The sequence below is a fragment of the Microbacterium sp. zg.Y1084 genome (assembly GCF_024623595.1).
Lineage (GTDB): Bacteria > Actinomycetota > Actinomycetes > Actinomycetales > Microbacteriaceae > Microbacterium > Microbacterium wangruii.
In genome coordinates this window covers 227217-684481 of the sequence record NZ_JANJGV010000002.1, presented here as the reverse complement: position 1 = coordinate 684481, position 457265 = coordinate 227217, and the positions used below count along the sequence as shown (strand labels likewise).

Annotated in this window: 421 protein-coding genes, 10 tRNA genes and 1 riboswitch (2 of these 432 cut by a window edge); of the genes, 193 read left to right on the top strand and 238 right to left on the bottom strand. The window is 71.4% G+C overall.

Features of this window, described 5'->3' with window-relative positions:
- The 5 genes in view from NQ165_RS04470 to NQ165_RS04450 are tightly spaced (at most 34 nt apart) and all read left to right on the top strand, a layout consistent with a single transcriptional unit that may run on beyond the window.
- On the top strand, positions 1-1227 hold the 3' portion of the coding sequence (locus tag NQ165_RS04470; RefSeq protein ID WP_257531656.1) for an ABC transporter substrate-binding protein. 288 nt of this gene lie to the left of the window's left edge; the window shows 1227 of its 1515 coding nt (coding positions 289-1515); the start codon falls outside the window, past its left edge; it ends in the stop codon at positions 1225-1227.
- Between the two features lie 34 nt (positions 1228-1261).
- Positions 1262-2209 carry an ABC transporter permease gene (locus NQ165_RS04465; protein WP_306816371.1) on the top strand — a complete coding sequence of 316 codons (948 nt, stop codon included), beginning with the start codon at positions 1262-1264 and terminating at the stop codon, positions 2207-2209.
- Positions 2206-3081, top strand: coding sequence for an ABC transporter permease (locus NQ165_RS04460; protein ID WP_257531654.1), 876 nt, complete (start codon positions 2206-2208; stop codon positions 3079-3081). Before NQ165_RS04465 ends, NQ165_RS04460 begins: the two co-directional genes overlap by 4 nt.
- The gene (locus NQ165_RS04455) at positions 3078-3902 is read left to right on the top strand and encodes an ABC transporter ATP-binding protein (protein WP_257531651.1); all 825 of its coding nucleotides are present in this window, start codon (positions 3078-3080) and stop codon (positions 3900-3902) included. The genes NQ165_RS04460 and NQ165_RS04455 overlap by 4 nt, the downstream gene beginning before the upstream one ends.
- Positions 3899-4684, top strand: coding sequence for an ABC transporter ATP-binding protein (locus tag NQ165_RS04450; protein ID WP_257531649.1), 786 nt, complete (start codon positions 3899-3901; stop codon positions 4682-4684). Before NQ165_RS04455 ends, NQ165_RS04450 begins: the two co-directional genes overlap by 4 nt.
- Before the next feature lie 236 nt (positions 4685-4920).
- On the opposite strand, the gene NQ165_RS04445 is transcribed toward NQ165_RS04450, so the two are convergent.
- Both NQ165_RS04445 and NQ165_RS04440 read right to left on the bottom strand, forming a co-directional pair.
- Positions 4921-6036, bottom strand: a complete 1116-nt coding sequence (locus NQ165_RS04445; RefSeq protein WP_257531647.1) for a methyltransferase — start codon at positions 6034-6036, stop codon at positions 4921-4923.
- Positions 6033-7328, bottom strand: a complete 1296-nt coding sequence (locus tag NQ165_RS04440) for a DUF4921 family protein (RefSeq protein WP_257531645.1) — start codon at positions 7326-7328, stop codon at positions 6033-6035. The genes NQ165_RS04445 and NQ165_RS04440 overlap by 4 nt, the downstream gene beginning before the upstream one ends.
- A gap of 69 nt (positions 7329-7397) precedes the next feature.
- On the opposite strand from NQ165_RS04440, the gene NQ165_RS04435 reads away from it, so the two are divergent.
- Positions 7398-7799, top strand: a complete 402-nt coding sequence (locus NQ165_RS04435) for a hypothetical protein (RefSeq protein ID WP_257531643.1) — start codon at positions 7398-7400, stop codon at positions 7797-7799.
- Positions 7800-7809: 10 nt separating this feature from the next.
- Here NQ165_RS04435 and NQ165_RS04430 read toward each other — a convergent pair whose 3' ends face one another.
- Genes NQ165_RS04430 through NQ165_RS04420 form a run of 3 tightly spaced genes read right to left on the bottom strand, consistent with a single transcriptional unit; the run spans position 7810 to position 10251 of the window.
- Positions 7810-8682, bottom strand: a complete 873-nt coding sequence (locus NQ165_RS04430) for an NYN domain-containing protein (protein ID WP_257531641.1) — start codon at positions 8680-8682, stop codon at positions 7810-7812.
- Positions 8675-9667, bottom strand: coding sequence for a Gfo/Idh/MocA family protein (locus tag NQ165_RS04425; protein ID WP_257531639.1), 993 nt, complete (start codon positions 9665-9667; stop codon positions 8675-8677). Before NQ165_RS04425 ends, NQ165_RS04430 begins: the two co-directional genes overlap by 8 nt.
- Positions 9664-10251, bottom strand: a complete 588-nt coding sequence (locus NQ165_RS04420) for a hypothetical protein (protein ID WP_257531637.1) — start codon at positions 10249-10251, stop codon at positions 9664-9666. Before NQ165_RS04420 ends, NQ165_RS04425 begins: the two co-directional genes overlap by 4 nt.
- A gap of 138 nt (positions 10252-10389) precedes the next feature.
- On the opposite strand from NQ165_RS04420, the gene NQ165_RS04415 reads away from it, so the two are divergent.
- The 5 genes from NQ165_RS04415 to mmsB all read left to right on the top strand — a co-directional run bounded on the left by NQ165_RS04415 (position 10390) and on the right by mmsB (position 16388).
- Positions 10390-11406 carry a LacI family DNA-binding transcriptional regulator gene (locus NQ165_RS04415; protein WP_257531785.1) on the top strand — a complete coding sequence of 339 codons (1017 nt, stop codon included), beginning with the start codon at positions 10390-10392 and terminating at the stop codon, positions 11404-11406.
- Positions 11407-11593: 187 nt separating this feature from the next.
- Positions 11594-12286 (top strand): L-ribulose-5-phosphate 4-epimerase, encoded by a 693-nt coding sequence (locus NQ165_RS04410; RefSeq protein WP_257531783.1) that lies wholly within the window; start codon positions 11594-11596, stop codon positions 12284-12286.
- A 65-nt stretch (positions 12287-12351) separates the two neighbouring features.
- Positions 12352-13482 (top strand): multiple monosaccharide ABC transporter substrate-binding protein, encoded by a 1131-nt coding sequence (chvE, locus tag NQ165_RS04405; protein ID WP_285181745.1) that lies wholly within the window; start codon positions 12352-12354, stop codon positions 13480-13482.
- A gap of 108 nt (positions 13483-13590) precedes the next feature.
- Positions 13591-15117, top strand: coding sequence for a multiple monosaccharide ABC transporter ATP-binding protein (mmsA, locus tag NQ165_RS04400; RefSeq protein ID WP_257531635.1), 1527 nt, complete (start codon positions 13591-13593; stop codon positions 15115-15117).
- A 23-nt stretch (positions 15118-15140) separates the two neighbouring features.
- Complete coding sequence (gene mmsB / locus NQ165_RS04395; protein WP_257531633.1) at positions 15141-16388, top strand: multiple monosaccharide ABC transporter permease; 1248 nt, start codon at positions 15141-15143, stop codon at positions 16386-16388.
- A 420-nt stretch (positions 16389-16808) separates the two neighbouring features.
- Here the strand turns inward: mmsB and NQ165_RS04390 are convergent, their stop codons facing one another.
- From NQ165_RS04390 to NQ165_RS04290, 21 genes are all read right to left on the bottom strand, one after another.
- Positions 16809-18131, bottom strand: a complete 1323-nt coding sequence (locus tag NQ165_RS04390; RefSeq protein WP_257531631.1) for an O-acetylhomoserine aminocarboxypropyltransferase/cysteine synthase family protein — start codon at positions 18129-18131, stop codon at positions 16809-16811.
- A 372-nt stretch (positions 18132-18503) separates the two neighbouring features.
- Entirely contained in the window at positions 18504-19454 is a 951-nt protein-coding gene (locus NQ165_RS04385) for an NADP-dependent oxidoreductase (protein WP_257531629.1), read from the bottom strand.
- Positions 19455-19481: 27 nt separating this feature from the next.
- A complete protein-coding gene (gene hrpA, locus NQ165_RS04380; protein WP_257531628.1) occupies positions 19482-23471 on the bottom strand; it encodes an ATP-dependent RNA helicase HrpA in 3990 nt (1329 codons plus the stop codon).
- A gap of 76 nt (positions 23472-23547) precedes the next feature.
- Positions 23548-24174 (bottom strand): hypothetical protein, encoded by a 627-nt coding sequence (locus NQ165_RS04375; RefSeq protein ID WP_257531627.1) that lies wholly within the window; start codon positions 24172-24174, stop codon positions 23548-23550.
- Positions 24171-24677, bottom strand: coding sequence for a hypothetical protein (locus NQ165_RS04370; RefSeq protein WP_257531626.1), 507 nt, complete (start codon positions 24675-24677; stop codon positions 24171-24173). The genes NQ165_RS04375 and NQ165_RS04370 overlap by 4 nt, the downstream gene beginning before the upstream one ends.
- Positions 24674-26302: a hypothetical protein gene (locus NQ165_RS04365; RefSeq protein WP_257531625.1), complete on the bottom strand. Its 1629-nt coding sequence runs from the start codon at positions 26300-26302 to the stop codon at positions 24674-24676. Before NQ165_RS04365 ends, NQ165_RS04370 begins: the two co-directional genes overlap by 4 nt.
- Complete coding sequence (locus NQ165_RS04360; protein ID WP_257531624.1) at positions 26299-26763, bottom strand: hypothetical protein; 465 nt, start codon at positions 26761-26763, stop codon at positions 26299-26301. The genes NQ165_RS04365 and NQ165_RS04360 overlap by 4 nt, the downstream gene beginning before the upstream one ends.
- A 73-nt stretch (positions 26764-26836) precedes the next feature.
- Positions 26837-27130: a WXG100 family type VII secretion target gene (locus tag NQ165_RS04355; protein WP_191717944.1), complete on the bottom strand. Its 294-nt coding sequence runs from the start codon at positions 27128-27130 to the stop codon at positions 26837-26839.
- Between the two features lie 51 nt (positions 27131-27181).
- Positions 27182-31702, bottom strand: a complete 4521-nt coding sequence (locus NQ165_RS04350; RefSeq protein ID WP_257531623.1) for an FtsK/SpoIIIE domain-containing protein — start codon at positions 31700-31702, stop codon at positions 27182-27184.
- The gene (locus NQ165_RS04345) at positions 31699-32454 is read right to left on the bottom strand and encodes a hypothetical protein (protein ID WP_257531622.1); all 756 of its coding nucleotides are present in this window, start codon (positions 32452-32454) and stop codon (positions 31699-31701) included. Before NQ165_RS04345 ends, NQ165_RS04350 begins: the two co-directional genes overlap by 4 nt.
- 13 nt (positions 32455-32467) lie before the next feature.
- Entirely contained in the window at positions 32468-33925 is a 1458-nt protein-coding gene (locus NQ165_RS04340; protein ID WP_257531621.1) for a serine/threonine-protein kinase, read from the bottom strand.
- A complete protein-coding gene (locus NQ165_RS14645) occupies positions 33922-34947 on the bottom strand; it encodes an FHA domain-containing protein (RefSeq protein ID WP_257531620.1) in 1026 nt (341 codons plus the stop codon). The genes NQ165_RS04340 and NQ165_RS14645 overlap by 4 nt, the downstream gene beginning before the upstream one ends.
- Entirely contained in the window at positions 34940-35785 is an 846-nt protein-coding gene (locus NQ165_RS04330; protein ID WP_257531619.1) for a PP2C family serine/threonine-protein phosphatase, read from the bottom strand. The genes NQ165_RS14645 and NQ165_RS04330 overlap by 8 nt, the downstream gene beginning before the upstream one ends.
- A gap of 14 nt (positions 35786-35799) precedes the next feature.
- Positions 35800-37164, bottom strand: coding sequence for a DUF5684 domain-containing protein (locus tag NQ165_RS04325; RefSeq protein WP_257531618.1), 1365 nt, complete (start codon positions 37162-37164; stop codon positions 35800-35802).
- 66 nt (positions 37165-37230) lie between these two features.
- On the bottom strand, positions 37231-39759 hold the full coding sequence (locus tag NQ165_RS04320) for a transglutaminase domain-containing protein (protein ID WP_257531617.1): 2529 nt from the start codon (positions 39757-39759) through the stop codon (positions 37231-37233).
- The gene (locus tag NQ165_RS14640; protein WP_257531616.1) at positions 39756-41111 is read right to left on the bottom strand and encodes a DUF58 domain-containing protein; all 1356 of its coding nucleotides are present in this window, start codon (positions 41109-41111) and stop codon (positions 39756-39758) included. The genes NQ165_RS04320 and NQ165_RS14640 overlap by 4 nt, the downstream gene beginning before the upstream one ends.
- On the bottom strand, positions 41108-42073 hold the full coding sequence (locus tag NQ165_RS04310; protein ID WP_257531615.1) for a MoxR family ATPase: 966 nt from the start codon (positions 42071-42073) through the stop codon (positions 41108-41110). The genes NQ165_RS14640 and NQ165_RS04310 overlap by 4 nt, the downstream gene beginning before the upstream one ends.
- Positions 42074-42104: 31 nt before the next feature.
- Positions 42105-48050 carry an Ig-like domain-containing protein gene (locus tag NQ165_RS04305; protein WP_257531613.1) on the bottom strand — a complete coding sequence of 1982 codons (5946 nt, stop codon included), beginning with the start codon at positions 48048-48050 and terminating at the stop codon, positions 42105-42107.
- Position 48051: 1 nt separating this feature from the next.
- Positions 48052-49158, bottom strand: coding sequence for a serine/threonine-protein kinase (locus NQ165_RS04300; protein WP_257531611.1), 1107 nt, complete (start codon positions 49156-49158; stop codon positions 48052-48054).
- 153 nt (positions 49159-49311) lie between these two features.
- On the bottom strand, positions 49312-50298 hold the full coding sequence (locus NQ165_RS14635; RefSeq protein ID WP_257531609.1) for an FHA domain-containing protein: 987 nt from the start codon (positions 50296-50298) through the stop codon (positions 49312-49314).
- A gap of 32 nt (positions 50299-50330) precedes the next feature.
- Positions 50331-51911, bottom strand: coding sequence for a dolichyl-phosphate-mannose--protein mannosyltransferase (locus NQ165_RS04290; RefSeq protein ID WP_257531607.1), 1581 nt, complete (start codon positions 51909-51911; stop codon positions 50331-50333).
- 23 nt (positions 51912-51934) lie between these two features.
- Here NQ165_RS04290 and rsmI point away from each other — a divergent pair, with 23 nt between their 5' ends.
- Positions 51935-52759: a 16S rRNA (cytidine(1402)-2'-O)-methyltransferase gene (gene rsmI, locus NQ165_RS04285; protein ID WP_257531605.1), complete on the top strand. Its 825-nt coding sequence runs from the start codon at positions 51935-51937 to the stop codon at positions 52757-52759.
- Positions 52760-52795: 36 nt separating this feature from the next.
- Here the strand turns inward: rsmI and NQ165_RS04280 are convergent, their stop codons facing one another.
- From NQ165_RS04280 to NQ165_RS04265, 4 genes are all read right to left on the bottom strand, one after another.
- On the bottom strand, positions 52796-53716 hold the full coding sequence (locus NQ165_RS04280) for a sugar ABC transporter permease (protein WP_257531602.1): 921 nt from the start codon (positions 53714-53716) through the stop codon (positions 52796-52798).
- Positions 53716-55350 carry an ABC transporter permease subunit gene (locus NQ165_RS04275; protein ID WP_257531600.1) on the bottom strand — a complete coding sequence of 545 codons (1635 nt, stop codon included), beginning with the start codon at positions 55348-55350 and terminating at the stop codon, positions 53716-53718. Before NQ165_RS04275 ends, NQ165_RS04280 begins: the two co-directional genes overlap by 1 nt.
- A gap of 79 nt (positions 55351-55429) precedes the next feature.
- Positions 55430-56662 carry an extracellular solute-binding protein gene (locus tag NQ165_RS04270; RefSeq protein ID WP_257531598.1) on the bottom strand — a complete coding sequence of 411 codons (1233 nt, stop codon included), beginning with the start codon at positions 56660-56662 and terminating at the stop codon, positions 55430-55432.
- A gap of 105 nt (positions 56663-56767) precedes the next feature.
- The gene (locus NQ165_RS04265; RefSeq protein ID WP_257531596.1) at positions 56768-58786 is read right to left on the bottom strand and encodes a beta-galactosidase; all 2019 of its coding nucleotides are present in this window, start codon (positions 58784-58786) and stop codon (positions 56768-56770) included.
- 174 nt (positions 58787-58960) lie between these two features.
- Here NQ165_RS04265 and NQ165_RS04260 point away from each other — a divergent pair, with 174 nt between their 5' ends.
- The 13 genes from NQ165_RS04260 (at position 58961) to NQ165_RS04200 (ending at position 71235) form a co-directional block, all read left to right on the top strand.
- Positions 58961-59959: a LacI family DNA-binding transcriptional regulator gene (locus tag NQ165_RS04260; RefSeq protein ID WP_257531778.1), complete on the top strand. Its 999-nt coding sequence runs from the start codon at positions 58961-58963 to the stop codon at positions 59957-59959.
- Between the two features lie 539 nt (positions 59960-60498).
- Complete coding sequence (locus NQ165_RS04255; protein ID WP_257531594.1) at positions 60499-60999, top strand: helix-turn-helix transcriptional regulator; 501 nt, start codon at positions 60499-60501, stop codon at positions 60997-60999.
- 40 nt (positions 61000-61039) lie between these two features.
- Positions 61040-62617, top strand: a complete 1578-nt coding sequence (metG, locus tag NQ165_RS04250; protein WP_257531592.1) for a methionine--tRNA ligase — start codon at positions 61040-61042, stop codon at positions 62615-62617.
- A complete protein-coding gene (locus tag NQ165_RS04245; RefSeq protein ID WP_257531590.1) occupies positions 62614-63501 on the top strand; it encodes a TatD family hydrolase in 888 nt (295 codons plus the stop codon). The genes metG and NQ165_RS04245 overlap by 4 nt, the downstream gene beginning before the upstream one ends.
- Entirely contained in the window at positions 63498-64352 is an 855-nt protein-coding gene (rsmA, locus tag NQ165_RS04240) for a 16S rRNA (adenine(1518)-N(6)/adenine(1519)-N(6))-dimethyltransferase RsmA (protein WP_257531588.1), read from the top strand. The genes NQ165_RS04245 and rsmA overlap by 4 nt, the downstream gene beginning before the upstream one ends.
- A 10-nt stretch (positions 64353-64362) precedes the next feature.
- Complete coding sequence (locus NQ165_RS04235) at positions 64363-65427, top strand: aldo/keto reductase (protein WP_308495333.1); 1065 nt, start codon at positions 64363-64365, stop codon at positions 65425-65427.
- Positions 65424-66359 (top strand): 4-(cytidine 5'-diphospho)-2-C-methyl-D-erythritol kinase, encoded by a 936-nt coding sequence (locus NQ165_RS04230; RefSeq protein WP_257531586.1) that lies wholly within the window; start codon positions 65424-65426, stop codon positions 66357-66359. The genes NQ165_RS04235 and NQ165_RS04230 overlap by 4 nt, the downstream gene beginning before the upstream one ends.
- Positions 66360-66374: 15 nt before the next feature.
- A complete protein-coding gene (locus NQ165_RS04225; protein WP_257531584.1) occupies positions 66375-67748 on the top strand; it encodes a GNAT family N-acetyltransferase in 1374 nt (457 codons plus the stop codon).
- Between the two features lie 98 nt (positions 67749-67846).
- Positions 67847-68143, top strand: coding sequence for a DUF427 domain-containing protein (locus NQ165_RS04220; RefSeq protein ID WP_257531581.1), 297 nt, complete (start codon positions 67847-67849; stop codon positions 68141-68143).
- On the top strand, positions 68140-68877 hold the full coding sequence (locus NQ165_RS04215; protein WP_257531579.1) for an ABC transporter ATP-binding protein: 738 nt from the start codon (positions 68140-68142) through the stop codon (positions 68875-68877). The genes NQ165_RS04220 and NQ165_RS04215 overlap by 4 nt, the downstream gene beginning before the upstream one ends.
- Complete coding sequence (locus tag NQ165_RS04210) at positions 68874-69560, top strand: ABC transporter permease (protein ID WP_257531577.1); 687 nt, start codon at positions 68874-68876, stop codon at positions 69558-69560. The genes NQ165_RS04215 and NQ165_RS04210 overlap by 4 nt, the downstream gene beginning before the upstream one ends.
- Positions 69557-70291 (top strand): ABC transporter permease, encoded by a 735-nt coding sequence (locus tag NQ165_RS04205; RefSeq protein WP_257531775.1) that lies wholly within the window; start codon positions 69557-69559, stop codon positions 70289-70291. Before NQ165_RS04210 ends, NQ165_RS04205 begins: the two co-directional genes overlap by 4 nt.
- A 29-nt stretch (positions 70292-70320) precedes the next feature.
- The gene (locus tag NQ165_RS04200; protein ID WP_257531574.1) at positions 70321-71235 is read left to right on the top strand and encodes an ABC transporter substrate-binding protein; all 915 of its coding nucleotides are present in this window, start codon (positions 70321-70323) and stop codon (positions 71233-71235) included.
- A 6-nt stretch (positions 71236-71241) separates the two neighbouring features.
- Here the strand turns inward: NQ165_RS04200 and NQ165_RS04195 are convergent, their stop codons facing one another.
- The 3 genes from NQ165_RS04195 to NQ165_RS04185 all read right to left on the bottom strand — a co-directional run bounded on the left by NQ165_RS04195 (position 71242) and on the right by NQ165_RS04185 (position 74595).
- Positions 71242-73065 carry an ABC-F family ATP-binding cassette domain-containing protein gene (locus tag NQ165_RS04195; RefSeq protein ID WP_257531572.1) on the bottom strand — a complete coding sequence of 608 codons (1824 nt, stop codon included), beginning with the start codon at positions 73063-73065 and terminating at the stop codon, positions 71242-71244.
- A 62-nt stretch (positions 73066-73127) separates the two neighbouring features.
- A complete protein-coding gene (locus tag NQ165_RS04190; RefSeq protein ID WP_257531570.1) occupies positions 73128-74078 on the bottom strand; it encodes a pseudouridine synthase in 951 nt (316 codons plus the stop codon).
- Between the two features lie 19 nt (positions 74079-74097).
- On the bottom strand, positions 74098-74595 hold the full coding sequence (locus NQ165_RS04185) for a MarR family winged helix-turn-helix transcriptional regulator (RefSeq protein ID WP_257531568.1): 498 nt from the start codon (positions 74593-74595) through the stop codon (positions 74098-74100).
- 159 nt (positions 74596-74754) lie between these two features.
- Between NQ165_RS04185 and NQ165_RS04180 the strand changes: the two genes are divergently transcribed.
- From NQ165_RS04180 to NQ165_RS04145, 8 genes are all read left to right on the top strand, one after another.
- Positions 74755-78327 (top strand): glycosyl hydrolase 53 family protein, encoded by a 3573-nt coding sequence (locus NQ165_RS04180; protein WP_257531566.1) that lies wholly within the window; start codon positions 74755-74757, stop codon positions 78325-78327.
- A gap of 44 nt (positions 78328-78371) precedes the next feature.
- A tRNA-Gln gene (locus NQ165_RS04175) sits at positions 78372-78443 on the top strand.
- Position 78444: 1 nt separating this feature from the next.
- Complete coding sequence (glmU, locus tag NQ165_RS04170; protein WP_257531564.1) at positions 78445-79905, top strand: bifunctional UDP-N-acetylglucosamine diphosphorylase/glucosamine-1-phosphate N-acetyltransferase GlmU; 1461 nt, start codon at positions 78445-78447, stop codon at positions 79903-79905.
- Positions 79880-80914, top strand: coding sequence for a ribose-phosphate diphosphokinase (locus NQ165_RS04165; RefSeq protein WP_257531561.1), 1035 nt, complete (start codon positions 79880-79882; stop codon positions 80912-80914). Before glmU ends, NQ165_RS04165 begins: the two co-directional genes overlap by 26 nt.
- Positions 80915-80919: 5 nt before the next feature.
- On the top strand, positions 80920-83652 hold the full coding sequence (locus NQ165_RS04160) for an HAD-IC family P-type ATPase (protein ID WP_257531559.1): 2733 nt from the start codon (positions 80920-80922) through the stop codon (positions 83650-83652).
- A 73-nt stretch (positions 83653-83725) separates the two neighbouring features.
- The gene (locus NQ165_RS04155) at positions 83726-84133 is read left to right on the top strand and encodes an FMN-binding protein (protein ID WP_257531558.1); all 408 of its coding nucleotides are present in this window, start codon (positions 83726-83728) and stop codon (positions 84131-84133) included.
- Entirely contained in the window at positions 84130-85005 is an 876-nt protein-coding gene (locus NQ165_RS04150; protein WP_257531556.1) for an FAD:protein FMN transferase, read from the top strand. Before NQ165_RS04155 ends, NQ165_RS04150 begins: the two co-directional genes overlap by 4 nt.
- Positions 85006-85065: 60 nt before the next feature.
- On the top strand, positions 85066-86607 hold the full coding sequence (locus tag NQ165_RS04145; protein WP_257531554.1) for an FAD-dependent oxidoreductase: 1542 nt from the start codon (positions 85066-85068) through the stop codon (positions 86605-86607).
- A 3-nt stretch (positions 86608-86610) separates the two neighbouring features.
- On the opposite strand, the gene NQ165_RS04140 is transcribed toward NQ165_RS04145, so the two are convergent.
- The 5 genes from NQ165_RS04140 to NQ165_RS04120 form a co-directional block, all read right to left on the bottom strand.
- Positions 86611-88134, bottom strand: a complete 1524-nt coding sequence (locus NQ165_RS04140; RefSeq protein ID WP_257531552.1) for a cell wall metabolism sensor histidine kinase WalK — start codon at positions 88132-88134, stop codon at positions 86611-86613.
- Positions 88131-88865: a response regulator transcription factor gene (locus NQ165_RS04135; protein WP_257531550.1), complete on the bottom strand. Its 735-nt coding sequence runs from the start codon at positions 88863-88865 to the stop codon at positions 88131-88133. The genes NQ165_RS04140 and NQ165_RS04135 overlap by 4 nt, the downstream gene beginning before the upstream one ends.
- Before the next feature lie 44 nt (positions 88866-88909).
- A complete protein-coding gene (locus NQ165_RS04130; protein WP_257531548.1) occupies positions 88910-89344 on the bottom strand; it encodes a VanZ family protein in 435 nt (144 codons plus the stop codon).
- A 41-nt stretch (positions 89345-89385) separates the two neighbouring features.
- Positions 89386-90966, bottom strand: coding sequence for an NADP-dependent phosphogluconate dehydrogenase (gene gndA, locus NQ165_RS04125; RefSeq protein ID WP_257531545.1), 1581 nt, complete (start codon positions 90964-90966; stop codon positions 89386-89388).
- Positions 90967-91028: 62 nt separating this feature from the next.
- A complete protein-coding gene (locus NQ165_RS04120) occupies positions 91029-91685 on the bottom strand; it encodes a bifunctional 4-hydroxy-2-oxoglutarate aldolase/2-dehydro-3-deoxy-phosphogluconate aldolase (protein WP_257531543.1) in 657 nt (218 codons plus the stop codon).
- Between the two features lie 106 nt (positions 91686-91791).
- Here NQ165_RS04120 and NQ165_RS04115 point away from each other — a divergent pair, with 106 nt between their 5' ends.
- On the top strand, positions 91792-93219 hold the full coding sequence (locus NQ165_RS04115) for a gluconokinase (protein WP_257531542.1): 1428 nt from the start codon (positions 91792-91794) through the stop codon (positions 93217-93219).
- Between the two features lie 8 nt (positions 93220-93227).
- Here the strand turns inward: NQ165_RS04115 and NQ165_RS04110 are convergent, their stop codons facing one another.
- Both NQ165_RS04110 and NQ165_RS04105 read right to left on the bottom strand, forming a co-directional pair.
- On the bottom strand, positions 93228-93923 hold the full coding sequence (locus tag NQ165_RS04110; protein WP_257531540.1) for a FadR/GntR family transcriptional regulator: 696 nt from the start codon (positions 93921-93923) through the stop codon (positions 93228-93230).
- A 35-nt stretch (positions 93924-93958) separates the two neighbouring features.
- Positions 93959-94081, bottom strand: coding sequence for a hypothetical protein (locus NQ165_RS04105; RefSeq protein WP_257531538.1), 123 nt, complete (start codon positions 94079-94081; stop codon positions 93959-93961).
- A 212-nt stretch (positions 94082-94293) separates the two neighbouring features.
- Between NQ165_RS04105 and NQ165_RS04100 the strand changes: the two genes are divergently transcribed.
- Positions 94294-94917 carry a 50S ribosomal protein L25/general stress protein Ctc gene (locus tag NQ165_RS04100; protein ID WP_257531536.1) on the top strand — a complete coding sequence of 208 codons (624 nt, stop codon included), beginning with the start codon at positions 94294-94296 and terminating at the stop codon, positions 94915-94917.
- 74 nt (positions 94918-94991) lie between these two features.
- On the top strand, positions 94992-95576 hold the full coding sequence (gene pth / locus NQ165_RS04095) for an aminoacyl-tRNA hydrolase (protein ID WP_257531534.1): 585 nt from the start codon (positions 94992-94994) through the stop codon (positions 95574-95576).
- Between the two features lie 16 nt (positions 95577-95592).
- Here pth and NQ165_RS04090 read toward each other — a convergent pair whose 3' ends face one another.
- A complete protein-coding gene (locus NQ165_RS04090; RefSeq protein ID WP_257531532.1) occupies positions 95593-96129 on the bottom strand; it encodes a hypothetical protein in 537 nt (178 codons plus the stop codon).
- A gap of 60 nt (positions 96130-96189) precedes the next feature.
- On the opposite strand from NQ165_RS04090, the gene mfd reads away from it, so the two are divergent.
- Complete coding sequence (gene mfd, locus NQ165_RS04085) at positions 96190-99795, top strand: transcription-repair coupling factor (protein ID WP_257531530.1); 3606 nt, start codon at positions 96190-96192, stop codon at positions 99793-99795.
- A gap of 59 nt (positions 99796-99854) precedes the next feature.
- Here the strand turns inward: mfd and gdhA are convergent, their stop codons facing one another.
- Positions 99855-101192 (bottom strand): NADP-specific glutamate dehydrogenase, encoded by a 1338-nt coding sequence (gdhA, locus tag NQ165_RS04080; protein ID WP_257531773.1) that lies wholly within the window; start codon positions 101190-101192, stop codon positions 99855-99857.
- Positions 101193-101363: 171 nt separating this feature from the next.
- Between gdhA and NQ165_RS04075 the strand changes: the two genes are divergently transcribed.
- On the top strand, positions 101364-101963 hold the full coding sequence (locus NQ165_RS04075; protein ID WP_257531528.1) for a gamma carbonic anhydrase family protein: 600 nt from the start codon (positions 101364-101366) through the stop codon (positions 101961-101963).
- 12 nt (positions 101964-101975) lie between these two features.
- Here the strand turns inward: NQ165_RS04075 and NQ165_RS04070 are convergent, their stop codons facing one another.
- Positions 101976-104645 (bottom strand): phosphoenolpyruvate carboxylase, encoded by a 2670-nt coding sequence (locus NQ165_RS04070; RefSeq protein ID WP_257531525.1) that lies wholly within the window; start codon positions 104643-104645, stop codon positions 101976-101978.
- Between the two features lie 132 nt (positions 104646-104777).
- Between NQ165_RS04070 and NQ165_RS04065 the strand changes: the two genes are divergently transcribed.
- The 5 genes from NQ165_RS04065 to NQ165_RS04045 all read left to right on the top strand — a co-directional run bounded on the left by NQ165_RS04065 (position 104778) and on the right by NQ165_RS04045 (position 108847).
- On the top strand, positions 104778-105980 hold the full coding sequence (locus tag NQ165_RS04065; RefSeq protein ID WP_257531523.1) for a Na+/H+ antiporter NhaA: 1203 nt from the start codon (positions 104778-104780) through the stop codon (positions 105978-105980).
- A gap of 74 nt (positions 105981-106054) precedes the next feature.
- The gene (locus NQ165_RS04060; protein ID WP_257531771.1) at positions 106055-106672 is read left to right on the top strand and encodes a MazG nucleotide pyrophosphohydrolase domain-containing protein; all 618 of its coding nucleotides are present in this window, start codon (positions 106055-106057) and stop codon (positions 106670-106672) included.
- A gap of 39 nt (positions 106673-106711) precedes the next feature.
- Positions 106712-107983: a histidine--tRNA ligase gene (hisS, locus tag NQ165_RS04055; RefSeq protein ID WP_257531769.1), complete on the top strand. Its 1272-nt coding sequence runs from the start codon at positions 106712-106714 to the stop codon at positions 107981-107983.
- Between the two features lie 73 nt (positions 107984-108056).
- Positions 108057-108311, top strand: coding sequence for a hypothetical protein (locus NQ165_RS04050; protein ID WP_257531520.1), 255 nt, complete (start codon positions 108057-108059; stop codon positions 108309-108311).
- Positions 108308-108847, top strand: a complete 540-nt coding sequence (locus tag NQ165_RS04045) for a hypothetical protein (RefSeq protein WP_257531519.1) — start codon at positions 108308-108310, stop codon at positions 108845-108847. Before NQ165_RS04050 ends, NQ165_RS04045 begins: the two co-directional genes overlap by 4 nt.
- Before the next feature lie 4 nt (positions 108848-108851).
- Here the strand turns inward: NQ165_RS04045 and NQ165_RS04040 are convergent, their stop codons facing one another.
- Positions 108852-109325: a DUF4442 domain-containing protein gene (locus NQ165_RS04040; RefSeq protein ID WP_257531517.1), complete on the bottom strand. Its 474-nt coding sequence runs from the start codon at positions 109323-109325 to the stop codon at positions 108852-108854.
- A gap of 91 nt (positions 109326-109416) precedes the next feature.
- Here NQ165_RS04040 and NQ165_RS04035 point away from each other — a divergent pair, with 91 nt between their 5' ends.
- From NQ165_RS04035 to NQ165_RS03970, 14 genes are all read left to right on the top strand, one after another.
- The gene (locus NQ165_RS04035) at positions 109417-109812 is read left to right on the top strand and encodes a GntR family transcriptional regulator (RefSeq protein WP_257531515.1); all 396 of its coding nucleotides are present in this window, start codon (positions 109417-109419) and stop codon (positions 109810-109812) included.
- A complete protein-coding gene (locus tag NQ165_RS04030) occupies positions 109809-110840 on the top strand; it encodes a DUF1648 domain-containing protein (RefSeq protein WP_257531513.1) in 1032 nt (343 codons plus the stop codon). The genes NQ165_RS04035 and NQ165_RS04030 overlap by 4 nt, the downstream gene beginning before the upstream one ends.
- A gap of 50 nt (positions 110841-110890) precedes the next feature.
- Positions 110891-111559: an O-methyltransferase gene (locus NQ165_RS04025; protein WP_257531510.1), complete on the top strand. Its 669-nt coding sequence runs from the start codon at positions 110891-110893 to the stop codon at positions 111557-111559.
- A gap of 109 nt (positions 111560-111668) precedes the next feature.
- Positions 111669-112949 carry a phosphopyruvate hydratase gene (gene eno / locus NQ165_RS04020; protein WP_257531508.1) on the top strand — a complete coding sequence of 427 codons (1281 nt, stop codon included), beginning with the start codon at positions 111669-111671 and terminating at the stop codon, positions 112947-112949.
- 33 nt (positions 112950-112982) lie between these two features.
- Complete coding sequence (locus NQ165_RS04015) at positions 112983-113486, top strand: septum formation initiator family protein (RefSeq protein WP_257531506.1); 504 nt, start codon at positions 112983-112985, stop codon at positions 113484-113486.
- Between the two features lie 36 nt (positions 113487-113522).
- The gene (locus NQ165_RS04010) at positions 113523-114044 is read left to right on the top strand and encodes a DUF501 domain-containing protein (protein WP_257531503.1); all 522 of its coding nucleotides are present in this window, start codon (positions 113523-113525) and stop codon (positions 114042-114044) included.
- The gene (locus tag NQ165_RS04005) at positions 114041-115336 is read left to right on the top strand and encodes a S8 family serine peptidase (protein ID WP_257531501.1); all 1296 of its coding nucleotides are present in this window, start codon (positions 114041-114043) and stop codon (positions 115334-115336) included. The genes NQ165_RS04010 and NQ165_RS04005 overlap by 4 nt, the downstream gene beginning before the upstream one ends.
- A 25-nt stretch (positions 115337-115361) precedes the next feature.
- Positions 115362-116783, top strand: a complete 1422-nt coding sequence (locus NQ165_RS04000) for an NAD(P)/FAD-dependent oxidoreductase (protein WP_257531766.1) — start codon at positions 115362-115364, stop codon at positions 116781-116783.
- A 54-nt stretch (positions 116784-116837) separates the two neighbouring features.
- A tRNA-Leu gene (locus NQ165_RS03995) sits at positions 116838-116910 on the top strand.
- 27 nt (positions 116911-116937) lie between these two features.
- Positions 116938-118167 carry an alanine racemase gene (locus NQ165_RS03990; protein ID WP_374940922.1) on the top strand — a complete coding sequence of 410 codons (1230 nt, stop codon included), beginning with the start codon at positions 116938-116940 and terminating at the stop codon, positions 118165-118167.
- Positions 118164-119477, top strand: coding sequence for a D-arabinono-1,4-lactone oxidase (locus NQ165_RS03985; RefSeq protein WP_257531499.1), 1314 nt, complete (start codon positions 118164-118166; stop codon positions 119475-119477). The genes NQ165_RS03990 and NQ165_RS03985 overlap by 4 nt, the downstream gene beginning before the upstream one ends.
- 84 nt (positions 119478-119561) lie before the next feature.
- Positions 119562-120131 (top strand): LemA family protein, encoded by a 570-nt coding sequence (locus tag NQ165_RS03980; protein ID WP_257531496.1) that lies wholly within the window; start codon positions 119562-119564, stop codon positions 120129-120131.
- A 70-nt stretch (positions 120132-120201) separates the two neighbouring features.
- Positions 120202-121089, top strand: a complete 888-nt coding sequence (locus tag NQ165_RS03975; protein WP_257531494.1) for a M48 family metalloprotease — start codon at positions 120202-120204, stop codon at positions 121087-121089.
- Between the two features lies 1 nt (position 121090).
- Positions 121091-122164 (top strand): DNA glycosylase AlkZ-like family protein, encoded by a 1074-nt coding sequence (locus NQ165_RS03970; protein ID WP_257531492.1) that lies wholly within the window; start codon positions 121091-121093, stop codon positions 122162-122164.
- A 7-nt stretch (positions 122165-122171) separates the two neighbouring features.
- Here the strand turns inward: NQ165_RS03970 and NQ165_RS03965 are convergent, their stop codons facing one another.
- Positions 122172-123086: a hypothetical protein gene (locus NQ165_RS03965; protein WP_257531490.1), complete on the bottom strand. Its 915-nt coding sequence runs from the start codon at positions 123084-123086 to the stop codon at positions 122172-122174.
- A complete protein-coding gene (locus NQ165_RS03960; protein WP_257531488.1) occupies positions 123083-124420 on the bottom strand; it encodes a winged helix-turn-helix domain-containing protein in 1338 nt (445 codons plus the stop codon). Before NQ165_RS03960 ends, NQ165_RS03965 begins: the two co-directional genes overlap by 4 nt.
- An 89-nt stretch (positions 124421-124509) precedes the next feature.
- Between NQ165_RS03960 and NQ165_RS03955 the strand changes: the two genes are divergently transcribed.
- Both NQ165_RS03955 and ilvA read left to right on the top strand, forming a co-directional pair.
- Positions 124510-125697 (top strand): AI-2E family transporter, encoded by a 1188-nt coding sequence (locus NQ165_RS03955; RefSeq protein WP_257531487.1) that lies wholly within the window; start codon positions 124510-124512, stop codon positions 125695-125697.
- Positions 125694-126920 (top strand): threonine ammonia-lyase, encoded by a 1227-nt coding sequence (ilvA, locus tag NQ165_RS03950; protein WP_257531485.1) that lies wholly within the window; start codon positions 125694-125696, stop codon positions 126918-126920. Before NQ165_RS03955 ends, ilvA begins: the two co-directional genes overlap by 4 nt.
- A 6-nt stretch (positions 126921-126926) precedes the next feature.
- On the opposite strand, the gene greA is transcribed toward ilvA, so the two are convergent.
- Together greA and NQ165_RS03940 are read right to left on the bottom strand one after the other, a co-directional pair.
- Positions 126927-127418, bottom strand: a complete 492-nt coding sequence (gene greA, locus NQ165_RS03945) for a transcription elongation factor GreA (RefSeq protein ID WP_257531482.1) — start codon at positions 127416-127418, stop codon at positions 126927-126929.
- An 81-nt stretch (positions 127419-127499) separates the two neighbouring features.
- A complete protein-coding gene (locus NQ165_RS03940) occupies positions 127500-127895 on the bottom strand; it encodes a DUF4307 domain-containing protein (RefSeq protein WP_257531480.1) in 396 nt (131 codons plus the stop codon).
- 64 nt (positions 127896-127959) lie between these two features.
- On the opposite strand from NQ165_RS03940, the gene NQ165_RS03935 reads away from it, so the two are divergent.
- Entirely contained in the window at positions 127960-128214 is a 255-nt protein-coding gene (locus tag NQ165_RS03935) for a hypothetical protein (RefSeq protein ID WP_257531478.1), read from the top strand.
- On the opposite strand, the gene NQ165_RS03930 is transcribed toward NQ165_RS03935, so the two are convergent.
- Positions 128215-128907, bottom strand: a complete 693-nt coding sequence (locus NQ165_RS03930; RefSeq protein WP_257531475.1) for a hemolysin III family protein — start codon at positions 128905-128907, stop codon at positions 128215-128217.
- 106 nt (positions 128908-129013) lie between these two features.
- Between NQ165_RS03930 and NQ165_RS03925 the strand changes: the two genes are divergently transcribed.
- The 3 genes from NQ165_RS03925 (at position 129014) to NQ165_RS03915 (ending at position 132595) form a co-directional block, all read left to right on the top strand.
- Positions 129014-129799: an isoprenyl transferase gene (locus tag NQ165_RS03925; RefSeq protein ID WP_257531473.1), complete on the top strand. Its 786-nt coding sequence runs from the start codon at positions 129014-129016 to the stop codon at positions 129797-129799.
- A gap of 120 nt (positions 129800-129919) precedes the next feature.
- Positions 129920-131044: an aminotransferase class V-fold PLP-dependent enzyme gene (locus NQ165_RS03920; protein ID WP_257531471.1), complete on the top strand. Its 1125-nt coding sequence runs from the start codon at positions 129920-129922 to the stop codon at positions 131042-131044.
- A 198-nt stretch (positions 131045-131242) separates the two neighbouring features.
- The gene (locus NQ165_RS03915) at positions 131243-132595 is read left to right on the top strand and encodes a PhoH family protein (RefSeq protein WP_374679360.1); all 1353 of its coding nucleotides are present in this window, start codon (positions 131243-131245) and stop codon (positions 132593-132595) included.
- 171 nt (positions 132596-132766) lie between these two features.
- Here NQ165_RS03915 and NQ165_RS03910 read toward each other — a convergent pair whose 3' ends face one another.
- From NQ165_RS03910 to xseA, 7 genes are read right to left on the bottom strand one after another with little or no spacing between them, the layout of a single operon-like run.
- The gene (locus tag NQ165_RS03910; RefSeq protein ID WP_257531469.1) at positions 132767-133420 is read right to left on the bottom strand and encodes a response regulator transcription factor; all 654 of its coding nucleotides are present in this window, start codon (positions 133418-133420) and stop codon (positions 132767-132769) included.
- Positions 133417-134424, bottom strand: a complete 1008-nt coding sequence (locus NQ165_RS03905) for a HAMP domain-containing sensor histidine kinase (protein ID WP_257531467.1) — start codon at positions 134422-134424, stop codon at positions 133417-133419. The genes NQ165_RS03910 and NQ165_RS03905 overlap by 4 nt, the downstream gene beginning before the upstream one ends.
- A gap of 10 nt (positions 134425-134434) precedes the next feature.
- Positions 134435-135829, bottom strand: coding sequence for an aspartate ammonia-lyase (locus NQ165_RS03900; protein WP_257531760.1), 1395 nt, complete (start codon positions 135827-135829; stop codon positions 134435-134437).
- Positions 135830-135887: 58 nt separating this feature from the next.
- Positions 135888-136547, bottom strand: coding sequence for a carbonic anhydrase (locus NQ165_RS03895; RefSeq protein ID WP_257531465.1), 660 nt, complete (start codon positions 136545-136547; stop codon positions 135888-135890).
- Positions 136544-137176 (bottom strand): DUF4245 domain-containing protein, encoded by a 633-nt coding sequence (locus NQ165_RS03890; protein WP_257531463.1) that lies wholly within the window; start codon positions 137174-137176, stop codon positions 136544-136546. Before NQ165_RS03890 ends, NQ165_RS03895 begins: the two co-directional genes overlap by 4 nt.
- Positions 137176-137421, bottom strand: coding sequence for an exodeoxyribonuclease VII small subunit (locus NQ165_RS03885; RefSeq protein WP_306816370.1), 246 nt, complete (start codon positions 137419-137421; stop codon positions 137176-137178). Before NQ165_RS03885 ends, NQ165_RS03890 begins: the two co-directional genes overlap by 1 nt.
- Position 137422: 1 nt before the next feature.
- Positions 137423-138721, bottom strand: a complete 1299-nt coding sequence (xseA, locus tag NQ165_RS03880; RefSeq protein WP_257531459.1) for an exodeoxyribonuclease VII large subunit — start codon at positions 138719-138721, stop codon at positions 137423-137425.
- Between the two features lie 124 nt (positions 138722-138845).
- On the opposite strand from xseA, the gene NQ165_RS03875 reads away from it, so the two are divergent.
- Complete coding sequence (locus tag NQ165_RS03875) at positions 138846-139841, top strand: 4-hydroxy-3-methylbut-2-enyl diphosphate reductase (protein ID WP_257531758.1); 996 nt, start codon at positions 138846-138848, stop codon at positions 139839-139841.
- Positions 139838-140419, top strand: coding sequence for a DUF6264 family protein (locus tag NQ165_RS03870; protein ID WP_257531457.1), 582 nt, complete (start codon positions 139838-139840; stop codon positions 140417-140419). The genes NQ165_RS03875 and NQ165_RS03870 overlap by 4 nt, the downstream gene beginning before the upstream one ends.
- Positions 140420-140466: 47 nt before the next feature.
- Here NQ165_RS03870 and NQ165_RS03865 read toward each other — a convergent pair whose 3' ends face one another.
- Positions 140467-141795 (bottom strand): HNH endonuclease signature motif containing protein, encoded by a 1329-nt coding sequence (locus NQ165_RS03865; protein WP_257531455.1) that lies wholly within the window; start codon positions 141793-141795, stop codon positions 140467-140469.
- Positions 141796-141905: 110 nt separating this feature from the next.
- Complete coding sequence (gene fbaA / locus NQ165_RS03860; protein WP_257531453.1) at positions 141906-142937, bottom strand: class II fructose-bisphosphate aldolase; 1032 nt, start codon at positions 142935-142937, stop codon at positions 141906-141908.
- A 184-nt stretch (positions 142938-143121) separates the two neighbouring features.
- Between fbaA and glpX the strand changes: the two genes are divergently transcribed.
- Together glpX and NQ165_RS03850 are read left to right on the top strand one after the other, a co-directional pair.
- Positions 143122-144111, top strand: coding sequence for a class II fructose-bisphosphatase (gene glpX / locus NQ165_RS03855; protein ID WP_257531451.1), 990 nt, complete (start codon positions 143122-143124; stop codon positions 144109-144111).
- A gap of 118 nt (positions 144112-144229) precedes the next feature.
- The gene (locus NQ165_RS03850) at positions 144230-144430 is read left to right on the top strand and encodes a UDP-N-acetylmuramyl pentapeptide phosphotransferase (RefSeq protein ID WP_257531450.1); all 201 of its coding nucleotides are present in this window, start codon (positions 144230-144232) and stop codon (positions 144428-144430) included.
- 10 nt (positions 144431-144440) lie between these two features.
- Here NQ165_RS03850 and NQ165_RS03845 read toward each other — a convergent pair whose 3' ends face one another.
- Positions 144441-145718 (bottom strand): DNA recombination protein RmuC, encoded by a 1278-nt coding sequence (locus NQ165_RS03845; protein WP_257531448.1) that lies wholly within the window; start codon positions 145716-145718, stop codon positions 144441-144443.
- A 67-nt stretch (positions 145719-145785) separates the two neighbouring features.
- Positions 145786-146406: an exonuclease domain-containing protein gene (locus NQ165_RS03840; protein ID WP_257531446.1), complete on the bottom strand. Its 621-nt coding sequence runs from the start codon at positions 146404-146406 to the stop codon at positions 145786-145788.
- A gap of 92 nt (positions 146407-146498) precedes the next feature.
- Between NQ165_RS03840 and NQ165_RS03835 the strand changes: the two genes are divergently transcribed.
- A complete protein-coding gene (locus NQ165_RS03835) occupies positions 146499-147245 on the top strand; it encodes a class I SAM-dependent methyltransferase (RefSeq protein WP_257531443.1) in 747 nt (248 codons plus the stop codon).
- A gap of 9 nt (positions 147246-147254) precedes the next feature.
- Here NQ165_RS03835 and NQ165_RS03830 read toward each other — a convergent pair whose 3' ends face one another.
- On the bottom strand, positions 147255-147596 hold the full coding sequence (locus tag NQ165_RS03830; RefSeq protein ID WP_257531441.1) for a hypothetical protein: 342 nt from the start codon (positions 147594-147596) through the stop codon (positions 147255-147257).
- Positions 147597-147667: 71 nt separating this feature from the next.
- Between NQ165_RS03830 and NQ165_RS03825 the strand changes: the two genes are divergently transcribed.
- Complete coding sequence (locus tag NQ165_RS03825; RefSeq protein ID WP_257531439.1) at positions 147668-149329, top strand: ABC-F family ATP-binding cassette domain-containing protein; 1662 nt, start codon at positions 147668-147670, stop codon at positions 149327-149329.
- Between the two features lie 18 nt (positions 149330-149347).
- Here NQ165_RS03825 and NQ165_RS03820 read toward each other — a convergent pair whose 3' ends face one another.
- Positions 149348-149695 carry a LysR family transcriptional regulator gene (locus tag NQ165_RS03820; RefSeq protein WP_257531437.1) on the bottom strand — a complete coding sequence of 116 codons (348 nt, stop codon included), beginning with the start codon at positions 149693-149695 and terminating at the stop codon, positions 149348-149350.
- 96 nt (positions 149696-149791) lie between these two features.
- Between NQ165_RS03820 and ychF the strand changes: the two genes are divergently transcribed.
- Both ychF and NQ165_RS03810 read left to right on the top strand, forming a co-directional pair.
- Positions 149792-150865, top strand: coding sequence for a redox-regulated ATPase YchF (ychF, locus tag NQ165_RS03815; RefSeq protein WP_257531435.1), 1074 nt, complete (start codon positions 149792-149794; stop codon positions 150863-150865).
- Between the two features lie 87 nt (positions 150866-150952).
- Complete coding sequence (locus tag NQ165_RS03810) at positions 150953-151456, top strand: GNAT family N-acetyltransferase (RefSeq protein ID WP_257531432.1); 504 nt, start codon at positions 150953-150955, stop codon at positions 151454-151456.
- Positions 151457-151586: 130 nt separating this feature from the next.
- Here the strand turns inward: NQ165_RS03810 and NQ165_RS03805 are convergent, their stop codons facing one another.
- From NQ165_RS03805 to NQ165_RS03790, 4 genes are all read right to left on the bottom strand, one after another.
- Positions 151587-152417, bottom strand: coding sequence for a nuclease-related domain-containing protein (locus NQ165_RS03805; RefSeq protein ID WP_257531430.1), 831 nt, complete (start codon positions 152415-152417; stop codon positions 151587-151589).
- A 105-nt stretch (positions 152418-152522) separates the two neighbouring features.
- Positions 152523-152924 (bottom strand): VOC family protein, encoded by a 402-nt coding sequence (locus NQ165_RS03800; protein WP_306816367.1) that lies wholly within the window; start codon positions 152922-152924, stop codon positions 152523-152525.
- Positions 152921-153211 (bottom strand): helix-turn-helix transcriptional regulator, encoded by a 291-nt coding sequence (locus tag NQ165_RS03795; protein WP_257531428.1) that lies wholly within the window; start codon positions 153209-153211, stop codon positions 152921-152923. Before NQ165_RS03795 ends, NQ165_RS03800 begins: the two co-directional genes overlap by 4 nt.
- Before the next feature lie 123 nt (positions 153212-153334).
- Positions 153335-153994, bottom strand: coding sequence for a Type 1 glutamine amidotransferase-like domain-containing protein (locus NQ165_RS03790; RefSeq protein ID WP_257531426.1), 660 nt, complete (start codon positions 153992-153994; stop codon positions 153335-153337).
- A gap of 100 nt (positions 153995-154094) precedes the next feature.
- On the opposite strand from NQ165_RS03790, the gene NQ165_RS03785 reads away from it, so the two are divergent.
- The 5 genes from NQ165_RS03785 (at position 154095) to NQ165_RS03765 (ending at position 157547) form a co-directional block, all read left to right on the top strand.
- Positions 154095-154784, top strand: a complete 690-nt coding sequence (locus NQ165_RS03785; protein WP_257531424.1) for an SDR family oxidoreductase — start codon at positions 154095-154097, stop codon at positions 154782-154784.
- A 42-nt stretch (positions 154785-154826) separates the two neighbouring features.
- A complete protein-coding gene (locus NQ165_RS03780) occupies positions 154827-155696 on the top strand; it encodes an alpha/beta fold hydrolase (RefSeq protein ID WP_257531422.1) in 870 nt (289 codons plus the stop codon).
- Between the two features lie 3 nt (positions 155697-155699).
- Positions 155700-156281: a YigZ family protein gene (locus tag NQ165_RS03775; RefSeq protein ID WP_257531420.1), complete on the top strand. Its 582-nt coding sequence runs from the start codon at positions 155700-155702 to the stop codon at positions 156279-156281.
- A 311-nt stretch (positions 156282-156592) separates the two neighbouring features.
- Complete coding sequence (locus NQ165_RS03770) at positions 156593-157201, top strand: hypothetical protein (protein ID WP_257531419.1); 609 nt, start codon at positions 156593-156595, stop codon at positions 157199-157201.
- A 67-nt stretch (positions 157202-157268) separates the two neighbouring features.
- On the top strand, positions 157269-157547 hold the full coding sequence (locus NQ165_RS03765; protein ID WP_257531416.1) for a hypothetical protein: 279 nt from the start codon (positions 157269-157271) through the stop codon (positions 157545-157547).
- Positions 157548-157594: 47 nt separating this feature from the next.
- On the opposite strand, the gene NQ165_RS03760 is transcribed toward NQ165_RS03765, so the two are convergent.
- The 8 genes from NQ165_RS03760 to NQ165_RS03725 form a co-directional block, all read right to left on the bottom strand.
- On the bottom strand, positions 157595-158566 hold the full coding sequence (locus NQ165_RS03760; RefSeq protein WP_257531414.1) for a squalene cyclase: 972 nt from the start codon (positions 158564-158566) through the stop codon (positions 157595-157597).
- Positions 158567-158638: 72 nt separating this feature from the next.
- Positions 158639-159145, bottom strand: coding sequence for a flavodoxin domain-containing protein (locus NQ165_RS03755; protein ID WP_257531413.1), 507 nt, complete (start codon positions 159143-159145; stop codon positions 158639-158641).
- A 191-nt stretch (positions 159146-159336) separates the two neighbouring features.
- Positions 159337-159759, bottom strand: a complete 423-nt coding sequence (locus NQ165_RS03750) for a GIY-YIG nuclease family protein (RefSeq protein WP_257531411.1) — start codon at positions 159757-159759, stop codon at positions 159337-159339.
- Positions 159760-159812: 53 nt separating this feature from the next.
- Complete coding sequence (locus tag NQ165_RS03745; protein ID WP_257531409.1) at positions 159813-160523, bottom strand: DUF1345 domain-containing protein; 711 nt, start codon at positions 160521-160523, stop codon at positions 159813-159815.
- Positions 160524-160605: 82 nt separating this feature from the next.
- Positions 160606-161973 (bottom strand): APC family permease, encoded by a 1368-nt coding sequence (locus NQ165_RS03740; RefSeq protein ID WP_257531407.1) that lies wholly within the window; start codon positions 161971-161973, stop codon positions 160606-160608.
- Positions 161974-162095: 122 nt separating this feature from the next.
- Positions 162096-162671, bottom strand: coding sequence for a DUF3618 domain-containing protein (locus NQ165_RS03735; RefSeq protein WP_257531405.1), 576 nt, complete (start codon positions 162669-162671; stop codon positions 162096-162098).
- Positions 162668-163081 carry a phage holin family protein gene (locus NQ165_RS03730; RefSeq protein WP_257531403.1) on the bottom strand — a complete coding sequence of 138 codons (414 nt, stop codon included), beginning with the start codon at positions 163079-163081 and terminating at the stop codon, positions 162668-162670. Before NQ165_RS03730 ends, NQ165_RS03735 begins: the two co-directional genes overlap by 4 nt.
- Positions 163059-163793, bottom strand: a complete 735-nt coding sequence (locus NQ165_RS03725; RefSeq protein ID WP_257531401.1) for a hypothetical protein — start codon at positions 163791-163793, stop codon at positions 163059-163061. The genes NQ165_RS03730 and NQ165_RS03725 overlap by 23 nt, the downstream gene beginning before the upstream one ends.
- 149 nt (positions 163794-163942) lie before the next feature.
- On the opposite strand from NQ165_RS03725, the gene NQ165_RS03720 reads away from it, so the two are divergent.
- The 4 genes from NQ165_RS03720 to NQ165_RS03705 all read left to right on the top strand — a co-directional run bounded on the left by NQ165_RS03720 (position 163943) and on the right by NQ165_RS03705 (position 168791).
- Complete coding sequence (locus NQ165_RS03720) at positions 163943-165646, top strand: long-chain-fatty-acid--CoA ligase (protein WP_257531399.1); 1704 nt, start codon at positions 163943-163945, stop codon at positions 165644-165646.
- Between the two features lie 260 nt (positions 165647-165906).
- On the top strand, positions 165907-166116 hold the full coding sequence (locus NQ165_RS03715; protein ID WP_257531397.1) for a heavy-metal-associated domain-containing protein: 210 nt from the start codon (positions 165907-165909) through the stop codon (positions 166114-166116).
- Between the two features lie 15 nt (positions 166117-166131).
- A complete protein-coding gene (locus NQ165_RS03710) occupies positions 166132-168417 on the top strand; it encodes a cation-translocating P-type ATPase (protein ID WP_257531395.1) in 2286 nt (761 codons plus the stop codon).
- A complete protein-coding gene (locus NQ165_RS03705; protein ID WP_257531393.1) occupies positions 168414-168791 on the top strand; it encodes a metal-sensitive transcriptional regulator in 378 nt (125 codons plus the stop codon). Before NQ165_RS03710 ends, NQ165_RS03705 begins: the two co-directional genes overlap by 4 nt.
- A gap of 15 nt (positions 168792-168806) precedes the next feature.
- Here the strand turns inward: NQ165_RS03705 and NQ165_RS03700 are convergent, their stop codons facing one another.
- Positions 168807-169292: an Lrp/AsnC family transcriptional regulator gene (locus NQ165_RS03700; RefSeq protein ID WP_257531391.1), complete on the bottom strand. Its 486-nt coding sequence runs from the start codon at positions 169290-169292 to the stop codon at positions 168807-168809.
- A gap of 113 nt (positions 169293-169405) precedes the next feature.
- Here NQ165_RS03700 and NQ165_RS03695 point away from each other — a divergent pair, with 113 nt between their 5' ends.
- Positions 169406-170623, top strand: a complete 1218-nt coding sequence (locus NQ165_RS03695) for a PLP-dependent aspartate aminotransferase family protein (protein WP_257531389.1) — start codon at positions 169406-169408, stop codon at positions 170621-170623.
- Positions 170624-170672: 49 nt separating this feature from the next.
- Here NQ165_RS03695 and adhP read toward each other — a convergent pair whose 3' ends face one another.
- Entirely contained in the window at positions 170673-171692 is a 1020-nt protein-coding gene (adhP, locus tag NQ165_RS03690) for an alcohol dehydrogenase AdhP (protein WP_374679368.1), read from the bottom strand.
- 213 nt (positions 171693-171905) lie between these two features.
- The gene (locus NQ165_RS03685; RefSeq protein WP_257531385.1) at positions 171906-172454 is read right to left on the bottom strand and encodes a type 1 glutamine amidotransferase domain-containing protein; all 549 of its coding nucleotides are present in this window, start codon (positions 172452-172454) and stop codon (positions 171906-171908) included.
- A 130-nt stretch (positions 172455-172584) separates the two neighbouring features.
- On the opposite strand from NQ165_RS03685, the gene NQ165_RS03680 reads away from it, so the two are divergent.
- Entirely contained in the window at positions 172585-172707 is a 123-nt protein-coding gene (locus tag NQ165_RS03680; RefSeq protein WP_257531383.1) for a hypothetical protein, read from the top strand.
- Positions 172708-172713: 6 nt separating this feature from the next.
- Here the strand turns inward: NQ165_RS03680 and NQ165_RS03675 are convergent, their stop codons facing one another.
- Entirely contained in the window at positions 172714-172899 is a 186-nt protein-coding gene (locus tag NQ165_RS03675; protein WP_257531381.1) for a hypothetical protein, read from the bottom strand.
- 39 nt (positions 172900-172938) lie between these two features.
- Between NQ165_RS03675 and NQ165_RS03670 the strand changes: the two genes are divergently transcribed.
- On the top strand, positions 172939-174846 hold the full coding sequence (locus NQ165_RS03670; protein ID WP_257531379.1) for an ABC transporter ATP-binding protein: 1908 nt from the start codon (positions 172939-172941) through the stop codon (positions 174844-174846).
- 15 nt (positions 174847-174861) lie between these two features.
- On the opposite strand, the gene NQ165_RS03665 is transcribed toward NQ165_RS03670, so the two are convergent.
- From NQ165_RS03665 to NQ165_RS03640, 6 genes are read right to left on the bottom strand one after another with little or no spacing between them, the layout of a single operon-like run.
- Entirely contained in the window at positions 174862-175818 is a 957-nt protein-coding gene (locus tag NQ165_RS03665) for a glycosyltransferase family 2 protein (RefSeq protein ID WP_257531377.1), read from the bottom strand.
- The gene (locus NQ165_RS03660) at positions 175815-176957 is read right to left on the bottom strand and encodes a cysteine desulfurase family protein (RefSeq protein ID WP_257531755.1); all 1143 of its coding nucleotides are present in this window, start codon (positions 176955-176957) and stop codon (positions 175815-175817) included. The genes NQ165_RS03665 and NQ165_RS03660 overlap by 4 nt, the downstream gene beginning before the upstream one ends.
- Positions 176958-176964: 7 nt before the next feature.
- Complete coding sequence (nadC, locus tag NQ165_RS03655; protein ID WP_257531375.1) at positions 176965-177819, bottom strand: carboxylating nicotinate-nucleotide diphosphorylase; 855 nt, start codon at positions 177817-177819, stop codon at positions 176965-176967.
- Positions 177819-179462, bottom strand: a complete 1644-nt coding sequence (locus NQ165_RS03650) for an FAD-dependent oxidoreductase (protein ID WP_257531374.1) — start codon at positions 179460-179462, stop codon at positions 177819-177821. The genes nadC and NQ165_RS03650 overlap by 1 nt, the downstream gene beginning before the upstream one ends.
- Positions 179459-180808 carry a quinolinate synthase NadA gene (gene nadA / locus NQ165_RS03645; RefSeq protein ID WP_257531372.1) on the bottom strand — a complete coding sequence of 450 codons (1350 nt, stop codon included), beginning with the start codon at positions 180806-180808 and terminating at the stop codon, positions 179459-179461. Before nadA ends, NQ165_RS03650 begins: the two co-directional genes overlap by 4 nt.
- Before the next feature lie 13 nt (positions 180809-180821).
- Positions 180822-181526, bottom strand: coding sequence for an NUDIX hydrolase (locus NQ165_RS03640; protein ID WP_257531370.1), 705 nt, complete (start codon positions 181524-181526; stop codon positions 180822-180824).
- A 120-nt stretch (positions 181527-181646) separates the two neighbouring features.
- Here NQ165_RS03640 and NQ165_RS03635 point away from each other — a divergent pair, with 120 nt between their 5' ends.
- The 4 genes from NQ165_RS03635 (at position 181647) to gcvP (ending at position 187555) form a co-directional block, all read left to right on the top strand.
- Complete coding sequence (locus NQ165_RS03635; RefSeq protein WP_257531368.1) at positions 181647-182840, top strand: MarP family serine protease; 1194 nt, start codon at positions 181647-181649, stop codon at positions 182838-182840.
- A 39-nt stretch (positions 182841-182879) separates the two neighbouring features.
- Positions 182880-182976, top strand: a riboswitch (glycine riboswitch).
- A gap of 166 nt (positions 182977-183142) precedes the next feature.
- Entirely contained in the window at positions 183143-184279 is a 1137-nt protein-coding gene (gene gcvT / locus NQ165_RS03630; protein ID WP_257531365.1) for a glycine cleavage system aminomethyltransferase GcvT, read from the top strand.
- Positions 184280-184304: 25 nt separating this feature from the next.
- Positions 184305-184688 (top strand): glycine cleavage system protein GcvH, encoded by a 384-nt coding sequence (gene gcvH, locus NQ165_RS03625; RefSeq protein WP_257531363.1) that lies wholly within the window; start codon positions 184305-184307, stop codon positions 184686-184688.
- Between the two features lie 53 nt (positions 184689-184741).
- Positions 184742-187555, top strand: a complete 2814-nt coding sequence (gene gcvP / locus NQ165_RS03620; protein WP_374940924.1) for an aminomethyl-transferring glycine dehydrogenase — start codon at positions 184742-184744, stop codon at positions 187553-187555.
- A 46-nt stretch (positions 187556-187601) separates the two neighbouring features.
- Here gcvP and NQ165_RS03615 read toward each other — a convergent pair whose 3' ends face one another.
- The 3 genes from NQ165_RS03615 to NQ165_RS03605 all read right to left on the bottom strand — a co-directional run bounded on the left by NQ165_RS03615 (position 187602) and on the right by NQ165_RS03605 (position 189630).
- Positions 187602-188012, bottom strand: coding sequence for a hypothetical protein (locus NQ165_RS03615; protein WP_257531359.1), 411 nt, complete (start codon positions 188010-188012; stop codon positions 187602-187604).
- A gap of 38 nt (positions 188013-188050) precedes the next feature.
- On the bottom strand, positions 188051-188605 hold the full coding sequence (locus tag NQ165_RS03610) for a hypothetical protein (RefSeq protein ID WP_257531357.1): 555 nt from the start codon (positions 188603-188605) through the stop codon (positions 188051-188053).
- Positions 188606-188814: 209 nt separating this feature from the next.
- Positions 188815-189630, bottom strand: a complete 816-nt coding sequence (locus NQ165_RS03605) for a CPBP family intramembrane glutamic endopeptidase (RefSeq protein ID WP_374679362.1) — start codon at positions 189628-189630, stop codon at positions 188815-188817.
- 146 nt (positions 189631-189776) lie between these two features.
- Here NQ165_RS03605 and NQ165_RS03600 point away from each other — a divergent pair, with 146 nt between their 5' ends.
- The 17 genes from NQ165_RS03600 (at position 189777) to NQ165_RS03520 (ending at position 210094) form a co-directional block, all read left to right on the top strand.
- Positions 189777-191408 (top strand): ABC transporter substrate-binding protein, encoded by a 1632-nt coding sequence (locus tag NQ165_RS03600; RefSeq protein ID WP_257531353.1) that lies wholly within the window; start codon positions 189777-189779, stop codon positions 191406-191408.
- A gap of 147 nt (positions 191409-191555) precedes the next feature.
- A complete protein-coding gene (locus tag NQ165_RS03595) occupies positions 191556-192485 on the top strand; it encodes an ABC transporter permease (RefSeq protein WP_257531351.1) in 930 nt (309 codons plus the stop codon).
- Entirely contained in the window at positions 192475-193422 is a 948-nt protein-coding gene (locus NQ165_RS03590) for an ABC transporter permease (RefSeq protein ID WP_257531349.1), read from the top strand. The genes NQ165_RS03595 and NQ165_RS03590 overlap by 11 nt, the downstream gene beginning before the upstream one ends.
- On the top strand, positions 193419-195104 hold the full coding sequence (locus tag NQ165_RS03585; protein WP_257531347.1) for an ABC transporter ATP-binding protein: 1686 nt from the start codon (positions 193419-193421) through the stop codon (positions 195102-195104). The genes NQ165_RS03590 and NQ165_RS03585 overlap by 4 nt, the downstream gene beginning before the upstream one ends.
- Positions 195105-195163: 59 nt before the next feature.
- Positions 195164-195679: a PH domain-containing protein gene (locus NQ165_RS03580; protein WP_257531346.1), complete on the top strand. Its 516-nt coding sequence runs from the start codon at positions 195164-195166 to the stop codon at positions 195677-195679.
- Positions 195680-195821: 142 nt separating this feature from the next.
- Complete coding sequence (locus NQ165_RS03575; RefSeq protein WP_257531343.1) at positions 195822-197561, top strand: ABC transporter substrate-binding protein; 1740 nt, start codon at positions 195822-195824, stop codon at positions 197559-197561.
- 94 nt (positions 197562-197655) lie between these two features.
- Positions 197656-199176, top strand: a complete 1521-nt coding sequence (locus NQ165_RS03570; RefSeq protein WP_257531341.1) for an ABC transporter permease — start codon at positions 197656-197658, stop codon at positions 199174-199176.
- On the top strand, positions 199173-200216 hold the full coding sequence (locus NQ165_RS03565) for an ABC transporter permease (RefSeq protein ID WP_257519191.1): 1044 nt from the start codon (positions 199173-199175) through the stop codon (positions 200214-200216). The genes NQ165_RS03570 and NQ165_RS03565 overlap by 4 nt, the downstream gene beginning before the upstream one ends.
- A gap of 5 nt (positions 200217-200221) precedes the next feature.
- Entirely contained in the window at positions 200222-201946 is a 1725-nt protein-coding gene (locus NQ165_RS03560) for an ABC transporter ATP-binding protein (RefSeq protein ID WP_257531753.1), read from the top strand.
- 176 nt (positions 201947-202122) lie between these two features.
- Entirely contained in the window at positions 202123-204033 is a 1911-nt protein-coding gene (gene typA, locus NQ165_RS03555) for a translational GTPase TypA (protein ID WP_257531339.1), read from the top strand.
- 24 nt (positions 204034-204057) lie between these two features.
- The gene (locus NQ165_RS03550; RefSeq protein WP_257531337.1) at positions 204058-204825 is read left to right on the top strand and encodes an AzlC family ABC transporter permease; all 768 of its coding nucleotides are present in this window, start codon (positions 204058-204060) and stop codon (positions 204823-204825) included.
- A complete protein-coding gene (locus NQ165_RS03545; RefSeq protein WP_257531335.1) occupies positions 204822-205136 on the top strand; it encodes an AzlD domain-containing protein in 315 nt (104 codons plus the stop codon). The genes NQ165_RS03550 and NQ165_RS03545 overlap by 4 nt, the downstream gene beginning before the upstream one ends.
- 20 nt (positions 205137-205156) lie before the next feature.
- Complete coding sequence (locus NQ165_RS03540; RefSeq protein WP_257531333.1) at positions 205157-205561, top strand: histidinol dehydrogenase; 405 nt, start codon at positions 205157-205159, stop codon at positions 205559-205561.
- Positions 205558-205875: a ferredoxin gene (gene fdxA, locus NQ165_RS03535; protein ID WP_257516462.1), complete on the top strand. Its 318-nt coding sequence runs from the start codon at positions 205558-205560 to the stop codon at positions 205873-205875. Before NQ165_RS03540 ends, fdxA begins: the two co-directional genes overlap by 4 nt.
- 1 nt (position 205876) lies before the next feature.
- Positions 205877-206983, top strand: a complete 1107-nt coding sequence (gene dapC, locus NQ165_RS03530; protein WP_257531331.1) for a succinyldiaminopimelate transaminase — start codon at positions 205877-205879, stop codon at positions 206981-206983.
- A gap of 101 nt (positions 206984-207084) precedes the next feature.
- Positions 207085-208395: a citrate synthase gene (locus NQ165_RS03525; RefSeq protein WP_257531329.1), complete on the top strand. Its 1311-nt coding sequence runs from the start codon at positions 207085-207087 to the stop codon at positions 208393-208395.
- A gap of 94 nt (positions 208396-208489) precedes the next feature.
- Complete coding sequence (locus NQ165_RS03520; protein WP_257531327.1) at positions 208490-210094, top strand: L-lactate permease; 1605 nt, start codon at positions 208490-208492, stop codon at positions 210092-210094.
- A gap of 3 nt (positions 210095-210097) precedes the next feature.
- Here the strand turns inward: NQ165_RS03520 and dapD are convergent, their stop codons facing one another.
- Positions 210098-211045, bottom strand: coding sequence for a 2,3,4,5-tetrahydropyridine-2,6-dicarboxylate N-succinyltransferase (dapD, locus tag NQ165_RS03515; RefSeq protein WP_257531325.1), 948 nt, complete (start codon positions 211043-211045; stop codon positions 210098-210100).
- A gap of 43 nt (positions 211046-211088) precedes the next feature.
- Here dapD and dapE point away from each other — a divergent pair, with 43 nt between their 5' ends.
- The 3 genes from dapE to NQ165_RS03500 all read left to right on the top strand — a co-directional run bounded on the left by dapE (position 211089) and on the right by NQ165_RS03500 (position 213628).
- Positions 211089-212165, top strand: coding sequence for a succinyl-diaminopimelate desuccinylase (gene dapE, locus NQ165_RS03510; RefSeq protein WP_257531323.1), 1077 nt, complete (start codon positions 211089-211091; stop codon positions 212163-212165).
- Complete coding sequence (locus NQ165_RS03505; protein WP_257531321.1) at positions 212147-213370, top strand: hypothetical protein; 1224 nt, start codon at positions 212147-212149, stop codon at positions 213368-213370. The genes dapE and NQ165_RS03505 overlap by 19 nt, the downstream gene beginning before the upstream one ends.
- An 84-nt stretch (positions 213371-213454) precedes the next feature.
- Positions 213455-213628, top strand: coding sequence for a DUF3117 domain-containing protein (locus tag NQ165_RS03500; RefSeq protein WP_257531319.1), 174 nt, complete (start codon positions 213455-213457; stop codon positions 213626-213628).
- A 56-nt stretch (positions 213629-213684) separates the two neighbouring features.
- Here the strand turns inward: NQ165_RS03500 and NQ165_RS03495 are convergent, their stop codons facing one another.
- On the bottom strand, positions 213685-214320 hold the full coding sequence (locus tag NQ165_RS03495; RefSeq protein ID WP_257531317.1) for an O-methyltransferase: 636 nt from the start codon (positions 214318-214320) through the stop codon (positions 213685-213687).
- A gap of 70 nt (positions 214321-214390) precedes the next feature.
- On the opposite strand from NQ165_RS03495, the gene NQ165_RS03490 reads away from it, so the two are divergent.
- Positions 214391-214768, top strand: coding sequence for a Sec-independent protein translocase TatB (locus NQ165_RS03490; RefSeq protein WP_257531315.1), 378 nt, complete (start codon positions 214391-214393; stop codon positions 214766-214768).
- 3 nt (positions 214769-214771) lie between these two features.
- Here the strand turns inward: NQ165_RS03490 and NQ165_RS03485 are convergent, their stop codons facing one another.
- Genes NQ165_RS03485 through NQ165_RS03475 form a run of 3 tightly spaced genes read right to left on the bottom strand, consistent with a single transcriptional unit; the run spans position 214772 to position 217763 of the window.
- On the bottom strand, positions 214772-215929 hold the full coding sequence (locus NQ165_RS03485; RefSeq protein ID WP_257531313.1) for an Mrp/NBP35 family ATP-binding protein: 1158 nt from the start codon (positions 215927-215929) through the stop codon (positions 214772-214774).
- On the bottom strand, positions 215926-216489 hold the full coding sequence (locus NQ165_RS03480) for a DUF1003 domain-containing protein (RefSeq protein WP_257531311.1): 564 nt from the start codon (positions 216487-216489) through the stop codon (positions 215926-215928). Before NQ165_RS03480 ends, NQ165_RS03485 begins: the two co-directional genes overlap by 4 nt.
- Complete coding sequence (locus NQ165_RS03475; RefSeq protein WP_257531309.1) at positions 216489-217763, bottom strand: magnesium transporter MgtE N-terminal domain-containing protein; 1275 nt, start codon at positions 217761-217763, stop codon at positions 216489-216491. Before NQ165_RS03475 ends, NQ165_RS03480 begins: the two co-directional genes overlap by 1 nt.
- A 73-nt stretch (positions 217764-217836) precedes the next feature.
- Here NQ165_RS03475 and NQ165_RS03470 point away from each other — a divergent pair, with 73 nt between their 5' ends.
- Together NQ165_RS03470 and NQ165_RS03465 are read left to right on the top strand one after the other, a co-directional pair.
- Positions 217837-218550 carry a general stress protein gene (locus NQ165_RS03470; protein ID WP_257531307.1) on the top strand — a complete coding sequence of 238 codons (714 nt, stop codon included), beginning with the start codon at positions 217837-217839 and terminating at the stop codon, positions 218548-218550.
- Positions 218550-219212: an alpha/beta family hydrolase gene (locus tag NQ165_RS03465; protein WP_257531305.1), complete on the top strand. Its 663-nt coding sequence runs from the start codon at positions 218550-218552 to the stop codon at positions 219210-219212. The genes NQ165_RS03470 and NQ165_RS03465 overlap by 1 nt, the downstream gene beginning before the upstream one ends.
- A 48-nt stretch (positions 219213-219260) precedes the next feature.
- Here NQ165_RS03465 and NQ165_RS03460 read toward each other — a convergent pair whose 3' ends face one another.
- The 3 genes from NQ165_RS03460 to NQ165_RS03450 all read right to left on the bottom strand — a co-directional run bounded on the left by NQ165_RS03460 (position 219261) and on the right by NQ165_RS03450 (position 223609).
- Entirely contained in the window at positions 219261-221063 is a 1803-nt protein-coding gene (locus NQ165_RS03460) for a gamma-glutamyltransferase family protein (RefSeq protein WP_257531303.1), read from the bottom strand.
- Between the two features lie 67 nt (positions 221064-221130).
- Positions 221131-222552 carry an aminopeptidase P family protein gene (locus NQ165_RS03455; RefSeq protein WP_257531301.1) on the bottom strand — a complete coding sequence of 474 codons (1422 nt, stop codon included), beginning with the start codon at positions 222550-222552 and terminating at the stop codon, positions 221131-221133.
- A 40-nt stretch (positions 222553-222592) separates the two neighbouring features.
- Positions 222593-223609: an endonuclease/exonuclease/phosphatase family protein gene (locus tag NQ165_RS03450; RefSeq protein WP_257531299.1), complete on the bottom strand. Its 1017-nt coding sequence runs from the start codon at positions 223607-223609 to the stop codon at positions 222593-222595.
- A gap of 81 nt (positions 223610-223690) precedes the next feature.
- Between NQ165_RS03450 and NQ165_RS03445 the strand changes: the two genes are divergently transcribed.
- Both NQ165_RS03445 and NQ165_RS03440 read left to right on the top strand, forming a co-directional pair.
- On the top strand, positions 223691-224557 hold the full coding sequence (locus tag NQ165_RS03445) for a PHP domain-containing protein (protein ID WP_257531298.1): 867 nt from the start codon (positions 223691-223693) through the stop codon (positions 224555-224557).
- Between the two features lie 60 nt (positions 224558-224617).
- The gene (locus tag NQ165_RS03440; protein WP_257531296.1) at positions 224618-225538 is read left to right on the top strand and encodes a PfkB family carbohydrate kinase; all 921 of its coding nucleotides are present in this window, start codon (positions 224618-224620) and stop codon (positions 225536-225538) included.
- A 20-nt stretch (positions 225539-225558) separates the two neighbouring features.
- Here the strand turns inward: NQ165_RS03440 and NQ165_RS03435 are convergent, their stop codons facing one another.
- Together NQ165_RS03435 and NQ165_RS03430 are read right to left on the bottom strand one after the other, a co-directional pair.
- Positions 225559-225981 (bottom strand): PLDc N-terminal domain-containing protein, encoded by a 423-nt coding sequence (locus tag NQ165_RS03435; protein WP_257531751.1) that lies wholly within the window; start codon positions 225979-225981, stop codon positions 225559-225561.
- 107 nt (positions 225982-226088) lie between these two features.
- On the bottom strand, positions 226089-227540 hold the full coding sequence (locus NQ165_RS03430) for a DEAD/DEAH box helicase (RefSeq protein WP_257531294.1): 1452 nt from the start codon (positions 227538-227540) through the stop codon (positions 226089-226091).
- Positions 227541-227692: 152 nt separating this feature from the next.
- On the opposite strand from NQ165_RS03430, the gene NQ165_RS03425 reads away from it, so the two are divergent.
- On the top strand, positions 227693-228409 hold the full coding sequence (locus NQ165_RS03425) for a ferritin-like domain-containing protein (protein WP_257531292.1): 717 nt from the start codon (positions 227693-227695) through the stop codon (positions 228407-228409).
- 36 nt (positions 228410-228445) lie between these two features.
- Here NQ165_RS03425 and NQ165_RS03420 read toward each other — a convergent pair whose 3' ends face one another.
- Both NQ165_RS03420 and NQ165_RS03415 read right to left on the bottom strand, forming a co-directional pair.
- On the bottom strand, positions 228446-228736 hold the full coding sequence (locus tag NQ165_RS03420) for a hypothetical protein (protein WP_257531290.1): 291 nt from the start codon (positions 228734-228736) through the stop codon (positions 228446-228448).
- A 3-nt stretch (positions 228737-228739) separates the two neighbouring features.
- Entirely contained in the window at positions 228740-228964 is a 225-nt protein-coding gene (locus NQ165_RS03415; RefSeq protein WP_257531288.1) for a DUF3107 domain-containing protein, read from the bottom strand.
- A 156-nt stretch (positions 228965-229120) separates the two neighbouring features.
- On the opposite strand from NQ165_RS03415, the gene NQ165_RS03410 reads away from it, so the two are divergent.
- Both NQ165_RS03410 and NQ165_RS03405 read left to right on the top strand, forming a co-directional pair.
- Entirely contained in the window at positions 229121-232267 is a 3147-nt protein-coding gene (locus tag NQ165_RS03410; RefSeq protein ID WP_257531286.1) for an ATP-dependent DNA helicase, read from the top strand.
- Positions 232264-235551 carry an ATP-dependent DNA helicase gene (locus NQ165_RS03405; protein ID WP_257531284.1) on the top strand — a complete coding sequence of 1096 codons (3288 nt, stop codon included), beginning with the start codon at positions 232264-232266 and terminating at the stop codon, positions 235549-235551. Before NQ165_RS03410 ends, NQ165_RS03405 begins: the two co-directional genes overlap by 4 nt.
- A 43-nt stretch (positions 235552-235594) precedes the next feature.
- On the opposite strand, the gene NQ165_RS03400 is transcribed toward NQ165_RS03405, so the two are convergent.
- Entirely contained in the window at positions 235595-236875 is a 1281-nt protein-coding gene (locus NQ165_RS03400) for a phosphotransferase (RefSeq protein ID WP_257531282.1), read from the bottom strand.
- Between the two features lie 65 nt (positions 236876-236940).
- On the opposite strand from NQ165_RS03400, the gene nudC reads away from it, so the two are divergent.
- Positions 236941-237855 (top strand): NAD(+) diphosphatase, encoded by a 915-nt coding sequence (gene nudC, locus NQ165_RS03395; protein ID WP_257531280.1) that lies wholly within the window; start codon positions 236941-236943, stop codon positions 237853-237855.
- Positions 237852-239609 (top strand): ATP-dependent helicase, encoded by a 1758-nt coding sequence (locus NQ165_RS03390; protein ID WP_257531278.1) that lies wholly within the window; start codon positions 237852-237854, stop codon positions 239607-239609. The genes nudC and NQ165_RS03390 overlap by 4 nt, the downstream gene beginning before the upstream one ends.
- Before the next feature lie 770 nt (positions 239610-240379).
- Here NQ165_RS03390 and NQ165_RS03385 read toward each other — a convergent pair.
- Positions 240380-241834 (bottom strand): zinc-dependent metalloprotease, encoded by a 1455-nt coding sequence (locus NQ165_RS03385; RefSeq protein WP_257531276.1) that lies wholly within the window; start codon positions 241832-241834, stop codon positions 240380-240382.
- A gap of 131 nt (positions 241835-241965) precedes the next feature.
- Here NQ165_RS03385 and NQ165_RS03380 point away from each other — a divergent pair, with 131 nt between their 5' ends.
- Both NQ165_RS03380 and NQ165_RS03375 read left to right on the top strand, forming a co-directional pair.
- Positions 241966-243093 (top strand): PDZ domain-containing protein, encoded by a 1128-nt coding sequence (locus NQ165_RS03380; protein ID WP_257531274.1) that lies wholly within the window; start codon positions 241966-241968, stop codon positions 243091-243093.
- Between the two features lie 57 nt (positions 243094-243150).
- Positions 243151-246093: a UPF0182 family protein gene (locus NQ165_RS03375; RefSeq protein WP_257531272.1), complete on the top strand. Its 2943-nt coding sequence runs from the start codon at positions 243151-243153 to the stop codon at positions 246091-246093.
- A 75-nt stretch (positions 246094-246168) separates the two neighbouring features.
- Here NQ165_RS03375 and NQ165_RS03370 read toward each other — a convergent pair whose 3' ends face one another.
- From NQ165_RS03370 to idi, 7 genes are read right to left on the bottom strand one after another with little or no spacing between them, the layout of a single operon-like run.
- Positions 246169-247035: a prenyltransferase gene (locus NQ165_RS03370; RefSeq protein ID WP_257531270.1), complete on the bottom strand. Its 867-nt coding sequence runs from the start codon at positions 247033-247035 to the stop codon at positions 246169-246171.
- Entirely contained in the window at positions 247032-247337 is a 306-nt protein-coding gene (locus NQ165_RS03365; protein ID WP_257531268.1) for a lycopene cyclase domain-containing protein, read from the bottom strand. The genes NQ165_RS03370 and NQ165_RS03365 overlap by 4 nt, the downstream gene beginning before the upstream one ends.
- Positions 247334-247669 carry a lycopene cyclase domain-containing protein gene (locus tag NQ165_RS03360; RefSeq protein ID WP_257531266.1) on the bottom strand — a complete coding sequence of 112 codons (336 nt, stop codon included), beginning with the start codon at positions 247667-247669 and terminating at the stop codon, positions 247334-247336. Before NQ165_RS03360 ends, NQ165_RS03365 begins: the two co-directional genes overlap by 4 nt.
- Positions 247669-249228: a phytoene desaturase family protein gene (gene crtI, locus NQ165_RS03355; protein ID WP_257531263.1), complete on the bottom strand. Its 1560-nt coding sequence runs from the start codon at positions 249226-249228 to the stop codon at positions 247669-247671. Before crtI ends, NQ165_RS03360 begins: the two co-directional genes overlap by 1 nt.
- Complete coding sequence (locus tag NQ165_RS03350) at positions 249225-250091, bottom strand: squalene/phytoene synthase family protein (protein WP_257531261.1); 867 nt, start codon at positions 250089-250091, stop codon at positions 249225-249227. The genes crtI and NQ165_RS03350 overlap by 4 nt, the downstream gene beginning before the upstream one ends.
- The gene (locus NQ165_RS03345; protein ID WP_257531259.1) at positions 250088-251146 is read right to left on the bottom strand and encodes a polyprenyl synthetase family protein; all 1059 of its coding nucleotides are present in this window, start codon (positions 251144-251146) and stop codon (positions 250088-250090) included. Before NQ165_RS03345 ends, NQ165_RS03350 begins: the two co-directional genes overlap by 4 nt.
- Positions 251143-251697, bottom strand: coding sequence for an isopentenyl-diphosphate Delta-isomerase (gene idi / locus NQ165_RS03340; protein WP_257531257.1), 555 nt, complete (start codon positions 251695-251697; stop codon positions 251143-251145). The genes NQ165_RS03345 and idi overlap by 4 nt, the downstream gene beginning before the upstream one ends.
- A gap of 70 nt (positions 251698-251767) precedes the next feature.
- Here idi and NQ165_RS03335 point away from each other — a divergent pair, with 70 nt between their 5' ends.
- Entirely contained in the window at positions 251768-252244 is a 477-nt protein-coding gene (locus tag NQ165_RS03335; RefSeq protein ID WP_257531255.1) for a MarR family winged helix-turn-helix transcriptional regulator, read from the top strand.
- 90 nt (positions 252245-252334) lie between these two features.
- Here the strand turns inward: NQ165_RS03335 and NQ165_RS03330 are convergent.
- Positions 252335-252408: transfer RNA gene (locus tag NQ165_RS03330), tRNA-Met, on the bottom strand.
- 112 nt (positions 252409-252520) lie between these two features.
- On the opposite strand from NQ165_RS03330, the gene NQ165_RS03325 reads away from it, so the two are divergent.
- Both NQ165_RS03325 and NQ165_RS03320 read left to right on the top strand, forming a co-directional pair.
- Complete coding sequence (locus tag NQ165_RS03325) at positions 252521-253030, top strand: DUF6328 family protein (protein ID WP_257531253.1); 510 nt, start codon at positions 252521-252523, stop codon at positions 253028-253030.
- On the top strand, positions 253027-253836 hold the full coding sequence (locus NQ165_RS03320) for a carbon-nitrogen hydrolase family protein (RefSeq protein ID WP_257531251.1): 810 nt from the start codon (positions 253027-253029) through the stop codon (positions 253834-253836). The genes NQ165_RS03325 and NQ165_RS03320 overlap by 4 nt, the downstream gene beginning before the upstream one ends.
- 13 nt (positions 253837-253849) lie before the next feature.
- Here the strand turns inward: NQ165_RS03320 and NQ165_RS03315 are convergent, their stop codons facing one another.
- Positions 253850-255052 carry a pyridoxal phosphate-dependent aminotransferase gene (locus NQ165_RS03315; RefSeq protein ID WP_257531249.1) on the bottom strand — a complete coding sequence of 401 codons (1203 nt, stop codon included), beginning with the start codon at positions 255050-255052 and terminating at the stop codon, positions 253850-253852.
- 97 nt (positions 255053-255149) lie between these two features.
- Between NQ165_RS03315 and NQ165_RS03310 the strand changes: the two genes are divergently transcribed.
- The 3 genes from NQ165_RS03310 to NQ165_RS03300 are packed head-to-tail and all read left to right on the top strand — an operon-like array spanning position 255150 to position 259378.
- Positions 255150-256625, top strand: coding sequence for a S1C family serine protease (locus NQ165_RS03310; protein ID WP_257531247.1), 1476 nt, complete (start codon positions 255150-255152; stop codon positions 256623-256625).
- 42 nt (positions 256626-256667) lie between these two features.
- Positions 256668-257927, top strand: a complete 1260-nt coding sequence (locus NQ165_RS03305; RefSeq protein WP_257531245.1) for a CDP-glycerol glycerophosphotransferase family protein — start codon at positions 256668-256670, stop codon at positions 257925-257927.
- Entirely contained in the window at positions 257924-259378 is a 1455-nt protein-coding gene (locus tag NQ165_RS03300; RefSeq protein WP_257531243.1) for a CDP-glycerol glycerophosphotransferase family protein, read from the top strand. Before NQ165_RS03305 ends, NQ165_RS03300 begins: the two co-directional genes overlap by 4 nt.
- 23 nt (positions 259379-259401) lie before the next feature.
- On the opposite strand, the gene NQ165_RS03295 is transcribed toward NQ165_RS03300, so the two are convergent.
- Positions 259402-260502: a glycosyltransferase family 2 protein gene (locus tag NQ165_RS03295; protein WP_257531242.1), complete on the bottom strand. Its 1101-nt coding sequence runs from the start codon at positions 260500-260502 to the stop codon at positions 259402-259404.
- A 39-nt stretch (positions 260503-260541) separates the two neighbouring features.
- Here NQ165_RS03295 and NQ165_RS03290 point away from each other — a divergent pair, with 39 nt between their 5' ends.
- Complete coding sequence (locus NQ165_RS03290) at positions 260542-261819, top strand: CDP-glycerol glycerophosphotransferase family protein (RefSeq protein WP_257531240.1); 1278 nt, start codon at positions 260542-260544, stop codon at positions 261817-261819.
- A gap of 1 nt (position 261820) precedes the next feature.
- Here the strand turns inward: NQ165_RS03290 and NQ165_RS03285 are convergent, their stop codons facing one another.
- From NQ165_RS03285 to NQ165_RS03270, 4 genes are read right to left on the bottom strand one after another with little or no spacing between them, the layout of a single operon-like run.
- Complete coding sequence (locus NQ165_RS03285; RefSeq protein ID WP_257531238.1) at positions 261821-263203, bottom strand: phosphotransferase; 1383 nt, start codon at positions 263201-263203, stop codon at positions 261821-261823.
- 56 nt (positions 263204-263259) lie between these two features.
- Positions 263260-263481, bottom strand: a complete 222-nt coding sequence (locus NQ165_RS03280; RefSeq protein WP_257531236.1) for a hypothetical protein — start codon at positions 263479-263481, stop codon at positions 263260-263262.
- Between the two features lie 33 nt (positions 263482-263514).
- Positions 263515-264489: a hypothetical protein gene (locus tag NQ165_RS03275; protein WP_257531234.1), complete on the bottom strand. Its 975-nt coding sequence runs from the start codon at positions 264487-264489 to the stop codon at positions 263515-263517.
- Between the two features lie 50 nt (positions 264490-264539).
- The gene (locus NQ165_RS03270) at positions 264540-265232 is read right to left on the bottom strand and encodes a phosphocholine cytidylyltransferase family protein (RefSeq protein WP_257531232.1); all 693 of its coding nucleotides are present in this window, start codon (positions 265230-265232) and stop codon (positions 264540-264542) included.
- A 197-nt stretch (positions 265233-265429) separates the two neighbouring features.
- Here NQ165_RS03270 and NQ165_RS03265 point away from each other — a divergent pair, with 197 nt between their 5' ends.
- From NQ165_RS03265 to NQ165_RS03255, 3 genes are read left to right on the top strand one after another with little or no spacing between them, the layout of a single operon-like run.
- Positions 265430-266773, top strand: coding sequence for an ABC transporter ATP-binding protein (locus NQ165_RS03265; protein WP_308495331.1), 1344 nt, complete (start codon positions 265430-265432; stop codon positions 266771-266773).
- On the top strand, positions 266749-268311 hold the full coding sequence (locus tag NQ165_RS03260; protein ID WP_257531230.1) for a hypothetical protein: 1563 nt from the start codon (positions 266749-266751) through the stop codon (positions 268309-268311). Before NQ165_RS03265 ends, NQ165_RS03260 begins: the two co-directional genes overlap by 25 nt.
- Before the next feature lie 39 nt (positions 268312-268350).
- On the top strand, positions 268351-268617 hold the full coding sequence (locus NQ165_RS03255; protein WP_257531228.1) for a DUF3039 domain-containing protein: 267 nt from the start codon (positions 268351-268353) through the stop codon (positions 268615-268617).
- 13 nt (positions 268618-268630) lie between these two features.
- Here NQ165_RS03255 and NQ165_RS03250 read toward each other — a convergent pair whose 3' ends face one another.
- Entirely contained in the window at positions 268631-269965 is a 1335-nt protein-coding gene (locus NQ165_RS03250; protein WP_257531227.1) for a nicotinate phosphoribosyltransferase, read from the bottom strand.
- A gap of 39 nt (positions 269966-270004) precedes the next feature.
- On the opposite strand from NQ165_RS03250, the gene murI reads away from it, so the two are divergent.
- From murI to NQ165_RS03230, 4 genes are all read left to right on the top strand, one after another.
- The gene (murI, locus tag NQ165_RS03245; RefSeq protein WP_257531225.1) at positions 270005-270823 is read left to right on the top strand and encodes a glutamate racemase; all 819 of its coding nucleotides are present in this window, start codon (positions 270005-270007) and stop codon (positions 270821-270823) included.
- A gap of 30 nt (positions 270824-270853) precedes the next feature.
- Positions 270854-271597: a ribonuclease PH gene (gene rph, locus NQ165_RS03240; RefSeq protein ID WP_257531223.1), complete on the top strand. Its 744-nt coding sequence runs from the start codon at positions 270854-270856 to the stop codon at positions 271595-271597.
- On the top strand, positions 271594-272220 hold the full coding sequence (gene rdgB, locus NQ165_RS03235) for an RdgB/HAM1 family non-canonical purine NTP pyrophosphatase (RefSeq protein WP_374679363.1): 627 nt from the start codon (positions 271594-271596) through the stop codon (positions 272218-272220). The genes rph and rdgB overlap by 4 nt, the downstream gene beginning before the upstream one ends.
- A 68-nt stretch (positions 272221-272288) precedes the next feature.
- Complete coding sequence (locus tag NQ165_RS03230; protein WP_257531221.1) at positions 272289-273203, top strand: cation diffusion facilitator family transporter; 915 nt, start codon at positions 272289-272291, stop codon at positions 273201-273203.
- Between the two features lie 18 nt (positions 273204-273221).
- Here NQ165_RS03230 and ligD read toward each other — a convergent pair whose 3' ends face one another.
- Positions 273222-276011 (bottom strand): non-homologous end-joining DNA ligase, encoded by a 2790-nt coding sequence (ligD, locus tag NQ165_RS03225; protein WP_257531219.1) that lies wholly within the window; start codon positions 276009-276011, stop codon positions 273222-273224.
- A 60-nt stretch (positions 276012-276071) separates the two neighbouring features.
- On the opposite strand from ligD, the gene NQ165_RS03220 reads away from it, so the two are divergent.
- Entirely contained in the window at positions 276072-277058 is a 987-nt protein-coding gene (locus NQ165_RS03220; protein WP_257531217.1) for a Ku protein, read from the top strand.
- Here the strand turns inward: NQ165_RS03220 and NQ165_RS03215 are convergent.
- From NQ165_RS03215 to NQ165_RS03175, 9 genes are all read right to left on the bottom strand, one after another.
- Positions 277055-277855 carry a DedA family protein gene (locus NQ165_RS03215; RefSeq protein ID WP_374679364.1) on the bottom strand — a complete coding sequence of 267 codons (801 nt, stop codon included), beginning with the start codon at positions 277853-277855 and terminating at the stop codon, positions 277055-277057. The two genes, NQ165_RS03220 and NQ165_RS03215, sit on opposite strands and share 4 nt — an antisense overlap.
- 59 nt (positions 277856-277914) lie before the next feature.
- A tRNA-Leu gene (locus NQ165_RS03210) sits at positions 277915-277996 on the bottom strand.
- A 14-nt stretch (positions 277997-278010) separates the two neighbouring features.
- Positions 278011-278856 (bottom strand): formate/nitrite transporter family protein, encoded by an 846-nt coding sequence (locus NQ165_RS03205; protein WP_257531215.1) that lies wholly within the window; start codon positions 278854-278856, stop codon positions 278011-278013.
- Positions 278857-278962: 106 nt separating this feature from the next.
- The gene (locus tag NQ165_RS03200; RefSeq protein ID WP_257531213.1) at positions 278963-279655 is read right to left on the bottom strand and encodes a hypothetical protein; all 693 of its coding nucleotides are present in this window, start codon (positions 279653-279655) and stop codon (positions 278963-278965) included.
- Between the two features lie 79 nt (positions 279656-279734).
- A complete protein-coding gene (locus NQ165_RS03195) occupies positions 279735-280655 on the bottom strand; it encodes a hypothetical protein (RefSeq protein ID WP_257531211.1) in 921 nt (306 codons plus the stop codon).
- Positions 280656-280714: 59 nt separating this feature from the next.
- Positions 280715-280876 (bottom strand): hypothetical protein, encoded by a 162-nt coding sequence (locus tag NQ165_RS03190; protein WP_257531209.1) that lies wholly within the window; start codon positions 280874-280876, stop codon positions 280715-280717.
- Between the two features lie 33 nt (positions 280877-280909).
- Positions 280910-282040, bottom strand: coding sequence for a glycosyltransferase family 2 protein (locus NQ165_RS03185; protein WP_257531208.1), 1131 nt, complete (start codon positions 282038-282040; stop codon positions 280910-280912).
- A gap of 250 nt (positions 282041-282290) precedes the next feature.
- Complete coding sequence (locus NQ165_RS03180; protein WP_257531206.1) at positions 282291-284906, bottom strand: LuxR family transcriptional regulator; 2616 nt, start codon at positions 284904-284906, stop codon at positions 282291-282293.
- A 48-nt stretch (positions 284907-284954) separates the two neighbouring features.
- Positions 284955-285884: a heme A synthase gene (locus NQ165_RS03175; RefSeq protein ID WP_257531204.1), complete on the bottom strand. Its 930-nt coding sequence runs from the start codon at positions 285882-285884 to the stop codon at positions 284955-284957.
- A gap of 252 nt (positions 285885-286136) precedes the next feature.
- On the opposite strand from NQ165_RS03175, the gene sufB reads away from it, so the two are divergent.
- The 7 genes from sufB (at position 286137) to NQ165_RS03140 (ending at position 293000) form a co-directional block, all read left to right on the top strand.
- Positions 286137-287555 (top strand): Fe-S cluster assembly protein SufB, encoded by a 1419-nt coding sequence (sufB, locus tag NQ165_RS03170; protein ID WP_257531202.1) that lies wholly within the window; start codon positions 286137-286139, stop codon positions 287553-287555.
- Positions 287555-288745: a Fe-S cluster assembly protein SufD gene (sufD, locus tag NQ165_RS03165; RefSeq protein WP_257531201.1), complete on the top strand. Its 1191-nt coding sequence runs from the start codon at positions 287555-287557 to the stop codon at positions 288743-288745. Before sufB ends, sufD begins: the two co-directional genes overlap by 1 nt.
- The gene (locus tag NQ165_RS03160; protein WP_257531199.1) at positions 288742-289068 is read left to right on the top strand and encodes a non-heme iron oxygenase ferredoxin subunit; all 327 of its coding nucleotides are present in this window, start codon (positions 288742-288744) and stop codon (positions 289066-289068) included. Before sufD ends, NQ165_RS03160 begins: the two co-directional genes overlap by 4 nt.
- A 2-nt stretch (positions 289069-289070) precedes the next feature.
- Entirely contained in the window at positions 289071-289841 is a 771-nt protein-coding gene (gene sufC / locus NQ165_RS03155; RefSeq protein ID WP_257531197.1) for a Fe-S cluster assembly ATPase SufC, read from the top strand.
- A gap of 9 nt (positions 289842-289850) precedes the next feature.
- Complete coding sequence (locus NQ165_RS03150; protein ID WP_257531195.1) at positions 289851-290180, top strand: metal-sulfur cluster assembly factor; 330 nt, start codon at positions 289851-289853, stop codon at positions 290178-290180.
- A 298-nt stretch (positions 290181-290478) separates the two neighbouring features.
- Positions 290479-291639: a MalY/PatB family protein gene (locus NQ165_RS03145; RefSeq protein ID WP_257531193.1), complete on the top strand. Its 1161-nt coding sequence runs from the start codon at positions 290479-290481 to the stop codon at positions 291637-291639.
- Entirely contained in the window at positions 291636-293000 is a 1365-nt protein-coding gene (locus tag NQ165_RS03140) for an MFS transporter (protein ID WP_257531191.1), read from the top strand. Before NQ165_RS03145 ends, NQ165_RS03140 begins: the two co-directional genes overlap by 4 nt.
- Positions 293001-293016: 16 nt before the next feature.
- Here NQ165_RS03140 and NQ165_RS03135 read toward each other — a convergent pair whose 3' ends face one another.
- The 6 genes from NQ165_RS03135 to NQ165_RS03110 are packed head-to-tail and all read right to left on the bottom strand — an operon-like array spanning position 293017 to position 298549.
- Positions 293017-293922, bottom strand: a complete 906-nt coding sequence (locus NQ165_RS03135) for a siderophore-interacting protein (RefSeq protein ID WP_257531189.1) — start codon at positions 293920-293922, stop codon at positions 293017-293019.
- A complete protein-coding gene (locus NQ165_RS03130) occupies positions 293909-294766 on the bottom strand; it encodes an ABC transporter ATP-binding protein (RefSeq protein ID WP_257531187.1) in 858 nt (285 codons plus the stop codon). The genes NQ165_RS03135 and NQ165_RS03130 overlap by 14 nt, the downstream gene beginning before the upstream one ends.
- Complete coding sequence (locus tag NQ165_RS03125) at positions 294763-295788, bottom strand: iron chelate uptake ABC transporter family permease subunit (RefSeq protein ID WP_257531185.1); 1026 nt, start codon at positions 295786-295788, stop codon at positions 294763-294765. Before NQ165_RS03125 ends, NQ165_RS03130 begins: the two co-directional genes overlap by 4 nt.
- Positions 295785-296831, bottom strand: coding sequence for an iron ABC transporter permease (locus NQ165_RS03120; RefSeq protein WP_257531183.1), 1047 nt, complete (start codon positions 296829-296831; stop codon positions 295785-295787). Before NQ165_RS03120 ends, NQ165_RS03125 begins: the two co-directional genes overlap by 4 nt.
- A 5-nt stretch (positions 296832-296836) precedes the next feature.
- On the bottom strand, positions 296837-297865 hold the full coding sequence (locus NQ165_RS03115; RefSeq protein ID WP_257531181.1) for an iron-siderophore ABC transporter substrate-binding protein: 1029 nt from the start codon (positions 297863-297865) through the stop codon (positions 296837-296839).
- Between the two features lie 48 nt (positions 297866-297913).
- Positions 297914-298549 carry a DedA family protein gene (locus tag NQ165_RS03110; RefSeq protein WP_257531179.1) on the bottom strand — a complete coding sequence of 212 codons (636 nt, stop codon included), beginning with the start codon at positions 298547-298549 and terminating at the stop codon, positions 297914-297916.
- A 165-nt stretch (positions 298550-298714) separates the two neighbouring features.
- Here NQ165_RS03110 and NQ165_RS03105 point away from each other — a divergent pair, with 165 nt between their 5' ends.
- On the top strand, positions 298715-300313 hold the full coding sequence (locus tag NQ165_RS03105; RefSeq protein ID WP_257531177.1) for an ABC-F family ATP-binding cassette domain-containing protein: 1599 nt from the start codon (positions 298715-298717) through the stop codon (positions 300311-300313).
- A gap of 89 nt (positions 300314-300402) precedes the next feature.
- Here NQ165_RS03105 and NQ165_RS03100 read toward each other — a convergent pair whose 3' ends face one another.
- Genes NQ165_RS03100 through NQ165_RS03085 form a run of 4 tightly spaced genes read right to left on the bottom strand, consistent with a single transcriptional unit; the run spans position 300403 to position 302582 of the window.
- Positions 300403-301305, bottom strand: a complete 903-nt coding sequence (locus NQ165_RS03100) for an SURF1 family protein (protein ID WP_257531176.1) — start codon at positions 301303-301305, stop codon at positions 300403-300405.
- Entirely contained in the window at positions 301302-301505 is a 204-nt protein-coding gene (locus NQ165_RS03095; RefSeq protein ID WP_257531174.1) for a hypothetical protein, read from the bottom strand. The genes NQ165_RS03100 and NQ165_RS03095 overlap by 4 nt, the downstream gene beginning before the upstream one ends.
- Entirely contained in the window at positions 301502-301864 is a 363-nt protein-coding gene (locus tag NQ165_RS03090; protein WP_257531172.1) for a DUF3099 domain-containing protein, read from the bottom strand. The genes NQ165_RS03095 and NQ165_RS03090 overlap by 4 nt, the downstream gene beginning before the upstream one ends.
- 40 nt (positions 301865-301904) lie before the next feature.
- Positions 301905-302582, bottom strand: a complete 678-nt coding sequence (locus NQ165_RS03085; RefSeq protein ID WP_257531170.1) for a DUF4190 domain-containing protein — start codon at positions 302580-302582, stop codon at positions 301905-301907.
- 118 nt (positions 302583-302700) lie between these two features.
- Here NQ165_RS03085 and fabG point away from each other — a divergent pair, with 118 nt between their 5' ends.
- The gene (gene fabG / locus NQ165_RS03080) at positions 302701-303411 is read left to right on the top strand and encodes a beta-ketoacyl-ACP reductase (protein ID WP_257531168.1); all 711 of its coding nucleotides are present in this window, start codon (positions 302701-302703) and stop codon (positions 303409-303411) included.
- A 14-nt stretch (positions 303412-303425) separates the two neighbouring features.
- Here the strand turns inward: fabG and NQ165_RS03075 are convergent, their stop codons facing one another.
- The 3 genes from NQ165_RS03075 to glgC form a co-directional block, all read right to left on the bottom strand.
- Positions 303426-304115 (bottom strand): alpha/beta fold hydrolase, encoded by a 690-nt coding sequence (locus NQ165_RS03075; RefSeq protein WP_257531166.1) that lies wholly within the window; start codon positions 304113-304115, stop codon positions 303426-303428.
- An 80-nt stretch (positions 304116-304195) separates the two neighbouring features.
- Complete coding sequence (serB, locus tag NQ165_RS03070) at positions 304196-304831, bottom strand: phosphoserine phosphatase SerB (RefSeq protein ID WP_374679365.1); 636 nt, start codon at positions 304829-304831, stop codon at positions 304196-304198.
- A gap of 41 nt (positions 304832-304872) precedes the next feature.
- Entirely contained in the window at positions 304873-306117 is a 1245-nt protein-coding gene (gene glgC / locus NQ165_RS03065) for a glucose-1-phosphate adenylyltransferase (protein ID WP_257531164.1), read from the bottom strand.
- Between the two features lie 75 nt (positions 306118-306192).
- On the opposite strand from glgC, the gene glgA reads away from it, so the two are divergent.
- The 3 genes from glgA (at position 306193) to NQ165_RS03050 (ending at position 308838) form a co-directional block, all read left to right on the top strand.
- Positions 306193-307386 (top strand): glycogen synthase, encoded by a 1194-nt coding sequence (glgA, locus tag NQ165_RS03060; protein ID WP_257531163.1) that lies wholly within the window; start codon positions 306193-306195, stop codon positions 307384-307386.
- Positions 307387-307396: 10 nt separating this feature from the next.
- The gene (locus tag NQ165_RS03055; RefSeq protein WP_257531161.1) at positions 307397-308191 is read left to right on the top strand and encodes an ABC transporter ATP-binding protein; all 795 of its coding nucleotides are present in this window, start codon (positions 307397-307399) and stop codon (positions 308189-308191) included.
- Positions 308192-308586: 395 nt separating this feature from the next.
- Positions 308587-308838 (top strand): type B 50S ribosomal protein L31, encoded by a 252-nt coding sequence (locus tag NQ165_RS03050; protein WP_257531158.1) that lies wholly within the window; start codon positions 308587-308589, stop codon positions 308836-308838.
- 64 nt (positions 308839-308902) lie between these two features.
- Here the strand turns inward: NQ165_RS03050 and NQ165_RS03045 are convergent, their stop codons facing one another.
- Positions 308903-309646 carry an exonuclease domain-containing protein gene (locus tag NQ165_RS03045; RefSeq protein WP_257531156.1) on the bottom strand — a complete coding sequence of 248 codons (744 nt, stop codon included), beginning with the start codon at positions 309644-309646 and terminating at the stop codon, positions 308903-308905.
- Between the two features lie 72 nt (positions 309647-309718).
- Between NQ165_RS03045 and NQ165_RS03040 the strand changes: the two genes are divergently transcribed.
- Positions 309719-310618 carry an alpha/beta fold hydrolase gene (locus NQ165_RS03040; protein ID WP_257531154.1) on the top strand — a complete coding sequence of 300 codons (900 nt, stop codon included), beginning with the start codon at positions 309719-309721 and terminating at the stop codon, positions 310616-310618.
- On the opposite strand, the gene NQ165_RS03035 is transcribed toward NQ165_RS03040, so the two are convergent.
- A complete protein-coding gene (locus NQ165_RS03035; RefSeq protein ID WP_257531742.1) occupies positions 310578-311138 on the bottom strand; it encodes a CGNR zinc finger domain-containing protein in 561 nt (186 codons plus the stop codon). The genes NQ165_RS03040 and NQ165_RS03035 overlap by 41 nt on opposite strands.
- Positions 311139-311210: 72 nt before the next feature.
- Between NQ165_RS03035 and NQ165_RS03030 the strand changes: the two genes are divergently transcribed.
- Positions 311211-312203, top strand: coding sequence for a DMT family transporter (locus NQ165_RS03030; RefSeq protein ID WP_257531152.1), 993 nt, complete (start codon positions 311211-311213; stop codon positions 312201-312203).
- Here the strand turns inward: NQ165_RS03030 and NQ165_RS03025 are convergent.
- Positions 312175-312648, bottom strand: coding sequence for an Lrp/AsnC family transcriptional regulator (locus NQ165_RS03025; RefSeq protein WP_257531150.1), 474 nt, complete (start codon positions 312646-312648; stop codon positions 312175-312177). The two genes, NQ165_RS03030 and NQ165_RS03025, sit on opposite strands and share 29 nt — an antisense overlap.
- Positions 312649-312815: 167 nt before the next feature.
- On the opposite strand from NQ165_RS03025, the gene pdhA reads away from it, so the two are divergent.
- Genes pdhA through NQ165_RS03010 form a run of 3 tightly spaced genes read left to right on the top strand, consistent with a single transcriptional unit; the run spans position 312816 to position 316317 of the window.
- Positions 312816-313952 carry a pyruvate dehydrogenase (acetyl-transferring) E1 component subunit alpha gene (pdhA, locus tag NQ165_RS03020; protein WP_257531148.1) on the top strand — a complete coding sequence of 379 codons (1137 nt, stop codon included), beginning with the start codon at positions 312816-312818 and terminating at the stop codon, positions 313950-313952.
- Entirely contained in the window at positions 313949-314959 is a 1011-nt protein-coding gene (locus NQ165_RS03015; protein WP_257531147.1) for an alpha-ketoacid dehydrogenase subunit beta, read from the top strand. Before pdhA ends, NQ165_RS03015 begins: the two co-directional genes overlap by 4 nt.
- On the top strand, positions 314956-316317 hold the full coding sequence (locus NQ165_RS03010) for a dihydrolipoamide acetyltransferase family protein (RefSeq protein ID WP_257531145.1): 1362 nt from the start codon (positions 314956-314958) through the stop codon (positions 316315-316317). Before NQ165_RS03015 ends, NQ165_RS03010 begins: the two co-directional genes overlap by 4 nt.
- A gap of 12 nt (positions 316318-316329) precedes the next feature.
- Here the strand turns inward: NQ165_RS03010 and NQ165_RS03005 are convergent, their stop codons facing one another.
- The gene (locus NQ165_RS03005) at positions 316330-316926 is read right to left on the bottom strand and encodes a TetR/AcrR family transcriptional regulator (protein WP_257531143.1); all 597 of its coding nucleotides are present in this window, start codon (positions 316924-316926) and stop codon (positions 316330-316332) included.
- Positions 316927-317032: 106 nt separating this feature from the next.
- Between NQ165_RS03005 and NQ165_RS03000 the strand changes: the two genes are divergently transcribed.
- Genes NQ165_RS03000 through NQ165_RS02980 form a run of 5 tightly spaced genes read left to right on the top strand, consistent with a single transcriptional unit; the run spans position 317033 to position 323014 of the window.
- Positions 317033-318616 (top strand): carboxyl transferase domain-containing protein, encoded by a 1584-nt coding sequence (locus NQ165_RS03000; protein WP_285181775.1) that lies wholly within the window; start codon positions 317033-317035, stop codon positions 318614-318616.
- 1 nt (position 318617) lies between these two features.
- Entirely contained in the window at positions 318618-320531 is a 1914-nt protein-coding gene (locus tag NQ165_RS02995; RefSeq protein WP_257531141.1) for a biotin carboxylase N-terminal domain-containing protein, read from the top strand.
- On the top strand, positions 320528-321697 hold the full coding sequence (locus tag NQ165_RS02990; RefSeq protein ID WP_257531139.1) for an acyl-CoA dehydrogenase family protein: 1170 nt from the start codon (positions 320528-320530) through the stop codon (positions 321695-321697). The genes NQ165_RS02995 and NQ165_RS02990 overlap by 4 nt, the downstream gene beginning before the upstream one ends.
- Positions 321698-321701: 4 nt before the next feature.
- Complete coding sequence (locus tag NQ165_RS02985; RefSeq protein ID WP_257531137.1) at positions 321702-322205, top strand: MaoC family dehydratase; 504 nt, start codon at positions 321702-321704, stop codon at positions 322203-322205.
- Positions 322202-323014 carry a CoA ester lyase gene (locus NQ165_RS02980; protein ID WP_257531135.1) on the top strand — a complete coding sequence of 271 codons (813 nt, stop codon included), beginning with the start codon at positions 322202-322204 and terminating at the stop codon, positions 323012-323014. The genes NQ165_RS02985 and NQ165_RS02980 overlap by 4 nt, the downstream gene beginning before the upstream one ends.
- A gap of 22 nt (positions 323015-323036) precedes the next feature.
- Here NQ165_RS02980 and NQ165_RS02975 read toward each other — a convergent pair whose 3' ends face one another.
- Positions 323037-323648: a histidine phosphatase family protein gene (locus NQ165_RS02975; RefSeq protein WP_257531133.1), complete on the bottom strand. Its 612-nt coding sequence runs from the start codon at positions 323646-323648 to the stop codon at positions 323037-323039.
- A 43-nt stretch (positions 323649-323691) separates the two neighbouring features.
- Positions 323692-324543, bottom strand: a complete 852-nt coding sequence (locus tag NQ165_RS02970) for a Sir2 family NAD-dependent protein deacetylase (RefSeq protein WP_374679370.1) — start codon at positions 324541-324543, stop codon at positions 323692-323694.
- A gap of 551 nt (positions 324544-325094) precedes the next feature.
- Here NQ165_RS02970 and NQ165_RS02965 point away from each other — a divergent pair.
- Positions 325095-325886, top strand: coding sequence for an RNA methyltransferase (locus tag NQ165_RS02965; RefSeq protein WP_257531130.1), 792 nt, complete (start codon positions 325095-325097; stop codon positions 325884-325886).
- Between the two features lie 60 nt (positions 325887-325946).
- Here NQ165_RS02965 and NQ165_RS02960 read toward each other — a convergent pair whose 3' ends face one another.
- Complete coding sequence (locus NQ165_RS02960; RefSeq protein ID WP_374679366.1) at positions 325947-326843, bottom strand: SGNH/GDSL hydrolase family protein; 897 nt, start codon at positions 326841-326843, stop codon at positions 325947-325949.
- A gap of 67 nt (positions 326844-326910) precedes the next feature.
- Between NQ165_RS02960 and NQ165_RS02955 the strand changes: the two genes are divergently transcribed.
- From NQ165_RS02955 to NQ165_RS02940, 4 genes are all read left to right on the top strand, one after another.
- Positions 326911-328743, top strand: a complete 1833-nt coding sequence (locus tag NQ165_RS02955) for a DEAD/DEAH box helicase (RefSeq protein ID WP_257531128.1) — start codon at positions 326911-326913, stop codon at positions 328741-328743.
- A 124-nt stretch (positions 328744-328867) separates the two neighbouring features.
- Positions 328868-329962 carry a VIT1/CCC1 family protein gene (locus tag NQ165_RS02950; RefSeq protein WP_257531126.1) on the top strand — a complete coding sequence of 365 codons (1095 nt, stop codon included), beginning with the start codon at positions 328868-328870 and terminating at the stop codon, positions 329960-329962.
- Positions 329963-330029: 67 nt separating this feature from the next.
- A complete protein-coding gene (locus tag NQ165_RS02945; RefSeq protein ID WP_257531123.1) occupies positions 330030-330764 on the top strand; it encodes a GNAT family N-acetyltransferase in 735 nt (244 codons plus the stop codon).
- Between the two features lie 84 nt (positions 330765-330848).
- Positions 330849-331118 carry a hypothetical protein gene (locus tag NQ165_RS02940; RefSeq protein ID WP_257531122.1) on the top strand — a complete coding sequence of 90 codons (270 nt, stop codon included), beginning with the start codon at positions 330849-330851 and terminating at the stop codon, positions 331116-331118.
- 131 nt (positions 331119-331249) lie between these two features.
- Here NQ165_RS02940 and NQ165_RS02935 read toward each other — a convergent pair.
- Positions 331250-331335, bottom strand: a tRNA-Leu gene (locus NQ165_RS02935).
- 109 nt (positions 331336-331444) lie between these two features.
- Between NQ165_RS02935 and NQ165_RS02930 the strand changes: the two genes are divergently transcribed.
- Together NQ165_RS02930 and NQ165_RS02925 are read left to right on the top strand one after the other, a co-directional pair.
- Entirely contained in the window at positions 331445-332746 is a 1302-nt protein-coding gene (locus tag NQ165_RS02930) for a M20/M25/M40 family metallo-hydrolase (protein WP_257531120.1), read from the top strand.
- 21 nt (positions 332747-332767) lie between these two features.
- Positions 332768-333592, top strand: coding sequence for an undecaprenyl-diphosphate phosphatase (locus NQ165_RS02925; RefSeq protein ID WP_257531118.1), 825 nt, complete (start codon positions 332768-332770; stop codon positions 333590-333592).
- Between the two features lie 19 nt (positions 333593-333611).
- On the opposite strand, the gene NQ165_RS02920 is transcribed toward NQ165_RS02925, so the two are convergent.
- Complete coding sequence (locus tag NQ165_RS02920; protein WP_257531116.1) at positions 333612-334484, bottom strand: PAC2 family protein; 873 nt, start codon at positions 334482-334484, stop codon at positions 333612-333614.
- An 83-nt stretch (positions 334485-334567) separates the two neighbouring features.
- Between NQ165_RS02920 and NQ165_RS02915 the strand changes: the two genes are divergently transcribed.
- The 9 genes from NQ165_RS02915 to lnt are packed head-to-tail and all read left to right on the top strand — an operon-like array spanning position 334568 to position 344477.
- A complete protein-coding gene (locus NQ165_RS02915; protein WP_257638347.1) occupies positions 334568-335263 on the top strand; it encodes an HAD family phosphatase in 696 nt (231 codons plus the stop codon).
- Positions 335260-336279: a tRNA (adenine-N1)-methyltransferase gene (locus NQ165_RS02910; RefSeq protein WP_257531114.1), complete on the top strand. Its 1020-nt coding sequence runs from the start codon at positions 335260-335262 to the stop codon at positions 336277-336279. The genes NQ165_RS02915 and NQ165_RS02910 overlap by 4 nt, the downstream gene beginning before the upstream one ends.
- Positions 336280-336288: 9 nt before the next feature.
- On the top strand, positions 336289-337221 hold the full coding sequence (locus NQ165_RS02905; protein ID WP_257531112.1) for an FKBP-type peptidyl-prolyl cis-trans isomerase: 933 nt from the start codon (positions 336289-336291) through the stop codon (positions 337219-337221).
- A gap of 7 nt (positions 337222-337228) precedes the next feature.
- On the top strand, positions 337229-338245 hold the full coding sequence (locus NQ165_RS02900) for a YafY family protein (protein ID WP_257531110.1): 1017 nt from the start codon (positions 337229-337231) through the stop codon (positions 338243-338245).
- Complete coding sequence (locus tag NQ165_RS02895) at positions 338242-339222, top strand: YafY family protein (RefSeq protein WP_257531108.1); 981 nt, start codon at positions 338242-338244, stop codon at positions 339220-339222. Before NQ165_RS02900 ends, NQ165_RS02895 begins: the two co-directional genes overlap by 4 nt.
- A 23-nt stretch (positions 339223-339245) precedes the next feature.
- A complete protein-coding gene (gene tatA / locus NQ165_RS02890) occupies positions 339246-339503 on the top strand; it encodes a Sec-independent protein translocase subunit TatA (RefSeq protein WP_257531735.1) in 258 nt (85 codons plus the stop codon).
- 8 nt (positions 339504-339511) lie between these two features.
- The gene (tatC, locus tag NQ165_RS02885) at positions 339512-340333 is read left to right on the top strand and encodes a twin-arginine translocase subunit TatC (protein ID WP_308208982.1); all 822 of its coding nucleotides are present in this window, start codon (positions 339512-339514) and stop codon (positions 340331-340333) included.
- On the top strand, positions 340330-342816 hold the full coding sequence (locus tag NQ165_RS02880; RefSeq protein WP_257531106.1) for an RNA helicase: 2487 nt from the start codon (positions 340330-340332) through the stop codon (positions 342814-342816). The genes tatC and NQ165_RS02880 overlap by 4 nt, the downstream gene beginning before the upstream one ends.
- Positions 342813-344477, top strand: coding sequence for an apolipoprotein N-acyltransferase (lnt, locus tag NQ165_RS02875; protein ID WP_257531104.1), 1665 nt, complete (start codon positions 342813-342815; stop codon positions 344475-344477). The genes NQ165_RS02880 and lnt overlap by 4 nt, the downstream gene beginning before the upstream one ends.
- 4 nt (positions 344478-344481) lie before the next feature.
- Here lnt and NQ165_RS02870 read toward each other — a convergent pair whose 3' ends face one another.
- The 4 genes from NQ165_RS02870 to NQ165_RS02855 all read right to left on the bottom strand — a co-directional run bounded on the left by NQ165_RS02870 (position 344482) and on the right by NQ165_RS02855 (position 347214).
- Positions 344482-344862, bottom strand: a complete 381-nt coding sequence (locus NQ165_RS02870; RefSeq protein ID WP_257531102.1) for an RNA polymerase-binding protein RbpA — start codon at positions 344860-344862, stop codon at positions 344482-344484.
- 138 nt (positions 344863-345000) lie between these two features.
- Positions 345001-345780 (bottom strand): glycerophosphodiester phosphodiesterase family protein, encoded by a 780-nt coding sequence (locus NQ165_RS02865; protein WP_257531101.1) that lies wholly within the window; start codon positions 345778-345780, stop codon positions 345001-345003.
- On the bottom strand, positions 345777-346736 hold the full coding sequence (locus NQ165_RS02860; RefSeq protein WP_257531099.1) for an SPFH domain-containing protein: 960 nt from the start codon (positions 346734-346736) through the stop codon (positions 345777-345779). Before NQ165_RS02860 ends, NQ165_RS02865 begins: the two co-directional genes overlap by 4 nt.
- A complete protein-coding gene (locus NQ165_RS02855; RefSeq protein WP_257531097.1) occupies positions 346729-347214 on the bottom strand; it encodes an NfeD family protein in 486 nt (161 codons plus the stop codon). The genes NQ165_RS02860 and NQ165_RS02855 overlap by 8 nt, the downstream gene beginning before the upstream one ends.
- A gap of 119 nt (positions 347215-347333) precedes the next feature.
- Here NQ165_RS02855 and NQ165_RS02850 point away from each other — a divergent pair, with 119 nt between their 5' ends.
- Complete coding sequence (locus NQ165_RS02850) at positions 347334-348098, top strand: SDR family oxidoreductase (RefSeq protein ID WP_257531095.1); 765 nt, start codon at positions 347334-347336, stop codon at positions 348096-348098.
- A gap of 4 nt (positions 348099-348102) precedes the next feature.
- Positions 348103-348252 carry a hypothetical protein gene (locus tag NQ165_RS02845; RefSeq protein WP_257531093.1) on the top strand — a complete coding sequence of 50 codons (150 nt, stop codon included), beginning with the start codon at positions 348103-348105 and terminating at the stop codon, positions 348250-348252.
- Positions 348253-348302: 50 nt separating this feature from the next.
- Here NQ165_RS02845 and NQ165_RS02840 read toward each other — a convergent pair whose 3' ends face one another.
- A complete protein-coding gene (locus NQ165_RS02840; protein WP_257531091.1) occupies positions 348303-348854 on the bottom strand; it encodes an HdeD family acid-resistance protein in 552 nt (183 codons plus the stop codon).
- A gap of 90 nt (positions 348855-348944) precedes the next feature.
- Positions 348945-349865, bottom strand: coding sequence for an AEC family transporter (locus NQ165_RS02835; RefSeq protein WP_257531089.1), 921 nt, complete (start codon positions 349863-349865; stop codon positions 348945-348947).
- Between the two features lie 83 nt (positions 349866-349948).
- Between NQ165_RS02835 and NQ165_RS02830 the strand changes: the two genes are divergently transcribed.
- Entirely contained in the window at positions 349949-350107 is a 159-nt protein-coding gene (locus NQ165_RS02830; RefSeq protein WP_257531086.1) for a hypothetical protein, read from the top strand.
- Between the two features lie 26 nt (positions 350108-350133).
- Here the strand turns inward: NQ165_RS02830 and NQ165_RS02825 are convergent, their stop codons facing one another.
- On the bottom strand, positions 350134-350721 hold the full coding sequence (locus NQ165_RS02825) for a GNAT family N-acetyltransferase (protein WP_257531085.1): 588 nt from the start codon (positions 350719-350721) through the stop codon (positions 350134-350136).
- A 219-nt stretch (positions 350722-350940) separates the two neighbouring features.
- Here NQ165_RS02825 and NQ165_RS02820 point away from each other — a divergent pair, with 219 nt between their 5' ends.
- The gene (locus NQ165_RS02820) at positions 350941-351411 is read left to right on the top strand and encodes a DUF1294 domain-containing protein (protein ID WP_257531083.1); all 471 of its coding nucleotides are present in this window, start codon (positions 350941-350943) and stop codon (positions 351409-351411) included.
- A 196-nt stretch (positions 351412-351607) separates the two neighbouring features.
- Here NQ165_RS02820 and NQ165_RS02815 read toward each other — a convergent pair whose 3' ends face one another.
- Entirely contained in the window at positions 351608-351970 is a 363-nt protein-coding gene (locus NQ165_RS02815; protein ID WP_257531081.1) for a hypothetical protein, read from the bottom strand.
- The gene (locus NQ165_RS02810) at positions 351967-352263 is read right to left on the bottom strand and encodes a hypothetical protein (protein WP_257531079.1); all 297 of its coding nucleotides are present in this window, start codon (positions 352261-352263) and stop codon (positions 351967-351969) included. Before NQ165_RS02810 ends, NQ165_RS02815 begins: the two co-directional genes overlap by 4 nt.
- Positions 352264-352521: 258 nt before the next feature.
- Between NQ165_RS02810 and NQ165_RS02805 the strand changes: the two genes are divergently transcribed.
- Positions 352522-353028: a hypothetical protein gene (locus tag NQ165_RS02805; RefSeq protein WP_374679367.1), complete on the top strand. Its 507-nt coding sequence runs from the start codon at positions 352522-352524 to the stop codon at positions 353026-353028.
- Between the two features lie 13 nt (positions 353029-353041).
- Here NQ165_RS02805 and NQ165_RS02800 read toward each other — a convergent pair whose 3' ends face one another.
- The 6 genes from NQ165_RS02800 to NQ165_RS02775 all read right to left on the bottom strand — a co-directional run bounded on the left by NQ165_RS02800 (position 353042) and on the right by NQ165_RS02775 (position 359089).
- Complete coding sequence (locus NQ165_RS02800) at positions 353042-353353, bottom strand: hypothetical protein (RefSeq protein ID WP_257531077.1); 312 nt, start codon at positions 353351-353353, stop codon at positions 353042-353044.
- Between the two features lie 43 nt (positions 353354-353396).
- Positions 353397-353645 carry a hypothetical protein gene (locus tag NQ165_RS02795; protein ID WP_257531075.1) on the bottom strand — a complete coding sequence of 83 codons (249 nt, stop codon included), beginning with the start codon at positions 353643-353645 and terminating at the stop codon, positions 353397-353399.
- 131 nt (positions 353646-353776) lie between these two features.
- Positions 353777-354580, bottom strand: a complete 804-nt coding sequence (locus NQ165_RS02790; RefSeq protein WP_257531073.1) for an alpha/beta fold hydrolase — start codon at positions 354578-354580, stop codon at positions 353777-353779.
- 73 nt (positions 354581-354653) lie between these two features.
- Complete coding sequence (locus tag NQ165_RS02785) at positions 354654-356054, bottom strand: HNH endonuclease signature motif containing protein (RefSeq protein WP_257531071.1); 1401 nt, start codon at positions 356052-356054, stop codon at positions 354654-354656.
- A 186-nt stretch (positions 356055-356240) separates the two neighbouring features.
- The gene (deoD, locus tag NQ165_RS02780; RefSeq protein ID WP_257531069.1) at positions 356241-356951 is read right to left on the bottom strand and encodes a purine-nucleoside phosphorylase; all 711 of its coding nucleotides are present in this window, start codon (positions 356949-356951) and stop codon (positions 356241-356243) included.
- The gene (locus NQ165_RS02775) at positions 356948-359089 is read right to left on the bottom strand and encodes a heavy metal translocating P-type ATPase (RefSeq protein ID WP_257531067.1); all 2142 of its coding nucleotides are present in this window, start codon (positions 359087-359089) and stop codon (positions 356948-356950) included. Before NQ165_RS02775 ends, deoD begins: the two co-directional genes overlap by 4 nt.
- A gap of 243 nt (positions 359090-359332) precedes the next feature.
- Between NQ165_RS02775 and NQ165_RS02770 the strand changes: the two genes are divergently transcribed.
- Entirely contained in the window at positions 359333-360436 is a 1104-nt protein-coding gene (locus NQ165_RS02770) for a trans-acting enoyl reductase family protein (RefSeq protein WP_257531065.1), read from the top strand.
- Positions 360437-360517: 81 nt separating this feature from the next.
- On the opposite strand, the gene NQ165_RS02765 is transcribed toward NQ165_RS02770, so the two are convergent.
- Positions 360518-361261, bottom strand: coding sequence for a formylglycine-generating enzyme family protein (locus NQ165_RS02765; RefSeq protein WP_257531062.1), 744 nt, complete (start codon positions 361259-361261; stop codon positions 360518-360520).
- A gap of 50 nt (positions 361262-361311) precedes the next feature.
- Positions 361312-361572: a DUF6458 family protein gene (locus tag NQ165_RS02760; protein ID WP_257531060.1), complete on the bottom strand. Its 261-nt coding sequence runs from the start codon at positions 361570-361572 to the stop codon at positions 361312-361314.
- A 121-nt stretch (positions 361573-361693) separates the two neighbouring features.
- Here NQ165_RS02760 and NQ165_RS02755 point away from each other — a divergent pair, with 121 nt between their 5' ends.
- Positions 361694-362254: a dihydrofolate reductase family protein gene (locus tag NQ165_RS02755; RefSeq protein WP_257531058.1), complete on the top strand. Its 561-nt coding sequence runs from the start codon at positions 361694-361696 to the stop codon at positions 362252-362254.
- Here NQ165_RS02755 and NQ165_RS02750 read toward each other — a convergent pair.
- From NQ165_RS02750 to polA, 4 genes are all read right to left on the bottom strand, one after another.
- Positions 362236-363006: an SGNH/GDSL hydrolase family protein gene (locus NQ165_RS02750; RefSeq protein ID WP_257531056.1), complete on the bottom strand. Its 771-nt coding sequence runs from the start codon at positions 363004-363006 to the stop codon at positions 362236-362238. The two genes, NQ165_RS02755 and NQ165_RS02750, sit on opposite strands and share 19 nt — an antisense overlap.
- A 33-nt stretch (positions 363007-363039) precedes the next feature.
- The gene (locus NQ165_RS02745) at positions 363040-364401 is read right to left on the bottom strand and encodes an MFS transporter (protein ID WP_257531054.1); all 1362 of its coding nucleotides are present in this window, start codon (positions 364399-364401) and stop codon (positions 363040-363042) included.
- Between the two features lie 279 nt (positions 364402-364680).
- The gene (locus NQ165_RS02740) at positions 364681-366354 is read right to left on the bottom strand and encodes a DUF885 domain-containing protein (protein WP_257531052.1); all 1674 of its coding nucleotides are present in this window, start codon (positions 366352-366354) and stop codon (positions 364681-364683) included.
- Between the two features lie 47 nt (positions 366355-366401).
- A complete protein-coding gene (polA, locus tag NQ165_RS02735; protein WP_257531051.1) occupies positions 366402-369041 on the bottom strand; it encodes a DNA polymerase I in 2640 nt (879 codons plus the stop codon).
- A gap of 48 nt (positions 369042-369089) precedes the next feature.
- Here polA and NQ165_RS02730 point away from each other — a divergent pair, with 48 nt between their 5' ends.
- A complete protein-coding gene (locus NQ165_RS02730; protein WP_257531050.1) occupies positions 369090-369512 on the top strand; it encodes a hotdog fold thioesterase in 423 nt (140 codons plus the stop codon).
- A gap of 123 nt (positions 369513-369635) precedes the next feature.
- Here the strand turns inward: NQ165_RS02730 and NQ165_RS02725 are convergent, their stop codons facing one another.
- A complete protein-coding gene (locus NQ165_RS02725) occupies positions 369636-370223 on the bottom strand; it encodes an ANTAR domain-containing response regulator (RefSeq protein WP_257493765.1) in 588 nt (195 codons plus the stop codon).
- Positions 370224-370311: 88 nt separating this feature from the next.
- Here NQ165_RS02725 and NQ165_RS02720 point away from each other — a divergent pair.
- Positions 370312-370392, top strand: a tRNA-Leu gene (locus NQ165_RS02720).
- 59 nt (positions 370393-370451) lie between these two features.
- Here the strand turns inward: NQ165_RS02720 and pyk are convergent.
- The 43 genes from pyk to NQ165_RS02505 form a co-directional block, all read right to left on the bottom strand.
- Positions 370452-371900: a pyruvate kinase gene (gene pyk / locus NQ165_RS02715; protein WP_257531048.1), complete on the bottom strand. Its 1449-nt coding sequence runs from the start codon at positions 371898-371900 to the stop codon at positions 370452-370454.
- A 54-nt stretch (positions 371901-371954) separates the two neighbouring features.
- Positions 371955-373421 (bottom strand): glutamate synthase subunit beta, encoded by a 1467-nt coding sequence (locus tag NQ165_RS02710; protein WP_257531046.1) that lies wholly within the window; start codon positions 373419-373421, stop codon positions 371955-371957.
- Positions 373414-377991, bottom strand: coding sequence for a glutamate synthase large subunit (gltB, locus tag NQ165_RS02705; RefSeq protein ID WP_257531044.1), 4578 nt, complete (start codon positions 377989-377991; stop codon positions 373414-373416). The genes NQ165_RS02710 and gltB overlap by 8 nt, the downstream gene beginning before the upstream one ends.
- A 52-nt stretch (positions 377992-378043) precedes the next feature.
- Positions 378044-379033 (bottom strand): prolipoprotein diacylglyceryl transferase, encoded by a 990-nt coding sequence (lgt, locus tag NQ165_RS02700; RefSeq protein WP_257531043.1) that lies wholly within the window; start codon positions 379031-379033, stop codon positions 378044-378046.
- Between the two features lie 54 nt (positions 379034-379087).
- A complete protein-coding gene (gene trpA, locus NQ165_RS02695) occupies positions 379088-379882 on the bottom strand; it encodes a tryptophan synthase subunit alpha (RefSeq protein ID WP_257531041.1) in 795 nt (264 codons plus the stop codon).
- Positions 379879-381141 (bottom strand): tryptophan synthase subunit beta, encoded by a 1263-nt coding sequence (gene trpB / locus NQ165_RS02690; protein ID WP_257531039.1) that lies wholly within the window; start codon positions 381139-381141, stop codon positions 379879-379881. The genes trpA and trpB overlap by 4 nt, the downstream gene beginning before the upstream one ends.
- Entirely contained in the window at positions 381138-381914 is a 777-nt protein-coding gene (gene trpC / locus NQ165_RS02685) for an indole-3-glycerol phosphate synthase TrpC (protein WP_257531037.1), read from the bottom strand. Before trpC ends, trpB begins: the two co-directional genes overlap by 4 nt.
- A 2-nt stretch (positions 381915-381916) precedes the next feature.
- Positions 381917-382147, bottom strand: a complete 231-nt coding sequence (locus tag NQ165_RS02680; RefSeq protein WP_257531035.1) for a DUF6704 family protein — start codon at positions 382145-382147, stop codon at positions 381917-381919.
- Between the two features lie 54 nt (positions 382148-382201).
- Positions 382202-382789: a Trp biosynthesis-associated membrane protein gene (locus NQ165_RS02675; protein ID WP_257531033.1), complete on the bottom strand. Its 588-nt coding sequence runs from the start codon at positions 382787-382789 to the stop codon at positions 382202-382204.
- Positions 382789-383145, bottom strand: coding sequence for a phosphoribosyl-AMP cyclohydrolase (gene hisI, locus NQ165_RS02670; RefSeq protein WP_257531031.1), 357 nt, complete (start codon positions 383143-383145; stop codon positions 382789-382791). Before hisI ends, NQ165_RS02675 begins: the two co-directional genes overlap by 1 nt.
- Positions 383142-383921, bottom strand: coding sequence for an imidazole glycerol phosphate synthase subunit HisF (hisF, locus tag NQ165_RS02665; RefSeq protein WP_257531029.1), 780 nt, complete (start codon positions 383919-383921; stop codon positions 383142-383144). The genes hisI and hisF overlap by 4 nt, the downstream gene beginning before the upstream one ends.
- On the bottom strand, positions 383921-384763 hold the full coding sequence (gene hisG, locus NQ165_RS02660) for an ATP phosphoribosyltransferase (protein ID WP_257531027.1): 843 nt from the start codon (positions 384761-384763) through the stop codon (positions 383921-383923). The genes hisF and hisG overlap by 1 nt, the downstream gene beginning before the upstream one ends.
- Before the next feature lie 41 nt (positions 384764-384804).
- Entirely contained in the window at positions 384805-385068 is a 264-nt protein-coding gene (locus NQ165_RS02655) for a phosphoribosyl-ATP diphosphatase (protein WP_257531025.1), read from the bottom strand.
- A 16-nt stretch (positions 385069-385084) separates the two neighbouring features.
- Positions 385085-385762 (bottom strand): ribulose-phosphate 3-epimerase, encoded by a 678-nt coding sequence (gene rpe, locus NQ165_RS02650; protein WP_257531023.1) that lies wholly within the window; start codon positions 385760-385762, stop codon positions 385085-385087.
- Between the two features lie 492 nt (positions 385763-386254).
- A complete protein-coding gene (locus NQ165_RS02645; protein WP_257531021.1) occupies positions 386255-387625 on the bottom strand; it encodes an RsmB/NOP family class I SAM-dependent RNA methyltransferase in 1371 nt (456 codons plus the stop codon).
- Positions 387622-388551: a methionyl-tRNA formyltransferase gene (gene fmt, locus NQ165_RS02640; RefSeq protein WP_257531019.1), complete on the bottom strand. Its 930-nt coding sequence runs from the start codon at positions 388549-388551 to the stop codon at positions 387622-387624. The genes NQ165_RS02645 and fmt overlap by 4 nt, the downstream gene beginning before the upstream one ends.
- An 8-nt stretch (positions 388552-388559) precedes the next feature.
- Positions 388560-390536, bottom strand: a complete 1977-nt coding sequence (locus NQ165_RS02635) for a primosomal protein N' (RefSeq protein WP_257531017.1) — start codon at positions 390534-390536, stop codon at positions 388560-388562.
- Between the two features lie 17 nt (positions 390537-390553).
- The gene (gene metK, locus NQ165_RS02630) at positions 390554-391750 is read right to left on the bottom strand and encodes a methionine adenosyltransferase (protein WP_257531015.1); all 1197 of its coding nucleotides are present in this window, start codon (positions 391748-391750) and stop codon (positions 390554-390556) included.
- Positions 391751-391852: 102 nt separating this feature from the next.
- Positions 391853-392107: a DNA-directed RNA polymerase subunit omega gene (gene rpoZ / locus NQ165_RS02625; protein WP_257493587.1), complete on the bottom strand. Its 255-nt coding sequence runs from the start codon at positions 392105-392107 to the stop codon at positions 391853-391855.
- 110 nt (positions 392108-392217) lie between these two features.
- Complete coding sequence (gene gmk / locus NQ165_RS02620) at positions 392218-393114, bottom strand: guanylate kinase (protein ID WP_257531729.1); 897 nt, start codon at positions 393112-393114, stop codon at positions 392218-392220.
- Positions 393107-393946 (bottom strand): orotidine-5'-phosphate decarboxylase, encoded by an 840-nt coding sequence (gene pyrF / locus NQ165_RS02615; RefSeq protein ID WP_257531013.1) that lies wholly within the window; start codon positions 393944-393946, stop codon positions 393107-393109. The genes gmk and pyrF overlap by 8 nt, the downstream gene beginning before the upstream one ends.
- Complete coding sequence (carB, locus tag NQ165_RS02610) at positions 393943-397251, bottom strand: carbamoyl-phosphate synthase large subunit (RefSeq protein ID WP_257531011.1); 3309 nt, start codon at positions 397249-397251, stop codon at positions 393943-393945. Before carB ends, pyrF begins: the two co-directional genes overlap by 4 nt.
- Positions 397244-398398: a glutamine-hydrolyzing carbamoyl-phosphate synthase small subunit gene (gene carA / locus NQ165_RS02605; RefSeq protein ID WP_257531009.1), complete on the bottom strand. Its 1155-nt coding sequence runs from the start codon at positions 398396-398398 to the stop codon at positions 397244-397246. The genes carB and carA overlap by 8 nt, the downstream gene beginning before the upstream one ends.
- Positions 398395-398916: a hypothetical protein gene (locus NQ165_RS02600; RefSeq protein WP_257531007.1), complete on the bottom strand. Its 522-nt coding sequence runs from the start codon at positions 398914-398916 to the stop codon at positions 398395-398397. The genes carA and NQ165_RS02600 overlap by 4 nt, the downstream gene beginning before the upstream one ends.
- Positions 398913-400235: a dihydroorotase gene (locus NQ165_RS02595; protein ID WP_257531005.1), complete on the bottom strand. Its 1323-nt coding sequence runs from the start codon at positions 400233-400235 to the stop codon at positions 398913-398915. The genes NQ165_RS02600 and NQ165_RS02595 overlap by 4 nt, the downstream gene beginning before the upstream one ends.
- Positions 400232-401197 carry an aspartate carbamoyltransferase catalytic subunit gene (locus NQ165_RS02590; RefSeq protein ID WP_257531003.1) on the bottom strand — a complete coding sequence of 322 codons (966 nt, stop codon included), beginning with the start codon at positions 401195-401197 and terminating at the stop codon, positions 400232-400234. Before NQ165_RS02590 ends, NQ165_RS02595 begins: the two co-directional genes overlap by 4 nt.
- A complete protein-coding gene (gene pyrR / locus NQ165_RS02585; RefSeq protein WP_257531001.1) occupies positions 401194-401724 on the bottom strand; it encodes a bifunctional pyr operon transcriptional regulator/uracil phosphoribosyltransferase PyrR in 531 nt (176 codons plus the stop codon). The genes NQ165_RS02590 and pyrR overlap by 4 nt, the downstream gene beginning before the upstream one ends.
- Positions 401725-401854: 130 nt before the next feature.
- Positions 401855-403411, bottom strand: coding sequence for a Rieske 2Fe-2S domain-containing protein (locus NQ165_RS02580; protein WP_257530999.1), 1557 nt, complete (start codon positions 403409-403411; stop codon positions 401855-401857).
- Positions 403412-403489: 78 nt separating this feature from the next.
- A complete protein-coding gene (locus tag NQ165_RS02575) occupies positions 403490-406441 on the bottom strand; it encodes a DEAD/DEAH box helicase (RefSeq protein ID WP_257530997.1) in 2952 nt (983 codons plus the stop codon).
- A 40-nt stretch (positions 406442-406481) separates the two neighbouring features.
- Positions 406482-406892, bottom strand: a complete 411-nt coding sequence (gene nusB / locus NQ165_RS02570) for a transcription antitermination factor NusB (protein ID WP_257530995.1) — start codon at positions 406890-406892, stop codon at positions 406482-406484.
- A 12-nt stretch (positions 406893-406904) separates the two neighbouring features.
- Complete coding sequence (gene efp, locus NQ165_RS02565) at positions 406905-407465, bottom strand: elongation factor P (RefSeq protein WP_257530993.1); 561 nt, start codon at positions 407463-407465, stop codon at positions 406905-406907.
- Positions 407466-407553: 88 nt separating this feature from the next.
- Complete coding sequence (gene aroQ / locus NQ165_RS02560) at positions 407554-408012, bottom strand: type II 3-dehydroquinate dehydratase (RefSeq protein WP_257530991.1); 459 nt, start codon at positions 408010-408012, stop codon at positions 407554-407556.
- Between the two features lie 9 nt (positions 408013-408021).
- Positions 408022-408594 (bottom strand): GNAT family N-acetyltransferase, encoded by a 573-nt coding sequence (locus NQ165_RS02555; protein ID WP_257530989.1) that lies wholly within the window; start codon positions 408592-408594, stop codon positions 408022-408024.
- Positions 408591-409682: a 3-dehydroquinate synthase gene (aroB, locus tag NQ165_RS02550; protein ID WP_257530987.1), complete on the bottom strand. Its 1092-nt coding sequence runs from the start codon at positions 409680-409682 to the stop codon at positions 408591-408593. Before aroB ends, NQ165_RS02555 begins: the two co-directional genes overlap by 4 nt.
- Entirely contained in the window at positions 409679-410197 is a 519-nt protein-coding gene (locus NQ165_RS02545; protein WP_257530985.1) for a shikimate kinase, read from the bottom strand. The genes aroB and NQ165_RS02545 overlap by 4 nt, the downstream gene beginning before the upstream one ends.
- Positions 410194-411405: a chorismate synthase gene (gene aroC / locus NQ165_RS02540; protein ID WP_257530983.1), complete on the bottom strand. Its 1212-nt coding sequence runs from the start codon at positions 411403-411405 to the stop codon at positions 410194-410196. Before aroC ends, NQ165_RS02545 begins: the two co-directional genes overlap by 4 nt.
- A gap of 4 nt (positions 411406-411409) precedes the next feature.
- A complete protein-coding gene (locus tag NQ165_RS02535; protein WP_257530981.1) occupies positions 411410-412249 on the bottom strand; it encodes a shikimate dehydrogenase in 840 nt (279 codons plus the stop codon).
- A 2-nt stretch (positions 412250-412251) separates the two neighbouring features.
- The gene (mltG, locus tag NQ165_RS02530; RefSeq protein ID WP_257530978.1) at positions 412252-413967 is read right to left on the bottom strand and encodes an endolytic transglycosylase MltG; all 1716 of its coding nucleotides are present in this window, start codon (positions 413965-413967) and stop codon (positions 412252-412254) included.
- A complete protein-coding gene (gene ruvX / locus NQ165_RS02525) occupies positions 413967-414440 on the bottom strand; it encodes a Holliday junction resolvase RuvX (RefSeq protein ID WP_257530976.1) in 474 nt (157 codons plus the stop codon). Before ruvX ends, mltG begins: the two co-directional genes overlap by 1 nt.
- A complete protein-coding gene (alaS, locus tag NQ165_RS02520) occupies positions 414437-417106 on the bottom strand; it encodes an alanine--tRNA ligase (protein ID WP_257530974.1) in 2670 nt (889 codons plus the stop codon). The genes ruvX and alaS overlap by 4 nt, the downstream gene beginning before the upstream one ends.
- 59 nt (positions 417107-417165) lie before the next feature.
- Positions 417166-417372 (bottom strand): hypothetical protein, encoded by a 207-nt coding sequence (locus NQ165_RS02515; RefSeq protein WP_257530972.1) that lies wholly within the window; start codon positions 417370-417372, stop codon positions 417166-417168.
- Positions 417373-417495: 123 nt separating this feature from the next.
- Positions 417496-418125 (bottom strand): 30S ribosomal protein S4, encoded by a 630-nt coding sequence (rpsD, locus tag NQ165_RS02510; protein WP_257530970.1) that lies wholly within the window; start codon positions 418123-418125, stop codon positions 417496-417498.
- 612 nt (positions 418126-418737) lie between these two features.
- Complete coding sequence (locus NQ165_RS02505; protein WP_257530968.1) at positions 418738-420060, bottom strand: replication-associated recombination protein A; 1323 nt, start codon at positions 420058-420060, stop codon at positions 418738-418740.
- Between the two features lie 276 nt (positions 420061-420336).
- Here NQ165_RS02505 and NQ165_RS02500 point away from each other — a divergent pair, with 276 nt between their 5' ends.
- From NQ165_RS02500 to NQ165_RS02490, 3 genes are all read left to right on the top strand, one after another.
- Complete coding sequence (locus NQ165_RS02500; protein ID WP_257530966.1) at positions 420337-420630, top strand: dioxygenase; 294 nt, start codon at positions 420337-420339, stop codon at positions 420628-420630.
- Between the two features lie 696 nt (positions 420631-421326).
- Positions 421327-422604, top strand: a complete 1278-nt coding sequence (locus NQ165_RS02495; protein ID WP_257531727.1) for a DUF349 domain-containing protein — start codon at positions 421327-421329, stop codon at positions 422602-422604.
- Positions 422605-422697: 93 nt separating this feature from the next.
- Positions 422698-423261: a type IV toxin-antitoxin system AbiEi family antitoxin gene (locus tag NQ165_RS02490; RefSeq protein ID WP_257530964.1), complete on the top strand. Its 564-nt coding sequence runs from the start codon at positions 422698-422700 to the stop codon at positions 423259-423261.
- Here the strand turns inward: NQ165_RS02490 and NQ165_RS02485 are convergent.
- The 8 genes from NQ165_RS02485 to NQ165_RS02450 form a co-directional block, all read right to left on the bottom strand.
- A complete protein-coding gene (locus NQ165_RS02485; RefSeq protein WP_257530962.1) occupies positions 423243-425489 on the bottom strand; it encodes a bifunctional (p)ppGpp synthetase/guanosine-3',5'-bis(diphosphate) 3'-pyrophosphohydrolase in 2247 nt (748 codons plus the stop codon). The two genes, NQ165_RS02490 and NQ165_RS02485, sit on opposite strands and share 19 nt — an antisense overlap.
- Before the next feature lie 61 nt (positions 425490-425550).
- Positions 425551-426540, bottom strand: coding sequence for a protein translocase subunit SecF (secF, locus tag NQ165_RS02480; protein ID WP_257530960.1), 990 nt, complete (start codon positions 426538-426540; stop codon positions 425551-425553).
- On the bottom strand, positions 426540-428267 hold the full coding sequence (gene secD / locus NQ165_RS02475; protein ID WP_257530958.1) for a protein translocase subunit SecD: 1728 nt from the start codon (positions 428265-428267) through the stop codon (positions 426540-426542). Before secD ends, secF begins: the two co-directional genes overlap by 1 nt.
- 43 nt (positions 428268-428310) lie before the next feature.
- The gene (yajC, locus tag NQ165_RS02470) at positions 428311-428757 is read right to left on the bottom strand and encodes a preprotein translocase subunit YajC (RefSeq protein ID WP_257530956.1); all 447 of its coding nucleotides are present in this window, start codon (positions 428755-428757) and stop codon (positions 428311-428313) included.
- Between the two features lie 81 nt (positions 428758-428838).
- Entirely contained in the window at positions 428839-429900 is a 1062-nt protein-coding gene (ruvB, locus tag NQ165_RS02465; RefSeq protein WP_257530954.1) for a Holliday junction branch migration DNA helicase RuvB, read from the bottom strand.
- Positions 429893-430519 (bottom strand): Holliday junction branch migration protein RuvA, encoded by a 627-nt coding sequence (gene ruvA, locus NQ165_RS02460; protein ID WP_257530952.1) that lies wholly within the window; start codon positions 430517-430519, stop codon positions 429893-429895. The genes ruvB and ruvA overlap by 8 nt, the downstream gene beginning before the upstream one ends.
- Before the next feature lie 56 nt (positions 430520-430575).
- The gene (gene ruvC / locus NQ165_RS02455; RefSeq protein WP_257530950.1) at positions 430576-431145 is read right to left on the bottom strand and encodes a crossover junction endodeoxyribonuclease RuvC; all 570 of its coding nucleotides are present in this window, start codon (positions 431143-431145) and stop codon (positions 430576-430578) included.
- A 70-nt stretch (positions 431146-431215) separates the two neighbouring features.
- A complete protein-coding gene (locus tag NQ165_RS02450) occupies positions 431216-431980 on the bottom strand; it encodes a YebC/PmpR family DNA-binding transcriptional regulator (protein WP_257530948.1) in 765 nt (254 codons plus the stop codon).
- 83 nt (positions 431981-432063) lie between these two features.
- Between NQ165_RS02450 and NQ165_RS02445 the strand changes: the two genes are divergently transcribed.
- Positions 432064-433443, top strand: a complete 1380-nt coding sequence (locus NQ165_RS02445) for an aminotransferase class V-fold PLP-dependent enzyme (protein WP_257530945.1) — start codon at positions 432064-432066, stop codon at positions 433441-433443.
- 13 nt (positions 433444-433456) lie between these two features.
- Here NQ165_RS02445 and pdxT read toward each other — a convergent pair whose 3' ends face one another.
- Complete coding sequence (pdxT, locus tag NQ165_RS02440) at positions 433457-434047, bottom strand: pyridoxal 5'-phosphate synthase glutaminase subunit PdxT (protein WP_257530943.1); 591 nt, start codon at positions 434045-434047, stop codon at positions 433457-433459.
- A 2-nt stretch (positions 434048-434049) separates the two neighbouring features.
- Positions 434050-434982 (bottom strand): pyridoxal 5'-phosphate synthase lyase subunit PdxS, encoded by a 933-nt coding sequence (gene pdxS / locus NQ165_RS02435; protein ID WP_257530941.1) that lies wholly within the window; start codon positions 434980-434982, stop codon positions 434050-434052.
- 41 nt (positions 434983-435023) lie between these two features.
- Here pdxS and NQ165_RS02430 point away from each other — a divergent pair, with 41 nt between their 5' ends.
- Together NQ165_RS02430 and pdxY are read left to right on the top strand one after the other, a co-directional pair.
- Positions 435024-436361 carry an aminotransferase class I/II-fold pyridoxal phosphate-dependent enzyme gene (locus NQ165_RS02430; protein WP_257530939.1) on the top strand — a complete coding sequence of 446 codons (1338 nt, stop codon included), beginning with the start codon at positions 435024-435026 and terminating at the stop codon, positions 436359-436361.
- 16 nt (positions 436362-436377) lie between these two features.
- Positions 436378-437229 (top strand): pyridoxal kinase PdxY, encoded by an 852-nt coding sequence (gene pdxY / locus NQ165_RS02425; protein WP_257530937.1) that lies wholly within the window; start codon positions 436378-436380, stop codon positions 437227-437229.
- A 24-nt stretch (positions 437230-437253) separates the two neighbouring features.
- Here the strand turns inward: pdxY and NQ165_RS02420 are convergent, their stop codons facing one another.
- From NQ165_RS02420 to thrS, 3 genes are read right to left on the bottom strand one after another with little or no spacing between them, the layout of a single operon-like run.
- Positions 437254-437862 (bottom strand): hypothetical protein, encoded by a 609-nt coding sequence (locus NQ165_RS02420; RefSeq protein ID WP_257530935.1) that lies wholly within the window; start codon positions 437860-437862, stop codon positions 437254-437256.
- Between the two features lie 23 nt (positions 437863-437885).
- A complete protein-coding gene (locus NQ165_RS02415) occupies positions 437886-438428 on the bottom strand; it encodes an HIT domain-containing protein (protein ID WP_257530933.1) in 543 nt (180 codons plus the stop codon).
- Entirely contained in the window at positions 438425-440434 is a 2010-nt protein-coding gene (gene thrS, locus NQ165_RS02410) for a threonine--tRNA ligase (RefSeq protein ID WP_257530931.1), read from the bottom strand. Before thrS ends, NQ165_RS02415 begins: the two co-directional genes overlap by 4 nt.
- A 172-nt stretch (positions 440435-440606) precedes the next feature.
- On the opposite strand from thrS, the gene NQ165_RS02405 reads away from it, so the two are divergent.
- On the top strand, positions 440607-441764 hold the full coding sequence (locus NQ165_RS02405) for an SLC13 family permease (RefSeq protein ID WP_257531725.1): 1158 nt from the start codon (positions 440607-440609) through the stop codon (positions 441762-441764).
- A gap of 22 nt (positions 441765-441786) precedes the next feature.
- On the opposite strand, the gene NQ165_RS02400 is transcribed toward NQ165_RS02405, so the two are convergent.
- The 6 genes from NQ165_RS02400 to NQ165_RS02375 form a co-directional block, all read right to left on the bottom strand.
- Positions 441787-441966: a hypothetical protein gene (locus NQ165_RS02400; protein WP_257530929.1), complete on the bottom strand. Its 180-nt coding sequence runs from the start codon at positions 441964-441966 to the stop codon at positions 441787-441789.
- Between the two features lie 55 nt (positions 441967-442021).
- A complete protein-coding gene (locus tag NQ165_RS02395; protein WP_257530927.1) occupies positions 442022-442528 on the bottom strand; it encodes a glycine cleavage system protein R in 507 nt (168 codons plus the stop codon).
- A 71-nt stretch (positions 442529-442599) separates the two neighbouring features.
- Positions 442600-443928 (bottom strand): hypothetical protein, encoded by a 1329-nt coding sequence (locus tag NQ165_RS02390; protein WP_257530925.1) that lies wholly within the window; start codon positions 443926-443928, stop codon positions 442600-442602.
- 161 nt (positions 443929-444089) lie between these two features.
- Positions 444090-444164, bottom strand: a tRNA-Val gene (locus NQ165_RS02385).
- Between the two features lie 24 nt (positions 444165-444188).
- Positions 444189-444262, bottom strand: a tRNA-Cys gene (locus tag NQ165_RS02380).
- Positions 444263-444315: 53 nt separating this feature from the next.
- Positions 444316-444388: transfer RNA gene (locus tag NQ165_RS02375), tRNA-Gly, on the bottom strand.
- Positions 444389-444536: 148 nt separating this feature from the next.
- Here NQ165_RS02375 and NQ165_RS02370 point away from each other — a divergent pair.
- Positions 444537-444612, top strand: a tRNA-Val gene (locus tag NQ165_RS02370).
- Positions 444613-444694: 82 nt separating this feature from the next.
- Here NQ165_RS02370 and NQ165_RS02365 read toward each other — a convergent pair.
- From NQ165_RS02365 to NQ165_RS02350, 4 genes are all read right to left on the bottom strand, one after another.
- The gene (locus NQ165_RS02365) at positions 444695-445186 is read right to left on the bottom strand and encodes a type II toxin-antitoxin system PemK/MazF family toxin (RefSeq protein ID WP_257530923.1); all 492 of its coding nucleotides are present in this window, start codon (positions 445184-445186) and stop codon (positions 444695-444697) included.
- A 149-nt stretch (positions 445187-445335) separates the two neighbouring features.
- Complete coding sequence (locus NQ165_RS02360) at positions 445336-446562, bottom strand: ammonium transporter (RefSeq protein ID WP_257530921.1); 1227 nt, start codon at positions 446560-446562, stop codon at positions 445336-445338.
- A 189-nt stretch (positions 446563-446751) separates the two neighbouring features.
- On the bottom strand, positions 446752-447780 hold the full coding sequence (gene zapE / locus NQ165_RS02355) for a cell division protein ZapE (RefSeq protein ID WP_257530919.1): 1029 nt from the start codon (positions 447778-447780) through the stop codon (positions 446752-446754).
- A gap of 42 nt (positions 447781-447822) precedes the next feature.
- Positions 447823-449046 (bottom strand): S9 family peptidase, encoded by a 1224-nt coding sequence (locus NQ165_RS02350; RefSeq protein WP_257530917.1) that lies wholly within the window; start codon positions 449044-449046, stop codon positions 447823-447825.
- A 25-nt stretch (positions 449047-449071) separates the two neighbouring features.
- Here NQ165_RS02350 and NQ165_RS02345 point away from each other — a divergent pair, with 25 nt between their 5' ends.
- The 4 genes from NQ165_RS02345 (at position 449072) to NQ165_RS02330 (ending at position 454292) form a co-directional block, all read left to right on the top strand.
- Complete coding sequence (locus NQ165_RS02345; protein ID WP_257530915.1) at positions 449072-449662, top strand: DUF3000 domain-containing protein; 591 nt, start codon at positions 449072-449074, stop codon at positions 449660-449662.
- The gene (locus tag NQ165_RS02340) at positions 449655-450851 is read left to right on the top strand and encodes an HRDC domain-containing protein (protein WP_257530913.1); all 1197 of its coding nucleotides are present in this window, start codon (positions 449655-449657) and stop codon (positions 450849-450851) included. The genes NQ165_RS02345 and NQ165_RS02340 overlap by 8 nt, the downstream gene beginning before the upstream one ends.
- 73 nt (positions 450852-450924) lie before the next feature.
- The gene (locus NQ165_RS02335) at positions 450925-452130 is read left to right on the top strand and encodes a thiolase family protein (RefSeq protein ID WP_257530911.1); all 1206 of its coding nucleotides are present in this window, start codon (positions 450925-450927) and stop codon (positions 452128-452130) included.
- Between the two features lie 8 nt (positions 452131-452138).
- Positions 452139-454292: a 3-hydroxyacyl-CoA dehydrogenase NAD-binding domain-containing protein gene (locus NQ165_RS02330; protein WP_257530909.1), complete on the top strand. Its 2154-nt coding sequence runs from the start codon at positions 452139-452141 to the stop codon at positions 454290-454292.
- A 276-nt stretch (positions 454293-454568) separates the two neighbouring features.
- Here NQ165_RS02330 and pepN read toward each other — a convergent pair whose 3' ends face one another.
- Together pepN and dxs are read right to left on the bottom strand one after the other, a co-directional pair.
- Complete coding sequence (gene pepN / locus NQ165_RS02325; RefSeq protein ID WP_257530907.1) at positions 454569-457067, bottom strand: aminopeptidase N; 2499 nt, start codon at positions 457065-457067, stop codon at positions 454569-454571.
- Positions 457068-457133: 66 nt separating this feature from the next.
- Positions 457134-457265: the final stretch of a 1-deoxy-D-xylulose-5-phosphate synthase gene (gene dxs, locus NQ165_RS02320; RefSeq protein ID WP_257530905.1), read on the bottom strand. It continues 1848 nt past the right edge of the window; only the last 132 of its 1980 coding nucleotides appear in the window; its start codon lies beyond the right edge, outside the window; the stop codon is at positions 457134-457136.

The window sequence follows — 457265 nt, the reverse complement described above, 5'->3', positions numbered from 1 at the left end:
GTCTCCGACGACGGCCTCGTCTACACCTTCACCCTCGCCGACGCCGCGTTCCACTCCGGCGACCCGCTGACGGCCGACGATGTGAAGTACAGCCTCGAGCGCTTCGTGGGGGAGGACTCCATCGCCGCGCGCAAGCGCCAGCTGAGCGTGATCGACAGCGTCGACGTCGTCGACGACAACACCGTCGCCGTCACGCTGACGCAGCCGTCGATCAGTTTCACCTACAACCTCGGCTACGTCTGGATCGTCAACGACGAGGCCGGTGAGCTCACCACCAGCGCCGACGGCACCGGCCCCTACGCCCTCGCCGACTACCGCAAGGGCGACTCCATCACCCTCGAGGTGAACGAGGACTACTGGGGCGACGCCCCGGCCAACGGCGGGGTGGTCTACCAGTACTACGCCGACCCCACCGCGTTGAACAACGCGCTGCTGACCGGCGCCGTCGACCTCGTCACGAGCCAGTCCAACCCCGACAGCCTCACCGAGTTCGAGGCGGCCGGCTTCCAGATCATCGAGGGCACCTCCACCACCAAGGAGCTGCTGGCGTTCAACGACCGCATCGAGCCGTTCAGCAACGTCAACGTGCGCAAGGCGGTGTACTCCGCGATCGACCGCGAGAAGCTGCTCGACGCCATCTGGGACGGCCGCGGCGAACTGATCGGCTCGATGGTGCCCCCGTCGGAGCCCTGGTACCTCGACCTCGCCGACAACAACCCGTACGACCCCGAGCTGTCGGCGCAGCTGCTCGCCGACGCGGGCTACGCCGACGGGTTCGCCTTCACCATCGACACCCCGGACTCGGGCGTGCACTCGACCGTGGCGGAGTTCCTCAAGTCGGAGCTGGCGAAGGTCGGCATCACCGTCGACATCAACATCATCACCGACGACGAGTGGTACCAGAAGGTCTACACCGACAAGAACTTCGAGGCCACGCTGCAGGGTCACGTCAACGACCGCGACATCAACTTCTACGGCAACCCCGACTTCTACTGGGGCTACGACAACGCCGACGTGCAGACCTGGCTGGCCGCGTCCGAGGCGGCATCCAGCGTCGAGGAGCAGACCGAGCTCATCGCGCAGGCGAACCAGCAGATCTCCGATGACGCCGCCAGCATCTGGCTGTACCTGAACCCGCAGCTGCGCATCGCAGCGGAGGGCGTGACGGGCGTGCCGCAGAATGGACTGAACTCCCTCTTCTACGTGTACGACATCACTAAGGCATAGCGCGATCGCCCGGTATCTGCTTCGACGGACAGGATTGCTGCTGCTGGCGTTCGCGCTGGCGGTGACGATCCTGTTCGTCGTGCTCCGGGTGCTGGGCAACCCCGTGTTCGCGTTGATCTCGGTCGGCGCGACGGATGCCGAGATCGCCGCGGCCGCCACCCGGCTCGGGGTGGACCGCCCGATCTGGGAGCAGTTCCTGTCGTACCTCGGCCAGCTGCTGTCCTTCGATCTCGGGCAGTCGTTCACCAACCACCTCGACGTCGGCGACGAGATCGTGCGGCGGCTCAACGTCACCCTGCCGCTGACGCTGCTGTCGTTCCTGCTGTCGGTGCTCATCGCCGTGCCCGTGGGCTTCTTCGCCGCCTGGAAGTCGCGCACCTGGTACGGCACCGCGTTCTCGGCGGTGTCGCAGCTGGGCGGCGCGATCCCGGTGTTCTGGGTGGGGATCCTGCTCGTGGCGGTGCTGTCGCTGGGATGGCGGATGTTCCCCGCCGGCGGCTTCCCCCGCACCGACTGGGAGGACCCCGGCGCCGCGCTGTACGCGCTGACACTTCCGGTGATCACGATCGCGATCGTCGCCGGCAGCGACCTCGCGCGGTACGTGCGCAGCGCCACGCTCGACATCCTCGGGCAGCAGTACCTGCGCGCCGCCCGCGCCACGGGCCAGAGCTTCGCCACGGCGCTCTGGCGCCACGGCGTGCGCAACGGCGTCGTGCCGCTCATCTCGATCCTCGCGATCCAGCTGTCGACGACCTTCGTCGGCGCCGTCATCATCGAGCGCGTCTTCGCGCTGCCGGGCCTGGGTGACATGCTGCTCGTGGGCATCAAGGAGCAGGACTTCCCGAGCGTGCAGGGCGTGCTGCTCTTCTCCACCGCCCTGGTGCTGCTGCTCGGATTCCTCGCCGACGTGCTGCAGCGCCTCATCGACCCGCGGCTGCGCGATTCGCTGTCGGGCAACCGTCGGGTGAAGGCGGCCGCATGACGACCACGATCCTCCCCACCCCGGACGCACCGCCGATCGCGCCGACCGTGCGGCGCCGCACCCGACGCTCGATCAACCTGGCCGTCGGCGGCATCCTGTTCGGGCTCATCGCCGTCATCGGACTGGTGTCGGTGTTCTGGACCCCCTTCGCCTACGACGACACCGGTGGCGGTCGCCTGCAGCCGCCGTCGGCGGAGCACTGGGCCGGCACCGACCGGCTCGGCCGCGACCTGTTCACGCAGCTCATGATCGGCGCGCGCCTGGCCCTCGCCGTCGGCTTCGGGTCGGTGATCATCGCCGCCCTCCTCGGCATCGCCCTGGGGCTGGCCGCCGCCGCCGCCCGCCGCTGGGTCGACGACGCGATCTCGAGCCTGCTCGACATCGCGATCGCCTTCCCGACGCTGCTGCTGGCGATGCTCATCGTCGCGTGGCGCGGTGCCTCGCTGGACTCGGCCATCCTCGCCATCGGACTGGCGGGAGCGGCCGTGATCGCCCGGCTCACCCGCATCACCGCGACCCGCGTGATGGCGATGGACTTCGTCACCGCGGCACGCACCTCCGGCACCGGCACCCTCGGCATCCTGCGCCTGCACGTGCTGCGCAACGTCTGGCCCACGCTCATCGTGCCGCTGGCCCTGCAGTTCGGCGGCGCGGTGGGCGCGGAGGCGTCGCTGTCGTACCTCGGGCTCGGGTCGCCGCCGCCGAACGCGTCGTGGGGCCGCATGCTGCAGGAGGCGCAGAGCACGGTGCTCGTCGCGCCGACCGCCGCGATCCTCCCCGGCATCCTGCTGGTGGCCCTCATCATCGGTGTGAACCTGCTGGCCGACGGCTTGCGCGACATCGCCGATCCGACCTCCCGGAGCATCCGATGACCCCGTTGCTGGCGATCGAGGGCCTCGGTGTGCGCCTCGAGGGACCGCAACTGGTCGACCTCGTGCACGCGGTGGACGTGGCACTGGAACCGGGGGAGCGGCTCGGGATCATCGGCGAATCGGGGTCGGGCAAGTCCCTGACGGCGCTGGCGGCGCTCGGGCTTCTCGCGCACCCGCTGGCCGCCCGCGGATCGGTGCGCGTGGACACCGGCCACGACGTCGTCGAGGTCGTCGGCACCGCATCGCGGCGGCTCGATCGCGTGCGCGGCACGACGATGAGCGCGGTCTTCCAGGAGCCGCTGGCGTCGCTGGACCCCCTCATGCGGGTGGGCAAGCAGATCGCGTGGCCGTTGGCTCATCATCGCGGGCTGCATGGCGAGGCGCTGCGACGAGCGGTCCTCGACGCCCTGGCCGACGTGCAGCTGGCCGAACCGGAGCGCATCGCCCGGTCGTACATCCACGAGATCTCGGGTGGGCAGCGCCAGCGCGTCGCGATCGCCCTGGCGCTGGCCGCGGGCCCCCGGCTGCTCATCGCCGACGAGCCGACGACCGCCCTCGACGTCACGGTGCAAGCCGGCATCCTCGAGCTGCTGCAGCGGGAGGTCACCGACCGCGGGATGACGCTGCTGTTCATCAGCCACGACCTGCCGGTGGTGTCGACCATCGCCGACCGTGTGCTGGTGATGCGCAACGGACGCCAGGTGGAGCTGGGCGACACCGCGCAGATCCTCACCGCGCCCCGTGACCCCTACACGGCCCAGCTCGTCGCGGCATCCCGGCGGCTCGACGAGTTCCTGCCCCGCGTCGGAGGTCGCGCATGACCGGGGTGACGCCGCTGCTGGCGGCTGAGGGGATCGACTTCGCCTACGGGCGCGGGCGACCGGTGCTGCGCGACGTGTCGCTGTCGCTCGCGCCGGGCGAGAGCCTGGGGCTCGTCGGCGAGTCCGGGGCGGGCAAGACCTCGCTGCTGCGGCTGCTGCTGGGCCTGCAGTCGCCCACCGGCGGGCGCGTGCTCTTCGACGGCACCCCGCTGGACCGCCGGTCGGGCGCGGAGATGCGGCGGTTCCGCCGCGCGGTGCAGCCGGTGTACCAGGATCCGTTCTCGTCGTTGGATCCCCGCATGACGGTCGGGGAGTCCATCGCCGAGCCGCTGCGGTCGCTGCGCGTCACGACCGACCGTGCGGGCCGCGCGGCGCGGGTGGCGGAGCTGCTCGCGGCGGTCGATCTGCCGGCGGATGCCGCGACGCGCTACCCCGACGCCTTCTCCGGCGGACAGCGGCAGCGCATCGCGATCGCCCGCGCGCTGGCGCCCCGGCCACGGCTGATCCTTGCGGACGAACCGGTGAGCGCCTTGGACACCTCGGTGCGCATGCACGTGATCGAGCTGTTCCAGCGGCTGTCCCGCGAGCAGGGGATCGGCATGCTGCTCGTCTCGCACGACCTCACGATCGTGTCGGCGCTGTGCGCACGCATGGCGGTGCTGGAGTCCGGGCGCATCGTGGAGGAGGGGCCGACCGCCCGCCTGCTCTCGGAGCCCGAGCACCCCTACACGCGCCGCCTGCTGGCCTCGGTGCCGCGCCTGCCGCGACCCGCGGGTCGTTGAGCGAGCGGAGCGGAGTCGAAACGCGGTTGGGGCGTTTCGTCTCGGGCGCTGCGCGCCCTCGCTCAACGACCGGGGTGGGCGCTGCGCGGTCGTTGAGCGAGCGGAGGGAGACGGAACGGGGTTAGGGCGTTTCGTCTCGGGCGCTGCGCGCCCTCGCTCAACGACCGGGGTGGGCGCTGTGCGCCCTCGCTCAACGACCGGGGTGGGCGCTGCGCGCCCTCGCTCGACGACCGGGGTCAGCGGCGGGTGGAGACCGTGACGGTGAATTTCGCGTTGCGGGCCACCTGCCGGGTCGGGCCCACCAGCCGCTCCAGCGCGGGGCGATAGCGCAGCGCCGAGTTCCACACGCACCACAGCTCTCCGCCGGGCTTCAGCACGCGTGCGGCGTCGTCGAACAGCCGGGGCGCCAGCGCATCGGTGACGGCCGCGCCGCTGTGGAACGGGGGGTTCAAGGCGATGAACCCGGCGACGCCATCGGGGAGCGCCGACAGGGCGTCGTCCTGCTCCACCCGCACCCGCCCGCCCACGGCGTTCGCCTCCGCGGTCGCGCGCGCCGAGGCCACCGCGGCGGCCGAGGCGTCGCTGGCGTAGACCCGCAGGTGCGGATGCCGCATCGCGAGGGCGGCGGCGATCACGCCGGTGCCGCAGGCGAGGTCGACGACGAGGTCGCCGGGAGCCCCCGACGGCAGCTCGTCGGGAAGGTGCTCCAGCAGCAGTCGCGTGCCGATGTCGATGCGGGGGCCGGCGAACACCCCGCCGAACGCGCACACGGTCATACCGTCGTGCCGCTCGTGGGCGGGCTGCGGGTCGGCGCCCTCACGCGGTTCGCGGGCGATCAGCACCCGCGCCTTCTGCCGTGCGTGGGTCACGTCCAAGCGCGAGAAATGACGACGCAGCACGTCGTTCATCGCGGGGGTCATGTGCTTTATGCGTCCCCCGGCATATACCTCGACGCGGGGATGCGCGTGCGCGGCGATGAGCCCGGCGATGTCGTCGAGCGCCGCGAGCGAACGCGGCAGTCGCATCAGCACGATCCGCGCGTCGGCGACCAGCGGCGCGGTCAGTGGCAACGATCGCACGCGGTCGCCGAGGGCGAACGTGTGGGCGTTGGCGGCCAGGGCCCGCTCCCCGGTGATCGCATCCTGATGCACGCGGATGTCCCCGGCCCCGGCATCCGCCGCCCCCAGCGCAAGAGCACCGTACGCATCGCCGATCACCACGAGCTCGCCGTCGTGAGCCGCCGCCCGCGCGGAGGCGGACTCGTCCAGCAGCAGACGGTCGGCGGCGTCGACGGCCCGCAGGTCGGCCGCTTCGACGTCCGGCCAGCGTCGCAGCGCGTTCAGATCGATCATGCCGACTCCGCGTAACGCAGGCGTGCGTCGTCGGGGGCGCATTCGTCGCCGATGCGGATGCCCGGTGCGAGCGCGCCCGCCTCCCGCAGCTCTCGCAACCGGGTGACGGCGCGGTCGCGCAGCGCCCACGGGTCGATCGTGTTGACGTAGATCTTCGTGCCGCCTTCGAAGCCGGCCGGGGTGGAGATGCGCCACTTCAGCACGACGCGCCACGGCATGGGCCAGGACGCCCCGGGTGGCCGGTAGTGCCACTCCTCGTTGGTCGGCACCTGGTGCCCCGTCGCGGCGTGCAGGGCGTGGAGCAGGTCCGAGACCGCCCGCACCTCGGACGCGCTGTGCTCGGCGGGCAGGTTCGCCGACGACGTCGAATACACCTCGAACGCGGGGTAGCGGTGGCCGACACCCGCGAACGCCACCGCACCGTCGGTCGCCGCCACCACGAGGCCCTCGCGCACCGACATGTCGGCGATGGCGTGCTGGTACAGCTCGTGATCGGATGCCAGCATGCGCAGCTCCCGGTCGATCTGCGGCCCCGCTTCGTCCACGGCGACGAGCTGCTTGTGCAGGTGGTCGAAGGAGGCTCCCGCAGGGCGCAGCCAGTTCTGGAACACCGAGATGTATGCCGCGTGCGGCTGCGCCGCCGCGATCTCCGCCAGCGAGCGCACCGTGAAGGCGATGTACGCAGCATGCTCGTCGGGGGTCAGTCGCCCGGACGAGCACAGGTCGTCGTCGGTGCGCGCGCCCTCGACGACGTGGCGGCGCGCCACGATCACGTCGTGCGATCCACCGACGAGGTCGAGGGCCGCCTCCTCCAGGCTCTGCGTCTCCCCGGAGGCCTGAGCCCGGATGGCGGCGAGAGCGCGGATGTGCTCGTGCCCCACCGGGTCGGCGAGGTACCGCTCGGCCCACTGCACGACCTCGGACGGCTGGCGGAACCCATGGTTCTCACGCCAGTACTCCGCCGAGACGATCTCGAACAGATTGCCGAACCGCCGGAAGCGCGCGGTCGTATCGGAGAGCTGTGCTGCGGGCACCCGGCGGATCTCGGCGAAGTCCGGCCCGACCAGGCGCGCCTTCTCCGGCGTGGTCTCGAGGTAGCGGCCCTCGCAGAACGCGCACAGCCGGCGTTCCTCTCCCGGGGCGAGCACGGCGACGTCGTGCCGCGGAGTGAACAGCGGTCGCCCGGCGCGGCCGGGCACCGTCCACACCCGGGTCCCGGTGAGGGGGCCCAGCTGTTTCACCGTCCCGTCGGGCACCCGCTGCAGCGGCGGGAGCTGCCTGGCGTCGCTCACCCTTCCACCCTACCCACGGGCGGTGTCAAGACGTCGACGGCCCGCCCGGGGGTCGGCTTGACTGGCGCGATGAAGAACGTCGCGCGCTGGCTGCTGGCCGGCTCCATGCTGTTCGCGGGCCTCAGCCACCTGTTCTGGGGGAGGCGCGAGTTCCAGGCGCAGGTGCCGGACTGGACCACCGAGGTGGTGCCGATCGACAAGGACGGCGTGGTCGTGGCATCCGGGGTCGTGGAGGCCGCGTTCGGCGTGGCACTCGTGGCGCTGCCGAAGGAGCGCCGGCGCATCGGCGCGGCGCTGGCGGCGTTCTTCGTGGCCGTGTTCCCCGGCAACATCGCGCAGTACACCGAGCGCCGCGACGGTTTCGGACTCGACACCGATCAGAAGCGCCTGACGCGCCTGTTCTTCCAGCCGCTGCTGGTGGCGTGGGCGCTGTGGTCGACGTCTCCGTCGCCGCGCCGCGCGCGACGCTGAGCCCGCCCGCTCAGCGCGCGTCGGGGTGGAAGCGCACCTGACGGGTGTTGCCCTCCTCGCGCAGATCGACCACCTTCGGGTGCTCGCGCAGGAAGTCCGTGAACGACTTGTGGCCGAGCTCCTTCTCGCTGAACGAGGGGTCCATGCGCCGCATGAGGTCCTTCACGGCCGAGGCGTTGACCCACTCGTCGTCGGTGCGCACGCCCTCGAGCCGCAGCGCCCGCTCGAGCAGCTCGGTGGCGGGATCGCCGGCCCGCTTGCGCGCCCGCGACCGCGAGGGGGTGGAATCCTTCTTGTCCGACGCGGTCGTGTCGGGGCGCACGACACCGGGGAGGGAGTCGTACGAGTCGAACTGGTCGCATGCGGCGGCGAGCGACTTGGCGGTCGAGCCGGCCACGCCGACACCCACCACGATGCGTCCGAGGCGCTTGCAACGCTGAGCCAGGGGCACGTAATCGCTGTCGCCGCCGACGATGACCACGTGGGTGAGGTCCGGCAGCCGGAACATGTCCTCGACGACGTCGACGGCCAGGCGGATGTCGGCGCCGTTCTTCGCATAGGCGGCGGCGGGGAACAGCTGCACCAGGTCGACCGCGCGCGCGACCAGCTGCGAGCGGTACTCGGCGTTGACGGGAGAGGACCAGTCGGCGTACGCCCGGGTGAGCACGAGCGTGCCGAAGGATGCCGCGTAGTCGATGATCGCGCCCACGTCGATCGTGGCCAGCGCGAGCCGTCCGGCCACCTCGGGGTCGGTGGCGTCCGCGGCGATCTTCTGGCGGTCGCGGGAGTAGGCGTTGCGCCCGTGCACGCGGTCGTACCAGCTCATCACGATGTTGTCGAAGTCGAGATACACGGCCACGCGGGCCGGCTGCTGCTCAGCCATGGATTGTCTCCTGCGGGTAGTGCACGCCGATCTGCGCGCGGATGTCGTCGAGGGTGCCCATGATGGCGACACTCTCGTCCAGGGAAAGCTCTTCGCTGTCGGTGCGGCCCTCCGCGATCAGACGCTCGGCGGCGAGGGCCTGATACTGCATGCCGCGGCCGTCGACGTCCGACACGAACTCCTCGCGGATGGTCCCGTCGGGATCGGTCAGCCGGAAGGTGGTGGGGGCGTACCAGGTGCGGTCGATGTCGATGCGCCCCTCGGTGCCGACGACGTGCGCGGTGTTGGGGCCGGCGGCGCGTGAGGACGAGACCGAGCTGGACACCGCGCCGGAGGCGTGGGTCATGACGGTGGCGACCTCCGCGTCGGCGCCTGTCTCGGCCAGTCGGGCGACAGCACGCACCGAAGTGGGGGCGCCCAGCACATCCCAGATGAAGGAGACCGGGTAGATGCCCAGGTCCAGCAGCGCGCCGCCGCCCAGTTCGAGGGCGTTCAGCCGGTGCGTCGGGTCGGCGGTGATCTTCTGGGTGTGGTCGGCGAACACCGTGCGCACCTCACCCACGGCTCCCTCGGCGATCAGCCGGCGGATGCGCTGCATGTGGGGCAGGTAGCGCGTCCACATTGCCTCCATCGCCAGCAGGCCGTTGCGACGGGCGACGTCGCGCACCCGGGCGGCCTCGGCCGCGGTGAGGGTGAAGGGCTTCTCCACGAGCACGTGCTTGCCGGCGTCGAGCATCATCACGGCGTTGTCGGCGTGCGCGGGGTGCGGCGTGGCGATGTAGACGATGTCGACCTCGGGGTCCGCGGCCAGGTCCTCATAGGAACCGTGGGCGCGCGGGATCGAGAACTCGTCGGCGAAGCGCTGTGCGGATGCCGCACTGCGCGAGCCCACTGCGACGACATCGAGCCCCGCGGTGCGCAGGTCGCTTGTGAAAGCGTGGGCGATGCCGCCCGTGGCGAGGATTCCCCAGCGAAGACCGGTCATCCTTCGAGCGTACCCGTCGCCGGGCGTCGCGCCGGCGGCTGGGGCGGCCGGTCGGAGACGCCCAGGAGGAACGCGGCGATGTCGGCACCGTTGCCGGCCAGCACCGGTCCGCGGCCGAACTCCCACCCGTCGTCGTCGGCGCGCACGGTGTGACCCGCGACCACGGCGCGTCGGTCGAACGGTGCGGAGGTCGCGGCATACAGCGCGACCGCTCCGGTGACCGTCGGGGGCAGGCGCGGCGGCGAACCGATCGCGGCGGCCAGGCGCAGATGGGCCCGCACGCCGTGGGCGAGGGCGCGGATGCCGCGCCGGCGGCCGGCGCGCACCGTCGCCGCCGCCCGCTCCAGCAGGGCCGCCGAGTGTGCCGGGCCACCGATGACGTCGTCGGCGGGCGGCGGATCGATGCGCGCGGTGGCGAGGTACTCGCCCGCCAGGGCGGCGGCCCGGGGCGCGGGCAGAGCGGCGAGCACCCCGGCATCGGCGGCGATGAGATCGGCCAACTGCGCGCGGCGGTCGGCGGTGACCGCGGACTCATCGCCGTGCGGCCGGTTGCTCAGCGGCAGGAAACGTCCCAGATCCGGCATGCGGGCAGTCTAGGCCGACGCGGCATCCAGCCGTCGGCGAACCTCTGACCCGTCCGATGCAGCGGCGCGGAGCAGGGCAGGCATAATGGGCGCAGCAATGTGACCGTGCACACGGGCGTGCAGCGAGGACGGGCGGCGATGACCGACGATGGCAGCGGGCGGCGACCCAGCATCCGCGATGTCGCGCGCCTGTCGGGGGTGTCTCACCAGACGGTGTCGCGCGTGCTGAATCAGCACCCGAGCATCCGGCCCGAGACACGGGAGCGGGTCCTGGCCGTCATGGCCGATCTGAGCTACAGCCCCAACCGCGCCGCGCGGGCGCTGGTGACGAGCAGGTCCCAGACCATCGGCATCCTCGCCGCTTCCAGCACCCAGTACGGCCCGGCATCGAGCATCGCGGCCATCGAGGCCGCCGCCCGCGCTCGTGGCTACTGGGTGTCCACCGCCAACATCGAGGCCTCCGACCCCCAGTCCATCCCCGCGGGCCTGTCGCACCTCATGGCCCAGTCGATCGAGGGGCTCGTGGTCATCGCCCCGCAGGTGAGGGTGTTCCGTGCGCTCGCCGCCCAGCCCCTGGACATCCCGTACGTCACCCTGCAGTCCACCGACCTCGACCCGGGGCACACCCTGTCGGTCGACCAGATCGCCGGGGCGCGGCTGGCCACGCGCCACCTGATCGAGTGCGGTCATCGCGACATCTACCACCTCACGGGTCCCCAGGACTGGATCGAGGCCGAGGCGCGCATGCGCGGCTTCCTCGAGGAGATGAGCGCCGCCGATATCCCCACCACCGCGCCGATCCTCGGGGACTGGACGGCGGAGTTCGGCTTCCATGCCGGGCGAGAGCTGCTGCGGGTGCGCGATTTCACTGCGATCTTCGCCTCCAACGACCAGATGGCTCTGGGGCTCATGCACGCCATCCGCAGCGAGGGCCTCGACGTCCCCCGCGACATCAGCATCGTCGGGTTCGACGACATCCCGGAATCCGCGCACTTCTGGCCCCCGCTGACGACCGTGCGGCAGGACTTCGCCGAGCTGGGACGGCGCTGCGTCGACATCCTGCTGGGCGGCGATCCGGGGGCGGCTCCGCCCATCGGCTCCATCCCACCCGAGCTGGTCGTGCGGGCCTCGACGGCGCAGCCGGCGGGCCGCTGACGGCCGTTACCAAGCCGAAACGCGCGGCGGCTTGACACGTACCGGCGCTGAGTTGCTATGGTTTCCGCGATGTGAACGGTCACATGGGCCGGAATCCGAAGCATCACATCGATCGATCGACGGGCGAAGGAGCCGAACCGTGGGCGCTGGCAGTGACGCCGAGCAGCAGGACCGCTACGTCTCAGGCGTGAAGACCGAGGTCGCTGTGGCGCGGGTGCGCGCGGAGGTCGCGGCGCTGCACGCCGAGCTGGTGCGCTACGGGCTGGTCGTCTGGACCGGCGGCAACGTGTCGGGCCGGGTGGCGGGCGCCGACCTGTTCGTCATCAAGCCCTCGGGGGTGTCGTACGACGACCTGGCCCCCGAGAACATGATCCTCTGCGACCTCGACGGCAATGTCGTGCCGGGCACCCCCGGCAGCGAGCGCTCCCCGTCGAGCGACACCGCCGCCCACGCCTACGTGTACCGCCACATGCCTGAGGTCGGCGGCGTCGTGCACACGCACTCGCCCTACGCCACCGCCTGGGCCGCCCGCGGCGAGGCCATCCCCTGCGTCATCACCGCGATGGCCGACGAGTTCGGCGGCGAGGTGCCCGTCGGGCCGTTCGCGATCATCGGCGACGACTCCATCGGCCGCGGCATCGTCGAGACCCTCACCGGCCACCGCTCGCGGGCGGTGCTGATGCAGAACCACGGTCCGTTCACGATCGGATCCAGTGCGAAGGACGCCGTCAAGGCCGCCGTGATGGTGGAGGACGTCGCCCGCACGGTGCACCTCGCGCGGCAGGGCGGCGAACTCATCCCCATCCCGCAGGACGCGATCGACCGTCTCTTCGACCGGTACCAGAACGTCTACGGACAGACCACCGACGACCGCCGGTAAGCCCTGACCCGGGGCAGCGGTCACGACAACACCAAGACAGAGCAGTCAGTTGGAAAGGAAACACAGTGAAGACGAAGAAGTTCTTCCTCGCAGCGGCCACCCTGGCCGCCGGCGCCCTCGTGCTCTCCGGATGCACCGGGAACGACGGCGGCGGCAGCGGTTCCGGGGGCGAGGGTGACGGCGGCCTGATCGGCGTCGCGATGCCCACCAAGAGCTCCGAGCGCTGGATCCAGGACGGCAACGCCGTCAAGGAGGCTCTCGAGGCCGAGGGTTACACGGTCGACCTGCAGTACGCCGAGGACGACATCCCCACCCAGGTGTCGCAGATCGAGAACATGATCACCAAGGGCGCCGAGGCGCTCATCGTGGCCTCGATCGACGGCACGACGCTGTCGGAGGTGCTGCAGGATGCCGCCGACGCCGACATCCCGGTCATCGCCTACGACCGCCTGATCCGCGACACCGAGAACGTGGACTACTACGCCACGTTCGACAACTTCCTCGTGGGCCAGCAGCAGGCCCGATCCGTGCTCAACGGACTGGGGCTCACCGACCTCGAGGGTGAGCCGCTCGCGGACGCCCCCGCCGGCCCGTTCAACATCGAGCTGTTCGCCGGCTCGCCCGACGACAACAACGCGACCTTCTTCTGGAACGGCGCGATGGACGTGCTCGAGCCGCTCATGGAGGACGGCACGCTGGTCGTGCAGTCGGGTCAGACGGACTTCGAGCAGGCAGCCACGCTGCGCTGGGACGGCGAGACCGCCCAGAGCCGTATGGAGAACATCCTGACGGCGGACTACTCCGACGGCACGCAGGTGGACGCGGTGCTCTCGCCCTACGACGGCATCTCGCGCGGCATCATCTCCGCCCTCACCGACGCCGGTTACAGCGTCGGCGACGAGTGGCCGGTCATCTCGGGTCAGGACGCCGAGGTCGACTCGGTCAAGGCGATCCTCTCGGGTGAGCAGTACGCGACCATCTTCAAGGACACCCGCGAGCTCGCCAAGGTGGCGGCTTCGATGGCCGTGGCTCTGCTGCAGGGCGAGGAGCCCGAGGTGAACGACACCGAGACGTACGAGAACGGCAAGAAGGTCGTTCCCTCGTACCTGCTCGGACCGGTGCCCGTCGTCGCGGACAACGTCGAGTCGTCGCTGGTCGACACCGGCTACTGGACCGCCGAGGACCTCGGCCTGTAACACCCCCCCCCCCGGGGGGGGGGGGGGGGCGGGGGGGCGCGCCGCGCCCCCCCCCCCCCCCCCCCCCCCCCCCCCGGACCCCCACCCACCCCCGAGGAAGCGGGAACAGTGACTGACAACATCCTGGAGATGCGCGACATCACCAAGACCTTTCCCGGCGTGAAGGCGCTCTCGCACGTCACGCTGGCGGTCAAGCGCGGTGAGGTGCATGCCATCTGCGGCGAGAACGGCGCCGGCAAGTCGACGCTCATGAAGGTGCTCTCGGGTGTCTACCCGAGCGGCACGTACGAGGGCGCGATCGTGTTCGAGGGCGAGGAGGTGTCGTTCAAGAGCCTCCGCGACAGCGAGGCGAAGGGCATCGTCATCATCCACCAGGAGCTGGCGCTGAGCCCGCACCTGTCGATCGCCGAGAACATCTTCCTCGGCAACGAGCGCACCTCCGGCGGTCTCATCGACTGGAACAAGACCAACTTCGAAGCCGCCGAGCTGCTCAAGCGGGTGGGGCTGCGCGACAACCCGACGACGAAGATCCGTCAGATCGGGGTCGGCAAGCAGCAGCTCGTCGAGATCGCGAAGGCGCTGTCGAAGAAGGTCAAGCTGCTCATCCTCGACGAGCCGACCGCGGCGCTCAACGACGCCGACTCCGACCACCTGCTCGATCTGATCCTCAGCCTCAAGGACGAGGGGATCACGTCGATCATCATCAGCCACAAGCTCAACGAGATCAAAAAGGTCGCCGACGCCGTCACCGTCATCCGAGACGGAAAGACGATCGAGACGATCGCCAAGGCCGAGGTCACCGAGGACCGCATCATCAAGGACATGGTGGGCCGCGATCTCGAGCACCGCTATCCCGACCACGAGCCGCAGATCGGCGAGGAGCTGCTGCGCGTGGAGGAGTGGACAGCCCACCACCCCCAGGACCCCACCCGGGTCATGGTCGACAAGGTCTCCCTCACCGTGCACGCGGGCGAGATCGTCGGTATCGCCGGCCTGATGGGAGCGGGGCGCACCGAGTTCGCGATGAGCCTGTTCGGCCAGAGCTACGGGACGCGCATCTCCGGACGGGTCTACATGCGCGGCAAGCAGGTGAAGACCCGCAGCGTCGCCGAGGCGATCGCCGCCGGCATCGCGTACGCCACCGAGGACCGCAAGACCTACGGGCTGAACCTCATCGAGGACATCAAGCGCAACGTCTCGATGGCTTCGCTGCACAAGCTCAAGAAGGCCGGACTCGTGAACGACAACGAGGAGTTCAAGGTCGCCAACGACTATCGGCGCAGCATGAACATCAAGACCCCCTCGGTGCTGTCGAAGACCGGCAAGCTCTCCGGCGGCAATCAGCAGAAGGTCGTGCTGTCGAAGTGGATCTACTCCGACCCCGACGTGCTGATCCTCGACGAGCCCACCCGCGGCATCGACGTCGGCGCGAAGTACGAGATCTACACGATCATCAACAAGCTGGCCGCCGCCGGGAAGGGGATCATCGTCATCTCCTCGGAGCTGCCCGAGCTGCTGGGCATCACCGACCGCGTGTACGCGCTGTCCGAAGGCCGCATCACCGGCGAGCTGCCCGTCGAGCAAGCCACCCCCGAATCCGTTCTCAAGCTCATGACCATGGAAAAGCCCCGCTGACGGGCGCCGCAGGAGACACGATCATGTCCAATTCCACGCAGACCCCGTCGGCCCCCAGCGAGTCGCAGGCCGCCGGTGCGCTCGTCCAGCCCGCCGACAACCCCTTCACCCGGTGGCTGTCCACCGTTCTGGCCGACCTCGGCAAGAACGGCATCTTCATCGCGCTCATCGCGGTGGTGGTGCTGTTCACGATCCTGACCGACGGCATCCTGCTGCGCCCGCAGAACCTCTCCAACCTCGTCGTGCAGAACGGGTACATCCTGGTGCTGGCGATCGGCATGGTGATGGTCATCATCGCCGGCCACATCGATCTGTCGGTCGGCTCGGTGGCCGCCTTCATCGGCGCCGTGTCGGGCGTGCTGGCGGTGAAGATGGAGTACCCGTGGTGGCTCGCCATCGTGCTGTCGCTGCTGATCGGCGCGCTGGTGGGTGCCTGGCAGGGGTTCTGGATCGCGTACGTCGGCATCCCGGCGTTCATCGTCACGCTCGCGGGCATGCTCATCTTCCGCGGGCTCGCCCTGGTGGTGCTCGGCAACGCCAACATCGGATCGTTCCCCACCGAGTACCGCGCGATGGGCAACGGGTTCCTCTCCGGCATCTTCGGCGAGAGCGATCCAGACCTGTTCACCCTCATCATCGGCGCGGTCGCGATCGTCGCCCTCGTCGTGCAGCAGCTGCGCACTCGCGCCGGGCGCGCGAAGTACGGCCAGGAGGTGGAGCCGCTGATCTGGGTTGTGGTGAAGCTCGTGGCCTTCGCCGCGGTGATCGGCTTCTTCACCTGGGCGCTGGCGTCGTACAAGGGCGTGCCGGTCACCCTCATCGTGCTGGCGGCACTGGTGATGATCTACGGCATCGTGATGAACCGCACCGTCTTCGGGCGCCACATCTACGCCATCGGCGGCAACCGTCACGCCGCCGAGCTGTCGGGCATCAAGACGCGCCGCGTGGACTTCTGGCTGTTCGTGAACATGGGCTTCCTCGCGGCGCTCGCCGGGCTCATCTTCACCGCGCGGCTGAACCTCGCCGGGCCCAAGGCCGGTGACGGCTTCGAGCTCGAGGCCATCTCGGCGGCCTTCATCGGCGGCGCGGCCGTGCAGGGCGGTGTCGGCACCATCGGCGGCGCCATCATCGGTGGCCTCATCATCGGCGTGCTCAACAACGGCATGTCGATCATGGGCATCGGCATCGAGTGGCAGCAGGCCGTCAAGGGTTTGGTGCTGCTGCTGGCCGTGGCCTTCGACGTCTACAACAAGCGGCGCTCGGGCAACTGACCCGGCGCGGTGACGGAGCGCGGTTCCCTCTCGGGGGAGCCGCGCTTCGTCGTTTCGGGTCGTTGAGCGAGGGAGCGACGGAGACGAAACGCTGTTCGGTTGTGGGGTGGGGCGTTTCGTCTCGCTGCGCTCGCTCAACGACCGGTGGGTGCGGCGAGGGGGTCGTTGAGCGAGGGAGCGCAGCGACGGAGACGAAACGCTGTTTCGGTTGTGGGGTGGGGCGTTTCGTCTCGCTGCGCTCGCTCAACGACTGGTGGGTGCGGCGAGGGGGTCGTTGAGCGAGGGAGCGCAGCGACGGAGACGAAACGGGGTTCGGTTGTGGGGTGGGGCGTTTCGTCTCGCTGCGCTCGCTCAACGACCGGGGCTGCGCTCGCTCAACGACCGGGGCTGCGCTCGCTCAGCGACCGGGGCTGCGCTCGCTCAACGGCCGGAAGGGGCGAGGGGGTCGAGTGCGGCGGTGAGGTCGGCGACGATGTCGCCCGGGTCCTCCAGGCCGATCGACAGCCGGACCGTCGCCGACGTGATGCCGCCGGCGGCGAGCTGGTCGGCGCTGAGATGACTGTGCGTCATGGATGCCGGGTGCGCGACGAGGGTGCGGGCATCGCCGATGTTCGCCACCAGGTGGGCGACCTGCAGGCGGTCGATGAGGGCGGCGGCGCGGTCGAAGTCGTCCTCGGCATCCGCGCCGGGGTGCAGTTCGAAGGAGAACACCGACGCCGCACCGCGGGGGAGATAACGCTCGGCGGCGCCGTGCCAGGGACTCGACGGCAGACCCGGGTGGTGCACCCGCGCGACGGCCGGGTGGGCCGCCAGCGCCTCGGCGACGATCTGAGCGGACGCGCTGTGCCGGGCCATGCGCAGGTCGAGGCTCTCGAGCCCCTGCAGCAGCTGGAACGCGTTGAAGGCCGACAGCGACGGCCCGAGGTCCTGCGAGTACTTCGTGCGCAGCAGCGTCAGATACGCCTTCGAGCCGAACTGCGCCGTCAGGGCGGCGCCCGGCACGCGTGCGAGGGGCGTGTTCAGCTGCGGCCAGCGCGCGGCATCCGCCGTGAAGTCGAAAGTGCCGAGGTCGACGACGAGTCCGCCGAGGGCCGCGCCGTGCCCACCGATGAACTTCGTCGCCGAGTGCACGACGATGTCGGCGCCGTGCTCCTTCGGACGCTGCAGGTACGGGGTGGCGACGGTGTTATCGATGACGAGCGGCACGCCCGCATCGTGGGCGATGTCGGCGACGGTGCGCACATCCAGCACCTGGGCGAGCGGGTTGGCGACGGTCTCGGCGAAGAAAGCGCGCGTGGTCGGACGCACCGCAGCACGCCACGCCTCGGGGTCGTCCTGGTCGACGAAGGTGACCTCGATGCCCCAGTCGGCGAACGTGTCGGCGAGGAGATAGATGGTGCCGCCGTAGAGCTGATGCGCTGCGACGATGTGCTCACCCTGGCGGGCCAAGGTCAACAGGGCCAGCGCGACCGCGGCCTGGCCGGACGCGACGGACACCGCGCCCACGCCGCCCTCGAGGGCGGCGACCCGCTGCTCCAGCACCGCGGACGTGGGGTTGCCGGTGCGGCTGTAGACGTTGCCCTCGCGGCGCAGCGCGAACAGGTCACGCGCCTCGGCCAGCGAGGCGAAACCGTAGGCGTTCGACTGGTAGATCGGCGGAACGGAGGCGTGCTGTACGGCACCGGCGTCGTAGCCGGCCTGGACCTGCACAGTCGCGAACGAGGGACACGGAGCAGCGGGCATGGCACCATCCTGTCGGCGGGCGCCGGACCGACCCGGATCGTGTGACGCATTGTTGCGGCATCCGCCGGTCTGTGACGTGGCGGGCGCCAGCGTCGCGCGGCCTCGCGGGTCGTTGAGCGAGCGCCGCGCCACCCAGGGTGGGGGGGGGCGTTTGGGCGCGGGCGCGGGGCGCCCGCGCTCAACGACCGGGGGGCTGTGCGGGGGTGCGGGCGTTTCGTCTCGGGCGCTGTGCGCCCTCGCTCAACGACCGGGGTGGTGCGGGGGTGCGGGCGTTTCGTCTCGGGCGCTGCGCGCCCTCGCTCAACGACCGGGGTGGTGCGCGCCCTCGCTCAACGACCGGGGTGGTGCGCGCCCTCGCTCAACGACCGGGGATCAGGGGACCAGGGTCACCTTGCCGTCGACGCCGTCCATGACCACACGGTGCGCCTGTGCCGCCTCGGCGAGCGGGAAGGTCGGGCCGAGCTCCACTTCGAACTGCCCCGCGGCCATGAGCGCCAGCGCCACCGGCACCGCCTCAGCCCGCCATGCCTGCTGCTGATCGGTGAGCGGCCACGGCGCGCCACCCGAGAACGCGCGGATGCCGAGACCTTCGGCATCCGCCCCCCGCACGATCGTCGCGATGCGCGAGCGGTCATCGAGCAGCTCCAGCGACGCCTCAAGCGCTTCGTCGGTGCCGGCGCCGTCGAGCACCGCGGTGACGCCGGACTCGCCGGCGGCCTCCCGCACGCGGCCCACGAGGCCATCTCCGTAGCGCACCGGGATGGCCCCCAGGTCCGCCACGCGCCCGGCGCGGCGCTCGGAGCACGTCGCGATCACGGTGGCGCCGGTGAGCCGGGCGAACTGGATGACCGCCTGCCCGACGCTGCCCGAACCGCCGTGGACGAGCAGCACGTCGTCGGACCCGATCGCCAGCGACCGCACGCACTGGTAGGCGGTGCCGACGGGGATGCCGAGGGCCGCTCCCGCGGCTGCGGACACCGCCGCGGGCCGGGCGAAGACCTTGTCGACGGTCGCGACGATCTCGTCGGCGTAGCATCCGTTCGCGCCGGAGACGACGACCGGGTCGCCGACGCGGAAGCCGTCGACGTCATCGCCGACGTCGGTGACGATCCCGGCGGCATCCATGCCCAGCCGACGCGGTTTGTCGGCGCTGGGCGGTGCGGAGGCGCGCAGCCCCGAGCGGAGCTTCGCATCGATGGGATTCACGCCCGCGGCCTGGATGCGCACGGCGACGGTGCCCGGCCGCAGCTGCGGATCGGCCACCTCCTGCTCATGCAGAACCTCGGGGTCACCGAACTCGGTGTAGACGATCGCGCGGGTCATCGGAGCCTCTTCCGTCGGGGAACAGGCCTATCCTCGCAGAGCCTTCTGGATTCGTTGGGGCGAAACCGGCTCGGCGGTGCCGAGCCGCTGGGCGAACAGGCTGACCCGGTACTCCTCCAGCAGCCAGCGGGTGTGGACGAGGTTCGCCGGGGCGTGCTCGTCGATCGGGATCGTCCCCCCGGCCTCGGCGTAGAGCGCGGCCATCCGCTCGTACTCGGTGAGACGCTGCCGGTCGCGCCCGGGATTGTCGGACAGCTGTGACACCCGCTCGAGGGCCCCGGCAAGGTAGCGCGGCAGATGCGTCAGGCGCGCCAGCCCGGTGCGCGAGACGAAACCGGGGAAGACGAGGCCCGCCACCTGGGTCTTGATGTCGCCCAAGGCGGCGAGCAGCGTCATCGAGTTCTGCCCGCGCACGGCCTTCTCCACCTCGCGGGATGAGGTGAGGATGCGCGCGGTCAGCGACACCGTCTGGAAGAGTTCGTCGACCACGGTGCGCGAGAATTCGTCACGCACGCGCGCGAAATCGGCGGCGGTGCGCACCAGCGCGCCCGACATCACCCGCGCGAGCACGGCATCGGCGACGGCGACGCGCGCGTCTTCGATGAGGGCCTTCGCCGAGGGGTACGGAGAAGCCGCCAGCGCGAGCTTCTCCTGAGCGGTCAGGTGCTCGAGCACATACGGGGCGGGGGAGGGCACCGTGAGCAGCAGCAGACGCCGCGCCCCGGCATGCGTGAGTCGCTGCGCGGCCTCGGGGGTCGCCTGGATGCGCACCGACACCGACGCGCCGTCGTCGACGAGGGAGGGGTAGCCGCGCACGACACCGCCGGCGACACGGGTGTCGACCAGTGCGGGCAGGTCGCCGATGGTCCAGTCGGTGAGCCCGCTCTGCTCGGTGATGCCCGAGGTGCCCGCGTCTGCCGAGCCGCCGGGCGAGCCGGTGACGGCGGCCACCGCGCCGGGCCGTGGCGCAGGGGAACCCGGGCCGGCTCCGCGTGGCGCGGTCAGCGATCGGCTGACCGAGGCGCGGGCACGGTCGGCCAAGCGGTCCTGCAGCGCCCTCAGATCGCGATCGGATGCCACGGTGCGGCCGCGCTCGTCGACGGCGCGGAACGACATCCCCAGGTGCGCGGGCACGCGTTCGAGGTCGAAGTCGGCGGCGGTGACCGGCTGGTTCGCCACACGCTGCACGCGCGCGGCCAGCGCGTCGCGCAGGGCGCGGGGCGGCAGGCCGTCGTGCGACTCCGGACCGTCGCCGGCGAGCTCCTCGGCGAAGCGTGCGGCCCAGTCTGCAGCCGGCACGACGGAGCGCCGGATGGCCTTGGGAAGGGCGCGCAGCAGCCCGGCGATGAGTTCGCCGCGCAGCCCCGGCACCTGCCAGTCGAAGCCGTCGGGCCGCAGCTGCGCGAGCAGCGCCAGCGGCACCACCACGCTCACGCCGTCGTCGGGGGCGCCCGGCTCGAACCGGTAGGCGAGCGACAGCACCTGGTCGCCCTGCTGCCAGCGCATCGGGAAGTCGCGTTCGTCGGCGCGCGAGGCGTCGTCGACGAGGTCCGCCTCGGTGAGGTCGAGCAGGCGCGGCGTGCGGGACGAGGCATCCCGCCACCACGCCTCGAACGAGCGCACATCGAAGACGTCGTGCGGCAGGCGGGAGGCGTAGAAGGCATAGACCGCCTCATCGCCGGCGAGGATGTCGCGGCGGCGCTCGCGCTCCTCGATCTTCTCCAGGCGGCGGCGCAGCTCGAGGTTGCGCCGCTCGAACGCGGTCAGTCGCTTGTCGAGATGGGTGACGTTCCACTCGCCTTCGACGAGGGCGTGGCGGATGAACATCTCCCGCGCGAGCGGGCGGTCGATGCGGGCCAGCTGCACCCGGCGGCGCGGCACGATCTCGAGGCCGAACAGGGTGACCTTCTCGGCGGCGACGGCGGCACCGGCATCCTTTGACCAGTGCGGATCGCTGAGGCTGCGGTGGACCAGGTCGCCGGCGAGCTCCTCTGCCCACTCCGGGTCGATGGCCGCGACGGTGCGCGCATACAGTCGCGATGTCTCGACCAGCTCGGCGGCCATCACCGCGTCGGGGGAGGCCTTGCGCAGCCCCGACCCGGGGAAGATCGCGAAGCGGGCGCCCCGCGCTCCGCGGTACTCCGCGCGCGGCCGTCCGTGAGGAGCCTTCGCGCCCTTGCCCTTCGCGCCGGACGCCGGTGCCGCCGTGGACCGGGTGTCGAGGATGCCGAGGTGCGACAGCAGCCCGGCGAGGATCGCCCGGTGCACCAGCGCCGGGGCGGCGGCGCCGCTGTTCTTCGCCCGCGGGGCGTCGGTCAGCTGCCGCAGCTGCCGGTGCACGTCGAACCACTCGCGCACCCGCACATAGTTGAGGTGCTCGGAGCGGCACATGCGGCGGAATGCGCTCGAGCCGAGCTCGGACTGCTGCTCGCGCAGGTGGTTCCACAGGTTCAGCAGGCTGAGGAAGTCGCTCGTCGGGTCGGTGAAGCGCGCGTGAAGGCGGTCCGCCTCCTCGCGGCGCTCCTCCGGTCGCTCGCGCACGTCCTGGATCGACAGCCCCGCCACGATCGCCAGCACGTCGCCGGCGACGTCGAGTCGCCGCGCCTCGATGAGCATGCGCGCGAACCGGGGGTCGATGGGGAGCCGCGCGATCTCACGCCCGATGTCGGTGAGGCGCCACCCCTTGCCCGCGTCGGCGGAGGCGCGCGCCGCGCGACCCTGGCCGCGACCGCCCCCCGAGCCCGTCGCAGGACGCACCGCGCCGAGCTCGACGAGCAGGTCGAACGCGGCTTTGACCCCGCGGGAGTCGGGCGGCGTGAGGAACGGGAACTCGGTGATGTCGCCGAATCCGAGCGACAGCATCTGCAGGATCACCGAGGCGAGGCTCGTGCGCAGGATCTCGGGCTCGGTGTACTCGGGCCGGGAGGTGAAGTCCTCCTCGGTGTACAGCCGGATCGCGACACCGTCCGAGGTGCGGCCGGCGCGACCGGAGCGCTGCTGCGCCGACGCCTGCGAGACGGCCTCGATCGGCAGGCGCTGGATCTTGGAGCGCGCGCTGTAGCGCGAGATGCGGGCGGTTCCGGCGTCGATGACGTACTTGATGCCGGGGACGGTGAGGCTCGTCTCCGCGACGTTGGTCGCGAGGATCACCCGGCGCCGGACGCCCGCGACCTGAGAGCGCTCGAAGACCCGGTGCTGCTCGGCGGACGACAGTCGGCCGTACAGGGGCAGCACCTCCGTCGGCGAGGTGTCCTTTGCGTACATGCCGCGTACGGCATCCATCGCGTCGCGGATCTCCGCCTCGCCGGGCAGGAACACCAGCACGTCGCCGGCCGGTTCGCGGTCGAGTTCGCGCAGCGCCCCCAGCAGCGCGTCGACATCGTCGGGGCCGTCGTCGTCGGCGTCGGCGACGCGACCGCGGTACCGGATCTCCACGGGGTAGGTGCGACCGGACACCTCGATGATGGGGGCGGGCTCGCCCGCGGCATCCGCGAAGTGCTTCGCGAAGCTCTCGGGGTCGATCGTCGCCGAGGTGACGATGACCTTCAGATCGGGGCGGCGGGGCAGGATGCGGCGCAGGTACCCGATCAGGAAGTCGACGTTCAGAGACCGCTCGTGCGCCTCGTCGATGATGATCGTGTCGTAGCGGCGCAGCAGCTTGTCGCGGTGGATCTCGTTGAGCAGGATGCCGTCGGTGACCAGCGCCACCCGGGTGTCGGCCGAGACGTTGTCGGTGAAGCGCACCTTGTAGCCGACGGTGGTGCCCAGCGGCACCTGCATCTCCTCGGCCACGCGCTCGGCGATGGTGCGGGCGGCGATGCGGCGGGGCTGGGTGTGCGCGATGCGGGTGCGCCCGAGCTCCAGACAGATCTTCGGCAGCTGGGTGGTCTTTCCCGAGCCGGTCGCGCCGGCGACGATGACGACCTGATTCTCGGCGATGGCGCGCGCGATCTCGTCCCGCGCGGCGCTGACGGGCAGCTCGGGCGGGTAGACGATGACGGGCTCTGGTGCGGACACAGCCCTCCATCGTATGCCCGGCGGGCGTCGGGCCGGCGCGCGAGTGCGCGAGTGCGCGAACGCGCGGATGCCGGGCTCAGGCGTCCTGGAACGCCGAGGCCGCCACGATCGCGTCGAAGTACGACAGCAGGGTGTGCGCGATGTCGCCCAGGGGCGTGGTGAACACCGCGGTGAGCAGGCGCTTGCTCCCCGGCACCGGGTACCAGTACTGCGCGATGAGCCGGCGCTGCGTGAAACGCTCGCCGTCCTCGATCTCGACCGTCTCCTCGATCCGGTGCACGCGGACGACGTCCGAGTCCATGCAGCGACGCCGCACCGCGGTGCCCGCGCCATCGGGGTCCATGAGGGGGAGGGACTTCTCGAACACCGTCAGCACCGCGTCGGCCCCGGTGCCGATGGCCGGGCTCATGCGCATGCCCTCGTCCTCGAAGACGGTGAGGGTCGCCGACATCGGCTGTTCCGGACCCAGCTCGGTCTGGATCATCAGCAGCTGCGCATCCGCCTCGACGGCGGCCGTGGCCGCGCGGGTGAACTCCTCGCGCAGCCGCGCGCGCTCCGTCGCGCGCTCATCGGCGCGCCCGAGCACGCCGGTGGCGATCTTCTTGGTGGAGTCGGCGACGGCCTCGGGGGAGGACAGGTCGATCCGCCACCACGTGCCGATCATCCGGAACACGAGCCGCGGCTGGGCGACGGCTGTGGTCATCGCGCGCCGCCGATCACCGCGGGGTCCGTCGTGGTCAGCTGCAGGCTGTCTTTGATGAAGCGGTACTGCACCGCGTCGGGGAGCCCTGCGGCGGCCTGCGTGAGGTCGAGGATGCGGGAGTCGTCGGACGCGGGCCGGGCGATGAGGGTGAGCTGGTCGACCTCGGTCGTCGCGTTCTCCAGCGCGGCCACGGCGATGCGCACGACCGTGTCGGTGCTCACCGGCTCGTCGCCGGACAGTGCGACGGCGATGGTCATGACGCTGGCGAAGCCCGACGGGTTCACCATGACGGTGGGCACGTCCACGACGCGCGGGTCGGATTCAGCCACGGCACTGCGGACGGTGGTGGGGGACATGTCGTCTTCCTGGTCGGTGCCCTGCGGGGCGGGGGAGCCGGGGGCGGTGCCCGGCAGGATGCTGCAGCCGACGAGTGTGGCGGCCAGCAGCGCGGCTGCGGTCGCCGCTCCCGCCCGTGCCCCGTGCCTGCGGTGTGCGCGGGTCACTTCTCCGACCAGCCGTACTGCCGCCGCTGGTAGCCGTAGGCGCCGTCGTGGCCGACGAAGTACCGGTCGAGGTCGGCGACGGTGCCCGGGGGCACCTGGCCGACCCGCTCGGCGAGTGTCTCGTGGTAGGCGCCGGCGTTGTGGATGCCGTGGACGCCCTTGTGCGCCTCCGACGACTCCGCGTGGATGGTCGTCCAGTTCGGGCGCTGCTGCGCGTAGCCGTCTGTCCCGACACTCACGATGGTGTCCAGGCGTGGCACCGGGTCGCCGTTGTGCTGCACGGAGACGACGGAGGTGGAGGACGGAATCGGCATGTGGTCGATCGGCGCGCCGGCGGCGACGACCGCGGACCAGTTGTAGTCCCGGTTGTACGACGCGAGCGTGCCGGCCATGATGCCGCCCTGGCTGAAGCCCACGAGCATCACGGGGTCGTTCGCGCCGACCCCCGCCTGCTGCATGGCGTCGATCACGGCACGCTCGTACTGCGAGCGCAGCGAGGGGGTGAGCATGAGGGAGAGGTTGCTGTCGAGGTCGTGCACGCCACCCTGCTCGCCGAACCGGGACATCCACTCCTGGGTGCTGGGGAGGATGACGCGCCAGCGCACCACCCCATCGGCATTCACGACCCGCGTCACGGAGATGACGGTCTCATCGACGCTGGTCGGCTTGCCGTTGTCGTCCCAGCTCTTGCCCAAGCCGTCCACGAACTCCGTCTCGGACAGCGCCTCCGACAGGTCGGCGGGCTGCCCCTTGTAGGAGTTCGCCTCCTGGTCGGTGAGGGTGTGCTCGCCGACGCTGGGCGTCGGCTTGAGCACGTCGGACAGCACGCTGACCAGCAGGAACCCGGCCAGCACCGCCGTGACGAGGGCGGCGATCAGCGGCGTGATGAACGGCAGCGCCGCGAGCACGGCGAACACCAGCAGCAGGATGACGGCGACGCCGAGCAGCGCGGCGACGGTGGAGATGAGGCGCTGCAGCTCGGCGTAGAGGTCTCCGAGGAAGTCGCCCACCCAGCGGGCGATGGTCGCCAGGAAGTCGCCGACGTCGTCGAGGAAGTTCTTGACCCGGTCCCAGAACCCTTCGTTCGTGCCGTCGATGGCCGCATCGATGCGGTCGATCGCGGTCTGGGCCGCCCGCTCCATGTCTTGGCGGGCCGCCTCGATCTCGGCGCGGGCGGCCTGGGCCGCGGCATCCATCCGGGTGCGCCGCGCGCGCGCTGCCTGCACCTGATCCTCGGCGGAGCGGAGGTTGCCGGCGGGCGCGTCGGCTTCGCCGAGCCGTTCCAGGCGCCGCTCGGACACCAGCAGGTCGTACTCGGCCGTTGCGGCACCGGCCTCGGCACGGGCTTCGGCGACCTCGGCGTCGTCGGCGCGATCGTGTGCCGCCTTCAGCGCGACGGCGTACTCCTGGAGCGCGCGGGCGGTGCCGTCGTAACGCTCGTGGGCACGGTCGAGGTCGCGGGCGACCTCGGTGCTGCGATCGCGGATGGCATCCATCGACCGAGCGGTGCTGTCGTATGCGATGGCACGCAGGTCGTCGGCGGCCCGCTGGATCAGCGAGGCCGACGAGACGTACGACGCCGACCGCTCCGCGAGGGAGGTGGGGTTTCCGGGCAGGACGCTCATCGGGTCGCTCCCTGGGTCATCTCGTCGGCGGTGAGGTCACGTGCCCACACGGGCGGCTCCGCGGCGGGGGTGGAGGCGGGTCCCGGTGACGGGCTGGGGGCGGGTGCGGGTCCCGGTGACGGCGCCCCGGGCGTGGGTCCGCCGGGCGAGGGCTGCGGCGTCGGGTCCGGGACCTCCTGCACCGGCCTGACCGCGGCGGCGAGGTCGGTGTCGAGGTCGCTGAACGTGTCGACCACCGCACCGAGGTAGTCCGCGATGAAGAGCAGGTTCTCCTCGAGCTTGCCGCGGGCGATGTCCCACTTGTCGCCGAATTCGCGCACCTTGCCGCCGAGGCGGTCATGGCCGGTGTCGGCGGCGGCACCGGCGGCGATGCTCTCCGCGCGCGCGAAGCTGCTGGCGACGGTCTCGGCCGTGCGGGCGCTGCGGCGCAGCTCCGCGAAGTCCAGTTTCAGATCGGCCACGGCCGTTCCCTCCCGCTCAGACGACGACGCGGGGCCGGCCGTGAAGGACCGGCCCCGCGTCGAGGGACTGTGATCAGCCGATCGAGCTGGCCAGCTGCTCGTCGGTGGACTGCAGCGCCGATGCTGCCTTCTCGAGGAACTGGGCCATGCCGTCGATGCCCTGCACGGTGCGCTGCGCACCCGAGGTGAACTGCTCGTAGGACGAGTCGAAGGCGCCGGAAGCGCGGGTGGTGGTGAAGCCATCCTGCACGAGCTGGCTGACGAGGGAGCGCAACTCCTGCAGCTTGCCTTCCAAGTCCGACTGGCCGGCACGCAGACGGTTCGCGGCGCTCTGCATCTGGTCGTAGGTGACGTTGAGGTTCGCCATGGTCACTCCTTGTGTCGTGAAGCGGCAGTTCCTCTGCCGACGTGATTCAACCTATGGGAGGGCGTGCTGACCCGCCAATGGGGAGTAGTCCCCATTCGCGTCGACCGCCTCGCCGTCGACCAGCGGGAAGTGCACGCGCACCGTCTTCGCGCTCGCGGCGAGCATGGCACGTCCCGGCGGGAACTCGCGCTTGAGCAGGCGCGGGAACGCCGTCTTGAGCACCACTTCGCCGTCATGGGTGTCCGGCTGCAGCACGACCCCGCGTCGCGCGGACTTGATGTCGCCCAGCAAGCCGAAGCTCGTGGTCCAGTCGCTCGTCTCGCCCTCGGCCACCAGCAGTCCGTCGCCCCGCTTGACGCGCTTGGCGAAGTCCGACAGCGGCATCTCGGCCAGAGAGGTGGCGTACTCCGACGCGCCCTCGAGGAACACCGCGACGCCCGCGAGCCCTCGCTCGTCCTGCAGGATCGCGTCGATGAGGCGGCTGGCGGATCCGCCGTCGACGGCGGTGTCGTCCCAGGCGACGGCGTCACGCAGCGTGGACCGGGCGTTGCCGATGTAATAGCGGCGCACGCCGGGGTCGGCGCGGCGCACCGCCTCGGCCATCGCACGCAGCGCGTTGCTGCGCCCGCTCTGCGGGGGACCGGCGACGACGAACAGGCCGTGGGGGTCGAACCCGATCGGGTCGAGGGTGTCGCCGGACAGCCCCAGCACCGGGCGGCCGTCGACGTGGCGCGGCAGGTCGCTGAACCCGTACACCTCCGGCAGCGCACGCACCGGCGGCGCGTCGGTGCGGCCCTGGCGTCGCATGGCGTCGGCGAACTCGCCGATCGCCTGCGCCTGCGCCCTCGGATCGGGGGTGCCGGCGATGACGGCGATCTGCGTCTCGAGTCCGTTGACCACAGCGCGGCCGGCGGGCGACTCCGGCGACAGCACGTCGCGCGGGGCGCCGACCATCGCGTAGGCGTCGGAGTCGGACAGACGCAGCACGACCCGCTTCTGGATCGACGACTGCAGCGCCGTCGGAACGGCCTGCCCGCGGTCGGCGGTGAGGGCGACATGGATGCCGACGGAGCGGCCGTCGGTCATGATCTGCTGGAACACCTGGTAGGCCTCGGCGCGTCCGGTGACCGCCTCGTACTCCGAGCGGAACGTGGGGAAGCCGTCGATGAGCACGAGGATGCGCGCCTCGTCGGGGCGGCCGGCGAGCGAGCGGTACTGGGAGATGGTGCCGGCGTTGACAGCCGCGTACGCCTCACCGCGTCGGTCCAGCTCGTGCTTGAGCATGCGGAACAGCCGCGAGACGCGCTCGCCGGAGTCGGCGGGGATGACCGCGCCCACGTGCGGCATCGCCTCGAGCATCCGCAGACCGCCGGAGCCGAAGTCCAGTCCGTACACCTCGACGGGGCCGCCGCGCGGGGTGATGCCGGCCGCGACGGCGAGGGTGCGCAGCGTGGAGCTCTTGCCGGCGCCGCCGGTGCCGTAGATCGCCAGGTGGCCGTCGTCGTCGGGCTCGAAGTACACCGTGTCCTGCGCTTGGCGCTGGGGGACGTCCTGCACGCCCAGCAGGAGCTTCTGGTCGGTGCGCTGGCGCAGCAGCGTCAGGTCGTAGACGGCGGCCAGCTCGTCGAGCCACGGGCGGCGCGGGGCGGCGATCGACGCCGACTGCGCGGCGGCGACCATCGTGGACACCAGACGCTGCTGGTCGGTCGGCCCGAGGTCGCGCTCGGCCGACTCCGCGTCGGCCTTCGGGGCCTCCCAGCGGCGGGGCGGCCCGAAGGCGAACGACTCCAGTTCCACCTCCGGGGCCTCCTCCTCGACGAAGCTCCACCCGCCGGTGTAGGCGGACTGGAACACCGTCAGCCGGCCCGGCCCGGTCTTCGCGGCGCCGCGGCCGGGGATGGCGGGGTCGAAGCCCGCGGCATCCTTCGTGCCGATGACGTCGTCGGAGTCCACCTCGTCCGCCATGCGCAGTGCGACGCGCATGTTGGTGTTGGCGCGCAGGTTGTCCTTGATGACACCGGCGGGCCGCTGGGTGGCCATGATGAGGTGGATGCCGAGGGAGCGGCCCCGCTGGGCCACGTCCACGACGCCGTCGACGAAGTCCGGCACCTCGTTGACCAGCGCGGCGAACTCGTCGATGACGATCACCAGCGCCGGCGGGGTGTCGGGGTCGCCGCGCTTCTCCAGGTCGAGGATGTCCTTGGCCTTCTTGCGGGTGAAGAGCGTCTCGCGGTGGTGCAGCTCCGCCCGCAGGCTCACCAGCGCCCGGCGCACGAGGTGGGGGCTCAGGTCGGTGACCAGCCCCACGCAGTGCGGCAGGGCGGTGCACTCGGCGAACGCCGCGCCGCCCTTGTAGTCGACGAAGAGGAACGTCACACGCTGCGGGCTGTACTCCGCGGCCATGCCGAGCACCCACGCCTGCAGGAACTCGCTCTTGCCGGAGCCCGTGGTGCCGCCGACGAGGGCGTGCGGTCCCTGGGCGCGCAGGTCGAGGTGCATCGCCCCGGCGGCCGCCTGCCCGACGATGGCGCGCAGCTTCGGCGTCGACGGCGCGCGGGTCGCGGAGGCGAGGATCGAGCCGTTCTGCTCCCAGCGGTCCACGACCGCGCCGGGCGCCGTGGCCATCTCCTTGCCGATCAGCTGCAGCATCGGCACCGAACGGGGCACGTCGCTGGTGTCCGCCGCGATGGACCCGGCGTCGACGTACGACGACAGCCGGCGACAGAACTGGGCGAACTGGGGGACCGTCAGCCCCTCCACCTCGACCGGATCGATGGTCAATCCCAGCCGCACATAGCCGACGGAGGCGGAGCCGTCGGCGGCGATGTCGACGAAGGTGCGGCAGGCGGCGGGCAGTGCGGCGGTGTCGGCGGCCATCCAGATCGGGTAGACGCCGCGGCCGGCCGCGCGCTCGAGCACCTGGATCAGTCGTGCCCGGTCGACGGGGGCGTCGTCGGAGATGAGCACGACGATCGCCGGCAGGGGCCCGTCGTAACCGCCGTCGGGACCGGAGCCCGACCCGACGGCGGCGCCGGCGGCCAGCGCCGCCTGCTTGTCGCCGATGGCGCCCAGCTGCAGGGGTGCGTCCTGACCGCGCGGCGAGCGGGCACTGAGGGCCTCTTCGAGCCGGGACAGCAGATTGGCCGCGGCAGAGGCGGTGTCGGCGAAGGGAGCGCCGCCGAAGACGGCCTCCGAGTTCATGGCGTGGGGCAGCCACTTCGCGTCGGCGAACTGGGCGGCCCAGCCGGGACCGAACAGGCCGCCGATCACGACGTCGCCGGGGGCGTGCAGTCCCGCCACCTGAGCGGTGAGCGCCCGGCCGTACGCCGCGACGGCGGCGGGGTGGCCGGCGATGCCGAGGGCTCCGGCATCCGAGAGCTTCTCCACCGCCGGGGTGCGGGGCACGAGCTCGTAGGAGGCGATGAGCTCCTCGAGCTGGGTGACCTGCTCGGGCACCGCGCGGTCGGTGTTGCCGGTCTCCTTCACCGTGTTGCGGGTGGGCACATCGCCCACCCCCAGCCGCACCTGCAGGAACGACCAGTGCTCGGGGCGACGTGTCCACACCAGCGGCGAACGGTGCTGGACCGCGTCGTAGATCTCGTGCAGGGGCACCGCCTCCCGCGCGCGGATGCGGGATTCCTCCTCGCGCTCGCGGGCGAGCCGGGCGGACAGGCGTTCGATCTGGCCGACGAAGCGGGCGTGCTCCATCTTGAGCTTGCGCCGCTGCTGCGACTTGGCCGTCGCCCAGGTGCTGATCATCATCAGCGGGGAGATGGCGACGAAGATGAGCGTGATCGCGCGCCCGGTGGCGGCGAACATGGCGATGCCGGCGATGGCGGGGAGGATCGCCGCGGCCCACGGGAACGGCTGCGGGTCACCGGGGATGGGCGGGTCCGCGCCCTCCAGTTCGCGGCCGACGTAGCGCGGCTCGACGCTGGGCGAGCGGGTGAAGCGCACCTCGCCGATGGGGGAGGACTGCGCGATCTCGGAGGGCAGGTACCCCGCGCGGATGACCGTGCTGCCCAGCTCCGCCTCCTGACCGTGCTGCAGCTCCAGGCGCCCGACGGGCGCCCCTTGCACGATGATGCCGTTGGCGGAGTTGAGGTCGACCAGCTCGATGCGGTCGCGTCCGACGTGCAGGCGCGCGTGGCGGTTGGACACCATCGGGTCGTCGAGCACGATGCCGCAGTCGTCGCTGCGGCCGATGATCGTCGAGCCCAGGGGAACGGCGTAGCGGCGCCCCGCATGCCGGCCGCCGACGATCTCGATGTAAGCCACATCGGGGCGGGGGGCGTCATCGAGACCGACCACGCCGATCTCCACGCCCGACGCGAGCGCGAGGTCGGCGAGGGTGTCGTCCGGGTCGAGCACCTCTGGAACGCCGCCCACCGCGGGGGCGTGCGCTTCGAGCGTGACGGCACCGGGAGCGAAGGCGGGGTCTCGATAGACGCCCGAGGGGTCGCGCGCGACCAGGGAGTCGGCGACCTCGCCGACACGCACGCCGGGTTCAGCGGCCAGGGCGATGTCCTCGGTGGAGCCGTCGGGGCGGCGCAGCGTGGCGCGGATCTTCATCGGGTGCCTTTCTCGCTCGCGGCGGCGGCCACCTCGAGCAGATCCAGATCCTGGGGCGTGACCAGGCGCGAGAGCACCGCATGCTCGACCAGGCGCGCGCGCCGGTTGGTGGCGAGCCTGCCCACACCGCCGCGCAGTCCCTGCACGCCCTCACGGTCGAGCTTGTCGCAGACGTTGTCGAGCTTGCGGTTGAAGGTCGTCAGCGGCCAGCCGAGACGTGCCGCCGCGGCCGCCGACGAGGGCAGCTGGCTGGAGCCGACCATGCCGCCGCGCAGGATCGGCTCGCACAGCGCGACCAGCAGCAGCTTCTGGCTGGGGGTGAGGCTCACCGCCCCGATCGTGGTGGTGCCGTCGCCTTCGGGTTCGTCCGACGCCGCATCGCGTCCGACGACGAAGCTCGCCGCGTCGTTGTGCACGCCGAGTTCGTAGGTGTAGGCGCCGGCGGAGAACATCACCGCGAGCTCGGGGAACACCAGCGGCACGCGTGCGCCGGGACCGAGCACGGCCTGGTAGGCGCCGTCGGGCGTGGCCAGGCTCACCGAGATGCTCTGGCCGATGTTCGTGAGCCACCACAGCCCCGCGTCGGCGTCGAAGGCGAGCAGGCGACGGTGCAGGTAGCGATTGGTGTCCACGGTGAGATCGGCATCGCGCCCCACCGAGAACGTCGTGCCGGGAACCGGCCGGTGCCACTCGCCGCAGAACTCGATCCCGAGTGTGCCCTCCGCTACGGCATGCGCGTCCATCGTCGTCATGACTTCCTCCCCCTCATAGCCCCACCAGCACGGCGATTCCCGCCGCGGCCGCCGCGATCACCGCGATCGTCGCCGCCACCGCGATCACCGGCACGAGCACCTTCCGCCGCGGCGCCCGGGCGGGGCCGCGGGGCGCCGTGCGTTCGATCGGGGGCTCCGCGGGCGCCGGGGCGGTCCGGCGGACCGGCGCCGGCTTCTCGCGGCGGATGCCGTAGCTCACCGGCCCGCTGGAGCTGCCGGGGTCGCGGGCGGTGCGGCCGGCCGGCCGGGCGGCGTCCGCGGGCCCGCCGGGTGAGGCGGGCGCCCGGCTGCCCGCGGTCGGCGCCTCGACGGGCGCGGCGGCGGGGTCGGCGGCAGCGCGGCGGGACAGACGGGTCCCGTCGTCCGCCGCCCGTGGCGGGCCGCCGGCCCCGGGGCCGCCGCGCGACGCGAGCAGTGTCGCATCGTCGGGTGCGGGTGCGGGTGCGGGTGCGGGTGCGGGTGCGGGTGCGGGTGCGGGCGTGATGCCCGGCCCCGTCGGCGTGCGGGAGGCGAGAAGGGTGGCGTCGTCGTGCGCCGTGCGCCGCGCGAGCAGCGTGGGCTCCGCATCAGCGGCATCCGGATCCGAGGCGTTCGGCGCGGCAGGCGAGGTGAGGTCGACGTGGGTCACCGGCAGGTGCAGGCGCTCCTCGATGCGCTGCAGCTCCCGCGCGAAGTCGCCGGCGGTCTGAGGGCGACGGTCGGGGTCCTTCGCCAGCGCACGGCGCAGCACGAGCTCGAGGTCGGCGGGCACGTCGTCACGCCCGACCGCCGGCACCGGATCGGTGAGCACGCGTGTGACCATGCGGGCGAGGTCGTGCGGAGCGCGCGGGTCGGCGAAGGGAGAACGGCCCGCGAGCACGGTGTAGGCGGTGGCGGCCAGGGCGTACAGGTCGCTGCGCGGGTCGAACCCCCCGCCGCTGAGCACCTCCGGGGCGGCCCACGGCACCGACACGCCCGTGCCGCCGACCCCGAGCGCGGACGGCTCGAAGCCCGTGAGCGCCGGCCAGCCGTAGTCGGTGGTGAGCACGTGGGAGGGCCTGATGTCGCCGTGCACGATGCCTGCGCGGTGCGCGGTCTCGAGCGCTCCAGACAGGCGCACTGCGGTCTGCAGCACCTCGGCCACGCCGAGCCGGCGCGCCGCGGCGGTCTCGGCGAGGGACGGGCTCGAGCAGTACTCCATCACCAGATAGGGGCGGCCGTCCCGAGCGACTCCGGCACGGCGGATCGTCACGACCGAAGGATGGGCGGACAGGGCGATCAGCCGCCCGGCCTCGTCATCGAACCGCACTCGGGCGGCTTCGTCGGCGATCGGGGTGCGGTGCACCTTGACCGCGACGGAGTCGCCGGCATGCTCGGGCCGGTAGAGGAAGACGTCGGCATCGTCCCCGGCGGCGAGCAGTCGCTCGAGCGTGAATCCCGCGAGGTCGATGGGCCCGGAACGGGGGATCATCGCACCCCCTCGAAGACGAGACGGGTGCCGCCGAGGTCGGCGACGGCCCCGGGGGTGACGCGCACCGTCTCACCGGGGTGGAGGTGCCGCGGGCCGCTGCCGGCAGCGGTGAACACGGTGCCGTTGGTGGAGCGCAGGTCCTCCAGCAGCACGTGGGCGTCGTCGACGCGAACGCGCAGGTGCGTGCGCGACACATCCGGGTCGTCGATGGTGACGAGGGTCGGCAGGCCGACGGTGTCGGGCCCGTCGGCGCGCGGGCTGCGGCCGATGAGCAGCGTCCCCGTCAGCGGCAGGACACGCCCGTCGGGAAGCACGACCGCTCCCCGCGGTGCGCGGGGTGCGGGGGCGTCCTCGCCGGCGCGGGCACCGCCGGCGGGGGAATCGTCGAGCACGTCCTCCTCAGGAGGGCGCACGGCAGCCGCCTCCACGGCACGGTGCAGCGTCGCGCCGAAAAGCTCGTCGTAGCGTCCGGCCGGCATGCTCTCGGCGGGCATCCGCTCCGGCCCGACGGCGGGCGCCGCGCCGAGGTCGAACAGGGCGTCGGAGAAGTCCAGCGTCAGATCGGGGTCGAGCTGCTCGTGCGGGGCCGGGATCAACCGTGCGTGCAGGCGGGTCGCCGCGAGCGGGCCGGGGTGCGCCGGCCGGGTGGGGGATGCCGCGTCGTCGCCCGCGTCGGCGGCGAAGGCGGCCACATCGGTGAGGTGGAACTCCTGCCAGGTGCGCTGCGCCGCGCCGGTCAGCACGCTCACGCGGCCGTCGACGTGGGTGGCGACGATCCTCGACGATCCGCGCACGACGCCGGTGAGGGAGGTGCCGTCGATCCCGGCGGCCACGAAGTGCGGTGCGGCGGCGAGGCCGGCGCGCACGATGACGTCGACGGCGCTCTCCCAGCCGCCGGCGACCGCGCCGCCGGCGAGCACGGCGCGGGCGGTGGGAGTGGCGCGCGCGCCGGCGAAGAGCACAGCGGTGTCATCGCCGAGGATCGCCGGCAGATCGCCGGGGGAGTAGGACCACTCAGCCACGGCGTGCCCTCGTGCGCAGTGAACGCAACGTCGAGACCTCGATGGTGGCGGAGTCGTCATCTCCCGCGGGCAGACCGCCGGTCGTGTCCTCCTGGGACGGGCTCATGCCGCCGGAGACCACGTCGATCACGATCGCGGAGATGTTGTCCCGCCCGCCGTGCGCCAGCGCCTGCTCGACCAGCGCGGCCGCGGTGCCGGGGGGAGCGCCGCCGAGTGCGAGGCCGGCACGGATGGCCTCGTCGGTCAGCTCGCCCGACAGGCCGTCGGAGCACACCAGCAGACGTTCCCCTGTGACGACGGGAAGCAGCCAGTAGTCGGCGCGGCTGCGCTCCTCGCCGACGGCACGGGTGATGACGTTGCGGCCGCGGTAGCTGGACATCTCGCGCCGAGCGAGTCGACCCTGGTCCACGAGCTCCTGCGCGACGGAGTGGTCCACCGTCAGCTGCTCGAGCCGATCGCTGAGCAGGCGATACACGCGCGAGTCGCCGATGTTCACCACGAGCCACCGCCGCACGCCGTCCTGGCGCACGGCCACGACGCCGGTGAGGGTGGAGCCGGCGCCCCGGGTGCGGGTCGCCGCGATCGCCGAGACCGCCGTATGCGCCTCGTCGACCGCGGCGGCGACGTCGTGGGGGGTGAGATCGGTGCGACCCACCAGACCCCGGAACACCGACACGATCGCTGCGCTGGCGAGGTCGCCCGCGTCATGACCGCCCATGCCGTCCGCGACGATGTACACCGGATGCTCCGCGAGTACGGCGTCCTCGTTGACGCGGCGACGCAGTCCGACATCGGTGCGCACGCCGCAGGTGACCTGCAGCGTGCGGGGAGCGGTCATCGATGGGACGGGCATCAGGCGTCGGAGAGGAGTTCGAGCCGCGCGTCGCCGAGGAAGAACGTCCCCGACACCGCCGGCGTGCCGGTCACTTCGCTCTCGTCGGCGAGGAACACGCCGTTGGTGGAGTCCAGGTCGGTGATCGTCCAGCCGTCGGCGTCGTCTCTGCGCAGCAGCGCATGCGTCTTGGACACGGTGCGCGTGGCGTCGTCCACCGGGATGACCTGCGCGCCGGGGTCCTCCGCGGGCGCGACGGGGTTGCGACCGAGAACGGCGGCATCGGAGGTCAGCGCGACGGTCTCGCCGCCGGGCAGGCGCAGCGACCACCCGATGAGGCGGCGGGCGGCCAGCACCGTGCGCTCATCGAGATCGTCCGCGTCGTGCACGCCCACGGCGGCAGGCGCGGACGCCGCCGGGACCGGCGCCGGCGCGGGACGGGGCACCTCGGCCACGATGGACCCGAAGCCCCGGTCTGCGGGCGCGGCGATCATGTCTGACGCCGGTGAGGCAGGCGCGGGTGCGGATGCCGGTGAGGGGCTCGGCGGCGCGGGCGGCGCCCAGGGGTTCGCTCCCGGGCCGGGCGCAGCGGGCGCGACGGATGACGCGGGCCGACCGGCCGCGGGTGTGGCGAACGAGGCGGGCGTGCCGGCCGCCGTGGGGGCGGTGGGTGCCGCCGGCGCGGGCGGAACGAACGCGGGCGCTGCTCCGGCCGGCGGGGCCGGCGCGTGAGCGGCAGCCGGAGCACCGAGGGTGAACGGGCTCGACGGCGGCGGGGGCGGCGGGGCGGTCAGCGACGGCTGCAGGGTTTTGGACGGCAAGCCGACCCAGCGGGCCGAACCCCAGCCCAGCACGCTCGCCCACACCGGGAAGAGGAGGATGCCGAGCACCGCGGACCCGCCGCCGCGATCGAATCCCCGCGTGACGGCGAGCACCATGCGCACCTGGAGGATCAGCACCAGCACCCCGAAGCCGACCATGAGCGCGGCAGGCACGAGGATCGCGCCGATGGCCGCCCCGGCGGCGCCGCCGTCATCGCCATCGGAAGCAGCCGCCAGCGCGGATGCCGCGAACAGTGCGACCGCGGCGAGGCTCCCGACGCCGGAGACGAGGCCCGACGCCGCGATCACCACGGCCCACCAGCCGCGCATTCCCGCCAGCGTGAACAGCTCCCAGGCGTTGACGACCGGCACCCACGCCTTCCATGTCGGGCGCCCGACCTTGCGGAACAGGGCGGACAGCGCGAGGGCGATCCAGGCGTACACGCCGGCGACGAGCGCCAGCTGCAGGACGAGCACGATCAGCGGCGTGCGGCCGGTCCCGCCGGCGTCGTAGAAGGCGAGCGCCTCCCGCGCGGCATCCGCCGTCATCCCCAGGCCCGTCATCGTTCCTCCTCGTCGTCATGCCGCGCGCGCATCGCCTCGGTGCGAGGGGCGATCGCCTTGGAAACCCTAGCGGCGTCCACGCGGCCCTCCCGTCGACCCGCCGCGCTCTCTCCGGCGCGTGCCCTGCGGCAGCAGCGAGCGCAGCGACAGGCGGGCACGCAGGCGCTCCCAGCGTCCGCCGAGCCCGGCGAACCGCTCCCGCTCGGCCTCCACGATCTCCCAGAACCGGTCGCCGTCGGCGGGGTCGGGAGGGGTCTCGGCGAACACCGAGCGGTCGGCCCATTCGGCCAGCACCCGCCCGCTGCCCGCGCCGTCATCCCCGGCATAGCGGGCGGCGAGCTCCGTGCGGGTGTGGGTACCCGGGGGCGGATAGCCATGATCCACCGCGGTGTCGACGTACTCGTCCCAGCCGCCGGTGACGCGCGCCACCGGGTCCGGTGCGGTGCGCCGCGACCGGCGTCGCAGCAGCTTCAGGACGACCACCAGCGCGAACGGCCCGAACAGGATCAGCAGGCCGAGCACGGTGATGCCCGTGACGCGCAGCACCGTCCACAGCGTGGAGAGGTCGGGGCCGGAGGTCTGCTCGTCGTCGTCGCGGTCTCCGCTGTCGGCGGGATCGGCATCAGCGGGAAGCACCGGCTCCGCCACCTCCTCGCGCACTTCCGTGGGATTGCGGGGGTCGCGTCGCTGCTCGAGGTCGGGTGTCACCCCGACGGCGTGCTGCGGGGTCACATCGACCGGCACCCACACGCCGGAGGCATCCTGCACCTCGATCCAGGCGGACATGTCGCCGCCGGTGCAGGCGCCTCCGACGCAGAACGGCGTATCGGCGGGGTCGGCGGCGTCGTTCAGGCGAGCCCCGACCACGATGCGCGAGGCGAACCCGAGCTGGTCGGCGATGAGCGAAGCCGCGACGGCGAACTGCTCGTCGTCTCCCGGGGCCGCGACCAGTGCGGTGGAGTCGCTGCCCCCGACATCGTTCTGCCGATCCAGCAGGGCGGTGAACAGCTGATCGATGCGGTCGGTGGAGTGGCCGGCGCGGGAAGGCTCGAACGCGTAGTCTCCGAGGGCGGCCGCCCACTGCGGCGGCTCGACCGGGTCGACGGTGAGCGCATGGCTGAGCAGCCCTCGCGCCCGCAGCCGATCGATCAGGAGTTCCAGCCCGGCGCCCGCGGCGGGCGCGTCCTGCGCGGCGATCCACGCGATGAGACTCTCGGGCACGAGGGCGGGGTCCTGCTGCGGCGTGTCCCGCCCCGGAGTGAGCGTGGCGAGGGCCGGGGGGTCGTCGTCGATCGCGGCCTGCTGCCGGTAGCTCACGCCCTCCCTCAGGCCGGGCGCCGGCAGTGCGATGCCCATCCGGGTCTGGGCGTTGTAGAAGAAGCCGTCGGCGCGCCCCCCGCCCGTGCCGCCGTCGAAGGCGATCGCGGTGAGGGAGCCGACGGTGGGCACCCACACGCCCTGGTAAGCGCCGATGCGCACATCGGCGGTGGTCGGCACGGTGTCGGCAGGGGCGGGCAGCTCTGCGGGCACCCGCACGAAGGCGGTGGTCTGATCGGACACGCCGGCGGCAGGGTCGATCACCCTGGCCACCCTGCCGTCGAAGTAGGACAGCGTCGCCAGGCGCACCCGGTCCGCGCCCGACGCACCGTCGACGGTGAACATCACCGTGTCGAAGCTGTCGTCGGAGAAGAACTGCCGGAACTGCGACAGCGGACTGAGCTGCCCCGCGAGCTCGACGCGCGGATCCACGCCCGCCCGCAGCACGTCGCGCGGCTGACCGGCCAGCGCCCACGGTGCCAGCGCCACCCCTGCCGCCATGGCCGCTGCCAGCATTCCCGCGGCGATCGTCGTGCGTCCCGCCAGAGCGGATCCGGTGCGGCCGGTCGCGCGCACGCCGCTCGCGTCCTCCGCGGCGCGCACCGCGCGCCGTCGCTCGTACTGGGTGCGCCACACCGTGTAGACGAGGGCGAGCAGCAGCGCGCTCGCACCCGCGAACATCTCCACCGCCCCCGTCAGGCGTGTCCCCGCCACGAGCGGCGCGCTCAGCGTGCGCGCGCCGAAGAGCACGCCGAAGACGGTGAGCCCCAGACCCAGCGGCGCGGCGAGCACCCACAGCCGCCGCGCGCGCCACGCCAGCGACAGCGCCGCGACGGGAATGCCCAGGAACAGCAGAAGCGCCGGTGCCAGGGTGGCCTGGTAGCTGCCCAATGGCAGCTCGAGGGTCAGCAGGTCCTTCCAGCCGGTGACGGGCGCGGTGAGCACGCCCAGCAGCGATGGGACGAGCGTGTCGGGACGGCTCAGCGCACCGGGGGCGGCCAGCGGGACCCCGGCCACGACGTACACGCCGATGGCGGCGAGGGCCACCCACCAGCCCGACCAGCGGCGGCGCAGCCCCGCGTACGCGATCAGATGCGCCAGGATCAGCGCTGCGGTGACCAGCACGAGGAACGCGCGGTCACGGTAGAGCGGCCAGACGGCCACGGCGCCGACGAAGAACAGCGCGTCCAGCAAAGCCGCGTTCGCGACCAGGAACATCCCCTGCCTGGCCGGCTGCCGGCCGCGGGATCGCCGGCGCAGCGATGCGTCGACGCTCACGACTGCGCCCCCCGCGCGAGCAGCTGGCGCAGGTCGTCCAGCAGGCCGATCGACAGGACCGAGACGGTGCCCAGGCGGCGGAAGCCCGGCTCGGCCTCGGGGTTGCACACGATCACCACGACGGCGACGTCGGAGGGGAAGGCGAGGGCTGCGGCCTGCAGCTGGCGGGCGGTCTGCGTCGAACCGCACACCAGGAACGCGATCGACGCGTCGGAGTGCGTTTCGCGGGCGAGGGAGGTGACGTCGGCGAGGGGGCCGACCAGCGTGCTGCGCTCCACCCCGGAGAGGTCGTCGAGCAGCGTGCGGCTGCTGACCGTCGCGAGCTCCCGCATCGTGCGCACCGTGCGCCGCGCGAACTCGGGAACCTCGCCGCCGGCCACGACGTCGACCTCGCGGCCGTCGCGGATGCCGCGGATGCCGATGGAGCCGGCCGCGCTGACGGCGAGCTCGAACTCGTCATCGGTGCCGTACTCCGCCTCACCCAGCGCGAGAGCGATCACCATGCGGGAGCGGCGGGTCTCCTCGTACTGACGCACCATGAGGGTGCCGGTCTTGGCGGTGGACTTCCAATGGATCTGACGCTGGGCGTCGCCCGGGACGTACTCGCGGATGGCGTGGAACGAGATGTCGGCGTCGACCACGGTGCGCGAGGCCTGCCCCTCGAGGTCGCGGATGAACCCGGTGCTGGTGCTGTGCAGCGTCGTGGTCACCGGGTGCACATACAGGGTGTGGGTGTCCTCCCACGTCGCTTCGCGCTTGAGGATGCCGAGCGGGTCGCCGCGCACCGTGTGCGCGGGACCGACGATGATGACGCCGCGGCGGTGCGTGGGCACGACCACCTGCTGCACGTGCTCGTGTCCGTGGCGCAGCAGCGGCACGTGCACGTCGATGAGTCCGTCCCCCACCGGCACGTCGATGCGGCCGGGGAGGGCGATGCCCCGCCCGATGTTGGCGATGCGCAGCGTCCCCTCGACCTGCTGGCCGGCCACCACACGGTCATGACCGAGCGCGAGGTCCACGTCGTAGGACCGGCCGCTGAACAGGAACGGCACCGACAGCAGCAGCAGAACGGCGGCGATCGTGCCCGCCACCGCGAACTCCAGCCAGCCGAACGCGAGACCGAAGCCGAGACCGGCCGCCGCAGCCGTCACCAGCAGCCACCCGGTGGCCGTGACCGTCCCCGACACCGCCCGCAGCGCGGCGACCGTCGCCGCACGGGTGCGCCGCCATGCGCGTTCACCGCGCACCGCCAGCACGGTCGTGGACCGTCCGGTGGAGTAGCGGGTGCGCGCGTGCGCGGCGCCGGTGGAGTCGGCGGTGCGCGCGAGACGGGAGTCGGAGGGAAGGGTCACACGGCATCCCGCTGGCTGGGAGGCATCGTGTCCAGCAGCACCTGGCCGATCACGGCGTTGGCGGTGACGCCGTCGAACTCCGCCTCCGGGTCGAGGATGAGCCGGTGCGCGAGCACGGGTTCGGCGAGGGCTTTGACATCGTCGGGGGTCACGTAGCCCCGACCGTGCGCCACGGCCCACGTCTTCGCGGCCTTCGTCAGCGCGATCGCGCCGCGCACGCTGACACCCAGCCGCACTTCGGCAGCCAGCCGCGTCGCCTCGACGATGCGTGCGATGTAGTCCAGCACCAGCGGGTTGAGGTAGACGCCGCGCGCCACATCGGCGAGGGCCACCACATCCTGCGGAGTGACGACGGGGTCGACCTCGCGCCGCGCCGCGCCACTGCCCTCGAGGATCCGCACGGTCGACGCGTGGTCGGGGTAGCCGAGCGATGTCTTCAGCAGGAAGCGGTCCAGCTGCGCCTCCGGCAGCCGATACGTCCCCGCCTGCTCCACGGGGTTCTGCGTCGCCACGACGAGGAACGGCACGCCCACCGGGCGGGTGATCCCGTCGACGGTGACCTGCCCCTCCTCCATGACCTCCAGCAGCGCGGACTGGGTCTTCGGCGACGCGCGGTTGATCTCGTCGGCCAGCAGGATGTTGGCGAACACCGGACCCTGGTGGAAGTCGAACTCCCCGCGGCGCTGGTCGTACACGGTGATGCCGGTGACGTCGCCCGGCAGCAGGTCGGGGGTGAACTGGATGCGGGTGCTCGTCCCGTTCACGCTCTGCCCCATGGCGCGCGCCAGCGAGGTCTTGCCGGTGCCGGGGAAGTCCTCCAGCAGCAGGTGGCCCTCGGAGATCATGGCCGTGAACGCCAGCTCGATCACGTGCCGCTTGCCGAGCACGACCTGCTCGACGTTGTCGACGAGCTGGGCGAAGGTGTCGCGGAACCGGTCGGTCTGCTCGGCGGTGATGGTCATGGGGTCCTCTCGAGGGGGGTGAGGGCGCGGGTCACGGGGTGGTGTCGCCGGGCGGAGCCGGAGGGGGCTGGGGTGCCGGCGGGGGCTCGGGCGCGGGCGGAGGGTCGCAGGTGACGGTGTGCCCGGTGACGTCGTCGAGGCCGGCGAGAGCGCCCTGCCAGCGCAGCGAGTAGGTGTGGGTGACGACGCCTGCGGCATCCGTCGTCGAGGTCACCGACCACGCGCGATCCGCGGGGTTCGCCAGCACGGTGGGCGCCGGGGCCGGATCCTGGCTGAGGCACCGCTCCGGGAAGGTTGCCCGCGCGGTGTAGGCGGCGCCGGTGGCGACCACCGGCACGGCGGGGGCGCTGCACCCGAAGACCGCATTGCACGCGAAGGCGCCGATCGGTCCGGGCGGGACGCCGAGGCTGAACAGGGCGCCGAAGTCGGTCGTCTCGACGTCGCCCGCGCGGTAGCGCAGCTCGAACGGCGCGGTCACGGACAGGCGCGGCACGGCGGACAGCCGGTCCCACGTGTACTGGCTGCCGGAACGGCTGTACGCGCCGTCGATCGTGTAGAGCGCCGCGCCGCTCGGCAGGTCGATCCCCGCCACGGGAGTGGCCGTGCCGGTGGCCTCGGTCACCCCGAACCGGTCGCCGCCGCGCAGCGTGACCGCGCACGCCACGACGGTGACCGGGCGCCACAGCGGCTGGTCCTCGAAGACACGCGTGACCGTGCCGCCGGCGGGGTCGATGCCCTCGCTCGGCTCGCACCGACCGCTCACGACGAACCCGACCTGCAGCTGGTCGCCGACACCGTTGGGCGTGACGCGCGCGGTGGCGGTGACGGTGCCGGGACGGCCGTTCGTGGACGCGGTCACGCCGAGACCGAGTGTCGGCGCGCCGATGCCGCTGGCCGAGAACTGGTACGAGCCGCCCGACTGCGACCCGCCGGGGATCGTCGGCACCTCGAAGCGCGTGAGCGGGGTCGCCGTGAGCGGGGTGGGGGCGTTGGAGCCGACGTTGTAGTCGCGGAAGACCACGCGACCGCCTTCCACCGGCTGGGTGACCTCGCCGCCGGCGCCGCCGGCCAGCCGGACGAATCCGGTGCTCGAGTCGACGCCGGTGACGGTGATCGTGGCGATGCCACCCGCCGTGCCGTTGGGCGTGGGCGTCACCTCCGCGCCGGTCGGGGCTGCGGGCACCCGGTACGCCGACGCGGTGGTCGCCACCCCGCGGCGGGACTCGCCCACGGCGTTGAAGGCGCGGGCCTCGTAGGAGATGCGCTCGCCGACGGGGGCCTCGATGGCCGGGCACTCTCCCGACGCGGCGCACGTCGCCACGATGCGGCCACCCGTGCTGATGCGGTAGCCCTCCACCGCGGGATAGGACGCCGCATCGGAGATCACGCGCAGGGTGACCGAGGTGCCGGTGAAGCTCGTCCAGTCCAGGCGCGCCGGGTTGGCCGGCAGACCCTGCAGGTCGAGGACCACCTGTCCGTTGCGGTCGCCGCTGGACTGGCGGCCCTGGGCATCCTGCACCACGAACGACCCGGTGCAGTCCGCCGCACCCGCCGCATCCGCGGCCCAGGTCGCGCGCACGGCGCGGTCGCCGGCGACGGAGAAGGTCACCCCGGGGCAGTTCGCCGGGCCGCTCGCGGAGACGAGCGTCAGCGGCGTGCCGGGGAGCGGGTTCACCTCGCCCGGTGCGCCGATCACCGAGATCGTGCAGGAGGTCGCCCCACCGGACTGCGAGCACGGCGCCACGGCGGAGCCGCCCTTGGGAAGCGCGGACGGGGCCGGGCCCACCGTGAGGATGAGGCTCGCGGCGGCGGCGTCGGGGTGGCTGGGCAGCGTGATGACGACCGACTCCTCGCGCCCGGGGCGTGCGGTGTCGCGTGCGGCGATCGTCAGGGCCGACCCGGACTGGGTCACCGTGAACTGGTCGCCGCGGTGCACGGCGGAGTACGACAGCGCATTCCAGTCCTCACGGCCGGCCCAGCCGACCATGTCGCGCAGGTCGTACTCGGCCGTCTCGCCCGGGCTGATGCCGAGGGAGGCGCTGCGCAGCACCGGCTGCGGGCTCGCCGCCTCGACCAGCACCCGCACCGTGAGGAAGGTGTATTCGTCCTGGATGCCGAGTTTGACCGGCACCACGCAGCTGTCGGTCCACGGCGTTCCGGCGCCCGCGTCGTAGCGCACGGTCGTCCCCGCCACGAGTGCGCAGCTCGCGTTCACGCGCGCGCCGCTCACCCGCACGGCGGCACCGTCGACCTGGAGCGTCTGGCCCGCAGGCACGGCGACCGCGTCCGCGAGATCGAGTTGCACCGATTCGTTCTCCTGCACGGTCACCGTCGCCATGGTGCTGCGCAGGCTCAGCCGCACGTCGCGGTCGCCGGGGACGCGCAGGAAGCCGTAGGAGGTGACCTCGGTGCCGTCGAAGGAGGTTCCGGAGACCTCGAACGGGATCAGCAGCGTCTCCTCGGGGATCGGACCGGAGATGCGCCGACCGTCCACCTCGATCCCGTCCGGTGCGCCCCACAGCGACAGGCGCAGGCCGTCGACGTCGCCGGTGCTCCAGGACACCTTGCCGGTGAGCACGTCCACGCCGCGGGGGAACGCCTCGCGCGTCTCCACCGTCAGCGCGGTGTCGCGCACCACGGGGTGGTCCGGCACGGGACTGCGCACGACCTTGAGCACGATCAGCCCGATCGCGGTGTCACCGCTGTCGTTGCGCACCGTGTAGGAATACGAGAACGTCCCGAGCTCTTCGCCTGCCTGCAGAGTCACGCGGCCGTCGTCGACGCCGACCAGCCGTGCCGCGAGCGCGTCGTACTCCGCGGTGCCGGCCGTAGCCACCGGCTCCACAGACACCAGTTCGAGCGCACTGCCGGCGGGATCGATGTCGTTGTCGGCCGGCTGCACCAGTGCCGTGCTGTCCGGACCCGCCTGGACCTGGATGTAGTCGCTGTAGGTCACCGGGCTCGGATCGGACTGGGCGTCCAGCACCCCCACACGCACGTCTGCCGTTCCGGTCGCCCCCTGCGCGTCGCGCACCTGATAGGCGAAGCGCACCTGGCCGCTGAACGCCTCGGGACTGGTGTAGACGATCGCGTCGCCCTCGGCGGAGATGGTCGCCGAGCCCTGATGGGGCTGGGTCGTGATGCGATCCAGCGTGACCGCGTCGCCGTCGGGGTCCACCTCGAAGGAGCTGAAGGGGATGCGCACGGTCTCCCCGCTGAGCACGCGCCCCTCGAGCGTGCGCGGCACCGGCGGCTGGTTGGTCTCCTCGCCGACCACGGTGATGATCACACGCGCGCTGTCGACGACGTCGGGGAAGCCCAGGCGGAAGATCGTGTAGCCCACGCCGTAGACGCCCGGCTCCGTGGGAGCGAGGTAGCGCAGCAGCCGCCCCGTGGCGAAGGCGAGCCCGGCGCCGGACTCGTTGACGACCCGGGAGGGATCCACGGCGATGACCGCGCCCGCCGGCGCGCTGTCGTTGGCGAGCACGGGGATGTCGATCTGCGCCCCGGCGCGCACGGTGACCGCGTCGTCCACGGCGATCGGCGGGTCGGCGGCGGGGGCGGGCAGGAGGATCACCGTCAGTTCGCCTCGAGCAGTCGCCTGCGGGGAGCCGCTCCCGTCCGAGACCGTATAGCGCACCACGCCCAGGCGGCCGGGCCGGCCGTCGTCGGTCGAGCCGCTCACCCGCAGCATGCTCTGGCCGACGAGGTCCACGCCGAGGGTGGCCTGCGCGTCGCTCTGGGGCCGCAGATCGCTGACCAGCAGCACCAGGCCCGCGGGGTTCGACACCGCCGGGAAGACGTCGACGGTGGCATCCTCGTTCGGGCGCACGAAGGCGGTGAGCGGCGGGGTGGCGATCGTCGCGGCGTCGGGTGCCGTCATCGTCACGCGCACGGTCGCCGAGACCTCGCCCGCCTCGTCGCGCACCGTGTAGGGCACGACGTACGACCCGGCTTCGGCGGCCGTGAACACCATGCTCAGCCCGGTCGGATTGACCGTGACGCCGGCGCGGGCCTCGTCCAGTGCGACCGCCTTGGCGAGCGTCAGCGTGCCGCGCGAACCCGTGACGTACGGGGCCACGTCGATCGCGACCGGTTCGCCCGCGACCCCCGTCATCGCGAACGACTCCGCGGTGAGGTCTGGGGTGGGGGTCACGGCGATGCTGAGCGGGCGCTCGGCGGTGGCGCCGAACGCGTCGGAGACGGTCACGCCGACGGTGACCGTGAGGGCATCGGCGGCGTTGGGATCGGGATGCTGGTAGGTGAGCGTGCCCGACGGCGCGGTCGTCACACTGCCGCCGACGGAGTCCTGCACCGCGCCGGCGAGATAGATCGGGTCGCCCTCGGGATCGACCCAGCCCTCGAGCGCGTCCACCGAGACGGTGCCCCCCGGGGAGACCGTCGGCGACGGCCAGGTCGACAGGCAGCCCTCCACACCGCACCACACCGGCGCGGTGTTCTGCGACGCCGGGGCGACGGTCATCGTCACCGTCGCCGGCTCCGAGAGCAGGCCGCCGACCGTGGTGCCGTCCGTGGCCCGGTAGCGCAGGGTCGCCGATCCGCTGGCGCCGGGTGCCACGTCGATGACGAGCTGCTGGTGGGCGCCCGCGAGCGACACCGTGCCGAACGCCGGGTCGGGCTGCTCGATCGATGCGGGATCGATGGAGAGCACGTCCTCGTTGGGGTCGTGGTCGTTCAGCAGCGCAGGCAGCACCGCCACGGAGCCCGCCCGCACCCCGAACGCGTCGTCGACGGCCACGGGGGGCTTCGGCTCCAGCACACGCTCGGATTCGACGTCGTCCGCCTGCTCGATCTGGCTCGGCTCGTCCAGGTTCCACGCCTGCGACGAGCTCACCAGGGCGCCGTCGGGCACCGTCCACACCCAGCCGGATCGGCGTTCGTTCAGTGCCAGGCGTGTGCCGTTGCCGACGAACACGGGATCGATGCCCTCGCCGATGTCGCCGCCGGCGTAGTCGAGCACGACTGCCCCGTCGGCTGCGCTGGACCACAGGGAGCCGGCGCTCTCGCCTTCGGCGAGCCAGGCGGCATGGACGACGCCGTCCAGCTCGGTCGGCGCCACCGGGACGCCCAGGCCCGATTCGGCGAAGGCGCGCGTCGGTGACAGCGAGTCCAGAGGCACCCGGATCAGGCCGCTCTGGTCGGCGATGTAGACGGCATCGCCGTCGGCCGCCGGCTGCTGCACCACCGCGCCGGTCGCGGCGTCGGTGGCGACGGTGTCGTCGGCGCCCCGCACGGACAGCTCGCCCGACGCGGCATCCAGCAGCGCCCATCGGCCCGCGACGGCGGTGAGCCGTGCATCGGCGGGGGAGTGGACGGCGTCGTCCTCTCCGAGCACGCGGCCGGTGGCGGCATCGGCGCGCACCACCCGGCGCTCGGTGGGCGAGTAGGCATAGAGGATGCCGGTGGCGTCGACCGCGACGGCCCCCGCGACGAAGCGCGGGCGCTCCTCGCCTTCCGCGACCTCAGCGCCCGCATACGGGTCGACCAGGATGGTCCGACCGTCACCGGAGAGGGTCGCCGCGAAGACCTCGCCGGAGTCGGTGCGGTACGCGAGGAAGTCTCCTGCGGCGGCGATGTCGACCGTTCCCGGCGGGGTGGGCGCGAAGGCGTCGTCCGAGTCGGAGGTGAGGTCGGCAGGGGTCGCCGGGTCGACATCGGCGAACTGGGTGGCGCCGTCGCTGTAGACGAAGAGATGGGCGCCGTCCTGGGCGAGGGTGGTGCCGTTCTCCACCTGCTTGACGGTGTCCAGCTCCGCCAGCTCGAGATTCACGCGGGCGTAGCCGCTGCCCGACCCGTTCTGCATGGCCCACACCGTGGCGTCGTCCAGCGGCGTCTGCTGCGCGTCGTAACCCGGCCAGACAGCGGCGAGCGTCGCGACGAGCGCCACGACGGCCGCGACGCCGGCGGCGCCGATCCAGTTTCCGCTGCGACTGCGGCGGGAGGTCGGGGACGCCACCTCAGCGGCCCCCCGCCAGCACGAGGAACGCGGTCACGGCGCTGCCGGCGACGAGCAGGGCGACTCCCGATGCGAGCAGGAAGATGCGGGTCGCGCCGTCGCGGCGGCCACCGGATCCGGCGAGCACCGTGCCCTCGTGGCGGGCTCGGCGTGCCGGCGCGTCGCGCCCCGGGCGCCGCGTGGGCCGCTCGACGGTCGGGCGCACCGGCCCGCGCGCCCGATCGTCCTGGAAATCGATGGCGACCCCCGCCATCGCCCACTCGTCCACTGCGACGTCGAGAGGGGTGTGCGCCAGCCCCATCTCGTGCTGGGTGGCCTGGAGCTCGCGGGCGAACTCCGCAACGGACGCATGGCGGGCGGCGGGATCCTTGCTCATGGCACGAGCGAGCGTCGCCTCCAGCGCCGGCGGCACGTCCGGGCGGCTGATCGGCGTGTACGCGGCGCGACGGATGCGCGCCTTCAACTGGTCACGGGAGTTCTGACCCGACCCGGCGCGTTCGAAGGGGCTGCGCCCGGCGAGCAGCGAGTACACCGTCGCGCCCAGGCCCCAGATCTCGGCGGGAATGGAGCCGGACACCTTCTCGTCGACGATCTCGGGAGCGCTCCACGGCACGCTCATCGCGAAGACCTCGTCGACACCGCTGCGCCCGTTGACGGCAGCGGCGATGCCGAAGTCGCTCAGCACGGGCGAGCCGAAGGCGGTGACCAGGATGTTCGACGGCTTGATGTCACGGTGCAGCAGCCCCGACCGGTGCGCGGTCTCGAGGGCGGAGGCGATCTTCACCGACAGCTGCAGCACCTCCTCCACCGGCATGACCTCGCGGCGGTAGCGGTTGGTCAGCGACGTGGGGCAGTACTCCATGACCAGGTACGGCCGCCCGTCGGCCGAGATGCTGGCCTCGAAGATGGTGAGGATCGACGGATGCGAGCTCAGGCGGGCCATGACGTCGGCCTCGGTGTTGAACATGCGCAGGAGGCCCTCATCGACGATGTCCTTCAGCAGCACCTTCACCGCCACCGGACGGCGCGGCAGATTCTGCTCGAACAGGAACACGTCGGCGAATCCGCCGGTGCCCAGCGGTCGCACGTAGGTGAATCCGGCCAGCACGGGAGGCGCGGAAGGAAGCCTGTTAGCCACCGCTCACCTCGCTGCTCTGGATGGACGGGGGCGCGCCACCTCGAAGCCGGTGCCCCCCGGATCGTCGACTTCCTGAGAAGTTTCTCACATGGCCACGGGTGAGCGGGCGATCGATCGGCGTCGTCACGGCGCGGCTCGGAAGCGCGCCACGTTGCCGTCGCCGATGTCCAGCACCGCTCCCTCGGAGAGACGGGCGACCGCTCCGCCGCGCAGCAGCATCGCCGACCCGTCGGCGTGGCGCACCACCGTGCCGTTGGTGGAGTCGAGGTCCCGCACGACCAGCTGATCGCCCTCCAGATAGACCTCCGCGTGCGTGCCGGAGACCTCCCGTCGCGGTGAGGGCAGCGCTGCCAGCCGCGCACCCGGATGGGCGGACGGCCGCGGCGCACGGCCGAGCACCACGGGCAGCTCCAGCGGGAGCTCCCGCCCGTCGTCGAAGGTGAGCACGAACCGGCGGGGCGCCGCCGCGTGCGGCACCCGCTGCGGCTGGTGCACCGGTGCGGCCGCGGCGACGAGCGCGGCGAGCTCGTCGCGATCGAACGCGGTGGTCTGGCCCGCGGCGTCGGCACCGACGTCGCCCACCCACGCGGGCAGGTCCGAGGCGGGTGCCTCCTGCGCGGTCGCCGCCGGGGCGGGCGGCGCGGCCACGGAACCCGCCTGCGGGATCTCGCCCCACTGCACGCGGTCGGTGCGCACCACGCCGCGGCCGAGCGGCAGCGACGCCGCTGACGCGCCGTCGTGCAGCGTGAGCGCCATGCCGCTGACCTGCTGCGCGGCGGCTTCGACCCACGTTCCGACCCCGGGGCCGGAGATCCTCGTGCGCTCCCGGCCGTGCAGCGTCGCCGCGGCAGCACCGCGCACCGCGACACTCACCGAGCTGGTGCGCGCGTCGACGAGTTCGACGAGGGCGAAGTCGGGCAGGTGCTCGATGCCCGGGGCGGCGAGGGCGGCGAGGACGTCTTCGAGGGCGGCATCGGACGCGCTGAGGATCTGGAACAGGTCACGGGCACGGGCCTCGCCCACCGTCGCGTCGGTCATCAGCAGGAACCGGTCGGCGACCATGCCGAAGCCGGCCGCAGCCGACGGCGGGGGCACGCTGTAGCTGAACACGTCTCCCACCCTACGGGGGACGCCTGGGCGGATCAGATCCAGGTCGGCATCCAGTTGTGCAGACGCCAGAAGTCCCACGGCACGCTGATCGCCGCGACGAGCGGATACCAGAACGCCGCCACCAGCAGGGCGACTACCAGGAACACCGCCACCGCGCGCCGCCCGATGCGTCGTCGGCGGGCGTCGGCCCCGGGCGGATGCGCCAGTGCCTGCAGCGCGAGGGCGAGTGCGATCAGCGCGAAGGGCAGGATCACCACCGTGTAGAACTGGAAGACGGTGCGCTGCGGGTACAGCAGCCAGGGCACGTAGGTCGCCGCGATGCCGGTGAGCACGAACGCATCGCGCCAGGTGCGGCGCACCGCGAATCGCCAGACGAGGAACAGCACCGCCGCCATCGACGCCCACCACACCAGCGGGTTCGGCATGCTGTAGACGACCTCCATGCACCCGCCTGCCGCATGGCAGCCCGCGTCGCCGTCGTCGGTGCGGTGGGCGTACATCGACGTCGGGCGCAGCAGCAGCGGCCACTGCCAGGCGGGGCTCGCGTAGCCGTGGGGGGTCTCCATGCCCGCGGCCGACGCATACATCCCCTCGTGATAGCGCCAGAGGCTCTGCAGCGGCAGGGGCACCCACGCCCACGCGCCCGTGGCCGGTGAATCCGTCGCGGCGTCGCGGCCGTATCCGCCGTCGGTGGCCAGCCACCCCGCCCACGAGGCGAGGTAGACCGCCGCCGCCGGGGGGACGAGCAGCAGGAAGGCCGCGGCGCCCTGGCGCACGGCATCCGCCGGCCACTGCCACACGCCCGCCCGCCGCCGGGCGAGCGCGTCGGTGACCACGGCGTAGATCCCGATCGCCGCGAGCACCCACAGCCCCGACCATTTCACCGCCGTCGCGGCGCCGGCAGCCACCCCTGCCGCGACCAGCCACGGCCGGTTCCACAGCACCGGACCCCACACCGGCGGGCCGCCGTCGAGCGTGCGGACGGCGATCGTCTCGGCGAGCCGGTCGAGGTGGCCGAGCCTGTCGCGCAGCGCGAACCAGAACGCCAGCAGCACGAACAGCATCAGCGGCGTGTCCAGCAGCGCGACGCGGCTCATCGAGATCGCCAGCCCGTCCACGGCCATGAGGGTGGAGGCGACGGAGGCGACCACGAGGGAGCGGGTGAGGGTGCGGGCGAGCAGGAAGAGCACCAGCACCGCGGCGGTGCCGGCCAGGGCCACCCCCACCCGCCACCCGAACGACGAGGCCGGGCCGAACAGCGCCATGCCGGCGCCGATGATGGCCTTGCCCAGCGGGGGATGCACGACGAAGCTGCCGATGTCGGTGAAGGTGTCGGTGCGTCCCGCGGCGAAGGCGGCGTCGGCATCCTCCGGCCAGGTCGCCGGGTAGCCGAGATTCCACTGGCTCCAGGCGTCCTTGACGTAGTAGGTCTCGTCGAAGACGATCTCGTGCGGGTGCCCCAGGTTCGTCAGGCGCAGGATGCCGGCGAGCAGCGTGATCGTCAGCGGCAGGATCCAGCCGAGCAGTCTGCGCACGCGAGGGTCGCCGGAGACCCGCGACAGCAGGCGCTCGTCCCACGACGGCACCGAAGTCAGCAGCGTCGGGGCGGTCACGCAGACCACCTTATGCTGGCTCGATGATCATCCTCGCGGCGACTCCGATCGGCAATCTGGGCGACGCCACGCGACGGCTGGTGGAGGCGCTCGAGACGGCGAAGGTGATCGCCGCGGAGGACACCCGCACCACGCAGCGGCTGCTGGCGGCACTGGGGGTGACCAACCGGCCGCGCCTGATCGCCCTGCACGACCACAACGAGAAGGCGCGGGCGGCGGAGCTGGTCGCGCTCGCGCGTGACGAGGACCTGCTCGTGCTCAGCGACGCCGGCATGCCCACCGTCAGCGACCCCGGCTACGGCCTGGTCGCCGAGGCGGCGGCGCAGGGGGTGACGGTCACGGCGCTTCCCGGGCCGAGCGCCGTGCTCACCGCGCTCGCGGTGAGCGGGCTTCCCACCGACCGATTCGCGTTCGAGGGGTTCCCACCGCGCAAGGCGGGGGAGCGCGCGTCGTTCTTCGGCGCTCTGGCCGCCGAGCCCCGCACGCTGGTGTTCTTCGAGGCGCCCTCGCGCCTGGCGACCACGCTCGCCGCGATGGCGACCGCCTTCGGAGATGACCGGCCGGCCGCGGTGTGCCGTGAACTGACGAAGCTGCACGAGGAGGTCGTGCGTGGCCCGCTGGCCGCGCTGACGGCGTGGGCGCAGGAGGGCGTGCGCGGCGAGATCGTCGTGGTGGTGGGCGGAGCCCCCGCCCGTGCCACCGACCCCGCGGCCGCCCTCGCACACGTGCAGGAACTCGTCGCCGACGGGGTGCGTCTCAAGGATGCCGCCGGCCAGGTCGCCGCGGCATCCGGGCTGTCCTCCCGCGACCTGTACCAAGCGGCACTGGCCGCCCGCAGCGCGGGCTGAGCCCGGTGCGAGCGGCCAGTGCCGCGGTGGTGCCGGTCAGCCCTTGACGGCGCCGGCGGTGAGGCCGCCGACGATGTAGCGCTGCAGCGACAGGAACAGCGCCAGCACCGGGATCGAGGCGAGCACCGCACCGGCGGCGAACAGGCCCCAGTTCGATGACAGCTGGTTGGACACCCATTGGTACATGCCCACCGCCAGCGTCCACTGATCCTCGGAGACGAGCACGATCTTGGCGATGATGAAGTCGGCGAACGCGGAGATGAAGGCCAGCAGGGCGACCACGGCGAGGATCGGCGTCACCAGCGGGATGATCAGCTGCCAGAAGATCTGCGCGTGCGTGGCGCCGTCGATCTTCGCCGACTCGTCGATCTCCACCGGGATCGTGTTGAAGAACCCGTACATGAGGAAGGTGTTCGTCCCCAGCGCGCCACCGAGGTACACGCAGATCAGCGCGATCTTGGAGTTGAGTCCGAGGGCGGGGATGACCTCGCCCAGGGTCAGCAGCATGAGGAAGATGGCCACGAACGCCAGGGCCTGCGGGAACATCTGCACGATGAGCAGCGTCGTCAGGCCGACGCGGCGGCCGCTGAAGCGGAAGCGCGAGAACGCGTAGGCGGCGGCGGCGCCCATGACCACCGCACCGACGGACGAGACGCCGGCGACGATCAGGGTGTTGCCCGCCCACGCCCAGTACTTCGTGTCGGCCAGCGCCATGTAGTTGGACAGGTCGAAGGCGCTGAACAGCGCGTTGGCCGCCGAGAGCGTGCCGCGGGGGTTCAGCGAGGCGGACAGCACGTACACCAGCGGGAAGCAGGCGTAGAAGATGATCGCCACGGCGACGATGTACTTCCAGCCGACCTCCGCGAGCCAGCGACGCCGTTGACCGGCGCGCCGCTGGTCGGCCTGGCGCTCGTCGGCGCGGGTGGGGGGAACAGCCTGCTCAGTCGTGGCGGACATCACTGGTACTCCTCGAGCTTGCGGGTCTGTCGGAAGGCGAGGGCGGAGATCGCGCCGACGATGATGAAGATGATGATCGACAGGGCACTGGCCAGGCCGTAATCGGCCGCGCCGCCCGAGATGCCGGCGATGTCGTAGATCGCCGAGATGAGGATGTCCGTCGATCCGAGCGCGTACGGCGCACCCGGTATGGCCGGTCCGCCGTTGTTGAACATGTAGATGATCGTGAAGTTGTTGAAGCTGAACGCGAAGGAAGAGATCAGCAGCGGCGCCGTGGAGACCAGCAGCAGCGGCAGCACGATGGAGCGGAACTGCCGGAACCGGCCGGCGCCGTCCAGCGACGCAGCCTCCAGCGTGTCGGCGGGAAGCGCCTGCAGCGCGCCCGTGCACACCAGGAACCAGTACGGGTAGCTGAGCCACAGGTTCACCCACAGCACCGCCAGTCGCGCCAGCCACGGGTCGCCGAGCCAGTTGATCTCGGCGCCGAAGAAGAACAGGTCGTTGATCACGCCGAACTCGGCGTTGAACATGCCGCGGAACAGCAGCGCCGACATGAATGCCGGGAAGGCGTACGGGAGGATGAACAGCGTCCGCAGCCACTTCCGGCCGCGCACGCGCGGATCGTTGAAGATCAGGGCGAACAGCAACCCGACCCCGAAGCTCAGCACCACGGAGAGGATGGCGAAGGCGAACGTCCAGCCGGCGACCATCAGCAGCGGCTGCACCAGCCTCGGCTCGGTGAACAGGCGCACGAAGTTGTCGAAGCCGACGTTGACGTACCAGCCGGTGGTGAGCGCGGTGCCGTCATCGGCGACGAAACTGCCGCGGTCGTTCGCGGAGTACACCGTGCCGCTGGTGGTGTCGGTGATGGTCTGGGCGTCCTCGTCCCACACGAGGGTCGATTCGTAGACCGCGCCGGTGGTGCCCTCACGGGTGCGGATGGACCCGTCGTTCGGGTCATCCGACACGGGCACGCGCAGGCTCTGCACCGTCTTCTGCAGCGCCTGGTCGGTGAGCAGCTCGGCGCGCGGGACGACGTTCCAGCCCGGCACCTCGGTGGCGTTGCCGGCCGCGCCGATGACGGCGTCGTCGACCTCGCTCAGCGGCTCGTCGGCATCGCCTGCGAAAACGTCACCGTCGTCGACGATCGCGAAGCCGTACTCACCGCCGCGCTCGATGATGGTCAGCGGGAAGGTGGGGGAGCCGTCCACGCGGCGCTCGCCCTGGATCAGGGCGGCGTTCACGGCCTGCTCCTGCGAGCCGATGTGACCGCTGCCGTAGTTGGTGAACGCGATGTAGGCGGTGTACACGAAGATGAACACCTGGAACAGCAGCAGGAAGATCAGGCCGGGCAGCAGGTACTTCAGCGGCAGCGCGCGCTTGGTGAAGTAGACCACGTTCGCGGCGACCAGCAGCAGGATCGACACCGACAGCACCAGCCACGACTCCGCGCGCACGGCGCTGATCGCGGCCATGATGCCGAAGGCGTTGACCACCGCCATCAGCAGGAGCTTGACGACGAATCCCCAGCCGATGCCGCGCCAGTTGCGCGCGTGCGACTCGCCTCGGGGGGTCAGGGAGGGGGAGGACAGCTGCGGCGCTGGTGCGGCGGCTTTTTCCTGCGGGACCGACATGTGCTTCTCCTGCATCGGGGACTCGCGGTGGCGAGAGGGGTGCGGGGCGGGAGACGTGAGCCTCCCGCCCCGCGGGGTGTCAGCCGATGGCTGCTTCGACGTCAGCGACCATCTGGTTCCACGTCGACACGGGGTCGGCGCCACCGATGATCTGAACCTGTGCGGCGTTCCACAGATCCCAGACCGAACCCATCTCGGGGATGGACGGCATGGGGACGCCGTTCTGCGACGAGGCGACGAAACCACCGATGATCGGGTCGCTCGAGACCTCCTCGGCCAGCTCGCTCCACGCCGGGATGCGCGGGTCGGCCTCGTACAGGGCCTTCTGCGCCTCGGGGGTGGCGAGGTAGTTCGTCAGGAACTCCTGGGCCAGCAGCGCGTTCTCGCTCTGCGAGCTGAGGTAGAAGCCCTGCACGCCCACGAACGGAGCGGCGGTCTCGCCACCGGCGGACGGGATCGGGTTGACCGTGACGTTGACGCCATCGGCGGTCAGCGCCTCGATCGCCCACGGGCCCTGAACGGTGTACGCGGCCTGGCCGGACGCGAACAGCTCGTTGTTGGTGTCGTAGTCGATCGTGGTGGAGATGATGCCGGTGCCGTTGGCGCCGTTGGCGCCGAGCCACGTGGCGAACGCCTCACCGGGCGCGCCGCCCATGCCGACCTCGGTGGTGTACGAGCCGGTGTCGTCCTGCAGGAAGACGGGGGCGCCGAACGAGGTCTGGAAGCCGTACATCGTGTAGGCGTCACCGGTCTGGCCGGCGGTGTTGATGACGATCGGGCGCTCCGCGCCGGCCGCCTGCGCGGCGGCGACCATGTCGTCCCACGTGGCCGGAGCCTCTTCGCCGACCAGGTCGGTGTTCTGGATGAGCGCGATCGTCTCGAGCGAGTAGGGCAGGGCGTACAGCTGGCCCTCGTAGGTCATCGCGTCGATGGCGACCTGCTCGAACGAGTCGGCCTTGTCGCCCAGGTCGACGGTGTCCACGACGCCGGCGGCCACGAGGGCGCCCAGCCAGTCGTGTGCGCCGATCGTGATGTCCGGGCCCTCGCCTGTCGGAACCTGCGCGATGAAGTCGGCGCGGATGTCCTCGAAGTTCTTCTGGACCAGTTCGATCTTGGCGCCGGTCTCCTCCTCGAAGGCCGCTGCGGCGGCTTCGATGGCAGGCTCACGGTTCTCGTCGGTCCAGACGGTCAGGACTGCACCCGAACCGTCGGTGGTCTCGTCGGCCTCCTCCGTGGAGCCGCCGCCGGCGCAGCCGGCGAGCAGGACGGCGGTCGACGCGATCGCGACGACTCCGATTCCCAACTTGCGCATGGATTTTCCTTCCGTGGGTGGTCGATCCTGGCTGGCCTCAGCTGAGGTCGCGCCGTTACGACCGGTGGTGGGTGTTGGGCCGGGTGGCCGCAACGGGTACATCTCTCAGTGCGGAGTGTGCTGTGCCTCTGTGCGGATGACGACAACGCCGCCACCCGCTAGTTCCAGCATGCCCCCGATCTCGCGCCGCGTCAGGAGGTCGACCCCATCTGCGGGCAGGGAAACGGTTTCGGCGCCGTGGTTGACGGCAACGGTGTATTCGGCGCTCTCGCTGCGACGCCGAACGATCTCGACACCTGCAGGCAGGTCTGCGGGGGTGACGCCCGCATCGGCGTACACCGCGGTCATGATAGCGGCCAGACCGGCGGCGTCGGGGCGGGTGCTGACGTACCAGCCCACGCCCTGTCCGTGCGGGTGGCGGGTGACGGCGGGGGCGCCGGCGGCGGGACCCTCGAGGTAGGTCGCCCGCACCTCGGCTCCCGACAGTGTCAGGTCTTCCTGCCAGACATCTGCGGCGAGGGTGGCGCCGTCGAATTCGATCGCTGCCGTGGCGCCCTCGCGCAACGGCAGGTGCTCCTCCACGCGCAGGCCGAGCGCCGGCTCGAGGGGGGCGGCGAAGCCGCCGGTGTGGACGGCGTCGTGCTCGTCGACGACGGCGGAGAAGAACGAGACCAGCAGTGTGCCGCCGGCCTCGACGTACCGGTTGAGGTTGTCGGCGTCGGAGCGGCTCAGCATGTACTGCGCCGGGGCGATGACGAGCTTGTACCCGGAGAGGTCCTGGCCGGGGAGGGCGAAGTCGACGGTGATCCCGTCGCGCCACAGCCGCTCGTAATACGCGCGGATGCGCTCATCGTGGCCGACGTCCTCCGAAGGACGCCATTCGAGGTCCTGGGCCCAGAACGACTCGAAGTCCCACAGGATCGCCACGTCGGCGTGCACGCGGGATCCGCGCGCTTCGCCGAGGGCGCTCAGCTTGGCACCGAGGTCGACGACCTCCCGCCACACACGCGAGTCCGTCCCGGCGTGGGGGAGCATCGCGGAGTGGAACTTCTCGGCGCCCGAGCGCGAGGCGCGCCACTGGAAGAAGAGGATGCCGTCGGCGCCGCGGCCGAAGTGGATGAGGGAGTTGCGTGCCATCTCGCCGGGCCGCTTGGCGATGTTGCGGGGCTGCCAGTTCACGGCGGAGGTGGAGTGCTCCATGAGGATCCAGGGCGCGCCGCCGGCGACCGAGCGGGTCAGGTCGGCGGCGATGGCCAGGCCGATCTCGCCCTCTTCATCGGCGGCCCAGAGGTAATGGTCGTCCGAGACCACGTCGACTTCGCGTGCCCACGCCCACAGGTCGCAGCCGTTGTGCTGGTTGGCCATGAAGTTGGTGGTGACCGGACGGTCGCTGTGCGCGCGGATCGCGTCGCGCTCGGCGGTGAAGCAGGCGCGCAGCTGGTGGTCGGTGAACCGCGCGTAATCCAGGCGCTGTGCGGGGTTGACCACCGAGGGCGCGGCGGCGGGGGCGCCGACATGCTCCCAGTCGGTGTAGTGCTGACCCCAGAAGGCCGTGCCCCACGCCGAGTTCAGCGCGTCGAGGGTGCCGTAGCGCTGCTGCAGCCAGAGGCGCCATTCGCGGACGGCGTGCGGCGAGTAGTCCTCGCCCACAGGGACGCCGTACTCGTTGTGCACGTGCCAGAGCACCACAGCGGGGTGGTTCCCGTAGCGCTTGGCCAGCTCGGTGGCGATGCGCACCGCGGCCTCGCGGTAGGCCGGGGCGGAGTGCGAGGCCATGCCACGGGCTCCGAAACCCATCACCACGCCGTCGCGGGTGATGACCCGCGCGTCGGGGTGCTCGGCGAAGAACCAGGCCGGCGGCGAGGCGGTGGGGGTCCCCATGTCGATGCGGATGCCGTTGGCGTGCAGCAGCTCGACGACCTCGTCGAGCCAGGAGAAGTCGAACACGCCCTCGCTGGTCTCCAGGAGGGCCCAGGAGAAGATGCCGATGCTCACGAGGTTCACGCCTGCTTCACGCATCAGCGCGACGTCTTCGCGCCAGGTTTCGCGCGACCACTGCTCGGGCGTGTAGTCACCGCCGTATGCGATGCCGTCGATGTCGGGCCAGCGAGGCGTCGAGGTCATGGAACACATCCTCGGGTCAGGGGACCGCAGTGTCGGGCTGTGACCGGTCCCAGGTGTTGTCGGCAAGCCTACGTGATCCGGGGATTGAAGATCGCTCAGCGTTACCGAACTGTGACCGGTCACAGTTCGGGAGGGGACGGGGGTAAAGTCCTGCACGTGGAGGAGAGCAGCGACATGCGCCGCCGCCCGACGATCCGAGACGTCGCGGCGGCCGCCGGAGTGTCACGCGGCACCGTGTCGCGCGTGATCAACGGCGGTCACTGGGTGTCGCCGGACGCGCGCCAGGCCGTCGAGGATGCCATCCGCCGCACCGGCTACACCGCGAACCATGCCGCGCGGAGCCTGGCGACCGGTCGGTCGAACTCGCTGGCGTTCCTGCTCACCGAGCCGCAGCACCTGCTCTTCTCGGACCCCACCTTCGCGCTGCTGCTGCGCGGTGCGACCGAGGCGCTGGCGCAGCGGTCGATGACGCTGGTGCTGCTGGTGGCCGACACGGCGGACGAGCGGGCGAATGTCGAGCACTATGTCAGCGCCGGTCACGTCGACGGCGTGCTGCTGATCTCCTCGCACGAGTCGGATCCGCTGCTCGCGTCGCTGATCGACGCAGGTGTCCCCACGGTGTGCACCGGAGTGCCGCTCGGGTACCGCGCCCACGTGCCCACCGTGTCGGTGGACGAGGTGGCGTCGGCGCGCGTGATGACGCGTCACCTGATGGATCGCGGCTACCGGAAGATCGCCGTGATCACGGGCCCCGAGGACACCTCCGGGGGCCGGTACCGCCTGGTCGGCTTCCGGGAGGAGATGGGCGACCGGTTCGACCCGGAGCTGGTCGAGCAGGACGTGTACTCGCGGGAGGCGGGGGCTGAGGCGATGACGCGGCTGTTGGAGCGGGCACCGGACATCGACGCGGTGTTCGCGGCCTCGGACGTCATGGCCGTCGGCGCCATCGCGGCGGCACGCCGCGCGGGACTGCGGGTGCCGGAGGACATCGCCGTCGCCGGCTTCGACGATTCCGGCCTCGCCGAGACGCACGACCCGCCGCTGACGACGATGCGCCAGCCCTGGGCGCAGATCAGCAGGGCGATGGTCGAGATCCTCATCGACGTGACCAATGGCATCCCGCGCGACGATGTGGTGCTGCCGACGACGCTGATCGTGCGCGACAGCGCCTGACCGCCGCCGCTCGCGCGTGAGCTCCCTGCCGTCCCGTTCGTGCGACGGCCGCCGCAGGATCGCCTGCCGCCGACGTTCTCTCGATTTCTCATGTGAGTTCCCGGTCGCACGTCAGTCGGGGTCGGCTTCGCCGCGCCGGCGACTCGGCGCCTCGGTGACGCAGCGACTCGGCGACTCCATCCGCCATGTGAGTTCGCGCTCACGCATCTCGAGGTTGCGGGCGACCTCTCCACAGCGCGACGTGAGCCTCTTGTTCCGACAACCGTCCCGCCTTGTTCCGACAACCGTCCCGCCGCCTCAGCCGGCTCCGCGCGGGCGCGCTGTGGCCATGTGAGTTCCCGCTCACGCAGCCGAGTCAGCTGCGGCCCGGGCGCAGACCCGGCGCGGGCGGCTACCCGGGGCGAGCGGGGACCGCGTGTGAGCGGGAACTCACATGGCGAAAAGAGAGAAACTCGGCGCTTTCCGAGGGCGGTCGGCGAGGGAAGCTCGGCCGCGGCGCCGGCGCGCCTCGTGTCGGGGGGCGCGCGTAGCGTGCGCCCATGGACACGCACGCGCAGAACGTGAACCCGTTCGAGGCCATGGCTGAGCCCGTGCGGCGGCGGCTGGTCGAGGTGCTGGCCAGCGGCGAGCACACCGCGGGCCAGCTCGCCGCCGCAGTAGGCGGGGAGTTCCGCATCTCGCGCACCGCGGTCTCCAGGCACCTGCGCATCCTGCGGGATGCCGGGTTCGTCGACGTGCGCGCCGACGAACGGTGGCGCTGGTACTTCCTCACGAACGACGGCCTGCGCCGGCTCGAAACCGCGGTGAAGCGGCTGCGCCGCATGATGGCGGGCGGTCTCGGCTGGGACTCCGACCTGCGGAACAAGCGTGATCCCCTCGGCGGCGTCTCGTTCGACGGGCGACCCGTGCCGCGCAAGGGGCCGGGGCGCGAGCCGTCGCGCGGCCACCGCGGTCGCCAGACGACGGCGCCGGTCGCCGCCGACCCCGAGGCGGGCCTGTATCCGGTGCCGCCCGTGGTGGGGCCGGTACCGCGGCCGTAACCGTCGGCATCCGCGCCGGCGGCCCGCCTAGAATCGACGGGTGACTTCAGGCCGATCCTTCTACATCACGACGCCGATCTACTACCCGAGCGACGTGCCGCACATCGGTCACGGCTACACGACCGTGGCGGTGGACACCCTCGCCCGCTGGCACCGCCAGGGCGGCGACGACACCTGGATGCTCACCGGCACCGACGAGCACGGCCAGAAGATGCTGCGCGCCGCCGCCGCCAACGGCGTCACCCCGCAGCAGTGGGTCGACAAGCTCGTCACCGAGTCGTGGTTCCCGCTGCTCGAGACGCTCGACGTCGCCAACGACGACTTCATCCGCACCACGCAGGAGCGCCACGAGCGCAACGTGCAGGTCTTCTTCCAGGCGCTGTACGACCGGGGCTACATCTACGCCGGTGAGTACGAGGCGCTGTACTGCGTCGGCTGCGAGGAGTTCAAGCCGGAGTCCGAGATCGTCGACGGCACCGGAGCCTTCGAAGGTCTCAAGGTCTGCGCGATCCACTCCAAGCCGCTGGAGCTGCTGCAGGAGAAGAACTACTTCTTCAAGCTCAGCGAGTTCCAGGACAAGCTGCTCGAGCTCTACAAGACGGTGCCCGACTTCCTCCGCCCCGACTCGGCGCGCAACGAAGTCATCTCCTTCGTCAAGAACGGGCTGAAGGACCTCTCCATCTCGCGCTCCACGTTCGACTGGGGAATCAAGGTGCCGTGGGACGAGTCCCACGTCATCTACGTGTGGGTCGACGCGCTGCTCAACTACGCCACCGCCGTCGGCTACGGCAGCGACCCCGAGCAGTTCGAGCGCCGCTGGCCCGCCTACCACGTCGTCGGCAAGGACATCCTGCGCTTCCACGCCGTCATCTGGCCGGCCATGCTGATGGCCGCCGGCCTCGAGGTGCCCCGAGGCGTCTTCGCCCACGGCTGGCTGCTCGTCGGCGGCGAGAAGATGTCCAAGTCCAAGCTCACCGGCATCGCTCCCACCGAGATCACCGACGTGTTCGGCTCCGACGCCTACCGGTTCTACTTCCTCTCGGCCATCGCCTTCGGCCAGGACGGCTCGTTCTCGTGGGAGGACCTCTCCGCCCGCTACCAGGCCGAGCTCGCCAACGGCTTCGGCAACCTCGCCTCCCGCACCGTCGCGATGATCGAGCGCTACTTCGAAGCGATCATCCCGCCGGCCGGCGAGTACACCGACGCCGACCTGCACATCCAGCGCACCGTCGCCGATGCCGCGACCGCGGCGGATGCCGCCATGGAGCGGTTCCGCCCCGACGAGGCCATCAACGCGATCTGGACCATCGTCGACGCGCTGAACCTCTACATCACCGAGAACGAGCCGTGGGCGCTGGCCAAGGACGACGCGCAGCGCGAGCGCCTCGGCACGGTGCTGTACACCGCAGCAGAGGGCCTGCGCGCCCTCGCCGTGCTGCTGTCGCCGGTCATGCCGCACGCCACCGGCATCCTGTGGGACGCCCTGGGCGCGGCAGCGACCCTCGGCGCGCTCCAGGACCAGCCGATCCGCGCTGCGGGCACCTGGGGCCAGCTGCCCGCGGGCGCCTCGGTCAGCGGGCTCGCGCCGCTGTTCCCCCGCGTCGAACAGAGCGCATGACCGACCCCAGCCAGTACACACGGCAGCGCGAGAAAGGTGCGCGCGACGTCAGCTATCCGCCCGCCCCTGAGCCGCTGGCGGTGCCGGTGTACGACAACCACGCCCACCTCGAGATCGAGGACGGCGAGGTCGGGCTGAGTCTGGACGAGCAGCTCGCGCGGGCCACCGCGGTCGGCGTCATCGGCGTGGTGCAGGCCGGTGGCGACATCGACTCCAGCCGCTGGTCCGCGTGGGCCGCGGCATCCCACCCGCAGGTGCTCGCTGCCGTGGCGATCCACCCCAACGAGGCACCGGCGTATGCCGAGCAGGGCATGCTCGCCGAGGCGATCGCCGCCATCGACGATCTCGCCGCGCAGCCGCGGGTGCGCGCGATCGGCGAGACCGGGCTCGACTTCTTCCGCACCGGTCCCGATGGCCTGCCGGCGCAGTACGAGAGCTTCGAAGCGCACATCGCCATGGCCAAGCGCCACGGCATCGCCATGCAGATCCACGACCGCGACGCCCACGACCAGGTGCTGGCCACCCTCCGCCGGGTCGGCGCCCCCGACCGCACGGTGTTCCACTGCTTCTCGGGGGCCGCCGACATGGCCCGCATCGCCGCCGACGCCGGGTACTACCTCTCGTTCGCCGGGAACGTCACGTTCAAAAACGCCCAGAACCTCCGCGATGCCCTCGCCGTGACACCCCGCGAGAGGATCCTCGTGGAGACCGACGCACCGTTCCTCACTCCGGTGCCGTACCGCGGCCGGCCCAACGCCCCCTATCTCATCCCGGCGACCGTGCGGTTCCTGGCGGCCGAGCTCGAGCTCGGCGTCGACGACCTGTGCGCCCAGCTGGCCGCCAACACCCTCGCCGTCTACGGCCCCTTCGAGGAGACACCATGACCGTCACCCTGCTCGGCGCGGCGGAGATCCGCGCGCTGGCGGCCGAGCTCGACGTGACCCCGACCAAGAAGCTCGGACAGAACTTCGTCGTCGACGCCAACACGGTGCGCAAGATCGTTCAGGTCGCCGGTGTCGCCCCCGGCGACAGCGTGGTCGAGGTCGGCCCCGGGCTCGGGTCGCTCACCCTCGCCATCCTCGAGGCCGGCGCGACCGTGACGGCCGTCGAGATCGACCACCGCCTCGCCGAGCGGCTGGCCGCCACCGCCGCCCACCATGGTGTGCCCGACGGCGCGCTGACGGTCGTCGACGCCGATGCGCTGCGGGTGACCGAGCTTCCGGGCGACCCCGAGGTGCTCGTGGCCAACCTGCCCTACAACGTCAGCGTGCCCGTGCTGCTGCACTTCCTCGAGACCTTCGCCCACCTCGACCGCGGTGTCGTGATGGTGCAGGCCGAGGTGGGGGAGCGTCTCGCCGCGAAGCCCGGCACCAAGGCCTATGGCGGGCCGAGCGTGAAGGCGGCCTGGTACGGGCCGTGGCGCCTGGCGGGCACGGTCTCGCGCCAGGTGTTCTGGCCCGTTCCCAACGTCGACAGCGTGCTGGTGGGCTTCCGTCGCGACGCCGAGCCGCGCGGGACCGAGGAAGAGCGTCGCCGTACGTTCGCGATCGTGGATGCCGCGTTCGGGCAGCGCCGCAAGATGCTGCGTCAGGCGCTGTCGAGCGTGCTGGGCGGCAGCGCCGCCGCGGCATCCGCCGTGCTGGAGGCCGCGGGCGTGGCGCCGACCGCGCGGGGCGAGGAGCTCGTGGTGGACGACTTCCTGAGGATCGCGCGCGCGGACCCCCTCGCGCACTAGCGTGGGTGGGGTGACAGACAACGCCCGCTCCAAGCCCCCCGTCGCCGACCTGCATCGGCCCTACACGGCCGCCGCCGACCGCTACCGCGCCGTCGACTACCGGCGCGTGGGAGCCTCCGGGCTCGTCCTGCCCCCCATCTCGCTCGGGATGTGGTGGAACTTCGGCGACAACGTGCCGTTCGACAACCAGCGCAGCGTGCTGCGCCACGCGTTCGACATCGGCATCACGCACTTCGACCTCGCGAACAACTACGGTCCGCCCTACGGCGCCGCCGAGACCAACTTCGGCCGCATGATGGGCGAGGACTTCGCCCCCTACCGCGACGAGCTGATCATCTCGTCCAAGGCCGGCTACGACATGTGGTCGGGTCCGTACGGTGAGGGCGGCTCCCGCAAGTACGTGCTGGCCAGCGCCGAGCAGTCGCTGCGGCGGATGCAGCTGGACTACGTCGACGTGTTCTACTCCCACCGCGACGACCCCACCGTCCCCCTCGAGGAGACCATCGGGGCGCTGGACACGCTGGTGCGTCAGGGGAAGGCCCTCTACGTCGGCATCTCCTCCTACAGCGCGACCCGCACCGTCGAGGCCGCCGCGATCGCCCGGAGCCTGGGCACCCCGCTGGTGATCCACCAGCCGTCGTACTCCCTCGCCAACCGCTGGATCGAGGACGGCCTCACGGGCGCGCTGGTGCAGGAGGGTCTCGGCGCGATCGCCTTCTCGCCGCTCGCGCAGGGCCTGCTCACCGACAAGTACCTCGGTGACGCCCCGGCGGACCGCTCGGTGACCCGGTGGTCGCTGCCGCGGGACACGGTGTCCGAGCGCGGCCGTGGTCGCCTCCTCGGCTTGGATGCCATCGCGAAGGAGCGCGGTCAGACCCTGGCGCAGATGGCGCTGCAGTGGGTGCTGCGCAACGACGTCGTCGCCTCGGCGCTGGTCGGCGCGTCGCGCCCCGAGCAGCTCGACGAGAACCTGGCGGCCGTGACCGGTCCCGCCTTCGACACCGAGGAGCTCGAGCGCATCGACGCCCTCTCCGACGGGATGAGCGACGGCATGTGGGAGTCGGCGGACTCGTGACCTCCACGGCATCCTCCCGACGCGTGCACGTGCGGGCGCCCGGGAAGATCAACGTCTTCTTCGAGGTCGGGGACGTGCAGGACGACGGCTACCACGACGTGGCATCCGTCTACCAGGCGGTGTCGGCCTACGAGGACGTGTACGCCTCGCACGCCGACGGCTTCACGATCGAGGTCGAGGGCGTCGTGGACGTCAGCGGCGTGCCCGTCGACGACCGCAACCTCGCGGTGCGCGCCGCGAGGCTGCTCGCCGGCGAGATCGGCTACGACGGCGGCGTGCACCTCGAGGTGCGCAAAGCCGTTCCCGTGGCAGGGGGCATGGGCGGCGGGTCCGCCGACGCCGCCGCCGCGCTCGTGGCGTGCGACGCGCTGTGGGGCGCCGGACTGTCGCCGGCGCACCTGCAGCGCCTGGCCACGCGACTCGGAGCGGACGTGCCGTTCGCGCTCATGGGCGGCACCGCGGTCGGCACCGGCCGCGGCGACCAGCTGAGCCCCGCGCTCGCCCGGGGCCGCATGGACTGGGTGATCGTGGCCACGCCGATGGGGATGTCGACGCCCGACGTCTACCGCGAACTCGACCGGCTGCGCGACGGCGCCGGCGCCCCGGACATCGCGCCGCCGCCGAGCGTGCCCGACGTCGACCCGGCGGTGCTGCAGGCGCTGCGCACCGGTGATGCCGCCGCCGTGGCCGCCGTCGTGCACAACGACCTGCAGGAGGCCGCGTTCTCGCTGCGCCCGGAGCTGGCCCAGCTGCGCGAGCTCGGCATGTCCCAGGGCGCGCTGGCGGGGATGGTGTCGGGCTCCGGCCCCACGGTGGCGTTCCTGACCGCCGACCCGACCGCCGCCATGGAGCTGCGGGTGAACCTGGCCGCCGCCGGCCATGACGCGCTCACGGTGCACGGTCCCGTCGCCGGGGCGCGCGTGGTCGGCTGACGAGAGGAAGACCGTATGACGACCGACAACGACTCCGCGCCCGTGGCGCCCGCCGTCGACGCCCGGGTGCGCGACTGGCAGGAGCAGCCCGCCGACCTGCGCTCCACCGCCGCACTGAGCGAGCGGGGGCTCGACTACCGGGTCCTCACCGCCGGCCCGGCCGCACCCGACACCGCGCTGTTCGATGACTGGGTGCAGGCGGTCGCCCGCGGGTTCCAGGACGGCGAGTACGACGAGCCGCGGCTCGCGGCCAGCCGCGAAGGCAGCGCACTCCGGCGCCGCACCGGCGTCTACGACCCGGTGGCGCCGATGGCCGGCACCCCCGTCGGCACCCTGGGCTCGTGGGTCGCCGAGCTGACGCTGCCGGGCGAGCGCGCCGTTGCCGCGTGCGCCATCACGGCCGTCACCGTCGCGCCGACGCACCGCCGCCGGGGCATCGCACGCGCGATGGTCGAAGGGGAGCTGCGCACCGCGGCCGCGGCAGGGCTTCCTGCGGCGATGCTGACGGTGAGCGAGTCGACCATCTACGGCCGCTACGGCTTCGCACCCGCCGGCGCCGCGGCTGATTGGGAGATCGAGACGAAGCGGCTGCGCTGGACCGGCCCGGTGCCGGACGGTCGCGTCGACTTCATCCCGCGCGAGCGCCTGCGCAGCCTCCTGCCCGGCGTCCACGAGCGCGTGCGGCTGCGGTACCCGGGTGAGATCGAGGTGGCGCCCGGCCTCTGGGACCGCTTCGCCGGCACGCGCGCCGACGTCAAGGATGCCGGCGCCATCCGCGCCGTGCAGTACACCGACGCCGACGGCGAGGTGCAGGGACTGGCGTCGTTCAAGATCAGCGAGGACACCGCAGGCGACGGCACCAAGGGCACCGTCGACGTGTCCTACTTCCTCGCCGCGACCGACGATGCGTATGCGGCGCTGTGGCGCTTCCTCCTGGAACTCGACCTCATCGCCACGCTGCGGGCGCACCAGCAGTCGGCCGACGAGCCGCTGCTGTGGATGATCGACGACCAGCGCGCCGTCACGCTCGCGCTGCGCGACCACCAGTACGTGCGGATCCTCGACGTCCCCGCGGTGCTCGGTGCCCGCCGGTACGCCGCGCCCGGCCGCTTCGCGCTCGACGTGGACGATCCGCTCGGCATCGCCGGCGGGCGGTTCCTGCTCGAGGTCGCCCCCGACGGCACCGCCACCCTGCGCGCGCTCGCGGCGGGGGAGCAGGCCGACGCCGTCGCCGTGAGCCTCGGCATCCGCGAACTGGGTGCGATCGTGCTCGGCGGCGTGTCGCCGGAGACCCTGGCGCGCGCCGGCCTCGTGCGCTCCTCGGACGCCGCCGCGCTGGCGCGCACCTTCTGGTGGCACACCGCCCCGCGCCTCAGCCTCTGGTACTAGACCGCGTCGGCTACCCCACTCATCCCGGTCGCGCAACCCCCGATCTCGTCGTACCCTCTTCGCTAGCGTGGGAGGCCCACCGGCACGGAGGAGCGGCCATGGAAGCACGTCTGGGTGACACCGTCATCGCGCAGGCCGACGAGGCCGATCTCATCCGCATCGAGGGCAACTGGTACTTTCCGCCCGCGAGCGTGAACTGGGATCTGCTCACGCCGAGCGACACCCCGTACACCTGCGTGTGGAAGGGGGAGTGCCAGTACTACGACGTCGACGGCCACGCCGACAACGCGTTCGCCTATCCGGAGCCGAAGGACGGCGCCGTCGAGCGCGTCGGGAAGGACTTCTCGGGCTACGTGGCCTTCTGGCAGGACGTGCAGGTCGGCGACCAGCGGTGATCGAGTTCCGCGGCGTCTCGAAGTCGTTCGGCGACGGCACCCGCGCCGTCGAGGACTTCTCCCTGCAGATCCCGCCGCACGGCACGACGGTGTTCGTCGGGTCGTCGGGGTGCGGCAAGACCACCCTGCTGCGCATGATCAACCGCATGGTCGAGCCGAGTTCGGGGACCATCACGATCGACGGACACGACATCACCTCGCGCCCGGCGGTGCAGCTGCGGCGCAGCATCGGGTACGTGATGCAGAACTCCGGGCTGCTTCCCCACCTCACCGTCGCGGCCAACATCGCCACGGTGCCGCGGCTCAACGGGGTGCCGCGCGACGCCGCGCGCGAGCGGGCGCTGGAACTCATGGGAACGGTGGGTCTGGACACCGTGATGGCCGACCGGTACCCCGGTCAGCTCTCCGGCGGTCAGCAGCAGCGCGTCGGCGTGGCCCGTGCGCTGGCGGCCGAACCGAACATCCTGCTGATGGACGAGCCGTTCGGCGCCGTCGACCCCATCGTGCGCGCCGAGCTGCAGGACGAGCTCCTGCGGCTGCAGCGCGACATCGGCAAGACGATCGTCTTCGTCACCCATGACATCGAGGAGGCCTTCTACCTCGGCGACCAGGTGATCATCCTCGAGCGGGGTGCCCGCATCGCCCAGCGAGGGACGCCCGACGAGATCCGCCGCAGTCCCGCCTCGCCGTTCGTCGAGGCCTTCGTGGGGGCGCGGGAGCGCCGCGCGCCGTGAACTGGGTCATCGACAACCTGGGGCTGATCGGGTCGCTGTCGCTCGAGCACATCCGACAGAGCGTGATCCCGATCCTGGCCGGCCTCCTGATCGCGGTGCCCCTGGGGTGGCTCGCGTGGCGCTACCGGCTGCTGCGCGGGGCGCTGCTGACGGTGAGCGGCCTGCTGTACACGATCCCGTCGCTGGCGCTGCTCGCGCTGCTGCCCGGCATCCTCGGGGTCAGCTTCCTGAGCGAGGTGAACCTGCTCGTCGCGCTCACCCTCTACGCCATCGCCCTGCTGACACGGTCGGTCGCCGACGGCTTCGACGCGGTGGACCCCGATGTGCGGCTCGCGGCGGTGGCGATGGGCTACGGCCCGGTGCGCCGGTTCTGGGGAGTGGACCTGCCGCTGGCGGGTCCGGTCATCCTCGCAGGGCTCCGTGTCGCGGCCGTCAGCACGGTCTCGCTGGCGACCGTCGGCGTGCTCATCGGGGTGACCAACCTCGGGTACCTGTTCACGAACGGACTGCAGCGACGCATCATCCCCGAGGTGCTCGCCGGCATCGTGGCCGTCATGCTCATCGCGGTCGTCATCGACCTGCTCCTCGTCGCCGCAGGGCGCATGCTGCTGCCGTGGAGCCGCACCCCGTCGCCTCGCGTGCGCGCACGGCGAGCGGCACGACCGGTGGGGGCGGCGGCATGAACCTCTTCGCCGACGCACTCGCCTGGATCTTCGCCCCCGAGCAGTGGACCGGGCGTGCCGCGATCGGCTCGGCCATCGGGGTGCACCTGCTGTTCACCATCATCTCGGTGCTGCTCGCCGCCGCCGTCGCGGTGCCGCTGGGGTGGCTCATCGGTCACACCGGCCGAGGGCGCGAGATCGCGGTCATCGTGTCGGGCGCCGCGCGCGCCGTGCCGTCCTTCGGGCTGCTCATCCTGCTGGTGCTGCTGTTCGGCGTGCTGCACCGCCCCGAAGCGGCCGTCGTGACCTTCGTGCTGCTGGCGATCCCGTCCATCCTCGCCGGCGCGTACGCCGGTGTGGAAGCCATCGACCCCGCCACACGCGATTCGGGCCGGGCGATGGGAATGACCGAATGGCAGGTGCTGTGGCGCATCGAGGTGCCGCTGGGACTGCCACTGCTGGTCGCCGGGTTGCGCTCGGCCACCCTGCAGGTCGTGGCGACCGTCACCATCGCCGCCTACGTGAACCTGGGCGGGCTGGGGCAGTACATCATCGCCGGAATCCCGCTGCGCCGTTACGACATGGTGCTCGGCGGAGCGCTGCTGGTGATCGCGCTCGCCCTGCTGCTGGACCTGCTCTTCGCCGTGCTGCAGCGCGTCGCCGTCCCGCGCGGGCTGCGCGCCGGCCGCGCCGCCCGCACGGGCGCCCCCACGGCGGCCCGCGCCACCGCCACCGCCCCCGTTCCTTCCTGACCACGCACCCTGCACCGAGGAGACGACCCATGCCCACCCCACGCACCTCCCGCCGGCTGATCGCCGGCGCCGCCGCCTTCGTCCTGGCGGCCGGCCTCACCGCCTGCGCCTCGTCCGACCCGCTCGAGCCGGGGACCGATGCCGAGACCGGCGACAGCGAGACGATCGTCATCGGCTCGCAGGCGTACTACTCGAACGAGATCATCGCGGAGATCTACGCGCAGGCGCTGGAGAACGCCGGCTACACCGTGGAGCGCTCGTTCAACATCGGCCAGCGCGACGCGTACCTGCCCGAGATCGAGAGCGGCGCGATCGACCTGTTCCCCGAGTACACCGGCAACCTGCTGCAGTCCTACGACCCCGAGACCGAGGCGCGCACGGCGGACGACGTGTACGCCGCGCTCGTCGAGGTGCTGCCGGATTCGCTCGCCGTGCTCGAGCAGTCCACCGCCACCGATCAGGACTCGTACACCGTCACGGCGGCGTTCGCCGATGAGAACGGGGTGACGACCATCGCCGATCTCGCCGAGGTCGCCGGACCCCTGTCGCTGGGCGGTCCGCCCGAGCTCGCCGAGCGCCCGTACGGGCCGACGGGTCTCGCCGACACCTACGGCGTCGACGTCACCTTCGAGGCGACCGGCGACACGAGCGTCGACGCCCTCGTGGCGGGCGAGGTCGACATCGCCAACGTCTACACCGCCGACCCGCGCATCCAGACGCAGGACCTCGTCGTGCTCGAGGACCCGGAAGGGCTCTTCCTGGCATCCAACGTGGTGCCGCTGGTGAGCGCGGACCTCGCGGACGAACTGGCCGAGATCATCGACCCGATCAGCGCCGCGCTGACCCCCGACGGCCTCGTGGCCATCAACGTGCAGAGCACCGAGGACCAGATGTCGCCTGCTGACATCGCCTCGGCATGGCTCGAGGAGAACGGTCTGCTCTGACCCGCGTCAGTCCAGAGCTTCGCCGAGCTCGAGCCAGCGTTCCTCGAGCTCGGCGATCTCGGCCGCCTGCGCGTCGCGTCGCCGGTACAGGTCGGCGACGTCGTCGTAGGCGGTCGAGCCCGCCGCGTCGGCGATCTTGACGTCGATCTCGGCGAGACCCTTCTGCATCTTCTCGATCTTGCGATCCAGGGCCGACAGCTCCTTTTCGGCGGTGCGGCGCTCGGCGCCCGACAGGGCCGAGGCGGATGCCGGAGCTGCGGCGGCCTTGGCCGGTCCGCCATCCGCAGCGCGCTGCTGCGCGTGCCGCAGGCGCAGGTACTCGTCGATGCCTCCGGGAAGGTGCCGCAGGTGTCCGCCGAGGATCGCGTACTGCTGATCGGTGACGCGCTCGAGGAAGTAGCGGTCGTGGGAGACGACGAGCAGCGTCCCCGCCCAGGAGTCCAGCAGATCCTCGATCGCGGCGAGCATGTCGGTGTCGAGATCGTTCGTCGGCTCGTCGAGGATGAGCACATTGGGCTGCTCCAGCAGGATCAGCAGCAGCTGCAGACGCCGCTTCTGCCCACCGGAGAGATCCTTCACGGGCGTCGACAGCTGCTCGCTCGAGAAGCCCATGCGCTCCAGCAGCTGGCCGGGCGTGAGGTCCTGCGCCTTGGATCCCGAGCCGAGGGTGTAGCTCGTGCGCAGTCCCGAGATGACGACGCGCACCGGGTCGCTCAGGTGCGGGTCGAGCTCGTCCATGCGCTGGCTGAGGGTGGCGACCTTCACCGTCTTGCCGCGCTTCACCCGCCCGGCAGTCGGCTCCACGGTGCCGGCGATGAGGCCGAGCAGCGTCGACTTGCCGGCGCCGTTGACGCCGAGGATGCCGGTGCGCTCGCCCGGCGCGATGCGCCATTCGACGGTGCGCAGCACCTCGCGCGTCCCGGTCGCCGAGCCGGGCGAGGGGTAGGACACCGAGACGTCCAGCAGGTCCACGACGTCCTTGCCGAGGCGCGAGACCGCCAGCGACTGCAAGGAGACGGGGTCACGGATCTCGGGGACATCGGCGATGAGCTCGTTGGCGGCGTCGATGCGGAACTTCGGCTTGGACGTGCGGGCGGGAGCGCCGCGGCGCAGCCACGCGAGCTCCTTGCGGGCGAGGTTCTGCCGACGCTGCTCGATCACCGCGGATTGACGGTCGCGCTCCACGCGCTGCAGCACGTAGGCGGCATATCCGCCCTCGAACGGCTCGACCATGCGGTCGTGCACCTCCCAGGTGCGCGTGCACACCTCGTCGAGGAACCAGCGGTCGTGGGTGACGACGAGCAGGGCGCCCGACGACGCCGACCAGCGGCGCTTGAGGTGCTCGGCCAGCCACGCGATGCCCTCGACGTCGAGGTGGTTGGTGGGTTCGTCGAGCATGAGCACGTCCCAGTCGCCGGTGAGCAGCCGGGCGATGGCGACTCGGCGACGCTGACCGCCCGAGAGGGTGCCGAGGCGGGCGTCCCAGGGCAGGTCCGAGGCGAGACCGGCCACGACGTCGCGCGTGCGCGCGTCGCCCGCCCACTCGTGCTCGACGCGGTCGCCGACGATCGCCTCGGCGACGGTGATGTCGTCGGGCAGCGTGTCGGCCTGGTCGAGCACGCCGACCGTGACCCCGCCGCGCACGGTGACGCGGCCGGCGTCGGGGGTGACCCGGCCGGCGAGCATCGCCATGAGGCTGGACTTGCCGTCGCCGTTGCGGCCGACGATGCCGATGCGATCGCCCTCGTCGACGCCGATGGAGACGCCGTCGAAGACGACACGGGTGGGATATTCGAGATGCAGGGCTTCGGCCCCGAGAAGATGCGCCATGTTCCCTCCAGCGTAGGCGGCGCGGCTGGGCGCTCCGCCCGGTCTGTCGCCGTGACCCCGACTCAGGCCCGCGGCGGCGCGTCGGCCAGCCGTCGCCGGGTGGTGAACACCCGCGGCCGCCCGGTCAGCGGATCGGTGAAGCGCAGCTCGGCCGCCAGCAGCTGCATCGGGCGCTGCGGGTCGTCCTCGGGCGTCTCGGGGAGCAGCTCGGGATAGTAGCGGTCGCCGAGGATGCCGAGACCGAGCTGCGCCAGGTGCACGCGCAGCTGATGCATGCGTCCGGTGCGCGGACGCAGGCGCGTGTGCACGACCGGGAGACCGGCGTGGCCGCCGCCGCTGGTGCCGGTGCGGATGAGCTCGATGAGCGTCTCGGCGTTGGGGTCGAGGTCCGGCCTGGTCTGCACGCAGAGGCTGTCGCGGAACTTCTGGATGTGGCTGCGGTGGACCAGGGGGAAGGGCGGCAGGCCGTCGGCGGGCAGAGCGGAGACCGCCTCGTAGGTCTTCTGCACCTCGCGGCGCTCGAACAGCGACTGGTAGGCGCCGCGGGTCGCGGGCCGGGCGGAGAACATCAGCACCCCGGCCGTGGCGCGGTCGAGGCGGTGGATGGGCACGAGGTCGGGGTTGTCGAGCCGGCGTCGCAGACGCACCAGCGCGGTGTGGTTCAGGAACCGTCCGCCCGGCGTCGTGGGGAGGTAGTGCGGCTTGTCGATTACGACGAGGTCGTCGTCGAGGTGCAGGATCTCCTCATCGAAGGGCACCGTGCGCTCCGCGGCGGGGGGCTCCCGGTGGTACCAGATGAACTCCGCCGCACCCAGGGGGGTGTCGCGGCGCACCACCGCGCCGGCGGCGTCGACGACGTCGCCGCGGTCGAAGCGGTCGTGCAGCGATGCGGTGTCGAGGTGGTCGAAGCGCTCCACGACGTAGTCCGCGATCGTCGGCCACGGACCGGTGACGGGCACGCGCAGGCGCGTGGCGCCGACACCGTCACGGACCGGACGAGGGGAGACGGGCATGCTCCATCGTCCCAGACGGTCAGGAGTCGAAGCTGAGACTGAGCTTGCGCAGCAGGGCGGCGAGGCGCTCGCGGTCGGGGCGGGACAGCGAGCCCAGCAGGGTCGCCTCGGCGTCGACCAGGCGCGTGATCGCGGCGTCCACGCGGGTCTTGCCGTCGCCGGCCAGGGTCACGAGCACGCTGCGGCCGTCGGCGGGGTCGCTCTCGCGGCGCACGAGCCGACGGGCCACGAGGCGGTCGATGCGGTTGGTCATCGTCCCGCTGGAGACCAGCGTCTGCTGCAGCAGCTGCTTGGGGCTGAGCTGGAACGGCTCTCCCGCCCGGCGCAGCGCCGAGAGCACGTCCCACTCCCACGGCTCGAGATCGCTGCGGTGGAACGCCTCGCGTCGGGCGCGGTCGAGATGGCGCGACAGGCGGTCCACCCGGGACAGCACCTCCAGCGGGGAGAAGTCGAGGTCCGGGCGCTGGGTCTGCCACGCACCGACGATGCGGTCGACCTCGTCCGTCTGCTGAGCCATCCCCCCATTATCGGTCCCGCACAGGTCACGGTTCGGTTACGACGACCGGCTGCCCCCTGGCGGCGACGGAGGCGCCGTCGGAGACTGTGACCGGTCACAGAAGACCCGGCCGTCGAAGGGGATGGGAGCACCATGCGCGCACGCGGGACGAACAGGTGGATGCGGGGCGCGGCCGCCGTGGCATCCGTCGTGCTGGTGACGACGGGACTGGCCCTTCCGGCGGCCGCAGCGGACGGCCCGGTCGAGGCCGGGATCGTCGTGCCGAAGGTCGAGGGGATGCTGGCGGACTTCATCGCCGGCGCCGACGTCTCGTCGGTGATCGCGCTCGAGCAGTCCGGCGTGGTCTTCCGCGACGCCGCCGGTCAGCCGGCTGACCTCTTCGCCGTGCTCGCCGACGCGGGGCTCACCGACGTGCGGGTGCGGGTGTGGAACGACCCGTTCGACGCCGCCGGCAACGGGTACGGCGGCGGCGACACCGATGTCGCGCGCGCGGTCGAGATCGGTCAGCGGGCCACCGCGGCAGGGCTGGGGGTGCTGGTCGACTTCCACTACTCCGACTTCTGGGCCGATCCGGCCAAGCAGCATGCGCCCAAGGCATGGGAGGGCTACACCGCCCAGCAGACCGCGGATGCCGTGGCGGAATTCACCGGCTCGGCGCTCGCCGACTTCATCGCCGCCGGGGTCGATGTGCGGATGGTGCAGATCGGCAACGAGACCAACGGCGCGGTGGCGGGCCTGACCGGCTGGGACGGCATGGCGCAGGTCTTCGCCGCCGGCTCCGCAGCCGTGCGCTCCGCCCTCCCCGATGCGAAGGTCGTGGTGCACTTCACCAATCCCGAGACCGCCGGGCGCTATGCCGGGTACGCCAGGGAGCTGGCGGACCGCGGGGTCGACTACGACGTGTTCGCCTCGTCGTACTACCCGTTCTGGCACGGTTCGCTGGGCAACCTCACCACGGTGCTGCGGGACGTCGCCGACACCTACGGCACGCAGGTGATGGTGGCCGAGACGTCGTGGGCGCACACGCTGGAGGACGGCGATGGCCACGGCAACGTCATCGACCTCCCCTCGGAGGCCACCGCGTACCCCGTGAGCGTGCAGGGGCAGGCCACCGCGCTGCGCGACGTGATCCAGGCGGTCGTCGACGTCGGCGACGCCGGCATCGGCGTCTTCTACTGGGAACCGGCCTGGCTGCCGGTGGGGCCGCCGTCCGAGGTCGAGCGCAACCGCGAGCTGTGGGAGACCTTCGGCTCGGGGTGGGCCACCAGCGCGGCCGGCGAGTACGACCCGGATGACGCGGGCCAGTGGTACGGCGGCTCCGCGTGGGACAACCAGGCGCTGTTCGCCTTCGACGGCACACCGCTGGAATCACTGCAGACGTTCCGCTACGCCCGCACCGGGGCCACCGCCCCGCGTGCGGTGAGTGCGGTCGAGCAGCCGGTGCTCACCCGCCCCGCCGGTGACCCGATCGCCCTCCCCGCCACTGTGGCGATCACCTACAACGACGGATCGGTGGAACAGGAGGCGGTGACCTGGTCGGATGCCGCGGACTGGATCACCGGGCCCGGTGTCTACCGCGTGAGCGGCGTCACCGCGGGCGGGCACGCCACCGTGGCGACCATCACCGTGCAGGCGGTCAACCATCTCCGCAATCCCGGATTCGAAGACCCCGACCTGTCGATGTGGCAGCGATCGGGGCCGCTGACGCTCCGCGCCGCCGATGACCCCCGCAGCGGCACCGCCTCGGCGCACTTCTACGCGGCCGACGCCTTCGGCTTCACCCTCGCGCAGACCGTCACCGGTCTGCCGGCGGGGGACTACACCGCCTCCGGCGCGCTGCAGGGCGACGGTGAGGGCGACGGCGGGGTGACGCTGTCCCTGTCGTCGTCGGGCGGGGATGCCGCAGAGACGCCTTTCGCCTTGTCGGGCTGGCGGGTCTGGTCCGAGCCTCGGACGGGCGTCGTGACGATCGCCGAGGGCGACACGCTCACCGTCACCGTGCGCGGCGACCTCCCCGGCGGGGCGTGGGGGACGCTCGACGATCTGGTGCTGGCAGCGGCGGCCGAACCCGGTGCGGACACCGCCGCGCTCGACGACGCCGTGGCCAGGGCCGCGGCGGTCGACCGCACCGTCGCCACGCCGGAGTCCCTGGCCGGCCTGGATGCCGCGCTCGCGATCGCGGGGGTCGTGCGCGGCGCCGCGGCGCCGACCGCCGCTCAGGTCGCCGACGCCCTCGCCCTGGTCGAGGCCGCGCTCGCCGCTCTCGAGGCGGGGGGAGAGGTGCCGCCCGCCGTGCTCGCGCCGGTCGAGCTCACGGTGGCCGAGGGTGCCGAGATCGCCCTCCCGGCGACGGTGCGGCGCACCGCGTGGAACGGTGTCGTCGACGAGGTCCCGGTGACCTGGTCCGAGGCGGTGGAGTGGATCACGGGGCCCGGGGCCTACACGGTGCCCGGCACCGCGGACGGCGCCCCGGCGGTCGCCCGCATCACGGTCACCGAGCGGGAGTGGGTCGTCGACGGCGGGTTCGAGGGCGACGGCTCGGCGTGGACCGTCACGGGCGGGGGCGCCGCGATCACCGACACCGCCGACGCGGCGAACGGCCGTCGCGCGGTGGACTTCTGGAACGATGCGGCGTACGGGTTCGAGGTGACCCAGCGGATCGACGGCGTCACCGCCGGCACCTACGGCCTCTCGGCCACCGCGCAGGGCGACGGCGAGGCGCCGGGGGACACCCTCGAGGTCACCGCCGCCACGGCATCCGGCGCGCACGCCGCCGCGCTGCCACTGGAGGGCTGGCAGGCGTTCGCGACGGGGACGACCGCGCCGTTCACCGTGTCCGAAGGCGAGGTGCTCACGGTCGGCGTCCGCGCCGCGCTGAGTGCGGGTGCCTGGGGCACCGTCGACGACCTGCGCCTGGTGCGCGCGGGGGAGCGCACCGACACGTCTGCGCTCGCCGCGGACATCGCCGCCGCCCGGGCACTCGACCCCGCCCCCTACACCGCAGCCTCCTCGGAGGCGCTCGCCGACGCCCTCGCCGTGGCCGACGTCGTGGTGGCCGCGCGCTGGCCGACGCCGGAAGCGGTCTCCGCCGCGCGGGCGGGGCTGGCCGACGCGACGTCGCTGCTCGTGCGCCGCGACGCCGACCCGTCGACGTCCGCCCCCGCCGTCGGCGTGCTGGCGCACGACAACGGCTGGGACACGGGGCTCCGCGATGGCGACTACTCCGTGCGGATGAACCTGTGGTGGGGGGTCAACGGCTCGTCGTTCCGGCTCTACGAGAACGGTGTGCTCGTCGCCGTGCAGCCCCTCGTCTACGGCGGCATCGCCCCGCAGACCGCCGCCGTCCCGATCACCGGCCGTCGTGACGGCACGTACGTGTACACCGGTGAGATCGTCAACGCCTCGGGCGTCACCGCCACCCGACCGGTCACCGTCACCGTGACCGACGCGTCCCCCGGCACCCCCGTGCTGCGGCACGACAACGGGGATCGCGATGGGCGCTACACCGTGACCGCCGACATGTGGTGGGGCACCAACGCGACGGCGTACCGGTTCTTCACCGATGGTGTGCTCGTGGCGGAGGGGGTGCTGGAAGCCCGCACCCCCTGGGCGCAGAGCGCGCGGCTGAACGTGGTCGGCGCCGCGCGGGGGACGCACGTGCACCGCGTGGAGTTCTCCAACGCGGCGGGGGTGACCTCGAGCAGGACACTCGCCGTCGCGGTCACCCGCTGACCGCCCCTCTGGCAGACTTGTCACGTCGTTCTGCGGGACGACGGTCCGCCGTGGTGTAACGGCAGCACGACAGCCTTTGGAGCTGTTAGGCCCAGGTTCGAATCCTGGCGGCGGAGCATGACAGACAACGCGCTCGCCGTCATCGTGCTCGCCGCCGGTCAGGGCACCCGCATGAAGTCGAAGCTGCCCAAGGTGCTGCACCGCATCGGCGGGCGACCGCTCATCGGACACGTGCTCGACATCGCGCGCGACCTCGGCCCCGCCCAGGTGCTGGTCGTGGTGCGCCACGAGCGCGACCAGGTCGCCGACGCCGTCGCCGGCATCGGCCCCGACGTGCACATCGTCGACCAGGACGATGTGCCCGGCACCGGCCGTGCCGTGCAGGTGGCGCTGGACGGGCTGCCCGGCTTCACCGGCGATGTGCTCGTGCTGTCGGCGGACGTGCCGCTGATCGAAGCCGAGACGCTGGCGCGCCTGGTCGAGGTGCACCGCGCCTCCCATGCCGCCGCCACCCTGCTGACGGCGGTCCTCGACGACGCGACGGGCTACGGCCGCGTCATCCGCGACTCCACCGGCGCGGTCGCCCGGATCGTGGAGCAGAAGGATGCCAGCGAGGCCGAGGCCGCCGTCACCGAGATCAACGCCGGCGTCTACGTGTTCCGCGCCGATGCGCTGCGCGCGCAGATCGCGCGGGTGGGCGTCGACAACGCGCAGGGCGAGATGTACCTCACCGACGTCATCGGGCTGCTGCGCGCCGACGACGCGCCGGTCGCCGCCCTCACCGCCCCTGACGCCGCGACCGCGCTCGGGGTGAATGACCGGGTGCAGCTGTCGGAGGCGGCGCGTCTGCTCAACGCACGTGTCGTGCGCCGGTGGCAGCTGGAGGGCGCGACGATCCTCGACCCCGCCACCACCTGGATCGACGTCACCGCCTCGCTCGCGCCCGACGTCACCGTGCTCCCGGGTTCGCACATCCTGCGCACCACCACCGTGGCATCCGGCGCCGTCGTCGGCCCCGACACCAGCCTGGTCGACTGCGAGGTGGGGGAGGATGCCACCGTCACCCGCAGCGACGCCACGCTCGCCGTCATCGGCGCCGGCGCCACCGTCGGCCCCTTCGCCTATCTGCGCCCCGGAACGTACCTCGGCGACCGCGGCAAGATCGGCACGTTCGTCGAGACGAAGAACTCCACCATCGGCGAGGGCAGCAAGGTGCCCCACCTCTCGTACATCGGCGACACCACGATCGGCACAGGGGTCAATCTCGGCGCCGGGGCGATCACCGCGAACTATGACGACATCGCCAAGCACCGCACCGAGATCGGCGATGAGGTGCACACCGGTTCGCACAACGTGTTCGTCGCGCCGGTTAGGATCGGAGATGGCGCGAAAACCGGTGCGGGTGCGGTCATCCGCAAGGATGTGCCTGCCGGTGCACTGGCACTCAGCGTCGCCCCCCAGCGCAACGTCGAAGGGTGGGTCGAGACGAATCGACCGGGTACGAAGGCGGCGGATCTCGCCGCCCGAGCCCGGTCTGCACAGAAAGCGGACGATGGCTCGCAAGAACAAGACGGTTGATCTCGACAGGGCGAAGGACATCGCGCCCGGGCTCGTCGCCAAGACGAAGAAGCGCCTGGTCGTGGCCTCCGGGCGATCGCACCTCGCGCTCGCGAACGCGGTCGTCGCTCAGATCGGCACGGAGCTCGTGCCCACCGAGTACCGCACGTTCGCGTCGGGTGAGATCCTCACCCGCTTCGAGGTGTCGATCCGCGGCTGCGACGTGTTCCTCATCCAGTCGTTCGGCCCGCCGGTCAACGAGTGGCTGATGGAGCTGCTGATCATGCTGGATGCCGCCAAGCGCGCGTCGGCCAAGCGCATCACCGTCGTGGCCCCCTACTTCCCCTACTCCCGCCAGGACAAGAAGGGGCGCGGCCGCGAGCCGATCTCGGCCCGCCTGGTGGCGGACCTGCTCAAGACCGCCGGCGCCGACCGCGTGATGAGCGTCGACCTCCACGCTGCGCAGATCCAGGGATTCTTCGACGGCCCGGTCGACCACCTCTTCGCCAAGCCGGTGCTGCTGGAGTACTTCCGCCGCACGCTTTCGCCCGAGGACCGCGATGCGCTCACCGTCGTCTCTCCCGACACCGGGCGCGTGCGCGTGGCCGACACCTGGTCGGACAGCCTCGGGGCGCCGCTGGCCATCATCCACAAGCGCCGCGACCCGAACGTCGCCAACCAGGTGACCGTCAACGAGATCGTCGGCGACGTCTCCGGGCGGGTCTGCCTGCTCGTGGACGACATGATCGACACCGGTGGCACCATCGTGAAGGCTGCGGAGGCGCTGAAGAAGAACGGCGCCCAGCGGGTCATCGTCGCGGCGACGCACGCGATCTTCTCCGACCCCGCGACGGAACGGCTGCAGAGCCCGGCCATCGATGAGGTCGTCGTCACCGATACCGTCCCGATCCCCGACGAGAAGCGCTTCGCCACGCTCACGGTGCTGCCCATCGCACCCCTGCTGGCCCGCGGTATCCAGGAGGTCTTCGAAGACGGATCGGTCACCAGCATGTTCGACGGAGCTGCGTAGGCTCGATGGGCGCGCCGGAGGCGGTTCCGACGGACTTCGAGGTCGACCATCCGTTCGCCCTCGAGGTGGACGAGGTGGAACGCGCCCTCGCCACCCGTCGGGAGGGCCTGAGTTCGGCGCAGGCGGATGAGCGCATCGCCGAGGTCGGCCGAAACGAGCTGCCCGAGCCGCCTCGGCGTCCCGCGATCCTGCGGTTCCTGGCGCATTTCAACGACACCCTGATCTACATCCTGCTCGCCGCCGCGGTCATCAAGGCCGTCATGGGCGACTGGCTGGACTTCTGGGTGATCATGGCCGTCGCGATCATCAACGCCATCATCGGGTTCGTCCAGGAGGGCCGCGCCGAGAAGGCCCTCGCCGGCATCCGCGGCATGCTCTCGAACGACGCCAGCGTGCGCCGCGACGGCCGGTGGACGACGATCGAGGCGGCCGACCTGGTGCCGGGCGACGTCGTGCGACTCGCGCCCGGTGACAAGGTGCCCGCCGACCTGCGGCTCTTCCAGGCGACGCAGCTGCGCATCGACGAGGCGGCGCTGACCGGCGAGTCGGTGCCGGCGTCCAAGGGCATCGAGCCCGTCGCCGCCGGTGCGGGCGTGGGGGACCGCCGATCGATGGCGTTCTCGGGCACCATTGTGTCGGCGGGGCAGGGCCGCGGCATCGTCACCGCCACCGGCGGGCGCACCGAGATCGGCACGATCCAGGCGCTGGTGGGCGAGGCCGGATCGATCACGACACCGCTGACGAAGCAGCTCGACTCGTTCGGGCGCGTGCTGACGATCGTCATCCTCGGCATGGCCGCCGTCATGCTGCTCATCGGCCGGTACCTGCACGGGATGCCACTGGACGCGCTCATCTCTGCGGCGATCGGCTTCGCCGTGGCGGCGATCCCCGAGGGGCTGCCGGCGCTGGTGACCATCACCCTCGCGATCGGCGTGCAGCAGATGGCCCGCCGCTCGGCGATCACCCGCAAGCTCCCCGCCGTCGAGACCCTCGGCGCCGTCACCACCATCTGCAGCGACAAGACCGGCACCCTCACCAAGAACGAGATGACCGTGCGGCGCATGGTCACCGCCCGCGCGGCCTACGCGACGACGGGTCTGGGCTACGACCCCTCCGGCGAGATCGTGCCGGCCGACCCCGAGCGCGGCCTGAGTCCCGCCGAGCAGCGGCGTGACCTCGCACCGCTGCTGGCGGTGGCCACCCTCTGCAACGACGCCCACCTCGCCGAACGCGAGGGCGGCGGTGACGGCCCCCGGTACGCCCTCGTCGGCGAGCCCACCGAGGGCGCGCTGAAGGTCGTGGCGCTGAAGGGCGGCGTGAGCACGCGGGGCACCCGCCGCGTCGCCGTGGTGCCCTTCGACTCGGCCTACAAGTTCATGGGGACCCTGATCGAGTCCGCCGACGGGGCGAGGGCGGTGCTCGTCAAGGGCGCCCCCGACCGACTGCTCGAGCGCTCCCGCACGCAGCGGGGCGCGGACGGTGCCGAACCGCTCGACATCCCCTTCTGGGAGGCGGCGATCGACGACCTCAGCTCTCAGGGGCTGCGGGTGCTGGCGGCCGCGCGTCGGCCCGCGGGCGAGGGCGACGAGCTCTCGGCCGATGACCTCGAGGACCTGGAGTTCCTCGGGCTCTGGGGCATCCTGGACCCGCCTCGCCCCGAGGCGATCGAGGCCATCGCCGACTGCCACGCCGCCGGCATCCGCGTGAAGATGATCACGGGCGATCACGCCGGCACGGCACTGGCCATCAGCCGCGAGATGGGACTGGTCTCGGGCGACGACGTGACGGTGCTCACCGGCGGCGAGCTCGAGGCGATGAGCCAGGATCAGCTCGCCCGCGTCGTGCGTGACGTCGACGTGTACGCCCGCACCAGCCCCGAGCACAAGATCCGCATCGTGCGGGCGCTGCAGTCGCACGGCGAGGTGGTCGCCATGACCGGCGACGGCGTCAACGACGCCCCTGCCCTGACGCGCGCCGACGTCGGCATCGCGATGGGCATCAAGGGCACCGAGGCCACGAAGGAAGCCGCCGAGATCGTCCTGGCCGACGACAACTTCGCCACGATCCGCAGCGCGGTGCGCGAGGGGCGGCGCATCTACGACAACCTCCGCAAGTCGGTGGTCTTCCTCCTGCCCACCAACGGCGCGCAGTCGCTCGTCATCCTGGTGGCCGTGGTCTTCGGCCTCGCGCTGCCGCTGACGCCGGTGCAGGTGCTGTGGGTGAACATGGTCACCGGGATCACCCTGTCGCTCGCCTTGGCGTACGAGCCCGCGGAGCGGGGCATCATGACCCGTCCGCCACGGGCACCGGGCGGATCGCTCATCAATCGTGGCGAGCTGGGCTTCGTGCTGCTGGTCTCGGTGCTCATCGGCGGGGCGACCCTCGGCCTCTTCTACAGCGTCGTCGGCACCGGTGTCGACCTCGGCTACGCGCGCACCGAGGCGGTGCTCATGCTGGTGCTCGGGCAGCTCGCCTACCTGTTCAACTGCCGTTTCCTCACGCGCTCCAGCCTCACCGGCGACGTGCTGCGGGCGAACCCGGTGGTCTGGGGATCGGCGGGGGTGCTGCTGCTGCTCCAGCTCGTCTACACCTACGTCCCGTTCATGAACGACCTGTTCGGCTCCCGCCCGCTGGCGGCATCCTCGTGGGTGCTGCCTGTCGTGCTGTCGCTGGCCGTCTTCCTCGCCGTCGAGGGTCTGAAGACGCTGCGGCGCCGCATCCTCGCCGTCGACGCATAGCCCCCACCCAGCGTCGCTCCCGGTGCCGACGGCTACCGTGGACGACCCACGCCCCCACCGAGAGGACTTCCCGATGCGCCCCTCCTCCCGCACGCCTCGTGCCGCCGCGCTGGCAGGAGCGGCCGGCATCCTGCTGCTGTCCGGCTGCGGCGCCGGTGCCGACACCGCCGCCGCGCCCGACGCGGACTACGCCGACGGCAGGTACGAGGCCACCGGCTCCTACGCCACACCGGAGTCGGTGGAGCAGATCGACGTCACCGTCGAACTCGCCGACGGCATCGTCACCGACGTGCAGGTGGTGGGCGACCCGACCAGGCCCGAATCGGCGCGGTACCAGTCGCAGTTCATCGGCGGCATCGCCGACGAAGTCGTGGGAAAGCCCCTCGACGAGATCTCCGTCACCCGGGTGGCGGGGTCGTCGCTGACCAGCGGCGGGTTCGCCGAGGCCCTCGAGGCCATCAAGGCCGACGCCGCGAAGTGACCGGCGCACCGGTGTCCTGGCGTTTCGAGGCCATCGGCACGCGCTGGGAGATCGTCACGGAAGCGGCGCTGCCCCCTGCCGCGCGTGCCCTCGTCGCCGAGACGGTCGACCGCTTCGACCGTGCGTGGTCGCGCTTCCGCTCCGACTCCCTCGTGTCGCGCCTGGCTGCAGGGGGATCCGTCCCGCCGCCCGACGACGCCGGCGACATGCTGGGGGTCTTCGCCGAGCTGACGGGGGCGACCGGAGGGGCCGTCTCGCCGCTCGTGGGCGACGCCCTGGCCGCGCGCGGGTACGACGCCGACTACAGCCTGGTCGATCGCGGGGCCCTCCCCTCGCGCGAGGACTGGCGCACCCGGCTGCGATGGGATGCCGAGAGACTGCAGCTCGACGGACCCGCGACGATCGACGTGGGAGCCCTGGGCAAGGGTCGCCTCGTCGACCTCGTCGGCGCGTGCCTGGCACCGTGGACGGGTGATGGCGCGCTCGTCGTCGATGCCGGGGGCGACGTCCTGGTGCGGGGGACCACCGAGCGCATCGGCCTGGAGCATCCGTACGACCCGACGCGCGCGATCGGGGTGTGGGAGATGACGGATGCCGCGCTCTGCGCCTCCGCCGTCACCCGGCGGGCCTGGGGCGAGGGGCTGCACCACGTGCTCGACGCCCGCACCGGCGAGCCGGTGCGGGCGGTGGCGGCGACCTGGGCGGTCGCCGCCACCGCAATGCGCGCGGACGCCGCCGCGACGGCGCTGTTCTTCGCCGGCGGCGCCGAGCTGGCGGCCCGCTGGGGGGTGTCGTGGGTGCGCATGCGCACCGACGGCACCGTCGACTGGTCGCCGGGCTGTACGGCCGAGGTCTTCCGCTCGGCGCGCTAGCGTTGATGTCATGACAGCCGTGCCCTCCCTCCCCGCCGCCGCGACGCCCGGGGCGGCCTGATGGGCGGGCTCACCGCCCTGTGGGGGCGTGTCTTCGCCGTGCTCGGCAAGGCGTCGACCTACCGGCTCGTGCTCGTCGCATTGGGGGCCCTCGCCGTCATCGCGTTCGTGCTGTCGTTCTTCGGCGTCCTCGTTCCGTCGCCCGGAGAGCTGGTCGCCACGCTGCTGGTGCTCGCGGCCGCCTGCAGCATCGTCGACGCCGGCGCGCAGCGGCTGCTGAAGCTGCCGTGGCGTGTGGAATCCTCGCTCATCACGGCCCACATCCTGCTGTTCGTGCTGCGGCCGTCACTCGAGGTCGGCGCGCTCCTCGGCATCGCCGCGGCCGGCGCGATCGCTTCGCTGTCGAAGTACCTGCTGGCCTGGCGCGGGCGCCACATCTTCAACCCCGCCGCCGTCGGCGCGGCCGTCGTCACCATCGCCGGTTTCAGCACCTCGGCGTGGTGGGTCGGCTCGCCCTTCCTCGCCCTGCCGGTGCTGCTGCTGGGGTGCACGGTGCTGCTGCGCGCCGAGAAGCTGCGCGTCGTCGCGGTGTTCTGGGTCATCGCCGTCGGAGTCGCCGTCGTGCGCACCTCGGTGCAGTACCAGCAGGCGGGCGTGCAGGTCGCCGGCGGCGACCTGCTCTGGCAGATCGTCACGGCCTCGCCCTTCCTGTTCCTCGGCGCCTTCATGCTGTCCGAGCCCCTCACCATGCCGCCACGGCGCTGGCAGCAGTTCACCGTCGCCGCCGTCGTCGGCGTGCTGGCCGGCTGGCCGATCGACGTGGGCGTCGTGAGCCTCGGCCAGGAGCGGGCGCTGCTGATCGGCAACCTCGTCGCCTTCTTCTTCACCTGGCGCGCAGCGGTGAGTCTGACGCTCACGGCGCGGACCGACCTCACGCCCACGGCACGGCAGCTGACCTTCCGCACCCGTCGCCGGCTGGCGTTCGTGCCGGGGCAGTTCCTCGAGCTCGAGGTGCCGCACCGTCACCCCGACGCACGCGGCACGCGGCGTGAGTTCAGCATCGTCTCCTCGCCCGAGGAGCTGCCGGAGCTGCGCATCGCCTTCCGCGAGGGCGGCGGCCCGCAGTCGAGCTACAAGAAGGCCCTCGCCGCGGTCACCCCCGGCGACCCGCTCGCCGTCACCGGCGTCTGGGGCGACTTCGTGCTCCCGCGGCGCACCACGAGCCCGGTGCTCATGGTCGCGGCCGGCATCGGCGTCACCCCGTTCGTGTCGCAGCTGACCCACATGCGGCTGGCGGACGAGCAGCGCGACATCGTGCTCGTCTACGTCGCATCGGAGGCAGCGGAGCTGGCCTTCCGCGACGAGATCGCCGCCTCCGGGGTGCCGGTGGTGGTCTTCACCCGCGATCGCCCGGCCGATCTGCCCATGCACTGGCGCTGGGCGCGCGGCGTGCGGCTGGACGCCGACGGGCTGCTGAAGGTGGTGCCCGACATCGCCGCACGGCACGCCTACATCTCCGGCCCCGCGGGACTCATCGCCGACCTGGCGCCGGCGCTCGAACGCGCCCGCTCGATCACGACGGACGCGTTCTCGGGGTACTGACCCTCAGCCCTGCTCCTCGGCGCCGGGCTCGGGGGAGTCCGGGCCGCCGCCGGCCGCCGACGCGGTCCCCGCGACGGGCAGACGCACCTCGAACACCGTGTCACCGGGTCGGCTCCGCACCGTCAGCTCGCCGTGATGGGCCTGCACGATGGCGCGGGCGATCGCGAGCCCCAGGCCGGTGCCGCCGGTGCGGCGGGCGCGCGAGCGGTCGCCGCGGGCGAAGCGCTCGAACAGCTCGTCGGCCACCCGCGGGTCGACGCCGGGACCGTCGTCGTGCACCCGCAGCACCGCGCTGTCGCCTTCGCGCGCCACCGAGGTCGTCACCGTGGTGCCGGCGGGGGTGTGCACGCGGGCGTTGGCGAGCAGATTCGCCGCCACCTGGTGCAGGCGCCCGGCATCGCCGGCGATGACGATCGGCTCGGCATCCACCTCCAGTCGCCAGGAGTGGTCCGGGCCCGCGACGCGCGCGTCGCCGACGGCTTCGACCGCGAGCCGGGTGAGGTCGACGGAGCCGAACACGAGCTCCTGCCCCTCATCGAGTCGGGCCAGCAGCAGCAGATCCTCCACCAGAGCGGTCATGCGCAGCGACTGCGCCTGGATGCGCTCAAGGGCCTGCTCGGTGTTCGCCGCGGTCTCGGGCGCGGTGGGCGCCTGGTGCAGGGCGCGCAGCGACAGCTCGGAGTAGCCCCGGATGGATGCCAGGGGCGTGCGCAGCTCGTGACTGGCGTCGGCGACGAATGCGCGCATGCGCCGCTCGTTGCGCTCGCGCGCCATGAGCGAGGTGCCCACATGGTCCAGCAGCATGTTCAGCGCCGCCCCCACCTGGCCGATCTCGGTGCGCTCGTCGGCCTGGTCCGCCGGCACGCGCTCGGAGATCGACACCTCACCCTCCGACAGCGGCTTCATCGCCACCCGCGTGGCGGTCTCGGCGACGGCGCGCAGCGGCCGCAGCGACGAGCGGATGATGAGCGCGATCGCCGCGGACAGCAGCAGCAGGCCGCCCGCGGTGAGCAGCGTCACCGTCGTCAGGATCTGCGCGATCGTGGCGGTGACGTCGGTGGTGGGAAGCCCGACGACGGCGTACAGGCCCGACCCGTCGCTGCGCATGAGCACGCGGTACTCGCCGAGTCCCGGGAGGGTGACGGTGCCGTCCCGCTGGTCTTCGAAGGCTGTGGCGATGCGGTCGATCTCCGCGTCGTCGAGGGTGACGATGCTCTCGTCGTCGGCCACGTACGCGCCGGTGACGTCGACGAGGGTCTGCAGCACGAGAAGGGTTCCCGGCTGCTGGCGGCCGACGGAGAGCGCCTCGGCGGCGGTGCCGGTGGTGGTGATGCGCACCCGGTCGGCGGCTTCGCGCACCTGACCGTCGAGATTCTGCTGGATGATCGTGCCGAGGATGGTGCCGGTGGCCAGGCCGATGCTGACGAGGATCAGCGCGACCAGCGACACGACCGCGGTGATGAGCCGGGTCTGCAGGCTCCAGCGGCGCACCCGTGGCGCATCCCCGGATGCGGAGGTCTCGGTCACTGCGGGGCTTTGATCATGTAGCCGACCCCGCGCACCGTGTGGATCAGCGGTTCGCGGCCCTGGTCGATCTTCTTGCGCAGGTACGAGATGTACAGTTCCACGACGCTGGAGCGTCCGCCGAAGTCGTAGTTCCACACCCGGTCGAGGATCTGCGCCTTCGACACCACGCGGCGCTGATTGCGCATGAGGTAGCGCAGCAGCTCGAACTCGGTGGCGGTCAGCTCGATCTGCTCGCCGCCGCGTTCGACCTCGTGCGAGTCCTCGTTGAGCGTCAGATCGCCCACGCGCAGGATCGGCTCGCTGCCGGCGACCGCAGCGGTCCCGGCGCGGCGCATCAGGGCGCGCAGGCGTGCGACCACCTCTTCGAGGCTGAAGGGCTTGGTGACGTAGTCGTCGCCGCCGGCGGTGAGGCCGGCGACCCGGTCGCCGACGGCATCCTTGGCCGTGAGGAACAGCACCGGCACGTCATTGCCGGAGTGGCGCAGCCGCTGCAGCACCGACATGCCGTCGAGGTCGGGCATCATGATGTCGAGCACCATCGCGTCGGGCGCGAAGTCGCCTGCCGCCTGCAGGGCCTCGTACCCGGAGGCCGCGGTGCGCACCTGCCACCCCTCCATCCGAAGGGCCATCGACAGCAGGTCGGTGAGCATCTGCTCGTCATCGACCACCAGCACGCGCACAGGGGAGCCATCGGGGCGTCGGAGTTCCGGCTGGGGGGCGCTCGCGGTCATGCCCTCATTGTGTACCTCCCTGGAGAGGATTCCTATGGAGCGCGCTATGCGCCCGCTGTGAGATCACCGGCGCCGGGAGAGCGACGAGCGCGGCGCGACACCCGCGCGATGGCCGCCACGGCGCCGGCGCCCACGGCGGCGCCGAGGGTGTTGGCGATCAGGTCCCGCACGTCGGGGTAGCGGGCGGGCAGCGCGATCGCCTGGGTGAGTTCGATCGCAGCGCTCAGCGCCAGTCCGACGCCGGTGGCCAACCACCACCGGCGGGGGCCGGTCCACAGCACCCACAGCGCCCCGACAGGGGTGAACAGGGCGACGTTCGCCGTGAACTCCAGCACGGGATAGGTCAGCCAGGCCGTCACGGGCAGTGTGGCGAAGGTTTCGGACAGCGCCTTCAGGGTGCCGCCGGCGCCCTCCGGCTGCGGGCCGAGCGTCAGCGATGCCAGCCAGGCGAGGTAGGCCGCCGAAGCCGCCCCGAGCACGATCAGCCCGGGGCGGCTCCGAACGGGGATGAGGGCGGGCGTCAGTGGGTGTCCTCGGCCTCGATCTCCGTGCGGTCGCCCGACCACAGCGTGTGGAAGGTGCCGGGCTTGTCGATGCGCTTGTAGGTGTGGGCGCCGAAGAAGTCGCGCTGGCCCTGGATCAGGGCAGCGGGCAGCCGCTCGGCGCGCAGCCCGTCGTAGTAGGCCAGCGACGAAGAGAACGCCGGGGCGGGGATGCCGGCGGTCGCGGCGGTCGCCACGATGCCGCGCCACGCGTCCTGCGCACGACCGAGCGCCTCGACGAAGTAGGGCGCCGTGAGCAGCACGGGAAGGTCAGGGGCTGCGGCGTACGCGTCGCTGATGCGGTTGAGGAACTGCGCGCGGATGATGCAGCCGCCGCGCCAGATCTTCGCGATCGCGCCGAGATCGATCGCCCAGTCGTACTCTGCGGCCCCGGCCCGGATCTCGTCGAACCCCTGGCTGTAGGCGACGATCTTCGACGCGTACAGCGCCAGGCGCACGTTCTCGATGAACGCGTCGGGGTCATCGACGGTGAGGGTCTCGGAGGCGCCGGGGAGCTCGCGCGACACCTGACGCTGCTCGGGGTGGCTCGACAGCGACCGGGCGAACACCGCCTCGGCGATCCCGGACACGGGGGTGCCGAGATTCAGGGCCGTCTGCACGGTCCAGGCCCCGGTGCCCTTGGCGCCGGCCTGGTCGAGGATGACGTCGACGAGCGGCCGGCCGGTCTCGGCATCCACCTGGCGCAGCACCTCGGCGGTGATCTCGATGAGGTAGGACTCCAGCTCGCCGCGGTTCCACTCGGCGAAGACGTCGGCGATCTCGGCGGGGGACTTGCCGGTGCCCCGGCGGATGAGGTCGTAGGCCTCGGCGATCAGCTGCATGTCGGCGTACTCGATGCCGTTGTGCACCATCTTGACGAAGTGGCCCGCGCCGTCGTGCCCGACGTGCGTCACGCACGGCTCGCCCTCGGCGACGGCGGCGATCGAGCGCAGGATCGGCCCGAGGGTGACCCACGACTCGTCGGAGCCGCCGGGCATGATCGAGGGCCCTGTCAGCGCACCCTCCTCGCCGCCCGAGATGCCGGCGCCGACGAAGTTGATGCCCGTCTCACGCACCGCCTTCTCGCGGCGGATCGTGTCGGTGAACAGGGCGTTTCCGCCGTCGACGATGATGTCGCCGGGCTCGAACACCTTGGTGAGCGCGTCGATGACGGCGTCGGTGGGGCCTCCGGCCTTGACCATGATGATGGCGGTGCGCGGTCGCTGCAGCGACGCGGCGAACTCGTCGTACGAGAAGGTGGGGACGAACCCGGCTTCGGGGTGCTCGGCGACCAGCTCGTCGGTCTTGGACCGCGACCGGTTGTAGACCGCGACGGTGTTCCCCTCGCGCGAGGCGAGGTTGCGGGCGAGGTTCGAGCCCATCACCGCCAGGCCCACGACCCCGATGTTGGCGCGCGGGGCGGCCGCGGAGTCCGGGCCCTCCGGGGTCGCCGCGGGGCGGGGCACGTCCTGCGGCGAGGGCGCGCCCTCGTGCACCTCGGCGGAGCCGGGGGTGTCGTCGCGATCGTCCGAGGTGGTGGTCTGGGCCTTGTCGTTCATGCTTCTCCTCGTGCCTGCCGGCCTGCGGTGCGCCGTGGTGCTGGCCGCACCCGGGGCGGGTTCTAGCGTAGTGCGGCAGCCGCGTCGGATCGGGGTGCCCCCGCAAGTGTGACGAGCCGGCGGGTCCGACGGGTCACCTCGGCCCAATCGCCGGCGCCGACGGCCGCCTCCGGCAGCATCCATGACATCCCCACGGCCGGGACCGCGGGGATGGCGAAGTAGTCCGCGAGGTCGTCGGGCCCGATGCCGCCGGTGGGGACCAGGGTGACCTCCCCGAAGGGCGCCGCCAGCGCGCGCAGGGCCGCAGCACCGCCGGACGCTGCGGCCGGGAAGAACTTCACCGTCGTGATGCCGAGTTCGAGGGCCGCCTGGATCTCGGTGGCCGTCACCGCCCCGGGGAGCACCGGGACCCCCCGCAGACGGCAGCGCTCGACGACGGCGCGGCTCGTGCCGGGGGAGACGATGAAGCGGGCGCCGGCGTCGACGGCGGCATCCACCTGATCGGGTCGCACGACCGTGCCCGCACCGACGAGCACGTCGCCGCGCGCGGCGACGGCCGCGATGGCATCGGCCGCCGCGGCCGTGCGGAAGGTGATCTCGGCGACCGGCACGCCGCCGTCGGCGAGCGCGCCGGCGATCGCGACGGCCTGGCCGCTGGAGTCGGCCGTGACCACGGGGACGATCCGATGCGGGCGCAGCAGTGCGAGGACCTGATTCATCATCCGCTTCCGTCGGGCGCGATCGTCGCGCGAGGACGGAAAGATCATATCATTGGGGGGTGTCCGCGATCCGCGTGCGCCGCCCCGCCCGACGATGGACGTCCCCATGTTGATCCTCGCCCTCGAATGCAGCACCACGTCCGCCAAGACGATGCTGTTCGACGCCGATGCGGGTCTGGTGGAGGTGCAGGAGCGACGGCTGACGGTGCCCGGCGGCGACAGCGCGGTGCGCGACGGCGACGACATCGTCGCGCAGGTGCTCGACCTCGGTCGCGACGCGGCGGCCGGCCGGCCCGTCGACCTCATCGCCCTCAGCGGCACCTGGCACGGGCTCACGCTGCGCACCCCCGAACTCGAGGCCGTGACACCCGTTCTCGAGTGGCCGTACACCGGCGCGCGGGAGCTCACGGCCCGCCTGCGGCGCGACGACGACTTCGCCCGCTGGTTCCACGGGCGCACCGGATGCCTCGTGAACGCGTCCTACCCCGCCTTCAAGCTGCGCCACCTGCGCGACGCGGGTCAGGACCTCAGCGGACTCGTGGCCATGGACCAGCCCACTGTGCTGTTCGCGCGGCTGACCGGCGAGATCTCCACCAACGCGTCGCTGGCATCGGGCACGGGGCTGCTGGGGGTCGCCACCGGCGAGTGGGATGCCGAGGTGGTCGATCGCCTCGGACTCGGCGACGTCGAGCTGCCCGCCGTGCGCGCCGCGACGGCGACGGCGCCGCTGACTCCCCACGCCGCGGCGCGTCTGGGACTGCGCGCCGGCATCCCGGTGCTCACGCCCGGCCCCGACGGCGGCCTCAGCCAGGTGGGGGATCTGGCCACCGAGCCCGGGGACATGACGTTCTCGATGGGAACGAGCGGGGCGCTGCGCATGGCGACGCGGCATCCGGCGCTCTCGCCCACCCTCAGCACGTGGGCATACCGTTCCCCGCTCGGGCCGCTCAGCGGCGCCGCCACGTCCGGCTGCGGCAACTGCGTCGACTGGGCGCGCGACCGTCTGTTCGGCGCGGACGTCCCGTACCGCGAGCTGGAGCCGCTGCTGTCGGCGGAGCGCACCGACCTGCCGGTGTTCCTGCCGTTCCTGTTCGGGGAGCGCAGCCCCGGGTGGCAGGACGGGCGCCGCGGCGGACTGCTCGACCTGCAGCCGCACCACACCCGCGCCGACATGTACCAGGGCGTGCTGGAGGGCATCGTCTACTCGCTGTACCACTGCTACACCGAGCTGACGCCGCTGACGGGCGCGCCCCGGCGCATCGTGCTGTCGGGTGGCGTGCTGTCGTCGCCGATGTGGACGCAGCTGACGGTGGACGTCTTCGGCGTCGCGATGGAGCTCTCGCCGCGCCGGCACAGCTCACTGGTCGGCGCCGTGCGCATGGGGCTGCGGGCGTCGGGCCTGAGCGGGCGCCATGCCGCCTTCGACGACGTCGCGCCGGTGGTGGTGTCCCCGCGCACCGAGCGGCGCGCGCAGTACGACGCCGGCTTCGCGCGGTACCTGGACCGCTACGCCCGCACGGGCGCGGAGGCCTGAGCGGGCGGTCAGGAATCCGCGCCGACTTCGCCCAGCACGGTGTCGACGTAGCGCCGGGTGTGGTGCTCCGCGGCGTCGGCGTCGCCGCGGGCGATGGCCGCGGCGGTCTGCACGTGGTTGTGCAGCGCCTGCGCGTGGGGGACGCCGGGGGTCAGGCCGGCACGCGAGCGGCCCGCGATCACGGCGGCGACGGCCGGTTTGACGGCGGCCAGGAGCGGGTTTCGGCTGCTGTCGAGAAGCAGGTCGTGGAAGGCGATGTCGACGGCGAGGTACTCATCGCCGTCGCCGCGGCCCTGCGCGCCCAGCTCTTGGAGCAGGGCGGCCAGGCGCACCAGCTCCGTCCGCTCGGCGTCGGTGGCGCGGACCGCGCTCAGCCTGGCGGCGATGGGCTCCACCGCCGCGCGCAGCTCGTTGACCACCACCAGCTGCCGGTCGCGGTGCGGGCCGCGCAGCTGCCAGCCGATCAGTCGCGTGTCCAGCGCGCTCCAATCGCCGGTGGGCCGCACCGTCACGCCGATGCGGCGCCGGGACTGCAGCATGCCCATCGCCTCGAGCACGCGCACCGCCTCGCGGATCACGGTGCGCGAGACGCCGTACTCCTCTTCGAGGCCGGCGAGGGTCAGCACCGTGCCGGGGGAGACGCTTCCCGACGCGATCCGGATGCCGAGGTCGTCGACCACGGATCCGTGGGATGCCTGCGCCACGAGGGCTCCGATCGGCGTGTGCGGCCGGGGTCCGCTCAGCCCTGCTTGTAGCCCTGGCGGCCCAACGACCACAGGGCTGCGACAGCGCCCACACCCGCCGCAGCGGTCATGATGCCGATGATCCACAGCAGGACGTGCGAGATGAAGCCGTATTCCATGGGGTGTCCTCCGGGAGTGCGAGCGGGCGTCTTCATGCTACCCGCGTCGCTGGTAGACTCGGAACGAACTTCGGCGAGGGATGGGGCGCACGTGCGCCGGCATCCGTGATCGACGCGGTGATGCAGGCCTTGCGGCTTTCCTCACGCGCATGCGTTCGAGTCGAACCACAGACCCAGATCTGGGCTGAACCAGCCCGCAAGGAGATATCAACATGTCGACTGAGACCGACACCAAGGTCGTCGCCACCAAGCGCGAGAACTTCGGCAAGGGCTTCGCCCGCCGCCTGCGTGCGTCCGGCCAGGTCCCCGCCGTGATCTACGGCCACGGCACCGACCCCGTGCACGTCGCACTGCCCGGCCACCAGATGCTGCTGCTCATCCGCCGCGCCAACGCGGTGCTCGAGCTCGAGCTCGACGGCACCCAGCAGCTGACGCTGGTCAAGGACGTCCAGAAGGACCCCGTGCACCAGATCATCGAGCACATCGACCTGCTCGTGGTGAAGAAGGGCGAGAAGATCGAGGTCGACGTGCCGATCACGGTGCACGGCGAGCCCTACCCCGGCACCATCGCCAACCTCGACGCCGTCAGCATCCTGCTGCAGGTGGAGGCCACGCACATCCCGCAGTCGATCGAGATCGACGTCGAGGGCCTCGAGGAGGGCGCGCACATCACCGCCGCCGACCTGAAGCTGCCCAAGGGCGCGACGCTGGCCGCCGACCCGGAGACCCTCATCGTCGCCATCTCGGTGCCGTCTGCGACCCTCGCGGCCGAGGACGAGATCGCGGCTACCGACGAGGCCGTCGCCACGGAGCAGTCCGAAGAGGCTTCCGAGTAAGACGCTCATGATGAGGGGGTGCGGATTCCGCACCCCCTCATCGCGTTTTCCGGCGCTGGGGCAGGAGGGATGACATGGCACAGACCTGGCTGGTCGTAGGACTGGGAAACCCCGGTCCGCGGTATGAGATGACGCGGCACAACGTCGGCCAGCTCGTCGTGGACGAGCTCGCGGCGCGGCGGTCGGAGAGCTTCCGTGCCCACAAGGCGAACGCCCGTGTGGCGGAGACCTGGCTGCGTCCGGGTGCCGACAAGCTGGTGCTGGCCAAGCCCAACTCGTTCATGAACGTCTCGGGCGGCCCGGCGTCCGGTCTCGCGTCGTTCTACGGGGTTCCCCCCGAGCGCGTGGTGGTCGTCCACGACGAGCTGGACATCCCGTTCGACACGATCAAGCTGAAGATCGGCGGCGGGCACGGCGGACACAACGGCGTGCGCGACGTCGCGAAGGCGCTCGGCACCGTCGACTTCCCCCGCGTGCGGGTGGGCATCGGGCGCCCTCCGGGACGACAGGATGCCGCTGACTGGGTGCTCGACCCGTTCGCCGCGACCGAGCGCAAGACGCTGCCGATCCTGGTCTCCGACGCCGCCGACGCCGTCGAGCAGCTCATCGCCGAGGGGCTGCTCGCCGCCCAGCAGCGGCACCACGCCCCGCGCGACTGAGGTCTCGCGGCCGACGTCAGGGGCCGAGGGAGGCGGCGACGCCGAGGCTGAAGGACAGCGCAGCGGCGACACCGAAGATCACGGGCCCGACCGCGGCGACGACGACGGCGGCGATGCCCGCGCCGCGGCCGCGCCGGCGCGCGATCGCGACGATCCCCTGCACGAACCCCCAGGTGCCGAGCACCGTCCCCGACCAGAAGGCCACCTCGGTCGCCAGCACCTCGCCGCGCACGGGGGCGAGCATCGCCAGGTCGAACCCCGTCGCCATCGGTGTCGCGCCCTGCTGCAGCGCCAGCACCTCGCCGATGGGGGCGCATGACATCACCGCCACGATGCCCGCACCCACGGCCCCGACCAGCGCGAGGACGAGAGCCAGGATCCCGAGCGTGTTCGTGCCGTCGGGCGCAGGCGGCTGCATGCCGGTCCGGGGAGCGCCCGGGGCGGTGTAGGGGGCGACGAAACCCGGTGCCGGGTATGCGCCGTACGGCGCGGGTGCGCCCGGCTGCCACCCGGAGGGGCCGGAGGATGCCGGGGGCACGGGCTGCTGGTTCACGCCCCCATCCTAGGAGTGGTCGCGAGGCGCCCCCACCCGGTCCCGCCGTAGACTGGAAGGGTGACAGTTCCCGGGATCGTGCGCGCCCTCATGCAGGCCGACTCCTTCCGGGAGGCGGTGCAGTCATCGTCGGTCGACACCGACTTCTCGATGGTCGAGGGCCTCGACGCCCCGCTGCTCGCGGCCCTGGTCGAGCGCCGCCGCGAGGCGGGAAAGCCCGCCGCCCTGCTGGCCATCGCCCCCACCGGACGGCGGGCCGAGTCGCTGGGCACGGCGCTGGGCGAAATGCTGCCCCGCGCGCAGGTGCACCATTTCCCGGCGTGGGAGACGCTGCCGCACGAGCGGCTCAGCCCCAGTGCCGAGACCGTGGGGCAGCGCCTGGCCGTGCTGCGGGCGGTCGCCGCCTGGGACGGGTCCGTTCCGCTGATCGTCACGGCGTCCGTCCGCAGTGCGGTGCAGCCCATCGCCGGCGGGCTCACCGCCGTCGAGCCCGTGCACCTCGTCGCCGGAGGGCGTGGCCACGACCTGGGCGACGTCGCCCGGCGCCTGGTCGAACTCGCCTACCACCGTGTGGACATGGTGTCCCGGCGGGGCGAGTTCGCCATGCGCGGCGGCATCCTCGACGTCTTCCCGCCGGTGGCCGATCATCCCTACCGCGTCGAGTTCTTCGGCGACGAGGTCGATGAGATCCGGGCCTTCTCGGTGGCCGATCAGCGGTCGCTGCCGGGCGAGGTGAAGGAGGTCACCCTCATCCCGAGCCGCGAGCTGCTGCTCACCGACGCGGTGCGCGAGCGCGCCCGCGGTCTGGCGGGGCAGTACCCCGGGCTCGCAGGCATGCTGGAGAAGATGGCCGAGGGCATCCCCGCCGAGGGGATGGAGTCGCTGCTGCCGGTGCTCGTGGACGAGATCGTCACGATCGCCGACTACCTGCCGCGCGGCACGGCCGCGGCCCTGGTCGACCCTGAGCGCTCCGTCACCCGCGCGATGACCCTCGGTGACACCAACCGGGAGTTCCTCGAAGCGGCCTGGAGCGCGGCGACGGCCGGTGCCGACAGCCCGGTGGACCTCGGCGCGGGCGACTTCCTCACCCTCCCACAGCTGCAGCAGGCCACCCACGACCGCGACGGCGTGTGGTGGACCTTCAGCGCGTTCGACTCCGGTGCGGCGGATGCCACGGCCGAGGGCCTCATCGACGTCGACGTCGCCCTGGAGCACGCTGCGGCGGTGCGTGTCGACGCGCGCCCGGTGCCGTCCTTCCAGGGAAACGTCGACGGCGCGACCGCCCACATCGGCCGGCTGCTGTCGGAGGGCTGGCGCGTGGTCGTGGCCGCGTCGGGCGCAGGGCTGGTCGAACGCGCCCGTTCGGTGCTCGCCGAGCGTGGGTTCGCCGCGCGGGAGGTCGAGGACGTCCACGGCATTCCGGAGACGGGTGTCGCCCTGACCGTGGTCGCGACGCTCGAGCGCGGCTTCGAGGTGCCCGATGCGAAGCTCGCGGTGCTGACGGAGTCGGAGTTCTACGGGCGCACGATCGGCAGCGACGGCCGCGTCGTGAAGAAGCTCGCCTCACGCCGGCGCAACGTCGTCGACCCGCTGCAGCTGAAGGCGGGGGACTACGTCGTCCACGCCACCCACGGCATCGGCCGCTTCGTGGAGCTCATGCAGCGGGAGGTGTCCAGCGGCGGCCGCAACGCGGTGAAGACGCAGCGCGAGTACCTCGTGCTGGAGTACGCGCCCTCGAAGCGCGGGTACCCGGGCGACAAGCTCTACGTCCCCACCGACCAGCTCGACCTGCTGTCGAAGTACGTCGGGGGTGAGGCGCCCGCGCTGTCGAAGATGGGCGGCAGCGACTGGTCGCAGGCCAAGAGCAAGGCGCGCCGCGCCGTGCGGGACATCGCGGTGGACCTGGTCAAGCTCTACTCGGCGCGCATGGCCGCCAAGGGTCACGCGTTCGGCCCGGACACCCCATGGCAGCGGGAGCTGGAGGAGGCGTTCCCCTTCGCGGAGACCCCCGACCAGCTGCAGACGATCGACGAGATCAAGGCCGACATGGAGAAGCCGATCCCGATGGACAGGCTGCTGTCGGGTGATGTCGGGTTCGGCAAGACCGAGGTCGCGGTGCGCGCGGCGTTCAAGGCGATCCAGGACGGCAAGCAGGTCGCGATGCTGGTGCCGACGACGCTGCTGGTCAAGCAGCACCTCGAGACGTTCACCGAGCGCTTCGCCGGCTTCCCGGTCAAGGTGCGGGCGCTGTCGCGGTTCCAGAGCGACAAGGAGGCACGCGAGGTCGTCGCCGGCCTGCTGGACGGCACCGTCGACATGGTCATCGGCACGCACCGCATCCTGACCGAGAAGGTGATCTTCAAGGACCTGGGTCTGCTGATCATCGACGAGGAGCAGCGCTTCGGCGTCGAGCACAAGGAGCAGCTGAAGAAGCTGAAGACCAACGTCGACCTGCTGGCGATGAGCGCCACGCCCATCCCGCGCACGCTCGAGATGGCGGTCACCGGCATCCGGGAGATGTCGACCCTGCAGACCCCGCCCGAGGACCGGCACCCGATCCTGACGTACGTGGGCGCGCGCAGCGACAAGCAGATCGCCGCCGCCATCCGCCGCGAGCTGCTGCGCGAGGGCCAGGTGTTCTACGTGCACAACCGGGTGTCCTCGATCCAGCGGGTCGCCGCCCACCTCGCCGAGATCGTGCCGGAGGCGCGGGTCGCCGTCGCGCACGGGCAGATGGGCGAGCACGCGCTCGAGCAGGTCGTCGACGACTTCTGGGAGCGTCGCGCCGACGTGCTCGTCTGCACGACGATCATCGAGACGGGCCTGGACATCTCCAACGCCAACACCATCATCATCGACCGGGCCGACAAGTACGGCCTCAGCCAGCTGCATCAGCTGCGGGGTCGCGTGGGACGCGGGCGCGAGCGGGCGTACGCGTACTTCCTGTACGACGACATGAAGCCGCTGAGCGAGACCGCCGCCGACCGGCTGGAGACGATCGCCGTCAACAACGACCTGGGGTCGGGGATGCAGGTGGCGCTGAAGGACCTCGAGCTGCGCGGTGCCGGCAACCTCCTCGGCGCCGAGCAGGCGGGGCACATCGCCGGGGTCGGCTTCGACCTGTACCTGCGGATGATCGGCGAGGCCGTGGCGACGTTCCGCGGCGAGGATGTCGAGGGCCCGGCGGAACTGCGGCTCGAACTGCCCGTGCAGGCGCGCATCCCCGAGTCGTACATCGACAGCGAGCGGCTGCGGCTCGAGGCCTACCAGAAGCTCTCGGCTGCGGCATCGGCCACCGCGAAGGACGACGCGATCGACCTCGTGATCGAGGAGCTGACCGACCGCTACGGCGACCTGCCGCCCGAGACCGAAGGGCTCTTCGCGGTCGCCCGGCTGCGTCGCCGTGCCGCGCAGGCAGGGCTGACCGATGTCGTGGCGATGGGGCCGAACCTGCGGATCGCACCGGCGCATCTGCCGGATTCGCTGCGGGTGCGCCTGCAGCGGCTGTATCCCAAGGGCAAGCTGCTGGCCGGGGGCGACGCGATGGTCGTGCCGCTGCCGACCGCAGGCGGCGAGGCGCTGGCCGACCGCGACCTCATCGCCTGGGTGGGGCAGCTGATGGATCAGTTCTTCCCCGCGCCGGTGCCCGCAGCCGCTGCCGAGTGAGTGCTCCGCCCGTCGGCTGAGCGCTCACGGCGTCGCGAGGACGCGTCACGCGGCCGTGGTCAGATGACGCCCTGGGCGAGCATCGCGTGCGCGACGCGCTCGAAGCCGGCCGAGTTGGCGCCCACGACGTAGTCGCCGGGGTGGCCGTACCGCTCGGCGGCGTGGAAGGCGGCGTCGTGCACGCCCTTCATGATGGTGTGCAGCTTGCGCTCGCTGTCTTCGAAGCTCCAGCGCTGGCGCGAGGCGTTCTGGCTCATCTCCAGCGCGGAGGTCGCCACGCCACCGGCGTTCGCGGCCTTGCCCGGGCCGAAGAGCACGCCGGCCCGCTGGAACGCGGCCACGGCAGCGGGCGTCGACGGCATGTTCGCGCCTTCGGCCACCGCGCGCACGCCCCCCGCGATGAGTGCCTCGGCGTCGGTGTCGTCCAGCTCGTTCTGCGTCGCCGCGGGGATCGCGATGTCCACCGGCACCTCCCACGGCCGCTTGCCCTCGACGAAGCGGGAGCTGGGGCGACGGGCTGCGTAGGTCGAGATGCGCGCGCGGTCGATCTCCTTCACCTGGCGCAGCAGCGCGAGGTCGATGCCGGCGTCGTCGACGATGTAGCCGGAGGAGTCGGATGCCGTCACCGGCGTGGCTCCCAGCTGGTAGGCCTTGTCGATCGCGTAGAGGGCGACGTTGCCGGAGCCGGAGACGGCCACGCGCTTTCCGGTGAGCGAGTCGTTGTGCACGTGCAGCATCTCCTGCGCGAAGAAGACCGCCCCGTAGCCGGTGGCCTCGGTGCGCACTTCTGCGCCGCCCCACTGCACGCCCTTGCCGGTGAACATGCCGGACTCGTGGCGGTTGGTGACCTTGCGGTACTGGCCGAACAGGTAGCCGATCTCGCGGGCGCCCACGCCGATGTCGCCCGCGGGCACGTCGGTGTGCTCGCCCAGGTGGCGGTACAGCTCGTTCATGAACGACTGGCAGAACCGCATGATCTCGGCATCCGACCGGCCGTGCGGGTCGAAGTCACTGCCGCCCTTGGCACCGCCGATGCCCTGACCGGTCAGCGCGTTCTTGAAGATCTGCTCGAACCCGAGGAACTTGATGATCGAGAGGTTCACCGACGGGTGGAACCGCAGCCCGCCCTTGTACGGGCCGAGCACCGACGAGAACTGCACGCGGAAGCCGCGGTTGACATGCAGACGCCCGGCGTCGTCGACCCACGGCACGCGGAACATGATCTGCCGCTCCGGCTCGACGATGCGCTCCAGGATGCCGTTGTCGACGAACTGCGGATGCTGTTCGAGCACCGGGGCGATGGAGGACAGGACCTCGTGGACAGCCTGCTGGAACTCGGGCTCGTGGGGGTCGCGGGTCACGACGGCGTCGTAGACGTCGCGGACGGAGGCAGGCAGGACAGCGAGGGTTTCGGTCACGGTGGAGCTTTCTGGCCGACGGGAGAGGCAGACCGTGCGAAACGGCCCAATCAACACTACCCGCGCTTTCCCGAGGCCTCGACGAATGTGACGCCTCCGCCCTACGCTGGCGGTCGGGCGGCGACGTGGCCGTCCGGAAGGTGGGAGCACGTGCGGTTCGAGCATCTCGGGGCGGCGCCCCGTATCCATTCCGACGCGGTCGTGGCGCCGACGGCGGTCATCAGCGGCGACGTCGAGATCGGTCCGGACTGCCAGGTGCTGCACGGGGCGGTGATCACCTCCGAGGGCGGGCCGGTGCGCCTGGGGGCGCACGTGATCGTGATGGAGAACGCCCTGGTGCGTGCGACGTCGACCAACGCGGTGCGCGTCGGCGACCACACGCTGGTCGGTCCGATGGCGAGCATCTCGGGTGCCACGATCGGCGAGGAGGTGTTCCTCGCCACCGGCACGCGCGTCTTCAACGGCGCCCGAATCGGAGCGCGCAGCGAGGTGCGGATCAACGCCGTCGTGCACCTGCGCACGACGCTCCCCGAGCGCACCGTGGTGCCGATCGGGTGGGTGGCCGTCGGCAACCCGATGCAGATCCTGCCGCCGGAGCGCCACGAGGAGATCTGGGCCGCTCAGCAGGAGCTGGACTTCCCCGGCTACGTGTTCGGGCTCGACCGCGACACCCCCGACCTCATGGCGCAGCTCACCGAGCGGTACGCCCGCTCCCTCGCCCGCCACGAGCACGACCGGCGCCTGGACTGAGCGCCCGCGGACTCACCCGGTGTTCTGCAGCCCCGCCGCGACGCCCGAGACCGACAGCAGCAGCAGGTGCCGCGTGTCGGCGGCATCCTCCTCGGTCAAGCCGTTGTCCCGCAGGGCCCGCAGCGCCCGCAGCTGCAGCAGTGACAGCGCATCGACGTAAGGGCTGCGCATCTTCACGGCACGCTGCAGCACGGGCTTGCCCGCCAGCAGCCCGCTTCCGCCCGTGAGCCGCACGACCCACTCGCGGGTGAGGGTCATCTCGTCCATGACCAGCGCGGCCAGGTCGGGGCGGTCGCCGAGGTCGAGGTACTGCCGCGCGATGCGCGGGTCGGCCTTGGCGAGGCTCATCGCGACGTTGTCGACGAGCGTGCGCAGCAGAGGCCAGCGCTCGTACGCGCCGCGGAGCCGCTCCTCGTCGCCCACGGCCTCGAGCGCCGTCCCCAGCCCGAACCAGCCGGCGAGGTTGATGCGCGCCTGCGTCCACGCGAACACCCACGGGATGGCGCGCAGGTCCTCGAGGGACTCCACCGACAGACCGCGACGGGCCGGACGCGAGCCCAGCGCGAGCAGGCCCACCTCCTCCATCGGGGTGACGGTGGCGAACCACGGGGCGAATCCGGGCGCCTTCACCAGCGAGAAGAAGCGCTCCCGCGACGCCGCGTCCATCGTGCGCGCCACGTCGGCGTACTCTTCGGCGGCGGCGCTGTTGCGCTGCTCGTTCGACGGCGCGGATGCCAGCAGGATCGCCGCGGCCACCTGGTCGATGTGACGCATCGCGATGGCGGGATCGCCATAGCGCGCGAAGATCACCTCGCCCTGCTCGGTGAGCTTGAACCGGCCGTCGACGGAGTGGGGCGGCTGGGCGAGGATGGCCGAGTTCGCGGGGCCTCCGCCGCGGCCCAGGGCTCCGCCGCGGCCGTGGAAGAGGGTGAGCTCGATGTCGTTCTCGCGCGCCCAGGCCGCGATCTTCGCCTGCGCCTCGTACAGGGCGAGGTTGGCGGCGACGGGCCCGACGTCCTTCGACGAGTCGGAGTAGCCGAGCATGACCTCCATGCGCCGCCCGGTCGCTTCGAGCCGCTCGCGGAACTGCGGGTGCTCGACGACCTCGGCCAGGATGCCGGGGGCGGCCTGAAGGTCGGCGAACGTCTCGAAGAGGGGGATGACGTCGAGCACCGGCGGGGTGCCGCCCGGGCCGACGGCGAACCGGGCCAGGCGGTGCACGGCGAGGAGGTCCTCGGCCGACCGGGTGAACGAGACGATGTAGCGACCCGCAGCGCGGGCGCCGTAGCGCTGCTGCACGAAGGCCACCGCACGGAAGGTGTCGAGCACCTCCTCGGAAAGGTCGCTGCGCGCCCCGCCGGCCTCGAGCTCGGCGAGCACGCGGGCGTGCACGTCGGAGTGCTGGCGCACCTCGAGCTCGGCCAGATGGAAGCCGTAGGTCTCGACCTGCCAGATGAGCTGCTGCAGGGCCCCATACGCCTGCCGCGCGGCGCGGCCCTGCACGAGGGAATCCTGGATGACCCGCAGATCGGCGAGCAGCTCCTCGGGATCGGCGTAGGCGAGGTCGGCGTTGCGGGCGCCGGTGGCCGCGATCCGCCGGGCGATCAGCAGCAGCACCCGCCGGTGCGGCTCGTTGGGGGAGCGCTTGGCGATCTCAGCCGCCGCGTCTTCGTCGCCCGCGCGCAGCCGGTGCCACAGGGCGATCAGCTCGTCGCTCGGAGGCGTCGTCGTGGCATCCAGGGTGAGCGCGCGGCCGATGCGGCTGGCGGCACGCTCGAGACCGAGCAGCACGTGCTCGCTGGCGATGGCGGCGGCACGGCGGGTGACGGCCGCGGTCACGAACGGGTTGCCGTCGCGGTCGCCGCCGACCCAGGTGCCCAGCCGGACGAAGGGCGCCACGAGCGGGGGCCGGCTGCCGGCGAGGGGGCCCTGCAGCGCGTCGTCGACCCGGCGGTAGACCTGCGGCACGGTGGTGAACAGGGTCTCGTCGAACACCGCCATGACCGAGCGCACCTCGTCGGTGGGCGACGGCTTCTCGGGGCGCAGGGGCGCGGTGCGCCACAGCGTGTCGATCTCCTCGAGCATGCGGCCCTCGACCCGGGTGCGGTCGGCGCCCTCCGGGGCGGTCGTGTCGTGCTCCACCAGCAGATCCGCCAGGCGACGGATTCCCGTGGACACCGCGCGTCGGCGGGCCTCGGTCGGGTGGGCGGTGAACACGGGGTGGAAGCGCAGCGCCTGCAGCCGTGTCAGGGCGACGTCGTCGCCGACCTCCTCCGACAGCCGGGTGAAAGCCGCAGCGACCGTGTCCACCGGTGCGGCGTCGGGGTCGGCGGCGCGCTCGCGCAGCGTGCGCACGCGCTGGTGCTCCTCGGCCAGGTTCACGAGGTGGAAGTAGCAGGTGAAGGCACGCGCGACTTCTTCGGCCCGCGTGAGCGTGAACCCGTCGGCGATGGCCGCGGCGCGGGCGGCTGCGGCATCCGACTCGTCGGTGTAGGCGTGGATCGTCGCGGTGCGCAGCCGCTCGACGTCGTCGAACAGCCCGGGGGAGCCGCTCTCGCGCAGCACATCGCCCAGCAAACCGCCCAGCAGGCGCACGTCGGCGCGCATCTGCTCGGGTAGTTCCTGACCGGCTTCGAAGCGGCCGACCAGATCGATGGCCTCGGTGGGGGTGACATCACGCATGGGTTCAACGCTAACGCGAGCCCGCGGTCGCGTTTCGCTTCGCTACGATGGGCGGCGGTGCGCCGGGAAGTCTGGTCGGCTCGTCCTCGGGACTCGAGGGCGGAGCTGCTGACTCCGACCCCTGGAGGTCCTATGTCCCTGTTGCGCTCGGCGCGCTTCCCCGCCGTCATCCTGCTCGCGGCCGCCATCGCCGCCCTGGTCATCGCGAACACGCCCCTCGGCGGTGCCGTCCTCGAACTCAAGGAGACACACCTCGGCATCCCGGGGGTGTTCGAGCTGTCGGTGGGGCACTGGGTGCAGGACGGACTGCTGGCGGTCTTCTTCTTCGTCGTCGCGGTCGAGCTGCAGTTCGAGCTGACCAACGGCGAGCTCAACTCCGCGCGCAAGGCGCTGCAGCCGGCCATCGCCGCCGCCGGCGGCGTTCTGGTGCCGATCGGCGTGTTCCTGATGTTCGCGGGCGGCTCCGACGTCGCCGCCGGCTGGCCCATCCCCACCGCCACCGACATCGCCTTCGCGCTCGGGGTGCTCGCCGTCTTCGGCAAGGGACTGCCGTCGGGCATCCGCATCTTCCTGCTGGCGCTGGCGATCCTCGACGACATCGTCGGGATCGTCTTCATCGCCGTGCTGTTCACCACCGACGTCAACATCGGGCTGTTGGCCGTCGCGATGCTCGTGGTCATCCTCTTCGGCGTGCTCAGTCGCAGGCTCGACACCCGGGCCCGCGTGCCGATCGCCGTCATCCTGGTGATCCTCGGCATCGCGACGTGGGTGCTGGTCTACCTCTCGGGGGTGCACGCCACCCTCGCCGGGGTCGCACTGGGACTGGCGATGGCCCAGCGCCCGGCGCTGCGTGCCCGGCACGCGCTCGAGCCGTGGGTCAACGGCATCGTGCTGCCGCTGTTCGCCTTCTCGGCCGCCCTGGTGGTCATTCCGCAGGTGTCGCCGGCGGAGCTGTCTCCGGCCTTCTGGGGCGTCGTGGTGGGCCTGCCGGTGGGAAAGCTGATCGGCATCACCGTGTTCGGGTGGCTCTCGCTGCGCATCGGCAACCGGGGGGCCGCGCCCCATCTGTCGCTGCGGGACCTGCTGGCCGCGGGGTCGCTCGGCGGCATCGGGTTCACGGTGTCGCTGCTGCTGTCGGAGCTGGCGTTCGTCGGCGATCCTCTCGTGCGCGACGAGGCCACGCTCGGCGTGCTCGCCGGCTCGGGCATCTCGCTCATCGTCGCCGCGCTGCTGGTCTCGGAGCGCGCGCGCCACTATCGGCGACTCGCCCGGTCGCAGGCGGAGCGCGAGCAGGCGCCGGAACCGCCTTCGCCCACCGGCGGTCAGCTGAACTGAGCGGCACAATGGTGCGGGTGAGCACATCGCAGACCGAGCCTCCCGCCGACGCCCTGCGCGCAGCCGCCGACACCATGCACGCGGTGCGCGAGCGGTGCGTGTGGACCCAGCAGATCGACCACCGCGCGCTCGTGCCCTACCTCGTCGAGGAGGCCGCCGAACTGGTGGATGCCGTCGAGGCGGGGTCCCGAGCCGACCTGCGGGAGGAGCTGGGCGACCTGCTCTGGCAGGTGCTGTTCCACGCCGAGGTCGCCGCCGGCGATCCCGACGACCCGTTCGACATCGACGACGTCGCCGGCGACCTCACCGAGAAGATGGTGCGCCGGCATCCGCACGTCTTCGCCGGGGAGATCGCCACCACTCCCGAGCAGGTGCTCGTGCACTGGAACGCCGCCAAGGCAGCCGAGAAGCACGCCCGCACCAGTGTGCTCGATGGGGTGTCACGGCACATGCCGTCGCTCGCCCTCGCGCAGAAGCTGCTGGGCAAGTCGGCGGCCGTCGGTGTCGCGCCCGCGGGCGCTGCCGCGTCGCCGGGATCCGCCCCGACCGACGAGGCGGCGCTCGGCGACGCCCTGTTGGTGCTGGTGGCGACGGCCCGCGCGAACGGGTGGGACGCCGAGCGGGCGCTGCGCGAGCGCCTGCGGGTTCTCGAGGGCGAGATCCGTGCGGCGGAGCAGACGCCGGGATCCTGAGAGAATCATTCCGTGGCATCCGTCAATCCGCCGCGCGGCATGCGCGACTTCCTCCCCGCAGACAAGACCCGTCGCGAGCGCGTGCTCGCCGTGATCCGCGAGCGCTACCGCGCGCACGGGTTCGACGAGATCGAGACCCCGGTGATGGAGGAGTACTCGCGCCTGCATGCCGGCATCGGCGGCGACAACGAGAAGCTCGCCTTCAACATCCTCAAGCGCGGGCTGGATGCCGACGCGGTGCGCGCCGCGGCCGAGCAGCCGTCGCTCGACGTCGCGGCGCTGGCCGACCTCGGCCTGCGCTACGACCTCACCGTGCCGTTGGCGCGCTTCTACGCCAGCCACCGCGCCGAGCTGCCGAGCGTCTTCCGCTCGATCCAGATCGCCCCGGTGTGGCGCGCGGAACGCCCGCAGAAGGGCCGCTACCGCCAGTTCGTGCAGTGCGACATCGACATCATCGGCGACGCTTCGGCACGCGCCGAGGCGGAGCTCATCGTGGCGAGCCTCGACGCCCTCGACGCGCTCGGTCTCGAGGGCGGCTCCATCCGCATCAACGACCGCCGACTGCTGGACGCCATGCTCGATGTCTTCGGCTTCGCCGCCGACGAGCGCCCCGGCGTGCTCATCACGATCGACAAGCTCGACAAGATCGGCCCGGCGGGCGTCGCCGCGGAGCTGCGCGAGCGCGGCGCGACCGGCGCGGCCGTCGACGCGTTCGAGCAGTTCCTGGCGGGTGTGGCCGGCGGCGGAGACGGGCCCTTCGGCGAGGACCAGATCCGCGCCTCGCTGCCCGAGGGCGTTCCGGACGAGATCATCGCGCACCTCGTCGGCCTGGGGGAGACGGTCGCTGCGGCACGCGGCGCCGGCGGGGAGATCCCGCTCGTGTTCGACCCCTTCCTCGTGCGGGGCATGGGTTACTACACCGGCACCATCTTCGAGCTCGCCCACCCGAGCGTGACCTATTCGCTGGGTGGCGGCGGCCGCTACGACGGGATGATCGGTCGGTTCCTCGGCCAGGAGGTGCCCGCCGTCGGGTTCTCGATCGGATTCGAGCGCATCGTCGACCTGCTGTCGGCATCCGTCGCCGCGGACGCGGCGAGCGTGGTGCTCGTCCATGATCGGGATGTGCCGGTGGCCGAGCTGCTCGCGCACAAGGCGGCCTTCGTGGCATCCGGCACGCGGGTGCGCCTGGAGCAGCGGACCAAGAACCTCAAGGGACTGCTCGAGCGCGCGGCGAACGACGGCTACACCGCCTTCGCGACCGTGTCGGCCGGTGCCGCCCCGGGCGAGGTCGAGGTCAAGCCGCTCGGCTGACGCCATCCCGCCGACGCGGGCCAATGTCAAGAATCGGTTGACAGCTTCACGATGTCAACGATACCTTGACGCTATGAAGCAGATCAGCAATCGAGCGTCCGCCGCCATCGCACGGGTCAAGTGGGTCGCCATCGCAGGCATGCTCGCGGGGGCGGTGCTGCTGCTCGTCGCCATCGCGCTGGAGTGGCGCGGATTCTGGGGCGGGGCGGCGCAGGGCGCCGGCATCGGCCTGATCGCCGTGGGCGCGTACTTCTGGGGCTTGGGTGACGGCATCCGCCGCGCCGTGCCGCAGGCGGCCTGGCTTCCCAGTCGGGACGACCGGGCGTGAGCGAGCTGGCCGACGCCGTCGGCCGGGCGGTGCTCGCAGCCGCGCAGGTCGACGACACGTCCGACATCGGGCTGCCGGAGCACCTCGCCCTCATCGGCGCCGCCGCGCGGGCGGAGGGGGAGGCCCGGGCGATCCTGCAGCGGTCGGTCGCCGCGGCCCGCGCCGGGGGAGCGAGCTGGGCGGCGATCGGTGCTGAGCTGGGGATGTCGCGCCAGGCCGCGCAGCAGCGTTTCGGCGCCGTGGTCGAGGCCAGCGCGGCGGCACCCGCCTCCGACACGGAACGGTGGCTCGGTCCCGTCACCGCGTTCGACGAGATGGCCGAGCTCGACGCCGCCGGGCGGATGGGCTGGCGCACCGTCGAGGTGGGCATGCTCTCGCACCGCATGCGTCGCACCGACACGCAGTGGGAGCACCGCCGCCTCTTCTGGCGTTCCTCGCTCGCGGCCGAGGAGCGCGACGGCTGGGAGATCGGATGCCGGGCCTTCCCCTGGCTCTACCTCGTGCGCGACCGGGGCATCCCGCCGGAGTCGCCGTGATCGGTCAGCCGCTCGCCGACGCGGTCACCCGCCGCTTCTCGCGCACGTAGACCTCGCGGCGCACGCGTGCGACGACATCGCCCGCGGCATCCCTGATCTCGGTCTCGAACCACTCGAGCACCTTCGCCCCGCCCCGGGCGCGCTCGCGCAGCTCTTGCGCCTTCTCCTTCGGAACCTCGAAGTGCGCCGTCAGCACACCGCGCCCGGGCTTGAGGAACTCGATCTCGCCCCGGGTGTCCCAGACGACGTGATCGCGACCGAGCTGGTGCATGACCAGCATGAAGAAGTACGGGTCGGTCATCGCCGAAAGCGACCCGCCGAAGGCCGTCTTCACGTAGTTGCGGGTGAACACGTTCACGTGCAGCTCGACCGTGGCACTGGTCCAGTCCGGCGCGAAGCGGCGCACGCGGATGCCGCTGAACAGGTTCGGCGCCCACAGGCTCATGCCGATGGACAGGCGTCGGGGTGTGATGCGCATGAGTGGGAATTGTGGCCTATGCGCACAGGTTTCGCACATCCTCGGTGGATCCGCACAATCGTTATTGTTCTAGTTCTCCTAGAATAGGGCCATGCTCATCAGGATCGGTCCGCGCGCGGACGCACCGCTTTTCGCGCAGATCGCCGCCTCGGTGCGCGCGGAGATCGCGACGGGTCGGGTGCGCGCCGGAGAGCGGCTGCCGTCGGCGAAGCAGATCGCGCCGTCGCTCGGGGTGAACCTGCACACCGTGCTGCACGCCTACCAGCAGCTGCGCGACGAAGGTCTCATCGAGCTGCGGCGGGGGAGGGGCGCCGTCGTGACGGACGCCGCGACGCGCGTGGTCGAGCTGCGCGCGGAGCTGGCCGCCCTGGTCGCCCGCGCCGCCGACGCCGGCATCGCCCCCGACACGCTCGCCGCGCTGATCGCCGACCTGGCCCCCGCGTCCACCGTCCGCGTCCCGCACACCCAGGAAAGGCCGACACCGTGACACGACGCCCTGTCGACGCCCGCCGACGCTTCATCATCGTCGCCCTCATCGCCCCGATCGCCCTCGCGCTCGTCGCAGCGGTCCTGCAGCTCGTGATGCTGCCGAACCTCGATGCCACCGTCGCGGTCCACTGGGGTTTCCGCGGCACGCCCGACGGGTTCGGGCCGGCGTGGTCGTTCCCGGTGCTGACGGCCGCCCTGGGCGTCGGCCTGCCGGCGCTGCTGTCCGGCACGGCCCTGGCATCCGATCGTGCTGCTGCCCGCCGGGTGGGGCGACCGGCGGCTCCGACTGCGAATAGCCGATTCGTCGCCGCGATGGTGCTCGCCACGGTGGCGTTCCTCAGCGTCCTGTCGACAGTGCTCGTCGCGGCGCAGGCCACGGGCCCCGGTCAGGCGACGGCAGGGGCAGGCCTGCCCCTGCTGGCTGCCGCGGTCGCGGGGCTGGCGTGCGGGCTGGCCGGCTGGTGGGTGCAGCCGCGCGAGACCGCGCCGCCGGTCGAGGGCGAGGCCGCCCATGCACTCGACCTGCGTGACGAGGAGAGCGCCGTCTGGGTGCGTACCGCGATGGTGGCCGGGCTGCCGTTGGCTCTGCTGGTCGGCGCGGCGCTGTTCACCGTCGGGCTCGGCGTGGTGCTGCTGCTGACCGGTGACGGCGCGGCGGGGTGGATCACGCTCGCGTCCGGCGCCGTCGTGACTCTGCTCGTGGCCACGGGCACGGCCTATCGCGTGGTCGTGGACTCTCGTGGGCTGACGGTGCGGGCGTTCGCCGGGGTGCCGCGCTGGCGCCTGGACCCCCGCGGCATCCGTGATGTCGCCGTGGTCTCCGTGAACCCGACCGCGGACTTCGGCGGCTGGGGGTGGCGCTGGCGACCGGGCGCGTTCGGCGTGATCACCCGCGCCGGTGAGGCGATCCAGGTCACGCGACGCGACGGCAGACGGTTCGTGATCACGGTCGACGATGCCGAGACCGGCGCCGCGGTGCTGCAGGCCATCGTCGAGCGGGCGCGCACGGCGCGGCCGCCCCTCTGACGTGCTCCCGGGGTTGACCGGGTGGCGAGCCGTTCGCGAGGGTGGACGGCATGACCGAACCCACCCCGGAGGCCTGGAGCCGCGTCGACCGCTACTTCGCCGAGACCCTCGTCGGCCACGACACCGCACTGGAAGAGGCCATCGCCCACCAGAACAGCGCCGGCCTGCCGGCCATCGAGGTCGCGCCCGTCAACGGCAAGCTCCTGCATCTGCTCGCCCGCATGAGCGGCGCGCGCCGCGTGCTGGAGATCGGCACGCTCGGCGGCTACTCCACCATCTGGCTCGCCCGCGGCATCCCTGCAGATGGTCGGATCATCACGATCGAGGCCGAGCCGGACAATGCCGCCGTCGCGCGGGCCAACCTCGACCGCGCCGGGGTGGGCGGCAAGGTCGAGATCCTCATCGGTCGCGCCGCCGACGTGCTCCCCACCCTGGCCGGGCAGGAGCCGTTCGACTTCGTCTTCATCGACGCCGACAAGGAATCCAACACGCTCTATCTCGACTGGGCTGCGCGGCTGGGTCATCCGGGCACCGTCGTCGTCGTCGACAACGTGGGCCGTGGCGGCCGCGTGGCCGATCCGGACACCACCGACGAGCAGGTGATCGGCACCCAGCGCGGCCTCGAGCAGCTCGGGAGCGACCCGCGCTTCGACGCGACCGCCATCCAGACACTCGACGCCAAAGGGTGGGACGGCATCGCCGTCGCCCTCGTCGTCTAGCCATTCCCACGGCCGGTGGCCTGTGGCGGTGCCGCGGTCGTCAGTAGAGTGGGGAACAACGGACCGACGACGTTCCCGAGATCCACCCTCCACAACAAAGGAGTCATCCGTGGCACTGATCGAGGCTGTAGGCGCGCGAGAAATTCTGGATTCGCGCGGCAATCCCACCGTCGAAGTGGAGGTGCTGCTCGACGACGGAATCGTCCAGCGTGCGGCCGTCCCCTCCGGCGCATCCACCGGCGCATTCGAGGCGTACGAGCTGCGCGACGGCGACAAGAGCCGCTACGGCGGCAAGGGCGTGCTGAAGGCCGTCAACGCCGTCATCGACGAGCTCGGCCCGGCCGTGGAGGGCATCGACGCGAGCGAGCAGCGCATCGTCGACGAGATCCTCATCGCCACCGACGGCACCGAGAACAAGTCGCGCACCGGCGCCAACGCCATCCTCGGCGTGAGCCTGGCGGTCGCCAAGGCTGCGGCCGACAGCTCGGACCTGCCGCTGTTCCGCTACCTCGGCGGACCCAACGCGCACGTTCTGCCCGTTCCGCTGTTCAACGTCATCAACGGCGGCGAGCACGCAGACAACGGCATCGACATGCAGGAGTTCTTCCTCGCGCCCATCGGCGCCGAGACCTTCGCCGAGTCGCTGCGCTGGGGTGCCGAGGTCTACCAGGTGCTCAAGAGCGAGCTGAAGGCCGCCGGCTACGCCACGGGCCTGGGCGACGAGGGCGGCTTCGCCCCCGACCTGCCGAGCAACCGCGAGGGCCTGGAGTTCCTGGTCCGCGCGATCGAGAAGGCCGGCTTCACGCCCGGCGCCGACATCGCGCTCGGCCTCGACGTGGCCGCCACCGAGTTCTTCAACGACGGGGTGTACCGCCTCGACAACAAGGACTGGACGGCCGCCGAGCTCACCGAGTACTACGTCGGTCTCGTGAACGACTTCCCGATCGTCACGATCGAGGACGCGCTCGCCGAGGACGACTGGGACAACTGGACCGCCCTCACCGAGCAGCTCGGCCGCAAGGTGCAGCTGGTCGGGGACGACCTGTTCGTCACCAACCCGGCGCGCCTGGCCGACGGCATCGCCCGCGGTGCCGCCAACTCGCTGCTGGTGAAGGTCAACCAGATCGGCACGCTGTCGGAGACGCTCGACGCCATCGACCTCGCCCACCGCTCCGGCTACACCACGATGCTCTCCCACCGCTCCGGCGAGACCGAGGACACCACCATCGCCGACCTCGCGGTCGCCGTGGGCTCCGGTCAGATCAAGAGCGGCGCGCCCGCGCGCAGCGAGCGCGTGGCGAAATACAATCAGCTTCTGCGCATCGAAGAGGAGCTCGGCGACGCCGCGACGTTCGCCGGCCGTTCCGCCTTCCCCCGTTTCAAGGGATAAGCGCACGACGCAGACCGAATGAGAGGGGGAGCCGTGGCGAGACTGACGGCTCCCTCTTCTCGTTCCCGCGAGGTCGACGTGCGGCAGTGGCTGGGCGGCATCCGCCTGTCGGGCTTCATGCTCATCATGCTGGGGCTGGTGGTGCTGGCCGCCTTCGTGCTGGTCCCCACGTTCGGCATGTACCTCGAGCAGCGCCAGCAGATCGCGGGCCTCGAGCGCGCGGTGACGCTGGGGGAGCAGGAGGTCGCCGAACTGGAGGCATCCCGCGACCGCTGGGGCGACCCGGCCTACATCACGACGCAGGCGCGCGAACGGCTGTACTACACGCATCCCGGCGAAGTGGTGTTCCTGGTGGACAACGACCTCCCCGCCGTCGAGCTCCCGCAGGAGCAGGCACCCGTGAGCTCCGAGGTCGAGGAGACCGAGAGTGACTGGATGACCCGGCTCATCCGCTCCATCACGACGGCAGGTGTCACCGAGACCGTCACATACGAGATCGGCGTCCCCGACGCTCCGCAGGATCAGCCCGCCCCGTGACGGGCGTTGTCCAGGAGCGCGCGATAACCTGATGAGGTGACCACCCCGCCGTTCGACCCTGCCGACGACGACGATCTCGCGGTGCTCCGCGAGCAGCTGGGACGACCGGCCCGCGGGGTGCTCGGCATCGCCGCGCGCTGCGTGTGCGGCAACCCCACCGTCGTCGCCACGGCGCCGCGCCTGCCCGACGGCACCCCGTTCCCGACGTTCTACTACCTGACGCACCCGGGCGCCACCGCGGCGATGTCGACGCTGGAGGCCACCCAGGTGATGCGCGAGCTCTCCGACGAGCTGGCCGCCGACGCCGACCTCGCCGCCGCGTACGCCCGGGCACACGAGGCGTATCTGCGCGACCGCGCACCCTACGGCGACGTGCCCGAGATCGCCGGCATCTCCGCGGGGGGCATGCCCACGCGCGTGAAGTGCCTGCACGCCCTCGCCGGCCATGCCCTGGCCGCGGGACCGGGGGTCAACCCGATCGGCGACCGGGCGCTGGAGATGTCCGAGTGGTCGCCCGAGCGGTGCACGTGCGCTCACCCGGGAGGGCCCACGCCATGAACGGCCGCCTCGCCGCGGCCGCAGTGGTGCTGGCGACGTCCGGGATGCTCGGCGCCGTGCCGACGGCCACGCCCACCCCGACGCCGACTCCCGACATCCAGGCCGATCCGGTGCGCACGGCGCAGTACTGGCTCGATGACTACGGCATCCGCGACGCGTGGCAGACGACCCGGGGGGCCGGCACCCGCATCGCGGTGATCGACACCGGCATCGCGCGGGGACCGGTGGAACTGGGCGGCGTGGTGGACGGCGCCGACTTCTCCGGCCTCGGCTCGGCAGACGGGCGCACACCGGTCGGTGCGGTGGATGCCGCGCACGGCAGCCTCGTCGCCTCGCTCGCCGCCGGGCGGGGGACGGGCCCCGACGCCGGCGTCATCGGCGTGGCGCCCGAGGCGCAGCTGCTGTCGCTGTCGCTGTCGTTCGGCGCGGCGGCCGCGACGCCCTTCACCGACCAGGTCGCCGATGCGATGCGGTGGGCGGTGGATCACGATGCCGACGTGATCAACCTGTCGTTCACCACCAACACCCTCGACTGGCCGCAGAGCTGGGACGACGCGTTCCTGTATGCGGCCGAGAACGACGTCGTGGTGATCGTCGCGGCGGGAAACCGGGGGAGCGGCACCGACCGCGTCGGCGCGCCCGCCACCATTCCCGGGGTGCTCTCCGTCGGCGGCGTCGACCGCACCGGCACTGCCAGCATCGAGGCGTCCACCCAGGGCATCACGATCGGCGTCTCCGCCCCCAGCGAGGACCTGCTGGGCGTCTCCCCCGAGGGTGACGTGGTGATGTGGAACGGCACGAGCGGCGCGGCGCCCATCGTCGCCGGCATCGCCGCGCTGGTGCGAGCGGCCCACCCCGACCTCGACGCGGCGAACGTCATCAACCGCATCGTGCGCACGGCGTCGCCGGCGGCGGGCGCGTCGTCGGTGCCCGACCCGCTCTACGGCTACGGGCTCGTCGACGCCGCAGCCGCGGTCTCGGCCCCTGTCGCGGCGGTGCAGGCCAACCCGATGGGGAACCTCAGTGACTGGATCCGCATCTACCGGCGAGCGGATGCCGCGCCCGTTCCCGAGCCGACGGCGCAGCCGGTGGAGGTCCCGTCGCTCCCCGCCGCCGACCCGGTCTCCCGCCCGGCATCCCCGCTGCTGCCGTCGGAGGAATCGCTTATCTACGGCTCGCTTCCGCTGGCCGTGACCACCCTGGCCGGTATACTGGTGGCGCTCGGTGTCACCGCTGCTGCCCGGCGCATCCGATCGGCGCGCACGTACCGCGCGTCGAGCCGCCCAATCTAGGAGTTCTCTTCCCGTGACCAGCATCGTGCCTCGGATCCTCATCGTCGGCGGAGGCTACGCGGGCTTCTACACCGCATGGAAGCTCGAGAAGCATCTGCGCAAGGGCGAAGCGGAGGTCACGATCGTTGACCCGCTGCCGTACATGACGTACCAGCCCTTCCTCCCCGAGGTCGCCGCAGGCGAGATCGAGGCCCGGCACGTCGTGGTCGGCCTGCGTCGCCACCTCAAGCGCACCCGCGTCGTCACCGCCAAGGTGACCGGCATCGACCACGCGAACAAGGTCGCCACCATCACGCCCGCCGTGGGTGAGCCCTGGCAGCAGGAGTACGACCAGATCGTCGTCACCGCCGGCGCCGTCTCGCGCACCTTCCCGATCCCCGGCATCGCCGAGAACGCGATCGGTCTGAAGAGCGTCGAAGAGGCCGTCGCGATCCGCGACCGCATCCTCACCAACTTCGACCTCGCCGCCAACCTGCCCGCCGGTCCCGAGCGCGACCGCCTGCTGACCGTCGTCGTCGTCGGTGGTGGGTTCGCCGGCATCGAGGTGTTCGCGGAGATGCGGGCGCTGGCCTCGTCGCTGCTGAAGAACTACCCGCAGCTGACCTTCGAGGACACGCACTTCCACCTCATCGAGGCGATGGGGCGCATCATGCCCGAGGTGTCGCTGAAGACGAGCGAGTGGGTGCTGAAGGACCTCGCCAAGCGGGGCGCCAACGTGCACCTGGACACGCAGGTCAAGGGTGCCGTCGACGGCAACGTCGAGCTGTCCACGGGCGAGGTGATCCCCACCGACCTGATCGTGTGGACCGCCGGCGTCATGGCCAACCCGACCGTCGTGCGCGGCAGCGACCTGCCCGTCGAGGAGCGCGGCCGCATCCGCACCCGTCCCGACCTGCGGGTCGGCACCGAGGACGAGATCGTCGAGGGGGCCTGGGCCGCCGGTGACATCTCGGCCGTCCCCGACCTCACCGGCAAGGGCGTCGGCGGCTACTGCGTGCCCAACGCCCAGCACGCCGTGCGTCAGGCCAAGCTGCTGGCGAAGAACCTGACCGCCGTGCTGCGTGGCGAGCTCCCCTCGGAGTACATCCACCACAACCTCGGTGCCGTCGCCGGCCTGGGGCTGTACAACGGTGTGTTCCAGTCGGGCAACATCGCCCTCAAGGGACTCATCGCGTGGTTCGCGCACCGCGGCTACCACGGCATGGCCATGCCGTCGTGGGAGCGCAAGTGGCGGGTCATCGGCGACTGGTGGCACAACTTCTGGCTCAACCGCGACAACGTGTCGCTGCAGGCCGTGCAGAACCCGCGCTACGTCTTCGAGGAGTTCGCCGCCCGGCCGCGTCCGGCTCAGCCCGCGGCGGCCCCGGAGTCGCCGGCGATCGACCCGAAGTCGGTCGTCGCCGAGGACGCCGGCAAGTCTCCGGAGTCCGCACCCGCCGCACGCTGACCGGCGTGCCGACGGCGCCACGCTAATGTGGGGCGGCGGTGCTGACCGCGCCGCGCCCCCGTAGCCCAATGGCAGAGGCAGGCGACTTAAAATCGCTTCAGTGTGGGTTCGAGTCCCACCGGGGGTACCCCGACGTCGGCCCTAGGCTGTCCTCGTGCTCGACCTGATCTCCGCCGCCCCCGACCGCGCCACCGCCCGTGGGGGCGCAGCCGGTCATTGGGAGTCGATGACGGCGGCGATCGCCGGTCTGTCCGGTCCCGTCGCCGCGATCAGCATCCCCGCGCTGCGGGCCAACACGCTGGACCTCGTCGTGCGCGCCGGCGGGGTGCCGATCCGGGTGGCCAGCAAGTCGGTGCGCGTTCGCGCGGTGCAGGATGCCGTGCAGCGCGTTCACGGCTATCGCGGCATCCTCGCGTTCACCCTGCCCGAGGCGCTGTGGCTCGCGGAGACCTGCGACGACGTGGTGATGGGCTACCCGACCGCCGACCGTTCCGCGCTGGCCCGGCTCGCCGGCGATGAGGAGGCGGCCCGCCGCGTGACGCTGATGGTCGACGATCCCGCGCAGCTCGACCTGATCGACGCCGTGGTCGCGCCCGGGCGACGTCCCCCGCTGCGCGTCGCGCTCGACGTGGACGCGTCGTGGCAGGCGACCGGCCTCGGCCACGTGGGCGTGCGGCGTTCGCCGGTGCACCACCCGGGCGAGGCGGCCGCCCTGGCGAGAGAGGTGGCGGGACGGGCCGGTTTCCGCCTCGTGGGGCTGATGATGTACGAGGCCCAGATCGCCGGGCAGCCCGACGCCGCCGGGGCGGGTGACGCGGTGATCCGCTGGATGCAGCGTCGTTCGGGCCGCGAACTGCGCGACCGCCGCGGTGCGGTGGTCGCGGCCGTGCAGGACATGGCCGTGCTGGAATTCGTCAACGGCGGTGGCACGGGCTCGCTGGAGTACACCGCGGCAGACCAGGCCGTCACCGAGGTGACGGCGGGCAGCGGGCTGCTGGCGGGCCATCTCTTCGACGGGTACCGGGCCTTCGCTCCGGCTCCGGCGGCCGCGTTCGCGCTGGAGGTCGTGCGCAAGCCCGCCCCCGACATCGTCACGGTGCTCGGCGGCGGGTGGATCGCCTCGGGCCCCGCGCTCGCGTCGCGCCAGCCCGCCCCGGTGTGGCCGGCCGGGCTGCGCACGCTCGCCCGGGAAGGGGCGGGGGAGGTGCAGACCCCGCTGCAGGGCGAAGCCGCACGCACGATGGCGGTGGGCGACCGGGTCTGGTTCCGTCACGCCAAGAGCGGGGAGCTCGCGGAGCGCGTCGACAGCTACCACCTCGTCGACGGCGACCGGGTGGTCGGCGAGGTGCCGACCTACCGTGGCGAGGGCAGGGCGTTCCTGTGACCCGTCCGGGAGGCACGTGGCAGAACTGGGGCCGTTCGGCGCGGGTGCGCCCGCAGCGCGTGGAGCGGCCGGCCACGGTCGCCGCCGTCCGCCGCGCCGTGCAGTCCGCCGCTCGCCGGGGGCTGCAGGTGAAGGCGGTCGGCTCCGGGCACAGCTTCTCGCCCATCGCGGTGGCCCCCGGCGTGCTGCTCGATCTCGGGGCGCTCACCGGACTGGTGTCGGTGGACGGCGATCGCGCGCGGGCGACGCTGCGGGCGGGAACGCCCCTGCACCGCATCCCGCGCCTGCTGGCATCCGCGGGCCTGGCGATGGCCAATCTCGGTGACATCGACCGGCAGACCATCGCCGGCGCCATCTCCACCGGCACCCACGGCACCGGTGCGCGCTTCGGCGGCCTGGCGACGCAGGTCGTGGGTGCGACCCTCGTCACCGCGGACGGGGAGCTGCTGACGGTCGACCAGACGCACGAGCCCGAGCTGCTGCCGGCCGTCGCGCTGGGGCTGGGGGCACTCGGCATCCTGGTGGAGGTCACCCTGCAGTGCGTGCCGACTTTTCTGCTTCACGCCGTGGAGCGGCCCGAGCCGCTCGAGCTGGTCGCCGCCGACCTGCCGGGGCGGCTGGAGGCGGCGGATCACGTGGAGTTCTACTGGTTCCCCGGCACCGATCGGGCGCTCACGAAGACGAACGTGCGGCTCCCCGGCTCGGCGCCGCGCCGGCCGCTTCCCGGCCTGGGGCGATGGGTGGACGAGTCTCTGCTGGCCAACGGCCTGTACCGGGCCACCTGCGCCGCCGGCGCCGCCGTCCCGGCCCTCGTGCCGCCGGTGAATCGCCTGGCCACCCGGCTCACCGGCGACCGGGAGTACACCGACGTGGCGCCGGACGTGTTCACCCAGCGGCGCACCGTGCGCTTCCGAGAGATGGAGTACGCCGTGCCGGTCGATCGGCTCGGCGCGGCTTTCGCCGACGTGCGCGCCCTCGTCGCCGATCGCCGGTGGCGTATCTCCTTTCCCGTGGAGGTGCGCATCGCCGCGGGCGACGACCTGTGGCTGTCCACGGCGTCGGGTCGCCCCACGGGGTACATCGCGGTGCACCGCTACTGGCGGGAGGATCCCGCGGAGTACTTCGAGGCTGCCGAGGAGATCATGCTGCGCCATGACGGGCGGCCCCACTGGGGCAAGATGCACGGGCTGGATGCCGCGCGCCTGCGCGAGCGCTACCCGCATTTCGACGACTTCATCGCGCTCCGCGACCGCCTCGATCCGGCACGCATGCTGAGCAACCCCTATCTCGACCGCGTGCTCGGTGGGTAACGGCTGGGAGTGCGCAGGCTGGTCCTGTCGGGCCTCAAGCGCTCCCTTAGGATGTAGACACACTCGGAGGGGAGTCAGGTACACATGTGGGAATGGCTTATCCCGGTATTGATCGTCGTGGCGCTGGTCGTCATCGTCGGTGTGTACCTGTGGGCGACGTACAACTCGCTGGTCTCGCTGAACGTGCGCGTCGACGAGGCCTGGAGCGACATCACGGTGCAGCTGAAGCGCCGCGCCGATCTGCTGCCCAACCTCATCGAGGCGGTGAAGGGCTACGCCGCGCATGAGAAGGCGGTGTTCGAGAACGTCACGAGGGCCCGCGCAGAGACGCTGTCGGCCACCGGACCCGCAGACGCGGGCGTGGCCGAGGGGCACATGCAGCAGGCGCTGAAGTCCCTGTTCGCCGTGGCCGAGGCCTACCCCCAGCTGCAGGCCAGCCAGAACTTCCTGCACCTGCAGCAGTCGATCGTCGACACCGAGGACAAGATCCAGGCCTCGCGCCGGTTCTACAACGGCGGCGTGCGCGAACTGAACACGAAGATCCGCGTGTTCCCCAACAACCTCTTCGCCCGCAACCTCGGGTTCCACGAGCGCGAGTTCTTCGAGGTCCTCGACGGCGCCGCGATCGCGGAGCCGCCGCGGGTTCAGTTTTGACCTCAGGGCGCGGATGCCGCAGCGCCCCGCCCTGTCCCGACGCGACCGCGCCCCGCTGAGCTGAGACGTCGTGTACTCCGCCATCGCCCGCAACAAGCGCAACACCTGGTTCATCCTGATCGGGTTCGTGCTGGCGATCGGGGCGGTGGGCGTGCTCGCCGGCTGGCTCGCCGGCAACAACTGGTGGATCACCGCGTTCGTGCTCGTGTTCGCGGTCGGGTACGCCACGGTGCAGTACTTCGCCGCCGACCGCGAGGCGCTCGCCCTGTCGGGTGCGGTGGAGGTCTCGGCGACCGACGCGCCGCGCTTTCACCGCCTCGTCGAGAACCTCTGCATCACCACGGGAACGCCCATGCCGAGGCTCTACGTCGTCGAGGACCCGGCGCCGAACGCCTTCGCGACGGGGCGCACGCCCGAGCAAGCCGCGATCACGGTGACCACCGGGCTGTTCGAGCTGCTCACGGACCGTGAGCTCGAGGGCGTGCTCGCGCATGAACTCGCCCACATCCGCAACTACGACATCCGCGTCTCACTCGTGGTGTTCGGCCTGGTCGTGGCGGTGGGGGCGCTGGCCGACCTGGTGCTGCGCATGGCCTTCTTCGGCGGCGGCCGGCGCGGCGGCAACAATCAGTCCCAGTTGATCTTCCTGCTCTTCGGCATCGTCGCCGCCCTCGTCGCCCCGCTCGTGGCCGCGGTCGTGCAGGCGTCGATCTCGCGGCAGCGGGAGTACCTCGCCGATGCCACCGGGGCGCTCACGACGCGCGATCCGGAAGGGCTGGCATCCGCGCTGGAGAAGATCGGCACCGCCGCACAGCCGCTGCAGCGCGCCAACACGTCGATGGCCCACCTGTGGCTGGCCGACCCGCTTCCCTCCGGGGGCGTCGCGCGCCTGTTCGCCACCCACCCGCCCCTGCCGGATCGCATCGAGCGCCTGGAGACCATCGGCGGACGGTTCTGAGATGCCCGGGCCGGTGCGGCTGTCGCGTCGCGACGCACGCCGGCTGGCGGTGCGCGCCCAGCTGCTGAGCGAGCCGCGCCCGGCGGGCATCGTCGAGGTGGCGTACGCCCTCACGGTGGTGCCGGTCGATCCGACGGCGGCGATCATGCCCAGCGCCGACCACATCCTGTACAGCCGCCTGGGCTGGCCCTACCTGCCGGCCGACCTGCGGCAGGCGGTGGAGGGCGACCGGGATCTGTTCGAGTGGGACGGCTCGTACCGCCTGATGTCCGACCTGCCGCTGTACCGGGCGATCATGGCGCCGCGGCCGGAGTACCCGCGCACACGGGAGTGGTTCACCGCCAACGACGGCTTCCGCCGCGAGGTGCTCGACCGCCTCCGCGCAGAGGGCCCGCTGCACGCCGCGGAGATCCCCGACAGCGCGCAGGAATCGTGGCAGTCGACGGGCTGGACCCACAGCCGCAACACCACGCAGATGCTCGAGATCCTCCTCGCCCGAGGCGACGTGGCCGTGTGGGGGCGCGACGCGAAGGGACGACTGTTCGACATCGCGGAGAGGGTGTACCCCGGTGACCTCCCCGACGTCGCCGAGGCCGATGCCGCACGGGAGCTGGCCGAGCGGCGCCTGGCCGCGCAGGGGATCGTGCGCGCGAAGGGGGCCGACGCCCAGGTCGGTGTCGCCGCCGTCGTCGAGGACACCGAGGGGACGTGGCGGGTGGATGCCGAGGCGCTCGAGGACCCCGCGGCGTTCGCCGGGCGCACGGTGCTGGTCTCGCCGCTGGATGCGCTCGTCGCCGACCGGAGCAGGCTGCAGACCCTGTTCGGGTACGAATACCTGCTGGAGATGTACAAACCGGCATCCGCGCGACGGTGGGGCTACTTCGCGCTGCCGATCCTGCACGGCGACCGGTTCGTCGGCAAGCTCGATGCGCGGGCCGACCGACGCGCCGGCGTGCTGCGGGTCAACGCGGTGCACGAGGACGACGGCTTCGACGACCGGGCGCGTGCGGCCGTGACGACCGAGATCGAGGCGCTGGCGTCCTGGCTGGGACTGGAGCTGCAGGGCTGGGGCTGACGCGGGATCAGAACAGCTGCAGCAGCATCTCATCGCCGTCGAAACGCACGGCTCCGCGCAGCGTCCAGTCGTCGTCGCGGTAGGTGAACGACGCGACGCCGCCGCCGGGCAGAGTGCCGGTCGCCGTGGCGACCACCTGGCCGCCGGTCGCGAGGAACGACAGCGCATCGGCGTCGAGGGACAGCTGGGGGGAGGACTGCACCTTCACCACGACCTCGGTCAGCGTCGCGAGGTCGGCCGCCCATGGCACGTGCAGACCGCAGTCCTCGGGGAGCGCAGCGCGGGAGCCCTCGCACGTCCGCGCGTAGGCGTCGAGTTGCGGCTGGGCGAGCGTGGCGGCATCGGGGGACAGGGTGGCGTCGATCGTCGCTGCCGGTGCATCGTCGGCGAGCACGCTCACCTGCGCCTGGCCGTCGAGGAAGCGCGCGGGCGCCGCGTGCAGGGTGTACCCGCCGGGGAGCAGCCGCACTTCGCCGTCCGGCGAGAGGGGAAGCACCACGTCGCCGACAGCGACGGCGGTGCCCAGGGACACTGCCACGTCCACGGTGATGAGCGCGCCGGAGTCGAGCCGCCATGCGCCGTCGTCGGCGCGCAGCGCGAAGCCGAGCGTCCCCGAGGTGTCGCCGAGCCGAACGTCCGCCGTGTAGGACGCGACGTCGTCGTGCGTCGTTCGGGAGATGATCTCGGCGCCCTCGACGCGGGCATCGGCGTCGGCGAACGCATCGAGCGCAGCGGCCGCGTCGGCATCATCGGGCAGCAGCGACTGCAGCGCGGCGACGTCCCCCGTCTGCAGGGCGTCGAGGTAGGCGAGGGCGGCGTCGTCGGCGTCACCCGGTCGCGTGAGCGTCCAGACCAGCGCGCCGACGGCGACCGCCGCGGCGGCGGATGCCGCGACGACCCCGATGACCGTTCCCCGCTTCATCCCGTCACCGTGGCGGCGGCGTCGGTCGCCGCACCGTCCGGGCTGCCCGCCGATGCGGGCGTGGCGGCCGCAGGCTCCGTCTGCCGGTCGTGCCGCTCGGCGTCGCCGAGGGCGCCGGCGACCTCGTCGGCCGCGTCACCCCAGCGGCCGACGGAGATGCTCTCGAGTCCCTGCCACCGCGCAGCGGCACGCAATTCGTCGGCGAGTCGCTCCGCAGCCCGCGCGGGCCGCCCCGGCTCCCACCAGGCCGACTGCACGAGCAGGGTCGATCGGGCGCGGTCGGCCTTGAGATCCACCCGGCCGACGACGTCGTCGCCGATGAGGACCGGCAGCGAGTAGTAGCCGTGGCGGCGCTCGGCCGCGGGGGTGTAGATCTCGATGCGGTAGGTGAAGTCGAACAGGCGCTCGGCGCGGTCGCGAAACCACACCAGCGGGTCGAACGGCGTGAGCACCGCGGCCGCGTCGATGCGGCGGGGGAGCGCGGCATCCCGATGCAGCCAGGCCTTCGCCGGGCGCCCCGCCGCCTGCCAGCCCTCCACCGTCACCGGGCGCAGGATGCCGGCGTCGGCGAGCTCACCCACCGCCTGCATCACCGCTGCGCGGTCGCGGATGCGCCAGTAGTCCGCGAGGTCGGAAGCGGTGGCCACCCCGTACGCCGCGGCCGCGCGCCCGACGAGCTCGCGGATCGCCTCGTCGCGGGCGACGGGGGTGCGCGCGGCCTCGGGGATGACGTCGGCGGCGAGGCCGTAGCGCCGCTCGAAGCCACGCCGCCCGGCGATGGCGACCTCGCCGAAGAGGAACAGATACTCCAGTGCGCTCTTCACCACGTCCCAGTCCCACCACGGGCCTCGCCCGCCCACCCGTGACGCGTGGTCGATCTGCGCGGCGCGCAGCGGCCCGCGCGCGGCCAGTTGCGCGCGCACCTCATCGACGACGTCGCCGTGCGCGCGGAACCATTCCGCATCGCGGCGCAGGTACCGTTCGCGCATCGCCTCGTGGCGGAAGGCGAACAGCCCCCAATCGGACGTCGGGATGAAGGAGGCCATGTGCGCCCACGACTCGGTGTAGCGGCCGCCGCGGGAGAACAGCAGTCGATCGAGCAGCGCCGGGTCGTAGGGTCCGAGGCGGGAGAACAGCGGCAGATAGTGCGATCGGGCGAACACGTTCACCGAGTCGATCTGCAGCGTCGCCATGCGCGCGAGGGCGAGGTTCAGCTGACGGGTGCCCACCGTGCCCGGGCGGGGCCGTGCGAAGCCCTGCGCGGCGAGGGCGATGCGACGCGCTTCGGCGCGGCTGAGATCGCGCGGGCGCTGCAGGCCGGTGGCGGTGGTCACGGCCGCGAGCCTACCCAACCCCACCGACGCTGCTCTCGCGCGCGGTCATGCGGGCGGGAACGAGCGCCCCGCGACTCTAGAATGTCGTGATGAGTGCCTCCGACGACAAGCCGCGCAGCGCGTTCTTCGACGCCGTGCGTCGTCGCAGCGCCCCGAGCGAGGTCGCGGCCGTCGTGCCGCATCCGCTGCGGGTCGCGACCGCGTATGCGTGGCGGTTCCTCGTGCTGGCGGCCGCGATCGGCGTGGCCATCTGGCTCGTCATCCAGCTGAAGCTGCTCGTCATCCCGCTGCTGGTCGCGATCCTCGTCACCGCACTCGTGTGGCCCGGCTTCTCGCTCATGCTGCGCTACCGGTTCCCGCGGTGGCTGGCGATCGTCATCTCGGTGGTCGGCACGATCGCCGTGATCACCGGTCTGGTGTGGCTGGCTGTCTGGCAGATCACCCGCGATCTCGGCTCCGTGCAGGGGCGTACCTCTGCCGCTCTGAGCGAGTTCCGGCAGTACCTCATCGACGGTCCGCTGCACCTGACCGCGCAGCAGATCGACGGTCTGCTCGATCAGGGCTGGACGCTGATGGAGCAGCAGGCGGAGCTGCTGCTGTCGGGCGCCCTGGCCATCGGCAGCACGGTGGGCCATGTCGCGACCGGAACGCTGCTGGCGATCTTCATCCTGCTGTGCATCCTCGCCGATGGCGCCGGCATCTGGCGCTGGACGGTGCGGCTGTTCCCCGAGCGCGCCCGCGCCGCCATCGACGGCGCCGGCCGCACCGGCTGGCTCACCGTCATCAACTACGCGCGCACGCAGCTGCTGGTCGCCACGATCGACGCCATCGGCATCGGCCTGGGGGCATTCCTGCTGGGCGTGCCGCTGGCGATCCCCATCGCCGTGCTGGTGTTCCTCGGCGCGTTCGTGCCGTTCGTGGGCGCCGTGCTCACCGGCGCCGTCGCCGTCTTCCTGGCCCTCGTCTACAACGGCCCCTGGATCGCGTTCTGGATGCTGATCGTCGTGCTCGGCGTGCAGCAGCTGGAGGGCCATGTGCTGCAGCCGCTCCTCATGGGCTCCGCGGTGAAGGTGCACCCCCTTGCGGTCGTGCTGGTCGTCGCGGGCGGCGCCATGGTCGGCGGCATCCCCGGGGCGCTGTTCGCCGTGCCGCTGGCGGCATTCGTCAACGTCGTCTGGATCTACCTGGCCCGACGCGGCTGGGAGACGGGGAAGCCCCCGCGCCCCGACGATCTCATCTGGAGCACTGTGCCCCGCGACTGGAGGAACCCCGCGTGACCACCCCCACCCTGGCGGAGTTCGAGGATGCCGCCGAGGCGCTGCGCGGCGTGATCGTGCGCACCCCGATGGAGGACTCCGAGCATCTCAGCGATCTGCTCGGCGCCCCCGTGCATCTCAAACTGGAGAACCTGCAGCGCACCGGATCGTTCAAGATCCGCGGCGCCACGTACCGACTTTCCCGGCTGACCGCCGACGAGCGGGCACGCGGTGTCGTCGCGGCGTCGGCCGGCAACCACGCGCAGGGCGTCGCCTTGGCGGCGCAGAAGCTCGGCATCCCCGCCACGATCTTCATGCCGCTGGGCGTGCCCGTCCCGAAGCTCCTGGCCACCCGCGGGTACGGCGCGGAGGTGATCCTCGAGGGCGACACCGTCGAGACGCCGCTGCGCCTGGCAGCCGAGTTCGCCGAGCGCACCGGCGCGGTGCTGATCCATCCCTTCGACCACCGCGACGTCATCATCGGGCAGGGAACGCTGGGCCTGGAGCTGTGGGATGAGATCGACGACCTCGACACCGTCATCGTCAGCATCGGCGGGGGAGGGCTCATCGCCGGCGTCGCCGCCGCGGTGAAGGCCCGCGCCGCCGCGGAGGGCCGCACGGTGCGCGTCGTGGGAGTGCAGGCGGAGAACTCCGCGGCCTACCCCTCGTCGCTCGAGGCGGGCGAGCCGCTCGCGGTGACGACGCTGCCGACCATCGCCGACGGCATCGCCGTCGCACGACCCGGGGACGTGCCGTTCCGGATCATCAGCGAGCTGGTGGACGAGGTCGTCACCGTCAGCGACGATGACATCGCCCGCGCGCTCCTGGTGCTGCTCGAGCGCGCCAAGCAGGTCGTCGAGCCGGCGGGCGCCGCCGGCGTGGCGGCGATCCTCGCCGGCAAGGTGCAGGCGACAGGCCCCACGGCCGTCGTGCTCTCCGGCGGCAACATCGACCCGCTGCTGCTGCAGCGCGTGGTCGCGCACGGTCTCGCCGCCTCCGGGCGCTACATGACCCTGCAGATCCCGCTGCCCGACCGCCCCGGCCAGCTGGCGCGGGTGTCGGAGCTGCTCGCGATCGCCGGAGCGAACGTGATCGAGGTGCTGCACACGCGGCACGGCCAGGGGCTGCAGATCAGCGAGGTGATCCTGCAGCTGAGCGTGGAGACGCGGGGCGCGGAGCACCGCGCGCTGGTGATCCAGACGCTGACGGATGCCGGCTACGCGCCGGCCATCGTCAAGGACTGAGCCGGGTCACTGACCGTTGTAGGTCTCGACCTTGACGATCTCGACGGGGATCGCGCGTCCGTTGGGCGCGGTGTACGACGTCGAGTCGCCCTCCTTCAGCCCCAGGATCGCCGTGCCGAGCGGGGAGGCCTCGCTGTACACGTCGAGCTCGGAACCCGCCGCGATCTCGCGATTGCCCAGGAGGAAGACCTCTTCGCCGCCGGCGACGACGGCGGTGATGACGGTGCCGGGCTCGACGACCCCCGTGGACTCGGGAGCGGTGCCGACCTTGGCGTTCTTCAGCAGATGCTGCAGTGTGCGGATGCGCGCCTCCTGCTTGCCCTGCTCGTCCTTGGCGGCGTGGTAGCCGCCGTTCTCCTTGAGGTCGCCCTCTTCACGGGCGGCCTCGATGCGCTTGGCGATCTCTTCGCGCCCGGTGGTGGACAGGTGCTCGAGCTCCGTGACCAGGCGGTCGTAAGCGTCCTGCGTGAGGAAGGTCTCGGGGGCGTCGGTGGACACGACGGTCTCCTTCGTGGGTGAGTGCGAGGCAGTAAGCCAAACGCCCCGGCGAGAGCCGGGGCGCGATGCGTTCACGTCAGACTACGCGACCCAGCAGGAGTTCACCAAACCTGTCGTCGCTGGCGCGAGCGTCGGAATGGTCTCGGTGAAGGCCCGCATCTGCCCGCCTTCCAGGGGGAGCTCGACCACGCGCCAGCCGACGACGCCGTGCTCCTCGTCCTGCGCCTCCAGCGCGCACGCGACCGTGGAGTCCGTCGGAGCGACGATCTGGAACGTCACGGTCACGGTGCGGTCGTCGACGACGGCGTAGCCGGTGGCATCCACGTCGATGGCGGCGAGACTGGTCGCCACGGTCGACCATCCGAGGGCGACGGTGGCGACGACGGCCACCGCGCCGACGACGATCCACCACACGCGCGTGAGGCGGCGCGAGGTGCGTCGGCCGTAGCGCTCGTCGAGGAACTGCTGCGTCGTCATGGGTGTCTCCGGGAGATTAGGCTTGATTCCAGGTTAGGCGCTGCGGCGCGGAACGAGGTTCTCCATGCTCTCTGTGCTCGACGCGCTCGCGGTGTTCGGCTCGGTCGTGCCGACCCCGGTATCGACGGTCGACCCCGAGCTGGTCACGCCCGGTCCGTGGGGCTTCGGCGCGATCGCCCTCATCACGGGCGCGGTCATCCTGCTGGTGTGGGACATGCTGCGTCGCGTGCGTCGGGGTCGGTACCGCGCCGAGGTGCGCGAGGAGCTCGACGCGCAGGAGCGCGACGCCGACGACGTCCAGGACCCGCCCACGCGCTGATCAGCCGCCGTGGTAGGCCGGCTGCAGTGCGATCAGCAGGCAGGCGGTCCAATGGCAGAGGAACGCCAGCACCGTGCAGACGTGGAAGATCTCGTGGAAGCCGAAGTGTCCCGGCCACGGGTTGGGCTTCTTGAGGGCGTAGACGATGGCGCCGCCGGTGTACAGCAGGCCGCCCACGACCACGAGCACCATCATGGCGACGTTCGCGGCCAGCAGGTCGCCGAGGTACATGACCGCGGCCCAGCCGAGCAGCAGATACAGCGCGACATAGAGCCAGCGCGGCGCGTCGATCCAGAACACCCGGAACAGGATGCCGAGCAGCGCGCCACCCCAGACGAGCGACAGCAGCAGGATCGTCTTCGGGGTGGGAAGGGCCAGCACCGCGAGGGGCGTGTACGTGCCGGCGATCAGCAGCAGGATGTTGGCGTGATCGATCCGCTTGAGCACCGCGAGCGTCCGCGGGCTCCAGTTGAAGCGGTGGTACAGCGCCGAGTTGCCGAACAGCAGCATCGAAGTGGCGGTGAACACCGCTGATGACCACTTCGCCGGCGCGCCCTGGGCGACGCTGATCAGGATGATGCCCGCCACGATCGCGACGGGGAAGGTCGCGGCATGGATCCAGCCTCGCCACGTGGGCTTCAGATCGGCGTGCGCGCTGACGCCGCCGGCATCGATGAGGGGGAGTTCGGGCATTTCCGCACCGTCGGATCTCATGCTTCCGGACACGCTTCCAGCCTACGCGCCCTCGGAGAGCGACCCTGCACAGACGCCGTGCAACGAGGGGCGCTAGCGTAGGAGCGTGACGACGCGCGCGACGAATGAGGGGCGCGGTCTGCTGTACCGTCTGTATGCCTCGCGCCTGCGCCGTCAGCTCGCCGGCGCCACGGTGCCCCACCACGTCGCGATGATGATCGACGGCAATCGGCGGTGGGCGCGCCAGCTCGGCTATGCCTCCGCCGCACAGGGCCACCGCGCGGGCGCGGCGAAGATGCACGAGTTCCTGCGATGGTGCGACGACCTCGGCATCCCCGTCGTGTCGCTGTATCTGCTGTCCACCGACAATCTGCGCAAGCGCGACTCCCGGGAGCTGTCGGATCTGATCGAGATTATCGCCGAGCTCGCCGAGACGCTCTCGCATGAACCCGGCTGGCGCGTGCGGCCGGTGGGGCGCACTGAACTGCTGCCGCCGGAACTGGCCAGGGTGCTGACGAGCGTCGAGGAGCGCACCCACGACAACACCGGACTGCACGTGAACCTCGCCGTCGGCTACGGCGGGCGCAGCGAGATCGTCGACGCGGTGCGCAGCATCATCGCGCAGCACGACGAGAAGGGCGGCTCGCTGGAGGAGCTGGCTGCCAGCCTCACTCCCGAGCAGATCGGGGAGCACCTCTACACCGGAGGCCAGCCCGATCCGGACCTCGTCATCCGCACGTCGGGGGAGCAGCGGCTGAGCGACTTCCTGCTCTGGCAGTCCGCGCACAGCGAGTTCTATTTCGTGGAGGCCCTCGGGCCGGATCTGCGCGAGGTGGACTTCCTGCGGGCGATCCGCGACTACGCCACGCGCGACCGTCGCTTCGGCGGCTGAGGCCCCGCGCCGCCGGCGGCTGAAGCCCGCGGCGCCTGCGACTGAGTCCTGCAGCGCTCGCGGCGAAGCCCGCGTCGCTCGCGACCGAAGCCCGCGGCGCCTGCGTGAGACAATGGACCTGTGACCGGGTTGCAGGATTATCTGGATTCCTTCGACGCGGAGCCGGGCTACCTCGATTGGGCGAAGTTCGGGCCGCTGTCGCCGTCGGTGCGTGCCGAGTCGCACGCCGACGCCGAGCTGCTGGCCTCCGGGCGCAACTCGGGCATCGACCTCGTCGCCGGGCGTGCGGGCGAGGCGCGGGAGCTGCTGGCGGACCTGCTGTCGACCACCGTCGAGCACGTGACTCTGCAGCCGTCGACCACGCACGGGCTGATGCAGGCCGTGTACGGGCTGGGCGGCGGCATCCTGGTCTCGGCGCGCGAGTTCCCCAGCCTGACCGTCGCCGCGCAGCGCGCCGGCGAGGTCGGGCGCGCGCGGCCCCACTGGCTGCATGCGGCCGAGGGCATGGTCACCCCGGAGGCGGTGCGTGAGGCGCTCGCCGACGCCGAGGATGTGGCGGCGGTCGCTGTCAGCGCCGTCGATTACCGCACCGGCTACCGCGCCGATCTGCCCGGGCTGCGCGAGGTGGTGGGCGACCGGCTGCTGATCGTCGACGCCATCCAGGCCTTCGGCGTCGTCGACGAGGATTGGGACGTCGCCGACGTCGTGTGCGGCAACGGCTACAAATGGCTGCGCGCAGGCCGGGGGACCGGCTTCGCGGCCTTCTCGGACAGAGCGCTGGAGCGGCTCACCCCTGTGCTCTCCGGGTTCGCCGGCGCTGAGAGCGCCCTCGACGTGTTCCCGGTTCCGCCCGCCGCCTCGGGAGCGGAGGCGTTCACCGTCTCGGTGCCCGATCACCTCGCCACCGCTCGGCTGGCCACCGCGCTGCGCGACGTCCGCGACGCCGGCGTGTCGGAGATCGCCCAACTGGTGCGCGCCCGCGTGCGTGAGATCGCGGCGCTGGCCGAGCGGTTCGGGCTGCCGGTGCTGACACCGCTGGAGCCGCACCGGCACGCCGGGGTCATCGCGCTGACCCCCGATCCCGCCGACATCGCGCCGCTGGCGGCCGCCCTCGCCAACCACGGCATCGCGGCGTCGCTGCGATCGGGCGCCGTGCGCATGGGCGCGCACGCCGGAACCGGCGAGGACTCGCTGCGGCTGCTCGAAGACGCGCTGACGGAGTTCGCCGGCACCCGCATGCGCTGACGCCTCACTGCCCGTCGACACCGGAACGTCATCTGTGCGTCACATCGCCCGGGCGTGTCGCGAGGGGCGACGGTCGGGTCGTGGTCCTACCGTGATGCCAACGGGTAAGGCGCCCGTTCGGGTCGGCCCTCGGATCGCGACTCGTGACCCCCTGGTCGACTCGTGACTGCCGGGCAGAGCCCGGGTCGGGAGTGGGTTGTGACCACACGAGCACCAGCCGCGCAGCAGGATTCGACCACACAGCACGACGGTGCCGATCAGGACCTGCGCACCTATGTGCTGGACACGTCGGTGCTGCTGAGCGATCCGCGCGCGTTCTTCCGCTTCGCGGAGCATTCCGTCGTGATCCCCGTCGTCGTCATCACCGAGTTGGAGGCCAAACGGCACGATCCGGAGATCGGCTACTTCGCACGCCAGGCGCTGCGTCACCTCGACGAGCTGCGCGTCGAGCACGGTCGCCTGGACTTCCCGGTGCCAGTGGGCACCGGCGGCACCCTGCAGGTCGAGCTGACCCACACCGATACGTCGGTGCTGCCGGCGGGGCTGCGGCTGGGCGACAACGACACCCGCATCCTCGCCGTCGCGATGCACATGGCGCAGAACGGGCAGGAGGTCACGGTGGTGTCCAAGGACCTGCCGATGCGGGTCAAGGCCGCCTCGCTCGGCATCCCCGCCGAGGAATACCTCGCCGAGCAGGCGATCGACTCCGGCTGGACCGGCATTGCGGAGGTCGCCGTCTCGGGCGACGACATGAGCGACCTGTACGAGAGCGAGGTGGGCTCGGCGGACACCGTACGGGGACTGCCGGTGAACACCGGGCTCATCATCCATTCCGAGCGGGGCTCGGCGCTGGGGCGGGTCACCGGCGAGGGTGGCTACCGGCTCGTCCGCGGCGACCGGGAGGTCTTCGGGCTGCACGGCCGCTCGGCCGAGCAGCGCATCGCCATCGACCTGCTGCTGGACCCGGACGTGGGGATCGTGTCGCTCGGCGGACGTGCCGGCACCGGCAAGTCCGCCCTGGCGCTGTGCGCAGGCCTAGAGGCGGTGCTCGAGCGCCAGCAGCAGAAGCGCATCGTGGTGTTCCGGCCGCTCTTCGCCGTGGGCGGTCAGGAGCTCGGCTACCTGCCCGGCGACGCGCAGGAGAAGATGAACCCGTGGGGTCAGGCGGTCTTCGACACGCTGGGATCCATCGTCTCGGGCAACGTCGTCGAGGAGGTCATCGCACGGGGCATGCTGGAGGTGCTGCCCCTCACCCACATCCGCGGGCGGTCGCTGCACGACGCGTTCGTCATCGTCGATGAGGCGCAGTCGCTCGAGCGCAACGTCCTGCTGACCGTGCTCAGCCGCATGGGTCAGAACTCGCGGGTCGTGCTCACCCACGACGTCGGGCAGCGAGACAACCTGCGCGTGGGCAGGCACGACGGCGTCGCCTCGGTGATCGAGACCCTCAAGGGCCACGGCCTGTTCGGTCACGTCACGCTGACGCGTTCGGAGCGTTCGGCGATCGCGGCGCTGGTCACCGACCTGCTCGAGGCGGCGGAACTGAGCTGAGTGCTGGGCCATGAGAACAATCTCATGGCCCAGCACTAACAATCCCCCGCCCCATGGGTGAACATAGGTGTACCGCCTAAGCGGCAGCGCGAAGACCCCCAGCTTCGCCCCACGAGAGCCCCCGGAGCATTCAAGCCCGGGGGTTCTCGGCTTCCCTGAGAGGGCGCGCGGTCACTCCCAGCGGTAGCCGGAGCCGCGCACGGTGGTGATCAGGTGCGGACCGAACTTCGCCCGCAGGTAACGCACGTACACGTCGACCACGTTGGAGCCGGGATCGAAGTCGAGGCCCCAGACGCGGCTGAGCAGCGTCTCGCGGCTGAGGACCTCGCCGGCGTGGCGCAGGAACTGCTCCGCCAGGGCGAACTCGCGCGCCGACAGATCGACCTCGCGGTCCCCGATCGTCGCGCGCCGGGCGAGCACATCGAGCGTGACGTCGCCGTGCGTGATCACTCCGGTGGCGGCGGCGCTCTCCCGCAGCCGTGACCGCACGCGGGCGAGCAGCTCGGCCACCACGAAGGGCTTGGACACGTAGTCGTTCGCGCCGGCATCCAGCCCGTCGACGGTGTCGCGGGTTCCCGAGCGTGCGGTGAGGATGATCACCGGCACCGTGGAGCCGGTGGCGCGCAGACGGCGCAGCACCTCGATGCCGTCCATCCCGGGCAGGCCGACGTCCAGCAGCACCAGGTCGATGTCCTCGGCGACGGCGCGGGTGAGCGCATCCGGTCCGTTCTCGGCCACGTCGACCTCATGCCCCTCGGCCGTGAGTGCGCGCGTGACCAGCGCAGCGATGTGCGGTTCGTCGTCGACGACCAGGATGCGCGTCATGCGCTCGCCTCTCTCTGAAGCACCACGTCGCCGGCTCGCACCGGTGTGGGCGCGGGGGTCCCCGTTCCCAAAGGTACGGCCATCGTGAACGTCGCGCCGCCACCGGGCGTGTCGGCGACGGTGCAGTGGCCGCCGTGGGCGCGCGCGATGGTGTCCACGATGGCGAGTCCCAGCCCCGATCCGCCCACGGTGCGTTTGCCCGCAGCGCGGTCGAATCGCCGGAAGATGCGGTGCCGGAAGGCGGGCGGGATGCCGGGGCCGTGGTCGCGCACCCACAGCTGCGCACCGTCGGCGTGCAGCGCACTGCCGATCTCCACCGGGGTGCCTTCCGGGGTGTACTTCGCAGCGTTGTCGGCAAGCTGCAGCCATGCCTGCAGCAGTCGGTCGTGATCGGCGCGGATGCGTCCGGACGCGGTGTGCTCGACGCTCCACTGGTGGCCGGGGATCACCGAGACGAGCTCGCCGACCCGCTGGGTGAGGCTGGCCAGGTCGACGAAGGAGAACGAGTAGGAGTCTCCGTCGACCGCGGCGAGCAGGTCGATGTCGTTGACCAGTCGGGTCATGCGGTCGAGTTCCGCGATGCCGATGTCACGGACGGCCGCGACATCGGCTGCGTCATCGATGTCCATCATCTCGAGGTGACCCCGGACGATGGTGATGGGCGTCTTCAGCTCGTGCCGCACGTCGTCCAGCAGTCGCCGCTGCGCCTCGAAGGACGCCTCCCAGCGCTCCGCCGGATCGCCTTCCGGCGGGGATGCCGGCACCGGCGTCGCGGCTGTGGGCTGCAGCGCCAGCCAGTAGGCCGCCGCGAGGGCGGACACGGCGAGCAGCGCCGCGAGCAGATACAGCCCGGCAGCGGGGAAAAGGATCGACAGTTCCACGCCGGCGGCGCCGAGCACCACCCCGGTCACGGCGCCGGCCATGACGAAGCCGGCCGCCGCGACGGCGAGGATGATGCCGACGATGCGTCGTTGGGTCGGCGCCTGCCGGGCGGTGCGATTCACCCTCTGATTATCAACCCGGGCGGGTCATCGACAGCAGGTCGAGTTTCTCATCGAGCTGCTCCTCGGTGATCTCGCCCCGCTCGACGTACCCGAGGCCGATGACGGCCTCGCGCACCGTGATGCCCTCGGCGACGGCGTGCTTGGCGATCTTGGCGGCGGCCTCGTAGCCGATGACCTTGTTCAGGGGCGTCACGATCGACGGCGACATACCGGCGAACGCGGCCGCTCGCTGCACGTTGGCCTCGAGTCCGTCGACCGTCTTGTCGGCCAGCACGCGCATGGCGTTGGACAGCAGTCGGATGGATTCCAGCAGCGCGGTGCCCATGACGGGGATCGCCACGTTCAGCTCGAAGGACCCCGATGCCCCGGCCCACGCCACGCTGGCGTCGTTTCCGATGACGCGAGCGCACACCATGAGCGTCGCCTCGGGGACGACGGGGTTGACCTTGCCTGGCATGATCGACGAGCCGGGCTGCAGGTCGGGGATGTGGAGTTCTCCGAGTCCCGTGTTGGGGCCGGAGCCCATCCAGCGCAGGTCGTTGTTGATCTTCGTCAGCGAGACCGCGATGGTGCGCAGGGCGCCGGAAGCCTCGACGAGCGCGTCGCGGTTGGCCTGCGCCTCGAAGTGGTCCAGTGCCTCGGTGATCGGCAGGCCCGTCTCGGCGGCGAGCAGGGCGATCACCTTCTGGGGGAAGCCCAGCGGGGTGTTGATGCCGGTGCCGACGGCGGTGCCGCCCAGCGGCACCTCTCCGACGCGGGGGAGCACGGCCTTCACGCGCTCGACACCCAGGCGGATCTGGCGGGCGTAGCCGCCGAACTCCTGGCCGAGGGTGACGGGCGTGGCATCCATCAGGTGGGTGCGGCCGGACTTGACGACGTCCTTCCACAGCTCGGCCTTGGCCTCCAGCGCGGTGGCGAGGTGCTCGAGAGCGGGGATCAGGTCCTCGATGAGCGCCTGGGTGACGGCGATGTGCACGGAGGTGGGGAAGACGTCGTTGGAGGACTGCGACGCGTTGACGTGATCGTTCGGGTGCACCGGGGCCCCGAGCTTCTGCGTCGCGAGGGTCGCGAGCACCTCGTTCATGTTCATGTTGGAGCTGGTGCCCGACCCGGTCTGGTAGGTGTCGACCGGGAAGTGGGCGTCGAAGCGGCCGGTGACGACGTCGTCCGCGGCGGCGGCGATGGCATCGGCGATGCCGGCGTCGAGCGTGCCGAGCTCCTTGTTGGCGAGCGCCGCGGCCTTCTTGATGCGCGCCAGCGCGGCGATCTGGGTCGACTCGAGCCCGGTGCCGGAGATGGGGAAGTTCTCGACGGCGCGCTGGGTCTGCGCGGCGTACAGCGCATCCTTGGGCACGTGCACCTCGCCCATCGTGTCGCGCTCGATGCGGTACTCGGTCTCTGCCATGACGGTCACGTCCTCGTTTCCTTGCGGGTTTGCGGGGGTATGGGGGATGGGAATGGGATCAGGCGTCGGTGACGTCGCCGACGATGACGTCGGCGACGGCGGTGCCCTCGGCGAGGCGATAGTTGGCACCGACGATCGCCACGCGACCCTCGGCCACGGCATCGCTGATGAGTTCGGAGGACTGCAGCAGTGCGGCGATGGTCTCGCGCAGGTGCTCACGGCCGACATGATCGGCATCCACCGTCTCGGGGGTGACGCCGGCAGCGGCCCCCTGGCGCAGCACGCGGCGCACCGCCGGCACGATCGGCGCGATCTGGCGCCACACGTGCACCGGCAGCGCCGGCGCATCGACGGAGGTGGATTCGATGGCCGCACGCACCGCGCCGCACGCGTCATGGCCGAGTACGACGACGAGCGGCACCTCCAGCACGGCGACGGCGTACTCGATGCTTCCGACGACCGATTCGGAGATCACCTGTCCGGCGTTGCGGATGACGAACAGGTCGCCCAGACCCTCGTCGAAGATGATCTCGGCAGCCAGGCGGGAATCGGAGCAGCCGAACAGCGCCGCGGTGGGGAACTGGGATCCGGCGGTCTCGTGCCGGCGCTCGACGTCCTGGCGCGGATGCCGCGGCTCGCCTGCGACGAAGCGGGCGTTGCCCCTGCGCATCTCGTCCCAGGCTTGCTGCGGCGTCGGGCGGAAGGCGGGAGCGGTCATGAGTCCTCCGCGCGCAGCGCGCGCACATCGTCGGAAAGGTCTTCGGCCACCGCGGTGGCGGTGGCTGCGTCGGTGGCGCCGTACACGAGGATCGTGTCGGTGCCGGCGGGGGTGCTGAGGGCATAGGAGATGTTGCCCGCGGTGGCGGGGTCGGAGACCTCGTACACGCTCCACTCGATGCCGTCGAGCGTCGTGGTGCCGGTGGCGCCGCTGCCGGAGAGTACCCGGGTCGGCCATGCCGCGTCGGCGTCGAAGCCCTGAGCGACGTTGACGAAGCCGCGCTCGGGGGCGTAGACGACGGTCCAGGCGCGCACGGACCCGTCGCCGTCGACCGATGCGCGGTTGACGGCCCAGTCGTCGGGGACCTCGGGGACGATCACGGTGCGCTCCAGGGCTGCGGAGGTGTCGGCGGCCACGGCGGCCACGTCGATCGGCTCGGGCGCGGGAAGCTCGCCGCGCGGCACGCCGAAGATGATGACCGCCACGACGGCGAGGGTCACCAGCAGCGCGGCGAGGAGGTTGCGGGTGTTGCGGCTCGCGCGGTGCACGCGGGAGGACTCCGCTTTGCGTGCGGCGGTCTCCTCGGGAGTCTCGGGACGACCGAGTTCGGCGACGATGCGGGCTGCCATCACGCGTCCCCGGAACCCTGGGCGTCCGCGCGCACGGCGTCGAGGCGGCGCTTGGCGCCGAGGAGCCACTGCTCGCAGTGCACCGCGAGGGCCTCACCGCGCATCCACAGCTCGAGCGACTGCTCGAGGGTGGGTGCGCCCTGCTCCAGCTCGGCCACGACGCGCACGAGTTCGTCGCGCGCCTGCTCGAACGAGAGTGCGGCGACGTCGGGGGCGTCGTCGCTGGCTTCGGTCATGTCGTCCATCCTAGTTCGCGCCTTCCGGGAGCCCTGCCGTGGGGGATTCGTCGACTTCCCCGGTGGACCTGGCGGTGAAGGACCCGCGACCCACCGTCACGGTCACCTCGGTGCCGTCGGGCGCCTGCGCCGCGTCGCGCACGATGACGCCGGCGTCGAGGTGGGCGATGGCGTAGCCGCGGGCGAGGGTCGCTGCGGGGGAGAGGGCGCGCAGCGACGCGCGCAGCTCGGCGGTGGTGCGCGCCGCGGCATCCGTTCGGCGAGCCATGATCTCGCGGCCCCGGGAGAGCTGGAACCACAGGTCCTGCGCGCGCGACTCGATCATCGTCTCCGGCGCGCGCAGCACGGGGCGGGAGCGCAGCTGCTGCAGCTGCGCGATGTCGTGGGAGATGCGCTGGGTCAGGCGCGTGCCGGCGCGGGAGCGCAACTGCCGCACCAGCGCGCGCTGCTCCGAGACGTCGGGGACGACGCGCTTGGCGGCGTCGGTGGGTGTGGAGGCGCGCAGGTCGGCGACGTCGTCGAGCAGCGGGTGGTCGTTCTCGTGGCCGATCGCGCTCACGACGGGGGTGGATGCCGCGGCCACGGCCCGCAGCAGCTTCTCGTCGCTGAACCCCAGCAGTGTCTGCGGGTCGCCGCCGCCGCGCGCGATGACGATGACGTCGACATCCGGGTCGGCGTCGAGCATGTTCAGCGCGGCGATCGTCTCGGGGACGCATCTGTCGCCCTGCACCGCGACGTGCACCGTGCGGAAGCTGACCGCCGGCCACCGCAGCTCGGCGTTGCGGTGCACGTCCTTCTCCGCATCGCTGCGTTCGCCGGTGATGAGCCCGATGCGATGCGGCAGGAACGGCAGCGGCTTCTTGCGGGACGCGTCGAAGAGGCCTTCGGCGCGCAGCTGGGCCCGCAGCCGCTCGAGCTTCTCGAGCTGCTCGCCGAGACCGACGTGCTTCATCGCCGAGACGATGAAGCTGAAGTCGCCGGTCTTGACGTAGAACTCGCTCTTGACGCACGCGACGACGTGATCGCCGGACTTGAGGTCGGCCGGCACCCTGTTGCGGGTCGACGACCACAGCCGGAACGAGATGGATGCGTCGGAGGAGAGATCCTTGAGGCGCCCGAAGACGTTGCCGCCGCGGACGTTCCACGACGTGATCTCGCCCTCGACCCACACCGCGCCCCACTTCTGCACGAAGTCGCGGATGGTCTCGTTCAACCGGGAGACCGAGGTCGGGGTCTCGGGAGAGGACGCGGAAGGATGCACGGCATCGGCCGGCGGCGTCTGCCCCGGCGCGGGTTGGAACGTCGTCATCTGCGTCTCCCTCGCGGCGACCGGCCTTCACACAGCCGCCGACTCATAGAATCGAGCTGTGAGCACTTCAGCCGTTCGACTGCCCGTGCCCCGCGTACCGGGGCGGCGCGGCCACCTCCAGGATATGCCGGTGGCTGGACACAAGCGGGTGCTCCTCGCTGCGCCCCGTGGATACTGCGCAGGGGTGGACCGGGCTGTCATCGCTGTGGAGAAGGCGCTGGAGCGGTTCGGCTCGCCGGTGTACGTGCGCAAGCAGATCGTCCACAACATCCACGTCGTCACCGAGCTCGAGGCGAAGGGCGCGATCTTCGTCGACGAGGTGGACGAGGTGCCGGAGGGCGCGCACGTGGTCTTCAGTGCGCACGGTGTGTCGCCCGCCGTGGTCTCGCAGGCAGCGGACCGCGGTCTGCAGGCCATCGACGCGACGTGCCCGCTGGTGACCAAGGTGCACCGCGAAGCGGTGCGGTTCGCCCGCGACGACTTCGAGATCCTGCTGATCGGGCACGATGGCCACGAAGAGGTCGAGGGGACCGCCGGTGAGGCGCCCGAACACGTGACGGTGGTCAACTCGCCCGCCGACGCGGACCTCGTCGAGGTGCGCGACCCGTCCAAGGTCGTGTGGCTGTCGCAGACGACGCTGTCGGTCGACGAGACGATGGAGACCGTGCGCCGTCTGCGTGAGCGCTTCCCGCAGCTGCAGGATCCGCCGTCGGACGACATCTGCTACGCGACCCAGAACCGTCAGGTGGCCATCAAGAAGGTCGCCGTGGGAGCGGACCTCGTGATCGTCGTCGGCTCGGCCAACTCGTCGAACAGCGTGCGGCTGGTGGAGGTGGCGCTGGAGTACGGCGCGAAGGCCGCCTACCGCGTGGACTACGCCCACGAGATCAAGCAGCAGTGGCTCGACGGCGTCGAGACGGTCGGCGTGACCAGCGGTGCATCGGTGCCCGAGGTGCTCGTCACCGAGGTGCTCGAGGATCTGGCCGGTGCCGGCTACCGCGACGTCGAGGAAGTGCGCACGGCGGAGGAGGACCTGCTGTTCTCCCTGCCGAAGGAGCTGCGTCACGACGCCTCCGGCAAGCGGGACGACCGTGCACTCGGCGGGCGGGGTCGCCCGTGAGCGACATCGATCCGCGCCCGCGGCCGCAGTATGGCGAGTACGCCACCCCGGAGGAGCAGCGGGCGCGCATCGCGCAACCGGATGCCACCGACGCGCTGTCGTCGGGCGTGGCGCCGCAGGCCGGGATGCACGACGCGTCGCAGCCGCGGGGAGGCTCTGCGCCGTTCCCCGCGGAGCCCGCGACGTCAGCGGTGGCACGGCCGACCCGCATGGCCGACCGGGTCATCACACTGGCGCTGCTGGCATACGGGCTCGTGACCGTGCTGGTGGCGGCGCCGCAGATGCTCGACGTGGGCGCCTTCGCGCAGACGATGTTCCAGACCCTCGGCGTCGACGCGCAGTTGGCCGACCCCGAATCCGGGCGCGGCTGGGGTGTGGCCGCGGCAACGGCTCTCGCCGGAGGCTGGGTGCTCACGGCCTGGCTGTCGTGGCGGAGCCTGGCGGCTCGGCGACTGACGTGGTGGATTCCGCTCGTCGGCGGCATCCTGTTCAACTTCGTCTCGGGCACGCTGATGGTGATCCCCATCATGAACGACCCGGCCGCTTGGGAAGCGCTGCAGCGCACCGTCTCAGGCTGATCCGACCGCTCGCCGCCCGTGTGGCGTGACAGCGCCGCGCACCGACATCAGAACGGCGGCGGATCGCAGGTCGGTGCGAACCGCACCGCCGTGACCGGCGTGTCCACGTAGCTCCGCCCGGTCGGACTCGTCCACTCGAGCACGCCACCGCCTCGCTGGCGCACCCGCCACGCGGAGGCGTGCTTGAGCGAGTGATGTCGCCTGCACAGGTGGGCGAGATTCTCTGCGCTGGTGGCGCCGCCGAGCGCCGCATCATGCGTGTGGTCGATATCGCACCGCCGTGCGGGCTGGCGACAGCCGGGGAAGCGGCAATGCTCGTCACGCACGCGCAGCACGCGGCGGAGGTTTTCGCTCGGCCGGTAGCGGTCGACGGCGAGGACGACACCGCTCACCGGGTGAGTCATCACGCGGTCCCAGCCGACGGCGTGGCCGGCGAGCCGTCGCGCCGTCTGCGCGTCGATCGGGCCGGAACCTGCCAGGCGCGCGCCTCCGTCGGTGCGGCCGGCGAGCGTGAGCACCGGCACACTCACCTGCACCTGTGCGCGGATGGCAGCCAGGCCGTCGCCGGAGGCGATCGGGCCGCCCCCGAGCGCCAGATCGCAGAGGACGTCGGCGCGGATCTGGTCGATCGTTCGGCGATCGTCATCCGTGGCGTCCGTGGCGTCCGTGGCGTCCGTGGCGTCCGTGGCACCCGCGGCGCGCTCGGCATCGTGGGTCGTGCGGCGGATGACGCCCGCCATCGTCGTCAGGCGATCGTGGATGCCGTGGGCGAGGACGGCGGGGAGCGTGGCGAGCAACTCAGCCATGCCGTCGCCGACGTCGCGCACGATCACCGCGCGGCGTGCACGTGCCGCACGATGGCGCGCTTCTCGATCACCGCGCTCCGCCTGCTCGGCGAGGGTGCCGAGGACCGCGCGCAGGCGGGCAGGGGTCTCAGCTTCTGCGAGCGCTACGGCCGAGGCCTCGAAGGCCGCCCGCTGGGCGTCGTCACCGATGCCCTGCCCGGCATCCACGATCGCGGACGCGTGAGCGGCCTCGATGCGTCCGTCGGCGAGGGCGGCATGGGTGGCAGGGAACCGCTGCGTGAGAGTCCAGGCCTCGGAGATGCGGCGCTGGACGGTGCGGTCGCCGGCGTGCAGGGCGGCACCGATCTCGGCGGCGACCGTGCGCAGCGCCATCTCGCGCTCGCGCTCGCGGAGGGGAAGTGAACCGGCGGCCTCGTCTGCGAGGTCGAAGGCCGCGGTGAGCAGCGACGCCTCGAGAGCGCGGAACCCGGCGATCGCCGATCGCACGCCGCCGAGTGCGGTCACGAGTGCGTGCAGCGCAGCGGTGTCGACCTCCGCCTGCGGGGCCTTGCGCGTCGTGTCCGTTGCCATGCGACCATTGTCGCGCGAACCTCGGACATTCGTTCGAATGTACGCGCTCCGTGCCGGCACGCAGAACGCCCCGACCACCAGGGCCGGGGCGTTCTCGCGTTGCGAAGGTGTCAGGCGCCGAGCGACTTGCCGTAGGAACCCAGCTGCTGGGTCGCCTCGACGACGCGGGTGGCCATCGCCGACTCGGCGACCTTGCCCCAGGCGCGGGGGTCGTAGGCCTTCTTGTTGCCGACCTCGCCGTCGATCTTGAGCACGCCGTCGTAGTTCTGGAACATGTACCCGGCGACGGCACGCGTGAAGGCGTACTGCGTGTCGGTGTCGATGTTCATCTTCACGACGCCGTTGGCGACGGCCAGGGCGATCTCCTCGGGCGTCGAGCCGCTGCCACCGTGGAACACCAGGTCGAGGGGCTTCTGGCCGGTGCCGAAGCGCGCGGCGATGCCTTCCTGGATCTCGCCGAGGAGTTCGGGCTTGAGCTTCACGTTGCCGGGCTTGTAGACGCCGTGCACGTTGCCGAAGGTGAGCGCGGCGATCCAGCGGCCCTGGTCGCCGAGACCGAGTGCCTCGACCACCTGGGCGACGTCGTTGGTCGTCGTGTACAGCGCGTCGTTGGTGCCCTCGTGCTTGACGCCGTCCTCCTCGCCGCCGACGACGCCGATCTCGACCTCGAGGATGGCGCTGATGGCCTTCATGCGGGGGAGCAGCGTCTGGGCGATCTCGATGTTCTCGGCGAGCGGCACCGCGGAGCCATCCCACATGTGGGACTGGAAGATCGGGTTGCGGCCGGCCCTGACCTCTTCTTCGGAGGCGGCGATCAGCGGCAGCAGGAAGTCGTCCAGCGCGGGCTTGGGGCAGTGGTCGGTGTGCAGGGCGACCGTGATCGGGTAGTTCTTCGCGACCTCGGTGACGAACTTGGCCATGGCGATGGCACCGGTGGCGCGGCCCTTGACGGTGTGGCCGGCGAAGTAGTCCGCGCCGCCCGTGGTGACCTGGATGATGCCGTCGGAGCCGGCTTCGGTGAGTCCCTGCAGCACGGCGTTGATGGACTGCGAGCTGGCGGCGTTGATCGCCGGGTATGCGAATCCGCCGGCCTTCGCACGGTCCAGCATTTCGGCATACTGCTCGGGGGTTGCGACGGGCATGTCAGCTCCTAAAGTCGGCGGTTGATCCTGCTTCACTCTAGCGAAGCGGGCCCACTCGGTCCCGGGGGTCGGCCGTGGCAAACGGCCGCGTGCACATAACGAGCCGGAAAGAACCGCGTTTCCTTCGCTCTCCGACAGCGCCATACCCGGGCGCGTCGGCACCGCGCGGCATAGGCTGTGCCCCATGGTGAGCCTGACCGCGGATATGAGTCCCCTGCACCCCGACCGCAACCTCGCTCTGGAGCTCGTGCGAGCGACCGAAGCGGCAGCGATCCGGTCGGTGCCGTTCATCGGCCGCGGGCAGAAGGAGCTCGCCGACGGGGCGGCCGTGGACGCGATGCGCGCGTTCCTGACCACCGTCAACTTCGACGGCACGATCGTGATCGGCGAGGGCGAGAAGGACAACGCGCCCATGCTGTTCAACGGCGAGCGTGTCGGGACCGGTCGCGGGCCGCAGTGCGATGTCGCGGTGGACCCCATCGACGGCACCTCGCTCACCGCCGCAGGTCGCAACAACGCGCTGTCGGTGCTGGCGGTCTCGGAGCACGGCACCATGCTCGACGCCTCCACCGTCTTCTACATGGACAAGCTGGTCACCGGGCCGGCCGGGGTGGGCGTCGTCGACATCCGCCTGCCGATCGGGGAGAACATCCGCCGGCTGGCGAAGGCGCTGGGCAAGCCCGTCGACGAGATCGTCGTGTCGGTGCTGCACCGCCCCCGTCACGACCGCCTCATCGAGGAGATCCGCGAGGCCGGCGCCGGCACCCGGCTGATGAGCGACGGCGACGTCGCCGGCGGGATCAACGCCGCACGCCACAACGCCCGCACCGACATGTGCGTGGGAATCGGCGGCAGCCCGGAGGGCATCGTCACCGCGTGCGCGATCAAGGCGCTGGGCGGTCACATCCAGGGGCGGCTGTGGCCGCGGGACGACGACGAGAAGCAGCTGGGTCTGGATGCCGGGCTCAAGGTCGACGGCGAGGTGTACGAGGCCGACGACCTGGTGACCGGGACGAACACGATCTTCGTCGCGACCGGCGTCACCAACGGCGAGCTGGTGGCTGGTGTGCGCAGGGAAGGCGACCACATCTACACCGAGTCGGTCGTGCTGCGCGGCGCGTCCGGGACGCTCCGCCGCATCACGTCGGAGCACCTCACATCGAAGTGGCTCTGACCCCGAGGGCAGACGTGATGGGTCTGTGACCCTTCTCCCAGCGTTGCCTCTGGCACAATGGGGATCGGTGTCGACGGCGATGCACATCATCGCTTCCGAGTTCCGAGGGGATCCACACATGAGCACTCAGGTGAACGGCCCGAAGACCGGGCAGATGCCCGTGATCATCTCGACCGACCCCGCTCGACGCCCCGACGTCCTGTTCCGCCGCCGGACCCCTGAGGGTCATCAGGTGAGCGCGTGGTGGATGATCGGTGCCTTCCTCGGTGTGTCGGCTGCCGTCATCGGTCTCATGACCTTCTTCCCCGGCGGGCTCTGAGCCCGACCGCTCAGTCCTCCGCCACGCGGTCGCGCACCTCACCGACATCGGCGATGAGCGCCGGCTCGGCCTGATCGAACTCCGGCGCGGTCAGCCGACGCGGCGTGCTCTCGATCACTGCGGGCGCGGCGACCACATCGAGCTTGGTCTCGTCGATGCCGGGGAACCGCCGCGCGGTCACCAGCACCCTGCTCTCGAGGGAGCCCACGAGCTTGTTGTACGACTCCACGGTGCGTTCGATCGCCCGGCGCATGTCGTCGGCGTGGCCCGTCAGCGAGCCCAGGCGTTCATACAGCTGCGTGCCGAGGGCCAGCAGTTCCCTGGCCTCCTCGGAGACGTCCTGCTGCGTCCAGGTGTACGCGACGGTCTTGAGCACCGCCCACAGATTCACCGGTGACGCCAGGGCGACGCGCTTGCCGAAGGCGTGATCGAGCAGTGCCGGGTCCTGCGCGAGCGCGGCCGAGAGCAGCGATTCGCTCGGAACGAAGCAGATGACGAACTCGGGACTGGCATCCAGGCCTGCCCAGTACGCCTTCTTCGACAGGGCGTCCACGTGCGCGCGCACCGCCTTCACGTGCCGGTCCAGCAGGGCCTGTCGGCGTGCGCCCTCCTCGCCCTGAGCCGTCTCGGGGATGGCCGTCGCTTCGAGGTAGGAGTCGAGCGGCACCTTCGCATCGAGGGCCAGCGCTTTGCCCCCGGGGAGGCGGATGATCATGTCGGGCCGGCCGGCACCGGCATCCGAGGAGACGGAGGACTGCAGGTCGAAGTCGACGTAGCGGGTCAGGCCCGCGGACTCCACGATGCGGCGCAGCTGGGTTTCGCCCCACACGCCACGGGTGGCGTTGGAGCGCAACGCGCCGGCGAGCGACTCGGTGGTCGAGCGCAGTGCCTCGTCGGATTCCTGGGCGCGGCGCAGCTGCTCTGCCAGTGAGCCGTACTGCTGCTGCCGCTCGCGCTCGAGCTGCTCCACCTTGTGCTGCATCGACGACAGCGACTCCTGCACCGGCGCGAGGGCCCGCAGCACCGCCTGCTCACGGCGCTCGCGCTCCTCTCGGGCGGCCTGCTCGGCACGGGCCTGCAGCCCGAGGTCGCGCTGCAGGGCGCGCTGCTCGTCGAGCTGGCGGGCCAGGGTGTCACGTGCGGTCTCGGCCGCGGCGGCGCGGGCGGCGAGCTCGCCGCGATCCCTGCCCGCGCGCTCGGAGGCGCGCGCGGCGCCGGCGAACCAGCCGGCGCCGACACCGACGGCGAGGACCACGAGGATCAGCAGGGCGAGGGGGAGGGCGTCCATGATCCGAGGATGCCATCGGCCACCGACATCGCCGTGACGGCGCTCGGGCCGCAGGCTGAGGCGAGGCTCAGACGGCGAGGGCCACGGCATCCGCCGACAGAACCGCCGGCGCCGGCGCCGGAACCGCGATCTGACCCACCCGCAGCCCGAGGGTGGCAGCGAGGTCGGACACATCGTCGACCCCGGCGCGCGCGGCGGCGTCGATCATGATGTGCGCACACGCGAGGGCGTCGGCGGCGGCGTCGTGGTGCGCGAACTCCAGGAAGCCCACCGCCGTGGCCACCGACGGCAGCCGGTACGACGGCAGCTCGTAGGTCTTGCGCGCCACCTGCAGGCTGCAGACGTAGCGGTACGGCGGGCACACGTCGCCGGTGACCTCGCAGGCGCGTCGGAGCACCGTCATGTCGAAGCCGGCGTTGTGGGCCACGAGCACGTCGGAGCCGACGAAGGCGGCGATGTCATGCAGCTGCGCCGACCAGCTCTTGGCGTGGACGACGTCCTCGGCGCGGATGCCGTGGATGCCGACGTTCAGGTCGAAGAACCGGTCGTGCCCGGCGGGCGGCTGGATGAGCCAGCCCGCGGTGGCGACGACGACGCCGGCGCGCACGCGGGTGAGTCCCACGGCGCAGGCCGAAGCGCTGGAGGAGTTCGCCGTCTCGAAGTCGATCGCGGTGAAGTCCAGGGGCACCCCTCCACTCTCGGTCCGACCCACGCCGAGGCGCGGAGGGCACGCCGCGGCGACCCGGATCCGCCCCAGGGTGCCGTTTGTACAGTGGAAGCATGGCTGATCACGACTTCCTGGCGACATCGTTCGGCGGGGCGACCGGAGAGTACGAGGCCGGCCGCCCCGACTACCCCCTCGACGCGGTGCGGTGGCTGCTGCCGACCATCGACGGCAGGGCCGTGCGGGTCGTGGACGTGGGGGCGGGCACCGGCAAGCTGAGTCGCGGACTGCGCGATGCCGGCGCAGACGTCGTGGCCGTCGATCCCGATCCGGGGATGCTCGATGCGCTGCGCGCCACCAGCAGCGGCATTCCGGCCTTCGTCGGACGCGGCGAGGACCTTCCGCTGCCCGACGACAGCGTGGATGCCGTGGTGTTCGGCCAGTCGTGGCACTGGGTGCGCCCTCCGGCGGCGTCCGCCGAGGCGGCGCGCGTGCTGCGCCCGGGCGGGGTGCTGGGCCTCATCTGGAACATCCGTGACGAGGCGGTGGAATGGGTGGCGCGCATGGGGTCGATCATGGACGGCAGCGCCGCCGAGCGGATGCTGGCGGCCGGTCACCCACCCGTGTCTTCACCCTTCGGCCCGCTCGAGGAGGAGACGTGGAGCTGGTCGCGCCCGATGACGCGTTTCGACCTGCGGGCGATGGCCTTCTCGCGCAGCCACGTCATCACGGCATCCGATGATGAGCGCGCCCGCATCGACGCCGAACTGGCCGACCTGTTCGACGACATCGGCGCGGTCGGCGATGAGGTCGTCGACGTGCCCTATCTGACCTACGCGTTCAGGGCCCGCGTCGCGGTGTGAGGTCTGGCGTCAGCGGCGGGGCGCCAGACGGCCGCGGCCGAAGGGCAGCACGGGCGCCCGGTAGACGAGCGGCGTGAGGGCATCCGCGGCGACGGTCGCCTCGGCCTGCCCGAATCGCCACAGTCGGTTGAAGAGGTACACCGCGATCACCGCGTGCGCCCCCGGGGGAACCTGCCAGGTGCCCACGCCCCACTGCGTCGGCTGACCGCGGCCGTCGATGACGAGCGTGGGTCGCAGCCCGGCGTACAGCGCCAGCTTCGGCCGCTGAATCGTGATCTCGAGCCGCCGTGCGAGGGCACCGCTGTCATCCGGTGCGGAGGCGGGTGCGGCGTCGGATATCGGGCTGACCATGCTCGACGGTATCCCGAACAGCGGCCGGGGAGTGAACCGGGCGAGGGGGCGCACGGTGGGAGGATGGAAGGATGACCGCCACACTGGTCGCCCGCGGCCTCGCCGGCGGGTACGGCCACCGCACCCTGTTCGACGGACTCGACCTCACGGTCGCGCCGGGCGACGTCGTCGGCGTCGTCGGTGCGAACGGCGCGGGCAAGTCCACCCTGCTTCGCCTGCTCGCGGGCATCGATGAGCCGCAGGCCGGCTCCATCGCGCTGTCGCCGCCCGACGCGTTCGTAGGGTGGCTGCCGCAGGAGCACGAGCGGGTGCCCGGTGAGACGGTCGCCGACTACATCGCGCGGCGCACCGGGTGTGCACAGGCGACCGCCGACATGGATGCCGCGGCGGCCGCGCTCGCCGAACCCGCTCCGGTGGGAGGCGCCGGCGCCGACCCGGCCGACGTGTACTCGGCCGCGTTGGACCGGTGGCTCGCCAGCGGCGCCGCCGATCTCGACGAACGGGTGCCCGTGGTGCTGGCCGACCTCGGACTCGACGCCGACACGGCGGGAGACGCGCTCATGACGTCGCTGTCGGGCGGGCAGGCCGCGCGCGTGGGGCTTGCCGCGCTGCTGCTGTCCCGCTTCGACATCGTGCTGCTGGATGAGCCCACCAACGACCTCGACCTCGACGGGCTCGAGCGTCTCGAAGCCTTCGTGCGCGGACTGCGTGGTGGGGTCGTGCTGGTCAGCCACGACCGCGAGTTCCTCGCACGCTGCGTGACGAAGGTGCTCGAACTCGACATCGCCCAGGGCAGCAACCGCGTGTTCGGCGGCGGCTACGACGCCTACCTCGAAGAGCGGGCGACGCTGCGCCGTCACGCACGGGAGCAGTACGAGGAGTTCGCGGACAAGAAGGCCGACCTCGTCTCGCGCGCGCGGACGCAGCGGGAGTGGTCGAGCCAGGGAGTGCGCAACGCGATGCGCAAATCGCCCGACAACGACAAGATCCGCCGCAAGGCCGCGAGCGAGTCCAGTGAGAAGCAGGCCCAGAAGGTGCGCCAGATGGAGAGTCGCATCGCGCGCCTCGACGAGGTGGACGAACCCCGAAAGGAATGGCAGCTGCAGTTCACGATCGGCGCGGCTCCCCGCTCCAGCTCGGTCGTGGCGACCCTCAGCGGTGCGGTGGCGCGACAGGGGGCATTCACCCTCGGCCCGGTCTCGCTGCAGGTCAACGCGGGCGAGCGCATCGGCATCACCGGTCCCAACGGGGCGGGGAAGTCCACGCTGCTGCGGCTGCTGCTGGGGCGGCAGAGCCCCGACGAGGGCACCGCGAGCCTCGGCGCGAGCGTCGAGATCGGCGAGGTAGACCAGGCCCGGTCGCTGTTCGTGGGGTCCGCGTCGCTGGCCGACACCTTCGAGGCGCTCGTGCCGCAGCTGGCATCCGGCGAGGTGCGCACCCTGCTGGCGAAGTTCGGGCTCAAAGCCGACCACGTGAACCGTCCCGTCGACGAGCTGTCACCGGGGGAGCGCACGCGCGCCGGGCTTGCGCTGCTGCAGGCGCGCGGAGTCAACCTGCTCGTGCTCGACGAGCCGACCAACCATCTCGACCTCGCGGCGATCGAGCAGCTCGAGCAGGCGCTCGAGACCTACGAGGGCACCCTGCTGCTGGTGACGCACGACCGGCGGATGCTCGACACGGTGCAGACCGATCGCCGCTGGCGGGTCGAAGCGGGTCAGGTCACCGAGCTCTAGCCGAGCGGATGCCGCGCGTCAGCGGCCCTGGCGCTTCTTGTAGGGCTTCGGCTGACCCTTCACGACGGGGGCGCGTCCCTTGCCCTTGGAAGCCTTCGCCTTGCCGCCCGCGGGGACGACGGGCTTCGGCGCGGGGGCGGGGGCGGAGGCGATGCGCTCCTTGGCCTCGTCGAGGAACAGCTCGCCCACCTTCGTCAGACGCGTGCCGGAACCGTCGCGGGTGATCAGCGCCTGCCCGACCTCGGCCTCGAGCTTGTCGATCGAGGTGTAGAGCGATGCCAGTGGGATGCCGAGGGCTTCCGCAGCGCGCGGGAAGTGCAGTTCCTCGGCGACGGCGACGAACCGCTCCAGGTGCGTGATGTTCACAGGATGCCTTCCTCCGCCGGAGGGACCCGGCGGCATCCATTCTCTCAGCACGCGCCGGTCGGGCCCGGCGCCGCCCGCCACGTAGACTGGATGCCCGTGGCTCTTACCATCGGAATCGTCGGTCTCCCCAACGTCGGCAAGTCGACGCTCTTCAACGCCCTGACCAAGAATCAGGTGCTCGCGGCGAACTACCCGTTCGCGACGATCGAGCCGAACATCGGGGTGGTGAACCTGCCCGACCCGCGCCTGGACAAGCTCGCGGAGATCTTCCACTCCGAGCGGATCCTGCCCGCCGCGGTGTCGTTCGTCGACATCGCCGGCATCGTGCGCGGCGCCAGCGAGGGGGAGGGCCTGGGCAACCAGTTCCTCGCGAACATCCGCGAGGCCGACGCCATCGCGCAGGTCGTGCGCGGCTTCGCCGATGACGACGTCGTGCACGTCGAGGGTGCGGTGAACCCCAAGAACGACCTCGAGACGATCAACGCCGAACTGGCACTGGCCGACCTGCAGACCCTCGAGAAGGCGATCACGCGCTACGAGAAGGAAGTGCGCGGCAAGAAGGCCGAGCCCGTCGTGCTCGAAACGGCGCTCGCCGCGAAGGACGCGCTCGAGCGCGGGCAACTGCTGTCGTCGTCCGGCATCGACGTGACGCCGATCCGGGAACTGGGCCTGCTCACCGCCAAGCCCTTCATCTACGTGTTCAACGTCGATGAGTCGATCCTGACGGATGCCGCGCGCAAGGCCGAGCTGGAGGCGCTCGTCGCCCCGGCGAAGGCCGTGTTCCTCGACGCCAAGATCGAGTCAGAGCTCATCGACCTCGACCCCGAGGACGCCGCCGAGCTGCTGGCATCCACCGGACAGGACGAGTCGGGTCTGGATCAGCTCGCCCGCATCGGTTTCGACACGCTGGGCCTGCAGACCTACCTGACGGCAGGTCCCAAGGAGGCCCGCGCCTGGACGATCGGCAAGGGATGGAAGGCGCCGCAGGCTGCCGGCGTCATCCACACCGACTTCGAGAAGGGCTTCATCAAGGCCGAGGTCATCTCGTTCGACGACCTGGTCGAGACCGGCTCGGTCGCCGAGGCCCGCGCGAAGGGCAAGGCGCGGCTGGAGGGCAAGGACTACGTCATGCAGGACGGCGACGTGGTGGAGTTCCGCTTCAACAACTGACCCCCCCCCGGTCGTTGAGCGAGCGTGTTCCCCGGTCGTTGAGCGAGCGAAGCGAGACGAAACGCCCCGCTCGGAGAGGAGCGCACGGTGAGTGACGAAACCGCCCCGCGAGCCGACGGCAGGCACCGCCCCGCGTGGAAGGCCGCGCAGGACCACGCGGTCCCGGAGGACGTCGCCCGCCTGCTCGACAGGGTGCCGGAATGGTTCGGGCAACCGGAAGCGAACGCAGAGTACATCGAGGCGGCGCAGACCAAGGAGACCTGGACGGTACGTGACGCCGACGGCTCGGTGATCGGCGTCACTCTGGTGGACCGGCACTATCCGCACGTCGCGGAGATCCATCTCACCGTGGTCGATCGCGCGGCGCATGGCTCCGGCGTCGGAACGGCGATGCTCGCTGCGATCGAGGCCGACGCGGTCGGCCGAGGGGTTCGCCTCCTCGAGGTGAAGACGCTCGGTCCCTCGCACCCGGATGCCGGGTACGCGCTCACCCGGCGCTTCTACGAGAAGATGGGCTTCCTGCCCCTGGAGGAGACGGGCCTCTGGGGCGAGGGCACGCCGTGCCTGATCATGGTGAAGCCGCTCCGCTGACGTTCTCCTCGCGTCTGGGTCGTTGAGCGAGCGAAGCGAGACGAAACGCGCCGCGACTCAGGCGTTGAGCGTCGTGAGGGGGCGGGAGTGACCCAGTGAGGGCTGCGCCACCACGCCGTCGAGGCCTGCGTCAACTGCCGAATACGCGAGTGTACAAGTCCACCGCGAACGGAACACCCACCGAGAGGATGGCGACGAGCAGGACGCCGCCCCAGAGCATCCGTATGCGTCTCGCCGACTCGACTTCGCGACGCAGTTCGCTGAACCTCTGCGCATCGACAAGCGGCTGAGGCTGCGATGACCATGTCGCCTCGTCGCGGACAACCGCCGTCACCGCCGTCAGCTTCGCCGGGTTGAGAAGCGGCTTTTGCTTCTTCAGCCACCGCAGGAGCTGGGGCGCCGCCAACACCGCGACATCCTCCGGCTGCTCTCGAATCGTGATCTCCTTGGCGCCGACGATGACGATGGCTCCGCGCACGGGGACGTCGATGCCGGCCGCGGTCGACAGCAGCTTGCGCGTTCTCTCAATCTCGTACCGCGTGTTGCGAAGATGGTCGGTCTTCTGACCATTGACCAGTAGCCGCCGGCTGCCCACCCAGATCCGCGCGCCCTCGTGGAGCTTCGTATTGATGGTGAACACGCCGGCGGCGCCGACGACAACGTGGTCGATGTCGCTGCCTCGGGTTCCGATGGGCACGGAGTGGAGAACGGCCCAGCCCTCATCGAGCGACTCAAGGCGGGTTGCCGCGTCGAGTTCGCCCAGCGTTCCCAGATACCAGGAGCGCGAGTCCTCCGACAGGGGCGATCTGCCGAAGCATCGGGCGAGGGCTGAGCGCGGATGCACCTGACTCTGAACGCTGAGGCACTCGGCCATCACGGATGCCGCGGCAACCGTCCCGAAGACCGGCGCAGCCGCAGGAGAGGAGTCCGGGGACAGCTGAGGGGCAGGTTCGGTCGTCATCGAGTCGAGTCTAGGGAGCGCGGGGCGTACCGTTCCGCGCCGACGAGCGATACGCGCCGCCCGCCCGGTCGTTGAGCGACGGAGTTCTCCGTCAATGTCCGACGATCAGGCAGCGGAACCCTTCATCATCGCGAGCTGGATGAGGTTGCCGCATGTGTCGTCGAAGACGGCGACGGCCACGTTTCCGTAGTCCGTCACGTCTTGCGTGAATCTCACGCCGAGCTCCTTCATGCGCGCGACTTCCCTGTCGATGTCGTCGACGGCGAACTGCGTGAACGGGATGCCGTCCTCGACCAGAGCGGCCTTGAACGCCTTTGCGGCGGGGTGCTGATCGGGTTCGAGCAGCACCTGGACGCCGTTCGGATCGGCGGGGCTGCTCACCGTCAGCCAGCGGTACTCGCCGGTCGGCACATCGACCTGTTTCATGAAGCCGAGCTTCTCGGTGTAGAAATCGAGCGCCTTCGACTGCTCGTCAACGTAGACGCTGGTCGTCGTGATGCTGATCATGATGCGGATTCCTTTCGCTGCCACCGCGCGGCGATCGCCGCGAGTGGTTCGGTGTGGAGGTCATGGAACTTGTATCGGCCCTCGCGGCGCGTGCGGATGAGGCCCGCGGATTCGAGGACCTCGAGGTGCTGTGACACGGCCTGGCGGGATGAGGTCACCCCGTGCTTCATGGTGAGTCGCCCGCAGATCTCGAAGAGCGTCTGGCCGTCGCGATCGACGAGCTCGTCCAGGATCAGTCGGCGCGTCGCATCCGAAAGCGCCCGATAGAGTTCTGCGTCCTGATCCACGCGCCCACGTTATGCAAGTATCCACTTGCCTGTCAACGGCCCGGTCGTTGAGCGAGCGCAGCGAGACGAAACGGCCGCAACACGGGTCGTTGAGCGAGCGCAGCGAGACGAAACGCTCGGGACTCATCCGAGCCGCGCCCAGCGCCCCTCCGAGATGACGTCGATCGTCCCATCCACGACGCGGACCGCGGTCTCGTCATCCATGACATACGCGGGAACGCCGATCTGTGCCGCCCAGCGCTCCGCGGCATCCATCGTGTTCGTGGGGAAGACGTCGAGGTGCGGGAAGATCGCGAAGTCGACGACCCCGAGGGTCGTGTCGTCCGGCGCCGACGGCCACTCGACGAAGTAGTCGCCGATGCGCGGGGTCAGCACCATGCTGCCCGCGCTCACCCCCACCCACACGGTGTCGGTGAGTGACGGGAGCGAGTCGGCCAGCCCGGACGCCCGCATCCAGTGCGCGAGGTAGGTCGCCTCGCCGCCGTCGACGAGGAGGACATCGGCGTCGCCCACCCACCCCTGCCAGCGCTCCGGCGCGATGGTGGGCAGCGCGGTGAGTTCCAGAAGGCCGATCGACTTCCAAGGGAGCGAAGTCATCCCGCCCGATGGCGGCAGACCGCTGACGAAGCGGCGCGCCGAGACGGGACCGCACAGCGGATGGCCCCATTGGGCGGTGGGGATGCAGAGGGCGGACGCCTCCTCGATGTCGGTGCCGAGCATCTCGAGGAGCGCAGCGCGGATGCTGTCGTTGGTGATGCCGCCAGACGTGAGGAGAAGCTTCATCGTGCCCCCGGAGGTGAGAGGTGGGTGCGCTGATGCTACGTCCCCCTCGCAGGGCGCGCCCAGACCCTGCCGCGTTCGCGCGCCGTGGGACGATGGCGGTATGGCTTTGCACTTGCTCACCGGCGCCGGCTCCGGCATCGGCGCCGCCCTCGCCGCGCGCCTGCAGGCACGTGGCGACGATCTCATCCTGCTCGCGCGCAGCGACGCCCGTGCGGCGGAGCTGCGGGAACGGTTTCCCGGTGCTCAGACGATCGTCGCCGACTTGGCGGCGCCGGGCGAGCTTGCCGCGGCGCTCACGCGGCACGACCTCCCCGGCCGCCTGGACTCGCTGCTCCACGTCGCGGGCGTGGTCGACCTGGGCCAGGTGGCCGAGCTCACCGTCGCGAAGTGGGCATCGCAGCTCGACGTGAACCTCGTCGCGCCGGCTGAGCTGACCCGGCTGCTGCTGCCGGCGCTGCGCGCGGCGAAGGGCCAGGTGGTGTTCGTCAACTCCGGCGCCGGACTGCGTGCGGCGCCCGACTGGGCGGCCTACGCGGCATCCAAGCACGGACTTAAGGCGCTCGCCGACAGCCTGCGCGCCGAGGAGTCGCCGCACGGCGTGCGGGTGTCGTCGGTGTATCCCGGGCGCACCGCCACGGCGATGCAGGAGCGCGTGCACGAGCAGGAAGGACGCGATTACGACCCGGCCGCCTTCATCGATGCGGACTCGGTCGTCACGAGCATCCTCACCGTGCTGGACCTGCCTCGCGACGCGCAGATCCCCGACCTGACGATCCGACCGGGCGTCTGACGGGAGTGGGCGGGTCCAGGCTCCGGGGGTCATGATGTATTCATGTCAGTGACCGCACTCACGGTGCCGCGGCCCCCGCACGTCGTCCGGCTCGGCAGCGGAACCCCAGTGGTGTTCGTGCACGGCAACGGCGTGGATCACCGGATGATGCTGGCGCTGGATGCCGCCTTCGACGAGTCCGGGCTGTGGGAACGCATCTACCTCGATCTGCCCGGGTTCGGTGCGACGCCGGCGCTGGATGCCCCAGGTGGATTGTCCCAGCTCGCCGACTGGCTCGATGAGGCAGTAGGCGGATTGCTCGGCTCCACGCCGTTCGCCGTGGTGGGCGCGTCGCTCGGCGGCCTGCTCGCCCGCGATCTGGTCGCGCGTCGGCCCCACCAGTGCCTCGGCATGGCGCTGCTGGCTCCTGTCGTGGACTCGGTGCGCGAGAACCGATTGGTCCCACCGCACGCCGTTCTGGTCGAGGATGCCGCGCTCGTCGCCGGGTTGAGCGCCGCCGATGCCGAGGCCTACACCGAGTTGGCCGTCGTGCAGTCCCGGGAGAACTGGGAACGCTTCCGACGGTCGGTGCTCCCCGGCCTGCAGAGCGCCGACGTGCGCGCCATGGCGCGCCTGGCGAAGGACTACGCCCTGCCCGCGCTACCCGACGATCACCTCGCCGGCTTCGATCGTCCGGTGCTGATGCTGACCGGTCGTCAGGACGCCGTGGTCGGCTATGAGGATCAGTGGGCGCTCGCGCAGCGCTTCCCCCGTGCGACGTATGCCGTGCTCGACGGGGCCGGCCACAACCTGGAGAACGATCAGCCCGACCTCGTGCAGGCGCACCTGGCCCGGTGGGCGCAGCAGATGACGGAGTACGCGACGGCCGACCGTGCACACCGGCGGTCGGGCGCTCGCCCCGAGCAGTCCTGAGCCATGCCCTTCACCCTCGCCGCGCCCGTTCACAGTGAGTTCGTCATCAAGAAGAGCCGCTTTCTGGGGTGCGTCGAGCCGGTCGCGGGACGTGAAGCTGCCGTCGCGCGGGTGCAGGAGCTGTGGGCCGAGCATCCGGACGCCCGTCACATCTGCTGGGCGCTGATGGCCGGCGGCCACTCCGCCGCCAACGACGACGGCGAGCCGAGCGGCACCGCGGGCCGCCCCATGCTCGAGGTGCTGCGGCACCAGGAGCTCGAGGGAGTGCTCGCCACCGTGGTGCGGTACTTCGGCGGCGTGAAGCTGGGTGCGGGAGGGCTCGTCCGCGCATACACGGATGCCGTGGCGCAGGCGCTCCTCGGTGCCGAGCGCGTGCCGCTCATCCGCACGCGGATGCTGCGCGTCTCGGTGCCCTACGCGCAGGAGGGCGCCGTGCGCCGCGAGCTCGAGGTCGCCGGCGCGGAGCTCGGAGAGGCCAGCCACGGGGTCGAGGTCGAGCTGAGCTTCGCCGTGCCCGAGGATCGCGCCGGTGACCTGGCCGCGCGCGTGGACGACATCTGCCAGGGTCGCGCGGTCTGGCACTGAACGCCGCTGTGGTCCGGGTCGCCCCTGTGGTGGCGTAGACTGATTCTCGATAGGCGGATTTCTCATCCGTCTCGCCCCGGCCGCGTGGTAACGGTCGGGGCTTTCTCTTTGCCCGGGGCCGGCCTGCCGGCATGGACACCGCGTTTCGTCTCGCTTCGCTCGCTCAACGACCGAGGGGGTGCTCGCTCAACGACCGAGGGCCTGCCCGCACGGACACCGCGTTTCGTCTCGCTTCGCTCGCTCAACGACCGAAGGGGTGCCCGCTCAACGACCGAGGGGCCGCAGGCGCCGGCATCCGATAGCGTCGAACGATGACTCCCGACGAACACCGCTTCAATGCGCTGATCCTGATGTTCGCCAACCTGCAGCGCCTCATGGTCTTCCACAACGCCCTCGCCATGCGGGACGGGCGTGAGCTGGATGCCGCCCTGGCAGAGGAACTCACCTCACGGCTCGACCTCGTCGGTGCGGTGATCGCACGCGCGAGCGAGGCCAAAGCCGTGAGTGAGGCGGATGCCGCGGAGGTGCTGCCGGTCGTGCCGTATCTGCAGCACGAGGTGCGCGCCCTGCTCGACACTCCGGTCGACGCCGACCTCGGGATCCAGGCCGCCCTCGGCGCGGCAGAGGTGTACGCGTCGATGTGGATCGACGAGGGCACCATCCAGATGGGGACGGTGTTCGACCGACCGCAGTGGGTCGATCGGTCGATGCAGAACAAGCCGATGTTCATCTCGCTTCGCAACCGGGCGAACGCCGCGGTCGTGGCCGCGTCGACCGGCGAGTACTCCGACGACGTGCGTGCCGACATCGCCGACCACGCGCAGGCCGCACGCAACAACCGCGCGCAGGCGCTCGCGCAGATCGATGGACTGCCGATCATGCTCGACGGACGGGATGCGCGCGAACCCTCCCGGGCCTGAACGCCGTCGCCCCAGGGCGAGCGATCCTCTTGAGCCCCGAAGGCCGGGGCACCGAAGGAGTATCGCCATGCCCGTAAACACCACCGACGACCGCGTGCAGCGCCTCGAACGCCTGTTGTTCGACGAGGACCCGATAGGTCTGGACTACGAGGGGACGAACCCCGACGAGTATCACCCCGAGGCGGTGGAGATCGCCCCGCGGATGGCAGCGGTCCGCTCGTACGACGACACCCTGACACTCGTGCACCGCGTGTTCATCGCGATGTTCGGGCGCGACATCGCCGGTCCGCGCCGGCGTTACCAGCGCATCGCCGAACGCGTCTGGGAGCTGTGGCGCGCGCAGTGACCGGCGGGACCGCCCGCACCTGATCGGGTGGATGCCGCGGCGGCCGGTCACGCCGTGGCGGCATCCCACCAGTCGAGCACGCGCGTGCCGGTGAGGGTGAGCCACTTCGACGGCTCGCCCTCGCCGGCATCCACGTCGAACCACGTGCGGCCCGGGAGGGGAGCGCCCTGCAGCCACGTGCCGTCGGGCCGGCGCGCGTCGCGCACCACGGCGACGGCGTCGGCCATGCGGGCGTCGGGCGCGCGGCCCTCGTGCAGCGCGACGTCGCGGAAGTGGTCCAGTGCGGTGAGGGCGCTGTACCGATGGCGGGTGGGGGCGACGAACCGCGACACGAACTCTCCCACCGGCTCGCCGGTGCTGAGGCGGTAGAGCAGGCGCCGCTCGAGCAGGTACTCCTCGCCGCCATGGCGGGCATCGCGCGCCGTGGTGTCTCCGGTGAGCTTCTCGTAGGCGAGCAGCCCACGCACGGCGTTGAGGGTCGAATGGAACGATGAGCGCACCGAGTGGCCCTCTTCGGCTTCGCAGTTCCACCCGCCGTCAGCCAGCCGGTGCTCTACGAACCACCGAGCGAGCGGTGCGACGGCGACCCCGAGCCACGCGCCGGATGCCAGCGTGTACGAGTTGATGCAGATGTCGACCTCCCCGCCCCAGTAGGGGAGGTCGTTGTACTCCCAGCGGCTGTTCGCGGCGAGGCGCTCGGCGGTGTCGCCGAGGGCGGCGGCATCCACGCCCCATTCGCGCAGGTCCTTGAGGCTCCAGGTCGTGGCGATCCACGGCTGGCCCGGCTGCTGCATCTCCTCGCTGTCGAAGAACCCGGCCGGGAAGAACGCACCGCCGGCCCATTGGCCGTCGGGGTCCTGGTGCGACAGGAGACGTGCCCCGAAGCCCTCGACGAGAACGCGTGCGCGCGTGCGCTGCCACACCTCGTCAGGTGCGCCCGCCAGGTCGCGCTCCACCTGCCATCGCAGGGCCGGGTCGGAGTCGAGCAGCCAGTCGAGCACCCGTGGGTCGGTCGTCATGAGGGCACGATAGACCGGTCGCGAGTCCGGTGTCAGCAGGTGCCGCGAGCAGCGGTGTGCGCGTGCCGGGGTTCAGCCGCGCGACCCTGCTGCCGCGAGCCCAGCGGCCCAGGCGTGCGCGCGCTCGATCTCGCCCTCGAGCAGCGGACCCTCGTACCCGTGCACGCGGAAGGTCGCTGGCTTGAGGGCGGTGTCGAAGCCCAGCCTGCGCAGCTCGCGGCGGGCGGATGCGGCGGCCGAGCCGGGCAGACGAGGCTTGTCGACCCGCGTGTCGAACGCTGCCGCGGGGATCGAGGCTAGGCCGGCGGTGAGCCCGGCGAGCCACTCGCGGATCCCGCGCTCGGGCGCATGCGGCGCACCGTGCGAGGTGACGGCTTCGGCGCGGGTGGCCGGCCGCGGCATCGAGAACGCGTGCGTCGGACCGCCGACGACGAGCAGGTCGTAGCCGTCCAGCGACGCCGGGGCGGAATCCGATTCGACCACATCCACCGTTCCGGTTCCGGCAAGCGTCTCTGCCACTGCTCGCGCGATCTTCTCCGTGTTACCCCACAGCGATTCATAGACGATCAGTGCACGCATGTCGCCACCTCCCGCACGACTGTCCTGTGCTGTCCGACGCTCAGTCACCATCACTCGCAGGCTAGTCCTCGAACAGGGCCAGCGGTGGGACCCTTTACGCGCCCCGAACCTGAGGATGCGTGGGTTCGGGGACGGATACGCGCCCCGAGCCCCGAGGCGGGCGGGATCCGCGACGCGGCCGAGCGCGGCGGTCAGCGGCGGAGGGCCTCGCTCAGCCAGCGGGCGTAGAGGGTCCACGGGTCGCCGGCCGCGCGCACCGCGGCGATGTGCGCGGCGAGCGACTCGTCGAGGGTGAACCACTCGCCACCCTCGCGGATATCGCCGAACTCGCGGTGTCGCTGCTGCTCGAGGGCTCTGGCGCCGCGTTCGAACGCGAGCAGCTCCTCGTGCCGGATCGCGGCGAGGCGCTGCCGGGGCCGCCACGTCGTCCCGATCTTCACCCGTGCGTCGAAGCGCAGGTAGTACACGACGTCGATGCGGGGGAGCGGCAGATCGGGGTCGGGAGCGGCGCCGTAGCGCCACCCGCACGCGGCGCAGACCCACGAGCCCTCCGCGCGCACGCCGGCCAGTCCGCCGCACAGTGCGCACGGCCCCGGCAGCGCGTCGCGGTCCACGCCGGCCACGCTAGGGGCAGCCACCGACATCGCCGCCGCTCGACGCGGCATCCTCAGCCGCTCAGGCCGCCGAGCAGCAGCGAGACGACCATCGCCACGATCACCGAGTTGAACGTGAAGGCGAACAGGACGTTCGTGCGCACGAGCATCCACGCCTGCCGGGTGCGCACGGACGCCGAGACGGTCGCCGCCATCGTCGACAGCAGGATCGACAGCGTGAGGTAGTCGCCGAAGGTGGCGGGGCTGCCGACCTCCAGGCGGATGTGATCGGCGTCGATCGTGCCGACCTGCAGACGCAGGTACTGCAGGGCGAACGCGTAGACCATGAGCGCCCACGAGCAGGCGACGCACAGCAGCCCCAGGGCGACGTACAGCAGGCTGCCGCGGTACTCAGGCGTCTGCGCGATGACGACGGTGATGAACACCGCGGCCAGCGCCGCGCTCAGCGTCCAGCTCGACGCGCCGCCGAATCCGACGAGCGGCCACCACCAGCGGCGCTGCGCCTGCAGCTCCCGCTGCGTGCGCCAGCGGAGGGTCGCGACGTCGTGCCGGGAGTACGCGAGGTGCGTCCAGACCAGATAGACCGCGCCGAACGACGGCCACATGAACAGGTAGACGTCGATTCCGAGTCGCAGCGGATCGACCACGCCGAGGTCCCCGCGCATCGCGGCGGTCGCGACCGCGAAGGCGAACCCGAGCGCTGCGGCGATCGCCGAACTGAGGTTCGCGCGGGCGGCGTCGGTGACGTATCGGGTTGCCTGCACCGGCCAATTCTAGGGAGTCGTCCGACTGCTGCCCGACCGCGCGATGCGGTGCCCGCGCGACCCGCGCCGTGGTCGCCGGCCCTCAGGCGATCGGCGCGGGGTTCGCGGCCTTGACACGCCGCTTCTCGTCGCCGCGCTTGCGGCCGTACCGCGCCACGAAGAAGAGCACCGATCCGACGGCGATGTACGCCAGCGAACCCAGCCAGACCTGCCACGACTGCTGGGCCAGCAGCACGAGGCACGCCAGGATGCCGATGACGGGGATGAACCGCGGCACCGAGAAGTGACGGTGGTCGACCTTGTCCTTCTTGAGCACCAGCACGCTGACGTTCGCCGAGAGGAAGACGAGGAGCAGCAGCAGCACCGTCGTCTCGGCGAGGGTGGCGACGTCACCGACGAGGGTCAGCAGGATGGTGATGCCCGCCACGACGACGATCGAGACCCACGGGGTGCGCCGGTTGGGCAGCACCCGCGCGAAGGCGTGCGGCAGCAGGCCGGCTTCGGCGAGACCGTAGCTCACCCGGCTGGCCATGACCATGAACAGCAGGGCACCGTTGGCGATCGCGACCAGCGCGATGAGACCGAACAGCCACGAAGGGATGCCGAGGCCGCTCGCGGACACGACATCGAGCAGCGGGCCGGTCGAGGTCGCCAGTTCTGCGGGCGGTAGGACGATCACCGCACCGATCGCGATGAGCAGGTACACGACGGCGGCCGTGCTGATCGCGCCGAACAGAGCCCGGGGGTACGCCTTCGAGGGGTTCTTCACCTCTTCGGCCATGTTCGCGGCCGCCTCGAACCCGAGGAAGGAGAAGAACGCGATGATCGATGCCGCGAACACGCCCTCGACGGGAGGAACGTCGGGGGCGAACTCGAAGATGCGGGACGGGTCGCCGTCGCCGTTGCCGAAGACGATGGCGCACACGACGATGACGATCACAAGACCGCTGACCTCGATGACCGACGCGACGAGGTTCGCGCCCAGCGACTCCCGCACTCCGCGCAGGTTGATGAGGGTCAGCACGATGATGAACACGATCGCGGTGGGGATCGGGGGCACATCGATCAGCGCGGTGAGGTAGTCGCCGGCGAACGCGTTGGCGAGCGCGGCGGCGGTGGTGATGCCGGAAGCCATCATCAGGAACCCGACGAGGAATGACAGGTAGGGCTTGCCGAAGGCGCGGTCGATGTAGCGGGCAGCGCCGCCGGCATGGGGGTACTTGGTGATGAGCTCGGCATAGGTGCCGGCCGTGAGCAGCGCCACGACAAGAGCCACGAGCAGCGGCAGCCAGATGACCCCACCGACATCGGTGGCCATCGAGCCGACGAGGGTGTAGATGCCCGCACCCAGGGTGTCGCCCACGATGAAGGCGAACAGCAGGGGCGTGCCGACGGCGCGCTTCAGCCCGATCGGTGCGGTGGGAGCCACCGCGGCTATGTCTTTGCTCATCGCACCACTTCACTGCTCGCGGGTGATCGCCGCAATCCCTGTTGCGCGCGGCGATGGTGGCTTATCCTGCTCCCGCCCAGCGGGCGGGGGTCCCGTCGTTGCGACCCCCGCCCGGGCTGGCGTCAGCCGCCGGCGATGTTCTCCCTGCTGTGCTGCGCCTGATCCTTCACGTCCGTCGCGGCGGACTGCGCCTCGGTCTTCACCGTTTCGACGGAGTCGGCTGCGGCATCCTTGACGGCGCTCGCCGCCTGCTGGGCGGGCTCCTTGAGGTGCTCGCCGACGTCGCGGGCGACGTGCGAGGCCTCATCGACCAGGGGCTGGGCCTTGTCCTTGACGTCCGCCGCCATCCGCTTCTCCTGCGACGAGGCGGGGATCAGCGATGCAGCCAGCAGCCCTGCGCCGAATGCGATGAGCCCGACGGCGAGCGGGTTGCCCTCCGCCTTGGCGACGACCCGGTCCTTTGCGTCGCCGATGCTGCCCGCCGCGGAGGATCCCGCGCCGGACACCGCCGAGCCGGCGTCGTCGGCGGCGCCCATGATGCGTTCGCGCACCGATCGGACGGCCTCGCGTGCCCTGTCCTTCTGCCTGTCCACGATCTTCGACGGAGTGACCTTGTCGGCCAGTGCATCGACGTCGCCGCCGAGGTCCTGCCGGGTGCGCTCGATGTCGGCGCGGATCTGGTCGGGTGAATCGCTCATCGGTTCTCCTCATTCCTCTTCAGCGTCTCGGGTATCTCCTTGAGGGTCTCCACCGTCTGCGGGGCACCCTCGACTTCCTTCAACTTGTTGCGGCCAATCACGTAGAGCACCGCGGCGATGACCGCCCACAGCACGGCCACGATGACGCCGGACCAGCCGCCGCCCACCAGGGTTCCCAATGCCCACCAGAGCGCGTACGACAGGAAGAACACGGCCATCAGCGCGGCGTATCCGGCCCCGCCGAGCATGCCCGCACCCTTGGCCGTGCGACTGGCCGACTCCTTCAGTTCCGCCTTGGCGAGGGCGACCTCCTGCCGCATCAGCGTGGATATGTCGCTGGTGACTTCGGACAGCAGATCACCCAGCGACGTCGTCGCCGCCTTCTGCTCAGAGGGTGTCGCGTCGGACATCCGGCTTCCCTTCCGCGGACGGTCCCGACCTCTGCATGGTCGTGGACTGCTCGTACAGCGGCGTGTCGACGTGGCCCGGTGTCGATGTCGGCGGCACCGGCGCTGCCGTGCCGTCGGCCACGGAGCCGGTCTGCGCGACAACCGGTGACGGCGCGACGCGCGGAGCAGCGGCTGCGCTGTCCTTGTCGTCGGAGGCGTTCGCCGCGAGCGCGCGCGTCAGGCGCCCCGCGACGACACCGAGGATGGCGGCACCAGCGATGAACATGCCGGGCCGGCGACGGGCGTAGCTCTTCACCTCGGCGAGCACACCCGCGGGGTCCCGGTCACCCAGCCACGCCGCTGCCCCAGAGAGGCGGTCGGCGGCCTGGCGGACGAGGTCCGATGCGACGCCCTGGCTGTCGGCATGCGACGACATCGATGCCAGCTCGGAACTCATGTCGCGCAGCCCTGAGGCGACGCGCTGCTGCTGGCTGCTCGCCTGGTCGTTCAGCTCCCGCTGCGTCTGCGCGTAGAGCATGCGTGCCTGTGCGCCGGCCTCGCCGATCACGGTGGCGGCTTCGTCCTTCGCCGTCGAGGCCACGTCGGATGCCTTGGAGGCAGCCGTGTTCTTCAAGTCGGCGGCTTCCGCCTTGGCGGTGTCGACCTTGGCCGAGGTGCTGCCGCTGGCGGCACCCGACGAGGTCGGTGCCCCCGTTCCGTAACTCTCTGACATTGCTCTCTCCTTCCGCGCCGGGGGGATCCGACGCTGTTCGGTTCTACGTCGCGTTCACCGGAACTCGTACCCCCTTGCGTGCGAGGGCCGACCGTGCATCTGGTGCGCGCGTGAGCGAACCCTCAGCCCGCGGGGTGGAAGATGGAAGCATGCCATCGAACCCCTTCGCATCGCGTCCCTGGCTGGCGGCCTATGCCGACGGCGTGCCTGCCGACATCGTCCCCCCGACGCAGTCGCTGACTGAGACGATCGAGGCCAGCATCAAGGCGCACGCGCGCCGGCCGGCGCTGGAGTTCTTCGGTGCGGTGACGACGTACGGCGAGCTCGGCGACCAGATCCTGCGCGCCGCCGAGGGCCTGCGCCGCATGGGTGTGCGCAAGGGGGACCGCGTGGCCATCGTGCTGCCGAACTGCCCCCAGCACGTGGTGGCCTTCTATGCCGTGCTGCGGCTGGGTGCCATCGTCATCGAGCACAACCCGCTCTATACCGCCCGTGAGCTGCGGCACCAGTTCGAGGATCACGGCGCCTCGGTCGCGATCGTCTGGGACAAGACCGTCGACGTCGTCGCCGACTTCCCGAGCGACGTGCGTCCGAAGCGCATCGTGAGCGTGGACATGACCGAGGCGCTGCCGCTGGTCAAGCGGCTCGCGCTGCGTCTTCCGATCCCGCGGGCGCGCGAGTCGCGCGCCCAGTTGACCACCACCCCGGAGCTGCGTCGGCCGTACACGTGGAAGGCGCTGCTGGATCACCGGCGCCTCTCCGCCCGGCATCCCGCACCGACGGTCGACGACATCGCCGTGCTGCAGTACACCAGCGGAACGACGGGAACCCCGAAGGGGGCGATCCTCACCCACCGCAACCTCCGCGCCAACGCGATGCAGGGAAGCGCGTGGGTCCCGGGTCTCGTCGACGGCGAGGAGACGTTCTACGCGGTGCTGCCCCTCTTCCACGCGTACGGGATGACGCTGTGCCTGACCTTCGCGATGGGCATCGCCGCCAAGCTCGTGCTGTTCCCCAAGTTCGACGTCGGGCTGGTGGCGGATGCCGCGCGCAAGAGCCCGCCGACGTTCCTTCCCGCCGTCCCCCCGATCTACGATCAGCTGGCCCGCGCGGCCGCCCGCGGCACGATCGACCTGAGCAGCGTGCGCTTCGCGATCTCCGGTGCGATGAGCCTGCCGGTGGACACGGTCAAGCGGTGGGAGGAGGCCACCGGCGGCCTGCTCGTGGAGGGCTACGGAATGACCGAGAGCTCCCCGGTGGCCATCGGCAACCCGATGGGCACCACGCGCCGCCCCGGCACCGTCGGCGTGCCGTTCCCGAGCACGGAGATCCGCGTGGTCGACCCCGACGATCCGTCGGTCGACCGACCGCTCGGTGAAGCGGGCGAACTGCTCGTGCGCGGACCGCAGGTGTTCCAGGGCTACTGGGGGCGCCCCGCCGAGACGGCCGCGACCCTGCTCGAGGACGGCTGGCTGCGCACCGGCGACATCGCATCGGTCTCGGCCGACGGGTTCGTCACCATCGTGGACCGCCTGAAGGAACTCATCATCACGGGCGGCTTCAACGTGTCGCCGACCGAGGTCGAGGACACCCTGCACACCCACCCCGACGTGGACGCGGCCGCCGTGGTCGCGCTGCCGCGCCGCAGCGGGGGAGAGGACGTCGCCGCCGCGGTCGTGCTGCGCGAGGGCGCCGTGCTCGACGTGGAGGGGCTGCGCGACTACTGCCGCACGCGGCTGGCGGCCTACAAGGTGCCGCGGCGCATCGTGCAGATGGAGGACCTCCCGCGCTCGCTCATCGGCAAGGTGCTGCGCCGCGAGGTGCGCGAGCGGATGCTCGCAGACAAGGCCTGAAACGGAATCCGGCCCCGGTGGGACGTGTCCCACCGGGGCCGCCAGGTGCGAGGCCGGGAGGCGGCGACGACCCGAACGTCGCCGCCTCAACCGGGGCTCTCTCACATGCTGGAAACCACGCTACGCGCGCATTTTGCGCATCGCTGACCGTTGACCTGCGCTCCGGTTTCTGCTATCACCGGGGAATACCCTATGAGGGTATCCGCGTTGTACCCTGAGGTTACCCCACCGGGGTATATGGACCAAGAGAAGGAAGGCAGATGGCGATCAGCGAGTACCAGGTGACGGGCATGTCCTGCGGTCATTGCGAGGCAGCGGTGCGCGGCGAGGTCTCGCAGCTCGCCGGCGCGGAGGACGTGCAGGTCAGTGCGAAGACCGGACGGCTGACCGTGACGGCATCCGCTGCGATCTCCGATGAGGACGTGCTGGCCGCCGTCGACGAGGCCGGCTACACCGCGACACGGGCCTGAGGGAGCGCCCGGCAGATGACGAACACCCTCGGCGCCGACCAGGCTCGGTTCGAACTCGAGATCGGCGGCATGACGTGCGCGTCGTGCGCGGCGCGCATCGAGAAGAAGCTCAATCGCCTCGACGGGGTGACCGCGACGGTGAACTATGCCACCGAGAAGGCGCAGGTGACCGGACCGGCCGCGCTCGACGCGGCGACCGTCATCGCCGAGGTGCAGCGCACCGGGTACACCGCCGCTCTGCCTGTCACCCCTGAGGCGCAGCCGGATGCCGACACCGAACCCCTCGACCCAGAGCTGCGGAGCCTGCGGCAGCGACTCATCGGCTCGACGGTGCTGGCCGTGCCGGTGATCCTCATGGCGATGATCCCTGCTCTGCAGTTCCCGAACTGGCAGTGGCTCTCGCTCACGCTGGCCGCTCCCGTCGTGGTGTGGGGCGCGTGGCCCTTTCATCGTGCGGCGGCGATCAACCTGCGCCACGGGGCCGCGACCATGGACACCCTCATCAGCATCGGCACGTCCGCCGCGCTGCTGTGGTCGGTGTACGCCCTCTTCTTCGGCACCGCCGGCATGACCGGGATGACGCATCCCTTCACCTTCACGATCGGCGCCGCCGACGCAGCGGGTGACATCTACCTCGAGGTCGCCGCCGGGGTGACGATGTTCGTGCTCGCCGGGCGCTATGTCGAGAAGCGCGCCAAGCGGCGCGCGGGTGCCGCCCTCCGTGCGCTGCTGCAGCTGGGCGCGAAGGACGTCACCGTCATCCGCGACGGCGTCGAGGGGCGCATCCCCGTCGAGCGACTGCGGGTGGGCGACGAGTTCGTCGTGCGCCCGGGGGAGAAGATCGCCACCGACGGTGTGGTCGTCGCGGGGTCGTCGGCCGTCGACCAGTCGCTGCTGACCGGCGAATCCCTTCCCGTGGAGGTCGGCGCCGGCGACCCCGTCACCGGCGCCACCGTCAACGCCGGCGGGCGCCTCGTCGTGCGGGCCACCCGCGTGGGCGCCGACACCCAGCTGGCGCAGATGGCCCGCCTGGTGGAGCAGGCCCAGTCCGGCAAGGCGGAGGTGCAGCGTCTGGCCGATCGCATCTCCGGGGTGTTCGTCCCGGTGGTCATCGGCATCGCTCTGGCCGCGCTGGCCGGATGGCTCATCGCGGGGGCCGCCCCGGCGGCTGCGTTCACCGCCGCGGTGGCGGTGCTCATCATCGCCTGCCCGTGCGCCCTGGGGCTGGCGACGCCGACGGCGTTGCTGGTCGGCACCGGGCGGGGCGCGCAGCTCGGCATCCTCATCAAGGGTCCCGAGGTGCTCGAATCCACCCGCCGGGTCGACACCATCGTGCTGGACAAGACCGGCACCGTCACCACGGGACGCATGAGCGTCGTCGAGGTCGTGCCCGCCGCCGGTGAGGACGCGGCGGAGGTGCTGCGCCTGGCCGGTGCGGTCGAGCACGCCAGCGAGCACCCCATCGCGCGCGCCATCGCCGACGCGGCCGGGCGCGCGGGCGACCTTCCCGCCGTCACGGACTTCCGCAGCACCGCGGGATTCGGCGTCACCGGCGTTGTCGGCGGGCACGGGATCGTCGTCGGCCGGGCCGCGCTGCTCGAGCAGTGGTCGGTCCAGGTCGACGCGCAGCTCACCGCCGCCGTGAACGCGGCGCACGAACGCGGCCAGACCGCCGTCGTGGTGGCGTGGGACGGTTGCGCCCGTGGCGCTGTCGTGGTCGCCGACCGGCCGAAGCAGACCAGTGCCGCCGCGGTGGCCGATCTGCGCAGGCTCGGCCTGCGGCCCATCCTGCTCACCGGCGACAACGCCGCCGTCGCCGCGCGCATCGCGGCCGAGGTCGGCATCGACGAGGCCATCGGCGACGTGCGCCCCGAGGACAAGGTCGCCGTCGTGGCGAGCCTGCAGTCCGAGGGGCGGGTCGTGGCGATGGTCGGTGACGGGGTCAACGACGCCGCCGCCCTCGCGCAGGCCGATCTGGGCATGGCGATGGGCACCGGCACGGATGCCGCGATGGAGGCCGCGGACATCACGCTGGTGCGCGGCGACCTCGGAGCCGCGGCCGACGCCGTGCGGCTCTCCCGCCGCACGCTCCGCACGATCAAGACCAACCTCTTCTGGGCCTTTGCCTACAACGTCGCCGCGATCCCGCTGGCGGCCCTCGGCCTGCTGAACCCCATGCTCGCGGGCGCCGCCATGGCGCTGTCGAGCGTCTTCGTCGTCGGCAACAGCCTGCGGCTGCGCCGGTTCCGCCCGCTGTCCGCCGCCGCCGGCCGCTCCACCCGAAAGGATGCCGTGTCATGACCGACCTCGCCGACGAGACCGTGCCCGACGAGACCCTGCCCGCCGCGGAGAGTGCGCACGCGCACCCGGCCGACGAGGACGACGCCGAACACGTCCACGGCTACATCACCGACAAGGAGCGCTACCTCAACCGCCTCAAGCGGATCGAGGGCCAGGCGCGCGGTGTGCATCGCATGATCGCCGAGGAGAAGTACTGCATCGACATCCTCACGCAGATCAGCGCACTGACCAGTGCGCTCAACTCGGTTGCGGTCGGGCTGCTCGACGATCACCTGCGCCACTGCGTCGTGGACGCGGCGCGCGTGGGCGGCGACCATGCGGACGCGAAGGTCGCTGAGGCGACGGCGGCCATCGCCCGCCTCGTGCGCTCCTGAGCGCGGGCGGCGCCGTCAGCCGGCGGGCAGCACTCCGACGCCGTCACGACGATCGAAGACGAGGTGCGTCTCAGTGGAGCGCACCGCCGGGTGCACGGTGACGTGCTCGAGCACGAGGTCGCGCAGCGCGTGCGCATCGGCCGCGGCGACGTGCAGGACGAAATCGTCCTCGCCGGCGACGTGGAACACCTCGATGACCCCGGGGATCCGCGTCAGCGCGTGGAACAGGTCGGTGACGCCGGACTTGGTATGACTGCCGAGTCGCACATTGACGAGTGCGCGGAGGGGGAAGCCGAGCGCCGCGGTGTCCACTCGCGCACGGGTGTCGACGATGAGCCCCCGGCGACGCAGCATCCGCACCCGGTGCGCACAGGTGGATTCCGCCAGGTGCAGGCGCGCCGCGAGCGCCTTGTTCGTGATGTCGGCCCGGGAGCTCAGCGCGGCGAGGATCGCCAGGTCGACGTCGTCGATCTCGTCGTCGGTCGGTTGTGATCTCGCCAACGTTCCACGCCCTTCGATCGTCCAGGCCGCAGCAATCGCTGCAGGAAGCCTTGGTGCCAGCGTAGTGTGCGGACTTCGGCTCTCTCGCCTGCGTTTTCCTGCATGATCGTGGCATGCACCCCTCTTCCTGGCATCCCGACACTGCCGCCGTTCACGCTGGACGCGAGGACCTGGCCGCAGCCGGCGTGCACGCGCCGCCGATCGACCTGTCCACCACCAACCCGCTGCCCGACGTCGAGCGCGGCGGCGATGCGTACGAGACCCTCGCCACCGGAGGGCGACCCGGTGACGACGACAGCTTCGTCTACGCACGACTGTGGAACCCCACCGTCGCGCGCTTCGAGGACGCCCTGGCCGCGCTCGAAGGAGCGGAGGCCGCTGTGGCGTTCTCGACCGGCATGGCCGCGGTGACCGCGGCGGTGCTCGCGCAGACGCAGGCCGTCGGCCGGCCGCACGTCGTGGCGGTGCGGCCGCTCTACGGCGGCACCGACCACCTGCTCGCCACCGGGCTGCTCGGGGCCGATGCGACCTTCTGTGCCGAGGACGAGGTCGCCGGCGCGCTGCGGCCCGACACAGGCCTCGTGATGGTGGAGACGCCGGCCAACCCCACCCTCGAGCTCGTGGATATCCCGGCGGTCGTCGCCGCAGCGGGCGACGTGCCGGTGCTGGTGGACAACACGTTCGCCACGCCCGTGCTGCAGCGTCCCCTGCACCTCGGCGCGGCGATGAGCCTGCACAGCGCGACGAAGTACCTCGGCGGCCACGGCGACACCATGGGCGGCGTGATCGCCTGCTCCGAGGAGCAGGCGCAGGCGCTGCGGCGGGTGCGTGCGATCACCGGAGGTCTGCTGCACCCGTTCGGCGCGTATCTGCTGCACCGCGGGCTGGCGACGCTGCCGGTGCGCATGCGCGCCCAGCAGGACAGTGCCGCGCGCATCGCGGCCTGGCTCACCGGCCACGACGCCGTCGCGCGGGTGTACTACCCCGGGCTCGACGGTGACCCGCGCGGGCTCCTGGCGCGCCAGATGAGCGGCGGCGGCGCGATGATCGCGCTCGAGATGGCGGAGGGGTACGAGGCGGCGTCCGCGGCGGCGGCGGCCGTGCAGCTGTTCACCCACGCCGTCTCGCTGGGCGGGGTCGACTCGCTCATCCAGCATCCGGCCGCGCTGACGCACCGCCCCGTCGCCCCGCACGCGCGTCCGTCGGCCGCGGTGCTGCGGCTGTCGATCGGCCTGGAGCACGTCGACGACCTCATCCAGGACCTCGACCGCGCGCTGCGGTCGGCGTCGGGGCGGGATGCCGCGGCGCCGCCCGTTCACATCTCCGCGTGAGACGACGACGCCCCGGCCGCAGTGGCCGGGGCGTCGCACGTGGTGAAGGTCAGTCCCGCGCGTACCGCATCACGATGCGGCCTTCGATCTTGCCGCCTTCCATGCGCTCGAAGATGTCGTTGATGTCATCGAGCTTCTCGACGGTCACGGTGGGGTGGATCTCGCCGCGGGCGAAGAAGTCCAGTGCCTCGACCATGTCCTGGCGCGTGCCGACGATGGAGCCGCGGATGGTGATGGCCCGCAGCACGGTGTCGAAGATGTCGGCCGGGAACTGCCCCGGGGGGAGGCCGACGAACACCACGGTGCCGCCGCGCCGGCTCATGCCGGTGCCCTGTGCGAACGCCTGCGGGTGCACGGCGGTGACGAGCACGCCGTGGGCGCCACCGGTGCGCTCCTGGATCTCGGCGATCGGATCGGTCTTGGCGGCGTTGACGGTGATCTCGGCGCCGTGGCGGCGGGCGAGGAGCAGCTTGTCGTCGTCGATGTCGACGGCGGCGACGCGCATGCCCATGGCGCGGGCGTACTGCACGGCGATGTGGCCGAGGCCGCCGATGCCGGAGATGACGACCCACTCGCCGGGCTTGACCTCGGTCATCTTCAGGCCCTTGTAGACCGTGACGCCGGCGCAGAGGATCGGCGCGACCTCGTCGGTGTTCACGCCGTCGGGGATGCGGGCGGCGAAGCGCTCGTCGACGAGCATGTACTCGCCGAAGCTGCCATCGACGGAGTAGCCGCCGTTCTGCTGCTCGGTGCAGAGCGTCTCCCAGCCGGTGCGGCAGAACTCGCACACGCCGCAGGCGCTCCACAGCCACGCGTTGCCGACCTTGTCGCCGACGGCGAGGGTGGTGACGCCCTCACCCAGCGCGACGACCTCCCCGTAGCCCTCGTGGCCCGGGATGAGATCGGACTTCGGCGGCACCGGCCAGTCGCCGCGGGCGGCGTGCAGGTCGGTGTGGCATACACCGCTGGTGATGACCCGCACGAGAGCCTGTCCGGGCCCGGGGGTCGGGATCGGCACCTCCGTGACCTGCAGCGGCTGGTCGGGGGCGGTGACGACGGCGGCGCGCATGGTGCCACCGGGGACGACGCCGCGATCGGCCGGGGCGGCCGCGTTCGTCATCGAAGTCATGATGATCACTCCTTGCGGACGGGCGTTCGCCGTCCTTCGCGATCATTCTAGACTGTGGTCAGACCACAGGTCCACGCGCTTGCCGGGAAAAAGCACCCGGGTAGGCCGAGGGGGCGACGTCCCTGCGGATCGTCGCCCCCTCGGCGCTGCGCGTCACACGGTCTGGCCGGCGTGCGCGCCCTCTTCGATCTCTTCGACCACCTTCGCGTTGAAGGCGGGGAGGTCGTCCGGCGTGCGGCTGGAGACCAGGCCGGCGTCGACCACGACCTCCTCGTCGACCCAGGTCGCGCCCGCGTTGCGCAGGTCGGTCTTCAGACTCGGATAGCTGGTCACCGTGCGGCCGTCGAGCACGTCCGCATCGGCCAGGATCCGGGCGCCGTGGCAGATGACGCCGACGGGCTTGTGCTGCGCGAAGAAGTCGCGGGCGAAGCTCACGGCCTTGTCGTCCATGCGCAGGTGGTCGGCGTTGACGACGCCACCGGGAAGGACCAGGGCGTCGAAGTCGCCGGCGGTGGCCTGTGCGACGGCGAGGTCGACCTGCTGCTCGTGGCCGTTCTTGCCCGTGACCGAGCCATCGGCGGGGGAGACGAGCACGGCGGTGGCGCCGGCGTCGGTCACGGCCTGCCAGGGCGAGGTGAGCTCACTGTCCTCGAAGCCGTCGGTGAGCAGGAACGCCACGCGCTTGCCGGAGATGTCGGTCATGCGTCTTCCTTTCGTCGTCGAGGCGCCGGGGACTCCCCGGCGCGCCTCCACGGTAGGAGCAGGCGCGAACCGACACCCCGGGGTTGCGCGTGCGGAGCCGGTCGCCTAAGGCGGGTCTAGCATGGAGCGCATGGCCACCATTGACCCGACCGTGACCCAGCCCCTTCAGCCCATCGCGGACGACAAGAACCTGCTCGCCACGCCGCAGCAGGGGTCGTCGTGCTGCGGAGGCAGCGCCTGCGGCGGTAACTGACCCGCGTTACGCGGGTCCGCCGAACTCCTCGGAGCCGGGAGCCTCGTTGGGCTCCGCGTCAAGCTCGTCCTCATGTCCCTTCGTGGGGCTGGGGTTGACCAGCTCCTCTTCGGGGATGGCCTTCAGCTCGTCGATCTCCTCGCGGAGCGCGTCGAGCTCGGCACGGTCGGCGTCACCGGGTGTCGTGTTCATGCCCGCCACCCTACCGATGCGCGGACGTAGGCTGAACGGATGACCATGGGCATGGCCGGCGGCGGTCCGCGCGGCGGATTCCGCGGGGTGGACGAGTCCGCCCAGCGCCGCCTCAACGCGCAGGCGCCGCGCATCCCGGGCCTCGGCCGCCGCGTGCTGGCGCTGTTCCGCCCGTACCGCGCGCGCATCGCCGTCACCGGCGCGCTCGTGATCCTCGGCTCGGGCCTGGCCGTGGTGCCGCCCCTGCTGGTGCAGCGGGTGTTCGACGAGGCGCTCTTCCCTCCCACCGGCGGACCCGACCTCTCCCTCCTGCTGCGGCTGGTGGCGCTGATGATCGGGCTGTTCCTGGCGTCGGCGGGCGTGGGTGTCGTGCAGACGTGGCTCACCGCGACGGTGGGAAACCGCGTCACCGGAGACCTGCGCGTGCGGCTGTTCGACCACCTGCAGGCGATGGAGCTCGCGTTCTTCACCCGCACCAAGACGGGCGTCATCCAGTCGCGCCTGCAGAACGACGTCGGCGGGGTGGCGGGGGTGCTCACCAACACCGTCACCAGCATCCTCGGCAACGCCGTGACGGTCGTCGCATCGCTCGTGGCGATGATCATCATCGACTGGCGCCTGACGATCATCGCCGTGGTGCTCATGCCCGCGCTGGTGCTCATCCAGCGCAAGGTCGGGCAGGTGCGTGCCCGCATCGCGGGGGAGACGCAGGAATCGCTGTCGGAGCTGACGGCGATCACGCAGGAGACGCTGAGCGTGTCCGGCATCCTGCTGTCGAAGGCCTTCAACCGGCAACGCACCGAGTCCGAGCGGTATCGCGCGGAGAACCGCAATCAGGTCGTGCTGCAGGTGCGCCGGGCGATGAGCGGGCAGGGGTTCTTCGCCGTCGTGCAGGTGCTCATGGCGAGCGTGCCCGCCGTGATCTACCTCGTCGCCGGGTATCTCGTCGCCGGGGGCAGCCCCGACATCACCGCCGGCACGATCGTGGCGTTCACCACGGTGCAGGCGCGCCTGCTGCAGCCGCTGACCGGCCTCATGCGCGTCGCCCTCGACCTGCAGACATCGGCGGCCCTCTTCGCCCGCATCTTCGAGTACCTCGATCTGACGCCTGCGATCTCGGACGCCCCCGATGCCATCGACGTGGCCGACGCCCCCGGGCCGCTCGGACGCGTGGAGTTCCAGGACGTGGTGTTCCGGTACCCGGATGCCGGAACGGACACCAGGCCGACGCTCGACGGCGTGTCGTTCGTCGCCGAGCCGGGCCAGCACGTCGCGTTCGTGGGGCCGTCGGGGGCGGGCAAGACCACCGTGCTGTATCTCGCCCCGAGGCTGTACGAGGCCTCGGGCGGGAGCGTGATGTTCGCCGGAGCGGACGTGCGACGGCTCCGCCACGAGTCCCTGATCGACCATGTCGGCATCGTGTCGCAGGAGACCTACCTCTTCCACGCCACGATCCGTGAGAACCTCCGCTACGCCAAGCCCGACGCCACCGACGAGGAACTGGCCGCCGCGTGCGCCGCGGCCAACATCCACCACATCATCACGGGCTTCCCGGCCGGCTACGACACGGTGGTGGGAGAGCGCGGCTACCGGCTCTCGGGCGGGGAGAAGCAGCGCATCGCCATCGCGCGCGTGCTGCTGAAGGATCCGCCCGTGCTGCTGCTGGACGAGGCGACGTCGGCGCTGGACACGGTCTCGGAGCGGGTCGTGCAGGATGCGCTGGATGCCGCAGCCCGAGGCCGCACGACGCTGTCGGTCGCCCATCGGCTCTCGACCGTGATCGGCGCCGACGTGATCCACGTCGTGGAGGCGGGACGCATCGTGGAGTCGGGGACGCATGCCGACCTGCTGGCCGCCGGCGGTCTGTACGCGAAGCTCGCGGCGGAGCAGGTCGCCGCCTCCCGGGTGCTCGAGACCGAACAGCAGATCGCGCGGCGCACCCCGTAGCGCCCCGGGGCGGACTCAGAACAACAGTGCAGCGGCCGCGAGCCTGGCCGTGTGGTCGTCGAGTCGTGCACCGGCGCCGCCGCGCTCCCAGACGTCGCGGACGAACGAGCCCAGCGCCCGCCGGTAGGCGTCGTCGGGGTGGATGCGCGCGATCTCCACGAGCGGGGGGAGATCCATCGAGAGGATGAGCTGCACGCGGGCGCGCACGGCGGCGCTGTGGCCGGCGGACTGCAGCACCTCCAGGCCGTCGGTCATCGCCGCCAGGTATGCCCGCAGCACCGCCAGGTCGGTGGTGCCCTGGGTGATCGAGGAGCCGTCGGCGCGCTGGCGCCAGTGCACGACCACATCGGGAACGGTGTCGAAGCGGCGCGCGCGGCTGTACATCTGCTGCGCCACGATCTGGTCTTCGTAGAGTCGGCCGTCGGGGAACCGCAGGCCCGCCCGCCGCCAGAAGTCGGTGCGGCTGACCTTGGACCACGCCACGATGTTGCCCGACGCCTCGGGGTGCGCGTCGATGGTGGTGCCGGTGCGGGCGGGGTGGGTGGCCGCGGCCACCCACGGCTGCACGCTTCCCGGCGCGTAGCCGCCGGTGGCATCCGGTCGCAGGCGCACGTACGCGCCCACCGCGAAGTCGCTGCCGGTCTCGTTCAGCACCCCGACCAGCCGCTCGAGGGCCGTCGGGGTGAGCACGTCGTCGGCGTCGAGGAAGCCCAGGTACGGCGTCTCCACGAGCGCCACGCCGGTGTTGCGCGCGGTACTGAGCCCGCGCCGCGCGTCGTGGCGGACGAGCCGGAACCGCGGGTCTGCGGCCGCGGCAGCGGCGAAGATCTCGCCCGTGGCATCGGTGGAGGCGTCGTCGACGAGGATCGCCACCCAGTCCGACAGCGTCTGCCCCTGCAGCGACTGCAGCGCCTCGGCGGCGTAGTCTGCGACGTCGAACCCGGGCACGATGACGGTGATCGCGGCACTCACGTGCCCGATCGTACCGCCGCAACCGATGAGGCGACGGCGGCGGCCAGTGCTGCGGGGGCGGGAGTGGGGCCGCGCCCGAACGTGAAGCGCACCGCTGTCTGCGCGAGGTCGGCCGCGATGCCGAGCGCGAGCAGCACGTGCGAGGGCTCGTCGCTGCCGGCAGCGCACGCCGAACCGCTCGAGGTCACGATGCCGCGGCGTTCGAGCTGCAGCAGCACGGCCTCGCCGCTCGCGCCGGCGAACGTGAAGCTCGCCGTGCCCGCCAGACGGTGAAGGGGGTGCCCGGTGAGGCGAGAGCCGGGGACGGTGGTGAGCACAGCGTCGGTGAAGGCGTCACGCACCGCGGTGGCGCGGGCGGCGGCATCCACCCGTTCGGCCTCGGCGAGCTCGAGGGCGACGGCGAGACCGACGGCGCCGGCGACGTTCTCGGTGCCGCTGCGGCGGCCGCGCTCCTGTCCGCCGCCGTGCACGAGGGGCTCCAGCGGCACCCGTCCGCGCACCGCGAGCACCCCGATGCCCTTCGGCGCGCCGATCTTGTGGCCGGCGATCGACAGTGCGTCGGCCCCGGTGCCCGCCAGCGGGAGCCATCCGGCGGCCTGCACCGCGTCGACGTGCAGCGGCACCCGGTGCCGCGCGCAGACGGCCGCGAGCGCGGCGACGTCCTGCACGGTGCCGATCTCGTTGTTCGCGTAGCCGATGGACACGACGGCGGTGCCTGCGCCGACCGCGGCGTCGAGTCGCTCCGGGTCGACGCGCCCGTCCTCATCGACGGACAGCAGCGTGATCTCGGCCTCATGCAGCCGGTGCAGGTAGTCGCACGAGGCGAGCACCGACGTGTGCTCGATCGCCGTGGTGATCACGTGCCGCCTGCGGGGGTCGGCGCTGCGGGCGCCCAGGGCGATGCCCTTCACCGCGAGGTTGTTCGCTTCGGTGCCGCCGGCGGTGAACACGATGTCGCCGGCGCGCATGCCGAGCACCCGTGCCACCCGCGCACGGGCGTCGGCGAGGGCGCGCGCGGCGGCTTCGCCGACGGTGTGGTGGCTCGACGGGTTGCCGAAGGCGCCGGTGAGGTGCGGTGTCATCGCCTCGAGCACGTCGGGGCGCACCGGCGTCGTGGCGGCGTGATCGAGGTAGAACAGCGTCATGTCAGCCGGCGACGTCGATGTCCAGGCCGAGGTCCAGGGCGCGAGCGGAGTGGGTGAGCGCGCCCACCGAGATGACGTCCACGCCCGTTTCGGCGATGGCGCGCACCGAGTCCAGCGTCACCCCGCCGGATGCCTCGACGATCGCGCGGCCCGCGATGATCTCCACCCCGGCGCGCAGCATGTCCAGCGTGAAGTTGTCGAGCATGACCGTGTCGACGTCCGCGGCCAGCACGGCTTCGATCTGGTCGATGCTGTCGACCTCGACCTCGACGTGGGTCGTGTGCGGCAGCTGTGCGATCGCACCCTGCAGCGCCGCGGTGACCGACACGCCCTTCTGCCGCAGCACCGCGAGGTGGTTGTCCTTGACCATGACGGCATCCGAGAGCGAGAAACGGTGATTGTGCCCGCCGCCGTTGCGCACGGCGTGACGCTCGAAGGCGCGCAGGCCCGGGGTGGTCTTGCGGGTGTCGGCGATGCGCGCGCCCGTGTGGGCGACTTCGGCGACGTACAGCGCGGTGAGGGTGGCGACGCCGCTCATGCGCTGGGCGAAGTTGAGCCCGACCCGCTCGGCGGTGAGCACGGCCCGGGCGGGACCGCTGACCACGGCCAGGGCGTCGCCGGTGCGGAACATCTCGCCGTCATCGACCAGCAGGGTGACGTCGCAGCGGGGATCGGTGAGCCGGAAGGCCGCGGCGAAGACCTCACCGCCCGAGAACAGGCCGTCCTCCCGGGCGACCAGCGTCGCGCGCGCGGGCGCGGTCGGAACGATCAGGTTCTCTGCGGTGAGGTCGCCCCACGGGGCGTCCTCGTCGAGGGCGGCCTGCACGGCGCGGTCGATGACGGTGCGCGTGAGCATCACGCGACTCCTTCCAGTACGGGGCGGGCGGCGGAGGTCGGGGCGGCGTCGCGGCGGTGGTGGGCGCCCACCGAGGCGGGGCGGGCGCGGGCGGCGGCGATCACGTGCGCGGCCACGAGCAGCAGGTTCGCATCTTCGTGGTCCGCGACGGAGCGGGGCACAGCGGCGTCGGCGCGCCAAGCGGCGATGACGGATGCCGCGTGGGCGAGACCCTGCGCGTCGCGCTCGACGCCCGCGGCATCCCACATCAGCCGTTGCAGCGCCGCGCGTGCGAGAGGGGGTGCAGAAGCGGGGGAGACACGTGCCGCCACGGGGGGCGTCGCCCGGGCGGACGCCGACGCGGCGGCCGCGGGGGCCGGTGCCGACGCGGGCCAGGGCAGGCCGGCGTCGGCGGCGATGGTGTCACCGGCGCGGGCGCCGAAGACCGCGCCCTCCAGCAGCGAGTTGGACGCCAGCCGGTTCGCGCCGTGCACCCCGGTGCGCGCGACCTCGCCCACCGCGTACAGGCCCGGCACGCTGGTGCGGCCGTGCAGGTCGGTGTCGATCCCGCCCATGAGGTAATGCGCGGCCGGGGTCACCGGAACGGGCTCGCGTGCCCAGTCCCAGCCGCGGGCGCGCACCGCGGCGTCGATCGTGGGGAAGCGGTGCGCGAGGAACGCCGCGGTCGCCTCGGCGGTGGGGCGCAGGCGGGTCGCGTCCAGCCGCACCGGGCGCCCACCCTGCGCCGCGACCTGCCGGGCGATGGCGCGCGCCACGACGTCTCGGGGAGCGAGCTCCCCGTCGGGGTGGGCATCGAAGGCGAACCGTCGCCCCGCGTCGTCGATCAGCACGGCACCTTCACCGCGGACCGCCTCGGACACGAGGAACGGCTCCCCGCCGGCGAGCACAGTGGGGTGGAACTGCACGAACTCGAGATCGCTGACGGCGACGCCCGCTCGCAGTGCCGCGGCGATGCCGTCGCCGGTGGCGACGGGCGGGTTCGTGGTGTGCGCGTACAGCTGCCCCGCGCCGCCGGTGGCGAGCACCACGGCGTCGGCGGGCAGGTGCAGCGGCGCGAGCGGGGGATGCCCGTTGGCCGCGTCCGCGCGCGGGGGATGCCCGTTGGCCGCGTCCGCGCGCGGGGGGACCTCGGAATGGCGGAGGAGGTCGACCCCGGTGACGCCCCGGGTGGTCACCACGAGGTCGACGAGGAACGTGTGCTCGAGCACCTGCACGCCGGCCGCGCGCGCCGCCCGCACGAGCGCGTCCTCGATCGCCCGCCCGGTGGCGTCACCGCCGGCGTGCACGATCCGAGGGTAGGAGTGCGCGGCCTCGCGGCCCTTGACGAAGTCGCCGTCGGCGTCGCGGTCGAAGGCGACCCCCAGCTGCACGAGCTCCCGGATGCGCGCCGCACCCTCGGCCGCGAGCACCCGCACCGCGGCGGGATCGGCCAGGCCCGCCCCCGCGACGAGGGTGTCGCGGACATGGGACTCGACGCTGTCATCGGCGAACAGCACGCCGGCGATGCCGCCCTGCGCGAACCGGGTGTTCGTGTGCCCGAGCGCATCCTTCGTCACGAGGGTCACCGCGCACCCGGCAGCCCGCGCGTGCAGCGCGGCTGCGAGCCCCGCGATGCCGGAGCCGACGACGACGACGGCGGTCACGGCCGGGCGCCGGCGGGCGGCTTGGCCGCGAGCATGCGCTCCAGCGCCACCCGGGCGGGATCGGCCACGTCCTGCGGCACCGAGATGCGGTTGATCACTGTGCCGGCGACGAGGGACTCGAGCACCCACGCGAGGTAGCCCGGGTGGATGCGGTACATCGTGGAGCAGGGGCACACCACCGGGTCCAGGCAGAAGATGTGGTGCTGTGGATGCTCGGCCGCCAACCGCCGCACCAGGTTGATCTCGGTGCCGACGGCGAAGGTGGTGGGCTCGGTGGCCGCCTGGATGGCCTTGCGGATGTAGTCGGTGGAGCCGGATTCATCCGCGGCATCCACCACGGGCATGGGGCACTCGGGGTGCACGATCACCCGCACACCGGGGTGCTCGGCGCGGGCCCTGTCGATCTGGTCGACGGTGAAGCGCCGGTGCACCGAGCAGAACCCGTGCCAGAGGATCACGCGGCTGTCCCGCAGGGTCTCGGCATCCGTGCCGCCCCACGGCTTCGTCGGGTTCCACATCGGCATCCGCTCCAGCGGCACCCCCATCGCCTTCGCCGTGTTGCGGCCCAGGTGCTGGTCGGGGAAGAAGAGCACCCGTCGTCCCCGCGCGAACGCCCACTCCAGCACGGTGCGCGCATTGGACGACGTGCAGACGATCCCGCCGTGCCGGCCGACGAAGCCCTTGATGGCCGCCGAGGAGTTCATGTAGGTCACCGGGACCACCGGGACGAGGCCGTCGGCGTCGGGCGCGGCCATATCGCCGAACAGGTCTTCGAGCTGCTCCCAGCACTCCTCGACCTGGTCGATGTCGGCCATGTCCGCCATCGAGCAGCCGGCGGCCAGGTTGGGGAGGATCACCGCCTGCTCGGGTCGGGAGAGCAGGTCGGCGGTCTCGGCCATGAAGTGCACGCCGCAGAAGACGATCGCCTCGGCCTCGGGGTGCGCCCTGGCGGCACCGGCGAGCTGGAACGAATCGCCCACGTAGTCGGCATGACGCACCACTTCGTCGCGCTGGTAGAAGTGCCCGAGCACCACGACGCGCTCGCCGAGGGTCTGCTTCGCGGCGCGGATGCGGCCGTCCAGCTCGTCGTCGGAGGCGTCGCGATATTCGGCGGGAAGCTCTCCCTGCCGCGGGGAGCCGGTGGGGATGACGTCGCCCATCGACGCGCCGGGGCCGTAGCCGGGCCTGCCGTCGAAGTCCCACGGGCCGGCGGCGAGGTCGGTGGTGCAGGTGGAGCCGGGGGAGGCGCCGGCGACGATCGCCTGGATCTCGTGGTCGACGCTCGGGGCGATCGCCCGGCTACCCGACGCGGGTGGGGTCTGCAGGCTCAGCGGGGTGGTGTTCATGGCGGTGTCCTCTTCAGCGGGGGAGGGGGCCGCGGTCGGCCAGTTCGACGTCGTGGTCGTAGCGGTAGAGCCGCGCCGGACGGTGACTGCCGGTGCGGAAGTCGTCGGTCGGGATGAGGGTGGCGGAGTGCTCGACCTGCCGGCGGAAGTTGGCGGGGTCGAGCCGGCGGTCGAGGATCGCCTCGTACACCTCCCGCAGCTCGGCGAGGGTGAACTGCGCCGGCAGCAGGCCGTGGGCGATGCGGCTGTAGCCGACCTTGTTGCGCAGCCGCCACAGGGCGTACTCCACGATCTGGGCGTGGTCGAACGCCAGCGGGGGGAGGGATGCCGCGTCGAACCACGCGACGTTGTGCTGGGCGTGCGCCGCCTCCGCCTCGTCGGGGCGCACCAGCGCCCAGTAGACGATGGAGACGACCCGCGTGGGGGAGCGGTCGACCGCGCCGAACGCGTAGAGCTGCTCGAGGTAGCTGGGGGCGATGCCGGTGGTCTCGGCCAGGGTGCGGGCCGCGGCGCTGTCGAGGTTCTCGGCGACGTCGAGCCAGCCGCCCGGCAGCGCCCACCGGCCCTCGTATGGATCACGCGTGCGCCGCACCAGCGGGAGCACCACCGTGGCGCGGTCGGCGCCGGGCGTGCGGCGCAGGCTGAAGATCACGGTCGACACGGCGACGCGCGTGACGTCGCCGTGTGCTTCTGAGGCGGTCGCCGCGGTTCGTGTCATGGTGACCCTAACTGTCGTCGCCGATCATAGAGTCACGCTGACCAGAAGGGCAAGGGCGGCCACCTGCGAAGCGGCCCCAGCCGGGTCCCCTACGCTGTGGCAGAGGGGAAGGCGGGGCCGATGATCATCGACGTCGTGGTGGTGGTGGTGCTCGTGGTGGCGCTGCTGCTGGGAGTGCGCAGCGGCTTGCTGGCCGGGCTGGGCGCGCTGGTCGGCGTGGTCGTCGGCGCGCTCGCCGCCTATTGGCTCATGCCCCTCGTCCTTCCCGCCGTCAGCGACGTGCTGCCCGCACCGGGATGGCGCACCGCCGTCGTCATCGCGGGCACCCTGGTGCTCATCGCGCTCGCCGCAGGACTGGGGGCCGGCATCGGCGCGATGGCGCGGCGGGGGGTGGACCGCATCCGCCTCGGGTGGCTCGAACGGCTCCTCGGTGGCGGTCTGAGCGTGCTCGTCGCCGCCCTCGCGGTGTCGCTCGTCGCCCAGACGGTCGGGACCTCCGGCATCCCGCTGCTGTCGGCGGCGGTGTCGTCGTCCCAAGCCGTCCGCACGATCGACGCGCTGACCCCTGCGCCCGTGGACGCCGCGCTCGCCCAGGTGCGCGGCGCGTTCCTCGAGGAGGGGCTGCCGCGTCTGGGCGACCTCTTCGGCCCCGGCGTCGTGCTCGATCCCGGTCAGCAGGCGCCGCAGCTCGCGCTGGACGACCCTGACCTCGACGCCGCCGCGCAGTCGATCGCCCGCATCTCCGGAGTGGCGTATGCCTGCGGCACCAGTTCCACCGGCACCGGCTTCGTCGCCGCCGACGACCGCATCATCACCAACGCGCACGTCGTCGCCGGTGTCACCGACCCGGTGGTGGAGTTCCCCGGCGGTGCGGTGCGCGACGGGCGCATCGTGTACTTCGACGCGGTCGACGACCTCGCGGTGATCGCCGTCGACGACATCGACGTGGCGCCCCTGGCCATCGCCGCGCCCCTCGCCACGGGCGACGAAGGCGTCGTGCAGGGCTACCCCTACGGCGGACCCTTCACCTCCGGCGGTGCGCGGGTGCTGTCGGTCGGCGTCGTGGACGTGCCCGACATCTACGACAGCGCCGCCACGCCCCGCGACATCTACGCCCTCGCCGCCGACGTGCGTCCCGGCAACTCCGGGGGTCCGCTGCTGACGACGGGCGGAGAAGTGGCCGGCGTCGTCTTCGCCCGCGCCGAGTCGGGCGACCAGATCGGGTACGCGATGACCCCGGCGGAGTTCGCGCCCGTCGTGGCTGCGGCGCCGTCGCTGACGCAGCCGGTCTCGTCGGGGTCCTGCGCCGGCTGAGTCGCCGCTATGCTGGCCGGACAAGTCGATAACGGCCCGATGACCCACGCGGGAGAGCTCCGGACACTCGTGTACCGGACACCGAAGGAGCAAGCCTCCCCGCCAATCTCTCAGGTACGCGTACCGCGCAGGTCTGGGCCACTCTGAAAAGCGATCCGCGCCGCACGCGCGCGCAGGTCCGCCGACGGTGAAAGCACCGGCATCCCTTTCGGATGCCGGCGTGAAACTCTCAGGCCCATGACAGAGGGGGAGTTCTTCAGGCGTCGGCCCCGGCGCCTGCCCGCACGAGATCGGGAGAACTCATGACCGGCCCCCGCTATACGACTCTCCGAGACTGCCACGAGGCGCTCGGGGCGACCTTCACCGACTTCGGCGGCTGGATGATGCCGGTGCGCTATTCCTCCGACCTCGCCGAGCATCACGCCGTGCGCACGGCCGCCGGCCTGTTCGACATCTCGCACATGGCGGAGTTCACCGTCGAAGGCACCGGCGCCGGCGAGTTGCTGGACTACGCGCTGGCCGGGCGCCTGTCGACGATGGCGGTGGGCAAAGCCAAGTACTCGCTCGTGCTCGCCGAGTCGGGCGGCATCGTCGACGACGTCATCGTGTACCGCCTGGCCGAGACGCGCTTCCTCGTCATCGCCAATGCCGGCAACCGTGACGCCGTCGCCGAGGCCCTCGCCGAGCGCGCCGATACGGTGCGCAGCCGCCGAGCGGGCCTCGACCTCGCCGTCGCCGATGTCACCGACGACTACGCCCTCGTTGCCGTGCAGGGACCCGCCGCCCGCGGCATCCTCGAGTCCGTCGACGGCATCTCCGACCTCGATCGGCCCCTGTCCGAACTGCCGTACTACGCCGCCGCGTCGGGTCGATTCCGGGAGCGGCCGCTGCTGGTCGCGCGCACCGGCTACACCGGCGAGGACGGTTTCGAGCTGCTGGTGCCCACCGATGCCGCCGCCGAGCTGTGGGATGCGCTCCTGGCGGCGGGGGAGCCCGCGGGGCTCATGCCCGCCGGCCTCGCCGCCCGCGACACGCTGCGCCTCGAGGCGGGCATGCCGCTGTACGGCCACGAGCTGTCGCCGGACATCGTTCCTGCCCAGGCGGGCCTGGGCAGGGTGGTCGCCGCCGACAAGCCGGACTTCGTCGGCAAAGCGGGCCTCGGCGCCGTGATCGCCGGCGCCGCACCGGTGCTCGTCGGACTCATCGGCGAAGGACGGCGCGCGGGGCGCGCCGGCTACGCGGTGCACCTCGCCGAGGATGACACCCCGGTGGGGGAGATCACCAGCGGCGCCCTCAGCCCCACCCTCGGCCACCCGATCGCGATGGCCTACGTCGCGCCGTCCGCCGCGACGCCCGGCACCGCCCTGACCATCGACGTGCGCGGCACCCGCCTGCCCGTCACCGTGACCGACCTGCCGTTCTACCGACGCACGAACTGACCCCCCACACTTCCAGGAGCACATCATGGCCGACCTCACCTCCCTGCACTACACCGCCGAGCACGAGTGGATCGCCCTCGACGGCGATGTCGCCACCATCGGCATCACCGACTACGCCGCCGACCAGCTCGGCGACGTCGTCTTCGTCGATCTGCCCGCCGTCGGATCGACCGTCACAGCCGGCCAGGTCTGCGGCGAGATCGAGTCCACCAAGTCGGTCGGCGAGCTGTACGCGCCCGTCGACGGCGAGGTCGTCGAGATCAACGACGACGTCGTCGCCGACCCGTCTACGGTCAACAGCGACGCCTTCGGCGACGGCTGGCTCATCAAGCTGCGCGTGGCCGGGGTTCCCGCCGACGGCATGCTCGACCGCGACGGCTACCTCGCGCTCACCGGCGGCGAGGCGTGAGCGGGGCCTTCGCCGGGCGCCACATCGGCACCGACGCCGCCGCACAGCAGAGCATGCTCGCCGCGCTCGGCTACGACAGCGTCGCCGCGCTGGTGGAGCGCGCCGTTCCCCGCTCGATCCACGCGCAGCCGCGGCCCACGAGCGACATCCCGGTCGCGGCGACCGAGGACGAGGCGCTGCGGGAGCTGCGGGAGCTCGCGGCGGCGAACCGTCCGGCGAAGGCGATGATCGGGCTGGGCTACTACGACACCCACACCCCGGCGGTCATCCAGCGGAACGTCTTCGAGAATCCCTCGTGGTACACCGCCTACACGCCGTACCAGCCGGAGATCTCGCAGGGTCGGCTCGAGGCCCTCATCAACTTCCAGACGATGGTGACCGACCTCACCGGGCTCGCGACGGCCAACGCGTCGATGCTCGACGAGGCCACCGCCGTCGTCGAGGGGATGCTCGTGGCCCGGCGGGCCACCCGTGGCGCCGCCGGCACCTTCCTCGTCGACGCCGATGCGCTGCCGCAGACGAAGTCGCTCCTGGCGCATCGGGCCGAGGCGCTCGGCATCCACCTGGTGGAGGTCGACTTCGCCCAGGGGCTCCCCGACGACACCGACACCTTCGGCGCGTTCGTGCAGTATCCCGGCGCGACGGGACGCGTATGGGACCCGAGCGACGTCATCACCGCCGTGCACGCCCGCGGCGGCCAGGTCGTCGTGGCCGCCGACCTGCTCGCGCTCACCCTGCTGCGCTCGCCCGGGTCACTCGGCGCGGACATCGCCGTGGGGACGACCCAGCGCTTCGGCGTGCCGCTCGGATTCGGCGGTCCGCACGCCGGCTACATGGCGGTGCGCGCCGGCCTCGAGCGTCAGCTGCCCGGCCGGCTGGTGGGGGTCTCGCAGGATGCCGCCGGGCACCCGGCCTACCGCCTGGCGCTGCAGACGCGAGAGCAGCACATCCGCCGCGAGAAGGCGACGTCGAACATCTGCACCGCCCAGGTGCTGCTCGCCGTGATGGCATCCATGTACGCGGTGTACCACGGACCCGACGGCCTCCGCCGCATCGCGACCGACGTCGCCCGCAAGGCCGAGGCCCTCGCCGCCGAGCTGCGCGGGTACGGGCTCACCCTGGCATCCGACGCCTTCTTCGACACCCTGCGCGTGTTCGTCCCCGGCGACGCGGCCCGCGTGATCGAGCGTGCGCGCTCGCGCGGCTACCAGCTGTTCTGGGCGTCGGACGCGAGCGTCGGGGTGTCGATCGACGAGACCACGACCGCAGCCGACCTCGCCGCCGTGGCGTGGGCGTTCGGCGCGGCGGAGCAACCCGGTGCCGGGATCGGCTTCGCGGATGCCGAGCCGCTGGCGGGCGTCGACGCTTCGCTGCACCGGCGGGAGGAGTTCCTCACCCACCCCGTGTTCACGAGCCACCACTCCGAGACGGCGATGATGCGCTACCTCAAGCACCTCGCCGATCGCGACTACGCGCTGGACCGCGGCATGATCCCGCTCGGGTCCTGCACGATGAAGCTCAACGCGGCGACCGAGATGGCGGCGGTGTCGTGGCCGGAGTTCTCGCGCGTGCACCCGTTCGCCCCCGCCGACGACGTCGCCGGATACCTGGCGATGATCGAGCAGCTCGAATCCTGGCTGGCCGAGGTGACCGGCTACGACGCGGTGTCGCTGCAGCCCAACGCCGGCTCGCAGGGCGAGCTCGCGGGGCTGCTCGCGATCCGCGGCTACCACCGGGCCCACGGCGACACGCAGCGCACGGTGTGCCTCATCCCGTCGTCGGCGCACGGGACGAACGCGGCCTCCGCCGTGCTGGCGGGCATGTCGGTCGTCGTCGTGGCCTGCGACGAGGCGGGCAACGTCGACCTCGACGACCTGCGCGCGAAGATCGCCGCGCACGCCGACCGGCTCGCCGCGCTCATGATCACCTACCCCTCCACGCACGGGGTGTACGAGCACGACGTGCGGGAGATCACCCAGGCCGTGCACGATGCGGGCGGCCAGGTGTACGTCGACGGCGCGAACCTCAACGCCCTGCTCGGCTTCGCGCGTTTCGGCGACCTCGGCGGCGACGTCTCGCACCTGAACCTGCACAAGACCTTCGCCATCCCGCACGGGGGTGGCGGACCGGGCGTCGGGCCGGTGGCCGCGAAGGCGCACCTCGCGCCGCACCTGCCGTCGCACCCGATGTCGCAGCGCGCCGACCACGCCGGCGGCTTCGTCTTCGACGGCGGACCAGTCTCGGCGGCGCCGTACGGGTCGGCATCCATCCTGCCGATCTCGTGGGCGTACGTGCGGATGATGGGCGCGGAGGGCCTGCGGGAGGCGACCGGGGCCGCGGTGCTCGCGGCGAACTACATCGCGCTGCGGCTGCGCGAGCACTACCCGGTGCTGTACGCGGGGGAGGGCGGGCTCGTCGCGCACGAGTGCATCCTCGACCTGCGTCCGCTGCGGGAGGCCACCGGGATCACCGTCGACGACGTCGCCAAGCGACTCATCGACTACGGCTTCCACGCGCCCACGATGTCGTTCCCGGTCGCGGGGACGCTCATGGTCGAGCCGACCGAGTCGGAGGACCTGGCCGAGATCGAGCGGTTCATCGAGGCGATGATCGCGATCCACGCCGAGGCGCACGCCGTCGCGGCCGGGCGCTGGCCGGCATCCGACAACCCGCTGGTGAACGCACCCCACACCGCGCAGTCGGTCGTCGCGGGGTCGTGGGAGCACCCCTACTCGCGCGAGGAGGCGGTCTACCCCGTGCCCTCGCAGGTGCGCACGAAGTACTGGCCGCCGGTGCGCCGCATCGACAACGCCTACGGCGACCGCAACCTCGTGTGCGCCTGCCCGCCCCCCGACGCCTTCGCGTAGCCCGCCGGGGCGCTGAGACGAATCCGGACGGCCGAGACCCTGGGTATCACCCGCGGTCTCGGCCGTCGGTCTTCGTCTCATGGGTGGCGGCGGCCGGCGCAGTCAGCGCGCGGCGGAGTGAGAAGAGGGCGGCGGTGTCTTCGGGCGCCTCGGGGTGCAGGCCGGCGCCGATCAGGATGCCGCGCAACGGTGCGGCGGGCACGGCATCGTGCCATCCCCAGTGGACGACCGTGCGCACGTGCCGACGCAGTCGTGCATCGCGCGCACGTTGGCGGGCGATGACGTCCTGCGCCGGACCCAACCGGCCGTCGTACTTAATTCCGCCGTCGCATTCGCCGGCGACCGATGCTGGTTCCCACAGCATGTCGCTGCGATCGTGGCCCCCGTCGCTCGTTCGGAAAGAGACCTGGAGCGTGGCTTCCGGGAAGCCGAGCCACTCGATGACGGCACGGCTCACGCTCTCGAGCGCGGTCTCCGCCAGCCGGTTCGCCCGAGTCAGCGCCCATCGCGCGACGGCGCGCCCCCGCTTACTGATGCGCTGCTCGTTGCCCTCGCGCAAGGCGGCAGCCCGGAGCGAGGGGTCGGTGCGCAGGCGGCATCGGCGACGGAGAGTCCGATCGCCCTGTGCCGCGACCGGGCCAGATCGACGGCGGTGTCGAGGATGCCCGTCACGAGCAGCCCGCCGACCTCGAGGATCTCGCGTTCGCCGCGGTGGGTGTGCACGCGGATGCCGGAGGCCAGGCGCGAGCGGCCGAGCGGATGCTGCAGCACGTGGACGACCATCGGGTCGCCGAACACCGGCAACCCCACGAGGGCGGCGGCCGACTCGTGGCTGAACACCGCATCGGGGTAGCCGAGTGTCACCGCGTGGACGCGCGCGAGGTACCTGTCCCAGGGAGCGAGGTCATGCCAGGCTTCCGCCGGCGCATAGACGCCCGGCCTGATGCGCGCGAGTTCGCCGCGCGCGATGGCGCGTTCGGGGTGGGGAACCTCCGCAGTGCGCAGGAGCGGGATCGGAGCGGGCCGGGGGCCGGTGAGCTGGAGCGGCATCCGGCAACACTGCCGGGGATGCGTCGCCGGCGGTGTCGCAATCACCCCCCGTTCGGGACAACTCGCGGCTCCCCACCGCTGTGCAGGAGCCCGCGCCGACCGCCCGGCCCCGTGAGACGAATGCGGGCGGACGAGACCGTGGGTGGCACCCGCTGTCTCGGCCGTGAGAATTCGTCTCAGCGACCATGGCAGCGACTATGGCCGCGGGGTCAGCGCACGGGGGCGAAGACGGCGGGCCAGAGGGCGGCGGCCAGGGGGTAGCCGACGAACGAGACCACATCGAGGATCGTGTGCGCGATCACGAACGGCATGACGCGCCCCCACCGGCGGTAGCACCACCCGAACACCACACCCATCGCGAAGTTGCCGATGATGCCGCCGAAGCCCTGGTACGCGTGGTACGCCCCGCGCAGCGCCGCGGCGGCGAGGATGATCGACCACCACCCCCACCCGAGCCGGCGCAGCCGGTCGTAGAGCCAGCCGAGCATGATGACCTCCTCCAGCAGCGCCGCGCGCACCGCGGCGAACAGGAGGATGGGCACCGTCCACCACGCGGCATCCAGGGGGGATGCCACGACCGCCACCGAGATCCCCAGCAGGCGGCCCACGGCATACAGCGCCAGACCGGGGATGCCGATGATCGCGGTGACCAGCACGCCGCGGCCGAGGTCGCCCCCGAACCGGCGGAAGTCCAGCCCCATCCGCCGCAGCGCGTTGGTGCCCGGCTCCCAGAGCAGGTAGACCACGAGGGCGACCAGCGCCAGGTCGAACACGATGTCGAGCACCTGGTACAGCGCGTCCCAGATCGCCGCCGCGTCGCGCGACGGGTTCAGCTGCGTCTGCTGGCGGCCGAGCGGGGTGGGGGACAGCAGGCTGCGCACGAGCGACAGCAGCGAGTACAGCGCCGACTGGCCGAGCGTGATCGCCAGCACGATCGCGATCTCCCACCACAGGCGTGCGCGCTGGGCGGGGGTTGCTCCGGAGGCGGTCGGACTGGGAGCGGTCACCTTGTCAGATTGCCACACGTCGGCCGCGGCGGGTAAAGAGCATGTAACGCTTTGCGTCGACCTTTTGGTCATCTGTGATCAGGTGCCTATCGTTGCAGAATCCATGCGACGGTCCGCCGACCATACCCGGCACCGCCTGCGACATCCCTGCACCAGGAGGAACAGTGAAGCGCAACAGCACTGCGTTCGCCGGACTGGCGCTGCTGACGGTGGGCACCCTTGCCCTCGCCGGCTGCGCTGGCGGCGGCGGCAACACCGCCGAGGAGGAGACCGGCGACGCCGGCGTCTCGACCGCCATCATCACCACCAACGGCACCGAGCCCGAGAACCCGCTGATCCCCACCGCGACGAACGAGGTCGGCGGCGGCAAGATCCTCGACGCCATCTTCGCCGGGCTGGTCTCGTACGAGGCCGACGGCACCGCGGTCAACGACATGGCCGAGGAGATCACGGTCGACGACCCGCAGAACCTGACCGTCAAGATCAAGGAAGGCCAGGTCTTCACCGACGGCGAAGAGGTCACCGCCGACAACTTCATCAAGGCGTGGAACTACGGCGCCCTGGCGTCCAACGAGCAGTACAACAGCTACTTCTTCGAGGACATCGAGGGCTTCAGCTACGACGAGGACTCCGAGCTCACCGGCCTGCAGGAGGTCGACGACTACACCTTCACGATCGCGCTGAACAAGCCCGCGTCGGACTTCGCGCTGCGCCTGGGCTACTCGGCCTACTACCCGCTGCCCGACGCCGCGTTCGAGGACATGGACGCGTTCGGTGAGAACCCGGTCGGCAACGGCCCGTACATGCTCGACGGCGACGGCGCGTGGCAGCACGACGTCAAGATCGACCTCGTCAAGAACGAGGACTACGAGGGTGTCCGCCAGGCGCAGAACGGTGGCCTGTCCATCACGTTCTACTCGTCGCAGGATGCCGCGTACGCCGACCTGCTCGGTGGCGAGGTCGACGTGATCGACGCGATCCCGCCGTCGTCGCTGGCCAGCTTCGAGTCGGATCTGGGTGAGCGCGCTGTCAACAAGCCCGCCGCCGTCTTCCAGTCCTTCACGATCCCGGAGCGCCTCGCGCACTTCTCGGGCGAAGAGGGCCAGCTGCGCCGCCAGGCGCTGTCGCTCGCGATCAACCGCGACGAGATCACCGAGACGATCTTCCAGGGCACCCGCACCCCGGCGCGCGACTTCACGTCCCCGGTCATCGACGGCTGGTCGGACTCGCTCGAGGGCGCCGACGTTCTGGATTACAACCCCGAGCGCGCAGCCGAGCTGTGGGCCGAGGCCGACGCGATCTCGCCCTGGGAAGGCACCTTCCAGATCGGCTACAACGCCGACGGCGGACACGACCAGTGGGTCGACGCGGTCTCGAACTCGATCAAGAACACCCTCGGCATCGACGCGTCGGGCGCTCCCTACCCGACCTTCGCCGAGCTGCGCGAGCTCGTGAACAACGACTCCATCACGACGGCCTTCCGCACCGGCTGGCAGGCGGACTACCCGGGTCTGTACAACTTCCTGGGCCCGCTGTATGCCACCAACGCCGGCTCGAACGACGGTGACTACTCGAACCCCGAGTTCGACGAGCTGCTCGCCGCGGGCATCTCGGCCACCGACCCGGGCGAGGCGAACGAGCTGTTCTCGGAGGCGCAGTCGGTGCTGCTGACCGACCTGCCGGCCCTCCCGCTGTGGTACGCCAACGTCACCGGCGGCTACTCGGAGAACGTCGACAACGTCGACTTCGGCTGGAACTCCGTGCCGCTGTTCCACCTGATCACCAAGTCCGAATAACCTGGTGATCTCACTCGCGAGGCGGTGACGCTCCTGTCACCGCCTCGCGGGCTGTTCCGACGCCGACCACCTCGCCGCGGGGTGGCACCGGCCTGAGTGGGAGCCCGACGCGACCCGTCGGCCTCCCCGATCGCAAGGAGAGCCGACGTGCTCGGTTACATCGTCAGACGCGTGCTCCAGGTGATCCCCGTCTTCTTCGGGGCCACCCTGCTCATCTACTTCATGGTGTTCGCCATGCCGGGCGACCCGATCCTCGCCCTCTTCGGCGACCGCACGCCCAACCCGGCGCTCCTGGAGGCGATCCGCGAGGAGTACCACCTCAACGACCCCTTCATCGTGCAGTACTTCTACTACATCACCGGGGTGTTCCAGGGAGACTTCGGGGTCAGCTTCTCGGGCCAGCCCGTGAGCGAGGTCCTCGCCCGCACCTTCCCCGTGACGATCCGCCTCGCGGCGCTGGCCATCGCGATCGAGCTCGTGCTCGCGATCGTCATCGGCACGATCTCGGGGCTTCGCAAGGGCAAGCTGTTCGACAACGCCTCGCTCGTCATCGCCCTCGTGTTCGTCGCGGTCCCGGTGTTCGTCCTGGCGTTCCTCGCGCAGTACTTCCTGGCGATCCAGCTCGGCTGGTTCCGCCCCACCGTCGGGGCGCAGAACGGCTGGATGGACCTGTGGCTGCCGGCCATCGTGCTGGGACTCAGCCTCTATGCCACGAGCATGCGCCTGACCCGGGCTTCGGTCATCGACACGCTCAACCAGGACTGGGTGCGCACCGCCTACAGCAAGGGCCTGTCGCGTCGCCGCGTCATCCCGGTGCACGTGCTGCGCAACTCCCTCATCCCCGTCATCACCAACACCGCCACCAACTTCGGGGTGCTGCTGGTGGGCGCGACCGTCACGGAGGGCATCTTCAACGTGCCCGGCGTCGGCAACGTGCTGTTCCAGGCGGTCCGTCGTCAGGAGGGCCCCACGGTCGTCTCCTTCGTGACCGTGTTCGTCATCGTCTACGTCCTGGTCAACCTGATCATCGACCTGCTCTACGGTCTGCTCGACCCGAGGATCCGCTATGCCAAGTGACCGGTTTCCCACGGCGCACTACGTCGCGCCCATCAAGACCACCACGATCAACGTCGACGCCGTCCGCGTGGAGGCCAAGCCCAGCAACCTGTGGCGCGACGCGTGGCGGGACATCCGCCGGCGTCCGACCTTCTGGGTCACCGCGCTGCTCCTGCTCGTCGTGGTCCTCATGGCGGCCTGGCCCACGCTGTTCACGCCCGTCCCGCCCAACGCGCAGTGCTTCCTCGCCAACAGCAACGGCGGCCCCGCCTCGGGACACCCGCTCGGCTTCACGTTCCAGGGCTGCGACATCTGGGCGCGCATCGTGTGGGGCGCGCGCACCTCGCTCGTGGTGGGTCTGCTCGCCACGCTCATCAGCACGCTGCTCGGCGTCATCATGGGTGCGCTGGCCGGCTTCTACGGCGGCTGGCTGGACTCGGTGCTCTCGCGGGTCGGCGACATCTTCTTCGCCATCCCGTACATCCTCGCGGCCATCGTCGTCATGAGCGTCTTCTCGCAGAACCGCACCCCGCTCGTCCTCGCCTTCGCGATCGGCGGATTCGCCTGGGCGTCGACGGCGCGCGTGATCCGCTCCGAAGTGCTGCGGGTGCGGCAGGCGGACTTCGTGACCGCGTCCCGCGCCCTCGGCCTGTCGCGGTTCCGCACCCTCCTGGTGCATGTGCTGCCCAACGCCCTCGCGCCGGTCATCGTCGTGGCGACCATCACGCTGGGCGCCGCGATCTCCGCCGAGGCGACCCTGTCGTTCCTGGGCGTCGGACTCGGCAGCCAGACCATGTCGTGGGGTCTGGACATCAGCCAGGCGCAGTCCTCGCTGCGCGTCGCGCCCATGGCGCTGATCTACCCGTCCATCGCGCTGACCCTCACGGTCCTCGCGTTCATCATCCTGGGGGAGCTCCTGCGAGACGCCCTGGATCCGAAAGCGAGGGCACGTCGATGATGCCGGCGAACCGCACGCCTCTGCTGTCGATCCGCGACCTCACCGTCGCGTTCGACGCGGGCAAGACCTCCACCGAAGTCCTCCACGGGATCGACCTCGACATCCACCCGGGGGAGACCGTCGCGATCGTCGGCGAGTCCGGGTCGGGCAAGTCCACGACCGCCTCCGCGATCGTCAACCTGCTCCCCGGCACCGGGCACGTCACGGGCGGGTCCATCACGCTGGAGGGCCGTGACCTCACGACGCTCACGCAGTCGCAGATGGAGCGCATCCGCGGCCGCGAGATCGGCTACGTCCCGCAGGACCCGATGTCCAACCTGAACCCGGTGTGGAGCATCGGCTTCCAGGTCAAGGAGGCCATCCGCGCCAACGGCATCGCCAGCGGCCGCAAAGAGGTCGAGCGCCGCGCCGTCGAGGTGCTGCAGCAGGCGGGGCTGGCAGATGCCGAACGCCGGCTGCACCAGTTCCCGCACCAGTTCTCGGGCGGCATGCGCCAGCGCGCGCTCATCGGCATCGGCCTCGCCGCCGACCCGAAGCTGCTCATCGCCGACGAGCCGACCTCGGCGCTGGACGTCACCGTGCAGCGGGTCATCCTCGATCACATGGCCTCGCTCGCAGCGGAGAAGGGCACGTCGGTCCTGCTCATCACGCACGACCTGGGCCTGGCCGCCGAGCGCGCCGACACGATCGTCGTGATGAACCAGGGCGAGATCGTCGAGTCCGGGCCCAGCCGCGCGATCCTGGAGGACCCGCAGCACCCGTACACCCAGCGACTCGTGGCCGCGGCGCCGAGCCTGGCGTCACAGCGCATCCAGGCCCGCGCCGAGGACCGCGGCATCCAGCATGAAGCCGACCTCGCCACCGCCGAGCCTGCCGTCGTGGTGCGCGATCTCGTCAAGGAGTACAAGATCCGGCAGGGGTCGTTCCGCAGCGAGCGGTTCCGCGCTGTCGACGGCGTCTCGTTCGAGATCCCGCGCGGGCGCACGCTGGCGCTGGTGGGGGAGTCGGGCTCGGGCAAGTCCACGATCGCCAAGATGGTGCTGGACCTCGAGAAGCCGACGTCCGGCTCCATCCTCATCGAGGGCGAGAACATCGCGCGGCTGTCGGGACGCAAGTCCTTCGCCCTGCGCCGCCGGATGCAGCCCGTCTTCCAGGACCCCTACGGATCGCTCGACCCGCTCCGCAGCATCGGCGGCACGATCGCCGAGCCGCTCGAGGTGCACCACGTGGGTGACGCCCGCTCACGACGCGCGCGCGTCGCCGAGCTGCTCGACCAGGTCTCGCTGCCGCAGGAGCTGGCCTCCCGCTATCCGAACGAGCTGTCCGGCGGGCAGCGTCAGCGCGTGGCGATCGCCCGCGCCCTCGCGCTGAAGCCCGACATCGTCGTGCTCGACGAGGCCGTGTCGGCGCTGGACGTGCTGGTGCAGGACCAGATCCTGCAGCTGCTGGCGGACCTGCAGTCCGAGCTCGGGCTGACGTATCTGTTCATCACGCACGACCTCGCCGTCGTGCGCGTGGTGGCCGACTTCGTCTGCGTGATGGAGCGCGGCAGGATCGTCGAGCAGGGGACGGTGGACGAGATCTTCGCCAACCCCGCCGAGGAGTACACCCGACGTCTGCTGGAGGCGATCCCCGGCGCCTCGATGGTGCTCGGCGCCGGTTCCGGCGACCCGGAGACATGAGTCAGGACGCACGTCCGGACCGCCGGGTCTACCGATCGCGATCCGGAACGGTCGCACTCGTGATCGCCGGCGCCATCACGCTGTTCCTCCTGGGGGATGCCGCACTGCGCTCGGGGGTCGGCGGGATGCTGCTGCTGGCGCCGGGGATCCTCCTGGTGGACTGGATCATCTTCGCCGTCCTGTTCGTCCCGAAGGTGCAGACCGATGCTCACGGTGTCACCGTCATCAATCCCCTCCGGTGCGCCGAGGTGCCCTGGGGCCGCGTGCGCGACATCACGACCCGGTGGCAGCTGACGCTGCATCTCGACGACGGCTCCCAGATCGCCGCCTTCGGCGGCCCGGAGGTGCGGCGCCCGCGCCCGCGTCCGCGCGCGACCCCCTGGTCGGATGCCGAGCGGCCCGGTGCCACGTCTTCGGACCTCGATCTCATCCTCGGAGAGTGGGAAAACGCCGACTCCCGGCTGTCTTCGGCGGGCGAGGTGCGCCGGTGGTGGAACCTGCCGGTGCTGTTGTCGCTGGCCGGCCTGATCGTCTGGGGGCTGCTCGCCGTCATGGTGAGCGGCATGGCGGCCTGAGTTAAGGGTTTGTAACTATTGGGCGCCTGGCTTTGGATGGGCTCTGTGCCGAACATATAGTTTCGGTATTCGTAGCCCGAGCGATGAAGGTCCGTCGACGCAGGCCGCGATAACCCTTGCCCGCACCAATGTAGGAGACCAAATGCGTTCACGTCGAACCCTTATCGCCGGGGCCGCCATCGGCGTCACCGCCCTGGCGCTCACCGCCTGCGCGCCGCCCAGCGACGGCAACACCGGTGACAGCAACGAGCCGACCGGCACCGCGTCGATCTCGGTGTCCGTGGGCCCCAACGACTTCATCAGCTACAACGGATTCACGCCCGAGACGTACAGCACGTACAACTCGGCGATCGTCGACCAGCTGAAGGTCGGCTTCACCTACTTCGCGCCGGACGGCACCGTCGAGGACAACACGGACCTGGGCTCCTACGAGCTCATCTCCGAGGACCCGCTCACCGTCGAGTACACGATCTCCGACGACGCCGCCTGGTCTGACGGCACCCCGATCACCGTCGCCGACGTCGTGCTGGCATGGGGCGTGCAGAACACGAACCTCGCCGGCGCAGATGGCCCGCTGTTCAACTCGGTCTCGGCCGACATGGGCGACGAGGTCCCCGAGGGCCCCCAGGGTGACCTCGACGGCAAGGAGTTCACGGTCGAGTACGCCGTGAAGAACCCGGACTGGAAGATCCAGACCTGGCTGGTCGACCCCGCACACATCGTCGCGGAGCAGGCCGGTATGGAGACCGAGGAGCTCGCCCAGGCGATCCTCGACGGCGACAGCGCCGCTCTTGAGCCCGCCGCGGAGTTCTGGAACACCGGCTGGTTCACCAACCCGGGCGAGCTGCCCGACGAGGCGCTCATCCCGTCCTCCGGTCCCTACAAGCTCGGCTCGTGGGATGCCGGTCAGTCCGTCACCCTCGTCGCGAACGAGGACTACTACGGCGAGAAGCTCGCGCCGCAGAACGCGGAGCTCGTGTTCCGCTTCGTCGGCCAGGACGCGATGGTCCAGGCGCTGGACAACGGTGACCTCGACGTCATCGCCCCGCAGCCGACCGTCGACACGCTCGCTCAGCTCGAGGAGCTCGGCGACGCCGTCAACATCCTCGCCGGTCCGTCGCTGACGTGGGAGCACCTCGACTTCAACTTCATCGAGGGCTCGCTGTTCGCCGACAACCTGGAGCTGCGTCAGGCCTTCGCCATGTGCGTGCCGCGCCAGCAGATCGTCGACAACCTCATCAAGCCGATCGACCCGGCTGCCGTCGTGCTGAACGCCCGTGAGGTGTTCCCCTTCCAGCCCACCTACGACGAGGTCCTCGAGGCTTCCTACAACGGTGAGTACGACGAGCCGAACATCGAAGAGGCAGCGCGCATCGTCGCGGAGCAGGGCGCCGAGGGTGCTGAGGTCCGCATCGGATACTCCGCTCCCAACCCGCGCCGTGCCGACGAGGTCGCTCTGATCAAGTCGTCGTGCGACCAGGCCGGCTTCAACATCGTCGACGCGGGCAACGAGGACTTCTTCGCCCCGGGCGGCACCCAGGAGCGCGGTGACTACGAGGTGGCGCTGTTCGCCTGGGCCGGCTCCGGCCAGATCGCCTCGGGCGAGAACATCTACGCCACGGGCAAGCCGCAGAACTACGGTGGCTACTCCAACCCCGAGGTCGACGCCGCATGGGCGACGCTGAAGAACAGCCTCGACCCCGAGGTGCACCTCGAGCAGACCAAGGTGATCGAGGAGCTGCTGTGGGCTGACCTGTTCGGCATCCCGGTCTTCGCCCACCCGGGCGTCGACGCTGCCAGCGCCAGCATCGACGGCGTCGAGCGGACCACCACGCAGAGTGGTATCTCGTGGAACGCGTACGCTTGGAGCAGCGCCGAGTAATTCGGCCGACGTTCAGATGTGCGGGTCGGCCTCCTGCCGGCCCGCACATCTGTGATCGCGACCGTTCCCGATAAACCCGAAGGGAAGCACTGTCGTGCTGAAGTTCATCCTGCGACGCCTGGTCCAGGCGTTCGGCATCATGCTGGGCGCCTCGGTACTGATGTACGTACTGGTCATCAACTCCGGGGATCCGCTCGCAGAGCTGCGCGAGAGCAACGCGCGCAACCGCGAGCTCCTGATCCAGCAGCGCATCGAGTACATGAATCTCGACCTGCCGTGGTGGCAGCGCTATCTCGATTGGCTGGGCGGCGTCAGCCGATGCGTCATCGGCCAGTGCGATTTCGGCACCAACCGCTCCGGCGTAGATGTCGGCACCCTCCTCGGCCAGGCTGCTTCCTCGACACTGCGCCTCGTCCTCCTTGCCACCGTGCTCGCCCTCATCATCGGCGTCGCGGTCGGCATCCTGACCGCCGTCCGTCAGTACTCGGGCCTCGACTACGCGGTGACGTTCGGCACCTTCCTCTTCTTCTCGCTTCCGGTGTTCTGGGCCGCCGTGCTCCTCAAGGAGTACATGGCCATCGGGTTCAACAACTGGCTGCAGGACCCGGGCTTCACTCCGGTACAGATCATCCTCATCTCCGTGGTCCTCGGATTCGTGATGCAGGTGGTTCTCGCGGGCTCCGTCAAGCGGCGGATAGCGACCTTCCTCGTCACCACGGCGTTCTTCGCCATCGTGATGCCGACCTTCACGGCACTCGACCTCTTCCGCAACCCCCAGCTCGGAATGATCGGCGTCGCCGTCCTGACCTTCGGTGTGGCGCTCAGCGTCACCGCCATGACCGTGGGGCTGCGCAACCGGGAGGTGCTCGTTCCGGCGCTCATCACGGCTGCCGGCGTCAGCATCATGCAGCTGGTGCTCTTCAACGTCTTCGTCTACTACATGAACTGGGGCGTGCTCATCCTCGGCATCGTCCTCGCGATCGCCCTGCCCTGGGTCCTCGCGCGGTTCATGAGCCACCGTTACCGCACTCAGGCGATCATCGCCGCCACGGTGACGGGCGTGATCGGTGCAGGACTCACGGCACTCGACCACCTCTTCCGGGTATGGCCGACGTTCCTGAATCTCAAGCCTCGTCCGATCTCCACGATCGGCTCGCAGACGCCGAACTTCCGCGGTGGCTTCTGGGAGACCTTCCTCGACTACGGCACGCAGATGCTGCTGCCGACGCTGCTGCTGACGCTCATCTCACTGGCGAGCTACAGCCGGTACACCCGCACCTCGATGCTCGAGGTGAACCGTCAGGACTACATCCGCACCGCGCGCGCGAAGGGCGCGCCGGAGCGCACCGTCATCTTCCGGCACGCGCTGCGCAACGCCCTCATCCCGATCGCGACGATCGCCGCGTTCGACTTCGCGGGCCTCATCGGCGGCGCGGTCGTTACCGAACGCGTCTTCGGATGGAAGGGGATGGGTGACCTGTTCGCCGTCGGCCTCGACCAGGTCGACCCCGCGCCGGTCATGGCGTTCTTCGTGATCACCGGTGGTGTGGCGGTGCTGTTCAACCTTCTCGCCGACATCTCCTACGCCTACCTCGACCCCAGGATCCGAGTATGAGCAACAACTCCACACCCCAGAACGACGCGATCTACGACCTCGCAGAGGCCGAGGACGCGGCCCTCGCCGCCAAGGACACCAAGCCGCTCTCACAGGGACGGCTGGTGCTGCGACGGTTCCTCCGTCACCGTGCGGCGCTGATCTCGACCGTCCTCCTCTTCGCGATCATCATCGTCGCCTTCACGTCGATCGGCTTCGCCGGCATCCCCGGCTGGTGGGACAAGAGCTACCTCGCGGCGGGCAACGTCATCGACGGCGGCCGTCCGACGCTGAGCCTGATCCCGACGTGGCTCGGCGGGGACGGCATCCGCTGGGGCGAGCACCCCTTCGGGCAGGACAACGTCGGCAAGGACTACTTCTCGCTCGTGATGGTCGGCACCCAGCGGTCGCTGATCATCGCCTTCACCGTGGGTATCGTCGCGACGACGATCGGCGCCGTCATGGGCGCGGTCGCGGGCTACTTCCGCGGCTGGGTCGACAACGTGCTGATGCGCATCACCGACATCTTCATCGTCATCCCGCTGCTCGTCCTCGCCGCCGTGCTCGGCAAGATCTCCGGCGGAGGCATCTTCGCGCTCGCCCTGATGATCGGTCTCGCCTCGTGGACGGGCCTGGCGCGTCTGGTGCGCGGAGAGGTCCTCTCGCTCCGTGAGCGCGACTACGTCGCGGCCGCCCGTTCGACCGGTGCGAGCGCGTTCCGGATCATCTTCAAGCACCTGGTGCCCAACACGATCGGCATCATCGTCGTGAATGCCACGTTCGCGATCGGCGGCGCGATCCTGCTCGAGAGCTCGCTGAGCTTCCTCGGGTTCGGTGTGCGGGCGCCCGAGACGTCGCTCGGTCTGCTCATCAGCACGTACCAGGGTGCCTTCACCAACCGGCCGTGGCTGTTCTGGTGGCCGGGCATGATCATCCTGGTCATCGTGCTGGCGGTGAACTTCATCGGGGACGGTCTGCGCGACGCCTTCGATCCGCGGCAGACCCGCAAATGGAGTCCACGCAGACTGGAACGCCTGCGCGCTGAGAAGGGACTGTCGTGACGTACATGGACACGCATGCCGCAGACGCGGATGCCGTGCTGCGGCTCACCGATCTGCGGGTCGACTTCGCCGTCGAGTCCGGACTCGTCCGCGCTGTCAAGGGTGTGAGCCTCGATCTCCGCCCCGGCGAGGTCGTCGCGATCGTGGGTGAATCGGGTTCGGGCAAGTCGGTGAGCTCATCGGCCGCCATGGGGCTGCTCCCCGAGAACGCCCTGGTCACCGGCTCCGCCGAGGTCGGCGGCACCGAGGTCGTCGGTATCGCGCCGGAGAAGATGCGCGCGATGCGGGCCACCCAGGTGGCGATGATCTTCCAGGAGCCGATGTCGGCGCTGAACCCGGTGCTGACGGTGGAGCGGCAGATGACCGAGGTCTTCGAGCTGCACGACGTCGCCTACGGTGCGGACGCGCGGGAGCGCTCGGTCGAGCTGCTGCAGCGCGTGGGCATCCCCGACCCCGAGACGCGCATCTCGCAGTACCCGCACCAGTTCTCGGGAGGTCAGCGGCAGCGCATCGTCATCGCGATGGCGATCGCCCTGAACCCTCGCGTGATCATCGCCGACGAGCCCACGACGGCTCTCGACGTCACGGTGCAGGCCGAGATCCTCGACCTGATGCGGTCGCTCAAGGACGACCTCGACGCCGGCATCCTGCTGATCACGCACAACATGGGCGTCGTGGCGGACCTCGCCGACCGCGTGGTCGTCATGTACAAGGGCGAGCTCGTCGAGCAGGGCCTGGTGACGGACGTGCTCAAGAACCCGCAGCACCCCTACACCCGCAAGCTGCTCAACGCCGTGCCGCGCCTGTCGGGTTCGGCCCTGGGTGCGGGTACCGCGGTCACCGAGACGCGCGAGCGCGAGCGCGCCGCGGCGACGCCGGCCGAGCGCGACCTGGTGCTCGTGGCCGAGGATCTCGCACTGGACTACGTGATGCGCGGCAAGGCGTTCCGCGCCGTCGAAGGGGTCTCCTTCGACCTCGGCAGGCGCGAGGTGCTCGGCGTCGTGGGTGAGTCCGGATCGGGCAAGTCCACGATCGCGAAGGCGGTGCTGGGCCTGCTTCCCGTGGCCTCGGGTTCGCTCAAGGTGCGCGGTGAGGACTTCGCCAAGCTGCGCGGGCGCGCCGCGAAGAACGTGCGTCGTCACATCGGCGCGGTCTTCCAGGACCCTGCGTCGTCGCTGAACCCCCGCTTCCCGATCGGCGAGTGCATCATCGAGCCGATGGTCGTGCACCGTGTGGGCGACAAGCGGTCGCGTCAGGCCCGTGCCCGCGAGCTCCTCGACGCCGTGCGCCTTCCCACCGACGTCGTCAACCGCTACCCGCACGAGCTCTCCGGCGGTCAGCGTCAGCGTGTGTCGATCGCGCGCGCGCTCTCGCTGAAGCCCGAGCTGCTGATCGCGGACGAGCCGACGTCGGCCCTCGACGTCTCCGTGCAGGCCGCAGTGCTCGACATGCTGCGCGAGCTGCAGCGGGAGTTCGACTTCGCCTGCATGCTGGTCAGCCACGACCTGGCCGTCGTCGACATGCTCGCCGACCACGTGCTGGTGATGAAGAACGGCCACGCGGTCGAGCAGGGTGTGACGAGCACCGTGCTGCACGACCCGCAGGACGACTACACCAAGCGTCTGCTCGCCTCGTCGCCCGTCCCCGACCCGGTCGAGCAGCGCGAGCGCCGGCTGGCCCGCCGCGCGCTGCTGGACTCGCTCGGAGAAACCCCGGAGGCGGGGGAGTAGCCACGATCAGCCCCAGGTGAGAGCGTCTTCGCACGCTCGCCGGCGGAGGCGGATATACACGGAATGAGGCGGGGTCGACGAGACCCCGCCTCGCTTCCTGTATCCTGGAGTGTCGGCCTTTCGGTTTCACCGGGGGACGGCGAAGACTCTTTCCCCTCTCCCTGCAAGGAAAATCGATGGCGCACGCCCTCCGTCCGGACCTCCGTAATGTCGCGATCGTCGCGCACGTCGACCACGGCAAGACCACGCTCGTCGACGCGATGCTCCGCCAGACCGGGTCCTTCGGCTCTCACGAGCACATGGAGGAGCGCGCGATGGACTCGAACGACCTCGAGCGTGAGAAGGGCATCACGATCCTCGCCAAGAACACGGCGATCACCTACAACGGCCTGCACACCGACTCCCCGGTGACGATCAACGTCATCGACACCCCCGGCCACGCCGACTTCGGCGGCGAGGTCGAGCGCGGCCTGTCCATGGTCGACGGCGTGGTGCTGCTGGTGGATGCCAGCGAGGGCCCCCTCCCGCAGACCCGCTTCGTGCTGCGCAAGGCGCTGGAGGCCAAGCTTCCCGTCATCCTGCTGGTCAACAAGACCGACCGCCCCGACGCCCGCATCGCCGAGGTCGAGGAAGAAGCCCACGACCTGCTGCTGGGCCTCGCCTCCGATCTGCAGGACGATGTGCCCGACCTCGACGTCGACGCACTGCTCGACGTTCCGGTCGTCTACGCCTCGGGTCGCGCGGGCGCGGCATCCACCACTCGTCCCGAGAACGGCAGCCTGCCGGACAACGACGACCTGGAGCCGCTGTTCGAGGCCATCCTGCAGCACGTGCCTGCCCCGTCCTACGACGACGAGGCGCCGCTGCAGGCGTGGGTCACCAACCTCGACTCCTCGCCGTTCCTCGGCCGCCTCGCCCTGCTGCGCGTCTTCAACGGCACGCTGAAGAAGGGCCAGACGGTGGCCTGGGTGCGCGCCGACGGCACGACCAGCAACGCCCGCATCACCGAGCTGCTGAAGACCCGCGCCCTCGACCGCTACCCGGCCGAGTCCGCCGGCCCCGGCGACATCGTCGCCATCGCCGGTTTCCCCGACATCACGATCGGTGAGACGATCGCCGACCCCGAGGACGTGCGGCCCCTGCCGCAGATCCACGTCGACGAGCCGGCGATCTCGATGACGATCGGCACGAACACCTCGCCGCTGGTCGGCAAGGTCAAGGGTCACAAGCTGACCGCGCGCATGGTCAAGGACCGCCTCGACCGAGAGCTCATCGGAAACGTGTCGCTGAAGGTCGTCGACATCGGGCGCCCCGACGCGTGGGAGGTGCAGGGCCGCGGTGAGCTGGCCCTGGCCATCCTCGTCGAGAACATGCGCCGCGAAGGCTTCGAGCTGACCGTCGGCAAGCCCCAGGTGGTCACGAAGAAGATCGACGGCAAGACGTACGAGCCGTTCGAGCACCTCACGATCGACGCCCCCGAGGAGTACCTGGGTGCGATCACCCAGCTGCTGGCCGCCCGCAAGGGGCGCATGGAAAACATGACCAACCACGGCACCGGCTGGGTGCGCATGGAGTTCATCGTCCCCTCCCGCGGTCTCATCGGCTTCCGCACCGAGTTCCTCACCACCACCCGCGGCACCGGCATCGCCAACGCGATCTCGCACGGCTACGAGCCGTGGGCCGGGCACATCCAGACGCGTCAGAACGGCTCCGTCGTCGCTGACCGCTCGGGTGTCGTCACGCCTTTCGCGATGATCGCCCTGCAGGAGCGGATGTCGTTCTTCGTCCAGCCCACGCAGGAGGTGTACGAGGGCATGGTCATCGGCGAGAACTCGCGCGCAGACGACATGGACGTGAACATCACCAAGGAGAAGAAGCTCACGAACATGCGTGCCGCGAGCTCGGACACTTTCGAGTCGATGACGCCGCCGCGGGTGCTGACGCTCGAGGAGAGCCTCGAGTTCGCCCGCGACGACGAATGCGTCGAGGTCACCCCCGAGATCGTGCGCATCCGCAAGGTGAACCTGGACGGCAACGAGCGAGCCCGCGCCACCGCCCGCCTGAAGCGCCAGGACGCCAGCGCCTGAGCCGGTGCCCGGTAGCATCGACGGGTGAGTGAAGACCCGCCCTCCGCCGGGGCGGATGCCGACCGCCAGGTGCGACGCGCGACCCGCGAAGGGTTGGGCGTCGCCCTGGCGACCAGCGCCTACGGGGTGTCGTTCGGCGCGCTGGCGGTGTCCGCCGGCCTCGACGTATGGCACACGTGCGTGCTGAGCCTGATGATGTTCACCGGCGGCTCGCAGTTCGCGTTCGTCGGCGTGATCGGCGCCGGGGGAGTGGCTGCCGCGCCGGCGGCCATCGCTTCGGCGAGCCTCCTGGGCGTGCGCAACGTCGCCTATGCGATGCGCATGGCTCCGGTGATCGGCGGCCGGCGCTGGCACCGGGCCGCAGCGGCGCAGTTCACCATCGACGAGTCCACCGCCGTCGCGCTCGCCCAGACCGCGCCGCGTGCGCGCCGCGCGGGGTTCTGGGTCACCGGGGTCGGAATCTACGTCGGTTGGAACCTGTCCACCCTCGCCGGAGCGCTCCTCGGCGATCTGCTCGGCGACCCCCGTGCCTACGGACTCGATGCCGCGGCCGCTGCGGCGTTCCTCGCGCTGCTGTGGCCGCGCCTGCGGCAGCGGCAGGCGATCGTGGTGGGAGTCGCGGCCGCCGTCGTCGCCACCGTGCTCACGCCGGCCCTCATGCCCGGCCTGCCGGTGCTCCTCGCCGCAGTGGTGGCGATCGTGGTGGGCGCGTTCAACTGGTTCGCGCCCCGCGGAGCCGCGACGGGCTTCGCCGAACCCGACGACGTGCCCGAGCGGGAGGGGCTGCCGTGACCCTCTGGACCGCGGTGCTCCTGGCATCCGTCGTGTGCGTCGGGCTGAAGGCGGTCGGGTATCTCATCCCGCCGAAGGTGCTCGAGGCGCCGGCGCCCTCCCGCATCGCGGATCTGCTCACCGTGGCGCTCCTGGCCGCCCTCGTCGCCGTCCAGGCGCTGGGGATCGGGCAGGCCGTGGTGGTCGACGCCCGCGTGCCCGCCCTGGCGGTGGCCGCCGGGCTGCTGCTGCTGCGCGCCCCCTTCCTCGTGGTGGTGGTCGCCGCCGCCGCGACCGCCGCGCTGCTGCGCCTCGCCGGGTGGGCGGCCTGACCGCCGCCTAGACTGAACCCGTGACGACGACCGGTGCCCGCGTAGTGACGTGGATCCTCGCCCTCGCCGTGGGGCTCGTCTACGGTGTGGCCGGCACGGTCGCGCAGGCCTTCCTCCTCGGGCCGATCCCGCTGGGCCTGCTGCTGGCCGTCATCGGGGTGACCGCGCTGCTGATCGCGATGCGGCTGCTCACCGCCGACCGCTGGGCGGCTCTGGCCGCAGGTCTCGGCGTGATGGTGGCCGCGCTGGTGTTCTCCGGTGCCGGCCCGGGCGGGTCGGTCATCGTGCCCGCGCCACCCGCGGGGGAGTTCTCTCCCGGCCTGGTGTGGACCATCGCGGTTCCGCTGATCGTGGCGGTCGTCGTGGCCTGGCCGGATCTGTCCCGCCTTCCCTCTCCCGAGAGGTCGCCTAGACTGAAGCGGTGACGTATGTGATCGCTCTTCCGTGCGTCGATGTCAAGGACCGAGCCTGCATCGACGAGTGCCCTGTGGACTGCATCTACGAGGGTGAGAGGTCGCTGTACATCCACCCCGATGAGTGCGTGGACTGCGGCGCCTGCGAGCCGGTCTGCCCCGTCGAGGCGATCTACTACGAAGACGACCTCCCCGCCGAGTGGGCGGACTACTACACGGCCAACGTCGAGTTCTTCCAGGACATCGGCTCGCCTGGTGGTGCCGCCAAGACCGGGGTGATCAAGCACGATCACCCGATCATCGCCGCTCTCCCGCCGCAGGCCTGACGTGGGGGTCGCCGACCTCGCCGACTACCCCTGGGATGCCGTCGCGCCGTACGCGGCGACCGCGCGCGCCCACCGCGGGGGCATCGTGGACCTCTCGATCGGCTCTCCGGTCGATCCGACGCCGCCCGTCATCGCGGCCGCCCTCGCCGCCGCGACCGATGCGCACGCCTACCCTCAGACGGCGGGAACCCCCGGCCTGCGCGCGGCGATCGCCGCGTGGTTCGCCCGCCGGCGCGGCGTGCCGGGGCTGACCCCCGACCACGTCCTGCCGACGGTGGGTTCGAAAGAGCTCGTCGCGCTGCTGCCGCTGCTGCTCGGCCTCGGCCCCGGGGACGTCGTCGTGCACCCGCGCGCGGCCTACCCCACCTACGAGGTCGGCGCTCGGCTGGTCGGCGCGACGCCGCTGGCCGCCGACGATCCCGCAGACTGGCCGGAGGGCACCCGCCTGATCTGGCTGAACTCGCCGGGCAACCCCGACGGGCGCGTTCTCGACCACGACCACCTGCGTGCCGCGGTGACGCGTGCCCGGGAGCTCGGCGCGGTGATCGCCGGCGACGAGTGCTACGCCGAACTGGGCTGGGACGGCCGCTGGGCGCACGAGCCCGTCCCCAGCATCCTCGACCCGCGGGTGACCGGGGGAGAGCCCACCGGCGTGCTGTCGGTCTACTCGCTGAGCAAACAGTCGAACCTGGCCGGCTACCGCGCCGCGTTCCTCGCCGGAGACGGCGACATCGTCGCCCGGCTGCTGACGGCACGCAAGCACCTCGGCCTGATGCCGCCGGCGCCCGTGCAGGCTGCGGCTGCCGCCGCCCTCGCCGACGACGCGCACGTCGCGGCGCAGAAGGAGATCTACCGTCGCCGGCGCGCCGTGCTGCGCCCAGCCCTGGAAGGGGCGGGCTTCCGCATCGACCAGAGCGAGGCCGGCCTGTACCTGTGGGCCACCGAAGGCCGCGACGCCTGGGAGAGCATGGGCGCACTGGCCGAGCGCGGCATCCTCGCCGGTCCCGGCCACTTCTACGGCAGCCACTTCCCGCAGCACGTGCGCTTCTCCCTCACCGCGACCGATGAGCGCATCTACGAAGCGGCCAGGCGACTGGCGCCCTCGTAGGTTTCCTCCACCCGATCGGCCGTTCCTCTGGCGCTGATCGGAGTACGCCGCCCAGCCCAGTAGGCTGTATCCACCGACGACCCCGACCGCAAGGAGGCTTCGTGAGCGACGCGAGCACCCAGCAGCCCACAGCCCCCCAGCCCGTAGCCACGGTGACGATCGGGGAGCGCACCGCAGAACTGCCGGTCATCACCGGCGCAGACGGCGCGCCCAGCGTCGACCTGTCGACCTTCACCAAGCAGACCGGTCACACCACCCTCGACTACGGCTTCGTCAACACGGCGGCCACGAAGTCCGCCATCACCTACATCGACGGCGATGAGGGCATCCTCCGCTACCGCGGATACCCCATCGAGCAGCTGGCGACCAACAGCACCTACCTCGAGGTCGCCTGGCTCCTGCTGTACGGCGAGCTGCCCACCGCCGACGAGCTCGGCGCATTCGACGAGCGCATCCGCCGTCACACGCTGCTGCACGAGGACATCAAGCGCTTCTTCTCGTCGCTGCCGCACACCGCGCACCCCATGTCGGTGCTGTCGTCGGCGACGGCGGCCCTGTCGACCTATTACGAGGGTCAGTCCGACCCCAGCAACCCCGAGCACGTGGAGCTCAACACCATCCGCCTGCTCGCGAAGCTGCCGGTCATCGCCGCCTACGCGCACAAGAGGAGCGTCGGCCAGGCGTTCCTGTACCCCGACAACTCGCTGAGCTTCGTCGACAACTTCCTGCGCCTGAACTTCGGCGTCATGAGCGAGCAGTACGAGATCAACCCCGTGATGTCCCGGGCGCTCGAGCGCCTGCTGATCCTGCACGAGGACCACGAGCAGAACGCCTCGACGTCGACCGTGCGCCTGGTGGGATCCACGGGGGCCAACCAGTTCTCCTCGATCTCCGCCGGCATCAACGCCCTCTACGGACCGCTGCACGGCGGTGCCAACGAGGCCGTGCTCGACATGCTCGCTCGCATCCGCGACTCCGGCGAGAGCGTGCAGCGCTTCGTCGAGCGGGTCAAGAACAAGGAAGACGGTGTGAAGCTCATGGGCTTCGGGCACCGCGTGTACAAGAACTACGACCCGCGCGCGAAGCTCGTCAAGGAGTCCGCCGACGAAGTGCTCACCGAGTTGGGCGTGCACGACCCGCTGCTGGATCTCGCGAAGGAGTTGGAGGAGATCGCGCTGAACGACGATTACTTCCAGCAGCGCCGCCTGTACCCGAACGTGGACTTCTACACCGGCGTCATCTACAAGGCGATGGGCTTCCCCACCCGCATGTTCACGGTGCTGTTCGCGATCGGCCGCCTCCCCGGCTGGCTCGCCCACTGGCGCGAGATGCAGAACGACCCGCAGACGAAGATCGGCCGCCCGCAGCAGCTGTACACCGGCTCGCCGCTGCGCGATTACCCCGGCGCCTGACGCGTCGCGGCCTCGCCGAGCCGGAGGGGTGACCTTCGGGGCCGTTGGGGCGTAGCCTGACCCGCGCACGACCATCCGTACGAGCGGAGGCGCCATGTGGGAACAGACGACGGACCCTTTCGGGAGCCTCTGGCTCTCTGCATTGACGGCGGCGATCCCGATCGTCGTGTTCCTGGTGTGTCTGGTGCTGCTCAAGCTCACCGGCATCCTCGCCGCCGTGATCGCGCTGGTCGCCCAGATCATCGTGTCGATGTGGGGGTTCGGGATGCCGGCGAGCGCCGTCGCCGGGTCCGGTCTGCTGGGCATCCTCACCGCGCTCTGGCCGATCGCCTACATCGTCGTGATGGCGCTGTGGCTGTACCGGCTGGCGGTCGCGAGCGGTCACTTCGACGTCATCCGCGCCTCGATCGGCGGCATCTCGCGTGACCAGCGCATCCAGGTGCTGCTGATCGCGTTCGCCTTCGGAGCGTTCCTGGAGGGTGCCGCCGGGTTCGGGGTCCCCATCGCCATCTGCGCTGCGCTGCTCGTGCAGCTGGGCTTCCGCCCGGTGCGGGCGGCCATGATCTGCCTCGTCGCCAACGCCGGCGCGGGCGCGTACGGCGCCATCGGCATCCCCGTGCTCGTCGGTGCCCAGGTCACCGGGATCGACGTCGCCGTGCTGTCGAAGGCGATGGTCGTCGTGCTGCAGCCGCTCACGGTGCTGATCCCCTTCCTGCTCGTCGTGATCCTCGACGGCTGGCGAGGCCTGCGGGAGACATGGCCGGCGACACTGGTGGTCACCGTGGTCTTCAGTGGCATCCAGGGCGGGGTGCTCTGGTTCCTCGGACCCGAGCTGGCCGACCTCGGCGCCGGTCTCGGGACGATGGTCGCGCTGTTCCTCCTGGGACGGATCTGGCAGCCCAAGAACCAGTTCCGCGCCGACGGCGATGCCGTCCCCGAGGCGCAGTCCCACTCGCTGGGTGAGATCGCACGGGCCTGGAGCCCGTTCTACATCCTGACGGCGTTCATCCTGCTGTGGAGCCTGCCGTTCTTCAAGAACCTGTTCGCCGCGGAGGGGCCGCTGGCCGGCGCCGCCTTCGCGGTGCCGATCGCCGGTTTGACCGACGAGGTGGTCACCGCGTCCGGCACCGTCGTCACCGCCACGTGGGCGTTCACGCCGATCAATGCGACCGGCACCGCCATCCTGCTGGCGGTCATCGTGTCGTACCTCACGACGCCACGCGCGTCGCGGCCGAGTCTGCTGGGGGAGTTGGGCGGGACGCTGCGCACGCTATGGCAGGCGCTCGTGCTGATCGCCCTGATCCTGGCGCTGGCGAACATCGCCAACTACTCCGGCGGTTCGACCTCGATGGGGCAGGCCCTCGCGGCGATGGGCGTGCTGGTGCCGCTCGTGGCCCCCGTCATCGGCTGGGTCGGGGTGTTCCTCACCGGCTCGGTGGTCAACAACAACACCCTCTTCGGGCCGTTGCAGGTGGCCAGTGCGCAGGGCATCGGCGCCGACCCGTCGCTGCTGGTGGCGGGCAACACCGCCGGCGGCAACACGGCGAAGGTCATCTCTCCGCAGTCGATCGCGATCGCCGCCGGGGCGGTGGGATTGTCGGGCCGCGAGAGCGAGATCCTGCGGGCGTCGATCCTCTACAGCCTGGGGATGCTGGTGTTCATCTGCCTGTGGTGCTTCACGCTGTTCCTGGTGTTCTGACGCTCAGGCGTGCAGAGCCTCGTTCAGTGTGACGCCGACGCCCTCGCGCCGCACGGCCTCGACGGCGCCGGTGAGCGAGTTGCGGCGGAACAGCACGCCGGAGGCGCCGGAGAGCTCTGCGGCCTTCACGACCTGGGGCGCGCCGTCGTGACGTGCCGGCCCGTCGGCGAGCACGACCTTCGTGCCGGCGGTGACATACAGCCCGGCCTCCACCACGCAGTCGTCGCCGAGCGAGATGCCGATGCCGGCGTTGGCGCCCAGCAGCGTCCGCGCGCCGATTGACACCCGGTGGCTGCCCCCGCCGGAGAGCGTGCCCATGATCGAGGCCCCGCCGCCGATGTCGCTGCCGTCGCCGACGACGACGCCCTGTGAGATGCGCCCCTCCACCATCGAGGCGCCCAGCGTGCCGGCGTTGAAGTTGACGAATCCCTCGTGCATCACCGTGGTGCCGGGGGAGAGGTAGGCGCCCAGGCGCACGCGGGAGGTGTCGGCGATGCGCACGCCAGCGGGAACGACGTAGTCGGTGAGGCGCGGGAACTTGTCGAGGCCCTGCACCTGGATGCCGTGGCGCTGCAGCGACGGGCGCAGCGCGGCGGCGTCGTCGGGGAGCATCGGGCCGGCGTTGGTCCACGCGACGATCGGAAGGTGACCGAAGATGCCGTCGAGGTTGAGGTCGTTCGGTGCGACGAGGCGGTGGGACAGCGCGTGCAGCCGCAGGTACGCGTCGGCGGTCGAGCCGGGCGCGGCATCCAGGTCGATCTCCAGCGACACCGCCGACACGGTCACCCGGCGTCGCTCATCGGGTCCGGTGAGGCCATCGAGATCCGCCTCGGCGTCGACGTCGACAGGGCGACGACCCGCCTCGGGGCGGGGGAACCAGGCGTCGAGCACGGTGCCGTCCGCCGCAGTGGTCGTCAGTCCCGTGGCCCAGATCCATCGTGCATCGCTCATCCCTCCAGATTATCGGGCTGCGCCGGCTGGCTAGACTCGGGGGATGCCACGGCTAGACCTCACCGCGTCCTCCGTCGACATCACCCGCGCGATCTGCGACATCCCCAGCGTCTCGGATGACGAGACCGCGCTGGCCGACGCGATCCACGAGGTGCTGATCGAGCTGCCGCACCTCGAGGTGCACCGCGACGGCGACACGATCGTGGCGCGCACCGACCTCGGCCGCGCCCAGCGCGTCGCGATCGCCGGCCACCTCGACACGGTGCCGATCAACGCCAACCTCCCCACCCGCCACATCGAGGTCGACGGCGAGCCCTATCTGTGGGGTCGCGGCACCGTCGACATGAAGGCGGGGGTGGCGGTGCAGCTCAAGCTGGCCGCGGAGCTCGTGGACCCCCGGGTCGACATCACCTGGCTCTGGTACGACCACGAGGAGGTCGAAGCCTCGCGCAGCGGGCTGACGCGCCTGGCCCGCAGCCGCCCCGACCTGTTCGCCGCCGACTTCGCCATCCTGGGAGAACCTTCCGGCGGCGAGGTGGAGGGCGGCTGCAACGGGACGCTCCGCGCCGTGGTGCGCACCCGGGGCGTGCGGGCGCACAGCGCCCGGGCCTGGATGGGCGACAACGCCATCCACGCCGCCGCCCCTGTGCTGGCCCGGCTCGCCGACTACCGCCCGCAGGAGATCGAGGTCGAGGGCCTCGTGTACCGGGAGGGTCTCAACGCCGTCCGCATCGCGGGTGGCGTCGCCGGCAACGTCATCCCCGACCTCTGCGAAGTGGAGGTGAACTATCGCTTCGCCCCGAGCCGCGACGCCGCCGAGGCGGAGCGCCATGTGCGGGAAGTCTTCGCGGGGTACGAGGTGGAGATCACCGACGCCGCGGAGGGCGCGCGGCCGGGGCTGGATGCCGCGCTGGCGCAGGAGTTCGTCGCCGCCGTGGGTGCCACGCCCAAGCCCAAGTACGGCTGGACCGACGTGGCGCGGTTCTCGGCGATGGGCGTTCCTGCCGTCAATTACGGGCCGGGCGACGCGATGCTCGCCCACCACGACGAGGAGCGCGTGCCGCTGGCGCAGATCGACGCCGTCGAGCGGGGTCTTCGCGCATGGCTGAGCGCTCCCTGACGCGTCCCACCCTCCGCCTGCCGGCGGGGATGCCGCTGTCGCTGCAGGTGGCGGCACTGTACGTGGGCGCACGGATCATCACGACGGGACTGCTGCTGGCCGCGGCGGCTCTCTCGGGGCCCGGCTCACGGTTCGGCGCCGACGCCACTGTGGGCGACCTGCTCTCCGGTTGGGACGCGCAGTGGTACTGGCTCGTGGCTGTGGCGGGTTACCCTGCTGCGCTTCCCATCACCGAGGCGGGCCTCGTCGCCGAGAACGCGTGGGCCTTCCTGCCGGTGTATCCGGCCGTGGCAGCGGTCGTGGGGCTGCCGCTGGGGTCGTGGGTGGCGGGCGCCGGCGTGGTCTCGCTGCTGGCCGGCTACGGCGCGACCTACGTGCTGTGCCGTCTGCTGACGCAGCGCATCGGCAGGGCGGCGGCGCTCTGGTCCGCTGCGATGTTCGCGTGCGCTCCGCTGGCGGCGATGTTCCACGTCGGCTATGCGGAGTCGCTGTTCCTGCTGGTGCTGATGCTCGGGCTGTGGGCCGTGGCGCGCCGGCGCTACGGGTGGCTGTACGCCCTCGTTCCGCTCATGGGGTTCACCCGGCCGGGCGTGCTCGCCTTCTCGCTCTTCCTGGCGCTCCACGGCATCCATCGCTGGCTCACCCGTCGCACCGAGCCGCTCCCGGCTCGTGATGTCGTGAACATCGTCGTGACCGGCCTGCTCGCCGCCGTCGTGGGGTTCTCCTGGATCGTCATCGCCGGCGCGGTCACCGGACATCCCGACGCGTACCTGTCGACCGAACTGGCGTGGCGTCGCTCGTGGCTGCCCGATGCCGGTGCGGGATTCGTGCCCTTCGAGGGGTTCGTGCAGGGAAGCGCCTTCTGGGCGGGAGTCCTGGGGCTGCCCGCCGCCGTCGGGGTGATCGTGCTCGTGCTGCTGGTCGGGCTGACGGCCGTGGCCCTGTGGCGAAGCCGTTACGCGCGCGCACTCGGGGTGGATCTGCGGCTCTGGAGCGCGAGCTACCTGCTGTATCTGCTGGCCGTCTTCTTCCCGCAGTCCAGCACCTGGCGCCTGCTGCTGCCGCTCTCGCCGCTGTGGGGCGCGGTCGCCGTGCCCCGCTCCACCGCCTGGCGGGTGGGGGTGCTGGCACTGTGCCTGGCCGGTCAGGCGTGGTGGATCTACGAGATGTACGCCCTCGGGAACACCTTCTGGAGGGTCCCCTGACCAGAGCGATGGGCGAGCCGGAATTATCCCATAGCCGTTTCACACGATAAACTCAGCGAGGACCTACGACGAAAGGGAGCCCGTATGGCAGCCATGAAGCCGCGAACCGGTGATGGACCGATGGAGGCCGTGAAGGAGGGACGCCTGATCATCGTGCGCGTTCCCCTCGAGGGCGGCGGCCGCCTGGTCGTCTCCGTCAACGACGACGAGGCGAAAGAGCTCTATGACGTCCTCGGTGGCGTCGTCAACGCAGCCTGACACATCCGTGACACGAGAGCGGCCGGTCCTTCGGGGCCGGCCGCTCTCGTGTGCGGTCAGCGTGAGGCGACGGTCGTCAGCTGCAGCAGGCCCTCGCCCGCGATCGACAGCGCACCGATGACGGCGGGCGATGCCTGGGTCTCCTGGATGAGGGAGCGATACGCGCTGGTGATCGGGTCGCGTCGCACCGGATCGGCCACGGCGCCTCCGCCGAGCACGCGAGGCACCAGCACGGTGCCCCCGGCGCGCACGAGGCGCAGGCCGTGCTCGACGTACTCGATGACGCCCTCGGGGTCGGCGTCGATCAGCACGATGTCGTAGGAGGCTTCGTTCATGCGCGGCAGCACGTCGGCTCCGCGGCCGGCGATGAAGCGCGCACGCGCGGGCGCGATGCCCGCGGCCGAGAACGCCTGGCGGGCGGCGCCGAGATGCTCCGGCTCGATGTCGATGGTGGTGAGGGTCGCCTGGGGCGATCCGTGCAGCAGCCAGAGTCCGGAGACCCCGGCGCCGGTGCCGACCTCGACGATGTTCAGGGCTTTGGAGGCCGCCGCGATCACGGCGCACTGTGCGCCGACCGGGGCGCTGATGGGCTCGGCGCCCAGCTCGAGCGCATGCGCCCGTGCCCTTCCGATCGCGTCGGGTTCGACCGTCACCTCCGCTGCGAACCTGCGGTTCGCGTCGTGCTCGCCCATGGCACCTCCAGGAGTCAGCGTACGCGGGTGATCCGCGGCAACCCCGCAGGCGCACGGGTAACCTGGAGGCATGGTGTTCGGGCTCACGTGGGAGAAGCTGCTGCTGATCGCCGTGATCGCCGGCATGCTCATCGGCCCCGAGCGACTGCCGCGCTACGCAGAGGGTCTCGCCCGCCTCACGGTCAAGGCGCGGGACTGGGTCTCCGGCGCGAAGACGCGTGTGCAGGAGGAGATGGGCGAAGGCCTCGACGACGTCGACTGGCGGAAACTGGACCCTCGTCAGTACGACCCGCGCCGCATCATCCGTGAGGCGCTGCTGGACGACGCTCCCACGACCACGGTGCGCGCCGCGGCGACCGGCGCGGCGATGACGACCGCTGCTGCGCCTGCGACGCCGCCGCTGCAGAGGCCCGACGGGCCGCCTCCCTTCGACAGCGAAGCGACCTGAGCCCTAGCGGGGAGCGAACGGCAGGGATCTGCCGGCCAGGCCACGCCCGCGGGCGAGCAGGTCGGCCGCCAGCGCGGTGATCGCGGCCGCCGCCGGGTCGTCGGGTGCCCCGACGACGACGGGCACGCCCGCATCCCCGGCCGCCCGCAGCGACGGGCTGAGCGGCACGGTGGCCAAGAGCGGCACCTCGGCGCCGTCGGCCGACAGCGCGCGGGCGACCGCGGCGCCGCCGCCGCTGCCGAACAGGTCGAGCACCGTGCCGTCGGGCAGTGTCATCGCGGCCATGTTCTCGACCACGCCGATGACGTGCTGCCCGGTCTGGCGGGCGACCAGGCCGCTGCGGACGGCGACATCGGATGCCGCGGACTGCGGGGTCGTCACGACGAGCACCTCCGCGTGGGGGAGGAACTGACCGACCGAGATGGCGACATCGCCGGTGCCCGGCGGCATGTCCAGCAGGAGCACGTCGAGGTCGCCGAAGTACACGTCGGTGAGGAACTGCTGGATGGTGCGGTGGAGCATCGGCCCGCGCCAGGCCACGGCGCCGGGGGCCGCAGTGTCACGGGGGAGGAACATCCCGATCGAGATCGCCTTCACGCCGTGCGCGACCGGCGGCAGCATCAGGTCGTCGATGCGGGTCGGCTGGGGCGGCATCCCGTCGCCATCGACCAGTCCCAGCAGGCCCGGGATCGAGAAGCCGTGCACGTCGGCGTCGATGACGCCCACGGCGGCGCCCCGGGCCGCGAGCGCGACGGCGAGGTTGGCGGTGAGCGACGACTTGCCCACGCCGCCCTTGCCGCTCGTGACGGCGATGACGCGGGTGAGGGAATCCGGGCCGAACGGCATCTGCCGCGCGGCGCGACCGCCCCGCAGCCGCTCCGTGAGCGCGGCGCGCTGCGCGGGGGTCATCACACCGATCTCGAGGTCGACCCCGTCGATTCCGGGGACGCCCATCGCCGCAGCGCGTACGTCGGCCTCGATCCGGTCCGCGGCAGGGCATCCGACGATCGTGAGGTCGATTCCCACGCGGGCGCGGGCGCCGTCGACACCGGCGTCGACGCTGATGCTGCGCACCATGTCGAGCTCGGCGAGGGGACGGCGCAGCTCCGGATCGGTGACGGCGCCGACCGCCGCGCGAACGGCGTCGTCGAGTGCGGTCATCGGTTCGCGTGCCCGTCGTCGGCGGTCTGTGGTCGGTCGGCGACGTCGTCGCCTTCTTCGGACTCTGGGCGGCGCTCGAGAGCGCGGGCGAGCTCCTGACGGAGCACGTCGCGGGTGACGACCTCGCTGGTGACCTCGGTCAGCGCCATGCGCAGGGCCACGATCTCCCGGGCCAGGTACTCGGTGTCCGCCAGGTTGCGCTCGGCGCGCTGGCGGTCCTGCTCGATCTGCACGCGGTCGCGGTCGTCCTGACGGTTCTGGGCCAGCAGGATCAGCGGGGCGGCGTACGAGGCCTGCAGCGACAGCATGAGGGTGAGGGCGGTGAACCCGTTCGCGGCCGAGTCGAAGCGAAGGTGCACCGGCATGAGGGTGTTCCAGGAGAGCCACGCGATGCAGAACAGGCTCAGCAGCAGCAGGAACATCGGCGTGCCCATGGCACGCGCGATCCACTCGGTGAACCGGCCGAATCGGTCGTTGGAGGGCTGCGGGGGGCCGCTGCGGGCGAGCATCCCCGGGCGTCCCCGGGGCGCCTCGAGGGTCGCCTTGCGTGCGCGCGCCATCAGCGGCCGACCGTTCGGCGGGAGACGCTGTCATGACGGGGCGCATCGTGAGAGCGCCAGTCGTCGGGCAGCAGGTAGTCCAGCACGTCGTCGACGCTGACCGCGCCGACGAGGCGGTGGCCCTGATCGACCACGGGGAGCGACACGAGGTTGTAGGTCGCCAGCAGTCGCGCCACCTCGGATGCGGGCGCCGTGGCCGGCACGGGCTCGAGGGAGTCGTCGATGATGGCGCCCAGACGCTCGTGCGGCGGGTATCGCAGCATCCGCTGGAAGTGGACGACGCCCAGCAAGCGGCCGGTGGGCGTCTCGAAGGGGGGCAGCGTGATGTACACGGCGGCCGCGAGGGCCGGGTGCAGCTCGTGCCGCCGGATGAGCGCCAGCGCCTCGGCGACGGTGTTCTCGGCCGAGAGCACGATGGGCTCGTTCGTCATGAGGCCGCCGGCGGTGTCGGGGCCGTACTCCAGCAGCGCCCGCACGTCCTCGGCCTCATCGGGTTCCATCAGCTCGAGCAGCTGCGCGATGCGGCCCTCGGGGAACTGGCCGAGCAGGTCGGCGGCATCGTCGGGCTCCATGTGGTCGAGGACGTCGGCGGCGCGCTCGTCGCCGAGGTTCTCGAGGATGTGCATCTGCTCGTCTTCCGGCATCTCCTCGAGGGCGTCGGCGAGGCGGTCGTCGGGCAGCTCGCCGGCGACTTCGAGCAGCCGCTCGGCAGGCAGGTCCAGCAGGGTGTTCGCGAGATCGGCGGGGCGCAGCTCCGAGTAGGTGGCCACGAGCTGCTCGGCGGACTGCGCCTCACCGGGCACCTGGTGCTCGCGCACCTCGTCCCAGGCCGCGAACGTCGTCGGACCCTTGGCGAAGGGCGCCGCGCTGGTCTTGGGCCGGCGCAGGAACAGCTGGGACACGTCCCAGTCGCCGAGGCGGCTGCGATCGATGGCGACGTCTTCGATGACGGCGGTGCCGCTGCCGTCGCGCAGGTACACCTTGCGCCCGAGCAGCTCCGCCATGACGCGCACCTCGCCGCCGCGCTGCTGGAAGCGGCGCACGTTGATCAGGCCGGTCGTGATGACCTGGCCCGTGGCGATCGAGGTCACGCGGCCGATCGACAGGAACACGTGGCGGCGGCCGGGGATCTCCACGACCAGCCCGATGACGCGCGGCGGGTCGTCCTTGCGGAAGATGACGACGACGTCGCGCACCTTGCCCAGACGGTCGCCGGCAGGATCGAAGACCGTGCAGCCGACCAGCCGCGCGACGAAGACCCTCTGCGTGCTCACGCCCCCAGCGTAGTGCGCGGGGTGCACCCGCGCGGCCCCGGCCCGCCGCGCGGACGCGTGCGAAGATGGGGGGATGAGCATGATGGGCGCGTTCGGATCGGGGCGCAACGCGGTGGGGGAGACCGTCGCGGTGTTCACCTCGTACGAGGCCGCACAGAAGGCCGTCTCGACGATGATCGCCGCGGATGTGCCCGCGCGGGACATCACGATCGTCGGTCAGGGACTGCGGTCGATCGAGAAGGTGACGGGCCGTCTCGGCTACGCCACCGCCGCTCGTCAGGGGGCCACCAACGGCCTGCTGCTGGGCCTGCTGTTCGCGGCGATCTTCGTGCTCGGCGCACCGGAGGTTCCCATCCAGCTGTTCGCCGGTGTGCTGCTCGTCGGCATCGCCGTCGGCATGCTGATGAGCATCATCGCGTACTCGTTCATCCGTCGCCGCCGCGACTACGCCTCGATCACGCAGGTCGCGGCGGAGCGCTATGAGGTCACCGTGCAGGCGGCCAGCGTGCACAAGGCCCGGCAGGTGCTCGGTCGCGCGGGAGCTCCCGCTGCGGCGCCTGCTGGGACGCCGGCCGGCGCCGCAGCGGCACCCGGCTCGGCGCCGCTGCCTCCGCGCCCTGCCGCTCCGGTGCCCCCACCCCCGATGGACCCCAGCGAACCGCCGCGCTACGGCGAGCGGATCACCCCGCCCCGGCAGAACGGGGACGCCGACGCGGCATCCCCGACGGACGCCGGTGCTGACGGCGGGAGCGCCGGCGGATCCGACGGCGGCGCCGCGGGCTTCTGATGCCGTCGCCGGTCGTCTCGCTGCCTTCGGGCGATACGGTCGTCTCGGCGGATGCCGAGTCGCCGCCTTCCCCGTGGGCGGCGATGGCGGTGGCACACGGCGCAGGCGCCGGCTACCGGCATCCCTTCCTGGTGGGCTTCACCCGGGGGATGGTCGCTGCGGGCGTCGCGACGCTGCGCTTCAACTTCCCCTACGTGGAGGCCGGCCGGCGCATGCCGGGACCGCCCGCTGCGGCCGTGGTGACATGGCAGGCGGCCGAGGCCACGCTGCGGGAGCTGCACCCGGACCTGCCGCTCTGGGCGGCGGGCAAGTCCTATGGCGGGCGCATGGCGTCGCTCGCCGCGGCCGACGGGATGATCGCCCCCACGGGACTGGTCTACCTCGGCTACCCGCTGCACCCCCCGGGGCGCCCCGATAAGCCGCGCGTCGATCATCTGCCGCGGGTGACGCCGCCGCAGCTGTTCGTCGAGGGCACGAACGATCCGTTCGTCGATCCGCACGAGCAGCTGCAGCAGGCGGTGGCGACGTGCCGCGACGCGTCGGTGCACTGGATCGAGGGCGGCAACCACTCCTTCGAGGTGAAGGGACGCCGGCGGCCCGCCGACGAGATCGGCGAGCAGCTGGCCGCCGACGTCGCCGGGTGGATGCGCACGCACGCCTGAGGCCGCGCACCATCCGCGCTGAGGGGCGTTTCGGCGCCGCCGCGGCGTTCAGCGCCCGGCGGCGTACCCCTGCATGCCGCGGGGGTTGGCGGCTGCCCACAGCACGCCACGGCTGCGGTCGATGCCGACACCGCTCAGTCGTCCGAGGGCCCAGGGACCCGACCGCGTCACGTCGTGGCCGCGCTCCGCCAGTCCGGCCAGCACGTCGTCCTCGAGCCGGTCCTCGGCGATGACGCCCGCCGGTGTCCACGTGCGCGGCCAGAACGAGTCGATCAGCGCGGTCGTGTGCAGCGTGGGCGCGTCGATGGCCTGCTGCGCGGAGTACCCGCCGGCGAGCATCCGTGCGAGCATGGGCAGCTGCCACTGCTCCTGCTGGTCTCCGCCCGGCGTGCCGCACGCCATCACGGCAGCACCGTCGCGCAGCACCAGGGTCGGGGTCAGCGTGGTGCGGGGACGACGGCCGGGGCGGAGGGCCGACGGCGACTGCTCGTCGAGCCAGGTCATCTGCAGTCGCGTGCCGAGGCAGAAGCCGAGCTCGGGCACAGTGGGCGAGGACTGCAGCCAGCCGCCCGACGGGGTCACCGCCACGATGTTGCCCCACCGGTCGACGACGTCGATGTGGCAGGTGTCGCCGCGCGTCTGCCCCGACCTCGCGACGGTCGGCTCACCGGCGCCGGCCACGGCGGCCGTCTCGCCGGTATCGGTGCGCAGGGGCGGGCGGAACGGATGCCGGCCGGGCAGCGTCCCCGGTCGCCACTCGTGCGACGCGCGGTCGCCGATCTGGCGGCGCCGGGAGGCGATGTAGTCCTCCGACAGCAGCGCCGCGACGAGCCCGTCGTCGCCGTCGTCCCCGAAGTAGGCGTCGCGATCGGCGAGGGCGAGCTTGAGCGCCTCGACGATGGTGTGCGCGCCGTGCGCGGTCGCCGGGTCCAGCGCGTCGTCGTCGAAGCCGTCGAGGATGCGCAGCGCCTCCAGCAGCGCGGGGCCCTGGGTCCACGGGCCCGCCTTGGCGACCGTGTGACCGCGGAACCGCGCCGACACCGCCGGCTCGTACCCGGCGTCGAAGCCGGCGAAGTCGGCCGGGGTGATCACTCCCGCGTGATCGGTCCCGGACGAGTGCCGGTGGGGGGTGGCGAGGAAGGCGGATGCCGCCTGCGCGACGAGCCCGGTCTTCCATTCGCGCCGTGCGGCGTCGATGCGGCCCCGCCGGTCGGGTGCGGCGGAGCCCGCGGCGACGAGACCCTCGAGCACCGTCGCATAGGCGGGGTTGCGCACCAGGTCGCCGGCGGCGGGCACGACACCCTCCGGCATCCACAGCTCTGCGGAGCTCGGCCAGGCGTCGCGGAACAGCCCCGACACCCGCTCGATGGTCGCCGAGACCGCCGCGAGCAGCGGATGCCCGTCACGCGCGTAGCCGATCGCGTAGGCGAGCACGTCGCCGACCTCCCACGTGCCGTGGTCGCGCAGCAGCAGCAGCCACGCATCCACCGCGCCGGGCACGGCCGCGGCGAGGCCACCGGCACCGGGGACGAGGTCGAGCCCCTCACCGCGCAGGTGCGGGATCGACGCCCCCGCGGGAGCCGGCCCCTGGCCCATCAGCACCGTGGGTGCGCCGGCGTCGGCATCCCCGCGCTGGAAGATCCCGACCAGGTCGCCGCCGGGGCCGTTGAGGTGAGGCTCGACCACGTGCAGCACGAAGCCGCCCGCGACGACCGCGTCGAACGCATTGCCGCCGCGCTCGAGCACGGACTGCGCCACCGCCGTCGCGGTGGCGTGCGTCGAGGCGGCCATGCCGAAGGTGCCCTCGAGGGTCGGCCGCGTGGTGAACGCCGGCGGCGGCGTGAAGCTCACGCGCGGCGATCCCGGTCGCGCGGGCGCGGCGCGTCGTGCTCGCGGTGCGCGCCCGCGCGACCCGCGGTCATCGCGCCGGCTTCTCGCCGGCGATCCAGGCCTCGACCTCGTCGGCCGTGCGCGGGATGCCCGCGGAGAGGTTGACCGGGCCGTCCTCGGTCATGAGGATGTCGTCCTCGATGCGCACGCCGATGCCGCGGTACTCCTCGGGCACGGTGGTGTCATCGATCTGGAAGTACAGTCCGGGCTCGATGGTGAACACCATGCCCGGCTGCAGGATGCCGTCGTAGTACATCTCGCGCCGCGCCTGCGCGCAGTCGTGCACGTCGATGCCCAGGTGGTGGCTCGTGCCGTGCACCATGTAGCGGCGGTGGTGGCCGCCGGTGTCGGCGTCGAGGGCCTCCTCGGCCGTCACCGGCAGCAGACCCCACTCCGCCGTGCGGCGCGCGAGCACGGCCAGCGCCGTCTCGTGGAGGGTGCGGAAGGTGACGCCGGGCCGGGCCGCCGCGAACGCGGCATCCGCCGCCTCGCGCACGGTCTCGTAGATGCGCCGCTGGATGTCGGTGAAGGTCCCCGACACCGGCAGCGTGCGCGTGATGTCGGCGGTGTAGAGGCTGTCGACCTCGGCGCCGGCGTCGATGAGGATGAGGTCGCCCGGCAGCACCGCCCCGTCGTTGCGGGTCCAGTGCAGGTAGCAGGCGTGGGGTCCGGATGCCGCGATCGTGTCGTAACCCACCGCGTTGCCGTCGCTGCGCGCCCGCTGGTGGAACACGCCCTCGACCACCCGTTCGCCGCGGGGATGCTCGATGATGCGCGGGAGGTTGGCGACGATGTCGTCGAACCCGTCGGCGGTGACCTCGACCGCGAGGCGCATCTGCGCGATCTCGTAGTCGTCCTTGATCAGCCGCATCTCGGAGACGACGCGGGTGAGGTCGGCATCCTCGCCGACGACGAGGTCGTCGTCGCCTGCGGCGAAGTCGTCGAGGTGTGCGGTGGCGATGCCGAGCTCCCCGGCGACGCCGTCGAGGTCGGGGCGCGGGCCGATCCAGAACTCGCCGATCGAGGCGTCGGAGTAGAACTCCGCCGTCGTGCGGTCGGCGCGCTCCCGGAAGTACAGGGTCACGTCGTGGCCGTCGTCGGTGGGCTCGAACACCAGCACCGCGTCGGGCTGGCTGTCGGCGCCCCACCCGGTGAGGTGGGAGAACGCCGAGTGCGCCCGGAAGGGGTAGTCGGTGTCGTTGCTGCGCTGCTTGAGCGAGCCGGCGGGCACCACGAGCCGCTGACCGGGGAACGCCTCGGACAGCGCCGCCCGCCGCCGTGCGGCATAGGGCGCCTGCGCGCGCTCCTCGGGGAGGATGGCGGGACGCTCGGCCCAGCCGGTCGAGATCGTGTCCAGGAAGCCCTGGCCGTAGTTCTGACGCCGGTTGGTGCTGGTGTCGGTCTGCTGCGGTTCGGTCGCGGTCGTGCCGCTGTCGCCTGACGAGTTCATGCTTCCAGTGTCCCACCTGCAGACGTGAGAGCAGTGAGAATCAGCCCGCCGGCTCCAGCTGCACCACCAGGGGGCGGTGATCGCTGCCGACGCCGTCCATGGACGTCAGCACGACGGAGCCGCTCACGGTCCAGGCATCCGTCGTCATGACGTGGTCGATGGGGGAGCCGATGAGGGAGGGCACGTCGGTCGGCCAGGTGCCGGCGGCCCCGGTGCCGCTGTCGGCGGCGGCGTCGCGGCAGCGGCCGAGGTGCCCGCCGTCGACGCCCATGCGCAGCATGTGGTCGATGGTGGCGTTGAAGTCCCCGGCCATGATGACGTCATCGGCGGCGCACTGGTCGGCGAGCCACTGCAGATCGTCGCGCCACGCCTGCATGGCGTTCTGGCGGGGCGCGACGGCGTGGGCGGCGACGATGATCGGCCCGCTGCCGTCCACCGGCATCGCGACGGCGCTCGGCACGACCGAGGTGTTGCTGGAGCCGTCGCGGGACGACTCGATCACGGCGTAGTCGCCGAGGTCCGGTGAGATGAGCAGGGTGGTCGACGAGGCATCCCACAGCCCGTGCTTGGTGTGGTGCGCCCACATCGGGTGCCCCATCTCGCGCATCGCCTCGGCCACCGCCGAGCCGGTCTCGATGGTCGTCTCCGGCAGGGCGACGACGTCCGCCTCCATCGTGACGGCCGTCTGGGCGATCTTCTCGGGAGCGGTGGCCTCACCCCCGGCGGTGTTCCAGGTCATCACGCGCAGGCTCGTCTCGCCCTTGGCCGGGAGGGCTTCTGCGCCCACTCCGCGTTCCGCGACCATCACGGCGCCGGCGCCGGCGGCGAGGAGGCACACCGTGGCGATCGACAGCGCGAAGGCGCGCATCGGTCGGGCCAGCGCCAGCAGGAGCGCCAGCAGGAGCATCGTCGCGAACGCCAGCACGATGAGCGGACGGAAGGCGACGATCTGGGCGATCGGGAACATCCGCTCCACACGGAAGAAGGACGGCCATGTCACGATCGCGGCGCCGATCGCGAACAGGACCGTCAGGAGGATCCCGGTCAGACGCAGCACGTCGCGACTCTATGACAGCACCCTGGGAGATCGACCGACGACGCACCCGCCGTGCGCGTGTCGCGCCGGTACGCTCGGAGGGTGAGTGCAGGACGGCGACGCGTCGAGGGGCCCAGCGACCTTCATCTGCACTCCGTGCACTCCGACGGCACCGAGCCGCCGGCCCAGGTGATGCAGGCCGTGCATCGGCGAGGGCTGCGGACCGTGTCGCTCACCGACCACGACACCACCGCCGGCTGGGCCGAGGCCGCGGAGGCCGCGACCTCGCTCGGGATCACGTTCCTGCCGGGGATGGAGCTCAGCAGCACCCACGAGTGGCGCAGCGTGCACGTGCTCGGCTACCTCTTCGATCCGGACGACCCGGCGCTGCGGGCCGAGACCGACCGCATCCGGACCGCTCGCATCGGTCGCGCGGAGCGGATCGTCGCCGGCATCGCTCGCGACTACGACCTGACGTGGGACGACGTGGTGGAGCAGACCGGGGAAGGTGCGACCGTGGGCCGCCCCCACATCGCCGACGCGCTGGTCGCGCGGGGTCTCGCCGCCGACCGCAGCGACGCGTTCGCGGGCATCCTCGCCCCCGGCGGCGACTATTACGTGCCGCACTACGCGCCCGACGTCGCCACCGCCGTCTCGCTCATCGCCGGTGCCGGGGGCGTGCCGGTCATCGCCCACCCCGCCGGGCGCGGGCGCATGATGCCGCTGTCGCTCTATGAAGAACTGGTGGGTCTCGGCCTCGGCGGGGTCGAGCTCGGCCACCGGGAGAACTCCCCGGAGGGCGCGGCGGTGCTCGCCGACTTCGCGCGGCGCCATGACCTCATCGTCACCGGCTCGAGCGACTACCACGGTCTGGGCAAGCCGAATCTGCCGGGCGAGCACACGACGTCCGATGAGATGGTCGCCCGCATCATCGATCGCGCCACGGGCAGCACCCCGGTGTACCCGTGACGCGCGCGGCGCATTCCCCGGGCCGCACCGCGGCCGCAGGGTCAGCAGAGAGGACGCCCCATGCCCACCGGCCCTGACGTCACCGTGATCGGCGAGGCACTCGTCGACATCGTCCATGCGCCCGACGGCATCCGCACGAGTCCCGGTGGCAGTCCCGCCAACGTCGCCCTGGCGCTCGCGCGGCGCGGGCTGGCCGCAGAGCTGGTCACCCAGCTCGCCGACGACGACCACGGCCGGGCCGTGCGCGCGTGGCTCAGCGGGTCCGGGGTGGCGGTGCGCGTTCCCGGCGTCCCCGCGCGCACGTCCACCGCTGTGGCACGCCTGGATGCCGAGGGTGCGGCGTCCTACGCGTTCGACATCGTCTGGGCGCCGCAGCCGTGGTCCACGTCGACGGCCCCTGTCGTGCACGCGGGTTCGATCGCCGCCGTGCTGCGCCCCGGCGCCGACGTCGTCGCGGCGGCGCTCGACGCGGCCCGGGAGCACGCGGTGGTCACTTACGACCCCAACATCCGGCCGTCGCTGATCACGGATCCCGACGACGTGCGCACGCGCGTCGCCCGCCTGGTCGCCCTGTCGGACGTCGTGAAGGTCAGCGGCGAGGACCTCGACTGGCTGCATCCGGGTGAGGATCACCGACAGGCGGCGGCGGACTGGGCGGCGGCCGGACCGGCACTGGTGGTCGTCACCGAAGGCGCTGACGGGCTGTACGCGGTGCACGGTTCGGGAGCGGTCGAGGTGCCGGCCGCACGAGTGCAGGTCGTGGACACCGTCGGCGCGGGTGACACGGTGATGGCCGCGCTCATCGCGGAGCTGCACGCCCCGACGGCGGCGGACGCCCGCGCCCGCATCGCCGGGTGGAGCAGCGGAGAGCTCGAGGCGCTGCTGCGACGCTGCGCCGCCGCCGCAGCGATCACCGTGTCGCGTCCTGGCGCCGACCCGCCCTGGGCGGCGGAGCTGCGCGCCGCACCCCCGATGGCCTGAGCGACGGCGCCCCGGGATCGTCAGCCCGCGAGGGCGCGGGCCTTCAGCGACTCGTACTCGGCCGGGGTGATGGTGCCCTCGTCGAGCAGGCGCTTGGCCTTGGCGATCTCCTCGCTGGGGCTGGGGCTGGTTCCCGCGACCGACTGGATGTAGGCCGCCTGAGCATCGCGCGCCGACTCGGCCGCCCGCGCGCTGCGGTCGGCCATGCCGCCGCCGCGCGCGATGAGGTACACCAGCGCCGTGATGATCGGGAAGAAGATGAGGAAGAAGATCCACACCGCCTTCCACCCGCCGCTCAGCTGGTGGTCGCGGAACAGATCGCTGATGATCGCGAACAGGGCGAAGAGGTAGGCGATGAAGATGAGCGCCGACAGGAACCACCAGATGAGATCCCAGAACGAGCCCCAGAAACCCTGATACTCCACCACGTCGATGAAACGCACGGGGATCACCGCCCTTCGTCGCCGACGACGCGCAGTGCGCCGTCGGCGCTCACTCTAGACCCGCCGCTGCGCGCGGGGAACGGGGCGGTTCGAGGCGGTCCGCTGGCTCAGGGCGCGGTGGGTGCGCCCGTGCCGGAACCCCGGCGCCGCCGGCGGCGGCGGGGCGCGGCCTTGCCGTCGTGGTGCTCCTTGCCAGCGCCGTCGTGCGTGCCGCCGCCCTCCGTGTCGCGCGTGGGCTCGGCGCCCGATGCGGTGCGCTCCTCGCCCTCGCCCTCGCCGCGGCGACGGCGACGCCGACGGGCGGGATCGGTGCTGCCCGTGCCGCCGGTGCGGGCGGTGGCATCCTGCGTCTTGACGGCCTGGGTGCGCGGCGCCGTGACGATGCGTCCCTTGGTGCCCGCGGGGATGTCCAGATCGGTGAACAGGTGCGGGCTGGACGAGTACGTCTCGACCGGCTCCGGCTGACCGAACTCCAGCGCCCGGTTGATGAGGGCCCACTTGTGCAGGTCGTCCCAGTCGACGAAGGTCACGGCGATGCCGGTCTTGCCCGCGCGGCCGGTGCGGCCGGCGCGGTGCAGGTAGGTCTTCTCATCGTCGGGGATGGTGTGGTTGATGACGTGGGTGACATCGTCGACGTCGATGCCGCGGGCGGCGACGTCGGTGGCGATGAGCACGTCCTTCTTGCCGGCCTTGAACGCGGCCATCGAGCGCTCGCGCGCCTCCTGGCTCATGTCGCCGTGCACCGAGGCGGTGTTGAAGCCGCGGTCGCTGAGCTCGTCGGACAGCTTCTGGGCGGCGCGCTTCGTGCGGGTGAAGATCACCGTCTTGCCACGGCCCTCGGACTGCAGGATGCGGGCGATGATCTCGTCCTTGTCCAGCGAGTGGGCCCGGTAGACGAGGTGCTTGATGTTCGCCTGCGTCAGACCCTCGTCCGGGTCGGTGGCGCGGATGTGGATGGGGTTCGACATGAACCGGCGCGCCATCGCCACGATCGGGCCGGGCATGGTCGCCGAGAACAGCTGCGTGTGACGCACCGGCGGGACCTTCGAGAAGATCTTCTCGATGTCGGGGAGGAAGCCGAGGTCGAGCATCTTGTCGGCCTCGTCCAGCACCACCTCGGTGGCGTGCGAGAGATCGAGCAGGCGCTGGTTGGCCAGGTCGATGAGGCGCCCGGGGGTGCCCACGACGATCTGCGCGCCGGCCTTCAGCTGGTCGATCTGGCCCTCGTAGGCCTTGCCGCCGTAGATCGCCACGACGCTCGTGGAGCGGCCGGAGGTGAGCATGTCCATGTCCTCGTAGACCTGGACGCACAGCTCGCGGGTGGGGACGACGATCAGGGCCTTCACGCCGGGGGCGGGGTCCGGTCCGAGGCGCTGCACCACCGGGATGCCGAAGCCGAAGGTCTTGCCCGTGCCGGTCTTGGCCTGGCCGATGATGTCCTGGCCGGGGAGGCCGAGGGGGATCGTCTGCTCCTGGATCGGGAACGCGTCCACGATGCCGCGGGCGGCGAGGGTGTCGACGATGTCCTGATCGACGCCGAGTTCGGCGAAAGTCGTCACGATATTGAGCCTGTCTGGCGGTGAGAGTCCGCCGGGATGAGTGGGTCCACGCCTTTCACTCAGCCGGAGGCGCGGGGCCCCGATCCATTGCCGGGGCACTTCCAGCCTACCGGAGATGCTCGAACGCCCCTGCGGGTGCGTATCGTGGGACCGTGGCCCGGTGGTTCTTCCAGCGCACGCGTCCTGCGGCGCGCACGCTCTCCCTGCGCTCGCGCGGCGATGCCGGCGGCGCCCGTCGTGTCGACTTCGAAGCGCTCGCGCCCGACGTCGACACGTTCCTCGGGCAGGCCGCCTATCTGCAGCTGGGGTACTTCGAGACGCTGAGCGCGCTCATCGCCCCGACCCCCGAGCTGGCGCAGAAGGAGTCGCTGTCGCTCGCGGCCGGCGCCGCGCTGCTCAAGCACCGGGGACTCGTGCGCCTCATCCGCGACCGCGGCGACGACGCGCTGGAGATCATGCTCCCGTTCCGGGAGCAGCTCGACGCGTTCCGGCGTGCGACGCACGGCGCCCGGCCGCTGGAGACGATGCTCTCGGTGCACATCACCGCCGGGATGCTCGACGACTTCTACCTCGCGCTGGCATCGAGCTACGGCGAGACCGGTCGCGAGGCCGCCGGCATCCTCGGCGCGGCGGACGACCGGCAGGCCATCCAGGACATGATCGTGGCCGCCATCGCCTCCGACGAGGAGTGGCGTTCGCTGCTGGCGCTGTGGGGGCGACGCCTCGTGGGCGACACGCTTCTGGTGGCACGCGCGGCACTGCGTCCGTCGGCCCTCGACGAGGCCGACGAGAAGAAGGTGGAGCCGGTCTTCACCGACCTGCTGGCCGCCCACTCGCGCCGCATGGGTGCGATGGGCCTCGACGCCTGAGGCGTCTCGCGGAGACGGATCCGACGCCGCGGACGCTCAGCCGATCCGCAGCCGCGCGCGCTCCGCCTCATCGTCGCGCAGACGGCGCCGGGTGAGCACGGGGAGCAGGGGGAAGAGCACGACCGCCGGCGCGGCGAACGAGGCCAGCCAGATCCACGGGGTGTCGATGCCCGCTCCGGCCCAGGTCATCGCCGTCCAGACCACGCCGGCGATCGCTGCGCCGAAGACAGGGGCGAGGCCCGCGCCACGGGTGTCGCGGCCGCCGACGGCGAAGTGCGCGCCGAAGCCGACGACCACCCCGGCGATGAGGGCGAGAAGGATCTGCACGGGTCAGCCGACGAAGCCGATGCGGCGCGACTCCTCGGTGCCGATCTCGATGTAGGCGAGGGTCGCGGTGGGCACGATGTAGGAGTTGCCCTTCACGTCGGCGAAGCTGACGTGGGTGGCGCCGGACTCCAGAGCCTGCGCGACCGAGCTCTTGACGGCGTCGGCCGACTCGTTGGTCTCGAAGCCGAGCTCACGGCCGGTGTTGACGATGCCGATGCGGATCTCCACGGGTGACTGCCTTTCCGGCCCCGGCCATCGCCGCGGGCGCATTCCGACTCTACGACACGGCGGCACCCGCGAGGCGGCGCCGACGCGGCCGCTCGCTGTCGGCGAACGGGGCCGTGCGTCGGGCGATGTCGCCGGGGCGGGTTAGCGTGGCATGCGATGCGACAGACTCAGCAGCCGGCACCCGAAGCCGGCACCGACGCCGCCTTCGTCCCGGACTCCGCTCAGCGCCGCGTGCTGGCCCTCGAGCCCGGTGCCTCGGCGGTGGTCGTCGGCGCGCCCGGAACCGGCAAGACGGCGACCCTCGTGGCGCGCGTGCACGCGCTCGTGCAGGCGGGGGTCGATCCCGACGCTATCGTCGTGCTCACGGCCAGTCGCACCGCGGCCACGCTGCTGCGCGATCGCCTCGCCCTGGCGATCGGGCGGGCGACCGCCGGCCCGCTCGCACGCTCGGTGGCGTCGCTGGCGTTCCAACTGGTGCGCGGAGCCGAAGTGCATGCGGGTGCCGAGCCTCCGCAGCTGCTCACCGGCGCCGACGAAGACCAGCTGGTGCAGGAGCTGCTCGCCGGTGACGCCGACGACGAAGCCACCGGCTCGTCGCGGTGGCCGGAATGGCTGCCCGCCCCCATCCGGTCGACGGCCGGGTTCCGGGCCGAGGTGCGCACCTTCCTCGCCGAGTGCACGACGCTCGGCGTCGCCCCGTCGCGCCTGCACGCGCTGGGGGAGCGGCTGCAGCTGCCGGCCTGGCGGTCGCTGGCCTCTTTCGCGATCGAGTACGAGCGTGTCCGCGCCGACATGCGGGGAGCGCATCGCGACGCTGCGGGACTCGTGCGCGAAGCCGTCGGCATCCTGCGCACGAGCGCTCCCGGTGCACCGGCGCTCGGCGCCTTCGCCGGGGTGCGGGTGGTGCTCGTCGACGACGCGCAGGAGCTCACCCTCGGCGGCGTGGAGCTGCTGGAGGCGTGCCGCGCCCTGGGGATCGCCGTGACGGCGTTCGGCGATCCCGACGTCGGTTCGGGCAGCTTCCGGGGGGCCTCGCCGCGCAACTTCGCGCGCCTGGCCGCAGCGGCGGACCCGATCGTGCTCACCGGCGCCCATCGCGGCTCTCCCGCGCAACGGGCGCTGCTGGCGGCGGTCACCGAGCGCATCGGCGCTGTCGGCATCGTCAGCCATCGCCTGCGCCCGGCAGACCCGGACGACACCGTCGTACCGGATGCCACGGTGCGTGCGTTCGCGCTGCGCTCTCCGTCCGAGGAGTTCGACGCCATCGCGCGCCTGCTGCGCGAGCGTCACCTGCGGGACGGGGTGGCGTGGGATCGGTGCGCCGTCATCGCCCACGACACCCGTCAGGTCGCCGCGCTGGAAGCGGAGTTGAGCGCGCGGGAGGTGCCCGCCCGTGCCAGCGGTCCCGGTCGGGCCCTGGGGGTGCTGCGCCCCGTGCGCGACCTGCTGCGACTGCTCGAGCTGTCCGCCCGTCCGTCTTCGGAGTGGGCCTACGACGACGTCGCCGACGTGCTGCTGGGCATCGCCGGCGGAATGGACCCCGTCGAGCTGCGGCGGCTGCGCACAGCCCTGCGCCAGGCGGAGCTGGTCGCCGGCGGGGAGCGCGGCGGGCAGGAGCTGGTGGTGTCCGGCATGGCGCGTCCGCTCGAACTCGACCTCGTCGACACCAGGGAGGCACGCCGCGCCGCGCGGGCGGCGCGCACCCTTGAGAGTCTCGCTTCGCAGCACGCGGCGGGAGCCACGGTGCACGAGATGCTGTGGACGGCGTGGGAGCGGTCGGGACTGCAGGCCCCGTGGGCCGAGGCCGCCGCCGGGCACGGACCGCTCGCCGAGCAGGCCAACCGCGACCTCGACGCCGTGGTGGCGCTGTTCCAAGCCGCCAAGCGCGCGGTCGAGCGTGAGGACGGTGCGCCGCCGCTGGCGTTCGTCCGCAGCATCCTCGACAGCGACGTGGCCGAGGACCGCCTCACCGCACCGCCCCCCGAGGCATCCGTGCGGGTGCTCACCCCCGCGGGTTCGCTCGGCCTGGAGTTCGACACCGTGGTGGTGGCGGGTGTGCAGGAGGGCGTCTGGCCCAACACCCGCCTGCGCGGGAGCCTGCTGGAGACGTGGCGGCTCGCGGGTGCGGTCGCGGGCGACGATGCCACCGATGTGCTCGATCGCCGGCGCCAGGCGATGCACGACGAGCTGAGGCTGTTCGCCCGTGCGGTCTCCCGTGCGACCTCGCGACTGATCGTGACGGCTGTGGACGACGACGACACCGGGCCGAGCGTGCTGTTCGAGCTGCTGCCCGATCCGGAGCCGGCTCCGCGTGAAGCGGAGCATCCGCTCACCCTGCGTGGGCTCGTGGCGCTGCACCGTCGAGCGCTCACCGATGTCGCCGCACCGGCTGCGGCACGCGCGGCCGCCCCGGGCCAGCTGGCCCTGCTCGCCGACGCGGGCGTCGCCGGAGCCGATCCGGCACAGTGGTACGGCGTTGCCGGGCCCACCTCCACCGCGCCGCTGCGGGACCTCGAGAAGGAAGACGTGCGCGTCTCGCCGTCGCGGCTGCAGGCGCTGGAGGAGTGCCAGGTCAACTGGGTCATCGGCGACCTGGGAGGCGACCCGGGGGGCTCGGTCGCCGGCCTCGGAACCCTGATCCACGCCGCGCTCGAGCACGGGGCGGGTCTGGACGAAGAGGGGCTGTGGGACATCGTGGCGCAGCGCTGGGGCGAACTCGAGTTCGACGCCGTGTGGCGCGCGCGCGCCGAGCAGACCCGCGCCCGCGACCTCGTCCGCCGGCTCCACCGCTACCTGCGCGACGCCGAGCGCGACGGGGTGCGTCTGGTCAGCGCGGAACCGCACTTCGAGGTGCCGATCGCGCTTCCCGATGCCGCAGAGCACGGCGCCCTGCTCAGCGGCTACATCGACCGCGTCGAGATCGGCCCCGACGGTCAGGTGGTCATCGTCGATCTCAAGACAGGCAAGACCGAGCCGCAGACCGACAAGGCCGTCGCCGACAACCCGCAGCTGGCGGCCTATCAGCTGGCGTTCGAGACCGGAGCCGTGCCCGCGCCGGAAGGCGCCCGCCCCGGCGGCGCCAAGCTTCTCGTGCTGCGCCCGTCCGCGGCATCCAAGGACTACGTGACACCCCGGCAGCTGCCGTTCGACGACGAATCCCGTGCCGCGTTCGTCTCCCGCGTCGTCGCCGCCGTCGAGGTCATGCGCGGCGACGCGTTCGTCGCCCCCTACGAGGAGCACTGCCGTGATGAGCATTCCTACGGCCTGTGCCGCATCCACACGATCGGAGCGGTGAGCTCGTGAGCACCGTCATCCCCGCCCACGTCATCGCCGCAGCGCTCGGGCAGTTCCCGCCGACGCCCGAGCAGGCCGCCGTCATCGAATCATCGCTGCAGCCCGGCCTCGTCGTCGCCGGGGCCGGCAGCGGCAAGACCGAGACGATGGCCGGACGCGTCGTGTGGCTCGTGGCCAACGGGCTCGTCCGGCGCGACCAGGTGCTCGGCCTCACCTTCACGCGCAAAGCGGCGGGCGAACTCGCCGAGCGCATCCAGCGCCGGCTGCAGCGCCTCGCCGAGTTCGAGCGGCGTGGTCTCGTGCCCCACCTGCCGCGGCTGCACGCGGAGGGCCGGCTCGACGTCTTCGCCGCCGCGACGACGGACGCCGAGCGCCGGGCCGCCCTGGCGGCACTGACGGCGCACACCGGCGCCGTCGCCCCCGGCGGTGACGACGAATCGCTCCTCCTGCGGCCCACCGTCGCGACCTACAACAGCTTCGCCGACGCCATCGTGCGCGAGCACGCCGTGCGCATCGGGCGCGACGGCGAGGCGGCCGTGCTCAGCGACTCCGCCGCCTGGCTGCTGATGCGGCGGGTCGTGCTCTCCTCCGACGATCCGCGGCTCGAGGAGCGCGGCGAATCGGTGCGCACCCTCATCGATGCGGCGCTGCGCATCGCCCGCGACAGCGTCGACAACCTCGTTCCGCTGCCCGACCTCGCCGCGTTCCCCGACCGCTTCGCCGACGTGCTGGAGCGGCCATCGGAGAATCGTCGCACCGTCGTGTACGCCGATGTGGCGCGGGCGGCCGACAAAGTGGACGCGCTGTCGCTGCTGGCGGACCTCGCCGCCGAGTACGGGCGGCAGAAGGCGCGGCTGGGCGTCATCGACTTCTCCGACCAGGTCGCCGGCGCACTCGAAGTGGTCGGCAGCCACCCGGCCGTCGCCGACGAGCTGCGCGACCGTTACCGGGTGGTGCTGCTGGACGAGTACCAGGACACCTCGGTCGTGCAGACCGACCTGCTGGCGACGCTCTTCCGCGGCACCGGGGTGATGGCGGTGGGCGACCCCCACCAGTCGATCTACGGCTGGCGCGGCGCCAGCGCCGGCAACCTGGGGGACTTCGCGCGGGCGTTCGCCGACGGCGGCGCCAGCGGACGGTTCGCGCTGCGCACGAGCTGGCGCAACAGCCGGCAGGTGCTCACGGCCGCGAACGCCGTGCTCGAACCGCTGTCGGCGGGCGCCCCCGTGCCGGTGGACGAGCTGCTCGCCCGCCCCGGAGCCCCGGACGGCGACGTGCGCATCGCGTTCGAGGACGACCTGGATGCCGAGACCGATCGCGTGGCGGCGTGGTTCGAGGACGTCCGTCGTCAGCGCGCCCGGGCGGGCAGGCCGACGACCGGGGCGATCCTCTTCCGCAGCAAGAAGCACATGGTGCGCTTCGCCGACGCCCTCGGTCGCCGCGGCATCCCTCACCGCATCCTGGGACTCGGCGGCCTGCTGTCGACGCCGGAGGTCGTGGACGTCGTCTCCGCGCTGCGGGTCATCGCTGATCCGACGGCCGGTTCCTCGCTCATCCGGCTGCTGTCGGGTCCCCGGTGGGCGATCGGCCTGGCGGACCTCCGCGCCCTGGCGCAACTGGCGCGCCGCATCGTGCGGCACGACCACGCGCTGCAGCCGCTGGACCCCGATGTCGCCGAGCGGCTGCGCGGTTCGGCGGGCGAGGACCAGGGTTCGCTCATCGACGCCCTCGACTTCGTGCTGCGCCACCCCGCCGACCACGGCTGGCTGGCGGGATTCACCCCCGCCGCCCGCGAGCGGCTGCGGGAGGCGGGCGCGGTCTTCGCCGGCCTGCGCCGGGCGGCGCGACTGCCCATCCCCGAACTCGTGCGGCTGATCGAGCTGGAGCTGCGGCTGGACGTGGAGCTCGCGGCGAACGAGGCCCGGGGCCCTGCCCGCATCGCGAACGAGCAGCTGCGCGCGTTCGTGGACGAGCTGCACGGCTTCCTCGCCGCCGACGAGACCGGGTCGCTCTCGAGCCTGCTGGCATGGCTCGACCACGCCGAGAAGCTCGACGAGTTCGCTCCGCGCACCGAGCCGCCCGAGGACGACGTGGTGCAGCTGCTCACCATCCACGGCTCGAAGGGGCTCGAGTGGGATGCCGTCGCCGTGGTGCGCCTGGTCACCGACGAGCTGCCCACCGCGGCGAAGGACACCAAGGGGTGGCTCGGCTTCGGCGTGCTGCCCTACGAGTTCCGCGGCGACGCGCCGTGGCTGCCGCGCCTGCAGTGGTCGAGGCAGGACGCGCCCACCCAGCAGGCGCTCAAGGCATCACTCGAGCAGTTCGTCGCCGATCAACGCGCCCGCCAGCTCGAGGAGGACAGGCGCTTGGCCTACGTCGCCGTGACGCGCGCCCGCGATCACCTGCTGCTGTCCGGGTCGAGCTGGTCGGGGACGCGCAGCGCCCGGGAACCCAGCGTGTTCCTGCGGGAGATGGCCGAGGCCCTGCACCTCGAGCCGCCGGCGCCGGAGGCCGGCGAGAACCCCTACCTCGGCGAGCGGCGGCTGCTGAGCTGGCCGATCGACCCGCTGGGTGCTCGGCGCCCCGCCGTGCAGGCCGCTGCGACGGCGGTCGCGCGGGCGAGGAAAGCCGAGCCGGTCGAGCCGCAGCCCGAGCTGGAACTGCTGCTGGCCGAGCGGGCGGCACGCGCCGCCGACCGGGTGCGCTCCGCGCCGACGCGCATTCCGGCGTCGCGCTACAAGGACTTCATCGCCGATTTCGCCGGCACCGTCGCCGCCATCGCGCGGCCGCTGCCCGAGCGTCCCTACCGCCAGACCCGGCTGGGCACCCTCTTCCACGCGTGGGTCGAGCACCGGTCCGGGCTGGTGGGTGCGGGCTCCTCCGCCGACGACGCCCTGTGGGAGCTCGACGACGAGGCGGCCGACGGGGGCGTGGGGCTGTCGGCTGACGACGCCGAGGCGATGGCCGCGCTGAAGGACGCCTTCGCGGCCACGGAGTGGGCGCCCCTGCGGCCCATCGCCGTGGAAACCGAGATCGACTTCACCATGCCCGGCCCCGATGGGCGCGAGCACGTCATCATCTGCAAGCTCGACGCCGTCTACCGGCGCGCCGATCGCATCGAGATCGTCGACTGGAAGACCGGGCGTCCGCCGCGCAACGACGACGAGCGCCGTGAACGCATGGTGCAGCTGGAGCTGTACCGGCAGGCGTATCACGCCAAGCACGGGGTGCCGCTGGAAGACATCGACGTGGCGCTGGTGTACGTCGCCGACGGCGTGGTGCTGCGCGGCTGACCCGGGGCACGGCCGGGACCGCGGGAGCGCCGGAGCGCGGGAGCTACTCGGCGGCGCGCCAGCGGCGCAGCGCGTTGCGCGCGGACTCGTCCCGCTCCTGCTCGTGCGCCGAGCCGGGATCCTCGGAAGGCAGCGCATCGTCCATGCCGTGGTCCGTGCCCGCCGAGCGCGGCGCCGGGGAACCGGCGTCATCGTCGGAGAACAGTGAGAGTTCGAGGGGCTGGGTGACCTGCGCGGCCGGGTCGCCGTCGTCGGCGGCGGTGTCCTGCGCGAACATCGACAGCGTCGAGGGGTCGTAGGCATCGGTCTGCATCGAGGTGTCGACGATCTCGCCGGTCGCGTCGGACATGCGGCCGACGCTCGCGAGGGCGTCGTCGACGTCGACGGCGTCGGTGGACACCAGGGGCGTCTCGCCGACCCCCTCGGCCAGCGACTCCAGCAGCGCGACGGCGTCGGCCACCACGCTCTCGCTGCCCGCGGCGTGGCCGTGAACGAGCCACTTGGCGAACTCCAGCTCGGCGTGGAGCCGGGCGCGGTCGCGCAGGCGGGCATCCGGTGCCCGGTGCGCGCGCGTCAGGTAGCCGCCGTAGACGTCCTCCGCTGCGGTGGGAGCGCTCGCGAGCCACTTCAGGTCGGCGGCGGGGTCTCCGACGCTGAGGCCGTGCCAGTCGAGCAGGCCGGTCACGGTGGGGATGTCGTCGACGTCTTCGAGGAGGAACGCCGTGGGCTCGACGCCGCCGAGGGTGACGGCGGCCTCGAAGCGCCAGAGCGCGTCTGCCGCCAGCGCCGTGCTCCACCGGCGCAGCAGGGCGAAGGGCAGCAGCCCGGTCGCCTCGGCGCGGTCCAGCATCCGCTCGGCTTCGTCGCGCACCTGAGCCGGCGTGCGCGAGGGCAGTCCGGCGTCGCGGACGACCGACGTCGGCAGCGCGTGCACATCGGCGATCGCCGCTCCGAGCGACTCGGCCACACCGCGCCCGGGCGGCACGTGGGCGGCCTCGACCCGGTAGCCCGGCAGCAGGTCGCACACCACGACACGGGATGCGCCCAGGCCAGCCTCGCCCAGCACCTCGGGGGCTCGGAAGGGCAGCACGCCGCGGACGCCGGCGGACAGGGCCCGCAGCACACGCACCTGCGCGGCCAGTTCGTCGGCGGCGTCGGCGGAGGTGGGGACGCGCACGACGACGCGGCGACCGTCATCGAGGTCGGCGACCGCCGCGTCGAAGCGGCCGGCGGCGCCTTCGGTCAACTCACCCACTCCGACGACGACCGCCCGGGGGAGGGCCGACGTGACCGACGCGGCTAGAGTGAAGGGTGAGCGTGCCATGCCCACCAGGGTAGGTTGCGCGCGCTCCGATCACCCCCGCGCCACGCCCGCAAGGAAGGTCCTGGATGACGGTGCCCGACAGCCCGCAGCCCCTGTGGCCGCTTGCCTCCGGGCTCGACCGCGCCGCGGAGGAACGCGCCGACGAGGGACTCATCGACCGTCTGCGCGCCGATGCCGGCACCCGTGTCCTGGTGCTGCACGGCGACCGCGTGCCGCTGGCATCCGACGCCGCCATCGCCTGGGTGACGCCCGCTCAGCCGGAGGGCCCGGCGGTGCACTGGGCGTTCCTCGGACGCGACGCCGATGGTGCGGCGCTGCTGCTGGCCGCCGTCGCCGCAGACGCCCCCGTGCCCCACCGGTGGGAGCGCTGGGGTGCGCTGCGGACCGTCGGGGGCGATCTCGCCGGGGTCGACGCGCCCGCGTTCGCGACGGGGCTGAGCCTGGGGCGGTGGCTCGTCGACGCGCCGTTCTGTCCCGCGTGCGGGTCGGCCACTCGCGTGCACTCCTCGGGCTGGGCGCGCACGTGCACCGGCTGCGGGCGTCAGCACTTCCCGCGCACCGATCCCGCCGTCATCGTCGCCGTCAGCAGCCCCGACCGGAAGCGCCTGCTGCTGGGGTCGAACGCGCTGTGGGCGCAGCAGAACCGGTACTCCACGTTCGCGGGGTTCGTCGAGGCGGGCGAGTCGCTGGAGTCGGCGGTGGCCCGCGAGGTGCACGAGGAGGCGGGCGTGCGGCTGTCGCAGGTGCGGTACGGGGGGTCCCAGGCCTGGCCGTATCCGCGCTCCCTCATGCTGGGCTTCCACGCCGTCGCCGACGACGAGCATGCCGCGCGGGCCGACGGCGAGGAGATCGTCGCGGTGCGCTGGTTCGACCGCGCCGAGATCGGTGCGGCCCTGGGCGGTGGGGGAGAGGTCCTTCTCCCCGGCCCTGCGTCCATCGCCCGTCGCCTGATCACCCAGTGGCACGCGGAGGCACGGTGAGCATCGATCCCCTCGCCGGGCTCGACGAGACGCAGTTGACCGCGGCGACCGCGCTGCGCGGGCCGGTGTGCGTTCTTGCCGGTGCGGGCACCGGCAAGACCCGCGTCATCACGCACCGCATCGCCCACGGTGTCGACACCGGGGCGTACTCGCCCGGTCGGGTCATGGCCGTGACGTTCACGACCAAGGCAGCGGGCGAACTGCGCGGACGGCTGCGGGCGCTCGGGGTGCCCGGCGTCTCCGCCCGCACGTTCCACGCCGCCGCCCTGGCACAGCTGAACTTCTTCTGGCCGCAGCTGGCCGGCGGCAGCGCCCCGTCGATCGTCAACGGCAAAGTGCGCATGCTCGCGCATGCCTCCGACGCGCTGGGCTTCGATCCCGGACCGGCCGCCCTCCGTGACGTCGCCGCCGAGATCGAGTGGCGGAAGGTCACGATGCGCAGCATCGAGGAGTACGCCCTCGCCCGCCCGCGGGGAGTGGCCGGACTCGACGTGTCCCAGGTGGTCGATCTGCAGCGCTCCTACGAGAAGCTGAAGGACGAGCGCCACCAGCTGGACTTCGAGGACGTGCTGCTGGCCTGCGCGGGCATGATCGAGACCGAGCCGCACGTGGCGGCCGCCGTGCGCGAACAGTACCGCCACTTCACGGTGGACGAGTTCCAGGACGTCTCTCCGGTGCAGTATCGCCTGCTCGAACTGTGGCTCGGCGAGCGGCGCGACCTGTGCGTCGTCGGCGATGCCAGCCAGACCGTGTACTCCTTCGCCGGCGCCGATCCGCAGTACCTGCTGGGCTTCGCCGAGCGGCATCCCGACGCCCGGGTGGTGCGGCTCGAGCGCAACTACCGGTCGGATGCCGCGGTCCTCGCCGTGGCCAACGACCTCATGCGGGACCGTCCCGGCGCCCTCTCGCTCGTCGCCGCCTCGGGGGAGGAGCCGGGACCCACCCCGACGGTGACGAGCTATCCCGACGACGCGGCCGAAGCCGCGGGCGTCGCCCGTGCCGTGGCGGCCCAGATCGCCGCCGGCACCGATCCGGACGACATCGCCGTGCTGTACCGCGCGAACGCACAGTCCGCGTCGATCCTCGCCGCCCTGGCCGAGCGGCAGATCGCGGCGACGGTGCTCGGCGGCAAGCGGTTCTTCGATCTGCCCGAAGTGCGTCAGGCGATCCTCGAGCTGCGCGGCGCGACGGTCGCGCCGCTGGACACCGCCTTCCTGCCGACGGTGCGCGACATCCTGCGTCGGGCCGGGCTCACCGACGAGCCTCCGCCGGCCGGCGGTGCGGTGCGCGACTCGTGGGAGGCGCGGGCGGCGATCCTGCGGCTGGCCGAGGAGGCGCCGGCAGGAACCACGCTGCGCACCTTCACCGACGACCTCATCGCCCGCGCGAAGGATCAGCACGAGCCGTCGCTGCGCACGGTCACGCTGGCCACCCTGCACGCTGCGAAGGGCCTGGAGTGGAAGCACGTGCACCTGATCGGCATGGCCGAGGGGCTGCTGCCGATCTCCTACGCCACGACGCTCGAGACCATCGACGAGGAGCGGCGCCTCGCCTATGTCGGAATCACGCGCGCCGCGCAGACCCTCTCGCTGTCGTGGGCGCGGGGAACGGGACAACGGGAGCGAGCGGTGTCGCGCTTCGTGCGGGAGATCGGCACAGGCAGTCTGCGTGCGGCAGATGCGCGTGCCACGTCGGGCGGGCGTGGCGGGCGTGGATCGTCGCCGACCGGCTCGCGCGGCCCGGTCTCGCGCTGACGAGCCGGCGGGCGATGACCGCCGCGTCGTAGAGGATGCTCCGGGGTGTCGCCGGGACGGGCAGCGCCAGGGCCTGGGCGGCGACGGCGGGCCAGGCCGGATCGGTGTCACGCCGGTGCGCGTGGAGGCAAGACAGGCAGGCGGTGCGGCCGGGGTGGACGACGGGCCCGACGTGCACCCGGTCGGAGCCGAGCAGCAGCGGCAGGTGCGCGATGTCGTCCCGCATGAACCGCGTCACGCGCCGGGGGTCGAGGAGGTAGGCCCCGACGGCCACAACCGGCGGTCCCGCATCGACCGCACGTGCGGGCAGCTCCCACCACGGGGCGAGCTCGGCCGCGGCGCCCGTCTCGGCGAAGGCGTCGACGATGGCGTCGGCGAGGTCGCCCGGGAAGTCGTGGGGCAGCTCCACCCGCACCGCCGGCGGTGGCGGCTCGTCGCGCCCGCCCAGCACCGGTTCGAGCGCCCGGCGCAGCCGCAGCGCGGCGCTCCGGTCCGCACCGAAGGCACGCGCGCACGCGTCGTACGCCGCAGTCGGGATGCCGCCGGCGAGGACGGCGATCATCCGCTCCTCCCACGGGGCGAGGTCGTCGAGCACGACGACGGCGTCGACGCCGAACTGCAGGCTGGTCTCGCTGCGCCAGAGCGGGGGATGCCGGGGGTCCAGTCGGAGCATGAGCCGATTGTGCGTCGCTGACCGCGCCCGCCGGGGCGGCTGTCCACAGCGTCCCCACCCCGCCGGGTGCGCGCCCCGCTGGGGAGGAGGCGCTGGGTCAGACCGGGCGGGGCCCGGCGGCGTCACCGTCGGGGTCGTCCTCGGCCGCCCCGTCCGTGTCGCCCGCTCCGTCCTCGGTTCCGCCATCCGCCGGTGCCCCGGCGCCGCCGCCTGCGGCATCCGCCTGAGCATCGTTCAGCAGCGCTTCGAGTGCTTCGTCCATCGCGTCGCGTTCGGGTTCGTCGCCCCGGGCGTGCGCCTGCATGCGGGCGACGAGCGCTGCGGGGTCGTCGATGTCGGCGGCGCCGGGCATGAGGTCGGGGTAGTCCCACAGCGAGTCGCGGCCGGCGATGCCCACGGCGTCGGTCACGGAGCGCCACATCGCGGCGGCTTCGCGCAGGCGCCGCGGTCGCACTTCCAGCCCCACGAGCGATCCGAGCGCCTGCTCGGCAGGCCCGCCCACGGCGCGACGGCGACGCACGACCTCGGCGATGCGGTAGGCCTCGGGCAGACGCGCCGTGGCGTCGTCGGTGACGACGTCGACCCAGCCCTCGATGAGCGCCAGAAGGGTCTCCAAGCGACCGAGCGCGGCGGTCTGCGCCTCGGTGCGCTGGGGGAGGAGGGCGCCGCTTTCGAGAGCCTGACGCAGCTCCTCGGGCTGCGAGGGGTCGAAGCGCGCCGCGAGGTCCTCCAGCGCCGAGGTGTCCACACGGATGCCGCGGGCGAACTCGGTCACCTGGGTGATGACGTGCAGGCGCAGCCATTTGGCGTGGCGGAACAGGCGCGCGTGGGCGAGCTCACGGGTCGCGAGGTAGAGGGCCAGCTGGTCGTCGGCGATGCCGAGGTCGCGGCCGAAGTCGGCGAAATTCTGCGGCAGGATCGCCGCCTCGCCGGCGGGCATGACCGGAAGGCCCACATCGCCGCCGCTGACCACCTCGGTCGACAGTCGCCCCACGACGGCGCCCAGCTGAGCGGCGAAGAGCGACCCGCCGACGGTGCGCATCAGCTTGCCTGCGCCCTGCACGACCGCGCGCATCTCCTCGGGCACCTGCTCGTCCAGTGCGTCCGTGAGCGCATCGGCGATGCTCAGCGCCACCGGTTCGGCAAGCTCCTGCCACACCGGCAGGGTCGCCTCCACCCAGCCACCGCGCGTGAGGGTGCGGGCGGGGGCGGAGAGCTCGGAGATGGTGGTGGCCTCGCTCAGCCAGAGCGTCGCCAGGGTGAATGCCTCACCCAGGTCGGCGCGCTCGGTGTTGCTGATGCCCAGGCCGCCCTGGTTGGCGATGTGCAGCGCCTGACGTTTGGCCATGTCCCAGGGAATCCCGTCCGCGGGCGCCTGCGCGAACATGCCGCGCAGGTTCTGCATGACCGTCGCCATCATGGCGGGGTCGATGCCCATTCCCGACAGTCTCGCGAGCTGATCGGGATCCAGCGCCCCCGGCTGCCCGCCGAACAGCTGACGCATCAGTTCCTGGAACTCGTCCTCGGGGGAGCGGTCTTCGCCGTCGGCCATGTCGGGCGCCTTTCAGCAGGTGGGGGATGTCCCGTTCTACGCTAGTGGCACGCTCCCCTCGCACCACCCGGCAGGTTTTCGCCGGTCGCGAACGACCGGTCGCGAACGACCCGGCACAGGAAGGCCTGCCAGTGGCCCTTTTCGATGAGAACGTCACGATCGTCCCCGCCCCGCGGCGGCGGCCCTCCCGGGGGACCATCGCCGGCATCTGGGCCCTGGTGGTCGCACTCGTGGTGCTGCTCGTGCTCACCTTCCTGCCGACGGCGTATGTGATCCAGCAGCCCGGCCCCGTGTACGACACCCTCGGCACCGCGCGCACCGCCGACGGCACCGACGTGCCGCTGATCTCGGTGGAGGGCGCCGAGACCTACCCGACGGCCGGCACGCTGGATCTGCTGACGGTGCAGGTCGAGGGCAACCGCGAGCGTCCGCCGTCGTGGTTCGAACTCGCACTGGCCTGGTTCGATCGCACGCGCGCCGTCGTCCCCATCGATGAGGTGTTCCCGCGGGGCCAGACCAGCGAGGAGCGCAGCGAGGAGAGTTCGGCGATGATGGTCGACTCGCAGCAGGAGGCCACCGCCGCGGCGCTGGGCGAGCTGGGGTACGACGTCGGCGCCGAGCTGACGGTGCATTCCCTCACCGATGACTCCGCGGCACGGGATCTGCTGGAGGAGGGCGACGTGATCGTGGCGGTCGACGGCCGCGACGTCGCCGATGCCGCGGCCGTCCGGGCCGTCGTCGCCGAGGCCGCCGGTGCGCCGGTCACCCTCACCGTGCGCCGCGACGGCGAGACCCGCGACGTGTCGGTCACGCCGACCGAGCAGGAGGTGGACGGCGAGACGCTGTGGCTGCTGGGCGTGACGCTCATGCAGTCGTACGACTTCCCGATCGACGTCACCATCCAGCTCGACAACGTCGGCGGGCCGAGCGCGGGCATGATGTTCGCCCTCGGCATCATCGACCTGCTCACGCCGGGCGAACTCAACGGCGGCGCCGACGTGGCGGGAACGGGCACCATCGTCGGCACGGGCGAGGTGGGACCCATCGGCGGCATCCGTCAGAAGCTCTGGGGCGCGCAGGATGCCGGAGCGGAGATCTTCCTCGCGCCGACGGCGAACTGCGGCGAGGTCGTCGGCCATGTCCCCGACGGGCTGCAGGTGTTCGCGGTCGAGACGCTCGACGACGCGCTCGAGGTGCTCGAGACGGTGCGGGACGAGGGCGACCTGGCGGCCCTACCCACCTGTGAACCTGCCCGCTGATCGTTTCTCGGCGTCTGCTCGGCATCCCGGCGGAACGGAGCCGCCTAGGATTGAGGGGTGACCACGACCTCAGCGCCGAACCAGGCCACGCCCAGCACCTCCCGCAGAGCCATCACGATCACCCTCGCGATCATCGCGCTGCTGGTGATCGCGTTCTTCGCGTTCTCCAACCTGTACGCCGACTGGCTCTGGTACGAGCAGCTCGGCTTCGACAGCGTGCTGGTGACGCAGTGGACCGCGCGGGTGACCATGTTCGCCATCGGCTTCTTCGCCATGGCGGTGCCGGTGTGGATCGCCATCCAGCTCGCCTATCGCCTGCGACCGGTGTACGCGCGTCTCAGCTCGCAGCTGGACCGCTACCAGGAGGTCGTGGAGCCCCTGCGCCGCCTGGCGATGTGGGGCATCCCGGTCTTCTTCGGCTTCTTCGCCGGCTTCGCCGCGTCGTCGCAGTGGGAGACCACGTGGCTGTGGCTCAACGGCGTGGCCACCGATGTGGCCGACCCCGAGTTCGGCCTCGACACCGGCTTCTACCTGTTCGCGATGCCGTTCTACACCGCCGTGCTCGGCTTCGTCTCGGCCGTGCTGCTGATCTGCCTGCTGGTCACCGCCGTCGTGTCCTACCTCTACGGGTCGGTGCGCGTGGGTCAGCGCGAGCTGCGCATCTCGAAGTCCGCCCGCATCCAGCTGGCTGTGCTCGCCGGTCTCTACCTGCTCGTGCAGGCCGCGAGCCTGTGGCTCGACCGCTACCGCAGCCTCGTGCAGGACAGCGACCGCATCACCGGCGCCAGCTACATCGACGTCAACGCGATCATCCCCGGACAGGCGATCCTCGCCGTCATCGCCGCCCTGGTCGCGGTGCTCTTCTTCGTCACCGCGATCATCGGCCGCTGGCGCTACCCCCTCATCGCGACCGCGCTGCTGATCGTGTCGTCGCTCGTGGTGGGTGTGGCCTACCCGTGGTTCGTCTTCAACGTGCAGGTGCGACCCAACCAGCAGACGCTGGAGATGCCGTTCTTCGAGCGCAACCTGGAGGCGACCAAGTCCGCCTACGGCATCGACACGCTCGAGCGCACCGACTTCGAGGCGGTCACCGACGTCGAGCCCGGCCAGCTGCGCGAGGACGCCGAGACCACGGCATCCATCCGCATCATGGACCCGGCGATCATCAACCCCACGGTGCGTCAGATCGAGCAGTACCGGTCGTACTACCAGTTCACCGACCCGCTCGACGTCGACCGCTACGACATCGACGGCCAGTCGCAGGACACCGTCGTGTCGGTGCGCGAGCTCAACCTCGCCCAGCTCGGCAACGCGGCATCGTGGTACAACACGACCCTCGTGTACACCCACGGGTACGGTCTCGTGGCCGCCAAGGGCAACGAGCGCACCGCCGACGGCAACCCGGTGTTCATCGAGCGAGGCATCCCCGTCACCGGCGAGCTCTCCGCCATCGGCGACGGCTTCGAGCCGCGGGTGTACTTCGGCGAATACTCGCCGATGTACTCGATCGTCGGCGCCCCTGCCGACCGTTCCCCCATCGAGCTGGACTACCCCAGCGGCGAGGACGGCGCGAACGAGACGAAGACGACCTTCGAGGGCGACGGCGGCCCGAGCATCGGCAACATGTTCAACCGCCTCATCTACGCGCTGAAGTTCCAGGCGACCGACATCCTCTTCTCCGACGCCATCAACGACGACTCGCAGATCCTCTACGACCGCGACCCGCTGAGCCGGGTGCAGAAGGCCGCGCCCTACCTGGAGCTCGACAACGACCCGTACCCGAGCGTCGTCGACGGGCGCATCGTGTGGATCGTCGACGGCTACACGCTGAGCGCGAACTACCCGTACTCCAGCACGGTGAGCCTGAGCGACGCGATCTCGGATTCGACCAACCCCACTCCGACGGTGGCGCTGGACAACATCAACTACATCCGCAACTCGGTCAAGGCCACGGTGGACGCCTACGACGGCTCGGTCACGCTGTACGCCTGGGACACCGAGGACCCGCTGCTGCAGGCGTGGCAGAACGTCTATCCGTCGACGCTCGAGCCCATCTCGGAGATGTCGGGCGAGCTGATGAGCCACGTGCGCTACCCGACCGACCTGTTCAAGGTGCAGCGGGCCATGCTCGGCAACTACCACGTCGAGGACGCGCAGTCGCTGTACCAGCGCGACAACGCGTGGAAGACGCCGAACGACCCGCAGGAGGACACGCAGCTGCAGCCGCCGTACTACCTGACGATGCAGATGCCCGGCCAGGAGAACCCGGCGTACTCCATGTTCACCACCTTCATCCCGGGCGGTGAGGACACGCGCAACGTGCTCATGGGCTACCTCGCGGTCGATTCCGACGCCGGCGCCGAAGACGGCGTGAAAGCCGAGGACTACGGCAAGCTGCGCATGCTCATCGTCGATGCCGAGACGCCCGTGCCCGGTCCCGGACAGGTGCAGAACACCTTCAACGCCGACCCCGGCGTGTCGTCGTTCGTGAACATCCTGCAGCAGGGTCAGTCGCAGGTGCTCAACGGCAACCTGCTGACGCTCCCGGTCGGCGGCGGCCTGCTCTACGTGCAGCCGGTGTTCGTGCAGTCCTCCGGGGCCACGAAGCTGCCGACCCTGCAGAAGGTGCTGGTCGGCTTCGGCGACGAGGTCGCCTTCGAGGACACGCTGCAGGATGCGCTGGACGTGCTGTTCGGCGGCGACTCCGGGGCCGTGACCGGTGACGAGGGCGTGACGCCCACCGATCCGATCGATCCGGACGCGCCGGTGGATCCGAACGCGCCGGTCATCCCCGTCGACGAGTACGAGGGCGCCCTTGAGGCCGCCCGCCAGGCGATGGTCGACCGCCAGACGGCGCTGCAGGCCGGCGACCTGGCCGGGTTCGCCGAGGCGGACGAGCGGCTCACCGCCGCTGTCGAGACGCTGCTCGAGCTGAGCGAGCAGGGGACCAACGGCACCACCGGCGGGACGGGCGACGAGGGCTCGACCGACGGGGAGTGACCCCGCGCTCCGCTGAGGCGTGAACCGAACGAAGGCCCCCGGGACACCCGGGGGCCTTCGTCGTGGGCGTACGGCTCAGGGGTGCAGGACCACCCACCAGATCAGCAGCATCGTGACGCCGAAGCCGGCGAACTGGTTGAGCCACAGGAAGCGGCGCCAGCCGCGCGTGGCCTCCGCTGCGGTGTCGTCGGTGATCGAGCGGTGGGGCCAGAGCGTGGCGAGATACGGCAGCACCAGCAGGGCGGCGAGCGGTCCCGGCCATGCGGTGAACAGCATGACGATGCCGGCGGCCGCATAGCAGGCCAGCGCGAAGCGCACCGTCCACCGGGCGCCGCGGGCGGTCGCGATCGACGAGATGCCCGCTTCGCGGTCGGCGACGACGTCCTGCACGGCGCCGAAGGCGTGGGAGGCGATGCCCCAGAGCCCGAAGGCCACGATGACGAGCACCAGCTGCCACGTCCACGCGGCATCCGCCAGCACGAGCGCGTAGACGGCCGGGGAGAAGAAGTGGATCGAGCTGGTGATCGAGTCGGCGAAGGGGCGTTCCTTCAGCCGCAGCGGCGGGGCGCTGTAGAAGACGACGAAGAACAGGCTCGCCGCCAGCACCGCCCAGGATGCGGGGGAGCCGACCACGACGAGGTACACCACGAACGGCAGGCATGACAGCCCGGCCGCCCACAGCGTCGGGGCGTGCAGGCTGCGGTCGAGCACGGCGCCGTGCGCGCCTCCCTTGCGGGGGTTGCGCAGGTCGGACTCGTAGTCGAAGACGTCGTTGATGCCGTACATCGCCAGGTTGTACGGCACGAGGAAGAACAGGGTCCCCACGATGAGCACCGTGTCGATCTCGCGGGTGGTCAGCAGGTACGCCGCCGCGAACGGGAACGCGGTGTTGATCCAGCTCACCGGGCGCGACGAGACCAGCAGCTGCGTCGCGGCGTTCATGCGCGGCTCCGCGGGGTGAGCAGCGTCCACACCGCGGGGACGAGGAACGCCGCGCAGAGCGGGTAGGAGAAGTCTTCGATGGGCGCGAGGCCGATGCGGATGCCGCTGATGTTGTGCTCCGGGTAGGTGAAGAGGTCCACGGCGATCATGATGTTGTCGAAGACGGCCGTGAGGATCAACAGCACCACCGCAGCGACGGCCGACGCCGCCATGCGACGCCCGAAGTCGGGCCGGGTGGCGCTGGCGAGGGTGGTGATCAGGGTGACCAGTGCGAACGGGACGATGATGAGGGCGTAGGTCACGCGGTCTCCTCCTGCGACCGCCGCGGCCGTTGCAGGCGCTGTGCGCCGCGGAAGCAGACCAGCGCCAGGTACGACAGGAAGGCCAGGAACACCGGCTCCTCCAGCGGCAGGTGCGGCGCGAGATCGATTCCGAGCAGCAGCGGGCTGTCGCCCTTGACGAACACCCCCTGGACGATGGCGACGGCGTCCCACGCGAGGAAGAACGCCGCCCCGATCGCGACCGCTGCCGCGGTGCGCCCCGGCGCGTGCCACCAGGCGAGGCGGAAGCGCGCATCGAGCGCGGCGATCCCGGCGGCGGACAGCAGGATCGCCAGCAGGTACAGCCCCGGCATCACGCCCCCGTGGTCGCCGGGACGGGAAGGGGGCCGGCGGTGCGGTCGCCGCGCAGGCGCTTGAGGACGAGCTCGGCGGAGATGAGACACATCGGCAGGCCGATTCCGGGCAGCGCGGACGTGCCCGCGTAGTAGAGGCCGTCCACCTTCTTCGAGGCGTTTCCCGGCCGGAACATGGCGCTCTGGAACAGCGTGTGCGCCAAACCCAGAGAGTTGCCGCGCCACGCGTTGAGGTCGGCAGCGAAGTCGCCCGGTGCGACGGTGCGGCGCACCCGGATGCGCTCGGCGAGGTCGGGGATGCCGGTCCATTGCGCGATCTGGGCGATAGCCGTATCGGCTGCGCGCTCGATGAGGGCGTCGCCGTCGCCGTCGATCCCGCCGCGGCCGAGGCTCGGGTCGGCCGGGATCGGCACCAGCACGAAGAGGTTCTCGCTGCCCTCGGGCGCGACCGACGGGTCGGTCGCGCTGGGGCGGCACACGTACAGCGACGCCGGCTCCGGGATGCGGGTGTCGCGGCCGAAGATGACCGAGAAGTTCTCCCGCCAGTCGCGGGCGAACAGCAGGGTGTGGTGCGCGAGCTGCGGCAGCTCGCCCTCGACGCCCAGCATCAGCAGCAGCGCGCCGGGGCTCGGGATGCGCGAGCGCCACCACTTCTCCGGGCGCTCCCGCTGGTGCTCCGGGAGCAGCGCGGTCTCGGTGTGGTGCAGGTCGGCGGTGGAGACCACCACGTCGGCGTCGATGCGGGTGCCGTCGGCGAGGTCCACGCCGGTCGCGTCGCGACCTGCGGTGCGGATGCCGGTGACCGGCGTGCCGGTGCGCACCTCCACGCCGCGGGCGCGGGCGAGCCGCTCGATCGCGGCGATCACGGTGGTGAAGCCGCCCTGCGGGTAGAGCACCCCCTCGTCGAGGTCGAGGTGGCTCATCAGGTGGTACAGGCTCGGCACGCCGTACGGCGAGCCGCCGAGGAAGACCGCGGGGTACCCGAGCACCTGGCGCAGCAGCGGGTCCTGGAATCGGCTTTCCACCAGCGTGGACAGTCGCCGTGCGAGCAGCGGGGCCAGCTGCGGCAGACGTTTGAGCAGCTCGGGGTCGCGCAGTCCCGCGGTGGTCTCGTAGGTGTCGTAGAGGAAGCGGGTGACGGCCAGGTCGTAGGCGTCGCCGGCGGAGTCGAGGTACTGCGTGAGACGCGCACCGGCGCCCGGCTCGCGCTGCTCGAACAGCGCGACCGCTTCGGCCCGCCCCGAGACGATGTCGAGCGGGTCCGCGGCTGTGCCCGGCTCCGGCTGGCCGTATACGCGGTACGCGGGGGTCAACGGCACGAGGTCGAGCTCCGCCGCCGCGCTCGTGCCGAGCAGGGCGAAGAAGTGGTCGAAGACCTCGGGCATGAGGTACCAGCTCGGGCCGGTGTCGAACCGGAACCCGTCGCGCTCCCACGATCCGGCGCGGCCGCCCAGCTCGTCTCTGCCCTCGACGAGCGTGACGTCGTGCCCTTCTTCGGCCAGCAGCGCGGCCGTGGCCAGTCCCGCGATTCCGCCGCCGATCACGACCGTGCGCGTCATGTGCGCGCTCCCTTCGGGCCGAAGCCCAGCATTGCCCTCGCTGCGAGCGTAGCCTTCACCGGGTCGGGCACCCGCACGCGGGTGTCGGTTCCCTCGCCGCCGGCGGCGCGCAGACGCGCCGCCAGGCTCGCGAAGAGATCGTGGGCCGCCGTCACGGCGCGGCGGCTGTCGGCGGGGAGCAGCGGCACGACCGCCGCCGCAGCGGCGAGGTCGGCGTCGATGCGGTCGAGCACCTCGGCGCGGGTCGCGCCGCCCGCGCGCACGCCGAGGTAGTCACGTCCCAGTGCCCCGGAATCGTGCGAGAGGTCGCGCAGGAAATTGACGTCTTGGAAGGCCGCTCCGAGTCGTCGCGCGCCGTCGACCAGCGCGGGGGAGGGCGTGGTGGGAGCCGGCGCGCCGGCGTTGACGAACACCTGCAGGCACATCAGTCCCACCACTTCGGCGGAGCCGTACACGTAGGCGTCGTGGCTGGAGGCATCGTGCGCGGCGACGTCGAGGTCGGTGCGCATCGATGCGAAGAACGGCCGCACCAGGTCGGCGCCGATGCCGGTCTCGCGCGCGGTGCGGCAGAACGCGTGCACGATGAGGTTCGCCGAGAACCCTCTGGTGAGGGCGGTCAGCGTCTCGGCCTCGAGTTCGTCGAGCACCCGGCGCAGCGTCTCGGGTGCGAGCCCCGCCTCGGCCCCCGGGCCGTCGACGATCTCGTCGGCCACCCGCACCAGCGCGTACACATTGCGGACGTGCCCGCGCACCCGCGCGCCGAGCAGTCGCGTCGCGAGCGAGAACGACGTCGAGTAGGCCGAGATGATGGTGGCGGCGGCGTCGCGCGCCGCCCTGTCGTAGAGGTCCAGACCCGTACTCACGGGATGCGTGCTCCGATCGCGTCGCAGAGTTGCGCCAGCAGCAGCGTCGCAGGCGACGGCAGTGCATCGTCGGCGGCGGCGACCCTGGCTTCGGCGAGCGTACCCTGCACGAGCTCGACCAGGCGGGTGCGCGCGCCGCTGGCATCCAGCGCGCGCTGCGCGTCGCGCACCGCGACGGGGCCGGTCCACGCCAGCGCGATCGCATCGTCGACCTGTGTCCAGGCCGCGCTCTCCCGGGCGAGGGAGACCAGCGGCGTCCGCTTCGCGGCACGGAGGTCCGCGCCCTCCGCCCGTCCGGCCTGCGCGGCGGGGGAGAAAGCCCCGATGAGGTCGTCGACGAGCTGGAACGCGAGGCCCGCCAGAGCGCCGGATCGGCCGAGCGCGGCGTCGGTGGCAGCCGGTGCGCCGGCCAGCGCCGCGCCCGCTCGCAGCGGAGCGGCGAAGGAGTACACGGCGGTCTTGTCGTGCGTCGTCACCAGCAGCTCCGCGGTGTCGGGGCAGTCCTGCCGCACTGCGTTCGACACGTCCGAGAGCTCACCCGCCGCCGAGACGAGAACAGCGTCGTCGAGCAGGTCGAGCAGGGCGGCGCGCGCGGCGGAGGGCAGCTCGGCGAGGGCGATCATGCGGGTCGCCTCGTGCAGCAGCACGTCTCCGGCGAGGATGCCTGCCGTCTCTCCCAGCAGGTTCGCTCCCGTGTCCGGCACGCCCTGCGCTCGGGCGCGGGCGGCGAACTCCCCGGCGACGTTGGGCTCCCCCCGACGCTCGGTGTCGCGATCGATCACATCGTCGTGGACGACGAACGCGGTGTGGAGCAGCTCGAACGCGGCGGCGACCTGGAACACCGGGTCGCCGGGCGCCTCACCGCCGCAGGCGCGGTAGGCGGCCACGACCAGTGCGGGGCGGAATCTCTTGCCGCCGGCTGCTGCGCGGCGCATCGCCCCGGCGAGGGGGCGCATGTCGCCCGTGAGGGACTCGAGCCGACTGTCGAGGCGATCGAACGCGGCGTCGATGGCGCCGTCGATGCAGGCGCGGTCCTGCGCCGAGAGGGGGATCACGGCGCACCGCGTCCGGAGTGCGTCAGCGCATCGAACACCCGCATCTGCTCGGCCTGCAGCACCAGCCACGGGCTGAACGCCCACGGCGTGGCCGTCAGCGCCTTGGCGAGGTCTGCCGGGTCGACCCAGCGGGCTTCCGCCACCTCCCGCGGGTTGAGCACCGGCTCGCCGCTCGCGCGTGCGGTGTAGACGGGGCAGATCTCGTGCTCGACGATGCCCGACGCGTCGACGGCGCGGTAGCGGAACAACGGCAGGGTGACCTCGATGTCGGTCAGATGCAGGCCGATTTCGTAGTCGGCACGGCGCCGCACGGCGGCGAGCAGCGTCTCGGCGGGTCGGGGATGACCGCAGAAGGAGTTGCTCCACACGCCGGGCCATGTCTTCTTGTCCAGGGCGCGACGGGTGACGAGCACTTGGCCCTCGTCGTTGAGCACGTGGCAGGAGAAAGCGAGATGCAGGGCGGTGTCGGTGCCGTGCACGCTCGCCTTCGGGGCGGTGCCGATCTCGCGTCCGTCGTCGTCGAGGAGGACGACCAGCTCTTCATCATTCATTAGCACTCCTGGTTGCTAGTTTATCTAGCGATCTGGCACGATGATACCGATGGTGAGCGGGGGTGTCCACATGACTTCGGAGCACCGGCAGTCCACAGGACACGACCGGGCTGTGCGATCAGCGCTGCAGGCGGTGCGGTCGTTCAGCGACTCCGTCGACCGCATGCACAGCGGCATGAAGGACGAGATGGAGATGAACGCCACGGATGTGGCGGCGCTGCGCATGCTCATCATGCGCGAGCAGCGGGGAGTCTCGGTGAGCCCGCACGACGTCTCCCGCCACCTGCGGATCTCCACCGCGTCGACGACGAAGCTCCTCGACCGTTTGAGCGAATCCGGCCACATCGTGCGCCGCCGGCATCCGTCGGATCGCCGCGCCCTCATCGTCGCGCTGACCGACCGCACCCGCCAGGACTTCCATCACCACTTCGGCCGTCGGCTGCAGGACATGCGCGCGGTGGCCGACCACTACACCGACGAGCAGCTGGCGACGGTGACGCGCTTCCTCGAGGACATGGGGAAGGTGCTCGACCCCGACCAGCAGTGATCGATCGCGGATGCCGTGGTGGGACCGGTGGCGCAACCGCTCCGGGAAACAGAAGAAGGCCCCCGCGTTGCGGGGGCCTTCTTCATCTTGTTGCGGGGGCAGGATTTGAACCTACGACCTCTGGGTTATGAGCCCAGCGAGCTACCGAACTGCTCCACCCCGCGGCACGAGATATAGCCTAACACGCTCTCGGAGTGCTCGATGACACCGGCCGGCAACGGCGTCCGCTCGACGCCCCCGCTTGCCGCTCCGCGGCGGCGTCGCCAGGATGATCGCATGTCCGACACCCCGATGGACGCGCGGCCGACCGCGCCCGACGGCCGCGATGAGTCACCCGCCGAGCGCGCGGACCGCAACTGGAGCGAAGTGCTGCAGGAGCTGCGCGTGCTGCAGACAGGAACACAGATCCTCACGGGGTTCCTGCTGGCTCTCGCCTTCCAGCCCGCGTTCGGCGACCTCGACACCGGGCAGCGCAGCTTCTACCTCGTGCTCATCGCGCTGTCGGCGCTGAGCGCGATCGTCGCCCTGGCGCCCGTGGCGCTGCACAGGTTCCTCTTCCGGCAGCGCGCGAAGGGCACCGTGGTCGCCTACGGGCACCTTGCGCTGCTGACCTCTCTGCTGACGGTGTCGCTCCTGCTGGTGGGCGTGGTCACCTTCGTCTTCGACGTCGTGCTCGGTCAGGCGGCATCATGGATCGTGGGCCTCGCGCTGGGCGGGGTGATCGTGATGCTGTGGATCGTGGTGCCACTGGTGGTGCGGGTGCGCAGGGAAGGACGGAGTCGATGAGCGAGGTGTCGATCGGCGTCGCCGTCGCGCAGTTCGGACCGACTGCCGATCCCGCAGCGAACCTCGCCCAGATCGATCGGCTCGCCGCCCGTGCGCGTGAGCGCGGGGCCGGGCTCGTGCTGTTCCCGGAGTACTCGTCGTACTTCGTCGACCCCTTCGACGATTCGCTGGCCGCTCACGCCGAGGAGGTGGACGGTGCGTTCACCTCGGCGCTGAGCGCCATCGCCGCGCGGCACGGCCTCACGGTGGCGGCAGGCATGCTCGAGAAGGCCGACGGCGGGCGACGCGTGCACAACACCGTCGTCGCGGTGGATGCCGATGGGGTGCGCGCGCGGTACCGCAAGCTGCACCTGTACGACGCGTTCGGCCAGCGGGAGTCGGATTGGGTGGCGCCGGGGGAGCAGGGCGAACCGCAGACGTTCACCGTCGACGGCATGCGCTTCGCCCTCATGACCTGTTACGACCTGCGGTTCCCCGAAGTGGCGCGCCTGCTGGTGGATGCCGGCGCCGACGCCATCCTGGTGGCGGCGGAGTGGGTGCGCGGCCCGCTCAAAGAGCACCACTGGCGCACGCTGCTGACAGCCCGCGCCATCGAGAACACCGTGTTCGTCGCCGCCGCCGACCACCCGCCGCCCCTCGGTGTCGGTCACTCGATCGTCATCGACCCGCAGGGCGTGCAGATCGCCGGTGTCGGCACGGGCACCGATGTCGCGGTGGCGCACGTGGAGCAGGCGATGGTCGCCCGGGTGCGCAGGGTCAACCCGGCGCTGGCGCTGCGGCGCTTCCGGGTCGTCCCTCGGGACTGACGGTCGGGCCGAGTCAGCGCGCCAGCGCCGCCAGGCGGGCGACGGCGTCGTCGAGCACTTCGGTGCGCTTGCAGGCGGCGAAGCGCACGAGCGTGGCGTAGTCGGCCCGGTGCCCGGGCGTCACGAAGGCGGTGAGCGGAATGGCGACGACGCCCGCGCGCTCGGGCAGCTCCCGGCAGAACGTCGCCGCGTCCGCGGCACCCAGCGGCGCGGCATCCGCCACCGTGAAGTAGGAGCCGTGCGGCGTCGAGACGGCGAAGCCCGCGGTCCGAAGCCCGGCGCCGAGCAGATCCCGCTTCGCCCGCATCGTCGCCGCGGCTCCGGCGAAGAAGGCGTCGGGCAGCCGCAGCCCCGTCGCGATCGCGGGCTGGAAGGGTGCGCCGTTGACGTAGGTGAGGAACTGCTTGACGGCCAGCACGGCGTCGACGAGGTCGGCGGGACCGGAGATCCAACCGATCTTCCACCCCGTGGTGGCGAAGGTCTTCCCTGCCGACGAGATCGTGAGGGTGCGCTCCCACGCACCGGGAAGCGTCGCGATCGGGACGTGGACGGCATCGAAGACCAGGTGCTCGTAGACCTCGTCGGTGAGGATGAGGGCGTCATGACGCTCGGCCAGGCGCACCACCTCGTCCAGCGTGTCGCGGCCGAACACCGCCCCGGTGGGGTTGTGCGGATCGTTGACGAGGATGACCCGGGTGCGGTCGGTGACGGCGCGGCGGAGGTCCTCGGGGTCGGGCTGGAAGTCGGGCCAGCGCAGCGGCACCGTCACCAGCTTCGCTCCGGCCAGAGCCACGCACGCGGCGTAGCTGTCGTAGAAGGGCTCGAAGACGACCACCTCGTCGTCGGGTCCGTCGATGAGGGCCAGCAGCGCCGCGGCGAGCGCCTCGGTGGCGCCGGCGGTGACGAGCACGTCGCGCTCGGCGTCCAGCCGCAGGCCGTAGAAACGCTGCTGGTGCTCGGCGATCGCTTCGCGCAGCTCCGGCGTGCCGCGACCCGGCGGGTACTGGTTCACGCCCTGGGCGATGGCCTCGCGGGCGGCGTCCAGCACCTCGGCGGGGCCGTCTTCGTCCGGGAACCCCTGACCGAGGTTCACGGCGCCGGTATGGGTTGCCAGCGCGCTCATCTCGGCGAAGATGGTGGGAACGGCCGTGCCGTCGTCGGTCAGAAGTCCCGCGCCTCGCGCGGCACGGCGCCAGGCACCGGGAATCTCTCGCACCCCGCACACGCTACACGCATAGGGTCATCCCAACCGGGGCATACCCTACACACAGCAACGGACGCCATCCTTGTTCTGCACGTCAGAAGGAGTTCCCATGAGCGACACCCAGGGCATCCGCCCCGACGAGACCCCCGCCGGCAGCCAGCCGGCCTCCCCGCTTCCCCCCGTTCCCACCCAGCCCGCGGCACAGGCCGCGCAGCAGGCGCCGACCTATCCGGCCGACCCCGGTCGCGCCGGTCACCCCGGCAACCCCGGCGCGCCGTCCGGGTACGGCGTCCCGCCGTTCGGCCCCGCCGCCTCCGCGCAGCAGCCGTACGGCGCCGCTCCGCAGTCATCGGCCACCTACGGTGCGCCCGGTGCGCCGGCTCCGGCGTCGAACAAGACCCGCATGGGCGCCGGCTCCGTCGCCGCGCTGATGGTCGCCGCCGCCCTCGTCGGCGGCACCGCCGGGCTCGGCGGCGCCTACGCCGGCGTGAACATCTGGAACGCCTCGCAGCCCGTGACCGCCACCGGCCCCGCGTCGGTCACCGTCAACGACCCGGGCGGCGTCAACCAGACCACCGCGATCGCCGCAAAGGTGGTGCCGAGCGTCGTGACCATCTCCGCGAACTCGGACTCGTCCGGCGGCACCGGCTCGGGCGTCGTGCTGAGCGAGGACGGCTACGTCGTGACCAACACCCACGTGGTCACCCTCGACGGCGCCACCTCCGACGCCGCCCTGTCGGTCACGACCGCTGACGGCCGCGTGTACGACGCCGAGATCGTCGGGCTCGACCCGATGTACGACCTCGCCGTGATCAAGCTGCAGGATGCCTCCGGGCTCACCCCGATCGAGTTCGCCGACTCCGCCAAGCTCAACGTCGGCGACGAGGCAGTGGCCGTCGGCGCCCCGCTGGGCCTGTCGAACACCGTGACCACCGGCATCGTGAGCGCGCTGAACCGCTCCATCTCCATCGCCTCGTCGGCCGCGCCCGAGACCCCGGGCGATGGCACCGAGCAGGCGCCGGACGACCAGGAAGGCCCGTTCTACTTCGACTTCGGTCAGGGCGCGCCGCAGCAGGCGACCTCGACGATCTCGATCTCGGTGCTGCAGACGGATGCCGCCATCAACCCCGGAAACTCCGGCGGCGCGCTGGTCGACTCCGAGGGCAAGCTGATCGGCATCAACGTCGCCATCGCGACCGCCGGCTCCAGCAGCGAGTCGGGCTCGATCGGCGTCGGCTTCGCGATCCCGTCCGACATCGTCGAGCGCATCACCGACGAGATCATCGAGAACGGTGCCGCCACGCACGGCCTGCTGGGCGCCATGGTCGCCCCGGCCGCGAGCATCGAGGGCGCCACCACCACCGGCGCGTACATCGATGAGGTCACCGAAGGCGGCGCGGCCGCAGAGGCCGGCCTGCGCTCGGGAGACATCGTCACCGGGTTCGACGGCCTCCCGATCACGGACGCCACCGACCTCACCGCCCAGGTGCGCGGTGTCGCCGGCGGCAGCACGGTGGATCTCACGTACATCCGCGACGGTGAGACCCGCACCACCGAGGTCACGCTGGGCGAACTCACCGACTGAGCTGACCGGTCTTCGGACGCCACCCCGCGATAGGCTCGCGGGGTGGCGTCCTTCTCGTTCGGCGCGGGCAACGCCGGCAAGCTCGCCCGCCTCCCGGTATACGCGGCGGGGCGACTTTTCACGCTGATGATCCCTCGCACGCGCGATCGCTGGGTGTTCGGTTCCGCCGCGGGCCTCGCCGACGGGGGCTGGGCGCTCTGGCAGGAGGCCGTGGACCGCCACGGCGCCGACGCCACCTGGCTGACCGGCACGCCCGCCGAGGCCGACCAGGCGCGCGCCCTCGGCATCCGCTTCGCCCCGAAGCACTCGCTGCGCGGCTTCCTCCTCACCGCCAGAGCACGGGTCATCGTGGTCACGCACGGCTTCGGCGACGTCAACCGCTACGCCGTGGCGGGCGGGTTCGTGGTGCAGCTGTGGCATGGCATCCCGCTCAAGCGCATCGGGCTGGATTCACCCGAGACGCTGCGCAGCCGGTTCCTGCCCCGCTCGCGCGCCGTCCGGGCGGTGCTGCGCATCATGTACCGGCGGGCGGCGGCGGGGATCCGCGTGCTGCCCGCGGCATCCGAGCTCGTGCGCGGGCGTCTGGAGTCGGCCTTCGCGCTGCCCGACGGCCGCGTCGTGGTCACCGGCGAGCCCCGCGTCGACGTGCTCTCCGCGGGAACGGCCGCCGTGCGGAGGGAGAACGGCCGCCGCCTCATCGCGGCGGCGACCGGCCCGCTCGGCGCCGTCTCCCGATGCGTGCTGTATGCCCCCACGTGGCGCGATGGCGACGCGGATCCCTCCATCCCGCGGCCCGAGGAGTGGCGTCGGATCGTCGACGTCCTCGAGCAGCACGACGCCGTGCTGCTGGTGCGGCCCCACCATCTCGGCGCCGGACGCTACACGCCGCCGGCGGACTCCGACCGGGTGCGGATGATGGGGGTGGACCGGATGCCGGACGTCACACCGGCCCTTCCCGGCCTGGACGTGCTCATCACGGACTACTCCTCGCTCGCCTACGACGCCGGCCTCGTTCCGCTGCCGGTGCTCTTCCTCGCACCCGACGAAGCGGCCTACGCCGCCCGGCGCGGGTTCTACGGCACCTATGCCGACGTCGCCGGACCCGATCCCGCCGAGGGCTGGGACGCCGTGTGTCGCCAGCTGGCCGCCGTGCTGGCGGATCCGGCGGCGCGCGCCGAGCGGATCGCGCGCTCCGAGCGGCTGAGCGCGCGCGTACACGCCTACCACGACGGCGGCAACACCGCACGGGTCCACCGGGTCATCCGGGCGGCGCTGTCGTCACGATCGAAAGGACCGGCATGATCCGAGCACGCCTCTTCGCCCAGGACGGCGCGACCCTCGAGCTGAGCGGCACCGGCGCGCGCCCGCAGCGGGCCGAGCTGATCGGGCCGCGGGCGCGGGTCACCGCCCGGCTCACCGGGCGCGGAACCACCTGGCGCGCGGTCTTCGCGCTGCAGGCGGCGCGCTGGGGCGGTCCGGAGCTGCCGCTTCCGTCGGGGCTGTACGACGTGGTCGTGACGGGGCCGGACGGCGAGAGGCTGGATGCCACCGCGGCGGTGCCGCTGACCATGCTCGGCACGCTCCGCGCGGAGCTCGACGCAGCGGTGCTGCGGGTGGGGCCTCCCGTGGATCCCGCCTACGACTCCGGTGAGGGCCAGGCCGCGCTGGAGCGTCGCTACGTCACGCGGCCGGGGGACGACCTCGAGAACGCGGTGTTCTTCGAGAGCTTCTACGGCCGCAACGCCAGCTGCAATCCGCTGGCGATCGACCGGGAGCTGGCGCGGGTCGCTCCCGGGGTGACGCGGTACTGGAGCGTCGTGGACCTGTCGGTGGTGGTTCCCGAGGGGGCCGTCGCCGTCGTGGAGGGCTCGCCCCAGTGGTGGCGCGCCCGGGGTGCGTCGCGCCTGCTGGTGGTCAACGACTGGCTGCGCCGCCGGTACGTGCGCCGCCGCGGTCAGCGGGTGCTGCAGACCTGGCACGGCACGCCGCTGAAGCGCCTGGCACTGCATCGACCGGGGTTCGACCCGCGTCGTGCCGTCGCGGTCGTGCGCGAGTCCCGACGGTGGGACGTGCTGCTGGCGCAGAACCCGTATGCCGCGCGCATCATGACCAAGGCCTACGCGTTCCTCACCCGCCCGGTGTGGGTGGAGGGCTATCCGCGCAACGACATGCTCGTCACCGGCGACGGCGCCGAGACCCGGCGCACGCTGGGGATCTCGCCGGGTGAGCGGGTGCTGCTGTACGCCCCCACCTGGCGTGACGACCGGGAGCAGATGGTCGACTTCGTCGACCCGGCTCAGCTGGCCGCGGGATCCGACGCCGTCGTGCTGGTGCGCGGACATTCCCGCACCCTGCTGCCCGGGCGCGACGCGACCGGTCCGCGTGTCATCGACGTCACCGCGTTCCCCGACACCGCGCAGCTGCTGCTGGCCGCGGACGCGCTCATCACCGACTACTCGTCGGTGATGTTCGACTTCAGCGTCACGGGCAAGCCCATGTACTTCCTGGTGCCCGACCTGGAGTACTACCGCGGCGAACTGCGCGGCTTCTACTTCGACCTGGTCGCCCATGCGCCCGGCCCCGTCGTGCGCACCGCGGATGAGCTCGTGGCCGCCCTCGCCGATGAGGGGGCGACCGAGCGCCACGCCGAGGCCTACGCCGCCTGGCGAGCCCGGTTCAACCCCCGCGACGACGGTCACGCGGCGGAGCGGGTGGTCGCCCGGCTGCTGGACCAGGGGTTCATCGACCGCTGACGGGCGGAGCGCGCCGGCGTCGGTCAGGGCAGCGGGGTGTTCCGGGTGCCCAGGCGCGAGGTGTCGACGGTGTCCTTGGCGCCGCGCAGCACGCCGCGGATGAAGCCTGCGCCCCAGGCGAGGTGCATCGTGGGGAGCACCGCGAGCGTCCACAGCTTGTCGCGCCAGCCCGTGCCCCCTCCGGGCCCCGCGGCGACGGCGATGACGAGCGCGGCATAGGCCGCCAGCGGCAGGTAGAGCACCGAGGCCACCAGCGACACCCAGCCGGTGACCACGCCGGTCAGCTGCAGCACGGCCAGGACGGCGTCGTGGGTGGTGAGCACGACCAGCACGGGCGGGGCGAAGTAGCGCAGCGAGTTGCGGCGGCCGTAACGGCGCACGAGTTCGCCGCGCCACGTGCCCGTCGCGAAGAACTGCCGCACCAGGCGCGTCCAGCTCTCGCGCGGCCAGTAGGTCACCGCCAGCTCGGGATCGAACCACACGCGGTAGCCCGCGTTGCGGATGCGCAGATTCAGTTCCCAGTCCTCGCCGCGGCGGATGCTCTCATCGAACATCCCCACTTCCTCCAGCACCGCCCGGCGCATGACGCCGAGGTACGCCGACTCGGCGGGGCCCTCGTCGCCGCCACTGTGGTACGCGCCGCCGCCCAGGCCGATGGGGGAGTTGTAGGCGCGTGCGACCGCGCGCTGAAAGGGGGTGCGCCCGTCGGCGCGCATGATGCCGCCGACGTTGGCGGCGCGCACCCGGTCGAGCGTCGCCAGCGCGCGCCGGGTGTAGCCGGGGGTGAGCTCGGAGTGGGCGTCGACCCGCACGATGGTGGGATGGTGCCCGGCTCGGATGGCCAGATTCAGCCCGACCGGGATGTCGGCGGCGGGGTTGTCGACCAGCACGATGCGCGGGTCGGCGGCCGCCAGCTGCCGTGCGAGCTCGGTGGTGCCGTCGGTGGAGGGCCCCAGCGCGAGCACCAGTTCCACGGGCCGCCCGTCGACGTCCTGATCGAGCACCGTGCGCGTCGCGCGCTCGAGGTACGCCCGCTCGTTGAGCACCGGCATCACGAACGTGACGCCTGCGTCCGCGGCGACCGCAGGGGCGTCCTTTCCGCTGCGGGTGGCGTCGACGTGCATCAGTCGATCATGTCATGCGCCGCGACGTAGGCTGGAGACGTGGGTGTCGTGACGGATGGACGGAAGGCCGTGGCTCTGCTGCGCCGGGCGCTGGAGAACCGATCGGCGGCGATCGCGGCGCGCCGTGAGCTGGCTGCCCGCGGACGGCATCCGTCGATGCACTACCGCGTCGCCGTGTACTTCGCCGACGGTGCGGTCAACATGTACCAGATGCGGCAGTGGTACAAGCCGCTGGCCGAGCTGTCGGCGCACTGGCCCGTCGTGGTGCTCAGTCGGGCCGCCACCGGCGCGCAGGCGCTGCTGGCCGACGGCGCGCTGCCGGTCGCGTTCGTGCCGACGGTGCGGGACCTCGAGCGCGTCATCGCCGACCAGGACATCCGCGTCGTGCTGTACGTGAACCAGAACACCCGGAACTTCCAGATGTTCCGTTACGGGCGGCGCTGGCATGTGTTCATCAACCACGGCGAGTCCGACAAGATGTACATGACCACCAACCAGTTCAAGGCCTACGACTACGCGCTCGTGGCCGGTGACGCCGCGCGGGAGCGTCTGGCGCGGGTGCTGTGGGACTACGACATCGAACGCCGCACGATCGAGATCGGCCGCCCGCAGGCCGACCACTACTCGGGGACGCTGCCGTACACGCCCGACGACCGCACGGTCGTGCTGTACGCCCCGACGTGGGAGGGCGACCGGCCATCGGCCCACTACGGCTCGATCGCGACGCACGGCGAGGCCCTCACGCAGGCGGTGCTCGCCAGCCCCGCCCATCGGCTGATCTACCGCCCGCATCCCCGCTCGGGTGTGGTCGACCACGAGTACGGTGCGGCGAACGCGCGCATCATCGCCGCCATCGCCGCCGCCAATGCCGCCGACCCCACCGCTGCGCACGTGTACGACGACGGACCCGATCTCGGCTGGCAGCTCGCCGCGGCGGATGTCGCCGTCGTGGACATCTCCGCCATGGTGTACGACCGGCTCGCCGCCGACCGCCCCCTGCTGGTGACGCGCCCGGCGGACCCTCGGGCGAGCATCGACACCCACGGCTATCTCTCTGCCTGCGAGTGGCTGGATGCCGCATCGGCCGGCCGTATCGTCTCGGAAGCCGACCGGGTGCTCTCCGATCCCGACGCCGCCGCGCGACTGCGGGAGTGGGTGCGGCACTATTTCGGCGACACGACACCGGGCGCGGCGACCGAGCGGTTCCATGCAGCGATCCGGCAGCTGATGGACGAATGGGACCGGTGGCACGCGCTGACCGCCGGCGACCCGGTGGACGACGATCAGGACGACGCCGAACTCGACGACGGCGTGTGAGTCAGCGCGCGGACGATGCGGTGACGAGCCGTTCGACCGCGCGCAGCGGGATCGTGAGCCAGGTGGGCCGCGAGCGGGATTCGTACACCGCCTCGTAGACGGCCTTGTCCAGTTCGAGGGCGTTCAGCAGCGCACCCGTGATCTTCGCCCGCGGGCGGGCGCGGTCGGCGTAGCCGGCGAGGAACCCGTCCCGGGCGTTGTCCGCCCAGTCCCGGAGTGCGGCGGTCTGGTCGGGGTGTTCGATGCGCACCGACCCGGCGACGTACTCGAACGAGCGGAGCATGCCGGCGACGTCGCGCAGTGCCAGGTCGGGTGCGGTGCGCTCTGCCATGGCGCGCATGGGTTCGCCCTCGAAATCCAGCAGCACCCAGCCGCGGTCGGGCACGGCCAGCACCTGACCGAGGTGGTAATCGCCGTGGATGCGCTGCAGGGGCGGCCACTCGACGTCGAGCGCGCGGTCGTACACGGCTTCGATCGCGCGGCGCGCGTCGACCAGTGCCGGAACCTCGGCGATCGCCGTCGACAGGCGTCGCTGCCAGGCATCCCGCATGGCGGCGCGGTCGAGCGCCGTGGCGGGAGCCGTGGGGAAGAGGTGCGCGAGCGAGCGATGCACATCGGCGGTGGCGGCGCCCAGGTCGAAGGCGGGCCGGGAGAAGTCGCCGCTCTCCGCCGCAGAGCGCAGCGCCAGCCGCCACGCGTCCTCCACGTCGGGGAGGAACTCCTGAGCGAACGCCAGTGAGCCGGTGAGCCGGCTCGGGGCGCCGGCGTCGGTCCACGAGCACTCCAGCCATCCGACCGCGCGCGGGACATGGGGGGAGCGTGCGTCGCTGAGCGCGTTGTTCAGTTCGATGTCGGGATTGGTGCCCGATTGCAGCTGCCGGTAGATCTTGCAGATGATCGGCGGTGCGCCGTCGGCGAAGCGGAAGCAGACCGACGTGTTGGACTGCTCCCCGGTGAGCACAGCGGCACGGTGCGCCTCCAGAGCCGCACCGAGGTGCGGGGAGGATGCCGACGGGTGCCCGACCGCGACGGTGCGGCCCGCCCGCACCGTGCCGCCGCGGGTGATCAGCTGCAGCAGCGCCGACGAATATGCGGGGTCATGCGGAGCATCGATCAGCGTGGTCCCGGGCTCGGGGTGGCCGATCACGTGCGCGGCCTGGCCATGGGGCACGGTCTCCGTGGGGCGGGAGACGACGGGCACCTGGTACGAGATCGCGGGCAGCGTGCCCTCGTCGGTGAGGATGAGCGTGCGCGCGCGCACGCCCGGCTCGTCGCCGGGCATCTCCCACGAAGCGACGTGGCGAAGGTGCGGCGTGCGGCCTTTGGCGGCGTACCAGCGCTGACGCGGCATCCAGGCAGCGAGGCTCGCCAGCGTGCTGTCCATGCCCGCGAGCGTATTGGGGTGTCCCGATGCTGTCGAGAGGCGCGCCCGGCCGGGGATCAGTCGCCGTCGCCGCCCGAGTCGGAGCCGCCGGCGATGTCCCACAGGCGTGGATCGACCGGGATCTCCACCGAGGCGACGGCGCCGCCTTCGACGAGGGCGAGCGCATCGGGCAGCTCATCCGCGTCGACCGAGGTGCTCGGCGCGGTGGGCACCAGGGGCTCGCCGGGGAGCCCCGCCCACTCGGTGGGTTCCTCCGGGCGCTGCATGAACATTCCCATGGTTCCATTGTGCGCCCGACCGGGCGCGACGGGTCAGTCCGCGTCGAGCGCGGCTGCTGCCCCCGCGGGGTCGTCGCCGGTGTCCGAGCGGCGCTCGATCGCGCGTCGGCCGGGACGGACAACGCCGCCCACGCGCCGAGCCGCCCACTGCACGCCGTGCGCGGCACCGCTGCCGGCGGCGGCGAGGGCGCCGCCGGCGCGGCGAGCACCCCTCAGGGCCGCGTGCTCCAGCCGGATGGCACCCTCCTTGGGTTCCAGCTCCGGGGGGTACGTCGCCGGCGGTGCGCCGAAGCCGCGGCGGGCATTGGCGAGCACCCGGCGGCCGAGGATGTGGTTGCCGGTGCCGCCCACAGCCGCTCCGATGCCGAACGGAAGAGCTTTCCCGAGCACCGAGGCTCCGCCTTTCGCGGCGAACTGGCGCACGAACGTGGATTTCAGCCGGTCCACCAGAGGGCCGACGGCGGCGCGGGGGAGCGTCTTGGTGATCATCTCGCCCCAGTACTTGTCGCGCGTGACCCCCTTGCCCGCGGCCTGCCCGGCCAATTGGGAGACCAGATCGATGCCCTCGCGCCCCAGCATGAGGGTGAGGACGAGCGCACGGGCGCGGTCCGGGTCGTCCACAGGGATGCCGTGGAGCTCGGACATCGATTGGGCGTACAGCGCCGTGGCCTCGAGGAACCCGAGCGTCTCGACGCCTCCGAGTGCGAGGGTGACCCCGGTGCCGATGCCGGGAACGACGGCGGTCGCGCCCACGGTCGCGCCGCCCCCGGTGACCGCGGCGAGGTAGCGCCGCTCCAGGATGCGGGCGATCTCCGCTGTCCCGGCATCCGGATGCCGAAGCCGGATGCTGCGCAGGTGCGCCACCACCGCGGGACGCTGGATCGCCAGCACCCGGTCGAGCATCCGCACGAGCAGGGGGTTGTCGACGGTGGCCGTGGGGAGCGAACCTGCCGCCCACGGCGCATCGTCGGCGAGCGTGTGGATGCGATGCACCTTCTCGTCGGCCATGCGCAGAATCCTATGCACGCCGCCTGGAGGGACGCACCGGCTTGCGAAGGTCAGACGAAGAGGTTCGCGCGCTCCAGGTCTTCGGCGAAGTCCACCTCGACGGCGTAGAGATCGGAGATGTCCAGCGGCTGCAGGCGCACGCCGTCCTCGGCGATGGCCAGCTCCAGGCCCCGCTCGAAGTAGTCCTGGTCATCGACGCGGGCGAGCTGGCGCATGAACGCCCGCTTGTCGCCGGCGGAGATGTAGTTGATCCCCACGGCCTCGCCGATGCCGCCGGTCACCGTCTTGGACAGCCCGGCGATGTAGCCGGCGGCGTCGACGGTGTACTTGACCTCTTCGTCGCTGACCTTGGCGGTGTTGACGGTGACGAACGAACGGTCGGCCTCGATCAGGGCGATCGCGCGGCCGAGCACACGCGGGTCGAACACCACGTCGCCGTTCATCCACAGCACGCCGCCCTTGCCGGTGGCGGCCAGCGCCCGCATCAGCGACTTCGACGTGTTGGTCTGGTCGTAGCGGTCGTTGTACACGTAGTCGACGTCGGGGAAGGCTTCGACGATCGTCTCGGCGCGGTAGCCGACGACGGTGGTGATGCGAGCGGTCTTGCCGAAGGCCGCCCGGATGTTGTCGTGCTGCTGCTGCATGATGCTGCGGCCGTCGCTGAGCTCGGTGAGCGGCTTGGGCAGGCTGCGTCCGAGTCGCGAGCCCATGCCGGCTGCGAGGATCACGGTCTGAAGAGTCACGGGGTTGCTCCTGAAGTCTGTGTTCACTGTCGGTTGACAGAGAGGACACCCCTTTGTGCCTGGTCAATGGTAGCGAGGGCACCTGAGAAGGGGCAGAATACCCGGCCGCCGTTGTCGTTTCGTGACAAATCGGACGAAGTATGACCGATCCGAGGCTCGACCGCGTCGAGGTCGGATCTGCTTGATACCGTGGTCGGGTGACAGCGTCGCTGCCCTTGCCCCACGACCCTGCTCCGGATGACGTTCCGGCGCAGAACGACGTGGAGCGTTCGGGAGGGCGGCCTGCGGCGAAGCCGCGCAAGCCCCGTCCGCGCGGCTCTGCAGCGAGCCGGAAGCCGGCAGCCGCCGCGGTCGCGCCGCTCGTCCCCGCCCCGCCGCCGCTGCCTCCGCGTCCGCCGTTGCCGCCCATCCCGGCGGCCGAAGCGGCCCGCGCGGCGGTGCCCGCCACGTTGCCACCCCGCCCTGCCGAATCGGCGGCCGCCGTTGCGGCTCGCATCGCCGAGCACCGCGCGGCCGTGTCATCGGTCGTCGCCCCCGCTCCCGCGGTGGAACCCGAGCCGATCGTCGAGCCCGCGCCGATCGTCGAGCCTGAGCCTGAGCCTGAGCCTGAGCCGATCGTGGAGCCTGAGCCCACCGCCGAGCCGGAGCCCGGCGCCGCCCCCGAGGCGGACGATGGCGCGCCGCTCGACGATCCGGAGGACACCTCCGTCGCCGGTGCCGACGCGGTCGAATCCGTCATGGCCTCCCTCGAGGGTGACGTGCGCGCCGACGCGGACGACGCCGTGCCCGCTCTGCGGTTGCGCGGCGTGACGAAGGTGTTCGGCGGTGTCGCGGTGGTCGACGGCATCGACCTCACCGTTCCGGCGGGCGCGTTCTACGGCCTCGTCGGTCCCAACGGCGCCGGCAAGACCACCACGCTGTCGATGATCGCGGGGCTCCTGCGTCCCGACCGCGGCAGCGTCAAGGTCAACGGCATCGACGCCGCAGCCGACCCCGTCGCCGCCAAGCGGCTGCTGGGCGTGCTTCCCGATCGGCTGCGCACCTTCGACCGGCTCACCGGCCGCCAGCTGCTGCATTACTACGGCCTGCTGCGGGGTCTTCCCGGTCCCGTCGCCGACAGCAGGGCAGCAGACCTGGCACGTGCGTTCGACCTCACCGACGCCCTCTCGCGGCCGGTGTCGGACTACTCCGGCGGTATGACGAAGAAGATCATGCTCGCGGGGGCGATGATCCACTCGCCTCGCGTGCTCGTGCTCGATGAGCCCTTCGAGGCGGTCGACCCGGTCTCCAGCGCCGTCATCCTCGACATCCTCGGCGCCTATGTCGCCCACGGCGGCACCGTGATCCTCTCCAGCCACGGCATGGAGCTCGTCGAGCGGGTCTGCACGCGCGTCGCCGTCATCGTGGCCGGACAGGTGCTGGCCGAAGGCACGGTCGACGAGGTGCGCGGCGAGCTCACCCTCGAACAGCGCTTCGTCGAGCTGGCAGGCGGGCTGAGCGATGTGGAAGGCCTGGAGTGGTTGCACACGTTCTCCGACTGAGGTTCGCGCTGCTGGTCGGAGCGCTGCGCGGCGACGCATCGCACCGCGCGCGCATGACGGGCGGGCTGATCCTCCTGGCGGCAGGCGTCGCCGCGGCGTGCGCCGCGCTGCTCACCCTGCGCGAGGCGCCCGACGCCGTGGCGACGACCATCACGGTGCTCGCCGGCTCGGCGATCACCCTCTCCTTCGCGCTGGGTCCCCTCGTCGCCGGCGGTGACGACCCGCTCGATCCCCGGCGGTTCGCCGTCCTGGCCACGCGACCGGGCCCGCTCGCTGCCGCCATCGCCCTCGCCGGGGCGGTGAGCCTGCCGGTCATCGCCCTATTGCCCATCGCGGCATGCGTCGTGGTCGTCTGGCACGCGCACGGCGTCGCGTGGGGCCTGGGAGTCGTCGCGGTGCTGCTGTGGCTCGCCACCACCGTGCTGCTCGCCCGCATCTCGTTCGCCGTCGCCGACGTCGTGCTCAACGAACGCCGCTCCCGAGAGCTCACCGGCATCCTGTTGCTGGCGCTGCTCGTCTTCGTCGTCCCTGCCGTGGTCTTCGTCGCCTCCCTCGATTGGGACGGACAGGTGCCGACGCCGCTGGCCGACGTCGTGCGCGGCCTGGCGCTGTCGCCGCTCGGCGCCGGCCTCGGCATCGCCGGCGCCGCGGCCGGCACGCCGGAGGACGTCGTCGCGCCCGTGCTCGTGGCGGTGGGCACGCTCGCGGTGCTCGCCGGATGCTGGTACCTGCTGGTCCGGCGCATGCTCACCACCACGCCCCGGCCGGCCACGGTGCGCGAGGGCGGGGGACTGGGCTGGTTCGCGATGACACCGCGCACGCCCGCCGGGGCCGTCGCCGCCCGGAGTCTCGTGTACTGGACCCGCGACCGCCGCTATCTCGTGAACGTCGCGGTCATCCCGGTGGCCGCAGCGCTGACGATCGTGCCGCTGGCGATCGTCGGCGTGCCGACGGAGGTCATCGCTCTGGTGCCGGTGCCCCTCATGGCGCTCTTCCTCGGCTGGCTGCCGCACAACGATCTCGCCTATGACTCCACGGCGGTGTGGATGCACATCGCCGGCGCGGTGCGCGGCGCCGCCGATCGGCTGGGGCGACTGGTCCCGGTGCTGCTGGTGGGCGTGCCGCTGCTGGCGGTCACCGTGCCGCTGGCGATCTGGGCCCACGGCGACGGAGCTGTCATGCCCGCACTCGCGGGTGTGTGCGCGGCGCTGTTCCTCTCCGGACTGGGACTGTCGAGCATCGCCTCCGCGGCGGCGCCGTACGCCGTCACCCGCCCGGGCGACAGCCCCTTCCAGCAGCCGCAGCGCACCGGCGGCTCCCTCTCGCAGGGCGTCGTCCTCGTCGGCGCGCTCGTCGCGGCCGCTCCCGCCCTGTGGTTCGGCTGGCTGGCGCTCACGGTGGACCCGGGGGAGGCGTGGCGCGCGCTGTGGGCCGGTGCGGGCGTCGGTGTGGTCATCCTCGTTGCCGGCGTGCTGCTGGGCGGCGCGATCTTCGACCGGCGCAGCAGCAGGCTGATGGAATTCGCCGAAGCGACCTGATCCGCCCCGCACCGGGCGCCCCGGATAGAATGGCTGACCATGAGCACGCCGATCGACAGCCCCGACCAGGGGGGTCTCGCGACCCTCGACCGTGAGCTCGAGGAGCTCATCCGAGAAGAGAACATCGAGCCCGGCGACCACGAGCGCTTCTCCCACTACGTCAAGAAGGAGAAGATCCTCGAATCCGCCCTCACCGGAAAGCCGGTGCGCGCGCTGTGCGGCAAGAAATGGACTCCGGGCCGCGACCCGGAGAAGTTCCCGGTCTGCCCCGCGTGCAAGGAGATCTACGAGTCCCTGAACACCTGACGCCGGCCGCGATTCACCCGACGTCGACGAATCGCGTCGGGAGGGCGGGGTCGGACCTGCTGAGCGCGAGGGCGCGCACCGGCAGCTCCTCCCGCACGGCGAAGTGATGTTCGCGGGCGGCGCCCACCCCGGCGGCGCCGAGGTAGGCGGCATCCACGTCTCCGCCGTCGACGAGCGTGACCTGCAGCGCCCGCGCCTCCGGGTGGTCGGCGGCGGTGGGGACCTCTTCGAAACCGTCGGCCACGGCGATCAGCTCGGCTGTGGCGACCCCGCGATCGAGGGTGCGGAACGCGGCCTTGCGGCCGCCCTTGGACCCCTTGTCGGTGGATGCCTTCGCCACCGCGACCCATGATCCGTCGGACCCCTGCCGCGCGGTGAGCTTGTAGACCATGCCCGCCGTCGGCGCGCCGGAGCCGGTGACGACGGACGTCCCCACCCCGTAGGAGTCGACGGGGGATGCCGCCAGCGCGGCGATCGCGAACTCGTCGAGATCGCTGGTCACGGTGATCTTCGTCTCGGTCGCGCCGAGCGCATCGAGCTGCGCGCGCACCTCGGCGGCGACGGTGGGAAGGTCGCCGGAGTCGATGCGCACGCCGCCGAGCCCGGTGCCCGCCACACGGATCGCCGTCTCGACGCCGCGGCGGATGTCGTAGGTGTCCACCAGCAGGGTGGTGTCGATGCCGAGTGCGTCGATCTGCGCACGGAAGGCATCCTCTTCGGAATCGTGCAGCAGCGTCCAGGAGTGCGCCGCCGTGCCCATCGTGGGGATACCCCAGGTGCGCCCGGCCTCGAGGTTGCTGGTCGCCCCGAATCCGACGATGTAGGCCGCGCGGGCGGCGGCGACGGCGGAGTTCTCGCCGGCACGGCGCGAGCCCATCTCGGCGAGCGGCCGGTCGCCCGCGGCGATGCTCATGCGCGCGGCGGCGTTGGCGACGGCGGAGTCGTGGTTGAGCACGCTGAGGGCGAGCGTCTCCAGCACGACGGCCTCGGCGAACGTTCCCTCGACGGTGAGCACCGGCGACCCGGGGAAGTACACCTCCCCCTCGCGGTAGCCGGTGATGGTGCCGCTGAACCGGTAGTCCTCCAGGAAGGCCACGGTGGCGGCATCCACGACTCTGTTGTCGCGCAGGTAGCGCAGTTCGTCGTCGCCGAAGTGGAAGTCCTGCAGCAGCGACAGCAGACGCCCGGTTCCCGCCACGACGCCGAACCGGCGCGCGCCCGGGAGGCGGCGGCCGAACAGCTCGAAGACGCAGCGGCGATCGGCCGACCCGTCGTGCAGCGCGGCGTCGAGCATCGTCAGCTCGTACCGGTCGGTCAACAGTGCGGTGCTGGGGGGCGCGACGCTCATGGGGTCAGCCTATCCAGGCGCTCGCGTAGGCTGGGGGACGTGAACGACGCCCCGATCGGAATCTTCGACTCCGGCGTCGGCGGACTCACCGTGGCGCGCGCCGTATCGGCGCTGCTGCCGCGGGAGTCGATCCTGTATCTCGGCGACACCGCCCACTCGCCGTACGGACCCAAGCCGATCGCCGACGTACGCCGCTACTCGCTGGAAGTGCTCGACACCCTGGTGGACGAGGGCGTCAAGATGCTCGTGATCGCCTGCAACACCGCCTCTGCGGCCGTGCTGCGCGACGCACGTGAGCGCTACGACGTCCCGGTGGTGGAGGTCATCGGCCCTGCCGTGCGCACCGCGATGTCCACCACCCGCAACGGCCGCATCGGCGTGATCGGCACGGAGGGCACCATCGGCTCCCGCGCCTACCAGGACATGCTCGAGGTCAACGAGAGGCTCGCGGTCTCCGCCCGTGCGTGTCCGCGCTTCGTGGACTTCGTCGAGGCCGGCATCACCGACACTCCCGAGGTGCTGGAGGTCGCCGAGGAGTACCTCGCGCCGCTGCGTCACGCGGCGGTCGACACCCTCGTGCTCGGGTGCACGCACTACCCGTTCCTCGAGGGCGCCATCAGCTACGTGATGGGACCGGAGGTGTCGCTGGTCTCCAGCGACACCGAGACCGCGAAGGACGTCTACCGTCAGCTGGTCTCGCGCGACCTGCTCGCCTCGACGACCGCCATCTCGCAACACGACTACCAGGCCACCGGCACCTCGGCCGACGACTTCCTGCGTCTCGCGCACCGACTCATGGGGCGCGAAGTCAGCTCCGTGCGCCTGGTGCAGACCGGCGCCATCGACCTGCCCCGCTGACCCCCGGGTCCGCCCACCCCCTGGAGAGACATGAGCGACATCATCCGAGCCGACGGCCGCGCCGTCGACGACCTGCGTCCCGTCACCATCGAGCGCGGCTGGAGCGCCCATGCCGAGGGATCGGCGTTGATCTCCTTCGGTGGCACCAAGGTGCTGTGCACGGCGTCCTTCACCAACGGGGTGCCACGCTGGCTCACCGGCAAGGGCAAGGGCTGGGTCACCGCCGAGTACGCGATGCTCCCGCGGGCCACGAACTCGCGCAATGACCGCGAGTCGATCAAGGGCCGTGTGGGCGGTCGCACCCACGAGATCTCACGCCTCATCGGTCGCGCGCTGCGCGCCGTCGTGGACACGAAGGCGCTGGGCGAGAACACGATCGTGATCGACTGCGACGTGCTGCAGGCCGACGGCGGCACCCGCACCGCGGCGATCACCGGCGCATACGTCGCGCTGGCGGACGCGATCGAGTGGGGCCGGGAGAAGAAGTTCATCGCGCAGCGGTCGCAGGTGCTGGTCGACTCGGTGGCGGCGGTGTCGGTCGGCATCATCGACGGGGAGCCCATGCTCGACCTGGCGTACGTCGAGGACGTGCGCGCCGAGACCGACATGAACCTCGTCGTCACCGGCCGTGGACTGTTCGTCGAGGTGCAGGGCACCGCCGAGGGTGCACCGTTCGACAAGCGCGAGCTCGATGCGCTGCTCGAACTGGGTGTGGCCGGCTGCGCCGACCTGCGCGACCTGCAGGCGGCCGCGCTGGAAGCGCCGGCGCAGTGAGCGCCGGCAGCGCCCTGCCCGGCGGCCGCGTCGTGCTGGCCACCCACAACCCGCACAAGATCGAGGAGTTCCAGTCGATCGTGCGGGCGACCCGCCCCGACCTCGAGGTCGTCGGCTACGACGGCCCCGAGCCGGTCGAGGACGGCGTCACGTTCGCCCAGAACGCCCTCATCAAGGCGCGGGCCGCCGCTGCGCACACCGGCCTGCCCGCCCTCGCCGACGACTCCGGGCTGTGCGTGGACGTGCTCGGGGGCTCGCCCGGCGTCTTCTCCGCGTACTGGGCGGGACACGCGAAGGATGCCACGGCGAACCTCGAACTGCTGCTGGACCAGCTGAGCGACATCGCCGACCCGCACCGCACCGCGCACTTCGTCTCGACGATCGCGCTGGTGCTCCCCGGGGGCGCGGAGCACGTCGTCGAGGGCGTCTGGGACGGTCGCCTGGCGACGGCTCCCGCCGGTGACGGAGGGTTCGGGTACGACCCGATCTTCATCCCCGCCGACCAGCCCGAAAACGAGGAGCGCACGGTCGGCGAGTGGTCGGCGGGGGAGAAGAACGCCGCCTCGCACCGCGCGCGCGCGTTCGCCGCGCTCACGCCGCTGCTGGCGGACCTCGAGGCCTGAGAACGGGTCTCATTCCCGACAGCGCTGATGGGGGTCCGGCGGCGTCGTCGCGGACGTAGCGTGGAGGCATGCACGACCACGCACCCGTCCGCGGCATCCGCGGCGCCGGCAATCGGCGCCTGCTCGCGATGTCGCTGGCGCTGACCGCGGTCGTGCTGGTCGTGCAGGTGGTCGGCGCCCTGCTGTCGGGGTCGCTGGCGCTGCTGGCCGACGCCGGACACATGTTCACCGATGCGGCCGCGCTGGTCATCGCGCTCATCGCGAGCACGGTCGCCGCGCGCCCCGCGAACGAGCGTGCCACCTTCGGCTACCAGCGCGCGGAGGTCTTCGGGGCCCTCATCAATGCCGTCATCCTGCTGGCGCTGGCGGTGGGGATCACGGTCGAGGCGGTGCGCAGGCTGCTGGATCCCGCCGGAGCCGAGGTCGCCGGCGGTCTCATGCTCTTCGTCGCCGTGGTCGGCCTCATCGCCAACGCCATCTCGCTGTGGCTGCTGGGCGCGGCGCAGAAGCGCAGCATCAACGTGCGCGGCGCGTATCTGGAGGTGCTGGGCGACCTGCTGGGGTCGGCGGCGGTGATCGTGGCCGCCGTCGTGATCGTCTTCACGGGGTGGACGCGGGCGGATGCGCTGGTGTCGCTGCTCATCGCCGTACTCATCGTGCCGCGGGCGGTGACCCTCCTCCGGGAGGTCGCAGCGGTGCTGGGGGAGAGCGCGCCCGCGGGCGTGCAGGTCGCGCAGATCCGGCAGCACATCCTCGATACGCCCGGCGTCGTCGACGTGCATGACGTGCACGTGTGGCAGCTCACCCGCGGCGCTCCGGTGTTCATGGCGCACGTCGTGGTGGACGATGCCTACCTGGCCCGCGAACCGGCGACCGAGATCCTGACCCGGCTGCAGTCCTGTCTGTCGGACCATTTCGACGTGGCGCACTCGACGTTCCAGCTCGAGCCCGCCGGGCACGTCGAGCATGACGCGCATGCGTGAGACGTGGGCGGTGCGCCCTCATTCCTCCCGCGTCACTTCGTCCGGCGTCTTGTCGGGACGCAGGCCGCGCCAGCGCGCGTGACGGAGCGTGCCGCCCGGGGTGAACTCGGCGTACTCGACTTCCGCGACGGTCACGGGGCGCACCCAGAGCGCGTCGGAGGCGTCGGCGCGGGGGATGCCGACGAACGGGTCGGCGTCGGTGCGCAGCGGGGTCAGAGTCTCGTCGAGCCGCGCCAACGTGCGGTCGCTGAACCCCGAGCCGACGCGGCCGACGTACTGCAGGCCGTCGGGGCCGGGGATGCCGAGCAGCAGGGAGCCGATCGACCCGGTGCGGCCGCCCTTGCCCGGCCGGATGGCCCCGATGACGACCTCCTGCGTGTGCGTGATCTTGACCTTCAGCCAGTGCTCTGAGCGCTGCCCGCGCCGGTAGGTCGAGGCGGGGTCCTTGACCACGAGACCCTCGAGACGGTGTCGACGCGCGGTGGCCAGGGCGGTGTCGACGTCATCGAGCACCGGCGGGACGTCGATCCGCGGCGGGGCGGTGGGAAGGGTGTCAAGCAGTCTGCGCCGATCGCGCAACGGGAGGGTCGTCACGTCGCGTCCGTCGTGGGCGAGGACGTCGAAGAGGTACCAGGCGGTCGGGGTGCGAGCCGCCTCACGGGCGATGTCCCGGCTGCCGGTGAGGTGCATTCGGTTCTGCAGCAGGGAGAAGCTCGGCCGCCCCGTCTCGTCGAGGGCCACGATCTCGCCGTCGACGACGACGGGCGTCGGGCCGAACGCGGCGGCCGCGGCTTCGGTCAGCTCCGGATACCGGGCGGTGATGTCGGTTCCGTTGCGGCCGCGCAGGTGCAGGGTCGTGCCGTCCCAGGCGCCGAGCGACCGGATGCCGTCCCATTTCAGCTCCGCCCACGCCCCGCCGCCGTTCCACCGGCCGGCGGCCTCCTTTGCACGCGCCGCGGTCGATGCTGTCGCCAGCATCGGTCGAAGGTCGTCGTCGTGGCGAGCCGTGGTGCGCGCAAGGCCATCGTCATCCTCGCCCGACCCGCGAGATTTCCGTTGTCCTCTCGATTCGTCATGTGAGTTCCCGCTCACACGGTGGCCGGGCGCGGTGTGTTTCGGGCCCGCGCCCCCCTCCACGGCACCGGTCAATTCGTCATGTGACTTCCCGCTCACACGATCACCGGGTGAGCCCTCGCTCACACCCTCGCCGAGCGGGTCGTCGGTCTGATTCCCGCCGGGTGACTTCCCGCTCACACGGTCGGCGTCGGCCGGGGGGCGGTGCGCGGTGGCGTCGGCCGGGGGGCGATGCGCGGAGGTGTGGTGTGAGCCGGAACTCACATGACGAATCAAGAGTGTCGGAGATTTTGAGGCGCCGGACGGGGCGCCGGCATGCGGGGGGCGCGCGGCGGCGACAGCGCCCCCGGCCGCGGTGGGCTTCATCCGGTGCATCAGCCAAGTCGACTTCTCGCCGGCTCCGTCGGTGCGGATGAGCGCCAGCCGCACGTCGCCGAGTGGCCCGCCCGGCCTCCCGTGAACGGTGAGGATGATCTCGTCGTCCCGCCACTTCTCGAGATCGTAGACGCCCTCGTCCCAGATCGTGACCGTGCCCCCGCCGTACTCGCCGCGCGGGATCTCCCCCTCGAACGCGGCGTACTCCAGCGGGTGATCCTCGGTCATCACGGCGAGGTGATTGCGGTCCGGTGATTCGGGCACGCCCTTGGGCACCGCCCAGCTGACCAGCACGCCGTCGCGCTCCAGCCGGAAGTCCCAGTGCAGCCGTGAGGCGTGATGCTCCTGGATCACGAAGCGGGGCAGGCCGTCTCCGGCCGCACGGCCGCCGAGCGCGTTGGCCGGGACGGGCTCGGGGGTGGCTCCCGCCGTGCGCTTGGCGATGTAGGTGGCCAGCGGCCCCGCCGTCGATGCCCGGGCGCCCGCCGCGAACCCCAGCGGGGCGATCGGGTCCTCTCCCGCCTCCACACGGGCGAGCACCTCGCCCAGCAGGAGGTGTCGCAGATCGGGGTCGTCGAGCTCCGCCCACGTGCGCGGCGCCGCCACCGTGGGCTGTTCGCGACCGCGCAGGGAGTAGGGCGCGATCGTGGTCTTCGAGCCGTTGTTCTGGCTCCAGTCGATGAACACCCGCCCGGTGCGCTGCGCCTTGGCCATCTGGCTCACGACGAGGTCGGGATGGTCCGCCTCCACGGCTCTGGCCAGTTCCCGCGCCACGATCGTGATCTGCTCGCTCGTCTGCGTCCCCGGCAGCGCCGCATAGAGGTGGATCCCCTTGCTGCCGCTGGTCACCGGGTACGGTTCGAGACCCATGTCCGTCAAGATCGCGCGGAGCAGCCGCGCGACCTCCGCGCACTCCGCCAAGCCCATTCCCGGGCCCGGGTCGAGGTCGAGCACGATCCGGTCGGCGGCAGCGCGGCCGCCATCGGGGGCGAACCGCCACTGGGGGACGTGCAACTCCAGGCTCGCCACCTGAGCCAGGTACACGAGCGTCGCGCGATCCTCGACCAGCGGATAGTCCTTCGCGCCGGTCGAGTGCGCGATCGGCATCCGCTTCACCCAGTCGGGCGCGCCCGGTTCGAGATCCTTCGCGAAGAAAGACGGGGCATCGACACCCTCGGGCCACCGTTTGCGGGTGACCGGTCGCCCCGTGATCTGCGGGATCATCGCCGGAGCGACCCGGGTGACGTAGTCGATCACCTCGCCCTTGGTGGTGCCGGTGGCGGGGTAGAGGACCTTGTCCAGGTTCGTCAGACGCAGCCGGCGACCGTCGATGCGCACGAGCTGACCCTCACCTGCCATGTCAGCAGGCTAGTGCGCAAGCTCTAGGCGTGACGGGTGGGGCAGGTGTTCACTGGGATCATGAGGGCGATCTGGAAGGGCGCGCTGACCTTCGGACTGGTGAACGTGCCGGTGAAGGTCTACTCCGCGACGGAAGACCACGACCTGCCGCTGCACCAGGTGCACGCCGCCGACGGCGGACGCATCCGGTACCAGCGGATCTGCGAGATCGACGGCGAGGTCGTTCCCTACGCCGACATCGACAAGGCCTACGACGACGGCGACCGCACGGTCGTGCTCACGAAGGAGGACATCGCGTCGCTGCCGGCCGAACGCAGCCGCGAGATCGATGTCGTCGAGTTTGTCCCGAGCGAGCAGGTGGACCTGCTCACCCTCGACAAGGCCTACTACCTCGAACCGGACTCCGCCTCACCCAAGGCGTACGTGCTGCTGCGCAGGACACTCGAGCAGACCGACCGCACCGCGATCGTGCGGTTCTCGCTGCGGCAGAAGACACGCCTGGCTGCGCTGCGCGTGCGCGGAGACGTGCTGGTGCTGCAGACGCTGCTGTGGGCGGACGAAGTGCGCGAGGCGTCTTTCCCGTCGCTGGACGAGTCGGTGCGCATCTCGGCCAAGGAGCTCGAGCTGTCCGCCAGCCTCGTCGAGAGCTTCGCCTCCGACTTCGACCCCGAAGACTTCGCCGACGAATACCAGCAGGAACTGCGTACACTCATCGACGCGAAGCTGGAGCAGGGCGATGCTCTGGACACCTCCCAGACCTTCGGCGAGACGGAGGAGCCGGAGTCCGGCGGCGAGGTCATCGATCTGATGGCAGCGCTGCGTGCCAGCGTCGAGCGCTCGCGGGCGGCGCGGGGCAACGCGCCGTCCACGAGCGACGAGCCGGCGGAGACCCCGGCTCCGAAGAAGGCCGCGGTGTCGACCGCCAAGAAGGCGTCCGGGAAGAAGTCGCCTGCGAAGGAGGCGCCTGCCAAGAGCGCCCCCGCCAAGAAGGCGCCCGCGAAGAGCGCGCCCGCCAAGAAGGCGACGGCGAAGAAGAAGGCCAGCTAGCCGCGCGCCGCGGCGGAACCGTCGGGATCGTCGATGTCGTCGTCGAAGACGTCCTGGTCGAGGACCAGCTCCTCGGCCTCGGCGGCATCCGTCACGGCGTCGTCGCCGGCGGCGGCCTCGCGCGCGACCTTGCGTCGCTCGGCGAAGTAGTGCCACACGACGAAGACGAGCGTGCCGGCGACGGCGGCCAGGAGGATGACGTCGATGTACTCCGACACGAAGTCGCCGACGAAGGGGATGAACCCGATGCCGTACCCGATCATCGTCAGGCCGAAGCCCCAGAGGACGGCGCCGATGAAGTTGTACAGCGAGTAGCGCCGCCAGGGCATGTGGCCCACACCGGCCGCGACCGGCGCGAACGTGCGCACGATCGGGACGAACCGGGCGAGGATGATCGTCAGCCCTCCGTAGCGCTCGAAGAACGCGTTGGTGCGCTCGACGTTGCGACGGCTGAAGATGCCGGATTCCTTGCGCTCGAACACCGCCGGCCCGCCCTTGTGGCCGATCAGGTAGCCGGCTTCGCCGCCGACGAACGCCGAGAGGCCGATCAGCAGAGCCACCCACCACGCGCTGAGGCCGAAGACGCCATGGGGCGCGACCTCGGTGGAGTGCGACAGCAGTCCGGCCATGATGAGCAGGGTGTCGCCCGGCAGCAGGAACCCGACCAGCAGGCCCGTCTCGGCGAAGACGATGAAGCACACCACCAGCAGCGCCCACGGCTGCGAGTTCGTGATGATCGTCGCGGGATCCAGCCAAGGGATCAGCGCGGTCGGTGCGTGCAGTGCGGTTTCAAGCACGAAGTCCCCGTCGGTCGGATGCGGCGGTCAGTCTCGACGGATGCCGAAGCATCCGTCCGTGCGGAAGGTGGGACTCGAACCCACACGCCCGAAGGCACAGGAACCTAAATCCTGCGTGTCTACCGATTCCACCACTCCCGCGGGTGCCCCACAGTCTAGTGGGGGGAGAGGGAGTCATCCGCAGCGGAGACCCCCGCCGCCTGCGCGCGGGCGTCGCCTGCGCGCACGCGCGGCGAGCCGCCGATGAACCAGTAGGCCGCGCCCACGATGAGCGCGCCGCCGACGAGGTTGCCGAAGCCGACCCACAGCATGTTCGCGCCGAAGGCCGCCCACGTCGCGTCATGCACGCCGGTCAGCATGCCGAGGGCGTACGTGGTCATGTTCGCCACGACGTGCTCGAAGCCGGACGCCACGAACGCCAGGATCGCGAGGAGGATGACGGCGATCTTCGGGCCGTCGGTGGTCAGGCGCGCGCACATCCAGATCGCGAGGCACACCAGCACGTTGCACAGCACGCCGCGGAGGAACAGCTCGTGGGGCAGCTCACCGGCCTTGGCAGCGAGCAGCTCGGCGAGCATGGCCTCGGCGGCGGGCGCGGCATGCAGGATGCCGGCGCCGGCCACGACGATGGAGAAGACCACCGCCCCGGCGAGGTTGGCCACGAACGTGACCGCGAGGGCGGCTGCCGCGCGCCCCGCTCCGACTGCGCGCATGAGCGCGCCCTGGGTGAGGGTCATCATCGACGAGGTGGCCAGCTCGCCGCCGGCGAAGACGACGAGGGTGAGCGCGGCGGCGAACACCAGTCCGCTGACCAGGCGCCCCGCGCCCGAGCCTGCGGCGCTCAGGGGACCCGCGGTGCTGATCATGAGCACCACGCCGATACCGAGATAGGCGCCGGCGAGCATCCCCGAGACGGCGAACCGAGCGGGAGCGCGCAGGCCCTGCACCTTGTGACGCGCAGCCTCGCGCTGCACCTCGAGTGCCTGTGCGACGGTCAGCATGTCGTGCGGCAACGGCGAAGCGGTCGGGTCATGAGGACATCCTGCCGTGCACGGCGCGGTCTGCGCGCGGGAATCGGCCGGTGAAAACCCACCCCGTGCCGCCCGATCAGGCGCCCGCGGGCACCGGGGTGAGCGACTCCAGAACAGCCGCGCGCAGGCGGGCGGGCGCGCGGTCACCGCCGGCGCGATGCGTGACGCGACCGGGCAGCATCGCCGCCGCCGACGGAGCGGACGACCCCCACCCGCACAGCTGCACGGCGAGGGCGAGCTCGGCGCCGTCCGTCGCGGGCGCGGAACGGCACACCTTGCCCGGGTGACCGGGAAGGATGAGCCCGCGGGCGGCGGCGACATCGTGCAGCGCCGCGGTGCGGAACATCGTGGCGCTCCCCGTGATCACGCTCGCCTTCCCGCTGACGACGCCGAGGTCGTCGTCGCGCGCGAACTCCCGCAGCGCAGTGGCGATGAACTCCGCCGGCATCCGCGTCTCGGCCGTGAGGATGAGCACGAACGTCGGCGCATCGCCCTCCCCCTGCGCCAGCGCCTCGTCGACGGCGGCGGCCGTGTCTGCCGTGGTGATCACCCGGGCTCCGTGGGCGACGGCGGCGTCGATGGCCTCCTCGGCGTCCGGCCTCGTGAGAACGGTGACGCGGCGTGGGACGACCGTCTGCAGCGCCATCGCATCCAGGACGGACAGCACGCCCGACGGGTCGTCGTGGGCGGCGACGAGCACCGCGAGGTGAGACCCTCCGATCCGCCGGTGCGGTCGCCGGGCGCGGAGGGGGTGCAGGGGGAAGGTCATGATCGGATCTCGCTTCTGGGTGATGCGGCCGACACTCGGGCCCCGGGGCGCGCGGGGCGTCCCCGGGGCCCGAGGCCGGTCAGCTGCGGGCGGCGCGCCGCCCTGCGACGAGCGCCAGCCCGAGGCCGAGCGCGCCGGCACCGGCGAGTGCGACGGGCACTGCGGTGCCGGAACCACCCGTGTACGCCAGCGTGGCCGGGGCGGCGCACTCGACGGCGGGGTGGTGCACCTCCCTGGTCACGGCAGGGACAGCGGGGGTGCCGGGGACGCCGGGAACGGCGGGCTGGAACTCCTGGTCCACGACGGTGACCTCCTCAGTCACCGCCGGGTGCTCCACGGTGTGGGTCTCGGCCGGGTGCTCCACGGTGTGGGTCTCGGCCGGGTGCTCCACGGTGTGGGTCTCGGCCGGGTGCTCCACGGTGTGGGTCTCGGCCGGGTGGTGCACCGTCGTGGTCACGGCTTCGAGGTAGAACCAGTCGCCGTTGCCTGAGCCGCCGTGGGAGCGGTAGTACGCGCCCTCGTGGCCCACGCCGTGGGGGTCGCCCTTCACATTGGGCTGCCAGTCGGCGCCCGGGAAGGCCGGCGGGTCGTCGGAGAGGTGCGGGCCGCCGGTCCACGAGTAGCGCTGCCAGTGGTCGAACACCTCCTCGTCCCAGGCCTCCCTGTCGACGACGGTCTCGGTCCAGGCCTCCTTGTCGACGACGGTTTCGGTCCAGGCCTCCTTGTCGACGACGGTTTCGGTCCAGGCCTCCTTGTCGACGACGGTCTCGGTCCAGGCCTCCTGGATGACGCGGGTCTCCAGGTGGCTCACCTCGGGGACCTCCGGCACGCCGGGGATCTCGGCGACGGCGGGCACCGCGGGGGTCACGAGGACCGTCTCGGTCCAGGCAGCCCGCGGAACGCACGGGGCGTCCGCAGCCGGTGCCGCGGACGCGCCGAGCATCAGCGGGCTCGCAGCGATGACGAGCGCCGCAGTGGCGCTCGCGACCTGCTTTCTCACCGCAACTCCTTTCTGTCGTGATGGGTGGGTCAGCCCGCGGGCACTGCCCGCGGGACGCATCAGGGCTCGGTGCGCGCCTTGCGGCGCATCCGGACGACGCGGCCGACGGAGAGGGCCGCGAGCCCGGCGACGAAGAGGGTCCAGCCCGCCACCCAGGTGTGGGCGAGCGCGGCGCCGGTGGTGGCGAGCACCCCGGATGCGGTGCTGTTGAGCTGGTACATGGATGGGTTCTTCCGGAAGAGAGGGGGTCCCGCTCAGCTGGAGGGGACGAAGAGGGGTGACTCGTGTGCGGTGACGTGGTTCCAGGCGGTGTCGCGGCGCAGCAGCGCCAGCGCGACGGCGTGCACGAACGCCGCCTGCAGGGCGATGTCATAGGCGATCTCCGGCAGCACGGCGGCGGCGAGCATCCGGGCGCGTGGTCCGCCCGGCCACACGGTGATGACGCGCTCGACGATGAAGACGCCGCCCACGGCGAGCCAGAATCCGCTCACGGCGAAGGTGCCGGTGGCGACCGACAGCGCGGTCAGCAGCAGCAGCGTGGCGATCGTGAGGATGCCGACGAGGATCATCGCCTGCTGGCCGAAGTAGCGCAGCGTGACGCGGGAGACGCCGTACTCGCGCAGGTTGTCGAGCATGCCCTTGTACCAGCGCACGCGCTGGCGATGCAGATCGCCCCAGGTGGGCATGAGCTCGGTGGTGCAGACGCATTCCTCCGGCGCAACCATCCGCCAGCCGCACGTCTTGAGGGCGAGGGTCAGCTCGGAGTCCTCGGTGATGGCGCCGCGGTCGTAGACGTCGCCGCGGGTGCCCGGCAGGAGATCACCTCGGGCGGCGGCGACCTCGCGCAGCGCCGCGGTGCGGAACATCGACGCGGTGCCGGTGACGACGCTCACCCGTCCGGTGGCCCGGATCTGGGTCCCGTAGCGGACGTACTCGTTCGCCTGGAACTGCTGCAGCATGCTCATCGGCCGCTCGCCGACGAAGAGGCCGCTCACGGCGCCGAGTGCGTCGTCTGCGTTCAGCGCGGCCAGGGACACGTCGATGAACTGCGGGTCCAGGCGCGTGTCGGCATCGACGACGAGGATGAAGGGCGGCGCGTCGTCGCCCAGCGCTGCGAGCGCCTGATTGAGCGCACCGGCCTTGCGGTCCGTGTTGTCACGGGTCACCATGACGTCGGCCCCGTGGGCGGCAGCGACGTACCCCGTGGCGTCCGTGCAGTTGTCGGCGACGACCACCACGCGTCGGGGCACCGCCGTCTGCCGCGACAGGGCGTCGAGCGTCTCGGCGATGGCGTCGGCTTCGTTGTGCGCGGGGATGAGGACGGCGAGCTCGCTCGCGCGTACGACGCGCCGCGAGGACGGGAGGGGCCGTACCGTCGGGCTCATGGCGGGACCGCTCTTTCTCGCCGGCACCCCGGCGCTCGGGCGGGCCGTCAGGAGCGCGGGCGGCCACGCGGCGGCACCACGGCGGTCCCGCGGTCATCCAGTCCACTCGCGGGGTGCGGAGCACAGATGGGCGCGGAGGCGATCTGAGCATCGCGGTGCGCCCGATCGAGTACGTCAGGCGGCCATGCTGAGCACGCGGAGAACCCGTCTGAGTACTCGCTGTGGGGGCCGCAGCCGGCGCTGCGGCGGCTCAGACCAGCCCGATGAGGTCCTCGCGCGTCTTCACGCCGAGCTTGCGGAAGACGCGGTAGAGGTGGTTGTCGATCGTCCGCTCACTGACGACCAGCCGCTCGGCGACTTCCCGGTTGGTCAGGCCCGCGGCGATCAGATGGGCGACCTCGCGCTCGCGGGGTGTCAACACGGATTCCGGGTCGAGACGTGCCGACAGCACCAGCGAGAGGTCGTCGCCTGCGGCGTGCACGGCACGGCGCAGGTGGAGCGATTCCCGCGCAGCGGCGTCGGAGCGCCCTTCCTGACGCAGGTAGCGCACCGCCATCGCGTGTGCACGGGTGGCGTAGAGCACGAGGCCCGCATCGCGGAGGACGTCCGCCGCGGCGAGCAGCCGTTCGGGTGAGTGATCGCCCGCGCCCTCGAGGAAGGCGCCCATCGCCGGCATGATCGAGCCCTGACTGGCGAAGGCCACCTGTGCCGCGCGGGCCGTGCGTTCCCCGTCCACATGCAGCTCCAGCAGCCGCACCGATTCGAAGACGGCGGCCAGGAGGTGCCCGTCGTCGATGAGGGTGGTGACCTCCTCCCACGCACCGGCGGTCGCCTCGTCGGCGGGCACACCGCGGGCGAGGGCGAGCGCCGCGGCAGTGGCGGCGGGGCTCATGTACGGGAAGGGCCCCGCGCTGAGGCCCAGCGCGTCGAGCTGCACGACCATGTCGTGCGCGCTGTCGAAGGCGCCTTCCCACAGGGACAGACCGGCGCTGATGGAGAGCAGGCCGGCGCGGGCCTCAGGGGCGAGGACGGCAGGGGCGTTCACAGCGAACAGGCTCGTCAGATGGTCGCGCAGGGTGCCGAGCCGCCCCTGCAGGAAAAGTCCGAGCGCCACCACGTAGCCGTAGGGCTCGATTCGCGTGCGGTCGAGGGTGCCGCGGGCGAGGTCGAGCTGCCGCTGCGAGCTCTGTATGGCGCCGGCGATGTCGCCGTCGCAGAGCTGGGCGAGCGGTATCACCGAGTAGGGATCGCGGCGCAGCGGGTCGGCGGGGGAGAGGTCGGCGAAGTCGGCGACCGCGTCGCTCGTGCGCCCGCCACTGAGCAGCACCTCGCCGCGGACGAGCCGCACGATGTCGACGGCGTTCCAGCGCGGCAGCCCCGAGGTCTGCAACGGCCGGGCCAGCTGGCGCACCTGCTCGATCTCGGCCGGTCGCGGGTAGGCCGGCAGCTCAGCCGTTCCCAGTCCGGGCAGCATCAGGCGCAGATGCTGCCCGACGGCGGAGACGGCGGCGCCCGAACCGGGGATCTCGTGAGCCGTCTGCGTCAGCAGGTCCATCGCCTGGTGCGTTTCGCGGCGGCTGGTCGCGCGGTACACGACCTCCCACAGCCGCAGCCGCAGGGCGTCACGGTCCGCCGGCAGCTGCGCGGTGCGTGCGGCGGCGAGCACGTCGTCGATCTCGTGGTCGTCGGCGCCATCGTCGAGGAGCGCCTGGACGTAGGCGACCGCGGTGAGCGCCCCGGGTCGGGCCTCCCACTGCGCCCGGGACTGGGTCACGCGTCGTGCGGTCTCCTCGTGCAGCACCCGCCCGAGGATCGCGGCGGCCTCAGGCGACGAAGACCAGCGGTTCGGCGCGTGGAGGGGCGGTCGCGGGCTCTGACCGGGCAGGGCAGTGGACGCATCCGTCTGCGTGCGCGCTTCTGCGACGCGGTCGGCGGCGGCCCGCCCGCGAGCGGCCGGCGCGCGATGCCGCAGATAGTCCTCCAGAACCGGGGGGAACAACGCGGCCACGGGACCGCGATCGTCGTCGACGAAGCGGAGCAGGCCGCGGTCGTCGAGCGCGGTGAGGATCGACCACGGCAGCAAGCGCCGCACCGTCACCAGGTCGGTGGGGCCCAGCTCCGCCAGTACCCAGCATCCCTCGCGCTCGGCTTCGCTGAGTCCTTCGGTGAGTTTCACCAGGGTCGCCGCGAGCCCTCTGCTCCACAGGTCGCGCTCAGCCGACCAGCGCTGGCCGCGCTGCACCAGACCGCCCGCCTGCCGGGCGGTGAGGGTGATCGCGCGGGCGATGCCCGGCAGCCCCCCCGACAGGGCGTAGACGCGACCCGCGGCGTCGGCGTCGACGTCGCCGCCGAGGGTGTCCGACACGAGACGGTGGATCGCCTCGAACGACGCAGGCGGAATCCACAGAGCGGTGGCCTCGCGCCGCGCCAGGACGGTGTCGACGGCCGCTGCGCCGGGGTAGGGCGGCCGCACGGTGATGACGACGGTCACAGCGGGGTCGTCGGCTGCCGCAGCGAGCACGGTCGCCGAGGCTTCGTCCAGGCGATCGCCGTCCGAGACGAGCAGCAGCACCGGCGCGGACCCCGCACGCGACGACAGAGCCTGTGCGGCGCCGAGGGGGGTCAGCGCGCCGCTGTTGGGCGCGTGGATGCCGGACAAGGCGAGTGACTCGAGCGGGCGACCCGCCGCCCCGTGTCCCGTGAGGGACCGTACGGTCCATTCCTCGCCCGCCATGACGTCGCCCACGAGGCGGAGCGTCTCCCGCCGGCCGGCGCCGGGCAGCCCCACCACCACCACGCAGATGCCGGAGCGCACCGACTCCGCGATCGTGCTGACCAGCCCGGAGCGCGGAGACGGCGTCGCCATGCCCCCACTATGGTCGGCGGGGTGCGATCGCGCCAGCCTCGCGCGGGGTCAGCTGCGCGGGTGCGCCGGCCGCGTCAGGTTCAGCAGCAGCACGGTCATCGCGGCCGCGGAGAGGGCGGCGAGCACCATGTGCACGCCGACGGCGAGCTCGGGCAGGCCGTTGCGCGCCTGGTAGATCCCGACGGCGATCTGCACAAGAACCACACCGAGCAGTGTCGTCGCCCACCGCCGGGTGGGCAGGGTCCGAGCCCAGGCGGCCCCGGCCAGCACGAGGAGGGCGGCCAGCAGCACGTATCCCGGCCAGGCGTGCACGTGCTCGAGCACTTCGGCGTTGAAGCCGTTGCGGCCGGCCTCGACGTCTCCCGAATGGGGGCCCGCGCCGGTGGTCAGCACGCCGAAGGAGATGGTGACGGCAAGGGGGACGAGGGTCGCGTACGCGGTGCGGGCGTACCAGAGGGGCACCGCGCGGCGCCGCGGCCCCGGCACGGTGTGCATGCGCACGAGGAAGGCCGCGCAGACGCACACCAGCAGCAGCGAGGCGACGTAGTGGAAGCCGACGATGAAGGGGTTCAGACCGGTCAGCACCGTGATGCCGCCGACGATCGCCTGCGCGACGACGCCGCCGACGACGACGAGGGCGAGCATGAACAGGTCGCGGCGCTCCCGGCGCATCCGCCACAGGAGAACGACGACGATGAGGGCGAGGATGCCGACGAGGCCGGTCAGCGTGCGGTTGCCGAACTCGATCACCCCGTGAATGCCCATCTCGGGGGTGTTGACGAGCGACTCGGGGGTGCAGGTCGGCCATGTGGGGCACCCCAGACCCGACCCGGTCAGGCGTACCGCGCCGCCGGTGGCGATGATCAGCACCTCGGCGAGGAACGACAGCCAGGCGAAGACGCGGATGCGGCGGTCCACCGTGGCGGGGAGCCAGTCGTGGAACCGGGAAGGGGTGCGCGTCGCGACCGCCTGGGACATCTCGTCGCCTCCTGGGAATGCACATCGGATCGCGTCGGTTCGGGCCCGCGGGCCACGACCAGGCGCCGGCGTTGCCTGTAGACTCGTGCTTTGGGGATGCCGCGCACAAGCGCCGGTCATCCCTCCCAGTCTAGGTGTGATCTCACGCCCAGTTGAGCGGGCCCGGAAGCGGCATCACCACCCTCGGAACTCCACGAGGGGGCAGGAATGCCGGGACGGATGACACCGTTGTGGCCCAGAGGAGGAAACGTCATGTCGGATGTGCTGATCGACCGTCCCGAGCTCGATGGGCTGGGGGTGTACGAGTTCGGCTGGCACGACCCCGACGCCGCCGGCGCGACCGCCAGGCGCGGACTGAGCGAAGCGGTGGTGCGTGACATCTCCGCTCTCAAGGCCGAGCCCGAGTGGATGCTGAAGACCCGCCTGAAGGCCCTGCAGCTGTTCGGTCGCAAGCCGATGCCGACGTGGGGCGCCGACCTCAGCGACATCGACTTCGACAACATCAAGTACTTCGTGCGCTCCACGGAGAAGCAGGCCCAGACGTGGGAGGACCTCCCCGACGACATCAAGAACACGTACGAGCGCCTCGGCATCCCCGAGGCCGAGCGCCAGCGTCTGGTCGCCGGCGTCGCCGCCCAGTACGAGTCGGAGGTCGTGTACCACCAGATCCGCGAAGACCTCGAGGCGCAGGGTGTCATCTTCATGGACACCGACACCGCCCTGCGCGAGCACCCCGAGTTCTTCGAGGAGTACTTCGGCACGGTCATCCCGTCCGGTGACAACAAGTTCGCCGCGCTGAACACCGCGGTGTGGTCGGGCGGATCGTTCGTCTACGTCCCCAAGGGCGTGCACGTCGACATCCCGCTGCAGGCGTACTTCCGGATCAACACCGAGAACATGGGTCAGTTCGAGCGGACCCTGATCATCGCGGACGAAGACTCCTACGTGCACTACATCGAGGGCTGCACGGCCCCGATCTACCAGTCCGACTCGCTGCACTCCGCGGTCGTCGAGATCATCGTGAAGAAGAACGCCCGCGTGCGCTACACGACGATCCAGAACTGGTCCACGAACGTCTACAACCTCGTCACCAAGCGTGCCGTCGCACACGAGGGCGCCACGATGGAATGGGTCGACGGCAACATCGGCTCCAAGGTGACGATGAAGTACCCGTCGATCTTCCTGGTGGGCGAGCACGCCAAGGGCGAGACCCTGTCGGTGGCCTTCGCCGGTCCCGGCCAGCACCAGGACGCCGGCGCCAAGATGATCCACATGGCGCCGTACACGCAGTCGTCGATCATCTCGAAGTCGATCGCCCGCGGCGGCGGCCGTGCCGGCTACCGCGGCGAGGTGCGGGTGGATGCCAACGCGCACCACTCCGCCAACACGGTGCGCTGCGACGCGCTGCTGGTCGACACGAAGTCCCGCTCCGACACGTACCCCGCGATCGACATCCGCGTCGACGACGTGCAGCTCGGGCACGAGGCGACCGTGTCGAAGGTCAGCGAGGAGCAGCTGTTCTACCTGCAGTCCCGCGGCATGCCCGAGGACGAAGCCATGGCGATGATCGTCCGCGGCTTCATCGAGCCCATCGCCCGCGAGTTGCCCATGGAGTACGCCCTCGAGCTGAACAAGCTCATCGAGATGGGCATGGAAGGATCCGTCGGCTGATGACCAGCGTCACCCAGGCCCCCGCCACCCGCGGAGAGGGCCACATCGACCCTGCCGCCGCTTTCGTGCCGGTGCAGACCCGGTCGGAGCGTCCGACCTCGTTCGACCCGGCCGACTTCGGCGCGCCCACCGGCCGTGAGGTCAACTGGAAGCACACCCCGCTGACGCGGCTCGGTGCCGTGCTGACCGACGAGGAGCCCGACGCCACCGCCGTCGCGCACCGCATCACCGGTCCGGAAGGCCTCGTGATCGCGTCGACCGGCCACGATGCCCCGGCGCGCGGCGAGGTCTTCCGTCCCGAGGATCTGCCCGCGGCGATCGCATGGAAGCGCAGCCCCGACGCGGTGCACGTGCGCATCCCCGCCGGGGTCGAGCAGGACGACCTGCTGCGCATCGACCTCGCCGGGCGGGATGCCGGTGCCCACGGGGCCGACCACATCATCGTCGAGGCGATGCCGCAGTCCGCTGCCACGGTGCTGCTCTACCACTCCGGCACCGCTCAGTACGCGCAGAACGTGGAGATCATCGTGCGCGACGGCGCGCGGCTGAACCTCGTGACGGTGCAGCGCTGGGACGAGGACGCCGTGCACGTGGCATCCCACCAGGCGCGTGTGGACCGCGACGCGTCGCTCACGCATGTCGTGGTGAGCCTCGGGGGCGGCGTCGTGCGCGTGAACCCCTCGGTCGAGCTCTCCGGGGCCGGCTCCTCCTGCAAGCTGTACGGCGTGTCGTTCTCCGACTCCGGCCAGCACCTGGAGAGCCAGGTGTACATGCACCACAAGGGACCCCACACGAAGGGCGACGTGCTCTACAAGGGCGCCCTGCAGGGCGAGAGCGCGCGCAGCGTGTGGATCGGCGACGTGCTGATCGGCCCGGATGCCGCCGGCACGGATTCGTACGAGGCCAACCGCAACCTGGTGCTCACCGACGGCGCCCGCGCCGAGTCCATCCCGAACCTCGAGATCGAGACCGGTGACATCCAGGGCGCAGGCCACGCCAGCGCCACCGGACGCTTCGACGACGAGCAGCTGTTCTATCTGCAGGCCCGCGGCATCGGCGAAGCGGAGGCGCGACGCCTGGTGGTCCTCGGCTTCCTCGGCGAGATCGTGCAGAAGACCGGCATCCCCTCGCTGGAGGAGGAGCTCACGGCGGCCATCCTCGCCGAGCTCGACGCGGAGCCGTCGGCATGACCGCCACCCGCGTCTGCGCACTGAGCGAACTCGAGCAGGACACCGCCCGCCGGGTCGAGGTCGACGGGGTCCCCATCGCCCTCGTGCTGGATTCGAACGGTGAGGTGCACGCCATCGGCGACACCTGCACCCACGGCGACATCTCGCTCTCCGACGGATTCGTCGAGGGGGAGACCCTGGAATGCTGGGCCCACGGCTCGGCGTTCTCGCTCCTCACCGGCCGTCCCCTCAACCTCCCCGCTTACGAGCCCGTCCCCGTCTACGTCGTCGAGATCGACGGCGACGACGTGCTCATCGATCCGACCCTGAAGAAGGAAGTCTGACAATGTCTGTCCTCGAGATCCGCGACCTGCACGTGACGGTCGAGACCGATGAGGGAACGACCCCGATCCTCAACGGCGTCACCCTCACCATCCGCACCGGTGAGACCCACGCCATCATGGGCCCCAACGGCTCCGGCAAGTCGACGCTGGCGTACACGATCGCCGGTCACCCCAAGTACACCGTCACCGGCGGCTCGATCACCTTCGACGGTCAGGACGTGCTGGAGATGACGGTCGACGAGCGCGCCCGTGCCGGTGTCTTCCTCGCCATGCAGTACCCGGTGGAGATCCCCGGCGTCACCGTGACGAACTTCCTGCGCACGGCCAAGACCGCCATCGACGGTGAGGCCCCCTCGCTGCGTTCGTGGACCAAGGACGTCAAGGAGTCGATGAAGAACCTGCGCATGGACCCGAAGTTCGCGCAGCGCAACGTCAACGAGGGCTTCTCGGGCGGCGAGAAGAAGCGTCACGAGATTCTGCAGCTCGAGCTGCTGCGCCCGAAGATCGCGGTGCTCGACGAGACCGACTCCGGCCTGGATGTCGATGCGCTGAAGATCGTCTCCGAGGGCGTCAACCGCGCCAAGGAGAACACCGGCCTCGGCGTGCTGCTGATCACCCACTACACGCGCATCCTCCGCTACATCCACCCCGACTTCGTGCACGTCATGGTCGCCGGGCGCATCGCGGAGGAGGGCGGCCCGGAGCTCGCCGAGCGTCTCGAAGCCGAAGGCTACGACCGCTACCTCGAGCCCGCCGCCGACGCGGACGCGTAGGATCGCCTCATGACCGCGACGCTCACCACCGAGAAGTACGAAGAGGTGATCGAGGCGCTCAAGGACGTGATGGACCCCGAGCTCGGGATCAACGTCGTCGACCTCGGCCTCATCTACGACCTCGCGTGGGATGACGAGAACGACGCCCTCGTCATCCACATGACGCTCACCTCCGCCGGCTGCCCGCTCACCGACGTGCTGGAGGAGCAGACGGCTCAGGCCCTCGACCAGGTCGTCGAGCGCTTCCGCATCAACTGGGTGTGGATGCCGCCGTGGGGCCCCGAGCGCATCACCGATGACGGGCGCGACATGATGCGCGCCCTCGGCTTCGCCATCTGACGCTGCGTCATCGCACGCGAAAGGCCCGACGCCACGACCGGCGTCGGGCCTTTCGCGTGGGCGTTTCGTCTCGGGCGCTGCGCGCCCTCGCTCAACGACCGGGGGCGGCGGTGGGGCGGTGGGGCGTTTCGTCTCGGGCGCTGCGCGCCCTCGCTCAACGACCGGGGGGGGGGGGGCGTTTCGTCTCGGGCGCTGCGCGCCCTCGCTCAACGACCGGGGGTCTCGCTGCGCGCCCTCGCTCAACGACCGGGGGCAACCGATGGGCGCCCGGCGTCGACGGGCATGCCAAGCTTGAATCGTGACCCCCACCCCCCTCCAGGCCCCGCCGCTGGAGCAGCTGCGGCAACGCAGCAGCACGAAGTGGCGCACCTATCCCGATGACGTGCTGCCGCTGTTCGTGGCGGAGCTGGACTTCGACCTGGCGCCGGCGATCACCGAGGTGCTGCAGCGCGCCGTGCTGGCGGGGGACACCGGCTACACGCCGCCCGACCCCGGCATCCGCGACGCCTTCGCCGGGTACGCCCGGCGGCGGTGGAACTGGGATGTGGCGCCGGAGCGCGTGCGTTCGACGGGGGACGTCATGATGGGCGTGGTCGAGGTGCTGCGCCGCGTCATCACCCCCGGCGGTGGCGTCGTGATCACGCCGCCGGTGTACCCGCCGTTCGGCGACTGCATCGAAGAGGCCGGCGGCGTCGTCATCCGGGTGCCGCTGAGCGACACCGGCGCCGCCTGGCGGCTCGACCTCGAAGGGCTGGAGCGGGCGTTCGCCGCCGGAGCGTCCGCGATGCTGCTGTGCAACCCGCACAACCCCACCGGCACCGTGCACGCGCGCGACGACCTCGCGGCGCTGGCCGATATGGCCGAGCGCTACGGGGTCACCGTCATCAGCGACGAGATCCACGCCCCGCTCACCCAGCCCGGGGTGACGTTCACCCCCTACCTCGACGCATCGCCGGCGGCCACCCGCCACGGCTTCGCCGTCACCAGCGCCAGCAAGACCTACAACCTCGCGGGGTTGAAGTGCGCCGTGATGATCGCGGGCTCCGATGACACCGCGGCCGTGCTGGCGGGGCTGCCCGCCGAGGTGGAATGGCGCACCGGGCTCTTCGGCGCGCTGGCGAACGTCGCGGCCTTCTCCCCGCAGAGCGACGACTGGCTCGCCTCGCTGCTGGCGGCCCTCGACGACAACCGGCGACTCCTGGCAGACCTGCTCGCCGAGCAGCTCCCGGCCGCGCGCTACCGGATGCCGGAGGCCGGGTTCCTGGCGTGGGTGGATCTGACCGGTCTCGGCTGGGGGGACAACCCCGCGGCGACCATCCTGCGCGAGGCGAAGGTGGCCCTGCACTCCGGCCCCGCGTTCGGCGCGGAAGGCGCGGGCCACGTGCGCATCAACTTCGGCTGCGCACCGGAGGTGCTGCGCGAGGCGATCGGGCGCATCGGCGCCCTCGCGCGCGCATGAGCGACACCCGGGCGGCGGCGGGCATCTGGTCCGCAGGCTACGTGTGGGTGACCCTCGGCGCGGTCGCGATGATCTTCCTCGCCGCCACCCAGGCTCTGGCCGTGACGACGGTCATGCCGGTCGTCAGCGCCGACCTCGACGGTGAGGCGCTGTACGCGGCGGCCTTCTCGGCGACGGTCGCGACCAGCGTCATCGGGATGGTGGTCGCCGGCGCCTGGTGCGACCGTTCGAGCCCGCTGGGTCCGCTCACCGCGGCCGTCGTGCTGTTCGCCGCCGGCCTCGTCGTGGCGGGCCTCGCCCCGAGCATGGAGGTGCTCGTCGCGGGCCGGCTGCTGCAGGGGCTCGGCACCGGCGGTCAGACGGTGGCGCTGTACGTCGTGGTGGCGCGGGTCTTCCCCGGCCGGCTGCACGGCCGGGTGTTCGCGGCGTTCTCCGCCGCCTGGGTGATCCCCTCGCTCGTCGGTCCGGTGCTCGCGGGGGCGGTGGCGGAGTTCCTCCACTGGCGATGGGTGTTCCTCGGCGTCGCCGTCCTCACCCTCGCCGCCTTCGCGCTGGTGTCGCTGCGCCTCAGGGGTACCGACCTGGGCACATCACAGCCGGACCGTACGCCTGTGGGCGCGCGGCTGCTGTGGGCGGTGCTCGTCGCGGGAGGGGCTCTGGCGCTGACCCTCGCCGGCAGCGCGGGCGCGTGGATGCCGGCGGTCGTCGTGGCATCCATCGTCGTGCTCGTGCTCACCGTGCGCCCGCTGGTGCCCGCGGGCACCCTGCGCGCGGCCCGCGGACTCCCCAGCGTCGTGCTGATGCGCGGCCTCATCGCCGGCGCCCTCTTCGGGGCGGAGGTGTACGTGCCCAAGCTGCTCATCGACGAGTACGGTTTCTCACCGGTGTGGGCAGGACTCGGTCTCACCGCCGCCGCCCTGATGTGGGCCTTCGCCGCAGCGGTGCAGGGGCGGTGGGGCGATCATCTCGGCAATGCGCGCATCACCATGATCGGCACCGCGCTGCTGGCCGTCGCGATCGCCTCGGGCCTCGCCACCGCGGTGTGGGGTCTGCATCCGGCCCTGCTCATCGCCGTCTGGTCGCTGGCGGGCGGCGGGATGGGGTTGATGTACCCGCGCCTGACCGTGCTGACGCTGGCATACTCGACGCCGCAGAACCAGGGCTTCAACTCTTCAGCGCTGTCGATCTCGGATGCCGTGGGCTCCGCCGTCGTGATCGCGACGATGGGGCTGGTGTTCACGACGTTCGCGGCGACCGGCGCGGGGTTCGCGGCGGTGTTCGCCCTCGGCGTCGCGGTCGCGCTGGCGGGCCTCGTGCCCGGTCTGCGGCTCGGCCACGCTCACGAGGAAGCGCGGGCCTGACGGGCCGGCGCGCCGCTCAGTTCTCGGCTCGCCCGAGCCGCCAGTAGCCCATGAACGCCACCGCCCGGCGGTCCACGCCGTGCTCGGCGACGAGGCGTCGGCGCAGCGTCTTGATGGCCCCCGACTCGCCGGCGAGCCACGCGTACAACGGTGCGCTCTTGAGGGCGGCGCCGCCCTTCGCGGTGCGGGGCACCTCCCACAGGATGCCGTGGTCGATGTCGACCTCCTCGACCTCGCCACCGCGCCCGGCCGGAACGAGATGCGTCGCCGCGTCGGTGGCCTCGGTCAGCAGGTGCGTGCTGCGTGGCCCGTCGTCCCGGCCCGCCACGCGGTACTCGAAGCCGGGGTGGCGAGGCAGGTAGGCGGCATCCGCTGCGCAGGGCAGCTCGACCACCACGACGCCGCGCGCCTCGGCGGGAAGCTGCTCGAGGATCGTCGCGATCGCGGGGGCCGCGGTCTCATCACCGGCCAGCAGCAGATGGTCGGTGCGGGCCGGTGGCACGAAGTCGATGCCGTAGCTCACGCCGGTGTGGGCCCGCGTGGGGGCGTAGATCATCACCTCGTCGCCAACGGCGGCGCGGGCGATCCAGTCCGACGCGGGACCGAGCACGTCGTGGGCGACCATGTCGACGTCGACCTCGGCCACCTCGTTGCGCACCGCGCGCGTGGTGTACGTGCGAAAGGGCGGTCGGGCGTTCTCGGGGAGGTCGCGCCAGCGCAGGTACCACTGTTCGTCGGTGGGCATGGCGTCCAGCCCCGCCTCGGCGGCGGGGAAGACGATCTTGATGCGCTGGTCGAAGCCGGGGTCGCCGAAGTCGGCGAGGTCGTCGCCGCCGAAGGTGAACCGCCGGAAGCTCGGCGTGAGGTCGGCGATCGCCTTCACGCGGGCGCGGAAGAAGCGGGACGTCTCAGGGGGTGCCATCGGGTGCTCCGGACGAGGTCGGGGGGAGGGGCGGTGCGGGCGGGGACTGCACATGGTGACGGCCGCGGGGGAGCACCAGCGGGGAACCGGACACGGGATCGGGCACGACGAGGGCGTCGAGGTCGAACACGTCGCGGATGAGGTCGGCGGTGATGACCTCGGCAGGGGCGCCGCTGGCGACGACGCGACCGCCGCGCACGGCGAAGACGTGGTCGGCGTAGCGCGCGGCGAGGTTGATGTCGTGCAGCACCATCACGATGGTCGTGCCGCGGGCGCGGTTGAGGTCGGTGAGCAGGTCGAGCACCTCGATCTGATGCGACACGTCGAGGAAGGTCGTCGGCTCGTCCAGCAGCAGGATGTCGGTCTCCTGCGCCAGTGCCATCGCGATCCACACCCGCTGGCGCTGCCCACCGGACAGCTCATCGACCGGGCGGTCGGCGAGCTCCGCGGTGCCCGTGTCGGCCAGCGCCTGCGCGACGACGGCGTAGTCGTTCTCACTCCACCGCGCCAGCATCCGCTGGTGCGGGTGGCGCCCGCGACCGACGAGGTCGGCCACGGCGATGCCTTCGGGCGCGGTGGGACTCTGCGGCAGCAGGCCCAGGGTGCGCGCGATCTCCTTCGTGGGCAGCGACCGCAGCGCAGCGCCGTCCAGCAGCACCTGACCCGCGGTCGGGGTGAGGAGCCGGGCGAGGGCGCGCAGCAGGGTCGACTTGCCGCAGCCGTTGGCGCCGACGATGACGGTGATGCGGCCAGGCGGGACCTCGAGGTCGAGGCCCGCGACGACCGGCCGATCGCCGTACGAAAGAGTGAGCGCCTCGGCGCGCAGCGTGTGGGCGGTGGTCACAGCGACCCTCCCGAGCGGTTGGTCCTGATGAGCAGGTAGACGAGGTACGGAGCGCCGAGCACGCCGGTGACGACGCCGACGGGGTAGCGGGTGTCGAACGCGAACTGGCCGATGAGGTCGGCGGCCAGCACGAGGGCGGCGCCCACGAGTGCGGCCGGCAGCAGCGGCGACGCACCCGGCCCGACGAGCCGCGCGGCGATGGGGCCGGCCATGAAGGCCACGAACGCGATGGGGCCGGCCGCGGCGGTCGCGAAGGCCAGCAGCACGACCGCGCCGACGATCAGCACGATGCGCGTGGGCCCGACCCGCACCCCGAGCGCCGTCGCGGAGTCGTCGCCCAGGCGCAGCACGCCGAGCGCGCGGCCCTGCACGAGCATGGCGGGCACGGCCACGAGGCACGCCAGGGCGAGAGGGGCGACCGTGCCCCACGTGGCGCCGTTGAGGCTGCCGGTGAGCCACTGCATCGCCGTCTGCAGGTCCCACGCGGCGGCACGGGAGAGCACGTAGGTGACGGCGCTGTCGAGCATCGCGGCGACGCCGATCCCGATGAGGATCAGCCGGGTCCCCGTGAAGCCTCCGCGGTGCGACAGCAGGTAGATGGCGGTCGCCGTCAGCAGCGCGCCCGCCAGTGCCAGCATCGACACGGCGGTCTCGTTGAGGGAGAGCACGATGATCCCGAACACGGCGGCGGCGCTGGCCCCCGAGGTGATGCCGATGATGTCGGGAGAGGCGAGCGGGTTGCGCAGCATCGTCTGGAACGTCGTGCCCGCCATGCCGAAGGCGAGGCCCGCGAGCAGCCCGAGGGTCGCGCGGGGCAGCCGCAGCTCGCCCACCGTGAAGGACGCCCCCGGCACGGTCTGGCCGAGCATGACGGCCCACACCTCGGCGGGCGAGTAGAACGTCTGGCCGACCATGAGGCTTGCGGCGTAGACGGCGACCACCACGAGCGCGAGGATGCCGGTGATCAGGGCACGGCGCCGCTGCCTGCGGCGCCTGCCGACGGCGATCTGAGCGACGCTCACAGCTCGCGAACCCTCTGCCGGCGGACGATCCAGATGAACACCGGCGCACCGATGAACGCGGTGATGATGCCGACCTCGATCTCGCTGCCCGGTGCGATGACGCGACCGACGACGTCGGCGGCGACCAGAAGCGCACCACCGGCGACGGCGGTGAAGGGCAGCAGCCAGCGATGATCGGTGCCGACGAGCAGTCGGCAGAGGTGCGGGACGACCAGCCCCACGAATCCGATGGGGCCGGCCACCGCTGTGGCCGCGCCGCACAGCACGATCGCGCCGGCGGAGGACACCAGCCGGGTGCGGCCCACGTTCTCGCCGAGCCCGGTGGCGAGGTCGTCGCCGAGGGCGAGGGAGTTCATGCCGCGGGTGGTGGCGAAGCAGACGAGGGCGCCGATCGCCAGCACCGGCGCGACGGCGCCGATGCGGTCCCAGGTCGCCCCGCCGACGCCGCCGATCTGCCAGAAGCGGAAGCTCTCCATGACGTCCACCCGCGGCAGCAGCACGGCGCTGACGAGCGAGGTGAAGGCGGCGGAGATCGCCGCACCGGCCAGTGCCAGCTTCAGCGGCGTCGCCCCGCCGCGTCCGAGGGAGCCGACCGCGTAGACGAACACGGCCGCGGCCGCGGCGCCGGCGATGGCGACGCCCATCAGGCTGTGCGGGGCGTTCAGCCCGAAGAAGGCGATGCCGATCACGACGGCCAGTGAGGCGCCGGCCGAGACACCCAGGATCCCGGGATCGGCCAGCGGGTTGCGGGTGACGGCCTGCATCGTGGTGCCGGACATGGCCAGCGCGGCCCCGACGAGCATCGCCAGCACCGTGCGCGGGATGCGCGCCACCACCGCCGCCTCGGAGATCCCGTTCGTCGATCCGCCCAGGGCGGCGATGATCTCCTGGAGGGTGACTTCGCGCACCCCGAACGCTACCGACGCCACGCACAGCAGCGCCAGCAGCACGGCGGTGCCGCCGATCCACGCCACGCGCACCGCCGCCGGGCGCCGCAGCGGGGCGGCGTCCGGCGGCGGTGCGACGGTGGGGGCGGCGCTCACCCGTCTCAGCCCAGCGGCGCGGCGAGCACCGCGAAGTACTCGTCGATGCCCCAGCCGATCGACAGGGGGGAGGGGTTGGCCGATGCGGCGAGCGGGGTGGAGTCCTCCAGCACCGCGATGCGGCCCTCGGCGATCGCGGGGATCTGCGACAGCAGCGGGTCTGCCTGCAGGTCCTGCACGATGGTTCCTTCCGGGTCGCCGTACGTGACGAAGACATCGACGTCGGCGAAGCGGTCGGCCTGCTCGGAGCTGACGGTCACGTAGAAGCCGTCGGTGCCTGCGGACTCCTCCGCGACGATGGCGGGGGCGGGGAGGCCGAGCTCCTCGAGGAAGCCCGGGCGCGTGTCGTGGCTGGTGTAGAAGCCGATCGAGCTGAGGTTCGACGGGTCGAGGTAGGAGAAGAGCACCGAGGCCTCGGCGAGCGCGGGGTGGTCCGCGAGGGCGGTGTCGACCTGAGCCTGCAGGTCGTCGATGAGCTGGTCGCCCTCATCGGCGAGACCGAGTGCGGCCGAGTTCAGCCGGATCATGTCCTGGTACGACGTCGCCCAGGGGACGTCGGGGTAGGCCACCACCGGGGCGATCTTCGAAAGGGTCTCGTAGTCCTCCTCACTCAGTCCGGAGTAGGCGGCGAGGATCACGTCGGGCTGCGTGTCGGCGACGGCCTCGAAGTCGATGCCGTCGGTCTCGTCGAACAGCACGGGCGTCTCGGCATCCAGCTCCTCGAGGCGCTCCTCGACCCACGGGAGAACGCCGTCGCCGTCGTCGTCGCCCCACGTCGCCTTGCTCATGCCCACCGGCACGATGCCGAGCGCGAGCGGCACCTCGTGGTTGGCCCATGCCACCGTGGCCACCCGCTCGGGCTGCTCGGGGATCACCGTCTCGCCGAGTGCGTGCTGCACGGTGACGGGGAAGGCGCCGTCGGCGGTGGTCTCCGCGGGTGGCTGCGAGCCGGGGGTCGACGCGCCGGCGGCACAGCCGGAGAGCGCCACGGCGGAGACGGCGAGGGCGGCGAGGGCAAGGCGGATGCGGGGCACGGAGGACCTCCGGTGGGAAACGGGGAGCGTCCTGAAGTTAGGACAGGCTTACTTTACTCCATTGACCTCCAGAACCGCCAACGGGGTGGGACGGTCACGCCGGCGATGGGCAGCGACGCGGTCGATCACGAGACCGATCGTCAGCGCGATGGCGATGCCGATGGCGGCGCTGAGCAGCGGCTGGTCTGTCGCCCAATGACCGGCGAGCAGCCCGATCGCCGCGCTGAACAGCGTCCAGGTGACGGTGGCCACGATGCTGAGGGGAAGGAAGCGGCCCCAGGGATACCCGACGGCGCCCGCCGACATGTTCACGGCGACGCGTCCCACAGGGATGTAACGGGCGCCGATGATGAGCATCGCTCCACGACGATCCAGCGACGTCGCGGCCCGCGTGAAGGCCGCCGCGACCCGAGGGCGCCGCATCCACGCCCACCGGGAGGTGCCGACGGTGCGTCCGAGCGCGAACGCGAGGTTGTCGCCGACGACGGCGCCCGTCGCCGCGGCCGCGCACAGCAGCGCGAGGTGGGGTCCGCCCGCGGATGCCGCGACGGCCGCCGCCGCGACCAGCACCGTCTCGCTCGGGACCGGCGGGAACACCCCGTCGAGCACGGCCGCGAGGAGCATCACGAGGTACAGCCACGGGGATGCCGCCGCCTGCAGGATGAGGTCGTTGAGAAGGTCCACACTTCGACGCTAGGAATCCCGTCGTTCCGTGGCATCCGTCGCAGGTCGCACACCGGGTCCGTCGCTGGGGGTGTCCTGGGCGGGCGGGAGCCGCAGCTGCGGCGACGTATACTGGGGGGCTGGCCCTCCGCCACCCCCACCACCCCCGAAGAACGGACGTTCGCTGTGCTCGCCGTGCACGACCTCGAGATCCGCGTAGGCGCCCGCGTGCTGATGTCCGATGTCTCCTTCCGCGTCTCCGACGGCGACAAGGTCGGCCTCGTCGGTCGCAACGGCGCGGGCAAGACGACGCTCACCAAGGTGCTCGCCGGCGACCTGCTTCCCGCCGATGGCCGCGTGGAGCGCTCCGGCGAACTCGGCTACCTGCCGCAGGACCCCCGCTCGGGCGACCCCGAGATGCTCGCCCGCACCCGCATCCTCGACGCGCGCGGACTGGGTTCCCTGGCGATCGGCATGCATGAGGCTTCGCTTGCGATGGGTTCGGATGACGCGGATGCCGCGGCCAAGGCCATGAAGCGGTACGGCAACCTCACCGAGCGGTTCGAAGCACTGGGGGGGTACACGGCCGAAGCCGAGGCCGCGACGATCGCGCACAACCTCTCACTGCCCGACCGCATCCTCGACCAGCCGCTGTCGACCCTCTCGGGAGGACAGCGCCGCCGCATCGAGCTGGCCCGCATCCTGTTCTCGGACGCCGAGACCATGATCCTCGACGAGCCCACCAACCACCTCGACGCCGACAGCGTCGTGTGGCTGCGCGAGTTCCTCAAGAACTACAAGGGCGGACTCATCGTCATCTCGCACGATGTGGAGCTCGTCGGCGAGACGGTGAACCGGGTGTTCTACCTCGACGCGAACCGTCAGGTCATCGACGTCTACAACATGAACTGGAAGAACTACCTGCGCCAGCGGGTGGCCGACGAGGAGCGCCGCAAGAAGGAACGCGCGAACGTCGAGAAGAAGGCCACCGTCCTGCAGCAGCAGGCCGCCCGGTTCGGTGCCAAGGCGTCGAAGGCCGCCGCCGCGCACCAGATGGTCGCCCGTGCCGAGAAGATGCTCGCCGGGCTGGACGACGTGCGCCAGGAGGACCGCGTGGCGAAGCTGCGCTTCCCCAAGCCCGCGCCCTGTGGCAAGACGCCGCTCATGGCATCCGGGCTTTCGAAGTCCTACGGCTCGCTGGAGATCTTCACCGACGTCGACCTCGCCATCGACCGCGGGTCGAAGGTGGTCGTGCTCGGCCTCAACGGCGCCGGGAAGACGACGCTGCTGCGCATCCTCGCCGGCGTCGACAAGCCCGACACCGGGCAGCTCGAGCCCGGCCACGGTCTGAAGATCGGCTATTACGCGCAGGAGCACGAGAACCTCGACGTCACGAGGTCGGTGCTGGAGAACATGATGTCCGCGGCCCCCGACATCACCGCGACCGAGGCGCGCAAGGTGCTGGGCTCGTTCCTGTTCACCGGCGACGACGTGCTCAAGCCCGCGGCTGTGCTGTCCGGCGGCGAGAAGACGCGACTGTCGCTCGCGACGCTGGTCGTCTCGAGCGCCAACATGCTGCTGCTGGACGAGCCGACCAACAACCTCGATCCCGCCTCGCGCCTGGAGATCCTCGACGCCCTGTCGCACTACGAGGGCGCCGTCGTGCTCGTCTCGCACGACGAGGGCGCCGTGCACGCGCTCAACCCGGAGCGGGTGCTCATCCTCCCGGACGGCGTCGAGGACATCTGGGGTCGGGACTACGCCGACCTGATCACGCTGGCCTGATCCGAGCCCATCGTGCGCGCGCCCCGCGTCGGGTCGCACGCCGTCCGCCGTGTGGCCGATCCGCGACAGGCCGTTCCGCGACCGGGCGGTCAACGGGAGGCGCGGTCCAGGAGCGCGTCCTCGTCGTCGGCATCGCGATCTCTGCGGCGACGCACCGGACGCGGCCGGCGCACGGGTCGCGCGACAGCCGCGGGCTGCCCGGCCTGCTCCGCCGCTGCGGCGGCCGCGTCGGCGCGGTCGGCCGCGTCCTCGCGTCGGTGGCGCAGCTCGATGCGGATCATGTAGCCGATGAAGACGAAGCCCATCACGGCGAAGAGGATCCACTGGATGGCATACGACAGGTGCGGTCCCGGATCTTCGGACGGAGACGGGATGGCGGCCGGTGTCGTCGCCGGAGCGGGGTCCTCGCTGACCATCAGACCATAGGCATCGAGGATGAGGGCGTCCCCGTCGTCGATGAGGTCGGCCACGAGCGGCAGGTGGATGGTCGGAACCTGCCCCTCGGGGGCGGACCGCCCGGAGGTCGGCAGCGCCTCTCCCGTCTTCAGTCGCACCACCACCGTGGCCGGTCCCTCGGGGGCCGGCGGCACGACGTCGGGCTCGGGCTGGTCGGCACCGGGCCGCACCCATCCGCGATCCACCAGCAGCACGCGGCCGTCGTCGGTGCGGAACGGCACGAGCACCTCGAAGGCCGCTGTGCCGCCGTGCGGCCGGTTGCGCACCAGAAGCGTGCTGTCATCGTCGTACTCGCCGACGAGGGTGACCGGATGCCACTGGTCGCCTGGATCGAAGTCTCCACCGACCGGGATCAGGTCAGCCAAGGGCACGGCGGGCGCGTCGTAGTTCGCCGCGACGAGGTCGAGCTGGGTCGCGCGGGCTTCGTTGCGGTCGAACTGCCACTGCGACAGCAGGGCGCAGGCGATGGCGAATACCACGGCCACGGCGACGTATCCCGACCAGCGCACCGCCGCCGGCACGGCACGCCGGCTCACGAGGCGTCCGCCGGGAGGAGAGGCTCGACCGCAACCGGGAAGTCGCGGGCTGCCAGGTAGTCGCGCAGGTACCCCGCATGCGCCTCGCACGCCGCCCACGTCTTGCGCCGGTCGGCGGGGTGGATGCGGGGGTTACGCCAGACGACGAGCCAGACGGCGCCGTCGCGACAGCCGGCGCGTGAGCAGATGGTCTCGGTCACTTCTCGGGATCTTCCGGTCGCGGGGGCTGTTCGGTCAGCCGGATGACGTCGGGGGCTGCGGCCGGGCGCGGCGGCGGGGCGGTGGGGGTGGCCGGCAGCGCACGCCCGGGCGCCACGATTCCGGTCGGCTTGGCGTCCTTGCCCACGTTCGCCAGCACCACGGCGATGTAGGGCAGCACGATAGCTCCGAGCGCCAGGATCAGCGTGTGCCAGCCGTAGGGCATGATCGCGACCATCAGCACGAAGCAGGTGGCGCGCACCCCCATCGTGATGAAGTAGGTGGTCATGCGTGACCCCGCTTCGTCGCGCGGGGCTGACGGAAGCGAGGTCGCAGACTGAGCGCTGGTCGACTTCTTCACGGTCCATCAAGCCTACGCCGCCCCGCGCAGGCCGAGCCCGTCAGGAGAACTGGAAGGACGTGGTCGAGGAAGCGTTGCCCGCCGCGATCGCGAAACCGATCAGGAGGATGAACAGGAGGATCGCGCCGACACCGATCCAGCCGATGATCGTCCCTGCCAGGGCGACGCCGCGCCCGCGCTCGCCCGTGCGGGCGATCTGGCGCAGCGAGAGGTGCCCCATGATCACGCCGGCCACCGAACCGATGACCGGGAGGATGAAGAGCAGGCCGAGACCGCTGGCCACGAGCGAGAGGATCGCCAGCACGTTCGTCTTGGGCCCGGCATAGCCGTAGACGCCGGGGTAGCCGGCGGACCCCTGGCCAGAGGGCGCCTGCGCGGCGCCGGGATAGCCGGGGGGCGCGTAGGCCGGCTGCTGGCCGTATGCGGGAGGCTGCTGGCCGTATGCGGGAGGCTGCTGGCCGGACGCGACGTGCTGCTGGCCGTACGCGGGAGGCTGCTGGCCGTACGCGCCGGGCCGCGCAGCGGGTGCGCCGTAGGTCGGCGGCTGCTGCGGCTGCTGTTGTGCGGGGCCGCCATACGCGGGCGGGGCATAGGCGGGGGGCGGGTTGTACGCCGGAGGAGGCGAATACGCCGGCGGGCTGTATCCGGGCGTGCGAGCGTCTGAGCCCGCCGCCGGGGGAGTGCCGTCGGCGGGGGGAGTGGTGTCGGCGTTGCTCACGTGTCGGGCCTCTCGTCGGGTTCGCCCCAGCGTCCCAGTGCCGCGGGCGGGTGTCAAAACGGGCGCACCGCTAGGCTAGGGCGGTTCTCACGTCCGCGTCACCCAGGGAGCATCCGCCATGACCACTGCACGCGTCGTCCTCGTCACCGGAGGCAACCGCGGGATCGGCCGCGCCATCGCCGAGCGCTTCGTCGCCGAGGGCCACCGGGTCGCCGTCACCGCACGCTCCGGCGAGGGGCCGATGGGCACGCTCACCGTGTGCGCCGACGTGACCGACGCCGTCGCCGTCGACGCGGCGTTCCGCCAGGTCGAGGAGCAGCTCGGCCCGGTCGAGGTCGTCGTCGCCAACGCCGGGATCACGAAGGACACCCTCCTCATGCGCATGAGCGAGGAGGACTTCGACTCGGTCGTGGCCACCAACCTCGGCGGCGCGTTCCGGGTCGTCAAGCGTGCCTCCAAGGGCATGCTGCGCGCGCGCTGGGGTCGCGTGATCCTCATCTCCAGCGTCGTCGGCCTGTACGGATCGGCCGGGCAGATCAACTACGCCGCGTCCAAGAGCGGCCTGGTCGGCTTCGCGCGCTCGCTCACGCGAGAGCTGGGCGCGCGCGGGATCACCGCGAACGTCGTGGCCCCGGGGTTCATCGAGACCGACATGACCGCAGCGCTGCCGGAGGACACGCAGGCCGAGTACAAGCGCAACATCCCCGCCGGCCGCTTCGCCACGCCTGACGAGGTCGCCGGCGTGGTCACCTGGCTCGCCTCCGACGACGCCGCCTACATCTCCGGCGCCGTGATCCCGGTCGACGGCGGCCTCGGCATGGGGCACTGACCCCGCACCGACGCTCAGACGGCGCGCGCGAGCGTCTCGGCGAAGGGCTGGGGCTGCGAGAACTGCGGCCAGTGACCGCTGCCGAGGTGCACCACCTGCGCGTCTTCGATCGCCCCGAACTCGTCGGCGAACGCGCCCCACTTCGAGATCGCGGCGCGGAACGCGGCGTCATCGAACGCCCCGGAGAGGATCGTCACCGGCACGGTGTGACGTCGGGGGTCCGTCAGCTGCAGCGGGTCGGTCGGAACGCGCGCCGGAACGCTCTTGGCGCGCGCCGCCACCGCCTCTCGGGTGGGCGCGTCCAGATCCGCGATGTCGTCGTCATCGAAGGAGTCCCAGCCGGGAAACGGCACCACTGCGTCGACGACGTCGAACTCGGAGATGACGGCGCCGCTGGGCGGCGGGACGCTGTCGACGAAGACGACGCGCGCCACCTTGTCGGGCCGGGCGTCGGCAGCGCCCCACGCGACGTTGCCGCCGCCGCCGTGACCCACGAGCACCACGGGGCCGGATGCCGCGTCGATCTCGGCCACGACGGCCTCGATCCAGTCGGTCATGCCGATGCCGGCGCTCTCGGCCGCGGTCGCGCCGACGCCGGGGAGTGTCAGCGGGCGGGGGGAGTGGCCCGCGGCGCGCAGCGCCGGGAGGGTGTCGTCCCACGATGACGCGTCGAGCCAGAGTCCCGGAATGAGGATGATGTCCATGCCCGGAGGCTACGCGGGTGCTCCGACATCGGGTGCCCCGGTGTCTCGGCGCTGACGTTCGGTGCGCGCCCCCGCAGGGCTCAGGGGAGGAGTGGGACGACCTCGCGCAGGTCGAGGCCGTCGATGACGAGGTCGGCCTGCGCGCGCACGGCGGGCTTGGCGTTGAAGGCGAGTCCGAGCCCGGCCGCCGCCATCATCTGCAGGTCGTTCGCCCCGTCGCCGACGGCGATGGTGCGCGACAGGGGAACGCCGTACTGCGCGGCCCAGGCGCGCAGTACGGCGGCCTTACCCGCGGCATCCACGATCTCGCCGTCGACGACGCCGGTGAGCGACCCGTCCGCGGTGACGAGGCGGTTCGCCCGCCACACGTCGACGCCGAGATCGGGCGCGACGTCGTCGAGGATCTCGTGGAAGCCGCCGGAGACCACGGCAGCGATCCCGCCGCGGGCGTGGATCTGGTCGATCAGCTCCCTCACGCCGGCAGTGGGCTCGACACGCGAGAGCACGCGGGCGAAGGATGCCACCGGCACGCCCTCCAGCTGAGCCACCCGGGACCGCAGGCTCGTGGCGAAGTCGACCTCGCCGCGCATGGCGGCTTCGGTCGCCGCCGCCACTTCTGCGCCGCGCCCCGCTTCATCGGCGATGAGTTCGATGACCTCGTTGCGGATCAGGGTGGAATCGGCGTCGAACACGACGAGGAACCGGGCAGGCAGCACACCTTTACGCTAGCGCGCGCGGCGCCATGTCCCGTGCCGGGTCAGCGCTCGACGACGACGTTCTTGCCGACGATCGTGATGCCCGAGTCGGTCACCGTGAACCCGCGGGACAGATCACGTGCGCGGTCGACGCCCACCGTCGCGCCGTCGAGCAGGCGGACGTTCTTGTCGAGGATCGCGCGGTGCACCCGGGCGCCCGCCCCGATGTCGACGTGATCGAACAGCACCGAGTCGGTGATCGTCGACCCGCCGCCGGTGAGGGCCCACGGCCCCACGACGCTGCGTTCGAGGTGCGTTCCCGAAAGCACCGAACCGAGCGACACGATCGAGTCGATCGCATTGCCCATGCGGCCCACCGAGTCGCGCACGAACTTCGCCGGCGGTGAGTTGACCGTCTGGGAATGGATCGGCCACGCGGTGTTGTACAGATTGAACACCGGGAGGGTCGAGATCAGATCCATGTGGGCGTCGAAGAACGAATCGATCGTCCCCACGTCGCGCCAGTAGTCGCGGTCGCGATCGTTGGAGCCGGGCACCTCGTTGCGCTTGAAGTCGTAGACGCCGGCTTCGCCACGGTCGACGAAGTAGGGGATGATGTCGCCCCCCATGTCATGGTTCGATGACGATGACTCACCGTCGGCCTCGACGGCGGCGATGAGTGCGTCGGCGTTGAAGATGTAGTTGCCCATCGACGCGAGCACCTCGTGCGGCGCGTCGGGGAGCCCGGTGGGGTCCTGCGGCTTCTCGAGGAACCGGTTGATCTTCGTCGGATCCTCGTCGGTCACCTCGATGACGCCGAACTGGTTGGCCATCGAGATGGGCTGGCGGATGCCGGCGACGGTCGCCGGCAGTCCCGAGGCGATGTGCGCCTCGAGCATCTGCCGGAAGTCCATGCGGTAGACGTGGTCGGCGCCGACCACCGCGACGATGTCGGGCTTCTCGTCGTTGATGAGGTTCAGGCTCTGCAGGATCGCGTCGGCGGAGCCGGAGAACCAGCGCTTGCCCAGACGCTGCTGCGCCGGCACCGAGGCGACGTAGGAGTCCAGCAGCGCCGACATGCGCCACGTCTGCGAGATGTGGCGGTCCAGGCTGTGGGACTTGTACTGCGTGAGCACCACGATCTGCCGCAACCCCGAGTTGATGAGGTTGGAGATCGCGAAGTCGATCAGGCGATACTGGCCGCCGAAGGGGACTGCCGGCTTGGCTCTGTCCGCCGTGAGCGGCATGAGTCGTTTGCCCTCGCCTCCAGCGAGGATGATTCCGAAGACCTTCGGCGTCGCAGGCATGTGACCACACTATGGCCACCGCGACCCGGCGGGCCACCACGGCGCGAGGCCTTGCGCTGTACTAGCGTTCGTGGCATGCGCGTCGACATCGTGACCAAGGAATACCCGCCCGAGATCTACGGCGGGGCGGGCGTCCACGTGACCGAGCTGGTCGCGGCGCTGCGGGCGCGGATGGAGGTGCGGGTGCGTGCCTTCGGCACGGACCGCGACGAGGAGGACACCGTGTCGTACGGGGTGCCGGCGGAGCTGGCATCCGCCAACCCCGCCGTGCAGACGCTGGGCACCGACCTTGAGATCGTCGGCGATGTCGCCGGCGCCGATGTCGTGCACAGCCACACCTGGTACGCCAACTTCGCCGGGCACCTGGCGTCGCTCCTGCACGGCATCCCGCACATCGTCACCGCGCACTCGCTCGAGCCGCTGCGACCGTGGAAGGCCGAGCAGCTGGGCGGCGGCTACGCGGTGTCGAGCTACATCGAGAAGACCGCCTACGAGGGCGCTGCGGCCATCGTCGCGGTGAGCGAGGGCATGCGGCAGGACATCCTGCGCAGCTACCCCGAGCTCGACCCCGGCAAGGTGCGCGTCATCTACAACGGCATCGACACCGAGGCGTGGCACCCGGTGAACGACCCCGATCTGCTCGCGGAGCTGGGGGTGGACGCCACTCGCCCGAGTGTCGTGTTCGTCGGACGCATCACGCGCCAGAAGGGCCTGCCGTACCTCCTGCGCGCCGCCGCACTGCTGCCGCCCGAGGTGCAGCTGGTGCTGTGCGCGGGCGCGCCGGACACCCCGCAGATCATGGCCGAGGTCGAGGAGCTCGTGCGTGGGCTGCAGCAGACCCGGTCGGGCGTGGTGTGGATCGACCGCCACCTGTCGCGCCACGAGCTGTGCACCCTGCTGACGGCGGCCACGACGTTCGTCTGCCCCTCGGTCTACGAGCCGCTGGGGATCGTGAACCTCGAGGCGATGGCGTGCGGGGCCGCCGTGGTCGGCACCGCCACCGGCGGCATCCCGGAGGTCGTCGTCGACGGCGTGACCGGTCGCCTCGTGCCCATCGAGCAGGTGCGGGACGGCACTGGCACGCCGGTCGACCCCGACCGCTACGTCGCCGACCTCGCGGCCGTGCTCACGGAGGTCGTCTCCGACCCGGAGCGCGCCGGGGCGTACGGGCGGGCGGGGCGCGAGCGCGCGACGGCCGAATTCAGCTGGCAGGCCATCGCCGACACGACGGCGGCGCTGTACGCCGAGGTCATCGCCCGTGGCCGATAGGCTGGAAGGCATGGCTGAGGTTCTCGAGTTCTCCGACGTCTCCGTCCGCCGGAACGCCCGGGACATCGTCGATCATGTCGACTGGACCGTCACCGACGATCAGCGGTGGGTGATCCTCGGACCCAACGGCGCCGGCAAGACGACGCTGCTGCAGCTCGCTGCGACGCTGCTGCACCCCAGCTCCGGCACGGTGACGATCCTGGAGGAGCGCCTCGGGCGCACCGACGTGTTCGAGCTGCGTCCGCGCATCGGATTCGCCTCTTCGGCGATGGCGCGCCGCGTGCCGCCCGAGGAGACGGTGCTCAACGTGGTGCTCACCGCCGCGTTCGCCGTCGTGGGGCGCTGGAATGAGGCGTACGAGGACATCGACGAGCGCCGCGCCCTGCGCGTGCTGGCCGAGTGGAAGCTCGATCACCTGGCCGACCGCACCTTCGGCACGCTCTCCGACGGTGAGCAGAAGCGGGTGCAGATCGCCCGTGCGGTCATGACCGACCCCGAACTGCTGCTGCTGGACGAGCCCACCGCGAGTCTCGACCTGGGTGCCCGTGAGGAGCTGCTCGGCCTGCTGAGCGGGTATGCGCAGGCCCCCACGACCCCGGCGATGGTCATGGTGACCCATCACGTCGAGGAGATCCCCGTCGGGTTCACCCACGTGCTGCTGCTGCGCGACGGAGCGATCGTCGCCGGCGGCCCGATCTCCGAGACGCTCACCGCCGAGAACCTCACCGCCACGTTCGGGTTGCCGATCGTGCTGCACGAAGAGGCCGGTCGCTACTCCGCTCGCGCCGAGTACGCCTCCGCCTGACCATCCCGCCGCCTTCGGCGCCGCGCGGTGAAGCCGGGCGTGCACAACGTCTCCGATCCGCCCCGCCGCGGGTCGCGGCCGCGCGTGCGGGGGCCGAAACCGCCCGATTCTGCGACGGTGTGCACGGGCAGTCTGCCTGGGGCTGCTCGCCTGGCCGTGGCCGCGCGGTGAAGCCGGGCGTGCACAACGTCTCCGATCCGCCGCGCCGCGGGTCGCGGCCGCGCGTGCGGGGCCGAAACCGCCCGATTCTGCGACGGTGTGCACGGGGATCGGCGCCACGGGTTGCCGCGGTCACCGGCATCGGTGCAGGGCTGATAGAATCGTTCCTTGGTGCGCTCGCACCGCAGACTTTGACCGTTCTGGCAAAATCCAGAGCACCACCTCAAGGACACCTCATGAAGACTGACATCCACCCCGACTACCGGCCCGTCGTGTTCCGCGACCTGGGCTCGGGCGAACTGTTCCTCACGCGCTCGACCGTCACCAGCGACAAGACCGTCGAGTTCGAGGGCACCGAGTACCCCGTCATCGACGTCGAGATCTCTTCGTCTTCGCACCCGTTCTACACGGGCAAGCAGCGCATCATGGACTCGGCCGGCCGCGTCGAGAAGTTCAACCAGCGCTTCAAGAACTTCGGCAGCAAGTAAGCAGCCGCGAAAGAAGGCCCCGCTCCGGCGGGGCCTTCGTCGTTCTCCGGTGTCGGCCGCGTGCTCAGCGCACGGGCCAGCTGCCGTCGAGCCGGTCGTCGGGGTCGAGGCGGCCGATCTTCACGAAGTACTCCGTGAGACTCTCCGCCTGCGCCCGGGCCCACGCCACCTGCTGCGTGTGCAGCTCCTGCGCGCTGGGAGGCAGCTGCGGCCCGAAGCGCTCGGCCATGGCCTGCGCCACCCGCCCGGCGGCGACCGCGTCGGCACACGCGTCGTGGGCGCCCTCCAGGGGCACCGCGTAGTGGGCGGCGACGGCCTCGAGGGTGCGCTTTCCCCGACGGAACCGGTCGTGCGCCTTGTCGACCACGAGCGGGTCGATGATCGGGGCCGGGTTCTTCAGCGGCGCGATGCCGTGACGCACCGCCTCGTGCTTGAGCAGCGAGAAGTCGTAGCAGGCGTTGTAGGCGACGACGGGGATGCCGGAGGCGAACAGCCCGCGCAGCGCGTCGACGACGTCGGCGACGACCTCGGCCGCGGCCCTGCCCTCGCTGCGAGCGTGCGCGGTCGTGATGCCGTGGACGGCGGTCGCGCCCTCGGGGATCTCCACGCCGGGGTCCGCCAGCCAGTCACGCGCGTGCACGACGGCGCCGGAGCCGTCGATCACTCCGACGTGCGCGGTGACGATGCGATCGGTCTCGACGTCGACCCCGGTGGTCTCGAGGTCGAACACGCCCACCAGGCGCGTCCATGCGGGTACGCGCGGGGGCTCGGGAAAGCCGAGGAGCGGCTCGGGCTGCCACGTCGTCATAGCCTCAACGCTAAAGCCGGGTGGGGACATCGCCGGGCAGGCGCACCGACGCCCGGCTCGTAGACTCGAGGGATGACCGCTGTGCACCCGTACGCCCCGTCTCTCGCGCGCATCCCGGTGCGCCGTCGCGAGGTCGCGGTGCAGGGCGGCGCGACCGTCTACTGGGAGTACGGGCCCGACGACGCGAGCCAGACCGTCGTCGCCGTGCACGGCTTCCGCGGCGACCACCACGGTCTCGAGCCGGTGGTCGCGCATCTCGACGGCATCCGCGTGCTGATGCCCGATCTTCCGGGGTTCGGAGAGACCGCGCCGCTGCCGGGACGCCGTCACGACCTCGCGGCCTACGCGCAGTGGCTCACCGACTTCGTCGCCGCCACGGCGCCCGGCGCGGCGATCCTCGGCCACTCGTTCGGCTCGATCGTCGTCGCCGCAGCGGTCGCCGGCGGATTGCCGACCCCGCGCGTGATCCTCGTGAATCCCATCGGCGCGCCCGCGCTGGAAGGCCCACGCGGCATCCTCACCCGGCTGGCCGTCTTCTACTACTGGGCCGGCGCCCGCCTGCCGCGCCCCATCGGCGAAGCGCTGTTGCGCAGCCGCCTCATCGTGCGGGTCATGAGTGTGTCGATGACGAAGACGCACGACCCGCAGCTGCGCCGCTTCGTGCACGCCCAGCATGACGCGTACTTCTCCCGGTTCGCCGATCGCGACGTGCTGCACGACGCGTTCCTGGCGTCGGTGTCCAACGACATCCGCGCGCATGCGCCCGCGATCGCACAGCAGACCCTGCTGGTGGCCGCCGTGCAGGACGACATCACCCCGATCGAGGCGGAGCGGCACCTGGCGACGCTCTTCCCGGACGCCCGCCTGGTGGAGATCGACGGGGTCGGGCATCTCATCCACTACGAGACGCCGCAGCCGGCGGCCGAGGCGATCAGGGCGTTTCTGCCGCCTTCCGCCGACGGTACGCGATGACGTTCATGCGGTTGCCGCAGTTGCCCGTGTCGCAGTAGCGCTTCGAGCCGTTCTTGGAATAGTCCACATAGACGGACAGGCAGTCGTCCGCCGCGCACACCCGGATGCGCTCGTACGCGTCGGCGCGGATGACGTCGACGAAGGCCATGGCCGTCTCCACGAGGATGCGTGTCGCCAGCGGTGCGTCGTCGCCGGTGGCGTGGATGTGCCAGTCGAGTCCTTCGTGGATGACGAGCTGCGGGAGGGCGGCGCCATCGCGCAGCATCGCGTTGACCAGGGGCACCGCCGTCTCGCGGTCGGCGAGCCAGAGCTCCCGCAGCCGGGGGCGCAGCGCACGCACCGCCTCCAGTTCCGCATCGTCGCGCGCGAACGAGCCGGTGTAGGGGCGTTCGGCGATGAAGGCCTCCAGATCGGCGGGTGTGCGCAATCCATCGAGGCCGTCCACGTCGGTCGCGGGCAGGGTGTTCACGAGGTCGACGGCCGCGGCGAGGGACTGGCGTGTGTCACGGGCGAACACCACATTGACTCCTGACATTGATGACCAGTACTGTCACCAGTGAATCACACGACACTCCTGACAGGCCAGGCGCACATGAGCACGCACACCGCCCCGATGCCGCTTCCGATCGTCGCGGCATCCCGCGCCACCTCGGGGCTGGTGATGGCGGTCGCCTCGGCGCTCGCCTTCTCCGCGAGCGGCCCCTTCCTCAAGCCCCTGCTCGAGGCCGGCTGGTCGCTCGGCGCCGTGCTGCTCGTGCGCATGGGTGTCGCAGGCCTCGTGCTGTCGCCCGCGCTGGTGCGGGCGCTGCGCCGCGACCGCTCCTTCGTGCGCCGCCACGGCGGGGTGGTGATCGCGTTCGGGCTGACCGCGGTCGCAGGGTGCCAGCTGTTCTACTTCGCGGCCATGCAGCGGATGCCGGTGGCGGTCGCCCTGCTCATCCAGTACATCGCGCCGGTGCTGATCGTGCTGTGGGTGTGGGCGCGCACGCGTCGCGCGCCGTCGCGCGCCGTCGTCACCGGGTCGGTCGTGGCGATGACCGGCCTCGTCCTCGTGGTCGACATCGCCGGCGCACGCTTCGAGCCGCTGGGCACTCTGCTCGCCCTGGGGGCCGCGATCTGCGCGGCGGCCTACTTCGTGATCTCCGAGCGCAGCGGGGGCCGCATCGCGCCGCTGGCGCTCGCGTCGGGTGGTCTGCTCGTCGGCACCGCCCTCATCGGCGTGCTGCTGCTGACCGGTGTGCTGCCTTTCGCGGCCCCGCCGGTGACGGTGGTGCTGGCCGGTATGGAACTGCCCTGGTGGGTGCCCCTGGGCTGGGTCGCCGCTGTCGGCACGACCCTGGGCTACGCGCTCGGCGTGATGGCGGTGCCCCGCACCGGGGCGCGACTGGCATCGTTCGTCGGGCTGTCGGAGGTGCTCTTCACGCTGCTGGTGGCCTGGATCGTGCTCGCCGAGGCTCCTGGCGCCGTGCAGGTGCTCGGTGGGGCACTGGTGCTCGCCGGCGTCGTGCTGGTCCGCCTGGACGGCGCATCGCCGGCGCTGCGTCGCCGGCCGGCCGTCACCGCTCCCGGCGCGCCGATGCCATGAGAGGGCGCACCCGGTAGCCGATGACCTCCTCCATGACGAGGGCCGTCTCGGTGCGTTCCACGCCGCCGATGCCGAGGATGCGCGCGTCGATGTCGAACAGATGCTGGGTGTCGCGGGCGGCCACCCGCACGACCAGGTCCACCGGCCCGCTCACGCCGTGCGCCTGGATGACCTCAGGGATCTCGGCGATCTCGCGGGTGATGCGCGGCAGGTCGGCCTGGCGCACGACGACATCGAGCATCGCCTCGAGCGGGAAGCCCAGTGCGGCGGGCGCGATCGCCCGTTCGTAGGACAGGAAAACCCCGGCCCGGTCGAGTCGCGCCATGCGCGCCTGCACCGTGTTGCGCGCGAGCCCGAGACGCTCGGACAGGGCGACGACGGTCGCACGCGGATCGTCGGCGAGGGCGTCGAGAAGGGCGATGTCGACCTGGTCGAGAGGGCTCATAGTGCGCAACCGTAACACGCGTCTCCGGCGCCGATATGCGCAACCTGCTCAACGTCGAGGAGGATGCTTGAGCTAGGTGCATCGCCGACATACGCTCGCGGGAGTCGGCGACGAGGCCGGCGCGAACCGACGGCGTCCCCACGAAGGACACCGGGACGGAGGCGACGATGACGTACCCACCGAGCACGGCGATGGGCCCCACGACCGACATGGGACAGGTGTCGCGGCTGATCACCGCCGAGGGCGAGCGGGTCTCCGACCCCGCCCTGGAGGGGTGGGTCGCCGATGTCGACAACGCGCTCCTGGCGGATCTGTATCGCGACATGGTGCGCACCCGGCGGCTGGATGCCGAGGGCGTCGCGCTGCAGCGTCAGGGACAGCTGGGCCTGTGGGCGCCGTGTCAGGGCCAGGAGGCGGTGCAGGTCGGCACGGCTCGGGCGCTGCGCGAGAGCGACTTCGTCTTCCCCAGCTATCGGGAGTCGGGTGTGCAGCTCGTCCGCGGGGCGACGCCGACCCAGCTGATCCAGGTCTGGCGCGGCGAGGAGCAGTCGATGGGCGACCCCTTCGCGCGCGGCACGGCCGGTCCGCAGATCATCATCGGGGCGCAGACGCTCCACGCCGTCGGGTACGCGATGGGGATTCAGCGCACCCCCGCGGCAGAGGGCGCACGCTGCGACGAGGTGGCCGTGACCTATTTCGGCGACGGCGCCTCCAGCCAGGGCGATGTGAGTGAGGCGATGGTGTTCGCCGCGTCCTACGGCGCCCCGGTCGTCTTCGTCTGCTCGAACAACCAGTGGGCGATCTCCGAGCCGGTGACGGTGCAGTCGCGCACCCCCCTGGCCGACCGGGCACCCGCCTTCGGCATCCCGAGCATGCGGGTCGACGGCAACGACGTGCTGGCGTGCTACGGCGCGATGCGGTGGGCGCTGGAGCGTGCCCGCAGCGGCGCGGGCCCCGCCTATATCGAGGCGGTCACCTACCGCATGGGCCCGCACACCACCGCCGACGACCCCACGCGGTACCGCGACGCCGCCGAGGTGGAGGTGTGGCGCGCGCGCGACCCGCTGGCGCGGGTGCAGACGCTGCTGCAGGCGCGGGGTGCGCTGGGGGACGCCCTTGCCGCCGACATCGCCGCCGACGCCGACCGGCTGGCCGCCGAGGTGCGCGCGGTGTGCCTCGGCTACCGCACCCGCGACCCGCTCTCGGTTTTCGACGAGGTCTACGCCGAGCCGCATTCCGGGCTGGAACGGCAGCGCCGCGCGTACGCGGCCTATCTCGACGGCTTCGAGGAGGAGGCGCGATGACCGAGCTGACCATGGGCAAGGCCCTCAACGCCGGACTGCACCGCGCCCTCGCCGACGACCCGTCGGTGCTCGTGATGGGGGAGGATGTCGGCACGCTCGGCGGAGTGTTCCGCATCACCGACGGACTGCTCTCGGCCTACGGGCCCTCGCGGGTGATCGACACCCCGCTGGCGGAGTCCGGCATCGTCGGCACCGCCGTAGGGCTGGCGTTCCGCGGATTCCGCCCCGTCGTCGAGATGCAGTTCGACGGCTTCGTCTATCCCGCGTTCGACCAGATCGTGTGCCAGGTCGCCAAGTTCCACTACCGCACACGTGGGGCAGTGCGCATGCCGCTGACGGTGCGCGTGCCGTGGGCAGGCGGAGTCGGGGCGGCGGAGCACCACTCCGAGTCGCCCGAAGCCTACTTCGTGCACACGTCGGGACTGCGCGTCGTGGCCGTGTCGAACCCCGCCGACGCCTACGTGATGCTGCGTCAGGCGATCGCGTGCGACGACCCCGTGATCTTCTTCGAGCCCAAGCGGCTCTACCACGCCAAGGGTGAGGTGGACCTCGACGTCGACCTCGCCGACGCCGCACCGATGGGGCTGGCACGCGTGGTGCGCACGGGGCGGGATGCCACGATCGTCACGTACGGCGCCCAGGTCGCCACCGCGCTGGAGGCGGCGACGGCGGCCGAGGATGACGGGCTTTCCCTGGAGGTGATCGATCTGCGGTCGCTGTCGCCGATCGACCTCGACACGGTCGCCGCGTCGGTGCGGCGGACGGGCCGCATGGTCGTCACCCACGAGGCGGCCGCGGAGGCGGGAGTCGGGGCCGAGGTCATCGCGGCCATCACGGAACGCTGCTTCCACCATCTCGAGGCGGCGCCGGTGCGCGTCACCGGGCACGACATCCCGTACCCGCCGGCCAAGCTGGAACGCCACCACCTGCCGGATCTCGACCGCATCCTCGACGCCGTCGATCGTGTCCTCGACCGACCGCACAGCCTGTCGGAGGTGACGCCGTGATCGCCGAGTTCCGCCTCCCCGACCTCGGCGAGGGCCTTCCCGAGGCCGAGCTCGTGCAGTGGCTCGTCGCGGAGGGCGACGAGATCGCATTGAACCAGACGCTCGCGGAGGTCGAGACGGCCAAGGCGATCGTCGAGCTGCCGTCGCCGCATGCCGGCCGCGTGCACACCCTGCACGCGGCCGCAGGCGAGGTCGTGGCGGTGGGGAGCCTCATCATCTCGTTCGTCGTCGGCTCAGACGACGACGCCCGCGACGATGACGGCGATGATGCGGGCCCCGCCCCCGCCGAACCGGCGCGGGAGCCGCACCTCGTCGGCTACGGCGCGGCCCCGGCCTCCACCGCGCGCCCGGCGCGTCGACGTCGCGGTCGCGGTGGGCTCGCCACGGGTGACAGCGAGGTGCGCGCGGCCGCGCCCCACGACGCGGTCCATGCGCTGGAGCCGGAGCCCGACCTGGTCGAGCGCCCCCGCTCGACGCCGCCGGTGCGGCGGCTGGCGAAGGACCTCGGCGTCGAGCTGCGCACGGTCGTGCCGACCGGACCGGGCGGGCTCATCACCCGGGCGGACGTCGAAGCCCATGCGCGGACGGCACCCCCTTCGCCGCGCGCCCCCGCACCCGCCGCAGAGCGCCCGACCCCCGGCGCCGCGACTCCCGCCGCGGCATCCGACGATCTGCGCATCCCCGTGCGGGGCGTGCGAAAGCACACCGCCGCGGCGATGGTGCAGAGCGCCTTCACCGCCCCGCACGCCACCGTCTTCCTCACCGTCGACGTGACCGCATCGATGACGCTGCTGGCGTCCTTGCGCGACGACCGCCGGCTCGCGGGCACCCGCATCGGCATCCTCGCCCTCGCCGCGAAGGCCACCTGCCTCGCACTCGCGCGGCATCCGATGCTCAATGCGCGGTGGGGCGACGAGGAGATCGTGCAGTGGGGGCGGGTGAACCTCGGCATCGCGGCGGCGACCGAGCGTGGCCTCATCGTGCCCAACGTCAAGGATGCCGGCCGCCTGGGCCTGGCCGAGCTCGCCGACGCGATCGGACACCTGGCCGAGACGGCGCGCGCCGGGCGGACCAACCCCGCAGCGCTGTCGGGCGGGACGTTCTCGATCACCAACGTGGGCGTCTTCGGAGTGGATGCCGGCACGCCGATCCTCAACCCGGGCGAGGCGGGCATCCTCGCCCTCGGCACGGTGCGCCGGACGCCCTGGGAGCACGAGGGTCAGGTGGCGCTGCGCGATGTGCTGACCCTCAGCCTGTCGTTCGATCACCGGGTCGTCGACGGCGAGCAGGGCGCGCGGTTCCTCGCGGACGTCGGGGCGGTGCTGCGCGAGCCCGGCCGGGCGATGCTGCTGGCCTGACCGGCGCGGACGTCACGCGGCGAGGCTGGCGCGCGCCATTGCGCGCAGGATGCCGCGGACGTCCGCGTCGGCGACCGTGTCGCGGGCCGCGCGCAGGCTGTGCGGGGTGGAGTTGATGAGTCCGAAGCAGGCGTGCGCGCGCACCCGCGCCTCGGGCGCGGACAGGGCGGGGTAGCGGCGGGACAGTACCGCGACCCAGAGTTCGACGTACTCCCGCTGCAGACGTCGCACGGCACGGCGCTCGGCATCGACGAGACTCGTCAGCTCGCGGTCCTGCACGCGGATCACGTCCGCCGACGCGAGGGCGAAGTCGACATGGAAACGGATGAGGCCGTCGAGCACGTCGACAGGCTCGCCGCCGGCATCGACGACCTCGCGGCCGCCGTCGCGCAGGCCCTGGCTCACCCCGACCAGGATCGCCCCGAGCAGGGCCTGCTTGTTGGGGAAGTGTCGGTACACCGCGGGACCGGTGACGCCGACGGCAGCCCCGAGATCCTCGAGGCTGACCCCGGCGAACCCGCGATCCGCGAACAGGCGCGCAGCCTCGCGCAGCAGCGCGGCGTGGCGGTCGGCCTTGGCACGCCCGCGGTCGGTCAGACCCGTTGTCATCTCAGTTAATCCTCGCTAACATCAGAGCCTCGGTTAGTGAAAACTAACCCGGCGCGTCCCCTGCCGACAACCGGTGTGACGCGATCGTGACGTCGATGGAGACAGCATGAGCGCCGCGGCCCTGACTTCGCCCGCCGAACCCGGCCAGCGCGACCTCGCTGCGGGGCTGCGCGAACGGCTCGATCGGGTCGCCGACGGCGGGGGAGCCGCCTCCCGCGAGCGTCACCGCGCCCGCGGAAAGCTGCTGCCGCGTGAGCGCATCGCACGTCTGCTCGACGAGGGCAGCCCGTTCCTGGAGCTCGCCCCCCTCGCCGCCGAGGGAATGTACGACGGTCAGGCGCCCGCTGCGGGGGTCGTGGCGGGCATCGGACTCGTCCACGGCAGGCACGTGATGGTCGTCTGCAACGACGCCACCGTCAAGGGCGGCGCGTACTTCCCGATGACGGTGAAGAAGCACCTGCGCGCGCAGGAAGTGGCCCTCGAGAACCGGCTGCCCTGCCTGTACCTCGTCGATTCCGGCGGCGCCTACCTGCCGATGCAGGACGAGGTCTTCCCCGATCGCGACCACTTCGGCCGCATCTTCTTCAACCAGGCGAGGCTCTCCGCCGCCGGCATCCCGCAGCTGTCGGCCGTGCTGGGCTCCTGCACCGCCGGCGGGGCCTACGTGCCCGCGATGAGCGACGAGACGGTGATCGTGCGCGGCCAGGGGACGATCTTCCTCGGGGGGCCGCCGCTGGTGAAAGCCGCCATCGGCGAGGTGATCACCGCCGAGGAGCTGGGCGGGGGAGAGCTGCACGCGCGGCGCTCCGGCGTCGCGGACCATCTCGCCGAGGACGATGAGCATGCCCTCGAGATCCTGCGGGACATCGTGCTCACCCTTCCCGCCGCCGCGCCGCCCGTCGGGCCGGTGCACCCGTCGGCCGAGCCGGCGCGCGACCCCGACGGCCTGTACGACGTCGTCCCGGTCGATGTGAACCGGCCCTACGACCCGCACGAGGTGATCGACCGCCTGGTCGACGCCGGCAGCGTGCACGAGTTCAAGCGCGAGTACGCCACGACACTGGTCACCGCCTTCGCGCGCGTGGAGGGTCACCCGGTCGGCGTTCTCGCCAACAACGGCGTGCTGTTCGGCGAGTCCGCGCTCAAGGGGGCGCACTTCATCGAGCTGTGCGATCAGCGGGGCATCCCCCTGCTGTTCCTGCAGAACATCTCCGGCTTCATGGTCGGCCGCGACGCCGAGGCGGCGGGCATCGCGAAGGACGGCGCGAAGATGGTCACGGCCGTCGCCACCACGCGCGTGCCGAAGTTCACCGTCGTGGTGGGAGGCTCCTTCGGCGCGGGCAACTACTCCATGTGCGGACGGGCGTATTCGCCGCGGTTCCTCTGGAGCTGGCCGGGCAGCCGCATCGGGGTGATGGGCGGGGCGCAGGCGGCATCCGTGCTCTCCACCGTGAAAGCCGACCAGCTGGCGGCGCGCGGCGAGGAATGGGACGACGCGGCGCGGGCGGCGTTCGAGGCTCCCGTGCGCGAGCAGTTCGAGCGTCAGGGCGACCCCTACTACGCCACCGCGCGGCTCTGGGACGACGGCGTGATCGACCCGGTCGACACGCGCCGGATGCTGGCGCTCGCGCTCGACGTCGCCTCACGGGTGCCGCTCGCCGACCCGGCCTTCGGCCTGTTCCGGATGTGACATGACGCCTCCCGTGTTCTCCACCGTCCTCGTCGCCAATCGCGGCGAGATCGCGCGACGCGTCATCCGCACGCTGCGCCGGCTCGGCATCCGCTCGGTCGCCGTCTACAGCGACGCCGACGTCGAAGCGCCACACGTGCGCGAGGCCGACACGGCGGTGCGTCTGGGACCGGCGCCCGCAGCGCAGTCGTATCTCGACATCGACGCCGTCATCGCCGCGGCCCGCGCGACCGGCGCGCAGGCGGTGCACCCCGGCTACGGCTTCCTGTCGGAGAACGCCCACTTCGCCCGAGCGTGCGCTGCCGCCGGCATCGTCTTCGTGGGGCCTGGTGAGCACGCCCTCGACGTGATGGGCGACAAGATTCGGGCCAAGCAGCATGTCGCCCGGTCGGGCGTGCCCACCGTGCCCGGATTCAGCGCGGCCGGCATGACGGATGAGGCCATCGTCGCGGCTGCGGTGGAGCAGGGGTTCCCTCTTCTCATCAAGCCCTCGGCGGGCGGCGGCGGCAAGGGGATGCAGGTGGTGCGCGACCGCGCAGGTGTCGCCGGCGCCGTGCAGGCCGCGCGCCGGATGGCCACCGCCGCGTTCGGCGACGACACCCTGCTGCTGGAGCGGCTGGTGGAGCGCCCGAGACACATCGAGGTGCAGGTGCTCGCCGACGCCCACGGCGCGGTGGTGCACCTCGGCGAGCGCGAATGCTCGCTGCAGCGCCGGCACCAGAAGGTGATCGAGGAGGCACCCTCGCCCGCCGTCGACGACGAGACCCGCGCGCGCCTGGGCGAGGCCGCCTGTCGCGCGGCGGCGAGCATCGACTACGTCGGCGTCGGCACGGTGGAGTTCCTCGTGTCGGCCGATCGGCCCGACGACTTCTTCTTCATCGAGATGAACACCCGCCTGCAGGTCGAGCACCCCGTCACCGAGCTCGTCACCGGCATCGACCTCGTCGCCGAGCAACTGCGCGTGGCGGCGGGGGAGCCCCTCGGGTACGGGCAGGACGCCGTAGGGCTGCAGGGACACGCCGTCGAGGCCCGGGTCTACGCCGAGAGCCCGGCACGGGGCTTCCTCCCCGCCACCGGCGAGGTGCTCGCCTGGCGCGCTCCCGAGGGCGTGCGGGTGGATGCCGCGGTCGACACGGGATCGGTCGTGACCGCCGACTACGACCCGATGATCGCGAAGGTGATCGCGGTGGGCGCCGACCGGGCCGAGGCACTCGAGCGGCTCGACGCGGCGCTGGCCGAGACCGTCGTGCTCGGCGTCGACACGAACATCGCGTTCCTGCGGCAGCTCATCGCGCTCCCCGCCGTGCAGGCCGGCGACCTCGATACCGGCATCATCGACGCGATGGCCGCCCCGGGAGCGACCGTGCCGGGCGCGGCCGTGCTCGCTGCCGGCGCCGCGGTGCTCGCCGACGCGCCGTCGGATGCCTCGCCGTGGCAGCGTCACGACGGGTGGCGCCTCGGCGGACGGCGTGAGCCCGCCTCGCACAGCTTCGAGACGGATGCCGGCACGCTCGTCACCGCGGTGGCATCGCCGCTTCCGCCCGAGGCGACGACGGCGCGCGACGGCGACGGCGACGTCTGGGTGCATCTGGCCGGCGAGACGGCTCGGCTGCGTCCGGTCTCTCGTCGTGCGGCATCCGAGCGCCGACGCGCAGCCCGCGGGCGCACGGATGCGCCCGCGCAGCCGCACGTGCGGGCGCCGCTGCCCGGCACCGTGATCGCCGTGCACACGACGCCCGGCGCGGCGGTGGCCGCCGCCGATCGGCTGGTCACGATCGAGGCCATGAAGATGGAGCACACCGTCATCGCACCCCATGACGGCGTCGCGCAGATCCTCGTCACCGTCGGCGCGCAGGTGCGCCGCGACGACGTGCTCGCCGAGGTGCACCCGATGACCGAGGAGGACACCCCATGACCGGACCCATCGACCTGCGTTCGTATGCGCTGGAGGACGATGAGATCGAACTGGCGCAGCTGGTGCGCGCCTTCGCCGACGAGGTGGTCGCGCCGCGCGCCTATGAGGCGGATCGCACCCACACGCTGCCGATGGACGTCGTCGCGCAGATGGGGGAGATGGGCCTGTTCGGCCTGCCGTTCCCCGAGGATGTGGGAGGGCAGGGCGGCAACTACCTGGCGCTCGGACTCGCCATCGAAGCGCTCGCGCGCGTGGACCAGTCCATCGCGATCACCCTCGAGGCCGGGGTGAGCCTGGGCGCCATGCCGGTCTTCCGCTTCGGCACCGACGCGCAGCGCGAGCAGCTGCTGCCCGACCTGCTCGCCGGCCGGGCGCTGGCCGGTTTCGGGCTCACCGAGCCCGAGGCGGGGTCGGATGCCGGCGCCACCCGCACCACCGCCCGCCGTGACGACGGGGAGTGGGTGATCAACGGCAGCAAGCAGTTCATCACGAACTCCGGAACGCCGATCACACGGTTCGTCACGGTCACCGCCGTCACGGGCCGCCGGGGCGAGCGCCCGGAGATCTCCACCATCATCGTGCCCAGCGGCACCCCGGGATTCACGGTGGGTCCCGCCTACGACAAGGCGGGTTGGCGCGCCTCCGACACGCACCCGCTCACCTTCACCGACTGCCGGGTGCCCGAGGAGAACCTGCTGGGCGAGGAGGGACGCGGGTTCGCCGGCTTCCTGCACATCCTCGATGAGGGCCGCATCGCCATCGCGGCCCTCGCGACGGGCGCGGCGGAGGGATGTCTGGAGGCGGCGCTGCAGTACGCCGCGGATCGCACCGTGTTCGGCGCCCCGCTGGCGACCCGGCAGGGCATCCAGTTCACCCTCGCCCGCATGCAGGCCCGTGTGCACACTGCACGGCTGGCGTGGGTGCGCGCGGCGCATCTGCGCGACGCGGGGCGCCCGTTCAAGACCGAGGCGGCCATCGCCAAGCTCGTCTCGGGCGAGGCGGCGATGGACAACGCCCGCGACGCGACCCAGATCTTCGGCGGCAACGGGTTCATGAACGAATACCCCGTGGCCCGGCATTACCGCGACAGCAAGATCCTCGAGATCGGCGAGGGCACCACCGAGGTGCAGCTGCTCGTGATCGCGCGCGCGCTCGGGGTAGCGTGAGGGCATGACCGACCTCCCCGCCGGCCCGCCCGCGCACGTGCAGCGAGGCCTGTGGTTCGAGGAGTTCGCCGTCGGGGCGCGCTACCTGCACCGCCCTGGCCGCACCGTCACCCAGGCCGACAATCAGCTGTTCTCCGCGCTGACGATGAACCCGCAGGCGCTGCACATCGACGAGGCTTACGCGGCGACGCAGCCGTTCGGCCGCCCGCTCGTGAACTCGATGTGGACGCTGTCGACGCTCATCGGGGCGTCGGTGGCGCAGCTGACGCAGGGCACGCTCGTGGCCCAGCTCGGCCTGACCGACATCGCATTCCCGGCGCCGCTCTTCCCGGGCGACACCCTCTACGCCGAGACCCGGGTCGCCGGCGCCCGCCTGTCGGCCTCGCGGCCGGGGCAGGGCATCGTCACCCTGGAGCACACCGGACGCAACCAGCACGGTGTCGTCGTCGCCACGGCCACCCGCGCCGCGCTGATGCTGTGCCGTCCCACCGAGGAGGAGACCGCGTGAGCGGATTCGACCTGGGCCCCGCCCTGCTGTTCTGCCCCGCCGATCGTCCTGAGCGGTTCCGCACCGCGCTGGAGCGCTCGGACGGCGTCATCATCGACCTCGAGGACGCGGTGTCGCCGGAAGCGAAGACCGCCGCGCGCGGCGCCCTCATCGACGCCGAGCTCGATGCCACGCGCGTGATCGTGCGCGTGAACCCCGTCGGCACCCCCGACTTCGACGCCGACTTGGCGACGCTCTCGCAGACCGACGTGCGCACGATCATGGTCGCCAAAGCCGAGTCACCCAAGCGCATCGGCAGGATCGACCCGCGCTACCGGGTGATCGCGCTGTGCGAGACCGCCCGCGGCGTGCTCGCGGCCGAACGCATCGCCGCGCTCGAGAACGTGACGGCGCTGATGTGGGGCGCTGAGGACCTCGTGGCCTCTCTCGGCGGCACCTCCAGCCGCAAGGCCAACGGGCGCTACCGCGACGTCGCGCGCCACGCGCGGGCGCAGGTGCTGCTGGCGGCGGGCGCGCGCGGCAAGGCCGCCATCGACGCCGTGCACCTGGACATCGCCGATGCGAAGGGGCTCGCCCGTGAGGCGGCGGATGCCGCAGCGAGCGGATTCGCGGCGACCGCCTGCATCCACCCGAGTCAGGTGCCGACCATCCGCGAGGCGTACCGTCCCGACGCGACCGAGGTGCAGTGGGGCCGCGACCTGCTGGCGGCGGCGGTCGGGAAGCCGGGCGTGTTCGCCTTCCGCGGCCGCATGGTCGACGAGCCGGTGCTGCGCCACGCGCGCACCCTGGTGCGGCGCGCTCAGGACTAGCCGTCGGGGGAGCGGGCGACGCTCAGGGCGTCGGGACCGGACCCACCTCGGAGAGCAGGCGCAGCCTGTCACGCTCGAGCAGCAGGTCGTAGCTGGAGCCGTTCGGCAGGCGGAAGCCCACGGGCGGCAGCTCGCCGCCGGTGGCGTGACGGATGAGCTCGCGGATCAGCGCGCCGTGAGCGACGGCGATGACGGTCGCTGCCGCGGGCGCGGTCGTGCGGCGCGCGTCGCGGGCGATCTGCTGCAGCGCCCCCAGCGCCCGGGCGCGCAGCTGCGGCCAGGGCTCGGCGCCGGGGACCTCGGCGCTGTGCCAGTCGCCCCAGCGCTCCAGGAACTCCGCGGCATCCACGCCCTCCGCCTCGCCGTAGGCGCGCTCGCGCAGCTGCGGGTACAGGCGCGGCGGCTCGGCGCCCAGGGACTCGGCGATGATCTCGGCGGTCTCGCGTGCGCGAGACAGATCGCTGCTGACGATGACGAGCGGGGCGGCCGGGTCGAGGCTGTCCCGCAGCCGCTCTGCGGCCTCGCGCGCCTGTGCGCGCCCGGTGTCGTTGAGCGGGATGTCGGTGGATCCCTGGATGCGGCGCGCTCGGTTCCAGTCGGTCTCGCCGTGGCGCACAAGGGTCAGCAGTGTCACCGGTCGAGCCTAACCGCGGTGCGCCGAAAGCGCGCTGGACGGGTCAGTGGGCGGTGAGGGCGTCGGTGAGCGCGGCGGTGAGGGCCGCGAGCACCGGAGACGTGCCGCCGTCGATCTTCACCGTGGCCTTGGCATCCGCGCGCGTCTGACCGCGGTTGACGATGATCACCGGCAGGCGACGGCGTCGCGCGCGCTCGACCAGGCGCACCCCCGAGTTGACCACGAGCGACGATCCCGCCACGAGCAGAGCCTCGCTGGTGTGCACGAGCTGCTCGGCCTCGGCGAACCGCTCGACGGGGACGAACTCGCCGAAGAAGACCACGTCGGGCTTCAGCATGCCCCCGCACACGCTGCAGTCGGGGATCACGAAGCCGTCGGCCGTCTCGGGCAGCACGTCGCCGTCGGGTCCGAGCAGCACGTCGTCGGGGACGTCGAGCCACGGGTTGTCGGCCTCGATGCGCGCCGCCAGATCGCGGCGATCGAACACCTGGCCGCAGTGCGTGCAGAACACGCGCCGCATGGTGCCGTGCAGCTCGACCACGCGACGGCTGCCGGCGCGCAGGTGCAGGCCGTCGACGTTCTGGGTGACGACTCCGGTCGCGATGCCGGCGTGCTCGAGGCGCGCCAGAGCGGCGTGCCCGGCGTTCGGCGACGCGGCGGCGAACGCACGCCACCCGAGGTGGCTGCCCACCCAGTAGCGGCGGCGGGACGCGGCCGAGGAGAGGAACTCCTGCGCCGTCATGGGGGTGCGCACGGGGGCGCCCTCGCCCCGGTAATCGGGGATGCCGGAGTCGGTCGACACGCCCGCCCCGGTGAGCACCGCGATGCGGCGTCCCGCCAGCGCGTCGACGGCCTCGCCGACCAGCCGCGCGGTCGGCGCGTCGAGCTGGAGCACCGGAGTCACCCGTCGAGTCTAGGCGCGTCACTTTGCCGGGACGTTACCGCCGCCTGCGTGCCCGGTGCGGCTGCGGTGTCGTGTCGTCTCGCGCGTGGGGTGGGTCCCGGGTCTCGCGCCAGGCGTCGCTCGCGCGGGGATGGATCCGCTCGCGTGGGGGATGCCACACGCGCCGGGCGGATGCCACCCGCGCCGGATGCCGCTCGCGCGCTGCCGAGATGCGGAGATCTGCCCGGGTGCGGATCGATTCCGGGCATCCGGTCCGCGTTTCGGCAGATTCCCGCATTCCGGCCAGGGCGGGATGCCGGGAACCTCGCGAGATGCCTCTGTGTCCGGGTGGCACCACACGCGCCGGGCGGATGCCACCCGCGCCGGATGCCGCTTGCGCGCTGCCGAGATGCGGAGATCTGCCCGGGTGCGGATCGATTCCGGGCATCCGGTCCGCGTTTCGGCAGTTACCCGCATTCCGGCGAGGGTAGGGTCGCCCGGCAGTCCGCCATGATGGCGGTGTTCGCGCGGTGCACATCGGTCGCGCGTGGGAGAGTGGATCAATGCCCATCGAGCGCATCGACGACCCGGCCGATCCCCGCCTCGCGGACTACCGCGACCTCACCGACGTGGCGCTGCGCCGCGTGCTCGAGCCGGCGGGCGGGCTGTACATCGCAGAGTCGGCCAAGGTCATCGGGCGCGCGGTGGCCGCGGGACATCGCCCGCGCTCCGTGCTCGTGCAGGAGAAGTGGCTCGACGATGTGCTCCCCGTCGCCGGCGGTGCGCCCGTCTACGTCGTGCCCGCCGACGTCGCCGAACAGTTGACCGGATACGCCGTGCACCGGGGTGCCCTCGCCGCCATGCACCGGCCTGCGGAGCGTCCTGTAGCCGAGGTGATCGCTGGAGGCCGGCTGGTCGTGGTGCTCGAGGACATCGTGGATCACACCAATGTCGGAGCCGCGTTCAGAGCCGCCGCCGGCCTCGGCGCCGACGCCGTGCTGGTGTCCCCGCGCTGTGCCGACCCGCTCTACCGCCGCAGCGTGCGGGTGAGCATGGGCACGGTGTTCCAGGTGCCGTGGACGCGGATGCCGGAGTGGCCCGATGCCGCCGGCATCCTGCACGACGCCGGCTTCCACATCGCCGCGCTTGCGCTGGCCGACGACGCGGTGCCCCTGGACGTCTTCGCCGCCGAACGGCCCCCGCGTGTCGCGCTGATGCTCGGCGCGGAGGGCGACGGACTGTCGCGGCGCGCGCTGCAGGCGGCGGACACCGTGGTGACGATCCCGATGGCCGGGGGAGTGGACTCGCTCAACGTGGCCGCCGCCAGCGCCGTCGCCCTCTGGGCACTGCGCTAGCAGGGGCCGGCCGCGCCGCCGGGCGTGCGCCCGCCCGGCGTGGTCGCACCCGCGGTCGCGTCAGGCGGTGCCACGCGCCGTCGCGTCGGGGCTGGCATCCACCGGGTCGTCGACGTGCGGGATGACGCGCCGCATCGGCAGGGCTTCGGGACGCTTGGCCGTGATGTGGTCGCCCGACGACTGGTTGCGCACACGGCGCAGCACCCAGGGCACCAGGTACTCGCGAGCCCAGACGAGGTCGTTCGCGCGGGCCGCCCGCCACGTGCGGCGCGGCAGCGGCTCGGGCTGCATCGGCTGCAGGTCGTTGGGGACGTTGAGGGCGCGCAGCACCATCCGCGCCACCTCGTGGTGGCCGAGGGTGTTGTAGTGCAGGCGGTCGTCGTCGAAGAAGCGCATGTCCTGCACCTCCTTGAGCGCCCACTGGTCGGCGACGATGCAGTCGTAGCGCTCGGCGATCGCGCGGATGTTCTCGTTGTAGATCGCGACCCTGCCGCGGATGCCGCGGAACACCGGCGTGAAGTTGGTGTCGATGGCGGTGAAGACGAGCACCGTCGCGCCTCGCGACGACAGCCGGGCGACGGCGTCCTCGAAGAGTGCGGCGACGACGTCGGGATCGCCGCCGGGGCGGATCACGTCGTTGCCGCCGGCGGAGAACGTGATGAGGTCGGGGGTCAGGGCCAGGGCGGGCTCGATCTGGTCTGCCACGATCTGGCCGATGAGCTTGCCGCGCACGGCGAGGTTGGCGTAGGCGAAGTCGTCGACCTGGGAGCTGAGAACCTCCGCGACGCGGTCGGCCCAGCCGCGGTGGCCGCCGGGCGAGTCCGGGTCGGGGTCGCCGATGCCCTCGGTGAAGGAGTCGCCGATGGAGACCATCCGCCGCCACGGGTGGACGGATGGGTTCGGGGTGAAGTCGTCGTGGTGGGGGGCGGGTTCGGGTTCGATCGGGGTGTCAGTCATGTGTTCCTCCCGGGCTGATGGCCGTCTCCGAGGCTAGCGTCCGTGGCCTCGTTTAGGCTGGACCGTCGTGGATGAGCAGCAGCAGGAGCATTTCGGGAGCTTCGCTGCCGAGCACCTGTCGCCCTCGTTCCCCCAGCGTGCGCCCTGGGGTACGGCCCAGCGATTGCGTGCCTGGCAGGCGGAGGCGCTCGACCAGTACTTCGCGATGGACGGGCCCGACGGCATCGGCAGGGGACCCCGCGACTTCCTCGCGGCTGCCACCCCGGGCGCCGGAAAGACCACGTTCGCCCTGCGCCTCGCGACCGAGCTGCTGCGCCGGCGCATCGTCGATCGCATCGTCGTCGTCGCCCCCACCGAGCATCTGAAGACGCAGTGGGCGGATGCCGCGGCGCGCGTGTCCATCCGGCTCGACCCGAACTTCAGCAACCGCCACGTCGCCCCCGCCCGGCACTACCACGGCGTCGCGGTCACCTACGCGCAGGTCGCGGTGAAGGCATCCGTGCACCAGCGCCTCACCGAGGACGCCCGCACCCTGGTGATCCTCGACGAGGTGCACCACGGCGGTGACGCCCTCAGCTGGGGTGACGCGCTGCGTGAGGCGTATCAGCGCGCGACGCGGCGCCTGCTGCTGTCGGGCACCCCGTTCCGCAGCGACACGGCGCCCATTCCGTTCGTGGAATATCACCCGAATGAGAAGGGCATCCGCCTCTCACGCACCGACTACAACTACGGCTACGGCCGAGCGCTGGCCGACGGCGTGGTGCGGCCGGTGCTGTTCCTGGTCTACGCCGGTCAGATGCGCTGGCGCACCAAGGCGGGCGACGAGTACGAGGCGCAGCTCGGTCAGGACAACACCAAGGACATCAACTCGCAGGCCTGGCGCACGGCCCTGGACCCGCAGGGCGACTGGATCCCGGCGGTGCTGCGCAGCGCCGACCGGCGCCTCAGCGAAGTGCGTCAGGACGTGCCCGACGCCGGTGGTCTCGTCATCGCGACGGACCAGACCGCGGCGCGTGCGTACGCCGCGATCCTGCGAGACATCACGGGGGAGCCGACGACGGTCGTGCTGTCGGACGACCCCGCGGCATCCGGACGCATCGAGGAGTTCGCGAAGGGCACGTCGCGCTGGATGGTCGCGGTGCGCATGGTGTCGGAAGGCGTCGACGTGCCTCGGCTGTCGGTCGGGGTGTACGCCACGAGCGCGTCGACTCCGCTGTTCTTCGCGCAGGCGATCGGTCGCTTCGTGCGCGCCCGCCGCCGTGGCGAGTCGGCCAGCGTATTCCTGCCCCACGTGCCGCAGCTGCTCGCCCTCGCCAACGAGATGGAGCGCGAGCGCGATCATGCGCTCGACCGTGAGTCGGGTGACGACGACGGCCTCGAAGACACGCTGCTGGCCGAGGCGGAGCGCGAGGACAAGGCATCCGATGCCCTGACCGAGGAGTTCAGCTACCAGGCGCTCGGGTCGGTGGCCCACTTCGACCGGGTGCTGTTCGACGGCAAGGAGTTCGGCCAGCTCGCCGTTCCCGGCACGCCCGAGGAGGAGGAGTTCCTCGGCCTTCCCGGACTGCTCGAGCCGGAGCACGTGCACGAGCTGCTGATGCAGCGGCAGGCGCGGCAGTCGCGCCACCGCAAGGTGCGGGAGACGGGGGAGGCGCAGCAGGCCGAGGCCACCGGTGCGCCCGTCGCCACGACGCTCCCGCCGGCGCTGCACCGCACCCTGAAGGAGCAGCGGCAGCTGCTCAACAGCCTCGTCGGGGTCTACGCCCGCCAGAGCGGCGAACCGCATGCCGCCGTGCACGCCGAGCTGCGGCGCCTGTGCGGCGGGCCCCCGGTCTCGCATGCCACCGTGGCGCAGTTGCAGGCGCGCATCGACCTGCTGCGCCGCCGCGTGCACTCCTGACCGCGCGCGGAACGTCCGCTTCGGATCCCCGAAATGCTGGCAATCGCGGTCTTCGCCCCTGTCGCGCGCGACGGGATCAGTAGCGTTGACCCATCCCCCCACCCCCCTTCCGACCGGAGGACCCATGATCGCGCCCACCCCGCCTGCACCGACCGCGCGGGATCGTCGGCGGTGGGCGCAGTACCTCGTCGATGAGCGGGCCGAGGCGCGGCTCTACCGCACCCTCGCCGAGCGTCGCACGGGGGAGGAACGCGAGATCCTGCTCGCCTTGGCCGATGCGGAGGGGCGCCACGAGTCGCACTGGCTGAGCCTGCTCGGCGGGGAGCCGAAGCGCCTGCCGCGCCCGAGCATGGATACCCGGATGCTGGGCTGGATGGCCCGGCGCTTCGGCATGGTCTTCGTGCTCGCCCTCGCGCAGAACGCCGAAGCCCGTTCGCCGTACGAGGCGGAGCCATACGCGACGGCCGCCATGGTCGCGGATGAGAAGGTGCACCACGAGGTGGTGCGCAACCTGGCTGCGCGCGGCCGTCGCCGGCTGTCGGGCACGTTCCGGGCTGCGGTCTTCGGCGCCAACGACGGACTGGTGTCGAACCTCGCCCTCGTGATGGGCATCGGCGCCGCCGGCGTGGGGGCTCCGTTCGTGCTGTTGAGCGGCTTGGCGGGCCTGCTGGCCGGGGCGCTGTCGATGGCGGCGGGTGAGTTCGTCTCGGTGCGGTCGCAGCGCGAGATGCTCGCGTCGACCGGCCACAGCGACTTCGCCGATGCGGCGCTGCCCGATCTCGACCTCGACGCGAACGAGGTCGCCCTGGTCTATCGCGCTCGCGGGCTGGATGCCGAGGAGGCCATGTCCCGCGCGCGGCGCGTCGTCGAGACGGCCCAGGCAGCGGACCGGTCGCAGCCCTACCGGCGCCCGGTCGACGCCGCGGAGGAGCACGACGTCGTCGGGGGCGCGTGGGGCGCGGCGACCTCCAGCTTCCTTTTCTTCGCTTCCGGCGCCGTCATTCCCGTGCTGCCGTGGATTTTCGGGCTCGAGGGGATCGTCGCCGTCGTGCTCGCGCTCGTGCTGGTCGGCCTCGCGCTGCTGGCCACCGGAGCGATGGTGGGCGTGCTCTCCGGCGGTCCGCCGCTGCGCCGGGCGCTGCGCCAGCTCGCGATCGGCATGGGAGCCGCAGCGATCACGTACGTGCTCGGGCTGGTGTTCGGGGTGTCTGTGGCGTAGCGCTGTCGTCAGGCCAAGTCCTCGCCGGTGGTGCCTCCCCGTGGCGCTTCACTGCCAGACTCGACCCGTGCCGCATGCTCTGGATGACACGACCGAGATGGCCGTCCGCCGCGTCTGGGCGGAGCGGCTGGGAGTCTCGCCCGCCGTCTTCGCGCAGGCGGAGCCGGTGTTCATCGTGAGGCCGGGCCTGACCGCAGCGGTGGTGGTACGACTCGAGAAGACGGTTGTCGTCGCAGCGCCCGAGCTCGCGCTGTCCGCGCTGAGGTCTCTCGCCCCACGGCACCTGCTCGACGTCGGGGCGCTGCTGACGGCGTTGGAGCCGCTCGCGCCGAGCCTCTTCGGCGTGGCGACGCTCGCGTTCGCCGACCGGGGGACGATCGTGCCTGCGCGTTCCGACGCCGTCCGGATGGCGTCGGATGCCGAGGTCGCGGCGGTCATGTCGGCATGCTCCACCGAGGAGCGTGACGAGAGCGGGCTGCTCGCGATGGACAGGCGGTGGACCACCTGGGCCGATGGTGTCGAACCGGCGGCTGCTGCGGGATACGAGGTGTGGGGCGGCGGGCTCGCTCACATCGGTGTGGCCACCGCGCCGGCGTTCCGGGGAAAGGGCTTCGGCGCTCAGGCGGCTGCCGCGGCTGCTCTGCACGCGATCGGCGATGGCCTGGTGGCGCAGTGGCGCTGCAGGGCGCGTAACCGCGCGTCGGCGCGTCTGGGGGAGAGTCTGGGTTTCGTGCGGCTCGGCGAGCAGATCGCGGTCGACCTCGCGGCATGCGTGGCGGACGTCACTCCCGAAGCCCGCTGAGGCCGGGGAGGGAGACCAGCAGAGGCGGGCGAGCGAGATCAGATCGCGGACGGTCTTTCGGACGGTCGTGGCTATGATCGCGCTGTGAAGCGGATCGTGGGTTGGGCGATCGCGTCCGCGGTGGTCATGGTGGCCGCGGGCGGCGGCGCAGCGTTCGTCGGCCGTGTGAACGACCGCGCCGACCAGGATGAACCACTGGCGCGGGCTGAGTGCGCGGAGTATGCGGGCGGGAGCGCGTACCGACTGGAATGGCGCTTCGGGATGCGACCGGGGTGGGAGTGCTCTTGGCTGTCGACTGACGATCGCGAGGGCGGCGGTTTCCTCATCACGTGGAACGCGTACGCCGACCGTTGAGCCTCCGGCGGTTGGTTTGATCCCGACGAGGACGACGAACCGGATCGCAGTCGCGGCCGAGCGCACTTCCTGAAAGCCACCCGCGTGCCCGCAAACGGAAGAAGGCCCCCTTTCGGGGACCTTCTTCACTGTGCGCGAGGGGGGACTTGAACCCCCACGCCCGTTAAAGGGCACTAGCACCTCAAGCTAGCGCGTCTACCTATTCCGCCACCCGCGCAGTGGGTGAAATTGCTTTCGCAACCGAGGGTCGAGCCTAGCATGATCCGGAGAGCACTTCGAACCAGCGGCGCACGGTGAGCCGGCGTGACGGCGGTAGCGTAGTCGGCATGCCCGAGACCGACATCGACCTTCCCGAGGTCGTGCGCATCGCCCGCGACCTCATCCGGTTCGACACGTCGAACTTCGGCGGCGGCAACGCACGCGGCGAGCGCGAAGCCGCCGAGTACGTCGGTGCATACCTCGAGTCGCTCGGCCTCACTCCCGAGTACTACGAGCCGATCCCGCGCCGCACGAACCTCGTCGCCCGCGTGTCGGGCCGCGATCGCGACAAGCCCGCGCTCGTGCTGCACGGTCACCTCGATGTCGTGCCCGCCGTTGCGGAGGACTGGAGCGTCGACCCGTTCGCCGGCGAGATCCGCGACGGCATGCTGTGGGGCCGCGGCGCCGTGGACATGAAGGACATGGATGCCATGATCCTCACGTCCGTCGGCGACCTGCTGCGCGCGGGCGAGCAGCCCGCCCGCGACGTGATCGTGACGTTCTTCGCCGACGAGGAGAACGGCGGCGTCGAGGGGTCCGCCCTCGTCGTCCGCGACCGCCCGGAGTGGTTCGCCGGGGCGACCGAGGCGATCAGCGAAGTGGGCGGCTACTCCATCGCCGCCGGTGACCGCCGCGCGTACCTGCTGCAGACGGGGGAGAAGAGCCTGCTCTGGCTGCGCCTGCGCACCCACGGCCGCGCCGGCCACGGCAGCCGCTTCCACCCCGACAACGCCATCACCCGGCTCGCCGAGGCCGTCGCCGCCCTTGGGCGCACCGCGTGGCCTCTGGCGATGACCGAGACGTCACGGCAGCTCATCGAGGGCCTCGCCACGCTGACGGGCGCCGACCCGCGGCATCCCGACGACGTCGCCGACCTCTTCGGCCCGACATCGGCGTTCCTGCGCGCCACCCTGCGCACCACAGCCAACCCGACCGGGCTCACCGCCGGCTACAAGCACAACGTCATCCCCGACACCGCCGAGGCGCTCATCGACGTGCGCACCATCCCGGGTGGGGAGGATGCCGCCCTCGCCGACCTCGCCGCGATCGTCGGACCCGACGTCGAGATCGAGGTGGTCCAGCGCGACATCGGCCTCGAAGTGCCCTTCGCCGGCGACCTCGTCGCGCAGATGGTCGCCGCACTCGGCCGGCACGATCCCGGCATCCCCGTCATCCCGTACCTGATGGGTGGCGGCACCGACAACAAGGCCCTCTCGCGGCTCGGCATCGCCGGCTACGGCTTCGCCCCGCTGCGACTGCCGGCCGACCTCGACTTCACCGGCATGTTCCACGGCGTCGACGAGCGCGTGCCGCTGGACGCCCTCACCTTCGGACAGGCGGTCCTCACGGATCTCCTCCGCACGTACTGACGCAGTCACCGAAAGGCGCGCATGAGCTTCCTCGAAGCGATCCTCCTGGGCCTGGTCCAGGGGCTCACCGAATTCCTCCCGGTCTCCTCCAGCGCGCACCTGCGCATCCTGGGGGAGTTCCTCCCCAGCGCCGAGGACCCCGGCACAGCCTTCACCGCGATCACGCAGATCGGCACCGAGGCGGCCGTGGTGGTGTTCTTCTGGAAGGACATCGTCCGCATCATCACGCAGTGGTGCCGGTCGCTCGTGGGCAAGGCGCCGCGGACCGACCCCGACGCGCGCATGGGCTGGCTGATCATCATCGGCAGCGTCCCGATCGTCGTGCTGGGGCTGCTGTTCCAGGACCAGATCGAGACGGTGTTCCGTTCGATGTGGGTCGTCGCGATCATGCTGATCGCCTTCGGTCTGCTGCTGGGCGTCGCCGACGCAGTCGGCGCCAAGCGTCGTGAACTGAACGACCTCACGGTCCCGCACGGCGTGGCGTTCGGGTTCGCGCAGGCGCTTGCCCTCGTCCCCGGTGTCTCGCGCTCGGGCGGCACGATCACCATGGGGCTCTTCCTCGGCTACAAACGGGCGGATGCCGCGCGCTACGCGTTCCTGCTGGCGATCCCGGCCGTCTTCGGCAGCGGCTTCTACCAGCTGTTCAAAAGCTGGGACGAGCAGGGGCCGTTCACGCTGCCGGAGACCCTCGTGGCCACCATCGTGGCGTTCGTGGTCGCCCTCGCGGTCATCGCCTTCTTCATGAAGTGGATCTCCAAGCGCAGCTTCCTGCCCTTCGTGATCTACCGCGTGGCGCTGGGCACCGCGCTGATCGTGCTGCTGTCGATGGGCGTCATCCAGGCCTGAGCCCGGCCGGGCCGCGCCGTCAGCGGCGGGGCGGCTCGTCGCGCCCGGGCTTGGACGGCCCCTGGCCGTCGCCCCGGCGCCGCAGGTACTTCTCGAACTCCTGCGCGATCGCATCGCCGGAGGCCTCGGGCGAGTCCCACGTGTCGCGGGTGCGCTCGAGCTGGCGGATGTACTCCGTCATCTCCTCGTCGTCCGCGGCGGCGGCGTCGATCGACGCCTCCCACGCGGCAGCCTCCGTCGCCAGGGTGCCGCGCGGCACGCGGGCACCGGTGAGGTCCTCGAGCTTGTCGAGCAGCGCCAGGGTGGCCTTGGGCGACGGGGTGTGCCCGGCGACGTAGTGCGGCACGCTCGCCCAGAGGGATGCCGAGGGGATGCCGGCGGCGTCGGCGATCTGGTCGAGCACGCTCAGGATGCCGACCGGACCCTCGTAGGTCGAGCGCTCCAGCTCCAGCGCCGTGCGCAGCTCCTCGTTGTGACTGCCGGCGAACACCGAGATGGGCCGGGTGTGCGGCACGTCGGACATCATCGAGCCGAGCGACACCATGCCGGTGAGATCCTCCCGCAGCGCCACGTCGATGATCTCGTTCGCGAACGCCTGCCACGCCCGCGCGGGCTCCACGCCCGTGAGCAGCCAGAGCTGCGTGCCGCGGGAGCGGCGGGTCGGGCGCCACAGCGTCGTGTCCGGCCAGGTGAGCACGCGCCGTCCCTCGGCGTCGAGCGCGACCTGGGGGCGGGTGTACTGATAGTCGAAGTACAGCTCGGGGTCGACGGAGAACACCGGCTCGTACGATCCCTCCGCGCGCAGCAGCGCCAGAGCAGCCGTCGCGGCTTCGCCGGCATCGTTCCAGCCATCGAACGCGGCCACGAGCACACGTCGTCCCAGTCCCTCCACCGGACTCCCTTCGTCCGTCCCAGGATAGGCCGGGCGCCGACCCCGCGGGCGGTCGCCGCGCGCCGCCTCGGTAGCATGGACAGGTGACAGACCCCGCCGCACCCGTCCCGCTGCGCGCCGTCCTGTGGGACATGGACGGCACGCTCGTCGACACCGAACCGTACTGGATGGCCGCGGAGACCCCGCTCGTCGAGAGCTACGGGGGCACGTGGACGCATGAGCAGGCACTGGGCCTGGTCGGCCTGGGACTCCACGATTCCGCCCGCATCCTGCAGGAAGCGGGTGTGCGCATGCAGGAAGACGCCATCATCGACCACCTCACCGACCGGGTGATGGGGCAGCTGCGAGAGCTCGGCAACCCGTTCCGCCCGGGTGCCCGCGAGCTGCTCGCGCAGCTGCGCGACGCCGGCATCCGCACGGGCCTGGTGACGATGTCGCTGCGGCGCATGGCCGAGACCGTCGTCGAGCAGATCCCGTTCGAGGCCTTCGACGTCATCGTCGCCGGTGACGACGCCGTGCGCCCGAAGCCCTTCCCCGAACCCTACCTGCAGGCCTGCGAGGCGCTGGGCATCACCCCGGCGGAGGTCGTCGCCATCGAGGATTCCCCCAACGGGCTGCGCTCGGCGCTCGCCTCCGGGGCGGCCACCATCGGCGTGCCGATGATGGTCTCGCTCACCGGCGTCGGCGCCCACGCGCTGTGGCCGAGCCTCGAAGGACGCGGCGCCGCCGATGTCGTGGCGTTCCATGCCGACCACCGCGCCAAGGAGTCCTCGCGATGACCGTCGATCTCACCCGTCCCTCCGGCCCGTTCCGCTACGGCGACCGGGTGCAGCTGACCGGTCCCAAGGGCCGTCTGCACACGATCACCCTGCGCGAGCGGGGGGAGCTGCACACCCACCACGGGGTGCTGCGCCACGAAGGGCTGGTCGGGCTTCCCGACGGCTCGGTCGTGACCAACTCCGGTGGCCACGAGTACCTGGCGCTGCGGCCCCTGCTGCGCGACTTCGTCATGTCGATGCCGCGCGGTGCGGCGATCGTCTATCCGAAGGATGCTGCGCAGATCCTGGCGCAGGCCGACATCTTCCCCGGTGCGACCGTGGTCGAGGCGGGCGTCGGCTCGGGCGCCCTCTCGCTGTGGCTGCTGCGTGCCCTCGGCCCCGCCGGGCGCCTCGTGTCGTTCGAGCGGCGCGAGGAGTTCGCCGAGGTCGCCCGGGCCAACGTCGAGACGTTCCTGGGCGCGCTGCCCGAGAACTGGGACGTCGTGGTCGGGGATCTGGTCGAATCGCTCCCGGCCGCCGCTGAAGCGGCATCCGTCGATCGGGTCGTGCTCGACATGCTCGCTCCCTGGGAGTGCATCGACGCGGTCGCCGAAGCGCTCACCCCCGGTGGCGTCGTGCTCTGCTATGTCGCCACCGCCACGCAGCTGAGCCGTGTGGCCGAGTACATCCGCGGAACCGGGCTGTTCACCGACCCCGAGGCCAGCGAGACGATGGTGCGCGGCTGGCACGTCGAAGGACTCGCGGTGCGTCCGGACCACCGCATGGTCGCGCACACCGGCTTCCTGCTCACCGCGCGACGCCTCGCACCGGGCGCGATGCCTCCCGACGTCCGCAAGCGCGCGCTGAAGAAGCCCAGCTACGGCGACGAGGACGTGGAGCTGTGGACCCCCGGTGCGGTCGGAGACCGCCAGATCACCGACAAGAACCTGCGCAAACGGGTGCGAGAGGCGCAGCGGGCGGCAGACGGTGCCCGGCTCGCCGCCGGTGCGGCTGAGCCCGACCCCGCCACCGATTAGGCTGTACCGGTGCGCAGGATCCCCGCAATCGCAGCCGTCATCGGCCTGTCCGCTTTCGCCCTCGTCGGATGCTCGTCCGCCGCGCCCGCTGCCTCGTGCACGCGCGACGCCGGTGACGCGCAGGCGCTCGACCTGATCACCGTCTCGGGAGACACCGTCGCGACCAGCGCGCCGGTGCACGTCGACGAGACCGTCTACCGCGATATCGAGGTCGGCGACGGGCCCGTGGTGGTCGACGACGCGCAGGAGGTCGTGCTCGACGTCACGATCCTCAACGGCACGACGGGGGAGACGATCCTCAGCAGCGGCACCCAGCCGGCGCCGGTGTCGCAGTGGGCGGAGTTCTACGACGGCATGGCGCAGATGCTCGAGTGCGCGAGCGAAGGCTCGGTCATCGTGGGCGCGGTCGCTCCCGGTGACCTGGCGACCGAGGCCGCGGCGAGCCTGGGGCTCGGCGCCGATGACTCCGCCATCTTCCTCATCGACGTGCAGAAGGTGTACCTGTCGAAGGCCGACGGCTCCGACCAGTTCAACGATCGCCGCGGCATGCCCAGCGTGGTCCGCGCTCCCGACGGCACCCCCGGTGTCATCGTGCCCCAGGACGACGCGCCCGACGAGCTCGTCGTCGAGGTGCTGAAGAAGGGCGAGGGTCCCGAGGTCACCGGCGACACGCCCGTGCGCGTGCACTACACCGGTGTGCTGTGGGATGAGAAGGAGGTGTTCGACTCCAGCTGGGAGGCGGGCGCCCCCGTCTCGCTGTCGCTCAACCAGGTCGTGCCCGGCTTCGCCGCGGCTCTGGAGGGCCAGACGGTCGGATCGCAGATCCTCGCGGTCATCCCGCCCGACCTGGCTTACGGCGATGCCGGCCAGGGAGCCGTGCCGCCCGGGTCCACGTTGGTCTTCGTGATCGACATCCTCGGCCTCGACGACCCCGCGGAGTAGGTTCGCCGTGGCCGCCCCGTCCAGCCGCAGCGCACCGGAGGAGCGCCTCGTCAACCTGCTCGTCGCACTCATGGCGACGGAGCAGGGCCTGACGAAGGACACCATCCTCTCCTCCGTCGCCGGTTACCGGGAGCAGGCAGAATCCGGGGCGTCGAAGGACGCCCTCGAGAAGATGTTCGAGCGCGACAAGGAGAGCCTGCGCGGCCTCGGTGTGCCGATCGAGACCATCGGCGACCACGCCGACCCCGACGACCTGCGCGAAGCCCGCTACCGCGTGCCCAACGACGACTACGCGCTTCCGGAGGACATCTCGTTCAGCCCGGGGGAGCTGGCCGTGCTGGCGCTGGCGGGCGAGGTCTGGAGCGAGAGCTCGCTGTCGGCCGAGGCGCGCAGCGGACTGCGCAAGATCCGTGCACTGGGCAACGACGTCGACGAGCCGATCCTGGGGTTCTCGCCGCGACTGAATGTGCGCACCCCGGCGTTCGCCCCGTTGCAGAAGGCGATCGAGCAGGCACGGGTCGCGTCCTTCCCGTACCTGAAGCCGGGGGAGGACCGCCCGCGCACCCGCCGCATCCGCCCGCTGGCGCTCGTGGACTTCGAAGGCCGCTGGCACGTCTACGGAATCGATGTCGCGCAGGATGCCGCGCGCACGTTCCTGCTCTCGCGCATCGTCGGCGACGTCGCGGTGACCCGCGAGTCGTTCGACCCGGTGCTGCGCGACCACGCCGGTGAGCGCGCCGTCGCCGGCCTCGAGGAGGTCGCCGCCCAGCAGCACGCGCTGCTGGAGGTGAACCCCGGCACCGAGGCCTCGCTGCGGCTGCGCCGCCGCGCCGAGGAGGCCGACCAGGGGATCCTCGTGCCCTACGTCGACGTGCACGTCTTCGCCGATGAGCTGGCGTCGTACGGGCCCGAGGTGCGCGTGGTCGAGCCGGCGCAGCTGCGCGACGAGGTGATCCGCCGTCTGGAGGCGACCCTCGCGCTCCACGCCGACCCCGGCGGCGCAGACGAGGGGGACGTGCGATGAGTGCCCGACCGCTGCACGCCACCGAGCGCGCGGCTCTGATCCTCCAGCTCGTGCCGTACCTCCTGGGCAAGGGCGAGGTGTCGGTGGTCGAAGCCGCCGACGAGTTCGAGGTGACGCCCGACCAGATGCGCGACATGGTGCAGAAGCTCACCGTGATCGGCCGGCCGGGAGAGGGCGGCTTCTGGCAGCTGCCCAACGACCTGTTCGACATCGACTGGGACCTGCTCGACGAACGCGACCTCATCTCGATCACCCACTCCGTCGGCCTCGAGCGCGCACCGCGGCTGACCGCCCGCGAGGCCGCCGCCCTGCTGGCCGGTCTGCAGCTTGCGGCCGCTTTTCCCGGGGTCGGCGATGGCGGCGTGGTTCAGAGCCTGCTCGCCAAGCTGGCACGTGGTGCGGCCAGCGCCCCCGCCGATCTCATCGTGGCGCCCGGCCCGGTCGACGATGTGCGCGTCACGGTGTCCGAGGCCCTCCGCCGCGGCGTGGCGGTCTCGTTCACCTATCAAGCGCCGGATGCCCCCGCCACCACGCGTACCGTCGATCCGGCCAAGGTGCACGTGGCCGACGGCCAGTGGTACCTGCAGGGGTGGTGCCACATGCGTCAGGCGATGCGCACCTTCCACCTCGAACGCGTCAGCGACCTCGCACTCACCGATCTCCCGGTCACGCACGGCGGCGAGCCGGTGCCCGAGCTGTTCGAGCCCGGCGCGGACGACGTCACCGCCCGCCTGCGCTATCCCCGCCAGGTGGCTCCGCTGCTGGGCGACTACCTCACGCGGGCCGAGCGCACCGTCGACGGTGACATCGAAACCGCGGCCATGCCCATCGCCGACGAGCAGAGCCTCAAGCGCGTCGCTGCGCGTCTCGGCGGCGACGTCGAGGTGCTCGCCCCGGCCGGGGCGAGGCGCGCCACGGCCGCGTGGGCGGCGGCGGGCCTGGCCCAATACCGAGAGGCGCCGTCTACACTGGAGTGATCCCGGTCGTCGGAAGGACACTCATGGGTATTCATGGTTGGCAGTGGCTGCTCGTTCTCGCAGTCATCCTGCTTCTGTTCGGCGCCGCCAAGCTTCCCGCCCTCGCCAAGAGCATGGGCCAGTCCGCGCGCGTGTTCAAGAGCGAGATGAAGGCGATGAAGGAAGAGGACACCTCTTCCACTCCGGCGGACGGCGCGGCCTCCCCGACTTCCGCAGCTCCGTCCACGGTCGCGCCAGAGGTGCACCGTGACGCGAACGGCAGTTCTTCCACTCCACGCTGAGCCGGAGCGTGACTAGGACCGCCCCCACCCGCGCGCGCGGCGACGACGAGCCCCGCCGCGAGAGGCGGATGTCGCTCGGTCAGCACCTCATCGAGCTGCGCAAGCGGGCGATGATCAGTGCCGCAGCCGTCGTGATCGCGATGGTGGCGGCGTTCTTCATCACCGAACCCGTGATCCAGCTGATCACGGCACCCATCCGCATGGTCGCGGAATCGCGCGGCGAGCAGGCCGCGGTCGAGGTCATGTACACCAGTGTCACCGGCCCGTTCGACCTGCGCATGCGCATGGCCTTCGCGATCGGCTTCCTGCTGTCGGCCCCGATCTGGATCTGGCAGCTGTGGGCTTTCGTCATGCCCGGGCTCACGCGTCGCGAGATCCGCTACACCATCGGGTTCGTCGCCGCCGCGGTGCCGCTGTTCTTCGCCGGCTGCGCGACGGGACTGGCCGTCATGCCGAACATCGTCAAGCTCATGGCCGAGTTCCTCACCACGGGCGCCGCGGCGATGTACGACGCGAACTACTACTACGACTTCGTCTTCAAGCTGATGCTCTTCGTGGGCGTCGCCTTCGTGCTGCCGGTGTTCCTCGTGGCCCTCAACATCGCCGGGGTGCTCTCCGGCAGGGCGATCATCACCGGCTGGCGGTTCGCCGTGCTGATCTCGGTGATCTTCGCCTCCATCGCCACCCCGCCCTCCGACGTCGCCACGACCTTCCTCCTCGCCGGCATCCTCATGATGCTGTACCTCGCGTCGGCAGGCCTCTCGCTCATCCTCGACCGCCGTCGGGCCAAGCGCGCCCAGACCCTCCTTCCCCCCGGACCCGTGCTGTGAGCGGCGTCAGCCCCGCGGAGCGGTTCGCGGCCGCCTCGGAAGCCCGCCGGCATCCGCTCACGAAGGAGTTCGCCGAGCAGCAGCGCTTCACGCTCGACCCGTTCCAGATCGCCGGATGCCAGGCGCTCGAAGACGGCCGCAGCGTTCTGGTTGCGGCGCCGACAGGCGCCGGCAAGACCATCGTCGGCGAGTTCGCGGTGCACCTGGCGATGCGGGAGCCCGGCGACAAGGCCTTCTACACCACGCCGATGAAGGCCCTGTCGAACCAGAAGTTCAGGGAGCTGCAGGAGGTGTACGGCGAGGACGAGGTGGGGCTGCTCACCGGTGACACCAACATCAACGGAAACGCGCGCGTGGTGGTGATGACCACCGAGGTGCTGCGCAACATGCTGTACGCCGACTCGCCGGCTCTGCGGGGGCTGCGCTTCGTCGTCATGGACGAGGTGCACTACCTGGCCGACCGTTTCCGGGGCGCCGTGTGGGAAGAGGTCATCATCCACCTGCCGCCCAGCGTGCGGCTGGTGTCGCTGTCGGCGACGGTGTCCAACGCGGAGGAGTTCGGCGACTGGCTCGACACCGTGCGCGGTGACACGGAGGTGATCGTGTCCGAGACCCGGCCGGTGCCGCTCGAGCAGCACGTGCTGGTGCGAGGGGACCTGCTGCCGCTCTTCGACGACCGCGCCGGCATCGCCACCGCGCAGGTCAACCAGGAGCTCATGCGCATCCGCTCCGTCAAGGGCCGCACGTTCGAGGAGAACCGCCGCGCGCAGGGCCACAACAGCGCGCGTGACGCCGGCTATGAGCCCACCCACCGACGGCCGCAGCGGGGCGGCAGGCGACCGGTGCGGCCGGGCAACGTGCAACGCGTCGAGCGGCTCGACCGCCCGGGTGTGGTGCAGCTGCTGCAGCGCGCGAACCTGCTGCCTGCCATCTTCTTCATCTTCAGCCGCGCCGGCTGCGATGGCGCCGTGCAGCAGGTGCGGCGCTCGGGGCTGCGGCTCACCGACGGCGAAGAGCGTGCCGAGATCCGACGGCTGGTCGACGAGCGCACCGCGACCCTCAACGAGGAGGACCTCGACGCCCTCGGCTACTGGGAGTGGCGCGACAACCTCGAGCGCGGCATCGCGGCGCACCACGCCGGTCTCCTGCCGGCGTTCAAGGAGGTCGTCGAGGAGCTGTTCCGTCGCAAACTCGTGAAGGTCGTCTTCGCCACCGAGACCCTGGCCCTCGGCATCAACATGCCGGCCCGCACCGTGGTGCTGGAGAAGCTGGAGAAGTTCAACGGTGAGGCCCGCGTGGCGATCACGTCGGGGGAGTACACCCAGATCACCGGACGGGCGGGGCGTCGCGGCATCGACGTCGAGGGTCATGCGGTGATCCAGTGGACCGAGTCGCTCGACCCGCAGGCGGTCGCCGCGCTCGCCTCGCGGCGCACGTACCCGCTGAACTCCAGTTTCCGCCCCACCTACAACATGGCCGTGAACCTCATCGACAGGTTCGGGCGTCCCGAGGCGCGCGAGATCCTCGAGTCCTCCTTCGCCCAGTTCCAGGCCGATCGGTCCGTGGTGGGTCTGGCACGGCAGGTGCGCGAGGCGGAGGAATCCCTCGCGGGCTACCAGGCAGCCATGACGTGCGACCGCGGCGACTTCGCCGAGTACTCGGCCATCCGCCGCGAGCTCAGCGACCTCGAGAAGCTCAACCGCGCCGATCGCACGGCGCCCGCCCGCATCCGCAAGCAGCGTCAGCAGGAGATGGAGTCCCTGCGCCGCCGCATTCTGCGCCACCCCTGCCACGACTGCCCCGACCGTGAGCACCACGCGCGGTGGGCGGAGCGGTACTGGAAGCTCAAGCGCCGTGCCGACAAGCTGCGCAACCAGATCCAGACCCGTACCGGCACGGTGGCACGCGTGTTCGACCGCGTGGTGGACGTCCTGTCGGCGCTGGACTACGTCGCGGTCGATGAAGAGGGCAGGACCACGCTGACGGCGGCGGGCCGCACGATGCGGCGCATCTACGGCGAGCGCGACCTGCTCGTCGCGGAAGCGCTGCGCCGTGGCATCTGGGAGAACCTCGACGCGCCGTCGCTGGCCGCCCTCGCCTGTTCGCTCGTGTACGAGCCGCGCCGCGACTCCGAAGGCCCCGGGGAGTACGGTCTGCCGCGCGGCCCGTTCCGCACCGCACTGACCGAGACGCAGCTGCTGTGGTCGCGCCTGGACGATCTCGAGCGCGAGCACCACCTGCCGGGCACCGAGCCGGTCGCCACGGGTCTCGCGCAGGCGATGTACACGTGGGCGCGCGGCGGCATGCTCGACCGGGTGCTCACCGAGGCCGACCTCGCTGCCGGCGACTTCGTGCGGTGGGCCAAGCAGACCATCGATCTTCTCGACCAGCTTTCCCTCGTCGCCGACGCCCCCGTCGCATCCACGGCGCGCAAGGCCCTCGACGCGGTGCGGCGCGGCATCGTCGCCTACAGCGGCGCATGAGCGAGCGGATGCCACAGGGGTCGGCGCAGGAGGCTTCGGCGCAGGATGCTTCGGCGCCGCAGGCTTCCGGATCGCGAGCGGGCACCCCGCCCCGCCCGGTGCTGCCGCTGTGGGGCGCCCTCGTGGCCGCGCTGGTCGGCGGACCGGTGCTGGACCTCGCCTTCCCGGACGTCGGCTGGTGGCCTCTGGCCTTCGCGGGCGTGGCGATCGCGCTGGTGTCGCTCATCGGCAGGACGGCGTGGGGCGCGCTTCTGGTCGGCCTCGTGTTCGGGGCATCCTTCTACTTCACCCACATCGTCTGGATCACCCGGTACCTGGGACCGCTGCCGTGGTTCGGCCTGGCCGGGCTCGAGACGCTGTTCTGGGCGCTGGGGTCGATCCCCATCGCCCTGTCCTATCGCTGGATGCCGCAGGTTCTCCCGGGTGTCTGGGGACGACTGCTGGCCTTGCCTGCGCTGATCGCGGGGCTCTGGACGGCGCGGGAGCTGTTCATGGGCTCCTGGCCGTACACGGGCTTCCCGTGGGCGCGCCTCGGGATGAGTCAATCCGAGAGCCCGCTGGCGAGCATCGCGTCGTGGACGGGCGTGGCGGGGCTCACGTTCCTGATGGTGTTCGCCACGGCGGCGGCGATCGAATGGGTGCGTCTGGGCCGCTACCGCGACGGGCGCACCGCACTGCCCACGGTGGTCGCGGCCGCCGTGCTGCTGCTCGTGCCCGCATTCCCGACCACCCCGGCCGGAACGATGCGGGTCGGCGCCGTGCAGGGGAACGGGCCCGCCGGCTACTTCGACCGCCGCGAAGCATATGACGTCTTCCAGTCGCAGCTGGATGCCACGCAGCCGCTGCTGGACGAGGATCTCGACGTGCTGCTGTGGCCCGAGGGAGGGATCGACGCCGATCCGCTGCAGAACCGTTCGGTGGCCGTGATCCTCGACCGCCTCGCCGACCGGATCGACGCACCCCTGCTGGTCAACGGCGCCACCGAGCGGGACGGCCTCGTCTACAACACCTCGATCCTCTGGCAGCCCGAGGGCGAGAACCCGGCGGCGCTGCACGACAAGCGCAACCCGGTGCCGATGGGCGAGTATGTGCCGGATCGCTGGTTCTTCGAGGCGATCGTCCCCGATCTGATCGGTCTCATCCAGCGGGAGTACACCCCCGGCACGAACCCGCCGGTGTTCGACGTCGACGGCGTGGGCGTGGGCCTGGCCATCTGCTTCGACGTCATCTACGACGACGTCATCTGGGAGGGCGCGCGGGACGGTGCGGAGGTCTACATGCTGCAGACCAACAACGCCGACTTCCGCGACACCGACGAGAACGTGCAGCAGCTCGCCTTCGCCCGGATGCGGGCGATCGAAACCGGCCGCTCGGTCGTCAACCTCTCCACGGTGGGCACGAGCCAGGTGATCGCACCCGACGGTTCCATGATCGACGCGCTGCCTGCCGGCGAAGCGGGTGCGATGGTCACCGAGGTGCCGCTGCGGACGGGCCTCACTCCGGCGGTGGTGATCGGTGCCGCGGTGAAGCTGGTCCTCGGCTGGGGAAGCGTGCTGGCGTTCATGCTGCTGGGCGGGGCGCACCTCGCACGGCGTTGTCGTGCGGACCGCGAAACAACGACGCCGGCCCCCGCAGGGACCGGCGTCGCAGAATCAGTCTGAGTCGTCAGGCGCTCTTCTTGGCCGTTGCATCGTGGCCGTTGCCGCGGCGTTCGCGGATGAAGGCCAGCCGCTCCTCGAGCAGTTCCTCGAGCTCGGGGATCGTGCGACGCTCCAGGAGCATGTCCCAGTGCGTACGCGGCACCTTGTCGCCGCTGTGGTCGACCTCCACGGTCTTGTCGCCGACCCGCAGCACGGCCTCGGCGCCGCAGTAGCGGCACTCCCAGGTCTCAGGGGCCTCGGCGTCGACCGCAAAGGGAAGGGTGGTCTCACGGCCGCACGTGTTGCACACGTAGGTGTGAGTGGTCCGCTCATGAAAAACGACGCCGTCCTCGCTCTGTAGGCTGGACGCGCCGAGCCGGATGCCGCGCAAACTGCGGTCTGCCATTGTGTGGTCCTCTCGTCGCCTGTTCAGGTATAACGCTGCGACCTGTGCGCATACTCCGAACCACGGCGGAGCGATGGGCATTCACAGCCGATCCCCAGGCCTCGACGTCGAGGCCACGAAGCGGTGGTCGTCGACCCTTCAGCGGCGCCGCGGGGCGGTGACGCGCAGGGCGAGATCCGCCCGGTCGGTCACGATGCCGTCGACGCCCATGTCGAGCAGGCGCGTCATGTCGTCGGGGTTGTTCACGGTCCACACGTGCACTTCCGTGCCCGCGCGATGGGCGGCGTCGATCAGGCGGGGCGAGACGATCCGCACCCCGCGGTGGCGCTCCGGGACCTGCAGGGCGTCCACACCCTCGAGCGCCCGGCGCACCGCCCACGGCGACCGCGCGGCCACGGCCGCCACCACGCGACGCATCGTCGCTGTGCCTGCAGAGGTGGCAGGGCGCGTGCCGTGCGCGAAGCGATCAGCGGCTTCCAGCGCGGCGCGTCGACGGGTGTCGGAGAAGCTTGTGAGCAGCACGCGGTCGGCGTGGGATGCCACGATCCGCCCCACCGGCAACGCGGCGGCATCCGCTTTCACGTCGAGGTTGAACCGCACGTCGGGGAAGGTCTCGAGCGCCTGACGCAGCGTGATCAGCCCGCCGCGCGACGTCATGAGTCTGTCGAGCTCCCGGTGGGTGACCGCGGCGACCGCGCGGGGATCCCCGGTCACACGGCTGAGGTCCTCGTCGTGGAACAGCACCACCTCGCCGTCGGCGGTGAGGTGACAGTCCGACTCGACGTACGCCGCGCCGGCGGCATGGGCTGCGGCCACGGCGGCGAAGCTGTTCTCGGCGATGTCTTCGGCGTCAGGCGGCACGAACCCGCGGTGGGCGAGCACCCGCGGCGCGCGGGGTGCGAACCAGGGGTGGGTCACGGCGCAGTGGGACGGGTGGCGCGCGTGCGGAGCGTCTCCGCCGCAGCGGCGGCGTCCTTCGCCTGCGCGCCGAACGCGCCGCTCACGCCCTTGAGCGCCTCGGTGAATTCGCTCGGGATGATCCACATCTTGTTGGAGGTGCCGTCGGCGATCTTCGGCAGCGTCTGCAGGTACTGGTAGGCCAGCAGCTTCTCGTCGGGGTTGCCGTTGTGGATCGCCTGGAACACCGTCTCGATCGCCTCCGCCTCGCCCTGTGCGCGCAGCACGGCGGCCTGCTTGTCGCCTTCGGCGCGCAGGATCTCGCCCTGGCGGCGTCCCTCGGCTTCGAGGATCTGCGCCTGCTTGGAGCCCTCGGCGGTGAGGATCGTCGCGCGACGCTCGCGCTCGGCGCGCATCTGCTTCTCCATGGAGTCCTGGATGGACACGGGCGGGTCGATGGCCTTCAGCTCCACGCGGGAGACGCGCAGCCCCCACTTGCCCGTCGCCTCATCGAGCACGACGCGCAGCTGGCCGTTGATGTTGTCGCGGCTGGTGAGCGCCTGTTCGAGGTTGAGACCGCCGACGACGTTGCGCAGGGTGGTGGTCGTCAGCTGCTCGACGGCGCTGAGGTAGTTGGCGATCTCGTACGTGGCGGCGCGGGCGTCGGTGACCTGGAAGTAGACGACGGTGTCGATGGAGACGACGAGGTTGTCCTCGGTGATCACCGGCTGCGGCGGGAATGAGACCACCTGCTCCCGCATGTCCACCAACGGCCGCACGCGGTCGATGAAGGGGACGAGCAGGTTGAGGCCCGGGCTGAGCGTGCGCTGGTAGCGGCCCAGCCGCTCCACGACGCCGGTGTAGGCCTGCGGGATGATGCGGATCGACCGGAAGATGACCACGATCACGAAGATCGCGAGCACCACCAGCAGGACGATCACGAAGATCTGACCGATGAACGCGCCGGCATCAACCATCGTCCGACGTCCTTTCTCGTGTGGGAGCGGGGGCGACTTCTACGAGCGAACCGCGCACGGCGACCACCTGCACGCGGTCGCCGACCGCGACGTCGGGCGTTTCCGGGAGCAGCCGGGCCGTCCAGGTCTCCCCGTTGTCGAGCCGGACCGAGCCGCGATCGTCGACGAACGGCGCGACCACGCGGGCGCTCATGCCGTAAAGCGCATCGACGTTGGTGCGGGCGGGCTCCTGCCCGCGGTGCAGCGTGCGCAGCAGCAGCGGGCGGATCGTGAAGAGGAGGAGCCCGGCCACCGCGGCGGCGACGACGATCTGCAGCCACCACGGTCCGCCGAAGAGATACACGCCCAATCCGCCGATGGTCGCGCCGGCGGCGAGCATGAGGAACGTGAACTCGAGGGTGAGCAGCTCGATGATGACGAAGAGGAGGGCGAGCACCAGCCAGGCGATCCAGATGTACTGGGTCAGATCGGGCAGCATGGCGGTTCCTCCGTCGGTCCTTCAGGGAACACTAACACCGGGGGAGTGCCCCGGCGCTTGATAGGCTCGCCTTCCCGGCGACGCCCGTTCCGGGACCCCGAGAAGGAGTGCCCGCACCCATGTCCCAGACCCTGCCTTCCGGCTCGCTCAGCGGCAAGACGGCCCTCGTCACCGGCTCGTCCCGCGGCATCGGCGCCGACACCGTGCGCTACCTCGCCGAAGCCGGCGCGAACGTCGTCATCAACTTCCGCAACAAGGCCCCCCGGGCCGAGAAGCTCGCCGCCCAGCTGCGCGAGCTCGGCGTGGAGGTGCTGGTCGTCGGTGCGGACCTCACCGACCGCGACGCCGTCGCGGCGATGTTCGCGGAGGTCGAGCGCGTCTTCGGCGGACTCGACATCCTCGTGCTCAATGCCTCGGGAGGCATGGAATCGGGAATGGCCGAGGATTACGCGCTCACGCTCAACCGCGACGCCCAGGTCGGCGTTCTGGAGGCCGCGCTGCCGCTGCTGCACGCCGGTTCCCGGGTCGTCTTCGTGACCAGCCACCAGGCCCACTTCATCCGCACCACCCCGACCATGCCGGAATACGAGGTCGTGGCGCTGTCCAAGCGCGCCGGCGAGGATGCCCTGCGCGAGCGTATCGGCGAGCTCGAGGCGAAGGGCATCGAGTTCGTCGTGGTGTCCGGCGACATGATCGAAGGCACGATCACCGCAACGCTCCTCGAGCGGGCGAACCCGGGCGCCATCGCGTCGCGGCGGGAGTCGGCCGGCAAGCTCTACAACGTGTCGGAGTTCGCCGCTGAGGTGGCCCGCGCCGCCGTCGACGCGGTGCCCGCCGATCACACCCGCCTGGTGGGCGACACCAGCTCGTTCGCGGGGGAGTGACCCCGTGCGGGCGCAGGACATCGACACGCTCGTCTCGGTGGGCCGGCCCGCTCTCGCGCCGGACGGTGGGTTCGCCGTCTTCGCGACCTCGCGTTCGGATCTCGATGCCAATCGCGACGTCGGACAGCTGTGGCGCACCGACTTCGCCGGCTGATGCCGATGTGACGAGGGGCCCCGGAGACGATCCGGGACCCCTCGTGGCGGCTACTTGCCGAAGGTGAAAGCGCGGACGATCTGCACGATGCCCAGCACGACGGCCGAGATCCCCAGGAGCAGCCACAGCGTGGCCGCGCCCCAGAGCGGGGCGAACAGCAGCACGATGCCGGCGATGATCGACAGGATCGCGTAGGCGATGGTCCAGCCCCGCGAGGGCGACAGGTCCAGCAGTGAGAGGGAGACGATGCCCTCGACGATCCACATCACGCCCACGAGCACTCCGACGAACACGCCGAACCAGGCGGTGGCGGCGGGCAGGTTGATGAAGGCGACGATGCCGGCGACGATGAACAGCACACCGAGCACGATGTGACCGACGCGGGCCCATCCGCCCTTCTGAGCGCTGAAGATGCCGAGGCCGGCGTAGACGAGTCCGGCTGCGATCGCGTAGATCGCGACGATCGCCACCACGACCATCGCCGTGCGACCCGGCCACACCAGGATCAGGATGCCGACAAGGAGAGCCAGCACTCCGCTGATGCCGAGCGCTGTGCGGATGCCGTTGAGCACCGGCCGGTCGATGGGTGAGGAGAGGGTCATGGTGCGTCCTTTCTGAGAAGTTTCTGTGAGGACGCGGTCATTCTAGACCCGTGACCGGCCATTCTTCACGGGAGGCGCGCGGGGGAGCGGTCACCCGAGAACAGCCATGACGACCAGCAGCACCGGGACGCACCCCACCGTGGTGAGCAGGATGGTGTCGCGGGAGACCGCCTCGGCGACGCCGTAGTGCTGGGAGTACGTGAAGATGTTCTGCGCCGTGGGAAGTGCCGCCAGCACCGTCACGACGAGCAGATCGCCGGGGGAGAGGTGGAAGAGGAACGCCCCCACCGCCCACGCGATCATCGGCATGGCGACGAGCTTCAGCATGGTGGCCGAGGCGACCTCGGCACGCCGCAGTGGGTCATCGAGCACGCGCTGGCCGTGCAGTGACATGCCGTAGCCGATGAGCAGCACGGGCACGCACGCGTTGGCGATCAGCTGGAGGGGGTCGAGCACGATCGTCGGCAGCGGCAGTCCGGTGAGCGAGACGACGGCTCCGAGGACCGATCCGACGACGATCGGGTTGGTCGCTGTGCGCTTGAAGATGCGGCGGATGGAGCGCTGGCCCGAGGTCGCGGCATCCAGGATCGCCAGGGAGATCGGGGTGAAGACGATGAGCTGCAGCAGGATAACGGGAGCGGGGAAGGCGGCGCTGCCGAGCAGATACAGCGACAGCGGGATGCCCATGTTGTTGGAGTTGACCTGGCCCGCCGACAGGCCTGAGATCGTCGCCTCGGCCGTCGACCGCCGCCAGACGAACCGCGCCAAGAGCCACTGCACCCCGATCACGACGACCGCCGCGATGGCGGACACCGGCAGCAGCGCCGAGAACAGCGTCTGCACGTCGGCCTGCGAGAGCACCACGAACAGCAGGAATGGGGAGAGCACGAAGAACGTGAGCCGGTTGAGCACGTGCCGACCGTGCGGGCCGAGCAGGTCGATGCGGCCGATGATGTAGCCGACGAGGATCGCCACTCCGATGACGACGAATCCGGTGGCGACATCCAGCACCCTCTGAGCCTAGGGGTCCGGGCGATCATGGCGGGCCTTGCGCGCCTGGTAGCGTGCAGTCACGCAGCGATGGAGGAGCGGTCATGCCGAAGAAGACCTCTGGCGACTCGAGCTGGTGGGGCCGGTTCGTCGCACTCTTTCTCGGCGTGCCACCGATCGCGGTGCAGGCCGCCGATCAGGATGACGCTGCCGACGACGAACCGGAACTCTTCGCCCGGCGTTCGCGGAGTGCGAAGGACTGACCGCGTCCAGCGCGGGCGTCGGCGCGTCAGGCCGACGCGGCAGGGATCGTCTTGCGCATCACCGTCTTGCTCTTGCCGATGTGGCGCTCGAAGGTGAAGCCGGCCTTCTCGAACATCGCGCGCGTTCCATTGTGAAGAAACGATGACGACGTGCGCTTGCCCGGCGGAAGCTCGTTGGGGAAGGAGACGACCTCGCCGCCGCCCGCCTGGGCGATCAGGCCCAGCGCGCCGTCGAGCGCCTCGCGCGCGACGCCTCCGCGGCGATGGTCGCGGTCGACGAAGAAGCACGTGATGCGCCACGGGGCGGGGCGCGTCTCGCCGGCGTCGTACTGCTTGCGGTGGTAGATGCCCGGCAGCTCGTCCGGGCTGCCGTACTGACACCACGCGATCGCGTCGTCGCCGTCGAACACCAGCGCCGCGTGTGCGACGCCTTCTTCGATCAGCCGGCGTTTGAACGTGGGGCCGTCGTAGTCGTTCTTGACCGTCGCGTCGGTGTCGCCGTGGAAGTACGAGCACCAGCAGCCGCCCCAGACGCCGTTGTGTTTCTCGGCCAGCGCCAGCCACGCCGGGTAGGTCTCGAGGGTGAGCGGCTTGATCTCGTGCGTCGTCGCCATGGCCAGCCTCCTCGCGTGGATGGGAACATCGTGCGGCGGACGGCGTGCGCGGACAAGAGAGACATCCACGCCGCCGACACACGGCACGCCAGGCGCTGGTACCTTCGCGCCCTCCGCCCACCAGCAGAGCTCTGAAGGGCGCTCACGGATCGCTTCTGAGGTGTCACGAGGCATGCAGCGGGTGAATAACGAGTGGCTCGTCTGCCTAGACTCGAGCACGTGACCACCGGCTCAACCCGAACGAGACGACCCGACGTCGCCGGTCCGCGTGCCCGCGACATGTCCAAGCCGCTTCCTTCCTCGCTGAGCTGGACAGTCCTCTGCGTTTTCGCGACCGCGTTCACGGTTGCGTATTTTGCGGCCGACCTCCCGCTGTGGATCCCTGCGCTCTACCTCGTGATGAGCGCCTGGAGCTTCGCCGCCTACGGAGTCGATAAGTCGGCGGCGAAGGCAGGCCGTCGGCGCGTTTCGGAGCAGGCACTTCTCACGGTCGGTCTCGTCGGCGGCTGGCCGGGATCTCTGATTGCGCAGCAGGTCTTCCGGCACAAGACGCGCAAGCGTTCCTTCAGGCGTGTGTTCTGGTTCACGGTACTGATCAACGTCGCCGTACTCGCCGGCCTCGTCTACGTCGCGGTGACGGAACCCGGGACGCTTGACCTGCCGTTCCTCACGTCCGTCGCAGCGATCTGACGGATGCCGACGAGCGAAGCCCAGCGGGAGATGCCGCTCCTTCCGTAGATCACGCGGGCACCGATAATGCACATTATGTCAATTCAAGCGTGCAGGACCGCAGTGGCTCCCCTTCCGCCTCTGCCCCGCCGAGTGATGACCCCCGAGCGAATCCGAAAGCTGACAGCTGCGCTGTGCGGAAGCTTGGCTCCGCCTCTCACGCGAGTGTGGGGATCCAGGCGGCAGCAACGAACCCCGCAGCACCCACCAGCAGCATAAGAACGATCCCTGCGCCGACGAACCACAACCGCCGGTGAGGCGACAGCACGGTCGCGACGATCGCGGCGAGATACGCGAGTGCGATCACGACAGTCCACACCGTGGCAGCGACCAGCCGATCATGGGTGAAGCAGTTTCGTGGGCCGGGCAAGACCAGAGAACACACCTCCGGCCCCACCGGCACGGCGATCCACCAGATCATACCGACCGCGACAAGCGCGAGCGGCGTCATGATCAGCACTCCCGCCGTCGTGGCTACCATCGGCTGGGCCGAGGAATGCCGCTGGTCGAAACGCGTCATCCGGTGGCCGCTTCCCTATCGCTCGACGGATCGACGTTGATGGAGGAATCTGCGTCGGGATGCAGCGGGCTGGCGCTCCTCTCCCCCGGCGGCTGACTCTTCCGGCGATCGCTGCGATGGGCCAGCCAGCTCCCCGCAGTGATCAAGACGAAGAACCCCAGCATTGCGAACAGACCGGGGGCGATCTCAACGCCCTGTGCGAGGAGAACCACCCCCCACACGCCGGCCCCCAACTGCCCGAGGAGCACGACCAGCGAGAACGTCTCCCAACCCGACCTCGACGACGTGCTCATGGCCAGACTCTGGACCACCTGAAACTTGCTCGTCAAGGCAGCGGCGCGCGTCCGCCGCAGCGGGCGACAAGAGAGCAGCGAGGACACTCCCCCAAACGCTGGGCGGGTCGTCAGTCGAGGCGGTGTTCGCTACGGTGACACCATGCCTCGTCGCCGTGCATCCGTTGCGTTCTTGACCCCCTGGGTTGCCGCACGACGGCGCGGGCTTTCACTGTGCGCCGCTCTCATCGTGCACCGACGAGATCATGAGGCGACGGTATGAGCGCCGCGGGTCGTGACGAGGATCGCTCCTCCTCACGCGCCGCGGACAGCTCGGCCGACACCGTCCCGCGCAGGATCGGCCGGTGGATGCTGGGCGCCTTCCTCCTGTTCACCGGCGTAGGCCATCTCACCTTCGCTCGCGCGGCGTTCGTCGCGCAGGTGCCCGCGTGGCTGCCCCTCCCGGTCGACCTCGTGGTGCTCGCATCCGGTGCCGTCGAGATCGCGCTCGGTCTCGCACTGCTGCTGTGGGCGGGGCAGCGTGTGCTGATCGGATGGCTCACCGCGGCGTTCTTCGTTGCGATCTTCCCGGGCAACATCGAACAGTTTGTCAGCGGTACGGATGCCTTCGGGCTGGACACCGATCTCTCCCGTGGCATCCGTCTGCTGTTCCAACCGCTGCTCGTCATCTGGGCGCTCTGGTCGACCGGCGCCTGGCGGGGGTGGCGCGACCGCGTCATCGCCTCCCGTGCTGATCGAGCCGGCCCGGACGCGGACGAGCGCTGAGACGCCGCGGGCGCTAGAGCGCTTCGAGCTGTCGGCGGGCGTCGTGCAGAGCAGACGCGTATTCGTCATGACTGCGCACCTTCCTGTACTGCGCGCTGCCGACGGACGGGTGGTCGTCAGGCGCTGTGGGCATCGCGGTCTCTGTGCGCCCAAGCGCCTCGACGGCGTCGAGCGTCGAGGTCACCGCTCCCCTGGTCTGCGCGTCGGCGGCGAGCGCACTGCTGGACCTTCGATAGCTGAGGACGGCGACGATCAGCGCGCCGACGCCGGTCAGTGCGCCCACGAGGGAGCCGATGCTCGAGATCCAATCCGTCACCGATGCCATGGCGCCACGATAGCGACCGCTCGTCCGCCGCGGTGCCGTCGTTCTATCGTTCGCGTGGAGGGGGCTGCAGCCACCCGGTGGTGCCGACGCCGCGTCGCGCGCGGTCTTCGCGGTCGTTCACCGTCCAGACGTAGGCGAGGAGTGCGATGACGAGCGCGGGTGCGGTGGCCCCCACCCCGAAGATCACGACGGCCTCGCCCGGCGATGACGACGCCTGTGCGGAACCCAGTCCCAGCCCGAGGAGCATGAGCGTCGTGGCGAAGAGGAGCCGGTTGCGGTGCTGATCCGTCATCGTCGATCCTTCCTCGCACGGGCTGTGAGTGGCGGGCTGCCATGTCACCGCTCCCCAACGTAGGTTGCCTTGATCGGCGATGCCACCCCTGGCATCGCGCACGCCCGGCGCGCTGCCGACGCGCACCCGGCTCAGCGGGCCTCTTCGATGAACGCACCGAGTACAGCGATCCACTCGTCGAATGCGTCGAGGTGCGCATCATGGGATCCCGAGGCGAGGTCGACCCTTGTCGCGTACCGGCCGCGTCCGACGAACTGCTGCTTCTGCGCTTCGGTGAACATCCCGTGAGCCGCGTAGACGGCGAGAGTGGGAGCGGCGACCCGCTGCCACTCCTCCCAGTGCGGTACGGCCACCGTCTCGAGGATCGCAGTCATCACGTCCGGGTCGAATCGCGGGTGCAGTCCGTCGGCACGGACATCCATGTCGGCGATCCATGCCCGGGTCAACGCGCTGTCGCCCAGAGCGGTCAACGCGGCATCGGGTGATGCGTAAGGTGTCGCCCACGATCGGAAGAACGCCCCGAGGGATGCCGCCTCGGCGTCATCACCACTCCCCTGGTTCCCTTCGAGAAGAACCAGCCTGCGTACGAGATCGGGACGAGTCGCGGCGACGAGCATCGCGGTGTGCGCGCCCATCGACTGCCCGACGAGGTCCACCGGGCCGGTGGCCTCGGCATCGATCACCTGGATCACGTCGTCCACGAAGGCGCGGCGTGAGGTGTCGACGGGAATCGTGGTGCTGCCGCCGTGCCCTCGCTGGTCGATCAGGATCACCCTGCGCCCCGCCAGTGCCAGTGCGTGTGCCGTCGGTAGGAACTCGCGGCCGCTTCCGGCCAGGCCGTGCAGGATGACCACCGTCGGGCTGTCACCACCGATCACGCAGTAGGCGATGACCGTTCCGTCGGCGACCCGCAGTTCCCTCTGACACTCCCGCACCAGGCGACCCTACTGTGCGCGCCTGCCGCGTCGCTTCGTCGGTGGCGAGCGGAGGCGGGCGGCCGATCGGCGGTCAGAACGGCGCGGCTTCGGCTGCGACCTGCAGGGCGCTGAACTCGAGTACGCGCCGCGGGATGTCGGGATAGGTCTCTCCGGTGGGACTGACCCACTGCAGGGTGCCGTCCCGGGACTGGGTGACGCTCCATGCACTGGCATGTTTGAGGGTGTGGTGTCGCGTGCACAGGTTGGCGAGATTCGTCAGGGCCGTCGGCCCGCCGCGGGCATGGTCGACCGTGTGGTCGTGGTCGCAGTGGTGGGCGGTCCTTCGACAGCCGGGGAATCGGCAGTGCTCGTCCCGTGCATCGAGATGTCTTCGCTGCGCTGTGGTCGGCCGGTAGGCATCGACCTGGTGCACCGCGCCGGTGGTCGGCGAGAGGAAGACGCGTTCCCAGATCGCCGCGCGGGCGGCGAGCCGACGAGCGGTCTCGGGGTCGATGGGTCCGTACCCGACGAGTTCGGCCGGTGCGGTCCCGGTGCCGGTGAGGGTGCTGTCGGGGATGACGATCTGCACATGCGCGGTGATCGCCTTGCCGGCCGGGATGGAGGCACATGAGGCCGATACGCCGGCGTGGCCGGTGAGCAGCAGATCGGTGAACACATCTGCCCGCACCTGGTCGGTGGTGCGGCTGTCCGGCACCCCGGAACCGCTCGGCTCAGTGGCTCCGCCACCGTCGGTGCCCGTCGGGTCGGAGGCCGCCGGGGCGTTGCCGCCAGACTCCGGGGTCACCGGCTCGCTCTCCGCGGGTGCATTCCGGACAGGCGCTATGGCCGCAGGACCGCCCTCCCCACGCTTCGCCGACGCCGCCGCGCCGCGTGCGGCGGCGACCTCGCGGGCGTGCTGGGTGAGTCGGTCGCGGATCGCGTACGCCAGCACCGCCGGGAGCACTGCCGCGAGCTCCGCCATCCCGTCATCCAGATCGCGCACCCACACCCGACGCTCCGCGACCGCCTCGGCATGACGCTTCGCCAGTGGCACGGGGTGCAGCTTCTGCGCGATCATCGCGATGATCGGCTTCGCCCGTCCGGGTGTCTCCCGCTCGCAGACCACGAGCGCGGCCTGCTCGAACCGGGCGCGCGCATCGGGGTCGGTGATGCGCGCGCCGGCATCCTGAATGATCCGCACGTGCGCCGTGTCGATCGCCCCGGAGCGCAAGGCGCCGACGGTCGCAGCGAAGCCGGTCACCAGAACGGTGGCGTCGTGCAGGCGCTGCTGCATCACGCGGTCTGACCGTCGCATCACCGCGGCGACTTCCGCCGCCATCTCGCGCAGCGGCATCTCCCGCTCCCGGCCGGCACTGGACGGCACCCGCGCGGTCTGCTCCGCGGCGATCGCGTCCGCCCGCGCCAGCAGCGTGAGCTCCTGCGCCTGCAGTGCCGCGATGCGCGCGCGGGTGCGCGACAACTCCCCCAACACCGCGCCACGCGACCGCGTATCGCGTCTTGTCGTGGCTGGCGCTCGGCTGGTCATACCCACAATTGTGACGAGGGCCACCGACATTGGGGAGGCGAAAACCCCAGGCTAACCCTGGATTGTGGAGAACTCCTCCCGGCATCCGCCTGTGGAGGAAGCGACGCCGCGAACCCTGCCGTGAGGCGCCCCTCAGCTGGTTGCGGCCCTCAGGGCGATGCGGATCATGTCGCCGAAGGTCTGCTCGCGCTCCTGGGCGGTGGTCTCCTCGCCCGTGACGAGGTGGTCCGACACTGTGCAGATGCTCAGAGCACGTCGGCCGTAGTACGCGGCGAGGGTGTACAGCCCGCTCGTCTCCATCTCGACCGCGAGAACGCCGTGGCGCACCAGCGGGTCGGTGAGCTCGGCACGGGTGGTGTAGAACTGGTCGCTCGAGAACAACGGACCCACGTGCACGGCGGAGGCCGGCGGCTCGGCCTCGCTCGCCGCGACGGCGGCCCGCAGCAGCCCGAAGTCCGCGACGGGCGCATAGTCGAGTCCGTGGAAGCGCACGCGGTTGATCGCGGAGTCGGTGCTGGCCCCGTTGGCGATGATGATGTCACGCAGGGCGACGCGCTCGGTCAACGCTCCGCAGGATCCCACGCGAACGATGGTCTGCACGCCGTAGGACTCCATGAGTTCGTTGGCGTAGATCGCCATCGACGGCTGGCCCATCCCCGACCCCTGCACCGAGATGCGATGGCCCTCCCACGTGCCGGTGAAGCCGAGCATGCCACGGGTCTGCGAGTAGAGCTCGGCGTCGGTGAGAAAGGTCTCGGCGATCCACTTCGCCCGCAGCGGGTCGCCCGGGAACAGCAGGATGGGGGCGACCTGGCCCGGCTCGGCTGCGATGTGCGTGCTCATCCGCTCACCGTAGCGAGCGGACCTGAACGGCCTGACAGGACGGCCTGCGTGCTCTTCTCCGGCGAGAGGTCGAGTCGCCGCAGCAATTGGGCGTTGAGAGCCACGACCACGGTCGACAGCGACATCAGCACTGCGCCGACCGACATCGGCAGTACGAAGCCGATGGGGGCCAGGATGCCGGCCGCCAGCGGGACCGAGATCAGGTTGTACCCCGCCGCCCACCAGAGGTTCTGCGTCATCTTGCGGTAGCTCGCCCGCGACAGCTCGATGACCGAAACCACCGAGCGAGGATCATCGCCCGCGAGGATGACGCCTGCCGACGCGATGGCGACATCCGTGCCTGCGCCGATCGCGATGCCGACGTCGGCTTGGGCCAGGGCCGGTGCGTCGTTGACCCCGTCGCCGACCATCGCGACCCTCTTGCCCTCCGCCTGCAGCGCGGCGATCGTCGCCGCCTTCTGCTCGGGACGCACGCCGGCGAAGACGCGGTCGACGCCCACCTCGTCGCCCACCGTGCGAGCGACCGCCTCGGCATCGCCCGTGATCATGATCACCTCGACGCCGAGGGCGTGCAGTGCTCTGACGGCATCGAGCGACGGAGGGCGCACTTCGTCAGCGAGCGCGAGCCCGCCGACGACGGTGCCGTCCTCCACGACATGCAGGATGATCGCTCCCGCGTCGCGCCAGGAGTGTGCGGCATCCACCTCCGCCGCCCCGATCGTCTCGAGCAGCCGCGGCCCGCCCACCCGCACCTCGCGGGCGCGCACGGTGGCGGTGACGCCCACCGCGGGCGTCGACGAGAAGGCCGTGGCAGCTGGGAGCGACAGTGCCCGCTCACGGGCCGCCCGCACGATCGCGCGGGCGAGGGGATGCTCGCTATCCGCCTCTGCCGCCGCAGCGAGCGCCAGCACGTCATCGGCGGAGCGTCCGTCCACCGGTGCGACCGCGGTGAGGACGGGCGCCCCCTCGGTGAGCGTGCCGGTCTTGTCGAACAGCACGACGTCGACCGTGCGCATGCTCTCCAGCGCGAGACGGTCCTTCACCAGCACTCCCCCGCGGGCGGCGCGCTCGGTCGCGATGGACACCACCAGCGGGATCGCCAGCCCCAGGGCATGGGGGCACGCGATCACGAGGACGGTGATCGTGCGCACCACCGCGGCGTCGGGGTCGCCGAGAAGGCTCCACACGGTCGCGGTGACCACCGCGGCGCCCAGCGCGAACCAGAACAGCCACCCGGCAGCCCGGTCGGCCAGACGCTGCGCGCGCGAGGTCGAGTTCTGCGCGTCGGCGACGAGCCGCTGGATGCCGGCGAGTGCGGTATCGGCTCCGGTGGCGGTGACCCGCACGCGCAGCCCGGAGTCCGTGGCGACCGTGCCGGCGGTGACCGCCTGGCCGACTCCCCGGGAGACGGGACGGGATTCGCCGGTGACCATCGACTCATCCATGTCGGCGCGGCCGCTGACGATCTCGCCGTCGGCGGGCACGCTGCCGCCCGGGCGAACGACCACGACATCACCCACCCGCAACTGAGCGGGCGCGACCGAGACGATGCGATCGCCCTCGACACGCTCGGCCTCGTCCGGCAGCAACGCCGCGAGGGCGTCGAGCGCCGAGGTCGTCTGGGCGAGCGAACGCATCTCGACCCAGTGCCCCAGCAGCATGATGACGATGAGCAGGGCGAGCTCCCACCAGAACTCGAGCCGGTGATCGAGCACGCCGAGACTGGCGCCCCACGACGCGACGAAGGCGACGGTGATGGCCAGGGCGATGAGCAGCATCATCCCCGGCTTGCGGCTCTGGATCTCATCGACCGCGCCCGTGAGGAAGGGCCGGCCGCCCCACGCGTACATGACCGTGCCGACGACGGGGGCGACCAGGGCGGCCCCCGGGAACTGCGGAAGCGAGTAGCCGAGCAGCATCGCGAACATGCCGGAGAACGCGACCACCGGGACGGCGAGCACGAGATTGATCCAGAACAGCCGGCGGAACCGCCCCACGTGACCGGCATGGCCGACGTGGCCGCCGTGCGCGCCATGCCCCGCGTGCGCGTCATGCCCCGCGTGCGCGTGCGCGCTGTGGTCGCCGGCGCGCTCGTGCTGGTGATCGACGGTGTGGTGCTCCGCGTGCGGGTCGCTCATGAGGTCCTCCCCGATAGGGCGAGAGTAGATCGGGCATCTCCCTGTGAGAAGCGGCCCGGGAACTCCCTGGGTTGGCCGCATACCCCCTAGGGGTACCCAAGGCAACGACCCCCGCGCGCCTCGCATTCCTGTCCCGACGGGGAGGGACGGCCGACGGCTGGACATCGTGGCCTGCGGCAGGCACGCTCCCAGCAGGGAGTCGCGTGCACGCGGATGCCGCCCGTGCTCCCGGAGGAGGAAACGATGCCGGCCAAGATCGTGGTTCTGGGAGCGACGGGATACACCGGAGAGCTCATCGTCGAGTCGCTGGTGCGGCGCGGGCGCCAGCCGCTCCTCGCCGGCCGTGACGCCGCGAAGCTGGCGGCGGTGTCCGCCAGGCACGGGCAGCTCGGGACGCGGACGGTGGATGCCACCGTCGCCGCCGACGTGGCCGGGCTGCTCGAACCCGGCGACGTGCTGATCACGACGGTGGGTCCGTTCGAGCGCCTCGGCTGGGCGGCCGCCCAGGCGGCCGTCGATGCCGGCGCGCATTACGTCGACACCACCGGCGAAGTCGGGTTCGTCCGCGAGCTGCAGCGCCGTCACCATGAGCGGGCGCGTGCCGCCGGCGTCACGATGCTCCCGGCGTTCGGCTTCGACTACGTCCCCGGGATGCTGGCCGGCGCGCTGGCGATCGAACGGTCCGGCGCGGGGGTCACCGCGGTGCGCGTCGGCTACTTCGCGACGGGGTCGATGCGCAACGGCATCAGCAGCGGTACGCGGGCGACGATGGCCGAGGGCATCCTGCTCCCGACGGTCGTGCACCGGGACGGGCATGTGCAGGAGGTGCGCACCGGAAGTCGCACGCACCGCTTCGACGTGCGCGGCGACGAGCGCACCGGCATCCTCGTGTCGGGCACCGAAGCGCTCTTCCTCCCCGAGCATTACCCCGGGCTGAAGACGGTGGAGGACTACAACGGCTGGTTCTCCGGGATCGCACGAGTGATGCCCGTCGCATCGCGCGTGATCGGGGCCGTCGCGGCCATCCCCGGGGGCCGCTCGCTGATCGAACGCCTCGCCTCCGCGGGCGACGACACCTCGCGGGGGCCGGACGAGGCGGAACGCGCCAACACGCGCAGCTACGTCGTCGCCATCGCCGCGGATGCGAAGGGCGCCACGCTCGCGGAATCGCATCTGGAAGGGCCGAGCACGTACAACCTGACCGCCGAGCTCATGGCGAGCGGGGCGGAAGGGCTGCTCGAGGGCAAGGCACAGGCTGCGGGGGTGACGGGCCCCCTCGCCGCCTTCGGGCGCGAAGGCCTCGAGCAGATGTGCCGCGACGTGGGACTGGCGGAGCTTCCGCGCTGACGCCGGTCAGGTGTCCACCGCTGTCGCTTCCCGTGCCCCGGGGCCACGACGGGTGACACTCGAAGCTCCCGCGAGCCGCGCCTACCGTCGCGGCGTCCACCCCGACGGCAGCGGCTCGTCGATGAGCGCGCGCTCGCGGTCGGCCGCCGCGGACCAGCCCTGCGCGGCATCCACCGCGTCGAACCCGCCACGTGCGAGACGCAGCCCGACATCCTCGTGGTGCGCACGCGGGGCGCCCCCACGGCGGGTGGAGGCGCGCACGCTCCAGGCGTCGTCGGCGAACCCGCCGCCGCGGAACACCCGATAATCGCCGTATCGCGCCGGATCGAGCAGATCCCAGCACCACTCCCAGACGTTGCCGAGGGTGTCGAACAGCCCGTTGAGGTTCGGCAGCTTGCCGCCGACGTTCTGCGGCGTCGTGCAGCCGTCGGCCGCCGTCCAGGCCACCTCGGTGAGCGGTCCGTAGTGGGCCCCCGTCGAGCCCGCTCGGCACGCGAACTCCCACTCGGCCTCGGTGGGCAGCCGGTAGCCGTCGCTGTCGACGTGCCAGGTGACCTCTTCGCCCTCGAAGGTGTACGCAGGGTCCAAGCCCTCCCACTCGGATGCCGCGTTGCACAGGCGCACGGCGCGCAGCCAGCTCACATCGGTCGCCGGCCGCCGCGGGTGGGGCGCCTGCTCCCCCAGCAGCTCCGCGACCAGCTCCCGGGTGACCGGATACACGCCGATCTCGAAGGGCTCGAGAGTGACCTTCCACCGCCGCTCGCGCCGCGCGTCGTGGAGCATGACGGTGCCCCCGGCGATCCGTGCCATTTCGATGTCGCCCACAGGGGCACTCTAACGGCGGTCGCGCGGGGGCACCGGTTGTGCTGGCTGGGTCAGACGACCTCGTCGCCCGAGGTCGTCGTCGACCGGCGGGTGACGCGCTCGCCCGCGGCGGGGTCGACCGCCGTGCGCGACACGGTCTCGGTCGAGCGGCGACGCGCGAGCAGGACGACGCCGATGAGCACCACCAGCGCGCCGGCGCCCATCAGGATGTAGCCGATCATGTCGAGGCTGACGAAGTCGACCTCCACATTGACGGCGAAGACGAGGATCGCTCCGATGGCGAAGAGCGCGATTCCGGCTCCGATGCTCATGGCAGTTCCTTTCGGGTCAGGTGACTTCCGGAATACTGCCGGAGGCGCGGGCGTGGCAAGGACTACTTGACACCGGCCCCCGCGATGTGCCCTGTCGGGCGTGCGCGCTAGCGTGGCGTCCATGGCACGCGTGATCTTCTACACGGCGACGACACTCGACGGATACCTCGCCGACGCCTCCGACTCCCTCGATTGGCTCTTCGCCGTACCCGGCGGTGAGGGTGGGGATGCCGACTTCCACAGGTTCCTCGACGGCATCGGCGTGCTCGTGCAAGGTTCGGCGACCTACGAGTGGGTGCTGCGGCACGAAGATCTGCTGGAGCACCCCGAGCGCTGGCCGGCGTTCTACGGGCAGCGCCCGACCTGGGTCTTCACCACCCGCAGACTTCCCGCCGTCCCTGGTGCCGACGTGCGCTTCGCGTCGGGTCCGGTGACAGCGATCTGGCCGCAGATCCGCGACGCGGCGGGCGAGCGCGACGTCTGGGTCGTGGGAGGTGGAGACCTCGCCGGCCAGTTCGCCGACGCGGGCCTGCTCGACGAGATCCGGGTGTCGGTCGCCCCGGCGACGCTGGGCGAGGGCAAGCCACTGCTCCCCCGCCGGCTGGGCGCCGACCGGCTCACGCTCACCGGCGTGCGCCGCGCCGGCCAGTTCGCCGAGGTGACCTACGCCGTGCGCTCCTGAGTCGGGCTGATCTCGGTCCACTCCGCGTACTTCGGGTGGCGCCCGTCACCGGAGGACGTGCGCGTGAGGCGCCGGCGCACCCAGGGCGCGACGTGGGCGCGGTAGTACGCCGCCCCGCGCAGCCCGGGCGGCGGCAGGTCCGGCAGCGCCCACCACTCGGCGGGCACGTTCAGCCCCAGGGCATCGAGCACGCGCGCCGCGACGCGGTGGTGTCCTCGGTGATTCATGTGCAGGCGGTCCTCCGACCAGTACGGCGGGGTGGAGAGTTCGCGATCCGGCCAGTTCATGGCCCGCACGATGTCGGGGCGGCCGGCGACGCGCTGCTCGACGGCCGCCGACAGCAGGTCGCCGCGTCGCTGGATGACGCGGCGCAGAGGCAGCTGGCCCGACGGATTCGCGCCCGAGAGGAGGATGAGCTGCACGCCCTCCTCGTCGCAGCGGCGCAGCACCTGCGAGAACGCGTCGACCACGCGCTCGACGGAGGCGCGCGGCCGCAGGATGTCGTTGCCGCCGCCGTTGAACGACAGATGCGTCGGCTTCAGCGCGAGCGCCGGCTCGAGCTGCTCCGCGACGATCGGATCGATGAGCTTGCCCCGGATGGCGAGGTTGGCATACTCGATCGGCTCCCCCAGGGCGTTCGCCCACCCCTGTGCCGCGAGGTCTGCCCAGCCGCGTGGCCGGCCGTCGGGCAGCTCGTCGCCGACGCCTTCGGTGAATGAGTCGCCGATCGCGACGTAACGCACGGATGCCATCCGTCCAGCCTAAGCGCGGGATACCCGCTCGGGTCAGCGGTCGTCCAGTGCCTGCCCGCGCCGGTCTGCCAGTCCCCAGGCCGCCGCGGCGGCGATGGCGAAGAAGGCCGCGAACACCACGAACAGCACCGGGGCGCCTCCGAGGAGCAGCAGCGGCGGGACGGTCAGCGGCGCGAGGATCGACGCGATGCGGCCGACGCCCGCCGCCCAGCCCGAGCCGGTGGCGCGCAGCGACGTGGGGTACATCTCGGGGGTGACGGCGTACAGTGCGCCCCACGCGCCCAGGTTGAAGAACGACAGTGCCATGCCCGTGGCGATGATCGCGGCCTCCCCCGTGGCGGTGCCGAACAGCACCGCGGCTACCGCAGAGCCCAGCAGGAACACCGACAGCGTCAGGCGCCGGCCCCACACCTCGATCAGCCAGGCGGCGACCGCATAGCCGGGAAGCTGGGCGAGCGTGATCAGCAAGGTGAAGCCGAACGAGCGCACCAGGTCGTAGCCCTGCGCGACGAGGATCGTCGGGATCCAGATGAACGCCCCGTAGTACGAGAAGTTGACGCAGAACCACACCGCCCACAGGCTCGCCGTGCGCACGCGGAACTCCGGTGCCCAGAGGCCTGCCAGCCGCTCCCCCGCGCGCACGGCTGCCGGGGAGGCCGTCCGCTCGCCCGGTACCGCCGCAGCCCCAGTCGTCGTGGGCTCCGTGCCCGCGGCATCCTCGAAGGTACGGGTGATGGCGTCGGCTTCGGCGACCCTCCCCCGCCGATCGAGCCACCGCGGCGATTCCGGCAGGCTCCAGCGCACGATGATCGCGTAGACGGCGGGGATCGCGCCCAGCAGGAACGCCCAGCGCCAGCCGTCATCCGACCCGGGAATCACGAGGTACCCGATGAGGGCTGCGGCGGTCCAGCCCACCGCCCAGAACGCCTCGAGGATCACGATGAGACGCCCGCGGATGCGCGCCGGCGCGAACTCGCTGACGTACGTGCTGGCGACCGGCAGTTCGGCGCCGAGCCCCAGGCCCACGAAGAACCGCAGCACGAGCAGCATGCCGAGTCCGCCGACCAGCGCGCTCGCCCCGGTCGCCACCCCGTAGACCAGCAGGGTGAGCGCGAACACCTGCCGCCGGCCGAACCTGTCGGCCAGCAGGCCGCCGAGGCTCGCGCCGATCGCCATGCCCACGAAGCCGATCGAGGCGATCCACGCCGTCTCCCCCGGCTCCAGCGACCACTGCACGGCGAGGGCGGCGATGATGAACGACACCAGCCCCACGTCCATCGCGTCGAGCGCCCAGCCGACTCCCGAGCCGGTGAGCACACGCAGGTGGCGGCGGGTGAACGGCAGGCGGTCCAGGCGCTCCGACGTGGTGGCGGGCATCGCGACGGCTTCGGTCATACCGTCATCGTACGGATGCCGGGGGGCGGTGGCGCGCGCGTGACACTGGCCGGTCGTTGAGCGAGGGAGCGCAGCGAGCGAGACGAAACGCGGTCCCCCGGCGGGCACGGGGCTTTTCGTCTCGCTGCGCTCGCTCAACGAACCGCGAGGTTACGGGTCGTTGAGCGAGGGAGCGCAGCGACCGAGACGAAACGCGGTCCCCCGGCGGGCACGGGGCGTTTCGTCTCGCTGCGCTCGCTCAACGATCGGGGGGCGCTGCGCTCGCTCAACGACCGGGGGTCAGGCGCGCAGAGCGGCGCGCAGGGTGTCGAGGCCGACGCCGCCGATGTCGAGGGCGCGCTTGTGGAACTGCTTGATCGAGAAGTTCTCGCCCTCGCGCTCGGCGACCTCGTCACGCAGCTGCTCCCAGATGCGCTGGCCGACCTTGTACGCCGGCGCCTGTCCCGGCCAGCCGAAGTACCGGTTGACCTCGAACTGCACGAACTCGTCGGACATGTTGACGTTGCGCCGCATGAACTCCAGCGCGTAGTCGTAGTCCCACGTGCCGGTGCCGTCCAGGCGGGGCTTCTGCAGGTGCACGCCGATGTCGAGCACGACGCGGGCGGCGCGCATGCGCTGGCCGTCGAGCATGCCGAGGCGATCGGCGGGGTCGTCGAGGTAGCCCAGCTGCTCCATGAGCCGCTCGGCGTACAGCGCCCAGCCCTCGGCGTGCCCGCTCGTGCCGGCCAGCAGTCGACGCCAGCTGTTGAGCTGCGCGCGGTTGTACACGGCCTGTGCGATCTGCAGGTGGTGGCCGGGAACGCCTTCGTGGTACACGGTGGTGAGTTCGCGCCAGGTGTCGAAGCGGTCGACGCCCTCCGGCACGGACCACCACATGCGGCCGGGGCGGGAGAAGTCGTCGGTGGGACCGGTGTAGTAGATGCCGCCTTCGTTGGTCGGCGCGATCATGCACTCCAGCCGGCGGATGGGCTCGGCGATGTCGAAGTGGGTGCGGCCGAGCTCCTCGACGGCGCGGTCGCTGGTCTCCTGCATCCACCGCTGCAGCGCCTCAGCGCCGTGCAGCTGCCGGGCGGGGTCTGCCTCCAGCAGTGCCACGGCCTCTTCGACCGTCGCTCCGGGAGAGATCTGCGCGGCGATGGACTCCTGCTCGGCGACCATGCGCGCGAGCTCTTCGATCCCCCACTCGTACGTCTCGTCGAGGTCGATCTCGGCGCCGAGGAAACGGCGCGAGTGCAGCGCATAGAGCTCACGGCCCACGGCATCCTGTTCGCTCGCCTCGGGAGCGAGCTCGGAACTCAGGAACGACGACAGCGACTCGTAGGCGACGCGGGCGGCGTTGCTGTGGTCGGTGAGCTCACGCGCGAGGGATGCCGGCAGGTGCCCCTCGGCGGGAGCGGCCTCGGCGGCGAACTCGGCGAAGAAGCCGTTGTCGTCGGTGTAACGGCCGATCTGGGTGATGACTTCGTGCACCTGACGGCGTGCGGGGACGACACCCTCGGCGATACCCTCGCGCAGGGTCTCGATGTACCCCGCGATCGCCTGCGGCAGCGCCTTCAGTCGGGCGGAGACCACGGCCCAGTCGTCGACGGTGTCAGTGGGCATGAGGTCGAATGCCTGGCGCAGGTCCTGCGCGGGCGAGGCGATGACGTTGAGGTCCCGCAGATGCGCCTTCGCCTCGTGCAGCTCCAGCTGCAGGCGCAGCTCCCGGCTGAGGTCCTCCTTGGTCACCACGTCGATGTCGTCGACCGGTTCGGCGGACTCGAGCTCGGCGAGGGTCGCCTGGGCGGCGGCCACCGAGCGCTCCGTACCCGCGGGCGACAGGTCGTCGAAGCGGTCGTTGTACTCGGTGCGGCCGATGTAGGTCGCCAGCATCGGAGACAGTTCGGCGAGCGTGTCCACCCATGCGTCCGCGATCTGGTCGATCCGGGTCGTGGGGCGTGAGGTGTCAGTCATGCTCCGAGCCTAGAACGCCGTGGCACGCAGACACGAACCGGCGCCGCTCAGTGACCTGCTTCGTCCCAGTCGGCGCCGCGGCCGATCTGCACATCCAGCGGCACCGACAGCTGCGCGGCATCCCCCATGCGGTCGCGCACGATCCGCTCGGCGGCATCCCACTCCCCCGGCGCGACCTCCACCACGAGTTCGTCGTGGATCTGCAGGAGCACGCGCGAGCGCAGGTTCTGCTCGGCGAACTCGGCATGGATGCGGAACAGCGCGATCTTCATGATGTCGGCGGCGCTGCCCTGGATGGGGGCGTTCAGCGCTGCGCGCTCGGCGTTCTCCCGCAGCACCCGGTTGGGGCTCGAGAGGTCGGGGAACGGGCGACGACGACCGAAGATCGTCTCGGTGTACCCGTCGATCTTCGCCTGCTCGACCGATGAGCGCAGGTAGTCGCGCACCGCGCCGAAGCGGGCGAAGTACTCCAGCATCAGGCCCTTGGCCTCGGACTGCTCGATGCGCAGCTGCTTGGACAGCCCGAACGCCGACAGACCGTACACGAGGCCGTACGACATGGCCTTGACCTTCGTGCGCATCGCGGGGGTGACTTCCTCCGGCGTGACGCCGAACACCCGCGCGCCGACGAAGCGGTGCAGGTCCTCGCCCGAGTTGAACGCCTCGATGAGGCCGGGATCGCCCGACAGATGCGCCATGATGCGCATCTCGATCTGCGAGTAGTCCGCCGTCAGCAGCGTCTCGTAGCCTTCGCCCACCTCGAACGCGGCACGGATGCGGCGGCTCTCGGTGGTGCGGATCGGGATGTTCTGCAGGTTGGGATCGGTACTCGACAGGCGACCGGTCTGGCTGCCGGTCTGCACGTACGTGGTGTGGATGCGCCCGTCGTCGGCGATGGCGGCGTCGAGCGATTCGATGATCTGCCGCAGCTTGGTCGCCTCACGGTGCTGCAGGAGCAGGTCGAGGAAGGGATGCGGGTTCGTCTCCTGCAGATCGGCGAGCACGGCGGCATCCGTGGAGTACCCGGTCTTCGTCTTGCGGGTCTTCGGCAGCTGGAGCTGTTCGAACAGCACCTCCTGCAGCTGCTTGGGCGATCCCAGGTTCACCTCGCGCTCGATGGTGGCGTAGGCCTGCTGCGCGATCGTGTCGGCGCGCGCGGCGAGCTCGGCGGAGAACCCGGAGAGCTTCTCGTGCGAGACGCTGACGCCGGCCAGTTCCATGTCGGCGAGGGTCAGCAGCGTCGGCAGTTCGATGTCGGAGAGGACGGATGCCACACCCGCGGGCAGCTCGTCGCGCAGCGCATCGGCCACGCGCAGGGTGAACCATGACACCTGGCCGGGCGTTGCGCCCTCCGTCTCGGGAACCAGCTGCGTGGGGTCCGCCTCGGGAAGCTTCTCACCCAGGTATCGGTCGACCAGATCGGCCAGGCTCTTGTCGGGGAAGCTCGGGCGCAGCAGCCAGCCGGCCACCAGCGCGTCGAAGACCAGGCCATCGACCACCGCGCCGGCACGGCGCAGCGCCTTCACCTGCGACTTGGCGTCGGACATCACCTTCGGCGCCGTCGAGGCCAGCCACGGCAGCAGCACGGCTGTGGTCTCGTCGGTCCACGCCACCTCGACGGCGGCATCGGCGGTCGCCAGGCCCACGCGGGCGGGCAGACCCCCTTCGACGGCGACGGTCAGGCCGACCTCACCCGCGGCATCGTCGAGCCAGGCCGCGAGTCCCGCGGCATCCGGTTCGACCGGCGTCGGCGCGGCCTTCGCGGGCGCCGCCTCGGGGCCGTCGCCGGGATCGATGACGCCCGCGGCCTCGAACACGCGCGGCAGCAGCGTGCGGAACTCCAGACGGGCGAAGATGTCGCGCACCGCCTGCGCGTCGAGGGGTTGCACCACCAGGTCCTGCGGCGTGACGGGCAGCTCGACATCGCGCAGCAGGCGGTTGAGGGTGCGGTTGCGGCGCACGTCGTCGAGGTGCTCGCGCAGGTTGCCGCCCACGACACCCTTGATCTCGTCGGCGCGCGCGAGCAGCTCGTCGAGCGAGCCGTACTGGGTGAGCCACTTCACCGCGGTCTTCTCCCCCACCTTCGGCACGCCGGGCAGGTTGTCGCTCGTCTCGCCGACGAGCGCCGCGATGTCGGGGTACATCTCCGGCGGCAGGCCGTACTTCTCCACGACCGCCGCGGGGTCGTAGCGCTTCAGCTGCGACACGCCCTGCACGCTGGGGTACAGCAGCGTGATGTCGTCGTTGACGAGCTGGATGGTGTCGCGGTCACCCGAGCAGACCAGCACGTCGAAGCCGGCCTCGGCGCCCTCGGTGGCGAGGGTGGCGAGGATGTCGTCGGCCTCGAAGTCCTCCTTCTGCAGCACCGTGATGTTCATGGCCCGCAGACAGTCCTGCAGCAGGGGGATCTGGCCCTTGAACTCGGCCGGCGACTCCGAGCGGTTCGCCTTGTATTCGGCGTACTCGCGCGTGCGGAACGACTGGCGCGAGGTGTCGAAGGCCACCGCGACGTGCGTCGGCTTCTCGGCCTTCAGCAGGTTCACGAACATCGACAGGAAACCGTAGATCCCGTTGGTGTGCTGCCCGTCCTTGGTGGTGAAGTTGTCCACCGGGAGGGCGAAGAACGCCCGATATGCCAGGGAATGGCCGTCGACGATCAGAAGGGTAGGCTTTGCGGCATCCGTCACCCACCCAGCCTAACGAGCGGGTGGGACAGCCCGAACCGAGAGCAGGACATGACCGATCAGCACGCCGCGACGCAGCACGGACTCGAGTGGGTCGCCGAGCGCGGTATGGGGGCGCTGGCGGAGAAGATGGGCATCGAGTTCACCGAGTTCACGATCGAGCGGTGCGTCGCCACCATGCCCGTGGAGGGCAACACGCAGCCCGTCGGTCTGCTGCACGGCGGCGCGTACGTCGTGCTGGGCGAATCCCTCGGTTCGATGGCCGCCAACCTGCACGCGGGTCCGGGGCGCCTGGCGGTGGGCATCGACATCAATGCCACGCACACCCGCTCGGCCACCAGCGGCATCGTCACGGCGGTGTGCACCCCCATCCATCTCGGTCGCGCGATGACCGTGCACGAGATCGCGGTGAGCGACGAGGCCGGGCGACGCTGCTCGACCATCCGCATCACGAACCTGATCAAGGACCTCTGAGCGACCGCACCGGGGCCACTCCGAGCATCCCGCTCCCCCCGCGGCATCCGCCGCCTGAGACACCGCGAAAACGGCGGAGACCCCCCGCACCGCGAGGGGTCTCCGCCGTAAAGCGGTGTCTCGTTACTTCTTGGGGGCGAGCTGCTCGATGATCGCCTTGGCGACGTCCTGCATGGTCAGCCGGCGGTCCATCGACGCCTTCTGGATCCAGCGGAAGGCCTCGGGCTCGGTCAGGCCCATCTTCTCGTTGAGCAGGCCCTTGGCGCGGTCGACGAGCTTGCGGGTCTCGAAGCGCTCGACCATGTCGGCGACCTCGGCCTCGAGCGTGATGATCTGCTCGTAGCGTGCCAGGGCGATCTCGATCGCCGGCAGCAGGTCGTTGGGGGTGAAGGGCTTGACCACGTATGCGAGCGCACCGGCCTCGGTGGCCCGCTCGACGAGCTCCTTCTGGCTGAACGCCGTCAGCAGCACGACCGGCGCGATGTGCGCCTTGCTGAGCTTCTCGGCGGCCGAGATGCCGTCGAGCACGGGCATCTTCACGTCCATGATCACCAGGTCGGGCCGCAGCTCGGTCGCAAGCTGCACAGCCGTCTCGCCGTCTCCCGCCTCGCCGACGACGTCGAAGCCGTTGTCGCGGAGGATCTCCACGATGTCCAGGCGGATCAGCGATTCGTCCTCGGCGACCACGACGCGTCGCGGTGCCGTGGCCATGGGGGTGGCGTTCTCGTCCAACTCAGTCACCTGTCCATCTTAGAGCCAGGTACGCCCCCGCCACTGCGGTATCGTCGTTCAGGCACCTGCCGGTGTGGCGGAATGGCAGACGCGACCGACTCAAACTCGGTTGTCTTCGGACGTGTGGGTTCGACTCCCACCACCGGTACGAGAAAAGCAGAAGAGGGATGCCGGCCGGCATCCCTCTTCTGCTTTCCGCCTCAGGCCTTACTGCTCGGCCTTGTAGATGGGCGCCTTGCCGTGAACGGCGTCGCCGACCTTGTGGATGCGGATGTCGTTGGTCGAGCCGATGATCCCGGGAGGGGATCCGGAGATCACGACGACCCGGTCGCCGACCTCGGCCAGCTTGTGCGAGAGCAGGTAGTCGTCGACCTGGATGAACATGAGATCGGTGTGCGCGACGTGCTCGACGATGGCCGACTGCACGCCCCACGTGATCGCCATCCGGCGGCGGATCGCCGGCTCGGGCGTGAACCCGATCATGGGGAACTTGGGCCGCAGCCGCGACATGCGGCGTGCGGTGTCGCCCGACTCGGTGAAGATGCAGACGTACTTGGCGTCGACGAAGTCCGCGACCTCCATCGCGGCGAGGGTGATGGCCCCGCCCTGCGTGCGCGGCTTGGTGTTCAGCGGCGCGATGCGCTCCATGCCGTGCTCTTCGGTGGACTCGATGATGCGGGCCATCGTCTCGACGACGACGACGGGGTAGTCCCCGACGCTGGTCTCGCCCGAGAGCATGACCGCGTCGGCGCCGTCGAGCACCGCGTTGGCGACGTCACTGGTCTCGGCGCGGGTCGGCACCGGGTTGTTGATCATCGACTCGAGCATCTGCGTGGCGACGATGACGGGCTTGGCCATGCGGCGGCAGAGCTCGACCGCGCGCTTCTGCACGATCGGCACAGCCTCGAGCGGCAGCTCGACACCCAGATCACCGCGGGCGACCATGATGCCGTCGAAGGCGTCGATGATCTCCTCGAGGTTCTCCACGGCCTGCGGCTTCTCGATCTTGGCGATGACGGGCACGCGGTGCCCCTCCTCCGCCATGATCTCGTGCACGCGCTCGACGTCCTGAGCGCTGCGCACGAAGGACAGCGCGATGAGGTCGGCACCGGCGCGCAGACCCCAGCGGAGGTCTGCCTCGTCCTTCTCGGACAGGGCGGGGACGCTCACGGCGACCCCCGGCAGGTTGATGCCCTTGTTGTTGGACACCGGGCCGCCGACGATGACCTTGGTGGTCACGACGGGACCCTCGACCTCGGTCACCTCGACGCGCACCTTGCCGTCGTCGATGAGCAGGAAGTCGCCAGGGCTGACGTCGGCGGGGAGTCCCTTGAAGGTCGTCGAGACGATCTCCTTGGTGCCCTCGATGTCCTCGGTGGTGATCTTGAAGACATCGCCGACGGCGAGCTGGTGCGGTCCGTCGGCGAACTTGCCGAGGCGGATCTTCGGGCCCTGGAGGTCAACCAGCGCGGCGACGGCGCGGCCGGCATCCTGTGCGGCCTTCCGTACGTTGGCGAAGTTGTTCTCGTGGACGGAATAGTCTCCGTGGCTCAGGTTGAATCGCGCAACGTCGACACCCGCATCGATGATCGCGCGGACCATCTCGTAGGTGGACGTGGCGGGGCCGAGAGTGGCGACGATCTTCGCGCGTCTCATCGTGGATGTGCTCCGGTCTTTCGGGGTTGTGGCCTGCGTGCTGCCGGGTCCAGCCTACGCGGGCTGCAACCCGATCGCGATGTCAGTGGGTCGCACGGGCGACGGCAGCTCGGTGGTGCCCATGAGGTGACGGTCCACTGCTGCGGCCGCGGCGCGGCCCTCGGCGATGGCCCAGACGATGAGCGACTGACCGCGCCCGGCATCCCCGGCGACGAAGACGCCCGGGTGTGTCGCCTGGTAGTCCTCGTCGCGGGCGAGGATGCCGCGCGGGGTGAACTGCGCCTGCAGCTGCTCCTCGAGGTGCTCCCGCTCGGGACCGGTGAAGCCCATCGCGATGAGGACGAGGTCCGCGGGGATCTCCCGCTCGGTGCCGCTCTTGGGCACGCGGCGGCCGTCGACGTACTCGGTCTCCGCCACCCGCAGCGCGCGCACCTCGCCCACGTCGTTCCCGAGGAACTCGACGGTGGATGCCAGATATGCCCGCTCCCCGCCCTCCTCGTGGGCAGAGGTCACCTCGAACAGCGTCGGGGTCATCGGCCACGGCTGGTGGTCGGGACGGGCGGTGGGAGGCTGCACGCCGATCGCGAGGTTGGTCACGCTCAGCGCGCCCTGCCGGTGCGCGGTGCCGATGCAGTCCGCGCCGGTGTCGCCGCCGCCGATGACGATGACGTGCTTGCCCTGCGCGGAGATCTGGTGCGGCACCTGGTCACCGGCGACGGCCTTGTTCGATTCGACGAGGTACTCCATCGCGAAGTGCACGCCGGCGAGGTCGCGTCCCGGGATGGGAAGGTCCCGCGGCACCGTGGCGCCGGTGGCCACCACGACGGCGTCGTAGCGGGCACGCAGCTGGTCCCAGGTGATGTCCCTGCCGATCTCCACGCCCGCGCGGAAGCGGGTGCCTTCGTCCTGCATCTGGCGCAGCCGCGCCTCGAGGTGGCGCTTCTCCATCTTGAAGTCCGGGATGCCGTAGCGCAGCAGCCCACCGATGCGATCGTCGCGCTCGAAGACGGCGACGGTGTGGCCGGCGCGCGTCAGCTGCTGTGCCGCGGCGAGGCCGGCGGGGCCGGAGCCGACGACGGCCACGGTCTTGCCGGTCAACCGCTCCGGCGGCTCCGGCTGGACCCAGCCGCGGGAGAACGCCTCCTCGGCGATCGACACCTCCACCTGCTTGATCGTGACGGCGGGCTGGTTGATCCCCAGCACGCATGAGCTCTCGCAGGGGGCGGGGCACAGTCGACCGGTGAACTCCGGGAAGTTGTTGGTGGCGTGCAGCCGCTCGCTCGCGCTGCGCGTCTGACCGCGCCACGTGAGGTCGTTCCACTCCGGAATGAGGTTCCCGAGCGGGCATCCCTTGTGGCAGAACGGCACGCCGCAGTCCATGCAGCGGCCCGCCTGGCGGCGGAGCACGGCGGAGTCGCCGGGCTCGTACACCTCTTTCCAATCGAGGATGCGCACCGGCACGGGGCGCCGCGGCGGCAGCTCGCGCTCGGTGACCTTCAAAAAGCCCTTCGGGTCAGCCACCCGTCACCTCCATGATGCGGTTCCAGACGACGTCGCCGTCGGGGTCCAGTCCTTCTGCCGCCGCCTGCTGGCGGGTCTGCAGCACCGCGGCGTAGTCGCGCGGCACCACCCGCACGAAGTTCGCGGCCTCGGTGTCGAAGTTCTCCAGCAGGGATGCCGCGAGAGCGGAATCCGTCTCCGCGACGTGCTGCAGCAGCAGGTCGCGGAGGATCTCGATGTCGCCGGAGCCCATCTCCAGCAGCTCCAGCTCGCCGCTGGCGAGCGACTCGCGGTTCACCAGATCGCGGTCGAGCTTGTAGATGTAGGCGTTTCCGCCCGACATGCCGGCGCCGAGGTTGCGGCCGGTGGCGCCGAGGATGACGGCGAGACCGCCGGTCATGTACTCCAGCGCGTGATCGCCGACCCCCTCCACGACCGCTGTCGCACCGGAGTTGCGGACGAAGAACCGCTCCCCCACGACGCCGCGCAGGAACATCGTTCCCTGGGTGGCGCCGTAGCCGATGACGTTGCCGGCGATGACGTTGCGGGAGGCGTCGAAGGCGGCATCCCGAGGGGGACGCACGACGATCTGTCCACCCGAGAGGCCCTTGCCGACGTAGTCGTTGGAGTCGCCCTCGAGCCGCAGGGTGATGCCCGCGGGGAGGAACGCCCCGAACGACTGCCCGGCGGAACCGGTCAGGTTGACGATGATCGATCCCGACGGCAGGCCGTTCTGACCGTGCGCGAGGGTGACGCGGTTGCCGAGCATGGTGCCGACCGCCCGCTCGGTGTTGCGGATCGGCAGGTCGATGGTGATCTGCCCGCCGTGGGCGATCACGTCCTGCGCCCGCTCGATGAGCTGCACGTCGAAGTGCTCGTCCAGCTCGTGATCCTGGCCGCGGATGTTGCGGCGCGGGGCGGTCTCGGCGAAGGCCGGTCCGCGCAGCAGGGGCGCGAGGTCGAGTCCGCTGGCCTTCCAGTGCGCGATCGCGCCGTTGACGTCGAGCAGCTCGGCACGACCCACCGCCTCATCCAGCGAGCGGAAGCCGAGCTCGGCGAGGTACTCGCGCACCTCTTGGGCGATGAACTCCATGAAGTTCACGACGTGCTCGGCCTTGCCTGTGAAGCGGTCGCGCAGCACCGGGTTCTGGGTGGCGACGCCGACCGGGCAGGTGTCCAGGTGGCAGACCCGCATCATGATGCAGCCTTCCACCACGAGCGCCGTCGTGGCGAAGCCGAACTCCTCGGCGCCCAGCAGGGCGGCGACGATGACGTCACGGCCCGTCTTGAGCTGACCGTCGGCCTGCACCACGACGCGGTCGCGCATGTCGTTGAGCATGAGCGTCTGCTGTGTCTCGGCGAGCCCCAGTTCCCAGGGCGTGCCGGCGTGCTTGAGGGAGTTCATCGGGCTCGCGCCCGTTCCCCCGTCGTGCCCCGAGACGAGGATGACGTCGGCGAGGGCCTTGGCGGTACCCGCGGCGACCGCACCGATGCCCGACTGGCTCACCAGCTTGACGTGCACCCGTGCCTTCGGGTTGGCGCGCTTGAGGTCGAAGATCAGCTGCTTGAGATCTTCGATCGAGTAGATGTCGTGATGCGGCGGCGGCGAGATGAGGCCGACGCCGGGGGTGCCGCCGCGGGTGCGGGCGATCCACGGGTACACCTTCGCCGGGGGAAGCTGACCGCCCTCGCCGGGCTTGGCACCCTGCGCGAGCTTGATCTGGATGTCCTCAGCGTGGGTGAGGTACATGCTCGTGACGCCGAAACGGCCCGAGGCCACCTGCTTGATCGCGCTGCGCCGCTGGGGGTCGAGCAGGCGTTCGACGTCTTCGCCGCCCTCACCGGTGTTCGACTTGGCGCCGATGCTGTTCATCGCGATCGCCAGCGTCTCGTGGGCTTCCTTGGAGATGGAGCCGTAGCTCATCGCCCCGGTGGAGAAGCGCTTCACGATCGCCGAGACCGGTTCGACTTCGTCGATCGGCACCGGGGGCCGCAGGCCGCTGCGCAGCGTGAACATGCCGCGCAGCGTCTTGAGCTCACGCGCCTGGTCGTCGACGAGCTTGGTGTACTCCCGGAAGATGTCGTACCGGCGGGTGCGCGTGGAGTGCTGCAGTCGGAAGATCGTGTCGGGGTTGAACAGGTGGGGCGAGCCGTCGCGACGCCACTGATACTCGCCCCCGGTCCACAGCCGCTCGTGGGCCCGTGCGGCACCGTCCTGCGGGTAGGCGAAGTCGTGCCGAGCCTGGTTCTCGAGGGCCACCTCCCGGATCCCGATGCCGCCGAGCTTGCTCTCGGTGCCGGTGAAGTAGGCGTCGATGAACTCCTGCGAGAGGCCGACCGCTTCGAAGGTCTGGGCGCCGGCATAGGAGGAGACCGTGGAGATGCCCATCTTCGACATGATCTTCAGCACGCCCTTGCCCAGGGCGTAGATGACGTTGGTGACGGCCTCCTCCGGCGTGATGCCGGTGATGAACCCGGCGCGCACGAGGTACTCGACCGTCTCCATCGCCAGGTAGGGGTTCACCGCTGAGGCGCCGTAGCCGATGAGGGTCGCGACGTGGTGCACTTCGCGCACGTCGCCGGCTTCGACGACGAGGCCCACCTTCATGCGGTTCTGCTTGCGGATCAGGTGGTGGTGCACCGCGGAGACCATCAGCAGCGACGGGATCGGGACCAGGTCCTTGTTCGAGTCGCGATCCGAGAGGATGAGGAACTCCGCCCCGTCCTCGATGGCCTGCTCTGCTTCGGCGCACAGTTCGTCCAGGCGCGCCTTCATCGTGTCGGGGCCGGCGTCGAAGTGGTAGAGCCCCTTGAGGGTCACCGAGCGGCGGCCGGGCATGGTGCGTTCGATGTTCTGGATCTTCGCCAGCTCGTCGTTGTCGATGACCGGGAAGTCCAGCGTGATCTGCCTGGCGTGGTCCGGGCCGTACGACAGCAGGTTGCGCTCGGGTCCGAGCCCGGCGCGCAGGCTGGTGACGACCTCTTCGCGGATGGAGTCCAGCGGCGGGTTGGTGACCTGGGCGAACTGCTGCACGAAGTAGTCGAAGAGCAGCCGGGGCCGCTCGCTGAGCACCGCGATGGGCGTGTCCGAGCCCATCGCTCCGATCGGCTCGGCGCCGTTCTGCCCCATCGGGGTGAGGAGGATGCGCACTTCCTCCTCGGTGTACCCGAACGTGCGCTGGCGGCGGGTGATCGAGGCGATCGGGTGCACGATGTGCTCGCGCTCGGGCAGCTCAGACAGCTGCAGGCGCTGGCGCAGCCAGAGCTCCCACGGCTGCGACGCGGCCAGCTCGGCCTTGATCTCCGAGTCCTCCACGATGCGGCGCTGCGCGGTGTCGACGAGGAACATGCGGCCGGGGCTGAGCCGGCCGCGGCGCTTGATGCGCGAGGGCTCGAAATCGAGCACGCCGGTTTCGCTGCCGATGACGACCAGGCCGTCGGTGGTCTCGGTCCAGCGGCCCGGACGTAGGCCGTTGCGGTCGAGGGTCGCGCCGACGAGCGTGCCGTCGGTGAAGATGAGAGCGGCCGGGCCGTCCCACGGCTCCATCAGCATCGAGTGGTAGTCGTAGAACGCGCGCAGGTCGGGTGCGATGTCGGCCTGCTTCTCGTAGGCCTCCGGCACCATCATCATGATCGCGTGCGGCAGGCTGCGGCCGGTGAGCGTCAGCAGCTCCAGCACCTCGTCGAACGATGCGGAGTCGCTCGCGCCCTCGGTGCAGATGGGCATGAGCGGGCGCATGTCGCCGAGCATCTCGGATTCGAGCTGCGACTGGCGCGCCCGCATCCAGTTGCGGTTGCCGCTGACGGTGTTGATCTCGCCGTTGTGGGCGAGCATGCGCAGCGGCTGCGCGAGCGGCCACGACGGGAACGTGTTCGTCGAGTAGCGCGAATGCACGACGGCGAGTTCCGATGCGAAGCGGGCGTCCTGCAGGTCCGGGTAGAACGGCTCGAGCTGAAGGGTCGTGACCATGCCCTTGTAGCCGAGGGTGCGACTGGACAGGGAGACGAAATACGCGCCCAACTCATGCTGGGCGCGCTTGCGGAGCCGGTACGAACGGCGGTCGAGGTCGATGCCGGACAACGCCGGTGCACCACCGATGGCGGGGCGGGACAGGAACAGCTGCTCGAACGCGGGGCGGGCGTCGTACGCCAGCTTGCCGAGGTTGTCGTCGGCGGTCGGCACCTCGCGCCAGCCCAGAACCGTCAGGCCCTCGCGGGCCGCCAGCTCTTCGATGCCGTGCTTCAGCGCCCGTCGTGCGTCAGGGTCACGCGGCAGGAAGGCCATGCCGGCGGCATACTCCCCCACGCGAGGCAGCTCGAAGTCCACCACGGCGCGGAGGAAGGCGTCGGGCATCTGCGTGAGGATGCCGGCGCCGTCGCCCGTGCCCGCGTCGGAGCCGATGGCGCCGCGGTGCTCGAGGTTGCGCAGCGCCGTCAGCGCCAGCTCCACGATGTCGTGTCCCGCGTGGCCGCGCAGCGTCGCGACCATCGCCAGGCCGCACGCGTCCTTCTCGAAGGCCGGGTTGTACATCCCCTGACGGGGAGGGAACGCCGCGAAGGATCCGGCGTCGTGACGGGGGCTCGAAGGCATACCTGCCGTCCTCACTCTGAGACTCAAGACGGGACGACGTCGGCCCTGGCTGTTACTTGGCGGGAACTGCGCTTGTGGCTGTCTCCTCGGGGGCTTCGGACGCGGGGGGTGCGCTCACGTCGACGAAGTCCTCGCTGTTCTGCGATTGTACAGCCCCGTCGGGGTGCCACTGCCGGCCGGGAACGTAGACCGACGGCTCCCACCCGGTGTGGCGGCGCTGCTGCACGATGATGATGGCGAGCCCCACCACGATGCCGAGGATCGCCGCCCAGACGTTGGTGCGCAGCCCGAAGAAGATCTCGCTGGGATCGATGCGGATCGACTCCCAGACGACGCGTCCTGCGCAGTACCACACCAGGTACAGGCCGAAGAGGCGGCCCCACTGCAGGCGGAGCTTGCGGCCTGCCCACAGCAGCACCACGACGCCCAGCAGGTTCCACAGCACCTCGTACAGGAACGTGGGGTGGAAGAGCGTCCCCTCGGGGAGGCCGGCGGGCCAGGCGGCGTTGGGGTAATCGATCTCCAGACCCCACGGCAGGTCGGTGGGCACGCCGTAGAGCTCCTGGTTGAACCAGTTGCCGAACCGACCCAGTGCCTGTGCGAGCAGCAGGCCGGGCGCCAGGGCGTCGGCGAAGCTCCAGAATCGCAGACCGGTCCAGCGGCATCCGATCCAGGCGCCGACCGCACCGCCGATGAGCGCGCCGAAGATGGCGATGCCTCCGTCCCAGACGTTCCAGATGGCATCCTGCTCGAAGGGGTTCCACCACTGCCGACCCTCGGCGAAGTAGAAGCCGGGGTGCGTGGCCACGTGGAAGATGCGGGCTCCGACGATGCCGAGGATCACGGCGGGAAGGGACACGTCGATGACGACCCAGGGCTCCGCGCCCCGCTTGGTGAGCCTGTGGTTCGTGAGCAGGACCGCGGCGATGATGCCGGCGATGATGCACAACGCGTAGAAGTAGATGCGCAGCGGACCGAGCTCCCAGTAGCTGACCGAGGGGCTGGGAATGCTGGCGACGACGCTCGCGGCGGCGGTGATCATGGTGAACCGTGTCCTTGCGTTCGGAGTGCCGGCGCCACGCCGGCGGGGGAAAGTCTAGTTCGCGTGCGCGGCGGATCCCGAGGTGAGCGCGCGCGCCGTCGCCGCCAGGGCGTCGAGACCGCCGTCGCGCAGCGCGCGCACGAGGGCCGTGCCGACGATCGCGCCGTCGGCGTACGCGCCCACACCCGCGACCTGATCCGGCGTCGAGATGCCGATGCCGACGCATGCACGGCGGCAGCTGTGCTCGCGCAGCCGCTGCACCAGCGTGCGGGCTGCGGCGTCCAGTTCCGCGCGCTCCCCGGTGATGCCCATCGTCGAGACGGTGTAGACGAAGCCCGTGGATGCCTGGACGATGAGGTCCAGGCGTTCGTCGGTGGAGGTGGGCGCAGCCAGGAACACGCGGTCGAGGCCGGTGCGCTCGGAAGCGGCGATCCACTCGGCTGCGGCGTCGGGGGTGATGTCGGGCGTGATGAGGCCCGCTCCCCCGGCGGCGAGGAGATCGTCGGCGTAGCGGTCGACGCCGTACTGCATGACCGGGTTCCAGTAGGTCATCACCAGCACCGGCACATCGACGCGCGCGGTTATCTCACGCACCGCGGTGAAGATGTCCCGCAGGCGGAAGCCGCCGGCGAGGGCCGCCTGGGTCGCTTCCTGGATGACCGTGCCGTCCATCACCGGATCGGAGTAGGGCGGACCGAGTTCGAGGATGTCGGCGCCGTTCTCGGCGAGGGTGACAGCGGCCTCGATGCTCGTCTGCAGGTCGGGGAAGCCCAGCGGCAGATAGCCCACGAACGCCGTGCGCCCTGCGGCAGCGGCGGCGTCGATTGCGGCGGCGACGCGAGAGGTCACAGCTCGATCCCCTCTCCGGAGGCGGCTTCGTCCTCGGGCGGTGTGACGACGGGCGCCGGGGCCTCGTCGCTGTAGAGCCCGAACCAGCGGGCGGCCGTGTCCATGTCCTTGTCGCCGCGGCCCGACAGGCTCACGGCGATGACGGCATCCGGGCCGAGTTCACGGCCGAGGCGCATCGCGCCCGCGAGGGCGTGCGCGGACTCGATCGCGGGGATGATCCCCTCGGTGCGGCTGAGCAGGCGCAGTGCTTCCATCGCCTCGGCGTCGGTGGCCGGGATGTACTCGGCGCGGCCGATCGACGACAGCCAGGCGTGCGCGGGTCCGACACCGGGATAGTCGAGCCCGGCCGAGATCGAGTGCGACTCCACGGTCTGGCCGTCTTCGTCCTGCAGCACGAACGTCTTCGCACCGTGCAGCACGCCGGGACGACCGCGTTCGATGGATGCCGCGTGGCGCGGCGTGTCCACGCCGTCGCCGGCCGCCTCCACACCGTAGAGGCGCACGCCCTCGTCGTCGAGGAACGCGTCGAACATGCCGATCGCGTTGGAGCCGCCGCCCACGCAGGCGACGACGGCATCGGGCAGGCGTCCGACCTCGTCGAGCAGCTGCGCGCGGGCCTCTTCGCTGATGATCCTCTGGAAGTCGCGCACCATCGCGGGGAACGGATGCGGGCCCGCGGCGGTGCCGAAGATGTAGTTGGTCGTCTCGACGCTCGCGACCCAGTCGCGGTATGCCTCGTTGATGGCATCCTTCAGCGTGCGGGAGCCCGTCGTGACCGGGATCACCTCGGCGCCGAGCAGGCGCATGCGGGCGACGTTGAGCGCCTGTCGCTCGGTGTCGACCTCGCCCATGTAGATCGTGCAGTCGAACCCGAAGAGGGCGGCCGCGGTCGCCGTCGCCACACCGTGCTGACCCGCGCCGGTCTCGGCGATGACGCGCGTCTTGCCGAGCCGCTTGGTGAGCAGAGCCTGCCCGATGACGTTGTTGATCTTGTGGGATCCGGTGTGGTTGAGGTCCTCGCGCTTGAGGAAGACCCGTGCGCCGCCGGCATGCTCGGCGAACCGCGGCACCTCCGTGAGAGGCGATGGCCGGCCGGCGTAGGAGCGCAGCAGGCGCTGGAACTCGTCTTCGAACGTGGGGTCGGATTTGGCCGCCTCGTAGACGGCGGTCAGCTCGTCGATCGCGGCGATGAGCGACTCGGGCATGTACCGCCCGCCGAAGTCGCCGAAGTAGGGACCTGCAGCGTCGCGCAGACTCATGAGCCGGCCTCCAGGAAAGCAGTGAGGGTCGCCACGGGGTCGCCGGTGACCAGCGCCTCCCCGATGAGGACGACGTCGGCGCCGGCGCCACGGTAGTGGGCGACGTCGGCGGGGGTGAGCACGGCGGACTCGGCGATCTTCACGGCATCCGCCGGGAGGTGCTCGGCGAGGCGGCCGAAGAGGTCGCGGTCGAGTTCGAAGGTCGACAGGTCGCGGGCGTTGACGCCGACCAGGCGCGCGCCGATGTCGGCCGCGCGCTGCACCTCGACGAGGGAGTGGGTCTCGACCAGCGGCGTCATGCCCAGTTCGAGCACCATGTCGTGCAGCCGCGCGAGCAGCGGCTGGTCGAGGGCCGCGACGATCAGCAGCACGAGGTCAGCCCCCGACGCCCTGGCTTCGAGCACCTGGTAGGGCGTCGCGATGAAGTCCTTGCGCAGCACCGGCAGCGACACGGCGGCCTTGACCGCCTCGAGGTCGGCGAGGCTGCCCTTGAAGCGGCGCCCCTCTGTCAGCACCGAGATCGCGCTCGCTCCCCCGGCCTCGTAGAGCGAGGCCTGGTAGGCGGGATCGGGGATCTCCGCCAGGTCGCCGCGCGAAGGGCTCGCACGCTTGACCTCGGCGATGATCTTGACGCGGTCCGCCGGCGCCAGAGCGCTCAGCGCGTCACGCGCGGGAGGCTGAGCGAGGGCGAGCGTCTCGACCTCGGCGAGCGGCCGCAGTCGGGCGCGCTCTTCGGCATCCTCCACCGCGCCGGCCGTCAGGCCCGCGAGCATGGTCAATGCTGCTTCGGGGCGTACTTGTCGCCGTGGGCCCCGTAGCCGGCCTTGGCCATGGCCCAGCCGACGATGGCGCCGACGACGAGCAGTCCGGCCGAGGCCCAGACGAGCGCGGGCATGTCGAGCCAGAAGAAGAGCGTGCCGAGCACGAAGGCGAGCAGCATGATGACGACGGCGGTCCACGCTGCCGGGGAGTGTCCGTGGCCGGGGTCGCCGATGTGGTTGCTCATGGGTCTCCTTCGCGTGCGAGCGGCGGGGCGGCCGCTCGGATCAGTCTAGCGGGGTCAGGCAGTCGGGTCCGCGCCGTGGGACAGGTCGTCCCACGAGTCGATCGCGTCATGGGGGCGGGATGCCGCGGGGCCGGGGACGGTCGTGTCGGCGCGGTAGCGGCGGCCGGCGCCCCGCCAGCGGTGCGCCGTGGCGAGCGTGATGATGCCGGCGGCGGTGATGAGCAGGGATCCGGCGAGGCCGGCCCACGGCCACACCGTGGCGTCGATGCGGGCGACCAGGGACGACACCGCGCCGAGCCCGCTGAGCCCGGTCGCCTCGGTCACCGTCGAGGCCACGGCCGACACCGGGGGGTTCACGGCGACGGACCAGACGAGCGCGAGGAGCATGCCGCCCGCGGCCAGCGCGATGACGCCGAAGACGTACCGCAGCACCGGGCCGACGACGGTGAGGGCCAGCCCCAGCGCCAGGGCCGTCAAACCCAGTGGAGCGAGCACCGGCACCGCCGAGGCGCCGGGCACCGCGAGGGTGTGGGCGGCGCCGTCGTCGAGGGTGACGTCGAGCCAGGTCTGGGTGGACGCGATGACCGCGACACCGCCGCCGATCACGGTGGCGAGCACCGCGAGCAGTCGGGCGCGCCGCATCACGGCGTCTCCGTCACGGGGTGCAGATCGTCGGCGTCGAAGCAGGTGCGCGTGCCGGTGTGGCATGCCGCGCCGACCTGCTCGACCTGCACGAGCACGGCGTCGCCATCGCAATCGAGCCGCGCCCCGCGCACGAGCTGGATGTGGCCCGAGGTGTCGCCCTTGCGCCAGTACTCCTGACGAGAGCGGGACCAGAAGGTCACCCGGCCGGTGGTCAGCGTGCGGCGCAGCGCCTCGGCATCCATCCACGCCAGCATGAGCACCTCACCGGTGTCCCACTGCTGGATGATCGCGGCGACCAGCCCCTGCTCGTCGAATCGCACGCGCGCGATGCGGGCGTCGAGATCGTCGGTCATGACATCACCTGCTGCGTGCGCACGACGATGCCGTCGGCGGCCAATGCGTCCTTGACCTCGCCGACGGTGAGCTGCCCGGAGTGGAACACCGACGCGGCGAGCACCGCGTCCGCGCCCGCGTGCACCGCCGGCGCGAAGTGCGTGACGTCGCCGGCGCCGCCCGAGGCGATCACCGGCACACGGGAGAGCTCGCGCATGGCGCCGATCAGCTCGAGGTCGAAGCCCTGCTTCGTGCCGTCGGCGTCGATGGAATTGACGAGCAGTTCGCCTGTGCCGCGCGCGATGGCCTCGCGGGCCCAGTCGAGCGCATCGAGCTGGGTGCGGGTGCGGCCGCCGTGGGTGGTCACGACGAAGCCCGACGCGGTATCGGGCGAGCGCGTGACATCGAGCGACAGCACGAGCACCTGGGCGCCGAAGCGGTCGGCGATCTCGTCGATGAGCGCGGGGCGCGCGATGGCGGCGGAGTTCACCCCGATCTTGTCGGCGCCCACCGCCAGCAGCCGCGCGACGTCGTCGACGGTGCGCACTCCCCCGCCGACGGTGAGCGGGATGAACACCTCTTCGGCGGTGCGGCGCACGACGTCGTAGGTCGTCGCGCGCTGGTCGACCGTGGCGGTCACGTCGAGGAAGGTGATCTCGTCGGCGCCCTGCGCGAAGTACAGTCGTGCCAGCTCGACGGGATCGCCCATGTCGCGCAGGTTCTCGAAGTTCACGCCCTTCACCACGCGCCCGGCGGCGACGTCGAGGCAGGGGATGACGCGGCAGGCCAGCGTCATCAGAGCCTCGCGTTGTGGATCGCGGTCACCAGGATCGCGCGGGCGCCGATCGCATAGAGGGCATCCATGATCTGGTTCACCCGACGACGCTCGACCATGACGCGCACTGCGACCCAGGCCGGATCGCGCAGCGGCGAGATGGTCGGGGACTCGATGCCGCCGGCGATCGCGACGGCCTCGTCGACGAGGGATGCCGGCAGGTCGTAGTCGACCATGACGTACCGGCGCGCGACCATGACGCCGCGCAGGCGCCGCAGCAGGGTCTCGGTGCCGTCCGCCTCGCGGGGAGATCCGATCAGCACCGCCTCGGACTGCAGCAGCACGGGACCGAAGATCTCGAGCCCCGCCTGGCGCAGGGTCGTGCCCGTCGAGACGACATCGGCGACGGCGTCGGCGACGCCCAGCTGCACGGCGGATTCGACCGCGCCGTCGAGCGGGACGAGGTCCACGGCCACGCCGCGCTCGTCGAGGTATGCGTCCACGAGGCCCGGGTAGGCGGTGGCGACGCGCAGCCCGTCGAGGTCGGCGAGGGCGGTGAATCGTCCGGGAGGGCCGGCAAAGCGGAACGTCGACGCGCCGAACCCGAGAGCCTGGATCTCGCGGGCACCCGGCATGCGGGCATCCAGCAGCAGGTCGCGGCCGGTGATGCCGACATCCAGCGCGCCGGAGCCGACGTAGGTCGCGATGTCCTTGGGACGCAGATAGAAGAACTCGACCTCGTTGACCGGGTCGATGACGTGCAGGTCCTTCGGGTCACGACGGCCGGTGTAGCCCGCTTCGGCGAGCATGTCGGCGGCGGTGTCGGCCAGCGAGCCCTTGTTCGGCACGGCGATTCGCAGCATGGGGAGCTTTCGGTGAGGGGAGGGCGGATCGGGAGCGGGGCTCACAGATGTCGGTAGACGTCCTGCAGGCTCAGGCCCTTGGCCAGCATCAGCACCTGCAGGTGGTACAGCAGCTGCGAGATCTCCTCAGCGGCGGCATCCTGCGACTCGTACTCCGCGGCCATCCACACCTCGGCGGCCTCTTCGACGATCTTCTTCCCGATCGCGTGGACACCGGCATCCAGCTCGGCCACGGTGCCCGATCCCTCGGGGCGCTGCTCCGCCTTGGCGGACAGCTCGGCGAACAGGGCGTCGAACGTCTTCACTCTGACAGGTTACCCGTCAGTGCCGGTGGGCGAGCGCGGCCGCGGAGCGGAGGGCCGTGATCGCGGCCTGCGGGTCGGCGGCGCCGAACACCGCGGAGCCCGCGACGAACGTGTCGGCGCCCGCTTCGGCGGCCTGTGCGATGGTCGATTCGCCGATGCCGCCGTCGACCTGCAGCCACACGGCGCTTCCGCGCCGGCGGGCCTCGTCGGCGAGCGAGCGCAGCTTGGGCATGGTCTCGGGCATGAACGACTGGCCGCCGAATCCGGGCTCCACGGTCATCACCAGGATCTGGTCGAACTCGTCGAGCACCTCGAACAGGCCCTCCACCGGGGTGCCCGGCTTGACGGCGACGCCCGCACGCGCGCCGATGGCGCGCAGGCGGCGGGCGAGGGCGACGGGATCGGTGGCGGCCTCGAGGTGGAAGGTCACCGACGCCGCGCCGAGCTCGGCGTACTCCGGCGCCCACCGGGCAGGGTCGTCGATCATCAGGTGGACGTCGAGCGGCACGGGGCTCGTCTGCTGGATGCGGCCGACCATCTGCGGGCCGAACGTGAGGTTCGGGACGAAATGGTTGTCCATGACGTCGACGTGCACGAAGTCGGCGGTGGCGATGCGGGCGAGCTCCGCCTGCATGTTCACGAAATCGGCGGCGAGGATGCTCGGATTGACGCGGACGTCGGCGGTGGCGGTCACTCCCCCATTATCCCGCCCCCGCCGCGCCCGCTGCTCCGCGCGGGTCGCTGCGCGCGGGCCGCGCCCGGCGCTCCGCGCGGGTCGCGCCCAGCGCTGCTCGGGTGTCGCGAATGGCCGCTGCCGCGGGTCCGCGCTGTGCGGACGCGACACAAGAGCGGGTCCCGCCCGCACCCCGGGCTGCTCGTGTGTCGCGAATGGCGGGTGCCCGCGTGGCTGCACTGCGCGGATGCGACACACGAGCGGCTCCTGGCCGCCGGGAGCGGCTCCCGCACCCAGCGCGGCTCGCGCGGCGCGCGGCGGGGTCAGCGACGCCGCAGCAGCGTGATCGACACCGCATCGCAGCCGTGGCGCTGCGCCGGGGCTGCTCGGGTGTCGTGAATGGTGGGTGGGGCGGGGCCGCACCGTGCGGATGTGACACTCGAGCGGCTCCCGCCCGCGGCGCGCGGCGACCGCCCGCGGCGCGCGGCGGGCGGCGCGGCGCGGGCGGCGGGGTCAGCGACGCTGCAGCAGCGTGATCGACATCGCGTCGGTGCCGTGGCGGTGCGGCCACAGCTGCGCGCGGCCGGAGCCGTCGGTCTGCGGGGGCAGATCCAGCGGGGTGCGGGACGCCGACGACACGATGGCGCGCGCGTCGAGCTCCGTCACCTCGTCGCCGAACGCACGGCGCAGCTCCGCGGTGATCGCGGCCGTCTCCGCCAGATGCGGGGAGCACGTCACGTAGGCGAGGATGCCGCCGGGGCGCAGTGCCCCGACCGCGGCCGAGGCGAGCCCCAGCTGCAGGTCGGTGAGCTCGGGGATGTCCGCCGGGCTCTTGCGCCACCGTGCTTCGGGTCGGCGACGCAGCGCTCCGAGCCCCGTGCACGGCGCATCGACGAGGATGCGGTCGTACGCCCCGGGTGTCGCGGCCGCACGCTCGCGTCCGTCGGTCTCGCTGACGGGCACCTCCACGGGGATGCCCGCGACGGAGTCCCGCACGAGGCGGGCGCGCACGGCGGAGGGCTCGTTGGCCTCGAGGTGCGCGCCGCGCTCCAGCGCCTCGGCGGCGAGGATCGCCGTCTTGCCGCCGGGGCCGGCGCACAGGTCGAGCCAGCGCTCCCCCTGCCGCACCGGAGCCGCGGCGACCAGGGCGAGCGCCGCGAGCTGCGAGCCCTCGTCCTGCACGCGGATGCGGCCACCGGCGCGAGAGATCAGCGCCTCGGGGGCACCGCCGCCCGAGCGGAAGCCGAAGGGCGAATACGGGGTGCGCTGCGCGTCGGCGGGGATCTCCGCCAGTCCCGGCAGCGCCGCCATCGTGACCTGTGGCGAGGCGTTGTCGGCCGCGAGCAGGTCGTCGAGCTCGTCGGCGCGCCCCTCGGCGGCCAGTGCACGTCGCAGCGCCCTGATCACCCAGACCGGGTGCGCGTACTGCAGCCCCAGCCGCTCGTCGTCCGAGCGGGCGGCGGCGGTGATGCGCTGCATCCAGTCGCCGGGGGTCTCCCGCGACACCCGCCGCAGCACCGCGTTGACGAAACCGGCCGCGCCCTGGCCGGCGGCGTCACGCGCGAGCGCGACGGACTCATTCACCGCGGCGTGCGAGGCCACCCGTGTGGACAGCAGCTGGTGCACGCCCAGCCGCAGCGCATCGAGCACCGGCGGGTCGATGTCGTCGGGCGAGCGGTCGGCGGCGGCGGCGATGATCGCGTCGTAGGTCCCCTGGCGGCGGAGGGTGCCGTAGGTGAGCTCGGTCGCCAGCCCTGCGTCGGCCGGCGTCAGGCCCGCCGCTCGGATCTCCCGCGGCAGCAGCAGATTCGCGTACGCGTCGGATTCGTGCACGCCGCGGAGGGTTTCGAACGCCACCCGGCGCGCGAGGGTCGCGCCGCTCATGATCCGGCCACCGCATCGGTCAGCCGCGCGCCGCGCCACCAGTCGGCGGCATCCATCGCGCCCTTCCCCGCAGGCTGCACGCGCACCAGGCGCACTCCCCCATCCGTCGTCCCCACGACGACATCGCGCCCGACGAGCCCGATGCGTCCGGGAGCGAGATCGGCGACCTCGGCGGTTTCGACGACCTCGGCTCCGAGCACCTTCAGCCGCTGCCCGTCCACCGTCGTGTGAGCGCCGGGCTCGGGGGTCGTCCCGTGCACCCGATCCACGACGCGGCGCGCGGGCTGATGCCAATCGAGCGCGCCGTCGGCGAGGGTCAGCTTGCCGGCGTACGTGGGGTCCCCCACCTGCGGGACGGCGCGCGCGGTGCCGGCGGCGATGGCGTCGACGACGTCGACGAGCAGCCCGGCGCCCATGTCGGCGAGGGTCGTGAGCAGTTCTCCGGCCGTGGCACCGGCGGGCACGTCGTAGGCGACCTCGCCGTAGACATCGCCCGCGTCGAGCTCGGCCACGAGCTGGAACACGCTCGCGCCCGTGGTGCGATCGCCCGCGATGAGCGCGTGCTGCACGGGAGCGGCGCCCCGCCAGCGCGGCAGCAGGGAGAAGTGCAGATTGATCCAGCCGTGGGGCGGCAGGGACAGCAGGGGTTCGCGAACGAGCCCGCCGTAGGCGACGATCACGCCGAGTTCGGGCTGCAGGGCGCCGATGGCATCCGTCGCCGCCGCATCGAGGCGATCGGTTTTGATCGTGGGGATGCCGCGTTCGGCCGCGGCCTGCGCGACGGGCGACGGCGTCAGCACGCGCTTGCGGCCGAGCGGCGCATCGGTGCGCGTCACGACGCCGACGACGTCGTGGCCGGGCGCGGCGACGAGGGCGTGGAGGGACGGGACGGCGGGTTCGGGGGTACCCGCGAAGACGAGACGCATGAGGCTCCTTACAGATCCAGGTCGGGGACGTCGACGCGTACTCTCAGGGTCGCACGGGCCGGGCCCGGGCGTCCCTTCGCGGAGCGTCGTGCGCGCAGCGCGTCGGCGACGACCGCCGAGCGCAGGGATTCGGCGACGGCGCGGCCCAGTCCGTAGTCGAAGCGCACCACCGCGCGCGCGCCGGCTTCGGTGCTCACCGGACCCAGGATCGCCTCGTCGGTGAGGGTGGGGACGTCCGCACGCAGGGTGTCGAGGCACGTCCGCACCGCCTCGGTGGAGCCGTCGACGGTGGCCACGCGCACCACGGGGGGCATGTGCAGCGGTGCGCGTTCGGCGAGTTCGGTGCGGGCGTAGGCGGCCTGGGTCCACGTGGCCAGTGCCCGCGCGACGGCGCCCGTGACGCTCACGAGATGCACGGGGGCGCCGGGGGCGGCCAGCGCGGCCGCGTTGGACCACCACCGCAGGCACGATTCGCCGATGCGCAGGTCGTCGGCCATGAGCATGCGGTCGCCGTCGAGCAGGACGACCGCGCGGTAGCCGCCCGCTGCGATCGGCTCCGCTCCCCGGGTGGCGATCACGAGGGCGGGCTTGGCGTCGACGTGCGTCACGGGATGCACGCCGTCGGCGACGATGACACGCGTGTTCGGGAAAGCCCTCCCCAGCTCGTCGGCGGTGCGCTCGCTCCCCGCCGACGCCATGCGCAGTCGCGTGCTCTCGCAGTTCGCGCACTTCCAGGCGGGGGCGTTGCGGCCGCACACCGCGCACTCGGGCACGGCGCCGGGGCGACGCGCGCGCAGGGGGCCGGGGCAGTGGGGGCAGCGGGCAGGTGTGCGGCAGTCCGCGCAGACGAGCACGGGCGCATACCCGGGGCGCGACACCTGCACGAGGACGGGACCGGCGGCCAGTCCCTCCCGCGCGGCCGCGAAGGCGGAAGACGGCACCCGCGCGCCCTGGGCCTCTCCTTCGCGTGTGGCCGAGAGCACGACGCGCGGACTCGTGCGCCGGCGGGCGGGCACGTCCCGCACCCAGCCGATCGCGACGAGGCGCTCCGCGTCGGTGGTGCGGGTGTGCCCGGCGAAGAGCAGGGCGGCGCCGTCGAGCTCCTGGCGCACCAGGGCGGCGTCACGGGCATGCACGCCGGGACTCAGCGGCTCGGCGAGCAGCGGATCGCCGTCGTCCCAGATCGCCACCAGCCCGGGCGCGTGCACCGGCGCGTACACGGTCGAGCGATTGCCCACCACGATGCAGGGCTGGTCGGTGAGCACGCGCAGGTACGAGGCGTAGCGCTCGGGGCCCGACCGCCGCGCGTCGTCACGCACGAGTGCGCCGGCGGGAACGCGAGCGGCGAGGGCCTGTTCGAGCTGGCCCTGGTCGCGGTGGTCGGGCACGACCAGCACCGCACTGCGCCCAGCGGCCAGCGTGCGGACGGCCGCCGCGGCCAGCAGCTGAGCCCACGCTCCGACGGTCTCCCCCGATGCGAGCGTCACCGGATGCGGCGGGGCGTCGAGGGCGAGGCGCTCGCCGTCGAGGAGCGCCTCGGCGAGGCCGGGGAACGTCGCCAGCACGTCGGCGGACCAGGCGACGTCCGCGTCGGCGACGACGGGTGCGGTGACCGGGCCTGCGGCGAGCCACGTCTTCTCGGCGCGCACCATGCGCTTGGGGATCGCCAATCGCAGGATGTCCGATGCGGATCCCGCCGCACGATCGGCCGCACGGCGGGCGAGCGCATACAGCCCGGGCGGCAGCACCGCCACGGTGGAGATCACCGAATCCACCCGCGACAGCGGGCGCCCTGCGGCATCCGCTTCGTCGACCTCGATCACGTACGCGTCGACGAGACGGCCTGCCGTGCGCAGCGGCACGCGCACGCGGACACCGGGCGTCACGGCGGACACCAGTTCGTCGGGGACCTCGTAGTCGAACAGCCGGTCCAGCTGCGGCAGGGGCGAATCGATGAGCACGCGCGCCACGCGTCGGGTGGTCATCTCGGTGCCCGGGTCTGTCAGGACAGCCCGGCGGCCGCGCGCAGCTCGTCGACGCGGTCGGTGCGCTCCCACGTGAAGTCCGGCAGCTCGCGGCCGAAGTGGCCGTAGGCGGCGGTCTGCGCGTAGATGGGGCGCAGCAGGTCGAGCTGGTCGATGATCGCCTTCGGGCGCAGGTCGAACACCTCGCGGATGGCGCGGCGGATCGTCTCGTCCGAGACCTGCCCGGTGCCGAACGTCTCCACGTAGAGGCCCACGGGCTTGGCCTTGCCGATGGCATACGCCACCTGCACCTCCAGTCGCTCGGCGAGCCCGGCGGCGACGGCGTTCTTGGCGACCCAGCGCATGGCGTAGGCGGCCGAGCGGTCGACCTTCGACGGGTCCTTGCCGCTGAAGGCGCCGCCGCCGTGACGGGACGCGCCACCGTAGGTGTCGATGATGATCTTGCGGCCGGTGAGCCCGGCGTCGCCCTTGGGTCCGCCGGTGACGAACGGCCCGGCGGGGTTGATGAAGTAGCGCACGTCGGGCATGGCCAGACCGGTCTCCTCCAGCACGGGGTCGATGACCTCGGCGCGGACGGCCGCGCGCAGTGCCTTCTGCGAGATGTCGGCCTGATGCTGCGTGGACAGCACCACGGACTCCACCGTCACGGGGGTGTGACCGTCGTACCCGAGGGTGACCTGCGTCTTGCCGTCGGGCCGCAGGAACGGCAGCGCCCCGGAACGGCGCACCGCGGCGAGCCTCTCGGCGATGCGATGCGCGGTCCAGATGGCCATGGGCATGAACTGCGGGGTCTCGTCGGTGGCGTAGCCGAACATGATGCCCTGGTCGCCCGCACCCTGCAGGTCGTGCGGGTCGTCGGAGCCGTCCTCGCGCCGCTCGAACGCCTTGTCGACGCCGGCGGCGATGTCGGAGGACTGCGCGCCGATCGACACGCTCACGCCGCACGAGTTGCCGTCGAAGCCGGCGTCGCTCGAGGTGTACCCGATGCGGTTGACGACCTCGCGCACGATGGCGGGGATCTCGACGTAGGCGCTCGTGGAGACCTCGCCCGCGACATGCACGAGCCCGGTGGTGACGAGCGTCTCCACCGCGACGCGGCCGTTCGGGTCCTCGGTGAGGATCGCGTCGAGGATGCTGTCGGAGATCTGGTCGCAGATCTTGTCTGGGTGACCCTCGGTGACGGACTCGGAGGTGAACAGGCGCAGATCGGTCATCGATGCTCCAGGTCGAGGGCGGTGGTGGTGGGCAAAAGTATGCGCCGTGCGGCGGACACGCTCGAAAGCGGGCCGCCGCACGGCGTCACAGGGGTCGCTGACTCAGTCGACGTGGCGAAGGCGCAGCTTGTCCTCGTGGATCTCGTGCAGCGCGATCGTGAGGGGCTTGTCCTCGACGGTCGAGTCGACGAGCGGGCCGACGTTGTCGAAGAGGTTGCCCTCGTGAAGGTCGGAGTAGTAGTCGTTGATCTGACGCGCCCGCTTGGATGCGTAGATCACGAGCTGGTACTTCGAGTCGACCTTCTCCAGCAGTGCGTCGATGGGCGGATCGATGATTCCCTGGTCGCGAGTGGCCATGCGGGACCTCCTGAGGTCATGGTCGGGGAAAAGTCTGCGCGCTCGGCGGACCGAGGCATCCATCCAGTCTACCCCGTCGCGCGGCCGCAGGGATGCCGGAGGGGGGTGGATCAGTGCGCGAGTGCGGCGACCTCTGCGGCGGCGTGGGACACCTCGTCGTTGACGACGCGGTAGTCGAACTCCCCCTGTGCAGCGAGTTCCACCTTCGCGGTGCGCAGGCGCCTGGCGCGCTCCTCCGCGTCCTCGGTGCCGCGGCCGACGAGCCGGTCGACCAGCTCGTCCCAGCTGGGCGGCAGCAGGAACACCAGCGTCGCGCTCGGTTCCGCGGCGCGCACCTGGCGCGCCCCCTGCAGGTCGATCTCGAGAAGCACCGTGCTGCCCGCCGCGAGGGCCGCCTCGATGGGCGCGCGCGGGGTGCCGTACCGGTGGCGGTTGTGCACCGTCGCGTGCTCCAGCAGCTCGCCGTCGCTGACCATGCGGTCGAACTCGGCGTCGGAGACGAAGTAGTAATGCTCCCCCTCGACCTCGCCCGGCCGCGGGGCGCGCGTGGTCGCTGACACCGACAGCACGATCTCGGGGTGATGCTCCTTGATGTAGGCCGCGACGGTGCCCTTGCCGACGGCGGTGGGGCCGGCCAGCACGAGCAGCCGACTGCGGCCGTCGCGCGGCGCCGGCTCGGGCCAGCGCTCGTCGAGGAACCGCTGCAGGGCGACGCGCTGGCGGGTGCCGAGGCCGCCCAGGCGCTTGACGGGCGAGATGCCCAGCTGCGCCAGGATGCGGTCGCGTTTGCCCTCGCCGATCGCAGGGATGGCGGTGAGGAACTCCGGTACGCGCATCGCCCCGGCCGGCGACGTCGGCGCCGCCAGGGCGCGCCGCAGCAGTTCCTGCGGCGAGATCACGCGCGTCGCTACGTCGCGCTTGAGCGAGGCTCGCTCGCGGCGGGCGGCCACGGCGCGGCGGGAGGCTGCGGCGCGGTCGACCTCGGGCGGGTGCTGGGCGTCAGCGATGATCCACCTCCGGGTACAGGGCCGCGCGCTCCGAGATGCGGGCGGCCAGTGATGCGGGTCCTGCGGACAGGATGCTGCGGCTCTCGCTGGCGATGACCGGCGAGGTGAGGGGCCCGAGGAGCGCCGCGAGGTCCTCGGGCTGCGCGCCCTGGGCGCCGAAGCCCGGAGCGAGCACGGGCACGGCCGGCGACGGCGCGGTCAGGCCCGAAGCGGTGAGGTCGACCGTGGCGCCGATGACGACGCCGATCGAGGCGGGCTCGCCCGCGACCGTCGCCTGCGCGTTGAACGCGGCGACCTCCGCCAGCACGCGCGCGGACACCGTGGCGCCGGCGAGGTCGGCCTGCTGCAGACCACGCGCCTCGGGATTGCTGGTCGCGGCGAGCACGAACGCCCCTTTGCCGTGCGCGAGCGCGTGGCGCAGGGTGCCGTCGAGAGCTCCCACCCCCAGGTACGGGCTGACCGTCAGCGCGTCGGCTTCCAGCGGTGAACCCGGGGTGAGCCAGGCCTCGGCGTAGGCGGCCATCGTGGTGCCGATGTCGCCGCGCTTGGCATCGGCGATGACGAGCAGACCGGCAGCGCGGGCGGCGGCGAGCACATCCTCGAGCGCGGCGAATCCTGCAGAGCCCCACTGCTCGAAGAACGACACCTGGGGTTTGACGATCCCGACGCGGCCGGCGGCGGCATCCACCACCCGAAGGCCGAACTCACGCACCCCTGCCGCCGACGCGGGCAGGGCCCAGTCGGCGAGCAGGTGAGGGTGCGGGTCGATCCCGACGCACAGGGGCCCCCTCGCGGAGAGGGCGTCCCGCAGGCGGGAGCCGAACGTGGTCATCGTCCTCCCCGGTCGGAGGCGAGTGCGGCGGCGCGATCGGCGGCGTACTCCTGCAGGCTCCGCACGCGGAAGCCCTCCCGCAGCACGGGCAGGGCGCTGACGGCGGCGCCGAGCACGGCCATCGTCGTGAACAGCGCCTTGTCGGCGGCGACCGCCGCGGCGCGGATCTCGTAGCCGTCGGCGCGGGAGATGCCGCCCGACGGGGTGTTGACGACCATGTCGATCTCGCCCGCGTTGATGAGGTCGACGATGTTGCGCTCATCGCCGCCGAGGGTCTCGGAGTACTTGCGCACCACGGTCACGTCGATGCCGTTGCGGGCGAGGATCTCAGCGGTGCCCTCGGTCGCGGTGATCGTGTAGCCGAGCTCCTGCAGGCGGTGCGCGGGCAGGATCACGCCGCGCTTGTCCTCGTCGGCGACCGAGATGAAGACGGTCCCCTGCAGCGGCATGCCGCCGTAGGCCGCCGCCTGGCTCTTGGCGAACGCCGTCGGGAAGTCGCGGTCGATGCCCATGACTTCGCCCGTCGAGCGCATCTCCGGGCCGAGGACCGAGTCGACCATGCGGCCGTCCTTGGTGCGGAAGCGCTTGAACGGCAGCACCGCCTCCTTGACGGCGATGGGGGCGCCCAGCGGCACACGGGACCCGTCCTGCTCGGGAAGCATCCCCTCGGCGATGAGCCCGGCGATGGGGGTGCCCGCCATGATGCGGGCGGCAGCCTTCGCCATGGGGATGCCGAGCGCCTTGGACACGAACGGCACGGTGCGGCTGGCCCGCGGGTTGGCCTCGATGACGTAGAGCACGCCCGCGCTGACGGCGAACTGCACGTTCAGCAGACCCCGCACGCCCACGCCCTCGGCGATCGCGCGCGTCGCCTCGCGCACCCGGTCGACCTCGCCGCGTCCGAGCGACATCGGCGGCAGCGTGCAGCTGGAGTCGCCCGAGTGGATGCCGGCCTCTTCGAGGTGCTCCATGACGCCGCCGATGTAGAGGTCGCTGCCGTCGTAGAGCGCGTCGACGTCGATCTCCACGGCGTCGTCGAGGAACCGGTCGACCAGCAGCGGCATGCCGGGGCCGATGATGGCCTGGTCGGCGATGCGCACGAAGTAGTCGCGCAGGCTGGCGGTGTCGTAGACGATCTCCATGCCGCGTCCGCCGAGCACGAAGCTCGGGCGCACCAGCACGGGGTAGCCGATGCCCTCGGCCACCGCGACCGCACCGTCGACATCGATCGCGGTGCCGCTGCGGGGGGCGACGAGACCGGCTTCGTCGAGCAGGCGCGAGAACAGCTCGCGCTCCTCGGCGAGATCGATCGCCTCGGGCTGGGTGCCGAGGATGGTGTAGCCCGCCGCCTCGATGCCCTTCGCGAGCCTCAACGGCGTCTGTCCGCCCATCTGGCAGATCACGCCGAGGATGGTGCCCGACTGCGCCTCGGCGTGCAGCACCTCCAGGACGTCCTCGAGCGTCAGCGGCTCGAAGTAGAGCCGGTCGCTGGTGTCGTAGTCGGTCGAGACGGTCTCAGGGTTGCAGTTGACCATGATCGTCTCGAAGCCGGCATCCGACAGCGCGAACGAGGCGTGCACACAGGAGTAGTCGAACTCCACGCCCTGACCGATGCGGTTGGGGCCGGAGCCGATGATGACGACCTTGGTGCGCTCCGACGGGGTGATCTCGGTCTCGGCGTCGTAGCTGGAGTAGTGGTACGGAGTCAGTGCGGGGAACTCCCCCGCGCAGGTGTCGACGGTCTTGTACACCGGGCGGATCGACAGCGCGTGGCGGATGCCGCGTGCCTCGGCCTCGGTGATCCCCCGCAGCTGGGCGATCTGCGCGTCGCTGAAGCCGTGCTCCTTGGCGGCGCGGAGCGTGTCGGCGTCCAGCTCACCGGCGGTGCGCACGAACTCGGCGACCTCGTTGATGAGGACGATCTGGTCGAGGAACCACGGGTCGATCTTGGTGGCCTCGAACGCCTGCTCGATGGTCGCGCCCTTGCGCATGGCCTGCTGCAGCACGACGATGCGTCCGTCGGTGGGGGTCTTCGCGACCTCCAGCAGCTCCTCGACGGAGCGCTCTTCGTCGCCCCAGTGGAAGCTGGAGCCGCGCTTCTCGAGCGAGCGCAGTGCCTTCTGCAGCGCCGTGGCGTAGTTGCGGCCGATGGCCATCGCCTCGCCGACCGACTTCATGGTGGTCGTGAGGGTGACATCAGCCGCGGGGAACTTCTCGAAGTTGAAGCGCGGCACCTTCACCACGACGTAGTCCAGGGTCGGCTCGAAGCTGGCGGGCGTGACCTTGGTGATGTCGTTGGGGATCTCGTCCAGCCGGTAGCCGATGGCGAGCTTCGCGGCGATCTTGGCGATGGGGAACCCTGTGGCCTTGGAGGCCAGCGCCGACGAGCGGGAGACGCGCGGGTTCATCTCGATGACGATGATGCGCCCGGTGGCGGGGTCGACGGCGAACTGGATGTTGCAGCCGCCGGTGTCCACGCCCACCGCGCGGATGATGTCGATGCCGATGTCGCGCATCTTCTGGTACTCGCGGTCGGTGAGCGTCAGCGCCGGCGCGACGGTGATCGAGTCGCCGGTGTGCACGCCCACGGGGTCGACGTTCTCGATGGAGCACACGACGACGGTGTTGTCGGCCGTGTCGCGCATGAGCTCGAGCTCGTACTCCTTCCAGCCCAGGATCGACTCCTCCAGCAGCACCTCGCTCGTGGGCGAGTCGTGCAGACCGGCGCCGGCGATGCGACGGAGGTCGCGCTCGTCGTAGGCGAATCCGGAGCCGAGGCCGCCCATCGTGAACGACGGGCGCACCACCAGCGGATAGCCGAGCTCGTCGGCGGCCGCGAGCACCTCGTCCATCGTGTGGGCGATGCGGGAGGCGGCGACTTCGGCGCCGGCGTCGATCACCAGCTGCTTGAAGATCTGGCGGTCCTCGCCCTTCTCGATCGCCTCGACCTTGGCACCGATGAGCTCCACGCCGTATTTGTCGAGGATGCCGGCCTTGTCCAGGGCCATCGCGGCGTTCAGCGCCGTCTGGCCGCCCAGGGTGGGCAGGATCGCGTCGGGCTTCTCCTTGGCGATGATCGTCTCGATCACCTCGGGGGTGATGGGCTCGATGTAGGTGGCGTCGGCGAAGTCCGGGTCGGTCATGATCGTCGCCGGGTTGGGGTTGACGAGGATGACGCGCACGCCCTCCTCACGCAGCACGCGGCAGGCCTGCGTGCCGGAGTAGTCGAACTCGGCGGCCTGACCGATGACGATCGGGCCGGATCCGATGACGAGGACGGAGTTGATGTCGTCGCGCTTAGGCATTCTTCGTGGTCTCCTGGGTCGCGAGCACGAGGTCGCGGAAGCGGTCGAACAGGTAGTTGGCGTCGTGGGGTCCGGCGGCGGCCTCCGGGTGGTACTGCACCGAGAAGGCGGGGATGTCCAGGGCCCGCAGGCCCTCCACCACGTTGTCGTTGAGTCCCACGTGGCTGACCTCCACGCGGCCATAGCCGGCGGGGCTGTCGGTGACGCCCTCGATGGGCGCGTCCACGGCGAATCCGTGGTTGTGCGCGGTGATCTCCACGCGGCCGGTCTGCTTGTCGAGCACCGGCTGGTTGATGCCCCGGTGGCCGAAGGGCAGCTTGTAGGTGCCGAACCCGAGGGCACGGCCCAGCAGCTGGTTGCCGAAGCAGATGCCGAAGAAGGGCAGCTTCTCATCGAGGACCGCGCGCAGCAGCTCGACGTGTCGGTCGGATGCCGCCGGGTCGCCGGGGCCGTTGGAGTAGAAAACGGCGACGGGGTCGATCGCGCGGATGTCCTCGATCGTGACGTCCTGCGGCAGCACGTGCACGTCGAAGCCGCGCGCGGCGAGGTTCGCCACGGTCGCCTGCTTGACGCCGAGGTCGAGCACGGCGACGGCGCCGATGCGCTCGCCCGTCGCGGCGGTGATCTGCGCGGCGGCGACGGAGACCTCGGAGGAGAGGTTGCGGCCGGTCATGCCGGGAGCCTCCCGCACGATGCGCAGCTGCTCCTCCGGGTCGATCGCCGCGGCGTCGCCGCTGAAGACACCGCCGCGCATGCTGCCGGCCGAGCGGATGTGGCGGGTCACGGCACGGGTGTCGATGCCGCTGATCCCGACGATGCCGTCGGCCACCAGCGCGTCGTCCAGCGACGTGTCGGCGCGCCAGTTGGACACGACCCGGGAGGGGTCGCGCACGATGTAGCCGGCGACCCAGATGCGGCGGGACTCGGGGTCTTCGTCGTTCATGCCGGTGTTGCCGATGTGCGGCGCGGTCTGCAGCACGATCTGGCCGGCGTAGGACGGGTCGGTGATGGTCTCCTGGTAGCCGGTCATGCCGGTGGCGAACACCACCTCGCCGAGGGTCGTGCCCCGGGCGCCGTAGGCCTGCCCGGTGTGGCGCGTGCCGTCTTCGAGGACGAGGACGGCGGGGTCGCGGGTGAACGATGTCACGCGGGGTCTCCTGTCGTGGGAGCGGAATCGGAGATCTGGCGCAGCGCGTCGGCGAGCGTGCGCGCAGAGGTCTCCTGGGGTCGGAAATAGGAGTCGACGACGACATCGCCGCCGTCGGTCGGGATGCGCCAGTCCAGCCGCGCCAGGCCGTCGCGCTCGACGACGCGGTCGATGGCCACGGTCGCCTGCGATGCGGCCACGATGCGGCCACGCGGGATGAACAGTCGTGCCGCTCCGACGAGGTCCAGCGCCACGCCGGCGTCGGTGACGGTGACATCGGCGCGCGAGCGGAAGCCCAGGCCGCGGATGGCCAGACGCTCCAGCGGCTCATTGTGGCGGGTGGTCGCGACGTAGAGCGCCGGGAACACGCCGATGACCGTGGCGCCGGCGGGGATCTCTCCGACGGGCGGCTCGAGTCCGGCATCCCGTCGCGTTCGTCGTCGCCAGCCCCAGGCGAGGAGGGCGAGCAGCACCAGGGCCACGCCGACGGTGATGAGCAGTGCCCCTTCGCGGGTCATGCCGAAACCTCCAGGTTCTCGCGCAGCACGCCGTCGGCGACGGTCGGGATGCCGCGGTGCAGCGTCCAGCGCACCTCGCCGGGCAGTTCGCGCCCGAGATAGGGCGAGTTGACGCTGCGGCCGTGCAGGTCACTGCGCTCGAACACGCGCGCCGGGGCCGGGTCGTACAGCGTCAGCGAGGCGGTCTCGCCGGCGGCAAGTGCGGTGCCGTGGCCGGCGAGCCGTCCGATGCGGGCGGGCGTCGTGGACATGACGCGCGCGACGTCGTCCCAGCCGAGCAGACCGGTGTCGACCATGGCCTGCTGCACCACGCGCAGCGCGCTCTCGAGTCCCACCATGCCGTTGGCTGCGGCCTGCCACTCGCACGCCTTCGCCTCGGCGGGGTGCGGGGCGTGGTCGGTCGCGACGATGTCGATGGTGCCGTCGGCGAGCCCTTCGCGCACCGCCTGCACGTCCTCCGCGCGGCGCAGCGGCGGATTGACCTTGAAGCGGGCGTCGTAGCCGCGCACGAGTTCCTCGTCCAGCAGCAGGTGGTGCGGGGTGACCTCGGCGGTCACGGCGATGCCGCGCTTCTTCGCCCAGCGGATGATGTCGACCGATCCCGCCGTGGACAGGTGGCAGACGTGCAGCCGGGAGCCGACGTGCTCGGCCAGCAGCACATCGCGGGCGATGATCGACTCCTCCGCGACGGCGGGCCAGCCGGCCAGTCCCAGCTCGGCCGACACGGTGCCCTCGTTCATCTGGGCGCCCTCGGTCAGCCGCGGGTCCTGCGCATGCTGGGCGATGACGCCGTCGAACGACTTCACGTACTCCAGCGCCCGGCGCATGATGAGCGGATCCCACACGCAGAAGCCGTCGTCGCTGAACACGCGCACACGAGCGCGCGACGAGGCCATCGCGCCCAGCTCGGCCAGCCGCTCGCCCTTCTGGCCGACCGTGACGGCGCCGATGGGCTGCACCGTGACGTATCCGGCGGCCTCGCCCAGGGCGAGCTCCTGCTCCACCACTCCCGCGGTGTCTGCCACCGGTGAGGTGTTGGGCATCGCGAAGACGGCCGTGTAGCCGCCGGCCGCGGCGGCGCGGGAGCCGGTGAGGATCGTCTCGGACGCCTCGTAGCCGGGTTCGCGCAGGTGGGTGTGGAGGTCGACGAGGCCCGGCAGGGCGATCAGCCCGTCGGCGTCGATGACCGTCGCGCCGGCCCGGCTGAGTCCGGCGCCGACCTCGGCGATGCGTCCGTCGGCGATGACGAGGTCGGCGGTGCGGTCCACGCCCGCCCCGTCGTGGATGCGTGCACCGCGGATGAGGAGGCTCTCGCTCATCGTCCGTCCTCTCCTGCTCCTGCGCGCTCCCCCGCCAGCAGCAGGTAGAGGGCGGCCATCCGCACGGACACGCCGTTCGTCACCTGTTCGAGCACGGTCGAGCGGGGCGAATCGGCGGCGTCGGCGGAGATCTCCAGACCCCGGTTCATCGGCCCGGGGTGCATGACAATGCTATCGGGCGCCAGACGCGCCACGCGCCCGGCGTCCAGACCCCACCGGCGGGAATACTCCCGTTCAGTCGGGAAATAGGCCGCTCCCATGCGTTCGAGCTGGATCCGCAGCATCATCAGCGCATCGACGCCCTCGCCCAGCGCCTCGTCCAGGTCGTAGCGCACCTGCACCGGCCACGCCGACACATCCTGCGGCACCAGCGTGGGCGGTGCCACCAGGGTCACATGTGCGCCCAGCGTCGAGAGAAGCCACACGTTGGAGCGTGCAACGCGGGAGTGGAGGATGTCCCCGACGATCACGACGCGCAGTCCTGCGAGATCCCGCCCGCGACTGTCTCCGGCGTAGAAGCGCTTGCGGATCGTGAAGGCGTCCAGCAGTGCCTGCGTGGGGTGCTCGTGGGTGCCGTCGCCGGCGTTGACCACACCGGCGGTGATCCAGCCGCTCGTGGCGAGCGTCTGCGGCGCGCCGGACGCGCCGTGGCGGATGACCACGGCATCCGCCCCCATCGCCTGCAGGGTCTGGGCGGTGTCCTGGAGCGACTCGCCCTTCGACACCGACGACCCCTTGGCGGAGAAGTTGATGACATCGGCCGACAGGCGCTTCGCAGCGGCTTCGAACGAGATGCGCGTGCGGGTGGAGTCCTCGAAGAACAGGTTCACCACCGTCTTGCCCCGAAGGGTCGGCAGCTTCTTGATCTCGCGGCGCTGCGTGTCGGCCATGTCCTCGGCCACATCGAGGATCTGCAGGGCGTCGGTGCGGGAGAGCGTGCGGGTGTCCAGCAGGTGCCTCATGAGCCGATCGTCACCTCTTCGACGCCGTCGACCTCGGAGAGGCGCACGTTGACGCGCTCGTCCCGCGCGCTGGGCAGGTTCTTGCCCACGAAGTCGGGCCGGATCGGGAGCTCACGGTGCCCCCGGTCCACGAGGATCGCCAGGCGCACCGCGGCGGGGCGTCCGATGTCCTGCAGTGCATCCAGGGCGGCCCGGATGCTGCGGCCCGAGAACAGCACGTCGTCCACGAGAACGACGGTCTTGCCGTCGATGCCGCCCTCGGGGATCTGCGTGGGCTGGGGCGCGCGCGTCGGATTGCGATGCAGGTCGTCACGGTACATCGTGACGTCCAGCGCACCGACGGGCACGCTCTGCTCCCCGAAGTCGCCGACCAGCGCGGCGATGCGCCGGGCGAGGGGAACGCCTCGTGTCGGGATGCCGAGGAGCACCAGGTCGTCGGATCCCCGGTTGGACTCGAGGATCTCATGGGCGATGCGGGTCAGCGCACGGGCGATGTCGGCCTCGTGCAGCACGGTTCGCGTGCTCATCCGCCGCTCCCTTCTCCGCCTCACGGGACGGGGTTAAAGGTTGCTGGGTATTCCCCCGATCCTACCCTGCGCGCGCCGCGCGATTCGGTACACGGACGAATGCGTGACACCTCGCGTTGCGAGGCGCGGATCAGGAGACGGTGACGGACGCGTCGGCGCGGCTCGCGCTGATGGGGTGGCCCTGCGATGTCAGGCAGCGACCGGACGCGAGGTCCCACTTCCAGTCGTGCAGGCTGCACGTGAGCACGCCGTCCTCGATCTTGCCGGTCTTGGACAGGTCTGCGCGCAGGTGGGGGCAGCGGCGCTGGATCACCCAGTCGTCCAGCTGCACCTCCTCGGTCACGTCGGTCTGCTCCGCGTACCAGTTCTCCACGTACTCGATGCGGTCACGCGACAGGCACTTGAGGAACGTGGTGAGGAACTCGTTGAACTTGCCGCTGCGGCCGACCTCGAACTGCATCGACAGGAAGATCGAGTTCGACCAGTCGATCTCGTGCTCGGCGATGTTGGTCGAGACGAGGTCGGCAGGGATGGTGTACCAGTACAGGCACTCCTCCCCCGCGTACTCGCGCACCTTCGCCTTCGGGAAGTCCACGACCATGTCGAGGTCGCCGATGCGGAACCGCACGTTGCCTCCGACGCCGTTGCGGATGGTGCGGGCGCGGCGCAGCAGCGGCTCCCACCACTCCTTCAGCGCGGCGAGCATCTCGGCGGGAGGAATCACCTCTGCGCGCGAGGCCTCCTCGGCGCGGATCTCCTCCTGCCGGGTGGCGCGCTGCTCCTCGAGGTACCCCCACTTGTCGGAGAACATCCGCTCGATCTCCGCCTCGGTGTAGAGGGTCTGCTCGACCGTCTGCTCACCGCCTTCGATCGTGACGGCCGTTCCGGGGATGAACACGTGGCCGATGTACTGGGGTGCCTCCTGCTTCATCCGGGCGAGGAACTGCGCCTGGTCGGTGAAGATCGAGTCGTCGTGCTCGCCGAGCCCGTTGTAGCGGAACAGCTCGTCCCGCAGGAACATCGGCGGACCCGCCATCGGGTACACGTGCGGCGCGTCCACCCGCTCGATGTAGAACATCGCGCGCTTGTGCTGGGCCTCGCGCTTGAGGTGGGCGAAGTTGACCTTCGCCTCGTGCGGCAGGTCGTAGACCATCGGCCACCAGATCGCGCCGGAGAACTGCGTGAAGTACGCCTCGGGCTTGCCGAAGTCCAGCAGCTTCTCGAGATCCAGCGGGTGCGAGTCGTTCTGGTTGAGGATCGATGCGGTGCCATCGTCGACCGAGAGGCTCGAGTCGCCGATGGGTCCGTCGCTGGGAGCCCGCAGCGGGGTGATCATCATCCGCAGCGGCCCGCGCTCGATGACCTCGCCGGCCCGCGTGTAGGTGATGTTGTCGAAGCCGAGCTTGCGCAGATCCTGCTCGAGGTCGTCGGTCGGATAGTCCGGCAGCAGCACCTCGATGTCCTTGCGGACGTGGTTCTGCAGCAGCCACGGGTCGAAGTGATCGCGGTGGCGGTGCGAGATGTAGAGGAAGTCGGCGTCGGTGAAGCGCTCCCAGTCGAGGGCGCGGTTGTCGGGGAAGACGAACCACGACCCGTAGAAGGACGATTTCACCACCGGATCGCAGAGGATGCTGCCACCAGCCGTCTCGATGAACATGCCGGCGTGGCCGAGCCCCGTGATGCGCATGGATTCCTCCCGTATCGAACAGATCCCGAGTCTACGTCGCCCTCGCGCAGCCCACGGGCGGCCTCGCCGTGTCAAACCTCACGCCTCGAACAGGCTCCGGATGTCGTCGGCGTCGAGCGCGCTGGCGAGCAGATCGCCGTCGTCGAGCACGGAGTGGAACAGGCGGGCCTTGCGCTCCTGCAGCGCGCGAACCTTGTGTTCGATCGTGTCCTCGGCGATCAGTCGGTACACGTTGACCGGGCGTGTCTGCCCGATGCGATGCGTGCGGTCCACGGCCTGGGCCTCGGCGGCGGGGTTCCACCACGGGTCGAGCAGGAACACGTAGTCGGCCTCGACGAGGGTGAGCCCGAATCCACCCGCTTTCAGGCTGATCAGGAAAACCGGCGCGTCGCCGTCGCGGAAGCGGGCGACGACCTCTTCGCGGCGCCGGGTGGACCCGTCGAGCCACACGTACGGGATGCCGGCGGCGTCCAGGCGCCGGGCAGCCAGCTGCAGGAAGGACGTGAACTGGCTGAAGACGAGCGCACGGTGCCCTTCTGTGGCCAACTCGCTCACATGCTCGACGAGCGCGTCGAGCTTGGCGGAGCCCAGCCGGGCGTGGCGGCCGTCGATGAGGGCGGGTGCGAGACTCAGCATCCGCAGCAGCGTCAGGGAGCGGAAGACGATGAACCGGTTGCGGTCGAGGTCGGTGAGCAGTCCCAGCACCTTCTGTCGCTCCCGCTGCAGCACGGTGTCGTAGAGCTCGCGATGCCCGTCCCCGAGACGCACCTGCAGGTCCTGCTCCTGGCGGGCGGGCAGGTCGCCTGCGACGAGGTCCTTCGTGCGCCGCAGCACGAAGGGGCGGATGCGGCGGCGCAGGCGCTGCAGGCGCACCGCGCGGGAGGGTCCGCCCTCCGCGTTCTCCGGTGTCTTGCCTCCTTCGATGGGCAGCACGTACTCCACGCGGAACCGGGCCGCCGATGGGAACAGCCCCGGCGCCGTCAGCGACAGCAGCGCGTGCAGGTCCGTGAGGCTGTTCTCCAGCGGCGTGCCGGTGATGGCGAACGTGACGTCGGCGTCGAGGTCACGCGCGGCACGGTGCACGCGGGTGGCGGGGTTCTTCACGAACTGCGCCTCGTCGAGGATGAGCCCCGCCCAGCGCACCGCGGCATACTGCGCACCGTCCAGGCGCAGCAGCGCATAGGAGGTGACGACGACGTCGGCCTCGGCGGCGACGTCCGCGATCGTCTCCGCGCGGGTGCGGGCCGTGGCGGCGATCGTCTGCACCGTGAGGTGAGGGGTGAAGTGCTCGGATTCGCTGCGCCATGTGGCCAGCACCGAGGTCGGTGCGACGACGAGGAACGGCCGGCGCTCCCCCGCCTCACGGGCGTGGGCGATGAGAGCGAGGGTCTGCAGCGTCTTGCCGAGGCCCATGTCGTCGGCCAGGATGCCGCCCAGTCGATGCCTCCAGAGGAACGTCAGCCAGTCGTAGCCGGTCTGCTGGTAGGGACGCAGCGCTGCCTGCAGTCCCGCCGGCGGCGGCGTGGCCGGCACCGCGGAGGTGCCGCGGAGCGCCGCCACGGCCGCCCGCCACGTCACGGCCGGCTCGGCCTGATCGGCGAGGTCCTCGAAGTCGGCCCAGAGCGTCGTCTGGTAGCGGCTGAGGCGCGGCCCCGTCTCCCATTCGTCCAACGCGCCGGCCTCGTCGATCAGTTCGCGCAGCCGGTCCAGCGCGGGGTGCGCGAGCGAGAAATGGTCGCCGTCGCTGAGCAGCATGCGGTGCCGGCGCAGGGTGAGCGCGCGCAGCAGCGGCGCGAGCGGGATGCGCCGGCCGTCGATCGTCACGAGCACGCCGAGGTCGAACCAGTCCGGATCGTCGGTCTCGACCGTGGTGACGGTGATCTGCGGGTCGCCGGTGAGCTCCCGGTAGGCGCGACGGGGACCGGTGACGACGGTGCGCACGTCCGCGAGTGCCGTCAGGGCAGGCAGCACCGCGTCGGAGAACTCCGCCGCGTCGGCGCCGATGAAGCGGCCGTCGGCGGTGAACGGCAGCGCCGTCGCGTTCTGCCAGGCCGCCGCGACACGGCCGCGCACGTCGTCCTCGAAAGCCCCGTCGCACCCGGCGGGGGGCACCGCGTCGTAGGGCGCGGGCGGCACGCCCGGGTGCCGCCACGTCATCGCCACCTCCACCCGGTCCCCCGGCGAGAAGCGGGCGGCGACCTCCAGGTGCGGCGGGACGATCGCGGGCCGCGGCACCCCGGGGCCCAGCTCGACCGTGGTGCGCCGGGTGAGGGCGGGCAGATGCTCGCGCACGAACTCGTCGGCATCCCCCGCCGGCACCACCACGGGCCGGCGCGCCCGCAGCATCGCGGGCAGCGGATCGGTCAGCGTCGCGGCCCCGAAGGTCAGCGCGACGACGTCGCCGTCGAGGGCGAAGCGGTACACGCCGATGTGACCGATCGGCCGCGTCATGCCGGCATCCGCTGCCGCCGCGTCGATCACGACCTGCGCCTCGAGGGCGAGGTCGGCGCCCCGGCGCACCGCCCGCAGCGTCACCGCGGCCTCGCGCGCCTGCTGCACGCGGTGGGCGGGCTTGGTCGGCCGCAAGGGGATGCCGAGGTTCGCCATGGCGGCGAGGTGAGGCCACAGCAGATGGGATTCGACGTCGTCCAGCAGAAGCCACTCCGAAGCATCCGGCATGGTCCCGAGCGTGCGCGCATCGCGGACGATGCTGTACAGCTCGACGAACCAGCGGGCCTGGTCACGGTCGTAGGGGGTGCCCGGGCGGCGCAGCGCATCCCACGACACCGATCCCTTGATCCACGCGTCGCTGCGGGTGCTGCGCACCAGCGGACGCAGGCCCAGGGCGAACTCGGCGGAGGGATCGAGTCCACCCGCGGTCGCCGTCTCGAACCTCGTCGGCCCCCACGCCGATCCGTCTCGGCGGGTGCGCCGGCGCAGCTCCATGCCCAGCGCGAGACCGCGCGGGTCCACCGCCGACGGCGGCGCAGCCAGCAGCGCGCGCCAGTCGGCGGAGTCGGGAGTGCTCACCCCACCCATTCTGGTCGCGCGGGCGACACCGGCTGGGCGCTCAGGTGGAGCGGGCGATGCGCCCGAGCACGCCGTGCACGAACGACGCGGAGTCGTCGGTGGAGAACTCCTTGGCCAGCTCCACGGCCTCATCGATCGCGACGGCGGTGGGGACCTCGTCGTTGTGCAGGATCTCCCACACCCCGACGCGCAGGATCGCCCTGTCGACCGCCGGCATCCGGGCGAGCGACCAGTCCTTCGCGACGCTGGTGATCTGCTCGTCGATCTCGCTGCGATTGTCGATGACGCCGTCGACGATCTCTCGGGCGTAGAGCCACGACGTCTCACGGGACGGCTCGCTGGCCGCCCGCTTGGCCTCGGCCGCCAGGGTCACCCCGAGGTCGTCACCGCGCACGTCGGACTGATACAGGATGTCGAGGGCGCGCTTGCGCGCCTTGCTGCGGGCACTCATCGGTCGACGGCGTCAGTTGACGCGGCCGAGGTAGTCGCCCGTGCGGGTGTCGACCTTGACCTTCGTGCCCTGCTCGACGAACAGCGGGACCTGGATCTCGTAGCCCGTCTCGAGCGTGGCGGACTTGGTGCCCGCCGACGAGCGGTCACCCTGCAGGCCCGGCTCGGTGTAGGTGATCTCGAGCACCACCGACGCGGGAAGCTCGATGTACAGCGGGTTGCCGTTGTTCATCGCGATCTGGACCTGCTGGTTCTCGAGCAGGAAGTTCTTGGCGTCTCCCACGACCGTGGCGGGAACGCTCAGCTGGTCGTAGTCCGCCACGTCCATGAACACGTAGCTGTCGCCGTCGTTGTACAGGTAGGTGAAGTCGCGGCGATCGACGTTCTCGATCTCGATCTTCGCGCCCGCGTTGTACGTGCGGTCGACCGTCTTGCCGGAGACGACGTTCTTGAGCTTGGTGCGCACGAAGGCGCCTCCCTTGCCCGGCTTGACATGCTGGAACTCGATGACGTTCCAAAGCTGGCCGTCGATGCTGAGGACGACGCCGTTCTTGATGTCTGCGGTGGATGCCATGGGAGAAGGGAGTCCGTTTCGTGTGAGGGAGTCGGGCGCCGCACGCGGGCCCGGCGTTCGATTCTACGGGATGCCGCCGTCAGCCGTCTCAGCCGTCGGCGCGACCGGTGACGATGTCCACCAGCAGGGCGGTCGCCCGGGCGTAGCCGGCGACCCCCTCACCAGCCACGTGCACCGCGGCGATGTCCGCGATGTACGAGTGCTGCCGGAAGGGCTCGCGCGTGTGCACGTCGGAGATGTGCACCTCGGCGACCGGGAGCCCCACGCCCGTCAGCGCGTCGCGCAGCGCCACCGAGGTGTGCGTGTAGCCGCCGGCGTTGATGATGATGCCGGCGCAGTCCTCGCGGGCCGCGTGGACGGCGTCGATGAGCGCGCCCTCGTGGTTGCTCTGCACGGCGCGCACCTCGAAGCCCCGAGCGGCGGCCGCGTCGGCGACGATGCGTTCGACGTCGGCCAGAGTGTCGGTGCCGTAGATCTCGGGCTCGCGGACGCCGAGCAGGTTGAGGTTCGGGCCGTTGACCAGCAGGAGGCGTCGGGGCGTGCTCACCCTCAAACCCTATCGGCGGCCAGGAGCACCAGGTGCCGCCGAGTCGCGCGGTGTCAGAGAGCGCGCCATCACGAGCTCCTCGCCGATGGCGGAGGTGAGCGTCTCCCCCGTCGGCACGAATCCGTTGCGCCGGTACGTGGCCTGGGCGCGGGCGTTGCGGGCGTGCACATCCAGGGTGAGTCGGGGCAGTCCCCGCGAGGCGGCCCAGTCCGCGGCGGCGTCGAGCAGCACGTCGATGACCCCTGAGCCGCGATGGTCGGCGCGCACGTAGACGCCGACCACGTGCGCGCGGGTGGTCCAGACCGTCCGCCCCATGTCGTCGGGCGCGCCGAGGGGATACACGAGCACCGTGACCGTGCCGATCCACTCATCGTCGCTCTCGGCGATGAACTGGGCCGCGCCGTCGCCCACGGCGCTGTCCACGCAGCGCTGCCGCCAGAACGCGTCGTCGTGCGCCCGCTCCTGGTCGGGCGTCGAGAGGAACGCGATCCCGGCATCCGGGTCGCTCACCGCCTCGATGCGCAGCTGCCGCACGCGGCGCCACTCGTCCTCACGGACACGACGCACGGCGACGCCGTTCACTCGGAGAGTTCCTGGTACGCCGCGAACAGCAGCGACTCGTCGGGCGCCTGCAGCACGGTCGGACGGCCGATGTCGTCCAGCACGATGAAGCGCAGCATGCCACCGCGGGTCTTCTTGTCGCGCTGCATCGTCGCCAGCAGCTGCGGCCACGCGCCGGGCCGGTAGCTCAGCGGCAGGCCGAGGGTCTGGAGGATGTCGCGGTGCCGCTGCGCGGCGGCATCCGGCAGCCGTCCCGCGAGCCGGGACAGCTCGGCGGCGAACATCATGCCCACCGACACGGCCGCTCCATGGCGCCACTGGTAGCGCTCGGCGTGCTCGATGGCATGCCCGAGGGTGTGGCCGTAGTTGAGGATCTCCCGCAGGCCCGCTTCGCGGAAGTCCTCGCTGACCACCCGTGCCTTCATGTCGATCGCGAGCTCCATCGTGCGTCGGAACGACGCGGATGCCGGATCGACGACCGCGACAGGATCGGCTTCGATGAGGTCGAGGATCTCCGGCGCCCAGATGAAGCCAGCCTTGACGACCTCGGCGTAGCCCGCGATGCGCTCGTTCGCGCCCAGGGAGTCGAGCATCTCGAGGTCGCACAGCACGGCGTGCGGCGCCCAGAAGGCGCCCACCAGGTTCTTGCCCTCGGCGGTGTTGACGCCGGTCTTGCCGCCGACGGCGGCGTCGACCATGCCGAGCACGGTCGTCGGGACCAGCACGACCTTCACGCCGCGCAGCCACGTGGCGGCGACGAAGCCGGCCACATCGGTGACGGCGCCCCCGCCGAAGCCGATGACGACGTCGGTGCGGGTGAAATCGGCCTGACCCATGACCTGCCAGCAGAAGGCCGCGACCTCGATGCGTTTGCCCGCCTCGGCATCGGGGATCTCGGCCAGCAGCACCTGCCGTCCTGCACCGAGCGCATCGCTGAGCGACAGCCGCAGCGCCTCGGCTGCGTCGCGCAGAGTGGGCGGGTGCACGACGAGGAGCTTCCGCGTCTCGGCCGGGATGAGTTCGGGCAGGCGCGAGAGGATGCCGCGACCGACGACGATGTCGTAGGGGTCCGCCCCGGTCACCGAGATGGTCGTGGTGTCTTCGGTCATGCGTGCTCCTCGGTTGCAGCGGTGGTGTCCGCCCAGCGCGCCACGGCGTCGACGACGTCGCGCAGCGGGCCGGCGGAGGTGTCGAAGACGACGTCGGCGGTCTGCTCGTACAGCGGCCGGCGCGACTCGTAGATCGCGTGCCAGCGGGCGACGGGATCCTCCCCCTGCAGCAGCGGACGGGTGGTCGCGCGCAGCCGGGAGGCGATGGTGTCGCCGCCGACGGTGAGCAGCACGACGCGGTGCTCGAGCAGGGCGACACGGGTGACGGGCTCGAGCACGGCACCACCGCCGAGGGCGACCACGCCTCCGTTCTCGAGCGCCGCGAGCACGGCGTCGCGCTCCAGGCTGCGGAAGTGTGCCTCGCCGTGCTCGGCGAAGATGCGCTCGATCGGGCCGTGCTCGCGCACGATCGCCGCGTCGGTGTCTGTGAAAGGCACGCCGAGCGACTTCGCCACGCGGCGGCCGATACTCGTCTTGCCGGCCCCCATGGGGCCGATCAGCACGAGTGCGGTCATGCCAGCGCGGAGTCGCTGGCCGTCGTCGTGCGCAGGGACTCGGGGATGGCTGCCAGGTACGACTGCAGGTTGCGCCGGGTCTCCCCCACGCTGTCGCCGCCGAACTTCTCCAGCACCACCTCGGCGAGCACGAGGGCGGTCATCGCCTCGGCGACCACGCCTGCCGCAGGCACCGCGCACACGTCCGAGCGCTGGTGGTGGGCCGAGGCGGTGTCACCGGTGGTGACGTCGACGGTGCGCAGCGCGTGCGGCACGGTGGCGATGGGCTTCATGCCCGCCCGAACCCGCAGCACCGTGCCCGTGGACATGCCGCCCTCGGTGCCGCCGGCGCGGTCGCTGGCGCGCGTGATGCCGGCGTCGGTCGCGAACAGCTCGTCGTGCGCGGCGGAGCCGCGACGACGCGTGGTCTCGAAGCCGTCGCCGACCTCGACCCCCTTGATGGCCTGGATGCTCATGAGCGCCTGGGCCAGCTTCGCGTCCAGCCGGCGGTCCCACTGCACGTGCGAGCCGAGCCCGGGCGGCACACCGTAGGCGAGCACCTCCACGATGCCGCCGAGGGTGTCGCCGTCCTTGCGCGCGTCGTCGACCTCGGCGACCATCGCAGCACTCGTGGCCGGGTCGAAGCAGCGCAGCGGGTCGGCGTCGAGCAGGTCGACGTCGTCGGGGCCGGGCAGCGGAGAGCCGTCCGGAACCCGCACGGGACCGATCGACAGCGTGTGACTGACCAGCCGGATGCCGAGTTCGCCGAGGAACGAGCGTGCGACCGCTCCCAATGCCACCCGCGCGGCGGTTTCCCGGGCGCTGGCGCGCTCGAGGATCGGGCGGGCCTCGTCGAAGTCGTACTTCTGCATGCCGACGAGATCGGCGTGGCCGGGGCGGGGCCGGGTGAGGGGCGCGCTGCGGCCGCGGGACTTGTCCGTGATCTCGACCGGCTCCGGGCTCATCACCTCGACCCACTTGGGCCACTCGGTGTTGCCGATACGCAACGCGATCGGGCTGCCGAGGCTCGTGCCGTGGCGGACGCCGGCCGAGATGGCCAACTCGTCCTGCTCGAACTTCATGCGGGAGCCGCGACCGTAGCCGAGCTTGCGTCGGGCCAGATCGGCTTGGATCGCGTCGCGCGAGACGGGGACGCCTGCGGGCAGGCCCTCCATGATGGCGACGAGTTCTGGGCCGTGCGATTCGCCGGCTGTGAGCACGCGGAGCATTCGCCTATCCTCCCACGAGCGCCCGCCGCATCGCGGCCAGCACCTCGGTCTCGTCGGGGAGCGCCGCGTCGGCGTCGCCGCCGACGAAGACGCGCACCTGCAGCAGCGCCTGGTGCAGCAGCATCCCCTCTCCGGAGACCGCGGGGTGTCCCGCGCGCTCCCACGCCTGCGAGAGCGCGGTCGGCCAGTGGCCGTAGACGACGTCCATGAGCAGGCCGCCCGCACCGGCGAGGGCGTCGACGGTGGAAGCCGCCACCGTCGCGTCGCCCGGGAGCGTGGCGACCGTCACCGGCGCCGTGGCATACGGCTCGTCGGACAGCGGCTCGGCCTGCACGGCGATGCCCAGTCGATCGCCGAGGGTCTTCAGCGGTTCGACCGCAGCCGGCCGCCGGGCGGCGACGGCGACGTGCTCGGCGCCGAGCTCCGCGAGGGCGACGAGGGCGGAGGTGGCTGTCGCGCCCGCCCCCACGATGCGCGCCCGTCCGGGCGTGTCGATTCCGGCCTCGCGCAAGGCGCGCACGATGCCGCCCACGTCGGTGTTCACGCCGCGGGGTTTGTCGCCGGTGAGCAGCAGCGTGTTGACCGCCCCTGTCGCCGCGGCACGGTCATCGTGGGTCGCGGCGGCAGCGTAGGCGGCGCCCTTCAGGGGCATCGTCAGCGACAGCCCGCGCAGGCCGGCCGACCGCGCGTCGGCGAGGGCCGCCGCGAAGCCCGCTTCGTCGACGCGGCGCCGCCCGTACGACCACGGCAGCCCCAGCACGCGATACGCCGCGGCGTGCAGCTGCGGCGATCTGCTGTGCGCGACCGGATCGCCCCAGACCTCCAGGGCGGTGCCCTCCCCCACCGTCAGCAGCCCGAGTCGGGGTTGTCAGCGCACCACTGCTGCCACTGCTTGACCGCCTGCTCGTGTTCGGCGCCGGTGTTGGTGAAGATCGTCTCGCCGGTGTCGAGGTTCACGGTGACGAAGTACATCCACGGGCCCTCCGCGGGGTGCATCGCCGCGTCGATCGCGAGATCGCCGGGGTTGGCGATGGGTCCGACGGGCAGTCCCGGATGACGGTAGGTGTTCCACGGGTTGTCGTCTTCGAGGGCCTCGCGGGACGAGCTGACGGTGCCGTCGTGCATCTCCTGATAGCCGTATTGGGCGGTGGAGTCCATCTGCAGCAGACCGTTGGTCTCGTTGTTGTCCGGCGCCAGGCGGTTCTGGATGACGCGGGACACCTTGTAGAAGTCGTCCTCGAACCGCGCCTCGCGCTGGATGATCGACGCGATGGTGAGGATCTCCTCGCGACGCTCACCCGGCACCCCGGCGGCGTCGAGCGACTGCACGGTGCGGTCCACCAGGGTGCGGACGACATCGGTCGCGGTGACGCCGGGGTCGAACGTGTAGGTCGCCGGGAACAGCCACCCTTCGAGGGTGTCGGCGGCGACGCCGTAGTCGGCGGGGTTGGCCACCGCCGCCTCGAACTCCTCGACGGGCAGAGCCAGACCCTCGGCCAGCAGCGGCAGGGACTGCTCGACGGTCAGTCCTTCGCGCAGCTGCGCGGTGTTGGACTGCTTCTTGGCCGGGTCGAGCAGCGCGTCGAGGGCGGCGGCGGAGGTCATCTTCTGCTGCAGCAGGTACACGCCCGGCTGGAAGGGCGGGTTCTGGCGGGTGTCGATGAGGTAGTCGTAGAACGCGTCGGGGGTCTTCGTGACGCCGGCGTCGAACAGCGCCTGCGAGATCGGGCCGCCCGTGTCGCCGGAGAGGATCGTCACGAGGGCTTCGCCGGTGGCCTCGCCCTCTTCGTAGTCCTTCGGCTCCTCCCAGCCCATGAAGGCGCGGATGGGCTGTTCGTACGTGTTCCACACCCAGGCGACGCCGACACCGATGCCGCCGACGAGGGCGAGCACCACGGCCAGGGCGACCCAGGCGCCGACCCGGCGCCTGCGGCGGTCCGGCGGGGGCGGTGGTGCGCCGACCTGATCGGTCGAGACCTCTCCGGTGAACAGCGCATCGAGCGTCGCGGTGGCGGCGGGGCGAGCCGCCGGAACGGGCGCTGCCGGGCGTGCGGCCTCGCCGTCGCGGGGTGCAGGGCCGCTCGCGGCAGGCTCAGACCCTGCCGGAGCCGACTCGGACGCCGCGGGCGCCGATTCGGATGCCACTCGGGACGACACCGACCCGACGGCTGCCGAGGGCGACGACTCGGTTGCCGAGGGAGACGACTCGGACGCGACGGATGCCGAGGCGGGGCGCGGGTGCGGAGTCTCATCCGGCGGAGCGGACGCCTGCGATCGCGCGGCTGCCGCGGCTGCCCGACGCGCTTCTCGCCGCGACAGCGGGCGACCGGGGGGCGCGGGCTCGGTCTCGGGCGCCGACGATGGCGACGGTGATGTCGCCTCGGGAGCGCTCTCGCCTGCCGTGGCGGTGTCCTCGCCCTCGTCTTCGATGTGGGCTGCGGTGGCCCCTCCCGGGGCGGTTCCCTCCGGTGCACGCGCGACGCCGGCGCGCCCACGGGGGTCGGGGAGCTTGCCGAACAGGTCGGCGAACGGATCGTCGAACGGTGACGAGGGTGCGGGCATCAGGCGGGCTCCTGGGCCGGGGGCGACGGGTTTCCAGGCGGCCGACCGGTGCTCTTCTCGACATCGAGTGCATGCTGCAGCAGAACCACGGCGGCGACCTGATCGACAATGCTACGAGAATCTCGCTGTGAGCGCCCGCTTTGTCTCAAAGCAGCATGCGCCGAGACCGTGCTGAGCCGCTCGTCCACCAGCCGTACCGGGGGGTCGCCGGCTTCGGCGAGGGCTGCGGCGAACGCACGCGCGTCCGCCGTCGAGGCGGTGTCCTCGCCGCGCATGTTCAACGGCAGGCCCACGAGCAGCTCCATCGCGTTGTACTCCGCCGCGATCTCGCGCACCCGCGCCACCGCCTGCTCGTTGCGCGGCACCGTCTCGACCGGCGTGGCCAGCATGCCATCGGGATCGCACGAGGCGACGCCGACGCGCGCCTTGCCCACGTCGACGCCGATGCGGACGCCCCGTCGGAACCCGCTCACGCGGCCTGCGACTCCAAGGCCGAGGTGATCGCGTCGAACGCGGCCGGCATCGCCGCGGCATCCGTCCCGCCGCCCTGGGCGACGTCGTCGCGTCCGCCGCCACCGCCGCCGAGGGCGGCAGCAGCCGATTTGGCGAGCACGCCGGCCTTCGCACCTGCGGTGCGGGCGGTGTCGTTGGCCGCGACGATGACGACGGCACGACCGCCGACGTCGGCACCCAGCGCCACGACCGCCGCGGCATCCGCCCCGAGCCGGTCGCGCACCTGCAGGGCGAGCGAGCGCACATCGTCGGCGGAACCGGCGGTGCCCAGAGACTGCGCCACGACCTGGAAGCGGCCGATGCGCCGGGCCGAGTCGACCAGCTGCGGCAGCCGCTCCCCGAGCGCGCGCGCCTCGAACTGCGCGATCTTCTTCTCCGCAGCCTTGAGGTTCGCAGCGAGCTCCGTGATACGGGTCGTCAGCTGATCGCGCGGCGTCTTCAGCGTGGAGGTCAGCTGCGACACGATGGCGCGTTCGGCGGCGAGCTCGCGGAAGGCGTCCATGCCCACGAGGGCCTCGACGCGGCGGTTCGACGCACCCACAGACGACTCGCCCACGAGGTTGACCAGGCCGACCTCGGCGCTGGAAGACACGTGGGTACCGCCGCAGAGCTCGCGAGACCAGGGGCCGCCGATGTCGACCATGCGCACGACGTCGCCGTACTTCTCGCCGAACAGGGCCTGAGCGCCGAGCGCCTTGGCCTCGTCCAGCGGCAGCACGCGCGTCGTCACCTCGAGGTTGTCCCGCACCGCGTTGTTCGCGATCTCCTCGATCTCGCTGCGGGTCTCAGCGGAGAGCGCCTGGCCCCAGGTGAAGTCGAACCGCAGATAGCCGGCGCGGTTCAGCGAACCCGCCTGCGTGGCGGTCTTTCCCAGGGTGTCGCGCAGGGCGGCGTGCACGAGGTGGGTGGCGGAGTGCGCCTGGCGGGCGGCGCGACGGTTCGCGGCATCCACGACCGTCGTCGCCGGCTGCCCGACCCCGACCTCGCCGGTGCGCACCTTGACGGTGTGGCTGATGAGTCCGGCCACCGGGCGCTGCACATCGAGCACGTCGAGCTCGTAGCCCGGGCCGACGATGATGCCCTTGTCGGCGACCTGCCCGCCGGACTCGGCGTAGAGGGTGGTCTCGCCCAGGATCACCTCGGCGGTCTGGCCGACGGTCGCCCGATCGGTCGACACGCCGTCCACGATGACGCCGAGCACCCGAGACTCGGTCTCGAGGTCGGAGTAGCCGGTGAACACCGTCTCGCCCGCGGCCCGGAACGCGCTGTACACGCTGTTGTCCGCGAGCGCGCGCTTGCGCGACTTGGCGTCGGCCTTCGCACGGGTGCGCTGCTCCTGCATGAGCGCGTCGAACCCGGCGCGGTCGACGTCGAGTCCCGCCTCCTGGGCGATCTCGAGCGTGAGGTCGATCGGGAAGCCGTAGGTGTCGTGCAGGAGGAACGCCTCGGAGCCCGCGATGCTGTTCTTCCCGGCATCCTTCGTCTGCTCGACGGCCATGTCGAGGATCGTCGAACCCGACGCGAGGGTGCGCAGGAACGTCTCCTCCTCGGCGACGGCGTAGGCCGAGATGCGGCTGTAGTCCGTCTCGACCTCGGGGTAAGCCGCCTTCATCGCGTCGCGGGACGCCGCGAACAGCTCAGGGAAGGTCGGGGCGTCCACCCCGAGCAGGCGCATCGAGCGGATGGAGCGGCGCATGAGGCGGCGCAGGATGTAGCCGCGGCCCTCGTTGGACGGCGTCACGCCGTCGGAGAGGAGCATGAGCGAGGAGCGCACGTGATCGGCGACGATGCGGAAGCGCACGTCGTCCTCGTGCACGGCGCCGTAGCGGCGGCCGCTCAGTTCGACGGCGCGGTCGAGCACGGGACGCACCTGGTCGGTCTCGTACATGTTCTCGACGCCCTGCTTGATGAACGCGACGCGCTCCAGCCCCATGCCGGTGTCGATGTTCTTGTTGGGGAGGCTCCCGACGATGTCGAAATCCACCTTCGAGCGGACGTTCGTGATCGCGTCCTGCATGAACACGAGGTTCCAGATCTCGGTGAAGCGGCTGTCGTCCACGACGGGGCCGCCGTCGCGGCCGTACGCGGGCCCGCGGTCGAAGTAGATCTCCGAGCAGGGGCCGGCCGGGCCGGGCTGACCGGTGGTCCAGTAGTTGTCTTCGCGGCCGAGGCGCTGGATGCGCTCGGCCGGAAGGCCGGCGACTTTCTGCCACAGCATCGCGGCCTCGTCGTCGTCCTCGTAGACGGTGACCCACAGGTCGCGCTCGGCGAAGCCCATGCCACCATCGGTCTCGGGCTTCGTCAGCAGCTCCCAGGCGTAGCCGATCGCGCCTTCCTTGAAGTAGTCGCCGAACGACCAGTTGCCCAGCATCTGGAAGAACGTGCCGTGGCGGGCGGTCTTGCCCACCTCTTCGATGTCGTTGGTGCGGATGCACTTCTGCACGTCGGCCGCGCGCTTGTACGGCGCCGGCACGGTGCCGTTGAGATACGGGATGAACGGAACCATGCCGGCGATGGTGAACATCACCGACGGGTCGGGGCTGACCAGCGAGGCCGACGGCACGATGACGTGGTCGTTCTTCTCGAAGTAGTCGAGGTAGCGCTGGGCGATCTCAGCGGTCTTCATTCGGGTGTCCTCGAAGGCATGGTCCAGCACCGTGTGACGGGCCGGACGGGTGGGGCGGATCAGTCGTCGGAGGGAGTCACAGCAGCGACGACCTCGGACAGGCGCGCTTCCTGCTCGCGATAGGCGTCGCCCATGCGATCGGTGAACTCCGTGATGCGGGCGTCGAGGTCGGCGAGCACTTCGTGGCCGCGCGGGTCCTTGTCGACCAGGTGGGCAAGGATGAAGCCACCGGCGATCCCCATGACGAACCACACGAACTTCTTCACATCACCACATCCTCGATCTGATGCGCCGCAGAAGCGGCGCGGTTCAATGTTAGGTGCAAACACCGAAGGGCGCCGGGTTGCCCCGACGCCCTCCACTGGCGACCTTCGCGGCCTGACCGGGGGTCAGCGCGCGGCGTAGTACTCCACAACGAGCTGCACGTCACAGGTGACGGGCACCTCGGCACGCTTCGGGCGACGCACGAGGCGTGCCTGCAGCTTGTCGAGCTCGACCTCCAGGTAGCCCGGAACCGGGGGCAGCACCTCGGCGTGACCGCCGGCGGCTGCGACCTGGAAGGGCTCCAGGCCCTCGCTCTTGGGCTTGACGTGGATGAGCTGACCCGGCTTCACGCGGAACGACGGGCGGTCCACAGGCTGGCCGTCGACCAGGATGTGGCGGTGCACGACGAGCTGGCGGGCCTGTGCGGTGGTGCGGGCGAAGCCGGCACGCACGACGAGGGCATCCAGACGCATCTCGAGCAGCTCGACGAGGTTCTCACCCGTCAGGCCGTCCTTGCGGCGGGCCTCGTTGAACGTGTTGCGCATCTGCTTCTCGCGGATGCCGTACTGCTCGCGCAGACGCTGCTTCTCACGCAGACGGACGGCGTAGTCACTGTCCTGCTTGCGCTTGGTGCGGCCGTGCTCGCCGGGAGCGTAGGGACGCTTCTCGAGGTAGCGGGCGGCCTTCGGGGTCAGTGCGACGCCGAGGGCGCGCGACAGACGGACCTTGCGGCGGTCCTGGGACTTCGTTGCCACGAAGTATTCCTTCCGATGACGTGGCCGCGACTTTCGCGGCTCACGGACGTATCGCCTCTCCTCGCCCTGTCCGGACTGCACGCCGGGGCATGCCGGAAGGTGGTGAAGAGAAGAGGGGATGCCCGAAAACTGGGTTTCGAGCCGATCAAGCCTAACAGATCCCCTCTGCCCGCCGCCTGAGTCCTGGACCCACCCTCGCCCCGCGGCATCCCGCGCTGCCCGCGCTGCTCGCGCTGCCCGGCGCTGCTCGAGTGTCGCTTCCGCACAGTCCCCGCGGCCGGCACCCACCGAACGTGACACCGGAGCGGAGCGGCGCGGCCACAGCGCGGCTCCGCGGCCAGGCGGCCTCGCGCCGCTCGAGTGTCGCTTCCGCACAGTCCCCGCGGGTGCCACCCACCGAACGAGACACCGGAGCGGCTCGGGGTGCGGCTCCGGTGTCACGCGCGCAGGGTTCGGATGCCCCGCGCCCGCCGGAAGCGACACTCGAGCGGGCCGTGGTGCGGGTCGGGCGACCGCAGGCACGGACGCCGCAGGCACGGATGCCGCGGCACGGACGCCGCAGGCACGGACGCCGCGCGACACGGATGCCGCGGGCACGGATTCCGCAGCGGGTCACTCGCCGAGGATCTTGCGGATCTTCTCCACGCGCGCGGCGATGTCGCGTTCGTGACCGCGCGCGGTCGGCTCGTAGTAGCGGCGCCCACGCAGCTCGTCGGGCAGGTACTGCTGCGTCGCGACCCCCACGTCGAGGTCGTGCGGATAGACGTACCCCTTGCCGTGCCCGAGGCGCTTGGCACCCGGATAGTGAGCGTCCCGCAGGTGCATCGGCACGCGACCGAATCCTCCGGCGCGGACGTCGGCGATAGCAGCGTTGATCGCGTTGTAGGCGGCGTTCGACTTCGCCGTGGTGGCCAGGTACGCCGTCGCCTCCGCGAGCGGGATGCGTCCCTCCGGCATCCCGATGAAGGCCACGGCGTCGGCCGCCGCGACGGCGATCGTCAACGCTTGGGGATCGGCGAGGCCGATGTCCTCGGCCGCGGAGATCACGAGCCGGCGGGCGATGAAACGCGGGTCCTCCCCCGCCTCGATCATGCGGGCGAGGTAGTGCATCGCGGCATCCACGTCGGACCCGCGGATCGACTTGATGAACGCGCTGATGACGTCGTAGTGCTCGTCGCCCTGACGGTCGTAGCGCAGCAGCGCACGGTCGACGGCCTGCGCCACGAGGTCGGCCGTGATCACCGGCGTCTCATCGCCGTCGGTGTCGGCCATGGAGGCTGCAGCCTCGAGTGCGGTCAGCGCACGGCGGGCGTCGCCCGAGGCGAGACGGATGATCGCGGCGCGGGCGTCGTCGTCGAGGCGCACGGCGTCGGCGAGCCCCCGCGCATCGGTCACGGCGCGGTCGACCAGCATCCCGAGGTCTTCATCGGTGAGCGGCTGAAGCGTCAGCAGCAGCGAGCGGGACAGCAGGGGTGAGATCACGGAGAACGACGGGTTCTCGGTGGTCGCCGCGATGAGCACGACCCAGCCGTTCTCGACGCCCGGCAGCAGCGCGTCCTGCTGTGCCTTGGTGAAGCGGTGGATCTCGTCGAGGAACAGGATCGTCGACTGGCCGTACATGTCGCGCTGGTTGAGCGCCTCCTGCATCACCTCCCGCACGTCCTTCACGCCTGCCGTCACAGCGGACAGCTCGACGAACCGCCGCCCCGAGGAGCGGGCGACCGCCTGCGCGAGGGTGGTCTTGCCGGTGCCGGGCGGCCCCCACAGGATCACCGAGGTCGCGGCGGCGCCGCGCGTCTCGGTGGATGCCAGGGCCACCAGAGGCGATCCGGGACGCAGCAGGTGACGCTGACCGGCCACTTCGTCCAAGGAGACCGGCCGCATGCGCACGGGAAGCGGCGTCTGGCCCTGGAAGAGCGCGGCGGAGGAGGTCACTGTCCCAGGCTAATCGCGGCGGGGGACGCCGGAGCCGCGGTGCCCCCGTGCACAACGTCGCCTCGGCCCGGCGCACACTGCCCCGCCGGGGGTTCGGGGACGCTGGAGGCCCGGATCGGCGGCATTGTGCACGCCCATCGGCCGTCACCGGCCGCGCAACGGCCGCCTCGTTCCGGCCGTAGGCTGCTCCCCTGCGCCGCGCGGCGTTTTGCGGCGGGCTTCCGACGCCCCGTAGGCTCGGATCAGCCCGGACACCCGGGATCGGCAGGAGGTTCCGTGGCAGCTGGGGCGAAGGGTCGCGATGACCGCGTCGCGCGCGAGCGTGCGCGGGTCTACAACGCACGTCAGGAGTACTACCGCTCCCGCGCGCAGCGCCGCACCCGCGACAACCTGATCGCCGCGATCGCCGGCGGCGCACTCATCCTCGCGGCCATCGGCGGCCAGGTGGTGTACTTCACCTCCGGCCCCGGCGCACCCGAACCGGAGCCCACCCCCACGCCCACGTCACCGGCCCCCACCCCGGGCCCAGAGACACCCGCACCCACACCCGAGCCGACCACCACCCCCTGACCCGGGCCACCTGCCGTACTAGGCTGTGAGCCGACCACCAGCGAAGGCGGCGCAAGCCGCGACGAGGACTATTCCGTGAACGCCGCAGCAGAGCCCACCCCTGACAAGCCTGACACCGACGCGCCCGAGGGCGCGGCCGTCGTGGAACAGGACGCACAGCCCACCGCTTCGGGCGCCCCGGCCGAGGCGGTCGAGCCCGCCACGAGCGAGTCGACGACCGAGCAGGATGCCGCCGCCGTCGAGCCCGCCGCAAGCGATGCGCCCGCGACGGACGGCGAACCCACCGCCGCGGACGACGTCGAACCCTCGACGGCTGCACCCGCTGCGGACGCCGAGCCCGCCGCTGCCGACGCTGAGCCCGCTGCGGACGCTGAGCCCGCAGCTGCGGACGCCGAGCCCGCTGCGGACGCCGAGGCCGCATCTGCGGACGCCGAGGCCGCATCTGCGGACGCCGAGCCCGCATCTGCGGACGCCGAGCCCGCTGCGGACGCCGAGCCCGCACCTGCGGACGCCGAGGCCGAGGCCGACGCCGAGCCCGCCGCCGCCGACGCTGAGCCCGCCGCTGCGGAAGCCGCAACCGAGGCCGAGCCCGCGACGACCGCCGCCGCCGACGTCGCGCCGGCAGCCGAGGCGTCCCCCGCTCCGAGCGCCGCCCCCGCCCCCGCCCCCGCCCCTGCTCCCGGCCCCCGCGCACCGATGCCGCGTGCACCCCGCGCCGCCGTGAAGCCGATCATCCCGGCCTCCGCGCCGACCGAGTCGTGGGGCCGTGTCGACGACGACGGCACCGTTTCGGTGCGCGAGGGCGACGGCTGGCGCGTGGTCGGCCAGTACCCCGACGGCACTCCCGCTGAGGCTCTGGCCTACTTCGAGCGGAAGTTCGGCGACCTCGCCAGCGAGGTCACCCTGCTCGAGGTGCGTCACCGCCGCGGTGGAGCCAGCGCATCCGACCTGCGCGCAGCCGCAGCCCTCGTGCGCGAGAAGCTCACCGACGCGATGGCCGTCGGCGACCTCGCCTCCCTCAACGCGCGCGTCGAGGCCCTCGACGCCGAGCTCGTCGCCGCCTCCGCCACCGAGAGCGCAGCGGCTCGCGAAGCCGTCGAGCAGGCCGTCGCCCACCGCACCTCCCTGGTCGAGCGGGCCGAGGCGATGGCCGCACGCGACCCGAAGTCGGTGCAGTGGAAGCAGGCCACCGCCGACATGACGTCGCTGTTCGACCAGTGGCAGGCACACCAGCAGAACGGGCCGCGCCTGCCGAAGTCCACGGCGCAGCAGCTGTGGAAGCGATTCCGCGACGCGCGTGCCACGGTCGACAAGCACCGGCGCGAGTTCTACGCCAGCCTGGACGAGACGCACAAGACCGCGCGTGACCGCAAGACGCGGCTCGTGGAGCGCGCGGAGGCCCTCGCTCCCCGCGGTGAGGACGGCATCGCCGCCTACCGGGATCTGCTCGACGAGTGGAAGACCTCGGGCCGCGCCGGCAAGAAGGTCGACGACGCGCTGTGGGCGCGGTTCAAGGCCGCCGGCGACGCGCTGTACGGTGCCCGCGCAGAGCGCGAGCAGGCCGACACCGAAGCCTCCAAGGAGAAGATCGACGCCCGTCGCGCCCTGCTGGTCGAGGCGGCCGCCGTCAACGACGAGAAGGACATCGCCAAGGCGCGTCAGCTGCTCACGGCCATCCAGCGTCGCTGGGACGAGATCGGGCGCATCTTCCCGCGCGAAGCCGAGCGTGCCCTCGACGACGACCTGCGTCGCATCGAGCAGGCGCTGCACACGCGGGAGCAGACCGACTGGAAGCGCAACAACCCCGAGACCAAGGCGCGCGCCAACGACATGACGCGCCAGCTCAACGACGCGATCGACAAGCTGCAGGCAGAGCTGGATGCCGCCAGAGCGGCCGGCGACAAGCGCGCTGAGGCCGAGGCGAGCGAGGCGCTTGCCGCGCGCAAGGCGTGGCTGTCGGCCCTCGGAGGCTGACCGGCTTCTCCTCCGCCCGCACGAAGGCCCCGACTGTCCACAGTCGGGGCCTTCGTCGTTCCCCGGGACCGACGGATCCGCGAGCATGGCGACGTGACGTCCCCGTTCCTCTACTTCCCCGGCGGCCCGCTCTCAGCGGCCGAACTCGCCGCCGCGCGGCTGGACGGTCATGTGGTCGAAATCGGTGAGGGCTTCATGCCGGCCGACGCCGTCGAGACCTGCGACCTGCGCGCAGGGTCGCTCGCCCCGCTCGTGCCTGCAGCCTTCGCCGCCACCCATCTGTCCGCCGCCTGGGTGCACGGCGCTGTCGATCGGCCGCCCCCGCGCCACGTCGTGCAGCGACGGTCGCCGCGCCGCCTGGCGTCGGTCATGAACGCCCGCGTGCGCTACAGCGACGTGCGCCTGGCGCCCGACGACGTCGTGATCATCTGCGGCGTCGCCGTCACCACCCCGTCGCGCACCCTCGCCGACCTCGCGCGATCGCGGGACCCGGCCGATCGCGCAGCCGCGGCGGGGTGGGCGGCGGCCTCCCCCGCGCTGCGGGCGGCGGCGCTGGCGTGGCTGGCAGGGGCGGGGCCCGTGCACGACAAGCGCGCGGCGGCCACGTTCCTCACCGGCCTCGAGGTGGCCGCACCGGATCAGGAGGTGACGCGGTAGACGTCGTACACCGCGTCGATGCGCCGTACTGCGTTGAGCACGCGGTCCAGGTGCACGGTGTCGCCCATCTCGAAGACGAATCGGCTGATCGCCAGGCGGTCGTTGGTGGTCGACACGCTCGCGGAGAGGATGTTCACGTGGTGCTCGCTGAGCACGCGCGTGACGTCGCTGAGCAGTCCGGAGCGGTCGAGCGCCTCCACCTGGATGTGGACCAGGAAGACGCTCTTGCTGGTCGGCGCCCACTCGACGTCGATGAGGCGTTCCCGGTCCTTCATCAGCGACTGCACGTTGGTGCAGTCCGACCTGTGCACGGACACGCCGCTGCCCCGCGTGACGAAGCCGACGATCTCGTCACCGGGCACCGGGGTGCAGCACTTGGCGAGTTTCACCAGGATGTCGGGAGCTCCCCGCACCAGGATGCCGGAATCGCCGTTGCGCGGCTGGCGCGACCGGCCCACCTGCGGAAGGGTGATCGGCCCGGTGGCGGTGTCGACGGCGCTGACGATGGCCGAGACCTTCTCGATCACCGACTGCGTCGAGACGTGCCCCTCGCCGACGGCGGCGTACAGCGCGGAGACGTCCTCGTAGCGCAGCTGGTGGGCGACCTCCGAGAAGGAGTCCTGACTCATGAGGCGCTGCAGCGGCAGGTTCTGACGGCGCATCGCGCGGGCGATGGCCTCCTTGCCCTGCTCGATGGCCTCCTCGCGGCGCTCCTTGGTGAACCAGCCGCGGATCTTGCTGCGGGCACGCGTGCTCTTGACGAAGCTCAGCCAGTCCTGGCTGGGGCCGGCATCCGGATTCTTCGAGGTGAACACCTCGACGACGTCACCGCTCTTGAGCTCCGACTCCAGGGGCACGAGCCGGCCGTTGACCTTCGCCCCCATGGTGCGGTGGCCGACCTCGGTGTGCACCGCGTAAGCGAAGTCCACCGGTGTCGCCCCGGCGGGAAGGCCGATGACGCGCCCCTTGGGCGTGAAGACGTAGACCTCCTTGGCGCCGATCTCGAAGCGCAGCGACTCGAGGAACTCCCCCGGGTCGGCGGTCTCGGCCTGCCAGTCGGAGATGTGGGCGAGCCAGGCCATATCGGCATCCAGCGACTTGGAGTCCGGCTTGCCCCCGGCCATCCGCTCCTTGTACTTCCAGTGCGCCGCGACGCCGTACTCGGCCTGCTGGTGCATCTCGTTGGTGCGGATCTGGATCTCCACCGTTCGCCCGCCCGGACCGATGACGGTCGTGTGCAGCGACTGGTAGAGGTTGAACTTCGGGGTCGCGATGTAGTCCTTGAACCGGCCGGGCAGCGGAGTCCAGCGCGCGTGGAGGGCGCCCAGCACCGCGTAGCAGTCGCGCACCGTGTTCACGAGCACCCGGATGCCGATGAGGTCGTAGATGTCGTCGAACTCGCGGCCGCGCACGACCATCTTCTGGTAGACGGAGTACAGCTGCTTCGGGCGGCCCATGACGCGCCCGCGGATGCGCAGCTCGCGCAGATCGGACTCGACGGCGTCGATCACCGACTGCACGTACTGCTCCCGCTGCGGGGTGCGCTGCTTGACGAGGCTGTCGATCTCGGCGTAGAGCTTCGGGTGCAGCACAGCGAAGGAGAGGTCCTCGAGCTCGGACTTCACGGCCTGGATGCCGAGACGATGAGCCAGCGGCGCGTAGATCTCGAGGGTCTCGGTGGCCTTCTTGGCGGCCTTCTCAGGGGGCACGAAGCCCCAGGTGCGCGCGTTGTGCAGGCGGTCGGCGAGTTTGATCAGCAGCACGCGGATGTCGCGGGACATCGCGACGATCATCTTGCGGACGGTCTCCGCCTGCGCAGCGTCGCCGTACTTGACCTTGTCGAGCTTCGTGACGCCGTCGACGAGCATCGCGACCTCGTCGCCGAAGTCGGCGCTCAGCTGGTCGAGGCGATAGTCGGTGTCCTCGACCGTGTCGTGCAGCAGCGCCGCGGCGATCGCGCGCGGACCGAGGCCCAGGTCGGCGAGGATCTGCGCCACGGCCAGCGGATGCGTGATGTACGGCTCGCCGCTGCGGCGCTTCTGCCCGGCGTGGGCGCGGTCGGCCGTGGCGTACGCCCGCTCGATGATCGCGAGGTCGCCCTTGGGGTGGTGGGTGCGCACCGTCCGCAGCAGATGGTCGAGATCCTCGCGCCGGGCAGCGCGGGAGAAGATGCGCGGAACGAGGCGGCGCAGCGACGAGGTCTGGGCGGCGGGTACCGTTTCGCTCATCTCATCACCTCCGCCTCTCGGACCTATAGATTCTACGCCCGCGACGGGGCGCGCCGCCGATTCAGGCCCCGGTCAGGGCGAGTTCTCGGGAGGCGCGCACCCGCTCATCGCGGGCCTTGATCGCCGGCTCGTTCTCGCGCATCAGCGAGTAGAGCGGAGCGGCGACGAACACGGTGGAGTATGCCGCGACGATCGTGCCGACGAAGATCGACAGCGAGATGTCGGTGAGGGTCTGCGCACCGAGCCACAGCGCTCCGATGAAGAGGATCGCGCCCGTCGGGAGGATGGCGACGATCGTCGTGTTGATCGAGCGCACCAGCGTCTGGTTGACGGCGAGGTTCACCGACTCGCCGAACAGCCGCCCGGAGTTCTCCCCGTCTTCCGTGGTGTTCTCCCTGATCTTGTCGAACACCACCGTCGTGTCGTATAGGGCGTACGAGAGGATCGTGAGGAATCCGATCACCGCAGCCGGCGAGATCTCGAATCCGAACAGCGCGTAGATACCGACCGTGATGATGAGCACGTCGACGAGTCCGATGATCGCGGCGACCGACATCTTCCAGGTGCGGAAGTACAGCGCGAGGATCAGGAAGGTCAGGGCGAGGAAGATCGCCAGGCCCCAGAGGGACTGCCGGGTGACGTCCGCACCCCAGCTCGGTCCGATGAACGACGAGGTGACCTCGGCCTGGTCGACGCCGTACACATCGGCCAGAGCCGCGGTGACGGCGCGGGTCTCGGCATCCGACATCTGGTCGGTCTGCACACGGATCGCTTCGCCGCCGACGGTGGTGACCTTCGTCGTCGCACCGGGCACGACCGACTGCACGGCCTCCGTTGCGAGTGCCTGGTCGGTCTCGGCCACGTTCGACACGGTGAACTGCGAGCCGCCGGTGAACTCGATCGAGAACTGCACGGGGCGGAACAGCGGCACGAGGGCCGCGCCGATCACCAGCGCCGCGGCGATGATGAACCACAGCCGCCGCTTCGGGATGAACGGCAGCGAGAGCTTGCCGGTGTAGAGGTCGTTGCCGAAGTTGCTCATGGCGCCCATCAGCTGTCCCCCTCCTTGGTGCGGCCGGTATCGCCGCCGTGACGCGACGCAGCCAGCTCGGCTTGTTTGCGTTCGGCGATGGTCTGCCGTCGTTCGGCTTCACCCTTGGCCCGCGCTGCGCGCTTGCCGGCGCCGCTCTTGGCAGGCACGATCGGCGCGCGGAACTGCGCGCGGCCCCGGTAGACGGCGCCGAGGGCAGCCGGATCCAGACCCGAAAGCGGGTGCCCCGAGCCGAAGAACCGCGTGCGTGCCAGCAGCTGCAGCGTCGGGTGCGTGAACAGGATGAAGATCACCACGTCGATGACGGTCGTGAGTCCCAGCGTGAACGCGAAGCCCTTCACGGTGGCGTCGGCGAGGATGTACAGCACGACGGCGGCGAGCACGTTGATCGACTTGGAGATGTAGATCGTGCGCTTGGCTCGCGCCCAGCCGTCCTCGACGGCGCCGGTGATGGTCTTCCCGTCTCGCAGTTCATCGCGGATGCGTTCGAAGTAGACGATGAACGAGTCGGCGGTGAAGCCGATCGACACGATGACGCCCGCGACACCGGCGAGCGACAGGCGGAAGCCCATGCGCCACGCGAGGATGCACAGCGCGATGTAGGTGAGCACGCCCATCACCAGCAGCGACGCGATGATGATGAACCCGAGCGCGCGGTAGACGGCGACCGAGTAGAGCGCCACCAGCAGCAGGCCGATGAGGCCGGCGATCAGTCCGATCTGCAGCTGCTGGGAGCCGAGGGTCGCGGAGATCGTGCTCGAGCTCTGCACCTCGAAGCTCAGCGGCAGCGCGCCGTACTTGAGCTGGTCGGCAAGGACCTGGGCCGTCTCCTGCGTGAAGCTGCCGGTGATCTGCGGCTTGCCGTCGAGGATCACCGCGTTCATCGAGGGGGCCGACAGGACGTAGCCGTCGAGGATGAACGCGAACTGGTTCAACGGCGGGCTCTGGCCGTACAGCCGCTGGCTGATCTCACCGAACTCGCGGGTGCCCTGATCGTCGAAGACGAGGTTGACGGCCCACTGGCCGTTCTGCTGCACGATGCCGTGGCTGGCGTCGGCGATCGACGAGCCGTCGAGCTCCACCGGTCCGAGGATGTACTTGACGCTTCCCGACGGGTCGCAGGTGATCAAGGGCTGGTCGGCGGGTGCGGACGCCGGGTCGTTCTCGGGGTTCGCGCAGTCGTACGCCAGGTACGCCGCCTCGAGCGCCGGGGTGATCCACGCCAGGTCACTGCCACTGGTGGGCTCGGTTGACGGAGTGGCCTGCAGCGACGGGTCGGGCTCGGGGTACGGCGTGGCGTTGCCGTCCTCGCCGACGAACGTGTTCGCGGGGGCGCCTGTGGCCAGCACGGCGCGCAGCTGCAGCTGCGCCGAGGCCTCGATGCGCTCGCGGGTGGCCTCGTCGGCCTCGCCGGGGATCTGCACGACGACGTTGCGGCCGCCCTCGGTGGTGACGTCGGCCTCGCCGACACCCGAGGCGTCGACGCGCTGGCGGATGATCGTGACCGCCTGATCCATCTGCTCGGTGCTCGGGTTGGCACCGTCCTCGGTCTGGGCCTCGAGGATGATCTGCGTACCGCCCTGGAGGTCGAGCGCGAGCTCGGGAACCCAGGAGCTCTTACCGAAGACGTACACGCCGAGGGCGTTGATGCCGAACAGCACGGCGGTGATGACCAGCAGACCGGTCAGGGCGCGCCAGGCATGACGGACGGGAGTGGGAGTGGCCACGTGTGGTCAGCTTTCTCGGGCACCGCGTCAGCGGCGACGCGGATCAGGCCTGGGGCTTGGCGCCCGGGTCGGAATCGGTGCCCGACGCGCGCTCGCGGTCGTCATCGATGGAGATGATCTCGCCGTCTGCGACGTCGGCGACATACTCCGCCTCGTCGGCCTCGGACTCGATGAACTCGTCCTCGGTGACCGCGCCTTCGGCGGGGTCGACCACGCGCAGGATGGCCTGGCTGTGCACCTTGATCTCCACGCCCGGCGCGATCTCGACGATCGCGGGCTGGTCGAGGTTCTCGGGGTCGTACTCGACGATGGTGCCGTAAAGGCCGCCCTGCAGCAGCACCTCGGCGCCGGGGACGGTCTGGCGGGCCTTGGTCTCCTGCTCGGCCTTCTGGCGCTGCATGCGGCGACGCGAGCTCCAGAACATGAACACCAGGAGCAGACCGAGCATGAGGATGAGGCCGTACTCGGCGAAGAAGGCAGCGAATTCCATGGAGGTGAGATCACCTTTCGGTTCGGGCGTGCCGACGCGGAACGACCCAGCACAGGAGATGGCGGCGTAAGCCTTCAGTGATTATAGGTCATCGATGCGCAACGCCCCGTCACCGTGCGGGACGCGCAGGTGCGCGCAGGCCTCAGGCGTGGCGATGCGTCCTCGCGGCGTGCGCCCCATGAATCCGATGCGCACGAGGTACGGCTCGACCACCGACTCGATCGTCTCCGCTTCCTCCCCCACCGTCACCGCGAGGGTGCCGAGGCCCACGGGTCCGCCGCGGAATCGGCGCACGAGCGCATCGAGCACGGCGCGGTCCAGGCGGTCCAGCCCGATGGGGTCGACGTCATACAACTCCAGCGCGGCGTTGACGTCGGCCTGCGTGGCGGCGGGACGCGTGCCGTCACCGCCGGCGCGGCCGGGCTGGCCGTGGACGATGACGTAGTCGCGCACCCGGCGCAGAAGCCGGTTGGCGATACGCGGGGTGCCCCTCGAGCGCCGTGCGATCTCCGACCGGGCGTGTGCGGGCAGACCGAGACCGAGCACGAGGGCGGAGCGCTCGATCACCTGCTCGAGCTCGTCGGGCTCGTAGTACTCCAGGTGGGCGGTGAAGCCGAAGCGGTCGCGCAGCGGGTTGGGCAGCATGCCCGACCGGGTCGTCGCGCCGACCAGGGTGAAGGGGGCGAGCTCGAGCGGGATGCTCGTGGCACCCGCGCCCTTGCCGACCATGATGTCGATGCGGAAGTCCTCCATCGCGAGGTAGAGCATCTCCTCGGCCGAGCGGGCCATGCGGTGGATCTCGTCGATGAAGAGCACCTCGCCCGGGGTGAGACTCGACAGCAGCGCCGCGAGGTCGCCGGCGTGCTGGATCGCGGGACCCGATGACAGGCGCAGCGGCCGGTCGCTCTCGTGCGCGACGATCATTGCGAGCGTCGTCTTGCCGAGGCCCGGGGGGCCGGACAGCAGGATGTGGTCGGCCGGCCGCTGCTGGATGCGTGCGGCCTCGAGCAGCAGCTGCAGCTGGCCGCGCACCTTGTGCTGGCCGACGAACTCGGCCAGCGACGTGGGGCGCAGGGCACCCTCGACGGCCAGTTCGATCTCGTCCTGCGGCTCGGCGGGGTCTCGGACCTCCGTGTCATCCACCGGCGGGCTCCTTGCGTGCCGGCCCGAGCTGGGCGAGCGTCAGTCGCAGCAGGGCGGGCACATCGCCGCGATCGCGATCGGATGCCGCCTCGGCCACGCCGCCCACGGCCTCGGTGGCGATCCTCTCGCTCCAGCCGAGACCGACGAGCGCGGCCACGACCTGCGCGATCACCGCGGCGTCGGCGCGGGGTGCGGGCGCCGCGGCCGACCCGAGCCCGAGCGCCTGCAGCTTGCCGGCGAGCTGCACCACGATGAGCTTGGCGGTCTTGGGGCCGATGCCCGACACCCGACGGAACGGCGCGTCGTCCTCGGCGGCGACGGCCTGCGCGATCTGCGCGACGCTGAGCGAGGTGAGCACACCCAGCGCCGACTTCGGACCCACCCCGGAGACGCTGATGAGCTGGAGGAACACGGCGAGTTCGTCGCGCTCGGCGAACCCGTAGAGCGACAGGGCGTCTTCGCGCACGATGAGGTGCGTGTGCAGCACGATCTCGTCGCCCACGTGGAAGGTGCGCGACAGCTGCGGCGTCACCGCGATCGAGAAGCCGACGCCGTTGACGTCGACGATCACACTGTCGGGGTCGAGGTGCAGCACGCGGCCGCGCGCAGAGGAGATCATGCTCCGAGCCTACGGGCGCGCTCGGACATTTGTTCTATCGACACGCGCCGCCGGCGTCAGCGCCGCACTCGCTCGGCATCCGCCCATGCCCGCTGCGCCGGCGTGAGCGTTCCGGCGGCCGCGACGGTCGCGGTCGACCCTCCGCGCCAGCCGTGGCAGAGGGCGAGCGCCAGGGCGTCGGCGGCGTCCGCCGGCTGCGGCAGCTCGTCCAGGCGCAGCACACGGGCGACCATCGTCTGCACCTGCAGCTTGTCGGCCGCGCCGTAGCCTGTCACCGCGGCCTTGACCTCCGACGGGGTGTGGGTCGCCGCAGGCAGCCCGCGCTCCCCTGCCAGCAGCAGCGCGATGCCGCTCGCCTGCGCGGTCCCCATCACGGTGCTGCGGTTGTTCTGGGCGAACACCCGCTCCACGGCGACCACGTCGGGCCGATGTGCGTCGAGCACCGCGCGCAGCCCCGCGGCGATGGCCGCGAGCCGCTGCTCGATGGGCAACGTCGCCTCGGTGCGCACCACACCGACGTGCACGAGCGACGCCGATCGGTTACGGGCCACGTCGACCACGCCCACGCCGCACCGGGTCAGACCGGGGTCGACGCCGAGCACGCGGAGGATGCCGGTGGATGCCATTCCCCCACGCTAACCCGCGGCGCGCGGCGCCCGGCCCAGGCGCTCCGGGCCGCGGCCGTGCGGGGTGCGGTCAGTCCTCGGAGTCGTTCTCCAGCTCGGCCTGCACCTCGGGGGTGAGGTCGAAGTTGCTGAAGACGTTCTGCACGTCGTCGCTGTCTTCGAGGGCGTCGATGAGCCGGAAGATCTTGCGCGCGGTGTCGACGTCGATCTCGACCTTCAGGTTCGGCACGAACTCCACGTCGGCCGACTCGTAGTCGATCCCGGCATCCTGCAGCGCCGTGCGCACCTTGACGAGGTCGGACGCCTCGGTGATGACTTCGAACCCCTGTCCGTGGGGCAGGATCTCCTCGGCGCCGGCGTCGAGCACGGCGAGCATCACGTCGTCTTCGGTGGTGTTCTCCGACGACACGACGATGACACCCTTGCGTGTGAAGTTGTACGCCACGCTGCCGGGGTCGGCCAGCGTGCCGCCGTTGCGGGTGAGCGCGGTGCGCACCTCGGCCGCTGCGCGGTTCTTGTTGTCGGTCAGACACTCGATCATGAGCGCCACGCCGTTGGGGCCGTAGCCCTCGTACATGATCGAGGTGTACTCGACGGCCTCTCCCCCGATGCCCGCTCCGCGCTTGATGGCGCGGTCGATGTTGTCGTTGGGGACCGAAGTCTTCTTCGCCTTCTGCACCGCGTCGTAGAGCGTGGGGTTGCCGGAGAGGTCGGCGCCGCCGATCTTGGCGGCGACTTCGATGTTCTTGATGAGCTTGGCGAACGACTTGGCACGACGCGCGTCGATGACGGCCTTCTTGTGCTTGGTCGTCGCCCACTTGGAGTGGCCGGACATGCGGAACAGTCTAAAGGGACAGGTACCGCTCGCGCGCGACGCACCCGGTGGTGCCGAGCGCCACGTCGGAGGACACTGGCGGCATGGACGAGAGGGAACGGGCCCTCGGCGCGGCCTACCGCGCGGCGTTGGGGTTCTTCGACGACCTGGACGAACGCCCGGTCTGGCCGCGTGCTGACCTCGATGAGATGCTCTCCGCCTTCGGCCGCTCGCTGCCGGACGGGCCGAGCGATGCCGGCGCGGTGATCGCGGAGCTGGTCGACCGCGCGGAGCCCGGTCTCGTGTCGATCCCCGGCGGGCGCTTCTTCGGCTTCGTCATCGGCGGCACTGTGCCGGCTGCGCTGGCCGCCGACTGGCTGGTGTCGGCGTGGGATCAGAACTCGGGTTCGAGCACGATGACCCCCACCGTCGTCGCGCTCGAGCGCATCGCCGGCGCGTGGGTGTGCGAGCTGCTCGGCCTGGCGGCGACGGCATCGGTCGGCTTCGTCACCGGCGCCCAGATGGCGAACTTCGCCTGTCTCGCCGCCGCGCGGCACGCCATGCTGCGACGCGCGGGATGGGATCTCGTGCAGCGCGGGCTGCGCGGTGCACCGCCGCTGCGCTTCCTCGCCGGCGCCGACCGTCACGGTGCGGTCGACCGCGCGCTGCGCTTCGCCGGGGTCGGCAGCGACGAGATCACCGTCGTCGCCTCCGACGATCAGGGGCGGATGCTGCCGGAAGCGCTGTCGCAGGAGCTTGCGGCCGGCGCGGGCGCGCCGGCGATCCTGTGCCTGCAGGCCGGCGAGGTGCATTCGGGCGCCTTCGATCGGTTCGACCAGCTCATCCCTCTCGCTCGACGCCACGGCGCATGGGTGCACGTGGACGGTGCGTTCGGTCTCTGGGCTGCAGCGACCCCCATGCTGCGCCATCTCACCGCGGGCGTCGGTCAGGCCGACTCCTGGGCCACCGACGCACACAAGACGCTGAACGTCCCCTACGACTGCGGCATGGCGATCATGCGCGATCCCGCCGACTCGGTCGCCCTCTTCCATGCCGCCGGCGACTACCTCATCCATACGAGCCTCGATCCGTGGGACATCACCCCGGAGCTCTCGCGCCGCGGCCGCGGCGTGCCGGCATGGGCTGCGCTGCGTTCTCTCGGCAGAGACGGTGTGGTCGAGCTGGTCGAGCGGCTCCACCGCAACGCGCGGCAGCTCGAGGCGCGTCTGCGGGCCATCCCCGGGATCAGCGTCGTCAACGACGTCGTCTACACCCAGGTGATGTTCCGCCTCGACGATGATGACGCGACGCGGCAACTGGGGGCCGCGATCCTCGCCGATGGAACCGCCGCGCTCACCGGCGCCCAGTGGCGCGGGCGCGCCGTGCTGCGCTGCTCGATGTCGAACTGGGCGACCTCGTCCGCCGATATCGACCGCACGGCGGATGCGATCGCGCGGCTGTCGCCGACGGTGGCATCCGCCTGACGCCGGAGGTCGGTCAGCGCTCGTCCGCCAGTTGCAGCAGCAGCGCGTGGAAGCGATCGTCCCCTGTCACCTCGGGATGGAACGCGGTGCCAAGGAGCCGTTGCTGACGCACCGCGACGATGCCGCCGTCGCCCAGCGCGGCCAGCACCTCGACACCCGGCCCGACCGAGATCACTCTCGGAGCGCGGATGAACGCCGCGTGCACCGGCGGGGCGCCGAGCGCCTGCACGTCGAGGTCGGCCTCGAAAGACTCGGCCTGGGACCCGAACGCGTTGCGCTGCACCGTCGCGTCGATGCCGCCGAAGGTCTGCTGTCCTGGCGCCCCATCGATGATCCGGTCGGCGAGCAGGATGAGGCCCGCGCACGTGCCGTACACCGCCAGCCCCGCCGCGATGCGCGCGCGGAGCGGGCCGTGCAGCCCGAACGTGCGAGACAGCTTGTCGATGACGCTCGACTCGCCGCCGGGGATGACGAGGGCGTCGACGGATGCCACATCCGCGGGCGTGCGGACCGGTACCGCGTCGGCGCCCAGCCGGCTCAGCACGCGCAGGTGCTCGCGCACGTCGCCCTGCAGGGCGAGGACTCCGGCACGCCGTGCCGCCATGACTACCAGCCGCGGTCCGCGAGGCGGTGGGGAGCGGCGAGGTCGGCGACGTTGATGCCGACCATGGCCTCCCCGAGGCCGCGGGAGGCGTCCGTGACGACCCGCGGGTCGTCGAAGAACGTGACGGCCTTCACGATCGCCGCAGCGCGCGCCGCCGGGTCGCCGCTCTTGAAGATGCCCGATCCCACGAAGACCCCGTCGGCACCGAGCTGCATCATCATCGCGGCGTCCGCGGGCGTCGCCACCCCGCCCGCGACGAAGAGCACCACGGGCAGTCGCCCCTGCTCGGCGACGTCGGCCACCAGCTCGTAGGGCGCCTGCAGCTCCTTCGCCGCCACGTACAGCTCGTCCCTGCTCATGGAGCGCAACCGAGCGATCTCGGCGGAGATGGTGCGGATGTGGCGCGTCGCCTCGGACACGTCGCCGGTGCCCGCCTCGCCCTTCGAGCGGATCATCGCGGCGCCTTCGGTCATGCGGCGCAGTGCCTCGCCGAGGTTCGTCGCACCGCAGACGAAGGGGACGGTGAACGGCCACTTGTCGATGTGGTGGACGTAGTCGGCGGGCGAGAGCACCTCGGATTCGTCGATGTAGTCCACGCCGAGCTGCTGCAGCACCTGCGCCTCGACGAAGTGGCCGATGCGCGCCTTCGCCATGACGGGGATCGACACGGCGGCGATGATGTCGTCGATGAGCTGGGGATCGCTCATCCGGGCGACGCCGCCCTGCGCCCGGATGTCGGCGGGAACCCGTTCCAGCGCCATCACCGCCACCGCGCCGGCGTCCTCGGCGATGCGCGCCTGCTCGGCGGTGACGACGTCCATGATCACCCCGCCCTTGAGCATCTCGGCCAGTCCCCGCTTCACGCGGGCCGATCCGGTCGTCGCGGCCTGCAGCGGGTTCTCCGGCGCCTGCGCGGCGCGCTCAATGTTTGGCATAGGCCAGACGCTAGCATGTCCTGAGCTGTAGATTCGAGCAGATGGAGAACGCGACGGTGACCGACGGGATCACGGGGACGACCGCGGCGGAGATCGCCGACAGCGTGCGCGCCCTCGTCGACAGCGCGCATCTCGCTCCCGGTGACGCGCTCCCGCCGGTGCGCACACTGGCCGACCGCCTCGGGGTCAACCGCAACACCGTCGTCGCCGCCTACCGCCTGCTCGGCCAGGCGGGGCTCGTCGCGTCGCACGGCCGCGGCGGCACGAGGGTGGCCTCCCCCGCACCGATGCCCATCGAGGGGTTCGCGCAGGACAGCGTGCTGCGCGACGTCGGCGACGGGAACCCCGACCCGGCGCTGATCCCCGATCTCACCGGCGCGCTCGCCGCGCTCGCCGGCCGCCCTGTGCTGTACGGCGAACCCGTCATCGACCCCGATCTGGAGCGCTGGGCGCGCGGCTGGATGACCCCGGACGTCGCAGACCCGGCGGCGATGCGCATCACCGTCACCGGTGGCGCGGTCGACGCGATGGAGCGACTGCTCGCCGGGGCGCTGGTGCGCGATGACGCCGTCGCCCTCGAGGACCCCTGCTTCCTGTCCAGCATCCGCACCGTGCGTCTGGGCGGCTACCGCCCCGTCCCCGTGGCCGTCGACGACGAGGGGATGACCGTCGACGGACTCGCCCGCGCCCTGGCGGACGGCGTGCGGGCGGTGATCTGCACCCCGCGTGCGCAGAACCCGACCGGCGTGAGTCTCACCGCCCGGCGCGCCGCCGACCTGCGGGCCGTCCTGGGCGACCACCCCCATGTGCTCGTCGTGATGGACGACCACCTCTCGCTGCTGACCGATCGGCCCTATCACTCGATCGTGGGCGCGTCGCACCGCCGCTGGGCACTGGTGCGCTCGGTGTCGAAGTTCCTGGGCCCCGACATGTGCCTCGCGGTCGCGGCGACCGACGCCGAGACCGCCGGTCGCCTGGCGATGCGCCTCAGCCCCGGCACGACCTGGGTCAGTCACCTGCTGCAGCGCCTCACCGTCGCGCAGGTCACCGATCCTGCCGTGATGGCAGCGGTGCAGCGCGCCGGCGCGCACTACCTGGCCCGCAACCGTGCGTTCGCCGCACGGCTGAGCGCCCACGGCCTCACCTGCCGCGCCGGGGACGGACTCAGTCTGTGGGTGCACCTCGGTGTGCCCGCCCGCGCGGTGACCGATCAGCTGATGCGCCGCGGCTGGCTGGCCCGGCCCGGCGACGAGTTCGCCCTGGCCGACGGCGGGGCGTCCGAGCGCCTGCGCCTCACCGTCCACACCCTGTCCGACGCCGAGGCGGAGCGCCTGGCCGCCGACGTCGCCGCCGCCGTCCGCATGACGGCATCCCGATGAGAGAAGGTCCCCTGTCGTGAACATCCTGTCGATCCAGTCCGCCGTCGCCTACGGGCACGTCGGCAACTCCGCCGCGGTGTTCCCGCTGCAGCGCATCGGCGTGGAGGTGCTGCCGGTCTACACCGTGAACTTCTCCAACCACACCGGCTACGGCTCGTGGCGCGGCCCGATGATCTCGCCGGACGACGTGCGCGCGGTGATCGCCGGCATCGAGGAGCGCGGCGCGTTCCCCGAGATCGACGTCGTGCTGTCGGGCTACCAGGGCGGCGAGGGCATCGGCGACGTGATCATCGACACCGTGCGCCGGGTGAAGGAAGCCAATCCGGATGCCGTCTACGCGTGCGACCCGGTGATGGGCAACGCGAAGTCCGGCTGCTTCGTCGCACCCACGATCCCCGTGCTGCTGCGCGAGCGCGTGGTGCCGGTCGCCGACATCATCACGCCCAACCAGTTCGAGCTCGGCTACCTCACCGACACGCAGCCCGCGACGATCGACCAGACGCTGGACGCGGCCGATCTCGCTCGTGCAATGGGTCCGCAGACGGTGCTCGTGACGAGCGTGGAGCGTCCCGACCGCGCCGAGGGCACCATCGAGATGCTCGCCGTCGACGACAGCGGCGCCTGGATCGTGCAGACGCCGCTGCTGCCGATGAAGGCCAACGGCTCGGGTGACGTGACGGCGGCGCTTTTCACCGCTCACTACCGTCGCTCCGGCAGCGCGGCCGAGGCCCTCGCACGGACGACGTCGAGCGTCTACGACCTGCTGCGCACGACGTTCGAGTCCGGCCGGCGAGAACTGGCGCTGGTGGAATCGCAGGAGTACTACGCGCACCCGCTCATGCAGTTCGACGTACGCCAGGTGCGCTGACCGGTCTGCGAGGCGGTGCCGGCGTCAGTAGACGCCGTCCGTCTCGCTCCAGGCCGACTCCCACTGCGCGGCGTCGTCGGGGCAGATGAACCGCGTGCCGAACACCATCATGCTGACCGCGCCTTCGATGGCCTGCGGGTCGCCTCCGGAGACCGCGTCGATGAGCGGCGAGGAGTTCACGTGGGCGCGGAACGTCTCCACGTCGATGGCGTGCCCGTTGAGGATCGACGTCTCGCACGCGTCGAGCGGCAGGGCGAGGGTGATGCTCTCGGCGTTCGCGTCCCAGGTCGCGCCCTGCGACTCGACGTATTCACGCTGCGCGGTGACGAGCTCGATCTGGGCGGGCGTCTTCGCCACCAGCGGCGAGCCGTCGAGCGGCTGCTGCTGGTCGGCGAGGAACCTGTCGCGCTCCGCGAAGGCCGCCGCCATGCCCTCGTCCGCCGCGACATCCTCTGCACCCTCGGAAGGTTCCGGCGTCGGCGCCTCGGCCGTGGCGGGCGCATCGATGCGCTGGGCGCCCTCGGTGGACGGCGCGGTCGTGCAAGCGGTGAGCGACAGGGCGAGCACCCCCGCGGCGGCTGCAGCGGTCAGCGCGCGCGGCGACGGGAGGAAGGCGAATCTTCTCGAAGGCATCCCGCCAGGCTAGCGGGGTGCCGTCACTCCTGAGGCCACGCTGTGGAAACCGCCTCGCGCACCTCGCCGAGCAACTGGGGCAGCGCCTTGGTCTTCGCGATGATCGGGAAGAAGTTCGCATCCGTCGCCCACCGCGGCACGATGTGCTGGTGCAGGTGCTCGTCGACGCCCGCCCCCGCCACCGCGCCCTGATTCATGCCGATGTTGAAGCCGTCGCACCGCGACACCTGGCGCAGCACCCGCATCGCCGTCTGGGTCAGCGCGGCGATCTCGGCGACCTCCTCCGATGTCGCCTGGTCGTACGTCGCGACGTGCCGGTAGGGGCAGACGAGGAGATGTCCGGAGTTGTAGGGGAAGAGGTTCAGCACGACGTAGGCGGTGCGTCCGCGGTGGACGATCAGCCCGTCGGCATCCGACTTCTCCGGAGCGGCGCAGAACGGGCAGGCCGCCCGCATCGCCTCCGGTCCGGCGTTGATGTACGCCATACGGTGGGGCGTCCACAGCCGCTGGAACCCGTCGGGAACGCCCGCGAGGGTCGCGGCGTCGACGAGTTCCTGCGCGCTCACGCGAGGTCCTCCGCCGTGTCGACGAGCTTCTTCTCGGCGATCGCGCGCATCACCAGGGCGATGGCGTCGTCGACGGGCACCCCGTTGGTCTGGGTGCCGTCGCGGAAGCGGAACGACACGGTGCCGGCGGAGCGGTCCTGCTCCCCCGCGATCAGCTGCAGCGGCACCTTCTGCGTCGTGTGCGTGCGGATCTTCTTCTGCATGCGGTCGTCGGAGTGATCGACCTCGGCGCGCACGCCCTGCATGCGCAGCCGGTCGACGATGCCGTCGAGGTAGGCGCCGTACTGCTCCGCCACCGGGATCGCGACGACCTGCACGGGCGCCAGCCACACCGGGAAAGCCCCCGCGTAGTGCTCGAGCAGGATGGCGAAGAAACGCTCGATCGAGCCGAACAGCGCCCGGTGGATCATGATCGGACGGTGCTTCTCGCCGTCGGGACCGGTGTACTCCAGGTCGAAGCGCTCCGGCAGGTTGACGTCGACCTGCACGGTCGACAGCTGCCAGGTGCGCCCGATGGCATCACGGGTCTTCAGGTCGATCTTCGGCCCGTAGAACGCGGCCTCGCCGGGGACCTCGGTGACCTTCAGTCCGCTGGAATGGGCGACATTGCGCAGGGCATTGGTGGAGTACTCCCAGAACTCCTCGGAGCCGATCCACTTCTCCTTCTCGTCGTCGCGCATCGACAGCTCGAGCTCGAAGTCCTCGAGACCGAAGTCGCGCAGCATCGAGAGCACGAACTCCAGCACCCGCGTGGTCTCCGCCTCGAGCTGGTCCGGCGTGACGAACAGGTGCGAGTCGTCCTGGGTGAAGCCGCGCACGCGGGTGAGGCCGTGGAGCGCCCCGGAGAGCTCGTTGCGGTAGACCGTGCCGTTCTCGGCGAGGCGCATCGGCAGATCGCGGTAGCTGCGTGCCCGCTCCTTGTAGATGAGGATGTGCATCGGGCAGTTCATGGGCTTCAGGTAGTAGTCCTGGCCCTGCTTGACGATGTTGCCCTCGGCGTCGCGCTCCTCGTCCATGCGGATGGGCGGGAACATGCCCTCGCGGTAGGTCACGAGGTGGTTGGACTGCAGGAAGAGGTCTTCCTTCGTGATGTGCGGCGTGTAGACGTAGGTGTAGCCGCCCTCGAGGTGACGGCGACGGGCGTGCTGCTCCATCTCGCCACGGACGACGCCGCCCTTGGGGTGCCACACCGACAGGCCGGAGCCGATCTCGTCGGGGAACGAGAACAGGTCCAGCTCTTTACCGAGCTTGCGGTGGTCGCGCTTGGCCGCCTCCTCGAGACGCTGCTGGTATGCCCGCAGCTCGTCCTTCGTCGGCCAGGCGGTGCCGTAGATGCGCTGCAGCTGCGGGTTCTTCTCGCTGCCGCGCCAGTAGGCGCCGGCGATGCGGGTGAGGTCCCAGCCGTTGCCGATCATGCGGGTCCCGGGAACGTGGGGGCCGCGGCAGAGGTCCTTCCACACGGTCTCGCCGTCGCGGCTCACGTTGTCGTAGATGGTGAGCTCGCCGGCGCCGACCTCGACGGAGGCGCCCTCTGCGGCATCCTTCGAGCCGCCCTTGAGGTCGATCAGCTCGAGCTTGAACGGCTCGTCGACCAGCTCCGCGCGTGCCTCCTCGTCGGTGACGACGCGGCGGACGAAGCGCTGGCCCTCACGGACGATGCGCTCCATCTCCTTCTTGATGGCCTTGATGTCCTCGGGGGTGAAGGGCTCCTCCACGCCGAAGTCGTAGTAGAAGCCGTTCTCGATGGGCGGGCCGATGCCGAGGTTCGCCTGCGGGCGGATGCGCTGCACCGCCTGCGCGAGCACGTGGGCGGTGGAGTGCCGCAGGATCGACAGACCGTCGGGGCTGTCGATCGTCACCGGGTCGACGTCGTCGGTCTCTTCGACGGTCGTGGCGAGGTCTTTCAGCTCGCCGTTCACGCGCAGCGCGATCACGCTGCGGTCGGGAAACAGGGCGAACCCGTCGGCGGGGTAGGTCACGTCTGAGGGGATCACGACGTCAGTCACAGGAACTTCTCCAGAAGGTGGCTCGGAACAATGGCTGCTCAGCTTCGGGCGCTCGGCGCCCTGCCCGCTCAGGCCTGAAGCGTTCGCGTGCCGGTGGCCGCGACGACGGTCGCAGCGGCAATCCGGCGCAGTTCCATGCGGACGATTCTAGTGGGGTGCGCGGGCGACCATGATGGATGCCGTGAAGCTCGCCGTGATCGGAGCCGTCCTCCTGCTGGCGGGCGGCGGTGCCGTGCTCGGCGGAGTGCTGCCCGCGGCGGACGCCCTGGCGATCGCCGATCGCGTCTGGCCGATCCTGCTGTTCGTCGTCGCGGTCACCGTCGTGGCGGAGCTCGCCGCCGCAGCGGGCGTCTTCGACGTCGTCGCGGCGTGGCTGGCACGGCTGGCGCGTGGCCGCACCGTCGTGCTGTGGCTCGCCGTGGTGGCGCTGGCCGTCGTCGTCACCGCTTTCCTGTCGCTGGACACCACAGCGGTGCTGCTGACGCCGGTCGTCGTCGTCGTCGCCCGAGCCAACGGCCTGAATCCTCTGCCTTTCGCCTTCACCACCGTGTGGCTGGCCAACACCGGGTCGCTGTTCCTGCCGGTGTCGAACCTGACGAACCTGCTCGCCGCCCACCGGCTCGATGACGGCACCCCATGGGGGTTCCTCGCACTGCTGGGGCCCTCCGCGGTCGTGGCGGTCGCGGTGAGCGTCGCGCTGCTGCTCGCGATCCACCGGCGGCATCTGCGGGGTCGCTACGTCCCCGCCCCGGCGCCGCGGGTCGCCGACCGCGTGCTGCTGCGCGCGGCATCGGTCGTGGTGCTCGTGCTGCTTCCGCTGCTCGTGTCGGGGGTGCCGCCGTGGCGGCCCGCCCTGGCCGCGGCGGCGGCGATGACGTGTCTGTACGCCTGGCGGCGACCCGGCCGGCTGCGGCTGGGGCTCGTGCCGTGGCACCTGGTGGTGTTCGCCTCGGGGCTCTTCCTCGCCGTCGGTGCGCTGCAGGCGGCGGGCGCGGGAGCCCTGATCGCCGCCGTAGCGGGCTCGGGCGATGACCTGGTGTCGCTGTGGCGACTGGCCGGCGCGGGACTGGTGGTCTCCAACGCGATCGACAACCTGCCGGCGTACCTCGCGCTCGAGCCGGTCGCCGACTCGCCCGTGCGGTTGGCCGCGCTGCTCATCGGGGTGAACGCGGGGCCACTGATCACCCCCTGGGCGTCGCTGGCGACACTGCTGTGGCGCGATCGCCTGCGCGCGGTCGGTGTCGACGTGCCGTGGCGGCGCTACGTGCTGCTCGGCCTCGTCGCCGCTCCGCTGATCGTCGCGCTCGCCGTCCTGCCGCTCGCCCGCTGAGTCGGCCGCATCGCCACCGCCGTCAGTGGTGAGCGCGTTCGCCCGTGCCGCCGCCCGGACCGTGCACGACGAGCGCCAGCGCTGCGGAGACCGCCAGCACTCCGCCGACGAAGACCAGCGGGCTCAACCCGGAGTCGAGCAGGAACGCCAGCCCGAACAGGTAGAAGCCGAGCAGGAACAGGATCGAGTACACGATGAACATGGATGCCTCCGTCGGTCCGGTTCTCAGATGCTAGCCAAAGAGCGCGGCAAGACGGTCACCCGAGCGCGATGTCGACCTGGATCTCGCCCGCCAGCTTCTCGAGCGCGGTCGTGATGGCCGCGGCATCCACCCCCGCCGGCACCCGCACGTCGACCGTCGCCTCGAACAGTGTGCCGCCGGCCATCGGCGCCTCACGGGTGCGGCTCGCGAAGGAGTCGATGCTCGCGCCGAGGCCGGCCAGTGTCGCCGTGACGTCACGGACGATCCCCGGCCGGTCGTTGCCCAGCACGGTGAAGCCCACATGACCGGTGGCGGCCGCGGACGGCTCGCCGCCGGCGTGCGTCGTGACCCGCAGCAGTCCCGCGAGACCCTCGAGGTCCGCCTGCAGGGCGTCGACCCGGTCGTCGGGAACCGACACCAGCACGATGCCGGCGAAGGCGCCGGCGAGCTCGGCCAGTTCGCTGCGCTCCCAGTTGCCGCCGTGGGCGGCGACGGTGTCGGCGAGGGTGCGGACGAGTCCGGCGCGGTCATCGCCGACGACGGTGAGGACGAGATGTGCCATGCGGTGAGCCTAGCCGTGCCGACACGCGGGGGTGGCTGGGCCATCGCGCGCTCGAAGACAGCGGCCATGACTCAGCGGCGCAGCGGCAGCGGTTCACCCAGCCCGTACAGGTGCAGCGCACCGGGACCACCGGCGAACATCTCCGCGATGCCGTCGATGGCGGGCACCGGGACGGTGTCGAGGGTCACCTCGTCCGGCGCCGTGAACGTCGCATCCTGTGCCCCCGGTGCGTGCGGGTCGCCGCCTTGCGGTGCGGTGCGCACGCGGGCGAGCTGGGTGTGAGCGGCATGCCCGGGGGCGGCTTCGTCGAGATGATCGGCGTAGACGCAGGGCACTCCGCCGACGACGCCCTGCCTGCGCAGGTCCGAGACACCGAGGTCGCCGAGCGGGTATTGGCCGTCGCAGTTGAACGCCCACCCGCCGGCGCCGGCGGCGACCGCCGACGCATGCAGCTGCGCGCCGCACGAGGGCACCAGGTGCAGGTCGATCCGCCCGCGGGCACCGGGCCACGGGCTGCGCGCGTCGCTGCGACGCAGTCGGCGGTCGGTGTGGTCCAGACACACCTCCACCGCGGTGTGCAGCGGATCGCCCGCGGCCGGCAGCGCGAAGACGGCGTACGGATCGAAGGGCGCGCGCTTCAGGTCGCCGCCCGACAGGTCCAGCGCGGGGTACGAGGCGAGCGCCTCGGTCACGACGGCTCTGTCGGCGACGTCCCACAGCACGAAGTCCTCGTTCGAGTCGAAGTACTTCTCAACGGAGGCGACGGTCGCATGCCACGGTTCGAGCACCCCGTCGAGCGGTGTCGTGCCGAGGACGAGCGCTCGATTGCGCACCTGCACGAGTGGCGCGGCATGCGCGCTGCGGATCAGCCCGACCATCGCGCCGAAGTACGCCTCCCTCATCGACCCCGAGGTGGCCCGCCAGGCTTCTGCCAGGCGGCGGACGAGGTCGTTGCGCGTCCGGGCCTCGGGCGAGGAGAGCACGGCGTCGATGTCGGCGACCTCCGCGGTGAGCGCCGACCCCATGACCATCAGGAAGTGCGGGTAGTCGGCCGGGTCGAACTGTTCGCGCAGCAGCGCCGCGATCGTCTGCACCGGGTCGGGGTCGCCGGGCGCGGTCAGGTAGGGCCCGGCGGGCCCATGCCAGAACGACTCCGGTGCGACGAAGACATTGAGCACGCTCGGGTCGCCGAGGTCGTGCAGCTGTGCGCGCGCGAGATCCACCGCGGTCGTGAGCACTCGGCAGCGTCCCCGGATGTCGGCATCCGGATCGTGCAACCCGCGGTACGACCCGGCCATCGCACCGGGACCGCCGGAATAGCCGACCGTGACGATGTCGGCCGGCGAGGTGGGGATGGCGTAGCCCAGGAACCGGACCCGCTCGTACGGGGCAGCGATCATGCGGCATCCTCCCCGCGGCGCCGCCGTCCGGGTGCCGCTGCGTGCGCGGGACGCTACACCCGCCGGCCGGCCGCCGCCACGGGCCCGCTGCCGGCGGCGAGGCACGGGGCGCCGGCGCGCGGAGGAAAGGAAAAAGCCCCCGGTCTCCCGGGGGCTTTCAGTGGTGCGCGATACTGGGATCGAACCAGTGACCTCTTCCGTGTCAGGGAAGCGCGCTACCGCTGCGCCAATCGCGCCCGTCAGGGCTGTTGAGTTGTGAGTGGAGGTGGCGACGGGATTCGAACCCGTGTAAACGGCTTTGCAGGCCGGTGCCTAGCCGCTCGGCCACGCCACCGTGTGGTTTGACCCCACGTGCCAAGGATCCTCCGGAGAGGATCCCTACACTCGAGCGGATGACGAGACTCGAACTCGCGACCCCAACCTTGGCAAGGTTGTGCGCTACCAACTGCGCTACATCCGCATTTCGCACCGGATCGCTCCGGCACTTGAATGACTTTAGCCGACTCCGAGCCGAGTGCAAAACCAGGCGCGCCCCGCGCGTGTCTCGCCCCGATGGTGCGGAGGCGCCTTCGGCATCCGGTATGCTCGTTGAGGCCCCTCGGGGCGACGGGCGATTGGCGCAGTTGGTAGCGCGCTTCCTTCACACGGAAGAGGTCATCAGTTCGAGTCTGGTATCGCCCACCATCAGAAAGGCCCCCGGTGAACCCGGGGGCCTTTCTTGTTCCCGCCCGCCGGGGCCCCGGGGTCGCACCGCGCACAGCCACGATCAGGCCGCGGTCTTCCACCCGTACCGCCGACCCAGCTCCGCCGCGACGCGGTCGAACGCGCCCCGGTCGACGGCAGCGCCCTCGCGTCGCATGCCGGCGGCGTGCACGCTGTAGATCTGGTCGACGTCGGCCCACGACGGTCGGCCCTTCGAATCCCACTCCCCCGCGCCGATCGGGATGTAGTCGCGGTCAGCATCGCGCGGCCTGCTGGTCAGTTTGACCGCGTACACCCGATCGGCACTCTCGCGCGCGATCACCAGCACCGGGCGGTCCTTGCCGCGTCCGTCGCGCTCGGCGTACGGCACCCAGGTCCAGACGACCTCTCCCGCATCCGGCTCGTCGTCGGTCTCGGGAGCGTAGGCGATGCGCAGGGCGCCGGCCCGGGGCGGCGTCACCTCGAGGGTCGCCGTCGCGCCGGCCTGTCCGGGCGACGAGCCGACACCGGGCCGGGACGGTGCCGCGGGGCGCACAGACGCACGCAGGCGGCTCATCAGCCGCCGAATCAGACCGGGGGTACCCACGGACTCACCCTATGCGCGGCACGGCCTCAGCGGCCGGTTCCCCCGCCGCGATGCGGACATGCGGATGGGGCGCCGCGGCCGTAGCCGCGACGCCCCCGATCGTGGGTGGCTTCAACCCGTCAGTCGACGAGCGCGTAGCCCTCCTCGCCGTGCACGACGGTGTCGACACCGGCGATCTCGTCCTCGTTCTTGATGCGGAAGCCGAGGGTCTTCTGGATCGCGAAGCCGAGGATGCCGGCGACGACGAAGGAGTAGACCAGCACGCCCACCGCGGCGATCACCTGGATGATCAGCTGCTCGGCGTTGCCGCCGACGAACAGGCCGGTCTCGGTGGCGAAGAAGCCGAGGTAGATGGTGCCGATGAGGCCACCGACGAGGTGGATGCCGACCACGTCGAGGGAGTCGTCGAAGCCGAGCTTCCACTTCAGCTCGACGGCCAGGGCGCAGACGGCACCGGAGACGACACCGAGGAGCAGGGCCCAGCCCGGCGTCAGGTTGGCGCAGGCGGGGGTGATGGCGACGAGACCCGCGACGGCGCCGGACGCGGCACCGATCGACGTGGCCTTGCCGTCTTTCAGCTTCTCGATGACGACCCAGCCGAGCACAGCGGCGGCGGTCGCGCCGATGGTGTTGATGCCGATGAGGCCGACCCCGGCCATGTCCTCCGAGAGCCACTCAGCGCCGGCGTTGAACCCGAACCAGCCGAACCACAGGATCGCAGCACCGAGCATCACCAGCGGCACGTTGTGCGGCTTGTGGATGCCCTTCTGGAAGCCGATGCGCTTGCCCAGCACCAGGGCGAGGGCCAGAGCCGCCGCACCGGCGTTGATGTGCACCGCGGTGCCACCGGCGTAGTCGATCACCTCGGTGCCGAAGCCCATGCTCGAGCCGAGGTTGAAGATCCAGCCACCGCCCCAGACCCACGCGGCGACCGGGAAGTAGACGATCGTCGCCCAGAGGCCCGCGAACAGCATCCAGGAGCCGAACTTGGCGCGGTCGGCGATGGCGCCGGAGATGAGCGCGACCGTGATGATCGCGAACGTGGAGCCGAATGCCACACCGATCAGCGAGGTGTTGGCGTCGTCACCGGAAGCGAGGCCGCTGAGGGCGAAGTCGCTGAACGGGTTGCCCGCGAACTCCCACGGGCTGCCGACCGCGCTCATGTTGTAGCCGTACAGGATCCACAGCACGCTGATGAGTCCGAGTGCGCCGAAGCTCATCATCATCATGCTGACGACACTCTTGGCCTTGACCAGACCGCCGTAGAAGAAGGCGACACCGGGCGTCATGAAAAGCACGAGCGCGGTGGCCATGATCCCCCAGGCGATGTTGCCGGGTGCGTCCATAGGTGTTACCTCACATTGATCAGTGACAGGGACACGTCTCGGCTGGGTACGGGTTCGCCGCGGCGTGTTCGCCCAGTCTCCTCATGCGCCGTTTCTGACACCGTGCAGGTCGTGTTTCGGGGCCGTTACGCCCGGGCATCCCCGGTAAACATCACGTTTCGGGAAGCCGCGAACGCGCTCCCGGAACCCTCAGGAGTGAGTGAGAGCGACCAGCCGCGAGATCGCGCGGAGGTACTTCTTGCGGTAGCCGCCGGCGAGCATGTCCTCGCCGAACACGCCGTCGAGGGCGACACCCGTGGCGCGGATGGGGATCTGCGCGTCGTACGCGCGGTCGACGAAGGCGACGAACCGCAGCGCCGCGGACTGGTCCTCGAGCTGCACCACATCGCGGAGGCCGACCGTGTCGACGCCCTCGATCAGCCGGATGTAGCGGGAGGGGTGCACGCTCGCGAGGTGCGCCACGACAGCGGAGAAATCGTCGTCGGACACGGTCCCGGCGGCCGCGGCATCCGTCATCGCCTGCGCATAGCCGGCGTCGTCGAGCACGACGGCGTGCCCGTCGACCGCGCGCTGACGGTAGTCGGTGCCGTCGATGCGCATCGTCTGGAAGCTCTCGGACATCGCGTGGATCTCGCGCAGGAAGTCCTGAGCGGCGAACCGTCCCTCCCCGAGCGCATTCGGCGGGGTGTTCGACGTCGCAGCGAGGCGCGTGCCGGATGCCACCAGCTCCCCCAGCAGCCGCGTCATCACCATCGTGTCGCCGGGGTCGTCGAGTTCGAACTCGTCGATGCACAGCAGTTCGGAGCCGCGGAAGAGCTCGACGGTCTTCTGGTAGCCCAGGGCGCCGACCAGTGCGGTGTACTCGATGAACGAGCCGAAGTACTTCCGGCGGGCGGGCACGGCGTGGTAGATCGCGGCCAGCAGGTGCGTCTTGCCGACGCCGAAGCCGCCGTCGAGGTAGACGCCGGGCTTGAGCTCCGGGGTCTTCTTCGCCCGGCGGAAGAACCCGCCGCGGGCTGCGGGCCCGCCACCGCCGGCGAACGCGGTGAGGGTCTCCTTCGCCTCCTGCTGCGAGGGGTAGGCCTCATCGGCGCGGTAGGTGTCGAAGGTGGCGTCGGCGAACTGCGGCGGCGGGACGAGGGAGGCGACCATCTGATCACCGGTGACCTGGGGCTGGCGTTCACTCAGATGCACGATGCCCGTGCCGGTGGTGGTCATGGGTGTCGATCCTAGTCGCGGGGTGGACAGCGGGAGACCGGATCAGCTGTGCGCTGCAGGCTCCGCGGCGGTCAGACCATGCGCGCGCAGCCACCGGGTGATGCGGTCGTTCCAGCGCTGCTGGTCGTAGTTCCACAGCTTCGCGTGCCGCGCGACCTCGAACACCTCGAACTCCACGAGGTCGGGCCGGGCCACGAGCAGATCGTGCGATGCGTCGGAGGGGACGAAGCCGTCGTCGTCACTGTGGAGGATGAGGATGGGATGCCGCAGCTCGCCCGCCCGTGCGACGACGTCGAGCTTGTCGAACGGGATCGGCCCGCCTGCACGCGTGACCGCACCCGCCCACTCGGTGCCGAGCGCACCGAGGGCCAGCTGGGTGACGGGGCCGGGCACTTTGAGTTTCTTGGCCTGATAGTCCAGCACGATCCGCCAGTCCACGACCGGCGATTCGAGCACGACGCCCGCGATGAGGTCGCCGTGGGGAGAGTTCAGCTCGACCTGCAGGGCGATCGCGCCGCCCATCGACCACCCCATCAGCACCACGCGAGGCGCGCCGTGACGGCGGGCGAAGCCGAGCGCGGCATCGATGTCACGCCATTCGGTGGCGCCCAGCGTGTAGGTGCCGGTGCGGCTGCGCGGGCCCTCGCCGTCGTTGCGGTACGCCACGATCAGCGACGTGATGCCGGCGGCGTGGAAGACGGGCACGGCGCGCAGGCATTCCGCGCGGGTCGTGCCACGGCCGTGCACCTGGACGACCCAGGTGTCACCGGGGCCGGCGGCGGGGAAGAGCCAGGCCGGGCACGGCCCGATCGGACCGCCGATGAGTTCGTCGGTGAACGGCAGCTGCAGCTGCGCCGGATCGTCGTAGTACCAACCCGAGAAGGCAGCCTGCGGCGCCAATCGCGACTCCGCCGGCACGTGCGTGAGCAGCTTGCGGGTGACGGTGCCCGCGTCTTCGCCGAGCACCGACCCCAGCTTGAGGTAGGGCGCCGTGCCGCTGGTGAACAGCCCATACCGGCCCGGCAGCTCGGTGTCGGCGGTGCGCGTGAGGGTGATCGTCTGCGCCGCGGCGTCGACGTCGACGATGGTCGTGTCGGGGACGCGACCGGCGGGGGTCACGACGCGGCGCGCCATGCGAACCGCCAGAACGCCCATCGTCGCGAGGACGCCGCTGAGCGCGGTGGCGAGGAAGACGAGAACGCCTCCGACCACGGCGGGGGCGGTGAGAGAGGCGCCGGGCGGGACGGCGCGCCTGGAAGCCATCATGGTGCGCTCACTCTAGTCTGTCGACGTGGATGATCCGCGCCCTCCGGAGGGGCCCCTCACGTTCGCCGAAGCGGTGGACCGGGTGCGTTCGCTGACGTTCCGTTCCGACTTCGTCGTGCGGGAGATTCCCGCGCCCGGCGGCCTCGCCCCCGACGCCATCGCCCTCGCCGGCGACGTGCGTCCGCAGGAGCACGGCGTGGACTCTCCCTACGGCACCGGCCGGTTCATCCTGCTGCACGACGACGCCGGCGTCGCCGCCTGGGGCGGGGCGTGGCGCATCGTCTGCTTCGCGCAGGCCCCGCTGGAGACCGAGATCGGAACCGATCCGCTGCTGGCCGACGTGGCGTGGTCCTGGCTCGTCGACGCGCTGGACGCCCGCGGCGCCCGCTACGACGCGGCATCCGGCACCGCCACCAAGACCCTCTCGAAGGGGTTCGGCACCCTGGCGGACCAGGGCGACGGCGCACAGATCGAGTTGCGCGCCTCCTGGTCGCCGGCCGGCGACGTCGCGCACCACGTGCAGGCGTGGGCAGAATTGACGTGCATGTTGGCGGGACTGCCGCCAGGGTCGGAGGAAATCGCTGTGTTCGGACCGCGCCGGAGCGCCCGTGGCTGAGTATCGGGTCATCGAGGACGCCGAAGGGCTGGCCGCCGCCTGTGCGGCGCTGACCGCGGGTCACGGGCCGGTGGCCGTCGACGTCGAGCGGGCCAGCGGTTTCCGCTACTCGCAGCGCGCCTACCTCGTTCAGGTGTTCCGGCGGGATGCCGGGGTGTTCCTTTTCGACCCGCCCGCGATCGGCGACATGACCCAGCTGCAGCGTGCGATCGGCGGCGAGGAGTGGGTGCTGCACGCCGCCAGCCAGGACCTGCCGTCGCTGCGTGAGATCGGCCTCGAGCCGCCGTCGATCTTCGACACCGAACTGGCGGCGCGCCTCCTCGGCCACGAGCGCGTGGGCCTGGGTGCCGTGGTCGAGGACACCCTGGGCATCACCCTCGACAAGGCGCATTCCGCGGCCGACTGGTCGACCCGCCCACTCCCGCAGGCCTGGCTGGAGTATGCCGCGCTCGACGTGCTGCTGCTCGTCGACGTGCGCGACGCGCTGGCGGCCGAGCTCGACGAGCAGGGCAAGACGGCGCTGGCCGCGGAAGAGTTCCAGGCGGTGCTCGACCGCGCGCCGAAGCCTCCCCGCGAGGACCCGTGGCGCCGGCTGAGCGGCTTGCACACCGTGCGCGGACGCCGTTCGCTCGCCGTCGCCCGGGCCCTGTGGACCGCGCGGGAGGAATATGCCCGGGAGCAGGACGTGTCTCCCGGCCGGCTCGTCCCCGACCGCTCCCTGGTTGCCGCCGTCCTCGCCGATCCCGCGAGCAAGCAGGAACTGTCCAAGCTGAAGGACTTCACCGGCCGCGCCAGCCGCTCGCAGCTGGACCGCTGGTGGGCGGCGATCGAGGCGGGCCGCGCGGACACCGCCCTGCCGCCGGAGCGCGTCACCGGGGACAGCATGCCGCCGCCGCGCGCGTGGGCCGACCGCAACCCGGCCGCCGACGCGCGCCTGAAGGCCGCACGCCCCGCCGTGGAGCAGGTCGCAGCAGACCTCGGGATGCCGATGGAGAACCTCCTCACACCCGACACGCTGCGCCGCGTGGCGTGGTCGCCGCCCGCGGAAATCGACGTGGCATCCATCGGTCAGGCCCTCGCCGACCTGGGTGCCCGTCGCTGGCAGATTGAACGGACTGCACAGGTGATCACCGACGCATTTGTGCGTTCCGTGCAAGCAGCGTCGGGCGAGCCGGAAAACGCTTCGTAGGTTCAGCCCAACCGATTCCTGCCGGTTCCCGGGTCTTCCTAGGCTGGCGGAAATCCCTATTTTTGGAGGCAGAGTGGCCGAGATTTCGGACGTCTTCTTCGTCGATGGCATGCGGACCCCGTTCGGGCGCGCCGGCGAAAAAGGCATGTACTGGAACACCCGCTCCGATGACCTCGCCGTCAAGGCGACCATCGGGCTGATGGAACGAAACCCGAATGTTCCCGCGGACCGCATCGACGACGTCGCCATCGCCGCGACGAGCCAGACCGGCGACCAGGGGCTGACCCTCGGACGATCGGTGGCGATCCTGGCCGGGCTGCCGCAGACGGTCCCCGGCTTCGCGATCGACCGCATGTGCGCGGGCGCCATGACGAGCGTCACCACCATGGCCGGCTCCATCGGCTACGGCATGTACGACGTGGCCCTCGCCGGCGGCGTAGAGCACATGGGCCACCACCCCATCGGCACCAACGCCGACCCCAACCCGCGCTTCGTGGCGGAGAAGATGGTCGACCCGGGCGCCCTCAACATGGGCGTCACGGCAGAGCGCATCTTCGACCGGTTCCCGCACCTCACCAAGGAGCGCTCCGACCGCTACGGCATGCTGAGCCAGCACAAGCTGCAGGCCGCCTACGACGCCGGCAAGATCCAGCCCGACCTGGTGCCCGTCGCGATCAAGGGTGCCGACGGCGCCTGGGGCCTGGCCACGGCCGACGAAGGCCGCCGTCCGCAGACGACCATGGAGGACCTGGCGAACCTGAAGACGCCCTTCCGTCCGCACGGGCGGGTCACCGCCGGCACCTCGTCGCCGCTGACCGACGGGGCGACGATGTCGCTGCTCGCCGGCGGCCGTGCGGTGAAGGAGCTGGGACTGGCGCCCAAGATGCGCCTGGTCTCGTTCGCCTTCGCCGGCGTGCAGCCGGAGATCATGGGCATCGGCCCCATCCCCTCCACGGAGAAGGCGCTGCGCAAGGCAGGCCTCGACATCTCCGACATCGGGCTGTTCGAGCTCAACGAAGCGTTCGCGATCCAGGTGATCTCGCTGCTGGACCATTTCGGCATCGCCGACGACGACCCGCGCGTCAACCCCTGGGGCGGCGCCATCGCCGTCGGTCACCCGCTCGCGGCATCCGGCGTGCGCCTCATGATCCAGCTCGCCGCCCAGTTCGCCGAGCGCCCCGACGTGCGCTACGGACTGACCGCGATGTGCGTCGGCCTCGGCCAGGGCGGCTCGGTCATCTGGGAGAACCCCCACTACGACGGCAAGAAGAAGAAGTAGGACCCGCGATGACCGATTACGAATCGATCGACTTCTCCCCGATCCTCTCCCCCGCAGCGACCGACGGCGAGGTCGTCACGCACTCGCCCGTGCGCGACATCACGCTGCCCAGCGGCAGGGTGCTCGCCCTGATCACGCTCGACAACGGGCGCGACCACAACCGGCCCAACACCCTGGGCCCGGCCACCCTCGCGGAGCTCGGTGAGACCCTCGCCGGTCTCACGGCGCGCGCGGCCGCCGGAGAGATCCAGGCGGTGGGCATCACCGGCAAGCAGTACATCCTCGCCGCCGGCGCCGACCTGTCCGACATCTCCCGTCTCGGCTCCAAGGACGACGCGCGCCTGGTCGCGCAGTTCGGCCACAAGGTGATCGGCGCCCTGGGCGACCTCGGCGTCCCCTCGTTCGCCTTCGTGAACGGACTGGCGCTCGGCGGCGGGCTCGAGATCGCGCTGAACTCCACCTACCGCACCGTCGACGCGTCGGCCGCGGCGATCGCGCTTCCCGAGGTCTTCCTCGGGATCATCCCCGGCTGGGGCGGCGCCTACCTGCTGCCGAACCTGATCGGCATCGAGAACGCCCTCGAGGTCGTCATCTCCAACCCGCTCAAGCAGAACCGCATGCTCAAGCCGCAGCAGGCGTTCGACCTCGGCATCATGGACGCCATCTTCCCGGCGGCGAACTACCTCGAGAACTCGCTGCAGTGGGCAGACGGCGTGCTCGCCGGCTCGGTGAAGGTCACCCGCAAGAACGAGCCGGGCAAGATGGAGCGCCTCACCAAGTGGCCCATCGCGATCAAGATGGCCCGGGGCATGCTCGAGTCGAAGATCGGCACCGTCCCGCGCTCGCCGTACGTCGCACTGGACCTGCTGGACAAGGCGAAGAGCGGCACCAAGGCCGAGGGCTTCGCCCGCGAGGACGAGGCACTGGCCGAGCTCATCACCGGCGACCAGTTCGCGGCATCCATGTACGCGTTCGATCTCGTGCAGAAGCGTGCCAAGCGCCCCGTGGGCGCGCCCGACAAGCAGCTGGCCAAGAAGGTCACGAAGGTCGGCATCATCGGTGCCGGGCTCATGGCGAGCCAGTTCGCCCTGCTGTTCGTGCGTCGCCTGCAGGTGCCGGTGCTCATCACCGACCTCGACCAGGCGCGCGTGGACAAGGGTGTGGCGTACATCCACGAGGAGATCGGCAAGCTCGAGGCGAAGGGTCGACTCGACGCCGACGCGGCGAACCGGCTGCGCGCGCTCGTGCGCGGCACGACCGACAAGACCGAGTTCGCCGACTGCGACTTCGTCATCGAGGCGGTGTTCGAGGAGCTCGGTGTCAAGCAGCAGGTGTTCGGCGAGATCGAGAAGATCATCGCCGAGGACGCCATCCTCGCCACCAACACCTCCTCGCTGTCGGTGGAGGAGATCGGCGCGACCCTCGCCCACCCCGAGCGCCTGGTCGGGTTCCACTTCTTCAACCCGGTGGCGGTCATGCCGCTCATCGAGATCGTGAAGACCCCGCACACCGCCGACGCCGCACTGTCGACGGCGTTCGTCGTCGCCAAGGGACTGGGCAAGAACGCTGTGCTCACCGCCGACGCCCCCGGGTTCGTCGTGAACCGCCTGCTCGCCAAGGTGATGGGCGAGGCGGCCCGCGCCGTCTACGAGGGCACTCCCCTGATGACGGTGGAGAAGGCCTTCGCCCCGCTCGGCCTGCCGATGACACCGTTCCAGCTGATCGATCTGGTCGGCTGGAAAGTCGCGGCCCACGTGCAGGACACCATGGTCGCCGCCTTCCCCGACCGGTTCTACGCCAACGAGAACTTCCACGCTCTCGCGCAGCTGGAAGCCGTGGTGGAGAAGGACAAGGGCGGGCGCGTCTCCGGCTGGACGAAGCAGGCTGAGAAGGTGCTCAAGGGCGCCGTCGGCTCCTCGCCGGCATCCCCCGACGAGATCCTCCGCCGCGTGCAGGACGGTCTGGCGCAGGAGATCCGCATCATGCTGGACGACGAAGTGGTACCGGAGGTCGAGGACATCGACCTGTGCCTCATCCTCGGCGCCGGCTGGCCGTTCATCGACGGCGGCGCCTCGCCGTACCTCGACCGCGAGGGCGCGTCGGAGCGCGTGTTCGGCGACACGTTCCACCACCCGCCGATCCGAGGCATCGCGCACCGCTGACGCGGCTGCCCGCAGGACGGCCCCGGGCTTCGGCTCGGGGCCGTCTTCGCGTGTGCGCCCCTGTCCCTGTGCTCCCTGCAGGGCGACGGGCTCGTCGCGCCGCCGCGTGCACAGCGGCGGCGGCTCCGCGGGTGCGCGTGCACAACGACGGGGATCGGCGCGGGAACACCCGCGACAGCTGCGGTCGCCAGGCGGAACCGCACGCTCTTCCGAGGTTGTGCACGCGCGGCACGCAAGGGGGCGCGCGGCCGCGTCGGCGGGGCCGTGCGCGGCCGGTCAGACCAGGTCGGCCTGCACGGAACGGACGCGGAGGTCGCGGGCGAGGTGATCGCGCTGCTCGACCACGATGCGGCGGAGCGCGCCGGGAGCGTCGCGGTGCGCGGCGAGCCAGGCGTCCACGGCATCCGTCGTCTCGCCGTCGGGGAACAGACCCCGCACGAGGCGCGCGGCGATCTCGATGCTCCGCGTGGACCAGACCTCCAGGATGCGGTCGAAGTAGCCGTCCGCGACGGACTCGAGGAGGTCGTTCCGCCCGCCCGCCCTGGCGCCGCGGATCGTCGCGCTCAGGTGATCGTTCGTGAGCGAGGCGTCGTCCCATGCGGCGTGCCACGCCGCCACGCGCACGTGCGAGGAGGGACGCGCGGCCAGCGCGGCGATCCGTGCCGTGGCGCCCGTGGCCGTGGCATCGCGGGCGTACTCGGCGACGATGTCCGGCTCCTGCGCGTGGCCCGTGGCCGACAGCGCCAGCCACCAGGACCAGCGCAGGTCCGGATCCAGCCGGAGCCCCGCCGGCGGCGGCGTCGTCCCGGCCAGCAGCGCACGCAGGTCGTCGGCGCGGGCGTCGCTGAACTCCGCCGCCGCGCCGAGCGCGCGCGCCCACGACAGCTGCGCATCAGAACCGGGCTCGGCGGCGAGCATCGCGTCCCAGCACGCCTGAAGCCATGCGGATGCCGCGGCGTCCCGCCGGTCGGCAGGGACGTAATGCGTCAGCGTGAACAGGGCGCGCGCGTGCACGTCGGCCATGAGCGCCGCGTTCGTCTCCCCCGCGGCGTGCCGGACGGCGATCCGGAGGAACCGCTCGGCGGCGAGCTCCCCGTCGCGCGTCGCGTTCCACAGCGCCGCCCAGATCACTCCCCGCGTGACCGCATCCTCGATGGTGGCGAGGCCGCGTTCGACGGCATCCACCGACCGCGCGTCCAGCCGCACCTTCGCGTAGGAGCGATCGTCGTCGTTCGGCACGATGAGGTCGGCTTCCGAGACCTCCGATGCGGCGATGGGGGTGTGCTCCCCCACGACGTCCACCTCGGCGGCCTCCACGCGGGTGAGCCGTTCGCCCTCGAAGGCATAGAATCCCACCCGCATCCGATGCGGCCGGTCCATGTCCTGCACGACGGCCAACGGATGCCGGTCCACGCGCACCGTGGGCAGTCCGGTGGTCTGCAACCACGCCCGCGACCACGCGCGCAGGTCGCGGCCGGACGCGGCCTCGAGTTCGGTGAGCAGATCGTCGAGCGTGGTGTTTCCGAAGGCGTGCGCGGCGAAGTAGCGCCGCGCACCCTCGAAGAAGGCTTCCTCGCCCACGAACGCGACGAGCTGCTTGAGCACCGCCGCGCCCTTGGCGTAGGTGATGCCGTCGAAGTTGAGCTTGGCCGCTTCGAGGTCGGGGATATCCGCCACGATCGGGTGGGTGGTCGGCAGCTGGTCCTGCTGGTAGGCCCAGGCCTTGCGCCGCGCGGCGAACGTGACCCACGCGTCGGTGAAGCGGGTGACGGCGACGGCCGCGTGGGCGCCCATGTAATCGGCGAACGACTCCTTCAGCCACAGGTCGTCCCACCACTGCATCGTCACGAGGTCGCCGAACCACATGTGCGCCATCTCGTGCAGGATCGTGTTCGCCCTGCCCTCGCGCTGCGCGACGGTGGCGGCGCCGCGGAACACATACGCCTCGGTGAAGGTGACGAGCCCGGGGTTCTCCATGGCGCCGAGGTTGTACTCGGGCACGAAGATCTGGTCGTACTTGCCCCACGGGTAGGGGAAGGCGAACGCGTCGGTGAAGAAGTCCAGTCCCTGCCGGGTCACCTCGATGATCTCGTCCGTGTCGAGGTGCGCGGCCAGCGACCGACGGCAGAGCACACCGAGGTCGATCGTCTGGGCGTCACGCTGCCACGCGCCATCGACCCGTTGGTACGGACCGGCCGCCACGGCGGTGATGTACGACGACAGCGGCGGGGTCGGGGCGAAGCGCACGCGCTGCGCGCCGGCATCCGTCGATGACTCGACAGCAGGTTGGTTCGAGAGGACGTGCCATCCCGCGGGCGCAGTGACGACGAAGGTGTACCGCGCCTTCATGTCGGGCTGTTCGAAGCACGCCATCACGCGTCGCGAGTCGGCGGGCTCGTACTGCGTGTAGAGATAGGTCTCACCGTCGACGGGGTCGACGAACCGGTGCAGCCCCTCCCCCGACCGGCTATACGCTCCGCGCGCGACGATGCGCACCCGGTTCTGCGGTGCCAGCCCGGTGAGGCGGATGCGCGCACCGTCCCAGTCCACCGGCACGGACACGCCGTTGACCTCGGCCCGCTCGACGGCTTCCCCGAGGAAGTCGACCCATGTCTCGTCGGTGCGGGCCTCGAACGTCAGCTCGCTGACGGTCGGGAAGCCCGTGCGGTCGGCATCTACGGCGCCCGTGAGGTCGAGCTCGACCCGGATGTCATGCACGGTCACCGCCGCGGAACGGGCAGCGGTCTCGTCGCGGGAGAGGTTGGCGGTGCTCATCCCTCCATGCTTTCACGCCTCGCGGACCTGGCCCGCCGGAGCGCGCGGAGTCATGCGGCGGACCGCTCAGCCGCGGTCGTCGGCCCCCGGGGGCACTCGGTCGTGCGCCGCGGCGGCCTCCGCCGACCAGGCGGTACCCGACTCGGCGTGCGGGCGCGCCACCGGCACCCGGATGCCGAGCACCTGCGACACGACGTC

What these genes read in the sequence shown, in the direction of transcription:
- NQ165_RS04460 (WP_257531654.1), top strand. Translation starts at nt 2,206, where the DNA reads ATGACGACCACGATCCTCCCCACCCCGGACGCACCGCCGATCGCGCCG.
- NQ165_RS04455 (WP_257531651.1), top strand. Translation starts at nt 3,078, where the DNA reads ATGACCCCGTTGCTGGCGATCGAGGGCCTCGGTGTGCGCCTCGAGGGA.
- NQ165_RS04450 (WP_257531649.1), top strand. Translation starts at nt 3,899, where the DNA reads ATGACCGGGGTGACGCCGCTGCTGGCGGCTGAGGGGATCGACTTCGCC.
- NQ165_RS04445 (WP_257531647.1), bottom strand. Translation starts at nt 6,036, where the DNA reads ATGATCGATCTGAACGCGCTGCGACGCTGGCCGGACGTCGAAGCGGCC.
- NQ165_RS04435 (WP_257531643.1), top strand. Translation starts at nt 7,398, where the DNA reads ATGAAGAACGTCGCGCGCTGGCTGCTGGCCGGCTCCATGCTGTTCGCG.
- NQ165_RS04430 (WP_257531641.1), bottom strand. Translation starts at nt 8,682, where the DNA reads ATGGCTGAGCAGCAGCCGGCCCGCGTGGCCGTGTATCTCGACTTCGAC.
- NQ165_RS04425 (WP_257531639.1), bottom strand. Translation starts at nt 9,667, where the DNA reads ATGACCGGTCTTCGCTGGGGAATCCTCGCCACGGGCGGCATCGCCCAC.
- NQ165_RS04420 (WP_257531637.1), bottom strand. Translation starts at nt 10,251, where the DNA reads ATGCCGGATCTGGGACGTTTCCTGCCGCTGAGCAACCGGCCGCACGGC.
- NQ165_RS04415 (WP_257531785.1), top strand. Translation starts at nt 10,390, where the DNA reads ATGACCGACGATGGCAGCGGGCGGCGACCCAGCATCCGCGATGTCGCG.
- mmsB (WP_257531633.1), top strand. Translation starts at nt 15,141, where the DNA reads ATGTCCAATTCCACGCAGACCCCGTCGGCCCCCAGCGAGTCGCAGGCC.
- NQ165_RS04390 (WP_257531631.1), bottom strand. Translation starts at nt 18,131, where the DNA reads ATGCCCGCTGCTCCGTGTCCCTCGTTCGCGACTGTGCAGGTCCAGGCC.
- NQ165_RS04385 (WP_257531629.1), bottom strand. Translation starts at nt 19,454, where the DNA reads ATGACCCGCGCGATCGTCTACACCGAGTTCGGTGACCCCGAGGTTCTG.
- NQ165_RS04375 (WP_257531627.1), bottom strand. Translation starts at nt 24,174, where the DNA reads ATGACCACAGCCGTCGCCCAGCCGCGGCTCGTGTTCCGGATGATCGGC.
- NQ165_RS04365 (WP_257531625.1), bottom strand. Translation starts at nt 26,302, where the DNA reads ATGAGCGTCCTGCCCGGAAACCCCACCTCCCTCGCGGAGCGGTCGGCG.
- NQ165_RS04355 (WP_191717944.1), bottom strand. Translation starts at nt 27,130, where the DNA reads ATGGCGAACCTCAACGTCACCTACGACCAGATGCAGAGCGCCGCGAAC.
- NQ165_RS04350 (WP_257531623.1), bottom strand. Translation starts at nt 31,702, where the DNA reads ATGAAGATCCGCGCCACGCTGCGCCGCCCCGACGGCTCCACCGAGGAC.
- NQ165_RS04345 (WP_257531622.1), bottom strand. Translation starts at nt 32,454, where the DNA reads ATGACGACGATGGACGCGCATGCCGTAGCGGAGGGCACACTCGGGATC.
- NQ165_RS04340 (WP_257531621.1), bottom strand. Translation starts at nt 33,925, where the DNA reads ATGATCCCCCGTTCCGGGCCCATCGACCTCGCGGGATTCACGCTCGAG.
- NQ165_RS04330 (WP_257531619.1), bottom strand. Translation starts at nt 35,785, where the DNA reads ATGACCGCTCCCCGCACGCTGCAGGTCACCTGCGGCGTGCGCACCGAT.
- NQ165_RS04325 (WP_257531618.1), bottom strand. Translation starts at nt 37,164, where the DNA reads ATGACGGGCCTGGGGATGACGGCGGATGCCGCGCGGGAGGCGCTCGCC.
- NQ165_RS04310 (WP_257531615.1), bottom strand. Translation starts at nt 42,073, where the DNA reads ATGACCATCACCGCCGAGCAGACCGACCGGTTCCGCGACACCTTCGCC.
- rsmI (WP_257531605.1), top strand. Translation starts at nt 51,935, where the DNA reads ATGATCATCCTCGCGGCGACTCCGATCGGCAATCTGGGCGACGCCACG.
- NQ165_RS04280 (WP_257531602.1), bottom strand. Translation starts at nt 53,716, where the DNA reads ATGTCCGCCACGACTGAGCAGGCTGTTCCCCCCACCCGCGCCGACGAG.
- NQ165_RS04275 (WP_257531600.1), bottom strand. Translation starts at nt 55,350, where the DNA reads ATGTCGGTCCCGCAGGAAAAAGCCGCCGCACCAGCGCCGCAGCTGTCC.
- NQ165_RS04270 (WP_257531598.1), bottom strand. Translation starts at nt 56,662, where the DNA reads ATGCGCAAGTTGGGAATCGGAGTCGTCGCGATCGCGTCGACCGCCGTC.
- NQ165_RS04265 (WP_257531596.1), bottom strand. Translation starts at nt 58,786, where the DNA reads ATGACCTCGACGCCTCGCTGGCCCGACATCGACGGCATCGCATACGGC.
- NQ165_RS04260 (WP_257531778.1), top strand. Translation starts at nt 58,961, where the DNA reads ATGCGCCGCCGCCCGACGATCCGAGACGTCGCGGCGGCCGCCGGAGTG.
- NQ165_RS04255 (WP_257531594.1), top strand. Translation starts at nt 60,499, where the DNA reads ATGGACACGCACGCGCAGAACGTGAACCCGTTCGAGGCCATGGCTGAG.
- NQ165_RS04245 (WP_257531590.1), top strand. Translation starts at nt 62,614, where the DNA reads ATGACCGACCCCAGCCAGTACACACGGCAGCGCGAGAAAGGTGCGCGC.
- rsmA (WP_257531588.1), top strand. Translation starts at nt 63,498, where the DNA reads ATGACCGTCACCCTGCTCGGCGCGGCGGAGATCCGCGCGCTGGCGGCC.
- NQ165_RS04225 (WP_257531584.1), top strand. Translation starts at nt 66,375, where the DNA reads ATGACGACCGACAACGACTCCGCGCCCGTGGCGCCCGCCGTCGACGCC.
- NQ165_RS04220 (WP_257531581.1), top strand. Translation starts at nt 67,847, where the DNA reads ATGGAAGCACGTCTGGGTGACACCGTCATCGCGCAGGCCGACGAGGCC.
- NQ165_RS04205 (WP_257531775.1), top strand. Translation starts at nt 69,557, where the DNA reads ATGAACCTCTTCGCCGACGCACTCGCCTGGATCTTCGCCCCCGAGCAG.
- NQ165_RS04200 (WP_257531574.1), top strand. Translation starts at nt 70,321, where the DNA reads ATGCCCACCCCACGCACCTCCCGCCGGCTGATCGCCGGCGCCGCCGCC.
- NQ165_RS04195 (WP_257531572.1), bottom strand. Translation starts at nt 73,065, where the DNA reads ATGGCGCATCTTCTCGGGGCCGAAGCCCTGCATCTCGAATATCCCACC.
- NQ165_RS04190 (WP_257531570.1), bottom strand. Translation starts at nt 74,078, where the DNA reads ATGCCCGTCTCCCCTCGTCCGGTCCGTGACGGTGTCGGCGCCACGCGC.
- NQ165_RS04185 (WP_257531568.1), bottom strand. Translation starts at nt 74,595, where the DNA reads ATGGCTCAGCAGACGGACGAGGTCGACCGCATCGTCGGTGCGTGGCAG.
- NQ165_RS04180 (WP_257531566.1), top strand. Translation starts at nt 74,755, where the DNA reads ATGCGGGGCGCGGCCGCCGTGGCATCCGTCGTGCTGGTGACGACGGGA.
- glmU (WP_257531564.1), top strand. Translation starts at nt 78,445, where the DNA reads ATGACAGACAACGCGCTCGCCGTCATCGTGCTCGCCGCCGGTCAGGGC.
- NQ165_RS04165 (WP_257531561.1), top strand. Translation starts at nt 79,880, where the DNA reads ATGGCTCGCAAGAACAAGACGGTTGATCTCGACAGGGCGAAGGACATC.
- NQ165_RS04160 (WP_257531559.1), top strand. Translation starts at nt 80,920, where the DNA reads ATGGGCGCGCCGGAGGCGGTTCCGACGGACTTCGAGGTCGACCATCCG.
- NQ165_RS04155 (WP_257531558.1), top strand. Translation starts at nt 83,726, where the DNA reads ATGCGCCCCTCCTCCCGCACGCCTCGTGCCGCCGCGCTGGCAGGAGCG.
- NQ165_RS04145 (WP_257531554.1), top strand. Translation starts at nt 85,066, where the DNA reads ATGGGCGGGCTCACCGCCCTGTGGGGGCGTGTCTTCGCCGTGCTCGGC.
- NQ165_RS04135 (WP_257531550.1), bottom strand. Translation starts at nt 88,865, where the DNA reads ATGACCGCGAGCGCCCCCCAGCCGGAACTCCGACGCCCCGATGGCTCC.
- gndA (WP_257531545.1), bottom strand. Translation starts at nt 90,966, where the DNA reads ATGAACGACAAGGCCCAGACCACCACCTCGGACGATCGCGACGACACC.
- NQ165_RS04120 (WP_257531543.1), bottom strand. Translation starts at nt 91,685, where the DNA reads ATGAATCAGGTCCTCGCACTGCTGCGCCCGCATCGGATCGTCCCCGTG.
- NQ165_RS04115 (WP_257531542.1), top strand. Translation starts at nt 91,792, where the DNA reads ATGTTGATCCTCGCCCTCGAATGCAGCACCACGTCCGCCAAGACGATG.
- NQ165_RS04105 (WP_257531538.1), bottom strand. Translation starts at nt 94,081, where the DNA reads ATGGAATACGGCTTCATCTCGCACGTCCTGCTGTGGATCATCGGCATC.
- NQ165_RS04100 (WP_257531536.1), top strand. Translation starts at nt 94,294, where the DNA reads ATGTCGACTGAGACCGACACCAAGGTCGTCGCCACCAAGCGCGAGAAC.
- pth (WP_257531534.1), top strand. Translation starts at nt 94,992, where the DNA reads ATGGCACAGACCTGGCTGGTCGTAGGACTGGGAAACCCCGGTCCGCGG.
- NQ165_RS04070 (WP_257531525.1), bottom strand. Translation starts at nt 104,645, where the DNA reads ATGCGTGATGTCACCCCCACCGAGGCCATCGATCTGGTCGGCCGCTTC.
- NQ165_RS04065 (WP_257531523.1), top strand. Translation starts at nt 104,778, where the DNA reads ATGTCCCTGTTGCGCTCGGCGCGCTTCCCCGCCGTCATCCTGCTCGCG.
- NQ165_RS04060 (WP_257531771.1), top strand. Translation starts at nt 106,055, where the DNA reads ATGCACGCGGTGCGCGAGCGGTGCGTGTGGACCCAGCAGATCGACCAC.
- hisS (WP_257531769.1), top strand. Translation starts at nt 106,712, where the DNA reads ATGCGCGACTTCCTCCCCGCAGACAAGACCCGTCGCGAGCGCGTGCTC.
- NQ165_RS04050 (WP_257531520.1), top strand. Translation starts at nt 108,057, where the DNA reads ATGAAGCAGATCAGCAATCGAGCGTCCGCCGCCATCGCACGGGTCAAG.
- NQ165_RS04040 (WP_257531517.1), bottom strand. Translation starts at nt 109,325, where the DNA reads ATGCGCATCACACCCCGACGCCTGTCCATCGGCATGAGCCTGTGGGCG.
- NQ165_RS04035 (WP_257531515.1), top strand. Translation starts at nt 109,417, where the DNA reads ATGCTCATCAGGATCGGTCCGCGCGCGGACGCACCGCTTTTCGCGCAG.
- NQ165_RS04025 (WP_257531510.1), top strand. Translation starts at nt 110,891, where the DNA reads ATGACCGAACCCACCCCGGAGGCCTGGAGCCGCGTCGACCGCTACTTC.
- NQ165_RS04005 (WP_257531501.1), top strand. Translation starts at nt 114,041, where the DNA reads ATGAACGGCCGCCTCGCCGCGGCCGCAGTGGTGCTGGCGACGTCCGGG.
- NQ165_RS03980 (WP_257531496.1), top strand. Translation starts at nt 119,562, where the DNA reads ATGTGGGAATGGCTTATCCCGGTATTGATCGTCGTGGCGCTGGTCGTC.
- NQ165_RS03970 (WP_257531492.1), top strand. Translation starts at nt 121,091, where the DNA reads ATGCCCGGGCCGGTGCGGCTGTCGCGTCGCGACGCACGCCGGCTGGCG.
- NQ165_RS03965 (WP_257531490.1), bottom strand. Translation starts at nt 123,086, where the DNA reads ATGAAGCGGGGAACGGTCATCGGGGTCGTCGCGGCATCCGCCGCCGCG.
- NQ165_RS03955 (WP_257531487.1), top strand. Translation starts at nt 124,510, where the DNA reads ATGAGTGCCTCCGACGACAAGCCGCGCAGCGCGTTCTTCGACGCCGTG.
- NQ165_RS03940 (WP_257531480.1), bottom strand. Translation starts at nt 127,895, where the DNA reads ATGACGACGCAGCAGTTCCTCGACGAGCGCTACGGCCGACGCACCTCG.
- NQ165_RS03935 (WP_257531478.1), top strand. Translation starts at nt 127,960, where the DNA reads ATGCTCTCTGTGCTCGACGCGCTCGCGGTGTTCGGCTCGGTCGTGCCG.
- NQ165_RS03930 (WP_257531475.1), bottom strand. Translation starts at nt 128,907, where the DNA reads ATGCCCGAACTCCCCCTCATCGATGCCGGCGGCGTCAGCGCGCACGCC.
- NQ165_RS03910 (WP_257531469.1), bottom strand. Translation starts at nt 133,420, where the DNA reads ATGACGCGCATCCTGGTCGTCGACGACGAACCGCACATCGCTGCGCTG.
- NQ165_RS03900 (WP_257531760.1), bottom strand. Translation starts at nt 135,829, where the DNA reads ATGGCAGAGACCGAGTACCGCATCGAGCGCGACACGATGGGCGAGGTG.
- NQ165_RS03895 (WP_257531465.1), bottom strand. Translation starts at nt 136,547, where the DNA reads ATGACCGCTCCCGCCTTCCGCCCGACGCCGCAGCAAGCCTGGGACGAG.
- NQ165_RS03890 (WP_257531463.1), bottom strand. Translation starts at nt 137,176, where the DNA reads ATGGCAGCCCGCATCGTCGCCGAACTCGGTCGTCCCGAGACTCCCGAG.
- NQ165_RS03885 (WP_306816370.1), bottom strand. Translation starts at nt 137,421, where the DNA reads ATGGACGACATGACCGAAGCCAGCGACGACGCCCCCGACGTCGCCGCA.
- xseA (WP_257531459.1), bottom strand. Translation starts at nt 138,721, where the DNA reads ATGACGACGTTCCAACCCGCGCCGGGGCAGACGCCGCCGGCCGATGCC.
- NQ165_RS03875 (WP_257531758.1), top strand. Translation starts at nt 138,846, where the DNA reads ATGCCGGTGGCTGGACACAAGCGGGTGCTCCTCGCTGCGCCCCGTGGA.
- NQ165_RS03865 (WP_257531455.1), bottom strand. Translation starts at nt 141,795, where the DNA reads ATGGCAACGGACACGACGCGCAAGGCCCCGCAGGCGGAGGTCGACACC.
- fbaA (WP_257531453.1), bottom strand. Translation starts at nt 142,937, where the DNA reads ATGCCCGTCGCAACCCCCGAGCAGTATGCCGAAATGCTGGACCGTGCG.
- glpX (WP_257531451.1), top strand. Translation starts at nt 143,122, where the DNA reads ATGGTGAGCCTGACCGCGGATATGAGTCCCCTGCACCCCGACCGCAAC.
- NQ165_RS03850 (WP_257531450.1), top strand. Translation starts at nt 144,230, where the DNA reads ATGAGCACTCAGGTGAACGGCCCGAAGACCGGGCAGATGCCCGTGATC.
- NQ165_RS03845 (WP_257531448.1), bottom strand. Translation starts at nt 145,718, where the DNA reads ATGGACGCCCTCCCCCTCGCCCTGCTGATCCTCGTGGTCCTCGCCGTC.
- NQ165_RS03835 (WP_257531443.1), top strand. Translation starts at nt 146,499, where the DNA reads ATGGCTGATCACGACTTCCTGGCGACATCGTTCGGCGGGGCGACCGGA.
- NQ165_RS03830 (WP_257531441.1), bottom strand. Translation starts at nt 147,596, where the DNA reads ATGGTCAGCCCGATATCCGACGCCGCACCCGCCTCCGCACCGGATGAC.
- NQ165_RS03825 (WP_257531439.1), top strand. Translation starts at nt 147,668, where the DNA reads ATGACCGCCACACTGGTCGCCCGCGGCCTCGCCGGCGGGTACGGCCAC.
- NQ165_RS03805 (WP_257531430.1), bottom strand. Translation starts at nt 152,417, where the DNA reads ATGACGACCGAACCTGCCCCTCAGCTGTCCCCGGACTCCTCTCCTGCG.
- NQ165_RS03800 (WP_306816367.1), bottom strand. Translation starts at nt 152,924, where the DNA reads ATGATCAGCATCACGACGACCAGCGTCTACGTTGACGAGCAGTCGAAG.
- NQ165_RS03790 (WP_257531426.1), bottom strand. Translation starts at nt 153,994, where the DNA reads ATGAAGCTTCTCCTCACGTCTGGCGGCATCACCAACGACAGCATCCGC.
- NQ165_RS03785 (WP_257531424.1), top strand. Translation starts at nt 154,095, where the DNA reads ATGGCTTTGCACTTGCTCACCGGCGCCGGCTCCGGCATCGGCGCCGCC.
- NQ165_RS03780 (WP_257531422.1), top strand. Translation starts at nt 154,827, where the DNA reads ATGTCAGTGACCGCACTCACGGTGCCGCGGCCCCCGCACGTCGTCCGG.
- NQ165_RS03775 (WP_257531420.1), top strand. Translation starts at nt 155,700, where the DNA reads ATGCCCTTCACCCTCGCCGCGCCCGTTCACAGTGAGTTCGTCATCAAG.
- NQ165_RS03770 (WP_257531419.1), top strand. Translation starts at nt 156,593, where the DNA reads ATGACTCCCGACGAACACCGCTTCAATGCGCTGATCCTGATGTTCGCC.
- NQ165_RS03765 (WP_257531416.1), top strand. Translation starts at nt 157,269, where the DNA reads ATGCCCGTAAACACCACCGACGACCGCGTGCAGCGCCTCGAACGCCTG.
- NQ165_RS03760 (WP_257531414.1), bottom strand. Translation starts at nt 158,566, where the DNA reads ATGACGACCGACCCACGGGTGCTCGACTGGCTGCTCGACTCCGACCCG.
- NQ165_RS03755 (WP_257531413.1), bottom strand. Translation starts at nt 159,145, where the DNA reads ATGCGTGCACTGATCGTCTATGAATCGCTGTGGGGTAACACGGAGAAG.
- NQ165_RS03740 (WP_257531407.1), bottom strand. Translation starts at nt 161,973, where the DNA reads ATGAGCAAAGACATAGCCGCGGTGGCTCCCACCGCACCGATCGGGCTG.
- NQ165_RS03735 (WP_257531405.1), bottom strand. Translation starts at nt 162,671, where the DNA reads ATGAGCGATTCACCCGACCAGATCCGCGCCGACATCGAGCGCACCCGG.
- NQ165_RS03730 (WP_257531403.1), bottom strand. Translation starts at nt 163,081, where the DNA reads ATGTCCGACGCGACACCCTCTGAGCAGAAGGCGGCGACGACGTCGCTG.
- NQ165_RS03725 (WP_257531401.1), bottom strand. Translation starts at nt 163,793, where the DNA reads ATGTCAGAGAGTTACGGAACGGGGGCACCGACCTCGTCGGGTGCCGCC.
- NQ165_RS03720 (WP_257531399.1), top strand. Translation starts at nt 163,943, where the DNA reads ATGCCATCGAACCCCTTCGCATCGCGTCCCTGGCTGGCGGCCTATGCC.
- NQ165_RS03715 (WP_257531397.1), top strand. Translation starts at nt 165,907, where the DNA reads ATGGCGATCAGCGAGTACCAGGTGACGGGCATGTCCTGCGGTCATTGC.
- NQ165_RS03710 (WP_257531395.1), top strand. Translation starts at nt 166,132, where the DNA reads ATGACGAACACCCTCGGCGCCGACCAGGCTCGGTTCGAACTCGAGATC.
- NQ165_RS03705 (WP_257531393.1), top strand. Translation starts at nt 168,414, where the DNA reads ATGACCGACCTCGCCGACGAGACCGTGCCCGACGAGACCCTGCCCGCC.
- NQ165_RS03695 (WP_257531389.1), top strand. Translation starts at nt 169,406, where the DNA reads ATGCACCCCTCTTCCTGGCATCCCGACACTGCCGCCGTTCACGCTGGA.
- adhP (WP_374679368.1), bottom strand. Translation starts at nt 171,692, where the DNA reads ATGCGCGCCGCCGTCGTCACCGCCCCCGACCAGCCGCTGCAGGTCACG.
- NQ165_RS03685 (WP_257531385.1), bottom strand. Translation starts at nt 172,454, where the DNA reads ATGACCGACATCTCCGGCAAGCGCGTGGCGTTCCTGCTCACCGACGGC.
- NQ165_RS03680 (WP_257531383.1), top strand. Translation starts at nt 172,585, where the DNA reads ATGGCCACCATTGACCCGACCGTGACCCAGCCCCTTCAGCCCATCGCG.
- NQ165_RS03675 (WP_257531381.1), bottom strand. Translation starts at nt 172,899, where the DNA reads ATGAACACGACACCCGGTGACGCCGACCGTGCCGAGCTCGACGCGCTC.
- NQ165_RS03670 (WP_257531379.1), top strand. Translation starts at nt 172,939, where the DNA reads ATGACCATGGGCATGGCCGGCGGCGGTCCGCGCGGCGGATTCCGCGGG.
- nadC (WP_257531375.1), bottom strand. Translation starts at nt 177,819, where the DNA reads ATGCTCACGCGCACCGTCATCGACCGCGCCGTGCAGGCCGCCCTCGAC.
- nadA (WP_257531372.1), bottom strand. Translation starts at nt 180,808, where the DNA reads ATGAACACCACCCCGCTGAGCCTGCAGACCCCACCCGCGTCGGGTAGC.
- NQ165_RS03640 (WP_257531370.1), bottom strand. Translation starts at nt 181,526, where the DNA reads ATGACACGAACCGCGGCGACCGCCTCAGAAGCACACGGCGACGTCACG.
- NQ165_RS03635 (WP_257531368.1), top strand. Translation starts at nt 181,647, where the DNA reads ATGATCATCGACGTCGTGGTGGTGGTGGTGCTCGTGGTGGCGCTGCTG.
- gcvT (WP_257531365.1), top strand. Translation starts at nt 183,143, where the DNA reads ATGACCGGCCCCCGCTATACGACTCTCCGAGACTGCCACGAGGCGCTC.
- gcvH (WP_257531363.1), top strand. Translation starts at nt 184,305, where the DNA reads ATGGCCGACCTCACCTCCCTGCACTACACCGCCGAGCACGAGTGGATC.
- gcvP (WP_374940924.1), top strand. Translation starts at nt 184,742, where the DNA reads ATGCTCGCCGCGCTCGGCTACGACAGCGTCGCCGCGCTGGTGGAGCGC.
- NQ165_RS03610 (WP_257531357.1), bottom strand. Translation starts at nt 188,605, where the DNA reads ATGCCGCTCCAGCTCACCGGCCCCCGGCCCGCTCCGATCCCGCTCCTG.
- NQ165_RS03590 (WP_257531349.1), top strand. Translation starts at nt 192,475, where the DNA reads ATGCCAAGTGACCGGTTTCCCACGGCGCACTACGTCGCGCCCATCAAG.
- NQ165_RS03585 (WP_257531347.1), top strand. Translation starts at nt 193,419, where the DNA reads ATGATGCCGGCGAACCGCACGCCTCTGCTGTCGATCCGCGACCTCACC.
- NQ165_RS03575 (WP_257531343.1), top strand. Translation starts at nt 195,822, where the DNA reads ATGCGTTCACGTCGAACCCTTATCGCCGGGGCCGCCATCGGCGTCACC.
- NQ165_RS03565 (WP_257519191.1), top strand. Translation starts at nt 199,173, where the DNA reads ATGAGCAACAACTCCACACCCCAGAACGACGCGATCTACGACCTCGCA.
- NQ165_RS03560 (WP_257531753.1), top strand. Translation starts at nt 200,222, where the DNA reads ATGGACACGCATGCCGCAGACGCGGATGCCGTGCTGCGGCTCACCGAT.
- typA (WP_257531339.1), top strand. Translation starts at nt 202,123, where the DNA reads ATGGCGCACGCCCTCCGTCCGGACCTCCGTAATGTCGCGATCGTCGCG.
- NQ165_RS03520 (WP_257531327.1), top strand. Translation starts at nt 208,490, where the DNA reads ATGTGGGAACAGACGACGGACCCTTTCGGGAGCCTCTGGCTCTCTGCA.
- dapD (WP_257531325.1), bottom strand. Translation starts at nt 211,045, where the DNA reads ATGAGCGATGCACGATGGATCTGGGCCACGGGACTGACGACCACTGCG.
- dapE (WP_257531323.1), top strand. Translation starts at nt 211,089, where the DNA reads ATGCCACGGCTAGACCTCACCGCGTCCTCCGTCGACATCACCCGCGCG.
- NQ165_RS03505 (WP_257531321.1), top strand. Translation starts at nt 212,147, where the DNA reads ATGGCTGAGCGCTCCCTGACGCGTCCCACCCTCCGCCTGCCGGCGGGG.
- NQ165_RS03500 (WP_257531319.1), top strand. Translation starts at nt 213,455, where the DNA reads ATGGCAGCCATGAAGCCGCGAACCGGTGATGGACCGATGGAGGCCGTG.
- NQ165_RS03495 (WP_257531317.1), bottom strand. Translation starts at nt 214,320, where the DNA reads ATGGGCGAGCACGACGCGAACCGCAGGTTCGCAGCGGAGGTGACGGTC.
- NQ165_RS03490 (WP_257531315.1), top strand. Translation starts at nt 214,391, where the DNA reads ATGGTGTTCGGGCTCACGTGGGAGAAGCTGCTGCTGATCGCCGTGATC.
- NQ165_RS03485 (WP_257531313.1), bottom strand. Translation starts at nt 215,929, where the DNA reads ATGACCGCACTCGACGACGCCGTTCGCGCGGCGGTCGGCGCCGTCACC.
- NQ165_RS03480 (WP_257531311.1), bottom strand. Translation starts at nt 216,489, where the DNA reads ATGGCGCGCGCACGCAAGGCGACCCTCGAGGCGCCCCGGGGACGCCCG.
- NQ165_RS03470 (WP_257531307.1), top strand. Translation starts at nt 217,837, where the DNA reads ATGAGCATGATGGGCGCGTTCGGATCGGGGCGCAACGCGGTGGGGGAG.
- NQ165_RS03465 (WP_257531305.1), top strand. Translation starts at nt 218,550, where the DNA reads ATGCCGTCGCCGGTCGTCTCGCTGCCTTCGGGCGATACGGTCGTCTCG.
- NQ165_RS03455 (WP_257531301.1), bottom strand. Translation starts at nt 222,552, where the DNA reads ATGAACTCGTCAGGCGACAGCGGCACGACCGCGACCGAACCGCAGCAG.
- NQ165_RS03440 (WP_257531296.1), top strand. Translation starts at nt 224,618, where the DNA reads ATGCCCACCGGCCCTGACGTCACCGTGATCGGCGAGGCACTCGTCGAC.
- NQ165_RS03410 (WP_257531286.1), top strand. Translation starts at nt 229,121, where the DNA reads ATGCGACAGACTCAGCAGCCGGCACCCGAAGCCGGCACCGACGCCGCC.
- NQ165_RS03400 (WP_257531282.1), bottom strand. Translation starts at nt 236,875, where the DNA reads ATGGCACGCTCACCCTTCACTCTAGCCGCGTCGGTCACGTCGGCCCTC.
- nudC (WP_257531280.1), top strand. Translation starts at nt 236,941, where the DNA reads ATGACGGTGCCCGACAGCCCGCAGCCCCTGTGGCCGCTTGCCTCCGGG.
- NQ165_RS03385 (WP_257531276.1), bottom strand. Translation starts at nt 241,834, where the DNA reads ATGGCCGACGGCGAAGACCGCTCCCCCGAGGACGAGTTCCAGGAACTG.
- NQ165_RS03370 (WP_257531270.1), bottom strand. Translation starts at nt 247,035, where the DNA reads ATGAACGCCGCGACGCAGCTGCTGGTCTCGTCGCGCCCGGTGAGCTGG.
- NQ165_RS03360 (WP_257531266.1), bottom strand. Translation starts at nt 247,669, where the DNA reads ATGCCGGGGCTGTACCTGCTGGCGATCCTGCTGTCCGCCGCCGGGATC.
- crtI (WP_257531263.1), bottom strand. Translation starts at nt 249,228, where the DNA reads ATGACGCGCACGGTCGTGATCGGCGGCGGAATCGCGGGACTGGCCACG.
- idi (WP_257531257.1), bottom strand. Translation starts at nt 251,697, where the DNA reads ATGAATGATGAAGAGCTGGTCGTCCTCCTCGACGACGACGGACGCGAG.
- NQ165_RS03335 (WP_257531255.1), top strand. Translation starts at nt 251,768, where the DNA reads ATGACTTCGGAGCACCGGCAGTCCACAGGACACGACCGGGCTGTGCGA.
- NQ165_RS03325 (WP_257531253.1), top strand. Translation starts at nt 252,521, where the DNA reads ATGTCCGACACCCCGATGGACGCGCGGCCGACCGCGCCCGACGGCCGC.
- NQ165_RS03320 (WP_257531251.1), top strand. Translation starts at nt 253,027, where the DNA reads ATGAGCGAGGTGTCGATCGGCGTCGCCGTCGCGCAGTTCGGACCGACT.
- NQ165_RS03310 (WP_257531247.1), top strand. Translation starts at nt 255,150, where the DNA reads ATGAGCGACACCCAGGGCATCCGCCCCGACGAGACCCCCGCCGGCAGC.
- NQ165_RS03300 (WP_257531243.1), top strand. Translation starts at nt 257,924, where the DNA reads ATGATCCGAGCACGCCTCTTCGCCCAGGACGGCGCGACCCTCGAGCTG.
- NQ165_RS03295 (WP_257531242.1), bottom strand. Translation starts at nt 260,502, where the DNA reads ATGCACGTCGACGCCACCCGCAGCGGAAAGGACGCCCCTGCGGTCGCC.
- NQ165_RS03285 (WP_257531238.1), bottom strand. Translation starts at nt 263,203, where the DNA reads ATGGACAGCACGCTGGCGAGCCTCGCTGCCTGGATGCCGCGTCAGCGC.
- NQ165_RS03280 (WP_257531236.1), bottom strand. Translation starts at nt 263,481, where the DNA reads ATGGGAATGTTCATGCAGCGCCCGGAGGAACCCACCGAGTGGGCGGGG.
- NQ165_RS03275 (WP_257531234.1), bottom strand. Translation starts at nt 264,489, where the DNA reads ATGGCCGACGAGAAGGTGCATCGCATCCACACGCTCGCCGACGATGCG.
- NQ165_RS03255 (WP_257531228.1), top strand. Translation starts at nt 268,351, where the DNA reads ATGAGCACGCCGATCGACAGCCCCGACCAGGGGGGTCTCGCGACCCTC.
- NQ165_RS03250 (WP_257531227.1), bottom strand. Translation starts at nt 269,965, where the DNA reads ATGAGCGTCGCGCCCCCCAGCACCGCACTGTTGACCGACCGGTACGAG.
- rph (WP_257531223.1), top strand. Translation starts at nt 270,854, where the DNA reads ATGAGCGACATCATCCGAGCCGACGGCCGCGCCGTCGACGACCTGCGT.
- NQ165_RS03230 (WP_257531221.1), top strand. Translation starts at nt 272,289, where the DNA reads ATGCACGACCACGCACCCGTCCGCGGCATCCGCGGCGCCGGCAATCGG.
- ligD (WP_257531219.1), bottom strand. Translation starts at nt 276,011, where the DNA reads ATGGCAGGTGAGGGTCAGCTCGTGCGCATCGACGGTCGCCGGCTGCGT.
- NQ165_RS03220 (WP_257531217.1), top strand. Translation starts at nt 276,072, where the DNA reads ATGAGGGCGATCTGGAAGGGCGCGCTGACCTTCGGACTGGTGAACGTG.
- NQ165_RS03205 (WP_257531215.1), bottom strand. Translation starts at nt 278,856, where the DNA reads ATGCTGACCGTCGCACAGGCACTCGAGGTGCAGCGCGAGGCTGCGCGT.
- NQ165_RS03200 (WP_257531213.1), bottom strand. Translation starts at nt 279,655, where the DNA reads ATGACCTTCCCCCTGCACCCCCTCCGCGCCCGGCGACCGCACCGGCGG.
- NQ165_RS03190 (WP_257531209.1), bottom strand. Translation starts at nt 280,876, where the DNA reads ATGTACCAGCTCAACAGCACCGCATCCGGGGTGCTCGCCACCACCGGC.
- NQ165_RS03185 (WP_257531208.1), bottom strand. Translation starts at nt 282,040, where the DNA reads ATGAGCCCGACGGTACGGCCCCTCCCGTCCTCGCGGCGCGTCGTACGC.
- NQ165_RS03180 (WP_257531206.1), bottom strand. Translation starts at nt 284,906, where the DNA reads ATGGCGACGCCGTCTCCGCGCTCCGGGCTGGTCAGCACGATCGCGGAG.
- NQ165_RS03175 (WP_257531204.1), bottom strand. Translation starts at nt 285,884, where the DNA reads ATGTCCCAGGCGGTCGCGACGCGCACCCCTTCCCGGTTCCACGACTGG.
- sufB (WP_257531202.1), top strand. Translation starts at nt 286,137, where the DNA reads ATGTCGGATGTGCTGATCGACCGTCCCGAGCTCGATGGGCTGGGGGTG.
- sufD (WP_257531201.1), top strand. Translation starts at nt 287,555, where the DNA reads ATGACCAGCGTCACCCAGGCCCCCGCCACCCGCGGAGAGGGCCACATC.
- NQ165_RS03160 (WP_257531199.1), top strand. Translation starts at nt 288,742, where the DNA reads ATGACCGCCACCCGCGTCTGCGCACTGAGCGAACTCGAGCAGGACACC.
- sufC (WP_257531197.1), top strand. Translation starts at nt 289,071, where the DNA reads ATGTCTGTCCTCGAGATCCGCGACCTGCACGTGACGGTCGAGACCGAT.
- NQ165_RS03150 (WP_257531195.1), top strand. Translation starts at nt 289,851, where the DNA reads ATGACCGCGACGCTCACCACCGAGAAGTACGAAGAGGTGATCGAGGCG.
- NQ165_RS03140 (WP_257531191.1), top strand. Translation starts at nt 291,636, where the DNA reads ATGAGCGACACCCGGGCGGCGGCGGGCATCTGGTCCGCAGGCTACGTG.
- NQ165_RS03135 (WP_257531189.1), bottom strand. Translation starts at nt 293,922, where the DNA reads ATGGCACCCCCTGAGACGTCCCGCTTCTTCCGCGCCCGCGTGAAGGCG.
- fabG (WP_257531168.1), top strand. Translation starts at nt 302,701, where the DNA reads ATGACCACTGCACGCGTCGTCCTCGTCACCGGAGGCAACCGCGGGATC.
- NQ165_RS03075 (WP_257531166.1), bottom strand. Translation starts at nt 304,115, where the DNA reads ATGGACATCATCCTCATTCCGGGACTCTGGCTCGACGCGTCATCGTGG.
- glgC (WP_257531164.1), bottom strand. Translation starts at nt 306,117, where the DNA reads ATGCCTGCGACGCCGAAGGTCTTCGGAATCATCCTCGCTGGAGGCGAG.
- glgA (WP_257531163.1), top strand. Translation starts at nt 306,193, where the DNA reads ATGCGCGTCGACATCGTGACCAAGGAATACCCGCCCGAGATCTACGGC.
- NQ165_RS03055 (WP_257531161.1), top strand. Translation starts at nt 307,397, where the DNA reads ATGGCTGAGGTTCTCGAGTTCTCCGACGTCTCCGTCCGCCGGAACGCC.
- NQ165_RS03050 (WP_257531158.1), top strand. Translation starts at nt 308,587, where the DNA reads ATGAAGACTGACATCCACCCCGACTACCGGCCCGTCGTGTTCCGCGAC.
- NQ165_RS03045 (WP_257531156.1), bottom strand. Translation starts at nt 309,646, where the DNA reads ATGACGACGTGGCAGCCCGAGCCGCTCCTCGGCTTTCCCGAGCCCCCG.
- NQ165_RS03040 (WP_257531154.1), top strand. Translation starts at nt 309,719, where the DNA reads ATGACCGCTGTGCACCCGTACGCCCCGTCTCTCGCGCGCATCCCGGTG.
- NQ165_RS03030 (WP_257531152.1), top strand. Translation starts at nt 311,211, where the DNA reads ATGAGCACGCACACCGCCCCGATGCCGCTTCCGATCGTCGCGGCATCC.
- NQ165_RS03025 (WP_257531150.1), bottom strand. Translation starts at nt 312,648, where the DNA reads ATGAGCCCTCTCGACCAGGTCGACATCGCCCTTCTCGACGCCCTCGCC.
- pdhA (WP_257531148.1), top strand. Translation starts at nt 312,816, where the DNA reads ATGACGTACCCACCGAGCACGGCGATGGGCCCCACGACCGACATGGGA.
- NQ165_RS03015 (WP_257531147.1), top strand. Translation starts at nt 313,949, where the DNA reads ATGACCGAGCTGACCATGGGCAAGGCCCTCAACGCCGGACTGCACCGC.
- NQ165_RS03005 (WP_257531143.1), bottom strand. Translation starts at nt 316,926, where the DNA reads ATGACAACGGGTCTGACCGACCGCGGGCGTGCCAAGGCCGACCGCCAC.
- NQ165_RS03000 (WP_285181775.1), top strand. Translation starts at nt 317,033, where the DNA reads ATGAGCGCCGCGGCCCTGACTTCGCCCGCCGAACCCGGCCAGCGCGAC.
- NQ165_RS02995 (WP_257531141.1), top strand. Translation starts at nt 318,618, where the DNA reads ATGACGCCTCCCGTGTTCTCCACCGTCCTCGTCGCCAATCGCGGCGAG.
- NQ165_RS02990 (WP_257531139.1), top strand. Translation starts at nt 320,528, where the DNA reads ATGACCGGACCCATCGACCTGCGTTCGTATGCGCTGGAGGACGATGAG.
- NQ165_RS02985 (WP_257531137.1), top strand. Translation starts at nt 321,702, where the DNA reads ATGACCGACCTCCCCGCCGGCCCGCCCGCGCACGTGCAGCGAGGCCTG.
- NQ165_RS02965 (WP_257531130.1), top strand. Translation starts at nt 325,095, where the DNA reads ATGCCCATCGAGCGCATCGACGACCCGGCCGATCCCCGCCTCGCGGAC.
- NQ165_RS02960 (WP_374679366.1), bottom strand. Translation starts at nt 326,843, where the DNA reads ATGACTGACACCCCGATCGAACCCGAACCCGCCCCCCACCACGACGAC.
- NQ165_RS02950 (WP_257531126.1), top strand. Translation starts at nt 328,868, where the DNA reads ATGATCGCGCCCACCCCGCCTGCACCGACCGCGCGGGATCGTCGGCGG.
- NQ165_RS02930 (WP_257531120.1), top strand. Translation starts at nt 331,445, where the DNA reads ATGCCCGAGACCGACATCGACCTTCCCGAGGTCGTGCGCATCGCCCGC.
- NQ165_RS02925 (WP_257531118.1), top strand. Translation starts at nt 332,768, where the DNA reads ATGAGCTTCCTCGAAGCGATCCTCCTGGGCCTGGTCCAGGGGCTCACC.
- NQ165_RS02910 (WP_257531114.1), top strand. Translation starts at nt 335,260, where the DNA reads ATGACCGTCGATCTCACCCGTCCCTCCGGCCCGTTCCGCTACGGCGAC.
- NQ165_RS02895 (WP_257531108.1), top strand. Translation starts at nt 338,242, where the DNA reads ATGAGTGCCCGACCGCTGCACGCCACCGAGCGCGCGGCTCTGATCCTC.
- tatA (WP_257531735.1), top strand. Translation starts at nt 339,246, where the DNA reads ATGGGTATTCATGGTTGGCAGTGGCTGCTCGTTCTCGCAGTCATCCTG.
- lnt (WP_257531104.1), top strand. Translation starts at nt 342,813, where the DNA reads ATGAGCGAGCGGATGCCACAGGGGTCGGCGCAGGAGGCTTCGGCGCAG.
- NQ165_RS02870 (WP_257531102.1), bottom strand. Translation starts at nt 344,862, where the DNA reads ATGGCAGACCGCAGTTTGCGCGGCATCCGGCTCGGCGCGTCCAGCCTA.
- NQ165_RS02860 (WP_257531099.1), bottom strand. Translation starts at nt 346,736, where the DNA reads ATGGTTGATGCCGGCGCGTTCATCGGTCAGATCTTCGTGATCGTCCTG.
- NQ165_RS02855 (WP_257531097.1), bottom strand. Translation starts at nt 347,214, where the DNA reads ATGCTGCCCGATCTGACCCAGTACATCTGGATCGCCTGGCTGGTGCTC.
- NQ165_RS02850 (WP_257531095.1), top strand. Translation starts at nt 347,334, where the DNA reads ATGTCCCAGACCCTGCCTTCCGGCTCGCTCAGCGGCAAGACGGCCCTC.
- NQ165_RS02840 (WP_257531091.1), bottom strand. Translation starts at nt 348,854, where the DNA reads ATGACCCTCTCCTCACCCATCGACCGGCCGGTGCTCAACGGCATCCGC.
- NQ165_RS02830 (WP_257531086.1), top strand. Translation starts at nt 349,949, where the DNA reads ATGCCGAAGAAGACCTCTGGCGACTCGAGCTGGTGGGGCCGGTTCGTC.
- NQ165_RS02825 (WP_257531085.1), bottom strand. Translation starts at nt 350,721, where the DNA reads ATGGCGACGACGCACGAGATCAAGCCGCTCACCCTCGAGACCTACCCG.
- NQ165_RS02815 (WP_257531081.1), bottom strand. Translation starts at nt 351,970, where the DNA reads ATGACGCGTTTCGACCAGCGGCATTCCTCGGCCCAGCCGATGGTAGCC.
- NQ165_RS02810 (WP_257531079.1), bottom strand. Translation starts at nt 352,263, where the DNA reads ATGAGCACGTCGTCGAGGTCGGGTTGGGAGACGTTCTCGCTGGTCGTG.
- NQ165_RS02805 (WP_374679367.1), top strand. Translation starts at nt 352,522, where the DNA reads ATGAGCGCCGCGGGTCGTGACGAGGATCGCTCCTCCTCACGCGCCGCG.
- NQ165_RS02800 (WP_257531077.1), bottom strand. Translation starts at nt 353,353, where the DNA reads ATGGCATCGGTGACGGATTGGATCTCGAGCATCGGCTCCCTCGTGGGC.
- NQ165_RS02795 (WP_257531075.1), bottom strand. Translation starts at nt 353,645, where the DNA reads ATGACGGATCAGCACCGCAACCGGCTCCTCTTCGCCACGACGCTCATG.
- deoD (WP_257531069.1), bottom strand. Translation starts at nt 356,951, where the DNA reads ATGAGCACGCACATCGCAGCCGAGCCGGGCCAGGTCGCCCCCATCCTG.
- NQ165_RS02775 (WP_257531067.1), bottom strand. Translation starts at nt 359,089, where the DNA reads ATGAGCGACCCGCACGCGGAGCACCACACCGTCGATCACCAGCACGAG.
- NQ165_RS02770 (WP_257531065.1), top strand. Translation starts at nt 359,333, where the DNA reads ATGCCGGCCAAGATCGTGGTTCTGGGAGCGACGGGATACACCGGAGAG.
- NQ165_RS02760 (WP_257531060.1), bottom strand. Translation starts at nt 361,572, where the DNA reads ATGAGCATCGGAGCCGGAATCGCGCTCTTCGCCATCGGAGCGATCCTC.
- NQ165_RS02755 (WP_257531058.1), top strand. Translation starts at nt 361,694, where the DNA reads ATGGCACGCGTGATCTTCTACACGGCGACGACACTCGACGGATACCTC.
- NQ165_RS02750 (WP_257531056.1), bottom strand. Translation starts at nt 363,006, where the DNA reads ATGGCATCCGTGCGTTACGTCGCGATCGGCGACTCATTCACCGAAGGC.
- NQ165_RS02745 (WP_257531054.1), bottom strand. Translation starts at nt 364,401, where the DNA reads ATGACCGAAGCCGTCGCGATGCCCGCCACCACGTCGGAGCGCCTGGAC.
- NQ165_RS02740 (WP_257531052.1), bottom strand. Translation starts at nt 366,354, where the DNA reads ATGACTGACACCTCACGCCCCACGACCCGGATCGACCAGATCGCGGAC.
- NQ165_RS02730 (WP_257531050.1), top strand. Translation starts at nt 369,090, where the DNA reads ATGACCGATCAGCACGCCGCGACGCAGCACGGACTCGAGTGGGTCGCC.
- NQ165_RS02725 (WP_257493765.1), bottom strand. Translation starts at nt 370,223, where the DNA reads ATGGCCACGGCACCGCGACGCGTCGTGGTCGCCGAGGACGAATCGCTG.
- pyk (WP_257531048.1), bottom strand. Translation starts at nt 371,900, where the DNA reads ATGAGACGCGCGAAGATCGTCGCCACTCTCGGCCCCGCCACGTCCACC.
- gltB (WP_257531044.1), bottom strand. Translation starts at nt 377,991, where the DNA reads ATGCCTTCGAGCCCCCGTCACGACGCCGGATCCTTCGCGGCGTTCCCT.
- lgt (WP_257531043.1), bottom strand. Translation starts at nt 379,033, where the DNA reads ATGATCACCGCCGCCGCGAGCGTCGTCGCCAGCATTCCCAGCCCCTCG.
- trpB (WP_257531039.1), bottom strand. Translation starts at nt 381,141, where the DNA reads ATGAGTCTGCGCGACGCTGCAGGTCCCTACTTCGGCGACTTCGGCGGG.
- trpC (WP_257531037.1), bottom strand. Translation starts at nt 381,914, where the DNA reads ATGCTCGCGGGCCTGACGGCCGGCGCGGTGGAGGATGCCGAAGAGCGC.
- NQ165_RS02680 (WP_257531035.1), bottom strand. Translation starts at nt 382,147, where the DNA reads ATGAGCAACCACATCGGCGACCCCGGCCACGGACACTCCCCGGCAGCG.
- NQ165_RS02675 (WP_257531033.1), bottom strand. Translation starts at nt 382,789, where the DNA reads ATGCGGCGCGCCCGACTGCTCGCGGTGCTCGCCACCGTGATCGGCGGC.
- hisI (WP_257531031.1), bottom strand. Translation starts at nt 383,145, where the DNA reads ATGACCGACGATCTCGACGCCCGCATCGCGCGCGTGCGATTCGACGAG.
- hisF (WP_257531029.1), bottom strand. Translation starts at nt 383,921, where the DNA reads ATGACGCTGGCCTGCCGCGTCATCCCCTGCCTCGACGTCGCCGCCGGG.
- hisG (WP_257531027.1), bottom strand. Translation starts at nt 384,763, where the DNA reads ATGCTGCGAATCGCCGTGCCGAACAAGGGCTCGCTGGCCGACACCGCC.
- NQ165_RS02645 (WP_257531021.1), bottom strand. Translation starts at nt 387,625, where the DNA reads ATGAGCGGCGCGACCCTCGCGCGCCGGGTGGCGTTCGAAACCCTCCGC.
- fmt (WP_257531019.1), bottom strand. Translation starts at nt 388,551, where the DNA reads ATGCGTCTCGTCTTCGCGGGTACCCCCGAACCCGCCGTCCCGTCCCTC.
- NQ165_RS02635 (WP_257531017.1), bottom strand. Translation starts at nt 390,536, where the DNA reads ATGACCACCCGACGCGTGGCGCGCGTGCTCATCGATTCGCCCCTGCCG.
- metK (WP_257531015.1), bottom strand. Translation starts at nt 391,750, where the DNA reads ATGACCGATCTGCGCCTGTTCACCTCCGAGTCCGTCACCGAGGGTCAC.
- rpoZ (WP_257493587.1), bottom strand. Translation starts at nt 392,107, where the DNA reads ATGGCCACTCGCGACCAGGGAATCATCGATCCGCCCATCGACGCACTG.
- pyrF (WP_257531013.1), bottom strand. Translation starts at nt 393,946, where the DNA reads ATGACCACGTTCGGCTCCCGCCTGCGGGACGCCCTCTCCGCGAGGGGG.
- carB (WP_257531011.1), bottom strand. Translation starts at nt 397,251, where the DNA reads ATGCCTAAGCGCGACGACATCAACTCCGTCCTCGTCATCGGATCCGGC.
- NQ165_RS02600 (WP_257531007.1), bottom strand. Translation starts at nt 398,916, where the DNA reads ATGACCCGCGAAGGGGCACTGCTCATCACCGTCGGCGTGGCCCTGGTG.
- NQ165_RS02595 (WP_257531005.1), bottom strand. Translation starts at nt 400,235, where the DNA reads ATGAGCGAGAGCCTCCTCATCCGCGGTGCACGCATCCACGACGGGGCG.
- NQ165_RS02590 (WP_257531003.1), bottom strand. Translation starts at nt 401,197, where the DNA reads ATGAGGCACCTGCTGGACACCCGCACGCTCTCCCGCACCGACGCCCTG.
- pyrR (WP_257531001.1), bottom strand. Translation starts at nt 401,724, where the DNA reads ATGAGCACGCGAACCGTGCTGCACGAGGCCGACATCGCCCGTGCGCTG.
- NQ165_RS02580 (WP_257530999.1), bottom strand. Translation starts at nt 403,411, where the DNA reads ATGCGCATCACGGGGCTCGGCCACGCCGGCATGTTCATCGAGACGGCT.
- nusB (WP_257530995.1), bottom strand. Translation starts at nt 406,892, where the DNA reads ATGAGTGCCCGCAGCAAGGCGCGCAAGCGCGCCCTCGACATCCTGTAT.
- efp (WP_257530993.1), bottom strand. Translation starts at nt 407,465, where the DNA reads ATGGCATCCACCGCAGACATCAAGAACGGCGTCGTCCTCAGCATCGAC.
- aroB (WP_257530987.1), bottom strand. Translation starts at nt 409,682, where the DNA reads ATGACCGAAGACACCACGACCATCTCGGTGACCGGGGCGGACCCCTAC.
- NQ165_RS02545 (WP_257530985.1), bottom strand. Translation starts at nt 410,197, where the DNA reads ATGACCGCACTCGTGCTGATCGGCCCCATGGGGGCCGGCAAGACGAGT.
- aroC (WP_257530983.1), bottom strand. Translation starts at nt 411,405, where the DNA reads ATGCTCCGCGTGCTCACAGCCGGCGAATCGCACGGCCCAGAACTCGTC.
- mltG (WP_257530978.1), bottom strand. Translation starts at nt 413,967, where the DNA reads ATGCCCGCACCCTCGTCACCGTTCGACGATCCGTTCGCCGACCTGTTC.
- alaS (WP_257530974.1), bottom strand. Translation starts at nt 417,106, where the DNA reads ATGAAGACCGCTGAGATCGCCCAGCGCTACCTCGACTACTTCGAGAAG.
- NQ165_RS02495 (WP_257531727.1), top strand. Translation starts at nt 421,327, where the DNA reads ATGCCGCGTGCACCCCGCGCCGCCGTGAAGCCGATCATCCCGGCCTCC.
- NQ165_RS02485 (WP_257530962.1), bottom strand. Translation starts at nt 425,489, where the DNA reads ATGAGCGAAACGGTACCCGCCGCCCAGACCTCGTCGCTGCGCCGCCTC.
- secF (WP_257530960.1), bottom strand. Translation starts at nt 426,540, where the DNA reads ATGGGCGCCATGAGCAACTTCGGCAACGACCTCTACACCGGCAAGCTC.
- yajC (WP_257530956.1), bottom strand. Translation starts at nt 428,757, where the DNA reads ATGGAATTCGCTGCCTTCTTCGCCGAGTACGGCCTCATCCTCATGCTC.
- ruvA (WP_257530952.1), bottom strand. Translation starts at nt 430,519, where the DNA reads ATGATCTCCTCTGCGCGCGGCCGCGTGCTGCACCTCGACCCCGACAGT.
- ruvC (WP_257530950.1), bottom strand. Translation starts at nt 431,145, where the DNA reads ATGGCATCCACCGGCATCCTCCGCGTGCTCGGCGTCGACCCCGGTCTG.
- NQ165_RS02450 (WP_257530948.1), bottom strand. Translation starts at nt 431,980, where the DNA reads ATGTCCGGCCACTCCAAGTGGGCGACGACCAAGCACAAGAAGGCCGTC.
- NQ165_RS02445 (WP_257530945.1), top strand. Translation starts at nt 432,064, where the DNA reads ATGGACGAGAGGGAACGGGCCCTCGGCGCGGCCTACCGCGCGGCGTTG.
- pdxT (WP_257530943.1), bottom strand. Translation starts at nt 434,047, where the DNA reads ATGGCGGCACGGCGTGCCGGAGTCCTCGCCCTGCAGGGCGACGTGCGC.
- pdxS (WP_257530941.1), bottom strand. Translation starts at nt 434,982, where the DNA reads ATGCCAAACATTGAGCGCGCCGCGCAGGCGCCGGAGAACCCGCTGCAG.
- NQ165_RS02430 (WP_257530939.1), top strand. Translation starts at nt 435,024, where the DNA reads ATGGAGAACGCGACGGTGACCGACGGGATCACGGGGACGACCGCGGCG.
- NQ165_RS02420 (WP_257530935.1), bottom strand. Translation starts at nt 437,862, where the DNA reads ATGCCTTCGAGAAGATTCGCCTTCCTCCCGTCGCCGCGCGCGCTGACC.
- NQ165_RS02405 (WP_257531725.1), top strand. Translation starts at nt 440,607, where the DNA reads ATGGATGCCGTGAAGCTCGCCGTGATCGGAGCCGTCCTCCTGCTGGCG.
- NQ165_RS02400 (WP_257530929.1), bottom strand. Translation starts at nt 441,966, where the DNA reads ATGTTCATCGTGTACTCGATCCTGTTCCTGCTCGGCTTCTACCTGTTC.
- NQ165_RS02395 (WP_257530927.1), bottom strand. Translation starts at nt 442,528, where the DNA reads ATGGCACATCTCGTCCTCACCGTCGTCGGCGATGACCGCGCCGGACTC.
- NQ165_RS02390 (WP_257530925.1), bottom strand. Translation starts at nt 443,928, where the DNA reads ATGATCGCTGCCCCGTACGAGCGGGTCCGGTTCCTGGGCTACGCCATC.
- NQ165_RS02365 (WP_257530923.1), bottom strand. Translation starts at nt 445,186, where the DNA reads ATGAGCCGCCTGCGTGCGTCTGTGCGCCCCGCGGCACCGTCCCGGCCC.
- NQ165_RS02360 (WP_257530921.1), bottom strand. Translation starts at nt 446,562, where the DNA reads ATGGACGCACCCGGCAACATCGCCTGGGGGATCATGGCCACCGCGCTC.
- zapE (WP_257530919.1), bottom strand. Translation starts at nt 447,780, where the DNA reads ATGACCACCACCGGCACGGGCATCGTGCATCTGAGTGAACGCCAGCCC.
- NQ165_RS02350 (WP_257530917.1), bottom strand. Translation starts at nt 449,046, where the DNA reads ATGATGGCTTCCAGGCGCGCCGTCCCGCCCGGCGCCTCTCTCACCGCC.
- NQ165_RS02330 (WP_257530909.1), top strand. Translation starts at nt 452,139, where the DNA reads ATGACCGATTACGAATCGATCGACTTCTCCCCGATCCTCTCCCCCGCA.
- pepN (WP_257530907.1), bottom strand. Translation starts at nt 457,067, where the DNA reads ATGAGCACCGCCAACCTCTCCCGCGACGAGACCGCTGCCCGTTCCGCG.